General features: G+C 45.9%; 457 protein-coding genes, 10 tRNA genes, 3 rRNA genes, 1 other RNA gene, 9 pseudogenes and 1 riboswitch (2 of these 481 cut by a window edge). Of the genes and pseudogenes, 317 read left to right on the top strand and 163 right to left on the bottom strand.

Going from position 1 to position 456,068, the window contains the following annotated elements; all coding sequences use genetic code 11:
* The 5 genes from ICN25_RS01505 to def form a co-directional block, all read right to left on the bottom strand.
* Positions 1-2,165, bottom strand: partial view of an ATP-binding protein gene (locus ICN25_RS01505; protein WP_370624700.1) — the 5' portion only. Its footprint begins 67 nt before the window's first position; the window shows 2,165 of its 2,232 coding nt (coding positions 1-2,165); the start codon lies at positions 2,163-2,165; the stop codon falls past the left edge of the window.
* A gap of 74 nt (positions 2,166-2,239) precedes the next feature.
* Positions 2,240-2,821: a DUF4390 domain-containing protein gene (locus ICN25_RS01510; protein WP_255536632.1), complete on the bottom strand. Its 582-nt coding sequence runs from the start codon at positions 2,819-2,821 to the stop codon at positions 2,240-2,242.
* Positions 2,818-4,131: a 16S rRNA (cytosine(967)-C(5))-methyltransferase RsmB gene (gene rsmB, locus ICN25_RS01515; protein WP_216178724.1), complete on the bottom strand. Its 1,314-nt coding sequence runs from the start codon at positions 4,129-4,131 to the stop codon at positions 2,818-2,820. The genes ICN25_RS01510 and rsmB overlap by 4 nt, the downstream gene beginning before the upstream one ends.
* A gap of 1 nt (position 4,132) precedes the next feature.
* A complete protein-coding gene (fmt, locus tag ICN25_RS01520) occupies positions 4,133-5,128 on the bottom strand; it encodes a methionyl-tRNA formyltransferase (protein WP_216178725.1) in 996 nt (331 codons plus the stop codon).
* Between the two features lie 7 nt (positions 5,129-5,135).
* Positions 5,136-5,651, bottom strand: a complete 516-nt coding sequence (gene def / locus ICN25_RS01525; RefSeq protein ID WP_197712879.1) for a peptide deformylase — start codon at positions 5,649-5,651, stop codon at positions 5,136-5,138.
* Between the two features lie 71 nt (positions 5,652-5,722).
* Between def and dprA the strand changes: the two genes are divergently transcribed.
* Positions 5,723-6,421 carry a DNA-processing protein DprA gene (gene dprA, locus ICN25_RS01530; protein ID WP_216178726.1) on the top strand — a complete coding sequence of 233 codons (699 nt, stop codon included), beginning with the start codon at positions 5,723-5,725 and terminating at the stop codon, positions 6,419-6,421.
* Positions 6,422-6,619: 198 nt separating this feature from the next.
* Positions 6,620-9,298, top strand: a complete 2,679-nt coding sequence (locus tag ICN25_RS01535) for a DNA topoisomerase III (RefSeq protein WP_216178727.1) — start codon at positions 6,620-6,622, stop codon at positions 9,296-9,298.
* Here ICN25_RS01535 and mnmC read toward each other — a convergent pair.
* The 7 genes and pseudogenes from mnmC to rpmH form a co-directional block, all read right to left on the bottom strand.
* Positions 9,268-10,359: pseudogene (gene mnmC, locus ICN25_RS09915) on the bottom strand (FAD-dependent 5-carboxymethylaminomethyl-2-thiouridine(34) oxidoreductase MnmC); the annotation flags it as partial. The gene ICN25_RS01535 and the pseudogene mnmC overlap by 31 nt on opposite strands.
* Before the next feature lie 47 nt (positions 10,360-10,406).
* Entirely contained in the window at positions 10,407-12,254 is a 1,848-nt protein-coding gene (locus ICN25_RS01540) for a phosphoenolpyruvate carboxykinase (GTP) (RefSeq protein ID WP_216178728.1), read from the bottom strand.
* A gap of 89 nt (positions 12,255-12,343) precedes the next feature.
* Positions 12,344-13,723 (bottom strand): tRNA uridine-5-carboxymethylaminomethyl(34) synthesis GTPase MnmE, encoded by a 1,380-nt coding sequence (mnmE, locus tag ICN25_RS01545; protein ID WP_216179499.1) that lies wholly within the window; start codon positions 13,721-13,723, stop codon positions 12,344-12,346.
* A gap of 41 nt (positions 13,724-13,764) precedes the next feature.
* On the bottom strand, positions 13,765-15,441 hold the full coding sequence (gene yidC / locus ICN25_RS01550) for a membrane protein insertase YidC (RefSeq protein WP_216178729.1): 1,677 nt from the start codon (positions 15,439-15,441) through the stop codon (positions 13,765-13,767).
* A 10-nt stretch (positions 15,442-15,451) separates the two neighbouring features.
* Positions 15,452-15,691, bottom strand: coding sequence for a membrane protein insertion efficiency factor YidD (gene yidD / locus ICN25_RS01555; protein ID WP_216178730.1), 240 nt, complete (start codon positions 15,689-15,691; stop codon positions 15,452-15,454).
* A gap of 1 nt (position 15,692) precedes the next feature.
* Positions 15,693-16,010 carry a ribonuclease P protein component gene (locus tag ICN25_RS01560; RefSeq protein ID WP_216178731.1) on the bottom strand — a complete coding sequence of 106 codons (318 nt, stop codon included), beginning with the start codon at positions 16,008-16,010 and terminating at the stop codon, positions 15,693-15,695.
* Positions 16,011-16,018: 8 nt separating this feature from the next.
* Positions 16,019-16,153: a 50S ribosomal protein L34 gene (rpmH, locus tag ICN25_RS01565; RefSeq protein ID WP_011903922.1), complete on the bottom strand. Its 135-nt coding sequence runs from the start codon at positions 16,151-16,153 to the stop codon at positions 16,019-16,021.
* Between the two features lie 222 nt (positions 16,154-16,375).
* On the opposite strand from rpmH, the gene dnaA reads away from it, so the two are divergent.
* From dnaA to priA, 25 genes are all read left to right on the top strand, one after another.
* Complete coding sequence (gene dnaA, locus ICN25_RS01570; protein WP_216178732.1) at positions 16,376-17,800, top strand: chromosomal replication initiator protein DnaA; 1,425 nt, start codon at positions 16,376-16,378, stop codon at positions 17,798-17,800.
* A gap of 266 nt (positions 17,801-18,066) precedes the next feature.
* Positions 18,067-19,182 carry a DNA polymerase III subunit beta gene (gene dnaN, locus ICN25_RS01575; RefSeq protein WP_216178733.1) on the top strand — a complete coding sequence of 372 codons (1,116 nt, stop codon included), beginning with the start codon at positions 18,067-18,069 and terminating at the stop codon, positions 19,180-19,182.
* An 11-nt stretch (positions 19,183-19,193) separates the two neighbouring features.
* The gene (gene gyrB, locus ICN25_RS01580) at positions 19,194-21,692 is read left to right on the top strand and encodes a DNA topoisomerase (ATP-hydrolyzing) subunit B (protein WP_216178734.1); all 2,499 of its coding nucleotides are present in this window, start codon (positions 19,194-19,196) and stop codon (positions 21,690-21,692) included.
* A 5-nt stretch (positions 21,693-21,697) separates the two neighbouring features.
* Positions 21,698-22,192: an SET domain-containing protein gene (locus tag ICN25_RS01585; protein WP_216178735.1), complete on the top strand. Its 495-nt coding sequence runs from the start codon at positions 21,698-21,700 to the stop codon at positions 22,190-22,192.
* A gap of 9 nt (positions 22,193-22,201) precedes the next feature.
* Entirely contained in the window at positions 22,202-22,426 is a 225-nt protein-coding gene (locus tag ICN25_RS01590; RefSeq protein ID WP_216178736.1) for a DUF3717 domain-containing protein, read from the top strand.
* Between the two features lie 95 nt (positions 22,427-22,521).
* Complete coding sequence (locus ICN25_RS01595; protein WP_216179501.1) at positions 22,522-23,289, top strand: ABC transporter ATP-binding protein; 768 nt, start codon at positions 22,522-22,524, stop codon at positions 23,287-23,289.
* Positions 23,286-23,990, top strand: a complete 705-nt coding sequence (locus ICN25_RS01600; RefSeq protein WP_216178737.1) for an ABC transporter ATP-binding protein — start codon at positions 23,286-23,288, stop codon at positions 23,988-23,990. The genes ICN25_RS01595 and ICN25_RS01600 overlap by 4 nt, the downstream gene beginning before the upstream one ends.
* A gap of 22 nt (positions 23,991-24,012) precedes the next feature.
* On the top strand, positions 24,013-25,236 hold the full coding sequence (locus ICN25_RS01605) for an ABC transporter substrate-binding protein (RefSeq protein WP_216178738.1): 1,224 nt from the start codon (positions 24,013-24,015) through the stop codon (positions 25,234-25,236).
* A 17-nt stretch (positions 25,237-25,253) separates the two neighbouring features.
* On the top strand, positions 25,254-26,174 hold the full coding sequence (locus ICN25_RS01610) for a branched-chain amino acid ABC transporter permease (RefSeq protein WP_215308663.1): 921 nt from the start codon (positions 25,254-25,256) through the stop codon (positions 26,172-26,174).
* Positions 26,175-27,104 (top strand): branched-chain amino acid ABC transporter permease, encoded by a 930-nt coding sequence (locus ICN25_RS01615; RefSeq protein ID WP_216178739.1) that lies wholly within the window; start codon positions 26,175-26,177, stop codon positions 27,102-27,104.
* A 268-nt stretch (positions 27,105-27,372) separates the two neighbouring features.
* A complete protein-coding gene (gene mnmG / locus ICN25_RS01620; protein WP_216178740.1) occupies positions 27,373-29,301 on the top strand; it encodes a tRNA uridine-5-carboxymethylaminomethyl(34) synthesis enzyme MnmG in 1,929 nt (642 codons plus the stop codon).
* Positions 29,291-29,953: a 16S rRNA (guanine(527)-N(7))-methyltransferase RsmG gene (rsmG, locus tag ICN25_RS01625; protein WP_216178741.1), complete on the top strand. Its 663-nt coding sequence runs from the start codon at positions 29,291-29,293 to the stop codon at positions 29,951-29,953. The genes mnmG and rsmG overlap by 11 nt, the downstream gene beginning before the upstream one ends.
* Positions 29,954-29,977: 24 nt before the next feature.
* Entirely contained in the window at positions 29,978-30,748 is a 771-nt protein-coding gene (locus tag ICN25_RS01630; protein ID WP_216178742.1) for a ParA family protein, read from the top strand.
* 23 nt (positions 30,749-30,771) lie between these two features.
* The gene (locus tag ICN25_RS01635) at positions 30,772-31,659 is read left to right on the top strand and encodes a ParB/RepB/Spo0J family partition protein (protein ID WP_216178743.1); all 888 of its coding nucleotides are present in this window, start codon (positions 30,772-30,774) and stop codon (positions 31,657-31,659) included.
* Positions 31,660-31,727: 68 nt separating this feature from the next.
* The gene (locus tag ICN25_RS01640) at positions 31,728-32,222 is read left to right on the top strand and encodes an ATP synthase subunit I (RefSeq protein ID WP_216178744.1); all 495 of its coding nucleotides are present in this window, start codon (positions 31,728-31,730) and stop codon (positions 32,220-32,222) included.
* Between the two features lie 39 nt (positions 32,223-32,261).
* On the top strand, positions 32,262-33,137 hold the full coding sequence (gene atpB, locus ICN25_RS01645) for a F0F1 ATP synthase subunit A (protein ID WP_216178745.1): 876 nt from the start codon (positions 32,262-32,264) through the stop codon (positions 33,135-33,137).
* 45 nt (positions 33,138-33,182) lie between these two features.
* Positions 33,183-33,449, top strand: coding sequence for a F0F1 ATP synthase subunit C (gene atpE, locus ICN25_RS01650; protein WP_012357116.1), 267 nt, complete (start codon positions 33,183-33,185; stop codon positions 33,447-33,449).
* Between the two features lie 63 nt (positions 33,450-33,512).
* Complete coding sequence (locus ICN25_RS01655; protein WP_215334139.1) at positions 33,513-33,983, top strand: F0F1 ATP synthase subunit B; 471 nt, start codon at positions 33,513-33,515, stop codon at positions 33,981-33,983.
* Position 33,984: 1 nt separating this feature from the next.
* Positions 33,985-34,521, top strand: coding sequence for a F0F1 ATP synthase subunit delta (locus tag ICN25_RS01660; RefSeq protein ID WP_015420204.1), 537 nt, complete (start codon positions 33,985-33,987; stop codon positions 34,519-34,521).
* A 45-nt stretch (positions 34,522-34,566) separates the two neighbouring features.
* Positions 34,567-36,108 carry a F0F1 ATP synthase subunit alpha gene (gene atpA / locus ICN25_RS01665; protein WP_216136752.1) on the top strand — a complete coding sequence of 514 codons (1,542 nt, stop codon included), beginning with the start codon at positions 34,567-34,569 and terminating at the stop codon, positions 36,106-36,108.
* Between the two features lie 17 nt (positions 36,109-36,125).
* Positions 36,126-36,995, top strand: a complete 870-nt coding sequence (atpG, locus tag ICN25_RS01670) for a F0F1 ATP synthase subunit gamma (protein WP_215376411.1) — start codon at positions 36,126-36,128, stop codon at positions 36,993-36,995.
* 55 nt (positions 36,996-37,050) lie between these two features.
* Positions 37,051-38,451: a F0F1 ATP synthase subunit beta gene (gene atpD, locus ICN25_RS01675; protein ID WP_015420207.1), complete on the top strand. Its 1,401-nt coding sequence runs from the start codon at positions 37,051-37,053 to the stop codon at positions 38,449-38,451.
* 21 nt (positions 38,452-38,472) lie between these two features.
* Complete coding sequence (locus ICN25_RS01680; RefSeq protein WP_015420208.1) at positions 38,473-38,889, top strand: F0F1 ATP synthase subunit epsilon; 417 nt, start codon at positions 38,473-38,475, stop codon at positions 38,887-38,889.
* Positions 38,890-38,898: 9 nt separating this feature from the next.
* Positions 38,899-40,017 carry a uroporphyrinogen decarboxylase gene (gene hemE, locus ICN25_RS01685; protein ID WP_216179503.1) on the top strand — a complete coding sequence of 373 codons (1,119 nt, stop codon included), beginning with the start codon at positions 38,899-38,901 and terminating at the stop codon, positions 40,015-40,017.
* A gap of 261 nt (positions 40,018-40,278) precedes the next feature.
* Complete coding sequence (gene priA, locus ICN25_RS01690) at positions 40,279-42,411, top strand: primosomal protein N' (protein ID WP_255536633.1); 2,133 nt, start codon at positions 40,279-40,281, stop codon at positions 42,409-42,411.
* Here priA and gcvH read toward each other — a convergent pair.
* Positions 42,408-42,800, bottom strand: a complete 393-nt coding sequence (gene gcvH, locus ICN25_RS01695; RefSeq protein ID WP_216178746.1) for a glycine cleavage system protein GcvH — start codon at positions 42,798-42,800, stop codon at positions 42,408-42,410. The genes priA and gcvH overlap by 4 nt on opposite strands.
* A 73-nt stretch (positions 42,801-42,873) precedes the next feature.
* Here gcvH and ICN25_RS01700 point away from each other — a divergent pair, with 73 nt between their 5' ends.
* Positions 42,874-43,512 (top strand): MBL fold metallo-hydrolase, encoded by a 639-nt coding sequence (locus ICN25_RS01700; RefSeq protein ID WP_216862849.1) that lies wholly within the window; start codon positions 42,874-42,876, stop codon positions 43,510-43,512.
* Between the two features lie 32 nt (positions 43,513-43,544).
* Here the strand turns inward: ICN25_RS01700 and ICN25_RS01705 are convergent, their stop codons facing one another.
* From ICN25_RS01705 to ICN25_RS01715, 3 genes are all read right to left on the bottom strand, one after another.
* Entirely contained in the window at positions 43,545-43,730 is a 186-nt protein-coding gene (locus ICN25_RS01705; RefSeq protein ID WP_112202563.1) for a hypothetical protein, read from the bottom strand.
* 41 nt (positions 43,731-43,771) lie between these two features.
* Positions 43,772-44,914, bottom strand: a complete 1,143-nt coding sequence (locus tag ICN25_RS01710) for a fatty acid desaturase (RefSeq protein WP_255536634.1) — start codon at positions 44,912-44,914, stop codon at positions 43,772-43,774.
* 81 nt (positions 44,915-44,995) lie between these two features.
* A tRNA-Arg gene (locus ICN25_RS01715) sits at positions 44,996-45,071 on the bottom strand.
* A 105-nt stretch (positions 45,072-45,176) separates the two neighbouring features.
* Between ICN25_RS01715 and ICN25_RS01720 the strand changes: the two genes are divergently transcribed.
* Positions 45,177-45,401, top strand: coding sequence for a hypothetical protein (locus tag ICN25_RS01720; protein ID WP_255536636.1), 225 nt, complete (start codon positions 45,177-45,179; stop codon positions 45,399-45,401).
* Positions 45,402-45,443: 42 nt separating this feature from the next.
* Here the strand turns inward: ICN25_RS01720 and rsmI are convergent, their stop codons facing one another.
* Positions 45,444-46,349 (bottom strand): 16S rRNA (cytidine(1402)-2'-O)-methyltransferase, encoded by a 906-nt coding sequence (gene rsmI / locus ICN25_RS01725; RefSeq protein ID WP_216178747.1) that lies wholly within the window; start codon positions 46,347-46,349, stop codon positions 45,444-45,446.
* Positions 46,350-46,456: 107 nt separating this feature from the next.
* On the opposite strand from rsmI, the gene ICN25_RS01730 reads away from it, so the two are divergent.
* From ICN25_RS01730 to ICN25_RS01740, 3 genes are read left to right on the top strand one after another with little or no spacing between them, the layout of a single operon-like run.
* Positions 46,457-47,059 carry a phosphoheptose isomerase gene (locus ICN25_RS01730; RefSeq protein WP_216178748.1) on the top strand — a complete coding sequence of 201 codons (603 nt, stop codon included), beginning with the start codon at positions 46,457-46,459 and terminating at the stop codon, positions 47,057-47,059.
* Positions 47,060-47,086: 27 nt separating this feature from the next.
* Complete coding sequence (locus ICN25_RS01735; RefSeq protein ID WP_216178749.1) at positions 47,087-47,734, top strand: BON domain-containing protein; 648 nt, start codon at positions 47,087-47,089, stop codon at positions 47,732-47,734.
* 19 nt (positions 47,735-47,753) lie between these two features.
* Positions 47,754-48,107 (top strand): c-type cytochrome, encoded by a 354-nt coding sequence (locus ICN25_RS01740; protein WP_216178750.1) that lies wholly within the window; start codon positions 47,754-47,756, stop codon positions 48,105-48,107.
* On the opposite strand, the gene ICN25_RS01745 is transcribed toward ICN25_RS01740, so the two are convergent.
* Positions 48,104-48,763: a GNAT family N-acetyltransferase gene (locus ICN25_RS01745; protein ID WP_216178751.1), complete on the bottom strand. Its 660-nt coding sequence runs from the start codon at positions 48,761-48,763 to the stop codon at positions 48,104-48,106. The two genes, ICN25_RS01740 and ICN25_RS01745, sit on opposite strands and share 4 nt — an antisense overlap.
* 493 nt (positions 48,764-49,256) lie before the next feature.
* Between ICN25_RS01745 and ICN25_RS01750 the strand changes: the two genes are divergently transcribed.
* The 53 genes and pseudogenes from ICN25_RS01750 to dsbD all read left to right on the top strand — a co-directional run bounded on the left by ICN25_RS01750 (position 49,257) and on the right by dsbD (position 89,305).
* Positions 49,257-50,789, top strand: a 16S ribosomal RNA gene (locus ICN25_RS01750).
* A 57-nt stretch (positions 50,790-50,846) separates the two neighbouring features.
* Positions 50,847-50,923, top strand: a tRNA-Ile gene (locus tag ICN25_RS01755).
* 30 nt (positions 50,924-50,953) lie between these two features.
* Positions 50,954-51,029: transfer RNA gene (locus tag ICN25_RS01760), tRNA-Ala, on the top strand.
* A gap of 267 nt (positions 51,030-51,296) precedes the next feature.
* Positions 51,297-54,170: ribosomal RNA gene (locus ICN25_RS01765) — 23S ribosomal RNA — on the top strand.
* A 108-nt stretch (positions 54,171-54,278) separates the two neighbouring features.
* Positions 54,279-54,392, top strand: a 5S ribosomal RNA gene (rrf, locus tag ICN25_RS01770).
* Together the 16S, 23S and 5S rRNA genes with 5 tRNA genes alongside form the textbook arrangement of a ribosomal RNA operon.
* Before the next feature lie 113 nt (positions 54,393-54,505).
* Positions 54,506-54,590, top strand: a tRNA-Tyr gene (locus tag ICN25_RS01775).
* Positions 54,591-54,595: 5 nt separating this feature from the next.
* A tRNA-Gly gene (locus ICN25_RS01780) sits at positions 54,596-54,669 on the top strand.
* Positions 54,670-54,690: 21 nt separating this feature from the next.
* Positions 54,691-54,765: transfer RNA gene (locus ICN25_RS01785), tRNA-Thr, on the top strand.
* 66 nt (positions 54,766-54,831) lie between these two features.
* Positions 54,832-56,022: an elongation factor Tu gene (gene tuf / locus ICN25_RS01790; RefSeq protein WP_215302340.1), complete on the top strand. Its 1,191-nt coding sequence runs from the start codon at positions 54,832-54,834 to the stop codon at positions 56,020-56,022.
* 12 nt (positions 56,023-56,034) lie between these two features.
* Positions 56,035-56,110: transfer RNA gene (locus ICN25_RS01795), tRNA-Trp, on the top strand.
* Between the two features lie 20 nt (positions 56,111-56,130).
* The gene (gene secE / locus ICN25_RS01800; protein ID WP_216178752.1) at positions 56,131-56,508 is read left to right on the top strand and encodes a preprotein translocase subunit SecE; all 378 of its coding nucleotides are present in this window, start codon (positions 56,131-56,133) and stop codon (positions 56,506-56,508) included.
* A gap of 7 nt (positions 56,509-56,515) precedes the next feature.
* The gene (gene nusG, locus ICN25_RS01805) at positions 56,516-57,088 is read left to right on the top strand and encodes a transcription termination/antitermination protein NusG (RefSeq protein WP_216178753.1); all 573 of its coding nucleotides are present in this window, start codon (positions 56,516-56,518) and stop codon (positions 57,086-57,088) included.
* Between the two features lie 156 nt (positions 57,089-57,244).
* Positions 57,245-57,676 carry a 50S ribosomal protein L11 gene (rplK, locus tag ICN25_RS01810; RefSeq protein ID WP_011901890.1) on the top strand — a complete coding sequence of 144 codons (432 nt, stop codon included), beginning with the start codon at positions 57,245-57,247 and terminating at the stop codon, positions 57,674-57,676.
* A 2-nt stretch (positions 57,677-57,678) separates the two neighbouring features.
* Positions 57,679-58,380 (top strand): 50S ribosomal protein L1, encoded by a 702-nt coding sequence (rplA, locus tag ICN25_RS01815; RefSeq protein WP_015420223.1) that lies wholly within the window; start codon positions 57,679-57,681, stop codon positions 58,378-58,380.
* A gap of 235 nt (positions 58,381-58,615) precedes the next feature.
* A pseudogene (gene rplJ, locus ICN25_RS01820) lies at positions 58,616-59,128 on the top strand (50S ribosomal protein L10); the annotation flags it as partial.
* A 160-nt stretch (positions 59,129-59,288) separates the two neighbouring features.
* Positions 59,289-59,663 (top strand): 50S ribosomal protein L7/L12, encoded by a 375-nt coding sequence (gene rplL / locus ICN25_RS01825; RefSeq protein ID WP_011901893.1) that lies wholly within the window; start codon positions 59,289-59,291, stop codon positions 59,661-59,663.
* A 226-nt stretch (positions 59,664-59,889) separates the two neighbouring features.
* A complete protein-coding gene (gene rpoB / locus ICN25_RS01830; protein ID WP_216178755.1) occupies positions 59,890-63,990 on the top strand; it encodes a DNA-directed RNA polymerase subunit beta in 4,101 nt (1,366 codons plus the stop codon).
* Between the two features lies 1 nt (position 63,991).
* Positions 63,992-68,254 carry a DNA-directed RNA polymerase subunit beta' gene (gene rpoC, locus ICN25_RS01835; protein WP_216178756.1) on the top strand — a complete coding sequence of 1,421 codons (4,263 nt, stop codon included), beginning with the start codon at positions 63,992-63,994 and terminating at the stop codon, positions 68,252-68,254.
* Between the two features lie 176 nt (positions 68,255-68,430).
* The gene (rpsL, locus tag ICN25_RS01840; RefSeq protein ID WP_041484791.1) at positions 68,431-68,811 is read left to right on the top strand and encodes a 30S ribosomal protein S12; all 381 of its coding nucleotides are present in this window, start codon (positions 68,431-68,433) and stop codon (positions 68,809-68,811) included.
* Positions 68,812-68,960: 149 nt separating this feature from the next.
* Entirely contained in the window at positions 68,961-69,431 is a 471-nt protein-coding gene (gene rpsG / locus ICN25_RS01845; protein ID WP_015420229.1) for a 30S ribosomal protein S7, read from the top strand.
* 27 nt (positions 69,432-69,458) lie between these two features.
* A complete protein-coding gene (gene fusA / locus ICN25_RS01850; protein ID WP_216178757.1) occupies positions 69,459-71,561 on the top strand; it encodes an elongation factor G in 2,103 nt (700 codons plus the stop codon).
* A gap of 50 nt (positions 71,562-71,611) precedes the next feature.
* A complete protein-coding gene (gene tuf / locus ICN25_RS01855) occupies positions 71,612-72,802 on the top strand; it encodes an elongation factor Tu (RefSeq protein ID WP_215302340.1) in 1,191 nt (396 codons plus the stop codon).
* A 109-nt stretch (positions 72,803-72,911) separates the two neighbouring features.
* Positions 72,912-73,223: a 30S ribosomal protein S10 gene (rpsJ, locus tag ICN25_RS01860; protein ID WP_011901899.1), complete on the top strand. Its 312-nt coding sequence runs from the start codon at positions 72,912-72,914 to the stop codon at positions 73,221-73,223.
* A gap of 197 nt (positions 73,224-73,420) precedes the next feature.
* Entirely contained in the window at positions 73,421-74,077 is a 657-nt protein-coding gene (gene rplC, locus ICN25_RS01865; protein WP_046329376.1) for a 50S ribosomal protein L3, read from the top strand.
* Positions 74,078-74,088: 11 nt separating this feature from the next.
* Positions 74,089-74,709, top strand: coding sequence for a 50S ribosomal protein L4 (rplD, locus tag ICN25_RS01870; RefSeq protein WP_015420233.1), 621 nt, complete (start codon positions 74,089-74,091; stop codon positions 74,707-74,709).
* Entirely contained in the window at positions 74,706-75,020 is a 315-nt protein-coding gene (rplW, locus tag ICN25_RS01875; RefSeq protein WP_076024545.1) for a 50S ribosomal protein L23, read from the top strand. Before rplD ends, rplW begins: the two co-directional genes overlap by 4 nt.
* Before the next feature lie 2 nt (positions 75,021-75,022).
* Positions 75,023-75,853 (top strand): 50S ribosomal protein L2, encoded by an 831-nt coding sequence (gene rplB / locus ICN25_RS01880; protein WP_216178758.1) that lies wholly within the window; start codon positions 75,023-75,025, stop codon positions 75,851-75,853.
* 19 nt (positions 75,854-75,872) lie between these two features.
* Positions 75,873-76,151: a 30S ribosomal protein S19 gene (rpsS, locus tag ICN25_RS01885; protein WP_011901904.1), complete on the top strand. Its 279-nt coding sequence runs from the start codon at positions 75,873-75,875 to the stop codon at positions 76,149-76,151.
* Positions 76,152-76,158: 7 nt separating this feature from the next.
* Complete coding sequence (gene rplV, locus ICN25_RS01890; RefSeq protein WP_215300499.1) at positions 76,159-76,491, top strand: 50S ribosomal protein L22; 333 nt, start codon at positions 76,159-76,161, stop codon at positions 76,489-76,491.
* A gap of 8 nt (positions 76,492-76,499) precedes the next feature.
* The gene (gene rpsC, locus ICN25_RS01895) at positions 76,500-77,321 is read left to right on the top strand and encodes a 30S ribosomal protein S3 (protein ID WP_215387033.1); all 822 of its coding nucleotides are present in this window, start codon (positions 76,500-76,502) and stop codon (positions 77,319-77,321) included.
* 2 nt (positions 77,322-77,323) lie between these two features.
* Positions 77,324-77,737, top strand: coding sequence for a 50S ribosomal protein L16 (gene rplP / locus ICN25_RS01900; RefSeq protein WP_015420238.1), 414 nt, complete (start codon positions 77,324-77,326; stop codon positions 77,735-77,737).
* A gap of 14 nt (positions 77,738-77,751) precedes the next feature.
* Positions 77,752-77,946, top strand: coding sequence for a 50S ribosomal protein L29 (gene rpmC / locus ICN25_RS01905; protein WP_015420239.1), 195 nt, complete (start codon positions 77,752-77,754; stop codon positions 77,944-77,946).
* A gap of 12 nt (positions 77,947-77,958) precedes the next feature.
* Complete coding sequence (gene rpsQ, locus ICN25_RS01910) at positions 77,959-78,228, top strand: 30S ribosomal protein S17 (protein ID WP_076024550.1); 270 nt, start codon at positions 77,959-77,961, stop codon at positions 78,226-78,228.
* Positions 78,229-78,414: 186 nt separating this feature from the next.
* A complete protein-coding gene (gene rplN / locus ICN25_RS01915) occupies positions 78,415-78,783 on the top strand; it encodes a 50S ribosomal protein L14 (protein ID WP_015420241.1) in 369 nt (122 codons plus the stop codon).
* 9 nt (positions 78,784-78,792) lie between these two features.
* Positions 78,793-79,101, top strand: coding sequence for a 50S ribosomal protein L24 (gene rplX, locus ICN25_RS01920; protein WP_011901911.1), 309 nt, complete (start codon positions 78,793-78,795; stop codon positions 79,099-79,101).
* Positions 79,102-79,117: 16 nt separating this feature from the next.
* Positions 79,118-79,660, top strand: coding sequence for a 50S ribosomal protein L5 (rplE, locus tag ICN25_RS01925; RefSeq protein ID WP_015420243.1), 543 nt, complete (start codon positions 79,118-79,120; stop codon positions 79,658-79,660).
* Between the two features lie 9 nt (positions 79,661-79,669).
* On the top strand, positions 79,670-79,975 hold the full coding sequence (rpsN, locus tag ICN25_RS01930) for a 30S ribosomal protein S14 (RefSeq protein WP_015420244.1): 306 nt from the start codon (positions 79,670-79,672) through the stop codon (positions 79,973-79,975).
* Between the two features lie 24 nt (positions 79,976-79,999).
* Entirely contained in the window at positions 80,000-80,395 is a 396-nt protein-coding gene (gene rpsH, locus ICN25_RS01935; protein WP_015420245.1) for a 30S ribosomal protein S8, read from the top strand.
* A gap of 10 nt (positions 80,396-80,405) precedes the next feature.
* The gene (gene rplF / locus ICN25_RS01940; RefSeq protein WP_062307051.1) at positions 80,406-80,939 is read left to right on the top strand and encodes a 50S ribosomal protein L6; all 534 of its coding nucleotides are present in this window, start codon (positions 80,406-80,408) and stop codon (positions 80,937-80,939) included.
* Positions 80,940-80,952: 13 nt separating this feature from the next.
* Positions 80,953-81,306 carry a 50S ribosomal protein L18 gene (rplR, locus tag ICN25_RS01945; RefSeq protein ID WP_216178759.1) on the top strand — a complete coding sequence of 118 codons (354 nt, stop codon included), beginning with the start codon at positions 80,953-80,955 and terminating at the stop codon, positions 81,304-81,306.
* Between the two features lie 18 nt (positions 81,307-81,324).
* Positions 81,325-81,843, top strand: a complete 519-nt coding sequence (gene rpsE / locus ICN25_RS01950; RefSeq protein ID WP_100379470.1) for a 30S ribosomal protein S5 — start codon at positions 81,325-81,327, stop codon at positions 81,841-81,843.
* 24 nt (positions 81,844-81,867) lie between these two features.
* A complete protein-coding gene (rpmD, locus tag ICN25_RS01955) occupies positions 81,868-82,056 on the top strand; it encodes a 50S ribosomal protein L30 (protein WP_015420249.1) in 189 nt (62 codons plus the stop codon).
* 27 nt (positions 82,057-82,083) lie between these two features.
* Entirely contained in the window at positions 82,084-82,524 is a 441-nt protein-coding gene (gene rplO, locus ICN25_RS01960; RefSeq protein ID WP_015420250.1) for a 50S ribosomal protein L15, read from the top strand.
* 17 nt (positions 82,525-82,541) lie between these two features.
* Positions 82,542-83,879 carry a preprotein translocase subunit SecY gene (secY, locus tag ICN25_RS01965; RefSeq protein WP_216178760.1) on the top strand — a complete coding sequence of 446 codons (1,338 nt, stop codon included), beginning with the start codon at positions 82,542-82,544 and terminating at the stop codon, positions 83,877-83,879.
* 4 nt (positions 83,880-83,883) lie between these two features.
* A complete protein-coding gene (infA, locus tag ICN25_RS01970; RefSeq protein WP_015420252.1) occupies positions 83,884-84,102 on the top strand; it encodes a translation initiation factor IF-1 in 219 nt (72 codons plus the stop codon).
* Between the two features lie 35 nt (positions 84,103-84,137).
* Positions 84,138-84,254, top strand: a complete 117-nt coding sequence (rpmJ, locus tag ICN25_RS01975; RefSeq protein ID WP_012357167.1) for a 50S ribosomal protein L36 — start codon at positions 84,138-84,140, stop codon at positions 84,252-84,254.
* Between the two features lie 24 nt (positions 84,255-84,278).
* Positions 84,279-84,644, top strand: a complete 366-nt coding sequence (gene rpsM / locus ICN25_RS01980) for a 30S ribosomal protein S13 (RefSeq protein WP_015420253.1) — start codon at positions 84,279-84,281, stop codon at positions 84,642-84,644.
* A gap of 18 nt (positions 84,645-84,662) precedes the next feature.
* A complete protein-coding gene (gene rpsK, locus ICN25_RS01985; protein ID WP_015420254.1) occupies positions 84,663-85,070 on the top strand; it encodes a 30S ribosomal protein S11 in 408 nt (135 codons plus the stop codon).
* Between the two features lie 118 nt (positions 85,071-85,188).
* On the top strand, positions 85,189-85,812 hold the full coding sequence (gene rpsD, locus ICN25_RS01990) for a 30S ribosomal protein S4 (protein WP_216178761.1): 624 nt from the start codon (positions 85,189-85,191) through the stop codon (positions 85,810-85,812).
* A 23-nt stretch (positions 85,813-85,835) separates the two neighbouring features.
* A complete protein-coding gene (gene rpoA, locus ICN25_RS01995) occupies positions 85,836-86,816 on the top strand; it encodes a DNA-directed RNA polymerase subunit alpha (RefSeq protein ID WP_015420255.1) in 981 nt (326 codons plus the stop codon).
* Positions 86,817-86,832: 16 nt separating this feature from the next.
* Positions 86,833-87,225 carry a 50S ribosomal protein L17 gene (rplQ, locus tag ICN25_RS02000; protein ID WP_015420256.1) on the top strand — a complete coding sequence of 131 codons (393 nt, stop codon included), beginning with the start codon at positions 86,833-86,835 and terminating at the stop codon, positions 87,223-87,225.
* Positions 87,226-87,293: 68 nt separating this feature from the next.
* Positions 87,294-87,626 carry a divalent-cation tolerance protein CutA gene (cutA, locus tag ICN25_RS02005; RefSeq protein ID WP_216178762.1) on the top strand — a complete coding sequence of 111 codons (333 nt, stop codon included), beginning with the start codon at positions 87,294-87,296 and terminating at the stop codon, positions 87,624-87,626.
* A gap of 5 nt (positions 87,627-87,631) precedes the next feature.
* Positions 87,632-89,305: a protein-disulfide reductase DsbD gene (gene dsbD, locus ICN25_RS02010; RefSeq protein WP_216178763.1), complete on the top strand. Its 1,674-nt coding sequence runs from the start codon at positions 87,632-87,634 to the stop codon at positions 89,303-89,305.
* Positions 89,306-89,355: 50 nt separating this feature from the next.
* On the opposite strand, the gene hemB is transcribed toward dsbD, so the two are convergent.
* Positions 89,356-90,375 carry a porphobilinogen synthase gene (gene hemB / locus ICN25_RS02015; RefSeq protein ID WP_255536639.1) on the bottom strand — a complete coding sequence of 340 codons (1,020 nt, stop codon included), beginning with the start codon at positions 90,373-90,375 and terminating at the stop codon, positions 89,356-89,358.
* The gene (gene yihA, locus ICN25_RS02020; RefSeq protein WP_215376446.1) at positions 90,359-91,024 is read right to left on the bottom strand and encodes a ribosome biogenesis GTP-binding protein YihA/YsxC; all 666 of its coding nucleotides are present in this window, start codon (positions 91,022-91,024) and stop codon (positions 90,359-90,361) included. The genes hemB and yihA overlap by 17 nt, the downstream gene beginning before the upstream one ends.
* Before the next feature lie 114 nt (positions 91,025-91,138).
* Between yihA and ICN25_RS02025 the strand changes: the two genes are divergently transcribed.
* Complete coding sequence (locus ICN25_RS02025; RefSeq protein WP_216178764.1) at positions 91,139-91,873, top strand: cytochrome c; 735 nt, start codon at positions 91,139-91,141, stop codon at positions 91,871-91,873.
* Positions 91,874-91,967: 94 nt separating this feature from the next.
* Here ICN25_RS02025 and lysA read toward each other — a convergent pair whose 3' ends face one another.
* A complete protein-coding gene (gene lysA, locus ICN25_RS02030) occupies positions 91,968-93,266 on the bottom strand; it encodes a diaminopimelate decarboxylase (RefSeq protein ID WP_216178765.1) in 1,299 nt (432 codons plus the stop codon).
* Positions 93,263-93,454 carry a lipoprotein gene (locus tag ICN25_RS10015; protein WP_216178766.1) on the bottom strand — a complete coding sequence of 64 codons (192 nt, stop codon included), beginning with the start codon at positions 93,452-93,454 and terminating at the stop codon, positions 93,263-93,265. Before ICN25_RS10015 ends, lysA begins: the two co-directional genes overlap by 4 nt.
* A 47-nt stretch (positions 93,455-93,501) precedes the next feature.
* Between ICN25_RS10015 and cyaY the strand changes: the two genes are divergently transcribed.
* The gene (cyaY, locus tag ICN25_RS02040; protein WP_216178767.1) at positions 93,502-93,885 is read left to right on the top strand and encodes an iron donor protein CyaY; all 384 of its coding nucleotides are present in this window, start codon (positions 93,502-93,504) and stop codon (positions 93,883-93,885) included.
* A gap of 13 nt (positions 93,886-93,898) precedes the next feature.
* Here cyaY and aroB read toward each other — a convergent pair whose 3' ends face one another.
* From aroB to ICN25_RS02060, 4 genes are read right to left on the bottom strand one after another with little or no spacing between them, the layout of a single operon-like run.
* Positions 93,899-94,981 carry a 3-dehydroquinate synthase gene (gene aroB / locus ICN25_RS02045; protein ID WP_216178768.1) on the bottom strand — a complete coding sequence of 361 codons (1,083 nt, stop codon included), beginning with the start codon at positions 94,979-94,981 and terminating at the stop codon, positions 93,899-93,901.
* 8 nt (positions 94,982-94,989) lie between these two features.
* Positions 94,990-95,514: a shikimate kinase gene (locus ICN25_RS02050; protein ID WP_215302357.1), complete on the bottom strand. Its 525-nt coding sequence runs from the start codon at positions 95,512-95,514 to the stop codon at positions 94,990-94,992.
* 12 nt (positions 95,515-95,526) lie between these two features.
* Positions 95,527-96,639, bottom strand: coding sequence for a secretin and TonB N-terminal domain-containing protein (locus tag ICN25_RS02055; RefSeq protein ID WP_255536640.1), 1,113 nt, complete (start codon positions 96,637-96,639; stop codon positions 95,527-95,529).
* Positions 96,640-96,644: 5 nt separating this feature from the next.
* The gene (locus ICN25_RS02060; RefSeq protein WP_216178769.1) at positions 96,645-97,325 is read right to left on the bottom strand and encodes a hypothetical protein; all 681 of its coding nucleotides are present in this window, start codon (positions 97,323-97,325) and stop codon (positions 96,645-96,647) included.
* A 140-nt stretch (positions 97,326-97,465) separates the two neighbouring features.
* On the opposite strand from ICN25_RS02060, the gene ICN25_RS02065 reads away from it, so the two are divergent.
* The 16 genes from ICN25_RS02065 to hisD all read left to right on the top strand — a co-directional run bounded on the left by ICN25_RS02065 (position 97,466) and on the right by hisD (position 116,042).
* Positions 97,466-99,802 carry a penicillin-binding protein 1A gene (locus ICN25_RS02065; RefSeq protein ID WP_216178770.1) on the top strand — a complete coding sequence of 779 codons (2,337 nt, stop codon included), beginning with the start codon at positions 97,466-97,468 and terminating at the stop codon, positions 99,800-99,802.
* A 12-nt stretch (positions 99,803-99,814) separates the two neighbouring features.
* Positions 99,815-100,519, top strand: coding sequence for a transposase (locus ICN25_RS02070; RefSeq protein ID WP_216178771.1), 705 nt, complete (start codon positions 99,815-99,817; stop codon positions 100,517-100,519).
* A 194-nt stretch (positions 100,520-100,713) separates the two neighbouring features.
* On the top strand, positions 100,714-105,459 hold the full coding sequence (locus ICN25_RS02075) for a glutamate synthase-related protein (protein ID WP_216178772.1): 4,746 nt from the start codon (positions 100,714-100,716) through the stop codon (positions 105,457-105,459).
* A 38-nt stretch (positions 105,460-105,497) separates the two neighbouring features.
* The gene (locus ICN25_RS02080) at positions 105,498-106,961 is read left to right on the top strand and encodes a glutamate synthase subunit beta (protein WP_216178773.1); all 1,464 of its coding nucleotides are present in this window, start codon (positions 105,498-105,500) and stop codon (positions 106,959-106,961) included.
* A gap of 10 nt (positions 106,962-106,971) precedes the next feature.
* A complete protein-coding gene (locus ICN25_RS02085) occupies positions 106,972-107,838 on the top strand; it encodes an ABC transporter ATP-binding protein (RefSeq protein WP_216862850.1) in 867 nt (288 codons plus the stop codon).
* A complete protein-coding gene (mlaE, locus tag ICN25_RS02090; protein ID WP_216178774.1) occupies positions 107,835-108,632 on the top strand; it encodes a lipid asymmetry maintenance ABC transporter permease subunit MlaE in 798 nt (265 codons plus the stop codon). Before ICN25_RS02085 ends, mlaE begins: the two co-directional genes overlap by 4 nt.
* A gap of 21 nt (positions 108,633-108,653) precedes the next feature.
* Positions 108,654-109,136, top strand: coding sequence for an outer membrane lipid asymmetry maintenance protein MlaD (gene mlaD / locus ICN25_RS02095; protein ID WP_216178775.1), 483 nt, complete (start codon positions 108,654-108,656; stop codon positions 109,134-109,136).
* Entirely contained in the window at positions 109,136-109,882 is a 747-nt protein-coding gene (locus ICN25_RS02100; protein WP_216178776.1) for a VacJ family lipoprotein, read from the top strand. Before mlaD ends, ICN25_RS02100 begins: the two co-directional genes overlap by 1 nt.
* A 73-nt stretch (positions 109,883-109,955) precedes the next feature.
* Positions 109,956-110,603, top strand: a complete 648-nt coding sequence (locus ICN25_RS02105; protein WP_216178777.1) for a phospholipid-binding protein MlaC — start codon at positions 109,956-109,958, stop codon at positions 110,601-110,603.
* Positions 110,604-110,636: 33 nt separating this feature from the next.
* Complete coding sequence (locus ICN25_RS02110; RefSeq protein ID WP_216178778.1) at positions 110,637-110,897, top strand: lipid asymmetry maintenance protein MlaB; 261 nt, start codon at positions 110,637-110,639, stop codon at positions 110,895-110,897.
* Position 110,898: 1 nt separating this feature from the next.
* Complete coding sequence (locus ICN25_RS02115) at positions 110,899-111,651, top strand: ABC transporter ATP-binding protein (RefSeq protein WP_216178779.1); 753 nt, start codon at positions 110,899-110,901, stop codon at positions 111,649-111,651.
* Positions 111,648-112,436, top strand: a complete 789-nt coding sequence (locus ICN25_RS02120; protein ID WP_216178780.1) for an ABC transporter permease — start codon at positions 111,648-111,650, stop codon at positions 112,434-112,436. Before ICN25_RS02115 ends, ICN25_RS02120 begins: the two co-directional genes overlap by 4 nt.
* A gap of 68 nt (positions 112,437-112,504) precedes the next feature.
* On the top strand, positions 112,505-112,753 hold the full coding sequence (locus ICN25_RS02125) for a BolA family protein (RefSeq protein ID WP_216178781.1): 249 nt from the start codon (positions 112,505-112,507) through the stop codon (positions 112,751-112,753).
* A 33-nt stretch (positions 112,754-112,786) separates the two neighbouring features.
* Positions 112,787-114,061 (top strand): UDP-N-acetylglucosamine 1-carboxyvinyltransferase, encoded by a 1,275-nt coding sequence (gene murA / locus ICN25_RS02130; RefSeq protein WP_216178782.1) that lies wholly within the window; start codon positions 112,787-112,789, stop codon positions 114,059-114,061.
* Between the two features lie 20 nt (positions 114,062-114,081).
* Entirely contained in the window at positions 114,082-114,708 is a 627-nt protein-coding gene (hisG, locus tag ICN25_RS02135; RefSeq protein WP_088526716.1) for an ATP phosphoribosyltransferase, read from the top strand.
* 11 nt (positions 114,709-114,719) lie between these two features.
* Positions 114,720-116,042 carry a histidinol dehydrogenase gene (hisD, locus tag ICN25_RS02140; RefSeq protein ID WP_216178783.1) on the top strand — a complete coding sequence of 441 codons (1,323 nt, stop codon included), beginning with the start codon at positions 114,720-114,722 and terminating at the stop codon, positions 116,040-116,042.
* On the opposite strand, the gene hisC is transcribed toward hisD, so the two are convergent.
* Positions 116,039-117,112: a histidinol-phosphate transaminase gene (gene hisC / locus ICN25_RS02145; RefSeq protein WP_216178784.1), complete on the bottom strand. Its 1,074-nt coding sequence runs from the start codon at positions 117,110-117,112 to the stop codon at positions 116,039-116,041. The genes hisD and hisC overlap by 4 nt on opposite strands.
* 126 nt (positions 117,113-117,238) lie before the next feature.
* Between hisC and hisB the strand changes: the two genes are divergently transcribed.
* From hisB to tatC, 10 genes are all read left to right on the top strand, one after another.
* On the top strand, positions 117,239-117,826 hold the full coding sequence (hisB, locus tag ICN25_RS02150; RefSeq protein WP_215326161.1) for an imidazoleglycerol-phosphate dehydratase HisB: 588 nt from the start codon (positions 117,239-117,241) through the stop codon (positions 117,824-117,826).
* Positions 117,827-117,888: 62 nt separating this feature from the next.
* Positions 117,889-118,551: an imidazole glycerol phosphate synthase subunit HisH gene (hisH, locus tag ICN25_RS02155; RefSeq protein ID WP_216178785.1), complete on the top strand. Its 663-nt coding sequence runs from the start codon at positions 117,889-117,891 to the stop codon at positions 118,549-118,551.
* A gap of 20 nt (positions 118,552-118,571) precedes the next feature.
* A complete protein-coding gene (gene hisA / locus ICN25_RS02160) occupies positions 118,572-119,333 on the top strand; it encodes a 1-(5-phosphoribosyl)-5-[(5-phosphoribosylamino)methylideneamino]imidazole-4-carboxamide isomerase (RefSeq protein ID WP_216178786.1) in 762 nt (253 codons plus the stop codon).
* Between the two features lie 11 nt (positions 119,334-119,344).
* On the top strand, positions 119,345-120,103 hold the full coding sequence (hisF, locus tag ICN25_RS02165; protein WP_216178787.1) for an imidazole glycerol phosphate synthase subunit HisF: 759 nt from the start codon (positions 119,345-119,347) through the stop codon (positions 120,101-120,103).
* Positions 120,104-120,141: 38 nt separating this feature from the next.
* A complete protein-coding gene (hisI, locus tag ICN25_RS02170; protein WP_216179516.1) occupies positions 120,142-120,546 on the top strand; it encodes a phosphoribosyl-AMP cyclohydrolase in 405 nt (134 codons plus the stop codon).
* A gap of 44 nt (positions 120,547-120,590) precedes the next feature.
* Entirely contained in the window at positions 120,591-120,992 is a 402-nt protein-coding gene (locus ICN25_RS02175; protein ID WP_216178788.1) for a phosphoribosyl-ATP diphosphatase, read from the top strand.
* A 36-nt stretch (positions 120,993-121,028) separates the two neighbouring features.
* Positions 121,029-121,385: an HIT domain-containing protein gene (locus ICN25_RS02180; RefSeq protein ID WP_216178789.1), complete on the top strand. Its 357-nt coding sequence runs from the start codon at positions 121,029-121,031 to the stop codon at positions 121,383-121,385.
* A gap of 15 nt (positions 121,386-121,400) precedes the next feature.
* Positions 121,401-121,634, top strand: a complete 234-nt coding sequence (tatA, locus tag ICN25_RS02185; RefSeq protein WP_216178790.1) for a Sec-independent protein translocase subunit TatA — start codon at positions 121,401-121,403, stop codon at positions 121,632-121,634.
* A 28-nt stretch (positions 121,635-121,662) separates the two neighbouring features.
* The gene (tatB, locus tag ICN25_RS02190) at positions 121,663-122,139 is read left to right on the top strand and encodes a Sec-independent protein translocase protein TatB (protein WP_216178791.1); all 477 of its coding nucleotides are present in this window, start codon (positions 121,663-121,665) and stop codon (positions 122,137-122,139) included.
* 28 nt (positions 122,140-122,167) lie between these two features.
* The gene (gene tatC / locus ICN25_RS02195; protein ID WP_216178792.1) at positions 122,168-122,959 is read left to right on the top strand and encodes a twin-arginine translocase subunit TatC; all 792 of its coding nucleotides are present in this window, start codon (positions 122,168-122,170) and stop codon (positions 122,957-122,959) included.
* 23 nt (positions 122,960-122,982) lie between these two features.
* Here tatC and ICN25_RS02200 read toward each other — a convergent pair whose 3' ends face one another.
* Positions 122,983-124,452 carry a tetratricopeptide repeat protein gene (locus ICN25_RS02200; RefSeq protein WP_216178793.1) on the bottom strand — a complete coding sequence of 490 codons (1,470 nt, stop codon included), beginning with the start codon at positions 124,450-124,452 and terminating at the stop codon, positions 122,983-122,985.
* A 208-nt stretch (positions 124,453-124,660) separates the two neighbouring features.
* Between ICN25_RS02200 and ICN25_RS02205 the strand changes: the two genes are divergently transcribed.
* Complete coding sequence (locus ICN25_RS02205) at positions 124,661-125,896, top strand: porin (RefSeq protein WP_216178794.1); 1,236 nt, start codon at positions 124,661-124,663, stop codon at positions 125,894-125,896.
* Positions 125,897-126,172: 276 nt separating this feature from the next.
* Here the strand turns inward: ICN25_RS02205 and mscL are convergent, their stop codons facing one another.
* The gene (gene mscL, locus ICN25_RS02210; RefSeq protein WP_216178795.1) at positions 126,173-126,595 is read right to left on the bottom strand and encodes a large conductance mechanosensitive channel protein MscL; all 423 of its coding nucleotides are present in this window, start codon (positions 126,593-126,595) and stop codon (positions 126,173-126,175) included.
* Between the two features lie 138 nt (positions 126,596-126,733).
* Here mscL and petA point away from each other — a divergent pair, with 138 nt between their 5' ends.
* The 9 genes from petA (at position 126,734) to ICN25_RS02255 (ending at position 134,100) form a co-directional block, all read left to right on the top strand.
* Positions 126,734-127,336, top strand: a complete 603-nt coding sequence (gene petA, locus ICN25_RS02215; RefSeq protein WP_015420298.1) for a ubiquinol-cytochrome c reductase iron-sulfur subunit — start codon at positions 126,734-126,736, stop codon at positions 127,334-127,336.
* 10 nt (positions 127,337-127,346) lie between these two features.
* Entirely contained in the window at positions 127,347-128,747 is a 1,401-nt protein-coding gene (locus tag ICN25_RS02220) for a cytochrome bc complex cytochrome b subunit (RefSeq protein WP_216178796.1), read from the top strand.
* Between the two features lie 29 nt (positions 128,748-128,776).
* Positions 128,777-129,550, top strand: a complete 774-nt coding sequence (locus ICN25_RS02225) for a cytochrome c1 (protein ID WP_370624682.1) — start codon at positions 128,777-128,779, stop codon at positions 129,548-129,550.
* A 79-nt stretch (positions 129,551-129,629) separates the two neighbouring features.
* Positions 129,630-130,241, top strand: a complete 612-nt coding sequence (locus tag ICN25_RS02230; protein WP_062307169.1) for a glutathione S-transferase N-terminal domain-containing protein — start codon at positions 129,630-129,632, stop codon at positions 130,239-130,241.
* A gap of 28 nt (positions 130,242-130,269) precedes the next feature.
* Positions 130,270-130,671, top strand: coding sequence for a ClpXP protease specificity-enhancing factor (locus tag ICN25_RS02235; protein WP_216178797.1), 402 nt, complete (start codon positions 130,270-130,272; stop codon positions 130,669-130,671).
* Between the two features lie 18 nt (positions 130,672-130,689).
* Positions 130,690-130,765, top strand: a tRNA-Thr gene (locus tag ICN25_RS02240).
* Between the two features lie 69 nt (positions 130,766-130,834).
* A complete protein-coding gene (locus ICN25_RS02245; protein WP_216178798.1) occupies positions 130,835-132,715 on the top strand; it encodes a tetratricopeptide repeat protein in 1,881 nt (626 codons plus the stop codon).
* A gap of 114 nt (positions 132,716-132,829) precedes the next feature.
* Positions 132,830-133,432, top strand: coding sequence for a glycosyltransferase (locus ICN25_RS02250; protein ID WP_216862851.1), 603 nt, complete (start codon positions 132,830-132,832; stop codon positions 133,430-133,432).
* Positions 133,432-134,100 (top strand): bifunctional 2-polyprenyl-6-hydroxyphenol methylase/3-demethylubiquinol 3-O-methyltransferase UbiG, encoded by a 669-nt coding sequence (locus ICN25_RS02255; RefSeq protein WP_216178799.1) that lies wholly within the window; start codon positions 133,432-133,434, stop codon positions 134,098-134,100. The genes ICN25_RS02250 and ICN25_RS02255 overlap by 1 nt, the downstream gene beginning before the upstream one ends.
* Positions 134,101-134,114: 14 nt before the next feature.
* On the opposite strand, the gene ICN25_RS02260 is transcribed toward ICN25_RS02255, so the two are convergent.
* The 6 genes from ICN25_RS02260 to hemA form a co-directional block, all read right to left on the bottom strand.
* Positions 134,115-135,434: an MFS transporter gene (locus ICN25_RS02260; protein ID WP_255536641.1), complete on the bottom strand. Its 1,320-nt coding sequence runs from the start codon at positions 135,432-135,434 to the stop codon at positions 134,115-134,117.
* 3 nt (positions 135,435-135,437) lie between these two features.
* Entirely contained in the window at positions 135,438-136,712 is a 1,275-nt protein-coding gene (rmuC, locus tag ICN25_RS02265; RefSeq protein ID WP_216178800.1) for a DNA recombination protein RmuC, read from the bottom strand.
* 33 nt (positions 136,713-136,745) lie between these two features.
* Positions 136,746-137,054, bottom strand: a complete 309-nt coding sequence (gene grxD, locus ICN25_RS02270; RefSeq protein WP_216178801.1) for a Grx4 family monothiol glutaredoxin — start codon at positions 137,052-137,054, stop codon at positions 136,746-136,748.
* A gap of 104 nt (positions 137,055-137,158) precedes the next feature.
* On the bottom strand, positions 137,159-138,007 hold the full coding sequence (gene prmC / locus ICN25_RS02275; protein WP_216178802.1) for a peptide chain release factor N(5)-glutamine methyltransferase: 849 nt from the start codon (positions 138,005-138,007) through the stop codon (positions 137,159-137,161).
* 11 nt (positions 138,008-138,018) lie between these two features.
* Entirely contained in the window at positions 138,019-139,098 is a 1,080-nt protein-coding gene (gene prfA, locus ICN25_RS02280) for a peptide chain release factor 1 (RefSeq protein WP_216178803.1), read from the bottom strand.
* Entirely contained in the window at positions 139,099-140,415 is a 1,317-nt protein-coding gene (gene hemA, locus ICN25_RS02285; protein WP_216178804.1) for a glutamyl-tRNA reductase, read from the bottom strand.
* Positions 140,416-140,458: 43 nt separating this feature from the next.
* On the opposite strand from hemA, the gene ICN25_RS02290 reads away from it, so the two are divergent.
* On the top strand, positions 140,459-140,716 hold the full coding sequence (locus ICN25_RS02290; RefSeq protein ID WP_216178805.1) for a hypothetical protein: 258 nt from the start codon (positions 140,459-140,461) through the stop codon (positions 140,714-140,716).
* Here ICN25_RS02290 and ICN25_RS02295 read toward each other — a convergent pair.
* The 4 genes from ICN25_RS02295 to ICN25_RS02310 are packed head-to-tail and all read right to left on the bottom strand — an operon-like array spanning position 140,713 to position 145,269.
* Complete coding sequence (locus ICN25_RS02295) at positions 140,713-141,489, bottom strand: uracil-DNA glycosylase (RefSeq protein WP_216178806.1); 777 nt, start codon at positions 141,487-141,489, stop codon at positions 140,713-140,715. The two genes, ICN25_RS02290 and ICN25_RS02295, sit on opposite strands and share 4 nt — an antisense overlap.
* Positions 141,489-143,273 carry a M61 family metallopeptidase gene (locus ICN25_RS02300; RefSeq protein WP_216178807.1) on the bottom strand — a complete coding sequence of 595 codons (1,785 nt, stop codon included), beginning with the start codon at positions 143,271-143,273 and terminating at the stop codon, positions 141,489-141,491. The genes ICN25_RS02295 and ICN25_RS02300 overlap by 1 nt, the downstream gene beginning before the upstream one ends.
* A gap of 12 nt (positions 143,274-143,285) precedes the next feature.
* Positions 143,286-144,011, bottom strand: coding sequence for a DsbC family protein (locus ICN25_RS02305; RefSeq protein ID WP_216178808.1), 726 nt, complete (start codon positions 144,009-144,011; stop codon positions 143,286-143,288).
* Complete coding sequence (locus tag ICN25_RS02310) at positions 143,995-145,269, bottom strand: UbiH/UbiF family hydroxylase (protein ID WP_216178809.1); 1,275 nt, start codon at positions 145,267-145,269, stop codon at positions 143,995-143,997. Before ICN25_RS02310 ends, ICN25_RS02305 begins: the two co-directional genes overlap by 17 nt.
* A 39-nt stretch (positions 145,270-145,308) precedes the next feature.
* Here ICN25_RS02310 and ychF point away from each other — a divergent pair, with 39 nt between their 5' ends.
* Complete coding sequence (gene ychF, locus ICN25_RS02315; RefSeq protein ID WP_216178810.1) at positions 145,309-146,403, top strand: redox-regulated ATPase YchF; 1,095 nt, start codon at positions 145,309-145,311, stop codon at positions 146,401-146,403.
* 64 nt (positions 146,404-146,467) lie between these two features.
* On the opposite strand, the gene ICN25_RS02320 is transcribed toward ychF, so the two are convergent.
* The gene (locus ICN25_RS02320) at positions 146,468-146,818 is read right to left on the bottom strand and encodes a hypothetical protein (protein ID WP_216178811.1); all 351 of its coding nucleotides are present in this window, start codon (positions 146,816-146,818) and stop codon (positions 146,468-146,470) included.
* 334 nt (positions 146,819-147,152) lie between these two features.
* Here ICN25_RS02320 and ICN25_RS09920 point away from each other — a divergent pair, with 334 nt between their 5' ends.
* Positions 147,153-147,488 (top strand): hypothetical protein, encoded by a 336-nt coding sequence (locus ICN25_RS09920; RefSeq protein ID WP_255536642.1) that lies wholly within the window; start codon positions 147,153-147,155, stop codon positions 147,486-147,488.
* On the opposite strand, the gene trpC is transcribed toward ICN25_RS09920, so the two are convergent.
* From trpC to rpe, 5 genes are read right to left on the bottom strand one after another with little or no spacing between them, the layout of a single operon-like run.
* A complete protein-coding gene (gene trpC / locus ICN25_RS02330) occupies positions 147,485-148,288 on the bottom strand; it encodes an indole-3-glycerol phosphate synthase TrpC (RefSeq protein WP_216178812.1) in 804 nt (267 codons plus the stop codon). The genes ICN25_RS09920 and trpC overlap by 4 nt on opposite strands.
* Before the next feature lie 11 nt (positions 148,289-148,299).
* Positions 148,300-149,322, bottom strand: coding sequence for an anthranilate phosphoribosyltransferase (trpD, locus tag ICN25_RS02335; protein WP_216178813.1), 1,023 nt, complete (start codon positions 149,320-149,322; stop codon positions 148,300-148,302).
* A 22-nt stretch (positions 149,323-149,344) separates the two neighbouring features.
* Positions 149,345-149,911, bottom strand: a complete 567-nt coding sequence (locus ICN25_RS02340; protein WP_216178814.1) for an aminodeoxychorismate/anthranilate synthase component II — start codon at positions 149,909-149,911, stop codon at positions 149,345-149,347.
* Positions 149,895-151,400, bottom strand: a complete 1,506-nt coding sequence (trpE, locus tag ICN25_RS02345) for an anthranilate synthase component I (RefSeq protein ID WP_216178815.1) — start codon at positions 151,398-151,400, stop codon at positions 149,895-149,897. The genes ICN25_RS02340 and trpE overlap by 17 nt, the downstream gene beginning before the upstream one ends.
* Positions 151,400-152,125: a ribulose-phosphate 3-epimerase gene (gene rpe, locus ICN25_RS02350; RefSeq protein WP_216178816.1), complete on the bottom strand. Its 726-nt coding sequence runs from the start codon at positions 152,123-152,125 to the stop codon at positions 151,400-151,402. The genes trpE and rpe overlap by 1 nt, the downstream gene beginning before the upstream one ends.
* 49 nt (positions 152,126-152,174) lie before the next feature.
* Here rpe and apaG point away from each other — a divergent pair, with 49 nt between their 5' ends.
* From apaG to ICN25_RS02365, 3 genes are all read left to right on the top strand, one after another.
* Positions 152,175-152,549, top strand: a complete 375-nt coding sequence (apaG, locus tag ICN25_RS02355; RefSeq protein ID WP_215334225.1) for a Co2+/Mg2+ efflux protein ApaG — start codon at positions 152,175-152,177, stop codon at positions 152,547-152,549.
* 211 nt (positions 152,550-152,760) lie between these two features.
* Positions 152,761-153,828, top strand: a complete 1,068-nt coding sequence (locus tag ICN25_RS02360) for a murein transglycosylase A (protein WP_370624683.1) — start codon at positions 152,761-152,763, stop codon at positions 153,826-153,828.
* A 25-nt stretch (positions 153,829-153,853) separates the two neighbouring features.
* A complete protein-coding gene (locus tag ICN25_RS02365) occupies positions 153,854-154,630 on the top strand; it encodes an enoyl-CoA hydratase (protein ID WP_216178818.1) in 777 nt (258 codons plus the stop codon).
* A 21-nt stretch (positions 154,631-154,651) separates the two neighbouring features.
* Here the strand turns inward: ICN25_RS02365 and ICN25_RS02370 are convergent, their stop codons facing one another.
* Genes ICN25_RS02370 through bioA form a run of 4 tightly spaced genes read right to left on the bottom strand, consistent with a single transcriptional unit; the run spans position 154,652 to position 159,156 of the window.
* Positions 154,652-155,845, bottom strand: a complete 1,194-nt coding sequence (locus ICN25_RS02370) for a M20 aminoacylase family protein (RefSeq protein ID WP_216178819.1) — start codon at positions 155,843-155,845, stop codon at positions 154,652-154,654.
* Positions 155,846-155,864: 19 nt separating this feature from the next.
* Positions 155,865-156,587: a dethiobiotin synthase gene (bioD, locus tag ICN25_RS02375; RefSeq protein WP_216178820.1), complete on the bottom strand. Its 723-nt coding sequence runs from the start codon at positions 156,585-156,587 to the stop codon at positions 155,865-155,867.
* Positions 156,584-157,813, bottom strand: a complete 1,230-nt coding sequence (locus ICN25_RS02380) for an 8-amino-7-oxononanoate synthase (protein WP_216178821.1) — start codon at positions 157,811-157,813, stop codon at positions 156,584-156,586. The genes bioD and ICN25_RS02380 overlap by 4 nt, the downstream gene beginning before the upstream one ends.
* The gene (bioA, locus tag ICN25_RS02385; protein WP_216178822.1) at positions 157,810-159,156 is read right to left on the bottom strand and encodes an adenosylmethionine--8-amino-7-oxononanoate transaminase; all 1,347 of its coding nucleotides are present in this window, start codon (positions 159,154-159,156) and stop codon (positions 157,810-157,812) included. Before bioA ends, ICN25_RS02380 begins: the two co-directional genes overlap by 4 nt.
* Positions 159,157-159,245: 89 nt before the next feature.
* Here bioA and bioB point away from each other — a divergent pair, with 89 nt between their 5' ends.
* The 19 genes from bioB to lpxC all read left to right on the top strand — a co-directional run bounded on the left by bioB (position 159,246) and on the right by lpxC (position 180,230).
* Complete coding sequence (gene bioB, locus ICN25_RS02390) at positions 159,246-160,283, top strand: biotin synthase BioB (protein WP_216136594.1); 1,038 nt, start codon at positions 159,246-159,248, stop codon at positions 160,281-160,283.
* Between the two features lie 13 nt (positions 160,284-160,296).
* A complete protein-coding gene (gene coq7, locus ICN25_RS02395) occupies positions 160,297-160,926 on the top strand; it encodes a 2-polyprenyl-3-methyl-6-methoxy-1,4-benzoquinone monooxygenase (protein ID WP_216178823.1) in 630 nt (209 codons plus the stop codon).
* Positions 160,927-161,200: 274 nt separating this feature from the next.
* A complete protein-coding gene (gene mraZ, locus ICN25_RS02400; protein ID WP_216179526.1) occupies positions 161,201-161,629 on the top strand; it encodes a division/cell wall cluster transcriptional repressor MraZ in 429 nt (142 codons plus the stop codon).
* A 12-nt stretch (positions 161,630-161,641) separates the two neighbouring features.
* Positions 161,642-162,592, top strand: coding sequence for a 16S rRNA (cytosine(1402)-N(4))-methyltransferase RsmH (rsmH, locus tag ICN25_RS02405; RefSeq protein WP_216178824.1), 951 nt, complete (start codon positions 161,642-161,644; stop codon positions 162,590-162,592).
* Positions 162,589-162,855, top strand: coding sequence for a cell division protein FtsL (gene ftsL / locus ICN25_RS02410; protein WP_216178825.1), 267 nt, complete (start codon positions 162,589-162,591; stop codon positions 162,853-162,855). Before rsmH ends, ftsL begins: the two co-directional genes overlap by 4 nt.
* Positions 162,852-164,624: a penicillin-binding protein 2 gene (locus tag ICN25_RS02415; protein ID WP_216178826.1), complete on the top strand. Its 1,773-nt coding sequence runs from the start codon at positions 162,852-162,854 to the stop codon at positions 164,622-164,624. Before ftsL ends, ICN25_RS02415 begins: the two co-directional genes overlap by 4 nt.
* Positions 164,621-166,174 carry a UDP-N-acetylmuramoyl-L-alanyl-D-glutamate--2,6-diaminopimelate ligase gene (locus tag ICN25_RS02420; RefSeq protein ID WP_216178827.1) on the top strand — a complete coding sequence of 518 codons (1,554 nt, stop codon included), beginning with the start codon at positions 164,621-164,623 and terminating at the stop codon, positions 166,172-166,174. The genes ICN25_RS02415 and ICN25_RS02420 overlap by 4 nt, the downstream gene beginning before the upstream one ends.
* Positions 166,175-166,176: 2 nt before the next feature.
* The gene (murF, locus tag ICN25_RS02425; protein ID WP_216179528.1) at positions 166,177-167,619 is read left to right on the top strand and encodes a UDP-N-acetylmuramoyl-tripeptide--D-alanyl-D-alanine ligase; all 1,443 of its coding nucleotides are present in this window, start codon (positions 166,177-166,179) and stop codon (positions 167,617-167,619) included.
* Positions 167,610-168,779: a phospho-N-acetylmuramoyl-pentapeptide-transferase gene (gene mraY, locus ICN25_RS02430; protein ID WP_216178828.1), complete on the top strand. Its 1,170-nt coding sequence runs from the start codon at positions 167,610-167,612 to the stop codon at positions 168,777-168,779. Before murF ends, mraY begins: the two co-directional genes overlap by 10 nt.
* A 10-nt stretch (positions 168,780-168,789) precedes the next feature.
* A complete protein-coding gene (murD, locus tag ICN25_RS02435) occupies positions 168,790-170,409 on the top strand; it encodes a UDP-N-acetylmuramoyl-L-alanine--D-glutamate ligase (protein ID WP_216178829.1) in 1,620 nt (539 codons plus the stop codon).
* Positions 170,406-171,677, top strand: a complete 1,272-nt coding sequence (gene ftsW / locus ICN25_RS02440; protein ID WP_216178830.1) for a putative lipid II flippase FtsW — start codon at positions 170,406-170,408, stop codon at positions 171,675-171,677. The genes murD and ftsW overlap by 4 nt, the downstream gene beginning before the upstream one ends.
* Positions 171,674-172,747, top strand: a complete 1,074-nt coding sequence (gene murG / locus ICN25_RS02445; protein WP_216178831.1) for an undecaprenyldiphospho-muramoylpentapeptide beta-N-acetylglucosaminyltransferase — start codon at positions 171,674-171,676, stop codon at positions 172,745-172,747. Before ftsW ends, murG begins: the two co-directional genes overlap by 4 nt.
* The gene (murC, locus tag ICN25_RS02450) at positions 172,744-174,180 is read left to right on the top strand and encodes a UDP-N-acetylmuramate--L-alanine ligase (RefSeq protein WP_216178832.1); all 1,437 of its coding nucleotides are present in this window, start codon (positions 172,744-172,746) and stop codon (positions 174,178-174,180) included. Before murG ends, murC begins: the two co-directional genes overlap by 4 nt.
* Positions 174,173-175,186 (top strand): D-alanine--D-alanine ligase, encoded by a 1,014-nt coding sequence (locus tag ICN25_RS02455; protein ID WP_216178833.1) that lies wholly within the window; start codon positions 174,173-174,175, stop codon positions 175,184-175,186. The genes murC and ICN25_RS02455 overlap by 8 nt, the downstream gene beginning before the upstream one ends.
* Entirely contained in the window at positions 175,183-176,049 is an 867-nt protein-coding gene (locus ICN25_RS02460; protein WP_255536645.1) for a cell division protein FtsQ/DivIB, read from the top strand. The genes ICN25_RS02455 and ICN25_RS02460 overlap by 4 nt, the downstream gene beginning before the upstream one ends.
* Positions 176,050-176,058: 9 nt before the next feature.
* Positions 176,059-177,288: a cell division protein FtsA gene (gene ftsA, locus ICN25_RS02465; protein WP_173959480.1), complete on the top strand. Its 1,230-nt coding sequence runs from the start codon at positions 176,059-176,061 to the stop codon at positions 177,286-177,288.
* Positions 177,289-177,333: 45 nt separating this feature from the next.
* The gene (ftsZ, locus tag ICN25_RS02470; protein ID WP_216178834.1) at positions 177,334-178,674 is read left to right on the top strand and encodes a cell division protein FtsZ; all 1,341 of its coding nucleotides are present in this window, start codon (positions 177,334-177,336) and stop codon (positions 178,672-178,674) included.
* Positions 178,675-178,786: 112 nt separating this feature from the next.
* Complete coding sequence (locus ICN25_RS02475) at positions 178,787-179,287, top strand: peroxiredoxin (protein ID WP_215376659.1); 501 nt, start codon at positions 178,787-178,789, stop codon at positions 179,285-179,287.
* 28 nt (positions 179,288-179,315) lie between these two features.
* Positions 179,316-180,230 carry a UDP-3-O-acyl-N-acetylglucosamine deacetylase gene (gene lpxC / locus ICN25_RS02480; protein ID WP_216178835.1) on the top strand — a complete coding sequence of 305 codons (915 nt, stop codon included), beginning with the start codon at positions 179,316-179,318 and terminating at the stop codon, positions 180,228-180,230.
* 2 nt (positions 180,231-180,232) lie between these two features.
* Here lpxC and ICN25_RS02485 read toward each other — a convergent pair whose 3' ends face one another.
* Entirely contained in the window at positions 180,233-180,766 is a 534-nt protein-coding gene (locus ICN25_RS02485; RefSeq protein ID WP_255536646.1) for a hypothetical protein, read from the bottom strand.
* Positions 180,767-180,790: 24 nt separating this feature from the next.
* Between ICN25_RS02485 and secA the strand changes: the two genes are divergently transcribed.
* The 4 genes from secA to ICN25_RS02505 all read left to right on the top strand — a co-directional run bounded on the left by secA (position 180,791) and on the right by ICN25_RS02505 (position 186,164).
* Positions 180,791-183,556 carry a preprotein translocase subunit SecA gene (gene secA / locus ICN25_RS02490; protein WP_216178836.1) on the top strand — a complete coding sequence of 922 codons (2,766 nt, stop codon included), beginning with the start codon at positions 180,791-180,793 and terminating at the stop codon, positions 183,554-183,556.
* A gap of 70 nt (positions 183,557-183,626) precedes the next feature.
* Complete coding sequence (gene argJ / locus ICN25_RS02495; protein ID WP_216178837.1) at positions 183,627-184,862, top strand: bifunctional glutamate N-acetyltransferase/amino-acid acetyltransferase ArgJ; 1,236 nt, start codon at positions 183,627-183,629, stop codon at positions 184,860-184,862.
* Positions 184,863-184,873: 11 nt separating this feature from the next.
* Entirely contained in the window at positions 184,874-185,734 is an 861-nt protein-coding gene (locus ICN25_RS02500; RefSeq protein ID WP_216178838.1) for an ATP-binding protein, read from the top strand.
* A 13-nt stretch (positions 185,735-185,747) separates the two neighbouring features.
* Positions 185,748-186,164, top strand: coding sequence for an NUDIX domain-containing protein (locus ICN25_RS02505; RefSeq protein ID WP_216178839.1), 417 nt, complete (start codon positions 185,748-185,750; stop codon positions 186,162-186,164).
* Here the strand turns inward: ICN25_RS02505 and zapD are convergent.
* From zapD to ICN25_RS02535, 6 genes are read right to left on the bottom strand one after another with little or no spacing between them, the layout of a single operon-like run.
* A complete protein-coding gene (gene zapD, locus ICN25_RS02510; RefSeq protein WP_216178840.1) occupies positions 186,161-186,913 on the bottom strand; it encodes a cell division protein ZapD in 753 nt (250 codons plus the stop codon). The genes ICN25_RS02505 and zapD overlap by 4 nt on opposite strands.
* A 35-nt stretch (positions 186,914-186,948) precedes the next feature.
* On the bottom strand, positions 186,949-187,611 hold the full coding sequence (gene coaE, locus ICN25_RS02515; protein ID WP_216862854.1) for a dephospho-CoA kinase: 663 nt from the start codon (positions 187,609-187,611) through the stop codon (positions 186,949-186,951).
* Entirely contained in the window at positions 187,566-188,066 is a 501-nt protein-coding gene (locus tag ICN25_RS02520) for an A24 family peptidase (RefSeq protein ID WP_370624684.1), read from the bottom strand. Before ICN25_RS02520 ends, coaE begins: the two co-directional genes overlap by 46 nt.
* Positions 188,066-189,124: a type II secretion system F family protein gene (locus ICN25_RS02525; protein ID WP_216178841.1), complete on the bottom strand. Its 1,059-nt coding sequence runs from the start codon at positions 189,122-189,124 to the stop codon at positions 188,066-188,068. Before ICN25_RS02525 ends, ICN25_RS02520 begins: the two co-directional genes overlap by 1 nt.
* Positions 189,125-189,129: 5 nt before the next feature.
* Entirely contained in the window at positions 189,130-190,200 is a 1,071-nt protein-coding gene (locus ICN25_RS02530; protein WP_216178842.1) for a GspE/PulE family protein, read from the bottom strand.
* Positions 190,197-191,486: an HlyC/CorC family transporter gene (locus ICN25_RS02535; protein ID WP_216178843.1), complete on the bottom strand. Its 1,290-nt coding sequence runs from the start codon at positions 191,484-191,486 to the stop codon at positions 190,197-190,199. The genes ICN25_RS02530 and ICN25_RS02535 overlap by 4 nt, the downstream gene beginning before the upstream one ends.
* Before the next feature lie 117 nt (positions 191,487-191,603).
* Here ICN25_RS02535 and ICN25_RS02540 point away from each other — a divergent pair, with 117 nt between their 5' ends.
* Positions 191,604-192,098, top strand: a complete 495-nt coding sequence (locus ICN25_RS02540) for a methylated-DNA--[protein]-cysteine S-methyltransferase (RefSeq protein ID WP_216178844.1) — start codon at positions 191,604-191,606, stop codon at positions 192,096-192,098.
* Here ICN25_RS02540 and ICN25_RS02545 read toward each other — a convergent pair.
* The gene (locus tag ICN25_RS02545) at positions 192,095-193,084 is read right to left on the bottom strand and encodes a squalene/phytoene synthase family protein (RefSeq protein WP_216178845.1); all 990 of its coding nucleotides are present in this window, start codon (positions 193,082-193,084) and stop codon (positions 192,095-192,097) included. The two genes, ICN25_RS02540 and ICN25_RS02545, sit on opposite strands and share 4 nt — an antisense overlap.
* Before the next feature lie 108 nt (positions 193,085-193,192).
* Here ICN25_RS02545 and ICN25_RS02550 point away from each other — a divergent pair, with 108 nt between their 5' ends.
* Together ICN25_RS02550 and ICN25_RS02555 are read left to right on the top strand one after the other, a co-directional pair.
* Entirely contained in the window at positions 193,193-194,608 is a 1,416-nt protein-coding gene (locus ICN25_RS02550; RefSeq protein WP_216178846.1) for a sodium:solute symporter family protein, read from the top strand.
* 101 nt (positions 194,609-194,709) lie between these two features.
* Positions 194,710-195,729 carry a 2-dehydropantoate 2-reductase gene (locus ICN25_RS02555; RefSeq protein WP_215387118.1) on the top strand — a complete coding sequence of 340 codons (1,020 nt, stop codon included), beginning with the start codon at positions 194,710-194,712 and terminating at the stop codon, positions 195,727-195,729.
* Positions 195,730-195,825: 96 nt separating this feature from the next.
* On the opposite strand, the gene ICN25_RS02560 is transcribed toward ICN25_RS02555, so the two are convergent.
* The gene (locus tag ICN25_RS02560; protein WP_216178847.1) at positions 195,826-196,593 is read right to left on the bottom strand and encodes a fumarylacetoacetate hydrolase family protein; all 768 of its coding nucleotides are present in this window, start codon (positions 196,591-196,593) and stop codon (positions 195,826-195,828) included.
* A 56-nt stretch (positions 196,594-196,649) separates the two neighbouring features.
* Here ICN25_RS02560 and ICN25_RS02565 point away from each other — a divergent pair, with 56 nt between their 5' ends.
* Entirely contained in the window at positions 196,650-197,585 is a 936-nt protein-coding gene (locus tag ICN25_RS02565; protein WP_216178848.1) for a reductase, read from the top strand.
* Here the strand turns inward: ICN25_RS02565 and ICN25_RS02570 are convergent.
* Positions 197,582-198,586 carry a polyprenyl synthetase family protein gene (locus ICN25_RS02570; protein ID WP_216178849.1) on the bottom strand — a complete coding sequence of 335 codons (1,005 nt, stop codon included), beginning with the start codon at positions 198,584-198,586 and terminating at the stop codon, positions 197,582-197,584. The two genes, ICN25_RS02565 and ICN25_RS02570, sit on opposite strands and share 4 nt — an antisense overlap.
* Before the next feature lie 75 nt (positions 198,587-198,661).
* On the opposite strand from ICN25_RS02570, the gene rplU reads away from it, so the two are divergent.
* The 4 genes and pseudogenes from rplU to proB all read left to right on the top strand — a co-directional run.
* Positions 198,662-198,973, top strand: coding sequence for a 50S ribosomal protein L21 (gene rplU, locus ICN25_RS02575; protein ID WP_041484800.1), 312 nt, complete (start codon positions 198,662-198,664; stop codon positions 198,971-198,973).
* A 33-nt stretch (positions 198,974-199,006) separates the two neighbouring features.
* Positions 199,007-199,267, top strand: a complete 261-nt coding sequence (gene rpmA, locus ICN25_RS02580; protein WP_015420374.1) for a 50S ribosomal protein L27 — start codon at positions 199,007-199,009, stop codon at positions 199,265-199,267.
* An 87-nt stretch (positions 199,268-199,354) separates the two neighbouring features.
* Positions 199,355-200,449, top strand: coding sequence for a GTPase ObgE (gene obgE / locus ICN25_RS02585; protein ID WP_216178850.1), 1,095 nt, complete (start codon positions 199,355-199,357; stop codon positions 200,447-200,449).
* 29 nt (positions 200,450-200,478) lie between these two features.
* Positions 200,479-201,258 (top strand): annotated as a pseudogene (gene proB / locus ICN25_RS02590) (glutamate 5-kinase); the annotation flags it as partial.
* 11 nt (positions 201,259-201,269) lie between these two features.
* Here proB and ICN25_RS02595 read toward each other — a convergent pair.
* Together ICN25_RS02595 and ICN25_RS02600 are read right to left on the bottom strand one after the other, a co-directional pair.
* Positions 201,270-201,836 carry a CNP1-like family protein gene (locus tag ICN25_RS02595; protein ID WP_255536648.1) on the bottom strand — a complete coding sequence of 189 codons (567 nt, stop codon included), beginning with the start codon at positions 201,834-201,836 and terminating at the stop codon, positions 201,270-201,272.
* A complete protein-coding gene (locus tag ICN25_RS02600) occupies positions 201,833-202,432 on the bottom strand; it encodes an RNA pyrophosphohydrolase (RefSeq protein ID WP_216178852.1) in 600 nt (199 codons plus the stop codon). Before ICN25_RS02600 ends, ICN25_RS02595 begins: the two co-directional genes overlap by 4 nt.
* 50 nt (positions 202,433-202,482) lie before the next feature.
* Here ICN25_RS02600 and ICN25_RS02605 point away from each other — a divergent pair, with 50 nt between their 5' ends.
* Complete coding sequence (locus tag ICN25_RS02605; protein WP_216178853.1) at positions 202,483-204,225, top strand: proline--tRNA ligase; 1,743 nt, start codon at positions 202,483-202,485, stop codon at positions 204,223-204,225.
* 20 nt (positions 204,226-204,245) lie between these two features.
* Here ICN25_RS02605 and ffh read toward each other — a convergent pair whose 3' ends face one another.
* Positions 204,246-205,628, bottom strand: a complete 1,383-nt coding sequence (gene ffh, locus ICN25_RS02610; protein WP_216178854.1) for a signal recognition particle protein — start codon at positions 205,626-205,628, stop codon at positions 204,246-204,248.
* Between the two features lie 20 nt (positions 205,629-205,648).
* Here ffh and ICN25_RS02615 point away from each other — a divergent pair, with 20 nt between their 5' ends.
* The 5 genes from ICN25_RS02615 to ICN25_RS02635 all read left to right on the top strand — a co-directional run bounded on the left by ICN25_RS02615 (position 205,649) and on the right by ICN25_RS02635 (position 212,442).
* The gene (locus ICN25_RS02615; RefSeq protein WP_216178855.1) at positions 205,649-206,497 is read left to right on the top strand and encodes an inner membrane protein YpjD; all 849 of its coding nucleotides are present in this window, start codon (positions 205,649-205,651) and stop codon (positions 206,495-206,497) included.
* A complete protein-coding gene (gene ampD, locus ICN25_RS02620) occupies positions 206,466-207,317 on the top strand; it encodes a 1,6-anhydro-N-acetylmuramyl-L-alanine amidase AmpD (protein ID WP_370624685.1) in 852 nt (283 codons plus the stop codon). The genes ICN25_RS02615 and ampD overlap by 32 nt, the downstream gene beginning before the upstream one ends.
* Positions 207,318-207,591: 274 nt before the next feature.
* Entirely contained in the window at positions 207,592-210,558 is a 2,967-nt protein-coding gene (locus ICN25_RS02625; RefSeq protein ID WP_216178856.1) for a ribonucleoside-diphosphate reductase subunit alpha, read from the top strand.
* Positions 210,559-210,602: 44 nt separating this feature from the next.
* Positions 210,603-211,787 (top strand): ribonucleotide-diphosphate reductase subunit beta, encoded by a 1,185-nt coding sequence (locus ICN25_RS02630; RefSeq protein WP_216178857.1) that lies wholly within the window; start codon positions 210,603-210,605, stop codon positions 211,785-211,787.
* Between the two features lie 334 nt (positions 211,788-212,121).
* A complete protein-coding gene (locus ICN25_RS02635; protein WP_216178858.1) occupies positions 212,122-212,442 on the top strand; it encodes a histone H1-like repetitive region-containing protein in 321 nt (106 codons plus the stop codon).
* 203 nt (positions 212,443-212,645) lie between these two features.
* Here ICN25_RS02635 and ICN25_RS02640 read toward each other — a convergent pair whose 3' ends face one another.
* From ICN25_RS02640 to ICN25_RS02665, 7 genes and pseudogenes are all read right to left on the bottom strand, one after another.
* Positions 212,646-213,605 carry a carbohydrate kinase family protein gene (locus ICN25_RS02640; RefSeq protein WP_216178859.1) on the bottom strand — a complete coding sequence of 320 codons (960 nt, stop codon included), beginning with the start codon at positions 213,603-213,605 and terminating at the stop codon, positions 212,646-212,648.
* 57 nt (positions 213,606-213,662) lie between these two features.
* A complete protein-coding gene (locus ICN25_RS09925; RefSeq protein WP_255536683.1) occupies positions 213,663-214,292 on the bottom strand; it encodes a DUF3426 domain-containing protein in 630 nt (209 codons plus the stop codon).
* Positions 214,293-215,210: pseudogene (gene prmA / locus ICN25_RS09930) on the bottom strand (50S ribosomal protein L11 methyltransferase); the annotation flags it as partial.
* Positions 215,211-215,237: 27 nt separating this feature from the next.
* Positions 215,238-216,608 carry an acetyl-CoA carboxylase biotin carboxylase subunit gene (gene accC, locus ICN25_RS02650; protein ID WP_216178861.1) on the bottom strand — a complete coding sequence of 457 codons (1,371 nt, stop codon included), beginning with the start codon at positions 216,606-216,608 and terminating at the stop codon, positions 215,238-215,240.
* Positions 216,609-216,660: 52 nt separating this feature from the next.
* Positions 216,661-217,125 (bottom strand): acetyl-CoA carboxylase biotin carboxyl carrier protein, encoded by a 465-nt coding sequence (gene accB, locus ICN25_RS02655; RefSeq protein WP_216178862.1) that lies wholly within the window; start codon positions 217,123-217,125, stop codon positions 216,661-216,663.
* 36 nt (positions 217,126-217,161) lie between these two features.
* Complete coding sequence (gene aroQ / locus ICN25_RS02660; protein WP_216178863.1) at positions 217,162-217,611, bottom strand: type II 3-dehydroquinate dehydratase; 450 nt, start codon at positions 217,609-217,611, stop codon at positions 217,162-217,164.
* 250 nt (positions 217,612-217,861) lie between these two features.
* Positions 217,862-218,389: a TlpA disulfide reductase family protein gene (locus ICN25_RS02665; RefSeq protein WP_216178864.1), complete on the bottom strand. Its 528-nt coding sequence runs from the start codon at positions 218,387-218,389 to the stop codon at positions 217,862-217,864.
* A gap of 26 nt (positions 218,390-218,415) precedes the next feature.
* On the opposite strand from ICN25_RS02665, the gene mpl reads away from it, so the two are divergent.
* Genes mpl through mtgA form a run of 6 tightly spaced genes read left to right on the top strand, consistent with a single transcriptional unit; the run spans position 218,416 to position 225,098 of the window.
* Positions 218,416-219,822, top strand: a complete 1,407-nt coding sequence (gene mpl, locus ICN25_RS02670) for a UDP-N-acetylmuramate:L-alanyl-gamma-D-glutamyl-meso-diaminopimelate ligase (protein ID WP_216178865.1) — start codon at positions 218,416-218,418, stop codon at positions 219,820-219,822.
* 5 nt (positions 219,823-219,827) lie between these two features.
* The gene (gene fabG, locus ICN25_RS02675) at positions 219,828-220,556 is read left to right on the top strand and encodes a 3-oxoacyl-ACP reductase FabG (RefSeq protein WP_216179542.1); all 729 of its coding nucleotides are present in this window, start codon (positions 219,828-219,830) and stop codon (positions 220,554-220,556) included.
* Between the two features lie 2 nt (positions 220,557-220,558).
* Entirely contained in the window at positions 220,559-222,547 is a 1,989-nt protein-coding gene (locus ICN25_RS02680; protein ID WP_216178866.1) for a ribonuclease catalytic domain-containing protein, read from the top strand.
* Positions 222,531-223,391, top strand: coding sequence for an energy transducer TonB (locus tag ICN25_RS02685; RefSeq protein WP_216178867.1), 861 nt, complete (start codon positions 222,531-222,533; stop codon positions 223,389-223,391). Before ICN25_RS02680 ends, ICN25_RS02685 begins: the two co-directional genes overlap by 17 nt.
* A gap of 40 nt (positions 223,392-223,431) precedes the next feature.
* Positions 223,432-224,340: a shikimate dehydrogenase gene (aroE, locus tag ICN25_RS02690; protein ID WP_216178868.1), complete on the top strand. Its 909-nt coding sequence runs from the start codon at positions 223,432-223,434 to the stop codon at positions 224,338-224,340.
* A gap of 17 nt (positions 224,341-224,357) precedes the next feature.
* Complete coding sequence (gene mtgA / locus ICN25_RS02695; RefSeq protein ID WP_216178869.1) at positions 224,358-225,098, top strand: monofunctional biosynthetic peptidoglycan transglycosylase; 741 nt, start codon at positions 224,358-224,360, stop codon at positions 225,096-225,098.
* Between the two features lie 29 nt (positions 225,099-225,127).
* Here mtgA and pyrF read toward each other — a convergent pair whose 3' ends face one another.
* Positions 225,128-225,973, bottom strand: a complete 846-nt coding sequence (gene pyrF, locus ICN25_RS02700) for an orotidine-5'-phosphate decarboxylase (protein ID WP_216178870.1) — start codon at positions 225,971-225,973, stop codon at positions 225,128-225,130.
* Between the two features lie 74 nt (positions 225,974-226,047).
* Here pyrF and corA point away from each other — a divergent pair, with 74 nt between their 5' ends.
* Positions 226,048-227,019, top strand: a complete 972-nt coding sequence (gene corA / locus ICN25_RS02705) for a magnesium/cobalt transporter CorA (RefSeq protein WP_015420400.1) — start codon at positions 226,048-226,050, stop codon at positions 227,017-227,019.
* Positions 227,020-227,037: 18 nt separating this feature from the next.
* Here corA and ICN25_RS02710 read toward each other — a convergent pair whose 3' ends face one another.
* Genes ICN25_RS02710 through thiL form a run of 3 tightly spaced genes read right to left on the bottom strand, consistent with a single transcriptional unit; the run spans position 227,038 to position 229,159 of the window.
* Entirely contained in the window at positions 227,038-227,562 is a 525-nt protein-coding gene (locus ICN25_RS02710) for a CinA family protein (RefSeq protein WP_216178871.1), read from the bottom strand.
* Positions 227,559-228,140 (bottom strand): phosphatidylglycerophosphatase A, encoded by a 582-nt coding sequence (locus tag ICN25_RS02715; protein ID WP_216178872.1) that lies wholly within the window; start codon positions 228,138-228,140, stop codon positions 227,559-227,561. Before ICN25_RS02715 ends, ICN25_RS02710 begins: the two co-directional genes overlap by 4 nt.
* On the bottom strand, positions 228,137-229,159 hold the full coding sequence (thiL, locus tag ICN25_RS02720; protein WP_216178873.1) for a thiamine-phosphate kinase: 1,023 nt from the start codon (positions 229,157-229,159) through the stop codon (positions 228,137-228,139). Before thiL ends, ICN25_RS02715 begins: the two co-directional genes overlap by 4 nt.
* A gap of 72 nt (positions 229,160-229,231) precedes the next feature.
* On the opposite strand from thiL, the gene ICN25_RS02725 reads away from it, so the two are divergent.
* Both ICN25_RS02725 and ICN25_RS02730 read left to right on the top strand, forming a co-directional pair.
* Positions 229,232-231,571, top strand: coding sequence for an NADP-dependent malic enzyme (locus ICN25_RS02725; RefSeq protein ID WP_255536649.1), 2,340 nt, complete (start codon positions 229,232-229,234; stop codon positions 231,569-231,571).
* A 138-nt stretch (positions 231,572-231,709) separates the two neighbouring features.
* Complete coding sequence (locus ICN25_RS02730) at positions 231,710-232,330, top strand: barstar family protein (RefSeq protein WP_015420405.1); 621 nt, start codon at positions 231,710-231,712, stop codon at positions 232,328-232,330.
* Between the two features lie 35 nt (positions 232,331-232,365).
* On the opposite strand, the gene ICN25_RS02735 is transcribed toward ICN25_RS02730, so the two are convergent.
* Positions 232,366-233,127 (bottom strand): 16S rRNA (uracil(1498)-N(3))-methyltransferase, encoded by a 762-nt coding sequence (locus ICN25_RS02735; protein ID WP_216178874.1) that lies wholly within the window; start codon positions 233,125-233,127, stop codon positions 232,366-232,368.
* A gap of 43 nt (positions 233,128-233,170) precedes the next feature.
* Between ICN25_RS02735 and tkt the strand changes: the two genes are divergently transcribed.
* Positions 233,171-235,168, top strand: coding sequence for a transketolase (tkt, locus tag ICN25_RS02740; protein ID WP_216178875.1), 1,998 nt, complete (start codon positions 233,171-233,173; stop codon positions 235,166-235,168).
* A 40-nt stretch (positions 235,169-235,208) separates the two neighbouring features.
* Complete coding sequence (gene gap / locus ICN25_RS02745) at positions 235,209-236,237, top strand: type I glyceraldehyde-3-phosphate dehydrogenase (RefSeq protein ID WP_215328738.1); 1,029 nt, start codon at positions 235,209-235,211, stop codon at positions 236,235-236,237.
* Positions 236,238-236,341: 104 nt separating this feature from the next.
* On the opposite strand, the gene fur is transcribed toward gap, so the two are convergent.
* Positions 236,342-236,800 (bottom strand): ferric iron uptake transcriptional regulator, encoded by a 459-nt coding sequence (gene fur / locus ICN25_RS02750; protein WP_216179546.1) that lies wholly within the window; start codon positions 236,798-236,800, stop codon positions 236,342-236,344.
* Positions 236,801-236,876: 76 nt separating this feature from the next.
* Between fur and ICN25_RS02755 the strand changes: the two genes are divergently transcribed.
* From ICN25_RS02755 to hemL, 10 genes are all read left to right on the top strand, one after another.
* Positions 236,877-237,563 carry an outer membrane protein assembly factor BamE gene (locus ICN25_RS02755; RefSeq protein WP_255536650.1) on the top strand — a complete coding sequence of 229 codons (687 nt, stop codon included), beginning with the start codon at positions 236,877-236,879 and terminating at the stop codon, positions 237,561-237,563.
* 69 nt (positions 237,564-237,632) lie between these two features.
* Complete coding sequence (dapB, locus tag ICN25_RS02760; RefSeq protein ID WP_216179548.1) at positions 237,633-238,439, top strand: 4-hydroxy-tetrahydrodipicolinate reductase; 807 nt, start codon at positions 237,633-237,635, stop codon at positions 238,437-238,439.
* Positions 238,440-238,471: 32 nt separating this feature from the next.
* Complete coding sequence (gene leuS, locus ICN25_RS02765; RefSeq protein ID WP_216178877.1) at positions 238,472-241,144, top strand: leucine--tRNA ligase; 2,673 nt, start codon at positions 238,472-238,474, stop codon at positions 241,142-241,144.
* 35 nt (positions 241,145-241,179) lie between these two features.
* Entirely contained in the window at positions 241,180-241,707 is a 528-nt protein-coding gene (gene lptE, locus ICN25_RS02770; RefSeq protein ID WP_216178878.1) for an LPS assembly lipoprotein LptE, read from the top strand.
* 19 nt (positions 241,708-241,726) lie between these two features.
* Positions 241,727-242,788, top strand: coding sequence for a DNA polymerase III subunit delta (holA, locus tag ICN25_RS02775; RefSeq protein ID WP_216178879.1), 1,062 nt, complete (start codon positions 241,727-241,729; stop codon positions 242,786-242,788).
* A 62-nt stretch (positions 242,789-242,850) separates the two neighbouring features.
* Positions 242,851-244,137 (top strand): glutamate-5-semialdehyde dehydrogenase, encoded by a 1,287-nt coding sequence (locus tag ICN25_RS02780; protein WP_216178880.1) that lies wholly within the window; start codon positions 242,851-242,853, stop codon positions 244,135-244,137.
* 33 nt (positions 244,138-244,170) lie between these two features.
* Entirely contained in the window at positions 244,171-244,596 is a 426-nt protein-coding gene (locus ICN25_RS02785; RefSeq protein ID WP_216178881.1) for a CopD family protein, read from the top strand.
* A 71-nt stretch (positions 244,597-244,667) separates the two neighbouring features.
* Positions 244,668-246,134 (top strand): class I SAM-dependent RNA methyltransferase, encoded by a 1,467-nt coding sequence (locus ICN25_RS02790; RefSeq protein WP_216178882.1) that lies wholly within the window; start codon positions 244,668-244,670, stop codon positions 246,132-246,134.
* 25 nt (positions 246,135-246,159) lie between these two features.
* Complete coding sequence (locus tag ICN25_RS02795; protein ID WP_011902084.1) at positions 246,160-246,330, top strand: rubredoxin; 171 nt, start codon at positions 246,160-246,162, stop codon at positions 246,328-246,330.
* A 53-nt stretch (positions 246,331-246,383) separates the two neighbouring features.
* Complete coding sequence (gene hemL / locus ICN25_RS02800) at positions 246,384-247,676, top strand: glutamate-1-semialdehyde 2,1-aminomutase (protein ID WP_216178883.1); 1,293 nt, start codon at positions 246,384-246,386, stop codon at positions 247,674-247,676.
* A gap of 16 nt (positions 247,677-247,692) precedes the next feature.
* Here hemL and ICN25_RS02805 read toward each other — a convergent pair whose 3' ends face one another.
* Both ICN25_RS02805 and ICN25_RS02810 read right to left on the bottom strand, forming a co-directional pair.
* A complete protein-coding gene (locus ICN25_RS02805; RefSeq protein ID WP_216178884.1) occupies positions 247,693-248,532 on the bottom strand; it encodes a symmetrical bis(5'-nucleosyl)-tetraphosphatase in 840 nt (279 codons plus the stop codon).
* Positions 248,533-248,568: 36 nt separating this feature from the next.
* A complete protein-coding gene (locus tag ICN25_RS02810; protein WP_216178885.1) occupies positions 248,569-250,059 on the bottom strand; it encodes a deoxyribodipyrimidine photo-lyase in 1,491 nt (496 codons plus the stop codon).
* A 79-nt stretch (positions 250,060-250,138) separates the two neighbouring features.
* Between ICN25_RS02810 and ICN25_RS02815 the strand changes: the two genes are divergently transcribed.
* From ICN25_RS02815 to ICN25_RS02850, 8 genes are all read left to right on the top strand, one after another.
* Complete coding sequence (locus ICN25_RS02815) at positions 250,139-250,957, top strand: YdcF family protein (RefSeq protein ID WP_216178886.1); 819 nt, start codon at positions 250,139-250,141, stop codon at positions 250,955-250,957.
* Positions 250,958-251,069: 112 nt separating this feature from the next.
* Positions 251,070-251,654: a YqgE/AlgH family protein gene (locus ICN25_RS02820; protein WP_216179550.1), complete on the top strand. Its 585-nt coding sequence runs from the start codon at positions 251,070-251,072 to the stop codon at positions 251,652-251,654.
* Complete coding sequence (gene ruvX / locus ICN25_RS02825; RefSeq protein ID WP_216178887.1) at positions 251,647-252,072, top strand: Holliday junction resolvase RuvX; 426 nt, start codon at positions 251,647-251,649, stop codon at positions 252,070-252,072. Before ICN25_RS02820 ends, ruvX begins: the two co-directional genes overlap by 8 nt.
* 1 nt (position 252,073) lies before the next feature.
* Positions 252,074-252,580 (top strand): bifunctional pyr operon transcriptional regulator/uracil phosphoribosyltransferase PyrR, encoded by a 507-nt coding sequence (gene pyrR, locus ICN25_RS02830; RefSeq protein WP_216179551.1) that lies wholly within the window; start codon positions 252,074-252,076, stop codon positions 252,578-252,580.
* A gap of 5 nt (positions 252,581-252,585) precedes the next feature.
* On the top strand, positions 252,586-253,557 hold the full coding sequence (locus ICN25_RS02835; protein ID WP_216178888.1) for an aspartate carbamoyltransferase catalytic subunit: 972 nt from the start codon (positions 252,586-252,588) through the stop codon (positions 253,555-253,557).
* A 24-nt stretch (positions 253,558-253,581) separates the two neighbouring features.
* The gene (locus ICN25_RS02840) at positions 253,582-254,922 is read left to right on the top strand and encodes a hypothetical protein (protein WP_216178889.1); all 1,341 of its coding nucleotides are present in this window, start codon (positions 253,582-253,584) and stop codon (positions 254,920-254,922) included.
* Positions 254,919-255,818: a DUF6492 family protein gene (locus ICN25_RS02845; RefSeq protein WP_216178890.1), complete on the top strand. Its 900-nt coding sequence runs from the start codon at positions 254,919-254,921 to the stop codon at positions 255,816-255,818. The genes ICN25_RS02840 and ICN25_RS02845 overlap by 4 nt, the downstream gene beginning before the upstream one ends.
* A gap of 4 nt (positions 255,819-255,822) precedes the next feature.
* Positions 255,823-256,578, top strand: coding sequence for a hypothetical protein (locus tag ICN25_RS02850; protein ID WP_216178891.1), 756 nt, complete (start codon positions 255,823-255,825; stop codon positions 256,576-256,578).
* Here the strand turns inward: ICN25_RS02850 and ICN25_RS02855 are convergent.
* Positions 256,565-257,944: a hypothetical protein gene (locus tag ICN25_RS02855; protein ID WP_216178892.1), complete on the bottom strand. Its 1,380-nt coding sequence runs from the start codon at positions 257,942-257,944 to the stop codon at positions 256,565-256,567. The two genes, ICN25_RS02850 and ICN25_RS02855, sit on opposite strands and share 14 nt — an antisense overlap.
* 122 nt (positions 257,945-258,066) lie before the next feature.
* Here ICN25_RS02855 and rfbB point away from each other — a divergent pair, with 122 nt between their 5' ends.
* Genes rfbB through waaC form a run of 5 tightly spaced genes read left to right on the top strand, consistent with a single transcriptional unit; the run spans position 258,067 to position 262,681 of the window.
* Entirely contained in the window at positions 258,067-259,125 is a 1,059-nt protein-coding gene (gene rfbB / locus ICN25_RS02860; protein WP_216179553.1) for a dTDP-glucose 4,6-dehydratase, read from the top strand.
* Between the two features lie 7 nt (positions 259,126-259,132).
* Positions 259,133-260,095: a dTDP-4-dehydrorhamnose reductase gene (gene rfbD / locus ICN25_RS02865; protein WP_216178893.1), complete on the top strand. Its 963-nt coding sequence runs from the start codon at positions 259,133-259,135 to the stop codon at positions 260,093-260,095.
* Positions 260,096-260,120: 25 nt separating this feature from the next.
* Positions 260,121-261,044, top strand: a complete 924-nt coding sequence (gene rfbA, locus ICN25_RS02870; RefSeq protein ID WP_216179555.1) for a glucose-1-phosphate thymidylyltransferase RfbA — start codon at positions 260,121-260,123, stop codon at positions 261,042-261,044.
* Entirely contained in the window at positions 261,041-261,607 is a 567-nt protein-coding gene (gene rfbC / locus ICN25_RS02875; RefSeq protein WP_216178894.1) for a dTDP-4-dehydrorhamnose 3,5-epimerase, read from the top strand. Before rfbA ends, rfbC begins: the two co-directional genes overlap by 4 nt.
* A 42-nt stretch (positions 261,608-261,649) precedes the next feature.
* Positions 261,650-262,681: a lipopolysaccharide heptosyltransferase I gene (gene waaC, locus ICN25_RS02880; protein WP_216178895.1), complete on the top strand. Its 1,032-nt coding sequence runs from the start codon at positions 261,650-261,652 to the stop codon at positions 262,679-262,681.
* Between the two features lie 13 nt (positions 262,682-262,694).
* Here the strand turns inward: waaC and ICN25_RS02885 are convergent, their stop codons facing one another.
* Complete coding sequence (locus ICN25_RS02885; RefSeq protein ID WP_216178896.1) at positions 262,695-264,308, bottom strand: TolC family protein; 1,614 nt, start codon at positions 264,306-264,308, stop codon at positions 262,695-262,697.
* Between the two features lie 120 nt (positions 264,309-264,428).
* Here ICN25_RS02885 and ICN25_RS02890 point away from each other — a divergent pair, with 120 nt between their 5' ends.
* Genes ICN25_RS02890 through trmB form a run of 3 tightly spaced genes read left to right on the top strand, consistent with a single transcriptional unit; the run spans position 264,429 to position 266,600 of the window.
* Complete coding sequence (locus ICN25_RS02890) at positions 264,429-265,280, top strand: undecaprenyl-diphosphate phosphatase (protein ID WP_216178897.1); 852 nt, start codon at positions 264,429-264,431, stop codon at positions 265,278-265,280.
* Between the two features lie 40 nt (positions 265,281-265,320).
* A complete protein-coding gene (locus ICN25_RS02895) occupies positions 265,321-265,779 on the top strand; it encodes a DUF2721 domain-containing protein (protein WP_216178898.1) in 459 nt (152 codons plus the stop codon).
* A 23-nt stretch (positions 265,780-265,802) separates the two neighbouring features.
* Entirely contained in the window at positions 265,803-266,600 is a 798-nt protein-coding gene (gene trmB / locus ICN25_RS02900) for a tRNA (guanosine(46)-N7)-methyltransferase TrmB (protein WP_370624686.1), read from the top strand.
* Positions 266,601-266,670: 70 nt separating this feature from the next.
* Here the strand turns inward: trmB and ICN25_RS02905 are convergent, their stop codons facing one another.
* From ICN25_RS02905 to ribBA, 4 genes are all read right to left on the bottom strand, one after another.
* Complete coding sequence (locus ICN25_RS02905; RefSeq protein WP_216178900.1) at positions 266,671-268,149, bottom strand: NAD-dependent succinate-semialdehyde dehydrogenase; 1,479 nt, start codon at positions 268,147-268,149, stop codon at positions 266,671-266,673.
* 138 nt (positions 268,150-268,287) lie between these two features.
* Positions 268,288-268,797: a transcription antitermination factor NusB gene (nusB, locus tag ICN25_RS02910; RefSeq protein ID WP_216178901.1), complete on the bottom strand. Its 510-nt coding sequence runs from the start codon at positions 268,795-268,797 to the stop codon at positions 268,288-268,290.
* Positions 268,798-268,805: 8 nt separating this feature from the next.
* Positions 268,806-269,321, bottom strand: coding sequence for a 6,7-dimethyl-8-ribityllumazine synthase (gene ribH / locus ICN25_RS02915; RefSeq protein WP_216178902.1), 516 nt, complete (start codon positions 269,319-269,321; stop codon positions 268,806-268,808).
* A gap of 16 nt (positions 269,322-269,337) precedes the next feature.
* Positions 269,338-270,477, bottom strand: a complete 1,140-nt coding sequence (gene ribBA / locus ICN25_RS02920; RefSeq protein WP_216178903.1) for a bifunctional 3,4-dihydroxy-2-butanone-4-phosphate synthase/GTP cyclohydrolase II — start codon at positions 270,475-270,477, stop codon at positions 269,338-269,340.
* A gap of 411 nt (positions 270,478-270,888) precedes the next feature.
* Here ribBA and ICN25_RS02925 point away from each other — a divergent pair, with 411 nt between their 5' ends.
* The 6 genes and pseudogenes from ICN25_RS02925 to ICN25_RS02945 all read left to right on the top strand — a co-directional run bounded on the left by ICN25_RS02925 (position 270,889) and on the right by ICN25_RS02945 (position 274,216).
* Positions 270,889-271,515 (top strand): hypothetical protein, encoded by a 627-nt coding sequence (locus ICN25_RS02925; protein WP_255536651.1) that lies wholly within the window; start codon positions 270,889-270,891, stop codon positions 271,513-271,515.
* Entirely contained in the window at positions 271,481-271,852 is a 372-nt protein-coding gene (locus ICN25_RS02930) for a hypothetical protein (protein WP_216178904.1), read from the top strand. The genes ICN25_RS02925 and ICN25_RS02930 overlap by 35 nt, the downstream gene beginning before the upstream one ends.
* Positions 271,845-271,916 (top strand): annotated as a pseudogene (locus ICN25_RS10020) (prepilin-type N-terminal cleavage/methylation domain-containing protein); the annotation flags it as partial. The gene ICN25_RS02930 and the pseudogene ICN25_RS10020, both read left to right, overlap by 8 nt.
* A 117-nt stretch (positions 271,917-272,033) precedes the next feature.
* Positions 272,034-272,393, top strand: a pseudogene (locus ICN25_RS02935) (hypothetical protein); the annotation flags it as partial.
* Between the two features lie 47 nt (positions 272,394-272,440).
* A complete protein-coding gene (gene ribD, locus ICN25_RS02940) occupies positions 272,441-273,556 on the top strand; it encodes a bifunctional diaminohydroxyphosphoribosylaminopyrimidine deaminase/5-amino-6-(5-phosphoribosylamino)uracil reductase RibD (RefSeq protein WP_216178905.1) in 1,116 nt (371 codons plus the stop codon).
* A 39-nt stretch (positions 273,557-273,595) separates the two neighbouring features.
* Positions 273,596-274,216 (top strand): riboflavin synthase, encoded by a 621-nt coding sequence (locus tag ICN25_RS02945; RefSeq protein ID WP_216178906.1) that lies wholly within the window; start codon positions 273,596-273,598, stop codon positions 274,214-274,216.
* A 13-nt stretch (positions 274,217-274,229) separates the two neighbouring features.
* On the opposite strand, the gene queC is transcribed toward ICN25_RS02945, so the two are convergent.
* The 7 genes from queC to tolQ form a co-directional block, all read right to left on the bottom strand.
* On the bottom strand, positions 274,230-274,970 hold the full coding sequence (gene queC / locus ICN25_RS02950; protein ID WP_216178907.1) for a 7-cyano-7-deazaguanine synthase QueC: 741 nt from the start codon (positions 274,968-274,970) through the stop codon (positions 274,230-274,232).
* A 31-nt stretch (positions 274,971-275,001) separates the two neighbouring features.
* On the bottom strand, positions 275,002-275,733 hold the full coding sequence (gene ybgF, locus ICN25_RS02955; RefSeq protein WP_216178908.1) for a tol-pal system protein YbgF: 732 nt from the start codon (positions 275,731-275,733) through the stop codon (positions 275,002-275,004).
* The gene (gene pal / locus ICN25_RS02960) at positions 275,733-276,233 is read right to left on the bottom strand and encodes a peptidoglycan-associated lipoprotein Pal (protein WP_216178909.1); all 501 of its coding nucleotides are present in this window, start codon (positions 276,231-276,233) and stop codon (positions 275,733-275,735) included. The genes ybgF and pal overlap by 1 nt, the downstream gene beginning before the upstream one ends.
* 126 nt (positions 276,234-276,359) lie before the next feature.
* Positions 276,360-277,613, bottom strand: coding sequence for a Tol-Pal system beta propeller repeat protein TolB (gene tolB, locus ICN25_RS02965; RefSeq protein ID WP_216179561.1), 1,254 nt, complete (start codon positions 277,611-277,613; stop codon positions 276,360-276,362).
* A 72-nt stretch (positions 277,614-277,685) separates the two neighbouring features.
* On the bottom strand, positions 277,686-278,504 hold the full coding sequence (locus ICN25_RS02970) for a cell envelope integrity protein TolA (RefSeq protein ID WP_216178910.1): 819 nt from the start codon (positions 278,502-278,504) through the stop codon (positions 277,686-277,688).
* 19 nt (positions 278,505-278,523) lie between these two features.
* Positions 278,524-278,943 (bottom strand): ExbD/TolR family protein, encoded by a 420-nt coding sequence (locus tag ICN25_RS02975; RefSeq protein WP_015420456.1) that lies wholly within the window; start codon positions 278,941-278,943, stop codon positions 278,524-278,526.
* 2 nt (positions 278,944-278,945) lie between these two features.
* Positions 278,946-279,602, bottom strand: coding sequence for a protein TolQ (gene tolQ / locus ICN25_RS02980; RefSeq protein WP_216178911.1), 657 nt, complete (start codon positions 279,600-279,602; stop codon positions 278,946-278,948).
* 76 nt (positions 279,603-279,678) lie between these two features.
* On the opposite strand from tolQ, the gene glyA reads away from it, so the two are divergent.
* Together glyA and nrdR are read left to right on the top strand one after the other, a co-directional pair.
* Positions 279,679-280,923 (top strand): serine hydroxymethyltransferase, encoded by a 1,245-nt coding sequence (glyA, locus tag ICN25_RS02985; protein ID WP_216178912.1) that lies wholly within the window; start codon positions 279,679-279,681, stop codon positions 280,921-280,923.
* A 23-nt stretch (positions 280,924-280,946) separates the two neighbouring features.
* Complete coding sequence (gene nrdR, locus ICN25_RS02990; protein ID WP_046329561.1) at positions 280,947-281,393, top strand: transcriptional regulator NrdR; 447 nt, start codon at positions 280,947-280,949, stop codon at positions 281,391-281,393.
* An 87-nt stretch (positions 281,394-281,480) separates the two neighbouring features.
* On the opposite strand, the gene adk is transcribed toward nrdR, so the two are convergent.
* From adk to ICN25_RS03020, 6 genes are all read right to left on the bottom strand, one after another.
* Positions 281,481-282,146, bottom strand: a complete 666-nt coding sequence (gene adk / locus ICN25_RS02995) for an adenylate kinase (protein WP_216178913.1) — start codon at positions 282,144-282,146, stop codon at positions 281,481-281,483.
* Between the two features lie 104 nt (positions 282,147-282,250).
* Positions 282,251-283,000, bottom strand: coding sequence for a 3-deoxy-manno-octulosonate cytidylyltransferase (kdsB, locus tag ICN25_RS03000; RefSeq protein ID WP_216179563.1), 750 nt, complete (start codon positions 282,998-283,000; stop codon positions 282,251-282,253).
* A gap of 31 nt (positions 283,001-283,031) precedes the next feature.
* The gene (locus ICN25_RS03005; RefSeq protein WP_216178914.1) at positions 283,032-283,211 is read right to left on the bottom strand and encodes a Trm112 family protein; all 180 of its coding nucleotides are present in this window, start codon (positions 283,209-283,211) and stop codon (positions 283,032-283,034) included.
* A gap of 19 nt (positions 283,212-283,230) precedes the next feature.
* Complete coding sequence (gene lpxK / locus ICN25_RS03010) at positions 283,231-284,322, bottom strand: tetraacyldisaccharide 4'-kinase (RefSeq protein WP_216178915.1); 1,092 nt, start codon at positions 284,320-284,322, stop codon at positions 283,231-283,233.
* Positions 284,323-284,363: 41 nt separating this feature from the next.
* Positions 284,364-284,759: a biopolymer transporter ExbD gene (locus ICN25_RS03015; protein WP_255536653.1), complete on the bottom strand. Its 396-nt coding sequence runs from the start codon at positions 284,757-284,759 to the stop codon at positions 284,364-284,366.
* A gap of 47 nt (positions 284,760-284,806) precedes the next feature.
* Positions 284,807-285,433, bottom strand: coding sequence for a MotA/TolQ/ExbB proton channel family protein (locus tag ICN25_RS03020; RefSeq protein ID WP_216178917.1), 627 nt, complete (start codon positions 285,431-285,433; stop codon positions 284,807-284,809).
* Positions 285,434-285,747: 314 nt separating this feature from the next.
* On the opposite strand from ICN25_RS03020, the gene xseA reads away from it, so the two are divergent.
* Entirely contained in the window at positions 285,748-286,962 is a 1,215-nt protein-coding gene (gene xseA / locus ICN25_RS03025; RefSeq protein ID WP_216178918.1) for an exodeoxyribonuclease VII large subunit, read from the top strand.
* A 2-nt stretch (positions 286,963-286,964) separates the two neighbouring features.
* Here the strand turns inward: xseA and murB are convergent, their stop codons facing one another.
* Positions 286,965-288,005: a UDP-N-acetylmuramate dehydrogenase gene (gene murB / locus ICN25_RS03030; RefSeq protein WP_216178919.1), complete on the bottom strand. Its 1,041-nt coding sequence runs from the start codon at positions 288,003-288,005 to the stop codon at positions 286,965-286,967.
* A gap of 117 nt (positions 288,006-288,122) precedes the next feature.
* Here murB and ICN25_RS03035 point away from each other — a divergent pair, with 117 nt between their 5' ends.
* The 30 genes from ICN25_RS03035 to ICN25_RS03180 all read left to right on the top strand — a co-directional run bounded on the left by ICN25_RS03035 (position 288,123) and on the right by ICN25_RS03180 (position 315,117).
* A complete protein-coding gene (locus tag ICN25_RS03035; RefSeq protein WP_215305825.1) occupies positions 288,123-288,608 on the top strand; it encodes a YajQ family cyclic di-GMP-binding protein in 486 nt (161 codons plus the stop codon).
* Entirely contained in the window at positions 288,601-289,527 is a 927-nt protein-coding gene (gene xerD / locus ICN25_RS03040; RefSeq protein WP_216178920.1) for a site-specific tyrosine recombinase XerD, read from the top strand. Before ICN25_RS03035 ends, xerD begins: the two co-directional genes overlap by 8 nt.
* 54 nt (positions 289,528-289,581) lie before the next feature.
* The gene (gene plsY, locus ICN25_RS03045; RefSeq protein WP_216178921.1) at positions 289,582-290,217 is read left to right on the top strand and encodes a glycerol-3-phosphate 1-O-acyltransferase PlsY; all 636 of its coding nucleotides are present in this window, start codon (positions 289,582-289,584) and stop codon (positions 290,215-290,217) included.
* Positions 290,214-290,585, top strand: coding sequence for an MAPEG family protein (locus ICN25_RS03050; RefSeq protein WP_216178922.1), 372 nt, complete (start codon positions 290,214-290,216; stop codon positions 290,583-290,585). The genes plsY and ICN25_RS03050 overlap by 4 nt, the downstream gene beginning before the upstream one ends.
* Positions 290,586-290,631: 46 nt before the next feature.
* Entirely contained in the window at positions 290,632-291,423 is a 792-nt protein-coding gene (gene folE / locus ICN25_RS03055) for a GTP cyclohydrolase I (RefSeq protein WP_216178923.1), read from the top strand.
* Between the two features lie 53 nt (positions 291,424-291,476).
* Positions 291,477-291,695: a hypothetical protein gene (locus ICN25_RS03060; protein ID WP_216178924.1), complete on the top strand. Its 219-nt coding sequence runs from the start codon at positions 291,477-291,479 to the stop codon at positions 291,693-291,695.
* Positions 291,696-291,873: 178 nt separating this feature from the next.
* Positions 291,874-292,182: a high-potential iron-sulfur protein gene (locus tag ICN25_RS03065; RefSeq protein WP_215392080.1), complete on the top strand. Its 309-nt coding sequence runs from the start codon at positions 291,874-291,876 to the stop codon at positions 292,180-292,182.
* Positions 292,183-292,320: 138 nt separating this feature from the next.
* Entirely contained in the window at positions 292,321-292,872 is a 552-nt protein-coding gene (locus tag ICN25_RS03070) for an HPP family protein (protein ID WP_216862855.1), read from the top strand.
* 400 nt (positions 292,873-293,272) lie between these two features.
* Entirely contained in the window at positions 293,273-294,811 is a 1,539-nt protein-coding gene (locus ICN25_RS03075; RefSeq protein ID WP_216178925.1) for a mannose-1-phosphate guanylyltransferase/mannose-6-phosphate isomerase, read from the top strand.
* Positions 294,808-295,707: a glycosyltransferase gene (locus ICN25_RS03080; RefSeq protein ID WP_216178926.1), complete on the top strand. Its 900-nt coding sequence runs from the start codon at positions 294,808-294,810 to the stop codon at positions 295,705-295,707. Before ICN25_RS03075 ends, ICN25_RS03080 begins: the two co-directional genes overlap by 4 nt.
* A gap of 122 nt (positions 295,708-295,829) precedes the next feature.
* Positions 295,830-296,699, top strand: a complete 870-nt coding sequence (locus ICN25_RS03085) for a Wzz/FepE/Etk N-terminal domain-containing protein (RefSeq protein WP_255536654.1) — start codon at positions 295,830-295,832, stop codon at positions 296,697-296,699.
* A gap of 82 nt (positions 296,700-296,781) precedes the next feature.
* The gene (locus ICN25_RS03090) at positions 296,782-297,780 is read left to right on the top strand and encodes a phosphotransferase (protein ID WP_216178928.1); all 999 of its coding nucleotides are present in this window, start codon (positions 296,782-296,784) and stop codon (positions 297,778-297,780) included.
* A gap of 3 nt (positions 297,781-297,783) precedes the next feature.
* A complete protein-coding gene (locus tag ICN25_RS03095) occupies positions 297,784-298,959 on the top strand; it encodes a sedoheptulose 7-phosphate cyclase (protein ID WP_216178929.1) in 1,176 nt (391 codons plus the stop codon).
* On the top strand, positions 298,956-299,657 hold the full coding sequence (locus ICN25_RS03100) for an SDR family oxidoreductase (RefSeq protein WP_216178930.1): 702 nt from the start codon (positions 298,956-298,958) through the stop codon (positions 299,655-299,657). Before ICN25_RS03095 ends, ICN25_RS03100 begins: the two co-directional genes overlap by 4 nt.
* Positions 299,658-299,667: 10 nt before the next feature.
* The gene (locus ICN25_RS03105; RefSeq protein ID WP_216178931.1) at positions 299,668-300,387 is read left to right on the top strand and encodes a hypothetical protein; all 720 of its coding nucleotides are present in this window, start codon (positions 299,668-299,670) and stop codon (positions 300,385-300,387) included.
* Between the two features lie 31 nt (positions 300,388-300,418).
* On the top strand, positions 300,419-301,798 hold the full coding sequence (locus tag ICN25_RS03110; RefSeq protein WP_216178932.1) for an ABC transporter ATP-binding protein: 1,380 nt from the start codon (positions 300,419-300,421) through the stop codon (positions 301,796-301,798).
* Positions 301,770-302,585 carry a hypothetical protein gene (locus ICN25_RS03115; RefSeq protein ID WP_216178933.1) on the top strand — a complete coding sequence of 272 codons (816 nt, stop codon included), beginning with the start codon at positions 301,770-301,772 and terminating at the stop codon, positions 302,583-302,585. The genes ICN25_RS03110 and ICN25_RS03115 overlap by 29 nt, the downstream gene beginning before the upstream one ends.
* On the top strand, positions 302,582-303,562 hold the full coding sequence (locus tag ICN25_RS03120) for a glycosyltransferase family 9 protein (RefSeq protein ID WP_216178934.1): 981 nt from the start codon (positions 302,582-302,584) through the stop codon (positions 303,560-303,562). Before ICN25_RS03115 ends, ICN25_RS03120 begins: the two co-directional genes overlap by 4 nt.
* A complete protein-coding gene (locus ICN25_RS03125; RefSeq protein WP_216178935.1) occupies positions 303,563-304,324 on the top strand; it encodes a glycosyltransferase in 762 nt (253 codons plus the stop codon).
* Positions 304,321-305,361 carry a GDP-mannose 4,6-dehydratase gene (gmd, locus tag ICN25_RS03130; RefSeq protein ID WP_216178936.1) on the top strand — a complete coding sequence of 347 codons (1,041 nt, stop codon included), beginning with the start codon at positions 304,321-304,323 and terminating at the stop codon, positions 305,359-305,361. Before ICN25_RS03125 ends, gmd begins: the two co-directional genes overlap by 4 nt.
* Positions 305,348-305,827: a dTDP-4-dehydrorhamnose 3,5-epimerase family protein gene (locus tag ICN25_RS03135; RefSeq protein WP_216178937.1), complete on the top strand. Its 480-nt coding sequence runs from the start codon at positions 305,348-305,350 to the stop codon at positions 305,825-305,827. The genes gmd and ICN25_RS03135 overlap by 14 nt, the downstream gene beginning before the upstream one ends.
* Entirely contained in the window at positions 305,820-306,992 is a 1,173-nt protein-coding gene (locus ICN25_RS03140; RefSeq protein WP_216178938.1) for a DegT/DnrJ/EryC1/StrS aminotransferase family protein, read from the top strand. The genes ICN25_RS03135 and ICN25_RS03140 overlap by 8 nt, the downstream gene beginning before the upstream one ends.
* Positions 306,989-307,747: a bifunctional 2-polyprenyl-6-hydroxyphenol methylase/3-demethylubiquinol 3-O-methyltransferase UbiG gene (locus ICN25_RS03145; RefSeq protein WP_216178939.1), complete on the top strand. Its 759-nt coding sequence runs from the start codon at positions 306,989-306,991 to the stop codon at positions 307,745-307,747. Before ICN25_RS03140 ends, ICN25_RS03145 begins: the two co-directional genes overlap by 4 nt.
* A complete protein-coding gene (locus ICN25_RS03150) occupies positions 307,740-308,492 on the top strand; it encodes a thiamine pyrophosphate-dependent enzyme (protein ID WP_216178941.1) in 753 nt (250 codons plus the stop codon). Before ICN25_RS03145 ends, ICN25_RS03150 begins: the two co-directional genes overlap by 8 nt.
* A 1-nt stretch (position 308,493) precedes the next feature.
* Entirely contained in the window at positions 308,494-309,330 is an 837-nt protein-coding gene (locus tag ICN25_RS03155) for a hypothetical protein (protein ID WP_216178943.1), read from the top strand.
* Positions 309,327-310,340 (top strand): NAD(P)-dependent oxidoreductase, encoded by a 1,014-nt coding sequence (locus tag ICN25_RS03160; RefSeq protein WP_216178945.1) that lies wholly within the window; start codon positions 309,327-309,329, stop codon positions 310,338-310,340. Before ICN25_RS03155 ends, ICN25_RS03160 begins: the two co-directional genes overlap by 4 nt.
* On the top strand, positions 310,337-311,443 hold the full coding sequence (locus ICN25_RS03165) for a glycosyltransferase family 4 protein (RefSeq protein ID WP_216178947.1): 1,107 nt from the start codon (positions 310,337-310,339) through the stop codon (positions 311,441-311,443). Before ICN25_RS03160 ends, ICN25_RS03165 begins: the two co-directional genes overlap by 4 nt.
* A 566-nt stretch (positions 311,444-312,009) precedes the next feature.
* Entirely contained in the window at positions 312,010-313,002 is a 993-nt protein-coding gene (locus ICN25_RS10025) for an EpsG family protein (protein ID WP_370624687.1), read from the top strand.
* 2 nt (positions 313,003-313,004) lie between these two features.
* The gene (locus ICN25_RS03175) at positions 313,005-313,961 is read left to right on the top strand and encodes an NAD(P)-dependent oxidoreductase (protein ID WP_216178951.1); all 957 of its coding nucleotides are present in this window, start codon (positions 313,005-313,007) and stop codon (positions 313,959-313,961) included.
* On the top strand, positions 313,945-315,117 hold the full coding sequence (locus ICN25_RS03180; RefSeq protein WP_216178953.1) for a glycosyltransferase: 1,173 nt from the start codon (positions 313,945-313,947) through the stop codon (positions 315,115-315,117). Before ICN25_RS03175 ends, ICN25_RS03180 begins: the two co-directional genes overlap by 17 nt.
* Before the next feature lie 1,417 nt (positions 315,118-316,534).
* Here the strand turns inward: ICN25_RS03180 and ICN25_RS03185 are convergent.
* Positions 316,535-317,614: a glycosyltransferase family 4 protein gene (locus ICN25_RS03185; RefSeq protein ID WP_216178954.1), complete on the bottom strand. Its 1,080-nt coding sequence runs from the start codon at positions 317,612-317,614 to the stop codon at positions 316,535-316,537.
* Between the two features lie 83 nt (positions 317,615-317,697).
* Positions 317,698-318,717: a calcium:proton antiporter gene (locus ICN25_RS03190; protein WP_216178956.1), complete on the bottom strand. Its 1,020-nt coding sequence runs from the start codon at positions 318,715-318,717 to the stop codon at positions 317,698-317,700.
* A gap of 79 nt (positions 318,718-318,796) precedes the next feature.
* On the opposite strand from ICN25_RS03190, the gene ICN25_RS03195 reads away from it, so the two are divergent.
* The gene (locus tag ICN25_RS03195; RefSeq protein ID WP_216178958.1) at positions 318,797-319,165 is read left to right on the top strand and encodes a sirohydrochlorin chelatase; all 369 of its coding nucleotides are present in this window, start codon (positions 318,797-318,799) and stop codon (positions 319,163-319,165) included.
* Here ICN25_RS03195 and cobA read toward each other — a convergent pair.
* From cobA to ICN25_RS03210, 3 genes are read right to left on the bottom strand one after another with little or no spacing between them, the layout of a single operon-like run.
* Positions 319,088-319,969 (bottom strand): uroporphyrinogen-III C-methyltransferase, encoded by an 882-nt coding sequence (gene cobA, locus ICN25_RS03200; protein WP_216178960.1) that lies wholly within the window; start codon positions 319,967-319,969, stop codon positions 319,088-319,090. The genes ICN25_RS03195 and cobA overlap by 78 nt on opposite strands.
* Positions 319,970-319,990: 21 nt before the next feature.
* Positions 319,991-320,539, bottom strand: coding sequence for a DUF934 domain-containing protein (locus ICN25_RS03205; RefSeq protein ID WP_216178962.1), 549 nt, complete (start codon positions 320,537-320,539; stop codon positions 319,991-319,993).
* 13 nt (positions 320,540-320,552) lie between these two features.
* A complete protein-coding gene (locus ICN25_RS03210) occupies positions 320,553-322,259 on the bottom strand; it encodes a nitrite/sulfite reductase (protein WP_216178963.1) in 1,707 nt (568 codons plus the stop codon).
* Between the two features lie 164 nt (positions 322,260-322,423).
* On the opposite strand from ICN25_RS03210, the gene ICN25_RS03215 reads away from it, so the two are divergent.
* Together ICN25_RS03215 and ICN25_RS03220 are read left to right on the top strand one after the other, a co-directional pair.
* Positions 322,424-322,702, top strand: coding sequence for a type II toxin-antitoxin system RelE/ParE family toxin (locus tag ICN25_RS03215; RefSeq protein ID WP_216178964.1), 279 nt, complete (start codon positions 322,424-322,426; stop codon positions 322,700-322,702).
* 10 nt (positions 322,703-322,712) lie between these two features.
* The gene (locus ICN25_RS03220; RefSeq protein WP_216178965.1) at positions 322,713-323,018 is read left to right on the top strand and encodes a HigA family addiction module antitoxin; all 306 of its coding nucleotides are present in this window, start codon (positions 322,713-322,715) and stop codon (positions 323,016-323,018) included.
* Positions 323,019-323,073: 55 nt separating this feature from the next.
* Here the strand turns inward: ICN25_RS03220 and ICN25_RS03225 are convergent, their stop codons facing one another.
* Both ICN25_RS03225 and ICN25_RS03230 read right to left on the bottom strand, forming a co-directional pair.
* Positions 323,074-323,445 carry a hypothetical protein gene (locus tag ICN25_RS03225; RefSeq protein ID WP_216178966.1) on the bottom strand — a complete coding sequence of 124 codons (372 nt, stop codon included), beginning with the start codon at positions 323,443-323,445 and terminating at the stop codon, positions 323,074-323,076.
* A gap of 39 nt (positions 323,446-323,484) precedes the next feature.
* Complete coding sequence (locus ICN25_RS03230) at positions 323,485-323,712, bottom strand: hypothetical protein (protein ID WP_216178967.1); 228 nt, start codon at positions 323,710-323,712, stop codon at positions 323,485-323,487.
* Between the two features lie 185 nt (positions 323,713-323,897).
* On the opposite strand from ICN25_RS03230, the gene ICN25_RS03235 reads away from it, so the two are divergent.
* Genes ICN25_RS03235 through ICN25_RS03245 form a run of 3 tightly spaced genes read left to right on the top strand, consistent with a single transcriptional unit; the run spans position 323,898 to position 325,831 of the window.
* Positions 323,898-324,476, top strand: a complete 579-nt coding sequence (locus tag ICN25_RS03235) for an HdeD family acid-resistance protein (RefSeq protein WP_216178969.1) — start codon at positions 323,898-323,900, stop codon at positions 324,474-324,476.
* A 38-nt stretch (positions 324,477-324,514) separates the two neighbouring features.
* On the top strand, positions 324,515-324,703 hold the full coding sequence (locus ICN25_RS03240; protein ID WP_216178971.1) for a hypothetical protein: 189 nt from the start codon (positions 324,515-324,517) through the stop codon (positions 324,701-324,703).
* Between the two features lie 51 nt (positions 324,704-324,754).
* Positions 324,755-325,831: an acyltransferase gene (locus ICN25_RS03245; protein WP_216178972.1), complete on the top strand. Its 1,077-nt coding sequence runs from the start codon at positions 324,755-324,757 to the stop codon at positions 325,829-325,831.
* 9 nt (positions 325,832-325,840) lie between these two features.
* Here the strand turns inward: ICN25_RS03245 and yjgA are convergent, their stop codons facing one another.
* Positions 325,841-326,368, bottom strand: a complete 528-nt coding sequence (yjgA, locus tag ICN25_RS03250; protein ID WP_216178974.1) for a ribosome biogenesis factor YjgA — start codon at positions 326,366-326,368, stop codon at positions 325,841-325,843.
* 113 nt (positions 326,369-326,481) lie between these two features.
* Between yjgA and ICN25_RS03255 the strand changes: the two genes are divergently transcribed.
* The 6 genes from ICN25_RS03255 (at position 326,482) to ICN25_RS03280 (ending at position 334,090) form a co-directional block, all read left to right on the top strand.
* Complete coding sequence (locus ICN25_RS03255) at positions 326,482-328,125, top strand: GMC family oxidoreductase (RefSeq protein ID WP_216178976.1); 1,644 nt, start codon at positions 326,482-326,484, stop codon at positions 328,123-328,125.
* A complete protein-coding gene (locus ICN25_RS03260) occupies positions 328,118-329,047 on the top strand; it encodes an EamA family transporter (protein WP_216178979.1) in 930 nt (309 codons plus the stop codon). Before ICN25_RS03255 ends, ICN25_RS03260 begins: the two co-directional genes overlap by 8 nt.
* A 145-nt stretch (positions 329,048-329,192) precedes the next feature.
* Positions 329,193-330,377: an ABC transporter substrate-binding protein gene (locus tag ICN25_RS03265; protein WP_216178981.1), complete on the top strand. Its 1,185-nt coding sequence runs from the start codon at positions 329,193-329,195 to the stop codon at positions 330,375-330,377.
* A gap of 146 nt (positions 330,378-330,523) precedes the next feature.
* Positions 330,524-331,402 carry a branched-chain amino acid ABC transporter permease gene (locus ICN25_RS03270; RefSeq protein WP_216136276.1) on the top strand — a complete coding sequence of 293 codons (879 nt, stop codon included), beginning with the start codon at positions 330,524-330,526 and terminating at the stop codon, positions 331,400-331,402.
* Positions 331,402-333,330 carry an ATP-binding cassette domain-containing protein gene (locus ICN25_RS03275; RefSeq protein ID WP_216178983.1) on the top strand — a complete coding sequence of 643 codons (1,929 nt, stop codon included), beginning with the start codon at positions 331,402-331,404 and terminating at the stop codon, positions 333,328-333,330. The genes ICN25_RS03270 and ICN25_RS03275 overlap by 1 nt, the downstream gene beginning before the upstream one ends.
* 31 nt (positions 333,331-333,361) lie before the next feature.
* The gene (locus tag ICN25_RS03280) at positions 333,362-334,090 is read left to right on the top strand and encodes an ABC transporter ATP-binding protein (protein WP_216178985.1); all 729 of its coding nucleotides are present in this window, start codon (positions 333,362-333,364) and stop codon (positions 334,088-334,090) included.
* Between the two features lie 79 nt (positions 334,091-334,169).
* On the opposite strand, the gene ICN25_RS03285 is transcribed toward ICN25_RS03280, so the two are convergent.
* Complete coding sequence (locus ICN25_RS03285) at positions 334,170-334,667, bottom strand: hypothetical protein (RefSeq protein ID WP_255536657.1); 498 nt, start codon at positions 334,665-334,667, stop codon at positions 334,170-334,172.
* A gap of 59 nt (positions 334,668-334,726) precedes the next feature.
* The gene (locus ICN25_RS03290; RefSeq protein ID WP_216178987.1) at positions 334,727-335,551 is read right to left on the bottom strand and encodes a sulfite exporter TauE/SafE family protein; all 825 of its coding nucleotides are present in this window, start codon (positions 335,549-335,551) and stop codon (positions 334,727-334,729) included.
* Between the two features lie 66 nt (positions 335,552-335,617).
* Between ICN25_RS03290 and ICN25_RS03295 the strand changes: the two genes are divergently transcribed.
* From ICN25_RS03295 to ICN25_RS03305, 3 genes are read left to right on the top strand one after another with little or no spacing between them, the layout of a single operon-like run.
* Entirely contained in the window at positions 335,618-336,490 is an 873-nt protein-coding gene (locus ICN25_RS03295; RefSeq protein ID WP_216178990.1) for an MBL fold metallo-hydrolase, read from the top strand.
* A 13-nt stretch (positions 336,491-336,503) separates the two neighbouring features.
* Positions 336,504-336,821, top strand: coding sequence for a metalloregulator ArsR/SmtB family transcription factor (locus ICN25_RS03300; protein WP_251368695.1), 318 nt, complete (start codon positions 336,504-336,506; stop codon positions 336,819-336,821).
* Positions 336,822-336,861: 40 nt separating this feature from the next.
* Positions 336,862-337,074, top strand: a complete 213-nt coding sequence (locus ICN25_RS03305; RefSeq protein ID WP_216178992.1) for a DUF2892 domain-containing protein — start codon at positions 336,862-336,864, stop codon at positions 337,072-337,074.
* 69 nt (positions 337,075-337,143) lie between these two features.
* Here ICN25_RS03305 and ICN25_RS03310 read toward each other — a convergent pair whose 3' ends face one another.
* From ICN25_RS03310 to ICN25_RS03325, 4 genes are read right to left on the bottom strand one after another with little or no spacing between them, the layout of a single operon-like run.
* Complete coding sequence (locus ICN25_RS03310) at positions 337,144-337,560, bottom strand: hypothetical protein (RefSeq protein WP_216178994.1); 417 nt, start codon at positions 337,558-337,560, stop codon at positions 337,144-337,146.
* A complete protein-coding gene (locus ICN25_RS03315; RefSeq protein ID WP_216178996.1) occupies positions 337,557-338,384 on the bottom strand; it encodes an FAD:protein FMN transferase in 828 nt (275 codons plus the stop codon). The genes ICN25_RS03310 and ICN25_RS03315 overlap by 4 nt, the downstream gene beginning before the upstream one ends.
* Positions 338,381-338,935: an FMN-binding protein gene (locus ICN25_RS03320; RefSeq protein ID WP_216178998.1), complete on the bottom strand. Its 555-nt coding sequence runs from the start codon at positions 338,933-338,935 to the stop codon at positions 338,381-338,383. Before ICN25_RS03320 ends, ICN25_RS03315 begins: the two co-directional genes overlap by 4 nt.
* Before the next feature lie 11 nt (positions 338,936-338,946).
* Complete coding sequence (locus ICN25_RS03325; protein ID WP_216179000.1) at positions 338,947-339,861, bottom strand: DUF6662 family protein; 915 nt, start codon at positions 339,859-339,861, stop codon at positions 338,947-338,949.
* Positions 339,862-340,008: 147 nt separating this feature from the next.
* Here ICN25_RS03325 and ICN25_RS03330 point away from each other — a divergent pair, with 147 nt between their 5' ends.
* Positions 340,009-340,248, top strand: coding sequence for a DUF3820 family protein (locus ICN25_RS03330; protein ID WP_215334436.1), 240 nt, complete (start codon positions 340,009-340,011; stop codon positions 340,246-340,248).
* Between the two features lie 4 nt (positions 340,249-340,252).
* Here the strand turns inward: ICN25_RS03330 and ICN25_RS03335 are convergent, their stop codons facing one another.
* Complete coding sequence (locus tag ICN25_RS03335; protein ID WP_216179002.1) at positions 340,253-341,272, bottom strand: DNA/RNA non-specific endonuclease; 1,020 nt, start codon at positions 341,270-341,272, stop codon at positions 340,253-340,255.
* A gap of 519 nt (positions 341,273-341,791) precedes the next feature.
* Here ICN25_RS03335 and ICN25_RS03340 point away from each other — a divergent pair.
* Positions 341,792-342,775 carry a transglycosylase SLT domain-containing protein gene (locus ICN25_RS03340; protein WP_216179004.1) on the top strand — a complete coding sequence of 328 codons (984 nt, stop codon included), beginning with the start codon at positions 341,792-341,794 and terminating at the stop codon, positions 342,773-342,775.
* Between the two features lie 77 nt (positions 342,776-342,852).
* Here ICN25_RS03340 and ICN25_RS03345 read toward each other — a convergent pair whose 3' ends face one another.
* Complete coding sequence (locus tag ICN25_RS03345) at positions 342,853-343,200, bottom strand: FKBP-type peptidyl-prolyl cis-trans isomerase (protein WP_216179006.1); 348 nt, start codon at positions 343,198-343,200, stop codon at positions 342,853-342,855.
* 75 nt (positions 343,201-343,275) lie between these two features.
* Between ICN25_RS03345 and ICN25_RS03350 the strand changes: the two genes are divergently transcribed.
* Positions 343,276-344,292 (top strand): DUF6352 family protein, encoded by a 1,017-nt coding sequence (locus tag ICN25_RS03350; protein ID WP_216179008.1) that lies wholly within the window; start codon positions 343,276-343,278, stop codon positions 344,290-344,292.
* Here the strand turns inward: ICN25_RS03350 and ICN25_RS03355 are convergent.
* A complete protein-coding gene (locus ICN25_RS03355; protein ID WP_216179010.1) occupies positions 344,289-345,491 on the bottom strand; it encodes an MFS transporter in 1,203 nt (400 codons plus the stop codon). The two genes, ICN25_RS03350 and ICN25_RS03355, sit on opposite strands and share 4 nt — an antisense overlap.
* Before the next feature lie 251 nt (positions 345,492-345,742).
* Here ICN25_RS03355 and ICN25_RS03360 point away from each other — a divergent pair, with 251 nt between their 5' ends.
* Complete coding sequence (locus ICN25_RS03360) at positions 345,743-347,977, top strand: NADP-dependent isocitrate dehydrogenase (RefSeq protein WP_216179012.1); 2,235 nt, start codon at positions 345,743-345,745, stop codon at positions 347,975-347,977.
* A 68-nt stretch (positions 347,978-348,045) separates the two neighbouring features.
* On the opposite strand, the gene ICN25_RS03365 is transcribed toward ICN25_RS03360, so the two are convergent.
* Positions 348,046-348,693, bottom strand: coding sequence for an energy-coupling factor ABC transporter permease (locus ICN25_RS03365; RefSeq protein WP_216179014.1), 648 nt, complete (start codon positions 348,691-348,693; stop codon positions 348,046-348,048).
* A gap of 167 nt (positions 348,694-348,860) precedes the next feature.
* On the opposite strand from ICN25_RS03365, the gene msrP reads away from it, so the two are divergent.
* From msrP to ICN25_RS03385, 4 genes are read left to right on the top strand one after another with little or no spacing between them, the layout of a single operon-like run.
* The gene (msrP, locus tag ICN25_RS03370; protein WP_216179016.1) at positions 348,861-349,823 is read left to right on the top strand and encodes a protein-methionine-sulfoxide reductase catalytic subunit MsrP; all 963 of its coding nucleotides are present in this window, start codon (positions 348,861-348,863) and stop codon (positions 349,821-349,823) included.
* A 23-nt stretch (positions 349,824-349,846) separates the two neighbouring features.
* Positions 349,847-350,434: a sulfite oxidase heme-binding subunit YedZ gene (locus tag ICN25_RS03375; protein ID WP_216179018.1), complete on the top strand. Its 588-nt coding sequence runs from the start codon at positions 349,847-349,849 to the stop codon at positions 350,432-350,434.
* Between the two features lie 13 nt (positions 350,435-350,447).
* Positions 350,448-351,023: a lipocalin family protein gene (locus ICN25_RS03380; protein WP_216179020.1), complete on the top strand. Its 576-nt coding sequence runs from the start codon at positions 350,448-350,450 to the stop codon at positions 351,021-351,023.
* Entirely contained in the window at positions 350,998-351,963 is a 966-nt protein-coding gene (locus ICN25_RS03385; protein WP_255536658.1) for an MBL fold metallo-hydrolase, read from the top strand. Before ICN25_RS03380 ends, ICN25_RS03385 begins: the two co-directional genes overlap by 26 nt.
* Positions 351,964-351,973: 10 nt before the next feature.
* Here ICN25_RS03385 and ICN25_RS03390 read toward each other — a convergent pair whose 3' ends face one another.
* Complete coding sequence (locus ICN25_RS03390) at positions 351,974-352,750, bottom strand: hypothetical protein (protein WP_255536659.1); 777 nt, start codon at positions 352,748-352,750, stop codon at positions 351,974-351,976.
* A gap of 110 nt (positions 352,751-352,860) precedes the next feature.
* Between ICN25_RS03390 and ICN25_RS03395 the strand changes: the two genes are divergently transcribed.
* A complete protein-coding gene (locus tag ICN25_RS03395) occupies positions 352,861-353,631 on the top strand; it encodes an SDR family oxidoreductase (protein WP_216179022.1) in 771 nt (256 codons plus the stop codon).
* Positions 353,632-353,637: 6 nt separating this feature from the next.
* On the opposite strand, the gene ICN25_RS03400 is transcribed toward ICN25_RS03395, so the two are convergent.
* Positions 353,638-354,147, bottom strand: a complete 510-nt coding sequence (locus tag ICN25_RS03400; protein ID WP_255536660.1) for a DUF2889 domain-containing protein — start codon at positions 354,145-354,147, stop codon at positions 353,638-353,640.
* Positions 354,148-354,278: 131 nt separating this feature from the next.
* Between ICN25_RS03400 and ICN25_RS03405 the strand changes: the two genes are divergently transcribed.
* Entirely contained in the window at positions 354,279-355,013 is a 735-nt protein-coding gene (locus tag ICN25_RS03405; RefSeq protein WP_216179024.1) for a pseudouridine synthase, read from the top strand.
* Positions 355,006-355,308: a 4a-hydroxytetrahydrobiopterin dehydratase gene (locus ICN25_RS03410; RefSeq protein ID WP_216179025.1), complete on the top strand. Its 303-nt coding sequence runs from the start codon at positions 355,006-355,008 to the stop codon at positions 355,306-355,308. The genes ICN25_RS03405 and ICN25_RS03410 overlap by 8 nt, the downstream gene beginning before the upstream one ends.
* A 4-nt stretch (positions 355,309-355,312) precedes the next feature.
* Here ICN25_RS03410 and ICN25_RS03415 read toward each other — a convergent pair whose 3' ends face one another.
* From ICN25_RS03415 to ICN25_RS03425, 3 genes are read right to left on the bottom strand one after another with little or no spacing between them, the layout of a single operon-like run.
* The gene (locus ICN25_RS03415; protein ID WP_046329638.1) at positions 355,313-355,531 is read right to left on the bottom strand and encodes a hypothetical protein; all 219 of its coding nucleotides are present in this window, start codon (positions 355,529-355,531) and stop codon (positions 355,313-355,315) included.
* A 58-nt stretch (positions 355,532-355,589) separates the two neighbouring features.
* Positions 355,590-356,132 carry an isochorismatase family protein gene (locus ICN25_RS03420; RefSeq protein WP_216179026.1) on the bottom strand — a complete coding sequence of 181 codons (543 nt, stop codon included), beginning with the start codon at positions 356,130-356,132 and terminating at the stop codon, positions 355,590-355,592.
* A gap of 11 nt (positions 356,133-356,143) precedes the next feature.
* Positions 356,144-356,674: a GNAT family N-acetyltransferase gene (locus tag ICN25_RS03425; protein WP_216179027.1), complete on the bottom strand. Its 531-nt coding sequence runs from the start codon at positions 356,672-356,674 to the stop codon at positions 356,144-356,146.
* A gap of 74 nt (positions 356,675-356,748) precedes the next feature.
* Between ICN25_RS03425 and ICN25_RS03430 the strand changes: the two genes are divergently transcribed.
* The 4 genes from ICN25_RS03430 to ICN25_RS03445 all read left to right on the top strand — a co-directional run bounded on the left by ICN25_RS03430 (position 356,749) and on the right by ICN25_RS03445 (position 359,463).
* Positions 356,749-357,558, top strand: a complete 810-nt coding sequence (locus ICN25_RS03430; RefSeq protein WP_216179028.1) for a sulfite exporter TauE/SafE family protein — start codon at positions 356,749-356,751, stop codon at positions 357,556-357,558.
* Between the two features lie 19 nt (positions 357,559-357,577).
* The gene (locus ICN25_RS03435; protein WP_255536661.1) at positions 357,578-357,895 is read left to right on the top strand and encodes a hypothetical protein; all 318 of its coding nucleotides are present in this window, start codon (positions 357,578-357,580) and stop codon (positions 357,893-357,895) included.
* A 48-nt stretch (positions 357,896-357,943) separates the two neighbouring features.
* On the top strand, positions 357,944-358,762 hold the full coding sequence (locus ICN25_RS03440) for a peptidyl-prolyl cis-trans isomerase (RefSeq protein WP_216179030.1): 819 nt from the start codon (positions 357,944-357,946) through the stop codon (positions 358,760-358,762).
* 137 nt (positions 358,763-358,899) lie between these two features.
* Positions 358,900-359,463: a phasin family protein gene (locus ICN25_RS03445; protein ID WP_216179031.1), complete on the top strand. Its 564-nt coding sequence runs from the start codon at positions 358,900-358,902 to the stop codon at positions 359,461-359,463.
* 5 nt (positions 359,464-359,468) lie between these two features.
* Here the strand turns inward: ICN25_RS03445 and ICN25_RS03450 are convergent, their stop codons facing one another.
* Positions 359,469-360,437, bottom strand: coding sequence for a sodium-dependent bicarbonate transport family permease (locus tag ICN25_RS03450; RefSeq protein WP_216179033.1), 969 nt, complete (start codon positions 360,435-360,437; stop codon positions 359,469-359,471).
* Positions 360,438-360,440: 3 nt separating this feature from the next.
* Positions 360,441-361,313, bottom strand: a complete 873-nt coding sequence (locus ICN25_RS03455; protein ID WP_216862858.1) for a LysR family transcriptional regulator — start codon at positions 361,311-361,313, stop codon at positions 360,441-360,443.
* 119 nt (positions 361,314-361,432) lie between these two features.
* On the opposite strand from ICN25_RS03455, the pseudogene ICN25_RS09935 reads away from it, so the two are divergent.
* The 8 genes and pseudogenes from ICN25_RS09935 to ICN25_RS03490 all read left to right on the top strand — a co-directional run.
* Positions 361,433-362,101, top strand: a pseudogene (locus ICN25_RS09935) (TerC family protein); the annotation flags it as partial.
* A gap of 93 nt (positions 362,102-362,194) precedes the next feature.
* Positions 362,195-362,704: a universal stress protein gene (locus ICN25_RS09940; protein ID WP_255536686.1), complete on the top strand. Its 510-nt coding sequence runs from the start codon at positions 362,195-362,197 to the stop codon at positions 362,702-362,704.
* An 806-nt stretch (positions 362,705-363,510) separates the two neighbouring features.
* Positions 363,511-364,776 (top strand): TolC family protein, encoded by a 1,266-nt coding sequence (locus ICN25_RS03465; RefSeq protein ID WP_216179036.1) that lies wholly within the window; start codon positions 363,511-363,513, stop codon positions 364,774-364,776.
* Positions 364,773-366,119, top strand: coding sequence for an efflux RND transporter periplasmic adaptor subunit (locus ICN25_RS03470; RefSeq protein ID WP_216179037.1), 1,347 nt, complete (start codon positions 364,773-364,775; stop codon positions 366,117-366,119). Before ICN25_RS03465 ends, ICN25_RS03470 begins: the two co-directional genes overlap by 4 nt.
* 5 nt (positions 366,120-366,124) lie before the next feature.
* Positions 366,125-369,220: an efflux RND transporter permease subunit gene (locus tag ICN25_RS03475; RefSeq protein ID WP_216179038.1), complete on the top strand. Its 3,096-nt coding sequence runs from the start codon at positions 366,125-366,127 to the stop codon at positions 369,218-369,220.
* Positions 369,217-369,540, top strand: coding sequence for a P-II family nitrogen regulator (locus tag ICN25_RS03480; protein WP_216179039.1), 324 nt, complete (start codon positions 369,217-369,219; stop codon positions 369,538-369,540). Before ICN25_RS03475 ends, ICN25_RS03480 begins: the two co-directional genes overlap by 4 nt.
* A 112-nt stretch (positions 369,541-369,652) precedes the next feature.
* Complete coding sequence (locus ICN25_RS03485) at positions 369,653-372,550, top strand: FAD-binding and (Fe-S)-binding domain-containing protein (RefSeq protein ID WP_216179040.1); 2,898 nt, start codon at positions 369,653-369,655, stop codon at positions 372,548-372,550.
* Positions 372,551-372,719: 169 nt separating this feature from the next.
* On the top strand, positions 372,720-373,994 hold the full coding sequence (locus tag ICN25_RS03490; protein ID WP_216179041.1) for a Glu/Leu/Phe/Val dehydrogenase: 1,275 nt from the start codon (positions 372,720-372,722) through the stop codon (positions 373,992-373,994).
* 83 nt (positions 373,995-374,077) lie between these two features.
* Here ICN25_RS03490 and ahpF read toward each other — a convergent pair whose 3' ends face one another.
* Both ahpF and ahpC read right to left on the bottom strand, forming a co-directional pair.
* The gene (ahpF, locus tag ICN25_RS03495; protein ID WP_216179044.1) at positions 374,078-375,622 is read right to left on the bottom strand and encodes an alkyl hydroperoxide reductase subunit F; all 1,545 of its coding nucleotides are present in this window, start codon (positions 375,620-375,622) and stop codon (positions 374,078-374,080) included.
* A 120-nt stretch (positions 375,623-375,742) separates the two neighbouring features.
* Positions 375,743-376,306 carry an alkyl hydroperoxide reductase subunit C gene (ahpC, locus tag ICN25_RS03500; protein ID WP_216179045.1) on the bottom strand — a complete coding sequence of 188 codons (564 nt, stop codon included), beginning with the start codon at positions 376,304-376,306 and terminating at the stop codon, positions 375,743-375,745.
* A gap of 216 nt (positions 376,307-376,522) precedes the next feature.
* Between ahpC and ICN25_RS03505 the strand changes: the two genes are divergently transcribed.
* Positions 376,523-377,131, top strand: coding sequence for a glutathione S-transferase (locus tag ICN25_RS03505; protein WP_216179047.1), 609 nt, complete (start codon positions 376,523-376,525; stop codon positions 377,129-377,131).
* Between the two features lie 41 nt (positions 377,132-377,172).
* Here ICN25_RS03505 and ICN25_RS03510 read toward each other — a convergent pair whose 3' ends face one another.
* The 5 genes from ICN25_RS03510 to tsaE form a co-directional block, all read right to left on the bottom strand.
* A complete protein-coding gene (locus ICN25_RS03510; protein WP_216179050.1) occupies positions 377,173-377,940 on the bottom strand; it encodes a DUF4239 domain-containing protein in 768 nt (255 codons plus the stop codon).
* 149 nt (positions 377,941-378,089) lie between these two features.
* Complete coding sequence (locus tag ICN25_RS03515) at positions 378,090-379,043, bottom strand: alpha/beta fold hydrolase (protein WP_216179052.1); 954 nt, start codon at positions 379,041-379,043, stop codon at positions 378,090-378,092.
* A gap of 110 nt (positions 379,044-379,153) precedes the next feature.
* Positions 379,154-379,229: transfer RNA gene (locus tag ICN25_RS03520), tRNA-Lys, on the bottom strand.
* Positions 379,230-379,315: 86 nt separating this feature from the next.
* The gene (locus ICN25_RS03525) at positions 379,316-380,653 is read right to left on the bottom strand and encodes an N-acetylmuramoyl-L-alanine amidase (RefSeq protein WP_216179054.1); all 1,338 of its coding nucleotides are present in this window, start codon (positions 380,651-380,653) and stop codon (positions 379,316-379,318) included.
* 2 nt (positions 380,654-380,655) lie between these two features.
* Positions 380,656-381,186: a tRNA (adenosine(37)-N6)-threonylcarbamoyltransferase complex ATPase subunit type 1 TsaE gene (tsaE, locus tag ICN25_RS03530; protein WP_216179056.1), complete on the bottom strand. Its 531-nt coding sequence runs from the start codon at positions 381,184-381,186 to the stop codon at positions 380,656-380,658.
* Positions 381,187-381,229: 43 nt separating this feature from the next.
* On the opposite strand from tsaE, the gene queG reads away from it, so the two are divergent.
* The 3 genes from queG to ICN25_RS03545 are packed head-to-tail and all read left to right on the top strand — an operon-like array spanning position 381,230 to position 383,495.
* On the top strand, positions 381,230-382,324 hold the full coding sequence (queG, locus tag ICN25_RS03535) for a tRNA epoxyqueuosine(34) reductase QueG (protein ID WP_216179058.1): 1,095 nt from the start codon (positions 381,230-381,232) through the stop codon (positions 382,322-382,324).
* A 44-nt stretch (positions 382,325-382,368) separates the two neighbouring features.
* The gene (locus ICN25_RS03540) at positions 382,369-383,154 is read left to right on the top strand and encodes an AzlC family ABC transporter permease (RefSeq protein ID WP_216179060.1); all 786 of its coding nucleotides are present in this window, start codon (positions 382,369-382,371) and stop codon (positions 383,152-383,154) included.
* Complete coding sequence (locus ICN25_RS03545) at positions 383,154-383,495, top strand: AzlD domain-containing protein (protein ID WP_216179062.1); 342 nt, start codon at positions 383,154-383,156, stop codon at positions 383,493-383,495. Before ICN25_RS03540 ends, ICN25_RS03545 begins: the two co-directional genes overlap by 1 nt.
* 23 nt (positions 383,496-383,518) lie before the next feature.
* Here the strand turns inward: ICN25_RS03545 and ICN25_RS03550 are convergent, their stop codons facing one another.
* Both ICN25_RS03550 and ICN25_RS03555 read right to left on the bottom strand, forming a co-directional pair.
* Positions 383,519-386,611 carry an FAD-binding and (Fe-S)-binding domain-containing protein gene (locus tag ICN25_RS03550; protein WP_216179064.1) on the bottom strand — a complete coding sequence of 1,031 codons (3,093 nt, stop codon included), beginning with the start codon at positions 386,609-386,611 and terminating at the stop codon, positions 383,519-383,521.
* Positions 386,608-387,291, bottom strand: a complete 684-nt coding sequence (locus ICN25_RS03555; RefSeq protein ID WP_255536662.1) for a GntR family transcriptional regulator — start codon at positions 387,289-387,291, stop codon at positions 386,608-386,610. The genes ICN25_RS03550 and ICN25_RS03555 overlap by 4 nt, the downstream gene beginning before the upstream one ends.
* A gap of 179 nt (positions 387,292-387,470) precedes the next feature.
* Here ICN25_RS03555 and ICN25_RS03560 point away from each other — a divergent pair, with 179 nt between their 5' ends.
* The 3 genes from ICN25_RS03560 to ICN25_RS03570 all read left to right on the top strand — a co-directional run bounded on the left by ICN25_RS03560 (position 387,471) and on the right by ICN25_RS03570 (position 390,558).
* Positions 387,471-388,655 carry an alanine--glyoxylate aminotransferase family protein gene (locus ICN25_RS03560; protein ID WP_216179066.1) on the top strand — a complete coding sequence of 395 codons (1,185 nt, stop codon included), beginning with the start codon at positions 387,471-387,473 and terminating at the stop codon, positions 388,653-388,655.
* A 73-nt stretch (positions 388,656-388,728) separates the two neighbouring features.
* Entirely contained in the window at positions 388,729-389,133 is a 405-nt protein-coding gene (locus ICN25_RS03565; RefSeq protein WP_216179580.1) for a heme-binding protein, read from the top strand.
* A gap of 6 nt (positions 389,134-389,139) precedes the next feature.
* Entirely contained in the window at positions 389,140-390,558 is a 1,419-nt protein-coding gene (locus ICN25_RS03570) for a DEAD/DEAH box helicase (protein WP_216179068.1), read from the top strand.
* Here the strand turns inward: ICN25_RS03570 and gluQRS are convergent.
* On the bottom strand, positions 390,545-391,498 hold the full coding sequence (gene gluQRS / locus ICN25_RS03575; RefSeq protein WP_370624688.1) for a tRNA glutamyl-Q(34) synthetase GluQRS: 954 nt from the start codon (positions 391,496-391,498) through the stop codon (positions 390,545-390,547). The genes ICN25_RS03570 and gluQRS overlap by 14 nt on opposite strands.
* Before the next feature lie 15 nt (positions 391,499-391,513).
* Between gluQRS and dnaE the strand changes: the two genes are divergently transcribed.
* Complete coding sequence (gene dnaE / locus ICN25_RS03580; RefSeq protein ID WP_216179070.1) at positions 391,514-395,140, top strand: DNA polymerase III subunit alpha; 3,627 nt, start codon at positions 391,514-391,516, stop codon at positions 395,138-395,140.
* A gap of 30 nt (positions 395,141-395,170) precedes the next feature.
* On the opposite strand, the gene ICN25_RS03585 is transcribed toward dnaE, so the two are convergent.
* The 3 genes from ICN25_RS03585 to ICN25_RS03595 are packed head-to-tail and all read right to left on the bottom strand — an operon-like array spanning position 395,171 to position 397,889.
* Entirely contained in the window at positions 395,171-396,328 is a 1,158-nt protein-coding gene (locus ICN25_RS03585; protein WP_216179073.1) for a glycosyltransferase family 9 protein, read from the bottom strand.
* Positions 396,329-396,348: 20 nt separating this feature from the next.
* Positions 396,349-397,131: a glycosyltransferase family 2 protein gene (locus ICN25_RS03590; RefSeq protein ID WP_216179075.1), complete on the bottom strand. Its 783-nt coding sequence runs from the start codon at positions 397,129-397,131 to the stop codon at positions 396,349-396,351.
* Positions 397,128-397,889: a glycosyltransferase family 2 protein gene (locus ICN25_RS03595; RefSeq protein WP_216179076.1), complete on the bottom strand. Its 762-nt coding sequence runs from the start codon at positions 397,887-397,889 to the stop codon at positions 397,128-397,130. Before ICN25_RS03595 ends, ICN25_RS03590 begins: the two co-directional genes overlap by 4 nt.
* A gap of 10 nt (positions 397,890-397,899) precedes the next feature.
* On the opposite strand from ICN25_RS03595, the gene msbA reads away from it, so the two are divergent.
* Complete coding sequence (msbA, locus tag ICN25_RS03600) at positions 397,900-399,663, top strand: lipid A export permease/ATP-binding protein MsbA (protein ID WP_216179077.1); 1,764 nt, start codon at positions 397,900-397,902, stop codon at positions 399,661-399,663.
* Here the strand turns inward: msbA and galE are convergent.
* The 9 genes and pseudogenes from galE to ICN25_RS03645 form a co-directional block, all read right to left on the bottom strand.
* Positions 399,660-400,664 carry a UDP-glucose 4-epimerase GalE gene (gene galE, locus ICN25_RS03605; RefSeq protein ID WP_216179078.1) on the bottom strand — a complete coding sequence of 335 codons (1,005 nt, stop codon included), beginning with the start codon at positions 400,662-400,664 and terminating at the stop codon, positions 399,660-399,662. The two genes, msbA and galE, sit on opposite strands and share 4 nt — an antisense overlap.
* A gap of 19 nt (positions 400,665-400,683) precedes the next feature.
* On the bottom strand, positions 400,684-402,147 hold the full coding sequence (gene rng / locus ICN25_RS03610; protein WP_216179079.1) for a ribonuclease G: 1,464 nt from the start codon (positions 402,145-402,147) through the stop codon (positions 400,684-400,686).
* Positions 402,144-402,767: a nucleoside triphosphate pyrophosphatase gene (locus ICN25_RS03615; protein ID WP_216179080.1), complete on the bottom strand. Its 624-nt coding sequence runs from the start codon at positions 402,765-402,767 to the stop codon at positions 402,144-402,146. Before ICN25_RS03615 ends, rng begins: the two co-directional genes overlap by 4 nt.
* A gap of 7 nt (positions 402,768-402,774) precedes the next feature.
* Complete coding sequence (gene rlmH / locus ICN25_RS03620) at positions 402,775-403,218, bottom strand: 23S rRNA (pseudouridine(1915)-N(3))-methyltransferase RlmH (RefSeq protein ID WP_216179081.1); 444 nt, start codon at positions 403,216-403,218, stop codon at positions 402,775-402,777.
* Positions 403,219-403,231: 13 nt separating this feature from the next.
* Positions 403,232-403,618: pseudogene (rsfS, locus tag ICN25_RS03625) on the bottom strand (ribosome silencing factor); the annotation flags it as partial.
* 54 nt (positions 403,619-403,672) lie between these two features.
* Entirely contained in the window at positions 403,673-404,368 is a 696-nt protein-coding gene (locus ICN25_RS03630; protein WP_370624689.1) for an adenylyltransferase/cytidyltransferase family protein, read from the bottom strand.
* 10 nt (positions 404,369-404,378) lie between these two features.
* Positions 404,379-405,290 (bottom strand): oxygen-dependent coproporphyrinogen oxidase, encoded by a 912-nt coding sequence (gene hemF / locus ICN25_RS03635; RefSeq protein ID WP_216179583.1) that lies wholly within the window; start codon positions 405,288-405,290, stop codon positions 404,379-404,381.
* A 66-nt stretch (positions 405,291-405,356) separates the two neighbouring features.
* Positions 405,357-406,634 carry a phosphoribosylamine--glycine ligase gene (gene purD, locus ICN25_RS03640; protein WP_216179085.1) on the bottom strand — a complete coding sequence of 426 codons (1,278 nt, stop codon included), beginning with the start codon at positions 406,632-406,634 and terminating at the stop codon, positions 405,357-405,359.
* Between the two features lie 48 nt (positions 406,635-406,682).
* Complete coding sequence (locus tag ICN25_RS03645; RefSeq protein WP_215334600.1) at positions 406,683-407,402, bottom strand: YebC/PmpR family DNA-binding transcriptional regulator; 720 nt, start codon at positions 407,400-407,402, stop codon at positions 406,683-406,685.
* 141 nt (positions 407,403-407,543) lie between these two features.
* Here ICN25_RS03645 and ICN25_RS03650 point away from each other — a divergent pair.
* A tRNA-Leu gene (locus ICN25_RS03650) sits at positions 407,544-407,628 on the top strand.
* A 42-nt stretch (positions 407,629-407,670) separates the two neighbouring features.
* Here ICN25_RS03650 and ICN25_RS03655 read toward each other — a convergent pair.
* From ICN25_RS03655 to lptF, 3 genes are all read right to left on the bottom strand, one after another.
* Positions 407,671-408,612 carry a CysB family HTH-type transcriptional regulator gene (locus ICN25_RS03655; protein ID WP_216179087.1) on the bottom strand — a complete coding sequence of 314 codons (942 nt, stop codon included), beginning with the start codon at positions 408,610-408,612 and terminating at the stop codon, positions 407,671-407,673.
* Between the two features lie 62 nt (positions 408,613-408,674).
* A complete protein-coding gene (lptG, locus tag ICN25_RS03660; protein ID WP_216179089.1) occupies positions 408,675-409,829 on the bottom strand; it encodes an LPS export ABC transporter permease LptG in 1,155 nt (384 codons plus the stop codon).
* Positions 409,826-410,941, bottom strand: coding sequence for an LPS export ABC transporter permease LptF (gene lptF, locus ICN25_RS03665; RefSeq protein ID WP_216179091.1), 1,116 nt, complete (start codon positions 410,939-410,941; stop codon positions 409,826-409,828). Before lptF ends, lptG begins: the two co-directional genes overlap by 4 nt.
* A gap of 124 nt (positions 410,942-411,065) precedes the next feature.
* Here lptF and ICN25_RS03670 point away from each other — a divergent pair, with 124 nt between their 5' ends.
* The 7 genes from ICN25_RS03670 to ICN25_RS03700 all read left to right on the top strand — a co-directional run bounded on the left by ICN25_RS03670 (position 411,066) and on the right by ICN25_RS03700 (position 419,000).
* On the top strand, positions 411,066-412,661 hold the full coding sequence (locus tag ICN25_RS03670; RefSeq protein WP_370624701.1) for a leucyl aminopeptidase: 1,596 nt from the start codon (positions 411,066-411,068) through the stop codon (positions 412,659-412,661).
* Positions 412,662-412,673: 12 nt separating this feature from the next.
* Complete coding sequence (locus ICN25_RS03675) at positions 412,674-413,138, top strand: DNA polymerase III subunit chi (protein WP_216179095.1); 465 nt, start codon at positions 412,674-412,676, stop codon at positions 413,136-413,138.
* Between the two features lie 19 nt (positions 413,139-413,157).
* Positions 413,158-413,946, top strand: a complete 789-nt coding sequence (gene lgt / locus ICN25_RS03680; RefSeq protein WP_216179097.1) for a prolipoprotein diacylglyceryl transferase — start codon at positions 413,158-413,160, stop codon at positions 413,944-413,946.
* A gap of 23 nt (positions 413,947-413,969) precedes the next feature.
* Positions 413,970-414,887, top strand: a complete 918-nt coding sequence (locus ICN25_RS03685) for a LysR substrate-binding domain-containing protein (protein ID WP_216179099.1) — start codon at positions 413,970-413,972, stop codon at positions 414,885-414,887.
* Between the two features lie 128 nt (positions 414,888-415,015).
* Positions 415,016-416,320, top strand: a complete 1,305-nt coding sequence (locus ICN25_RS03690; RefSeq protein ID WP_216179101.1) for a malonyl-CoA decarboxylase — start codon at positions 415,016-415,018, stop codon at positions 416,318-416,320.
* 118 nt (positions 416,321-416,438) lie between these two features.
* The gene (locus tag ICN25_RS03695) at positions 416,439-417,437 is read left to right on the top strand and encodes a tripartite tricarboxylate transporter substrate binding protein (RefSeq protein ID WP_216179102.1); all 999 of its coding nucleotides are present in this window, start codon (positions 416,439-416,441) and stop codon (positions 417,435-417,437) included.
* Positions 417,438-417,476: 39 nt separating this feature from the next.
* A complete protein-coding gene (locus ICN25_RS03700) occupies positions 417,477-419,000 on the top strand; it encodes a malonyl-CoA synthase (protein WP_216179104.1) in 1,524 nt (507 codons plus the stop codon).
* 17 nt (positions 419,001-419,017) lie between these two features.
* On the opposite strand, the gene ICN25_RS03705 is transcribed toward ICN25_RS03700, so the two are convergent.
* The 5 genes and pseudogenes from ICN25_RS03705 to ICN25_RS03725 form a co-directional block, all read right to left on the bottom strand.
* Entirely contained in the window at positions 419,018-419,836 is an 819-nt protein-coding gene (locus ICN25_RS03705; protein ID WP_216179106.1) for a sulfite exporter TauE/SafE family protein, read from the bottom strand.
* A non-coding RNA gene (ssrS, locus tag ICN25_RS03710) (6S RNA) lies at positions 419,837-420,055 on the bottom strand.
* Positions 420,056-420,154: 99 nt separating this feature from the next.
* Positions 420,155-420,379, bottom strand: a pseudogene (locus tag ICN25_RS10030) (cell division protein ZapA); the annotation flags it as partial.
* On the bottom strand, positions 420,354-420,638 hold the full coding sequence (locus tag ICN25_RS03720; protein WP_216179108.1) for a hypothetical protein: 285 nt from the start codon (positions 420,636-420,638) through the stop codon (positions 420,354-420,356). The pseudogene ICN25_RS10030 and the gene ICN25_RS03720, both read right to left, overlap by 26 nt.
* A gap of 274 nt (positions 420,639-420,912) precedes the next feature.
* Positions 420,913-423,015: a TonB-dependent receptor gene (locus ICN25_RS03725; RefSeq protein WP_216179110.1), complete on the bottom strand. Its 2,103-nt coding sequence runs from the start codon at positions 423,013-423,015 to the stop codon at positions 420,913-420,915.
* A gap of 147 nt (positions 423,016-423,162) precedes the next feature.
* Positions 423,163-423,377, bottom strand: a riboswitch (cobalamin riboswitch).
* 70 nt (positions 423,378-423,447) lie between these two features.
* On the opposite strand from ICN25_RS03725, the gene ICN25_RS03730 reads away from it, so the two are divergent.
* The 6 genes from ICN25_RS03730 (at position 423,448) to ICN25_RS03755 (ending at position 430,148) form a co-directional block, all read left to right on the top strand.
* Positions 423,448-424,065 carry a Crp/Fnr family transcriptional regulator gene (locus ICN25_RS03730; RefSeq protein WP_216179112.1) on the top strand — a complete coding sequence of 206 codons (618 nt, stop codon included), beginning with the start codon at positions 423,448-423,450 and terminating at the stop codon, positions 424,063-424,065.
* 211 nt (positions 424,066-424,276) lie between these two features.
* Complete coding sequence (oxc, locus tag ICN25_RS03735) at positions 424,277-425,986, top strand: oxalyl-CoA decarboxylase (RefSeq protein WP_215334616.1); 1,710 nt, start codon at positions 424,277-424,279, stop codon at positions 425,984-425,986.
* 76 nt (positions 425,987-426,062) lie between these two features.
* The gene (frc, locus tag ICN25_RS03740; protein ID WP_216179114.1) at positions 426,063-427,313 is read left to right on the top strand and encodes a formyl-CoA transferase; all 1,251 of its coding nucleotides are present in this window, start codon (positions 426,063-426,065) and stop codon (positions 427,311-427,313) included.
* Positions 427,314-427,408: 95 nt separating this feature from the next.
* Positions 427,409-427,831: a PAS domain-containing protein gene (locus tag ICN25_RS03745; RefSeq protein ID WP_216179116.1), complete on the top strand. Its 423-nt coding sequence runs from the start codon at positions 427,409-427,411 to the stop codon at positions 427,829-427,831.
* A 135-nt stretch (positions 427,832-427,966) separates the two neighbouring features.
* Positions 427,967-429,214, top strand: a complete 1,248-nt coding sequence (gene frc / locus ICN25_RS03750) for a formyl-CoA transferase (protein ID WP_216179118.1) — start codon at positions 427,967-427,969, stop codon at positions 429,212-429,214.
* Between the two features lies 1 nt (position 429,215).
* Positions 429,216-430,148 carry a methionyl-tRNA formyltransferase gene (locus ICN25_RS03755; protein WP_216179120.1) on the top strand — a complete coding sequence of 311 codons (933 nt, stop codon included), beginning with the start codon at positions 429,216-429,218 and terminating at the stop codon, positions 430,146-430,148.
* Between the two features lie 28 nt (positions 430,149-430,176).
* Here the strand turns inward: ICN25_RS03755 and panC are convergent, their stop codons facing one another.
* The 4 genes from panC to metG all read right to left on the bottom strand — a co-directional run bounded on the left by panC (position 430,177) and on the right by metG (position 433,895).
* Positions 430,177-431,028 (bottom strand): pantoate--beta-alanine ligase, encoded by an 852-nt coding sequence (gene panC / locus ICN25_RS03760; protein ID WP_216179122.1) that lies wholly within the window; start codon positions 431,026-431,028, stop codon positions 430,177-430,179.
* Entirely contained in the window at positions 431,025-431,894 is an 870-nt protein-coding gene (locus ICN25_RS03765) for a ScpA family protein (RefSeq protein WP_216179124.1), read from the bottom strand. The genes panC and ICN25_RS03765 overlap by 4 nt, the downstream gene beginning before the upstream one ends.
* Positions 431,887-432,075 (bottom strand): DUF3460 family protein, encoded by a 189-nt coding sequence (locus ICN25_RS03770; RefSeq protein WP_215299638.1) that lies wholly within the window; start codon positions 432,073-432,075, stop codon positions 431,887-431,889. Before ICN25_RS03770 ends, ICN25_RS03765 begins: the two co-directional genes overlap by 8 nt.
* 149 nt (positions 432,076-432,224) lie before the next feature.
* Positions 432,225-433,895 (bottom strand): methionine--tRNA ligase, encoded by a 1,671-nt coding sequence (gene metG / locus ICN25_RS03775; RefSeq protein WP_216179126.1) that lies wholly within the window; start codon positions 433,893-433,895, stop codon positions 432,225-432,227.
* Between the two features lie 135 nt (positions 433,896-434,030).
* Between metG and ICN25_RS03780 the strand changes: the two genes are divergently transcribed.
* From ICN25_RS03780 to ICN25_RS03800, 5 genes are all read left to right on the top strand, one after another.
* Positions 434,031-434,873 carry a formate dehydrogenase accessory sulfurtransferase FdhD gene (locus ICN25_RS03780; RefSeq protein WP_216179585.1) on the top strand — a complete coding sequence of 281 codons (843 nt, stop codon included), beginning with the start codon at positions 434,031-434,033 and terminating at the stop codon, positions 434,871-434,873.
* 41 nt (positions 434,874-434,914) lie between these two features.
* Positions 434,915-435,481, top strand: a complete 567-nt coding sequence (gene dcd / locus ICN25_RS03785; protein ID WP_041484826.1) for a dCTP deaminase — start codon at positions 434,915-434,917, stop codon at positions 435,479-435,481.
* 48 nt (positions 435,482-435,529) lie between these two features.
* Entirely contained in the window at positions 435,530-437,797 is a 2,268-nt protein-coding gene (locus tag ICN25_RS03790; RefSeq protein WP_216179128.1) for an arginine/lysine/ornithine decarboxylase, read from the top strand.
* A gap of 116 nt (positions 437,798-437,913) precedes the next feature.
* Positions 437,914-438,171, top strand: a complete 258-nt coding sequence (locus ICN25_RS03795; protein WP_216179130.1) for a type II toxin-antitoxin system Phd/YefM family antitoxin — start codon at positions 437,914-437,916, stop codon at positions 438,169-438,171.
* Complete coding sequence (locus ICN25_RS03800; protein WP_216179132.1) at positions 438,161-438,424, top strand: Txe/YoeB family addiction module toxin; 264 nt, start codon at positions 438,161-438,163, stop codon at positions 438,422-438,424. Before ICN25_RS03795 ends, ICN25_RS03800 begins: the two co-directional genes overlap by 11 nt.
* A 17-nt stretch (positions 438,425-438,441) precedes the next feature.
* On the opposite strand, the gene ICN25_RS03805 is transcribed toward ICN25_RS03800, so the two are convergent.
* From ICN25_RS03805 to argH, 3 genes are read right to left on the bottom strand one after another with little or no spacing between them, the layout of a single operon-like run.
* Entirely contained in the window at positions 438,442-439,974 is a 1,533-nt protein-coding gene (locus ICN25_RS03805; RefSeq protein ID WP_216179133.1) for a TRAP transporter large permease subunit, read from the bottom strand.
* The gene (locus tag ICN25_RS03810) at positions 439,971-440,522 is read right to left on the bottom strand and encodes a TRAP transporter small permease subunit (RefSeq protein ID WP_216179135.1); all 552 of its coding nucleotides are present in this window, start codon (positions 440,520-440,522) and stop codon (positions 439,971-439,973) included. Before ICN25_RS03810 ends, ICN25_RS03805 begins: the two co-directional genes overlap by 4 nt.
* Before the next feature lie 5 nt (positions 440,523-440,527).
* A complete protein-coding gene (gene argH / locus ICN25_RS03815; protein ID WP_216179137.1) occupies positions 440,528-441,946 on the bottom strand; it encodes an argininosuccinate lyase in 1,419 nt (472 codons plus the stop codon).
* A gap of 43 nt (positions 441,947-441,989) precedes the next feature.
* Between argH and hemC the strand changes: the two genes are divergently transcribed.
* Both hemC and ICN25_RS03825 read left to right on the top strand, forming a co-directional pair.
* Positions 441,990-442,970, top strand: a complete 981-nt coding sequence (hemC, locus tag ICN25_RS03820; RefSeq protein ID WP_216179139.1) for a hydroxymethylbilane synthase — start codon at positions 441,990-441,992, stop codon at positions 442,968-442,970.
* Between the two features lie 22 nt (positions 442,971-442,992).
* Complete coding sequence (locus ICN25_RS03825; protein ID WP_216179141.1) at positions 442,993-443,802, top strand: uroporphyrinogen-III synthase; 810 nt, start codon at positions 442,993-442,995, stop codon at positions 443,800-443,802.
* On the opposite strand, the gene ICN25_RS03830 is transcribed toward ICN25_RS03825, so the two are convergent.
* The 3 genes from ICN25_RS03830 to ICN25_RS03840 all read right to left on the bottom strand — a co-directional run bounded on the left by ICN25_RS03830 (position 443,799) and on the right by ICN25_RS03840 (position 447,582).
* The gene (locus ICN25_RS03830; RefSeq protein WP_216179143.1) at positions 443,799-444,371 is read right to left on the bottom strand and encodes a chorismate lyase; all 573 of its coding nucleotides are present in this window, start codon (positions 444,369-444,371) and stop codon (positions 443,799-443,801) included. The two genes, ICN25_RS03825 and ICN25_RS03830, sit on opposite strands and share 4 nt — an antisense overlap.
* Positions 444,372-444,373: 2 nt before the next feature.
* A complete protein-coding gene (locus ICN25_RS03835) occupies positions 444,374-445,927 on the bottom strand; it encodes a DEAD/DEAH box helicase (protein ID WP_216179145.1) in 1,554 nt (517 codons plus the stop codon).
* A gap of 251 nt (positions 445,928-446,178) precedes the next feature.
* A complete protein-coding gene (locus ICN25_RS03840; RefSeq protein ID WP_216862860.1) occupies positions 446,179-447,582 on the bottom strand; it encodes a coniferyl aldehyde dehydrogenase in 1,404 nt (467 codons plus the stop codon).
* A gap of 51 nt (positions 447,583-447,633) precedes the next feature.
* Here ICN25_RS03840 and msrA point away from each other — a divergent pair, with 51 nt between their 5' ends.
* Positions 447,634-448,206 carry a peptide-methionine (S)-S-oxide reductase MsrA gene (gene msrA / locus ICN25_RS03845; protein ID WP_216179147.1) on the top strand — a complete coding sequence of 191 codons (573 nt, stop codon included), beginning with the start codon at positions 447,634-447,636 and terminating at the stop codon, positions 448,204-448,206.
* 20 nt (positions 448,207-448,226) lie between these two features.
* Here msrA and pdxH read toward each other — a convergent pair whose 3' ends face one another.
* Positions 448,227-448,862 (bottom strand): pyridoxamine 5'-phosphate oxidase, encoded by a 636-nt coding sequence (gene pdxH / locus ICN25_RS03850; protein WP_216179149.1) that lies wholly within the window; start codon positions 448,860-448,862, stop codon positions 448,227-448,229.
* Positions 448,863-448,884: 22 nt separating this feature from the next.
* Between pdxH and ICN25_RS03855 the strand changes: the two genes are divergently transcribed.
* From ICN25_RS03855 to ICN25_RS03880, 6 genes are all read left to right on the top strand, one after another.
* Positions 448,885-449,667 carry a ThiF family adenylyltransferase gene (locus ICN25_RS03855; RefSeq protein ID WP_216179152.1) on the top strand — a complete coding sequence of 261 codons (783 nt, stop codon included), beginning with the start codon at positions 448,885-448,887 and terminating at the stop codon, positions 449,665-449,667.
* A 272-nt stretch (positions 449,668-449,939) separates the two neighbouring features.
* Positions 449,940-451,265 carry an amino acid permease gene (locus ICN25_RS03860; protein ID WP_304609532.1) on the top strand — a complete coding sequence of 442 codons (1,326 nt, stop codon included), beginning with the start codon at positions 449,940-449,942 and terminating at the stop codon, positions 451,263-451,265.
* A 10-nt stretch (positions 451,266-451,275) separates the two neighbouring features.
* A complete protein-coding gene (ald, locus tag ICN25_RS03865; protein ID WP_216179156.1) occupies positions 451,276-452,394 on the top strand; it encodes an alanine dehydrogenase in 1,119 nt (372 codons plus the stop codon).
* A gap of 74 nt (positions 452,395-452,468) precedes the next feature.
* Positions 452,469-453,044: a TMEM165/GDT1 family protein gene (locus tag ICN25_RS03870; RefSeq protein ID WP_216179158.1), complete on the top strand. Its 576-nt coding sequence runs from the start codon at positions 452,469-452,471 to the stop codon at positions 453,042-453,044.
* 33 nt (positions 453,045-453,077) lie between these two features.
* Entirely contained in the window at positions 453,078-455,696 is a 2,619-nt protein-coding gene (gene pepN / locus ICN25_RS03875) for an aminopeptidase N (RefSeq protein WP_216179160.1), read from the top strand.
* Positions 455,697-455,750: 54 nt separating this feature from the next.
* A protein-coding gene (locus tag ICN25_RS03880; RefSeq protein ID WP_216179162.1) for a class 1 fructose-bisphosphatase crosses the window boundary here: on the top strand, positions 455,751-456,068 show its beginning. 693 nt of this gene lie beyond the right edge of the window; 318 of the gene's 1,011 nt are visible here — the first part of the coding sequence; the start codon lies at positions 455,751-455,753; its stop codon lies beyond the right edge, outside the window.

The raw sequence follows: 456,068 nt of genomic DNA on the forward strand, positions 1-456,068 counted from the left end.
TGCATGCGGTTACGGACCTCAATTTTGGCTCCGTGATCATCAACGATTTTCTTCACTACCGCCAGGCCCAATCCGGTGCCCTTACTCTTTGTTGTTACATACGGCTCAAATGCTCTTGCCAATATCTTAGCTGGAAATCCTGAACCGCTATCACTTATTGTTAATCGGACCGCATTCTGTGGCACACCACTAAGCTCTCCGTAAGACACCAATTCTGTTTTTACTTCAACTGGCTCAGCTTGATGCTTGCCCTCAAGAGTAGCATCTTGTGCGTTTTGCAAAAGATTATGAATAATCTGTCTCAGTTGAGTGGGGTCACCCATAATATTTGGGCAACGCGAATCGAGCTGGGTTTTTAACGGGCTTCCTTCATACAAACCCAAGATCTCATGCGTCAAAGTATTAATTGAAACGGATTTCAACTGTGGGCTTGGCGTCTTAGCAAAATCCCTAAAATCATTGACCATTTCCTTCATCGCCTGGACTTGCCCAATGATGGTTTCCGTACTGCGATTCATCATCTCTTCCTGCTCGGGACTTAATTTGCCAGCCAACTTATGCTGCAATCTCTCTGCTGAGAGCTGTATAGGGGTTAGCGGGTTCTTGATCTCATGCGCAAGGCGCCGTGCTACTTCGCTCCAAGCAATGGAGCGCTGGGCGCTCACTACATCGGTAATGTCATCAAAGACTACCATGCGTAAATCTGGGGTTAATTCTGTTCCGCGAATAAATAAAGTGACGCCAGGCTCATTCTCAAACTCGTTTGTACTGTGAAGCTGAATCTGTTTTTGCCATACCGGCGCCGCTTTATTGGCACCCATTTCTGGTTGACCGCTCTCCGCGGCAACCGCTAGCTTCATCGTGGCAAAGCCCTCTTTAATGGCTTGATCAAACTCAACAAGACTTGGACTATCGCTTAAAGGGCGTCCATCCATTTGCGTTAAGTCTTGCCCAAAGATGCGGTCAGCACCTGCATTGCTAGACACCACATTAAAGTTCTTATCAAAGATGCAAACACCAGCAGTTAAATTTCCTAACACCGTTTCTAAAAATGATTTGGATTCTTGGAGAGATGTTCTGGTGTCGGCAAGCTGGCGAGTCATCACATTAAATTGACGCGTGAGCATACCCAACTCATCTCCGGTATCGAGCTCTGGCTTAGGCGACAGGTCTCCCTGAGCAACAGCCTGCGTACCCTTTAATAACATTAGCAAAGGTCTGGCTAGCTGACGCCCCAGAACTAAGGCCAACGTAACCGCCACGAATAGAGCAAAAAATAGCGTTAACGTAAGTGTGCCCACAAACATTTTTCGTAAACCTGTCCTGCCTAATGATTTTTCTTGATAGTCACTGTAGGCAGACTCAACCGCAACGATATTTTTAGCCAAAGGGCCAGGAATGAAGCGCACTAACTGCAGAAAATATTTATCGTCTATATCTTTACCGGAGTCCCCTTTGCTGACAACGTGTTTTTTTCGCACGATTGGCACGATCGCTCGCACACGATAGCTTCGCTGTCCACCATCTACTTCAATTTGCTCTACTGAGGTGAGGCCCTTCTTTTTAAATGCTTCAGCGATGACATCAGGGCTTGGTGCAGGCAGATATTTTTTGGGTCGTGACTCACTAGTTAGAATCAAATTGCGCTGAATATTAAATAGGCTCACCTCTTGAATGCCAAATTGGTTGCGGGCTTTCATCACCATAACGCCAACCTGCTCAGAGGTTGCGCCAGAGGGAACCTGCACAATTTGCTCGGCGATGTAATTGCCCTCAGCCAGAATCTCTTCTTGCGCAATGCGCAGGGTTACGCGACCCAACTCAAGGCCAGCATCTAAGGCAGACTCTACTTGGACATCAAACCAGGTCTCAATACTTCGAGATACGAACTGCAATGAGACGCCATACAAAATTAATCCCGGTACAACACCAACCAAAGCAAAAATCATGGCCAGCTTGGCTACCAGGCGCGTACCAAATCGGCCCTTCCGCCAACGGACAGCAATCACAACCACCAAAGTCAAAATGACCAAGGTTAGACAAATGCCAATGATTACATTGGCCGCATAGAGCCAAATAAAATAGTTATCAAAAAACTCGGTGTTTGATGTTGCGATTGACAACAGCACCAATAGTAAGAGTGCAAAGGCGCCAATCGCCGCCATCGCTATAGGCAAAGCACGCCTCTTCCAGGCATCTTTCTCAAACGCATTAGATCCAATGAAGTCAAAAGATATCTTCATCGTTTAATGACGTTAGGCCCATTTGGCAAAAATGGAAAGCGCAGCCAATCACTGCTGACATTCCAGTCGCGATTATTTAACGCATTTACCTGAAATGGTTTAGGTAGCTTAGCCAAATCCAGGGTCATTCTTAATGCCGCAGTGTAAGACTTACTTGGATCAATTTGATTGCCATCAATTACTCTCCAACCCCCGATGCTACCTACTGCCTGCAAAGCTTCAAACATGGTCTTGGCAGAAAAGGTAAAGCCTTCGGAGGCGATACGATATTGCTGTGTCATCGGCTGATAAGATAAGCGCGTTAGTCGTTGCGCAAGAGCAGGTTTTTCATCAAACCAATACCAACGTGAACGGGTTACATCAAACTCAGTCTGAAAATATAAGACCACACCTTTTTGAACTGCATCTTCTAGGCCTGGAGTTAATTCAATCTGGAATGTGGCATTTAATAGCCAGTCACCATCCACCCGCTCAAGGTCAGCAGATTTAAGTTTGATTCCCTCTGCACTTGCGGCTACTGAAAATAAGCTCAGCGCCATCAAAACACAAAGAATGAATTGTTTAATGCCTTGGCTCATGCACCATTTTTCTTAAACAAAGCGTAATAAAAACCGTCATTTAGCTCAGCGGGCAAAATTTGTCCGGGGGCGCTTAATCGTAACGCATCAGCATGCTCTGCCGCAAACCAAGTTGCCTGCTCTTCGCCCTCCTCCGGAAACACAGAGCAAGTCACGTACAAAAGCGTGCCGCCAGGTTTGAGCATCTTCCAGGCCTGTTCCAATATGCCGCGCTGTCTAATCTGCAGAGCCTTTATATCTGCCTCACGACGCAAGAAGGGAATGTCTGGGTGCCTTGCAACAATGCCAGAGGCTGAGCAGGGTGCATCTAATAGAATTTTGTCGAACAGCTTGCCATCCCACCAAGCTGCCTTTGAAGCATCGCCGCGCACCACTCGAACCGCGTCAGAGTGAAGACGCAAACGATCTAAATTGCCGCCAATTTTTCCAAGGCGCTCGCCATCTAGCTCTAATGCAGTCATCTCACATTGCGCTAGCTCTAATAAATGAGCAGTCTTACCCCCAGGCGCTGCACAAGCATCCAATATGCGTTCACCCGGTTTTGGATCAAGCAAGATGGCTGCAATTTGCGCGCCCGCATCTTGAACAGAAACTGCGCCACTATAAAATCCTGGCAAATCCGAAACCGGCACCGGCTCGCGCAAGAGCAAAGCAGAATCTAGTGTGATCCCAGCAACATTCTCAACAGGCTCAGCAAGTATGCCGGCTTGCTGCAATAGCTCTTGATATTCCTTGCGTGTATGTTGTTTAGCATTCGCCCGCAAAATCAAAGGTGCGCGCTGGGCTTGCTGAATCAACATTGCCTGCCAAGCTTTGGAGTAATTTCGCTTCAGACTCGCCCGCCACCAAGGCGGAAAGAACATTGGAATAGGGTCTGGCGGATAAGGCTTTTCATTCTCAGCCTGAACGGCGAGACTCACCTTACGCAGTACAGCATTCACTAAGCCCTTGGCATACATCGTCGGCTCATACTCGCTGCAAGCTTTGACAGCCTGATCAACGATGGTATGTGCTGCGTAGCCTTTGCCCTCGGTCGCGCCTTGTAAAAATAAAGCAATTGCCACGCTTAATAAATACTCGACTTCTAGCGGTGGCGCCTTTGGAATGAATTGCTTAATGAACTCATGTGACCTCACCCACTTACGCAAAGCATCAAACGTGAGACTTTGCACAATTGGCCGCTCATGAGCATCCAGCTGATCTAACACCTCTGTGAGCGATCGACCCACCATCACCTCGCCAATTGCTTGCGCAGAAATAGTAATCGCCTCTGATAGCGGAAGACTGCGTGGTGTTTTTTGATCGGTCAAATTAATCTTTCTTGAACTGCATTATTTTTTCTTGTGTGCGATAGCTTTGAAGGCAAGCGCTGGCGCTCGTTTTTTTCCCGCCAGGCTTTTGCATTTCTAGGATTTCAATCACGCCATCTCCGCACTGAACATACACTGCATCTCCATCAAACCCCAATACTTGTCCTGGGGCGGTGTTTTGCAATGCTTGCGTTTTGCTAGGCAAGCAAGAGTTCCAAAACTTGAATTGCTCGCCATGAAGGTTGCTAGTAGAGCCAGGAAATGGATTAAAAGCACGTATGCGTTGATCAATTTCAATGGCACTTAAATGCCAATCGATCTCTGCTTCATTCTTTAATATTTTTTCTGCATAGGTAACACCTGCGCTAGGCTGCGGAGTTCTTGCGATGCCAGAGCCTTTATCCAAGTCATTGAGCGTCTTGACCATGAGCTCCGCACCCAAGACTGCCAAACGATCATGGAGTGATGAGCTGGTTTCATGAGGCGTAATTTCTAGATCGCCTACCAAAACGGTATCGCCAGTGTCTAAGCCTGCATCCATCTGCATGATGCTCACGCCTGTAGTGGCATCACCACTCTCAATGGCACGCTGTATCGGCGCTGCACCACGCCACCTTGGCAGTAAAGAGGCATGAATATTGAAGCAGCCATATCTACCGTTGCGGGAAGCAATATCAAGAATGTCTTGGGGAAGAATTAATCCATAGGCAACAACCACCATCACATCAAAATCAATATCAGATAAATATTGATAAGCCTGTTGAGCGGCAATCTTCTTTTGTGGATCTGCATGCTCCCGCTTCAGCGTTTCCGGCTGCAACACAGGAATGTTTTTCTCTTGCGCAAATATTTTTACGGGGCTAGCCTGGAGATGCATGCCGCGACCCGCACGACGATCTGGTTGGGTAAGCGCTAAAACAATTTGATGGCCAGCGCGATCTATTGCACGCATTGCTTGTGCAGCAAACTCTGGGGTGCCAGCAAAAACAATTTTCATTGGGCGCTTAGCGCTCGCCTACTAATTCTTTTGCGCGCTTTTTCATTTTGAGAGAAATGCGGTTGCGCTTCAACATCGAGAGATACTCAACAAATACTTTACCCTGCAAGTGGTCCATCTCATGCTGCAAGCAGACTGATAACAAACCATCTGCCTCCACTTCAAATTCTTTACCGTTGATATCAAGCGCCTTCACTCGGACGACTGCTGGACGATCTACTTCATCGTAATACTCTGGCACAGAGAGACAGCCCTCACGCCACGATTTTTTTTCAGGGCTTGCCCAAACTAATTCTGGGTTGATGAATACCATTAGCTCATCTTGATTGTCTGAGACATCAATCACCACAATCCGCTCATGAATATCTACCTGAGTTGCAGCCAAACCAACGCCAGGAGCTTCGTACATTGTCTCGGCCATATCAGCCACAATTTTTTTGATGCGTGCGTCTACCTGCGCCACGGGTTTTGCAACCTTGTGTAAGCGCGGATCCGGATAACAAAGGACGGTTAATAAAGCCATATGGGAATTATCCAACAGAGTAATCAGACTGTCCCGATAGTTCTCTCTCGCCCCATGCTGAAAATTGCTTCATGCACATTTCAAATAGTCCTCACATCATTCAAATGCACCCGGACAACCCTGGCTACCCAGCTCGCTTGCTAGATTTATGCGACCCACCTCATTCACTCTATATATATGGGGACATTAGCCTGCTAAATTTGCCCATGATTGCCATTGTTGGGTCACGTGCCGCTAGCCCAGAAGGAATCAAAAACGCACACTATTTTGCGCAGGCCCTATCTGCAGAGGGGTATCTGATTGTTTCTGGCCTAGCTAAAGGGATTGATGGTGCTGCTCACCTAGGCGCTCTTGGGCCAAATCAAGACCATCCAACCTTAGCGGTGTGCGGAACAGGGCTGGATATCGTTTATCCAAGAGAGCATCTTCAGCTGGCTAAGGCGATTGCCGGGGTTGGGCTCTTAATCTCTGAGCTGGCCCCAGGATTGGGTCCAAAACCCTGGCACTTCCCACGCAGAAACCGCATCATTGCTGCCCTAGCCCTAGGAATCTTGGTAATTGAGGCTGCTGAGCGCTCTGGCTCGCTGATTACCGCTAGGCTGGGGTGCGAGCTTGGGCGGGAGATTTTTGCGATTCCCGGATCGATTCACCACCCTCTGGCCAGGGGCTGCCACCAACTCCTGCAGCAAGGTGCCAAACTAGTCCAATCCCCAAAAGATATTCTTGAGGAATTGCCAAAATACCAAAAAACCTCATTTAAAGTGCTTTAAAAGCCTATTTTGACTAAATTAGCCCTTCATAAGACCCTCAAGTGGGCTCCAAAAAATGCGGGTTTTGGACTTTTGTTAATTTATCGGTTAATAATAAAAAAGAGGGGTGCGACGGTTTTACCCAGGATCTGGTTTAAATTGGTCGCCCGTTTTCACCCATTAAAAACATCATTTCAAGCTCAAATTTAGGCAAAACGCGTGGCAACTAAAGCAACTACCAAGAAAAGCAGCTCAAAGACCTCAACCGTAGATCATCCTAAGGCGCTGATCATTGCGGAGAAACCTTCCGTTGCGAATGACATTGCCAAGGCTTTGGGTGGCTTCACCAAATACGAGGACTATTTCGAGAGTGATGACTTTGTTATCTCTTCCGCAGTTGGCCATCTATTAGAAATCGCCGCCCCCGAAGAATTTGATGTCAAACGCGGCAAGTGGTCATTCGCGAATCTTCCAGTTGTGCCACCCTATTTTGATTTACGCCCGATTGCTAAAACTGAATCGCGGCTTAAGGTATTGCAAAAGCTCATTAAGCGTAAAGATATTAATGAACTCATTAATGCATGTGACGCGGGACGCGAAGGTGAGTTGATTTTCCGTTTAATTGCTCAGCACGCAAAAGCACCTCAAGCAATCAAGCGACTTTGGTTGCAATCAATGACGCCAGCAGCCATTCGTGATGGCTTTGCCTCACTGCGTAGTGATAGTGATATGCAGCCCCTAGCAGATGCAGCGCGTTGCCGCTCTGAGGCTGATTGGCTCGTGGGAATCAACGGCACTCGCGCCATGACTGCGTTCAACAGTAAGAGCGGTGGATTCTTTCTAACAACGGTTGGTCGAGTACAAACGCCGACGCTATCAATTGTGGTGGAGCGCGAAGAGCTCATCCGTAAATTTATCTCCAAAGATTATTGGGAGGTGAAGGCTGAGTTTATTGCTGCAGCCGGCGTGTATGAAGGCCGTTGGTTTGATCCGAAGTTTAAGAAAGATGCGGCTGCGCCTGATGCGCGTGAAAATCGCCTATGGAGCGAAGCAGCAGCGCAAAGCATTGTTGCAGCCTGCCGCGACAAAAAGGCGAGTGTTAAAGAAGAGGCAAAACCAGCCACTCAACTAGCACCACAACTATTTGACTTAACTAGCTTGCAACGCGAAGCCAATGCACGCTTTGGTTTCTCCGCCAAGAATACTTTGGGTTTAGCCCAGGCGCTTTACGAGCGTCACAAGGTGCTTACCTATCCACGTACCGATGCGAAAGCATTGCCGGAAGATTATCTGGATACCGTGAAGCAGACCATGGAAAACTTGGCTGAAAACTCACAAGAGTATCGCCCCTTCGCCAAACAAATTTTGCAAGGCGATCCCAAGGATCCAAAAGCAAAGACGGGATATGGCTGGATCAAACCGAACAAACGTATTTTTGACAACTCAAAAATATCTGATCACTTTGCAATCATTCCCACCTTAGAGTCTCCAAAGAGCCTGAGTGAGCCTGAGCAAAAGCTGTATGACTTGGTTGTTCGTCGCTTCTTGGCAGTGTTTTATCCCGCAGCTGAATTCCGCGTCACCACTCGCATCACCGAAGCATCAGGACACCACTTTAAAACTGAAGGTCGCGTGCTGGTCACACCAGGTTGGCTAACGGTTTACGGCAGATCCAATCAAGCGGATGATGAGCTAGTTGCAGTCCAAGAAGGTGAGACTGTACAAACTGAATCCATCGCCGCCATTCCCTTAAAAACCAAGCCGCCAGCTCGCTACACCGAGGCAACTTTGTTATCAGCAATGGAAAGCGCCGGTAAGTGGGTAGATGATGATGAGATGCGCGAAGCCATGGCCGAAAAGGGTCTAGGCACACCTGCAACACGTGCGGCCATTATTGAGGGCCTGCTAGCAGAAAAATATATGGTGCGCGAAGCACGCGAACTCATTCCTACAGCCAAAGCATTCCAATTAATGACACTCTTGCGCGGCTTGGATGTTGAAGAATTAACGCGGCCAGATCTCACGGGCAGCTGGGAAAATAAACTCTCCTTGATTGAGCGTGGCGAGATGAATCGCGACACCTTCATGCAAGAAATTGCCCAGATGACCCAACGCATCGTCAAGCGTGCAAAAGAATATGACAGCGATACGATTCCTGGTGACTATGCCACCATGTCTACGCCGTGCCCACACTGTAAAGGTGCGGTTAAAGAAAACTATCGCCGCTTTGCTTGTGAGAAATGTGGCTTTACGATTAGCAAAACCCCGGGTGGTCGTGCGTTTGAATACCCCGAAGTAGAAGAATTACTACGTGAGAAAACTATTGGGCCGTTGCAGGGTTTCCGCAGCAAAATGGGCAGGCCATTTGCGGCAATTATTAAGTTAAGCGAAATCCCCGAAGATGATGCTGACTATCCAAACGCAGGCTTCAAGCTCGAATTTGATTTTGGCAATACTCAAGAAGATGAATCCGAGGCGATCGACTTTACTGGCCGTCAAGCTTTAGGCGTTTGTCCAAAATGTTCTGGTGCAGTGTATGAAGATGGCATGCGCTATTTGTGCGAAAGAAATACCGGGCCAGATAAATCATGTGATTTCAAAACGGGCAAGGTTGTTTTACAACAAGAAATTTCTGCTGAGCAAGTTCAAAAATTGCTTACCGAAGGCAAAACAGATTTGCTAACCAATTTCAAATCAAACCGTACTGGTCGTGGCTTTAAGGCTTATCTCGCCTTGGGCACAGATGGCAAAATAGGTTTTGAGTTTGAAGCAAAAGCACCTAAAGAGGGTGCCGCCACTAAAGCTCCAGCGAAGAAACGTGCCGGCGCCAGCGCAGCCACTAAGTCTGCAGCAAAACCTAAGCGTGCCAGCAAAGCAAAGTCATCTTCAAGCACCTGAGCACTAATGAGTTTGGCCGCTAGAGCCGACCACAGTGCGCCTCTCGACCCCAGGGCTGTTGCCAAAAATATCCCTGGGCGTTGAGTCAGCGCGCCAATAATAGGCAAACGATCGCCAGCAACGCAACGAACACCTACAAAGCTTCCTGACTTTTGAAGTTGGCTAAGGTCACCATGTTCGTAATTCAGCAAGCCTCTTGCCTGTTCACGATTAAAGTCATCACTAGCATCCCAATCCTGAAGATCAGACTCTCCCTCGTCAAAACTAGAGCCCACTATCCATTGGTAGCTGCCATCGGGTAATTTCTTAGCTGGCAAACAATAGCCATCACCTGATATAGCGGTGCGAGGTAGTTTTGGCGCCCAGGAACTATTTTCATCAATAGTAAAAATACTCAGCTGTCCGCGCACTGGCCTCAAAGGAAGTCGTACGTCGATGCTTGCGGCTAACTTTTTAGTTTCGAGCGCTGTCGCAATAATGACTTTGCCAGCAGTCATGATGGGCTTATCTTGAGGGTCGATTAATTGCCAGCCAGCATTTACTTTTTCTAGTCGAGCGACGGGAGTATTCCAACAGCAAGTCATTTTTGGGTGGGGAGCCAACGCATCTTGCGTTGCTTCAAACAAATTTAATGATGCGCCCCGTGAAAGCCAAATGCCATCTTGAGAAATTCCACAAGCTTGCATTGCATCATTCGCATCAAGTGCTTGTGCCATACTCTCATCAAGATTAAGTGACTGCAGATAGCTTGCAACATCATCACGATTAAAAACTTTGTCTTTTTTGTTTGGCTGAAAGATGCCGTGCTGATTCCAGACCTTGCCCCATCGAGCTTCGGCCATCAAAAAGGCAATGCGAGTTAGGCGTAATAAACGGGGAGCTCCACGACCAACATGTGGATGAGCAATGGCGTAAGCGTGACTAGAACATGCTGATGCGGGATGAGGGGCTGAGTCAACAATACAAACCGCTTGACCGCGCTCGAGCAGCTCACTGGCAATGCTAGAGCCTGCAATGCCTGCCCCAATCACCACGATGTCATGGTGTTGGGGTAAGGTCATTAAATAAAGATGTTTTAAAAAAGGCTTCTTAAATTTCTAGGAAATGCCTAGGCGTTTAAGCGCTTCTCAATTTTGCTACGAGCTTCGATTAACTCTTTAGGCAAACGCTCACCCAAATGCTCAAATAATTCTGAATGCAGTTTGAGCTCGTTCTTCCAGTCGTCAACACCAACAGTAATCGCTTTTTCAAACTTATCTGCTGAGTAGTCGAGACCGTTCCATTGCATATCAGCGTGTTCTGGGCAAATACCAAATACAGTCTCTTTACCTTTGGCTGTGCCTTCGGCGCGGCCCAAGACCCAAGAAAGTACGCGCATATTTTCACCAAAACCAGGCCATACAAACTTGCCGTTTTCATCTTTGCGGAACCAGTTCACACAATAGATTTTTGGCAACACAGCACCTTCAGCAGCAAGCTTGCTACCGATGTTTAACCAATGTTGGAAGTAATCGCTCATGTTGTAGCCAGCAAATGCAATCATCGCAAAAGGATCACGACGAACAACGCCAACTTGACCAGTAATAGCTGCGGTTGTTTCGGAGCCCATTGTTGCAGCCATGTAAACACCCTCTACCCAGTCACGCGCCTCGCTTACCAATGGAACCGTGTTTGAGCGACGACCACCAAACAAAAATGCATCAATCGCTACACCCTCAGGATTATCCCAATTAGGATCAACCGCAGGGTTATTAGTAGCAGCTACAGTGAAGCGTGAATTTGGGTGTGCAGCTTTGCGACCAGCAGCGCCATCAGCAGGAGTCCAGTCCTTGCCTTGCCAATCAATTAAATGTGCTGGAGGTGTATCAGTTAAACCTTCCCACCAAACATCACCATCATCGGTTAAGCCAACGTTAGTAAAGATCACGTCTTGGTTTAATGAATCGAGACAGTTTGGATTGGTTTGGCGGTTTGTTCCTGGAGCAACTCCAAAGTAACCCGACTCTGGGTTAATCGCAAACAAACGTGTCTTACCTGTAACAGGGTCTTTGCGTGGCTTGATCCATGCAATGTCATCACCAACTGTAGTGACCTTCCAGCCCTCGAAGCCCTTTGGAGGAATCATCATGGAGAAGTTAGTTTTTCCGCAGGCAGATGGGAACGCAGCAGCGATATGGTATTTCTTGCCTTCCGGTGAAGTCACACCCAAGATCAACATATGCTCAGCCAACCAGCCTTGATCGCGACCCATGTTGGAAGCAATGCGCAATGCAAAACATTTTTTACCTAGCAATGCATTGCCACCGTAACCAGATCCAAAAGACCAAATCTCACGAGTTTCTGGGTAGTGAACGATGTACTTGTTTTTATTGTTAGGCCATGCAACGTCTTTTTCGCCAGCAGCCAAAGGCTTACCAACGGTGTGAATGCAAGGAACGAATTCGCCAGTTGCACCCAGTTGATCAATCACCGCTTTACCCATGCGAGTCATCAAGCGCATGTTAATAGCAACATATGGGCTATCAGAAAGCTCAACGCCAATGTGGGCGATTGGGGAACCAATTGGGCCCATTGAGAATGGCACTACGTACATTGTTCTACCGCGCATGCAACCATCAAACAATGGCTTTAGAGTAGCGCGCATTTCACTTGGCTCTACCCAGTTATTCGTTGGGCCTGCATCTTCTTTTTTTGCAGAGCAAATAAACGTGCGGTCTTCAACACGAGCTACGTCATCTGGATCTGACAATGCCAAGAAAGCGTTTTTGCGTTTAGCTGGGTTGAGACGCTTGAATACGCCTGCATTTACCAGCAGCTCACAAAATTCATCGTACTCAGCCTGAGAACCATCACACCAACGGATTTTGTCTGGTTTAGTTAAGGCGGCTATATCTGCAACCCATTGAATCAGTTTTTGATTTTTTACGTACTCAGGTGCATTGGTATTGATAGTCATGAGAGTCCTATGAAATGTAATATTTTTGATCGCACTATTTTAACATTTTGGCCATATTTTTAGGGTCTGGCCCACCAAGTGCAAACCCTTTACTTGCCGATACAAAATTGGCTAAAAATCTTGCCCAAAAGGTCATCGGGGAGTAGTTTTCCAGTAATGTGCCCAAGCTGATCTTGTGCTAAACGGAGCTCTTCTGCAAATAACTCCAGCGATATGTTGCCATCTGCTGCGAATTGCTGAGATTTATCTATATGAGCAGCAGCTCTGTCTAGACAATCCAAATGCCGTCTACGGGCCACAATGGCACCCTCTTGAGTACCGCCCCAGCCTACAGACCTTAGGATTGTCTGTTTTAGAGCTTCAATACCATTGCCCGTCTTCGCTGAAATTAGCAAACTGGGATTTTCATCATGATTTAACGCAGCTTCACTCAATAAGTCGGATTTATTGCGAACCTCTAAAACAGGGCACTTTGGTGGGAGCGCTTGCAATATTTGAGCCTTCAACTCGGAAGCCTCAGCGCTTTTGCCTTTATCCATAGGGCTTGGATCTTGCAGAAATATCACCAGGTCGGCTGCTCGAATGGCCTCCCAAGACCTTTCAATCCCTTTTGCCTCAACGAGATCGCCGGTCTCACGCAAACCAGCGGTATCAATGATGTGCATAGGCACCCCATTAATGGTGATGCTCTCCTTAACCCGATCTCTTGTAGTTCCAGCGATAGGCGTGACAATGGCCACCTCCTCACCAGCCAGGCGATTCAGAAGAGAGCTTTTTCCAACATTGGGGGCGCCGGCCAAAACCAACTGGATGCCGTCGCGCAAAATTTTTCCTTGCTTTGCACCTTCACGAAGCCCTTGCAACTTTTTCATCACAGTACTGAGGCGCTCGCGAGCCTGAGCATTCTCTAAAAACTCAATCTCTTCTTCAGGAAAGTCTAAGGTGGATTCCACCAAAATACGTAACTGGGTAATTTCTTCAATCAAACTATTGATGTCGTTTGAAAAAGCTCCTTGCAATGAGCGTGCTGCCCCACGAACTGCCGCCTCACTTTGGGCATCAATTAAATCTGCGATAGCCTCTGCTTGGGCTAAATCGATTTTGTTATTTAGATAAGCGCGTAGAGAAAATTCGCCAGGTTCAGCAATTACCAAGCCTTGATCTTTTCCCAGCTCTAGACAACGCTTCATGACCAACTCTAAAAGTTGTGGGCCACCATGACATTGCAGCTCCAAGACATCCTCGCCAGTAAAAGAGGCGGGGGCAGCAAAGTAAATAGCAATGAGCTGGTCTATCGACTCGCCTTGCGCATCACGAAGTGTCAGTAAGTTGGCCTGACGGGGCAGAAGTGCCTTCTGAAATAAAGCTTCTGAGAGCGGTAAAAGCTGAGCTCCACTAATGCGAATGACACCAACACCCGCCTTGCCTGGTGCGGTGGCAACCGCAATGATGGGCAACTTTCGAGTCATCATTGCGGGCACTCCGTATTCATCTTTAGGCAGCTAAAAATTTATTTAGCCGGCTTCTTTCCAAACATTTGATTGATCTGCCATTGTTGAGCAATTGACAGCAAGTTGTTTACTACCCAGTACAGAACCAAGCCTGCAGGGAAGAAGAAGAACATCACTGAGAACACTAGCGGCATATACATCATTACCTTTGCCTGAATTGGATCTGGTGGCGTTGGGTTTAGTTTGGTTTGCACAAACATAGAGGCTGCCATGATGATTGGCAAAATATAATATGGGTCCGGAACTGATAGGTCATGAATCCAACCAATCCATGGTGCGTTACGCATTTCTACAGAGGACAGCAGAACCCAATACAAAGAAATAAACACTGGGATCTGAATGACTACAGGTAAGCAACCACCCAAAGGATTAATTTTTTCCTTGCGATACATCTCCATCATGGCTTGATTGAGTTTTTGTGGCTCGCCCTTGTACTGCTCTTTCATGGCAATCAAACGTGGCTGAACTTCTTTCATGCGCGCCATTGATTTGTAACTAGCAGCAGACAGTGGGAAGAACACCAACTTAATCAAGATGGTCAACAAGATAATTGACCAACCCCAGTTACCAACATAAGCGTGAATATTTTCTAGCAGCCAGAAAATAGGTTTAGCAAGAATGGTGAGGTATCCGTAGTCTTTCAGCAAAGCAAACCCTGGAGCAATCGTTTCTAAAACGCTTTCCTCTTGTGGGCCTACAAACAGCTTTGCTTTTTCAACAACAGTTGTTCCTGGCGCCACTACGCCCAAAGGAGTTTGCATACCAATGCGGTAAAGGTTGTTATCAATTCTTCCGGCGTAAATGTCACGCGCCATCTTGTCGCCAGGAATCCAGGCGCTAGCGAAGTAGTGCTGAACCATGGCGATCCAAGCGGGATCTCCTGCTGGCACCTGTGTAGGAATCGTGATTTTGTTTTTATCAATGGCCGTGAATTCCAGCTTATTGAATTTTTCTTTTTCGGTGTATGCAGCTGGGCCAGTAAAGGTGCTTGCTGAGAATGCGCCATCAAAAGGCCCAATTTTTTGCTCTTGCGAAGCGTCGCGCACGATCTCTGTGTAAAGGACCAAGGGTGCTGCATTCGTATTGCTTTGTGTAACGCGATGTCCAACATCAACAACATAACTGCCGGGACTTAAGATAAATGTCTTCTCTAGTTTTACGCCGTTGCGCTCGCTAGCCAAAACAATAAAAGGTTTTCCTGACCCATCCTTACCGGACTGCACTAACTTAAACGTGCTGGTGTGATTAGGTAGGTCTGCATTACCCAAAGCAATTAAGCCGGAACGTGCAAAATATTTATGGTTTGGTGCGTATTGAAATAACTCGACCGGCTTCTTTTCTGCGGTCAGCTGTTTGGGTAATTTCGCATCAATAATGTTGGCGCCATTAGCGCTGATTTCTAAAATCAATACATCGTTTTGCAATACAAACTTTTCTGCCGTTTCAATTGCGCTAGCAACAATAGCAGGCGCTTGATTCGATGCTGGAATGCTTGGGTTTTGAACGGGCGATGGAATATCTACTTTGCTTGCTTGAGCTTTTTCAGGCACAACAGCAGTGCTTGCAGGGTTTCCACCAAACATCGACGGCTTCCCTTCGTGAACCTGCCAGTTGTTGTAAAGCATTAAGCCTGACATTGAGAAGACTGCCCAAAGAATTGTTTTTTTAAAGTCCATTTGCATTCACTTAATGATGATGAGGTGTTGGTTTTACTGCGGGGTCATATCCCCCTTGTGACCATGGGTTGCAACGCAAAACACGCCACACCATTAGCCTAAAGCTTTTTAAAAATCCGTAATTTGTAAAACAGTCGCAAGCGTACTGAGAGCAAGAAGGCACAAACTTACATTGCATGCCAACAAAAGGACTAAGCGCTATTTGATAAGCTCTCAAAACCTTAACAGCCGCTTTGTTTAGTGGGTGCACGTTAAATCAACCCATCTATTTGAGTGCGCAGAGCTTCTTTTTCTTTATTTCTGAGTCTGCCGCGCGTCTCACGACCAATTGGTTTTTTTAGCTTCACCACAACATCGCTGTTGAGGTGTGTAGCCTGGGCGCCTCTAATCAATTCACGGATCATGCGCTTTAATTGGTTGCGATCTACTGCACGCTTAGCTAATTTTTTAGCGACCGCAATACCTAAGTCTGGTTTAACGCCCTGAACCGGAGATGCCAAATACAAACCCCAATACAAATTTGTCTTGGGGCGTGTTTTTAGTAATTCAGAAATCCTGGCGCTATTCAACTGCTAATTTAAACAGCTAGACGTTTGCGACCTTTAGCGCGACGTGCATTTAAAACTGCGCGTCCACTCTTAGTTTTCATACGAATACGGAATCCGTGAGTGCGTTTACGACGTGTTACTGAGGGTTGGTATGTTCTTTTCATGATTCATCCTGCAAAACCCCGTATTTTCCTTGTTGCGCAGCAAAAGGTCAACCGCCGCGGAAGAATATATAGGTATTTTTCTCTATTTTGTTTGACTGTTTTTATTAAGCCATTGATTTATAGGTATTTTTAGATTTTATACACAAGTTATCCACAGGTTTTCCACGTTTTTCTGGCTTGTGGATAACTTTATGGGATCGCTACAATGGATCCTCCAAAAATATGAGTAACTTACAGAATCCACCCACATTGAATTCACTTAGCCCACTGGGGTTTTGGGATGGCGCCCTAGGCGCCCTTGCTCGCGAGCTCTCCCCCCAACAATTTAAAACTTGGATTGCCCCATTAAGCTTAGTTTCTTATGATGAAAGTGAGCAGTCACTCATCTTGGGAGCGCCAAACAGGTTCAAGCTTGATTGGATAAAAAAGACTTTTTCTGACCGTTTCCAAGAGATGGCGGATCAATATTTTGGCCACCCAATTGCCCTAAGCTTCATTCTTAATGTTGAGGGATCAAGCAGCCAAACAATGCCGGCCAGCACCCCTCAAGAAAAAGCTGAACCTCAAGAGCTTGTAATTAATTCGGATAGCGCCTCGACAGAGGAGCAGGCTTTTGAAATTGAAGATCACTCAAAACTAAACCCGAACCTTACTTTTGAGACTTTTGTAACTGGTAAGGCAAATCAATTGGCGAGGGCCGCCTCAATTCAGGTTGCCCACAATCCAGGCACCTCTTATAACCCCATGTTTTTATATGGTGGGGTAGGTTTAGGTAAAACCCACTTAATCCATGCGATTGGGAACCATCTTTTAAAAGAGAAGCCCAATGCCCGAATTCGATATATCCACGCAGAGCAGTATGTCTCCGACGTGGTCAGGGCTTATCAGCAAAAGGCTTTTGACCGCTTTAAGCGCTATTACCACTCATTGGACCTTCTATTAATTGATGATATTCAGTTTTTTAGTGGGAAATCTCGGACTCAAGAGGAGTTTTTCTACGCTTTTGAGGCGCTTCTGAGCAACAAAGCCCAGGTCATCATCACAAGCGATACCTACCCAAAAGAAATGGCTGGGATAGACGATCGCCTCATTTCACGCTTTGATTCAGGCCTAACGGTAGCAATCGAACCACCCGAACTTGAGATGCGCGTAGCCATTTTGATGAAAAAGGCTTTGAGTGAGGGCATCCCCATGAGTGAGGATGTGGCCTTCTTTGTGGCGAAACACTTAAGATCCAACGTACGAGAGTTGGAGGGGGCGTTAAGGAAGATTTTGGCCTTTGTTCGCTTCCACGGCAAAGAGGTCACTATTGATGTGGCCCGCGTAGCCCTAAAAGACTTACTTTCAATACAGAATCGTCAAATTTCGGTTGAAAACATCCAAAAGGCGGTGGCAGATTTTTACAGCATCAAAGTTGCGGACATGTATTCCAAAAAACGTCCAGCAAACATTGCTCGTCCACGCCAAATTGCCATGTTTATGGCTAAAGAGCTTACCCAGAAAAGCCTCCCAGAGATTGGGGAGTTGTTTGGCGGCCGAGATCACACAACCGTCTTACATGCCGTTCGAAAGATTGGTGAAGAACGCTCCCATGATGGTCAACTCAACCACGAAATCCACGTTATTGAGCAAACCCTAAAGTCGTAGGTTTCTAGCCTGTGGATAAGGTTGTGGATAGGTCAATGGATAAGTTTGGGGACAACATGTGGATAAATTGTGGAAAGCTCACGCTTCATGCAAAAATAGGGTGTTGATTAAAAGTTATCCAATATTTATGCAGTGTTTATACAAAAGTTTTCCACAGGTTTTTTTTGGTTTTAATGGGTTGTTTTATATACGGTTTTTGAGTTATCCACCGAAATAACGAGCCTTATTACTACTACTAATAAGATATATACAAGGATTTAAAAGCAATGCAACTAGTAAACACCTCACGTGACAGTTTGTTAAAACCTCTTCAGGTTGTTAGTGGCATTGTTGAACGTAGACATACCTTACCCATCTTGGCGAATTTATTATTTAAGAAGCAGGGTGACAAGGTTTCTTTTATATCCACTGATATAGAAATTCAAATTACAACCAATGCTAGTTTTGGTGTTGGTTCTGAAGATGTAACCACCACGGTTGCCGCAAGAAAGTTGCTTGACATCTTGCGCGCTCTCCCGGAGGGGCCGGTTGCATTAAATCTTAAAGATAACAAGATGGTTGTTCAAAGCGGTAAGAGCCGCTTCTCTTTGCAAACTTTATCTGCAACTGAGTTTCCGGTAATGCAAAGTGTTGGTGAGGTGATTGCAAGTTGGAAGATGACTCAAAAGAGTTTTCGTCAACTGGTTAGTCAAGTCCATTTTGCAATGGCACAACAAGATATTCGCTACTACCTCAATGGTATGTTGTTAGTTGTTGAGGGCAAACAGGTAATCGCTGTAGCTACTGATGGCCATCGTTTAGCTTATTCCCAGGTTGAATTAGCTGAGGCTCCAGTGGGTTCTGGTCAAAGACAAGAAATTATTATTCCTCGTAAAACCATTCTTGAGTGCCAACACCTCCTTGAGGACTCAGATGAGATGTTGGAGATGAGTCTTACATCAAACCAGGTGAAGTTTACTTTTGGCGATATCGAATTGATCTCAAAATTGGTTGAGGGTAAGTTTCCTGATTTTCAGCGAGTGATTCCAAAAGGCCATAAAAATTCATTGGTAGTTGGGCGCGATGTTTTGCAATCAGCGTTACAGCGAGCTGCAATTTTGACAACCGATAAATTTAAAGGTGTTCGCTTCTCTTTATCACCAAATCGAATCACCGTTCAATCAACGAATGCTGAACAAGAAGAGGCGCAGGAAGAGATTGAGACTGAATATAGTGGTGATGTAGTTGAGATTGGTTTCAACGTAAGTTACCTATTAGATGTTTTATCAAACTTGAAGAATGAAAAAATCCAAATTAGCTTAGGTGACGCCAATAGTAGTGCGGTGATTACCTTACCTGGTTCGGAAGACTTCAAGTATGTTGTGATGCCAATGCGTATTTAATTTAGAAAAAAATGACTGAAGAAAAAAAAGCAGTAGAGCAGTACGGTGCATCATCGATCCAAATCTTAGAAGGTCTTGAGGCAGTTCGTAAGCGTCCGGGCATGTATATCGGAGACACCTCCGATGGCACAGGTTTGCACCACTTAGTTTTCGAGGTTTTAGATAACTCTATTGATGAAGCGTTAGCTGGTTATTGCTCTGAGATTACTGTTGTTATCCAAACCGATAACTCCATTTCTATCGTTGATAACGGTCGTGGCGTTCCAACAGGCATTAAGTACGACGACAAGCATGAGCCGAAAAGAAGTGCAGCTGAAATTGTGATGACGGAGTTACATGCTGGTGGTAAGTTTGACCAAAATAGCTATAAAGTTTCTGGTGGTTTGCATGGTGTTGGTGTAAGTTGCGTTAACGCGCTATCTAAGTGGTTAAAGCTCACTATTCGTCGTGACGGCAAAGCTCACTATATGGAGTTTGCGCGTGGTGTGATTCAGAACCGCAATATTAAAGAAGAAAATGGTGTCGCGGTTTCTCCAATCACAATTACTGGTGATACCACCTTATCTGGTACAGAAGTCCATTTTTTAGCTGATGAAGATATTTTCGGAAATGTCGAGTTTCATTATGAAATTCTTGTTAAGCGTATCCGTGAACTCTCTTTCTTAAACAATGGCGTTCATATCAAACTAATTGATCAGCGCTCTGGTCAAGAAGAGGATTTTGCCTTCTCTGGCGGTGTAAAAGGTTTTGTTGAGTACATCAACCAAACTAAAAATGTTTTACACCCAAATATTTTTTATGCTGAAGGTATTCGCCCATCAGACTTAGGCGGCAACATCACCGCTGAAGTATCTATGCAGTGGAATGATAGTTTTAGTGAGCAAGTACTTTGTTTTACTAACAATATTCCTCAGCGTGATGGTGGTACCCATTTAACCGGTTTGCGTGCCGCTATGACACGTGTCATTAATAAATATATTGATGAACATGAAGTCGCCAAAAAGGCAAAAGTAGAAATCTCTGGTGATGACATGCGCGAAGGCCTTGCCTGTGTGCTGTCGGTTAAGGTGCCTGAACCAAAGTTTTCAAGCCAAACAAAAGATAAATTAGTTTCCAGTGAGGTTCGTGGTCCAGTAGAGGAAATTGTTGCTGAGGCTTTGAGTGCCTATCTTCAAGAGCGCCCTGCCGATGCAAAAATCCTTTGCGGGAAAATTGTAGATGCCGCTCGTGCCCGTGAGGCTGCACGTAAAGCGCGTGATATGACTCGTCGTAAGGGGGTTTTGGATGGTTTAGGCCTCCCCGGCAAGTTGGCAGACTGCCAAGAAAAGGATCCAACCAAATCTGAACTGTTTATTGTCGAGGGAGACTCCGCGGGAGGCTCTGCGAAGCAGGGGCGCGATCGCCGTTTCCAAGCAATTCTTCCGCTCAAGGGAAAAATCTTAAATGTGGAGAAGGCTCGCTTTGACAAAATGCTGGCCAGCCAAGAGGTTGTTACATTAATTACCGTGCTTGGTACGGGTATTGGTGCTGAAGAATACAAAGCCGACAAACTGCGCTATCACCGCATCATCATCATGACCGACGCGGACGTTGATGGTAGCCACATCCGCACACTTCTACTTACTTTCTTCTATAGACAAATGCCTGAGCTGATTGAGCGTGGCCATATCTATATTGCGCAACCACCTTTATATAAGGTGAAGTTTGGTAAGAATGAGCAGTACATCAAAGATGATGCTGAATTAAACCAACTGCTTTTAAAGATCGCTCTAGAGTCAGCATCACTACAAACCCCTGCTGGTGAAATTATTGAAGGCGCTGCATTGGGTGAGTTGGCAAAGCATTATCAAGTCATTCAATCTATTGTTGATCGCCTCTCACGCACTATTGATGAAGATGCCTTGCGTGCAATTGCTTCTGGTACCCAATTAAATTTAGATACTGAACAGTCTGCTCAAGAGTCTGCTGAGCGGTTACGCATTGCACTTGCTGATTCTTTAAATCCTTTGGCCTTGCCACCAGAAATTATTGTGCAAAAGGAAGAGCGCACCGATCGATTTAAGTTGTTGCTCTCTCGCCGCATACACGGCAACCTGAAGTTATCTGCAATTAACTCTGACTTTGTTCATGGTGATGACTATCAAAGCTTGGCAAATGCTGCCGCGGTTTTATCTGGCAAAGTATTGCCTGGCTCGAAAGTGCGTCGTGGCGATCCAGACAAAAACCAAAAAGAACAAGCCATTCAAGATTTCAGGGCGGCCTTTGCTTGGTTGCTTTCTGAGGCAGAGCGTGTGCTTAGTCGTCAGCGCTACAAGGGTCTTGGTGAGATGAACCCATCGCAGTTGTGGGAAACCACAATGGATGCTGGTTCACGCACTTTGCTTCAAGTCAAAATTGAAGATGCCATTGCCGCCGATCAAGTATTCACCACCTTGATGGGTGATGAGGTTGAGCCGCGTCGCGCGTTTATTGAGAAAAATGCATTAATTGCTCGTAACCTGGATGTTTGATTTAGATGGCTAAAAAGAAATTGGCAGTACCAAGTGTGGATAGGTCTTGCATCATCGTTAAGTCTTCACCTATTCACGGCAAAGGGGTGTTTGCTGCAAAACCTATTAAAAAAGGTGCGGCCATCATTGAGTACAAGGGTGAGCGCATTAGCTGGAAGCTGGCTGAGAAGCGCCATCCACATGATCCCAAAGACCCAAATCACACTTTCTATTTTTCTTTAGAAGATGGGCGTTGTATTGATGCTAAATACGGCGGCAACGCCGCACGCTGGATTAATCATTCTTGCAAGCCTAGCTGCGAAACCCGAGAAGATAATTTTGATGGTGAGCCACGGGTGTTTATTTATGCCAAACGTGACCTCAAATTGGGTGAGGAGCTTTTCTATGACTACTCGCTCGATGTCGAGGGTCGCGTTACCAAGAAAATGAAAAAAGACTACGAGTGTCGTTGTGGTGCAAAAAAATGTCGTGGCACCATGCTCTCACTTGACAATAAGTAACCCTCAAAAATGTTGTTTGTCAGCATTCAAGATCTAGAGGCCGCCATTAACTATTGGCGCAGCCAATCACCTGCAGTTGGTGAGGAGTTGCACTTGTGCCCAGAGGCTGCGGCGCTTGCGAAGCCATATGCCCTCATGATTGTTCAGGGCGCCCAAAGGGTTCCCATGGATGTGTTGGATGAGACGGCAAGATTAGCAATTCAAAAATTTTTCAAAAGTACCCACACAAATTAAACAACACGCGCTTTGTGTCTTTAGGGTTATCGCTATATTAGTAAGCACTCTCTTAGGGTATTCTCAAACTCTTGCCCATAAAAGGGTGTGAGGATCTGAGTTTGCAAGAAACAATATTAAAAACAATTGGCCTTGGAAAAACTTTTAAAGGTTTTTCTGCGGTGAGTGATGTCAATTTAGATGTCACTCGGGGAACTATTCACGCCTTGATTGGGCCCAATGGAGCGGGCAAGACAACTTGTTTTAACCTCCTTACTAAATTCTTAGAGCCTAGCAGCGGCCAAATTCTATTTAATGGTTTTGACATCACTAAAGAAAAGCCGGCACAAATTGCGCGGCGCGGCGTTGTTCGATCCTTTCAAATTTCTGCCGTTTTTCCGCATTTAACTGTTTTAGAAAATGTTCGTGTTGCACTGCAGCGAGGCTTGGGTACCGAATTTCATTTCTGGAAGTCCGGAGACTCGCTTAACGTGCTTAATGAGCGCGCTGAGGCACTCTTGTGTGAAGTTGGTTTGGCTGATTTTGCTCACGAAGAGACTTTAAACCTGGCCTATGGGCGTAAAAGAGCTTTAGAGATTGCCACCACCATGGCCATGGAGCCCGAATTAATGCTGTTGGACGAGCCAACACAGGGAATGGGGCATGAAGACGTAGAGCGTGTTACCGAGTTAATTGATCGGGTTGCTAAGGGCCGCACGATTTTGATGGTTGAGCACAATATGAAGGTGGTGTCATCTATTGCCGACCGCATTACGGTATTGCAGCGAGGCTCGGTTTTGGCTGAGGGCTCTTATCAGGAGGTTTCAAGCAACCCGCTGGTTGTTGAGGCTTACATGGGTAGTCATGGGGGCGACAGCATATGAGCAATATGGCCCTAGAGGTTAAAAACCTTGAGTCTTGGTATGGCGAGTCCCACATCCTTCATGGTGTGAATTTTGCAGTGCGTGATGGTGAGGTGGTCACCCTTTTGGGTCGCAACGGCGCTGGTCGCAGCACTATTTTAAAAACCATTTTGGGTTTAACCAGCAAAAGAACGGGCTCAGTAGAGATTTATGGCAACCAAACTATTGCGATGCCAACTTACAGGATTGCCCGTCTCGGGGTTGGCTTCTGCCCAGAAGAGCGCGGCATCTTCGCCAGCCTAAGTACTGAAGAAAATCTAATGCTGTTGCCAGAGATTGCCCCTGGTGGCATGGGTCTGGATGAGATTTATGAGATGTTCCCCAACCTTTATGAGCGACGCAATAGCCCTGGCACAAGGTTGTCGGGTGGTGAGCAGCAAATGCTCGCAATGGCACGTATTCTGAGAACGGGCGCAAAACTACTATTGTTAGATGAGATTACTGAGGGCTTGGCGCCGGTGATTGTTCAAAAGCTGGGCGAGGTGGTGACGAGTTTGCGCAACAAAGGCTTCACAATTGTGTTGGTGGAGCAAAACTTCCGCTTTGCAGCGCCCTTGGCTGATCGTCATTATGTGGTTGAGCACGGCAATGTGGTGGAAGTTGTGAATCAAAACGAGCTTGCTGAGAAGGCAAGCTTATTGAATGAGTATCTTGGTGTTTAGTGGTTATCTATAGGAGATAAAAATGAAGCTAAAGCAAATTACCGCATGTCTGGTGGCGGCAACCTTTTTTGGTTCAAACCCAGCGTTTGCACAAACAGCTAAAGTTAGTGGTGATGTAATCAAGATTGGTGTTTTAACCGACCTGTCTTCAACGTATTCAGACTTAGCTGGTCCTGGCGCTGTGATTGCGGCAAAAATGGCGATCGCCGACTTTTCAAAAGATGGCACTGTTATTGGTAAAAAGATTGAATTGGTTAGCGCTGATCATCAAAACAAAGCAGATATTGCCGCAAATAAAGCACGTGAGTGGTACGACAAAGACGGCGTTGATGTGATTGTTGAGTTGGTATCTACCAACGTTGCGCTCGCCGTGATGGAAGTGGCAGAACAAAAAAATAAAATCACATTAGTTTCTGGCGCGGCCTCTTTGCCAATTACCAATGAAAAATGTACCGCTAATAACGTACATTGGACTTACGATACCTACGCGCTTTCAAACGGAACGGCTAAGGCTGTTGTAAAGCAGGGCAAAAAGAATTGGTACTTCCTAACGGCTGACTACGCTTTCGGCGCTGCTTTGGAAAAAGACTCAACCAACGTTGTTAATGCAAACGGCGGTAAGGTATTGGGAACAAGTAAGCACCCATTCCCTAACAGCGACTTTTCTTCTTATCTCTTAAAGGCGCAAGCTAGTGGAGCAGATGTTGTGGCATTGGCGAACGCAGGTCAAGACACCATTAACTCGGTGAAGCAAGCTTCAGAGTTTGGCATCAATAAAAAACAAACTGTAGTTCCTTTGCTCATGTTTATCTCCGATGTTCACTCTTTGGGTTTGAATGCTGCACAAGGTATGTACTTAACCGAAGGCTTCTACTGGGATAAAGACGATAAGACACGCGCATTCTCTAAGCGCTTCATCTTGCAACATAAGCGTATGCCTACCAGTGTTCAAGCTGGTGTTTACTCATCTGTTCTTGCTTACTTAACTGCAGTACAAAAAGCTGGTACTGACGATACACAAGCGGTAATGAAAGCCTTGAAATCTACCAACATTGATGATGGATTATTCAAAGGAAAAATCCGCGCTGATGGTAAGTTTGAGCACGACATGTATTTGCTTGAAGTGAAGAAGCCGGCTGACTCTAAGAGCCCATGGGATTATTACAACGTCAAGGCGGTGATTCCTGCTGCTGAGGCAACACAACCACTTTCATTGTCGCGATGCAAGCTGGTTACTAACAAGTAATTCATTTCTAGCTAAGTATGTTTGAACTTCTTGGAATTACCCCACAAGGGCTGGTTGCTCAGCTCTTAGTGGGGCTTATTAATGGCTCCTTCTATGCCATTTTGAGTTTGGGTCTGGCCATTATTTTTGGCCTACTCAATATCATCAATTTTTCGCATGGCGCCCAGTACACAATGGGTGCATTTGTTGCATGGATTGGCCTCACTCAAGTTGGCCAATGGTTTGGTTTTCCTGAGTTCTCAATTAATTATTGGTTTGCATTAATTTTGGTGCCCTTGGTTATGGCGGGCTTTGGTTTGATCCTTGAGCGCACGATGCTCAAGCGCCTTTATCACCTGGATCACTTGTATGGCCTGTTATTAACTTTTGGTTTGGCGCTCATCATCGAAGGCATGTTCCGTCATTGGTATGGAATTTCTGGTGAAAGCTATCCAGCCCCTGAGTTATTGCAAGGCGCAATCCCCTTGGAGTCGATTGGCATTATTTTGCCTAAGTACCGTTTGTGGGTAGTCGTTGCTTCCTTGGTGGTGTGTTTCTCTACTTGGTATGTGATCGAGCGAACCAAGCTGGGCGCTTATCTTCGCGCTGGTACTGAAAACCCAAAACTTCTTCAGGCGTTTGGCATCAATGTGCCGCTAATGATTTCTTTGGCTTATGCCTATGGCGTGGGTCTTGCCGGTTTTGCTGGTGTTCTAGCTGCACCAATTTTTCAAGTTAACCCATTGATGGGTTCAAATCTCATTATTGTGGTTTTCGCGGTTGTTGTGATTGGCGGCATGGGCTCCATCATGGGCTCTATATTGACCGGCCTAGCCTTAGGTTTGATCGAAGGCTTAACTAAAGTTTTTTATCCAGAAGCTTCTGGCGTAGTTATTTTTGTGATCATGGCAATCGTGTTGCTCATTCGTCCTGCTGGACTTTTCGGCCGGGAGAAATAAGTGAACTCAAAAACAAAACTGCTTTACGGCATTCTGGTTTTAATTGCCCTATTGCTTCCATTTCAAGACTTTATTTATTTAGTTTTTGCAATGAAGGTCTTGTGCTTCGCACTCTTCGCTTGCGCTTTTAATTTATTGTTGGGATTCACTGGACTTCTTTCTTTTGGGCACGCAGCATTCTTTGGAACCTCTGCTTACATCACCGCTTATCTTTGTAAAGAGGCTGGCCTATCTCCAGAGTTCGGAATCGTGTTGGGTGTTTTGGGTTCCGGTATCTTAGGTTTTCTGATTGGCTCCTTAGCTATTCGTCGACAAGGTATTTATTTTGCGATGGTGACGCTTGCGCTTTCCCAGATGGTTTACTTCTTAGCGGTTCAACTCCCCTTCACTGGTGGTGAGGACGGAATTCAGGGTGTGCCGCGTGGAATGTTATTTGGCCTGATCGATTTAAAGGATGACGTCAGCATGTATTACTTTGTGTTGGCCGTTTTCTTGCTTGGATTTGCGTTGATCGTTCGCACTGTGGACTCTCCTTTCGGCCAAGTCTTAAAAGCTATTCGTGAAAACGAGCCGCGTGCAGTTTCTTTGGGTTATGACGTTGATCGTTTTAAGCTGATCTCTTTCGTGATTTCAGCTGCGCTTGCGGGCCTTGCTGGCTCTTTGAAAACCCTCGTCTTCCAGTTGGCAACATTGACCGATGTTCATTGGCACATGTCTGGCGAAGTTGTTCTCATGACTTTGCTTGGCGGAATGGGAACTATCCTCGGTCCAGTTGTTGGTGCGGGAATTGTGGTTGGTTTGCAAAACTATCTAGCTAACATTGGTTCTTGGAGCACCATTGCAACCGGATTCATTTTTGTAATCTGTGTCTTGGCATTCCGTCGCGGGGTTGTCGGCGAAATTACTCACTTCTTTAAGAAGAAAAACTGATTTAGGTTTTTTCTTATTCGCTTTTAGTACGGCGCTTCGGCGCCGTACTCATTTAAAACCTCCCGCCATTCGTTCAATATGTGTCGCCCCTTCTCGGCGGCGAGAATTGCGGGGTTGTTTAGTATCAATAATTCCCAACTATTTTTAAAAACTCCAATTAAATCAACGACTTATATATTAAACATCAAATTTATTGTTATTTGAGTGAGTATTTGTTTCACGTGAAACCTACAAAATGCTATGATCATCGCCCTATCTGAGGCAAATCATGCGTTATTCAAAGAACTTCGATGTCATTGTGGTTGGTGGCGGTCACGCTGGGACCGAGGCTGCCCTCGCTTCTGCTCGCATGGGATGCGACACCCTTCTTATTACCCACAGCATTGAGAATTTAGGTGCCATGAGTTGCAATCCTTCAATTGGTGGGATTGGCAAAGGCCATTTAGTAAAAGAAATTGATGCTATGGGTGGCGCCATGGCCGCAGCTACAGATGAGGCTGGCATTCAGTTTCGGATATTGAATTCAAGCAAAGGCCCCGCTGTTCGTGCGACGCGCGCACAGGGTGATCGAGTTTTATATAAAGCAGCGATTCGCCGACGCCTTGAGAACCAAGAAAATCTCACCCTTTTTCAGGCTGCTGTAGATGATCTTCTGGTTCAGGGTGATGAGGTCCAGGGCGTAGTTACGCAAATGGGCCTGAAGTTTATGTCTAAGAAGGTGGTTCTGACTGCCGGCACCTTCTTGGATGGCAAGATTCATGTGGGCTTAAATAATTACGCGGGTGGTAGAGCTGGTGATCCAGCTGCTGTTTCTTTGTCGGCCAGGTTAAAAGAGTTGAAACTTCCTCAGGGAAGATTAAAGACGGGTACACCGCCGCGGATTGATGGTCGTACGATTGATTTTTCGGTCATGCTGGAGCAGCCAGGAGATTTAGATCCTGTGCCTGTTTTCTCGTATTTGGGCCGACCTGAGCAACACCCAAAGCAAGTTCCTTGCTGGATTTCCCATACAAATGAGCAAACACACGACATTATTCGGGGTGGTTTAGACCGCTCGCCAATGTATACGGGTGTAATTGAGGGGGTTGGCCCACGCTATTGCCCTTCTATTGAGGATAAGATTCATCGTTTTGCCTCCAGAAATAGTCACCAGATCTTTTTAGAGCCTGAGGGCTTAACAACAAACGAGTTTTATCCCAACGGCATTTCTACCAGTCTTCCATTTGATGTTCAGTGGAGTTTGGTGCGAAGTATCCGCGGCTTAGAGTCTGCGGTGATTGTGCGTCCTGGATATGCCATTGAGTACGATTTCTTTGATCCGCGCCATTTACGCCATAGTTTGGAGACTAAGGCGATTGCCGGCCTTTACTTTGCCGGCCAGATTAATGGCACTACGGGTTATGAAGAGGCTGCAGCACAGGGCATGCTTGCAGGCATTAATGCCGGTTTAGCCGCACAGGGCAAGGAGCCTTGGCTGCCCAAGCGCAGTGAGTCTTACATTGGTGTTTTGGTGGACGACCTGATTACTTTGGGTGTTCAAGAGCCTTACCGCATGTTTACCAGCCGTGCCGAGTACCGCCTGAGCCTGCGTGAAGACAATGCAGATTTGCGCCTAACTACTATTGGCCGTGAGCTTGGTTTAGTGGACGACTACCGCTGGAATACGTTCTGTAGAAAACAAGAGGCTGTTTCACGTGAAACATCCCGCTTACAAGATATTTGGATTGGACCAAAGCACGGGTCCGCAAAGGCAGTTTCTGAACTCCTAGGCCAAGATTTATCCCACGAGTGCAGCTTGGCAGACCTTTTGCGGCGCCCAGGCATTACTTATGAGGCTGTCACGAGTTTGGCTGAGGGTCTTTGGTCGCCAGGAACGCTGGATGATGACTTGGGTTTGGCGCAGCAAATTAGCGATCAGGTTGAAATTTCCATTAAATATCAAGGCTATATAGACAGGCAGGCAGTTGAGATTGCTCGCCAAGAGCATAACGAGAGCTTTCCTTTGCCCGAGTCTTTGGACTACACCCAGGTTCTTGGTTTGTCGAAAGAAGTGCAGCAAAAACTGAATTTGCATAAGCCTGGCACCCTCGGTCAAGCTGGCAGGATCTCTGGTGTGACGCCGGCAGCTCTCTCGTTGCTATTGGTTCACCTTAAAAAGGGTCTAGGCCGCACCCAAGAAGAAGCGCATGAGCAGTGATTTGGTTTCTTTGGGGATTGAGGGCTTGGGTCTCAACCTTAGTTCCGCGAATATTGGAGATTTAGAGCTCTTTTTGCAGGAAATGGGCCGCTGGAATCAGGTCCATAATTTGACTGCAATTGAGGGTGAAAAGAACTCAGTACGATTGCATCTCATTGATTCTATTACAGTTTTACCAGTGATGCGTCAATTTCTTGCCCAAGAATCCTCCAAAATCGCAGACCTTGGTTCGGGCGGTGGTTTGCCAGCCATCCCTATCGCCATCTTGCAGCCTGAGTGGCATGTGACCTTGATTGAGGCTATCCGCAAAAAAACGGCGTTCTTGCAACATGTACGTGGCAAGCTGGGTCTAAAAAATATTCAGGTTCTGAGTGAGCGCGTCGAGGCGGTTGGTAGAGCACAGCCCGGACAGTTTGATGCGGTGATTTCTAGGGCATTTACTAATCTTGCCCACTTTCTAGAGCTTTCCCTCCCCCTTCTGAAGCCTGATGGCTTAGTGTTTGCAATGAAAGCTAAGCGGGCAGACGAAGAGCTGCAAGATGTTTGCATGGATGATTGGCGCTTGGTTGCCGATGAGCCCTTACAGATCCCAAATTTGGCGGTGGAACGCAGGCTTTTAGTCTTATCCCCCGTGAGAAAATTACCCCTTTAAAGCACGACATTTTTAAGAAAAATTATGGCCAAAATATTTTGTATTGCAAATCAAAAAGGCGGGGTTGGCAAAACCACCACTGCTGTGAATTTGGCCGCTGGTTTAGCTGGACATCAGCAACGTGTTTTGTTGGTAGATTTAGATCCACAAGGTAATGCCACGATGGGATCTGGAATTGAAAAAGCAGATCTCAATAACACTGTGTATCAAGTCTTAATTGGCCTGTCATCGGTGAAAGAATCCGCGGTGCGTTGCGAAAGTTCTGGTTACGATGTGCTGCCAGCAAATCGTGACTTAGCTGGGGCAGAAATTGAATTGGTGGATTTGGATTCTCGTGAACAACGATTGAAAGATGCGCTTGCACTCGTAGCAAATGATTACGATTTTATTTTGATTGACTGTCCCCCTGCGTTATCTCTGCTAACGCTGAATGGATTGTGTGCGGCGAACGGTGTGATCGTGCCAATGCAATGTGAATATTTTGCATTGGAAGGATTGTCGGATTTAGTTAATACCATCAAACAAGTACATGCAAACTTAAATCCTGATTTGGTGATCATTGGATTGTTGCGCGTGATGTTTGATGCGCGCATGACATTGCAACAACAAGTTTCTGATCAATTGCTTGAGCACTTTGGTGACAAAGTATTCAAGAGCATTATTCCCCGCAACGTCCGCCTGGCCGAAGCCCCGTCCTATGGGCTTCCTGGGGTGGCGTTTGATAAGTCATCGCGTGGCGCTAAAGCTTACTTAGAGTTTGGTGCCGAGATGATTGAGCGCATTAAGCAAATGTAAAACCTAGGAACAAGAAAAATATTATGGTTGCAATAAAGAAAAAAGGTTTGGGTCGTGGCTTAGAGGCGTTGCTCGGCGATAAGGCGCAGAAAGAAACTACAGCTGAAATTAATCGCTTGCCATTAACCGCATTGCAGGCTGGTAAATATCAGCCGCGTCAAAAAATGGAAGCGGGAGCATTGCAAGAGTTAGCCGAAAGTATTCGCGAACAAGGCGTGATGCAGCCATTATTAGTGCGCTTGGTTGCTCCTGGTAAGTATGAAATTATTGCGGGTGAGCGTCGCTTCCGTGCAGCAACATTGGCCGGTTTAAAAGAGGTGCCCGTTTTAGTTTCTGGTGCTAACGATCAAGCTGCCGCTGCAATGGCTTTGGTTGAGAATATGCAGCGAGAGGATTTGAATCCGCTCGAAGAATCTCAGGGCCTCGCAAGGTTAATTGAGGAGTTTGGTTTCACGCATGAGCAAGCTGCAAAAGCGGTGGGAAAATCACGCAGCGCCGTAACTAATTTATTGCGCTTAAATCAGTTGGCAAAACCGGTGCAAGCCATGCTCTTGGCTGGTGATATTGATATGGGGCACGCCCGCGCTTTGTTGCCTTTGCCGGGTGCAAGTCAAATCGCTTTGGCGCAAAGAATTGCAGCCCAAGGTCTTTCTGTTCGAGAGGCCGAAAGAATGTCTACCGCCCTAGCACTTGCTGGTGGACAGATTGGGGATAAAAAAGCCAAAACTCAGTCTGAGGGTGGTTTACCAAGCCGTGACCCAGATATGCGCCGTTTAACTCAAGAAATAGCTGATTTAATAGGCTTAAATGCAGAATTTAAGTTCAAAGGCAAAGGCGGCGAGCTCCGAATTCGCTTCAGCCAATTTGATGAGCTGGATTCTTTGTTAAAAAAGCTGGGCGTCGAGGCTTAAAAGTCATCAAAAATGGCCCTAAAACATTTGACCTATTGCAGTGCACACATTAAACTCACGGGGCTAAATTGATTCCTCAAAAAAATCGATTTTCTGAGGTAAATGACTGGGATGAGCCCGAAGAAGAGGTCTTTCGGGTTTTAAGTAAAGAGGAAATGACCGCGTTGCAAGCTAGCAATGCTGTCAAACACCCCCCACTGTCGCCCTGGAAGATTTTGGCTGCGCAAGCAGCCGTTACGGTGCTCAGCATGGTGATTTGGTCAATTTTTGGGGAGCCGATAGGGGTAAGCCTTTATACTCAGTCGGCCTTTTTAGGTGGTTTAATTAGCGTCTTGCCGTCAGCCTTGTTTTTGATCAGGCTGGAGTTGGCAAAAAATACGCAGATATTGAATCCAGGGAATTATTTGGCAGCATTAGTTTCGGGCGAATTTATCAAAATCGTCGTTACTTTGATGCTGTTTTTAGGGGTTGCATATTTGATCCCGGGCGTGCTTTGGGTCCCATTGTTGGTGACCTATGTGCTTGCCCTTAAGTGTGTGTGGCTGGCGTGGTTGTGGCGCTAAGAGTAATAAATGAGATTGAACCAAAGGACTAGTTAAGAGATGTCTAGCGAAGTAAACCAAGCCCACGCGGCAGCCGAGCAAATGACGCCAACAGCGTACATTTCTGAGCATTTACAAAACCTCAACAATTCAGGTGGACCACAGACGTCCATTATTGATTTCAGCATTATCAATTTAGACACCATTTTTTGGGCATCCCTCATGGGCTTGCTCACTGTATTCATTTTGTTGATTGCAGCGCGTCGAGCAACTCCAGGTGTACCAGGCCGCTTTCAGTGCTTTATCGAAATGATTGTTGAGATGGCTGAGACACAATCTAAGAGCATTGTTCATGGCGACCGCTCTTACATCGCCCCACTCGCACTATTCGTATTCTTTTGGATCATCCTTTTAAATACCCTCGACTTGATTCCAGTTGATTGGGTTTTGGGCGTCAATCATTTCATTGAAAGTTTTGGTGTTCATGTGCCGCACCATAAGGTTGTTCCTACAACCGATTTAAATGCGACCATGGGCATGTCCATGTCTGTTTTGCTTTTGGTTTTCTTTTACAGCTTCAAAGTAAAAGGTTTTGGTGGCTTCTTGCACGAGCTCGTTTCTGCCCCGTTTGGTGCGAAGTGGTACTTGGCTCCATTCAACCTCGCTTTGAACATCATCGAATATCTTGCTAAAGGTGTTTCATTGGGAATGCGACTGTTCGGCAACATGTATGCCGGCGAGTTGGTTTTCTTGTTGATCGCATTGCTAGGTAGTGTGTGGACATTTAATTTAGATTTATCCCTGTTCGGATTGGTGGGCCATGTTATTGCTGGATCAGCTTGGGCCATCTTCCACATTTTGGTTATTTTGTTGCAAGCCTTTATTTTCATGATGTTGACTTTGGTCTACATCGGGCAAGCGCATAGCCATCACTAAGATTTTTATTTTTAACTTATCTCTTTAACTTCAGGAGTCAGCAACATGCAACAATTTCTCGCAAACATTCAAGGTTTCACAGCAATCGCTATCGGCATCATCATCGGCCTCGGCGCGATCGGCGCTTGTTTAGGTATTGCATTGATGGGTGGTAAGTACATCGAAGCTTGTGCACGTCAACCAGAATTGATGGAGCCACTCCAAACTAAGATGTTCCTTTTGGCTGGTTTGATCGACGCTGCGTTCTTGATCGGCGTTGGTGTTGCAATGTTGTTTGCTTTCGCAAACCCACTGCTCGCAGTTATTAAGTAATTGTTTTGGCGTGGATGACCACCGGGTCATCCAACCGTTCTCAACAATACTGAAAGGAATATCGTGAATCTGAACGCGACCCTATTCGCGCAAATGATCGTTTTCTTCGTCTTATGGTGGGTTGTTGCACGCTTTGTGTGGCCACCGCTAGTTAAGGCGTTAGATGAGCGTTCAAGCAAAATTGCCGACGGCTTAGCTGCTGCCGAGCGTGGTAAAGAAGCACTCGCATTAGCAAGCAATGAAGCAGAGCAAGAATTAAATAAAGCACGCCAAGAAGGTGTGCAGCGTGTTGCAGAAGCAGAAAAACGTGCGCAAATGTCCGCTGAAGAAATTCGCGTAAATGCACAAGCTGAAGCAGCCCGCATCATTTCTCAAGCTAAGCAAGATGCAGATCAACAAGTAACTCGTGCTCGCGAAGTGTTGCGTGCTGAAGTTGCCGTGTTGGCTGTTAAAGGTGCAGAGCAAATTTTGCGTCGTGAAGTTGATGCAAAAGCCCACGGCACATTGCTTGATCAACTAAAGGCAGAACTTTGATATGGCTGAATTAGCCACTATTGCACGCCCTTATGCTGAAGCGCTTTTTCAAAGTGCTAAGCCTGCTGAGCTTGCTACTTGTTTAGAGCAGTTAAATGAATTGGCGCAGCTAGCTGCATTGCCAGAAGTTGCTGCTTTATCAAACAATCCAAAAGTATCTGCAGATGATTTAAGCAAATTGCTTTCCGGCATGGTGAAGACAAAGCTGGACGGCAAAATCGCAAGCTTTTTAAGTCTTGTAAATCAAAACCATCGCTTATCTGCCATTCCTGAAATTGCACGTCAATTTGAGGCAATGAAGAATCAGAGCGAAGGCGCAGCAGAAGTAATGATTACTAGCGCATTCCCATTAGAGGGTTCCGCGTTAAATGATTTGTTGTCAAGTTTGAAGAAGCGCTTTGGGGGTAAAGAATTGCGCCCAACTATTCAAGTAGATCCTGCGTTGATTGGCGGAGTTCGCATTCAAGTTGGAGATGAAGTATTGGATAGTTCAGTTAAAGCACAGTTAGCTCAAATGCAAGCAAGTCTTGGCGCATAAGTTATCCCTATTAAGAACATACGAAATAAGACCCAGGAGTAAGTAATGCAACTCAACCCTTCCGAGATCAGTGAACTGATCAAAAGCCGAATTAGCGAAATGGGTGTTGATTCCCAACTTCGCAACGAAGGCACTGTAATTTCAGTGACCGACGGTATTTGCCGCGTACATGGCTTGTCTGGTGTTATGCAGGGCGAAATGTTGGAATTCCCTAACAACACAATCGGCCTCGCGTTGAACCTTGAGCGTGATTCAGTTGGTGCTGTGGTGTTGGGTGAGTACACCCACATTAAAGAAGGCGACCCAGTTAAATGTACTGGCCGTATTTTGGAAGTTCCAGTCGGCCCAGAGTTGCTCGGTCGTGTTGTGAACGCACTCGGTCAACCGATTGACGGCAAAGGCCCAATCAATACCAAGTTGACTGACTTTATCGAAAAAGTTGCTCCAGGCGTTATCGCTCGTCAATCCGTTAGTCAGCCAGTTCAAACTGGTTTGAAGGCGATTGATGCAATGGTTCCAATCGGCCGCGGTCAGCGCGAGTTGATCATTGGTGACCGTCAAACAGGTAAGACAGCAGTTGCGGTTGACGCGATCATTAACCAAAAAGGTAAAGGCGTTTATTGCGTTTACGTTGCGATCGGTCAAAAAGCTTCTACTATTGCTAACGTTGTTCGCAAGCTTACAGAGCTAGGCGCAATGGAATACACCGTTGTTGTTGCTGCAAGTGCTTCTGAGTCTGCAGCGATGCAGTACCTCTCAGCATATGCTGGTTGCACAATGGGTGAATACTTCCGCGACCGTGGCGAAGACGCATTGATCGTTTATGACGATTTAACAAAACAAGCTGTTGCATACCGTCAGATTTCTTTGCTCTTGCGTCGCCCACCAGGCCGCGAAGCTTACCCTGGCGATGTGTTCTACCTCCACTCACGTTTGTTAGAGCGTGCTGCTCGTGTAAACGCTGAATACGTAGAGAAATTTACAAATGGTTCAGTAAAAGGTAAGACAGGTTCTTTGACCGCATTGCCAATTATTGAAACTCAAGCTGGTGACGTTTCTGCATTCGTTCCAACCAACGTAATTTCGATTACCGACGGCCAGATCTTCTTGGAAACTGACTTGTTTAACGCTGGTGTACGTCCTGCGATTAACGCCGGTATTTCTGTGTCACGTGTTGGTGGTGCAGCTCAAACTAAAGTCATTAAGAAATTGTCTGGCGGTATTCGTACCGACTTAGCGCAGTATCGTGAATTGGCAGCGTTTGCTCAGTTCGCTTCTGACCTTGACGAAGCAACTCGTAAGCAGTTAGAGCGTGGTCGTCGCGTTACAGAATTGTGTAAGCAAGCCCAGTACAAGCCTTTGCAAGTTTGGGAAATGGCTGCTTCACTCTACGCTGTGAATAACGGCTACTTTGATGACCTCGAAGTAAAGAACGTATTGCCATTCGAAAAAGGTTTGCAAGATCATTTGAAATCTAAATACGCTGATTTAGTTGGCCGTATCGAAGATACAAAAGATTTGAGCAAAGATGACGAAGCTGCTTTGCGTGCTGCAATTGAGGATTACAAGCGTTCAGCCTCTTTCTAAGAGGGCTCGTATAAATCATGGCAAGCACAAAAGAGATACGATCTAAGATCAAGAGCGTGCAAAACACGCGCAAGATCACGAAGGCAATGGAAATGGTCGCCGCATCTAAGATGCGTCGCGCCCAAGAGCGTATGCGTAATGCGCGTCCATATGCTGAAAAAATTCGTGAGATTGTTGCCAATCTTTCTAAAGCAAATCCTGAGTTCCGCCCTGCATACATGGCGACTCGTGAAGTGAAGAAGATTGGCACGATCTTGGTTACAACAGACAAAGGTTTGTGCGGTGGTTTGAATACCAACGTATTGCGTCTGATTGCAAACCAAGTGCGCGATATGGAAGGCAGCAATGTTGGCATTGAATACACTGCCATCGGTTCAAAAGGCCTCCAGTTTTTAAATCGCTCAAAAGCAAAACTCATTTCTCAAACAATTCAGATTGGCGATACGCCACATATGGATGTTTTGATTGGTGCAATTACCGCCCAATTGGAAGCGTTTGAGCGCGGCGAGATTGATGCTGTTTATTTGGCATACACCCGCTTTGTAAACGCAATGAAACAAGAGCCTGTTTTAGAAAAACTCTTGCCACTGGAGCCAGCAGCATTAACTCCAGAAGAGAAAGCAGGAAATTCTTGGGATTACATCTACGAACCAGATGCAGAGTCCATTTTGAATGGCTTGCTCAAGCGTTATGTAGAGGCAATGATTTATCAAGCTGTTGCTGAGAATATGGCTTCAGAACAATCTGCGCGTATGGTCTCTATGAAAGCCGCTTCAGATAATGCGAAGAATGTAATCGGCGAATTGCAATTGGAATACAACAAGACACGACAGGCTGCTATTACTAAAGAGTTGTCAGAAATTGTTGGCGGAGCGGCTGCTGTTTAAGCGGTCAGCGTTTAGGAATACGAAAGAATTCAGGAATTAAAAGCGGAGAAATGCGATGAGTAACGGAAATATCGTGCAGTGTATCGGTCCAGTGGTGGACATTCAGTTCCCACGCGACAAAATGCCAAACATTTATGATGCGTTGACATTAGTTGATAGCGGCGAAAAATCATTTGCTGAAAAAGGTTTGACCTTTGAGGTACAACAACAGATCGGTGACGGCGTAGTTCGCGCGATTGCCATGGGTGCAAGCGATGGTTTGCGTCGCGGTATGGAAGTGAAATCTACTGGCGGTCCAATTTCTGTTCCTGTTGGCCCAGCAACATTGGGACGCATCATGGACGTTTTAGGTCGCCCAATTGATGATGCAGGCCCGATTGCTACTGAAGAGCGTCGCGCTATTCACCAGCCAGCACCAAAGTTTGATGAACTATCTCCTTCCGTTGACTTGTTAGAAACCGGTATTAAGGTTATTGACTTAGTTTGCCCGTTTGCTAAAGGCGGTAAGGTTGGCTTGTTCGGTGGCGCTGGTGTTGGTAAGACCGTGAACATGATGGAATTGATTAACAACATCGCTAAGCAGCACTCAGGTTTGTCTGTGTTTGCCGGTGTTGGTGAGCGTACTCGTGAAGGTAATGACTTCTACCACGAGATGAAAGAATCTAACGTTATCGACAAAGTGGCGATGGTGTTCGGTCAGATGAACGAGCCTCCTGGCAACCGTTTGCGCGTAGCGTTGACTGGTTTGACAATGGCTGAAGCGTTCCGTGATGAAGGCCGTGACATTTTGTTCTTCGTTGACAACATCTACCGTTACACACTCGCAGGTACTGAGGTATCAGCGTTGTTAGGTCGTATGCCTTCAGCTGTGGGTTATCAACCTACTTTGGCCGAAGAAATGGGTAAGTTGCAAGAGCGTATTACTTCAACTAAGACTGGTTCTGTTACATCTATTCAGGCCGTTTACGTTCCTGCGGATGACTTGACCGATCCATCACCAGCAACAACCTTCTTACACTTAGACTCCACAGTTGTGTTGTCACGTGATATTGCTGCTTTGGGTATCTACCCAGCGGTTGATCCATTGGATTCAACTAGCCGTCAGCTTGACCCACAAGTGGTTGGTCAAGAGCACTATGAAGTTGCTCGTGAAGTTCAAATGACATTGCAACGCTACAAAGAGTTGCGCGACATTATTGCTATTTTGGGTATGGACGAGTTGTCACCAGAAGACAAATTAGCTGTGTCACGTGCACGTAAGATTCAACGTTTCTTGTCCCAGCCTTTCCACGTTGCTGAAGTGTTTACTGGTTCACCAGGCAAATACGTTCCATTGAAAGAAACTATCCGTGGTTTCAAAATGATTTGCAGCGGCGAATTGGATCACTTGCCTGAGCAAGCGTTCTACATGGTGGGTTCAATTGATGAAGCCATCGAGAAAGCTAAGAAGCTTTAATCGAACTCATCTAGGGAAATTATGTCAACCATACGCGTCGATGTAGTAAGTGCTGAGCAATCTATTTTCAGCGGTGAAGCCAAGTTTGTTGCGCTTCCTGGTGAGAATGGTGAGCTCGGTATTTTGCGCGGCCACACTCCTTTGATTACACGTATTCGTCCAGGTTCAGTTCGTATTGAAAAAGCTGACGGTGATGAAGAGTTTGTATTCGTTGCGGGTGGCTATTTAGAAGTTCAGCCTGATCATGTCACTGTATTAGCAGACACTGCAATTCGCGGTCATGATTTAGATGAAGCAAAAGCTAACGAAGCGAAGAAGCGCGCTGAAGAAGCAATGCAAAATCGTGGCACTGACTTTGATTTGGCATTGGCTCAGTCAGAGTTTGCAATGGCAGCAGCACAGCTTGCAGCAATTGCTCGTTTCCGTCGTAAAAAGTAAGAGCCGGTCATCTCCTTGTTGTTAAATGATCGGTTTTTAAAAGCCTGCTTGGGCGAAGCGGTTGATCAAACACCGCTTTGGCTCATGCGCCAAGCGGGCCGCTATCTACCTGAGTACAACGCTACTCGCGCAAGAGCTGGAAGTTTTCTCGGCCTCGCTAAAAATCCTGCATACGCAACTGAAGTAACGCTCCAGCCATTGGATCGCTACCCATTGGATGCGGCAATTTTGTTCTCCGATATTTTGACCATTCCAGATGCAATGGGATTGGGCTTGAAATTTACAGCAGGTGAAGGTCCTAGCTTTGATCATCCACTTCGCACAGAAGAGGCTGTTAAGAAATTACGTGTTGCAGATATGGATCAGCTCAAATATGTTTTTGATGCCGTATCTGAAATTCGTAAAGCTTTGATTCAGGATGGCAAGCAGCGCGTCCCGTTAATTGGTTTCTCTGGAAGCCCATGGACATTAGCTTGTTACATGATTGATGGTTCGGGCTCTGATGATTTCCGTCATGCTAAGACGATGATGTTTAGTCGTCCCGATTTGCTTGAACATATTCTTGAAATTAATGTGCAGTCGGTTGCCGCATATTTAATTGAGCAGGTAAAGGCTGGTGCACAAGCGCTAATGATTTTTGATACTTGGGGGGGGTTGCTTCCTGACGGTTGGTATCAGCGCATGTCTTTGGCAGCTATGCAAAAAGTGATTGCACTATTGCCGCGCGAACATGAGGGCCGCAAGATCCCAATCATCATGTTTACTAAAGGTGGTGGAATTTGGTTGAATGATATGGCTCAGGTCGGCGCAGATGTTATTGCGATTGACTGGACTATGCGCTTAAGTCGAGCCCGCAAGCAGCTATTGGAAATTAACAAGCCGCTAGCGTTGCAGGGTAATTTAGACCCACTTATTTTGTTCTCGGAGCCCAAGCAGATTGCAGCCGCGGCTTCAGCGCTTTTGGATGATTTAGCTGGCGCCCCAGCTTTAAAGCCGGGCTTACATCCGCTGGATGGCCACATCTTTAATCTTGGTCATGGTATTAATCAGTTCACCCCACCCGAGAGCGTAGCGGCGCTATCTGAGGCTGTGATCGCGAAGTCAAAAGCCCTGCGGGCATCGAAATAAGCACAAGTAATCGCTAACTTTGGCCGAAATTTTGGCAAAAGTTATGCACAGAAATGTGCAGAATCATAAATACAGTGAGATTCGTGATAATTTTGAACTTTCACCTTTAGTAATCTCTGTAAGTTATTGATTTATATATAAATTAAACATAATATTGATTTTCTAAGAAAAACAGCATTCCTATAAAATGACTATAGAAATGTAAAGCAGCGAATGATATCCACAGACTTATCCACAGGATAAGGCGGAAAAATTAAGTAAATGATGCCCAAGCCCATCGTTGTCCAGGTAGTGATAGATAAGCCTTTGGCTCAGGGGTTTGACTATCTGTGGGATGCTGAAAAATTAGGTAAATTACCTAAGATTGGCAATGTAGTAGAGGTATCCTTTGCCAGATCAAAGGCGGTTGGGCTTGTTATAAAAGTGAGTGATCACTCCGAATTTGATTTGGCAAAACTCAAATCTGTAGATCGCCTTGCCCCGCTCCCTGTATTTGACCCAGCCTTATTGCGCTTGATGAATTTTGCAAGCCAATATTACGTCCATGCCTTGGGAGAAACCATATTGCCCGTTATTCCACAGATGTGGAAAAAGGCTGATGATTGGGAAAAGATTCCGGAGAAATTGGAATCAGCAGAAAAGAAAAGCAAAAAAAGGATCGAAGTAATACCAGAAGGATTAATCACGCTCGATCAGTTGAACGAGGGGCAAAAGAAAGCATTGCAAGAATTATTAGCAGGCGGTGCAAAAGAAAATCAATTTAGAGCAATCTTATTGCAGGGCCAAACAGGTAGCGGTAAGACCGCAGTCTTTTTGAATTGGCTAGCAAGCATTCTCAAAGATGAAATCGCCCAAGTGTTATTGCTGGTACCAGAAATAAATTTAACGCCACAATTAGAAAGGCGCGTGAAAGCCTATTTCCCAGATAAAAAAATGGCCGTGCTGCACAGTGGCGTTAGTGAAAAGAAAAGGGGCATTGCTTGGTATGAAGCAATGACAGGCAAAGCACAAATTATTCTAGGAACTAGGTTGGCAGCTTTAACGCCAATGCCAAACTTACGTGCCATCGTAGTAGATGAAGAGCATGACACGTCGTATAAACAACAAGACGGGACGCGTTACTCTGCAAGGGATTTAGCAATCTGGCGCGCCCACGATCAGAAAATTCCTATTCTCTTATCTTCGGCTACGCCATCGTTAGAGACTTGGCTGGCGGCTAAATCTGGTCGCTATGAATATATTCGGCTGGATCAACGAGCGCAGGGCGCAAGCTTGCCAAGTGTGCATCTAATTAATACGCGAGATCCACAAAATCAATTTAGTCCAGGTGATGTAGGCGTGCCAAAGGAAAAAAGCCTAATCACCAAAACACTTGCAAATGCCATTAGTAAATCACTGGCAGAAAAAAAGCAGTGTCTGATTTTAATTAATCGACGCGGCTATGCTCCTGTGCTTAATTGCTCGGCATGCAATTGGTTGTCAAAATGTACCCAGTGCTCTACCTATACCGTAATGCATAAAGCTGGTGCATTAGGCAAGCGATCGGTGTTGAGCTGCCATCACTGTGGCTTGGTAAAACCAATTCCTCAGTTTTGCCCAGAATGTGGCAATGCTGATTTAAAAACTTTAGGCCATGGCACACAAAAGCTAGAAGATGCTATTGAAGAAATGTGGCCACAAGCAAGGGTGCTGCGGGTTGATACAGACTCAAGCAGAAAGAGCAAGGGAGCGGAAGCGCTCTTTCAGGAAATACATGATGGCAATGTAGATATTGTCGTTGGCACTCAAATGATTGCTAAAGGCCACGACTATCAAAACATTGGATTGGTTGCAGTCTTAGATGCAGATAGTCGACTTTACTCCGCCGACTTCAGGGCGGCTGAAAGATTATTTGCCCAGTTAGTGCAGGTTGCTGGACGCGCAGGAAGGTCTGGCACTAATGGTGAAGCTGGTGGTGATATTTATATTGAGACTCAGTATCCAGAGTCACCGGTATTTCAGTATTTGCTTAGACATGACGTGGATGGCTTTTTGGCATTCACCGCGAGTGAGCGTGAGGAGGCAAAATTGCCGCCCTACTCTTATCAAGCCCTTATTCATGCAGAAGGTAAAAGCCTAGATAAGGCAATTCAGTTTTTGAATGGGCTAAAAGCACGCATGAAAAGCAGAGGCATGATTGCTAAAGAATTGAAGGTCTATGACCCTGTGCCTAAGCCAGTCATGCGGGTGGCGGGCTCAGAGCGCGCCCAATTACTTATTGAGTCAGGTAATCGTAAGACCTTACAAGAAGCGCTTGAAATGATTGACCAGGAATTACGTCAAGATTCAACTGGAAGAATTAGTAAAACATCACGCATTCGTTGGCTGGTCGAGCGGGACCCAATTTCTATTTAAGCGCCTGGTCCAGATTCATACTGCGCAAGAGACATTAAAGCATTGAGATCTGCAGCTAGAGATGCGGATGATGTCGGTTTAATTTTAAAAAGCCAAACTGCATAGGGATTTGCATTTACCGCCTCAGGACTTGCATCCATCTCTTCATTGAGGGCAACGATCTCACCATTAATGGGCGCATGAATATCGCTTGCCGCTTTAACGGACTCAATTGCAGCAATAGCCTCACCCTGCTTTACTAGCTGGCCAACTTTCGGCGCCTGAAAAAACATCACATCACCCAAAGCTTCTTGCGCGTGATTGCTAATGCCGACCCACACTAGCCCATCATCTTCGATGCTGGCCCACTCATGTGATTCTGCGAATTTAAATGTGTCTTGAGTTTTCATTGTGTATCCTGTGAGATATATTCTAGCGTCTTTGCCATAAACTAGTGGCCAATCAATTTAAGTATTTTTATTTATGCCGATCAAATTAGGAATTGTTCCCGTTACTCCATTCGAGCAAAATTGCTCTATCTTGGTTTGCCAAGAAACTAGTGATGCGGCTGTGGTTGATCCAGGTGGAGATATCGACAAGATCTTGGATGCCGTTAAACAAATGGGCGGTACCGTTAAAAAGATTTTATTAACTCATGGCCACCTTGATCATTGTGCTGCAGCCAAGGACTTATCCGATCAATTAGGCGTACCTATTGAAGGTCCACAAATTGATGAACAGTTTTGGTTGGATCAATTGCCTGAGCAAACTGTACGCTTTGGGTTTGGTCATGCAAAAGCATTTGTGCCTACACGCTGGCTAGAGGATGGCGATCACGTACAAGTTGGCAATGTTGATTTAGAGGTTTTGCATTGCCCCGGCCATACACCAGGACATGTTGTCTTCTTTGATAAAGAAGATCGTTTGGCTTTAGTGGGCGATGTACTTTTTGCCGGGTCAATAGGAAGAACAGATTTTCCGCGCGGTAATCATGCCGATTTAATTAATGCCATTAAGACAAAATTATGGCCGCTAGGTGATGACGTGCAATTTGTTCCGGGACACGGGCCTATGTCGACTTTTGGCAAAGAGCGCCAAACAAATCCCTACGTAGGGGATTGATCAAACTTGAAGTGGAAAAGCCTAATTAATAATTAGGCTTTTGCTGAGCCAGTGCGATGTGTGCGGTTATACAAACAGCTAGCGCAAATCCAGCGTTGCTTACGATTACTTGTCGGAATCCATGTGCCGCCTTCCAAGCGCTTTTCGCGACTGCATGAAGAGCAAAACTTAAGGCTCTGTGAGGTTTCTTGGGTAGCAGCTGGAGTCGAGGTAGTCATGGGCAATCCGGGTAAGCCAAATCTTGTACAGAAGATCTATTTTACCCGTTTTGTCCCGCTGGGGCTGGGCTTAGGACGACTCTAACGGAATCAGCCGTTTTATTGCCATCAAAATCCAACCAAGCCTTGTTTTCGAAGTCATAGAGCTTGCATTTGCGCGCTGTATCGAAATACCATGCCCAAGAGAACTTTTGCACAAAAATACGCTCTGGAAGGATGGTTTCGAGGGTATTTTGGGCTTCTTGCAGGCGATATAGGGGTACGCTCATATCCACGTGATGGGCTGTGTGCTCCATGATGTGGTGCATTAAAGAGCCCCAAATCCAGTTAAAGGTCAAATGAACCGTGGTTGAAACAAAAGGCTGGGCGCGTAACCACTCAGACTTCTTGTCGTACCAAGAAACTTTTGGATGGGTATGGTGAACATAGACTACAAAGCCAATCATGCCGTTCCAGAATAGGAATGGGACGGCGAAGCCAGTAATTAAGCCAAGCCAAATAGATTGTCCGGTAGCAATTGCACCAGCAATCAGGCAGCCAATCCAAATAATGGCAAAGCCAGTCACTAATAAATTGTCTTTTAGGAAGATTGGACGATCGCCAGGTTTGTTCTTCGCATTCGGGAAATACTCGCGTCTCCACCAGATTTCAATAAGGTAGTAGAAAACTGGACCCCAGCCACTGCGATAAAGGCGCTCTAAGGCTTTGCGCCATGCTGGTAAAGCATCAAATTCCGCTTTGGATAAAGGAGCCCAAACAAAATCAAAGCCCTTGAGGTTGGTTTGGCCATGGTGCACTACGTTATGACCTACATCCCATAGGCTATATGGGGTTAAAGATGGCAAGAATGCGATGCGACCCAGTACTTTATTGAGTTCGCGGTGAGGCGTATAGCTTTGATGGCAAGCGTCATGGCCCAAAATAAAGATACGGCCAGTAACAAAACCAGCAACCAAGCCCAAGATGATCTTGATGAGGATGCTTTCGACAAAAATTGTCCCAGCAATACAGGCAAGCCACAAAACGGCATCTAATGCTAGAAGCGCGATTGCTTTTACGGTTTCTCCTTGAGCCATTGGAATCAGCCAGCTGCGAATGACTTTTCGATGCGGCAATGGAAGATCAGGAGCCAAAGGATTGGCAATGGATGGCTCAGAGAGTGCGGGATTTAGATGATTTGACATGATAAGAATCAATAAGTTAGGTGCAAATGATAGCCTTTTTCACGAATTTACGCATGATGTAGGTCAAAAAACCCCCTGTTTTGGTGCGCCCGGCAGGAATCGAACCTGCGACCCTTGGCTTCGGAGGCCAATACTCTATCCACTGAGCTACGGGCGCCAGTAGGAAATTCGCTAACTACGCTATTGTAAGTGCCTATATCCCCACAGCCTCGTTATAATCTCGGTAAAGTAACCCTTAAACCCGTCAAACGATAAAAGTCCTATGAGCGAAGCGCACGGCAGCCTAATTAAGTCCCCAAAACAACTCATCATCATGGTGTTTCTCAGCTTTTTTGTACCCTTGATTGTTATTTTGTTGTTAATGGTGTTTGTAAACAATGGCAAGCGCGCAGATTCTGAAGCCTCTGCCGAGCAACTAATTAAGCCGGTGGCTCAATTGAATGTTCAAGAGACTCCTGCGCCCAGCGATGCGCAAGCAGCCAAGTAAATATTTGGCATAACTTTAAAAGCTGGCTATACGCCAGCTTTTTTATTGCTCTTTGTTTTGCCCTTTTGCATCAAGCGCTGCTTGATAGGCATCTTTTTTGCTGAGTCCAAGTGTCTGAGCAAGCACGGCAGCAATTTCTTTGCTTCCCAGATATGGACTTAATGCATTGGCCCAAATCAAGAGTGTTGAATGCTCTGGAGCCTCGTCAGCATTAGCTTGGCGACCTGCAATCAAAATAATAAATTCACCTTTGAGGCTCTCCGCATTCTCAAGCCACTCTGGAATATCAACTGCTGTCAGTGTCACCAGTTGTTCAAATTTTTTAGTGAGCTCCCTACCAACCAGAACTTGTCTCTCAGGCTCTAGCTCTTTGCTTAGTGTAGTCAGCGTCTCGCGTATCTGATGGGGTGATTCAAAAAAGATGCTCGTTTTTGAATTACTTCGAATATCTTGTATTAGTGCAGAACGTTCTTTAGCCTTATTGGGCCAAAAGCCAAGAAACTGAAAGCGCCCTTCTGACGGCAACATAACCGAGCCACTTGCAGAAATAGCAGACGACACTGCGCTAGGACCGGGGATGGGAATAATTCGAAAGCCTGCTTTTTGAACGGCATTCACCAGGCGTGCACCTGGATCAGAAACGCCAGGTGTGCCCGCATCTGAGATATAGGCCCAGCGTTCGTTTTGGGAGAGATGTTGAATGATGTTTTGTGCGCCTGCAATTTCATTGTGCTCATGCAAGGCGACACATTTCTTGTGAATGCCAAAGTGTTGAAGCAGGGGCGCGCTATGCCTAGTGTCTTCACAGGCAATCCCGTCAACGATGTTAAGGACATGTAGCGCACGCAAGGTAATGTCTCCCATATTGCCAATTGGGGTGGCAACCATATACAGGGCTCCAGTAGGCAGATCCTGCTGTTTTAAAAAATCAAAGGAGCTTAATTCCATGGGGACAATCTTTTGCGAAAGAGATATTAATAAGTAAGAGAATACGTCCCTTTTGAATTCATGGGCAGCGCCGACATTCTGTCTGTAGTTTGGCGCATAATAATGTGATGGATAAAGATACCCTCGAACGTTTGCGCGCTCGCGCATCCCAACATTTCTTAGACAGCATTGCCGTAAAGCAAGAGGCTGAAAAAATACTGCCTGAACAAGTTGCTCGTGGCATCGTTGCGATGACCGATTGTTTGCGCTCAGGTGGAAAGGTAATGGCCTGCGGTAATGGTGGGTCTGCTGCTGACGCACAACATTTTGCCGCTGAGCTCATTGGCCGTTTTGAAAGAGAGCGCCAAGAATTGGCTGCAATTGCTCTGACTACAGACACATCTATTTTGACGGCGGTAGGAAATGACTACAGCTATGACGAGATCTTTAGCAAACAAGTACGCGGCCTTGGAAAGAAAGGCGATATTTTGATTGGCATCTCTACTTCAGGAAATTCAAAAAACGTAGTGAAGGCCATTGAGGCTGCAAAAAAAATGGGTATCAAAATTATTGCCCTAACTGGTAATGGCGGTGGAAAAATTGCCAGCTTATTAGATGCGGACGACATTCATCTATGCGCACCCTCTACTCGCACTGCTCGCATTCAAGAAACACATTTAGTTTTGCTCCACGCCCTATGTGATGGCGTAGATCATCTTTTGCTTGATTAATAGCTTCACTAATTAGAAAGTTCGTATATGAGAAATGCGCTCACCATCAAAATATTTTCTGCGATTTTGATTTCATCATCCCTATCAGGTTGTGGAGTGTTGGCTGTTGGTGGTGTTGTGGCAGGCGCAAGCGTCATGGCTGATCGTCGGACACCTGCCGTGCAGTCGATCGATAAGGGTGTTGAACTTGAGGCTGGAAATGCTCTCGCTAAGCGCTATGGTGATGATGCACATATTAACGTGACATCCTTTAATCAAAAAGTATTGCTGACTGGCGAAGTTAAGGATGCAAGCATTAAAGAGCAAGCCGGCGCTTATGCAAAAGCAAATAAGAATGTTCGCTCTGTGTTTAATGAATTAGTTATTGGACCAAACAGCACATACACCGCTCGTGCTAATGATTCTTATCTTGAATCCAAAATCAAAACACAAATGATCTTCACGGATAAGTTGCCATCGAATTCAATGGCGATTGTTGCTGAAGGCAGCAGTGTTTATTTAATGGGAATTTTGACGCAGAATGAAGCGGCGATTGCTAAGAAAGTTGCGAGCAATGCTGACGGTGTAAAAGACGTCTATGCCTACTTCGATATTATTTCTGAAGCAGAAAAAGCGCGTTTAGAGAAACAAGGCAAGGCAGACGAATCGCAACCCAACTCAATGCCTAAGCAGTAAAGTTAATGGGAAGTAAGCAATGAATCTCTTGGGACAAGAACCGAAATATTTTTTGCTTGCCGCCCTCTTCTCGCTTTGCTCTTTAAGCCTACAAGCCGCTACCGATGATGCGAGGGCTGCTGCACTTGCAAAACAAAACGCTTGCTTGGGGTGCCATGCCGTTGATAAAAAAGTCGTGGGCCCCAGCTTTCAAGCTGTTGCAAAAAAATATGCAACGGATCCTACTGCAAGTGCATTTCTAAAAAATAAAATTCTTAAAGGCGGCTCCGGATCATGGGGGGTGGTGCCAATGCCAGCGAATGCGAAGTTAAGTGACGCTGATGTGTCTTTACTTACAAGCTGGATTTTGCGCGGAGCGCCCGTAACAAATTAAGTTGGACGTACAACTGGTTTGCCAAACAACCAAGACCACGCATCGCTTGAACGCTTAAAGTTTTCTTTAACAGCATAGTCAAAGTCAGCCCATTGCTCATTGGCTGCTTCCTCCACAATCGTGGCAGAATTTGCAGGCGGTAATTTTAAGTACGCATCAGCATCCCCATAAGCGTATTCAACTCGCATGCCAGCCTTTTGAGCCAGGTGCATCATGGCTCTATTGTTTGCCAGGCAATGAACGAATAAGGTTTCAATGCGCGTATTGCGTGAGTGCACGGCAGCACGTGCCAATAAAGCCGTGCCAATGCCCTGTCCACGACCATCAGGACGTACAGAAACCCCAAACTCAGCAGCCTGTGGCTGACCTTTAGTTTTTGGCAAATACGCCAAATGCGCCATGCCAATGAGGTTTAGCTGGGAGTCAAAGCTGCCAAACACCTTATCCCTATTGAAATCTAGGCCTTCTACATAGTGATGAATAACCTCATCAGGTGTTTGTGTGCCAAAACGCAGACGACGATCTTCTTCATTTAAGAGTAAAAGATGGCGCAGGATCTCATTCCTATGGCCGGCATGTAATTCGCGTACAGGAACTGCTAAGCCCGCCATATGTGGCTTGCTAGGTAAGTGACCGTTTGCTAATTTATTGTGCATAGCAATATATTAGCAGAAATTAGAAGAATTTACAGGGTTTTCCCTAGGTTTATAAATAGGGCGGAAGAAAAGCAACACATACGGGCTAAAAGGACAAATGTATCGCCTAAATTTCCGTCCTATCCATAAAAACCCCTAGAATTTGAAAAAAAGTTGAAAATATTTTCAAACTACATCTTCTTGTTTTTAAAGAGTTTATTTCGAGCGTAAGAAAAAAATTAGCTTTTTTAGAGAAAAAGACTACGAAAGGTGTTGACAGACCCAAATGAGTAGGATAAAGTCTCATCTCTCTGCTGAATGTTTTTAAGAAATACGAAACAAGTCAGCCCTCTTTAAAAATTAGTCAACCGATAATTGTGGGTACTAAGTGAAAGCATCAAGTCCTTCGGGACAGATGTAAATAAATAGTACTCATAGACAGTAAAAAGATTTGGTTTTATTACCAAGTCAATTTCTTGAATGAGTGCGACGATCCGCAAGGATCACAGGAATTGAACTGAAGAGTTTGATCCTGGCTCAGATTGAACGCTGGCGGCATGCCTTACACATGCAAGTCGAACGGCAGCACGGGTGCTTGCACCTGGTGGCGAGTGGCGAACGGGTGAGTAATACATCGGAACGTACCTTATCGTGGGGGATAACGCAGCGAAAGCTGTGCTAATACCGCATACGCCCTGAGGGGGAAAGCGGGGGATCGAAAGACCTCGCGCGATTAGAGCGGCCGATGCCTGATTAGCTTGTTGGTGGGGTAAAAGCCCACCAAGGCGACGATCAGTAGCTGGTCTGAGAGGACGATCAGCCACACTGGGACTGAGACACGGCCCAGACTCCTACGGGAGGCAGCAGTGGGGAATTTTGGACAATGGGGGAAACCCTGATCCAGCAATGCCGCGTGAGTGAAGAAGGCCTTCGGGTTGTAAAGCTCTTTTGTCAGGGAAGAAACACCGGCTCTAACACAGTCCGGGAATGACGGTACCTGAAGAATAAGCACCGGCTAACTACGTGCCAGCAGCCGCGGTAATACGTAGGGTGCGAGCGTTAATCGGAATTACTGGGCGTAAAGCGTGCGCAGGCGGTTATACAAGACAGGCGTGAAATCCCCGGGCTTAACCTGGGAATGGCGCCTGTGACTGTATAGCTAGAGTGTGTCAGAGGGGGGTAGAATTCCACGTGTAGCAGTGAAATGCGTAGATATGTGGAGGAATACCAATGGCGAAGGCAGCCCCCTGGGATAACACTGACGCTCATGCACGAAAGCGTGGGGAGCAAACAGGATTAGATACCCTGGTAGTCCACGCCCTAAACGATGCTGACTAGTTGTTCGGGATTTACATCCTGAGTAACGTAGCTAACGCGTGAAGTCAGCCGCCTGGGGAGTACGGTCGCAAGATTAAAACTCAAAGGAATTGACGGGGACCCGCACAAGCGGTGGATGATGTGGATTAATTCGATGCAACGCGAAAAACCTTACCTACCCTTGACATGTCACTAACGAAGTAGAGATACATTAGGTGCTCGTAAGAGAAAGTGAACACAGGTGCTGCATGGCTGTCGTCAGCTCGTGTCGTGAGATGTTGGGTTAAGTCCCGCAACGAGCGCAACCCTTGTCTTTAGTTGCTACGCAAGAGCACTCTAAAGAGACTGCCGGTGACAAACCGGAGGAAGGTGGGGATGACGTCAAGTCCTCATGGCCCTTATGGGTAGGGCTTCACACGTCATACAATGGTGCATACAGAGGGTTGCCAACCCGCGAGGGGGAGCTAATCTCAGAAAATGCATCGTAGTCCGGATCGTAGTCTGCAACTCGACTACGTGAAGCTGGAATCGCTAGTAATCGCGGATCAGAATGTCGCGGTGAATACGTTCCCGGGTCTTGTACACACCGCCCGTCATACCATGGGAGTGGGTTTTGCCAGAAGCCGTTAGCCTAACCGCAAGGAGGGCGACTGCCACGGCAGGGTTCATGACTGGGGTAAAGTCGTAACAAGGTAGCCGTATCGGAAGGTGCGGCTGGATCACCTCCTTTCTAGAGAAAGATGCTGAATCCTAGTGCCCACACTTATCGGTTGACAATAAAAGCCACGGGTCTGTAGCTCAGCTGGTTAGAGCACTGTGTTGATAACGCAGGGGTCGTAGGTTCAAGTCCTACCAGACCCACCACCAGCCAGAAACAAGACTTAGTGGGACGTTGGGGGATTAGCTCAGCTGGGAGAGCACCTGCTTTGCAAGCAGGGGGTCGTCGGTTCGATCCCGTCATCCTCCACCATCATCTAAATGTCAAAACTAAGCGAAGACTTAATCGTTTAGTTTTGCCATTTATGGCTGTTCTTTAAAAATTTGAGTAAGCAAAGTGTCAAATGTTTCTTTGAGAGGACATTTGACAATGTAATAAGGGTAAAGATTGAATCATCAATCAGTAATACAAACGAGTTTTACCAAGTTCTTAACAAAGTACTTACAGTTTGGATTACGGCAAACATGTCAGAAGTAGAAGTAAACCTGTAACAGGTACTAGCAATGGTGCTCGTTATAGGATCAAGTGAATAAGTGCACATGATGGATGCCTTGGCGATTACAGGCGACGAAAGACGTTATAACCTGCGATAAGCCCCGGGGAGCTGGTAAATAAGCTTTGATCCGGGGATTTCTGAATGGGGAAACCCACCACTTTTGTGGTATCCATACCTGAATACATAGGGTATGAGAAGCGAACCTTGTGAACTGAAACATCTAAGTAGCAAGAGGAAAAGACATCAACCGAGATTCCCAGAGTAGTGGCGAGCGAAATGGGAACAGCCTTCTAGTGATATCTCAGTAATTAACAGAACGGAATGGAAAGTCCGACAATAAAGGGTGATAGTCCCGTATGTGAAAATTATTGGGTGGTACTAGGCTAGAGACAAGTAGGGCGGGACACGTGAAATCCTGTCTGAATATGGGGGGACCATCCTCCAAGGCTAAATACTCGTAATCGACCGATAGTGAACAAGTACCGTGAGGGAAAGGCGAAAAGAACCCCGGGAGGGGAGTGAAATAGATCCTGAAATTGTGTGCATACAAACAGTAGGAGCCTCGTAAGGGGTGACTGCGTACCTTTTGTATAATGGGTCAGCGACTTACATTCAGTAGCAAGCTTAACCGAATAGGGAAGGCGTAGCGAAAGCGAGTCCGAATAGGGCGCTAGTTGCTGGGTGTAGACCCGAAACCAGTTGATCTATCCATGGCCAGGTTGAAGGTGCGGTAACACGTACTGGAGGACCGAACCCACTAACGTTGAAAAGTTAGGGGATGAGCTGTGGATAGGGGTGAAAGGCTAAACAAAACTGGAAATAGCTGGTTCTCTCCGAAAACTATTTAGGTAGTGCCTCGTGTATCACTGTAGGGGGTAGAGCACTGTCATGGTAGTGGGGTCCATTGCGGATTACTGCGCCATAGCAAACTCCGAATACCTACAAGTGCAAGCACGGGAGACAGACATCGGGTGCTAACGTCCGGTGTCAAGAGGGAAACAACCCAGACCGCCAGCTAAGGTCCCTAATATATGCTAAGTGGGAAACGAAGTGGGAAGGCTAAAACAGTCAGGAGGTTGGCTTAGAAGCAGCCATCCTTTAAAGAAAGCGTAATAGCTCACTGATCGAGTCGTCCTGCGCGGAAGATGTAACGGGGCTAAGCATATAACCGAAGCTGCGGATCACAGTAATGTGATGGTAGGAGAGCGTTCTGTAAGCCTGTGAAGGTGTCTTGTAAAGGATGCTGGAGGTATCAGAAGTGCGAATGCTGACATGAGTAGCGATAAAGGGGGTGAAAAGCCCCCTCGCCGTAAGCCCAAGGTTTCCTGTTCAACGTTCATCGGAACAGGGTGAGTCGGCCCCTAAGGCGAGGCAGAGATGCGTAGCTGATGGGAACAAGGTTAATATTCCTTGACCATTGTTAGATGCGATGGGGGGACGGATCGCGGAAAGTTGTCCGGGTGTTGGAAGTCCCGGTTCTTGCGTTGGAGATGGCTATTAGGTAAATCCGGTAGCGTAATTCAAGGGCGTGAGACGAGCGAATTTATTCGCGAAGCAATTGGAAGTGGTTCCAAGAAAAGCCTCTAAGCTTCAGTCTAACAAGACCGTACCGCAAACCGACACAGGTGGGCGAGATGAGTATTCTAAGGCGCTTGAGAGAACTCAGGAGAAGGAACTCGGCAAATTTGCACCGTAACTTCGGGATAAGGTGCGCCCTGGTAGTTTGACCGTGAACAACGGGAGGACGAAAGGGTTGCAATAAAAAGGTGGCTGCGACTGTTTAATAAAAACACAGCACTCTGCAAACACGAAAGTGGACGTATAGGGTGTGACGCCTGCCCGGTGCTGGAAGATTAAATGATGGGGTGCAAGCTCTTGATTGAAGTCCCAGTAAACGGCGGCCGTAACTATAACGGTCCTAAGGTAGCGAAATTCCTTGTCGGGTAAGTTCCGACCTGCACGAATGGCGTAACGATGGCCACACTGTCTCCTCCTGAGACTCAGCGAAGTTGAAATGTTTGTGATGATGCAATCTACCCGTGGCTAGACGGAAAGACCCCATGAACCTTTACTGTAGCTTTGCATTGGACTTTGAACCGGTCTGTGTAGGATAGGTGGGAGGCGTTGAAAGCGGGATGCTAGTTCCGCTGGAGCCAACCTTGAAATACCACCCTGGTTTGTTTGAGGTTCTAACCTTGGCCCATTATCTGGGTCGGGAACAGTGCATGGTAGGCAGTTTGACTGGGGCGGTCTCCTCCCAAAGTGTAACGGAGGAGTACGAAGGTACGCTTGGTACGGTCGGACATCGTACCTAAAGTGCAATGGCAAAAGCGTGCTTAACTGCGAGACCGACAAGTCGAGCAGGTGCGAAAGCAGGTCATAGTGATCCGGTGGTTCTGTATGGAAGGGCCATCGCTCAACGGATAAAAGGTACTCTGGGGATAACAGGCTGATACCGCCCAAGAGTTCATATCGACGGCGGTGTTTGGCACCTCGATGTCGGCTCATCTCATCCTGGGGCTGTAGCCGGTCCCAAGGGTATGGCTGTTCGCCATTTAAAGAGGTACGTGAGCTGGGTTTAAAACGTCGTGAGACAGTTTGGTCCCTATCTGCCATGGGCGTTGGAGATTTGACGGGGGCTGCTCCTAGTACGAGAGGACCGGAGTGGACGTACCGCTGGTGTACCTGTTGTTTCGCCAGAAGCATCGCAGGGTAGCTATGTACGGAAGAGATAACCGCTGAAAGCATCTAAGCGGGAAACTTGCCTGAAGATGAGATCTCCCGTAGGTTTAACCTACATAAAGGGTCGTTGAAGACCACAACGTTGATAGGTCAGGTGTGGAAGCGCAGTAATGCGTTAAGCTAACTGATACTAATTGCCCGTTAGGCTTGATCCTATAACCAGCACTATTGTGTTGGATGTTTGCCAGATTTAATCTGCATCCTTATTACATGCTTACTCAAATAGAGTTGTTGATAAACTATCAGCAACTCGACCCTCTACGCCCGGTGACCATAGCAAGTTGGAACCACTCCTTCCCATCCCGAACAGGACAGTGAAACGACTTTACGCCGATGATAGTGCGGATTACCCGTGTGAAAGTAGGTAACTGCCGGGCACCAATGCGACGCCCAGACCCTCTTAGGTCTGGGCGTTTTTACTTGTGCAAAGCGTTTTTGAGGTTTAAGAGATTGACATAAACTCCATTTGGAGTCAGAATATTGGGTTCGCGGAGGGGTGTCCGAGCGGCTAAAGGAGGCAGACTGTAAATCTGTTGGCTATGCCTACGTAGGTTCGAATCCTACCCCCTCCACCAGATGTGCGGGATTAGTTTAATGGTAAAACAGCAGATTTCCAATCTTCGGTCAAGAGTTCGATTCTCTTATCCCGCTCCAGTATTAATAGCATTTGTATTTGCCCATGTGGCTCAGTGGTAGAGCACTCCCTTGGTAAGGGAGAGGTCGGCAGTTCGATCCTGCCCATGGGCACCATGGCTTAGTAGTAAAAATTTTAATTTCGTGTGTTGGTTTAAGAGTTAACTAAGGGCAGACAAAAAAATGGCAAAAGAAAAGTTTGAGCGGACAAAACCGCACGTAAACGTAGGCACAATCGGTCACGTTGACCACGGTAAAACCACATTGACAGCAGCTATTGCAACTGTGCTTTCAAAAGCATTCGGTGGCGAAGCAAAAGCATACGATCAGATCGATGCTGCTCCAGAAGAAAAAGCACGCGGTATTACTATTAATACAGCACACGTTGAGTATGAGACAGCGAATCGTCACTACGCTCACGTTGATTGCCCAGGACATGCTGACTACGTTAAGAACATGATTACTGGTGCTGCTCAGATGGACGGCGCTATTTTGGTTTGCTCTGCAGCTGACGGCCCAATGCCACAAACTCGTGAGCACATCCTCTTGGCACGCCAAGTTGGTGTTCCATACATCATCGTATTTTTGAACAAGTGCGACATGGTTGATGACGCTGAGTTGTTAGAACTCGTAGAAATGGAAGTTCGTGAGCTTCTATCTAAGTACGACTTCCCAGGCGATGACACACCAATCGTTCAAGGTTCTGCTAAGTTAGCTCTTGAAGGCGACGAAGGCCCATTGGGTAAAGAAGCCATCATGAAGTTGGCTGAAGCACTTGACTCATACATCCCAACCCCAGAGCGTGCTGTTGACGGTGCGTTCTTGATGCCAGTAGAGGACGTGTTCTCTATCTCCGGTCGCGGTACTGTTGTTACAGGCCGTATCGAGCGCGGTATCGTTAAAGTTGGTGAAGAGATTGAAATTATCGGTATCAAACCAACACTCAAGACAACTTGTACTGGTGTTGAAATGTTCCGCAAATTGCTCGACCAAGGTCAAGCAGGCGATAACGTTGGTATCTTGTTACGCGGTACAAAACGTGAAGAAGTTGAGCGCGGCCAAGTATTGGCTAAGCCAGGTTCAATCACCCCACATACTCACTTTACAGCCGAGGTTTACATCTTGGGTAAAGATGAAGGTGGTCGTCATACTCCATTCTTTAACAACTATCGTCCACAGTTCTACTTCCGTACAACGGACGTAACTGGTTCAATCGAGTTGCCAAAAGACAAAGAAATGGTTATGCCTGGTGATAACGTCACGATTACCGTAAAACTCATCGCTCCTATCGCGATGGAAGAAGGTTTACGTTTTGCGATCCGTGAAGGTGGCCGTACTGTTGGCGCCGGTGTGGTTGCAAAGATTTTGGCTTAATAGTTTTAATAAAGGGGTGTAGCTCAATTGGCAGAGCGTTGGTCTCCAAAACCAAAGGTTGGGGGTTCGATGCCCTCCGCCCCTGCCACGATTTGAACTGAAAGTAATATGTCTCAACATACAGTAGGTCACTCTGAAGAAAAGAGCAGCTGGGTCTCCGGACTCGGTGCTTTAATCGTCGTTGCAGCGTTAGTTCTTTACTACACGTTGGCGGATCAATCTTTATTGATTCGTTTAGCCGTTTTGTTGGGCGGTATTGCTCTTGCAGTTTTAATTGTGGCAATGTCGCCTGATGGGCGTCGTTTTATCGCTTACGCAAAAGATTCTTGGTATGAAGTAAAAAAGGTTGTTTGGCCGACTCGTAAAGAGACGACTCAAATGACTCTAGTCGTATTTGGCTTTGTTCTGATCATGTCCTTGTTTTTGTGGATTGCAGACAAATTAATTGAATGGCTAGTTTTTTCAGTCTTCCTAGGCTGGAAGTGAGTAAAAAATGATTGATACTGAATTGGTCTCAAATCCACAGGCTACTGGCAATATGCGCTGGTACGTCATTCATGCGTATTCAGGCATGGAAAAAAGCGTTAAAAGAGGTCTAGAAGAGCGTATTGCACGCTCTGGAATGCCAGAAAAATTTGGCCGTATCCTGGTTCCATCCGAAGAGGTTGTAGAAATCAAGTCCGGTACTAAATCTGTATCTGAGCGCCGTTTTTTCCCAGGATATGTCCTGATTGAGATGGAAATGACCGATGAAAGCTGGCATTTGGTGAAAAACACTCCAAAAGTCACTGGATTCGTTGGTGGTGTTCGTAACCGCCCAAGCCCGATTTCAACAGCAGAAGTATCCAAAATCATGGACCAAATGCAGGCTGGGGTTGATAAGCCTAAGCCTAAGACCTTATTTGAGGTTGGTGAGATTGTGCGCGTTAAAGAAGGCCCATTTGTTGATTTCAACGGCAATATCGAAGAAGTCAATTATGAGAAGTCAAGATTGCGCGTTTCTGTTACAATTTTTGGCCGCGGTACCCCAGTTGAGCTGGAGTTCGGCCAGGTAGAAAAGATGTAAAAAACACCCAATTTAAGGGGGTTTTGTAGCAAAAAGTAGTATTTTTAAGTGGTTAGCAATAACCGAGGAGCGGATCTAGAAAGCCAAAAACTAGTGAAGCGTTTACTCAACAGCGGTCTTACCTAATGAGGTTAGGCGCGCTTTTAGGAGCAATCAATGGCAAAGAAGATCATTGGCTTTATCAAGCTGCAGATCCCTGCAGGTAAAGCAAATCCATCACCTCCCGTAGGTCCAGCATTGGGTCAACGCGGCCTCAATATTATGGAATTCTGTAAGGCGTTTAATGCTCAAACTCAGAGCATGGAACCTGGCCTTCCAATTCCAGTCGTGATTACAGCGTTTGCTGATAAGAGCTTCACTTTCATCATGAAGACTCCTCCAGCAACCATCATGATTAAGAAGGCTGCAAAGATCGAAAAAGGATCACCACGTCCACATACCGATAAGGTAGGAAAAATTACACGTGCTCAAGCAGAAGAAATTGCTAAAGCAAAAATGCCAGATTTGACAGCTGCTGATATGGATGCTGCTGTAAGAACAATCGCTGGTAGCGCCCGCTCAATGGGCATCACAGTGGAAGGTCTCTAATCATGACTAAGTTATCTAAGCGTTTAAAAGCAATCGAATCTAAGGTAGATCGCAATAAGTTTTATGCATTAGAAGATGCATTGAACCTCGTTAAAGAGTGTGCAACTGCTAAGTTTGATGAGTCTATCGACGTTGCAGTTCAGTTGGGTATTGATGCTAAGAAATCTGACCAAGTTGTGCGTGGAGCAGTTGTGCTCCCAGCTGGTACAGGTAAGCATGTTCGTGTAGCGGTATTTGCACAAGGCGAAAAAGCTGAACAAGCTAAAGCTGCTGGTGCTGAGATCGTTGGCATGGAAGACCTTGCTGACCAAATTAAAGGCGGCAAAATCGATTTCGATATTTTGATCGCATCCCCAGACACAATGAAGATCGTTGGTACTTTAGGTCAAGTATTGGGCCCACGTGGTTTGATGCCGAATCCAAAAGTTGGAACTGTTACTCCTGACGTTGCTACTGCAGTTAAGAATGCAAAAGCAGGTCAAGTGCAATTCCGTGTGGACAAAGCCGGTATCGTGCACGCAAGCATTGGCCGTCGTTCATTCGAGCCAGCTGCATTGAAATCAAACTTGCTCGCATTGCTTGAGGCTTTGAACAAAGCTAAGCCACCTGCATCTAAGGGCGTTTATTTAAAGAAGGTTGCCGTAAGCAGCACCATGGGTGCAGGCGTACGTGTTGACCAGGCATCGATACAAGCTGCTCAGTAATTAGCTTGTAGCAAAAAGAACTTTGGGTCGACTCCTACTCTTAGAGTGAGAGTCGAACATCAAAGACCGTTGGTGAATTATTTGCTTACTCAGAACTAATTCTTAATCGTTACGAAAGTAATAGCCAGCGCAGATGGCGACCCTGAAAAGATTTCACAAGATTCCCTTGTGACAAATGATCAGACGCTGGTGTGTAACCCCAACTGGAAACAGTTGGTTTTTTAGGAGTTAAACCGTGCCTTTGAATGTACAAGACAAAAAAGCGATTGTTGCTGATGTCGGCGCTCAATTGGCTGGAGCTCAAACAGTCGTGCTCGCTGAATACCGTGGTATTCCAGTAGAGCAGTTGACAAAGCTACGTGCTAGCGCACGTGACCAAGGTGTATATCTTCGCGTTTTGAAGAACACATTGGCACGCCGTGCTGCACAAGGCACACAGTTTGAGCCTCTTGCTGATTCGATGGTTGGCCCCTTGATCTACGGCATCTCTGCTGATCCGATTGCTTCGGCAAAAGTATTGCAGAACTTTGCTAAGACTCAAGACAAGCTAATCATTACTGCTGGCTTATATAACGGCAAGTTGTTAGATGTTGCGGGCGTTAAAGCTCTTGCAACAATTCCAAGCCGCGACGAGTTGTTATCTCAGTTGTTAGGTGTGATGTTGGCACCGGTATCTGCGATGGCTCGCGTATTGGGCGCAGTAGCAGCGCAAAAATCAGCCGGAGCACCTGCTCCAGTTGCAGCACCTGTAGTTGAAGCAGCAGCACCAGCAGCAGTAGTTGCTGAAGCCGCCGCTCCAGAAGCAAGTGCTGAGCCTGCAGCCGCAGCTCCAGAAGCTGGAACAGAAACACCTGAAACCCCTGCCGCTGAATAAGCGCAGATTAACTATTAAGTATTAGGAGCTAAAAATGGCGATTACCAAAGAAGAAATCATTGATGCAGTAGGTAGCATGTCCGTAATGGATTTGAACGACTTGGTTAAGGCGTTCGAAGAGAAGTTTGGCGTTTCAGCTGCAGCGATGGCTGTTGCTGGTCCTGCTGGCGCTGCTGGCGGTGCTGCTGCTGAAGAGCAAACAGAATTCACTGTTAACTTGCTCGAAGCTGGTGCAAACAAAGTTTCAGTAATTAAGGCTGTTCGCGAAATCACTGGCCTTGGCTTGAAAGAAGCTAAAGACTTAGTTGATGGCGCACCAAAGCCAATCAAAGAAGCTGTTGATAAGAAGACAGCTGAAGAAGCTAAGAAGAAGCTTGAAGAAGCTGGCGCTAAAGCAGAACTCAAGTAATACAAACTCAGTTAGTGCCCCTCAAAAAGGGGTGCTAGCCCTGTTGGGTTTGACCATTAGTGGTCAAACCCGATTTCATTTCTGATTGAAATCGGGTTTGCCTTCTGATACGACTGCAGAATGCAAGTTTGGTCGGACACTGGATCTTTCGATTTAGTGTTGTCCGCCAGTGATTGGTAGTGGCCAATCGCCAAATCTTTGTACAGTCGCTGAATTCGGAGATGAAATGAACTACAGCTTCACCGAACGCAAGCGAGTCCGTAAAAGCTTTGCTAAGCGAGTAAATAATCATCAGGTTCCATACCTGATCGCAACGCAGCTGGAATCCTACGCTAAATTTTTACAGGCTGAAAAGCCAGCAATGTCTCGTCTTACAGAGGGACTTCAAGCTGCCTTTACATCAGCATTCCCAATTGTGTCCAACAATGGTTACGCACGTATGGAATACGTGTCATACCAGTTGTCACAGCCACCGTTTGACGTTAAAGAATGTCAACAACGTGGTTACACATACCACTCAGCCTTACGTGCAAAAGTTCGCTTGATTATTTATGATCGCGAAGCACCTACTAAGGTTAAAGAGGTAAAAGAGAGCGAAGTCTACATGGGTGAAATTCCACTCATGACTGATAACGGCTCTTTTGTTATCAACGGTACTGAGCGCGTTATCGTTTCTCAGTTGCACCGTTCCCCAGGGGTGTTCTTTGAACACGATAAGGGCAAGACACATAGCTCAGGTAAGTTGCTGTTCTCAGCACGTATCATTCCTTACCGTGGTTCATGGCTCGATTTCGAGTTTGATCCAAAAGATATTCTGTACTTCCGCGTTGACCGTCGTCGTAAGATGCCTGTCACTATTTTGCTCAAAGCAATTGGTTTAAACAACGAACAGATTCTTGCAAACTTCTTTAACTTTGATCATTTCTCATTGAGCGCAAATGGCGCATCAATGGAATTTGTTCCAGAGCGTTTGCGTGGTCAGTTAGCTAGCTTTGATGTGCTCGACAAGAATGGCGTTGTAGTCATTCAAAAAGATAAGCGTATCAATGCAAAACATATTCGTGAACTCGAAGCCGCTAAAACTAAAAACATCGTAGTTCCAGATGACTACTTAGTTGGCCGCGTAGTTGCACGTAACATCATTGATCCAGACTCTGGCGAAATCTTGGCTTACGCTAATGATGAAATCACTGAAGAGTTGTTGGCTACATTGCGCGATGCAGGCATCAAACAATTGGAAACCATTTACACCAATGATTTAGATTCTGGTGCGTATATTTCTCAGACATTGCGTACTGATGAAACTGCGGATCAAATGGCTGCTCGTATCGCCATCTATCGCATGATGCGTCCTGGTGAGCCTCCAACAGAAGATGCTGTTGAAGCTTTGTTCCAGCGTTTGTTCTACAACGAAGATAGTTACGATTTATCACGCGTTGGCCGTATGAAAGTTAACAGCCGTCTCGGTCGTTCAGAGATGGAAGGCAAAATGGTTTTGTCGGATGAAGATATCCTCGACACCATTAAGTCTTTGGTTGACTTGCGTAACGGTAAAGGCGAAGTCGATGACATCGATCACTTAGGTAATCGTCGCGTACGTTGCGTAGGTGAGTTGGCAGAGAATCAATTCCGTGCAGGTTTGTCACGTGTTGAGCGTGCGGTTAAAGAACGTCTCGGCCAAGCCGAAACTGAAAACCTCATGCCGCATGATTTGATTAACAGCAAGCCAATCTCTTCAGCAATTCGTGAGTTCTTCGGTTCTTCACAGTTGTCCCAGTTTATGGACCAAACAAACCCATTGTCAGAGATCACGCACAAGCGTCGTATTTCTGCATTGGGACCTGGTGGTTTGACACGTGAGCGCGCAGGTTTCGAAGTGCGTGACGTACATCCAACCCACTATGGACGTGTTTGCCCAATTGAAACTCCAGAAGGACCAAACATTGGTCTGATCAACTCACTCGCCTTATTTGCGCGTTTGAATGAGCATGGTTTCTTAGAGACTCCATATCGTAAAGTTTCCAATAGCAAAGTAAGCGACGAAGTTGTTTACCTCTCTGCGATTGAAGAAGCGAAATACGTTATTGCTCAGGCAAATGCAACGATCGACAAGAGCGGTAAGTTAGCCGATGAATTGGTTTCAGCGCGTCAAGCTGGTGAGACCATGATGGTTAGCCCAGAGCGCATCGATTTCATCGACGTTGCTCCAAGCCAGATCGTTTCTGCTGCTGCTTCATTGGTTCCATTCTTGGAGCATGATGATGCGAACCGTGCGTTGATGGGTGCGAATATGCAACGTCAAGCGGTTCCCTGCTTGCGTCCAGATAAGCCATTGGTTGGTACAGGTTTAGAGCGCATTGTTGCGGTTGACTCAGGTACAGTTATTTTGGCTTCCCGTGGCGGTATCGTTGACTATGTTGACGCAAACCGTGTAGTTATTCGTGTAAACGATGACGAGACAGCGGCTGGTGAAGTTGGTGTGGATATTTATAACCTCATCAAGTACACCCGTTCAAACCAAAATACCAACATCAACCAACGTCCAATCGTTCAGGCTGGTGATCGTGTAGCCCGTGGCGACGTAGTTGCTGATGGTGCATCTACCGACTTAGGTGAGTTGGCTTTGGGTCAAAACATGACTGTGGCATTTATGCCATGGAACGGTTACAACTTCGAAGATTCAATCTTGATCTCTGAGAAAGTTGTTGCTGATGACCGTTACACCTCTATTCATATTGAAGAGTTGTCGGTTGTTGCTCGTGATACTAAGCTTGGTTCAGAAGAAATTACACGCGATATCTCCAACTTGGCTGAGTCACAACTCTCCCGTTTGGATGAGAGCGGTATTGTTTACATCGGTGCTGAAGTTGAAGCTGGTGACGTATTGGTTGGTAAGGTAACTCCAAAGGGCGAGACTACTCTCACTCCGGAAGAGAAGCTCCTCCGTGCGATCTTCGGTGAAAAAGCATCTGATGTTAAAGATACTTCTTTGCGCGTTCCATCTGGAATGATCGGTACTGTTATTGATGTTCAAGTCTTTACCCGTGAAGGTATTGAGCGCGATGCACGTGCACAGTCAATTATTCAAGAAGAATTACAACGCTATCGTTTGGACTTAAACGACCAGTTGCGTATTGTTGAAGGCGATGCCTTCATGCGTTTAGAAAAGCTGTTGATTGGCAAAGTTGCCAATGGCGGTCCACAGAAGTTGGCTAAAGGCACTAAGATCGACAAGGAATACCTTGCTAGCTTAGATAAATACCATTGGTTTGATGTTCGTCCAGCAGATGATGAGGTTGCCACACAAGTTGAGGCAATCAAATCTTCTATCGAAGCAAAGCGTAAGCAATTTGATGAAGCTTTTGAAGAAAAGCGCACCAAACTTACCCAAGGCGATGATTTGCAGCCTGGCGTAACGAAGATGGTTAAGGTGTACTTGGCAGTTAAGCGTCGCTTACAGCCTGGTGACAAGATGGCCGGTCGTCACGGTAACAAAGGCGTGGTTTCTAAAATCGCCCCTGCAGAAGACATGCCATTTATGGCTGACGGACGCCCTGTTGACATCGTCTTGAACCCATTGGGTGTTCCTTCCCGTATGAACGTAGGTCAGATCTTGGAAACCCACTTAGGTTGGGCAGCTCAAGGTATTGGTAAGCGTATTGATGAGATGGTTCGTCAACAAGCTAAACAAGCTGAACTCCGTAAGTTCATGAAGCAGCTTTACAACGAAACCGGTCGTATCGAAGATATCGATAACTTCACTGATGAGCAGATTACTGTTTTGGCCGAGAATTTACGCCAAGGCTTACCATTCGCTACTCCAGTGTTTGACGGTGCAACTGAAGCTGAAATCGGACGCATGCTCGAGTTGGCCTATCCAGAAGAAGTAGCTACTTCTTTGAAGATGACGCCTTCACGTCAGCAAATGATTTTGTGTGACGGCCGTACTGGCGATCAGTTTGAGCGTCCTGTAACTGTTGGTGTAATGCACGTATTGAAACTCCACCATTTGGTCGATGACAAGATGCATGCACGTTCAACCGGACCTTACTCGTTAGTAACGCAACAGCCACTGGGCGGTAAAGCTCAGTTTGGTGGTCAGCGCTTTGGTGAGATGGAAGTTTGGGCCCTCGAAGCATACGGTGCTTCATATGTCTTGCAGGAAATGCTGACAGTGAAGTCCGATGACGTCGCAGGCCGTACCAAGGTTTACGAAAACATCGTCAAGGGCGAGCACACAATTGATGCTGGCATGCCCGAATCCTTCAACGTGTTGGTAAAAGAAATCCGCTCGTTGGGTATTGACATTGACATGGAGCGCAACTGATATGAAAGCATTGCTCGATTTATTTAAGCAAACGCAGGGTGATGAGCAGTTTGATGTCATCAAGATTGGTCTTGCATCCCCTGAGAAAATTCGCTCATGGTCTTTTGGTGAAGTACGCAAACCAGAAACCATCAACTACCGGACTTTTAAGCCCGAGCGTGATGGTTTGTTCTGCGCCAAGATTTTTGGGCCAACCAAAGACTACGAGTGCTTATGCGGTAAGTACAAGCGTTTAAAGTTCCGTGGCGTTATCTGTGAGAAGTGTGGCGTTGAAGTTACGCTTGCTAAGGTACGTCGTGAGCGCATGGGCCACATTGAGTTGGCAGCCCCTGTAGCGCACATCTGGTTCTTGAAGTCATTGCCATCCCGTTTGGGTATGGTTCTCGATATGACATTGCGTGATATCGAGCGCGTTCTTTACTTTGAAGCATATGTAGTTGTTGATCCTGGCATGACTCCTGAAGGCGCGATGAAGCGCGGTCAGATCATGTCTGAGGACGAGTACATTGCCAAGACTGAAGAGTATGGTGACGGTGCATTTACCGCCATCATGGGCGCTGAAGGTATTCGTGATCTCCTGCGTTCGATTGATATCGACCGCGAAGTTGAGACCATTCGTGCTGACTTGAAAGCTACTGGTAGCGATGCCAAGATCAAGAAATACGCTAAGCGCTTAAAAGTGCTCGAGGCGTTCCAGACTTCAGGTATCAAGCCTGACTGGATGATCATGGAAGTATTGCCAGTATTGCCACCTGAATTGCGCCCATTGGTGCCATTGGATGGCGGTCGCTTTGCTACTTCAGATTTGAACGACCTCTATCGTCGCGTGATTAACCGTAACAACCGTCTCAAGCGTTTGTTAGAGTTGCGCGCACCAGAGATCATCGTTCGTAACGAAAAACGTATGTTGCAAGAAGCGGTTGACTCATTGCTCGACAACGGTCGTCGCGGTAAGGCTATGACTGGCGCTAACAAGCGTCCTCTCAAGTCCTTGGCTGAGATGATTAAAGGTAAGAGCGGTCGTTTCCGTCAAAACTTGTTGGGTAAACGTGTTGACTACTCAGGTCGTTCAGTCATCGTGGTTGGCCCTACATTGAAATTGCATCAGTGCGGCTTACCAAAATTGATGGCCTTGGAATTGTTCAAGCCATTTATTTTCAACAAGCTTGAGACTTTGGGAATTGCAACCACTATTAAGGCTGCGAAGAAAGAAGTTGAAAGTCAGACTCCAATCGTTTGGGACATTCTCGAAGAAGTGATTCGTGAACATCCAATCATGTTGAACCGTGCGCCTACATTGCACCGTCTCGGTATCCAGGCTTTCGAGCCAATGCTGATTGAAGGTAAAGCAATCCAATTGCACCCATTAGTCTGCGCGGCATTTAACGCCGACTTTGACGGTGACCAAATGGCGGTTCACGTTCCTTTGTCGCTCGAAGCGCAAATGGAAGCACGTACATTGATGTTGGCTTCGAACAACGTGTTGTTCCCAGCTAACGGCGAGCCATCCATCGTTCCTTCACAGGACGTGGTGTTGGGTCTGTACTACGCTACTCGTGACAAGATTAACGGTAAAGGCGAAGGCATGGTCTTCGCAAATATCACTGAAGTAATTCGTGCATACGAGGCCGGCCAGGTTGAATTGGCTTCACGCGTTGCTGTACGTATTACTGAGTTCGAGATTGTGGACAAGAAGGCAGAGGGCGAAGCGCGTTTTGCTGAAAAGACCAAGATCTATCAAACTTCAGTTGGCCGTGCAATCTTGTCAGAAATTTTGCCTAAAGGCATGTCTTTCGAGGAAATCAATAAGCCTCTGAAGAAAAAAGAAATCTCACGCTTGATCAACACTTCATTCCGTAAGTGCGGTCTTCGTGAAACAGTTATTTTTGCTGACCGTCTCTTGCAGTCTGGTTTCCGCTTGGCGACTAACGCCGGTATCTCGGTTGCGATCGACGATATGCTAATTCCAACTTCTAAAGAGCGCATCATCACTGAAGCATCTACCAAGGTTAAGGAATATGACAAGCAGTTCATGTCAGGTCTCGTAACCAATCAAGAGCGTTATAACAACGTGGTTGATATTTGGGGTGCCGCTGGTGACCAAGTTGGTAAGGCGATGATGGATGAGTTGTCACACGTTGACGTACTCGACCGTAACGGTAAAACTGTGCGTCAAGAATCTTTCAATTCCATCTACATGATGGCGGATTCTGGTGCGCGTGGATCTGCAGCGCAGATTCGTCAGTTGGCTGGTATGCGTGGTTTGATGGCGAAGCCTGATGGCTCCATTATTGAAACTCCAATTACTGCGAACTTCCGTGAAGGTTTGAACGTGTTGCAGTACTTCATCTCAACCCACGGTGCTCGTAAAGGTCTGGCCGATACAGCGTTGAAGACAGCAAACTCTGGTTACTTGACACGTCGTTTATGCGACGTAACTCAAGACCTCGTGGTTATTGAAGAAGATTGCGGCGCAACTTCTGGCGTAACGATGAAGGCGCTTGTTGAAGGCGGTGAAATTATCGAAGCATTGCGTGACCGTATTTTGGGTCGTGTATGTATCGGTGACATCGTTCACCCTGACACACAAGAAGTCATTGTTCCTAACGACACATTGCTCGACGAAGATCATGTTGATCAAATCGTTGCATTGGGTATCGACGAAGTTAAAGTTCGCACAGTATTGTCATGCTTAACTCGCTTTGGCTTGTGCGCTAAGTGCTACGGCCGTGATTTAGGTCGCGGTGGTTTGGTGAACGTTGGTGAGGCAGTTGGCGTTATCGCTGCTCAGTCAATCGGTGAGCCAGGCACACAGTTAACTATGCGTACCTTCCACATTGGTGGCGCAGCGTCACGTGCACTAGTTGCAAGCAACATCGAAGCTAAGTCTAATGGCGCTTTGAAGTTCTCAGGCACGATGCGCGTTGTTAAGAATGCAAAAGGTGAGCAGATCGTGATTTCACGTTCAGGCGAAGCTTTGATCATTGACGACAACGGTCGTGAGCGCGAGCGTCATAAAGTGCCTTACGGCGCAACTCTCTTGTTAAAAGAGGATGCTGCAGTCAAGGCTGGCGCAAGCTTAGCAACTTGGGATCCGTTAACACGTCCAATCATTTCTGAGTACGCCGGTATTGCTCGCTTCGACAACGTTGAAGAAGGCGTTACTGTAGCTAAGCAGGTTGACGAAGTAACCGGCCTCTCCACTTTGGTGGTGATTGACGGTAAGCGTCGTAGTGCTGCTAGCAAAGGCGTTCGTCCAATGATCAACTTGGTTGATGACAAGGGCGGCGAAGTGATGATTGCGGGTACAGATCACCCAGTAAACATCGGTTTGCAAGTTGGCGCTTTGATCACTGTTAAAGATGGTCAAAAAGTTGAAGTTGGTGAAGTATTGGCACGTATTCCAATCGAATCACAGAAGACTCGCGACATTACCGGTGGTTTGCCACGCGTTGCTGAATTGTTCGAAGCACGTTCACCAAAAGATGCTGCTGTATTGGCTAAAGTAACTGGAACAGTTTCCTTCGGTAAAGAAACCAAAGGTAAGCAACGTTTAGTTATTACTGATATGGATGGCGAAGCTAATGAATTCTTGATTCCTAAAGAGAAACAAGTTCTCGTTCATGACGGTCAAGTTGTGAACAAGGGCGAGATGATTGTGGAAGGCCCTGCCGATCCGCATGACATCTTGACACTCAGAGGTATTGAAGAGTTGGCGATCTACATCGTGGACGAAGTTCAAGACGTTTACCGTTTGCAAGGCGTGAAGATTAATGACAAGCACATTGAAGTCATCGTGCGTCAAATGTTGCGTCGTGTGCAAATTACTGATGGTGGCGATACTGCCTACATCACTGGTGAGCAAGTTGAGCGTTCTAAGTTGTATGACGCAAACGATGCTGTGATTGCACAAGGTAAGCGCCCAGCTCAGTTCGAGAATGTGTTGCTCGGTATTACTAAGGCATCCTTGTCGACAGACAGCTTCATTTCAGCGGCTTCTTTCCAAGAAACCACCCGAGTATTGACCGAAGCCGCAATTATGGGCAAGACCGATACACTCCGTGGCCTCAAGGAAAACGTCATTATTGGTCGCCTGATCCCTGCTGGTACCGGCTTGTCTTACCGCCGTGCACGCAAGGTCAGAGAGCAATTCGAGCGTGATCGCGCTCAAATGATTGCCGCCGAAGAGGAAGCAATGGCTGATATGCCTGTAGAAATAGAGGCTGAAGTGATTGCTCCTGCTGGGGAGGCTGATCCAAGCTAATTTGGTATTCCTGGCCAGAAATGGCCAGTTTTTTCCCTCGAGGTTGACGGAAAGGGCTGGCCAGGCTAGAATGCTGAGTTCTACTGATTCAGAAGAGGGTCGTTTTGACCTAGGCTTTCTCTAAGTCATTGATTTTCTTGAAGAAAGCAACAAAGAAGTACTAACCGAGCTATTTTATGCCAACAATTAATCAATTATTACGTAAGCCAAGAACCCGGCTGACCGTTAAAAGCAAGAGCCCTGCGCTGCAAAACAGCCCGCAGCGCCGTGGTGTATGTACACGTGTGTACACAACCACTCCTAAGAAGCCTAACTCTGCGCTACGTAAAGTAGCTAAAGTTCGCTTAACCAATGGTTTTGAAGTGATTTCATACATTGGTGGTGAAGGCCATAACCTCCAGGAACACTCAGTAGTGTTGATTCGTGGTGGTCGTGTAAAGGATTTGCCAGGTGTTCGTTACCACATCGTTCGTGGCTCACTTGACTTGCAAGGTGTTAAAGACCGTAAGCAGTCACGTTCCAAGTACGGTGCTAAGCGCGCTAAGAAAGCTGCTTAATAGCAACTTAAAGTATTTGCAGTAAGTCTTCGTTTGTCAGACTTTAAAGACAAGTAAGTGGCCGTTCCGTCTAGGGATTCTCTGGATAGTAGGACGGCCGGAGCGGGTGATCCATGTGGGCCACCCCTAACTGAACTGAAGGAGTAGTTATGCCACGTCGTCGTGAAGTTCCCAAACGGGAAATCTTGCCTGATCCAAAATTCGGCAATGTAGAAGTAGCAAAATTCATGAACGTCCTGATGTTGGACGGCAAGAAATCGGTTGCAGAGCGTATCGTTTACGGTGCCTTTGATCACATCGAGAAAAAAGCAAACAAAGAACCACTCGAAGTTTTCTCAACAGCTATGGGCAACGTTAAGCCAATGGTTGAGGTGAAGAGCCGTCGTGTTGGTGGCGCTAACTACCAGGTACCTGTTGAAGTTCGCCCATCACGCCGTTCTGCTTTGGCAATGCGCTGGGTGCGCGAAGCCGCTAAAAAGCGCGGTGAAAAATCTATGGCTCAACGTTTGGCCAACGAATTATTAGAAGCTGCAGAAGGTCGCGGCGGAGCAATGAAGAAGCGCGAAGAAGTTCACCGTATGGCAGAAGCTAACAAAGCTTTCTCACATTTCCGCTTCTAATCGCACAGTAAAGAAAAGGTACCAACAGTGGCACGTAAAACCCCTATCGACAAATACCGCAATATCGGTATTTCTGCGCACATTGACGCAGGTAAGACAACAACAACAGAGCGCGTTTTGTTCTACACCGGTGTTAATCACAAAATTGGTGAAGTACATGATGGTGCTGCAACCATGGACTGGATGGAGCAAGAGCAAGAGCGTGGTATCACGATTACTTCTGCTGCTACTACAACGTTCTGGAAGGGCATGGCTGGTAATTTCCCAGAGCACCGTATCAACATTATTGATACCCCAGGACACGTAGATTTCACTATTGAAGTTGAGCGTTCAATGCGCGTTTTGGATGGCGCTTGCATGGTTTACTGTGCAGTAGGTGGTGTACAGCCACAATCCGAAACTGTTTGGCGTCAGGCTAACAAGTATCAAGTTCCACGTTTAGCTTTCGTAAACAAGATGGACCGTACTGGTGCGAACTTCTTCAAGGTCTACGACCAAATGAAGATGCGTCTCAAAGCAAATCCTATCTTGATCCAAATTCCAATCGGCGCTGAAGAAAACTTCAAAGGCGTTGTGGACTTGGTGAAGATGAAGGCCATCTATTGGGATGAGGCTTCACAAGGTACAAAATTTACTTACGAAGATATCCCTGCTGAATTGCAAGCTTCTGCTGAAGAGTGGCGCGAGAAAATGCTCGAAGCTGCTGCAGAGAGTTCAGAAGAGTTGATGGAAAAGTATCTTGGCGGCGAAGGCTTGACCGAAGAAGAAATTAAAGCAGCATTGCGTCAACGTACTATCGCCAATGAAATCGTTCCAATGTTGTGCGGAACAGCTTTCAAAAACAAAGGTGTTCAGGCGATGTTGGATGCGGTTGTTGAATTGTTGCCTTCACCATTGGACGTTCCACCAGTTCCATGTGAATTGGAAGATGGCACACCAACAACACGTGAAGCTTCTGACAATGCGAAGTTTTCAGCATTGGCATTTAAGATCATGACTGACCCATTTGTTGGCCAGCTCATCTTCTTCCGTGTTTACTCAGGTATAATGAAATCTGGCGACACAATCTACAACCCAATCAAGGGTAAAAAAGAGCGTGTTGGTCGTTTGTTGCAAATGCATGCAAACGAACGTGAAGAAATTAAAGAAGTGTTCGCTGGCGATATCGCTGCTGCAGTTGGTCTAAAAGACGCAACTACTGGCGAAACATTATGTGATCCAGATAGCATTGTTATTTTGGAGCGCATGGTATTCCCAGAGCCAGTGATCTCTCAAGCTGTAGAGCCAAAGACAAAAGCTGACCAAGAAAAAATGGGTCTTGCTTTGAATCGCTTGGCACAAGAAGATCCTTCTTTCCGCGTGAAGACAGACGAAGAGTCTGGCCAAACAATTATTTCCGGTATGGGCGAGCTCCACTTGGAAATTTTGGTTGACCGTATGAAGCGTGAATTCGGTGTTGAAGCAACTGTTGGTAAGCCACAAGTTGCATACCGTGAAACGATTCGTAAGGTTTGCGAAGAGATCGAAGGTAAATTCGTTAAGCAGTCTGGTGGTCGTGGTCAATACGGTCACGTGGTATTGAAGTTAGAGCCACAGGCACCAGGAAAAGGTTTTGAATTCGTTGACGCTATTAAGGGCGGTGTTGTTCCACGTGAATACATCCCTGCAGTAGAAAAAGGAATTATCGAAACATTGAACTCCGGTATTTTGGCTGGCTATCCAGTTGTAGATATCAAAGCAACATTGTTCTTCGGTTCATACCATGACGTTGACTCTAACGAAAACGCATTTAAGATGGCGGGCTCGATGGCATTCAAAGACGGTATGCGCAAAGCATCACCAGTGTTGCTTGAACCAATGATGGCTGTTGAAGTTGAAACACCAGAAGATTTCATGGGTAACGTAATGGGTGACCTCTCATCACGTCGCGGTATTTTGCAAGGTATGGATGACATTCCAGGGGGCGGTAAGATCGTTCGCGCTGAAGTGCCATTGGCAGAGATGTTTGGTTACTCAACTGGCTTGCGCTCGTTGACCCAAGGTCGCGCTACCTACACCATGGAATTTAAGCATTATTCCGAAGCACCTAAGAACGTTGCTGAAGCAGTTATGGCTGCTAAAGCGAAGTAATTTATCCACATTATTTTGAATATTGACTAGCTAAGAAGGCAGACAAAAAAATGGCAAAAGAAAAGTTTGAGCGGACAAAACCGCACGTAAACGTAGGCACAATCGGTCACGTTGACCACGGTAAAACCACATTGACAGCAGCTATTGCAACTGTGCTTTCAAAAGCATTCGGTGGCGAAGCAAAAGCATACGATCAGATCGATGCTGCTCCAGAAGAAAAAGCACGCGGTATTACTATTAATACAGCACACGTTGAGTATGAGACAGCGAATCGTCACTACGCTCACGTTGATTGCCCAGGACATGCTGACTACGTTAAGAACATGATTACTGGTGCTGCTCAGATGGACGGCGCTATTTTGGTTTGCTCTGCAGCTGACGGCCCAATGCCACAAACTCGTGAGCACATCCTCTTGGCACGCCAAGTTGGTGTTCCATACATCATCGTATTTTTGAACAAGTGCGACATGGTTGATGACGCTGAGTTGTTAGAACTCGTAGAAATGGAAGTTCGTGAGCTTCTATCTAAGTACGACTTCCCAGGCGATGACACACCAATCGTTCAAGGTTCTGCTAAGTTAGCTCTTGAAGGCGACGAAGGCCCATTGGGTAAAGAAGCCATCATGAAGTTGGCTGAAGCACTTGACTCATACATCCCAACCCCAGAGCGTGCTGTTGACGGTGCGTTCTTGATGCCAGTAGAGGACGTGTTCTCTATCTCCGGTCGCGGTACTGTTGTTACAGGCCGTATCGAGCGCGGTATCGTTAAAGTTGGTGAAGAGATTGAAATTATCGGTATCAAACCAACACTCAAGACAACTTGTACTGGTGTTGAAATGTTCCGCAAATTGCTCGACCAAGGTCAAGCAGGCGATAACGTTGGTATCTTGTTACGCGGTACAAAACGTGAAGAAGTTGAGCGCGGCCAAGTATTGGCTAAGCCAGGTTCAATCACCCCACATACTCACTTTACAGCCGAGGTTTACATCTTGGGTAAAGATGAAGGTGGTCGTCATACTCCATTCTTTAACAACTATCGTCCACAGTTCTACTTCCGTACAACGGACGTAACTGGTTCAATCGAGTTGCCAAAAGACAAAGAAATGGTTATGCCTGGTGATAACGTCACGATTACCGTAAAACTCATCGCTCCAATCGCGATGGAAGAAGGTTTACGTTTTGCGATCCGTGAAGGTGGCCGTACTGTTGGCGCCGGCGTGGTTGCAAAGATTTTGGCTTAATAGCAGTAAATATTTAGCGGTTTGCTAACCGGTGACGTCCGTGCTGCGGATGTCACCGAGCTCTTTAGAAATATAACGTGGCAGCACCACAACGCTCTTTGGAATTAATATGCAAAACCAAAAAATTCGTATTCGTCTTAAAGCATTTGATTACCGTTTGATCGACCAGTCTGCAGCTGAAATCGTTGATACAGCTAAGCGTACTGGTGCAGTTGTTAAGGGTCCAGTACCTTTGCCAACACGTATCGAGCGCTTTGACATTCTCCGTTCACCACACGTAAACAAGACATCACGTGACCAGTTAGAGATTCGTACCCATTTGCGTTTGATGGATATCGTTGATCCTACAGAGAAAACAGTAGATGCCTTGATGAAATTAGACCTCCCAGCAGGTGTGGACGTCGAAATTAAGTTGCAGTAATTCAGTATTTCCAGTCTTAGCGCTTGCCAAGACTGGCCTTTCGGGATAGAATCTAAGGCTTCGCTCAATTATTTGGGCGAATTTAAAGGTTTTATCAGCATTAAAAACGTCGTAACTTATTGATTTAGAAGTACTTTTACTTGTAAATCACTTAAATTAATTTTGCCGACCAATCGAAGTCGGCGTGGAGCATGAATATGAGCTTAGGCTTAATCGGTCGCAAGATCGGCATGACCCGTCTATTTACGGACGAAGGGGAAGCAATTCCTGTCACCGTAATTGACGTGAGCGACAACAGAATCGCTCAAATCAAGACCCAGGCAACTGATGGCTATGATGCTATCCAGTTGGCACATGGCACACGTAGAGCTACACGCGTTACCAAAGCAATGGCTGGTCACTTCGCTAAAGCGGGTGTGATGGCTGGTAACGGTCTCAACGAATTTCATTTAGATGCAGCAAAAATCGCAGAAATGACACCAGGACAAGTAATTCCTGCTGACACTGCATTTGCTGCCGGCCAAAAAGTGGACGTACAAGGTGTAACGATTGGTAAAGGCTATGCCGGTACCATCAAGCGCCATCACTTCGCTTCAGGTCGCGCGTCACACGGTAACTCACGTTCACATAACGTGCCGGGTTCTATCGGTATGGCGCAAGATCCAGGTCGTGTTTTCCCAGGTAAGCGCATGACAGGCCACCTTGGTGACGAAACACGCACTGTACAAAATTTAGTCATCGCACGCATTGATGCAGAACGCAATCTCATCATGGTTAAAGGCGCTATTCCAGGTGCCCCAGGCGGTAAAGTTATTGTTACTCCAGCGGTGAAGACACCGTTGAAGAAGAAATAAGGAGAGCGAATATGGAACTTAAGCTTCTCCAAGACAACGGAACTTTGGGCGCAGGCGTTCAAGCCTCACCAGAAGTATTCGAGCGCGAATATAACGAAGCATTGGTACACCAAGTTGTTGTGGCTTACCAAGCAAATGCACGTAGTGGTAACCGTGCACAAAAAGACCGTGAGCAAGTTAAGCACACAACCAAAAAACCTTGGCGTCAAAAAGGTACTGGTCGTGCACGTGCTGGTATGAGCTCTTCCCCGCTGTGGCGTGGAGGTGGTCGTATATTCCCGAATTCACCTGAAGAAAATTTCAGCCAAAAAGTAAACAAGAAAATGTACCGCGCTGGTATGAGATCAATTTTGTCTCAATTAGCACGCGAAGGTCGTTTGAATGTTGTTGACCAATTTAATCTTGATGCTCCAAAGACTAAAGTTTTAGCTGACAAAGTTAAAGCAATGGGCTTGGATTCAGTCTTGATCATCGTTGATCAGGTTAGCGAGAATTTGTACTTGGCATCACGCAACTTGCATAAGGTTGCTGTATGTGAGCCACAGCACGCTGATCCATTAGCTTTAGTTCAATACAAAAAAGTATTGGTAAGCAAAGCAGCGATCGCAAAAATTGAGGAGTTGCTGAAATGAGCCAAGTCCGTAAAAACGATCACAGCTTGATGAAGGTTCTGCTTGGACCGGTTATCTCTGAAAAAGCAACTATGGTTGCAGAGAAAAACGAACAAGTGGTATTCCAAGTTACACGCGACGCTAATAAGAGCGATGTGAAACAAGCGGTTGAGTTGCTCTTCAAAGTGCAAGTTGACTCTGTTCAAATCGTAAATCAAAAAGGTAAGCCAAAGCGCTATGGCCGTTTTGAAGGTCGTCGTGACCACACTAAGAAGGCCTACGTTAGCTTGAAGCCAGGTCAAGAAATTAACTTTGAAGCGGAGGCGAATTAATCATGCCTTTGATGAAGACAAAACCGACCTCACCAGGTCGTCGCTCAATGGTCAAGGTGGTCAATCCTGACCTCCATAAAGGTAAACCTTTTGCACCATTGCTCGAGCCACAGTTTCAAAAAGCGGGCCGTAACAACAACGGTCACATCACTACCCGTCATAAAGGTGGTGGTCATAAGCATCACTATCGTGTTGTTGATTTCAAACGCAATGACAAAGATGGTATTCCAGCAAAAGTTGAACGCTTGGAATACGATCCAAACCGCAGTGCAAATATTGCATTGATCGTGTTTGCTGATGGTGAGCGTCGCTATATTCTTGCTGCAAAAGGCATGACTGTTGGTCAGGCATTGATGAGTGGCTCTGAAGCCCCAATCAAGTCTGGTAACAACTTGCCAATCCGCAACATTCCAGTTGGTAGCACGATTCACTGTGTAGAAATGTTGCCAGGTAAAGGTGCTCAAATCGCACGTTCTGCTGGCGGCTCCGCCGTGTTATTGGCTCGTGAAGGTGTATACGCTCAGGTGCGCTTGCGCTCAGGTGAAGTACGTCGTATTTTGATCGATTGCCGTGCCACTATTGGTGAAGTTGGTAATGAAGAGCATAGCTTGCGCGTTATCGGTAAAGCTGGTGCAAATCGCTGGCGTGGTATTCGCCCAACCGTTCGCGGTGTGGCAATGAACCCAGTAGATCACCCACACGGTGGTGGTGAAGGTAGAACTGGCGAAGGCCGTGTACCTGTCTCCCCATGGGGCACACCAACCAAAGGTTATCGTACACGTCGCAATAAGCGTACAACTTCGATGATCGTTCAACGTCGTCAAAAACGTTAAGCGATAAGGATAAATAGATATGACACGTTCAGCTAAAAAAGGCCCATTTTGCGACGCCAGCTTAGTAAAAAAAGTTGAAGTTGCACAAGCCAACAAAGACAAAAAGCCGATCAAAACTTGGTCACGCCGTTCAACAATCCTCCCAGACTTTATTGGTCTGACGATTGCTGTGCATAACGGTCGTCAACACGTTCCGGTATATGTATCAGAAAACATGGTGGGTCATAAGTTAGGCGAATTTGCCTTGACCCGTACTTTCAAAGGTCACGCTGCTGACAAGAAAGTAACGAAGAAGTAAGGGGATGATGATGGAAGTTAAAGCTATTCACAAGGGCGCCCGCATTTCTGCGCAAAAGACACGTTTGGTCGCTGATCAAATCCGTGGTTTGCCAATTGCTCGCGCTATGAACATTTTGAATTTCAGCCCCAAGAAAGCTGCCTTCATTGTGAAGAAAGTTGTTGAGTCCGCAATGGCCAACGCTGAACACAATAAGGGTGCTGATATTGATGAGCTCAAGGTTTCAACAATTATTGTTGATAAAGGTACTTCCTTGAAGCGCTTCACAGCACGTGCTAAGGGTCGCGGTAATCAAATCGAAAAACAAACATGTCACATCACCGTGACCTTGAGTAACTAAGGGAAGATATGGGACAAAAGATAAACCCAACCGGATTCCGACTCTCGGTAACGAAGAACTGGACATCAAAGTGGTATGCAAACAATACTGATTTTGCGAAGATGCTTAAAGAGGACGTAGATGTCCGCATCTATCTCAAGAAGAAGTTGAAGAATGCATCAGTAAGTAAAGTTATTATCGAGCGTCCTGCAAAGAACGCGCGTATCACTATTTACAGCTCACGCCCAGGTGTTGTGATCGGTAAAAAAGGTGAAGATATTGAAGTTCTCCGTCGTGAACTCCAGAAGCGTATGGGCGTTCCAGTCCATGTGAACATCGAAGAAATTCGTAAGCCTGAAGTTGATGCTCAATTGATCGCTGACTCTATTACTCAACAGTTAGAGAAGCGCATCATGTTCCGCCGTGCAATGAAGCGTGCAATGCAAAATGCAATGCGCCTAGGTGCACAAGGAATCAAGATCATGTCTTCTGGTCGTTTGAATGGCGCTGAAATTGCACGTCGCGAATGGTACCGTGAAGGTCGTGTTCCACTTCATACACTGAAGGCTGATATTGATTACGCAACTTCAGAAGCGGAAACAACATACGGCATCATCGGTGTAAAAGTTTGGGTATACAAAGGCGATACATTAGGCCGCGGTGCTGATGCTGTAGCAGTAACAGCAGAGCCAGCAGCTGAAGAGAAAAAGCCACGTCGCGCACCAGCTAAAACAACCGCACGCAAACCAGCAGCTGACAGCAAGCCTTTAGTTGCTGCTAAGCCAGCGGTAAAGCGTGCACCGAAAGCCGCTGAAGCCCCAAGTGCTGAAGCGCAGAAGTCAGGAGAGTAAGCATGCTACAACCAAAGCGTCGTAAGTATCGCAAGGAACAAAAGGGACGTAACACTGGCGTGGCAACACGCGGTAGTTCAGTAGCCTTTGGTGACTTTGGATTGAAAGCTATTGGCCGTGGTCGTTTGACTGCACGTCAGATTGAATCTGCACGTCGCGCAATGACACGTCACATTAAGCGTGGTGGTCGTATCTGGATTCGTATTTTCCCAGACAAGCCAATTTCACAAAAGCCAGCTGAAGTACGTATGGGTAACGGTAAAGGTAATCCAGAGTACTACGTAGCAGAAATTCAACCAGGCAAGATTTTGTACGAGATGGATGGTGTGGATGAAGGTTTGGCGCGCGAGGCTTTCAAGCTTGCTGCTGCTAAGTTGCCATTGCAAACCACTTTCGTGATTCGCCACTTAGGTTGATCGGGATAGAGATTATGAAAAAGACAGAATTAGCATCCAAAGATCTGGTTGCCTTGAACGCAGAATTAACAGAGCTCTTGAAGACTAGCTTCAAGCTCCGTATGCAAAAGGGTACTCAGCAACTCACAAATACCAGCCAATTGGGTAAAACTAAGCGTGAAATTGCTCGCGTAAAGACTTTTATTACTCAAAAAACTGCACAGAAATAAGGAAAAAGGGATATGACAGAATTATCTAAACCCTTGCGCCGCACCCTTGTGGGTCGTGTCGTTAGCGATAAAATGCAAAAAACTGTGACTGTGCTAGTTGAGCGCCAAGTAAAACATGCGCTTTATGGCAAATATGTTGGACAGTCCAAAAAATACCATGCTCATGACGAAGCTGGCCAATACAAGATGGGTGATACCGTTGAAATTGCTGAATCTAAGCCAATTTCACGCACTAAATCTTGGGTTGTGACCCGTTTAGTTCAAGAATCCAAAGGTATTTAAAGAAATATTAGGGATTTTGGCGAACTTTCTTGCCAAATCCCTGTTTTGCGTAGTATGATAGAAAGCTTCTCTGGTTTTATTGGGAGAAGCAGTGTTTTTTCATTAATTCCGGGTTTTAACTTTCGTTAAAGCCCATAGACGGAACCAAGACTGTTTGCCTTTGGCTAACAAGTTGGGGATTAAAAAATGATTCAGACCGAAAGTAGATTACAGGTCGCCGATAACACAGGCGCCAGTGAAGTTTTGTGCATCAAGGTATTGGGCGGCTCTAAGCGTCGTTACGCCAGTATCGGTGATGTCATTAAAGTGACTGTAAAGTCCGCTGCTCCACGTGGCCGTGTAAAAAAAGGTGATATTTATAACGCCGTAGTAGTGAGAACTGCTAAGGGTGTTCGCCGTCCAGACGGCTCATTGATTAAGTTCGATGGAAACGCTGCGGTATTGCTCAACGCTAAGTTAGAGCCAATCGGCACACGTATCTTTGGACCAGTTACGCGCGAATTGCGTACTGAGAAGTTCATGAAGATCGTTTCTCTCGCCCCCGAAGTTATTTAAGAGGCTGATATGAAAAAGATTCGTAAAGGTGATTCAGTAGTTCTGTTGACTGGCCGCGATAAGGGCAAGCAAGGAACAGTTACAGCCGTTCTCGAGAACAAATTAGTAATCGAAGGCGTAAATATTTACAAAAAGAGCGTTAAGCCAAATCCAGCAGCCGGTGTTACTGGCGGCATGATTGACAAGACGATGCCTGTTCACATTTCTAATGTGGCTGTGGTTGACGGTAACGGCAAACCATCACGTGTTGGTATCAAACTCGTGGACGGTAAAAAGCAACGTTTCCTCAAAACCACTGGCGCAACTTTAAGCGCATAAGGGGCACGGAGAAATTATGAGCACACGTTTTCAAGAACACTATCAAGCTAAAGTTGTTGCTGATTTGATCGCCAAGTTTGGTTACAAGTCAGTAATGGAAGTTCCACGTATCACTAAGGTAACCCTGAACATGGGCTTGGGCGATGCAGTGAACGACAAGAAAATTATCGAAAATGCAGTTGGTGATTTGACTAAAGTAGCAGGTCAAAAGCCAGTTGTGACAAAAGCGAAAAAAGCGATTGCTGGTTTCAAAATTCGTCAAGGTTACCCAATCGGTGCCATGGTGACATTGCGCGGTCAGCGCATGTATGAATTTTTAGATCGTTTCGTAACTGTTGCTTTGCCACGCGTACGTGACTTCCGCGGAATTTCCGGTAAGGCATTTGACGGCCGTGGTAACTACAACATCGGCGTTAAAGAGCAAATCATTTTCCCTGAAATCGAATACGACAAAATTGACGCCCTCCGTGGTCTCAATATCAGTATTACGACGACCGCTAAGACTGACGAAGAAGCAAAAGCTTTGTTAGCAGCGTTCAAATTCCCATTCCGCAATTAAGAGGCTAACGTGGCAAAACTATCCCTAATTGAGCGCGAGAATAAGCGCGCTAAAACTGTAGAGAAGTACGCTGTAAAGCGTGCTGAACTCAAGGCAATCATTGCTGATCAATCACGCAGTGATGAAGAGCGCTATGAAGCTCGCTTGAAGCTACAGGCACTTCCACGTAACGCAAGCCCGATTCGTCAAAGAAATCGTTGTTCATTAACCGGTCGTCCACGCGGTGTATTCAGTAAGTTTGGTTTAGCGCGTAGCAAGATTCGTGAAATCGCCTTCCGTGGCGAAATCCCCGGTTTAACCAAGGCCAGCTGGTAAGCGGCGAAAGAATTAGGAGAACTCATGAGTATCAGCGATCCAATCGCCGACATGTTGACAAGGATCCGCAATGCGCAAGCAGTGCAGAAACCCGTAGTCTTGATGCCGTCGTCAAAAGTTAAAGTAGCTATTGCAAAAGTCTTGCAGGATGAAGGTTATATCGATAGTTTTGAAATCAAAGGTGAAGCAGCTAAGCCAGTGCTACACATTGAACTCAAATACTACGCAGGCCGCCCTGTTATTGAGCGTATTGACCGTGTTTCTACACCAAGTCTACGCATCTACAAAGGCCGCCACGACATTCCTGAAGTGATGAATGGCTTGGGCATTGCAATTATTTCAACCCCACAAGGCGTAATGACAGACCGCAAAGCTCGTGCAAACGGCGTTGGTGGCGAAGTTATTTGCTACGTCGCGTAAGGAGAGAAATATGTCCCGCGTTGGTAAATCACCTATTCCAGTCCCTAAGGGCGCTGAAATCAGCATCAACGGTGCAAACATTACTGTTAAAGGCCCATTGGGAACTTTGACACATAACTTGCATCCTTCTGTTGGTTTGAAACAAGAAGATGGCGTATTGACAGTTGTTTTAAATAACGACACACCAGAAGCTGGTGCACAGTCAGGTACAGCCCGCGCTTTAGTAAACAACATGGTTGTTGGCGTAACTACTGGCTTTGAGCGCAAGCTCAGCTTGGTAGGCGTTGGTTACCGTGCTGCTGCTCAGGGCGAAACATTGAAGTTGCAGTTAGGTTTCTCACACGACATTATTTACAACCTGCCAAAGGGTGTAAAAGCTGAGACTCCAACTCAAACTGAAATCATTATTAAAGGTTCCAACAAGCAGCAAGTTGGCCAGGTTGCTGCTGAAGTTCGCGCATACCGTTCACCAGAGCCATACAAAGGCAAGGGCGTTCGCTACGTGGATGAGGTTGTACACCTGAAAGAAACTAAGAAGAAGTAAGCGAGATTAAAAAATGAATAAAGACGAATCCAGACAAAGACGCGCTAGGCAGACTCGTATTCGCATTGCCGAAGCATTGGCAAATCGCTTAACAGTTATCCGTAGCAACTCACACATTTCTGCACAGGTATACAGCCCATGTGGAACCAAAGTTGTAGCAGCTGCTTCAACAATGGAAAAAGATTTGCGCCAAGCGATCAAAAACGGCGGCAACGCTGATGCGGCTAAACAAATCGGCAAATTAGTTGCTGAGCGTGCTGTTAAAGCAGGCGTTAGTGATGTTGCTTTTGATCGTTCCGGTCATCGTTACCACGGCCGTATTAAGGCCTTAGCTGAAGCTGCGCGTGAAGCCGGCCTGAAGTTCTAATAGGGTTTAGGAAAAAACATGGCAAAAATGCAAAACAAGATGCAAAACGAAGAGCGTGATGACGGTCTTCGCGAGAAGATGATTGCTGTTAATCGTGTAACTAAAGTGGTTAAGGGTGGTCGTATTCTCGGCTTCGCTGCACTCACTGTAGTTGGCGATGGCGATGGTCGTATCGGCATGGGCAAAGGCAAATCAAAAGAAGTTCCAGTTGCTGTTCAAAAGGCAATGGACGAAGCACGTCGCAAGATGATCAAAGTTTCCTTACGTAAAGGTACTTTGCAACACACTGTGATTGGTAAGCATGGCGCGTCACGCGTGATGATTTCTCCAGCTAAAGACGGTACTGGCGTTATCGCTGGTGGCCCAATGCGCGCAATTTTCGATGTAATGGGTGTAACTAACGTTGTTGCTAAGTCACTTGGCTCAACAAACCCTTACAACATGGTTCGTGCAACGATTGATGGCTTGAGCAAGATGAGCACTCCTTCTGAAATTGCTGCCAAGCGCGGTAAGTCAGTTGAAGAGATTCTCGGCTAAGACCAAAAGATTAGGAATCTATAAATGACAACATCTAACTCCAAAGTCAAACTGCAATTAGTACGCAGCTTGATCGGCACACGCGAAAGCCACCGTGCAACTGTTCGTGGTTTAGGCCTCGGACGCATCAATTCTGTTTCAGAATTGGAAGACACTCCAGCTGTTCGCGGAATGATTAATAAAGTTTCTTATCTAGTTAAAGTCATTGGCTAATAACTAGCAAGTAAATAGGCGAAGAATATGCAACTCAATACACTCAAACCCGCAGAGGGATCCAAGAAAAATCGTCGTCGCGTAGGTCGCGGCATCGGTTCAGGTCTTGGTAAAACTGCAGGCCGCGGTCACAAAGGTCAAAAATCACGTTCCGGCGGATTCCACAAGGTTGGATTCGAGGGCGGTCAGATGCCTATGTATCGTCGTTTGCCAAAACGCGGTTTCGTGTCTTTGACACGTCGTCACGTTGGTCAAATCACTTTGAATGATTTAGCAAAAATCAACTTGCCAGAAGTGGACTTGTTGGTTTTGAGAGCTCACGGTTTTGCTGGCGAGCAAATCAATGCAGTCAAAGTAATTAAGACTGGCGAACTGTCAATTGCTGTGACCCTCAAAGGTATTACAGCAACTGCAGGTGCAAAAGCGGCTATTGAAGCAGCTGGCGGCAAATTGGTTGACTTGGTTTAATTAGTTTTTAGTAAACGATGGCACTCGCTCCTACCAACACAGCAAATATTGCTCAATCAGGAAACAAGTTTGGCGAATTACGCCAACGCTTGATATTCCTAGTTTTGGCATTGCTCGTGTTCCGTTTGGGCGCACACATTCCTGTTCCAGGTATTGACCCTGACCAATTGGCTCAATTGTTCTCCGGTCAAAAAGATGGCATCTTGGGAATGTTCAATCTGTTCTCAGGTGGTGCTTTATCGCGCTTTACAGTTTTTGCTTTAGGAATCATGCCGTACATCTCTGCATCGATCATCATGCAGTTAATGACGATTGTTGTTCCTTCTTTGGAGTCTTTGAAAAAAGAAGGTCAAGCAGGACAGCGCAAAATTACTCAGTACACCCGTTACGGTACTGTGTTCTTGGCAACATTCCAGGCATTAGGCATCTCAGTAGCACTGCAGGCTCAACCAGGTTTGGTTATTAATCCTGGCTTGATGTTTGAACTCAACACAGTAGTTACTTTAGTTACTGGCACGATGTTCCTGATGTGGCTCGGCGAGCAGATCACTGAGCGCGGTCTCGGCAACGGTATCTCTATTATTATTTTCGGCGGCATTGTTTCTGGCTTGCCAACTGCAATCGGTAGCTTGCTTGAATTAGTTCGTACCGGTTCCATGAATATCCTATCCGCATTACTCATCGTGGTGATTTGTATTGCAGTGACTTATTTTGTTGTATTTGTAGAGCGTGGTCAGCGCCGTATTTTGGTCAACTACGCTAAACGTCAAGTTGGTAACAAGGTATATGGCGGTCAGTCTTCATACTTCCCATTGAAGTTGAACATGGCTGGTGTTATCCCTCCAATTTTTGCTTCATCTATTATTTTGTTCCCTGCAACGATTGCTGGCTGGTTTACATCAGGCGAGCCTACCAATATGTTCAGCAGAGTTATTAAAGACTTGGCAGCAACATTAGCCCCAGGCCAACCTGTTTACACAATTTTGTATGCAGCAGCAATTATTTTCTTCTGCTTCTTCTACACAGCTTTAGTTTTCAATAGCCGTGAAACAGCAGATAACTTGAAGAAGAGCGGTGCCTTTGTTCCGGGTATTCGTCCTGGTGATCAGACCGGTCGTTATATCGACAAGATCTTAGTTCGTTTGACATTGGCTGGTGCAATTTATATGGTTTTGGTTTGCTTGTTACCAGAATTCTTAGTGTTGAAGTACAACGTGCCATTCTATTTTGGCGGTACTTCATTGTTGATTATTGTCGTTGTTGCAATGGATTTCATGGCTCAAGTTCAGTCATTCGTAATGCAACAACAATATGGTTCTTTGATGAAAAAAGCTAACTTTAAGATGGGCGCTTAACTGAATGTCTAAAGACGATGTAATTCAGATGGCGGGAGAAATTATTGAGAATTTGCCGAACGCAATGTTTCGCGTGAAGCTAGAGAACGGACATGTGGTTCTGGGGCACATTTCTGGAAAGATGAGGATGCATTACATCCGCATTCTGCCAGGAGATAAGGTGACGGTGGAGATGACTCCTTACGACCTTACGCGCGCAAGAATCATTTTCCGAGCGAAGTAAAGATTAAGTAGTACATATTTTTTTAGAGGTGAGTTATGAAAGTTTTGGCATCCGTTAAGTGTATTTGCAGAAATTGCAAGATCATTAAGCGCAAACGCGTTGTGCGCGTGATCTGTTCTTCAGACGCACGTCATAAGCAGCGTCAAGGCTGATCTGGTTAATTAAGAGGAAATCTCATGGCACGTATCGCTGGGGTAAATATCCCAAATCATCAACATACTGTTATCGGTTTAACAGCAATTTTTGGCATCGGCACAACACGTGCTCGCAAAATTTGTGAAACCACGGGTGTTGCTATCGACAAAAAAGTTAAAGATCTTACTGACGGTGACTTGGAAAAGTTGCGTGATGAAGTAGGTAAGTTCATCACTGAAGGTGACCTTCGTCGTGAAGTAACGATGAGCATCAAGCGTTTGATGGACTTAGGCTGCTATCGTGGCGTTCGTCATCGTAAGGGCTTGCCTGTACGTGGTCAACGTACTAAGACTAACGCGCGTACCCGCAAGGGCCCACGTAAGTCTGGTGTGCAACTCAAGAAATAATCAAGAAAGTTTATTGACATGGCAAAACAACAATCCGCTTCTGCAGCTTCACAGCGCGCACGCAAGAAGGTTAAAAAGAACGTTGCTGACGGTATTGCACACGTTCACGCTTCTTTTAATAACACCATCATTACGATCACTGATCGCCAAGGTAATGCGCTTTCATGGGCAACATCTGGTGGCCAGGGCTTCAAGGGCTCACGTAAATCAACACCTTTTGCTGCTCAGGTAGCTGCTGAAGTTGCTGGTAAGACAGCTATTGAATGCGGTATCAAGAATTTGGAAGTTCAGATCAAAGGCCCAGGCCCAGGTCGTGAATCAGCAGTTCGTGCATTGAACTCATTGGGCATCAAAATCACTGAGATTCAAGACGTAACTCCAGTTCCACACAATGGTTGCCGTCCTCCTAAGCGTCGTCGTATCTAAGCTTGGAAGTTGGCAGTACAACAGTTTTAGTAGTTTTTTATTAAAGCCCACTGTTCGCCTGATTTAAAAGGCGAACTCACCGCCGGTCGTAAGACTGCGGCAAAGAAAGGAAAGCATCGTGGCACGTTACTTAGGGCCTAAGGCCAAATTAGCACGTCGGGAAGGTACCGACTTATTTTTAAAGAGCGCACGTCGCGCCCTGTCAGACAAGTGCAAGTTAGATACTAAGCCTGGTCAACATGGTCGTACATCTGGCTCAAGAACATCTGATTACGGTAATCAATTGCGTGAAAAGCAAAAGGTTAAGCGTATCTATGGCGTATTAGAGCGTCAATTCCGTCGTTACTTCGCAGAAGCTGAACGTCGTAAGGGCAACACTGGTGAAACATTGCTTCAGTTGCTTGAGTCACGATTAGATAACGTGGTTTATCGCATGGGCTTTGGTTCTACTCGTGCTGAAGCGCGTCAGTTGGTTTCTCATTGCGCAATTTTGCTCAATGGTAGCCCAGTAAACATTCCATCAATTCAGGTTAAGCCTGGTGATGTAGTGGCAATTCGTGAAAAAGCGAAGAAGCAAGCGCGTATTACAGAATCACTCAATTTGGTTGGACAAATGGCAGTTGTTACTTGGGTTTCAGTTGACGCAGCCAAGCTCGAGGGAACGTTTAAGCAAGTGCCTGACCGTGAAGATATTAGCGGTGAAATTAATGAAAGTTTGATCGTCGAATTGTATTCACGCTAATTAGGCACTCTCAAGGAAAAAATATGCAAACAAATTTGCTCAAGCCAAAAATTATTTCTGTTGAAGCGCTTACCGCCAACCAAGCTAAGGTTGTTATGGAGCCGTTCGAGCGTGGCTATGGCCACACACTCGGCAATGCATTACGTCGTGTTTTGTTGTCCTCGATGGTTGGTTATGCGCCAACTGAAGTAGCAATTGCTGGTGTTGTTCATGAATACTCCACATTAGATGGCGTTCAAGAGGATGTAGTTAACCTTTTGTTGAACCTCAAAGGTATCGTATTTAAGTTGCAGTCACGTGACGAAGTTACTATCAATTTGCGTAAAGAAGGTCCGGGCGTTGTTACTGCAAAAGATATCGACTTGCCACATGACGTAGAAATCATTAACCCTGATCACGTTATCGCTCATTTGTCAGCTGGTGGCAAATTGGATATGCAGATCAAGGTTGAAAAAGGCCGTGGCTATGTACCAGGCAATATGCGTCAATACCATGACGAAGCTACCAAGATCATTGGTCGCATCGTATTGGATGCCTCATTTAGCCCAGTAAGCCGTGTTAGTTACGCTGTTGAGTCTGCTCGTGTTGAGCAACGTACCGACCTTGATCGTCTCGTAATGACAATCGAAACAAACGGTGTGTTGTCTCCTGAAGAGGCGATTCGTCAAGCAGCTACCATTTTGGTTGATCAGTTAGTTGTATTCGCAGCCCTCGAAAGCAGCGAAGTTTCTGGTGATCTCGCACCAAGCCGCTCTTCAATGGTTGATCCAATGTTGATGCGTCCGGTTGATGATCTCGAACTCACAGTGCGCTCTGCAAACTGCTTGAAGGCTGAGAACATTTACTACATCGGTGACTTGATTCAACGTACAGAGAATGAATTGTTGAAGACGCCTAATTTAGGTCGTAAGTCTTTGAATGAAATCAAAGATGTATTGGCGGCTCGTGGCTTAAGTCTTGGCATGAAACTCGAAAGCTGGCCTCCAGCTAACCTCGAGAAATAATTAGAAAGGAAGCATCATGCGTCACGGAAACGGCTTACGCAAACTAAACAGAACATCATCACATCGCTTGGCGATGCTGCGCAACATGTCCAATTCTCTTTTGGAACACGAAGTGATTAAAACCACTTTGCCAAAAGCAAAAGAATTGCGCATGGTTGTTGAGCCTTTAATTACCTTGGGTAAAAAAGATAACTTAGCAAACCGTCGCTTAGCATTCAATCGCACACGCGATCGCGATATCGTGACCAAACTCTTCACAGAGCTCGGCCCACGTTACGCAACTCGTCCAGGTGGCTACCTTCGTATTTTGAAGTTTGGCTTCCGTCATGGTGATAATGCACCTATGGCTTTGGTTGAGTTAGTTGATCGCCCAGAAGTTGAAGAAACAGCAGTAGCTGAAGAGGCTTAAGCCCTTTAGCAAGATTAAAAGCCAGGCTTCGGTCTGGCTTTTTTCATTTATACGGTTATAAATACACCATGACCAAAGACCAATCAGCCGAACTATTGATTATTACCACCAGTTTTGAATCCCTTGAAGATGCAAAGAAAATGGCGCATCAGTTGCTTGAAGCTCATCTGGCTGCCTGCGTGCAAATTCAGGACGGCGTGCATTCCATCTACCGATGGGAAGGCAAGATTTGCGAGGCAAATGAAGTTATGTTGTCAGCAAAAACAGTTGCAGATAAATGGGTGGATGTTTCTAATTTCATCAAAAGTCATCACCCTTATGATTTGCCAGAGGTGATTGCCTACGTGCCTGAAAAATATGAAGTGCTATATGGCAAGTGGGTGCAGGCCGAGGTAAAGTGAGTCACATGAGATTGATTAATAAATTCATCCCGGTTCTAGCGGCATTCTTATTCTTTGTTGCTAATGCTTTTGCAGCCCCAGAATTTCTTCCTCCTGAGAAAGCCTTTCAGGCTGAAGCAACGTGGGCGGTAAATACGAATGACATCGAGTTGGAGATTTTTCCGGCTAAGGGTTATTACATCTATCAAGAATCCCTGCATTTCAAAATGGGTTCCCAGCCCAGTAAATTAGGACTTGTAAGGGCATCACTCCCTTCTGGGATTGAAAAATATGACGAGACTTTTCAGAAGAAAATGCAGGTGTATAAGCAGGCATTTCTGCTCACGCTAGATAAAAAAGCGGAAGCCGGAAAGCCTCTATATCTAGAGTTGGAATTACAAGGCTGCGCTGAAGCGGGAATTTGTTATCCACCAATGACTCTCAAGTTCCTGCTCGCGGGCCCTGGTGTAAAGGCCGGGCCGATACCAGAATTATTGGATGGGGTAGAAGCAGGTAATTCACCAAAAAAAGAATTGAGTCTAATAGATGTATGGCGTGAGCGTGATGACGTTAATGCCATTAGTCGCTTTTTAGAAAGCACCCCCACTGGATATCTTTTCCTTGCTTTCTTTATTCTAGGCCTAGCTCTGGCATTCACCCCCTGTGTTTTACCGATGCTACCGATTCTCTCGAGCGTGGTATTTGGAACACAGGGCAAGAAATCGATTAGCAAAAGCCGGGCAAGCCTCTTGGCTGTGGCTTATGTGCTTGGTATGGCTTGCGTCTACGCCTTGGCTGGAGTCTTGATGGCTGCCTTAGGAGGAAGCGTCCAACGAGCTCTACAGAGCCCTATAGCGCTGATTTCGTTTGCTTTGCTGCTATTGGCCTTATCGGGAAGTCTATTTGGCCTATATGAGCTCAGAATGCCCCAGTCTTGGCAGCAAAAGGTGGATCAATTAGCAGGGCGCCACAAAGGAGGCAGTTTTGCGGGTGCCTTTGCTCTGGGTGGAATTTCTACATTAGTTGCTAGCCCATGTATTACCGCACCTTTAGCTGGAGTACTCGCTTTCATTGCCCAAACGGGCTCAATGAGTTTGGGGGCAGGCCTCCTCTTTGTAATGGCTTTGGGTATGGGCTTGCCACTACTCTTTATTGCTATTGAAGCGCGAATCCTCATTCCATCAACTGGTATTTGGATGGTTTGGTTGCAAAGAACATTGGGTGTTTTATTGGTTGCTACTGCGGCATGGATCGCTTCACCGCTATTCCAGAATAGCAGCAGCGGCGCAACGACAACAGTTGCCAATGGCCAACGCCAACATCAGATTGGAAATGCAAGTTTTGCTGTGATTGAGTCTAGCGCGCAGTTAGATCAATTCTTGGCTCAAGCAAAAGAACAAAAGAAATTAGTGCTCTTAGATTTTTATGCAGATTGGTGCATTTCTTGCAAGGAGATGGAAGTTAATACTTTCGCAAATCCTGAAGTGAATCAAGAGCTGCAGAAATTTGTTTTACTGCAAGCTAATGTTACAAAGAATAGTCCTGAGAATCAAACTCTATTGAAGCGCTTTGGATTATTTGGCCCGCCCGGAATTTTGATCTTTGATCTTAATTCAGAAGAATTAAAAGATCAGCGTGTAATTGGATATATGCCACCACAACGCTTTACCGAGCGCTTGAAAAAAGCACTAGGAAATTAAATTAATTGAGACTGAATAAGTTTTTACTTATTCAGTCTTCGCTAGTGAAGTTATTTACTTGCCTTGATAAGGCGCGCAGCCTCGAGCGCGAAGTAAGTCAAGATGCCATCAGCGCCAGCACGTTTAAATGCTAGTAAAGATTCCATCATCACAGCGTCGTGATCTAGCCAACCATTTTGCGCGGCAGCTTTGAGCATGGCGTACTCGCCACTTACCTGATAGGCATAAGTCGGGTAATTAAATTCATCACGGACTCTGCGTACGATATCGAGGTAAGGCATGCCAGGTTTGACCATCACCATATCAGCACCTTCACTGATATCGAGAGCAACCTCCCGCAAAGCCTCATCAGTATTGGCACAATCCATTTGATAAGTTTTCTTATCAGCTTTACCTAAATTTTTTGCTGAACCTACTGCATCACGAAATGGACCATAAAAAGCTGATGCGTATTTGGCTGAGTAAGCCATGATGCGAGTGTGAATAAGTTTCTTCTGCTCTAGCGCTTCACGAATTTTTCCGATACGACCATCCATCATGTCTGATGGCGCAACAATATCAACACCAGCTTCCGCTTGAGCAATAGCTTGTTGTACCAAGATTGCTGTGGTTTCATCATTCAGAATACGACCTTGCTCATCTAAGACGCCGTCTTGACCATGGCTTGTATAAGGGTCAAGTGCGACATCCGTCATGATGCCCAAATTAGGAAAGCGTTTCTTGAGTTCACGCACTGCAGTCGGAATTAATCCATTGGGATTAAAAGCTTCTTTGCCATCAGGTGTTTTCAGGGATGCATCAATCACCGGAAATAGTGCAATGACAGGAATGCCTAATGAAACACATTCTTCAGCAACGCCAAACAATAAATCGAGTGATACGCGATTAACTCCGGGCATAGAAGCAACGGCTTGAGATTGGTTGTTACCCTCAAGCAAGAAGACTGGATAGATTAGATCGCTTGAGCTGAGATGATTTTCTTGCATTAGGCGACGCGACCAATCATCGCGACGCATGCGACGTGGGCGGTGAGCCGGAAAGTTCAACAAAGAGTTAGCTTGTGATTTCATCTTCTTGAGTCTCTGCTTCAAATAACCATTTAATAACAATATTGTCGGCCTCTTCAAGACCAATGCGCTTGGTGCTTGAGAATAATTGTGCCGTAAGTTTCTTAGATTCACCATTGCCATCAGGCAGTGCTGGATCATATTGTTGCAACTGTTTACGCACAGCTTCTAAAGCATGCTTGCACTCACTTTTATTGAGCTTGTCGCACTTGCTGAGCAAAATATGGATTGGTTTGCCGGTTGGCACAAACCATTGAATCATTTGTTCATCCAGATCGGTGATGCCGCGTCTAGAGTCCACAATCAGGACCATGCCTACCAGTTGCTCCCGCTCCTGCAGGTAATCGCTTAGAAGGGCATTCCAGTGGTATTTGGTCTCATGATTGACAGCTGCATAGCCATATCCCGGTAAATCCACTAAATAGGCTAAAAGATCATCTTTTGCAAAAAGACCAAAATAGTTAATGTGCTGGGTGCGCCCTGGCGTTTTACTGGCAAAAGCGAGGCGTTTTTGGTTACAAAGTACGTTAATTGCACTAGATTTGCCCGCATTTGAGCGCCCAGCAAAGGCCACCTCTCGGAGTGGAGTGGCAGGCAGGCAATGGGTGTCATTGACTGTGGTCGCAAATCGGGCTTGAAAGAGTTTAGACATGTCCAGAAGCTATTGTAAAATCACGCAAAATCATGAAATATCTCATGGTGTTGGGTAAAAGGTTGTAAAAGTAGGGCCCAAACACTTTTAGGAATTTTTGCCAAGGTAAACATAATGCGTCAAACCTCTCAAATCTCCAAATTAACTAGCGTAAGCGCTAGCCTAGCCGCTGGCTTATTACTGGCAATGACCAGCTACTCCGGCATGGTTAGCGCCGCAGATCCTGCGCCTGCTGCTGCCCCGATGGCGGAAGCTGCTGCTAAGCCAGTTGTTCCAGGCAAGCCTAAAGTCGATCCTGCTGCAGGTGAAGCGCTTTACTCTAATGGCGATGCTAGCCGTGGCGTTACTGCCTGCTTGACTTGCCATGGCCCTAAAGGTCAAAGCGCAACCGCTACTTGGCCTAAGTTGTCTGCTCAGCATGCAGCATACACAGCTAAGCAGTTAAAGAACTTCAAAGATGGCACTCGTGCTAATCCCGTCATGATGGGAATGGCCGCTACCTTAACTGAGCAAGATATGAATAATATTGCCGCTTACTTGGTAACTCAGCCAGTTTCACAAGGCGTTGCTCAAAATAAAGACACTATTGCATTAGGTCAAAGCATCTACCGTGGCGGTATCGCTGCTAAAGGTGTTCCAGCATGTGCAGCATGTCATGGCCCAACTGGTGCTGGCATCCCATCACAGTACCCACGCATGGGCGGTCAGTGGGCTGAGTACAACACAGCACAGTTACTAGCCTTCCGCGAAGGTACTCGTAAAAATAGCACTCAGATGACAACGATCGCGACTAAGCTTTCTGATCAAGAAATGAAGGCTGTTGCTGATTACATGGCTGGCTTGCATTAATAGCTAGTTTCAGTAGAAAACAAAAACCCCGCTACTTCAGCGGGGTTTTTTATTGCCTAGAAATTTACCAAGCTAAATGCGTTATTAATTAAATTTAGTTTGGCAGGGTAGTTTCACTGGCAAAGAGATCGGCAATATTTTCACGCGCACGAATGACATATGCATTTTTACCGTCAACCATAATCTCAGCAGGTTTTGGTCTGGTGTTGTAATTGGATGCCATTACAAAACCATAAGCACCGGCAGACAGAATAGCCAGCAGATCACCTTCTTCAACTGCAAGCTTGCGATCTCTTCCGAGCCAGTCACCAGATTCACATACAGGCCCAACGATGTCATAAGTAGAGCTTGCAACTTGTTTAGTTTGGACTGGAACGATGCCGTGATAAGCCTCATAGAGGGCTGGACGCATTAACTCTGTCATTGCTGCATCCACAATACAAAAGTTTTTCTCGGCACCAGGCTTGAGATATTCCACTTGAGTCAGCAGCACGCCAGCATTGCCCACCAAGGATCTACCGGGCTCTAAGACGATATCGAGATGCGCAAAGCCACGCTCAGCAACGCGATTGAGCAAGGTGTTCGTGAACTCGGTAATGTCAGGTGGGTTGTCATCGCCATACGAAATACCAAGACCTCCACCTAAATCAAGATGATGAATCTCAATACCTTCTTTTTTCAATTGAGCAACTAGCTCGAGTACCTTATCAAGGGCATCAAGGTAGGGTGCAGTTGTGGTGATTTGTGAGCCAATATGGCAATCAATACCAACCACATCAATTTGTGAAAGCAATGCGGCTTCACGATATGTCTTTAAAACCTCGTGATAGGCGATGCCAAATTTATTCCCTTTTAATCCAGTAGAAATATAAGGATGCGTTTGTGCATCCACATCGGGATTCACGCGCAAAGAAATTGGGGCGCGGCAATTGAGTTTTGTAGCAACGCGATTAATTTGGTGTAGCTCGGCAATCGATTCCACATTGATGCATTTAACACCTGCTTGCAATGCTTGAGCGATTTCATGGGCGGACTTACCAACACCCGCAAATACCAAACTTTTTGGATCTGCACCAACTGCTAGTGCACGAGCTAATTCACCACCGCTGACTAAGTCAAAGCCAGAGCCTAATTTTTTAAAGCAATCAATCACAGCTAAGTTGCTATTCGCTTTCATTGCATAGTGGACGCGAGCGCGTCGCTTACCAGAGGAGTCTACACAAGCTTTGTCATAGGCTTGATAAGCCTCGGTTAACGCTTTTTTGCTATAGACATATAAAGGCGTGCCAAACTCTTTTGCCAAATCTGACAGAGGAATTTCTTCTGCATACCAATTGCCATTGCGTTCTGTAAATCCAGCTAGGTCAGGGAGTGGAATTGCTTTACTTGTCATTGCTTGGCCGGTGATGGGTTAGTTGCAGCGGGGCTTTGGGGTGGATAGAGTTTGCCTTTGGGTTCTGGCTCAGAAGGAGGGCTAGGCGCCGGCGGCACATTTGGCAAATATAATGGCCCTCTTACCCCACACCCAACAAGGGATATTAGAAGGCTAATGCCAAGAGTTCTTTTAAGAATCGCTATCATGAATGTCTCTAAAACGAATGATTGAATATAGCATGCAGGACTCTAATATGAAGCCAGGCAATTTGACTGTGGAAACCATTGACGATAAGCAATTCCATCAGTTGGGTAGCAATTTATTGCAGTCGATAGAGGTGGCCCTAGAGGCTGCAGACGATGCGCTGGATTTAGACCTCGATGTAGAGCGCCAGGGCGGGAACGTGATCAATATTCGATTTAGGGATCGCAGCGTAATTGTGGTCAATACACAGCCACCTTTACATGAAATCTGGGTAGCGGCTAAATCTGGCGGTTATCACTATCGCTGGGCCGGAACTTTGGCTACGCCCCTATGGTTAGATACCAAAACAGGGCGCGAGCTTCTCACTGATTTATCTGAATTTGCTAGTGCTCAAGCTGGTCAGGCAATCACTATTAGCCTGCTTCAGAAATAAGCAAGCTAGAAAATTAAACTGCCCCAGTTGCTGTTAGGGTCTCGATAACCTGGGCATCGGGAACACTCTTAATTTGCGCTTTGCCAATCTTTTCTAAAACGACGTAACGGATTTGACCGCCTTCAGTCTTTTTGTCTACCTGCATTAATTCCATATAACGCTGGGCGCCAAACTTGGGAGGCGCAATCGGCAGATTCATAGACTGAATAATTTGAGTTAAGCGATTGACCTCATCTTGGGTGATGAAGTTCAGGCGTCGCGAGAGATCTGCGCCCATGACCATGCCGCAGCCCACAGCCTCACCGTGTAACCACTCGCCATAACCCATGCCAGCCTCAATCGCGTGACCAAAGGTATGTCCAAAATTAAGAGTGGCACGGATCCCGCCTTCTCTCTCATCTGCTGAAACAACGGCCGATTTAATTTCGCAAGAGCGTAATACTGCATGCGCCATTGCTGCGGTATCGCACGCTAGTAATGCTTTTGCATTTGCCTCTATCCAGCTCAAAAATTCAGCGTCTGCAATTGCACCATGCTTAACTACTTCAGCTAAGCCTGCAGAGAGTTCGCGTGCAGGCAATGTCTTCAGGGTATTGAGGTCGGCAATGACCGCTGCTGGCTGATGAAACGCCCCAATCATATTTTTTCCGAGTGGGTGGTTAATGCCTGTCTTGCCACCGACAGAGGAGTCCACCTGAGCCAGTAAGGTTGTCGGCACTTGAATGAAGCGGATGCCGCGCATAAAGCTGGCAGCAGCAAAGCCGGTCATGTCACCAATAACACCACCACCTAAAGCTACCAACATGGTTTGGCGATCAGCGCCAAATTTAAGGAGGTCATCAAAAATCAATTGAAGATTTTTCCAGTCCTTATAAGACTCTCCATCAGGCAGCACAATCGTTTGGACGGGCTTACCGAGTTTCTCTAAAGTTTTGGTGAGACGCTCTGCATATAAAGGCGCAACTGTCGTATTGGTAACGATATAAATCGATGTCGCTTTTTCGCAAGCGTTAAATAATTCTGGCTGATCTATTAAATCCGTACCGATATGAATGGGGTAGCTACGATTGCCTAGATCAACTTCTAATGTTTTCATGGATAAATTTATGCGGAGAGTTCGAGTTGCATGATGAGAGTGTTGACTAGTTGATTGACGCTGGGCTTCCCAGTCTCAATTACATAGTCGGCGATTTCGCGATACAGAGGATCACGAATGGCGTATAAGTTTTCCAAAATCTTTTTTGCATCGCCATTTTTAAGAAGCGGCCTACCTTCACCACCTTTAGTGCGATGCCAAAGCTCCATCGGATTTGCGTGGAGATAAATTACCGTTCCTCTTTCGCTGAGGAATTGGCGATTCTCAGGCAGGAGTACGGCGCCACCACCTGTTGCCAAAATGACATCATGTTCGGCGGTGATGTCCTTGATAGCTTGAGCCTCACGTTTGCGAAATCCATCCTCACCTTCCATTTCAAAGATGACGGGAATTTTGACTCCACAACGATCTTCAATCACATGGTCGGCATCCAAAAATCGACGACCCAATTTCTTAGCCAGCAATTTACCGACGGTCGACTTCCCGGCGCCCATAAGGCCAATCAGAAAGATATTGTTGGATGAAGAGTTCACCCTCCGATTTTATTAGTGTTTGTCCAGCACGGTGGGGGTTAAGAAGACTAATAGTTCGGTTTTATCTGCTAATTTGGATTTGTGGCGAAATAAATGCCCAATCAAGGGAATGTCGCCGAGAAGTGGAACCTTGATTTCATCATCTCGTTCGGTGGTTTGAAAGATGCCCCCAATAATGGCTGTGCCCCCATTTTCAACAGTGACCTCAGAGCTGAGGTTTTTGGTGTCGATGGCATAGCCCTGCTCGGTTTTCATGCCAATAGTGTCTTTATTGATCCCCACCAGCATCGAGATCTTCCCGTCAGGATGAATCTTGGGTAAGACCTCTAGGCGTAAATTGGCTTTGCGGAACTGTAATTTGCTCCCGCTTTGAGAGCTCACTTGATAAGGGAGCTCAGTTCCCTGCTCAATTGTGGCTTTAACTTGATCGCCAGTCATGATTCGGGGATTGGAGAGAATCTTGCCCTGACCATCAGATTCGAGGGCTGAAAGCTCTATCTGCAATAGTCTGGCTGCATTCTTGGAAACTAGAGTTGCAGCCAGGGTGGCTGGGTTAAAGCCGGCCAAACCAGTCCCTCCTAGATCAAGATTGGCGCTGGCATTTTGGTCTGGCTGATTGCCAATGCCATTGGCCTGGTATCCCAACTTCATTCCTAGTTCGCGGGCAAAGCGCTGATCGGCCTCGACGATGCGAGCCTCAATCAGGATCTGGCGAGGGCTATTAATGTGATCGCCCCCAAAAGGCAGAGCGGCATCCTCCCGTCGAAACTTTTGAAAACTCTGAATTTCGGCATGAGGACCAATCCAGTAAATATCCCCATTTCGGACAAGCCTTAATCCCCGACTAGCAAGAATGGAATGGAGGGCAGTTTGCCAAGGGGTGTCCTTAAGATCGACCGAGATCTTGCCCTGAATAGATTCGCTTAGAAGGAAGTTGGTATTCCCCATTTTTGCCAAAACCTGCAAAAGCTCAGTCATTTCAATTTGGCTAAATTGCAGGCTAATGCGACTATCTTTGAGGGTGGTTGAAGAGCTTCCTTCTGGAGCATTTCCTGAGGCTGGGTTGATCAAAAAAAGCACTACTGAGGCGAGTAGGGCGGCATGAGATTTTTGTAAGATCTTCAATAAAGTTACTCTGATTGGGTTGACTTAAAAGTGATGGATTTGCCTTTGGGGTGGGTCAAGATAGCCAGCTCTTTTTCAGCTTGGGTCAGGCGCCATTCGCCCAAAGTTAGATCCTGTTTGATCACCATCCTTGTGGACTTGCCGGTATGAAAAAAAGCTTGCTCCGCCGCCCCCATACGGGTGATACCTAAATACCTCCAGCGACGAAGATCAGCTTCGTACGGAATGACTACTGACTTGTTTCGAGGTGCCTGTATTGGCGCTTTTATCTCTAATGAGTGAATACTCACTTCCATATCTTCTATTGCCTGATATAGATCATCCCTCTCAAGTTCCCATTCGCCTTGAGATAACTCAAAGTCTTCTTTGAGGGCTAATAGCTGATTCTGTAGGTTACTTATTTCCCCTTCGGCACCAGATTTATTGCGGTCAAAATAGAAGAAGAGGCTGCCCCCGCAGATTAATAAGAGGGCGCCAAGGATCCAAATCGGGCCAAAATTAAGCCTATTTAGCTCAAGGGATTTGGTCAGAATAGAGGGCTTTAGAGTCTTTGTTTGAGGTGCAAAATCTTCCCTGGGAGGAGAGGATGATTTCCGAATTCCGTGGGGATCTGGAATTGCAGGGTCATCCCCTAACTCACTCAGAATGTCATCAAAAGACTGGGGGGAAATGTGGCGTGGAGGCATGCCATATTGTTTGCCCCGGGGATAGTAAAAACGATCAGGGAAAGCAGAATTGGGCGTCAGAAAAATCCAACCCAAAATCTTTCAAACAAGGGTTTTGGAGCTTTCGGGAAAATTGCGTAAGCACCCTATAATTTGAATCTATGGCTCTACCCCCAAAAGACAAGCCGCCCTTAAATCGGCGGTTTAACCGACAGCCTGATAGACGTCCTGGTCAGCCGAGAGCGGAGCATGCCTCATCCAGAAAATCAGGAAGCAATCCCCTGATTAAGGCACTGCTAATTCTCAGCATGGTCTTTGCAGTGGTGATTACGTTGCTGTTGGGATATGCCTTCTTAATAGCAAAGCCAAATTTGCCGAAGATCTCGGCACTGGTTGATTACAACCCTAAAACACCATTACGCATCTATACGGCTGATAAGGTTCTGATCGGTGAGTTTGGGGAGGAGCGCCGTAAGGTGATTCCTTTGAATGAAATCCCCATGAGTATGCGTAATGCCGTCTTGGCTATTGAAGATGATCGCTTTTACTCCCACGGTGGGGTGGACTACGTTGGTATTCTTAGGGCGGCGCTCACCAATTTACGTGGCAACCTTTCTCAAGGCGCCTCAACCATCACGATGCAGGTGGCTCGGAACTTCTTCCTAAGTAATGAAAAGACCTTTAGCCGCAAGATTTACGAAGTTCTCCTGTCTTGGGAAATTGAGTCTCAATTAAGTAAAGACAAGATTCTTGAGATTTATATGAATCAGATCTTTTTGGGCCAAAGGGCTTATGGATTCTCTAGTGCAGCCCAAATCTATTTCGGTAAAGAATTAAAAGACATCACGATTGCGGAGTCGGCGATGTTAGCTGGTTTGCCAAAAGCACCATCTGCATATAACCCGGTAAGTAACTTCCGTCGTGCCAAGATTCGCCAGGAATACATTTTGCAGCGGATGCGTGATTTGTCGTACATCACTCCCGAGCAGTATCAAGTTGCTATGGCAGAGGAGTTGCATATTCGTGGTCTTGGAAATGAATTTAGTACCCGCGCTGATTTTGCTTCTGAGATGGTGCGTCAACTACTGTTTACGCAATACGGTGAAGCAATTTATTCCCAGGGTATCGATGTCTACACCACGATCTTGAAGGCGGATCAAGATGCGGCATATAAGGCAGTGCGTCGCGGTATTTTTGAATATGACTTACGTCACGCTTACCGTGGTCCAGAAGGATTTATTGATTTGCCAGAAGATCACGTCAAGCGTCAGCGCGCGATTGATGAGGCCTTATTGGCATACCCCCAGCTAGATGATTTGCAGTCAGGTGTTGTGCTCGATGTCAGGCCAAAAGAAATGCAAGTGATGATTTCAACAGGGGATACGATCACACTAAAAGGCGAGGGCATGAAGCTTGCTGCCGCTTCTTTAACGGATAGCACTCAACCCAAAAAGCGTTTGCGTCCTGGAGCCATCATTAGATTACTTTCGGATGGTGGCGTTTGGAAGTTAGCGCAATTACCGCAAGTTGAAGCAGCCTTTGTCTCTATGAATGCCGAGACGGGCGCGATACTTTCCTTGGTAGGTGGTTTTGATTTCCGTCGCAATCAATTTAACCACGTCACTCAGGCTCAGCGCCAACCAGGATCTTCATTTAAACCATTTATTTATGCTGCTGGAATTGAAAAAGGTTTCTCTCCAAGCACGATGGTGAACGATGCGCCGCTATCTATTGGCAGTATGGAAACTGGTAGCCAAGCTTGGGAGCCAAAGAACTACGATGGCAAATATGAAGGCATGATGCGCTTGCGTACTGCTTTAGCTAAATCGAAGAACTTGGTATCTGTGCGACTCATTCGCGCCATCGGTCCATCCTATGCACAAGAATATATTCAGCGCTTTGGTTTTGAGAAGGAGAAGCATCCGCCTTACTTAACTATGGCTTTGGGTGCGGGCTCTGTAACTCCGCTGCAAATGGCTTCTGCTTACAGCGTGTTTGCTAACGGCGGCTATCGTGTAGATCCATTCTTAATTAATAAGATGATAGATTCAAAAGGAACAGTTTTATTTGAAGCCAAGCCTACCCATGCTCGAGAAGATGCACCTCGCGTATTAGACGCAAGAACTGCATTTGTGATGGATAGTATGTTGCAAGAGGTTACCAAGACTGGAACCGCGGGAAGTGCGAGAGCGAAATTGGGTCGCAGTGATGTCGCGGGTAAAACAGGTACAACCAATGATTCTCATGATGCTTGGTTTGCGGGATACAACCCGAAGGTAGTAGCTATTGCCTGGATTGGATTTGACAAGCCAGCTAGCTTAGGTGATCGTGAGACTGGTGGCGGTCTTGCTTTGCCAATGTGGATTTCTTATATGAGTACTGCGCTGAAGGATGAGCCACAACAAGGTCGTGAAGTACCTGCAGGCGTCACCCAAGTTGATGGCGATTGGTTTATCCCGGAGTTTTCTAATAACGGTGGTGTGCGCGAACTGCAGTAGTTCGTTTTAGCAATGGCAAGGCAAGCGCGCACCATTATTCCCGGCCAAGCAATGCATGTCATGGTTCGCGGCAATAATCGAGAAGTTCTTTTTTTTAACGATGCGGACCGCCGTATTTATTTAGATTGGTTGCGAGAAGCTGCAAAGCAATTTGGGAGTGCAGTCCACGCTTTTGCTTTGATGCCCAATCATGTTCATCTCTTGATGACTCCCCAAAACGCAGATTCGCTTGCTAAGACGATGCAATCTCTAGGCAGGCGTTATGCCCAGTATTTCAACCAACAGCACCATCGCTCAGGAACTATTTGGGAGGGCCGCTATCGCTCCTCACTAATAGACCCAGACTATTTTTTACGCTGCCAACGCTATATTGAGTTAAATCCTGTGAGGGCTGGTTTTGAATCTAGCCCCCAAGATTCGACCTGGACCAGTTTTGCTTCCCACATTGGCGGCAATGCAGAGCCTTGGCTGGTTGATCACCAGCACTTTTGGAAATTGGGTAATACCCCTTTTGAAAGACAAATGACTTGGGCGGCATTTGTGAAGGAAGGCGCCCCACATTGGGAGGATCGTCAAATTACTGAGGCATTAGTGAGATCTAAACCTTGGGTAAGCGACATTTACGCTAAAAAGCTATTTAAAGATAACCCCGATCAAACCTTAATTCGATATCGTGGCCGTCCTAAGAAATTAATATCAATTAATTCAACAACTTAGATAATTCTCTAAGGATTGGGTGGTTAACTGTTTGGCCATGAAGTGACGACTCTGTCCCTTTTATGTCAATTCATTTTGGTGCTGACCCAATTTAAATGGGACAGACTCATTTTATTTCTATTGCATCAGCATGGGTATTCACCTATATTTGATCCTCCAAAAGTAATCAGGCCCCAAGGGCACACGGAAATACCATGACTAGACAAATGAATACAGACCTTCGTCCAATCGCACAGGGTCTCTACGATCCACAAAATGAGCACGATGCTTGTGGCGTTGGATTCGTCGCTCACATCAAGGGCAAGAAGTCACATGAGATTGTTGCTCAAGGATTGAAAATTCTTGAGAACTTAGACCACCGGGGCGCAGTTGGTGCTGACCCATTGATGGGTGATGGTGCTGGAATTTTGATTCAGGTTCCCGATACTTTGTATCGCGAAGAAATGGCTAAGCAAGGTATCGAATTGCCACCATTCGGTGAGTACGGCGTCGGCATGATTTTCTTGCCTAAGGAGCATGCCTCTCGTTTGGCTTGCGAGCAAGAGTTAGAGCGCACTGTTCGTCTAGAAGGTCAGGTTGTATTGGGTTGGAGAGATGTACCCATTGATGTGAAATTGCCAATGTCTCCAACTGTACAAATGACAGAGCCATTTATCCGTCAAATTTTTATTGGACGTGGCCGCGACATCATGACGACTGATGCGCTTGAGCGTAAGTTATATGTGATTCGTAAAACTGCAAGTCATGCAATTCAAGATTTACATTTAAAGCATGGCAAAGAATATTTTGTTGCATCAATGTCCGCTCGCACCATTGTTTACAAGGGTTTGCTGTTAGCCAACCAAGTGGGCGCGTATTACAAAGATTTGCAAGATCCACGTACTGTATCTGCATTGGCATTAGTGCATCAACGCTTCTCAACAAATACTTTCCCAGCATGGGAATTGGCTCACCCATATCGCATGATTGCGCACAATGGTGAGATCAACACTGTTAAAGGTAACGTCAATTGGGTGAATGCACGCGAAGGTGCTATCAGCTCTCCAGTGTTGGGCGATGATCTTAAAAAATTATGGCCACTGATTTATCCAGGTCAATCTGACACAGCTTGTTTTGATAACTGCTTAGAGTTGTTGGTGATGTCCGGTTATCCATTGGCACAAGCCATGATGATGATGATTCCAGAAGCGTGGGAACAACATGCATTGATGGATGAAAACCGCCGTGCATTCTACGAATACCATGCAGCAATGATGGAGCCATGGGATGGCCCTGCTGCGATGGCATTTACAGATGGCCGCCAGATTGGCGCCACCCTTGACCGTAATGGTTTGCGTCCAGCGCGCTACTACGTAACTGATGATGACTTGGTCATCATGGGTTCAGAAGCTGGCGTATTGCCAATTCCAGAAAGCAAGATTGTTCAAAAATGGCGCTTGCAACCAGGCAAGATGTTCATGATTGATATGGAGCAGGGCCGCATTATTGATGACGTTGAATTAAAAGATGCTGTCTCTAAAGCGAAGCCATATAAGAGCTGGATCGATGCAGTGCGCGTGAAGCTCGATGAAGTTGATGCAAGCAAAGATGACTTAGTGGATGAAAAAACCACGATTCGTCCAGCAGCTAAATTATTGGATCGCCAGCAGGCTTTTGGTTACACCCAAGAAGATATTAAGTACCTCATGGCGCCAATGGCCATGAATGGCGAAGAGGCAATTGGATCAATGGGTAACGATAGCCCATTAGCCGTGCTCTCCAATAAGAACAAGCCACTCTATAACTACTTCAAACAATTGTTTGCGCAGGTGACCAATCCTCCGATTGACTCTATCCGCGAAAACATGGTGATGTCTTTAGTGTCTTTCATTGGACCTAAGCCGAATTTGTTGGATACCAACAATATCAACCCACCAATGCGCTTGGAAGTAAGTCAGCCGATTTTAGATTTTGACGACATGACTAAGATTCGTCACATTGGTCATTACACCAATGGCAAGTTCCGCTCATATGAGTTGGATATTTGCTACCCAGCTTCTTGGGGCAAAGCAGGTATCGAAGCTCGCTTGGCATCTTTGTGTGCCGAAGCGGCTGATGCAGTCCGCTCTGGTTACAACATCTTGATCGTGAGCGATCGTCAGGTTGATGAGCAGCATGTGGCAATCCCTGCGTTGTTGGCAACTTCAGCGATTCATCAGCACTTAGTAGAAAAAGGTTTGCGTACTAGCGTTGGCCTCGTTGTTGAAACTGGCAGCGCGCGTGAGACACATCACTTCGCACTCCTGGCTGGATATGGCGCTGAAGCAGTTCATCCGTACTTAGCAATGGAAACTTTGGCTGAAATGGCTAAAGGTCTATCTGGCGATTTGTCAGCAGAAAAAGCTGTAAAGAATTTTGTCAAAGCGGTTGGTAAGGGCTTGCAAAAAGTGATGTCCAAAATGGGTATCTCTACTTACATGTCTTACACCGGCTCACAGATTTTTGAAGCGATTGGTTTAAATAAAGACGTTATTGACCATTACTTCAAAGGCACTCCATCTAATGTGGGCGGTATTGGTGTATTCGAAGTGGCTGAAGAAGCATTGCGTATGCATCAGTCTGCTTTTGGTAATGATCCAGTTCTCACTAATATGCTTGAAGCTGGTGGTGAGTATGCTTTCCGTATTCGTGGTGAGAACCATATGTGGACTCCAGATACGATTGCGAAGTTGCAGCACTCCACTCGTATTGGTATCGATAAGGGCTATCAAACCTATAAAGAGTACGCCAACATCATCAATGACCAAACTAAGCGTCAGATGACATTGCGCGGCTTGTTTGAGTTCAAGATTGATCCAGCAAAAGCGATTCCATTGGATGAAGTCGAATCCGCAAAAGAAATCGTCAAACGTTTTGCAACGGGCGCGATGTCTTTAGGTTCGATCTCTACTGAAGCGCATGCTACTTTGGCAATTGCCATGAACCGTATTGGCGGCAAGTCCAATACTGGTGAAGGTGGTGAAGATCCAAATCGTTATGTGAATGAGCTCAAAGGCATTCCTATTAAGAAGGGTGAGACCTTAGCCAGCATTTTGGGTGATGATGTTGTTGAAGCAAACATTCCTTTGCTTGATGGCGATTCATTGCGCTCCAGAATTAAGCAGGTTGCTTCAGGTCGTTTTGGTGTAACTACTGAATACCTCCGCTCTGCTGATCAGATTCAGATCAAGATGGCTCAAGGTGCTAAGCCGGGTGAAGGCGGTCAGTTGCCAGGCGGCAAAGTGTCCGATTACATCGGTAAGCTACGTTTCTCTGTGCCAGGCGTTGGTTTAATTTCTCCTCCTCCGCACCACGATATTTACTCCATTGAAGATATTGCCCAGTTAATTCATGATCTGAAGAACGTGAACCCAGCTGCTGATGTATCTGTGAAGTTGGTTTCTGAAGTCGGTGTTGGCACGATTGCTGCCGGTGTTGCCAAAGCGAAAGCGGATCACGTCGTGATCGCTGGACATGACGGCGGTACCGGCGCATCACCACTATCTTCTATTAAGCATGCTGGTTCCCCATGGGAATTGGGCTTGGCTGAAACTCAACAAACATTAGTACTCAATGGTTTGCGTAGCCGTATTCGCGTGCAAGCCGACGGTCAAATGAAAACTGGTCGTGACGTCGTGATCGGCGCCTTATTGGGCGCGGACGAGTTTGGTTTTGCAACAGCACCATTGGTTGTTGAGGGTTGCATCATGATGCGTAAGTGTCATTTGAATACCTGCCCAGTTGGCGTTGCAACACAAGATCCAGAATTGCGTAAAAAGTTTTCTGGTAAACCAGAGCACGTTGTGAACTTCTTCTTCTTTATTGCGGAAGAAGTGCGCGAGATCATGGCTCAACTTGGTATTCGTAAGTTTGATGATTTGATCGGACGCGTTGACTTCTTGGATACCCGCAAAGGTATTGAGAATTGGAAAGTGCATGGCTTGGATTTCAGTAAGATTTTTGCTGAGCCGAATGTTGGTCAAGATGTGCCTCGCTACCAGGTTTTGACACAAGAGCATGGTTTGGGCAGTGCGCTCGACAATGTTCTGATCGAGAAGAGTGAGCCTGCGCTACAACGTGGCGAAAAAGTTTCTTTCATCGTTCCAGTGAAGAACGTGAACCGTACTGTTGGCGCAATGCTCTCCGGAGAAATTGCTCAACGTTATGGCCATGCCGGCTTGCCTGATGACACCATCCACATTCAATTGAACGGCACTGCTGGTCAAAGTTTCGCAGCCTTCTTGGCGCGCGGCATCACCTTGGACTTGGTTGGTGACGGTAATGACTACGTTGGTAAGGGCTTATCTGGTGGGCGTGTGATTGTGCGTGCGCCTCATGAGTTCCGTGGAGATACAGCCAAGAACATCATTGTTGGTAACACTGTTCTCTACGGTGCAATCGGCGGCGAAGCATTCTTCAACGGCGTTGCTGGTGAGCGTTTTGCAGTTCGTAACTCTGGCGCCACAACAGTAGTTGAAGGTACCGGTGATCACGGTTGTGAATACATGACTGGCGGTACTGTGGTTGTGTTGGGTGCAACTGGCCGTAACTTTGCGGCAGGTATGAGCGGCGGAATTGCTTATGTTTACGACGAAGATGGCCTCTTTGAGAAGCGTTGCAATACCAGCATGGCGACTTTGGAAAAAGTATTGCCATCTGCTGAACAGATTGCCAAGATGCCTCAGTCACAGTGGCATGCCCCTGTTGATGTGAAGGACGGTGGCGAGCGTATGACCGATGAGCAAATTCTGAAGGGCTTGATCGAGCGTCATTTCCGCCACACCGGTTCAGAGCGTGCAAAAGCACTCCTGGCCGATTGGGAAAATGCCCGCGGTCGTTTTGTGAAAGTGCTGCCTACTGAGTACAAGCGTGCTCTAGGTGAGTTGTGGGAAAAAGCGCAAAACAAAACTGTTGCAGCTTAATCAATATAGATATTAAGAAAAGATACTAAGGATTCGATATGGGTAAGGTCACTGGATTTATGGAGTTTGAGCGCGTAGATGAAACCTACGAAGCTCCCGTTAAACGCCTCCATCACTACAAAGAGTTCGTTGCGGCATTAACGGATGAAGAAGCTAAAGTACAGGGCGCACGCTGTATGGATTGCGGCATTCCGTTTTGCAATAACGGTTGCCCTGTGAATAACATCATTCCTGATTTCAATGACTTGGTATTTCACAGTGATTGGAAGAATGCATTAGATGTTTTGCAATCAACTAATAACTTCCCTGAATTCACTGGCCGCATCTGCCCAGCACCTTGCGAAGCTGCATGTACTTTAGGAATCAATAGTGACGCGGTTGGTATTAAGTCAATCGAGCACGCCATTATTGATAAGGGTTGGGAAAATGGTTGGGTTAAGCCGCAGCCATCCAAAACCAAGACCGGTAAGAAAGTAGCTGTTGTTGGCGGTGGTCCTGCTGGTATGGCAACTGCTCAGCAATTAGCGCGCGTGGGTCACGACGTTACCGTATTTGAAAAGAATGATCGTGTTGGCGGATTGTTACGCTACGGCATTCCTGATTTCAAGATGGAAAAATGGTTGATCGATCGTCGTGTTGAACAGATGCAGGCTGAAGGCGTGAAGTTTGAGACTGGCGTATTCGTGGGTAAAGAGGCGATTGGTGCTGAAGTTAAAAACTATTCCAAAAAAACCGTTTCACCTGATCAGTTGATGAAAGATTTTGACGCTGTTGTGATTAGCGGTGGATCTGAGCAGCCACGTGACTTGCCAGTCCCTGGTCGCGAGTTGAAGGGCGTTCATTACGCTTTGGAATTCTTGATTCCGCAGAACAAAGAAAACGCAGGCGATTTCAAAAATGAAATTTCTGCAGCTGGTAAGCATGTAGTAGTAATTGGTGGTGGTGATACTGGATCTGATTGCGTGGGAACATCCAATCGTCATGGTGCCGCCAAGATTACTCAGTTTGAATTGTTGCCACAGCCACCAGAAACTGAAAACAAGCCTTTGGTATGGCCTTACTGGCCAACCAAGTTGCGTACATCTTCCTCTCACGAAGAAGGTTGTGAACGTGATTGGTCTGTTGCTACAAAGCGTTTTGAAGGTAAAGACGGTAAATTAGAGAAATTAATCTGTGTGCGCTTGGAGTGGAAAGACGGCAAGATGTCAGAAATGCCAAATTCTGAATTTGAGATCAAGGCAGATTTAGTGTTCTTGGCCATGGGCTTTGTATCACCTGCAGCACAAGTTCTGAATGCCTTTGGTGTGGAAAAAGACGCTCGCGGCAATGCAAAAGCCACAGTTGACGGCCAAAATGCCTATCAAACCAACGTTCCAAAGGTATTTGCTGCTGGCGATATGCGTCGCGGACAATCTTTGGTAGTTTGGGCGATTCGTGAAGGTCGTCAAGCCGCTCAGGCAGTAGACGAGTATTTAATGGGGTCTTCTGTTCTACCGCGATAATATCGAGGATATGAACAGTAGCCACTCCAACTCGGTGGAAGTGAAGCAAAAAACCTCTAGCGGTGGCCATGGCGAAGTTGTAGTTCAAATTAAGGACGTCAACTTTTCCTACGCCCCTGGTGAGCGGCAGATTTTATCGGGACTCAATATGGAGTTCCGTCGCGGCCAAGTTGTTGCAGTGATGGGCGGCTCCGGTTGTGGCAAGACGACTATTCTGAGACTCATTGGTGGCCAGTTCGCCGCGCAGTCTGGTCAAGTTTTATTCGAAGGCCATGACATTGGAAAAATGAACGGCAGTGAATTAATGGCGGCCCGTCGTCGCATGGGAATGCTCTTTCAGTTCGGCGCACTCTTTACTGACCTCAGTGTTTTTGAAAACGTTGCCTTTCCTCTGCGTGAGCACACCGATTTAAGCGAAGAGCTATTACGCTCTTTGGTCCTTATGAAGCTCAATGCAGTTGGCTTACGTGGCGCACGCGATTTAATGCCTGCACAGATTTCTGGTGGTATGGCACGCCGTGTTGCTCTAGCAAGAGCGATTGCGCTTGATCCACCCTTGATCATGTACGACGAGCCCTTCGCAGGCTTGGATCCTATTTCTTTAGGAATTACTGCACGCTTGATTCGGGATCTGAATCAAGCTCTAGGTGCAACGAGCCTATTGGTCACACATGATGTTGAAGAAACATTTGAAATTGCCGATTACGTTTATTTCATTGCTAATGGTCGCATTGGTGCTGAGGGCACTCCAGAAGAGTTGAGTCGTTCGAGCGATCCTTTTGTGCGCCAATTCCTGGATGCTTCACCGGATGGCCCTGTACCTTTTCACTATCCAGGTCAAAGCCTTGCAGAAGATTTTGGGGTGAGCTTGAAATGAGCATCCTGAATAAAGCCGTAGATCTTTTCGGCGACCTCGGTTTTTTTGTTCGTCGCAACTTAACTAGTCTTGGTCTAGCTGCACGCATGTTCGCTGCAGTGATTTGGCGTTCCGGATTTTTATTAAAAAGACCCCGCTTAGTTTCTGATCAGATCCTTTTTGTCGGTAATCACTCATTTGTAATCATTGCGGTATCTGGTTTATTTGTTGGATTTGTTTTGGGATTGCAGGGTTATTACACTCTCAATCGTTATGGTTCTGAACAGGCCCTAGGTTTATTGGTTGCGCTATCACTCACTCGTGAATTAGGGCCAGTAATTACTGCACTTCTATTTGCGGGTCGTGCCGGCACATCCCTTACTGCAGAGATTGGCTTGATGAAAGCCGGTGAGCAGCTCAGTGCTATGGAAATGATGGCGGTAGATCCATTGAGTCGGGTGATTGCGCCGCGCTTGTGGGCGGGCATTATTGCGATGCCGATTTTGGCTACGATCTTTACGGCGGTTGGTGTGATGGGCGGCTACTTTGTTGGGGTTCCCTTAATTGGGGTTGATTCAGGCGCCTTCTGGTCCCAGATGCAGGGCGGGGTAGATCTCTTCTCTGATATTGGCAATGGCCTGATTAAAAGTTTGGTGTTTGGTGTAGCGGTGACCTTCATAGCGCTGTATCAAGGCTATGAGGCAAAACCTACGCCTGAGGGCGTATCGCAAGCCACCACTAGAACAGTGGTGATTTCCTCCTTATCGGTTTTAGCGCTGGACTTCTTGCTTACCGCAATGATGTTCTCGAATTAGAAAGAATAAACTGGAACTCTTATGAGAAAAAGTGCAATTGATGTTTGGGTCGGAATCTTTGTAGCTATTGGCTTACTAGCTGCTTTGTTTCTAGCATTGAAGGTCGGCAATATGAATGCCGTTTCCTTTGCGCCTACTTACAAAATTTCTGCGCGCTTTGACAATATCGGTGGATTAAAGCCGCGTGCACCAGTCAAAAGCGCTGGGGTAGTTGTTGGCCGTATTGCTAATATTTCTTTTGATGACAAGACTTATCAGGCAACCGTCACTATGACCATCGAAGATACCTATAAGTTCCCTAAAGATTCTTCTGCAAAGATTTTGACCTCTGGTTTGTTGGGTGAGCAATACATTGGACTTGAGGCTGGTGGTTCTGATGATATGTTGTCTGCTGGAGATAAGATTACCCAGACTCAGTCTGCCGTGGTTTTAGAAAACCTCATTAGTCAGTTCTTATATAACAAGGCGGCCGATAGCGGTAAAGATAAGGGTGCTGAAAAGTAATGCAGTGGCTAATCAAACTCAAACGTCTTGTGCTGCTTGGCTTGGTGGCTAGCATGGTAGGTTGCGCTTCTATTCCTGCTGGAGTGGAGCCTTCCCCACATGATCCTTGGGAGCCGTTTAACCGCTCCGTTTTTGAATTCAATGAAGGTTTAGATGCCTACCTGCTAAAGCCAGTTGTTGCCGGCTACCGCTTTGTCTTGCCAGAATTTGTGCGTGATGGTATTTACAACTTCTTTAGCAACTACAGCGATATCTACACAGCACTGCAAAACCTATTGCAAGGTAAGCCAGGTGATGCCTTTAGTGATCTGATGCGGGTGGTAGTCAATACCACCTTTGGTTTGGGTGGTTTGATTGATATGGCTACGCCTGGCGGACTTCCAAAACATAAGGAAGATTGGGGTCAAACCTTTGGTGTGTGGGGTATTCCTTCTGGCCCATATGTCGTTTTGCCATTTTTTGGACCAAGTAGTGTGCGCGATACCTTTGGTACGGTGGCTGATTTGGAGTCTGACTACCTATTTGGCTATGTCAAAGATATTGGTCTGCGAAATAGTATTACTGGCTTGCGAGTCGTTAATGCCCGCAATACTTATTACGAAGCTGGCGACCTATTGGATGGGGCGGCAATCGATAAATATAGCTTTATGAGAGATGCCTATATTCAGCGACGTGAGTATCAGATTAATGAAGGGCGTGAAGACGAGGAGGTATTAATGCCCCCTTATCAGAATCCCTACGAATAAAGGCGCTCAAGCCTGGCTTAGTTTCCTTAAAGAGCTAAAATGAGCTCCAATGACCAGTCGTAATCGAGGACACATGAAAAGCCATAAAACTATTCAAAAATACTGCACAGCATTGCTATCAAGCCTGATTTTGTTTGCGGGCGGTGTTTTTGCTCAAGCAGTTGATCAGTCCACGCCGGATGGTTTGATTAAGACTGTAGTTTCTGATGTGATGGCTTCTGTGAAGTCTGATCCTGAAATTCAAAAAGGGAATATTCCACGCATTGTAGATCTGGTGGATAAGAAAATCGTTCCCTATACCGACATGCGCCGCACCACTGAAATGGCGATGGGTCCTAATTGGAAAAAAGCGACCCCAGAACAACAGGCTCAATTGGTTGGCGAGTTTAAGAATTTATTAATTCGTACTTACTCAGGTGCTTTAAGCCAACTGCGCGATCAAACTATTCAATTCAAGCCTTTGCGTGCAGCCCCAGACGATAAAGAGGTTGTTGTAAAGACTGTAGTGATTGGTCGCGGTGATCCCATTCCGCTTGACTATCGCCTAGAAAAAACCGCCAATGGCTGGAAAGTCTATGACATGAACATCATGGGTGTTTGGTTGGTCGAGGCCTATCGCAATCAATTTGCAAACCAAATCAGCCAGAATGGTGTTGAGGGCTTAGTGAAGTTCTTGCAAGATCGCAACAAACAGCTTGCTGCTGCAAAGCCAGCAAACTAAAGATCGTACAGATTTAGTAAAGATAAATAGCAAATGCCATTTTTATTGCCCGCTTCAGTGACACAAGACAATGTGTTGCAGTTAGAAAAAGATGGCTTACTGAATTTAGCTGCGCTAAGAACGGTTGACTGCGGCAATCTCAAAGACTTTGATTCCACGGTACTCACTGTTTTATTGGCATGGCAAAAAAAATTACAAGCTGATGGTCAGCAGATTTCTGTGCAAAATGCACCTGAAAAATTAACTGTGTTGGCTGGCGTATATGGTGTTGCCGAGTTGCTAGGTTTGTCATAGCATGCACGCCGCAATATCGATTAAAAACATATCAAAAAATTATGGCGCCTTACAAGCGCTAGATGATGTCTCTTTATCAATTGAGCAAGGTGAATTCTTTGGCCTACTTGGCCCTAATGGCGCAGGTAAGACAACGCTGATTTCCATTCTTGCTGGCTTGGTTACTGCGGATAGTGGCCATGCTGCAATCATGGGTGCTGATGTGCAGAGTCAGTTTCGTGAAGCTCGCCGGATGCTCGGAGTAGTTCCACAGGAGTTGGTATTTGATCCCTTCTTTACTGTAAGAGAGACACTGCAATTTCAGTCGGGTTATTTTGGCATTCGTCATAACGATGCGTGGATCGACGAGATCATGTCCAACTTGGATCTCACTGGTAAGGCTGATAGCAATATGCGTTCCCTTTCTGGCGGTATGAAACGCCGGGTATTAGTGGCACAAGCCTTGGTTCATAGACCACCAGTCATTATTTTGGATGAGCCTACAGCTGGCGTTGATGTGGAGTTGCGTCAATCTCTCTGGCAATTTATTAGTCGCTTAAATCAAGATGGGCACACCATTGTTCTAACAACCCATTACCTTGAAGAGGCTGAGGCGCTGTGTCAGCGCATCGCCATGCTCAAGCAAGGAAAGATTGTTGCCTTGGATACAACGGCAAATTTACTGAGTCAATATGGTTCAGTGAAAAAAGATGGCGAAGGCAAGACCGATCTCGAGGATGTGTTTGTCAACATCATGTCGGGGGGTGCTCGATGAAACCTATTTTGAATAAGCAACCGATCTCTTATGGCAGCGGCTTTCCAACCCTATTGCGAAAAGAAATTAAGCGCTTTTATAAAGTAGCTTTTCAGACGGTTGCGGCACCAGTACTCACCGCTGTTTTATATTTAATGATTTTCGGTCATGTCCTTGAGGGCAAAGAAGTTTATGGTCGCCTCAACTACACAGCTTTCTTGATTCCTGGCTTAGTCATGATGAGTGTGCTGCAAAACGCCTTCGCAAACACTTCTTCATCACTTATTCAATCGAAGGTGACTGGGAATCTCGTTTTTGTCCTGCTAGCCCCTTTTAGTCATTTAGAGTTTTATGCTGCCTATGTCTTGGCCGCAGTGTTTCGTGGAATCGTTGTTGGCTCAGGCGTTTTGCTGATTACCGCTTGGTTCGCTATGCCATCCTTTGAATATCCTTTATGGATCATGACATTCGCTCTTTTGGGTGCTGCAATTTTAGGAAGCATGGGTTTAATTGCTGGTATCTGGGCTGATAAATACGATCAATTGGCTGCCTTCCAGAATTTCATCATCATGCCTGCCACTATGTTGTCAGGCGTGTTTTATTCCATTCATTCTTTGCCTGCAGCATGGCAGGTGGTATCTCACTTCAATCCATTCTTCTACATGATTGATGGTTTCCGTTATGGCTTCTTTGGAGTGTCAGATATTTCCCCTTGGGACAGTTTGGCAATTGTTGCCTGCTTCTTTGTTGTGGTCTCTGCTATCGCTTTGCGTTTACTGCAAAAAGGCTACAAGCTCAGGAACTAAGTGCCATTGAAATTGCCTCAAACTTTGTATTAGAGAATCGTTAAGAAATTAGAAATCAGGAGATTGTGATGTTGCCAACCCCAGAACAAATTGAAGGCTATATTCAGCAAGGCCTCGCATGTACTCATGTGAAAGTTGAAGGTGATGGGCAGCACTTCTTTGCGACGATTGTGAGCTCAGAGTTTGAAGGCAAGCGTTTGATTCAGCGTCATCAATTGGTGTATGGCGCAATGGGAGACCGCATGAAGGCTGAAGTTCATGCTTTATCAATCAAAGCGTTTACTCCTGAAGAGTTTGCTCAAAATTCCTCAACATAAAATACGACACTAGATTTTTACTGGAATAGATTCATGGATAAATTACGAATGGTTGGCGGCACTCCGCTTAAGGGCGAAGTAGCGATTGCTGGCGCAAAGAATGCGGCGCTACCAATTTTGTGTGCCTGCTTGCTAACGGATCAACCGATTACTTTGCGTAATGTCCCTGACTTGCAAGATGTGCGGACCATGCTCAAGCTCCTTCAAGAGATTGGCGTGACTGTTGCATTTCCAGATGTAAATGATCGCAATCACGTGGTGCTCAATGCGGCTAATATTAAGAGCTCTGAAGCAACGTACGAGATGGTGAAAACCATGCGTGCCTCTATTCTGGTTTTGGGCCCCTTGCTCGCCAGAATGCATAGTGCCAAGGTTTCTCTGCCAGGCGGTTGCGCTATTGGTGCACGCCCCGTAGATCAGCACATCAAGGGTCTAAAGGCCATGGGTGCAACGATCAAGATTAAGAGTGGCTACATTCAGGCAGAAACTAAATCTGCGTCGGGTCGTCTGCAAGGCGCTTCTATCTTGACTGACATGATCACCGTAACCGGTACAGAGAATTTATTGATGGCCGCCACATTGGCATCAGGCACAACGATTTTGGAGAATGCAGCGCGCGAGCCTGAAGTAGGGGACTTGGCTGAGTTGCTCGTCAAAATGGGTGCAAAGATTACAGGCATCGGTACAGATCGCTTAGTGATTGAGGGTGTTGAAAAACTCCACAGTGCAGAACATGCCGTCATTGCTGACCGTATTGAGGCGGGTACATTCTTGTGCGCAGTTGCTGCTGCTGGTGGTGAGGTGCTGGTGAAGCACTGTCGCCCAGATACATTAGATGCTGTGATCGTCAAACTCAAAGAAGCTGGCTTAGAAATGGAAGTGGGTCCCGATTGGATTAAAGCTTCCATGAATGGTCGTCCTAAGGCGGTTAGTTTCCGGACTTCTGAATATCCAGCCTTCCCAACAGACATGCAGGCGCAACTCATGGCAGTCAATGCGATTGCCCAGGGCAATGCCACCATTACTGAAACCATCTTTGAAAACCGCTTTATGCACGTTCAGGAGATGAATCGTCTTGGGGCTGATATTGCAATTGAAGGCAATACCGCGATTGCCCAGGGCGTAGAAAAGCTTTCAGGAGCCGTTGTGATGGCGACCGATTTGCGTGCTTCTGCCAGTTTGGTGATTGCTGGTTTGGCTGCCCAGGGCGAAACCCAGGTAGACCGGATTTATCACCTAGATCGTGGATATGACCGCATGGAGCAAAAGTTGACCCTCTTAGGCGCCAACATTCAGCGAATCAAGTAAGCCTGATGGATAATTAGTCCATGAAGTTAACTTTAGCCCTCTCGAAGGGGCGCATCTTCGAAGAAACCGCTGAGATCTTATCTAAGATCGGTATTCGTCCGCTTGAGGATCCAGAAAAGTCACGCAAACTCATTATTGAGACCTCCAATCCTGATGTGCGCCTGATTATTGTGCGCGCATCGGATGTGCCTACCTATGTTCAGTTTGGCGGGGCTGATTTTGGAGTTGCTGGCCTGGATGTTTTGATGGAAAACGGCACTGATGGCCTATATGTTCCGTTTGATCTGAACATCGCTAAATGCCGTATGTCAGTGGCTGTCAAAGAAGGTTTTGATTACGCAGCCGCTGTAAAACAGGGCTCTCGTTTAAAAGTTGCCACCAAGTATGTCAATTGCGCACGTGAACACTTTGCTAATAAGGGCGTGCACATCGATACGATTCATTTGTATGGTTCCATGGAGCTGGCTCCATTAGTTGGCTTAGCGGATGCAATTGTGGATTTAGTTTCCACAGGTAACACCTTGCGTGCGAATGGCTTGGTTGAAGTTGAGCCTATCGCCGACATCAGCGCTCGCCTGGTTGTTAATCAGGCTTCTTATAAGCGTAAGCGCACACAGCTCCAGCCATTCTTTGAATTGTTGAAGTAAAGAACATTCACATGTCAGCGCAAGTCAAAGTCAAACGCCTTAATAGTAAAGATGCTGGGTTTAAAGAAACTCTGCTCTCTAGCCTTTCTTTGCCAATGGCTGATGATGAGGCGATTGATGCTGCGGTAGTTAAAATTTTGGCGCAAGTTAAAGCGCATGGCGATGCTGCGGTACTAGATTTCACAAAGCAGTTTGATCGTTTAAATGTGGCTAGTGTTACTGAGTTAGAGATTACTCATGAAGAGTTAAAAAAAGCCTACGAAGGTTTGTCGGCTGAACAAAAAAATGCTTTGGATATTGCCGCACAAAGAGTTCGCGCATATCACGAGAAGCAAAAGATCGAGGCGGGTTGCCACTCTTGGGAATATGAAGAGGCTGATGGCACGCGCTTAGGTCAAAAAGTCACAGCTTTAGACCGCGTGGGTATTTATGTTCCGGGCGGTAAGGCAGCATATCCATCTTCTGTACTGATGAATGCGATTCCTGCAAAAGTGGCTGGCGTCAAAGAAGTCATCATGGTGGTGCCCACCCCCGATGGCGCTCGTAATCCTTTGGTCTTGGCTGCCGCTTACTTATCCGGCGTTGATCGCGTCTTCACGATTGGTGGTGCGCAAGCTGTTGGCGCTTTAGCTTATGGCACCAAGACTATTCCGCCAGTAGATAAGATTGTTGGTCCTGGTAATGCCTATGTAGCAGCCGCTAAGCGTAGAGTTTTCGGTACTGTCGGTATTGACATGATTGCTGGCCCATCAGAAATTTTGGTTCTTTGTGATGGTTCTAGCAATCCTGATTGGATTGCGATGGATTTATTTTCTCAAGCGGAGCACGATGAGTTAGCGCAATCTATTTTGCTTTGCCCGGATGAGAAATTTATTGAGCAAGTGCAAGCAAGCATTAACAAGTTATTGCCTGAGATGCCAAGAAAGAAAGTGATTGAAGCATCACTCACCAATCGTGCTTTGTTGATACAAGTAAAAGATATGAGTGAGGCTTGTGAGATTGCCAATGCAATCGCTGCTGAGCATTTAGAAATTTGTGCAACTGAGCCACGCAAGTGGGCTGAGTTAATTCGTCATGCTGGCGCTATCTTTATGGGTAACTACACCAGCGAATCTCTTGGCGATTATTGTGCAGGTCCAAACCATGTTTTACCAACAGCACGCACTGCACGCTTCTCATCTCCACTAGGTGTGTATGACTTTATCAAGCGCTCGAGCATGATTGAAGTTAGTGAAGCGGGTGCTCAAACGCTGGGCGCTGTGGCCAGTACTCTCGCCCATGGCGAAGGCCTGACTGCTCACGCTCGTGCAGCTGAGATGCGTCTTAAAAATTAGACGCTAGCCAGAATTTCTTTAAGAGCTGCAATCAATTCATTAGTTTGATCATCGGTGCCGATAGTGATGCGCAAAAATTCTTCAATGCGCGGTGACTTGAAGTGGCGCACAATAATTCCACGATCGCGTAAAGCTTGATACAACTTTACGCCGGCATGCTTTGGGTGACGTGTAAAAATAAAGTTTGCGGTTGATGGCAAAGTATCAAAGCCCAGTGAGGCCAACTCAGAAACTAGGCGTTCACGAGTTTGAATTACTTTTTTACTTGTGGATTCCAGGTGGGCTTGATCTTGTATTGCAGCAATAGCCCCAGCTTGAGCCAGGCGACCCAGCGGGTAGGAGTTAAAGCTATTTTTGACTCGCTCCAGACCTTCAATGAGAGTTGGATGCCCTACTGCAAATCCAACCCGTAATCCTGCTAGGGCGCGTGACTTGGATAGCGTATGAACAACCAGTAGATTCTCTGGGCAAGCACTTCCGCGTAGAAGTGGAATGCAAGACTCGGTTCCATAATCCACATAGGCTTCATCGATAACTACTACTGAATCTGTATTTCTGTTGAGTAGGGCCTCGATATCTGAGCGTGGAATAGCGCGACCAGTTGGGGCATTGGGATTGGGGAAAATGATCCCGCCATTTGGGGTTTTGAAATCCTCCGCCTGAATCTCAAAATGAGGGCCCAGGGCTACTGTTTGATAGTCGATGCCAAATAGCCTGCAATAGACTGGATAGAAGCTATAGGTGATGTCTGGAAACTGGACGGCCTTAGCTTGCTTGAGTAGGCCTAAAAATACGTGAGCCAGGACTTCGTCGGAGCCATTTCCCAAAAACACCTGTTTAGGGTCTAGGCCGTGTAAATCCGCAATTGCTTTCTTAAGGGCTGACCCTTCAGGATCTGGATAAAGCCTTAAATCATCCGTATTTTGCTGATTTATGGCGGCTAGGGCCTTAGGGGATGGGCCATAGGGGCTCTCATTCGTATTGAGCTTAACCAGTCGCTGCATTTGCGGCTGCTCCCCGGGAACATAGGGGGTGAGGGTCTGAACAACGGGGCTCCAAAAACGGCTCATGAGGGACTCTAGTCAAAAATCAGCAAAAGTTAATAAACACCAGCAATCAAAATCGGCATTTATATCGGTATTAGGAATGATATTATGAGGCTTCAATCAACACTTCGCCTCGCGGCGCACTGAAGCATGCGGCAAGCCGACGTTACCCGAAACACTTCGGAAACCAAAATTCAAATTGCCATCAATTTAGATGGCACAGGTAAAGCCGAGCTAGCCTCTGGCGTGCCCTTCCTAGACCATATGTTGGATCAAATCGCCCGTCACGGCATGATCGACCTTAAGGTGGTTGCAACAGGAGATACCCATATTGATGATCACCATACCGTTGAGGATGTGGGCATCACTCTGGGTCAGGCCTTTGCAAAGGCAGTTGGTGATAAAGCGGGCATTACTCGCTATGGCCACTCCTATGTTCCTTTGGATGAGACCCTTTCCCGTGTAGTGATCGATTTTTCTGGCCGCCCAGGCTTAGAGTTCAACGTTCCATTTACCCGTGCACGCGTGGGTGACTTTGACGTGGATCTGAGCATCGAGTTCTTCCGTGGTTTTGTAAATCACGCCGGAGTGACTTTGCACATCGATAACTTACGTGGCATTAATGCTCACCACCAGATTGAGACCGTGTTCAAGGCTTTCGGTCGTGCATTGCGCATGGCTTTGGAGCTCGATCCACGCGCTTCCGGTGTTGTTCCTTCTACTAAAGGCAGCCTCTAATCTAGAAAATTTCTAGTGTTGAGTAGAAGACTGTCAACAAACTACAGAACATAGGCTAACAATTGGCGCAAACCATTGCGATCGTGGATTACGGAATGGGCAATCTCCGTTCTGTATATCAAGCCTTTCATCATGTGGCTCCTGATGCCAATGTAGTGATTGCGCACACTCCTGAAGAAATCATCTCCGCAGCGCGCGTAGTGCTGCCAGGGCAAGGGGCGATGCCTGATTGCATGAAGCATCTCGAGGAGTCTGGCTTATTAGAGGCCCTGCTCGATGCCGCTAAAAATAAACCGTTACTAGGTGTTTGTGTGGGTGAGCAAATGCTGTTTGATCAAAGTGCTGAAGTGCGGGCAAATTCCAATACCGCTTGGACGCCTTGTTTGGGATTGATTCCTGGTGAGGTTCGGCGTTTTGAATTGGCTGGAAAACTACAGCCAGATGGTTCTGCGTACAAAGTGCCGCATATGGGTTGGAATCAAGTTCGTCAAGATCGTCAGCACCCAATATGGGATGGCATTCCAGATTTGGCTAGTTTTTATTTTGTACATAGCTACTATGTTGTGCCGCAGCGCAAAGAAGATATTGCAGGCTCAACTGAGTATGGTGACTGGTTTACTTCTGCTGTTGCAAGGGATAATATTTTTGCAACGCAATTTCATCCAGAAAAAAGTGCAGAATACGGATTAAAGCTCTACAAAAATTTTGTTTCTTGGCAACCTTAATACTTTTCTAACCTACCGCTATGCTGCTGATTCCCGCGATTGACTTAAAAGATGGCCACTGTGTTCGACTCGAACAAGGTGATATGGATAAAGCCACTGTTTTTTCTGAAGATCCTGGCGCGATGGCGGCACATTGGATTAATAAGGGTGCGCGTCGTTTACATCTCGTGGATTTGAATGGGGCGTTTGCCGGAAAACTTAAAAATGAATCTGCAATCAAATCTATTTTGAAAGCAGTGGGCGATGAGATTCCAGTTCAGTTAGGTGGCGGTATTCGCGATCTCGAAACGATTGAACGTTTATTGGATGATGGTATTAGTACTGTGATTATTGGTACAGCCGCCGTAAAGAGCCCTGGCTTTGTACAAGACGCTTGCACTGCTTTCCCTGGCCACATCATGGTGGGCTTAGATGCGCGTGATGGCAAGGTAGCAACCGATGGTTGGAGCAAGATTACTGGTCATGAAGTGATCGACCTTGCCAAGAAATTTGAAGACTACGGCGTTGAAGCAATCATCTATACCGACATTGGTCGTGATGGCATGATGAAGGGTATCAATATGGATGCCACAGTTAAATTGGCACAAGCTATTCGGATACCAGTGATTGCCAGTGGCGGCCTATCTAACAATCAAGATATTGAGGCCTTGTGTGAAGCTGAGGCTGAGGGTGTCATGGGTGTGATTGCGGGGCGCTCAATTTATGCCGGTGATTTAGATTTAACTACGGCACAAAAATATGCCGATGAGTTAACTCTGAAGTACGCCAAGAAAATTATCTAGAGTAACTATCAGTGCTAACTAAGAGAATCATTCCCTGCCTTGATGTCACGGCAGGGCGCGTTGTCAAAGGTGTTAATTTTATTGGACTGCGTGATGCAGGCGATCCAGTAGAGATTGCTAAACGCTATGATACCCAAGGCGCTGATGAACTTACTTTCTTGGATATCACTGCGACCTCTGATGGGCGCGATCTCATATTGCACATCATTGAAGATGTTGCCTCCCAAGTATTTATTCCTTTGACAGTTGGTGGCGGTGTGCGTGCAGTAGCAGATGTGCGTCGCTTACTCAATGCCGGTGCCGATAAGGTCAGCATGAATTCCTCTGCTGTAGCAAATCCAGATTTAGTTTCTGATGCGGCAGCGTATTACGGCTCACAGTGCATCGTGGTTGCCATTGATGCAAAAAAAACTGAAGCTGGCAATTGGGAAGTATTTACGCATGGCGGACGGACTGCGACTGGCATGGATGTAGTGGCATGGGCTTCTGAAGTGGCTAAGCGTGGCGCTGGAGAAATTCTTCTCACGAGCATGAATCGTGATGGCAGTAAGGATGGCTTTGATCTTGAGTTAACTGCCGCTGTGAGTGATGCTGTGAGTGTGCCGGTGATTGCTTCTGGTGGTGTTGGTAATTTGCAGCACTTGGTAGATGGTATTACCAAGGGCCATGCTGATGCAGTTCTCGCAGCTAGTATTTTTCATTATGGTGAATACACTGTTGGCCAAGCAAAAGAATATATGGCAAGCCAAGGCATTCCGGTTCGTATTTGAGTGTAGATAGAACTAATAAGAGAATCATACGAATGACCATGAAAAATACCTTCACTCCAATTGAGTCTTTAGAAGCTGGCGCATGGCTTGATGCCGTTACTTGGAATGAGCAAGGTCTAGTTCCGGTGATCGCTCAAGAAGTAGGAAGTAAAGATATTCTGATGATGGCCTGGATGAATCGTGATGCGCTATTGGCGACCTTGCGTTTGGGCGAAGCGGTGTATTGGACTCGTTCAAGACAAAAGCTATGGCATAAAGGTGAAGAGTCCGGCCACACTCAAAAAGTAAAAGAAATCCGCCTTGACTGTGACGGCGATACGATTTTGCTCATGGTTGAGCAAAAAGACGGTATTGCTTGTCACACTGGCGAACACAGTTGCTTCTTTTTATGCTGGGATTCCGGTAAATCTACCTGGGTAGATGAGTCTAAGACTCATAAATAAGACCCTCTTAGTCTTCCCGGCAATAAAAGACATAAAATCACTTTATGACTAGTCCAGTACAAAACCCTTCTAATTTAGACTCCGCCCTGGCTCATTTGGCTGATGTAGTGGATCAGCGACGTGATGCGTTTAAGGCTGGTGACGTTGATCCAAAGACCTCATATACCGCCTTGCTTTTCTCTAAGGGCGATGATGGGATCCTCAAGAAGATTGGCGAAGAGGCCACTGAGGCGGTGATGGCAGCTAAGGATGCGCGTAATTCCAATCTGGCCCCTGAGCAGCAAAAGCTCCTAGTGGGCGAGATGGCCGACCTTTGGTTTCATTGCCTGATTGCCTTGTCACAGTTTGGTTTGCGACCAGAAGATGTGGTGGCTGAGCTCAATCGCCGCTTAGGTACCTCTGGTATCGAAGAGAGGGCGGCTAGAAAAGCTGCTGGCAAAGAGTAAATTCAGAAAACCCCAATCAAAACTAGAGGCGAAAGCGTGAGCCACGATCCTAATTGCTTGTTTTGTAAGATTTCTAAAGGCGAAATCCCCTCCCAGAAGGTGTACGAGGATGAGGAGATTTACGCTTTTAAAGATATCAATCCAGCCGCGCCCATCCATTTTTTGATGATTCCTAAAAAACATATCCCCATGCTGGAGTCTGTAGAAGTGGCAGATGCGCCATTGCTAGGTAGAATGATGGAATTAGCACCGCGTCTCGCCAAAGAGCAGGGTTGCCGTCCTGGAAAAGATGGTGGCTTTAGATTGGTGGTGAACAATGGTGCAGATGGTGGGCAAGAGGTTTATCACTTGCACTTGCATGTGATGGGCGGTCCGCGCCCCTGGAAAAAATAGTCCAAGGAGATAAAAATGGGTTCATTTAGCATTTGGCATTGGTTAATTGTTTTGGTAATCGTGATGTTGGTATTTGGTACCAAAAAATTGCGCAATATCGGTACGGATTTAGGTGGCGCTGTTAAGGGCTTCAAAGATGGAATGAAGACGCCTGAAGAGTCACAAGATAAAACTGCTGATCAAATTCAGAGTACTGCTGCATCAACAGAAAAAACTGTGGATGTTCAAGCAAAAGACATCAATAAATAATTATTGATGGAAATAATGCGCGGCTGCAATGATTGATCTCGGAGTTTCAAAGCTTGCACTCATTGCAGTAGTTGCATTGGTGGTAGTTGGTCCCGAGCGCCTTCCTAAGGTTGCTCGTATGGCGGGTAATTTATTCGGACGTGCCCAGCGCTACATGGCGGATGTGAAGTCTGAAGTTAGTCGTCAGATGGAAGTAGAAGAGTTCAAGAAGCTGCGCGAAGAGAGCGCTTCAGTTTTCAAGGAAGTAGAAAGTAGTATTCAATCTACTGTCAACGAAGCGAATGCAAACCTCAGCGATCAAGCCGACATCTTTGAGAATAATTTCACGAGAGCTCCTCTCGATGAAAAAGAAGTATTTCGTAAGTCTATGCGTCAGGGTCGTAAGAGTTGGGGTGTCAGACGCGCAGCAAGACCTGTATGGTTTAAACATTCCACTGGTATGCGCACAAGAGTTCAGTCTGGCGCTGCACGTATGAAGCGTTTTCATCATAGCGCTGGTAAGTAAGCCCAAAGAAAAGTAAAAAACCCTAACAATGACTCAAAATAATTCAACTGAAGATTCAGGTTTGCAAGAATCTTTCTTGTCTCACTTATTTGAGTTGCGCGACCGTATTATCAAAGCTGCTTTAGCCATTATTGTTGTCTTTGTTTGCCTCGTATATTGGGCGCCAGATATTTTTCATTTGTTTGCGCAACCGCTTCTTCAGGCTTTGCCCGCAGGTGGCAAGATGATCGTCACTGATGTGACGGGTTCATTTTTTGTACCCATGAAAGTTACTATGCTGGTTGCTTTCTTAATTGCTCTGCCGGTGGTGATGTATCAGTTATGGGCATTCATTGCCCCGGGCCTTTATCAACATGAGCGTAAGTTGATAGTGCCTTTGGTTGTCAGTAGCTATAGCCTCTTTATTTTTGGTATGGCTTTTGCCTACTTCTTAGTTTTCCCGACAGTATTTCAATTTATGGCTAGTTATAACGCACCATTAGGCGCGGAGATGTCTACGGATATTGATAACTATCTTAGTTTTGCGATGACCACCTTCTTGGCCTTTGGTATTACCTTTGAGGTGCCAGTAGTTGTAGTAGTGTTGGTTCGCATGGGAATGGTTCCTCTAGCCAAGCTCAGAGAGATTCGCCCTTATGTGATCGTTGGTGCTTTTGTTATTTCAGCTATCGTTACGCCACCCGATGTCTTATCTCAACTTTTGTTAGCTGTACCAATGAGCTTGCTCTATGAGTTGGGATTGTTGATAGCGCGCTTTTATGTGCCCCAACCTGCTGCTGAGGATGAAGCGTCAGATACAAACGGAACTGACAAGACTTAACTCCTATATAGACTATGCAGCGCCTAAAGTTGCTGCATTCTTGGCAAAGTTGCTGCATTCTTGGCAAAGTTGCTGGCAAGCCAAGCTGTAACACGATCAAATCGATAACGTCTTTGCCTTAGATTCCCCTCTATCTCAGATTCTGCACCTGCAAATGCTTTGCCGGCAGCCAATAATGTGCGTCTCTGTTGAATCGTGTCGATCTGAATCAGTCTTGGCAGAATCTTTGGTAGCTCCCAACGAATATCCACTACAACACAGTGCTCATGTTGCAGTTGCCCTACTTCACAAAGAAGCAATTCTGCTTTACTGAGATTAAATTGATTGGCAATGATCAGGCGATGGCACATTAAGAGCCACTCTTCATCGAGTTTGTATTCGGCGTGGTGATCAAGAGCCTTTTCCGCATAGAGGGCCAATTCATACCAATCATTTTTTTTGGGATCAGGCGTACTTTCTAAAATTTTGCCCAATAACTCTTTTGCTTCAGCAATCCCTTGTTGGTGTGCTTGCCAAACCCAATAGGAGGCTTGCAGGCCACGCACTTTCTCTTCGATCTTTTCCCGTTTTCGCCACAAGTTTGCGCCCTTGCGAAGCTGCGCTTGGGCATGCCCTAAATCAGCGGCCCTATCAAAGCAGCGATCACTCTCTGCAGCGTTATAGCCAGAGAACTGGGGTCGACGATAAATTTCACCCAGCGCAAACCAGGCATCTCGATCACCATCTTTGGCGGCAAGCTCTATCCAGTAGGCTGCTTTCTTGAGCGAGGCATTCGACTTATTGGTTCCACTGCTCACTCCATCAAACTGGGCAAGCCGTAAACCAAGGGTGAGTTTGGCAACTGTGAGACCTAACTCCGCCGCCTGCAGCAGTGCATCTTCATTATTGTTGGTGAGCCAAGAATCCCAGAGCGAGGAAAGTGCTTCATTCTTTGGTTGTAATTTAATTAAAAGTTCTTTGGCTGGAGCGCTAAATGAGGATTCAGATTCAGCAAGCTCTATTAAGTAACTTTTAACCTTCGACTCTAGTGAAGAAAAATCTGCACTGATATCTTGTTTAGTAATCCATTCAGCCAGGGCGGTGTGGAGTTCAGCTTTAGCTGGATTTAATAAGAGATCAATTAGCTGCCATCTAGCGGCATGACTTGTTTCTGTCTTTGCTTCGGCAATGCGCCAAAAGGATTCCCAGCCAAACTTAAATGCGGGTGAGTTGAAGGTTTCTGCCAAGGGAATTGTGGAGATTTGCTCGAGAACTTCAAAAAGTTCAGGTGCCCCCATGAAATCAGCTGATATTTCAGCCTCACTTGAGGTATTGATGCTAAGCAACTGATTTGTAATAGAAAAATAAGATTTTTCTAGCCAAATCAAGGCGTTAGAGGGCTGAATTGGGGTATTAAACGAGCCATTTAAATATGCGGAGGCCAATTGTTGTTGCGCAGAAACATCACCCAAACGGGCGGAACGAAGGATTTTTAAGAATTCACGACTTGCCATATGACAATTTTGACATCTCGGGCCTTAAAACGCTCAAAAAGTATGCCCTTGTTGCCGTGATACAACAAAGAAAGCCAAAAAACTGCCTTTTGACAAGCAAAAATAACTCCTAAATGCCCTGACCCCGAGTCTGGCAGGGCAAAAGAAGCAAAATTCATTGGTCCCAGTTTTATTTGGGCATTACTTTCAATTTATGGAGATTTAAAGAATGAAAAAATCGCTATTCGCAATCGCTGCAGTAACAGCATTTGCTGGTGCAGCTCAAGCTCAGTCAAGCGTAACTGTTTACGGTATCTTGGATGCTGGTTATGTTGGTGGTAACGAACGTGCTGCTTCAAGCACAGCTGTAAACAAGGGTACATGGAGCGCGCTCCAAACTTCCGGTGCTGAATCTTCTAACCGCCTTGGCTTTAAAGGTGTTGAAGATTTGGGCGGCGGTAATTCTGCTATTTTCACTATTGAAACAAGCTTGAATGCAAGTACAGACGCTTGGGCGCCAACTTTCCGTCAAGCATTTGGTGGTTTGAAAAAGAATGGCGTAGGTCAAGTACGTCTTGGTACACAAAACTCTTTGATCTGGCAAGCTGCTGCAGCTACAACTACAGGTCAGTTGAATAACATCACTGGTTCTGTGTTGAATCCAACTACTGTTGTAGGTAACTCAGCTTCTCCTTCAGCTCAAACTAACAGTGGTAACGGTACAAACATCGCCTTTACAAACCGTACACAAAGAACTTTGCAACTTGAGTCAGAGCGTTTCGCTGGCTTCGTTGGTAAAGCAATGGTAGTTTTGAACAATGCTAATACAACACAAACTAACCTTACTGGCGTTTCTCAAGGTTACACCGGTGGTGAAAACAACCAAAATGGTTGGGGCTTAGGTGCTGACTATGTATGGCAAAAGTTGAACGTTCAAGCTGCATACCAGTCATTTAACGCTGCTAACCCTTACAACGCTACCCAAGCTCAAGTTAATGCTGGTGCTGGTTACACATCTGGTACTCCAGCTGCTTTCGGTGCAAACGGTCTGTCAGTTGGCGCAGCAAGCAACGTTAGAGATAACCAGGCATACATCGCCGCTACTTATGACTTCGGTATTTTGAAGGCATACGCTGGTTGGACAAGCCGCTCAGTAACATCACAACAAACTTCAGCTGTTCAGTTGAAGCGTCAAGCACAAGAGATTGGTGTACGTAGCTTTATTACTCCAACTATTGAGGCATGGGCAAGCGTTGGTAATGGTCGTTACACAGCATTTGGTGCTGGCGAGCCAACAGCTAACATCACTGGTTACCAAATCGGTGGTAACTATTTGTTGAGCAAGCGTACTAACTTGTATGCAATTTTTGGTGCTGCAGGTACATCAAACGCATCTACAACTGCTGTAGCTGCTGACAGCTCAAACGTAAATAACTATGCGATTGGTATGCGTCACTCTTTCTAATTTGATGCTAGCGTAAGCTAGTAGATAGTTAGTAAGTAGTACACAGAAGTAAATTAACCCACCGTGGTAACACGGTGGGTTTTTTCTTTTGTAGGGCGCTAGATTTATAGACGCGTATTAACGAAGTGAGATAGACGAAATATGTAATTACACTTTCAATATGCGTTTTTTCTTGCTGTGAGTTTATTGTTTTTATCCACTGCCTTTCAGTGGATCTTCGAGGACAGCTAGATCCAAGAGCATCGCTTAGGACGATGCTCTATGGTGCAGTGGTGATTACTTCTTTAGGCTATCTCGAATCTCGCGAAGCAAAATAGTGTCCTCTGGCTCTGGAGGTGCGGGTGGAGCATCTATTAGGCGAACCTTATTAACCACCTTGACCATTTGAAAAATTACAAAGGCCAAGAGGATGAAATTGATAGAGATGGTAATAAAGTTCCCGTAAGCAAATATTGGTACTCCGGCCTTTTTTAGGGCGTCAAAAGTATGCGGAATATTTTCTGGCGCCTTGCCAAGCACGATAAATAAGTTGGTGAAGTCAATATGGCCACCCAAAATAGTAGAAATCACCGGCATGACAATGTCATTCACCAGGGAATCGACGATTTTCCCGAAAGCCCCACCAATGATCACACCTACCGCTAAATCGATCACATTGCCTTTAACTGCAAAGTCCCGAAACTCCTTTAAAACGCTCATAAATGCTTTCCTTTTTGATTTAGATGTAGATTATCCCGAGATTAACCCCATAACTTACTTGCATACCCCACTTTTTACTTTAAAATCTTACCTTTAAGCAATTTCCACCCATAAATGCTCTTCCGAGGAATTTTGTAAATGAGTGACAAGCCCTGTATGGACAAGGATCGTCGTAATTGGTTGATCGCTACTTCAGCGGTTGGCGGCGTTGGTGCAGCTGCAGCCCTTTACCCTTTTGTGGACAGTTTTGAGCCTTCTGAGCGCGCTAAGGCCGCTGGGGCAGCTGTTGAGATCGATATCTCTGGCATGCAGCCAGATGAAATGCGCATGGTTGAGTGGCGCGGTAAGCCTGTTTGGGTGGTGCGTCGCACGCCTGAGCAAGTTGCTGAGCTCTCAAAAATCGATTCTGAGCTCGCAGACCCTGATTCTTTAAGGGATCCAGCTCAATTTACTCCTCCTTATGCCCAGAACCAATGGCGTTCAATTAAGCCAGAATACCTAGTGGTAGTGGGTATTTGTACGCATTTAGGCTGCTCCCCAACAGCGAAGTTTGAGTCAGGCCCACAACCATCTTTGCCAAATACTTGGCCAGGTGGTTTCCTTTGCCCGTGCCATGGCTCTACATTCGATATGGCAGGCCGTGTATTTAAAAATAAACCAGCCCCAGACAATATGGAAGTACCGCCACATATGTATTTGAGCGATACCAAGATTCTGGTTGGCGAAGATAAGAAGGCCTAAGGAGAGATAAATGGCATTTCACGAAAAAGAAGTCCCTGCGGACGCTCCTGTAGCACAGAAGGTAATGGCATGGGTTGACTCACGTTTACCTGTTACAGAGGCCTTTAAAAGGCATATGAGCGAGTATTACGCTCCTAAAAACCTGAACTTTTTCTACATCTTTGGTGCGTTAGCTATTGTTGTTTTAGCTATTCAGATCATTACAGGTATTTTCTTGGTGATGAACTATAAGCCTGATGCTGCAAAGGCTTTTGAATCCGTTGAGTACATCATGCGCGAAGTGCCGTGGGGTTGGTTAATCCGCTACATGCATTCCACTGGCGCCTCAATGTTCTTCGTAGTGGTTTACATGCACATGTTCCGCGGCTTGATCTATGGCTCATACCGCAAGCCACGTGAGTTAATTTGGGTTTTCGGTTGCGCAATTTTCTTGTGCCTAATGGGTGAAGCCTTCTTTGGCTACTTGCTCCCATGGGGGCAAATGTCCTACTGGGGTGCACAAGTTATTGTTAACTTATTCTCCGCAATTCCATTGATTGGCCCAGACCTATCATTGTGGTTGCGTGGTGATTATGTGGTCGGTGATGCAACGCTAAATCGTTTCTTTGCATTCCATGTAATTGCTATTCCGTTGGTATTAATTGGTTTAGTTGCCGCGCACATTCTTGCATTGCATGAAGTGGGTTCAAACAATCCTGATGGCGTAGAAATTAAAGATACGCTTGATGCAAATGGACATCCTGTGGATGGTATTCCATTCCACCCTTATTACAGCGTTCATGACGTAATGTACTTGGGTGGATTCTTGATGGTATTTGCCTGCATCGTATTCTTTGCTCCAGAAATGGGCGGATACTTTTTAGAAGCGAATAACTTCATTCCAGCGAATCCATTTGTGACGCCAACGCATATTGCACCGGTTTGGTATTTCACGCCGTTCTACTCTATGTTGCGTGCAACTACCTCAAACTTCTTGCTGCCATTGTGGATTTTCTTGGCAGTGATTTTGGGAATGTTTGCTCTCAAATCTAACAACATTAAAGTTAAGGGCGCATGTGCTGCAATTGCCTTGATTTTGGCTGCCGGCTTCTACGCGTTTGATGCTAAGTTCTGGGGTGTTGTGATCATGGGCGGTTCTGTAGTGATCATGTTCTTTTTGCCTTGGTTGGATCATTCTCCAGTGAAATCCATTCGCTATCGCCCTCAGTTCCATAAATATATCTATGGTGTGTTTGTGGTGAGCTTCGTGATTCTGGGTTACTTGGGTATTGAGCCACCATCACCAGTATTTGAAAAGATTTCTCAGATTTGCACTATTTATTATCTGGGCTTCTTCTTGGCAATGCCGTTCTGGAGCAAGCTTGGCACCTTCAAGCCAGTTCCAACACGCGTTACTTTTAAGTCCCATTAATTCAGACACCCGAGAAATTAGGAACTAGTATGAAACGAATTCTGCAAACTTTGATGGGCGTCTGCCAAGCAACAGTTTTAGTTGCTGCCCTAGGTTTTGGTATTAGCGCCAATGCAAATGAAGGCGGCTTCCCATTGGACGCAGCGCCTAATCGCGTTAGCAATAACGCTTCACTGCAAAACGGTGCGAAGTTATTTGTGAACTATTGCTTGAACTGCCATGCAGCCTCAAGCATGCGATACAACCGCTTGCGTGACATTGGTTTGACCGATCAACAGATCAAAGATAACTTGATTTTGACTGACGCTAAAGTCGGCGATCTCATGACAATCTCGATGACTCCAAAAGAAGGTAAGGCATTCTTTGGAAAGACGCCTCCTGACTTATCTGTTGAGGCGCGTGCACGTGGAACGGATTGGCTCTATACCTATTTCCGTACTTTCTACAAGGACGACACTACTCAAACGGGTTGGAATAACTTGGTCTACCCAAACGTTGGTATGCCGCATGTTCTCTGGCAGTTACAGGGTGAGCGTGCTGCAAAGTTTGAAGAGCGCAAAGATCCGCATGACGAGAGTCGCACAGAAAAAGTATTCGTAGGTTTTGAGCAGTTGACGCCAGGCACTATGAAATCACAAGAGTACGACGACAACATTGCTGACTTAGTTGCATTCATGTCTTGGATGGCTGAACCAGTCCAGCTTGAGCGCAAGCGTCTCGGTGTTGTAGTGTTGATCTTCTTGGCAATCTTCACATTGCTGGCATGGCGCTTGAACAAGGCTTACTGGAAAGATATCCACTAAGCCAAAGAAGTTAGATATTTAAAGTCGCAGTTGTTTGTGCGTTTGTTGTATTGAAGTAGATATTTAAGGAAATAAATTTATGATGGTGTTGTACTCGGGCACAAACTGCCCATTCTCGCAACGCTGCCGTTTGGTGCTTTTCGAAAAAGGCATGGACTTTGAAATCCGTGATGTGGACTTGTTTAACAAGCCTGAAGATATCTCGGTGATGAACCCTTATGGCCAAGTTCCAATCTTGGTTGAGCGCGACTTGATTTTGTATGAGTCAAACATCATCAATGAATACATTGATGAGCGTTTTCCTCATCCGCAATTGATGCCACCTGATCCTGTGGCACGTGCACGTGCACGTCTCTTCCTCTTCAATTTTGAGAAAGAGTTGTTTGTACACGTTGCAGCGTTGGAAAATGAAAAAGGTAAAGCAGCAGAGAAGGTTCATGAAAAAGCGCGTTTAGCTATTCGCGATCGCTTGACTCAGTTGGCACCAATTTTCGTGAAGAATAAGTACATGTTGGGCGAAGAGTTCTCCATGCTTGATGTTGCTATCGCTCCTTTATTGTGGCGTTTAGAGCACTATGGTATCGATCTTTCTCGTAATGCAGCGGCACTGTTGAAGTACGCCGAGCGCATTTTCAGCAGACCTGCTTATATTGAGGCTTTGACCCCTTCTGAAAAGGTAATGCGCCGCTAAGCGGTTCATTACTCAGGCGGCTTACAGCATGTCTGGCATTCCAAGTAATAAACCTTACCTAATCCGTGCTCTACATCAGTGGTGCACGGATTTTGGTTTTACCCCCTTTATTGCCGTTTTCGTAGATGAAAACGTAGAGGTACCCATGGAGTTTGTTAAGAACGATGAAATCGTCCTTAACCTGTCCCTAGAAGCCTGCCATCAGCTGAATTTGGAGAATGAATGGATTAGCTTTCAGGCTAGATTTGGCGGTGTTCCCAGGAAAATTATGGTCCCTGTAAGTCATGTTTTAGCAATTTATGCCCGAGAAAATGGGCAAGGCATGTCATTTCCATTTGATCCAAGTCAGGCAAATAAGTCCAAAGATTTAGGCCAGGACTCGGCCGAAAAGCCAAAAGTCAATAGACCTTCCTTAACGATTGTGAAATAGGATAAAATATCACTCGTTGCCCCTTTAGCTCATCTGGTAGAGCAACTGATTTGTAATCAGTAGGTGGTCTGTTCGAGTCGGACAAGGGGCACCAAAAACACTAAAAGGATTTACAGCGAAAGTCTGTGAATCCTTTTTATTTGGAAGTTACTAGAATGTTCTTATGAATCCTCAAATCATTTTTTTCATCAAAATGGCTCATAAGTATATTCAAGAGGGGCATTTAGAAAGTGCTGAACGCACTTTGCGCCAAATACAAAAAATGCAGGCCAAGAATTTTGAGGTCTCCAGATTATTGGGCGTAATAGCTGCGCACAGGGGTGAGTATGAAGAGGCCATCCAGAGATTTGATGAATCAATACGTCTAGATAGTAAAAATCCAATTACATATAGCAATAAGGCGAATGCTCTTAAGGCGTTAAATTATCTCGACCTTGCATTAGAGTCCTATGATAAGTCTATAGCCTTAGATGGTAATTATGCTGAGGCACACAACAATAAAGGAAATGGACTGTTCTTATTGGAGCGCTATCAGGAGGCAGTCGATAGTTATGACAGGGCTATCGCATTAAATCCAAACTATGCGGATGCATTCAATGGTCGCGGAAATTCTCTTAGTGCACTAGACAATTTTTCCGAAGCTTTAGAAAGTTTTGAGATTGCCAGAAGTATCAGTTTCAAAGCCCCCCATATACTTGCATCTAGCATGAATATTCGCATGAAAATGTGCCACTGGGATGATTTACAAGAGATTACTAATCAGCTTTGTTCAGTTGCCATATGTCCGGGAAGCAAAACCCATCCATTTGATTTTCTAGCCCTTTTGGACGATCCATATCAAATCTCTGCATTAACCAAACAATATATGTTGGACATGTTTCCCGAGCGCAAAGATTTGGGTGTAATTGAAGGAAGGGCTCCAAATAAGAAGATAAAAATTGCTTATTTCTCTGGCGACTTCCTAAATCACCCTGTTGCATATTTGATGGCCGGCGTTCTTGAAGAGCATGATCGCAGTAAGTTTGAGATTTATGGATTTTCCTACAGGGATAGCCCTAAAGATGAAATGCAAATTCGCGTCAAAAATGCATGCGATATCTTTCTTGATGTGAATAAGAAAACTGATAAAGAGGTGGCATTGTTAGCTAGGGATTTGCAAATTGACATTGCAGTTGATTTGGGTGGTCTTACAGCCCACAATAGACCGAGAATATTTTCTTATCGTGCGGCGCCAATTCAGATTGGCTACATCGGTTTTTTGGGTAGCATGGCTGCACCTTATTATGACTATTTGGTTGCCGATGAGACCATCATTCCGGCTGAATTTCAAAGCGCATATTCAGAAAAATTAATTTACTTGCCCACTTATCAAGCGAATGACCCAAAACGAAAAATTTCAGATAAGGTTTTTACGCGCGAGCAGGTGGGTCTTCCGGATAAAGGTTTTGTTTACTGTTGTTTCAATAATAATTTCAAGATTACTCCTAGCATATTGGGTAGTTGGTCGCGAATCCTTAATAAGGTGGAGGGAAGCGTACTGTGGGTTTATGCAAATAATGAGACTATTAAACAGAATTTGAGAAATGAAATTGAAAGTCGAGGGATAAGTGGCGATAGAATTATTTTTGGTGGGCGCCTGCCTCAAGATGAGTACTTATCGCGGTATCGTGTAGCAGATTTATTTCTCGACACATCACCATATAATGCAGGCACAACTGCTAGTGATGCATTGTGGGCTGGGCTACCTGTTCTCACCTTTATGGGGCAGACATTCTCGGGAAGAATGGGCGCGAGTATTTTGCGCGGCATTGGACTACCGGAGTTAATTGCGACCACTCAAAATGAATATGAAGATATGGCAATTTATCTGGGTCAAAATCCAGATGAGCTCAAGAATATAAAGAATAAGTTAGCAGAGAATCGATTAACAGCCCCTTTGTTCGATGCAAAAAACTTTACACTGCATCTTGAGACGTCGTATAGGAAGATTTATGATAGACAGCAAGCTGGATTGCCTCCTGAGCATATCGCATGTCAAAGTTAGGCAGAACCCCTTTTTTCTTTTATAGGTGAAGTCATACAAGTTCAATTTATCGTTGCCACTAGAGAGACTGCAGAAAATTTTTGGCAAAACACTGCCACAGGACGGTCGCTCGCTTTGTATGCAGCCCCCTATTTAACAGTTCATCTCTTTCCGGAGAATACCAAGGGGCTGTCAGAGATATATAACAGCGTCATTGAAAAATCTATAGGTAATGCACCATCCATGATGGTTTTTGCACACGACGATATCCATATCCTAGATTTTTGTTGGATGCAGGCAATCTTTAATGGATTAAATATTTATGGAATTGTTGGTGTGGTTGGAAATAAGAGGAGGGTTCCACTTCAAGCATCCTGGGCTTTCATTGACTCCCAATTAAATTGGGATGAGAGCGCTAATTTAAGCGGCATCATTGGTCATGGATCTGGATTTCCGCCCGAAAACTTCAGTTTTTTTGGCCCCCCTTTTCAGGAGGTTAAGTTGTTGGACGGGGTTCTCTTAGCGGCCTTTAGTGAAACGCTAATTAGCAAGAGCCTTCGCTTTGATGAGAATTTTAAATTTCATTTTTACGACATGGATTTTTGCCGGCAAGCTGAGTTAAGGGGTGTAAGTATGGGAACTATTCCTCTATCCCTTGTCCATGAGAGCGGCGGTAATTTTGGCTCAGAATCCTGGAGCGCTGCTTACAATGATTACGTTAAAAAGTGGGGGGAGTGATGGAACAAACACCAATTCATGATTTTCATAATCCAGATTTGCTCAGAATGATCCCGGAAAATGCAAAAAAACTGATTGAGGTGGGGTGCAGTTCTGGTGCTTTAGCTAGAGAATTTAAAAAGATTTCGCCAAATGCAGATTATTTTGGAATCGAAATTGACCCCGATTATGCCGACCTTGCAAGGCGTTTTTGTAGTTCAGTATCAGTATTAAACATTGAAAGTGCGGATGCTGATTTTTGGGAATCCAATAGCGATAGGGATTGTTGGATTTTTGGAGACACTCTTGAGCACCTTCAGAACCCCTGGCTTCTTCTTAAGAGAATTTATGAAGTGATTCCGAGTGGTGGCACAGTTGTAGCCTGCATTCCTAATGCTCAACACTGGTCTATACAAGCCAAGCTAAGTATTGGCGACTTTCGCTATGAGGATAGGGGTCTTATGGATAAGACCCATTTGCGATGGTTTACAAGACAAACAATCATTGAAATGTTTGATCAGGCTGGGTTTGTAATTGAAGAGGGTGCACCTAGAATCTTTGATGAGCCACAAAGAGATTCATTTTTACCTGCAATTGGCGAAATGGCTAGATTGTCTGGCGCCGACCCGCAACTTGCAATCTCAGACTCACTCGCCTATCAATATGTGGTGAAGGCTGTTAAAAACTAAATCTATCCTTGGCGTTACTTGCTAAGCTCTACTGCTTTGGTTTCTGGTAGAAATGCAATAGCTACTATTGCACCCCCGCCCAAAAAAATAGTCGGGTACCAGAGTCCAGCAATATCGCTGGCCCATTGTTGATTCAGCCAGGTAACAATCAAAGGTAAGAGACCGCCTATCCAGCCGGCCGCTAAATTGTGTGGAAGTGTAGCTGCACTGTTTCTGGTTTTTGCTGGGAATAGCTCTGCAAGTAAGGCTGTTTGTGGACCTACTACTAAGGCGAGAATTCCTGATAAGCAGATTAACACTAGAGCAACCAAAATTGTTGAATTGCTATTTTCTTGCAAAAGATGAAATGCCGGCAAAATCAATGTGGCTCCAAGGATCAAGCCACTGACAACCACGGGTTTTCTGCCAATCTTGTCTGATAGCCATCCCGCAAAAACTGTTAGCGGTAATAAGGCAATCGTTGCATAAACACTCAATTGGTCTACTAGTTGTGGCGATAGTTTTACTGAGGTCTTTAAAAAGATTGATGTATAGACTTGAACACAGAAAAAAAGCACTGCTCCGCCAGCGGAGATGCAGAAAAATAGAAGAAACATTCTCTTTCTAGTTTCAGGGTCCTTGAGATTGTCACGTAGTGGATTTTTAGATTGAGTTTCTGCTTTACTTAATTGTAAGTAGATGGGCGTTTCCTCTAGGGCCATCCGTGCTTTAAAGGCGAGCAGTAGCAGAATGAGTGAAATCCAAAATGGCACACGCCAACCCCATGACAAAAATTGCTCTTGAGTGAGATAGTTTTGGAGTAATGCAATTTGTAACGTGGAGACTAAGATGCCAAGCGGCCCCATCAGCTGCAAGAAGCTTGTCTTAAAGCCACGATTTACTTCGCCAGCATGTTCGGTAAGATAGACGGCGCTACCGCCAATCTCACCACCAGCTGAGAGACCCTGCAGCAGTCTTAAGCCAACCAAAAGAATGGGCGCCCAGATACCGGCTTGGCTATAGGTTGGCAAAAAGCCAACAGATACTGTTGCGATACCCATTAGGGCGATGGTGATCATAAAGACTGGGCGTCGGCCAATCCTATCGCCGATGCTACCAAAAATAGCTGCCCCAATTGGCCTCACTACCATTCCAACCCCGAATGTTGCTAGGCTAGCCAATAGAGCTGTGCTGGGATCACTCGTGGGAAAGAAAAGGGGGGCAAAGACAACTGCCAAAGTGGCAAATGTTAGAAAGTCATACCACTCTAAAAAGGTGCCAAAACATGCTGCAATAGCAACTCGTTTGTAGGAATGGGATGAAGCTTGCATTGCTGACGCGCTGATAGTAGTCAACTTCTATTCTGTATCTGAGGAGGATTCAATCAGGGGTGCAGATAAATTTTTGCTCGGCTTAACACCGAGTTCACGTACTTTCTCTGCTGTGCGAATGAGATTGCCTTTTCCCGACTTAAGTTTATTAAAGGCATCGTGATAACTAGTTTGAGCTTGATCTAGGCGTTGACCCAGTTTTTCCAAATCATCCACAAAGCCAACAAACTTATCGTAGAGCGTGCCACATTGCTTAGCAATCTCAAGCGCATTACGGTTTTGTGAATCTTGACGCCAGAGATGTGCAACAGTTCTCAAGGTTGCCATCAATGTGCTCGGGCATACCAGCACAATATTTTTAGCAAGAGCCTCTTGGTAGAGGTTTGGTGCCGTCTTCAGCGCCAATAAGAAAGCGGGCTCAATGGGAACAAACATTAATACAAAGTCTACTGAGCCAATGCCATACAGGGAGCTATAGTTCTTACTGGATAGCCCTTGAATATGTTGCCTAAGCGATTGAATATGGGCTGCCAACTCTTGCTCGGCAATAACCGGATCTGTTGCCCCGGCATGGCGTGAATATGCTGTGATGGAAACTTTACTATCAACTACTAAGCTTCTGCCTTCGGGTAGTTTCACAACAACGTCTGGCTGCAGGCGTGACCCATCAGTCTGGGTGTGACTATCCTGAACTAGGTACTCTTCACCCTTACGTAGGCCTGAAGATTCTAAGATGGACTCGAGCACCAGCTCACCCCAATTACCCTGTACTTTGGAGTCACCTTTGAGGGCTTGGGTTAGTGAGCGCGTCTCATCTGACATACGCAGATTCAGATTAGCAAGGCGCTCAATCTCACTCCTTAGGGCAAAGCGTTCACGAGCCTCATTGCCGTAAGAGAGGTTTACTTGCTCTTTGAATTCGGAGAGCTTGGTTTGCAGTGGTTTTAGAAGTGCATCCAGATTAGCAACATTCTGCTCGGTAAAGCGCTTGGACTTATCTTCCAAAATCTCATTGGCGAGATTTTTGAATTGGCTAGTTAGCGCCTCTTTAGCCTCATTAAGAGATTCAATTCTCCCGAGACCTTGCTTACGCTCAGATTCCAGGGCTGCCTCTAGGCGAATGGCATTTTGTACTGCTTGATCACGCTCTGTACGTAAGCTAATGGCTAAGGCAGCTTCAGCTTGATTTTGCTGTTCAGCGCGATTGAGGGCTGAACGTAAATTAAGCGCATAGACTAAAAGGCCTGCGCATAAACCGAATGGCAGGCCAAATAGAAGAAGAGAGCTTAAATCAAAAGTCACTGATGATTACTTGTTGGTTTGCTGGCTAAGCGATTAAGCTTTTACTAGGGTTTGTAATTCACCGCTTTGATACATTTCGGTCATGATGTCTGAGCCACCAATGAATTCACCATTGATGTATAGCTGAGGAATAGTTGGCCAGTTTGAAAATTCTTTAATTCCCTGACGAATTTCCGCATCTTCCAATACATTCACAGTGTGCAGTTTTTCTACACCACATGAGCGCAGGATGTTGACTGCATTTCCGGAGAAGCCGCATTGTGGAAACTGGGCATTACCCTTCATAAACAATACAACAGGATTGCTAGAAACGATTTCTTGAATTCTTGCTTGGGTGTCCATAATTTTTTCCTAAATTAACGCTGTAAGGTGATCTTGCTTTGTAACTAACAATAGGTGTAATTTTAAGGCTATCTGAAGAAAAGGGTTAATTCCCTCTGGGGGTTTTAAGGCCGTTTTCTACCAGAAGCTACGCGGCAGTGTCCTGCTAAATCGAGATGAGCCTGAACATCAATTAAACCCGTAATTTTCATCAGATCGACGACTGATTCAGATTGATCAAACCCATGTTCAACGGCAATCAGCCCCCCAGGCTTTAAGAACTTATCTGCACCTGAAATAATTGCTTGAAGACAGCTAAGGCCGCTACCGTAATCGGTGAGGGCAGAAGATGGCTCAAACCGCAGGTCACCTTGAGAAAGATGGGGGTCTTGATTGGGAATATAAGGCGGATTACTCACAATCACGTCAAACTGGCTTTGCTGAATTAGTGCTTCATACCAGCTACCTTGCAAAAACTGGGCTTGCTTTGTCAAATTTAACGATTTAGCGTTTTTTATTGCAATTGCCAAAGCCTCTGCGGATTGATCTGTTGCAACAACTGAGGCTAATGGCGATGCGTTTGCAATAGAGAGTGCAATGGCGCCAGAACCTGTACCCAAGTCCAATACTCTTGGGGGTTTGTTGAGTTTGGCGATTTCATTCAGTGCAATGTCTACCAAGAGTTCAGTTTCAGGGCGAGGGATGAGTACCCCGGGACCCACTTGCAATTCAATGTTGTGAAAGCCCTTCTTGCCTAATATGTAGGCAATGGGCTCACCATTTACCCTTCTTGTGACTAGATTCTCCCATTCCTGAAAAGCCTGCTCATTCAGACTCATATCATCGCGCGATAGGAGGGCGGAGCGTGGTAGCTGGTAGTGTTTCTCTAGTAGGTGTGCCAGTAATATGCGCGCTTCATTGGCTGGCAACGAGCAGTTGCTAATTAATTCACGTAAAGGCTGGCTGACACTCATCCTTGGTGGAATTAATTATCACCAAGAGCTGCAAGAAGTTCAGCTTGATGTTCTGATGCCAAAGCATTGCATAGATCATCTAAATCACCATCCATCATGGCATCGATCTTATAGAGTGTGAGGTTAATACGGTGATCAGTGATACGACCTTGAGGAAAGTTATAGGTTCGAATGCGATCGCTGCGATCACCGGAACCAATGAGAGATTTTCGGGTTTGCGCTTCTAGCTGGTGCTTTTCACGTTCGCGTGCATCCATGATGCGTGAGACAAGCACCTTCATTGCTTGCTCACGATTGCGATGCTGACTACGATCATCTTGGCACTCCACTACAGTACCAGTCGGTAAGTGCGTGATACGTACTGCGGAATCTGTTTTATTAATATGCTGACCACCAGCACCTGAAGCTCTAAAGGTATCAATACGCAGCTCGGCGGGATTAATCTTTACAGCTTCCAGCTCATCGGCTTCCGGCATTACTGCCACAGTGCAGGCAGAAGTATGAATGCGTCCTTGAGTCTCTGTTTGGGGCACGCGTTGTACGCGGTGTCCACCGGATTCAAATTTGAGACGCGAGTAAACGGATTGGCCTACAAGACGTAGGACAACTTCTTTGTAGCCACCTAGATCAGACTCAGCAGCATTTACTACTTCTACTTTCCAACCCTGGCGCTCTGCAAAGCGCGTATACATACGAAGTAGGTCGCCGGCAAAGAGTGCGCTCTCATCACCACCGGTACCCGCACGAATTTCCAAAAAGACATTGCGCTCGTCATTGACATCTTTTGGCAGAAGGAGCTTTTGAAGAACACCTTCGAGCTCTTCCATGGTGGCTTGAGCTTGTTTTTGTTCTTCATCAGCAAAGTCTTTCATCTCAGGATCTTTGCGCATCTCTTCTGCAGCTTGTGCGTCAGCCTCGGCTTGTTTGTATAAGCCAAATTGCTCCACTACCATCGCAATATCGGAGTGCTCGCGAGTAAGTTTCCGATAGTTGTCCATGTCTTTCGTGGACTCTTCGGTAGTTAACAGGGAATTGAGTTCGGCTAAGCGCGTGTCTAGGTGGTCTAGCTTAGCCCGCATGCTGGGCTTCATCTAATGGTCTTCTGGCTTGGAGTGCGAGGCGAATAATTTAGGAAGCAACTTAATCAGGGCGTCACGCTCAGCGCCATTAGAGTGTTGTAAAGCATGCAATGAGCCGTGTAAGAATTTGTTGGTTAAGCCCTGCGCCATTGCGTTGAGTACCTCTTGGGGATCTTCACCGCGCATTAATCTTTTCATAGCGCGATCAAGTTCAAGTTGTCTAAGGTGTTCACCTTGTTGCTGGATATCTTGAATGAGTGGAACAGTTTTCCGGCCCTGCATCCAGTGCATGAAATTACCAACACGATCTTCAATGATCGCTTCAGCTTGACTCACAGCGGCTTGACGCAAAGAGGCGCCTGTCTGAATCATTACGCCTAAATCATCGACTGTATAAAGATAGATGTCATTTAAGCGAGCAATCTCTGGCTCAAAGTCACGAGGTACTGCTAAATCAATCATCACCATCGGTTTATGGCGGCGCTGCTTTAGTGCGCTCTCCACCATGCCTAGGCCGATGATCGGCAGTGAGGATGCAGTGCTTGAAACAATAATGTCAAATTCATGAAGACGTGAGGGCAGCTCAGACAACTTAAAGGATTCTGCTTCAACATCCTGAATCGAAATCGAGTCAGCCAATTCTTGTCCACGCTCGATGGTGCGATTGGCAATGGCAACAGCCTTGGGCTTACGTGCAACGAAATGGGTTGCGCACAAAGTGATCATGTCGCCAGCGCCGATAAACAGAACACGTTGCTCGGCAATACTTTCAAAAATACGTTCAGCCAAACGAACTGAGGCGGCTGCCATCGAAATCGAATGAGCGCCAATCTCTGTGGAGCCACGAACTTCTTTTGCAACAGCAAAGGTTTTCTGAAAGAGTTGGTTGAGGTAAGTGCCCAAGACGCCCGCATCATTTGCAGTGCGAACAGCATCTTTCATCTGACCCAAAATTTGGGTTTCACCAATCACCATGGAATCTAATCCACAGGCAACTCTAAAAGCATGACGTACCGCATCCGATTGCGGTAGTGAATATATATGTGGCTCCAAACTACTGGGAGCAACTTGTTGAGTTTTTGCTAACCAATCAAAAGTGGCTTCATGCAAAAGACTGGCTGCATCTGCATCGTTAGCAGCGCAATACACTTCTGTGCGATTGCAGGTAGACAAAATTGTGGCTTCCGGCAGGCCGGCCTGATTCGCGCCAACGAGATGTTGGCGAAGATCGTGCAACGCTTCTTGAAGAAATTCAGGGTCAAAGGCGACCTTTTCCCGAATGGCGACCGGCGCTGTGTGATGATTGATGCCGAGTGTCAACAACTTCATAATGGTGATTATAGATTTGATGGCATCAACAATGGGGGCGGTAATGGGGTTTTTAGCTTTTCTAGTGATTGGTGGTTTAACTAGCGTATTCGCCTTGGCTTTTTACCCAAGAGAGCGTAAAGCTAAGCCCAAAGCCAAGAAATTCCTCATAGCAGCCTTGATTGGCTTCATGACTGCCCTTGCTAGCTCTTATATAGGACAATTTTTGGGTTTATTTCAGTCTGGACAGATGCTTGAGTGGCTAAGTGCCATAGTGACCTCTTGCCTTGTAGGCTGCCTCTATGCGGCCGCAAATAACTAATTAAATAGCGTGGCTTGAGGGGTAGCGTTGGTGTTTTGTCCGCTTGGGATGGCCCAGCGAATAGGGGTTTCGTGGTGCTCCACCAGCCATTCATTGGCCTTAGTGAAATGCCCGCAACTTGCCATCCCACCTGGCACTAGAAAGGGCTGATCCGTTTTGTAGACCCCAAGCCCAGAAGGGTGTGAGGATTTCAGGATCAATTGGTCTGGAGCCATCTCGATCAGGGGAAGCTTGGATTGGGCATGGCCACCCCATAGCATCCACACTAAATAGGGTTTTTGCTGTGCCAAGGCACTTATTAATCTATCAATCAGGGGTTTCCAGCCCAAACCGGCATGACTACCTGCCTCGCCCAATTGGACGCTCAGGGCGGTATTGATAAGCAGGACGCCTTGCTCAGCCCAAGCATGAAGATCACCCTTAGGAAGGGCGCCAAACCCCTCCAGGGCTAGTGCTTTACTGATATTGCGTAAGGAGCTAGGGAATTGCCGAGAATTGCTTGGGATATTGCCAGGAATCGAAAAAGCTAAGCCTTGAGCAAGCCCCGGGGAGTGGTAGGGATCTTGGCCCAAGATAACGACCTTGACCTTGGAAGGTGGGGTTAGGTTCAGTGCTTTGAAGAAATTCTGGGGATCAGGGCAAATTTTTCCTGGGTTCTTATTCAACTCAGCCCTGAGATTGGTCTGTAGTTGTTGCCACTCGGGGGATTCAAAATAATCGCCGAGTAGGGCGCGCCAGTCCTCAGGAATATCGGCAGCAGAAAACGAATGCATCACTCAGCTGGGGTTAGCGTGTACTGGACTGGAATTTGATCATCCTCAAGAACAGTCATGCACTCATGCTCTAGATCATCTCGGTAAAAGCAAATCTGAATTACTTGTCCCGATATCAAGCTAGATAAGACCTTATCCCATCGAGCAGCAGTAATTCGTTCGCCGTTAATGCTGGCCAAAATATCCCCAGTGGCTAGGCCTGTTAATTGCGCAGCTCCACCATCCAGTACGTGCGTTACTTTTAACCAGCCATTCGCATCGCTAGTACGCAATCCTAATTGCAATTTAATTTGCTCAAGCTTTGAGTGAGTTTTTTGCTTTACTGAAATGATCTTCGAATGAATCCATTTCTCAATAGGAATATCTTCAACACCAAAAATATAGCGAGACTTAAATTCATTCCAAGTTTTATTAAATCCTGCGCCCAGAAGCGTTTGCATTAAGTCATCAAGACCATCTTCAGCAATTCCATCAAACGTGACTCCATGCGTTTGCCAGATGAGACGCATCAAATCATCTAGAGATTGACGGTTGTTAGTGAATGCGCGAATCTTGAGATCTAAACCTAGGGCGAGCAATGCACCTTTCCCGTAATAGCTGACTACTGCGTTCGGAGTGTTCTCGTCCGCTTGGTAATACTTAGTCCAGGCATCAAAAGAACTATCTGCCAGGCTTTGCTTAAGCCTACCTGGTCCACGCAAAATACCATTCCAATTATTGGCGACTAGCTTGAGGTAGGTTTTGAGGTCGATACGTTTGCTGCGGAATAATTGCAGATCATCGTAGTAGCTCGTAAAGCCTTCAAATAGCCACAGTAAGCGGGTATGGTTTCTGCGGTCGAGTTGATAAGGTTGAAAGGCTTTTGGCTGAATCTGTTTGACTAGCCAAGCATGAAAATACTCATGGCTACAAAGACCTAAAAACTCACGATAGGATGCTTCATCCAAAGGAGTATTTACTTGGGGAATCTGATCCCGACGGCATAGCAGGGCGGTGCTATTGCGATGCTCAAGTCCGCCATAGCCAGAGAGAACGGCATTGACTAGAAACAAATAATTTTGGAAAGGGGGTTTCTTGGTCTTGGGTTCAAAGAGATTGATTGTGGAAGCGCAGATAGCCTGAAGATCGGTTGCTAATCTCTCGAGATCAATTTCATGAATACAACCCTGAATCGCCATGCTGTGTGACACGCCATTAGATTTCCAATGGGCAATCTGAAACTCGCCCATAGCAATCGGATGGTCAAGGAGGTCATCATAGTTTTTGGCTAAATAAAAGCCGTAACCTTGACTATCTACTTTGGCTGCTTGCAGGCCTGTCTGAACAGTCCAAGAATTTGCGCAAGTGTCTTTAGGTGGAATTAATGCTAAAGCGCAGGGTAAAGATTCTTGACCTTTGACCGCCAAACATAAACTACTTGGATTGATAAACGCACGCTCTGTATCGAGATAAGCTGCACGCACGGAAGTATCAAATCCATATACCGTTGTCAGAATCTCTACTGGGCCAGCAACTATTGGAAGGCGCCACTGATCGTTGTCGATGCGCTCTAGCAGTAAAGATTCGCTGGGGTTACTGACTGCAAACGCTTCAATCGTTTCAATTTGCTTGCTGAAGTCCCTTATTAAATAACTCCCTGGAATCCATGCGGGCATTTGCAGAATCTGCCCATTCGGCAATGGGTTCTCAATACGCAATTTCACATGAAAGCGGTGACCATGCAGATCTGCCGCCCAAATGGTGTATTGGATTGCTGGTAGATCAGAGGTATTTAACTCGTTCATAAGCTTGACCTATTACTTCAGACTATTAAATTTCTTTTCAATGTCGGTGATTTGAACTGCGCCCGGGAAGCGGCTGCCATCAATAAAGAAAATAGTAGGGGTGCCAGTAATGCCATAGGTTTTGGCAAAGGCCATATTCTTGTCTAAAGGAGTGGCGCAGTCGCTTTTGCCGCTCGGCGAAATGCCATTGATCATCCAATCAATATATGCTTTTTGTGGATCAGCAGAGCACCAGATTTGTTTAGACTTCTGCGCGGAGTCTGGCGACAAAATCGGAATGAGATAGGTGTAGATAGTGACGTTGTCTAATTGTTGGAGTGATTTCTCAAGACGCTTGCAGTAACCACAATTAGGGTCAGAGAATATTGCCAGCTGTCGACTGCCATTGCCGCGCACTGCTTTTAAAGCATTTGATGGGGTTAGCTCTGACCATTTAATGCGATTCAGGTCCGCTTGTTTTTGTTCGGTAATATTTTTTCCTGTAGCGATCTCAATGATTTCACCTTGGATTAAATATTTGCTGCTTGCATCGGTGTAAAACACATCATTGCCTACCAACACCTCGTAAATGCCAGGAATGGGTGATGGGGAAACACTTTTAATTTTGGCATTGGCGCCAATCTTCTTTTGCAATTCAGTGCGGACCTGTTGTTCCGATTGTGCGTTGACTGTTCCCACTAGAAGGGTGAAGGAGCAAGCTAAAGCAATAATAGAAAATAATTTATTCAAAATCTGCATCTCCAAGGGCGCGCTCAATAAGGCGCCGTTTAATAAAGTGACTACGATTGACCAGGCCTAAACCCCAATTGCGCAATTGCTTCTCGGTACCACTACTGGCTGAGAATAACTTCTTGAGCTTGTCTGTCACCCACAGCAGAGCGCTGGTATCGCCTTGACGCTGACGCTCATAACGACGCAACAATACTTTGTCGTTTGGTAGGCGGAAAGATTCTCGCTTGCTCAAAATATGTAGCAGTGTTGCTACATCCCTGAGCCCCAAGTTCAAGCCTTGCCCAGCCAAAGGATGCATGACGTGGGCGGCATCTCCAATGAGGGCTACTTTGGGATTGTCATCTGGTCCGATAAAACGACTCGCACGAACTCTTCTGAGCGGAAAGGCAGCTGGCGTTGAATTGAGTGTGAGTGATCCAAGTTGCTTCACTATTTCCCCGTTGGCAATTGAGGAAAACTTTTCCGTCCATGCTGCTTGATCTAGCTTTAAAAGTTCCGCAGCATTTTCTGGTGAAGTTGACCACACCATCGAGACTTGTTTATTTGGTAATGGCAGCATTGCTACGATATCGCCGCCTGGCAAAAACCACTGGTAGGCGGTTTCTAAATGTGCGTTAGTACAAATCCAATTCGCCACCACAGCACTTTGTAAATAACTTTCTTCTGTTGTGGAAATGCCTAGCTCAGAACGTAAGGGTGAATTAGCTCCGTCAGCAGCAACGACGAGTAGGGCACGTAAGGTAGATCCATTTGCAAGATGGAGTGTTGCTCCATCTGAATCCACTTGAATATTTTCTACAGCGTCATTGATGCGCTCTAATTTATTTTGGAAGCGTAAGGCTTGATCTAGGGTATGTTCAATGACATTCGATTCGCCAATCCAAGCTAACTGAGGTGTGCCCGCCTCGAAAGCAGATAGGTGCAACTGGTCATGCTTTTCTCCGCGATCGCCAAAAATTCGCATGTCTCGAACGGGCTGCATACGACTGTGATCAACGGCATCCCAAATCTGAAGATGGGCTAATAGCTTTTGGGTGCTGGGAGAGAAAGCGTAAATGCGTTGCCCCCATTGCTCCCCCTGAGGAGCAGGAACGGTTTGCCCTAAGTCAGGTGCGATTTGAATGGTTTGCAGACCAAGCTGCGCTAGACCTAAGGCGCAAGCCTTACCCGCTATACCTCCGCCCACTACAGCGACATCGATTGTCCGCATTTGGGGGGTATTTTTGGGCAATTTAGCCGAGTTATTTTGGAGAACTTCTGACATATCTCGATGATATCGAAACTAGCCCTTTACAATACGGCTATGTCTTTGAAATGTGGCATCGTCGGCCTGCCTAACGTCGGCAAATCTACCCTCTTTAACGCGCTTACCAAAGCTGGAATCGCGGCGGAAAACTATCCTTTCTGCACGATCGAGCCTAATGTGGGCGTGGTCGAGGTTCCTGACCCCCGTCTAGCCGCTTTGGCTGAGATCGTAAAGCCTGAGCGCATCTTGCCTGCAGCTGTCGAATTTGTCGATATTGCAGGTTTGGTAGCTGGAGCATCTAAAGGCGAGGGTCTGGGAAATCAATTTTTAGCCAATATTCGTGAAACTGATGCCATTACTCATGTGGTGCGCTGTTTTGAGGATGCGAACGTGATTCACGTAGCGGGCAAGATTGACCCGATCTCCGATATCGCAGTGATCGACACTGAGCTAGCCTTATCTGACTTAACCACCGTAGAAAAAACTTTGCAGCGTTCCAGTAAAGCCGCTAAGTCAGGAAATGACAAAGAGGCGGCTGCTTTGGTGGCTGTACTAACTAAGGTACAGGCCCATTTAGATCAAGCTCAGCCAGTTCGTAGCTTGAAACTGACTGACGAAGAAAATCTACTTTTGAAGCCGCTCTGCTTGATCACAGCAAAGCCGGCGATGTATATCGCCAACGTCAAAGAAGATGGCTTTGAAAATAATCCGCATTTAGAGGCAGTGATTCATCATGCAGCTAAAGAGGGTGCTCCAGTAGTAGCTGTTTGCGCAGCAATCGAGGCAGAAATCGCTGATTTAGATGATGCTGACAAGGTTGAGTTCTTGGCAGATCTCGGCATGGAAGAGTCTGGATTAGACCGCGTGATTCGTGCGGGCTATAAGTTATTGGGCTTGCAGACCTACTTTACGGCTGGCGTTAAAGAAGTTCGTGCCTGGACAATTCATCAGGGCGATACTGCTCCTCAAGCTGCGGGAGTGATTCATACAGACTTTGAACGCGGCTTTATTCGTGCCCAAACTATTGCATTTGAAGACTTCATTCAATTTAAGGGTGAGTCTGGCGCCAAAGAGGCTGGGAAAATGCGCGCTGAAGGCAAGGAGTATGTTGTTAAAGATGGCGACGTCTTGAATTTCCTCTTTAACGTCTAAAGCAATGCTGCTAAATAAAAAAGCCCTTACTAGCTAAGGGCTTTTTTATTGGATTGAGATTAAATCAACTTGCTTTGACAGCTTTTTCTAAGCACTTAGAAATTTCTTCATAGCGCTTGATAGCGATCTTGCTGGGGACCACTTCTTTTTTGCGCCCATCTTCATTCGCTGCCATCTTGATATATCCCATGGCACTGAGATTCTTGAGTCGCCCATGAAGGGTCGCCTGTGAGCCAAGCTCTGAAAGCGAAATCAAATCTCCCACCAAAACGGACTGTTTGGCATGAAAGCTCAAAATGATTTTATCTAGAAGGCTTTCTTCAATAGAGTCGAGCTTTTTGCCAGGATTGATGCGATCTAGAACATCAATCAGGTTTAAAAAACGAATGTAGCAAGAAGACTTAATGGTGGACATGGCTTTGTATTGGTGTTGTTGGGGGCTATTAGCCTCAGGGTTAATCTCAGTATATTCCCTAATTCATGGGCTGGTAGTATGAGGGAAATTTACATAAATAACCATGCTGACAGTCATGAAAAGAATATTCTCGGAATCGACGACAGGCTTTCTGGTTAGCATCTTCTTTTATACGACCCTGTTTTACCTAAATGATTGGCTTACAAGTCACCTGACATTTGGGTTGGGGGTGAGCTGGATCTATCTACCCGCTGGACTTCGTTTATTTCTTACTCTCATATTTGGTTTGCCGGGAGCTTTAGGGATAGCATTCGCATCCTTTTTTATTAGTTATTTGGGGCCATTCCCCCACGAACTCACCACTTGTGTTGGTGTGGGGCTGATATCAGGCTTTGCTCCGTATTTAGCTACGATCTTTGTATTGAGTAATCTAAAAATCTCACCGAATCTGAATAACTTAAGTTTGCCGAAATTGGCAATCTGCACTTTGATCTACGCAGCTCTAAGTGCTGGCTTACATCAGTGGTGGTTTGCGATCCGAGGACTTGATGAGACTGGAAGCTTTAATCACTTCTTGGTGATGCTAATTGGTGATGTGCTTGGCACAATAGTGCTCGTTGGGTTGATTAAAGTAGGGCTCGATTTGCTGAAGCCCTCTAGGCCTGCCTAGTTAAACAGTTCGCCTAAGGCCGCGCCCGGATCGCTCGCACGCATAAATGCCTCGCCCACCAAGAATGCATTGATTTGGTGATCACGCATCAATTGCACATCGGCGCGACTCATGATGCCCGATTCGGTAACCAAGGTTTTTCCTGCTGGCACCATCGATAACAAAGATAGGGTGGTTTGAAGGGTAACTTCAAAAGTCTTCAAATTACGATTGTTAATTCCGAGCAGTGGAGTTTTTAATTCAAGGGCTTGCTCTAGCTCGGGAGCGTTATGAACCTCAACCAGAACATCTAAGCCCAGCTCATGCGCACAAGCTTCTAACTCTTTCATTTGATTGAGTTCTAAACAAGCCACAATGAGCAAAATAGCATCGGCACCGATTGCTCTAGCTTCATAGACTTGATAAGGATCGATCGTAAAGTCTTTGCGTAAAACTGGAATGCCACACGCCGCTCTTGCAGCTTGAAGGTAAGCATTCGCCCCCTGGAAATAATCTTTATCCGTGAGAACGGACAAGCAGGCTGCGCCATTTTTTTCATAAGTCTGAGCAATCTCGGCCGGCTGAAAATTTTCTCGCAAGATTCCTTTGCTGGGACTCGCTTTTTTAATCTCAGTAATCACACCAGCCTTACCTGCCGCAATCTTATTTTCGATGGATTGAATGAAGCCCCGAGGCTTTAAGAGTGGATCGCGATTATTTTCTTCAGCTTGATCACGTTGATTTGCTAAAGAGATTTTTTTTGAATCAGCGGCAACCTCAATTTTTTTGGTGGCAACAATTTTGTCGAGGATATCGCTCATGAAGATCTTAATTAGTTTTGGGTTGCGGCTACAAATTGGTCTAGCTTTTGACGGGCAGCACCAGAAGCAATAGCTGCTTGAGCCATCTGAATACCGCTAGCAATGCTTGGTGCCACATCGGCTACATACAGAACTGCTCCGGCATTGAGACAAACAATGTCACTCGCTGGGCCAGGTGTTTTATTGAGTACATCCAACACAATCGCTTTAGATTCTTCGGCGTCAGCTACCTTAAAGCTATTGGTAGGCGCGGTATTTAAACCAAAATCTTTTGGATGAATTTCATATTCACGAACTTGACCATCTTTTAGTTCGCCAACCAGAGTGGGGCCTTCCAGGGAGATTTCATCCAGACCATCGCGGCCATAAACAACAAGTGCGTGGTCCATGCCCATAGCTTGTAGTACACGCGCCTGAATACCTACCAAGTCCGCATGAAACACGCCCATGAGGATGCGCTTGGCATCAGCCGGGTTTGTAAGAGGGCCTAGGATATTGAAAATAGTGCGCACACCTAAATCTTTGCGAATTGGGACAACATTTTTCATTGCAGGGTGATGATTCGGAGCAAACATAAAGCCAGCACCAACTTCTGAAATGCATTTAGCGACTTGTTCTGGTGAGAGCGACAGTTTTACGCCTAGTGACTCCAGAATATCTGCACTTCCAGATTTGCTGCTGACGCTGCGATTGCCGTGTTTAGCAATTTTTGCCCCAGCTGCCGCTGCGACAAACATGGCGGCAGTAGAAATATTGAAAGTATGGGCGCCATCGCCACCAGTACCCACTACATCCACTAAATTTTTTCTATCTTCGACGTGTACTGGTGTCGCAAACTCACGCATCACTTGAGCGGCTGCAGCAATCTCACCAACAGTCTCTTTTTTGGTGCGCAGGGCAACTAGTAGGCCAGCCACTAAAGTTGGCGGCATCTCACCACTCATGATGAGACGCATCATTGCTGTCATCTCATCATGAAAAAGTTCACGATGTTCAATACAACGTTGTAGTGCTTGTTGAGGGGTGATTGGCATAGTGCTTATCGAGTGCTGTGAGTTATTTGGCTTGTAGGAAATTCTTCAGCAGCGCATGACCATGCTCGGAAAGAATGGATTCTGGATGAAATTGCACACCCTCCACTGCAAGTTCCTTATGGCGTACACCCATGATTTCACCATCGGAAGAAGTAGCTGTGACTTCAAGAACTGCTGGTAATGAAATCTTCTCAATGGCGAGAGAGTGATAGCGAGTCACTTTAAATGGGTTTGGCAAATCTTTGAAAACGCCAACACCGGTATGGTGGATATCATCCGTCTTGCCATGCATGACTTTCTGGGCGCGAATAATTTTGCCGCCAAAAGCTTCACCAATCGCTTGGTGTCCAAGGCAGACGCCGAGAATCGGAATCTGTCCCGCATAGCGTTGAATCGTGGCTACAGAAATACCTGCTTCAGCTGGACTGCAAGGCCCTGGAGAAATACAAATACGCGCAGGATTGATTTTGGCAATCTCTTCAACCGAAATTTCATCATTACGGAAAACTTTTACCTCTTCACCAAGCTCTGCAAAGTACTGAACGAGGTTGTAGGTAAATGAATCATAGTTATCAATCATGAGGAGCATCGAGTCCTCCTTGTACTAAATCAGCTGCCATTAATACTGCTCGGGCTTTGGCTTCGGTTTCTTTCCACTCGGCGGTAGGGTCGGAGTCTGCAACTACGCCAGCTCCAGCTTGGGAGTGCAGTACACCATCACGAATCACGCCAGTGCGAATAGCGATAGCCACATCCATATCTCCAGAGAAGGAGAGGTAGCCTACTGCTCCACCATAGACACCGCGTTTTACAATTTCCATCTCATCAATAATTTCCATCGCCCGAATTTTTGGAGCACCGGATAATGTGCCAGCTGGGAAGGTTGCGCGTAGAACATCCATATTGCTCATATTGTCTAGCAATTCGCCCTCCACAGAACTCACAATGTGCTGTACATGAGAATACTTTTCGATCGACATCGAATCAGTCACCTTGACGGTGCCTGTCTTTGCGATACGACCCACATCGTTGCGTGCTAAGTCAATCAACATGACGTGCTCAGCAATTTCTTTTGGATCGGCAAGCAATTCGGTAGCAAGACGCTCATCCTCTTCAGGGGTGGCACCACGAGGGCGTGTGCCAGCTAGTGGACGAATCGTCACAATCTTTTGGTTCTCACGTTGCTCTTGGCGCACTAGGATCTCAGGGGATGAGCCAACTACTTGCAGGTCGCCAAAGTCATAGAAGTACATGTAAGGGGATGGATTCAAAGACCGCAATGCTCGGTATAGAGCGAGAGGTGAGTCTGTGAATGGTTTACTGATGCGTTGACCGATTACCACCTGCATGCAATCACCAGCCAAAATATATTCTTTGGTTTTGAGAACAGCATTTTCAAAATCAGCTGCTTTGAACTTGCGTACCAATTCTGTTTTGGTGCTTGGTAATGACGCTGGCATGCTCACTGGTTTACTGAGGCAAGCAAGCAATTCTTTTAATCGAGCTTGACCCTTATCAAAGCTATCGACAACACTGGGGTCTGCATAGACGATTAAGTAAATACGACCTGCAACGTTATCAACCACCGCTAACTCTTCGGTGAGCATCAATTGAATATCAGGCACACCTAATTCATCTGGCAGATTGTGTTTCGCTAAACGCGATTCGATGTAGCGAACCGTGTCATAACCAAAGTAGCCAGCAAGCCCGCCACAGAAGCGCGGGAGACCAGGTTGCACAGCTACTTTGAATCGTTTGAAATAGGTATCTACAAAATCCAATGGGTTGTCATGATTGGTTTCAATCACTTTGTCATTGAAGAGCACTTCAGTGAGTGGCGCATCTGGAGTACCAACTGTTCTTAAAACAGTTTTAGCAGGCAGGCCAATAAAAGAGAAGCGACCAAAGCGCTCGCCACCCAGAACAGACTCAAGTAAATAAGTATTTTTTTGTCCAAAAGCTTGCGTGAGTTTGACGTATAGCGATAGAGGCGTCTCTAAGTCAGCTAGTACTTCTTTTACTAAGGGAATGCGATTAAAACCCTGTTTTGCTAGGGTAAGAAATTCTTCGTGCTGCATTACGCTTTTCCTGACGTCGCTAGTTCTGCGCGCATCGCTTTAATCACATCGGCATAATTTTCTTTGCCAAAGATTGCGGAGCCTGCAACAAATGTATCTGCACCAGCTTTAGCTACCTCTGCAATATTGTCGACTTTAATGCCACCATCAACTTCAAGTCGAATATGGCGACCTGTTTCTTGTTGATGGCGATCTAAGCGTGCACGTACCTGTGCAATTTTATTGAGAGTGCTTGGAATAAATGATTGACCACCAAAACCTGGGTTCACTGACATCAACAAAACCAGATCGAGCAATTCAAGGGTGTGATCGAGGTGATCAAGTGGGGTGGCTGGATTTAAAACTAAGCCAGCCTGACAACCTTGATCGCGAATCAAATTAATTGTGCGGTTCACATGAGGACTTGCCTCTGGATGAAAGCTAATTAGGTTTGCACCAGCTTTTGCAAAATCTGGAATGAGGCGGTCTACCGGCTCAACCATTAAATGCACATCAATCATCGCTGGCTTGCCATCTTTTGTTGCATGCGGGCGTATCGCCTCGCAAACTAAAGGCCCAATAGTCAGGTTCGGAACGTAATGGTTGTCCATCACATCAAAGTGAATCCAGTCGGCGCCTGCCAAGAGAACATCTTGAACTTCTTTGCCTAGGCAGGCAAAGTCAGCCGACAAAATGGAGGGGGCGATGACAAACTGGCTATTTGAGGGTGATTTCTGGCTATCCATCCCTAGATTCTAGCTTGCAGTTGGGCTTAGGATGGAGCAGAATTCGAGCATGAATCCTCATGAAATCAGCATTACGGTCAAAACCCAGTATTTGTCAGACCAGTCTGACCCCGATAACCGCCAATTTGCGTTTGCCTATACCGTCACCATTAGAAATACGGGTACGGCCAGTATTCAGCTTATTGCCCGCCATTGGTTCATTACTGACGGGGACAATGATGTCCAGGAAGTCCGTGGCTTGGGGGTTGTAGGGCAACAACCGCTTCTACGGGCGGGTGAGCAGTTTGAGTACACCAGCTGGGCTACCTTGCCTACGCCAGCAGGAACTATGCGTGGTGAGTACTTCTGCGTGACTGAAGAGGCTCAGTTTTTCCAAGCCCCAATTCCTGAATTTGCCTTGGTAATGCCAAGAACCCTGCACTAGGACCTCAAAGCGCTATTTTTTACCCTTACCGGTCCAAAGGACAATAAAGAGCAGAAGGGCTAAAGCCAGGCCGCCCTCTAATACAAACAAGATCATTGGGTATTCATCTAGTAAATTGGCAATCATGATTTCTATATCCAAATTAATAAGTCACAAGAATCCCTCGCGAATCCTTCTCTGCAGTGTATTCGTAATCAGCATTGCCAGTTTATTGACCGCTTGCTCTACGCCTTCTACTCGTGGATCTGGTTACCGGTCTAGCGGTAGCCCCCCATCTTCCTATACCTCCCCAATTGCCAGCTTTCGATCGGTTTCATGGCAAGACTTACCTGGTTGGCAAGAGGATGATTTAACTCAGGCTTGGCCAGCTTGGCTCAAAAGTTGTGATGCCCTGCGCAAACGCAATAGTGAAATTAATTGGCGCCAGGCATGTGCTCAAGCTGGTAGCGTTTCAGGCCGTGATGGACGTGCAATTCGTCAATATTTTGAGGGAAATTTCCAGGCATATGAGGTGCGTAACAGCGCTACAGGTAATGAATCTGGTCTCATCACGGGGTATTACGAGCCGGTCATGAATGGCTCTCAGACCCGCACGGCCACTTACTCTGTACCTTTATATGGCCTACCAAGCGCATGGAAAACCTCCAAGCCAAACCCTGCACCCACACGCGCAGAGTTAATGAGTTCTGGGGTGCTGCGTGGTTCGGAAATTGCTTGGGTACAAGATCCTGTAGCCGCCGCTTTTATGCAAATTCAGGGCTCTGGAAAAATTCGTTTAGAAGATGGACGCGTATTACGACTCGGCTACGCCGGCACTAATGAACAGCCATTTAAGTCATTTGCGCAGTGGTTGCTTGACCGTAAGGAAATCACGCGGAGCGAGGCAACGATGCAAGGTATTTCTACTTGGGCCAAGCGCAATCCAGGACGTGTAGAGGAAATGTTGAATGCAAATCCTCGTTTTGTGTTCTTCAAGGAGCTTCCTGGGAATGTCAGCGCAGATCTTGGGCCTAACGGCGCTTTGGGAGTGCCTTTAACTGCCGAGCGCAGCATTGCCATTGATTTGAAGGCCATGCCTTTAGGCGCCCCAGTATTTTTGAGTACAACTAGACCCTTAAGTAGTCAGGCATTACAAAAGCTGGTGATGGCCCAGGATACTGGCAAGGCCATTGTTGGCGGGGTGCGAGCGGATTACTATTGGGGATCAGGTGATTCTGCAGGTGAATTAGCCGGACGCATGAAGCAAGATGGCAAGATGTGGTTATTGTTGCCGCGCTGAACCAATCTATTTTTGAAAGAGATCGATGACTTACAACACCATATTGACTGAAGTAGATGGCAAAGTTGCTGTCATTACTCTCAACCGCCCGCAAGTATTAAATGCTCTAAATGATGAGTTAATGGATGAGTTGGGTGCAGCATTATTGAGCTTTGATGCTGATGACAATATTGGCTGCATCATTGTTACCGGCAGTGAAAAAGCATTTGCTGCTGGTGCAGATATTGCAACGATGGCGAAATATGGATTCGCTGATGTTTATCGTGGCGACTTTATCTCTCGCAATTGGGAAGAGATTAGAAAAGTGCGTAAGCCAGTGATTGCGGCAGTATCTGGATACGCTCTTGGTGGCGGATGTGAATTAGCGATGATGTGCGACACCATCATGGCGGCTGATAGTGCGAAGTTTGCACAACCAGAGGTGAAGCTGGGAATCATCCCTGGTGCTGGTGGTACGCAGCGATTACCGCGTGCAGTATCTAAAGCAAAAGCGATGGATCTAGCCTTAACGGGTCGCATGATGGATGCTGCTGAAGCCGAGCGCTCAGGCCTTGTTGCCCGCATTTTCCCTCAGGCGGATTTGCTAAAAGAAGTTAAGGCGATTGCTAAGACGATTGCAGATATGCCCTTGCTAACCGCAATGATGGCGAAAGAAGCAATTAATACCGCTTATGAAACTACGCTCTCAGAAGGTATTCATTTTGAGCGTCGTTTATTCCATTCTTGCTTTGCGACCAACGATCAAAAAGAAGGTATGGCAGCTTTTATGGAAAAGCGTCCAGCTAAATTTTCAAACTCGTAAAACTTCAGTACTCAGAGAAAATTATTTTTCTAAGAAGCGTTGAGCTAACTTAACCCAGTAGCTCACGCCAACAGGAATTAATGCGTCATTGAAGTCATAAGAAGGATTGTGGAGTTGGCATGGACCCATGCCATGACCCACTGCACGGTGATCGCCATCACCGTTCCCCAGGAATACATAGCAACCAGGTTTCTCCAGCAGCATGAATGCAAAGTCTTCTGCGCCCATCGTGGGATCGATTGAGGTATTAACGTTTTGCGCCCCAACTAATTCACTCATGACCTCGCTGGCGAACTCTACTTCTTTGTCATGATTAATTAGTGGGGGGTAGTTGCGAGAAAAACTCACTTCTGCTTGGCAGTCAAATGCACTCGATACGTTATGTGAAATTTCTCTCAAACGTTGTTCTATTAAATCCAACACTTCTATTGTGAATGTACGAACGGTTCCACCGATAAAAGCGCTATCCGGAATGACATTGCTCGTCTCGCCCGCATGAAACTGGGTAACCGATAACACCGCTGCATCTACTGGACGTTTGTTTCGGGTAATGATGCTTTGCAGTGCTTGGACGACTTGAGCTCCCGCTAGTACGGGGTCGGCACTGTTGTGTGGCAGAGCAGCATGTCCGCCTTTACCGCGGATAGTGATTTCGAAAGTATTGCTTGAGGCCATCATCGGGCCAGAGGTCACACCAAAATGGCCTTCGGCAAGTCCTGGCCAGTTGTGTAAACCAAAGACAGCATCGCAAGGAAATTGTTTGAACAATCCATCGTTAATCATTTCTTGCGCGCCAGCACCGCCTTCTTCAGCTGGCTGAAAAATAAAAATGACTGAGCCTTTGAAATCGCGATGGTTTGATAAATATTGGGCGGCACCTAAGAGCATTGCAGTGTGACCATCATGGCCACAGGCATGCATCTTGCCGGGATTCTTTGAAGTGTGTTCAAAGGTATTGTGTTCTTGTAGTGGTAGCGCATCCATATCGGCACGCAAGCCAATCATCTTGCCTTGACCTAAGTCGCCATCGAGTTTGCCAACAACCCCAGTTTTTCCTAGGCCGCGATACACCGTAATTCCCCAGCTTGAAAGCGCTTCTGCTACTAAGTCGGAAGTGCGATTTTCTTCAAAGCGCAATTCTGGATGCGCATGAATGTTGCGTCGAATCTCTTGAATGGCTGATGCGGAGTCGATGATTTCTGGAAGTAATCGCATAGCTTCATCTTATCTGAATTTACTCAGGCAGTTTTATATGCTCCGCAGCAAATCGTAAGGCCTCTATCGAGTAGGGGGCATTCTCCGGCTTCTGAAGCTGCTTAGGAAGAGTGGGAATGACGCCTAAAAAAGGCGCAAAAATTCGGTCTTTTAGGGTTTGAATATTTTCTTCTAAAAGAGGCATTTCCTCTGAAAGCGTATTCGCTACCCAGCCGGCAATCGTCAACTGGCGCGACACAATTGCTTCACACGTGAGTAGGGCGTGATTAATGCAGCCCAAACGCATACCGACTACAAGGATGACCGGTAAATCCATTGCCTGAGCGAGATCACCCAAATCTTCCTGTTCGCTTAGAGGAACTAAAAATCCACCTGCACCTTCAACAACCACCACCTCAAATTGTTGGCTCAAGGAATGTAAATCACCCAAGATGATGGAGGAGTCTAGGTAAACATCATTTTTCTTGGCAACAAGGTGTGGAGCGGCTGCCTCATCTAGAACATAGGGGCAGAGACTTGGCTCCTGAGAATTTAATCCTGACGCGATCCGTAATGTTTCTAGGTCTTCATTCAGTTTCTGACCGTTGGAGTCAATATAGGTGCCGGCGACTACAGGCTTAAAACCGATTGCGCGGCTGCCTGCCTCTCTTAGTTTCAGAATGAGTGCACCACTTAGCAAAGTTTTGCCAACTTCAGTGTCGGTGCCGGTGACAAAAAAACCAGTAGGAGTATTGATTGTCATACGTTACCTTCTACCGTTTGCTCAATGATTTTTAATTCCTGAATTAACTCACGTAAGTCATCAACGCTATGGTTTGCAGAAAAAGTAATGCGCAGGCGAGAAGTACCAACAGGAACGGTGGGCGGACGGATTGCTGGAATCCAATAGCCTGCTTCATCCAAGAGTTTAGCTACAGCTAATGCGTTGGCATTGCTTCCTAAAATGACGGGTTGAATTGGAGTGGATGAAGGCGTTTTTTCCCAGCTTGAGAAAGTCATCTCTTCGTTCCAGATCTGAATCAGTTCATTTAGTTTTTTGCGACGAGAAACACCTTCATCGCCTTCGATCAACTCAAGACTGCTGAGTAAGGTGTGAGCAATCGCCGGTGGCGTGGCTGTGCTGTAAATATAAGGACGCCCCTTTTGAATGAGCCACTCAATAAAAGGTGAGGCAGCACAAATAAACGCGCCACTGACACCAGCCGCTTTACCTAGCGTGCCGACATAAATGATTCGCTCTGAATGCACCCCTGCTTGCTCCAAAATACCGTGGCCTTGTTCGCCAAGCACGCCAAATCCATGTGCATCATCCACCATCAACAAGGCATCATATTGTTCGGCAATATGCAGGAGTTTTTCTACGGGCGCGATATCCCCATCCATGCTGAATACACCATCGACCACAATCAACTTGAGGGGGTAGGTATCTTGCTTTAGCGATTCTTCTAGTGAGTCGAGATTTTGGTGATCAAACAATGTCACCTTAGCTTTATTTTGTGCACTTGCTAAGCGAACACCATCAATCAAAGAGGCGTGATTGAGTTTGGCTGAGTAAATACTCGCTTGCCCTTGTTCAGCCAGTCTGGAAATTCCAGTAATCGCATTGATATTTGCAAGATAGCCAGTACTAAAGAACAGCGCTCTTGCCTTGGGAATATGCTTTTCCTCGCAGGCGGCCAATTTTTTTTCAAGCAAGTCATGTGCAATGCTGTGACCGCTAATTAGGTGCGATGCACCGCTCCCAACTCCATACAGTTTTGCGCCTTCCGCAAGCGCAGCAACTATTTTAGGATGGTTTGCTAGACCTAGGTAATCATTGCTACAAAACGCTTTTAGTTCTCGCTCACCAACGCGGGCCTTGGCGTCGCAGGGCGATTCGGTGGTACGTAGTTTGCGTCTGAGTAATTGCTCATCTAGTTCGGTAATCTGGTGCTCCGCCATATCGCGAGCTTTAAAGTTTGTACTCATGCCAACACCTGATTGAGTGCGCGTTGTACAGAGGCACCCATTTGCATCGTTTCCTCTGAAGAGAGAATATACGGCGGCATGACATAAATCGTATTGCCAATTGGTCTAATGAGAATGCCTTCTGCCATGCTTGCTGAAAACATATCTCGTGAAAACGTAGCTGAATTTTTTAGTGATTCAGATTTAATATCAAAGGCCAAAATCATGCCTTGCTGACGCCAATGCTCAATACGGTGATCTGCTTTTGCCCAAGAAAATGCATTGGCAAGATCTTTGCTACGTTCAAGATTTTTTTCAAGAACAGATTCAGTTTCAAAAATATCTAAACATGTAAGTGCAGCAGCGCATGCTAAAGGATTGCCTGTATAGGAATGTGAGTGTAAGAAGCCTTGTTGCATTTGATCGCCATAGAAGGCGCGATAAATTTTGTCAGTTGTCATGGAGAGCGATAGCGGAAGATAACCACCGCTGATGCCTTTAGACAGCGTCAAGAAATCCGGCCAAATTCCTGCATGTTCGCAAGCAAAAAACTTTCCTGACCGACCGCAGCCTACTGCAATCTCATCGGCGATGAGATGAATGCTATAGCGATCGCAGAGTGAGCGCACTAAGCGTAAATATTCTGGTGAGTACATCGCCATTTGTCCTGCGCATTGAACGAGCGGTTCAACAATGATGGCGGCAATATGCTGATGCTCTGCTTCTAACAACACCTCTAATTTTTTGGCAGCTTGCCTAGCGACATCATCAGCACTTTCACCAGGCTTTGCTTTACGTGCATCAGGTGAGGGCACAGTAAAAACATCTTGTAAAAGTGAGCCGTAAGCTTCACGAAAGATTGCAACGTCAGTTACTGCTAATGCGCCTAAGGTTTCACCGTGGTAACCATTTTCTAAGCAGACGAATTTTTTCTTTTGTGCTTGGTTATTCAGACGCCAGAAGTGGTGACTCATCTTCAAAGCAATCTCTACTGCAGAGGCGCCATCAGACGCAAAAAAAACGTGACCCAAATGGCCTTGAGCTAAGGCGGACAGTTTCTCGGAAAGCTCCACTACAGGTGGGTGCGTAAATCCGGCAAGCATGACGTGCTCAATTTTTTCTAGTTGATTGCTAATTGCTTGGTTGATGCGTGGATTGGAGTGGCCAAACAGATTGGTCCACCAAGAGCTAATGCAATCGAGTAGCGCATTTTCTTTGTCATCAAAGAGCCAAGCACCCTTACCCTTGGTAATGGCAATCAAAGGCAATGACTCGTGATGCTTCATCTGAGTGCAGGGGTGCCAAACGGCATCTAGGCTGCGATCAACCAGTGAGGTTTGATTTGGATCAGAAATAAGCTTCATGTTTGGTATTTGACCACTAGTTTTTCCTAATTTAGGCCTGTATCTGTTATGTTTATGCCTTGAATTGATCTATTTTCTGGAATTCGACCATGCAGGCCACCCAAACTACTGAAAAACCCCTCACCCAAGTCAAGTCTCAAAAGGATTTGCATAAAGAGGTCGACGCATCAGGCGCTTGGTCGGTGGCTCAAATTGAGGCTCTATTTGCCCTCCCCTTCAGTGAATTAATGTTCAAGGCGCAAGAGACCCATCGCGCTAACTTCCCTGATGGTGACGTGGAATTAGCTACGCTCTTGTCAATTAAGACTGGCGGCTGCCCCGAGGATTGTGGTTATTGCCCCCAGGCAGCACGTTACGACACCGACGTGAAGGCCAATAAGTTGATGGATCTGGACGAGGTGCTTGAGGCCGCTAAGGCTGCCAAGGCTGCCGGATCTAACCGTTTTTGTATGGGTGCCGCTTGGCGGGAACCCAAAGACCGCGATATTGAAAAAGTCACCGCCATGATTAAGGGTGTGAAGGCCTTAGGCCTTGAAACCTGCGCCACCCTAGGGATGCTAGAGGCTAATCAGGCTCAAGCCCTTCAGGAGGCCGGCTTAGACTTCTATAACCACAATTTGGATACCAGCGAGGACTTCTATCGCTCAGTCATCTCTACTCGGGGATATCAAGACCGTTTAGATACGATTTCTAATGTACGTGCAGCCGGCATGTCAGTGTGTTGCGGCGGTATTGTGGGTATGGGTGAGTCCCGTGAACAGCGTGCGGCGTTCTTGGCACGTTTGGCCAATTTAAGCCCGTATCCAGAGTCCGTTCCAATTAACCACCTGGTTCCTGTTGCAGGTACCCCATTAGAAGATCAGAAGCCCTTAGATCCGCTGGAATTCGTCAGAACCATTGCTGTAGCTCGTATCACGATGCCACGTGCACGAGTGCGTTTATCAGCTGGTCGACAGGAGCTTGGCAGGGCAGTTCAGGCCATGTGCTTCCAGGCTGGCGCAAATTCTATTTTCTATGGTGAGCAACTACTCACTACCGGTAATCCCGAGGCAGAACAAGACCGAGAGCTTTTGGCTGAGTTAGGTTTGAAGACTAAGCAAAGCTGCAAAGCAGAGGTTTTGGTCTAGTTTTTACAAGCCTATGGCGCTAATTGATCGCTTCATTATTGAGTTTGATACAGCCTTGCGCTCGGTAGTTGGGGGTGCTCATGCTCATCGCCCAACTCCAGGTTCGGATGTTCAATCTACTGCTTTGCTAGATGTCAAAGAGCGAGAGCACGCTGCTGGATTAATGCGTGTAAATCATGTGGGTGAGGTTTGTGCCCAAGCTCTCTATCAGTCGCAAAAATTAGTGGCCCGTAATCCTGAAATTCGACAGATGTTGGATCACTCTGGCCAAGAGGAAATGGACCATTTAGCTTGGTGCGAAACACGCCTTCAAGAGCTAGGCTCGCACACGAGTTATCTCAATCCAATTTGGTATGCAGGATCCTTTGCAATCGGCTTGGCTGCTGGCTTAGCGGGCGATAGGTGGAGTCTTGGATTTGTTGCTGAAACAGAAAAACAAGTAGAGAATCACCTCGAAAGCCATCTCCAAAAATTGCCTGCAGAAGATGAGCGTTCTCGAGCTATTGTTGATCAAATGCGCATTGATGAAATCGAGCATGGACAAGCTGCAATTTCTGCTGGTGGTGCGGTCTTGCCGGAGCCGATTCAGAAGCTAATGCAGGCGATGTCAAAAGTCATGACGAGCACTGCTTACAAAATCTAGTTCTAAATTAATTATTTTGCATATTTTTATTTGGAATACTGTTTATTAATACAGTATATTTATCCATTATTGGGCTAAATAGCTAAGACCTATTCTTAAGTATATTTTCCAAGCCGTTGTTTCAAGTAGCATTTTTATAGTCACCATTTTATCAACACATGACGCTAAGTGTTTGTAATCACTAGGAAATTTCCTAAAAAATTACCCAAAAACACTTGACCCTCTTATTGCGATCCTCTAAAGTGGGAGGAAGTGTGAAAAAGTGGGGTAAATGGTGTTTCAAGGTGCGTCAGCTCTCAATTTAGATGCAAAAGGCCGCATGTCTGTGCCGGCAAAGCATCGTGACGCCTTGTTAGTTCAAGGTGAGGGCCGAGTTACGCTCACAAAACACCCTGATGGATGCCTCTTGTTGTTCCCCCGCCCTGAGTGGGAAACATTCCGATCACGTGTCGCGCAATTGCCGATGGATGCCCATTGGTGGCGCCGAATCTTCCTTGGTAATGCTGCAGAAGTAGATTTGGACAGCGCAGGAAGAATTTTGGTGAGCCCAGAGTTGCGATCAGCCGCCGGTATTGAAAAAGAAGTGATGCTACTCGGTATGGGTAGCCATCTGGAGTTGTGGGACGCCGCTACTTACGCTGCAAAAGAACAGGCTGCCATTGCACAAGGTATGCCTGAAGCCCTGAAGCAATTTAATTTTTGATGACAGGGTGCCATGAACATAACTCATCGCCCAGTATTACTGGCCGAGGCGGTGACGGCGCTGATCAGTGGCCCACGCATCACCTCTCCCGAAGCATCAAAAAATCCACTCTTGATCGATGGAACCTTTGGGCGTGGCGGACATACGCAAGCACTGCTTTCACAATTGCCTTCGAGCGCGCGAATGATTTCCTTCGACAAGGATTTAGATGCGATCGCAGTCGCGGAAAAAATCAACGATCCACGTTTACGAATCGTGCACGACAGTTTTGCGCAGATGGATCAGTATGCGGAGCCAGAATCAGTCGATGGCATTTTGTTAGATCTTGGCATCAGCTCTCCGCAGGTGGACGAAGCACATCGCGGCTTTTCCTTTCGCAAGGATGGTCCACTCGATATGCGCATGAACACGGATCATGGTTTAACAGCAGCAGAATGGTTGGAGCAAGCATCACAAGAGGACATCACGCGCGTGATTAAGACTTATGGTGAAGAACGTTTTGCATTTCAGATCGCAAAAGCTATCGTAGCTAAGCGAGAAGAGGGTCTGTCACCAAAAACAACTTTGCAATTAGCAAGCTTGGTTGCCAGCGTCGTTCGCACAAGAGAAATTGGGCAAGACCCAGCTACGAGAACTTTTCAGGCCTTACGTATTTTTATTAATCGCGAGTTAGAAGATTTAGAGCTCGGATTAAAAGCTGCGCTCAATTTATTGAAGCCGGGCGCTCGATTGGCAGTGATTAGTTTTCATTCGCTAGAGGATCGCATTGTTAAGCAATTTCTGCAGTCACATGCGAAGGTTGAGGTGCCTCGTGGTTTGCCAGTTCGCGATCGAGATTTACCGCAAAGCGCCTTAGAAATTATTGGACGTGTTAAGCCAAGTGATGAAGAGGTTCGAGAGAATCCTCGTGCCCGTTCAGCCATCATGCGAGTTGCTGAAAAACGTGCGGGAGTGCTAGCTTGAATCGCGCTACGCTGACCTTACTTATTTTGCTATTGGTTTGCGCCCTCTCTTTGGTTGCAGCACAGCAGCGTGCACGCAAATTATTTATCTCCTTGGAACGTGCACAAATTGAAGAGCGCAAACTGAATCAAGATTGGTTGCGCTTAGAGTATGAGCAGCGCAACCTTTCTAAGTCTGCACGTATTCGTGATGTTGCTCGTAATCAGTTACACATGGTTCCCATCTCTCCAGAGCGTACTTTGTACTTGAAGGAGGCTAGATGAGGCCGGTAGGTTTTTCAACTACGCCAAATTTAGTATTGCGTCTGCCAATGTGGCGGTCACGTCTGATGCTGTTCATGTTGTTCTTCGTCTTCATGTTGCTCTTAATTCGCGCATTCTGGATTCAGGGTCCGGGAAATGCTTTCTATGAAGCTAAAGGTGTGCGCGGTACTCAGCGTGAGTTGGAGTTGCCTGCTTCCCGTGGAAAAATATTAGATCGCAATGGTCAAGTGATTGCTACCAGCTTGGAAGCAAAGTCAGTGATTGCCTATAACGACACTGTGCCTGATGATTTAGCTGCAGATAAAGTGCAGAAATTAGCAAGTCTTTTGCAGATTAGCGAAGCAGAGTTGCGTAAAAAGCTAAGAGAAGAGCGTAAGCAAATTTTCTTAAAGCGCCAAGTAGACCCAGAAGTGGCGCAACAGATTAAGCAATTAGAAATTCCGGGCATTGGCTTAAATAATGAATATCGTCGCTTCTATCCTGAGGGTGAGGCGATGGCGCACGTCGTTGGTTTTACTAATGTGGAAGACCGTGGTCAAGAGGGTATGGAGCTCTCTCGGGAAAAAGAACTAGCTGGACATCCAGGCGCTCGTCGAGTGGTTGTGGATCGCCTCGGTCGTGTTGTTGAAGATGTTGCGATTTTGCAGTTGCCACAAAATGGTAAAGATTTGCAACTCTCTATTGATAGCAAGATTCAGTTTCTGGCTTATAACGCGGTTAAGAATGCAGTTGAGCAACATCGTGCCAGCGCTGGTGGTGCGGTGGTATTAGATACTCAGACTGGTGAGATCTTAGCCTTAGCAAATTACCCGAGCTACAACCCGAACGATCGTAAGAAGCTGACGGGTGAGCAGTTGCGTAATCGTGTTTTAACTGACACCTTTGAGCCTGGCTCAACGATGAAGCCCTTAACGGTAGCGATTGCTTTAGAGAAGGGTGTAATCACTCCTACTACCAATATGGCAATTGGTGCCAAATATTTAGTTGGTCCAAAGCCGATTACCGATACGCATCCATACGGCAACCTCACTGTTGCGCAAATTATTCAAAAATCGAGCAATATTGGTACGGCCAAAATTGCGATGAACAATTTATCCGCTGAAGAGATGTGGAATTTCTACACATCAGTTGGTTTGGGTCAGGCGCCGAAGATTGGCTTTCCTGGTGCTGTAGCTGGTACTGTGCATCCCTTTAAAAAATGGATGCCAACTGACCAGGCGCGGATTGCCTTTGGTTATGGCATTTCAGGCTCACTCTTTCAGGTGGCGCGTGCTTATACGATCTTTGCGCGTGATGGTGAATTGGTGCCGCTTACGATTGAGCGTAGTCCAGAATTTAAGCCTGGTACACACGTCATTTCTGCTAAGACAGCTATTGAGATGCGCAGCATGATGGAGTCAGTAACAGAGCCAGGTGGTACCGCCATTAAAGCGCAAGCTGAAGGTTATCGAGTTGGTGGAAAAACAGGTACAGCCCATAAATTGGTAGGTAAGGGGTATGGGAATAAATACCGCGCTTACTTTGCAGGCTTGGCACCCATTAGTGCCCCACGCATTGTGGTGGCCGTCATGATTGATGAGCCGACTGGTGGTAGCCACTACGGTGGGGATGTTGCAGCACCAGTGTTTTCTACTATCGTGAGTGAGACTCTGCGTACCTTAAATGTCTTGCCGGATAGCCCGCTTAAGCAGAAAGCAATGCAGGATCAAAGTCCTGTCGTAATACAGAGTGCCGCAGTCAAAACAAATACAGCGGTTTTAAAAAGATGATGGCAATGATTAATATCGAACCCCATCTCTTGATCTCTCATTTACGTGATCTCACATCAGCAGATGCAAAAGCAACTGCTGATAGTCGTCAAATTCAATCTGGCGATATCTTCTTCGCATATCCTGTTGGTCATGGCAATGCTTTGCGTGATGGTCGTGATTACATTGCAGCCGCCTTGGCAAATGGTGCAGCAGCGGTTGTATTTGATCCCGCAGATGGTGTTGCTAACGAATACTTAGACCGCTCAGAATGCTTTGCTGTTGATAATTTATCCAGCCTAGCTGGAGAGCTCTGTGCTGAGTGGTATGACTATCCAAGTAAACAGCTCAATGTTATCGGCGTTACCGGCACCAATGGCAAAACCAGTATTACTCAGTGGCTGGCACAGGCTTTGGATGAGTCCAACCATCGCACTGCAGTTTTGGGTACTTTGGGTACCGGTTTCCCGGGAGCGTTAATCGAGACTGGTTACACCACACCAGATGCGCCACGTTTACAGACTCAATTAAAAGAATTGCTCGATGCAGGTGCTCAGCAGGTGGCCATTGAGATTTCTTCTCATGCGCTCGATCAAGATCGCATTTCTGGTTTGGATGTGCGTACTGCGGTATTTACCAATTTAACTCAAGATCACTTGGATTATCACGGCACGATGGGTGAATACGCCGAGGCAAAAGCGAAGCTGTTCCAATTGCCTCAACTTGAAAATGCCATCATCAATTTTGACGACGCATTTGGGCGCGAATTAGCAATGAAGCTCCTCGCTGTCGACGGCCCTCAAGTATGGGGCTACGCATTCAGTAGTAATGCATTTGCCGGATTTGAAAAATTTGGCGATCGTCTGAAGCGCACCTATACAGAAAACACCCTGTTTACAAGTGCTGGCTATGACTCTCAATTTAACTGTGATGCATCAGGTTCAAGCACTGTTCAACTTGCAGTATTGGGTGAATTTAATCTGAGTAATTGCCTTGCCGTTTGGACGGTTCTGTTGGCCCAAGGCTTGAGCACCAGTGAAGCCTCTAAGCGCATGAATAAGTTGAGTGCCGTTCCAGGTCGGATGGAACTGATTCGCTTAAATAAAACGCAGAGAACTGAGGGTCCATTAATTGTTGTGGACTATGCGCATACCCCAGATGCCCTCGCTAAAGCATTGAATGCATTGCGCCCCATTGCAAATCAACGTAATGGAAAAGTATGGTGTGTCTTCGGTTGCGGTGGTGATCGAGATTCAGGTAAGCGCCCACAAATGGGGCGTGCAGCGCAAGAGTTTGCTGATCATGTTGTGATTACGAGTGATAACCCCAGATCTGAAGAACCGAATTCTATTATTGCCATGATCCAAGCTGGTATGTCAGGCGATCTATCGAATGTGCAAGCATTGCCCGATAGAGCAGCTGCCATTATGGCTGCGGTCCGACATGCCGACATCCAGGATATTGTTCTAGTTGCTGGTAAAGGACATGAGTCTACTCAAGAGATCAATGGCAAGAAATTTGATTTTTCTGACCAAGAGCATATTCGTTTGGCTGCAGGGGGTGGCGTATGAGTGTGCCTATGACTAGTCTCGCCCAAGTGCATGCCATGTTGCCAGGTAGTCAGTTGATTCATGCTGATGCAAAGTCTGCTGAAGGAATTTCTATTTCTCATGTTGGCAGCGATAGTCGTCAGATTCAGTCTGGTGAATTATTTATTGCTTTGTCGGGCGATCGTTTCGATGCGCATGATTTCTTGGGTGATGTGGCAACAGCAGGTGCAAGTGCGGCGCTTATTAGTAATAAGGAAAAATGCCCTGCAAACTTACCAGCAGTATCTGTCCAAGACGTTAAACAGGGTTTGGGTGAGCTGGCAAAGGCATGGCGCGCACAGTTTTCTATCCCAGTAGCTTTGGTAACAGGATCTAATGGCAAGACCACTGTAAAAGAGATGATTGCTTCGATCTTCAAGGCGGCTGCTGGTGAAGAGTGCACTCTAGTTACTAAAGGTAACTTCAATAATGATATTGGCCTACCCTTAACCTTGCTACGTATGCGATCAACCGATCGCTTAGCAGTGATTGAGTTGGGGATGAATCATCCCGGCGAAACAGCAGAACTAGCCCTGATTGCTCAAGCCAATATCGCTCTGATTAACAATGCCCAGCGCGAGCATCAAGAATTTATGGCGACTGTAGAAGCAGTTGCAAAAGAACATGCAACTGCTTTGAGTGCGCTTCCTGCAGATGGTGTAGCAGTATTTCCAGCGGATTCTGAGTTCTCTTCGGTTTGGCATCAAGCTGCCGCAGGACGCAAGGTAATTGACTTTGCTTTATCTACAGACTCGATGTTAGTCAAAGCCTCTGTGACTGGAAAGTTATTGGCTAGCGGAAGAATTGAGATTTCAACTGAACTTGGCAAACTTGAGGTTCAACTCAATACCTTAGGAAACCACAATGTGCGCAATGCCTTAGCGGCTAGTGCAGTTGCTGTAGGTGCTGGATTAAGTTTGGAGCAAATCAAGTCCGGTTTGGAATCTTTTGTTCCGGTAAATGGACGCATGCAATCAAAGCCTTTACTTGCGGGTCGCACCTTGATTGATGATAGTTACAACGCGAATCCTGATTCTGTAAGGGCTGCTATTGATGCGCTTAAACAATCTGGCAATGCTTCTTGGTTGGTATTGGGTGATATGGGTGAGGTAGGTGATCAAGGACCTGCGTTCCATGAGGAGGTTGGTGCCTATGCTGCCGAGCAGGGTATTAGTAAGTTATTTGCGCTCGGAGAGCAGTGCAAATTTGCAGTGCAGGGCTTTAATGATTCGCAAAAGACTCAGCTTGCTAGCAGTGCTATGCACTTCACCACACTCGATCAGTTGCTTGAAGAGCTTAATGTGGCGCTAGCAGATCAAGAGTCAAGCAAGCAGTTGCACTTAGATATTTTGGTTAAGGGATCTCGTTTTATGCGTATGGAGCGTGTAGTACAGGCTTTATTAGAGGAGGCTAAAGCATGCTCTTGATATTGGCGCAATGGTTGCAGGATGATTTTGGATTTTTCCGAGTCTTTAACTACATCACTTTTAGAGCGGTAATGGCAACAGTGACTGCTTTGCTGATTGGCTTAGCGGCTGGCCCGTGGGTTATTCGTAAGTTGACTGCATTGAAGATGGGTCAAGCGGTTCGTACGGATGGCCCACAAACCCATTTAGTGAAATCAGGCACCCCAACAATGGGTGGCGTACTGATCCTATTGGGTATTTTTATCTCCTGCATGTTGTGGGCTGATTTGAGCAATCGTTTTATTTGGATTGTGATGATTGTGACTTTTGGATTTGGCTTGGTTGGTTGGGTTGATGATTACCGCAAAGTATCGCGCAAAGATCCCAAAGGAATGGCCTCACGAGAAAAATTCTTTTGGCAGACTTTAATTGGATTATTTGCCGCTATTTATTTAGCCTTCTCGGTATCTGAAGTCAATAACCTTAAAGTCTTGCAATTGTTCTTTGATTGGCTCAAAAGCGGATTCGCTTTGGACTTGCCTGCGAAATCAAACTTACTGATTCCTTTCATGAAGGAAATTAGCTACCCATTAGGCGTAATGGGTTTCATCATTTTGAGTTACTTAGTCATTGTTGGTAGTAGTAATGCTGTGAACTTAACTGATGGTCTTGATGGCTTGGTCATCATGCCTGTGATATTGGTTGGTGCCGCTCTAGGCGCCTTTGCTTACGTGATGGGTAATGCAATTTACGCAAAGTATCTGTTATTCCCATATATTCCTGGCGCAGGCGAACTCATGATTTTCTGTGGCGCTATGGGCGGCGCGGGGCTGGCATTCCTTTGGTACAACACACATCCTGCTCAAGTATTTATGGGTGATGTTGGTGCGCTCGCATTGGGTGGTGCACTCGGTACTATTGCCGTGATTGTTCGCCAGGAAATTGTGCTCTTTGTCATGGGCGGAATCTTTGTGGCAGAAACACTGTCAGTGATGTTGCAAGTCTTTTGGTTCAAATTTACCAAGAAGCGTTTTGGTGAGGGCCGTCGTATTTTTAGGATGGCACCACTTCATCACCATTTCGAATTAGGTGGCTGGCGCGAAACACAGGTAGTTGTTCGCTTCTGGATCATCACCATTTTATTAGTCCTCATTGGCCTCTCCAGCCTGAAATTAAGGTAAGCCAAAGAATATGCATAACTTAGACCAAGCCTTCGCTAACCCAGCGCTCATCGCAGATGATGGCTATCAAGCGCCTCAGCATTTCTTAATCTTAGGATTGGGAGAGTCTGGTTATGCAATGGCTAAGTGGTGCTTGCGGAACGCTGCTAAGGTTAGTCTGGCTGATACGCGAGATCGCGAAAAGTTAAATGAGCGACAAAAAGCCTGGTTGGCTGATCTTGAATTTGCAGGACTCAAAGAAGCCCACTTTGGACCTCTTGATAACATTAATTTAAAGAATATTGATGTCATCGGAATTAGTCCTGGCTTATCCCCAATTCAAGAGCCAACAGCCTCTTTCTTAGCTAAGGCGCAAGAATCTAGCATTGATATCTGGGGTGAATTGGAATTCTTTGCCAGAGCTATTGCTGCATTAGATCGCATGGCTCAAGTCGCAGAGTCTGAATACAAGCCAGCCTTACTAGCAATCACCGGAACAAATGGCAAGACAACCACGACTGCACTAACGGGACAGTTATGCGAGCGTGCCGGTAAGAGAGTTGCTGTTGCTGGAAATATCAGCCCAGCAGCTTTAGATAAGCTGATGTCTTGCCTAGATGAATCTGATCAAGTTTCCGATATGCCTGAGATTTGGGTGCTAGAACTCTCCAGCTTCCAATTGGTTTACACAAGCACCTTTAATGCAACAGCAGCAACTGTATTGAATATTACGCAAGATCACTTAGATTGGCACGGTGATATGCAGGCCTATGTTGATGCAAAAGCGAATATCTTTAGTCAAGACACTATCTGCATTCTGAATCGCGATGATTCACTTGTAATGAATCTCCTGAATGACGAGCAAAAAGCAAATAAATCCGTTATTACTTTTGGCGCAAGTCGTCCTGATGAGCAGGGTGCCTTTGGCATTGAGCATGATCTACGTGCTGGTGGGATTGATTGGCTAGTTTGGGCTGAGGTGGACGAAGATCTTGAGCCTCAACCTAAGCGTCGTCGTAAAGCTGCTGCTGTAGAGGAAGAGCCATTAAGACTAAAGCGTTTAATACCTGCTGATGCTTTACGCATTCGTGGTCGCCACAATGCTTTAAATGCATTAGCTTCGTTAGCCTTGGCACGCGCAGCTGGTTTGCCAATGAATATGCTTTTACATGGTTTGCGTGACTACCATGGCGAGCCACATCGTGTTCAAAGTGTTTCGATTGTGTCGAATGTTGAGTATGTGGATGACAGTAAAGGTACCAATGTAGGCGCAACTGTAGCTGCGCTCAATGGTTTAAGTGCAAATGATTCCGGTAAGCGGATCTGGTTGATTGCTGGTGGCGAAGGGAAAGGCCAGGACTTTAGTCCCTTACGTGATCCTGCATTGCGCTTTGTAAAAGGTGTTTTCCTGATTGGTAAGGACGCGCCAATGATTGCTGAGGCTTTAGCTGATGCAGTGCCCTGTGTCATGAGTGAGACCCTCCAAAGTGCAGTGGCAGAAGCCGCAAAACAAGCTCAGTCTGGCGATATCGTTTTACTCTCACCAGCTTGTGCTAGTTTTGATCAGTTTAGCGATTACGTGGCACGTGCCGAAGCATTCGTTGCTGAAGTTCAAGAGCTAGGAATGCAATTCGAAGGAGTCCATGCATGAGTTTGAAGGAAAAACTTTTTCCTGAGAATCGTTTGGGCCTTGGCCGCTTCTGGAATTTCTCCAGAGGCGGGATCGATAATTTCCGTAGCGGCTTGAGAGATGCGGTTTCTGGTGTTGAGCAAACTCGCTCACGCATGATGGACTATGACCAGTTGTTAGTTTGGGCGGTACTGTCTTTGGCTTTGATCGGTTTGGTCATGGTCTATTCCGCATCCATTACCTTGGCTGATGGTCCTAAGTACGCAAATTACAGTAGCAACTTCTTCTTAATTCGGCATTGCATTTCATTGGCAATTGCCATTGGTGTTGGTATTTGGGCATTCAAGATCCCAACCAAAGTTTGGGATCGTTATTCACCAGTCATTTTTGGCTTTACGGTTTTACTCTTAATTGCTGTTCTTATCCCTGGTGTGGGTAAGGGTGTAAATGGTGCGAAGCGTTGGATTCCATTGGGACTCATGAACTTCCAGCCATCTGAATTAATGAAATTTGCTGCAGTGATTTTTGCCGCAAGCTACACAGTCCAGCGCCAAGAGTATCTGCACTCATTTGTTAAGGGCATGTTGCCAATGGGTATTGCGGTTGCATTGGTTGGTGGCTTATTAATGGCTGAGCCAGATATGGGCGCATTCGTAGTGGTGGCTTTAATTGCATTTGGAATTTTGTTCTTAGGCGGTATTAGCGCTAAGTTATTTGGTGGCTTGATCTTGGTTGGCTTGCTGAGTGGTGCCACGATGATTGCCCTTTCACCATTCCGTCGCGGTCGCATGTTGGCATTTATGGATCCATGGCAAGTCGACAATGCAGCAAATAAAGGATATCAATTAACCCATTCACTCATGGCATTTGGACGTGGTGAATGGTTTGGTTTGGGTCTGGGCGGTAGTGTTGAAAAATTGCATTACCTTCCGGAAGCGCATACCGATTTCATCATGGCGGTGATTGGTGAAGAGCTTGGATTCGTTGGCGTAGTAGTGATGATCTTCTTGTTCTATTGGATCGTACGTCGTGCTTTCTTGATTGGCCGCACTGCTTTGCAACTGGATCGTAGTTTTGCTGGTCTCGCCGCTAAGGGCGTAGCGATATGGATTGGCTGGCAGGCATTTATCAATATGGGCGTGAACTTAGGCTTGCTGCCTACCAAAGGCTTGACTCTTCCTTTAGTCAGTTATGGTGGTTCAGGAATATTGATGAATGCAGTTGCGGTCGCTATGCTCCTGCGTATTGATTATGAGAACCGAATCTTGATGCGAGGTGGCAAGCTATGACCAAGCCATCCATCTTGATTATGGCCGGTGGTACTGGGGGACATATTTTCCCAGGCCTAGCTGTTGCTGAATATCTACGCATCTGTGGCTGGAAAGTTTTTTGGCTTGGCAATCAAAGCGGTATGGAATATCGCCTAGTAAAAGCTTGTGACTTCCCATTTGAGGCAGTTGAGTTTGGCGGCCTGCGTGGTAAAGGCATTAAAGCAAAATTGATGTTGCCGTTTAATCTCGCAAGGGCGAGTTTTCAGAGTTTGAAGATCATACGCCGTATCAAGCCAAATGTCGTTTTAGGTATGGGCGGGTACATTACATTTCCCGGCGGCTTGATGACGAAGTTTTTGAAGAAGCCATTGGTTCTGCATGAAGCAAATTCTGTAGCGGGAAGCGCTAATCGCGCTCTTGCCAAAATTGCTATGCGTACCTTAACTGGTTTCCCGGATACGATGGCGCATGCTGAGTGGGTTGGCAATCCAATCCGTGAAGAATTTGAAGTCGTGGGCGCGCCAGCAAAACGATATGAATCGCGCACCGGACCTTTGTCGATATTAGTAGTTGGTGGTAGCTTAGGTGCGGCTGCTTTAAATGAAGCAATTCCAGCAGCATTGGCATTGATGGATAAAGATGCACGTCCACAGGTGATTCATCAGGCGGGCGATAAACATCTTGCAGATTTACAACAGCGATATGCTGACTTAGGTGTTATTGCTGACATTCGTCCTTTCATTGACGACATGCCAACCGCCTATGCACAGGCAGATCTCGTTATCTGCCGTTCTGGCGCGATGACTGTTTCAGAAATCGCAGCATGTGGTGTTGCATCCTGCTTGATCCCATTCCCCTATGCAATTGATGATCATCAGACTGCGAATGCACGCTTTTTGTCGGATGCAGATGCAGCAATTCTGCTTCCACAACAAGATCTCAATCCGCAGGATCTTGCATCCATGATTCAAAACTTTAGCCGCCAAGATTTACAAGTGATGGCTGAGCGTGCTCATGCTTTAGCAAAGCCTCATGCAACTCAGCGTGTGGCTGAGGTATGCGCAGACTGTGCAGGAGTAGGTATATGAAACATATCGTTCAGCAAATCCATTTTGTTGGTATCGGCGGAGCAGGCATGAGTGGTATTGCCGAAGTACTCCTGAATTTGGGTTATCAGGTATCTGGATCCGATTTGGCTGAGGGTGCTGCAACAAAGCGCTTAAAAGATTTAGGCGCAGTCATTCATATTGGCCATGATCCTAAAAATATTGGCACCGCAGAAGCGGTAGTAATTTCTACTGCAGTTGCTGGAAATAATCCTGAGGTACTGGCTGCTCGCGCAGCTAAGGTGCCTGTGATTCAACGTGCTGTCATGCTCGGCGAACTCATGCGTTTGAAGCAGGGCATTGCGATTGCAGGTACTCATGGCAAAACAACGACAACCAGTTTGGTTGCCTCAGTCTTGGCCGAAGGCGGCTTAGATCCAACCTTTGTGATTGGCGGCAAGTTAAATTCCGCAGGTGCTAATGCGCGCTTAGGCCAGGGTGACTTTATTGTGGTTGAAGCGGATGAGTCCGATGCCTCTTTCCTGCAATTATTCCCAGCGATGGAAGTGGTCACCAATATCGATGCTGATCATATGGATACCTATCAGCATGACATGGCAAGGTTGAAGCAAGCATTTGTCCAATTTATTCAGCGCATGCCTTTTTATGGTGTTGCAGTACTTTGTATTGATGATGCGAATGTACGCGACATTATTCCATTTGTATCTCAACCGGTATTGCGCTACGGCTTATCTGAAGATGCAGATATTCGTGCAAGTAATGTGCGCGCTGAAGGTACTCGCATGCACTTTACGGTTGATCGTAAAACTGTACGCCGTCATGGCAATACGCCAGGTCGACTTGAAGTGCAATTAAATTTACCGGGCTTACATAACGTTCGTAATGCCTTAGCAGCGATTGGTATTGCCACTGAGCTTGGTGTGGGTGATGAGGCCATCGTGAAAGCATTGTCTGAATTTAGTGGTGTTGGTCGCCGCTTTCAAAGATATGGAGAAATTCCTTTGTCATCTGGTGGAAGTTTCACATTGATAGATGACTACGGACATCATCCTGTTGAAATGGCGGCTACTTTATCTGCAGCCCGTGGTGCTTATCCTGATCGACGCTTGGTGTTGGCATTCCAACCCCATCGTTTTACAAGAACGCGTGATTGCTTTGGTGAGTTTGTCCAAGTACTGAAAAACTTTGATGCCCTGGTATTAACCGAGGTATATCCCGCCGGCGAAGCGAAGATTCCAGGTGCTGATGGTCAGAGCCTCATGAAAGCAGCGCTGACAACTGATAAAGCTTTAAAGGCATCTTTGGATAGCGCAGCCGTGGCCTTTGCTCCAAGTGTTGCTGAGATGCCAGAAAAGCTCGGCAACATTTTGCGTGATGGTGATGTCTTAATCACGATGGGTGCAGGCTCTATCTCTGGCTTGCCTCATGTATTGGCGGAGGCAAAACATGTCTAAGCAAAATCAACAATTGCTTTCTTGGGGTGAGCGAGTGAAACAAGAGCTCGCGAATCTAGATGTTAAATCTCTTGGTCGAGTCGGTGTATTGCTTGGTGGTCGGTCTGGTGAGCGTGAGATTTCCTTGATGTCGGGCAATGGCGTATTGGAAGCACTGCTGTCTAAAGGGGTTGATGCACATCCATTTGATCCGGGATTACGTTGCCCAACTGAATTGGCAAATGAAAAATTTGACCGTATCTTTATTTCCTTACATGGACGCTACGGTGAAGACGGCACGATCCAAGGATTGCTCGAACTTTTAGGTTTGCCTTATACCGGTAGCGGTGTACTGGCTTCTGCATTAGCAATCGACAAAATTGCAACCAAGCTTGTCTGGCTTAGCAGCGGTCTTTCAACTCCAGAGTTTCAGGAGTTGAAAGCTGATAGCGATTGGAATGCAGTGGTGAAGCACTTAGGTTTGCCATTAATTGTCAAGCCAGCACATGAAGGCTCTTCACTTGGTCTGACTAAGGTGAAATCCGTCGAAGAGTTGCCTGCTGCTTATAAGTTGGCTGCAGGGATGGATAAAAAAGTGATTGCTGAAACTTGTATTGTTGGTGATGAGTTAACTTGCCCATTGGTTGGATTTGGAGAAAATGCTGAGGCATTGCCTGTGATCAAAATCATTCCACCTGAGGCCAATTACGATTTCCACAACAAGTATTTTTCTGATGAGACTAAATACTTGTGCCCAACTGGCTTGGCACCAGAAGTCAATAAAGCGGTTCAAGATTTAGCCTTAGCTGCTTATCGCACCCTTGGTTGTAAAACCTGGGGGCGTGCTGATGTGATGTTGGATCAAAAAACTGGCAAACCCTATCTCTTAGAGATGAATACATCTCCAGGTATGACTTCACATTCTTTAGTTCCAATGGCCGCTAAAGCAGCCGGTGTTGAATATGCTGAATTAGTTCTCTGGGTCATTTGCCAAACCTTAAATACCAAGGGGGCTGCGCAAGTATGAGTCGGATGAGCGCCTTCTTAAATGGCTTCGGTGAAGTATTTGCTTCACTGGCGTCTCCGCTTTGGAATCATCCAGAGCGGATGCAAAAGCTGAGCCGTTTCTTAATGCGCTGTTTCGCGGTCATGGTTTGCGTTGGAATTTTGGTGTGGCTAAGCCAGCGACCCGTCTTTGCATTACGCCAAGTAGTGATTGAGCCGGTGGCTGGGCAGACGCTAAAGCATATTAATAAGCCTGTGGTGAAACAACAAGTCTTAGAGACGGTCCAGGGAAACTTCTTTAGCGTGAGATTGGAAGATGTTAAGCGTGGTTTCGAGTCTATGCCATGGGTGCGTCATGCCAATGTTCGCAGAGTCTGGCCAAACGGATTGATTGTGAGCATTGAAGAGCAAAAACCATTTGGAACTTGGGGTGGAGCCGATAGCCATACCTTAATGAATACCCATGGTGAACTATTTGCTGGCCGTGTTTCTGATGTGGGAGACGGAATTCAGTTGATTGATTTTTCTGGTCCAGAAGATGCAAGCAAAGAAGTGATGCGCTTGTATGAAAAAGCGAACGCCTGGTTTAAGCCTTGGAGTGCGGAAGTAAAAAGCTTAACCCTCTCTGAGCGGTATGCCTGGCATGTGAAGTTATCAAACGGAATGAAGGTGGAGTTCGGTAGGGATGAAGAGAACTCTGACAAAACATTAACCGAGGATCGTGTAGCGCGCCTCTTTAAGTATTGGCCGCAAGTTCAAGAGAAGTGGGCTAATCGCGTAGACGCAATTGATTTGCGCTATGCAAATGGTTTTGCAGTACATCTTGCTTCGGCAAGTTTGAAAAAGAATGAAGCAGATGGCAAGAAAAGTGAGCAGAAGCAATGAGGAATGAGAATGAGTAAAGACAACCGCGATTTATTGGTCGGATTAGATATTGGGACCTCCAAGGTGGTTGCTTTGGTTGCAGAGTTAGCACCGGATGGCCAATTTAATGTCGTTGGCGTTGGCCAAACTGCGTCCAAAGGTTTGAAGAAAGGCGTAGTTGTCAATATTGAGGCTACTGTCCAATCTATTCAAAAAGCTCTTGAAGAAGCTGAGGTCATGGCAGATCGCCAGATCGTGCAGGTCTTTACTGGCATCGCTGGAAATCACATTGTGAGTTTTAACTCCAGCGGTATGGTGGCCATTCGCGATAAAGAGGTTAGCGCTGGAGATGTTGAGCGCGTCTTGGAAACTGCCAAAGCAATCAATATTCCAACAGATCAACAAATCCTACATATCCTTGTTCAAGAATTCATTATTGATGGACAAGAAGATGTGCGTGAGCCAATTGGAATGAGTGGTTTGCGCCTAGAGGTGAAAGTGCATATTGTTACTGGCGCTGTTAGTGCTGCGCAAAATATTGTGAAGTGTGTGCGTCGCTGTGGCTTGGAAGTAAATGATCTTATTTTGCAGCCGCTAGCATCTAGCTTAGCTGTGCTAACAGAAGATGAAAAAGAGCTGGGCGTTGTCTTGGTTGATATTGGTGGCGGCACAACTGATATCGCTATCTATTGCCAGGGCTCCATTCGACATACTGCTGTGATTCCGATTGCTGGCGATCAAATTACTAATGACATTGCGATGGCATTGCGTACGCCGACGATCGATGCTGAAGATCTCAAAATTCAATATGGTATTGCTCGTCAAGATATGGCGGATCCAACCACCATGATTGATGTGCCCGGCGTTGGAGATCGCGAGCCACGCCCAATGTCTAAGCAAGCCTTAGCTGCTGTCATTGAGCCGCGCGTAGAAGAGTTATTTACTTTGGTACGTGGTGTAGTTCGAGATTCTGGTTACGAAGATATGGTGTCTTCAGGAATCGTGCTGACTGGTGGAACTTCGTTAATGCCAGGCATGGTTGAGCTTGCTGAGCAAGTCTTCTTACGTCCAGCGCGTATCGGTACTCCTGAGTACCGCGGCCACTTGCATGAAGTTTTGCGTAGCCCTCGTTTTGCTACCAGCATCGGTTTATTAATGGAAGGCCAGGCGCAGTTGTTGCGTGGCCGTCGAGTATCTCAGTCAGGCGCGTTGCAAAGTGTGATTTCGCGCATGAAGGAATGGTTCGCAGGAAATTTTTAAGTTTTTCGTCGTCGTCAACGTAGTACTTATTACCTAGGAGGGTATATGGAATTTGAAATGTTAGATCAAGAAACAGCCGGCAAAACCATTATTAAAGTGGTTGGAGTTGGTGGTGCAGGTGGTAATGCAGTTCAGCACATGATTCGTCGCGGTGTTAACGGCGTAGAGTTTATTTGCATGAACACCGATGCTGGCGCTTTACAGCGTTCTGAGGCATCTGTGAATTTGCAACTAGGCTCTAGCGGACTCGGTGCTGGCGCAAAACCTGAAATCGGTGCAGCCTCCGCTGAAGAAGCTCGCGCACGTATTGCGGATACATTGCAAGGCGCACACATGGTGTTTATTACTGCTGGTATGGGTGGCGGCACAGGTACTGGCGCAGCACCAATCGTTGCTCAAGTTGCTAAAGAGATGGGTATTTTGACTGTGGGCGTTATCAGCAAACCATTTGACTTTGAAGGCGTGAAGCGTCTGAAAGTTGCGGAAAATGGCGCAGCTGAGCTTGAGTCATATGTAGATTCATTGATCGTAGTTCTCAATGAGAAACTGTTCGAAGTTATGGGTGAAGATGCTGAGTTTGATAAGGCATTCGCATGCGCTGATGATGTATTGCATAACGCCGTTTCAGGTATTGCAGAAATTATTAACGTACAAGGTTTGATCAACGTCGACTTTGAGGACGTGAAAACAGTGATGGGCGAACAAGGCAAGGCGATGATGGGGACTGCAACAGTTTCTGGCATGGATCGTGCACGTTTAGCTGCTGAAGCTGCTGTTGCCTCACCATTGCTCGAAGGTGTTGATTTATCTGGTGCGCGTGGCGTATTGGTGAATATCACCGCTAGCCGTTCATTGAAGTTGTCTGAGACTCGTGAAGTGATGGCAGCGATCCGTGGCTATGCTGCAGATGATGCTACTGTGATCTTTGGTACTGTATATGACGAGAGCTTAGGTGATGCCTTGCGCGTTACTGTAGTGGCTACTGGCTTGAATAATCCACAAGCACGTCAACATCATCAACCAGAAGTAGTTTGGAGACAAGCTACTGGTACGCATGATGCGATGCCAACAATGGCTGACTTGAATAGCTTTGCTCCAGCAAGCGCTTCAGCAGCAATGAGCAAGGTAAGTCTTGATTCAGCTTTAAGCACTAGCGCTGGTTTGGCAATGACAGGTGCTGGTACTGCGCCTTCGATGGCCGCTCAACCAGCAACTAGCGGAGTCGATTACAGCCAATATGATTTGCCACGTGTATTCCGTAGTTCGCGTGAAGCTACACCAGCCCCTACATTAGGTGCTGATAGCTCACCACAGGCAAAAACCATGTTGGATAAAGGGGCTGATTACTACGAAATCCCAGCCTTTTTACGTAAGCAAGCAGACTAAACCACTGCTCAATACAATATGTAGTTGCAGAATGCCAGCGCGGCGCCCCTCCGGACGACGAATCCCGCGCTAGCGTTGGCATACTCATGACAACTATTTCATTGGAGATCTTATGATCGCAGTCGGACAAAAATTACCAAACGCTACTCTTTATGAGTTTTTAGATGAAGCTAGTGAAGGTTGCGCTATTGGTCCAAACGCATTCGAAGTTGAAAAACTCACTGCTGGCAAAAAGATTGTGATCTTTGCTTTGCCTGGCGCATTTACGCCGACTTGTTCAGCAAAGCACGTACCTAGCTATGTTGAGCACTTTGATGCAATCAAAGCAAAAGGCGTTGATGAAATTTGGTGTATTTCAGTTAATGATCCATTTGTAATGGGTGCTTGGGGCCGCGATCAAAAGGTGGGTAAAAAGATCCGCATGTTGGGCGATGGTAGTGCTGAATTTACTAAGAAACTTGGCCTCGAATTAGATTTGACTGCACGTGGTTTGGGCGTGCGTTCAGATCGTTATGCCATGATTGTTGAAGACGGTGTAGTGACAACTTTAGATCGTGAAGCACCTGGTAAGTTTGAAGTAAGCGACGCTGCTTCAATTTTGAAGAAGCTTTAAGAAATCATTCCTGAATTTAGATAGAACCATGATGAAGCAACGCACAATCGCCACCCCGATTAAAACCGTGGGGATTGGCTTGCACTCTGGTCGCAAGGTGACTTTGTCTATTAAGCCTGCGCCGATAAATTCAGGAATCTTATTTGTACGTGTAGACACCCCAGAGCAATCGGTTGTACCGGCCACTGCTCTGGCGGTTTGCGATACTCGCTTAGCCTCAGTGATTCAAAAAGATGGGGTTCGTGTTTCCACTGTGGAGCATTTGCTCTCCGCTTGTGCAGGCCTAGGTCTTGATAATTTACTGATTGAGCTAGATGGCGAAGAGGTTCCCATCATGGATGGCAGCGCAGCCTCATTCTTGTTTCTGATGGAATCGGCGGGTATTGCAGAGCAAGAGGCACCACGTCAATTTGTTGTGATTAAAAAACCGATTGAAGTCCGAGAGGGCGACAAGCTCGCACGTCTAGAACCTTTCTTTGGATATAAGTTAGATTTCACAATCGACTTTAAGCACCCGGCAGTAGATAAAACTGGTCAGCGCTTTGTAGTGGATTTTGCAGAACATGCCTATAGAAGCGAGATTGGCCGTGCTCGTACTTTTGGCTTTGCGCATGAAGTTGAGGCTTTGCGAGAAATGGGATTGGCACGTGGCGGAAGTTTAGATAACGCGATCGTGCTTGATGAGCATCGCATTCTGAATAACGAAGAGTTACGTTATGAGGATGAGTTTGTCCGTCACAAAATTTTGGACGCTATCGGCGATCTGTATTTAGTTGGTCATCCGATTGTTGGCTCTTATGTCGCTGAAAAATCAGGACATGCCCTCAATAACGCGCTCTTGCGTAAGCTTTTAGAAGACCCCAGTTCTTATGAAGTTAGCAGTTTTCCAGAAAATAAGGCTCCCGCCGCCTATTCCAAAGAGAGTCAACCCCTCTTTTTCTAGGTTTATTTAGGCTTGCTTTGAAGTAGGCGTTCAACCGCCTTACGCAGATCAGAATCTGGTGCCAATTTCTCCAATAAGGATTCCCAGGAAGCCCTCGCTACGGCATTAAAGCCTTTTGGCTTCTGGCTGACCTGCTGACCTTCGCGGGGCTTAATGTCCCAGGTTGGTGGGGCTGGCTTTAGACGCACCTTAATGCTACTGCAAATAACCCCTTTTTTAGCTAACTCATTGATTAGACTAGGTAAAACCTGCTGAAGACGGGTGGCGATACTTGCCCCATTCACCAGTAAAAATAATTCATTCTGACCGCCAGAACGCCAGCCAGCCTCAATTTTAGGCGCTAAGTTATCTAAATCTAACTCAAAAAGAGCTGCTTTGAGGGCAATTTTGAGTTTGGCCAGATCTTCTGTTTTCGCCAAAATTCCGCCCAAGCCCTCAGAGTCGCGCAAATACTCTAGCCACTCATGGGCGGCTTTCGTGCGGACAGGTTTAGGGGCAAAGTTCATATAAAAAGAGGGTGCGGGTGATAAACTCAAGGTCTTAATTTACTTCAATATCCCATGGTAATCGGTCTTCTTAAAACCCTGGTCGGCAGTCGTAACGACCGCCTCTTAAAACAGTATCGCAAAGTAGTTGCCAAAGTTAGCGCTTTCGAGCCTAGCCTGCAAGCTTTGGATGATGCCGCACTGCAAGCAAAAACTGCTGAGTTCAAGTCGCGTTTGGCTGCGGGTGAGTCATTAGATGATATTGCTCCAGAGGCTTTTGCGGTAGTTCGTGAGGCAAGTTCACGAGTGATGAAGATGCGCCACTTTGATGCGCAGATGATGGGTGGTCTTGCATTACACCAAGGCAAGATTGCTGAAATGGGAACGGGCGAAGGTAAAACCTTAACCGCTACGCTTCCTGTGTATTTGAATGCTTTAACAGGCAAAGGTGTTCATGTCATCACGGTAAATGATTATTTGGCTCAGCGCGATGCTGAGTGGATGTCAACGCTCTATAACTTCTTAGGTATGAAGGTTGGCGTGAATCTATCTCAGATGGATCACACAACCAAGCAAGAAGCTTATGCATCTGATATCACCTATGGTACTAATAATGAGTTTGGATTTGATTACCTCCGTGACAACATGGTGCAAGACTTGGGTCAACGTGTTCAGCGTGGCCTAGCTTATGCGATTGTTGATGAGGTTGACTCCATTCTGATTGATGAGGCTCGTACCCCATTGATCATTTCTGGTCAGGCCGAAGACCACACTGATTTGTATATCAAGATCAATGCATTGCCTGCTTACTTGGAGCGCCAAATTGGTGAAGAAAAAGCAGACGGCACTGGTGTTGAAAAGCCAGGTGATTACTGGGTTGATGAAAAGTCCCAGCAAGTCTACTTAACAGAGCGCGGTCACGATAAGGCAGAGACAGTTTTAGTTGAGCTTGGCGCATTGAATGATGGCGACTCTTTGTATGCTCCGCAAAATATTACTTTGATGCATCACGTGTATGCCGCATTACGTGCGCATACTCTGTACAACCGTGATCAACAATATGTTGTTCAGAATGGTGAAGTCATTATTGTTGATGAGTTCACAGGGCGTCTAATGCAGGGTCGTCGTTGGTCTGATGGTTTGCATCAAGCTGTTGAGGCTAAAGAGGGTGTACAGATTCAGAATGAGAATCAGACGCTAGCCACAATTACTTTCCAGAACTACTTCCGTATGTATGGCAAGTTGGCTGGTATGACTGGTACTGCAGACACCGAAGCTTATGAGTTCAAGGAGATTTATAACCTTGAGACTGTAGTTATTCCCCCCAATCGCATTAGCCAACGAAAAGATCGTCAAGATCAGATCTACAAGACATCGCGCGAGCGCTACGATGCAGTAATTAAAGATATTGAGGATTGTTACAAACGTGGCCAACCTGTATTGGTTGGTACAACTTCAATTGAGAATTCAGAATTAATTGCTGGCTTACTAGATAAGCGTCAATTGCCACATCAAGTATTGAACGCGAAACAGCATGCCCGTGAAGCAGAGATCATTGCTCAAGCTGGTAGACCAAAGATGATCACCATTGCCACCAATATGGCTGGCCGTGGTACGGATATTGTTTTGGGCGGAAACGTTGGCAAACAATCCTCTTTAATTGAAGCGGATGCTGCTCTATCCGATACAGAAAAAGCAGCCAAGATTAAGACCTTGCAGGATGAGTGGCAAAGTTTGCATGACCAAGTATTAGCTGCGGGTGGCTTGCACATTATTGGTACAGAGCGTCACGAGAGCCGTCGTATTGATAATCAGCTTCGCGGTCGTGCTGGTCGTCAGGGTGATTCTGGTTCTTCCCGTTTTTATCTTTCTTTGGACGACTCTTTACTGCGTATTTTTGCTGGGGATCGTTTGCGTGCAGTAATGGACCGTCTGAAAATGCCGGATGGCGAACCAATTGAAGCTGGAATGGTGACTCGTTCAATTGAGTCTGCTCAGCGCAAGGTTGAAGGCCGTAACTTTGATATTCGTAAGCAATTACTGGAATACGACGACGTTGCCAATGATCAGCGTAAAGAAACTTATCGCTTAAGAAATGAAGTTCTTGAAAGTGCTGATGTTGGTGAGTTGATTGCCAATTTGCGTGAAGATGTGTTGCGTGGCATTTGTGCCTTATACGTTCCCCTAGAATCGATGGAAGAGCAGTGGGATCTAGTTGGCTTGGAGAATGTATTGGCCAGCGACTGGGGCTTAACAGTCGACCTGAAAAATTGGGTTGAAAATGCTGCATCTATGGACGATGAGCAGATTGTTGATCGTGTATTAGAGGCTGCAAAAGAAGCCTACGATGCAAAAGTAGATCTTTCTGGACGCGCATCCTTCGCTGGATTTGAGCGCTCAGTTTTGCTCTATAGCTTAGATACCCATTGGCGTGAACATTTAGCCGCTTTAGATCATTTACGTCAAGGCATCCATTTGCGTGGTTACGCTCAGAAAGATCCAAAACAAGAGTACCGCCGAGAAGCATTCGAGCTATATGGTGAGTTGCTGAACGTCATTAAGAATGATGTTGTGAAAAGCATCATGACAGTACAGATTCGTAGTGCAAGCGAGTTGGACGAAGCCTCTGAGTCGATGAATGAAGATTTAGCCAAACTTTCAGATGTGCAGTATCAGCATGCTGATGCAGATCTTGAGGTGGCTGGCTCAACTGGCGATCGTGGTGCAGCGATTGAAATTGCTCCTGCACCCATGCGTACTGGCCCTAAAGTAGGTCGCAATGATCCTTGTACCTGCGGTAGTGGTAAGAAGTACAAGAACTGCTGCGGCGCACTAGGTTAAATTTAGCGGGATTAAAAAAGAGCTGCCAGTCCCGGCAGCTCTGTAATGCCTCATCTACAATTGTCAGATCATGACAGTTAATTTACCACTCCCCCAAAAAGACCAACTTAAGCCTGTTAAAGGTTTTCAGATGGGCATCGCCGAAGCTGGAATCAAAAAGGCCAATCGTAAAGATTTATTGGTGATGACTTTGGCCCCTGGCTCACAAGTTGCCGGTGTTTTTACTTTAAATCGTTTCTGCGCTGCGCCGGTTCAGGTTTGCCGTGAGCATTTGGCGCTAGATGGATCTAAGGGTGAGATTCGTGCTTTGGTGGTCAATACTGGTAATGCCAATGCAGGGACTGGTGAGCGGGGTATGCAAGATGCTTTAGCAACTTGTGCTCAGTTGGCTAAAGAGCTCAAGCTCAATCCAGAACAAATTCTGCCTTTTTCAACTGGTGTGATTCTAGAGCCACTTCCAATTGATAAATTGATTGCTGCTTTACCCAAAGCCGTGACTAACTTAGGTGAGGATCATTGGCTTGATGCTGCAGAAGCCATCATGACTACGGATACACAGCCTAAAGCTACATCTATGACGGTAGAGACCCCGGCTGGACCTGTGACTATCACTGGTATTTGTAAGGGCGCAGGAATGATTCATCCGAATATGGCGACCATGTTGGGATTCATTGCAACAGATGCTGGTTTTGCACCTGGCTTACTCTCTAAATTAACTCAAGAAATTGCCGATCAGTCATTTAATGCTATTACGATTGATGGCGATACTTCGACGAACGATTCATTCATCATCATGGCGACTGGTCAGTCAGCTGTGCAGATTCAATCTACAAGCGATGCTAGCTATGGCATGGTTCGGACCGCCTTAATTAATCTCGCACGTAAGCTTGCTCAAATGATTGTGAGAGATGGCGAGGGAGCAACCAAATTTATTACGATTGATGTGCAAGGTGGCAAGACTGAAGCAGAATGTCGTTTAGTGGCGGAGGCAATCGCCCATTCACCTTTGGTAAAAACTGCCTTCTTTGCCAGTGACCCCAACTTAGGTCGCATCCTTGCTGCGATTGGCTATGCTGGCATTACTGACCTTGATGTTAATCAAGTACAAATGTGGCTTGGAGACGTGTGGGTTGCCAAGAATGGTGGCCGTAACCCGGATTACCAAGAGGCTGACGGACAAAGAGTCATGCAGGCACCAGAAATTACCATCAAGATTGATTTGGGTCGCGGATCAGCGCAGCAGACGATGTGGACTTGCGACTTATCGCATGACTACGTTTCCATTAATGCTGATTACCGTTCATAGGAACTTGTTACATGAATGAAAAACTAGAGCAACTCTTAAGTCATCTTGAAACATTTCTACCTAAAGCGTTAACTGAAGAGCAGTGGAAATCCTCGACTGCTTTCAGATGGCGTCGTCGCGATAGTATCTTTGGAAGCATTGGTTTTTTACAGCCAGTTAAACATGTTGCCGATATTTCTTTTGATGATCTAAAGAATATTGATCGTCAACGCGATGCTATTCGTGACAATACAAAAAACTTTATTCAAAAAAAGCCTGCTAATAATATTTTGCTCACTGGTGCACGTGGCACAGGAAAGTCATCACTCATTAAAGCGAGTTTGCATGAGTTTGCTAGCCAGGGCTTGCGCTTAGTCGAGGTTGAAAAAGAGCATTTAGCTGACTTGGCTGACATTACAGATTTATTAGCTGACCGCCCAGAGCGCTTCATTGTTTTTTGTGACGACCTCTCATTTGAAGATGGTGAGTCTGGCTATAAAGCGATGAAGTCTGCGTTAGATGGCTCTGTATCAGCTCAAGTCGACAATATTTTGATTTACGCTACTTCCAATCGTCGCCATCTCTTGCCTGAATATATGAAGGATAACGAGGGCTATGTTCATGGTGATGATGGAGAAATTCATCCAGGTGAAGTAGTTGAGGAAAAAATTTCTCTCTCAGAGCGTTTTGGATTATGGCTTTCTTTCTACCCACCAAAGCAAGATGAGTATCTAGAAATTGTTGCTCATTGGCTGCGTCATTTTGGTTTGAGTGACTCGCAGATTGAAGGTGCTAGAGCTGAAGCATTGGTTTGGGCCTTAGAGCGTGGATCACGATCAGGTCGTGTGGCTTGGCAGTTTGCTAAACACTGGGCTGGTTCGCATACCGCTTAATCATTGACGACTCATGCGTGACTCAAATCGCCCTGTTACAGAAGTTGCTGCTGGAATCTTATTAGATGCTGAGGGGCGCTATCTTCTGGGGCAACGACCAGAAGGCAAGCCTTATGCAGGCTACTGGGAAGTTCCGGGTGGAAAGATAGAAGCTGGTGAATCGGTTTTCATGGCGCTGAAACGCGAATTGCAAGAAGAGCTTGGAATTGATATTGAGTCTAGTGAAGAGTTGGTTGTTTTAGAGCATGACTATCCACATGCTTATGTCCGCTTGCATGTCAGCATTATTCGAAAATGGACTGGAATCCCTCAGGGGTGTGAGGGTCAGGCTTTATCTTGGCAACTGCTCAGTGATGGGCTTCCAACGGTAGAGCCTTTGTTGCCAGCTGCATGGCCCATGCTGGAAAAGCTTAAGCTACTAAGGGTTTAGAGCTGGCAGAGGGTGAGTCTAAAGGGAACATCCTCATTTATGACCTGAGGCTTTTTATCTCCATCCGCCTTTAAAAAACGAATCGACAGTAAATATTTGTTAGCACTGATTTCTGAGAAGAGAGAGTCGTCTTCTACAGTTATGCGCATTAATTGATAAACCTTGCCAGATGGTGCTTGTTGATAAGAGCCTTGATGTGCAACAACATCTTTTGCTTCACCAGACTGACGCAATAATCTCAAGAAAATTTGGCAAGCTTCATGCCATGGCAAAAGTGGTGCAACATATTTTTCTAACAACTCTCTGCGTTGAGTTGAGGGAGTGTTTTTCCAAGCATGGTAGCTAGGCAAATCAATCGGGCTAGTGCCGCCAGGAATATTCAATCGTGTGCGAATGGCGTTAAGCCATTCACTCTCAGTAATTACTGAATTTGGCTTGCCCATCGATTGATTAATATTTAGTGCGGCTTTATCAATTTCAGATAGTGTTTGTGTCAGCGCCTCTTGATCTACCTTCTGGGAAGACTTTAAACCGTTCAAGGCATACTTCTGACGCTCAAATTCTTTGAGTAACAGTGATTTGATATCACCGCGAGAGCCAATGTCACCTAGGTCAAATAACATCGCAATTGCATTGTGATGTAGTTCAGGATCATCGGATCGAAGGAAGTGATTAAAGCGGGCGAACAAATACTCCAGTCGAAGCATGCTTCGAACTAGTTCATTGAAGGGGTATTCGTAGACAATCACAAGCCTATATTCTATGACGAACTCAGGGGCTCTTCCTAAATTTTGAGCAATTGTTGGTGCAGGCTTAGAACCCCTGATTTGAGTTCATTCAGGCTGCCCTGATTTTCAATAACAGTGTTAGCAGCCGCTAGCCGAGCTTTTCGGCTAGTTTGTGCTTTCAGAATATTTTCCACGTCTGAGCGGGTCATATTGTTGCGGTGCATCACTCTTTGGATTTGGGTTTTCTCTGGGCAGTCCACCACCACAAGATAGTCAATTAGCTTTGCCCAGTAGCCAGATTCAATGAGTAGGGGAACAACAAAAACAAGATAAGGCGCACCAGACTTGGCCAATTCAAATGCTTGTTTGCTGGTTTCTTCTTGAATTAAGGGGTGGGTGATTTGCTCAAGAACTTTGCGGGCACCGGGATCTTCGAAGACTACGGTCCGCATTTTGGGGCGAATAAGGGCGCCTTGGGGATCAATAAAGTCAGCCCCAAATGCCTTTGCAATCAATGGAATGGCTTTTCCACCAGGGGCGGTGATTTGATGAGAAATCAGGTCTGTATCAATAATTCCAGCCCCAAGCTTACCCAGCAAGTCGCTGACTGCAGTTTTGCCAGATCCAATGCCGCCAGTTAAGCCAATTAAAGGAATTTCCCCCTTTAGGGCTTTTAAATCAGCTTGGGCAGAATCAAAGTTGGAATGAGTTGAGGCCATAACAATTCAATAATGCCAGCAATCACTAAAAAAGGGCCAAAAGGAAAAGCCTGTTGAAGTTGATGACCCCGCCATTTAAGCCAGATAATGCCCCCCGCTATTCCTGTGGCTGAGGCTATCAAAAGGATGCTGGGTAAAGAGCTCCACCCTAACCAAGCACCCAGTGCAGCCAAGAGCTTGGCATCACCCATTCCAATCCCATTCCGGTTATGTAGAAGGCGATAGCTGGCATTTAATGCCCACAGTGATGCATATCCTAGGAGCGCCCCAAGGAGTGCCGAGCTTGGATCAGCTAAGCGCAGGTCTGAGATCCAATTAAAAGCAATGCCCAAAATAATCAGAGGGAAGGTAATGGCGTTTGGAAGACGGAGAGTGCGCCAATCAATATAGGCTAAATAAATCAAAGCCAGCATCAGCAGAGATTTGATGATCCAGATACTTATTTTGGGATCCACTAAACGATTTGTCCTAAATTAAAGATGGGTAGATATAGGATTATGACTAAGCTACCAATAATGGCCCCAACAAAAAGAATCAGTGCAGGCTCCAAATTTTGGCTGAGTGTATTGAGTTGACTGCTTAACTGTGAGCCTAGGGTAGCAGCACGCTTATTTAACATCTCAGCCAACGCGCCACTTTCGGCACCAATATGCAGCAGTAATAAAGTCTCTACATCCAGAATTCTTGATTTAGGGTCTGCTCGCTTGAGTGATTCCCCCAAGGGCCAGCCACGAGTGAGGTGTTTAAATATCTCAGCGCTAAACTCGTGACTCACCCAGTGATTAGATGATTGCGCAGTTACCCTTAGTGCATCTGGGAGCGGTAAACCAGTCTCCAGAAGATGTCCTAAAGTTCGGCACCAATGACTCAGTGTTGCTAGTCTAAATAGATTGCCAAAAAACGGAATGCGTAACAAGAGGGCATCACAGTATTTTTGGAGTGCACTAGATTTGAGCCAGGCGTACACAAAGCTTGCGACTACTACGAGCGCGCCTAGTGCTATCTCTAGATAGTGGCTTTGGACACCTGTGGATATGGATATGAGGATTCTAGTTGGCGCTGGAAGTTCCGCGTTGAAGTGCCCAAAGACCTCTTTGAATACAGGCACAACCCAAATCATCATGACCAGTACGAGCAGAAAAGAAGTGGCTAAAGTGATTACGGGGTAGGTTAGTGACTGCTGCACTTTTCTTCGTAGCTCAATCTGGGCCTCTAGCTGCTGTGAGATTGTGCGTAGTGCTAAGCTGAGGTCGCCTGTTCTCTCGCTCACTCTGATGAGGTTAGAAAACTCTGGAGAAAACTTTCCATCTTGTGCGCCGAGGCAAAAAGAAAAGCTATTACCCTTTTGAAGTTGCTTACGAATATCTTCCAGCCAAATTTTCCAGGATATTGGCGCGGACTGGATTAATAGCTGAATAGCGTTGAGCAAGGGAAGTCCAGCCTGAAGGAGGGAGAGCATTTGTTGCGCAAAATGCAATTGCTCAGACTTACTGAGTTTTCTCTTTACAAGCATTTGGGCTAATGCCAAGTGCCAAGCTCATAATCTAGCGATATCTGATCTATAAGGCCGGACTTCAGTAATTGCATTCCTGCTGAGTAGATATCTAATGCTTGAGCTGAATTAAACAAGTGCTCGCTTCCTAAAACTTCATGGACGCCAATGCGACCAAAATATCCAGCCCCCTTGCAAAGATCGCAAGATTTTTTGCCTGGAATTCGATTGCACTCTTTGCAGAGTTTTCGAACTAATCTTTGAGAGCTGACGCAACGAAGACAGGATTCAATAGACTCTTGATCTATGCCGAGACTTTTAAGTCGACATAAAGCCCCAATAGCATTTCGAGTATGAAGGGTGCTCAGCACTAAGTGCCCCGTTTGTGCAGCCTGGATAGCAAGCTGCGCGCTCGCGCAATCACGTATTTCACCTATCATGATGACATCTGGATCTTGACGCAGAAGGGCGCGAATAATGGTCGGAAAGTCCAATCCTGCTTTGGGGTGATAAGCCACTTGATTGACCCCGGGAAGCCGGATTTCAATAGGATCTTCAACTGAGCAAATATTGCGTTGCACTTGGTTTAGTGCGCTCAAGCAGCTATATAAGGTCCGCGTCTTTCCGCTCCCAGTTGGCCCAGTTACCAGAATCAAGCCATTAGTTTGATTAATTGCCTCTTGAATAATTTCTAGTTGATCCGGCGACAAACCAAGCTGATCTAAAGCTAGCTCTTCGAGGCGGCTTGGCAAAATCCGGATAACTGCTTTTTCTCCATGCAAAGTAGGAAGAATTGAGACTCGACAATCAATATTAGGATGGCTAAAGTCATGACCAATAACAAGACGCCCATCTTGAGGTACACGTTTTTCTGCAATATCAAGACGTGCCAATATTTTGATGCGCGTAATTAATCGCTCATGCAGATCAATGGGGTATTGGTTTTGTAATGTGAGGCGCCCATCTATTCTGGTGCGCACTACGGTTTCTTGAGGTCTTGCCTCAATATGAATATCCGTAGACCGACTATTTAATGCATTAACAGCGATTTCATGCCAGGTTCGAATAATGTGAGAGTCATGTAGCAGTTCGCTCAATCTTGATTTTCTTGAGTGAGGGGCCGGTACAGCTTCACTGTTTTTACGCCATGCTCATCAAACTGAACAATTTCCATCACCACACCAGCAATTCGAATGCTGACATCGTAATCAGGAATCGCTTCGAGTTTTTCTAAAATAAGGCCATTCAAGGTGCGTGGTCCATCTAGCGGAAGATCAAGTTTCAGCAGGCGATTTAAATCTCGCAAAGAGGCAGTGCCGCTTGCAAGGTAGGTGCCATCAGTAAGCCAATGAGGATCATTGGAAAGATTGGAGAATGAGGTGGTGAACTCACCAATTAGCTCCTCAACAATGTCTTCAAAGGTTACTAGACCCAGCACTTCACCATATTCATTCACAACCAGGCTTAAGCGTTGTTGGTTATCTTGAAAAAATTGCATCTGTTGTAGAACGGGTGTCCCACTCGGAATGAAGTAGGGCTCATTTAGCAATAATCTGAAGTCTTCGTGATGAAGCTCTGCGTCACCAAGCAAGGAGAGCACTTTCTTTACAGACAGAATACCAACAATGCGCTCAGAGTCGCCATCGCATACTGGCAGCTTGTTATGGTAACAAGTTTCTAATTGTTCAACCACCTCACCAATAGGTCTTGAGAGATCCAATACTTCGATCTTCGAGCGAGGCGTCATTACATCGTCAACCAAGATATTTTCGAGGTTGAAAAGATTGAGCAAAATATTGCGATGATGAGCGGAAACAAATCGATTGGATTCCAGAACTAAGCTGCGCAATTCTTCTTTGCTCATCACTCTGTTGTCAGTTGAGGCTTGTAGTCCAGAGACTTTCATTAACCCCGATACAAAACTATTAATGAACCAGAGTAGCGGCTTAAGAATGAACGTGAGGGGAAGAATGAACCAGCCAACATTACTGGCAATTTTTTCAGGAAAAGCTGCGCCGATAACTTTCGGCGTTATTTCACTAAAAATAATGATAAGTAGTGCAACGACTAATGTGGCAATCGACAGCACCAGCCCGCTATCGCCAAAAATATGTAATGCAATGCCGGTAACTAAGATCGGCAAGATCGTATTGATGAGGTTGTTAGAGATCAGCAGCACTGAAAGCAGTGAATCAATGCGCTTTAACAGTCTCTCTGCAAGTGCGGCTCCAGCGTTCCCGCCATTAGCCATTGCACGCAGGCGATGGCGGTTGGAAGACAGCATGCTGGTTTCGGCCATTGAAAAGAAGCCGGAGAGTGCGAGTAAGAATAGGACTAATGCGACTTGGCCAATAAAGGGCCAATCATCAAAAAAAGTGTCCATCAGTTATGCCTGCAGAGAATAAGGAACAACCAATATAGCAAAGTGCCATTTCACTAGCTATAGCCAGTTCAGAATCCTGCCTGAATTTATCCTTCAATATGTGTCAGAATCTTCTTCATGCCCACCCCTACATCCACTGAGTATTGCGTGATATCAGCCCCTTTTGGGTGCCTGGGCGTCCAAACGGAGCTAGTCGACGGTAGTTTGATGATCTCGAAAATTGATTACTTGCCTCCGAATACTGCTTTAATTTCCCCAAGAAATGCGCTGGCTAAAGCATTCTCAAAACAGTGCGATCAGTATTTCAGTGACGCTTTATCAATTTTTGATGTTCCGCTGAAGCCTGCAGGAACAGTTCATCAGCAAAGGGTATGGCATGCCACTCAAGGCATTGGAGTCGGGAAGACGAGCACCTATGGTGAGATCGCAAAAATGATTAAGAGTGGCCCGCGCGCAGTTGGGACAGCTTGTGGCGCAAATCCATATCCCTTAGTTACACCATGCCATCGCATTATTTCAGCACAAGGTCTTGGGGGTTTTATGAAGGAGGATGCCCCTGGTTTTTATCGTCAGATAAAAATGTGGCTCTTAAAGCATGAGGGTGCGCTTTAAGGATTTTTTATGGACAGTTTTCTGAGTTGCTTAGATGCTACGTAAAAGAATGCTTTCATTAGAGGTGCATTGCTTGCTGCAATCTTGGTAAAGGCATAGAAAGCCCAAACGGTATTTCTAGATAGTTTCACTTCAGATTTATTGCTGAATTCTTTTCTAGTGGCAATTTTTTCAAGCGTCATGATCGAAAGACCGAAAGCAAGGAAACAGAAGCGTCTCATGCCTACTTCATTTTCTGGAATCAGAAGCATGTAGCTCATAGAGTCTTGTAGTTTTTCGTAGGCAATCTTGAGCAGCTTGCTTTGACTGATTGATGCTGGTTTCCAGGAGACCCCGCGTGCACGATCCTCTGGCGAATCTTTGAGGATATTGGTCATTTGTAGAGCCTGACCAAAGGCGATGGCCAACTGCTCATGCCCTTTAATTTGCTTTGCAAACTCAATGGAGTAGTTGCTAAAGATGCTAGTGAGTAGTTCACCAACTACGCCAGCCACCACATAGCAATACTCTTCAAATTCTGCGAGGTCTTTTAGTCCTGCTTGCGTTTGTCTTCCGTGGAAATGGGACATACCATCGGACATGATAGAAACGCAGCGACTGATTGCAGCCTGATCTTTGTCGGGGAAGGTATGCAGAATGCGAAGAACGGTGGGGGTATGCGCAATTAAATCGAGCTCATCGACATTGGAGTAACCCTTTAACGCATCTAGGCAGGGGCTTACAAAAGCCTCTACCGGAATCTCGCCTAGAACTGCCTCTAAAAATAGTTTAGATAAGCCTTGTTTCTCTGTTGGGCTGAGTTCGGCCGCATCTTCGATAGTGTCGACAATTCGACACAGTAAATAGGTATTGCCAACCACGACCTCAATTGCTGGGGGTAGGAGAGGGATGGTGAGAGCAAAAGTACGCGATACGGAACCCAAAATCGCCTTTTGATAGGCTAGATCGCTATTAGTGTTCTCTTTGGGGTGTATGGCGGAATTCACCCATGAATTATGTCAGACCAGGCCGCCCAAATTTGGCTCTTATTGATTAAATGACATAAGTAACAAGGCCATATAATTTGACCAAATTCCTGAAGGAGAAATTAGGCGATGTTGATTTGGTTTGTCATCATCTATTGGGTTGTATCTGTTGGCATTGGTCTTTGGGCCGCGCTGCGGGTCAAAAATACGGCTGATTTTGCTGCGGCTGGTCATAGCCTCCCTTTGCCGATTGTTACTGCTACGGTATTTGCTACCTGGTTTGGCTCCGAAGCGGTTTTAGGTATCCCAGCCACCTTTCTAAAGGAGGGGCTTGGTGGGATTGTTTCGGATCCTTTCGGATCCTCCCTGTGTCTTATCTTAGTCGGACTCTTTTTTGCTCGCCATCTCTATAACCGCCGCATGCTCACCATCGGCGATTTCTTTCGGGAGAAATATGGCCGTACCGTAGAGGTTTTGGTAACTCTCTGTATTGTAGTTTCCTATTTGGGGTGGGTGGCTGCGCAGATTAAAGCTTTGGGACTTGTCTTTAATGTTGTGTCTGAAGGCAGCATTACACAAACGGCCGGCATGTTAATTGGCGCCGGTAGCGTTCTGATTTATACACTGTTTGGTGGCATGTGGTCGGTGGCAATTACCGACTTTATCCAGATGATCATCATTGTGGTGGGCATGCTTTATATCGGCGGCGAGATAACAGCTCAAACTGGGGGTGTTGGTGTCGTGTTTGAGCATGCAGCTGCTGCTGGCCAGTTTTCCAACTTCTGGCCCGAGATGAATCTCGCCTCTATCCTTGGCTTTACAGCCGCCTTATGCACGATGATGTTGGGCTCTATTCCGCAGCAAGATGTGTTTCAGCGGATCACATCCTCTAAGAATGTGAACATTGCAGTGCAAGCCGCTTTGTTAGGCGGAGTACTGTATTTTGTCTTCGCATTTGTTCCACTTTATTTGGCTTACTCTGCAACCATCATTAGTCCAGATCTAGTGAAGCAGTATTTATATACAGATCCACAAATGATTTTGCCCAAACTGATTTTGAATCACGCACCACTCATTGCTCAGGTGATGTTTTTTGGTGCTCTTCTATCAGCTATCAAGAGTTGTGCCAGTGCGACATTACTCGCACCTTCGGTCACTTTTGCTGAGAACATTGTGCGTGGCTTCTTTAAGCACCTATCTGATCAAGACCTGTTGAAGGTCATGCGAATTACTGTGCTCTGCTTCACTCTGGTAGTCACTTTTTTTGCTATCAACTCTAATTTATCGATTTTTAAGATGGTTGAGAACGCTTACAAAGTGACTTTGGTGGCAGCTTTTGTACCACTAGCTTTTGGGGTGTACTGGTCTAGGGCAAATTCCTTAGGTGGATTGTTATCAGTAGTTTGCGGCCTCGTTGTCTGGATTAGCTGTGAAGTGCTTGCTCCTGAGTCTATTCTCCCCCCTCAGTTAGCCGGTCTTTTAGCCAGCATCGCTGGCATGCTTTTGGGTGGTTTAGTGCCTAGAGCTAGATTGATTGCAAGTTAGCCATATTTGCTTAAATATTAGGCATAATATTTTGTTGCACCGCAAAATATTCACCTCTAAAATGACATTAATTCAAAATTTCTTATCTTTATGGAGTTCTTATGAAAATCTGTGTGATCGGTGGAGGGGGCGCAATTGGCGGTTACCTTGCTGTCATGTTGGCGCGAGCTGGCAATGACGTCACGGTTGTAGCGCGTGGTGCCACATTAGCTGCGATTAAAGAGCGCGGCCTAGCATTGATTATGGATGACCAGCCTGAGCCATTAGTGGCGCAGGTAAAAGCAGTTGAAAAAATTCGGGATGCGGAAACTCCGGATGTGGTGATCTTGGCTGTGAAGGCGCATCAAGTTGAGCCGATCATTGAAGATCTCGCTGCAATCATGGGCCCAGAAACTATTTTGATTCCGATGCAAAACGGAATTCCTTGGTGGTACTTCCAGAAGTTGGGTGGTGACTATCAAGATCACTCCGTTGAGACTGTTGATGCCGGTGGTGTTGCTAAGAATGCAATTAATCCAAACAATATTATTGGTTGCGTGGTGTATCCAGCCACTTTTACCCAGGCTCCTGGCGTAATCCGTCACGTTGAGGGTAATCGTTTCCCATTGGGTGAGTTAGACGGCAAGCAGACTGAGCGTATTCAGAAGATGTCTGAAATGATGTCAGCGGCTGGATTTAAATCACCAATCCTCGAAGATATTCGCTCCGAGATTTGGTTGAAGTTGTGGGGCAATATGACCTTCAATCCAATCAGCTCTTTGACTCATGGAACCTTAGAGGGCATTTGCCAATATCCACTTACCAAAGAGTTGGCTCGCAACATGATGGCTGAAGCACAAACGATTGCTGAGAAATTGGGTGTGACTTTCCGGGTAGACATTGAGCGTCGTATTGCTGGTGCCGAAAAAGTTGGTAAACACAAGACATCGATGTTGCAAGACTTGGAAGCAGGCCGTAGCTTAGAGATTGATGCCTTATTGGGCTCTGTGATTGAGCTTGGCAAGATTACTGAAACCCCAACGCCATGCCTCAATACCGTCTTTGCGTTGACGAAATACCTTGATGAAAATGTTCAGGCCTCCAAAGGAAGTTTGGCATTGCCATCTGTTTCAGGTTACTAAGTATCTGCAGTTTTGAGCATTAAAAAACCCTCACCACTAATTATGGTGAGGGTTTTTGTTTTAAGGGGCTAGCTTTAAATTTGCGAATTAGATGACTTATTCAAAACGATTATCTAAGCGTCCAACGCCATCAATGATGATGCTGACATTGCTGCCGGGTTTCATAGAGCCAACGCCCACGGAAGTTCCGCAAGCAATAATGTCGCCAGCTTGTAGTGGAACATCTTGAGATATCAGGCTGACCAATTTTGCTGGTGGAAAAATCATGTCAGCGATGGGGTAGTTTTGACGCTCTTGCTCATTCAAGATAGTTTTAATTGTTAACTTGCTTGGATCTACATCAGTAGTGATGTAGGGGCCAAAGACGCCAAAGGTATTAAAGCTCTTAGAGCGTGTCCACTGAGCGTGCCCAGGATCACGATTCAAAATCTCAATTGCTGTGACATCGTTAATGCAGGTATAACCAAAAATTGCAGCAGCAGCTTGTGACTCATCCACTTCATGACAGGCTTTACCGATGACGATTCCGAGTTCGCCCTCATAAACAACTTTTCCAGAGTAGGATTTTGGAGTGCGAATAGTTTGATTGGCTGCCAAGAAAGAGTTGTTACCTTTCAGGAAATATAAAGGCTCAGCTGGTACCGCATGCTCAAGCTTGGTGACAAGAGCATGAAAGTTATCCACCATGGCAACCATTTTGGAAGGGGTGCATGGGATGTCGATGGTGACATCGGATAGTTTTAATGTCTCGCCAGTGGCTTGTGGATTATTAAATAGATCGCCGGTGTACACGGTAATCTGATCGCCCTGTACTTGACCTAAACCGGATTTACCTTGATGTTGAAACCTGAGCCATTGAGCCATAATGAATTCTCCTGATAGTTAATATTTGATAAGCAATATCTTACAGGGACGGATTGATGACCAAGAATTCTGAATTGCTATTTGCACCCGAGCTGGATCAGCCAGTTCGCTATATTGAGCGCACTCGTAATTACTATCTTGGATTGGGGTATGAGACACCCTATGTTTGGGCTCATTACATCGATGTGCCTTTTGCCTCATTGCAAAAACCCCTCAATCAATCGACCCTAGGTTTAGTCACTACGGCAGTACCCTTTGATGCCAGCAAAGGTCCTCAGGGACCTGGGGCAGCATACAACGCTGCTGCGAAGTTTTATGACCCCTATGTTCGCTCGATTGATGAGGACGCAGACTTACGTATTGCGCATGTTGGTATTGATAGGCGCAATGCCGACATGCAGGACAGCAATTGTTGGTTTCCATTGGGCGCGGCGAAACGCGCTGTTGCAAGGGGCCGCATTCAGTCTATATCTAAACATTTTTATGGGCTACCAACCAATCGCAGTCAACGTCATACCCTGGAGATTGATGCGCCGTTGATCCTCAGCAAGATGTGCGCAGATCAGGTTGACCTTGCTGTATTGATTCCGAATTGCCCTATCTGTCACCAAAGTCAAAGTTTGTTGGCGCGTTATTTGGAGGCTGCCGGTATTCCTACAGTCATCATGGGCGCAGCGAAAGATATTGTGGAGTATTGCGGTGTGCCACGTTTGCTCTTTACTGACTTTCCGCTGGGTAATGCCGCAGCATTACCCAATAATGTTCAATCACAAGACTCTAATTTTGAATTAGCTCTGCGTTTACTTGAAGGTGCGCCAGGACCACGAACAACAGTGCAGTCCCCTTTAGTTTGGGCTTCTGATCCTGCATGGAAATTAGATTATTCCAATCTTAAACGACTTACCGCTGAGGAAATCTCACGTTTGCGTGATGAGGCAGAAAAAGCGCGCATCACTGCGCGTGATATCAGGGTAAAAAGTGTTGGTGCTTAGGTCTGTCTAGATAAAGAGTACTTGCACAAGGCGTGTAACGCTGAAGTGGCCTCGTTCGCAGGGAAATCTTTGAGACACTCGAGGGCTAAATCAACCTCTCGTTTCGCGGCAGCTTGGGTGTAATCCAAAGCCCCCGAATTTTGTACTGCACTCAGAATCTGTTGGAATACATCATCCGGCAAGTCTTGATTTTGTTCAATTGCTGCGCGAACCAGTAGGCGCTCTTCAGTACTGCCATTTTCAAGCAGGTAAATGAGCGGCAATGTAGGTTTGCCTTCCCTTAAATCATCGCCAGCATTTTTCCCCATTTGGGATGCATCGGCGGTGTAATCGAGAAGGTCATCCATTAATTGGAATGCGGTACCAATGTGACGACCAAATGCTGCGGACTGCTCTCTTTGCTTGGTATCCGTCCCAGCCAAAATTGCTCCAAGCTCTGTAGACGCTTCAAATAACTTAGCAGTTTTATAGCGAATTACCCGCAAATAGCTCTCTTCGTCTACTTCGGGGTCGTTCATGTTGAGAAGTTGTAAAACCTCTCCCTCGGCAATCGTATTGGTTGCATCGGACAGGATTTCCATCACCCGCAGGTCGTTGGGCCCAACCATCATCTGAAAGGCCCTGGAATACAGAAAATCACCTACCAGTACGCTGGCAGCATTGCCAAAAGCAGCATTGGCGGTCTCACGACCCCTTCTCAGAGTCGATTCATCGACAACGTCATCATGCAGGAGGGTGGCTGTATGAATAAATTCCACTACGGCCGCCAGTTCTAGGGCATGGGGGGTTTCTTTACCATTCGCTAAGGCCTTGCTTACTAGGAGTAAAAGGGCTGGCCGAACCCGTTTTCCGCCCGCTTGGATGATGTAAGTGGAGATTTGGTCGATTAAAGCCACTTTTGAGGCTAATCGTAGGCGAATAACCTCATCTAAGGCCTTGAAATCTAAGGCAATTGGGGCCAGAATTTGGCTTAATTCATTGATTTTGACAGTGCTCGTCATGCAAGATATAATAATCGGCTTAGCTCATCCAGGGTGGATTAGCTTAAATGTAGATATTAATTGAGGTTTCAAACCATGTACGCGGTCATAAAAACCGGTGGCAAACAGTATAAAGTTGCTGCAGGCGAAAAATTGAAAATAGAACAGATACCAGCGGAAATCGGCAGCGAAATCACTCTTGACCAAGTCTTAGCCGTAGGCGAAGGCGCTTCACTCAAATTGGGTGATCCATTGGTTAATGGTGCAGCTGTGATGGCCACTGTCGTCTCCCAGGGACGTCACGATAAAGTGACAATCTTTAAGATGCGCCGTCGCAAGCATTATCAAAAGCACCAAGGCCATCGTCAGAATTACACAGAAATTCTGATTAACACGATTAAAGCCTAATTTAGGCTAACGGCTAAATAGCAGGAGAAAGATATGGCACAGAAAAAAGGCGGCGGCTCGACACGAAATGGCCGCGACTCAGAATCGAAACGCTTAGGCGTTAAAGTTTTTGGCGGCGAGCAAATCAACGCTGGCAGCATCATCATTCGTCAACGTGGTACACGAGTACATCCGGGTATGAACGTTGGTATTGGTAAAGATCACACATTGTTTGCCTTAGTTGACGGACAAGTGGAATTTGGCGTTAAGGGTGCTTTGAAGAAGGCCCAGGTTTCAGTTCTCCCGCGTTCATAAGACGCCTGACTGAGACACGTTTGATTCAGATTTATTCCGAATTTAACTCTTAGGAACAGGCCTCGCTAAGCGAGGCCTTTTTTATTCATGAAATTTATAGACGAAGCTCGTATTGAAGTCATAGCTGGCCAAGGTGGCGCCGGGAGTGCCTCCATGCGCCGCGAAAAGTTTATCGAATTCGGTGGCCCTGATGGCGGCGACGGTGGTAAAGGCGGAAGCGTTTGGGCTACCGCAGATCGCAACATCAACACACTGATTGACTATCGCTACGCTAAAACGCACACCGCAAAAAATGGTGAGCCTGGGCGCGGCGCTGATTGCTACGGTCGCGCAGGCGATGATATTGAGTTGCGTATGCCAGTTGGCACAATCATTTCTGACTACGAAACTGGTGAACCAATTGCTGACTTAACCACCCACGGTGAACGTCTTTGTTTAGCGCAAGGCGGTGTTGGTGGTTGGGGAAATATTCATTTCAAAAGTAGTACGAATCGTGCTCCCCGCCAAAAGACGAATGGCAAAGAGGGTGAGCGTCGTAAGCTCAAACTCGAATTAAAGGTATTAGCTGACGTTGGTTTGTTAGGTATGCCTAACGCGGGTAAATCTACTTTGATTACCGCCGTGTCTAATGCGCGTCCAAAGATTGCAGACTATCCGTTTACAACCTTGCATCCAAATTTGGGTGTGGTGCGTGTAGGCGCTGAGCGTAGCTTTGTGATTGCCGATATTCCAGGATTGATTGAGGGCGCTGCAGAAGGTGCAGGTTTGGGTCACCGCTTCTTAAGGCACTTGCAACGTACTGGTGTGCTGTTGCATTTGGTCGATATCGCGCCATTTGATGAGAATATTGATCCAGTTGCAGATGCTGTTGCTATCGTGAATGAATTACGTAAGTACGATGAAGCTCTGGTTGAAAAACCACGTTGGTTGGTGCTAAACAAAGTCGACATGATTCCCGAGGAAGATCGCAAGCAAGTGGTTGCGGACTTTATTAAGCGGTTTAAGTGGAAGGGTCCTGTTTTTGAGATCTCCGCTTTAACGGGTTTAGGATGCGACAAGTTGTGCTATTCATTGCAGGATTATTTGGACTCTATTCGTAAGGATAGAGATGATGAAGATGAGCGTGCTGCTGATCCACGTTATCAAGAGCAAGCTCAGCCAGAAGATAAAACTCCAGATTAAGTAACGGTCATTTGGGACCCACATTTGATATGAATACTCAGAAAGCTAAACGAATCGTAGTGAAGGTAGGTTCAAGTCTAGTTACCAATAATGGTGAAGGCTTGGATCGTGCTGCAATCGGCATGTGGGCAGAGCAAATGGCTGCCTTATTAGCTGCTGGACATGAGGTATTGATGGTCAGTTCCGGTGCGATTGCTGAAGGCATGCAACGTCTTGGCTGGAATAAGCGCCCAACAGAAATTCATCAACTACAAGCTGCAGCTGCAGTTGGTCAAATGGGCTTAGTGCAGGTTTATGAAAGTTGTTTTGCGCGCTTTAATTTACGCAGTGCGCAAGTGCTATTAACTAATGCAGACTTAGCGCATGCTGAGCGCAATGCTAACGCTAAGGCGACTTTAGATACTTTATTAAAGTTTGGTGTAGTTCCAATCATTAACGAAAACGATACCGTTGTTACGGATGAAATTAAATTCGGAGATAACGATAGCCTTGCTGCTTTAGTTACCAACTTAATTCATGCGGATTTATTGGTGATCTTGACCGATCAAGGTGGATTATTTACTGCCGACCCACGTCAAGATTCCTCTGCTACTCTTTTGAGCAATGCGATTTCTGGCGATCCTGCCTTAGAGAAAATGGCTGGTGGTGCCGCAAGCGAGCTGAGTAAGGGCGGCATGCTGACTAAAGTATTGGCCGCAAAGGTTGCTGCTCAAACAGGTGCTGCAACGGTTATTGCCTCTGGGCACGAGCCTCACGTCCTGACTCGTCTAATCAATGGCGAGTCTATCGGCACTCTTCTTAGCGCTAAGCCACAATAAATTTACTGTAATCCAGAGGAGTTGGTGGGTTGCGTACCGCCAGTAAATTTGCTGGGATCAAGAGATTGCAGAATTACCTTGATGTTTTTCTCTTGAGTATTAAAACTACATAAAGCCCCTTGTGCTAAAGCAGCTTGATAGCGATTATGGATGCTACGTTGAATTTCTTTCCATGTGCCCAAAGGATTTTCTTGCCACTTGCCATTGTCAAATGTGCCATAGAGTCGCCATTGGAATGAATCGCAACGAATGCCTTCATATTGAGACTGCTGGCTACCATTTGGACTGGTAAGTACAACGATATAGCGCGTAACACCGTCAGCCCCAATCAGAATGGAATCCGTATCGATGGCAAATTTGAATGTAGTCGTCATTGAGACATAAAAAGGGACTAGCGTAGATTTATTCGGGGGATTTAGAGGCATTGCTGTTGCACCCTCTTTGAAAATCATTGGGGCAAAAGGATCAAGTCCACTTTCTAAAGGATCGCCAGCACATCCAGCTAAGGTTAAACCCAGTGCCAGCGTGAGGATGGAAAGTCGAAGGTTGCGAGTGGAGAGTTTCATCATGGCTTATCAGTAGGTTTTGTTTCTTTAGATTCGTCTTCCTCGCCCCCACCATACAGGGATTGAAATAGATCGAGTGGTGATCCCCAGGCAAGTTGCTGCATACGCATGCCGCGAGACAGGTAGCGTGCAAGTTCGGAAAGGGCTAATTGATAGACTTCGCGCTTGAAATCAATAACGGAATCTAGTTGAATCCAGAAGGGAACCCAGCGCCAGGCGTCAAATTCCGGATGTTCAGTGGCGCGTAAGTGAATATCGCTGTCTAAGCCCACTAAACGCAGTAAAAACCAGATTTGCTTTTGGCCGCGATAACTTGCGCGATGATTTTTGGAGGCATGTTGGCGACGCAAGAACTCCTCAGGGACGTCGTAACGAAGCCAGTCCCTGGTTCGTCCAATAATTTGGACATGTTCCGGTAGCAAGCCAACTTCCTCATGCAATTCGCGGTACATGGCCTGTTCTGGGCTCTCACCATGCTGAATCCCGCCCTGCGGGAACTGCCACGAATGCTGCCCAACGCGTTTTCCCCAGAAAACCTCGTTATGGCTGTTGAGGAGGACTATGCCGACATTGGGTCGATACCCTTCACGGTCAAGCATGAGATCGTGCCTCAAATCCTTTAAAATCAATGATTTGATTATATCCATACATGAAAGCTTCACAGTCATTTCTCGCCACGCTAAAAGAAGCCCCCTCCGACGCTGAGGTGGTTTCGCACAAACTCATGGTGCGTGCCGGTTTAATTCGCAAGCTCAGCGCAGGCATCTATAACTATTTGCCTTTGGGATTGAAGTCCATTCGTAAGGTAGAAAACATTATTCGCGAAGAAATGAATCGCGCTGGTGCAATCGAATTGCTGATGCCAATGATTCAGCCTGCAGAGTTGTGGCAAGAGACGGGTCGCTGGGAAAAGATGGGGCCAGAGTTGCTCCGTATTAAAGATCGCCATGACCGTGACTTTTTAATTCAACCAACCTCTGAAGAGGTGGTGACTGATTTAGCGCGTAACGAAATTAAGAGTTATAAACAGCTCCCGGTGAATTTCTATCAAATTCAGACGAAGTTCCGTGACGAGCGTCGTCCACGTTTTGGAATTATGCGTGGGCGCGAGTTCAGTATGAAAGATGCTTATTCATTCGATCGCGATACCGAGGGATTGAAGAAGTCTTACCAAATTATGTTTGATGCTTACACCCGAATTTTTAAACGTATGGGTTTGAAATTCCGCGCAGTAACGGCAGATAACGGTGCTATTGGTGGATCAGGTAGTCAAGAGTTTCATGTCATTGCTGATACTGGTGAAGATGCAATTGTGTATTGTCCGAGCTCGGATTACGCTGCCAATCTAGAGGCTGCTGAATCAGTCTCATTGATTGCGGCACGTGGTGCTGCAACTCAAGCAATGACAAAGGTCGCAACACCAGGTCAAACAAATTGTGCTGACGTGGCGAAGTTTTTGAACTTACCACTAGAGCAAACTGTGAAGTCACTTCTGTTTGCTGCAGATCAAGAGGAAGGCCCAGCTAAATTATTTATGGTGCTGGTTCGTGGTGATCATGAGCTCAATGAAATCAAAGCAAGCAAGATTCCTGGTATGGCTGAATCCCGCTTTGCAAGTGAGCCTGAGATCAAACAAGCCTGTAATGCACCGGCGGGCTACTTGGGTCCTGTCGGAGTTAGCGCGGATGTAACCATAGTTGCAGATCGTACCGTTGCCAATATGGCTGACTTTGTATGTGGCGCTAATGATGCTGGTCATCACTTAACTGGCGTGAACTGGGGCCGTGATTTGCCAGAGCCTTTGGTAATGGATTTACGTAATGCTGTAATCGGTGATCCTTCTCCTGATGGTAAGGGTGTTGTCGATATTTGCCGCGGTATTGAAGTGGGTCACGTATTCCAATTGGGTACGCGTTACTCCGAAGCAATGGGCTGCACTTACTTGGATCAACAGGGCAAAGCGCAACCGATGGTGATGGGTTGCTATGGTATTGGCGTTACTCGATTGCTGGGTGCTGCAATTGAGCAAGGTAATGACGAGCGCGGAATTATTTGGCCGATTTCAATGGCGCCATTTGAAGTGGTGATCTGCCCAATGGGTTACGAAAAATCCGAAGCTGTCAAAGCTGCTGCTGATCAATTGCATGATGAGTTGCTAGCTGCCGGAGTGGATGTGGTGCTCGATGATCGTGGAGAAAGACCGGGCGCAATGTTTGCTGACTGGGAATTAATCGGTGTTCCGTTCCGTGTAGTGATCGGCGATCGTGGTCTTGCAGATGCTCAAGTGGAATTCAAAGGCCGTACTGATTCTGAATCAGAAGATATTCCGTTGGCGGAAATCAAAGCAAAAGTGATTGCTGCGATTGATGCTGCTAAGAAACTGGTTTCTTAAGCTAAAAAAGTTTTTAACTATTATTTTTTAAAGAGTCCGCCAATACCTTTGGCGGCTCCTTTAGCTGCCATGGATGCCATGGTGCGCGCCATCTTGCCACCCTTAAACTGTTTCATCATGGTTTGCATTTGTTCAAACTGCGCCAATAGGCGATTGACCTCTTGAACTTCGACACCCGCACCGGCTGCAATGCGACGTTTGCGAGTGGCCTTTAGTAATTCCGGTTTCGCACGCTCTTTTGGCGTCATGCTATCGATAATGCCGCGCATGCGCCGAGTTTGTTTGTCAGCAGCACTTAAGTTTGTTTTGGAGGCTGCCTGTGCCATGTGGTTTGGTAACTTATCCATCAAGCTCGCCATGCCGCCCATCTGTTGCATTTGCGCCAGTTGATCGCGGAAGTCGCCGAGATCAAACCCACCTTTAGAAATCTTGCTCGCTAACTTTTCTGCTTTTGCAACATCGACGTTTTGTTGGGCTTGTTCAACCAAGGCAAGAATATCGCCCATACCCAAAATACGGCTTGCCATGCGGTCGGCATCGAATGCTTCGAGACCATCCATCTTTTCGGCAACACCAATGAATTTAAGTGGTACACCGGTAACTTGACGCACGGAGAGTGCGGCACCGCCGCGTGAATCACCATCCAGTTTGGTGAGAATTACACCAGTCAGTGGGAGTGCTTCATGGAAAGCTTTAGCTGTATTGACGGCATCTTGACCCAGCATGGCATCAACTACAAATAAAGTTTCAATTGGATTGAGATTAGCGTGCAAGGTTTTGATTTCTTGCATGAGCGCTTCATCAATACCGAGACGACCAGCTGTATCTACTAAGAGCACATCAAAATAATGACGACGTGCCCAATCTAAGGCAGCAGCAGCAATTTCACTCGGTTTTTGATTGATATTACTTGGGAAGAATTCAGCGCCCACTTGTTTGCTGACAGTTTCTAGCTGCTCGATAGCCGCAGGTCGATAGACGTCACAAGAAACTGTGAGGACTTTCTTTTTCTTCTTCTCTTGCAAAAACTTGGCTAACTTACCAACTGAAGTGGTTTTACCTGCGCCCTGTAAGCCGGCCATCAGAATTACCGCTGGCGGTTGAGTGGCTAGGTTGAGTTCACCACTTTGGGAGGTGTCGCCACGCATGACTTGAGCAAGTTCACGCTGTACAACACCTACTAGTGCTTGGCCTGGACTGAGGCTACCAACCACTTCTTCGCCAAGGGCTTTAAATTTAATTTGTTCTAGTAAAGATTTAACTACTGGAAGCGCAACGTCAGCCTCCAATAAGGCCAGACGGATCTCCCGCAGCATTTCTGCGGTATTTGCCTCAGTGAGGCGAGCTTGCCCCCGCATTGTTTTAACAACACGAGATAGGCGGTCGGTGAGATTCTCTAGCATTTATCGATTAGACTTTCCAGATGGATATTTTAGGTTACTCAGGCTCGGGATGGCTCCCATCTGCACTTTATTTGCTTCTTTTGGTCTTTTTAAGTTCGCGGCCGAAGGGAAAACTTGAATCCCCTGCATTTACTGGCTTGGTTCAGGCGCTGATTCTTGGGATTTTGTTGGTGCATGGGGTTCAGCTGCACGACTCAGTCTTTACGCCGGAGGGATTTGTTTTTGGTTTTGCCCAGGATCTCTCCCTAATCGCTTGGGTTGGCCTCGCTTTTTATTGGTTTCAGTCTTGGTTTTTACCAATCTCGAGTTTGCGCTGGCTGGTTTTGTGTTTTGCATTGATCTGCTCCGCATTACCCGCCATTTTCTCTGGCACCCTGATTTCTCCAAAGGCTGTCTCTGACCCTTGGTTTAAGGGGCACTTTATTGTTGCCACTATTTCAGTTGGGCTATTGAGCTTAGCAGCGATGCATGCCATGTTGATGAGTGTTCAGGATCGAGCATTGCATCGCCAGTTGGCCATCATTCCCAATAGTCGTATAGCGCATTGGCTGGAAGATTTGCCGCCCTTAATGACAATGGAAAGCTTGCTCTTTAATTTGCTCTACGTGGGTGTTGCACTTCTCACCTTGACTGTATTTTCCGGTCTACTTTTTTCACAAACCTTATTTGGCAAGCCGCTTGTTTTTGATCACAAGACTATCTTTGCATTGATCTCCTGGATCTTATTTTCTGGACTTCTAATAGCGCGTTGGCGCGTTGGCTTGCGTGGACGCGTGGCTGTTCGTTGGGTCTTGAGTGCTTATACCGCCTTGCTCCTAGCCTACGTCGGCAGTAGATTTGTTTTGGAAGTCATTCTTCAGAGAGCATGACGTTTTGATTAAGTGGCTTCTACTATTTGCTGGTGCAGGCGTTTTATACCTTTGGATCAAAGGAAAAAAACAGGCAAAGCTCAATACAGATCAGGCCGCCAAGATCAAGGCTGAACAAAATAAGGTTGCTGAGCCGGAAGTAATTGTCCAGTGTCGCCAGTGCTCAGTACACCTTCCAAAATCTGAAGCAATCAAGCAAGAGGGCCGCTTTTATTGTTCTCAAGAGCATTTGAATAGTTTGGATGCTCAGGGTTGGATAGGTTCTGCCGTTTGGCGAAGCTCACCCAATCAAGATGTTCGACCAGAAGGCCTTGCGCCCGATTTGGTGGTAATTCATCACATCAGCTTGCCACCTAGCGGTTTTGTGGATCGCAGTTCCACTCAATTTATTGTGGATTTTTTTCAAAATAAGCTGGATTCATCGCTACACCCTTATTTTGAAGAGATTGCCGATCAAAAGGTATCTAGCCATTTCTTGATTTCGCGTAGTGGTGAGGTTTTTCAGTTTGTTTCCACCCAAAACAAAGCCTGGCATGCTGGTGTTTCATCCTTCATGGGTCGCGAAAAGTGCAATGATTTCTCGATCGGTATTGAGTTAGAGGGTGATAGTAATCATCCTTTTGAAGATATTCAGTATTCGACCCTTGCTAAATTAAGCTCTCAGTTAAGTGCCGTTCACCCCAATCTTCAATTTGCGGGGCACAGTGATATTGCCCCTGGCAGAAAAACAGACCCCGGGATTCAATTTAGTTGGCAAAAGTTCCAGGCAAAAACTGACATCCCGACCAAAAAACTACCCTTTGGTTTAGATCCACGATAGGTCTCTAAAGTAGTATGTGAGCACACGCTCACTTTCTTACCCTTTGCCTAAAAAGGGCTGTAAATTTCGCACCAAAATAGCTCCTAAATTACTGGAAAACTTAGGAAAAATACTTATAAATATTCGTCAGAAATGTCTTACCAAATTCAGAATATTTCCCTATACTTAGTACCAAATGCACTTCGAAACACTAGATGTAGTGTTTGAATACAGCAATACCCTATTGTTTTTTAACGATTTTTTGCCCAAATAACTATATATAAGCAGGAGAAATATGACATATGCCAACCCCCAGGCAGCAGGACACACTGCCGGCACAAATAACCCAGGAATGAATCCTTCAGAAGCTATGAACCAAGCCCCATCTGCTGGCTTTGTAGCTGGTGGAGTAGGTGGCGGCCAAGCCACTCAATTGTCTGATTACAAAATTATTCGCCGCAATGGCTCAGTGGTGGCATTTGAGCCATCCAAAATTGCGATTGCAGTTACAAAAGCATTTTTGGCGGTTAACGGCGGTCAGGGCGCTGCTTCTGCACGTGTTCGTGAGCAAGTGGAGCAATTAACTCACTCAGTAGTGCGCGCCTTATTGCGTAGTCGCCCAAATGGCGGCACTTTCCATATTGAAGATATTCAAGATCAGGTTGAGTTGGCATTGATGCGTAGCGGTGAGCACAACGTTGCTCGTGCCTATGTTCTGTATCGTGAAAAACGTAATCAAGAGCGTGCAACACAACAAGACATTGCTCAGGAAACTCAAACCGCAACTCAAGCCGGTGAGTCTGGTATCAAGGTAACTGACAACGGTGTAGAGAAGTGGTTGGATATGGCTGCCTTGCGCACCATTATTGAGGCAGCGTGTGAAGGTCTCGGCAACAACATTGATGCAAGTCCGATCATCACTGAAACCATCAAGAATTTGTACGATGGTGTGCCGATGGCTCAAGTGTATGACTCTGCAATTTTGGCATCACGCACATTGATCGAAAAAGATCCTGCGTACAGTCAAGTTACAGCACGCATCTTGATGCATGTAATTCGTAAAGAAATCTTAGGTCGCGAAGTTTTACAAGGCGATATGCAAGCTGAGTACAGCACTTATTTTGCCAAGTACATCAACGAGGGTATTTCTGCTGAGCTCTTAGATCCACGCATGCGTGAGTTTGATCTCCCGCGCTTAGCTGCTGCTTTGAATGCCAGCCGCGACTTGCAGTTCAACTACCTCGGTTTGCAAACTTTGTATGACCGCTATTTCTTGCACATTGAAGATCGCCGTATTGAAATGCCACAAGCATTCTTTATGCGCGTTGCGATGGGTTTGTCTTTGAATGAGTTAGATCGTGAGCGTCGTGCTATCGAGTTCTATGAAATCCTCTCTACTTTTGATTTCATGTCCAGCACACCAACCTTGTTTAACTCAGCGACAACACGTCCTCAGTTATCAAGCTGCTACTTAACAACAGTAGATGATGATCTTGACGGTATCTACGAAGCATTAAAAGAGAATGCACTCTTGTCTAAGTTTGCTGGTGGTTTAGGTAACGACTGGACTAATGTTCGCGCCTTGGGCAGTCATATCAAAGGTACTAACGGTAAGTCACAAGGTGTGGTGCCTTTCTTAAAGGTAGTGAACGATACAGCGGTTGCAGTGAATCAAGGTGGTAAGCGTAAAGGTGCAGTTTGTGCGTATTTAGAAACATGGCACTTGGATATTGAAGAGTTCCTCGAGTTGCGCAAAAATACCGGTGATGACCGTCGCCGTACGCACGATATGAATACATCCAACTGGATTCCAGATTTGTTTATGAAGCGCGTGATGGAAGGTGGCGAGTGGACATTATTCTCACCTTCAAATACACCTGACTTGCATGACAAGTTCGGCAAGGCTTTTGAAGAGGCGTATGTTGCCTATGAGAAAAAAGCAGATGCTGGTGAATTGAAGCCATTCCGTCGCATTCCTGCGCAACAATTGTGGCGCAAGATGTTGGGTATGTTGTTTGAAACTGGCCATCCATGGATCACATTTAAAGATCCTTGCAACATTCGTAGCCCACAACAGCACATCGGTGTAGTTCACTCTTCTAACTTGTGTACTGAAATTACTCTGAACACAAACGAAAGTGAAATCGCAGTATGTAACTTAGGTTCTGTGAACTTGACAGCGCATATGACTACCGATGCATCCGGCAAGATGATTTTGGATCACGAGAAGCTTCAGAAAACAATCCGCACTGCAATGCGCATGTTGGACAACGTGATTGATATCAACTACTACGCAGTTGCTAAAGCGCGTAACTCCAACTTGAAGCATCGTCCAGTTGGTATGGGCATCATGGGCTTCCAGGATTGCTTGCATATGCAACGTATTCCTTACGCTAGCGATGAGGCAGTGAAGTTTGCGGATTCATCTATGGAAGCAGTGTGCTACTACGCTTACCAGGCATCTAACGAATTGGCTGAAGAGCGTGGCGTTTACAGCACATACAAAGGCTCATTGTGGGATCGCGGCATTCTTCCGCAAGACTCAGTAGCCTTGTTGGCAGCAGAGCGCGGTGGTTACCTTGAAGTAGATAGTTCTTCCACAATGAATTGGGATGGTTTACGTGCCCGCATCAAGCGGTTCGGTATGCGTAACTCGAACTGTGTAGCGATTGCACCAACTGCAACGATTTCTAACATCATTGGTGTTTCAGCTTGTATCGAGCCGACATTCCAGAACTTATTCGTGAAATCTAACCTCTCAGGTGAATTCACAGTAGTAAATGAGTATTTGGTACGTGATTTGAAAGATCGCGGCCTCTGGGATGAAGTCATGATTGCTGATTTAAAGTACTTTGACGGTACTTTATCCAAGATTGATCGTGTTCCACAAGATTTGCGTGATTTGTACGCTACTGCATTTGAAGTGGAGCCAAGCTGGTTAGTTGAAGCTGCTTCACGTCGTCAGAAGTGGATTGACCAAGCGCAATCACTCAATATTTACATGGGCGGTGCATCAGGCAAGAAATTGGATGACACATACAAGTTGGCTTGGTTGCGTGGCCTGAAAACCACTTACTACCTCCGCACAATGGCTGCAACTCACGTTGAGAAATCAACTGTTGCAAGTGGTCAGTTAAATGCGGTGTCTAGCGGTGGTGGTGTTAATGGTACTGATGCTGCAGCTGCACAAGAGGCAGATGGTCCGGTTTGCACAATGCGCCCAGGTGATGCTGGCTTTGAAGAATGTGAAGCTTGTCAGTAAGTATTTAATTGCTGATTTATAAAAAAAGAATTTAGGAGATTGTTATGTTGAATTGGGAAGAAGAAGTTGCACCGGCACTAGCGAAAGCAGGTCTCGCGCAGCAACCAGTTGTGGCAGAACCGCAGCGCCCACAAGCAGATGAGGTCGCAATTGCCCCTCAAGTAGCCGCACCTGCAGCAACTGCGAGTGCATCTTTATCTGGTGGCGCAGCATTGCGCGTCAACGCTGCTGATAAGCGTGTAATTAATGCCAAGACTGACGTGAATCAGCTGGTTCCATTTAAATATAAGTGGGCTTGGGAAAAGTATCTGGCTGGTTGTGCAAACCATTGGATGCCACAAGAGATCAATATGAATCGCGATATCGCGCTTTGGAAGGATCCGAATGGCTTAACTGAAGATGAGCGCCGCATCATTAAGCGCAATCTCGGCTTCTTTACTACGGCAGATTCTTTAGCAGCAAACAACATTGTTTTGGGTACTTATCGCCACATTACTGCCCCAGAATGCCGTCAATATCTATTGCGCCAGGCATTTGAGGAGGCAATTCATACTCACGCATACCAATATATTGTGGAATCTTTGGGTTTAGACCAGAGCGAAATCTTTAATGCGTACAACGAAATCGAGTCAATTCGCGCTAAAGATGAGTTCTTGATTCCTTATATTGATGTATTGACTAACCCAAATTTCAAAACTGGGACATTAGAAGCTGACCAAACATTGCTGCGATCACTGATCGTTTTTGCTTGCGTGATGGAAGGTTTGTTCTTTTATGTTGGTTTTACGCAAATACTTGCAATGGGTCGTCAAAACAAAATGACGGGTGCTGCTGAGCAGTATCAATACATCCTTCGCGATGAGTCTATGCACTGCAATTTTGGTATTGATTTAATTAATCAAATCAAGCTGGAGAACCCGCAGTTATGGACTTCTGCGTTCAAAGACGAGATCAAATCTATCTTCGAAAAAGCAGTTGAATTAGAGTACCGTTATGCAGAGGATACGATGCCTCGCGGAGTGCTCGGATTGAACGCGCCGATGTTCAAAGGGTACCTAAGATACATCTGTAATCGTAGATGTTTGCAAATAGGACTTGACGCGATGTTCCCAAATGAAGAGAATCCATTCCCATGGATGTCAGAAATGATTGATCTGAAAAAAGAGAGAAACTTTTTTGAGACACGCGTTATTGAGTATCAAACTGGCGGTGCGCTAAGTTGGGAATAAGTAGTTAATTAAAAAGCGCATGGCCGGCTAAATAGGAGATTAGACGGTTGGATAGTTTTAAAAGTCAGCAAAACCAGACTCAAATCCGAAAACCCTTGTCCAAGGGTGCCTGGGCTATTCTCTCTATTTTTTCCAGCAAATTTAAGAAGCCGTTGTCCTTTGGGGCCACGGCTTTTTTTCCAGGATTCATTAGCGTGCAGCACTTAGTATCAAGCCGCGCGCCGATGAATGGCTCGCTCGTCGGCTCCAATCGGTTGCAAAACCAGGCGGAAATGAATGGTCGGGTCTTCTTAATCGGTAGTTTGTACTAATCCTCACGTGAAGGAGCATTACTATGGCAATCGCCAAGAAAAAAGTTGCTGCAAAGAAACCAGCTGCGAAGAAAAAAGTAGCTGCTAAGAAGCCTGCTGCTAAAAAAGTAGCTAAAAAGAAGCCTGCTGCTAAAAAAGCTGCTGCTAAGAAGCCTGCTGCTAAAAAAGTAGCTAAAAAGAAGCCTGCTGCTAAGAAAGTAGCTAAAAAAGCTGCTGCTAAGAAGCCTGCTGCTAAAAAAGTAGCTAAAAAGAAGCCTGCTGCTAAGAAAGTAGCTAAAAAAGCTGCTGCTAAGAAGCCTGCTGCTAAAAAAGCTGCAAAAAAGCGCGTAGCAAAAAAAAAGTAAGTAAGCCTGCTGCGAAGAAAGCGGGTAAAGCTGTAAAAAAGCCCGCGGCTAAAAAAGCTGCCGCTTCAACAACGTTGAATCCTGCTGCTGCTTGGCCCTTCCCAACTGGCACACGCCCATAAGCTCTGCTTGTAGACGTGTGAAGTTCAAAGGGATCTCTAACGAGATCCCTTTTTTATTGCTACTTCCAAGAATTATTGGTTTTAGAGGGCAAATCCAAACGCTGATTTGAATTGAGCTGCGATTTCATCTTTGCTCATTTGGTGATTTTGTGGTCCCTGGTGGGTAATTTTGATTGAACCCATTAGGCTGGCTAAACGGCCAGTGGTTTCCCAGTCCATGCCATTTTCCAATCCAAAGAGTAATCCACCCCGGAATGCATCGCCACAACCAGTCGGATCAACCACTTTTGCTGCTGGCACCGGCGGAATTGCGATGCATTTGCCATCAAAGTAGATATCTGCGCCTTCAGCACCCTTGGTAACAATCAGTGCTTTCACTCTTTCGGCTACTTTTGCCAAGCTCAGACCAGTTCTTTGCGAAAGCATTTCGCCTTCGTAGTCATTCACAGCAAGGTAGCTTGCAATATCTACCAGTTCTAGCAGTTCTGGACCATTGAACATAGGCAAACCCTGGCCCGGATCAAATACAAATGGAATGCCTGCTTCAGCTAGTTGATGGCAGTGTTCCCACATTCCTTGGCGACCATCTGGGGCGACGATGCCGAATTTTGCTGCGCCTTTGGTATTTTTACTACGCTCGGCAACCACGGTAGAAACTTGGTTTAGATGGGATTCACCCATTGCTCCGGGGTGAAAAGCGGTAATTTGATTATTGGCTTGATCGGTAGTGATCATTGCCTGAGCAGTAAATGCTTGTTCAATTTGACGAATGTGCGTTGCATCAATCTTGAGTTGTTTGAGGCGATCAAGATATGGCGCTGCATCACCACCTACTGTTGCCATGATGATGGGGTCGCCACCAAGTAAGCTCAGGTTGTAAGCAATATTGCCTGCACAACCACCGAATTCTCGGCGCATTGTGGGGACTAGGAATGCGACATTCAGGATGTGAATCTGCTCAGGCAGGATTTGATCGGCAAATTTGCCTTCAAAGTTCATGATGGTGTCGTAAGCGATGGAACCGCAGATCAGGCTGGCCATAAATAATTACTTTCTAATAAAAATCAATTGGAATTGGTATGAATTGGAGTTTGTAGTCTATTTTTCAGGATAAAAAATTCTGACGCGATAGCCTGCAGCATTTTGTGGGAGGGAAATCGGTAATGCAGAAGAGAAAATTTCGCCAGAAGGAGCGCCTTGACGCAAAAAATCCTGATGCGACTCTTGCCAAGCAGTCGGCAACCATTCTGGCGGAGTAAATTGAATCGTTTTGATCTCGGATTCTTCTGCATCAGTGAGTGAAATTTCTAAATTTGGGAATAAAACGGGCATTGCAAGACGATTTTGTATTTCAACTTGCAGTACCGATTGATTTAAAACGTTTTTAAGGCCCTCTCGCGCGTTTTCAGGCGAAAGAGTGACTGAAGTTATTTTCCAAGCCGCAAAATTGCTTACAGAGCGATTTACGCACCCTAGTGCACGACACAATTGTTCATCTAACTTCTGTAAAAGAGAAAAACTACTTGTTGCAATCGCAGAAGAGCTGCCATCCACACGTGTTGCTAGCGTTGGCAGTAGAGAATTTCTAGAAAGATGCTCGCCAAAAATAATGAGCAAGAGGAAAAAAAGACCAAGAAGGATTAACTTAGGACTTTTTTTTTGAGCCGGCACTGCAGTGTCTGTGTTTTTAACGGACAAACTCGTTTTATCGCTCTGCGCAGCTAGCATGCCGTGTAAACAGACCCAACCCTCACTTTCTTTCCAAACAGAGAGAGTTAGCCACTGGCTATAGGTTGCAATGACTTCCTCTGCTTGGCGAGCAAGAACACCTGAGAGAACAATTTTCCCCCCTGGACGCATCTTATTTACCAGGGCAGGCGCTAAAACTTGTAGTGGGTTAGCCAAAATATTCGCCATCACGATGTCGTATTTGGTTTCCGCAGCAAGTTCTGGTGCATTTTCATTGGGCAGAACAAAGCGAATGGTCGTATTGTTGATTTCCGCATTGCTACGCGCTGCAACCATGGCTTGTGGATCGATATCGGTACCGACAACTGGTTTGCATCCTAGTTTTGCAGCGGCAATAGCCAGAATTCCAGATCCACAGCCGTAATCGAGCAAGCTTTGATTTGAAAGTTGCGTATTTTGCTCAAGCCAAAGTAGGCAAAGATGTGTGGTTGGATGGCTACCAGTGCCAAATGCCAGACCTGGGTCTACCGCTAGGCAAATTGCATTCGGGTCAGTAGGCGCTTCATGCCAGGAAGGTACTACCCAAATACGCTCACCAATTTGAATTGGGGCAAATTGACTTTGCGTTAAGCGAACCCAGTCTTGCTCTTCAACAATCTTTTCTTGCGGAGCTGGAAGATTGAACCCCACCTCTTTGAGGGATGCGAGGAGCTCAGGGATGAAGTTCGCCGCATCCGAATCATCAATCTCTGGATTAAAGAGTGCAGTTACTGAAGAGCGATCCCAAGCTTGAACTTCAGGTGAGAGTCCTGGCTCGCCATAAAGCGGGTTTTCATCGTAACCACCCGCAGCATCATCTTCAACGGTGACAGAGAGTGCACCCACTTCCAGCAATGCGTCACCCAAAGGCTCGGCAATTTCTGCGGGTACCGTGAAAACGAGTTCACGATAGGACATGCTGACTCCAAATGGGCACGAATTGACCTAAGACTTCGGGTTGCCGCGGCTAGCAGCTTGCTCTTCGAGACGATGCTCTAGATAGTGAATGCTGGTTCCGCCTTCCATGAAGTTCGGATCGAGCATAAGTTCACGATGCAGAGGTACGTTGGTTGTAATGCCATCAATTACCATTTCAGAAAGCGCAATTTGCATACGGCGAATCGCTTGTTCGCGAGTATTGCCGTAAGAAATTAGCTTGCCAATCATTGAATCGTAATTGGATGGCACAACATAACCACTGTATGCATGTGAGTCGACACGAATTCCAGGGCCGCCCGGCATGTGGAATGAACCAATTTTGCCTGGGCTTGGTGTGAACTTAAATGGATCTTCCGCATTCAGACGACATTCAATGGCGTGACCACGGAAAACAATGTCTTTCTGGCGATAACTGAGTTTTAAGCCTGCAGCAATTCGAATTTGTTCTTGAACAATATCAACGCCAGTAATCATTTCAGTGACTGGGTGCTCTACTTGAACGCGGGTATTCATCTCAATAAAGAAGAATTCACCATCTTCATACAAGAATTCGAAAGTACCGGCGCCGCGGTAACCAATTTTTCTACAGGCTTCTGCACAGCGTTCACCAATCTTTGCAATCAAGCGACGATCAATGCCTGGTGCTGGAGCTTCTTCAATCACTTTTTGGTGGCGACGTTGCATTGAGCAATCACGCTCGCCTAACCAAATAGCATTGCCATGGGTATCTGCCAAAATTTGAATCTCTACGTGGCGAGGCTTCTCTAAAAACTTCTCCATATAGACTTCTGGGTTACCAAAAGCGCGACCAGCTTCTTCTTTGGTCATGTTGACAGCGTTTATTAATGCGGCTTCGGTATGTACTACGCGCATGCCGCGACCGCCACCACCACCTGCAGCTTTGATGATGACCGGATACCCCACCTTTTTTGCTGTAGCAATAATTTCTTTTGGATTGTCAGGCAACGCGCCTTCAGATCCAGGAACGCAAGGAACGCCCGCTTTGATCATGGCGCGCTTAGCTGAAACCTTATCGCCCATCAGGCGAATTGAAGCCGCAGTTGGACCAATGAATGCAAAGCCCGACTTCTCAACACGTTCAGCAAAGTCAGCATTCTCAGAGAGAAAGCCATAGCCTGGGTGAATCGCTTCAGCATCTGTTACTTCCGCAGCTGAAATGATGGCGGGCATATTGAGGTAGCTTAGTGGTGAGGGGGCAGGCCCGATGCAGACGGCCTCGTCTGCAAGCTTCACATACTTGGCTTCTTTATCTGCAGTTGAAAACACCACCACAGTTTTAATTCCCAACTCGCGACATGCGCGTTGGATACGGAGAGCAATTTCTCCGCGATTGGCAATCAGAATCTTATCGAACATGTCGGCTCTGAGTTAAGTAACAGTGGATTGGAATAGATCTAAAGGGGATCTATTAAGCGATGATGAATAGCGGCTGATCAAACTCAACACCTTGGCCGTTTTCACACAGAATTTGCTTGATGACACCGGCTTGCTCGGATTCGATCTCATTGAGAAGTTTCATCGCTTCAATAATGCACAGCGTTTGACCAACTTTAACTGTATCGCCGACTTTGACAAAGTCTGGAGACTCAGGATTTGGTGCGCGATAGAAAGTTCCCACCATTGGTGAGCGAGCTATAAAGCCAGTTTCAGCAGGCGCTTCTTCGGCAGCTGGTGCAGCAACAGCTTGCGCAGCTGCAGGAGCGGCTTGCATTGCCTGAACCGGTGCTGGATTGGCGTAAACCACTTGACCGGCAGGAGCTGGAGATCCGGCATTCACAATGCGAACACGATCTTCACCTTCATTCACTTCTAATTCAGAAATTCCTGATTCAGAAACGAGGTCGATTAGGGTTTTTAGTTTTCTCAAGTCCATGGAAAGGCTTCCTCTCTTGTAATTCTTAATTAATCTTTATTTTTGTAAACGTGCAATTGCTGCTTGTAAGGCTAATTCGTATCCAATCGCCCCTAGCCCGCAGATCACGCCAGTGGCGATATCTGATAGATAGGAATGTTTACGGAATTCTTCACGCTGATGAATATTGGATAGGTGCACTTCCGTGAATGGAATGGCAACCCCAGCCAATGCATCACGCAAGGCAACGCTAGTATGGGTAAAGGCACCTGGATTGATGATGATGAAGTCCACCCCATCTTGTTTGGCCTTTTGAACTCGGTCAATCAGCTCGCCTTCATGATTGCTTTGGAGGGTGGATAAATTGACTGAGTGCGACTTGGCGATTACGCCAAGCTTTGTATGAATATCTTCTAGGGTAGTTTTACCGTAAACCTCTGGCTCACGGGTGCCCAACAGATTGAGGTTGGGGCCTTGGATAACGAGAATTGAAGTATTTTTCGACATAAATCGATATTTTTAGAGGCAGTTAAGTTTAATTACGTTAATAAAGCATTTCTCTAAAACTGCTTACTTCATGAAGAATCCTCTTCACCAAGTACAGGGAAAGTATACCCCCAGACTCTGGGGACAAGTCTAAAAAATGGGGGATAAATTAGCTATTTTTTATGATTTTAAGAGCAGATATTGCAAAATTCAGGTGAGAAATGCCACATTCTTGCCTGAATGACCACTAGCGAATAGTTCTTAAAAATCCTTATAAAGCTGATTTAATGGCTTTTCTAAGCTCTTCTTCGCTTATCTTTCCTAATTTACTGCTAGTCGACTTACCTTGAGCATTAATGATGATGGTGTAGGGAAGAGCTCCTTGGCTGTTCCCCATTTGCTTGGATAGATTACTGCCTTCTAGTCCGCCAATCACGATGGGATAGGAAACTGGGGTTTTTTCAAGGAATTCGCGAATATTAGAGGGTGAATCAATACCGATGCCGACAAATAAGACATTTTTAGTCTTAAACTCCGCTTGTAATTTGTCTAAAGTCGGCATTTCTTCGACACAAGGGGGGCACCAAGAGGCCCAAAAGTTCACTACCAGGACTTTTCCTCGCCATTGCTCGGTATCGGCTGGTTTTCCATCGGGCGTTTGCCATGGGTTGGCAAAAAAGGCTTTGATAGCGGGATCACTTGCAAGACCCGTTTTGTAAATCCATTGCGAAGTCAGGACTCCAGCAAGGAGCGCTGCGAGACTAATCACGATGATGCTAATCCACTGTCTTCGGTTCATTGCTACTCCTTAGCTAAAATTCCCCAATGCATATTCATATCTTGGGCATTTGCGGTACTTTCATGGGCGGCATTGCCGCAATCGCTCGGCAGGCCGGACATCGCGTAACTGGCTGTGATGCCAACGTGTATCCACCAATGAGCACTCAGCTTGAGGCGCAGGGCATTGAGCTCATCGAGGGATTCTCGCCCGACCAATTATTACAGTTTGAGACGATGCCGGATTTATTTGTAATCGGCAATGTCGTTTCTCGTGGCAATCCGCTGATGGAGGCCATTCTCAATCAAGGCCTTCCTTACACATCTGGACCACAGTGGCTGGGCGAACAAGTTCTGTTTGGTCGACATGTCTTGGCTGTTGCTGGTACTCACGGCAAAACAACTACTTCTGCAATGTTGGCTTGGATTTTGGAATTCAATGATTACAAGCCGGGCTACTTAATTGGTGGAGTGCCATTGAATTTCACGGTATCGGCTCGCTTAGGTGAGAGTAAATACTTTGTGATCGAAGCAGATGAATATGACACAGCGTTTTTTGATAAACGTAGTAAGTTTGTTCACTATCGTCCGCGTACTGCTTTGTTAAATAATCTCGAGTTTGATCACGCCGATATCTTTGCTGATCTTGCCGCAATCGAAACACAGTTTCATCATTTGGTGCGCACGGTGCCGGGCAACGGTCTGGTTGTAGTTAATGGCGAAGAGCCTGCCTTAGAGAGAGTCATCGTACGAGGTGCTTGGGCGCCTGTTGAAAAGTTTGGCCAAGATAAAAATAATGCCTGGTCTTTAATTTCTCAAGCGGCGGATGGCTTTATTGTTTTGCATGATGGCAAAGAGGTTGCAACAGTTGCCTGGGCTCCAGACTCCGGCGTCATGGGCCGACACAATCAGCTCAATGCATTAGCGGCGATTGCCTCAGCTAATCACATTGGCATTTCACCGACCGATGCAGCGCGTGCACTTGCTGAGTTTAAGAATGTGAAGCGTCGTTTAGAAACGATTGGTGTAGCAAATGAGGTAACGGTCTACGATGATTTTGCACACCATCCCACAGCAATTATTACCACTGTAGATGGCTTGCGTCGCCGTGTAGGGCAGTCTCGAATTTTGGCAGTCTTGGAGCCGCGTTCCAATACGATGAAACTCGGAGTAATGAAGGCGCAACTACCCAATAGCCTAGAGGCAGCCGATAAGATTTTTGCTTATGGCGCTAGTGCCGGTAAAGATTCTTTAGGTTGGGATTTAAACGAAGTTTTAGCCCCATTAAATGCAAAGAGTGGCAATCGTGCCGCAGCCTTTGATGATCTGTCCGCTTTGGTCAAGGCTGTTGCAAATGAAGCAAAGCCTGGCGATCACATTTTGGTGATGAGTAATGGCGGTTTTGGTGGCGTGCATCAAAAAATATTGACCGCAATACAAGAGAAAGCAAAGTAATGAGTATGAGACTAAAAGACAAAGTAGCCATCATTACTGGGGCCGCAAAAGGTATTGGCTTCGCAACGGCAAAGCGCTTTGCGCAAGAGGGTGCGAAAGTCATGATTGCGGATGTGAATCCTGAGGCGGTGAAAGCTGCGGTTGATCTCATTCCAGGCTCAGAAGCCTATGTCATGAATGTGACTGATCGCGCGAGCATTGAAGCGGCTGTTGATCAAATCATGCAGCGTCACGGGCGCATTGATATCTTGATTAACAATGCTGGCATCACACAAGATGCACGCTTGGTCAAAATGACGGAAGCGCAATTTGATACGGTGATTGATGTCAATTTAAAGGGTGTATTCAACTGCACGCAGTTGGTAGTGCCACATATGTTGGAGGCGGGCAAAGGTGCCGTCGTGAATGCTTCAAGCGTTGTTGGTATCTATGGAAATTTTGGTCAGACAAATTATTCCGCCACGAAATTTGGCGTCATTGGCTTTACTAAAACTTGGGCGCGTGAATTGGGTGCAAAAGGTATTCGGGTAAATGCAGTGTGCCCAGGCTTTATTGCTACTGAGATGGTCAAAGCCATGCCAGAAAACATTCTGAAAGATATTGAAAGACGCAGCTGGCTTGGTCGATTAGGTACTCCAGAAGAAATGGCGAACGTGTATTTATTCTTAGCGAGCGATGAAGCCAGTTATGTCAATGGCGTAGCACTTGAGGCCAGCGGCGGGATTTCTCTCTAAGCATGCATCTTTTATATGAAGAGGGTGGCGACATCAAGGTCGCCACAGTCCAGTCTGCCTCGGGCGCTGGAGATGCTGAATCTTGGCAGGCGACGAGCCTGTCCGGGAAAAAGATCAAACTCAAGGCCAAAGAAGTTTGGCTACGTTTTGAAAAGCCAGAACCGCAAGCCTTAATGGATGAGGCAAATACTTTATCTAAAGAGATTGATCTGCAGTTCTTATGGGACTGTGCGCCTGATGAAGAATTTGGTTTGGTGGATGTTGCTCAAGAATACTTTGGCGCACAAGCCAGCATCCCGCAACAGACGGCATTAGCAATTGCCTTACAAGGTGCGCCGGTATTTTTCCGTCGCAAAGGGCGCGGACGTTTTCAAAGAGCGCCGCTAGAACAGTTGCAGGCTGGTCTAGCTGCACTCGAGCGCAAGCAAAAAGAATTAGAGCAGCAGGCTGCGTGGCAAAAGGAGTTGGTATCGGGCATATTTCCAGAAACTCTCCAGTCTCAAGCAAATCAACTCCTATTTTCTCCGGATAAAAATACCTCAGCCTACAAGGCACTGATTGCAGCGTGCACCGAATCAGGAGAATCGCCTGCCCAATTGATGATCCGCTGTGGTGCGATTGATTCGCCTTTGCAATATCACCAAGGGATGTTCTTAAAAGCCCATTTCCCTCGGGGTGCTGAACACGACCATAGTTTGGTGGTTGAGCAAGCTGCATTAGATGCCGCTATTTCAGAGTTACCGTTAGCTGAGGTGACTGCTTTCTCGATTGATGATTCAGGTACTACTGAGATTGACGATGCTTTATCGGTTACTGCGCTTGAGGGTGGCGGGCATCGTATTGGCATTCATATCGCGGCGCCTGGTTTGGTGATCGCTAAGGATGACGCTTTAGATAAGGTCGCACGCACGCGTATGTCTACGGTGTATTTCCCTGGCGACAAGATCACGATGTTGCCCGATACAGTGATTTCGCAGTTCTCGTTGGATGAGGGCGCCGCTCGCCCGGCTTTATCGATTTATGTAGACATCGATGCAGCTGGAGTCGTAGATAAAGAGACGCTGCAGTTACGTGCCGAGATGGTTCCTATGGGGGCAAATCTGCGCTTAGAGAATTTGGAGCATCTAGTAACGGAAGAAAGTTTGGCCGATGAATCGTCTAACTATCCGTATCGTCAAGAGCTCAGTGTGTTGTGGGCTGCGGCAAAGCTATTACATGCAGGGCGCCAGGAGCAGCGTGTAGCCAACGGATTGCGTGCTGAGCAATTGGGTGTCTTGGATCCCAACGCCTTAGCGAGAGACTTTCATTTTCAAATCAAAGAAGTGGATGGTTCAGCGCGGGTAGACATTACTCCGCGCCAACGCGGTTCGATCCTAGATACCATCGTTGCTGAGTGGATGATTTATTGCAACAGTGCTTCAGGACGTTTGTTGGCAGATCATGGGATACCTGGTTTGTTCCGTACTCAAAAGGGCTGGGGCCCTTTGCGAACACGTATGCAGACGACACCTGGCCCTCATGAGGGATTGGGTTTGGAGTATTACGCATGGTGTACATCGCCATTGCGCCGCTATTCAGATTTAGTGAATCAGTGGCAGTTGATTGCGATAGCTAAGCATGGCATCACTGCTAAGATGGTGGCGCCATTCCCACCAAGAGACGCTGCCCTGATGGGAATTGCTGCAGACTTTGAAGCTTGCTACTCAGCCTATGGTGAATACCAGGACCGCCTTGAAAAATATTGGTGTCTGCGCTGGGTTTCTCAAGATGAAGTGCCTAAGCAAGTCTTTGTGAGACACCTCAAAGAAGGTATGTCGCGTGTTGAGCCGGTGCCCTTACATTTGCCGGTTCCAGAGTTGGCCACGCACCCTCGTTTGACTCGGGCTGAAGTGAGTATTGCTGATGTAGATCTCCTGCAGCTCACTGCGGGAGTGCGAGTGCTTCATATCGAAACACCAGAAGTGCCAGAGAGTGATGCAAGTCCCGCCTAAGCTGACTCAGCTAGTTGCTCGTTTAGATGGTAGTTGGCGCCGCTACCCATTTGGCTATGCGCTGGGCCTCTCGATTTTGGCTCACCTGATCTTTTTGTCGTTTCGCTGGGGTATTGGTGAAATAGAAAATCGTCGTTTAAATACGCCACTCAGCGTTGTCTTGGTCAACGCTAGCAATCAGGTAGCACCCAAGCAGGCGAATAAATTGGCTCAGGCAGATTTGCATGGAGGCGGCAACACTTCCAATCAAGATGCAAGCGCATTACATCGTGCAAGGCTTGGTGCGGATGCTCGCCTCGAAGTCTTAGAGAAACAACAAAAACAAATGCTGGCCAAGCTTGAAGCAGATCGGGCGCTAGCAGGTGGCCGTAAAAGTGGTGATGAGAAAAAAGCCACGTCGCAGCTGAATTCCTTAGAGGCTGAATTAGCAAAGCGTTTGCAGGTTAATGGGCGCGAGCCTCGTCGTAAGGTCTTGACTGGAGCAAGTACTAAAGCGGTTGTATTTGCGCAGTATTACGACGCCATGCGTCAAAAGATTGAGGCTTATGGAAGTGCATTTTTTCCACGTGCTAATGGTCGACCTTTATATGGCAGCTTGGTGATTGTGGTGAGTGTCGATGCCCAGGGGCGGATTGCTAACAATGCCCAAGGTAAAGATGGCTTAAGTATTGGGCGCAGTTCTGGCAATCCTGAGTTAGATCGACAGGCCTTAGCGATTGTTCGTGCTTCTGCTCCCTTTGGAGTTTTCCCTGTGGAAATGCGCAATCAGATTGACATCCTGGATTGGGTATCGACTTTTGATTTCACGAGAGATGGATCTGATCGCTTAGATCTACGTCCTTAATTAGTAGTCATCACTCAATTTCGCTTATCCTGTAGTCACTATGAGTCAAGCTACTTCCGCTGAATTACATACAGATCCCACCCAATTTCCTGGTGTGGATGTCTATGCGGTCGCCGGTAATCCGATCTCACACAGTAGATCGCCCGCTATTCACAAACGATTTGCTGAGCAGTCAAATCAAAAAATGCATTACGGACGTTTGCAGCCCGCACTTGATCAATTCAAAACCGCTGCGCAAGCCTTCTTTGCTGCTGGCGGTAAAGGTATGAATGTCACTGTTCCATTTAAGTTAGACGCCCAGGCACTTGCAGATATATTAACGCCGCGTGCGCAGCTCGCTGGTGCTGTAAATACTTTGCGAATTGAAGATGGAAAAATCTTTGGTGACAACACCGATGGCGCTGGTTTAGTTAGAGACCTATTAGCACAGGGTATCCAGATTAAGGGCTCCCGAATTCTATTATTGGGAGCGGGTGGTGCGTCGCGCGGAGTGCTGGGCCCATTGCTAGAGCAGTCGCCGAAAGAATTAATGATTGCCAATCGATCCAATGCCAAGGCTGATGAATTGGTTCACTTGTTTGCTAGCTTGGCGAGCTCACTAGGTATTGCACTACAAGCGGTTTCTTTAAGTGATCTTGAAGATGCTAGTAAGACTGCATCTCCTTTTGATCTTATTATTAATGCCACTGCTGCCGGCCTATCCGATGCATCACCGATTAGCGATGTGGCAGCAAGCAATATTTTTACTCCAAAATCTTTCGCCTACGACATGGTCTACGGCAAGGTCACCGCCTTTATGCAACAAGCATTACATCGCGGCGCACGGGTAAGTGATGGCCTGGGTATGCTGGTAGAGCAGGCTGCTGATGCCTTCTTAATTTGGCGTGGCGACTCGCTTGCTGATGCGATTGATCCTCGCGCCGTATTGGCAGAACTTCGTACTTCCTAGTTTCTAGCTGAGCTTCGATGCGCTGGCTTTCTTACCTTCTGAAATGTTTACTTGCTGGCTTTGTTGCCATGCAAATGTATTTTGTAATTCAGATTGGCTTGTGGGCAGCGCTGGATCCCAGTAGCACTGCATTTCAGAGGGCTGAGCGTTGGCGGCTTTGTGGCTTGTCTTGGTCTTGCCCGGTACAGTCCTCTTGGGTTCCTTACGACAAAATCTCGGCTAATCTCAAGCGTGCGGTCTTGGTGAGTGAAGATGACATCTTCTTTCAGCATGTGGGCGTTCGAGTAGAGGATATGCAAAAGGCATGGGCTAAAAATTCACAGCTCAATCAACAAGGCGGCAAAACCAAAACCGCTTTACGTGGTGGCTCCACAATTACACAGCAACTAGCGAAGAATCTTTTTCTCTCTTCTGAGCAAAATTATTTTCGCAAAGCGCAGGAGCTGATTATTACGGGCCTACTTGAGGTCATGCTATCTAAGCAGAGGTTGTTCGAGATTTATCTAAATTCAGTAGAGTGGGGTGAGGGTATCTTTGGAATTGGTGCTGCCTCTCAACATTACCATGGAATAAAGCCAGCATCACTTGATCGCGAGCAGGCAGCAGCCTTAGCCTCTGCATTGCCAGCACCAAAGTGTTTCGACAAGGCACAGTATTGCCGCAAGGCCAATATTCATTTCCCCACAAGGCAAAACTTTATTTTGGAAAATATGGATAGAGTGGCTTTAACGCCCACTCCAAAACAAAAGGCGCGATAGGTCTGCTGTAACTCGACCCAATTCCTTTTTTATTTACTAGCTGCAGCTCTTAATGCATCTCTCGTAGTGATAGCTACTTTTCTGGCTGCCTCAGCAAAATCATTTCCTGAGCTCGCATACAAGATTGCCCTAGAAGAGTTAATCATCATGCCAGTACCTGGTTTATTCGGGATGCCGCCAGCCTTCACGGTGGCATCGATGTCGCCGCCTTGAGCACCAATACCAGGGATGAGCAAAGGCATCTCGCCCACAATCGCTCTTACCTTAGCAATTTCTTCGGGGAAGGTTGCGCCAACTACGAGGCTGATTTGACCGGAGGTATTCCATTTCTGTGCAGCCAGCTTGGCAACATGCAGGTAAAGCGGTTCACCATTGGGAGCCACATTTAAGAACTGAAGGTCAGAGCCCCCTGGATTTGAGGTGCGACATAAAACAATCACACCCTTGCCAGCGTGCTTTAGGTAAGGCTCGATCGTGTCAAAGCCCATGTAAGGGTTCACTGTCACCGCATCCGCGCCATAACGTTCAAAAGCCTCTAAGGCATAGTGGTCAGCAGTGCTGCCGATATCACCGCGTTTGGAATCGAGGATGACGGGGATATGGGGATATTTATCTTTAAGGTATCGAGTCAGCTTTTCTAGTTGGGCTTCAGCTCTTTGGGAGGCGAAGTAGGCGAACTGGGGCTTAAAGGAGCAGACGGTATCCGCAGTGGCATCAGCGATCTCGCGGCAGAACTCAAAAATCCCCTCAGGCTTACTCTGGAATACGGCGGGCAAGCGCTTGGGATCTGGATCAAAGCCCACACACAACATACTGCCTTGGGAAGCCCATGCGGACTGGAGTTGTTGGGTAAAGGTATTTGGGCTAGAGTTCATTGGGATTAAGCTTATTTTAGTGAAACTGTCATGAGCTATAGGATAAACTAGCGACCATTCCTTAGGAGTTCACCATGATCAACTTGTTCGTCCTGCAAAATGGCCGCCTCTCTCAAGAGCAAGTGGAAGATCGCAATGAATTGTTGCAATACTCCAACCCTATCTGGATCGACGTTGTAGACCCTGAAGAGGAAGAGCTCCTATGGATTAAAGAGGCTTTTGGCGTTCTTTTGCCTGAATTAGATGATTTGGGTGACTTAGAAGCTTCTGCGCGTTATTTCGAGGCAGATGACGGCCACCTCCATATTCGCACTGATTTCTTGTTGGATGAAGAAGAAACTTCTCGCAACGTGCGAGTCGCCTTCGTAATGACCAAGCAAGTTTTGTTCTCTATTCATGATGAAGATTTACCAGTGTTCCGTTTGGTTCGCTTGCGTGCCCGTTTGCGCCCAGGATCAGTAAGTAATGCAAAAGACGTTTTACTCGACTTGTACTCCACTGATGCGGAGTATTCCGCCGATGCTTTGGAAGAGGTTTATGAAAACCTCGAGCAAGCAGGTAAGCGCGTTCTGCAAGACGACATTACTGATAACGATGCAGAAGAAGTGCTCGAAACAATTGCTAAGGAAGAAGATACCAACGGACGTATTCGTCGCAATGTGATGGATACCCGCCGTGCATTGTCTTTCTTAATGCGTAGCAAATTATTGTCTGACGAGCAGCAAGAAGAAGCGCGTCAGATTTTGAGAGACATTGATTCACTAGAAAACCATACCGCGTTCTTGTTCGACAAGATTAACTTCTTGATGGATGCGACAGTCGGTTTTATTAATTTGAACCAAAGTAAGATCATCAAGATCTTCTCGGTGGTATCAGTTGCCTTAATGCCGCCTACTTTATTGGCTAGTGTGTGGGGCATGAACTTCCGCTACATGCCTGAGCTAGAACAGACTTGGGGTTATCCAGTTGCCATTATTTCTATGGTGATTTCAGCGATGATTCCATTGGGATACTTCCGCCACAAGGGCTGGCTAAGCTCACGCTAATTCTGTAGTACTGCCTTACTAGGCGTTTTTAGGTTTAAGCAATTCCAGAAATTGAGAGAGCGCAAAATCGCGCGCTTGTTCCCGCACGATTTGACGATCACCGTTGAAATGCTTAGTCAGTGTGGCGGTATTGATCACATTATTTCCAATGCTCTCTTTAATTGCCCAGCCAAAGCAGACAGTGCCAACTGGTTTTTCAGGCGAGCCACCTGTTGGGCCAGCGATACCGGTAATAGAGATTGCGGCATTGACATTTGCATTTCGAAGCGCACCCTCAGCCATGGCTTTAGCAACTTGCTCGCTGACCGCACCAAAAGATTCAATCGTTTCCACTGGAACATCCAAGCATTCAGATTTTGCAGCATTGCTATAGGTGATGTAGCCTCGCTCAAGCCAATCGCTTGACCCTGCTAAATCCGTCAGAGTTGCGCAAACAAGGCCGCCAGTGCAGGATTCAGCTAGGGCAATTTTCCAGGCTCGGCTTATTAAAGTCAGCGCAACCGCTCTCGCTAACTCATGCTGAGGATCGTTATTATTTTTCATGAGATGTAGCTCAATCCAATATATAAAAGCGTAATGGTGAGTAGAGTGAAAAATGCCGCAGCTAAATCATCGGCAATGATTCCGAAACCGCGCCAAAGTATTAAACCAAAATTGGATGGAGAGGAGCTATCGTCACCTTCTAAGTGTTTAAAGTGTCGATCAATCATTCCAATCGGACCTGGCTTGACAGCATCAAAAAATCTGAAAAGTGCAAATGCCAAAATCTGCATCCACAAGTTTGTCGGCATGATGAAAATCAACACAAGCCAGAAGGCGACAACCTCATCCCACACAATTCCGCCAAAATCTTTTTTACCTAACTCTTCGCTGACTTGTCCGCAGATCCAGCAGCCCAGCACTATTCCAATTCCGATGATCCACAACCATGTTTCAGTAGATAGAAAATACTCACCTATCAAGAATGCAGCCCAAGCCCACAGTGTTCCTACGGTGCCAGGCGCAAATGGCGCCAAACCACTACCCATGCCGAATGCAAGGGCGCGACTAGGTTTACTAAACACCCATTTGATGCTGGGATTTAATTTGGAGGAGTCTGGAGAATTAGTTTGGGTATTCATGCGAAGTGATCAAAAGATTTCAGCAGCAAACCTGCTTGCTGAGAATTTAATTCTTTCCCATCGTTATCGATGATGTGCATCTCAGGTGCAGAGTGTTGCATGGGTTTGATGCTACCAATTTGAGTTAGTGGAAGATTTAGGTCTGTACTTATTTTGGCAATGACATCCCGTTTACTGCTTGGGGCGGTGAAGCACAGCTCGTAATCATCTCCACCACTCGCAGTGAACTGGTTCTGGATGGTTTGTGATTGCTTGAGTAACGTGCTGGATTTCGGGATCTGGTCTAAAAAGACTTCCGCATCTTTACTTGACTGTTTGAGGATGTGTCTCAGATCACCCAAGAGGCCATCAGAAATATCTAAAGCGGAATTAGCTACATTTCTTAAGGCAATACCTAAATTCACCCTGGGGGTGGGTTGGTGCATGCGTGCCTTAACAAGCGCCAAATCATCTTTTGATAATTCAATTTCATGACGCAGTGCAGCAAGAGTAAGCCTTGCATCACCAACGGTTCCTGAAACCCAAATGTCGTCACCTTCCGATGCCCCCGATCTTCGAATGGCTTTGTCTCTTGGAATGCCGCCAAAGGCGGTGATGCAAATATTGAGTGGGCCAGCAGTGGTGTCACCACCAATCAGTGGGCAGTCATATTCATTTGCGATGGCAAATAAACCTCTGCTAAAGGCCTCCAGCCAACTTGGATTAGGGTCTGGCAATGCGAGTGCCAAGGTAAAGCCCAAAGGCTTAGCGCCCATGGCTGCTAGGTCTGAGAGGTTGACTGCTAGGGCTTTCCAGCCCAGCCACTCAGGATTGGCATCTTCAAAAAAGTGTCGCCCTGAGACCAACATATCGCTAGTGATCGCAATTTCTTCATCAGGGTCAATTTTGAGTAGGGCGCAGTCATCACCAATCCCCAGTTTCACTTGGCCAGGATTGTTCGCAAGCATGCGTTCTGACTGCGTTTTGAAGAAACGCTGAATCAGGTCAAATTCGCCAAGCGAGGTGGATTGAGATTGCATGCCCTATTTTATGGCTCTTGGGAGTCTTCCATCCGAGAGGAATAGAATTAGAAGCTTGAATACGTCTGATTGATGAGTGAACTGATGAGTAAACCAAGCAATAGCAGCAAAGAACAGCAAATAGCGGATTTAAGAGCGGCCGCTCTCCACTATCACGAGTTTCCTACTCCGGGAAAGATTGAGATTGCTCCAACAAAGCAACTAACAAATCAGCGAGACTTAGCTCTTGCGTACACACCTGGCGTGGCTGCTCCTTGCGAAGAGATCGTTAAGGATCCTGCAAATGCCTTCAAGTACACAGCGCGCGGTAATTTGGTTGGCGTAATTACTAACGGCACTGCAGTCTTAGGTTTGGGAAATATTGGACCATTGGCAAGTAAGCCAGTGATGGAAGGTAAAGCGGTTCTATTTAAGAAATTCGCCGGTATCGATGTATTTGATATTGAAGTCAATGAAAACGATCCGGATAAATTGGTTGAAATTATTGCAGCGCTTGAGCCTACTTTTGGTGGTATTAATTTAGAAGATATCAAAGCGCCAGATTGTTTTGTAGTTGAGCGTAAGTTACAAGCGCGCATGAAGATTCCGGTCTTCCATGATGATCAACATGGAACTGCGATCGTGGTTGCTGCTGCAATTCTCAATGGCTTGAAAGTCGTTGGTAAAGATGTGGGTAATGTGAAGTTAGTTACTTCGGGTGCTGGTGCCGCTGCATTGGCTTGCTTAGATTTATTGGTTGACCTTGGTATTCCTCGTAAAAATATTTGGGTGACTGACTTAGCTGGTGTTGCGTACAAAGGCCGTAAAGAATTAATGGATCCTGAAAAGGAGCCGTTCTGCCAAGAGACAGAATTGCGCACATTGGATCAAGCGATTGAAGGCGCCGATATTTTCTTGGGTCTTTCTGCTGGTGGTGTGTTGAAACAAGACATGGTTAAGAAGATGGCGCCTAAGCCATTGGTATTTGCCTTGGCAAATCCAACGCCTGAGATTCTTCCTGAAGAAGTAAAAGAAGTTCGTCCTGATGCAGTCATGGCAACTGGCCGTACTGATTATCCAAATCAAGTGAATAACGTATTGTGCTTTCCATTCATTTTCCGTGGTGCATTAGACGTTGGTGCAACTACCATTACACGCGGCATGGAAGTCGCCGCAGTGAGGGCTGTAGCGGAGTTGGCGCAAGCTGAACAGAGCGAAGTAGTGACCTCTGTGTACGGTATTGAAAACTTGTCTTTTGGCCCAGAATATTTAATTCCAAAACCATTTGACCCACGCCTAATTACTGTCATCGCACCTGCGGTTGCTAAGGCGGCGATGGATGATGGTGTTGCTCAACGTCCGATTAAAGACTTTGATGCTTACCGTAATCAGTTGCAACAATTTGTGTACCACTCTGGTACTTTGATGAAGCCACTATTTAGCATTGCTAAACGTGTGCCGGCCGCACAAAAACGTATCGTGTTTGCCGAAGGTGAAGATGAGCGCGTATTACGTGCCGTTCAAATCATCATTGATGAGCATCTAGCCACCCCGATTTTGATTGGTCGTCCAGCAGTGATCGAGCATCGCATCGAGAAGTTTGGTTTACGTATTAAATCAGGCGATGACTTTGAGATTGTGAATCCCGAGAATGATCCGCGCTACCGTGATTTCTGGCAAACCTACTTAGCCTTGACTGAGCGTAAGGGCGTTACTGAATCTTTTGCCAAGTTAGAGATGCGTCGTCGCAATAGCTTGATCGGTTCGATCATGATCAGCAAGGGAATGGCTGATGGCATGATTTGTGGAACAGTTGGTAATTCAGCTACGCATTTAAAGTATGTGGATGAGGTAGTTGGTCACGAACCTGGTGCCAATGTTTATGGTGCAATGTCTGGCTTGATCTTGCCCGGCCGCCAAGTATTCTTGGTAGATACCCATGTGAATATCGATCCTACTGCTGAGCAATTAGCTGAATTGACTTTGATGGCTGCAAGCGAAATGCGTAAGTTGGGTCTTGTGCCGAAAGTTGCATTACTTTCACATTCCAACTTTGGTTCAAGTAATGCGCCATCTGCAATCAAAATGCGTGAAGTATTGGCTTTGATTCAGAAAGCCGATCCCGCACTTGAGGTGGATGGTGAAATGCATGGCGATAGCGCCTTGGATGAAAGTATTCGCGCCAGCGCAGTGACTTCATCTCCTTTGAAAGGGGATGCGAACTTGCTAGTGCTGCCTAATATTGATGCCGCTAACATTTCTTACAATTTGTTAAAGACTGCTGCTGGCAATGGTATTGCCATTGGACCATTGCTCTTAGGCGCGGCTGAGCCAATTCATATTCTGACGCCATCAGCTACTGTGCGTCGTATCGTCAATGTGACCACCTTAGCGGTAGTTGAGGCAGCAAGTAACGCCAGAGGCGTGGCTTAGCACGTAAATGCAATCTTTTATTTATGTTAGTTAGCAATAACTAACATAAATAATTATTATATAAATCAAGGGTTTATATAAAATGCACTGTAATTGGGCTTGATTTGATGGCGTGTTAAGGGTAACCTAGCACCCATCATGAATAATCGCTCTGAAAACGGCACTACAGTAGGCTTCGACGAACACAGTCGCGCTGAAAGTTGGGATAGCAACGATCGACTTGAAACCGAGTCATCTGCTGCCAACATCTATGCCGAGGGTGGTTTATCTCGTTTACAAACCTATGCAGCAAATCAAGTTTCGGGGAAAAAAGTGACAGCTTCTTGGCGTGCCGCTTTGGCCGTTCGCGATGCCGGACCGCCGGCAATGTTGCGCAGTGTGCGCCCTAATATCGTGCAATCTATTCGTGCTTTCCGCACTCCTGACCTACAGGAAGCAGCTACAGAGCTTGGCCAACATTTCATTTACGCTAATTGTGCAAATGCGATGACTAAAGGCGAAGTATTGGAAGCAATTGCGATTGCCTACACATTCACCAAGCAACAAGCGAAGAATTTTGATCCTTTGCTCGATGCCTTGACCACTACTGTTGATAAGTCTGGCCCACAGCCCGGTTTTGTAGTGGTGCTCGAAGGCCTGCCTTGTACACAGAAGTTTGACAAAGAAGCTCGCGAGACTCTGCTCGATGTATTCCGTGATGCTGTAGATTTCTGGTCTGAGCGTCGCACACCGTACCGCGTGTTCTACTCTTTTGCCTAATAACTAGGTAACTTGTAAGACAGCATAAATCGCCTTTATTTGAGGCGATTTTGCATTTCTGGGTCCCAAATACTGTGAACGGCAGTGATCGCCACAATTCCAGCGGTCTCAGTTCTTAATACCCGATCCCCTAGATAAACAATCTGATAACCAGCAGCTTGAGCTTGAGCCTCTTCTTCTGGGGAATGACCACCTTCAGGTCCAATCATCAAAATCACATCCTGTGGGGGGTTATCAATTAGTACTGAATACAGACTTTTGTCAGTATCTGGGCTTAAAAGTAGCTTAAGTGTCTCTTTTTGTGGCTTTTGTAGATAACTTTCAAAACTTTGAACGGGCTCTACTGAAGCTAATACTGTGCGATCACATTGTTCACAGGCCGCCTGAACAATGCCCTCCCAGTGGAGGAGGCGCTTTTGAGCCCTCTCCGCATCACTAGAGCGAGTTAATTTGATGACTGAGCGTTCACACTGCAGCGGTGCAATGACTTGGGCACCGGTCTCTATGGCCTTCTCGACCACCCAATCCATCTTGTCGCCACCAGCCAGGCCTTGTGCCAAGGTGATCGCATATGGGCTCTCACGATGGGTGTCTAGGTGAATGTCGCTCAGCTCAGCCTCGCCGGATTTATTACCCAGGGAAAGAAGCTTGGCCTTGGCAACCTGGCCTTTTCCATCAAAGATAGGGAAGAGTTCACCAACCTGGATGCGGCGGACGCGCAAGTGATGAGCAAGCTCAGGGGTGAGGATATTTGGCTTTTGGGTTTCCCATGGGCCGGGAAGATAAAATTGAGGCATTACTGAAATATAGCTAATTAATTTCCTAGAGACCTAATTTACGATGTCAAACCTTCAAATTCGTATGGCAAACGCCATTCGTGCTTTATCCATGGATGCAGTTCAACAAGCCAATTCCGGACACCCCGGAATGCCAATGGGTATGGCCGATATTGCAGTTGGTCTTTGGAATGAGCATTTGCAACATAACCCAACTGATCCGCATTGGATGAATCGCGATCGCTTTGTTTTATCAAACGGTCACGGCTCGATGTTGTTGTATTCCTTGTTGCACCTCACAGGTTACGACTTGCCAATTGGCGAGTTGAAAAATTTCCGTCAATTGCACAGCAAAACACCGGGACATCCTGAATACGGAATTACTCCCGGAGTAGAAACAACGACTGGTCCTTTGGGTCAGGGGATTTCAAACGCAGTGGGTATGGCGCTTGCAGAAAAATTATTAGCGCAAGAATTTAATCGCCCAGGTCACGATATTGTTGATCACTACACCTATGTATTTTTGGGTGATGGTTGTTTGATGGAAGGTATTAGTCATGAAGTGTGCTCATTGGCTGGCACACTCAAACTCAATAAATTGATTGCGCTATGGGATGACAACGGCATCTCCATTGATGGCAAAGTAGTTTCTTGGTTTAACGAAGATACGCCAAAGCGTTTTGAGGCTTATGGCTGGAATGTTCTGCGAGATGTAGATGGTCATGATGCAGAGGCTGTCTCTAGCGCAATTGCTAAAGCAAAGAAGAGTGACAAGCCAACCTTGATATGTTGCAAGACAGCGATTGGTCAAGGCTCGCCGAATATGGCTGGCAGCGATAAGGTGCATGGCTCCCCATTGGGTGCAGCAGAAATTGCAGCAACTCGCGTTGCATTGAATTGGCCGTATGCCCCATTTGAAATTCCGAAAGATATTTACGATGCCTGGGATTTCAAGAAACGTGGCCAAACTGCTGAGCATGAGTGGAATAAAGAATTCCAAGCATACAAAAATAAATATCCAGAGCTGGCTTCTGAATTACAGCGCCGCATGCAAGGTGACTTATCTAAAGACTTCTCTAAAACTTTAGATGCTTATTTAAAAACTTGCGAAACCAAAGCAGAAACCATTGCCACTCGTAAGGCGAGTCAAAATGCCATCGAGGCATTAGCTCCTGCATTGCCAGAATTCATGGGCGGCTCTGCTGACTTAACAGGCTCCAACTTAACGAACTGGTCTTCATGTAAGGCTGTACGTGGTGATCAGTGGGGTAACCACATTAATTACGGTGTGCGCGAATTTGGTATGAGCGCCATCATGAACGGTATCGCTTTGCATGGTGGCTATATCCCATTTGGCGGAACATTCTTAACTTTCTCTGATTACAGTCGTAACGCATTGCGCATGGCTGCATTGATGAAGTTGCGCAGCATCTTTGTCTTTACACATGACTCTATTGGCTTGGGTGAAGATGGCCCAACCCACCAGTCTGTTGAGCATGTAGCGAGCTTGCGTCTCATTCCGAATTTGATGGTTTGGCGTCCATGTGATACCACTGAAAGTGCGGTTGCATGGGGTGCTGCGATTGAGCGTAAGCATGGCCCAAGTGCTTTGATCTTCAGTCGTCAAAACTGTCCATTTGTGTCGCGCAATAGCCAGCAAGTAAAGGATATTGCACGTGGTGGATATGTTTTACGTGAGCCTAAGAAATCTAAAATTGATGCAGTAATTATTGCTACGGGATCTGAGATTGCTTTGGCACTACAAACTGCAGAGCGTTTAGAGGGTGAAGGTTTTGGAATTCGTGTTGTATCAATCCCATCAACTACCGTGTTCGACCAACAAGATGCCGCTTACAAAGCAAAAGTATTGCCAGCTGACGTTCCGCGCATTGCTGTTGAAGCAGGTGTGACTGATTTCTGGTGGAAGTATGGTTGCGCAGCAGTGCATGGCGTTGATACCTTTGGTGAATCAGCTCCAGCACCTGTGCTCTATGAATATTTTGGTTTAACAGTCGATCAGATTGCTAAAACTGTGAAGCAATGCATCGCAAAGAAAAAATAATTTATCTATTTAAGAATTCAAAATTAGTAAGGGGAATGGAATGACAATTCGTGTCGCAATTAACGGTTATGGTCGTATTGGTCGTATGGTCTTACGTGCTTTGTATGAAGATCAAGTCAATGGCAAGCCAAGACGTGATATCAAAATCGTCGCAATTAACGCGATGGGTGATATCGACATCAATGCACACTTGACGCAATATGATTCCGCGCACGGCCGTTTTCCTGCTGAAGTAAAAGTGGATGGCGATTGCATGGTAGTTAATGGCGATCGCATCAAGATGTTCTCCACTCGTAATCCTTTAGAAACTCCATGGGGTGAGTTGGGTGTGGATCTCGTGCTCGAGTGCTCAGGCAAATTCACTTCAAAAGAAAAAGCCATGGTGCATATTTCTCAGGGTGCGAAGAAAGTACTGATTTCTGCTCCCGGTGAAAAAGATGTGGATGCCACAATTGTTTACGGTGTAAATCAGCAAGTTCTCAAACCAAGCGACGTTGTGGTTTCCAATGCGAGCTGTACGACTAACTGTTTAGCGCCTTTGGTTAAGCCATTGCTAGAAAAGATTGGTATCGAGTCTGGCTTGATGACTACGATTCATGCATTCACTAATGATCAGGTTCTGACTGACGTGTATCACAAGGATATGCGCCGAGCGCGTTCTGCCGTGACCAGCATGATTCCAACCAAGACAGGTGCTGCAAAAGCAGTTGGCCTGGTATTGCCAGCTTTAGCAGGGCGCTTCGATGGTTTTGCAATGCGCGTGCCCGTCATTAACGTTTCTGTTGTGGATTTAACCTTTGCTGCCAGCCGCGCTACTAGCGTGGATGAAGTCAACTCCATCCTCAAAACAGCAAGTGAGGGCGAATTGAAGGGTATTTTGGGTTTCAATACCTTGCCTTTGGTTTCCATCGACTTCAATCACGATCCACGCCCAAGTATTTATGATGCTTCCCAGACTCGCGTATCAGCAGATGGCAAGTTGGTCAAAGTATTGGCTTGGTATGACAACGAGTGGGGCTATTCAGTCCAAATGCTCAATGCCGCTGAAGCATTGATGGCTGTAAAGTAAGTAATTGATCAGGTTTTACGCTAAAAACTCCTAAATTATTGCTTTAAACGTAAAAAAGACCTCAATTGAGGTCTTTTTTCATTATCTGCGCTTATCTTCCTGAATTAAGGCTTTGGCTTATTCCGGCAACCCTTCTTTTGGCAGTGACCATACATTGCTAAAGAGTGCTCCTGGAGCTTAAAACCCAGGTTTTTGGCAATATCGCGCTGCCTTTTCTCAATTGCTTCATCGACAAACTCTTCAACATGGCCACAATCCAGGCAAACTAAATGATCATGGTGTTGACCCTCATTAAGCTCATAAATAGCTCTGCCATCCCCTTTGCTTGACTCAAAATGACTGCGGAGCAAGAGCCCTGCTTGTTCAAACTGGGTGAGTACCCGATATACCGTGGCTAAACCAATTTCTTTGTCATCCTTGGCTAGGGCCATGAAGACGTCTTCGGCGCTGAAATGCGTGCCACCATTTTGATGAAAAAAGTCCAAGATTTTCATGCGTGGACCGGTCGCCTTAAGGCCAATATCGCGTAAATCTGCTGGAGTAGGGTTTTGGTTCATATTCATGGGTTTGGGAGCTAAAATCAATGTCTTAATGATACGGCCTGCCATGCAAAATTGCCCTCAACTTTTTACTCATCTATTGAACTCCATTTTTGGGGTTTTTGGCCTCGCTCGGTCTGGACTAGTTATTGCTACTGTAAGTACAGTAATCATCGCCACAGGCTGTACTAGCGCCGTAGATGAAACCCAACGTGCTTGGATGAATAAAGTTTTTAAACCTTACGTTCCTGATGTGGTGCAGGGTAACTTTATTTCTAGCGAGCAATACGCCAAACTGCAAGTGGGTCAGAGTCGCGAACAAGTTCGCCAAATTTTGGGAACACCCTTACTAGCTAGTTATTTCCACGCCAATCGTTGGGATTACGTTTTTGAATTTAAGCGTTCCGGTCAGCAAATGAGCAAAGAGCGTCGCGTCACCGTATTTTTCGAAGGCGATAAATTAGTTAAGTTCCAAGGTGATGCCTTGCCAACTGAAGTGGAGTTGGTTGCCGAGATTGATGGTTATGCAAAAACTAAGCGCTCCTTCTGGGATGTGGTGACGGGGTCAAATAAGCCGCCAGTAACTACGCCGTTGCAGCAGCCTGAGTTGCTGGTACCTAGCCCAACCAATAATTTGCCCGCTGGGGCACCTGTGCCTGCGACTCCAGCCGGCAGTTCTTTTTGGGACTTTTTTAGTTTTTCAAAAAAATCACCAGATGCCCAGCCTGAGCCTCAACCCTTAGGCCCAGGCGCCCTCAATATTCCGCAGGCTAGTGAAGCGAAGTAAAGATAATTTTTGTGCTGATGTCGAATGAATTCTCTCGACAACCTTGAATAAGAAACGAAGATATAAATGATGAAAATCGCAATTGCTGGTGCAACCGGCCGCATGGGAAAAATGTTGATCGAGGCTGTGCTTAATTGCGCAGATGCTGAGCTAGTTGGCGCCTTGGAGCATGAGTCTTGCCCGCTGCTGGGTGAAGATGCTGGTGCGTTCTTGGGTAAAAAGACTGGCGTAACTATTACATCGGATGTTGCTAAGGCTTTGAGTGGTGCTGAATTCCTAATTGACTTCACACGACCAGAAGGCACGATGGCCCATTTAGCTGTGGCGCAAAAGACTGGTAGCAAAATGATTATTGGTACAACTGGTCTGACCCCAGAACAAATCGACAGCCTGAGGAAAGCTTCGACAAGTTTAGCCATCGTATTTGCGCCAAACATGAGTGTGGGTGTGAATGCCACATTCAAATTATTGGAAATTGCGGCCAAGATGTTGAATGAAGGTTACGACATTGAAATCGTTGAAGCCCACCATCGTCATAAGGTAGATGCTCCATCAGGTACCGCACTGCGCATGGGTGAAGTGATTGCGGAGGCCCTTGGTGAGAAGTTAGATGATGTTGCTGTATATGCCCGCGAAGGTCACACTGGCGAGCGTAAACCGGGCTCGATTGGTTTTGCCACTATTCGTGGTGGAGATATTGTGGGTGATCACACTATCTTATTTGCAGGCGAGGGCGAGCGTATTGAGATTAGCCATAAGTCTTCTAGCCGTCAGTCTTATGCACAAGGCTCTCTGCGCGCCGCACGCTTCTTGCAGAGTCAAAATGCCGGCCTGTATGACATGCAAGATGTTCTTGGCCTGCGTAAATCAGTTTAGTAAAACAGAGTAGAAGAAAAGAGTTGTATTGAATGAGTAAGGATTACGACCACCGCAGTATTGAAGCTGCAGCACGAGCTGATTGGGAAAGCGCGCAAGCCTATAAGGTTTCTGAGAATGCTGAAGATGCTTCCGGTAAGCCGAGACCAAAATACTACGCTTGCTCCATGTTGCCTTACCCATCGGGTAAGTTGCACATGGGCCACGTTCGTAATTACACCATCAACGATGTGATGGCGCGACAGCTGCGCATGCAGGGATATAACGTACTCATGCCAATGGGCTGGGATGCGTTTGGTATGCCCGCTGAAAATGCGGCGATTCAGAATAAGGTGCCACCAGCCAAATGGACCTACGACAACATTGCTTATATGAAAAAGCAAATGGCAGCGATGGGTCTTGCAATTGATTGGTCGCGTGAAGTGGCTACTTGTAATCCTGATTACTATCGTTGGAATCAATGGCTCTTTTTGAAGATGCTTGAAAAGGGTATTGCTTATCGCAAAACCCAAGTTGTCAATTGGGATCCAATCGATCAAACCGTATTGGCAAATGAGCAGGTGATTGATGGGCGCGGATGGCGCTCCGGCGCTTTGGTAGAAAAGCGTGAAATCCCCGGCTATTACTTCAATATCACTGCCTATGCAGAGCAATTGCTTTCTGGTTTAGATGGCTTAGGTTGGCCAGAGCGCGTCAAGACCATGCAGCAAAACTGGATTGGTAAAAGTCGTGGTGTACGTTTTGCGTTCAAGCACGAGATTAAAGATGCGCATGGTAACTTTGTTCAAGATGGTCAGTTGTATGTATTTACAACGCGTGCCGACACCATCATGGGCGTTACATTCTGCGCAGTCGCTGCTGAGCACCCATTAGCAACATTGGCGGCTACCAATAATCCTGAGTTATCTGAATTTATTGAGAAATGTAAAACAGGTAGTGTGATTGAAGCAGATCTAGCTACTCAAGAAAAAGAAGGCATGTTCACAGGTTTATATGTGACGCATCCACTGACTAATGAGCCTGTGCCGGTTTGGGTGGGCAACTATGTGTTGATGTCCTACGGCGATGGCGCTGTCATGGGTGTTCCTGCTCATGATGAGCGTGACTTTGCCTTTGCCCTCAAATATGACTTACCGATTAAGCAAGTGATTGCTTTGCGTACGCCGTCAGACATGTTCAACACTAGCCACTGGCAAGATTGGTATGCACAGAAGGATGATGCCGTTTGTCTCAATAGTGGCAAATACGATGGCTTATCGCACGAAGAAGCGGTTGATGCAGTAGCTCAAGATTTAGCAAAGATGGGTATTGGTGAAATCAAAACCACTTACCGTCTGCGCGATTGGGGCATCTCTCGTCAGCGTTATTGGGGAACACCAATTCCGATTATTCACTGTGGCGATGAGCAGAACCCAGGTTGCGGTGCAGTTCCGGTACCTGAAGCAGATTTGCCGGTAGTGTTACCTGAAGATTGCGTTCCAGATGGTAGCGGCAATCCACTCAATAAGCGTGCAGACTTCCTGAATGTGAAGTGTCCAAAATGTGGTAAGGCCGCTCGTCGTGAGACTGACACCATGGATACCTTCGTGGATTCTTCTTGGTACTTCATGCGTTATACCGGTCCAGATGCAAAGACCATGGTTGATGCGCGTAACGAATACTGGATGCCAATGGATCAGTACATTGGCGGTATTGAGCATGCGATTTTGCATCTTCTCTATGCGCGCTTCTGGACTAAGGTCATGCGCGATCTCAATCTCATTACTTTTGATGAGCCTTTCCAAAACTTGCTAACGCAGGGCATGGTGCTTAATGAGACTTATTACTCTGAAGAGGCGTCCGGGAAAAAGACTTGGTTAAATCCTTTGGATGTAGAGCTCGAGCTTGATGACAAGGGCCGCCCTCAAAGCGCCAAGCTGAAAGGTGATACTTCTGGCACACCAGTCATTATTGGTGGCGTTGAGAAGATGTCTAAGAGTAAAAACAATGGCGTTGATCCTCAGGCTTTGATTGATCAATACGGCGCCGATACTGCACGTCTCTTTGTGATGTTTGCTGCCCCTCCTGAGCAGCAACTCGAGTGGTCTAGTGCCGGCGTAGAAGGTGCATCACGTTTCTTGCGTCGCGTATGGATGTATTCCAGTAGTCAGGCTGATGCAATCCGCGCTGCTAGCGAGACATTACCAAACGACTTAAATGATGCTGAAAAAGAATTGCGTCGTGAAGTGCACACTATTCTGAAGCAGGCTAACTTTGACTATCAACGTCGCCAATACAACACAGTAGTTTCTGCGGCAATGAAGATGTTGAATGTCTTAGAGCCTGTGAAATTAGGTGATAAGACTGTGGTGCGACCTGCTGTGTTGCGTGAGTGTCTGAGTATTTTGATTCGGGTGCTTTACCCAGTCGTGCCTCACTTAACGCATGCCCTCTGGAATGAGATTGGTTGCGATCAATCTTTTGGCAGTCTATTGGATGCACCATGGCCCGTAGTAGACGAGACTGCACTGATTCAAACTGAGTTGACCATCATGTTGCAAATCAATGGCAAGTTGCGTGGTGATATCCGTGTGCCTGCAGATGCCACTAAAGAGCAAATTGAGACCTTGGCATTACAAAGTGAGCCTGCTGTAAAAGCATTAAATGGCGCAGCCCCTAAAAAGGTGATTGTGGTGCCGGGTCGCTTAATTAATATTGTTGCTTAGATCGTTGCAAATTACTTTGGATAGAAACTAAACACATGCGCGTAAATCACCTTCGACGTACCATGCTTGGGTTTCTGGCCTTGGCTCCAGTCAGTGGTTTGATAGCCTGCGGCTATCGCTTACGTGGCATGGTCGATTTACCATTCAAGGTGATTGCAATTACTGGTAACCCATCGCCACCATTACGCGCTGATTTACAGACAGCCATCTTGACTGGGACCGATGCAAAGGTCGCCATTAATCCTAAAGATGCCGATTTAATTCTGGAAATAACAAATGATGTGAATGGCCGGGAGATCTTGGCCTATAACTCGAATGGTCAAGTCTCTGCCTATCGCTTAAACATTCGCGTTGGGTTTAGGGCTTATGACAATGCAGGAGCTGATGTCGTACCTGAAGCCGAAATCTATCTGACTCGAGACATGGACTTCTCGGTATCTACCGTTTTGGCAACCGACGTCCAAATGCAGCAGTTCTTGACTCAGATGCGTAGAGATCTTGCGGTACAAATCCTGCGTCGTGTTTCTGCATCTGCTCGAGCACCACAGACTAAAAGCTTTTAAAGAATGACGAGCAAATCGCATGGTTAAGAGCGATGCCCTGCAGGTTCATTTGAAGTCACTTAATTCAGCGGCTTCGTTAAAGCCCCTTTACATTTTTAGTGGTGATGAGCCCCTCCTCATGATGGAGGCGATGGATCAGCTGCGCGCTACTGCGAAAAAAATGGGCTACACCGATCGTGAAGTCTTATTGCAAGAGCGCGGGTTTGATTGGAGCGCTTTATTAAGTGCAGGCCAAACAATGTCTTTGTTCGGAGACAAGCGCTGGGTAGAGTTGCGTATACCAACAGGCAAGCCTGGCCGTGATGGTGCTGATGCGCTCAAACAGTTCTCAGCCCAAATTGAGTCTCAGCTGGTGGGGCCCGAAGGACCAGATACTATTTTTTGCATCATCCTACCCAAATTAGATGGCAAGACCAAAACCTCTGCCTGGTTTAGCGCTTTAGATGAAGCGGGCATGGCCATTCAATTGGATTCCTTGGATCGCACGCAATTGCCACAATGGATTGCAGGACGACTCAAGAAGCAGGGCCAAGAAGTGCAGTCAGGTCCAGATGGGCAGCGCGCCTTAGCTTTTATTGCTGAGCAAGTGGAGGGTAACCTTATCGCTGCTCACCAAGAGATTCAGAAACTAGGTTTGTTGCATCCTGCTGGGGTGCTGACGGAAGAGCAAATTCGGTCAGCCATTTTGAAGGTAGCTCGTTATAACGTCTTTGAATTAACTGAAGCGATGTTGGCTGGTGATCTGCCTCGCCTCAATCGCATGCTTGATGGCCTCAAAGGTGAGGGTGAGCCTTTGGTTTTGATTCTATGGAGCGTAACGGAAGAGCTTCGGATACTATCGAAACTGAAGGCAGCGAGTGATGCAGGAGAGTCAGTTCAGAATTTAATGCGTGCCAATCGTATCTGGGGCAATAAAGAGCGTTTATATCCTATGGCTCTAAAACGGGTGCAGCCTTTGAAGTTGCGCAGAGCGATGCAGGTGGCAGCAGGCTTAGATCGCCAGGCCAAAGGTTTGCATGCGGCTGAATTACCAGCAGATCCTTGGGACGGCTTGCGTTTGGTGGGTAACTTATTGCGCTAGATGGATTTAGGGTGAAGATTGAAGTTGAGACAAAACAATATTAATTTAGATATAACAAAGATATGAGCAATTCAAAAAATACTATCGGGCAAATGATGCAAGATATTGGCCGACGTGCTCGTCAGGCTTCACGCGCAATGGCGCGGGCATCTAGCGAACAGAAAAATCAGGCCTTATTGCATATTGCAAAGTTAGTTCGTGAGCGTTCTGAGGAAATTTTGCGAGTGAATGCACTTGATGTTGCTCGAGCAAAAGCCAATGGTCAAGACGCTGCTTTTATTGACCGACTCACCATGACTCCAAAGACCATTGAATCTATGGCCTTAGGTCTGGAGCAAATTGTTTCTCTTGAAGACCCGATTGGCAAAATAACGCCATTGCAAAAACAGGCCTCTGGTATTGAACTCGGTCAGATGCGTGTGCCACTCGGTGTGATTGGAATTATTTATGAGTCTCGCCCTAACGTCACGATTGATGCAGCCGCACTTTGCTTGAAGTCAGGTAATGCGGTTATCTTGCGTGGTGGTTCGGAGGCGATTGATTCAAATGCTATGTTGGCGCAATTGATTCAAGAAGGCTTAGATACTGCTAATTTGCCAATGGATGCGGTGCAGGTTGTGACCACTACAGATCGCGCTGCTGTTGGTGAAATGATCACCATGACTGAATATATTGATGTGATCGTGCCACGCGGTGGTAAGAGTTTGATCGCCCGCTTGATGGCGGAAGCACGTGTGCCGATGATTAAGCATTTGGACGGCATCTGCCATACCTATATTGATGCTGATGCAGATATCGCGATGGCGATTAAGGTTTGCGATAACGCTAAGACACAGCGCTATGCTCCTTGCAATGCGATGGAAACACTCTTGGTCAATAAAACCATTGCAACTCAAGTGTTACCATCTCTTTGTAAGATTTACCAAGATAAGGGTGTGGAGTTGCGCGTTGATGCCCTTACACGCAATACTTTAGAGGCTGCAGGCTTCAAAAACCTAGTCACTGCAGTTGAAGAAGATTGGCAAACAGAATATTTGGCACCAATTTTGTCGATTAAGACTGTTGCTGATATGGATGAGGCCATGAGCCATATTGAGCAGTACGGCAGTAAACATACCGATGCCATCATTACCAATAATCAAGTGCAAGCGAATCGTTTTTTGCGGGAAGTTGATAGTGCCAGCGTAATGGTCAATGCTAGTACTCGTTTTGCGGATGGCTTTGAATATGGGCTTGGTGCTGAGATTGGCATCTCGAACGACAAATTACATGCTCGTGGCCCTGTGGGCCTAGATGGTCTTACTTCTCTCAAATACATCGTCATGGGTCATGGCGAAATTCGCACTTAATCTAGCTCCATTACAGAACGGAAATTATTCATCATGGGCAATGCATATTTATGGACTAAGACCTTTCATATTGTTTTGATTGCCTCTTGGTTCGCAGGCTTATTTTATCTCCCGCGTATTTTTGTGAATTTGGCAGATGAAAAGAATCCCGAGGTGTATGCACGTCTTCTTGGGATGGCAGACCGCCTCTTTCGTTTTATGACTATTTTGGCGGTACCGGCAGTCTTCTTGGGCTTAACCCTTTGGTTGCATTTCAAGATTGGTGCTGGTGAGGTTTGGATGCATGCCAAGATGTTTTTTGTCATCCTAGTCATTGGTTATCACCATGCTTGTTGGAGCTTGCTGAAGAAGTTTCGTAATGGTGTTAATACCCGTTCGGGAGTTTGGTTCCGCTGGTTTAACGAAGTGCCCGTAATTCTTTTGTTGGTTGTGACAGCCTTGGTAGTTATTAAGCCTTAACGCTGATCCTCGGCCAATTGTTTAATTCTTCTTGCTATTTTTTATTCCCCCTTTTTTAGATTGCTAGCCTCATGAGATTTTTTGTTGTTTGTCCAGGTGGATTGGAAGTGCCTCTTGCACAAGAGCTGGCAAGCATTGCGCAGCGACCTGACTGTAAGGCTTTAGGCGCTTGGGTGATTGATCCTACGCCTACTAGCCCAACTGGTGGAGTGGGTTTAGCGGCACCAATATCTGCTGCAATGGCTTTGAACCTGCATTCCCGTATTGCAAGCCGAGTCTTACTGCAAATGGCGGAATCGCCATATCGCCAAGAGGAAGATCTCTATAAATTAGCTAGCGGTTTAGCATGGGAGGAGTGGTTTTCTTCTAAACAAACTCTGCGCGTGGATGTGACTGCTCATCGTTCCCCGCTTAAGAGTTTGAATTTCGCGACTCTAAAGATTAAGGACGCGATTGTGGATCGCCTACGTGATGTCACTGGCGATCGTCCTAGTATTGATACCGCGTTTCCGGATGTGCGTGTACAAGCTCATCTGACTGCAACGCATGCCACTATCTATTTGGATACTTCTGGTGAGGCCTTATTTAAACGCGGCTGGCGAGACGAAAAAGGTGACGCTCCATTAAAAGAAAATCTCGCGGCTGGAATTTTGTCGATTACCGGCTGGAAGCCTACTCAAACCCTATTTGATCCGATGTGCGGTAGCGGAACCTTTTTAATTGAAGCCGCGCAAATGGCATTAGGAGTTCCGCCAGGAGCAATTCGGGCAGGGATGTATGGTGATGATGCGAAGCCAAGTCGTTTGGCATATCGTCCATTGGTTACTTCGGCCCATGGTTTTGGATTTCAAAGACTCAAGCCTTTTAACGAGACTGCAGAGCAAAAGCGCTGGGGCTCCCTGAAAGACGCTGCACACGCTGAGATGATGGAAAAACGCAAACAGTTCCCAGATTCAGAATCTTTAGGCATTAGCGGTGGCGATATTAATGAGCGCCTAGTGGCGATGTTTAAAGCTAATTGGCAGCGTGCTCAATTGCCTGGCCTGCCGGTGACTCGCCAGATTGATGCTTTGGCCAGCAAACCACCTGCAAATACTCAAGATGGTGTCATGCTCTTGAACCCGCCTTATGGTGAGCGCTTAGTGATCAAGGGTGGGCGAGGTCAGGATCGTGCTGCGGGCGGAGATATGGAGCAAGACGCCTACGAGCAAGCGGAGGAGCCAGAAGACCGCTATGCTTTTAATCTGGAAACCGGCCGTCAGAGCGCTAAACGTTCTAGCCGTGAGTCTCTCAAAAAGTTGCAAGCTCAAGAAGAGCAAGACCCCAAGTTTGTCGAGTTCTTGAGACAGTTTGGTCAGCACCTTAAAGATGCCTTCGGTGGCTGGCATGTCTTTGTATTAACAGCAGATATGGCCTTACCAGGGCAGTTGCGCATTAAAGAATCTAAGCGCACACCTTTATTTAATGGCCCGCTAGAGTGCAGACTGTTTAAGTTTGAGATGCATCAAAAACGCGATGCTGCAGCAGATTTAAAATAAAAAAGTATAGACAAGGAAGGCGGCCATGGAATTCAAAACATATATGTGTTTAATTTGCGGTTGGGTATATGACGAAGCTGCTGGTCTACCGGAAGAAGGTATTGCACCAGGAACGTTGTGGAAAGATGTACCTATGAACTGGACTTGTCCTGAGTGCGGTGCACGTAAGGAAGATTTTGAAATGATGGCGATCTAATCGACTCAAATCAATTAATTACTAAATTACTTTAGCGAAAGCAGGGCAACATCTTGGGACAAAACGACATCTTATTTGAACGTGCGCAAAAAACGATTCCTGGCGGGGTTAACTCTCCAGTGCGCGCTTTTCGTCAGGTGGGTGGTACACCCCGTTTTGTTGCTAAAGCTAAAGGTCCTTATTTCTGGGATGCCGAAGGTACGCGCTATATTGATTTGATTATGTCTTGGGGCCCCATGATTGCGGGCCATGCGAACCCAGAAGTGGTTGAAGCGGTAAAGCGAGCTGCAGAAACCAGCTTTAGCTTCGGCGCTCCTACCGAAGGTGAAATTGAGTTAGCAGAACGTATTTGCCAGTTGGTTCCTAGTATTGAGCAAGTACGCATGGTATCGAGTGGAACCGAAGCCACCATGAGCGCTCTGCGTCTTGCACGTGGCTATACGGGCCGTGACCTTATCATCAAGTTCGAGGGCTGTTATCACGGACACGCAGATAGTTTGTTGGTGAAGGCAGGTTCTGGCCTCTTGACCTTTGCAGACTCCACTCAAAATGCCCCGTCATCTGGTGGCGTGCCACATGATTTAGTGAAACATACTTTGGTGTTGCCATATAACGATGTGGCAGCTCTGAAGGAAGTATTTCAGAAGCAGGGCGATCAGATTGCGGCAGTCATTATTGAGCCGATTGCCGGCAATATGAATTTGATTAAACCTTCAAAAGAATTTTTATTGACGCTACGTCAGCTAACTAGCCAACATGGCAGCGTATTAATTTACGACGAAGTGATGACCGGCTTTAGGGTTGCCTTAGGTGGGGCTCAATCTCTACAAGGCATTACGCCTGATCTTACCTGCCTTGGCAAGGTCATGGGCGGCGGCATGCCGATGGCTGCCTTTGGTGGTAAAAAAGAAATCATGTCCAAGCTTGCACCCTTGGGGAATGTTTACCAAGCGGGTACCTTGTCAGGTAACCCAGTAGCTGTAGCTGCAGGCTTAAAGACCTTAGAGATTATTTCTAGAGAAGGTTTCTATGAGTGTTTGACTGGTCAAACCGAAAAGCTCATGACTGGATTAAAGCTAGCTGCGGTCGAAGCGGGCGTACCGTTTGCTGTGGATAGCGTTGGCGGCATGTTCGGCTTCTATTTTGCTGATGAGGTACCAACTTCTTTTGAGGCGGTGACTAAAACTGATATTGAAGCATTTAAGAAATTTTTTCATTTGATGCTCGATCAAGGGGTGTACTTAGCACCCTCTGCTTATGAGGCTGGATTTACCTCTATTACTCATGACAATGCCGTACTTGATGAGATCATCGCCGCAGCAAAAACTGCATTTAAAAAGTTATAAGAGGTAGAAGTCAGAATTACATTCTGAGTGGATGGTCATAACCATCCACTTGAATAATTCCTAAATTCTTATTAGGTTTACCCGATTCGGGTATTTCCATGGCGGTGAGTTTGCCGCCCCATACGCAACCAGTATCTAATCCAATGACATGCTTATGTTGGAGTAGCCCTAGAGTTGACCAGTGCCCAAAGTAAATCAAAGTATCTTGCGTTTTTCTCTTAGGAGTTTTGAACCAGGGAATGTAGCCCTTCGGACCATCTTCAAAACCTTCTTTACTTTCAAACTCCATAGTGCCCGTAGGAGTGCAAAAACGAATACGGGTTAGTGCATTGGTAATGACGCGCAAACGCTCATAGCCTTTAAGGGAATTGTTCCATTTGTTTGGGGTATCACCATACATATTCGCTAAAAAATCCTTATAGGATTTGTTGCGAAGTGCTTTTTCTACTTCTTGTGCGCATTCAATCGTTTGCTGCAGATCCCATTGAGGCAAAACCCCAGCATGAACTGTTAAAACTTTTCCATTACTAAGAGCCATCGGCCGATGGCGTAACCAATGAATTAATTCAGCTCTATCGGGTGCATCCAGTATGGGCTGAACAGTATCCAACCCCTTGGTTTTGCGAATGCCTACATCTACGGCTAGCAAGTGCAGGTCATGATTCCCAAGAATGCATTCAATACGTTTTTCTTCTTGTAATTGCTTTAGATAGCGAAGGGTACCTAATGAGTCAGGACCTCGATTCACAAGATCACCCAAAAAAATCATCTTAGATTGAGTAGGGAGTTTTTTGACGAGCGCTTTCAAGGACGGTGTGCACCCTTGAATATCCCCGACGGCGTAGATCTTGCTCATACCTTATCTTAAAGCCGAACGCACCAAAGCCCGCAATTAAGTTGCGGAATCCTCGGTGGTGACTTTTTTAACTACGCTATAGCGCACTAAGGTCTTTTTGCGCGCCTCATCATGATTAACAACCGGCAGGGGATAGTCACGACCCAGAAGAATGCCGGCAGCCTCCAGTTCAATATGACCGGCTTCCCAAGGTGCATGAATGGATTTCTTGGAGAGCTTATCCAGTTGAGGTAAGTAGCGACGGATAAATTTTCCTTCGGGATCAAACTTCTGGGATTGGGTGATCGGATTGAAGATGCGGAAGTAGGGTTGCGCATCGCATCCTGAAGAGGAGGCCCATTGCCACCCGCCATTGTTAGAAGACAGCTCAAAGTCATTGAGGTGTTTTGCAAAATACATTTCGCCCCAGCGCCAATCAATTCCTAGGTCTTTGGTGAGAAAGCTGGCAACCACCATGCGTAAGCGGTTATGCATATAGCCACTTTGGTTGAGTTGGCACATGGCAGCATCTACCAAGGGGTAACCCGTTTTGCCATCACACCAAGCTTTAAATAATTTCTTGGCAGTAGCACCGCTTTCCCATTCGATATTGTCGTAGTCTGGCTTGAAGGCTGCGCCCTCAGCAAGGCGTGGGTGATTCGCCAAAATCATGAAATAGAAATCACGCCAAATCAGTTCGCTTAACCAGATCGTTGCACCCATGCTGCCAGCAAGCATGCGGCGGTGTGCTTCGCGTACCAAGCCTCGAATGGATAGCATGCCAAAGCGGAGGTGTGTGGATAGATAGCTCACGCCTTTGATGGCAGGGAAGTCTCGACCGATTTGGTATTGATCGATGCGGTGTAGGAAATCCTCCAAGAAACTCTGCCCACCCTCCGATCCCGGAGGAAGATAAGTTTCAATCCCAGTCGGGCTAAAGCCCATAGACTCTAGGGGTGGAAAGGGCACCTCTAATGATTTTGGGATAGCGGCTAACTGACCTTTTTTAGGGTCGCAGTCATAAGCGGCAATATCTTTTTCTTGCAGCGTCTTAAGCCAATTATTTTTATAAGGGGTGAAGATTGAGAAAACGGTGTTGGAGTTGGTGAGAATTTCTTTTTTCTCAAAGATGACCTGATCTTTGAAGGTCTCCAATTCAATACCAAATTTCTCTAGTGATCTTGCTATAGAAGCATCACGGGCTATGGCCGAGGGCTCATAGTCATGATTGGTGTAAACGGTATTAACGCCCAAAGCTTCCGCAATCTTCGGAATACACGTAGTGGGTTTTCCGTACTGAACAATGAGTCCGCCACCTAGTTTGCGTAATTGTTCATCGATTTGTTCTAGACCCTGCCAAATGAAGTCTACACGCCGATCATGCTTCAGACCGCTTGCATCTAGATCTTCAGACTTCAGTGGATCCAGAATTTCAGTATCGAAGATAAACGCTAGCCAAACTTGGCTATTATTTTTCAGGGCGTGATGAAGGGCGGCGTTGTCATAGAGACGCAGGTCGCGACGGAGCCAAACGAGAGCTTTTTGCATAGCCCCTATATTAGGGCTTATTGAGGAGCTTCGCTGGGCTTGCGAGTAATATTCCGCTTATTAAATAGATTGATCACTGATGGATACTTTATTTTTCGTTTTTTCAAAACTAGTGCAGTTTTGCATTGAGCCCCTCAACTGGGTAATCGTTTTTGTGGCGCTCAGCCTGCTATTTCTAAGTCTTAGAAAAACCCATCTATGCAAACGATTCTTGCTATTCGCTTTGGCAGACTTATTGCTGGTTGGATGGTTGCCAACTTCCGAGGTCTTTTTAAGAGCTCTTGAAGATAGCGTTCCTAAGGTTCAGCTTGCTCAGATGTCGGAGGCAGACTTTGGCGGGATCATTATTTTGGGCGGCGCCATTGAGGGCGGCGAGATTGCAGAGGATCGTGGCGAGGTATCAATTTATTCCTCGGCCGAGCGAGTCACCAAAGCCTTTGAGCTTATTCGCAAGTATCCCGATCTGCCTTTTATCTTTAGCGGCTTCTCTGGGCGCCTTTCTCCTAAGGGCATTTCTGAGGCGGATGCCTTTAAGCAGCTGATCGCGGAGCAGGGTTTGCCGGACAAAAATGCCCATTACGAAAACCAATCCCGCAATACTTATGAAAATGTCATATTGATGAAGCCGATGATCTTGGAGCTGGGGGCTGAGAGCGCCAAAGAAGCTAGTGCACCCCTAAAACCTTGGCTGATGATTACTTCGGCATCGCACATGTACCGATCAGTAAAGATTTTCCAGAGGCGGGGAGTTGAGGTAATTCCGGTTCCCGTCGACTACCAAACTAGCAACCAGCTTCGCTGGGGTAAGTTTGACCTAGAGGATGGCGTGCAAAACTGGAATAAGGTGGTGCATGAGGTAGTTGGTCTTTTAGCCTACTGGCTCACTGGAAAGATCTAACCAGGGTAAGAATTCGGTAAAATAAACCCACATGAACATGGCTAAAAAAGCCCCTGTGGGTCAAGTTGCGGCACCCACCCAGACTACCCAAGCTTCTGCTGCTGGGTCCTCAATTGCTTATTCTGCTGATCATCTAGCAAACCAATTCCTCATTGCTATGCCTGGGATGGTCGACCCCAATTTTGCAGGTTCAGTTATCTATCTTTTTGAGCATACCGAACGGGGTGCGATGGGCTTGGTGATTAATCGCCCCACCGAACTCGATATGGGTGCCTTATTTGAAAAAATTGAGGTCAAGCTGGAGGCTGAGCCAGTATCTGAACAGCCAGTCTATTTTGGTGGTCCAGTGCAAATTGAGCGTGGTTTTGTCTTGCACGAACCCACCACAGAGGTGGCATATAGCTCCTCCTTAGCCGTTCCGGGTGGTTTGACCATGACGACATCTAAGGATGTGCTTGAGGCCGTGGCAACTGGTTCTGGACCCAGCAAGTTCTTAATGACCTTGGGTTATGCGGGTTGGAGTGCGGGCCAACTTGAGGAGGAGATCACCCTCAATGGCTGGATCAATGTCCCCTTATCTCAGAAGCAAATGATTGAGATTATTTTTAATACCCCCTCTACCCAGCGCTACGAGCGTACGATGGGTCTTTTAGGATTTGATCCATCCCATCTATCTGGCGAGGCAGGGCATGCCTGAGAGCATTAACAAGAGCGCAGAGTTGACGGTCTTGGCCTTTGACTTTGGGACGCGGCGTATTGGCGTTGCTGTTGGGAATACTCTGACCAAAGCTGGCCAGCCATTGAAGATTATTGAGGAGCCATCTGAGGATCTGCGATTTAAGGCTATTCAGACCCTCATCAAAGATTGGCAGCCAAATCGGTTGGTGGTGGGGCTGCCATGCCATCCTGACGGAGCTGAGCACGACATGAGTGCCAAGGCCCGCCGCTTTGGCAATCAGTTGCACGGACGCTTTCAGTTGCCGGTGGAGTGGGTAGATGAGCGCTATACCTCGGCTGTTTTAGAGGGTGATCCCGATATGCGAGACAATTTGGATGCCGAGTCTGCGGCCTTGATTTTGGAGCAGTATTTTCTTGAAAAGAATTGGATTAGTTGAGATGAATGCAGAGCAGTCCTATCTGAAATTACTAGAGACTTTGAGTCAGCGCAAAAAGGCTGGCGATTTATTTGAGTTGGCTGGTCTTGCAATGGGTGGGGCTTGGATTGCGGAGCGTTTAGCTGCGGATTTAAATCTTCCCCACTTTGGAGTAATTAATGTGGCCTTTCATCGAGATGACTATGCCGAGAAGGGTATGACGGCGCTTCGTACCGCCAGCTCGATGTCTACCCATCTTCCATTCGAGGTGAATGGCGCAAATGTGATTTTGATTGATGATGTTTTGCTCACGGGTCGTACGGTTCGTGCAGCACTCAATGAATTATTTGATTTCGGTAGACCTGCTCAAGTAGAGTTGATGGTTTTAGCGAATCGTGAGAATCGTGAATTACCAATTTCTGCTGACTTTGTAGGTGAGCAAGTAAGTGTTCCGGAGAATCAAATATTGATCTTGGAAAAAAATGATGCTGGCAAGTTCAGCTTCCAATTAGAGGGGCGTGCAGAATGAGCGGTATGCATAATTCAATCATCACTCCCGTAAATCAATTCAATGCCGCTGGTGAGTTAACCCATTTGCTGACTTTAGAGGGTTTGCCAAAAGAACAGATTCTGCATATTTTGGATACTGCACAACAGTTTGTGAGTGTGACAGATCCTGCTCGAGAAGTAAAAAAAGTTCCACTACTTCGCGGTAAGAGCGTCTTCAACTTGTTCTTTGAAAACTCTACCCGCACGCGTACTACTTTTGAGATCGCTGCTAAGCGTTTATCAGCAGACGTGATTAATTTGGATATCTCTACATCCTCTACTGCAAAAGGCGAAAGTCTTTTAGACACGATTGATAACTTAGTGGCAATGCAGGCAGATATTTTTGTAGTGCGTCACAGTGTTTCTAGGGCGCCTATTGAGATCGCTCAAAACATTCCTGCGCACGTTCACGTAGTCAATGCTGGCGATGGTAGTCATCAGCATCCTACTCAAGGCTTGCTGGATATGTACACAATGCGCCACTTTAAGAAAGACTTTAGTGGCCTGAAAGTTGCTATCGTAGGTGACATTGTGCATAGCCGAGTAGCAAAATCGAACATCTGCGCTTTGCGAACATTAGGCTGTACCGACATTCGAGCGATTGGCCCCGAAAGTCTCTTGCCGAGCGATCTAGACATGTTGGGCGTTAAGGTCTTCCATAGTATGGAAGAGGGCTTAAAGGGTGTTGATGTAATCATGACATTGCGTATTCAGAAGGAACGCATGGAAGCAGGACAAGTTCCAGAGGGTGATGCTTTCTTCAAGCAGTATGGCTTAACGCCTACGCGCTTGGCCTTAGCTAAGTCTGATGCCATCGTGATGCATCCAGGCCCTATGAACCGTGGAGTAGAAATTGATTCAGCTGTAGCGGATGGTCCCCAGTCAGTCATTCTCAATCAAGTTACCTTTGGTATTGCGGTGCGCATGGCAGTAATGTCCATTGTTGCCGGTAACTAGTCACTATTGCGAACTACTACGCAAATGCAAAAAAAGAACTGGTTAATCCTGTCGCATGGTTTCAATATGGATGGTCGGGCATCAAGCCTTACCATTACTGACAAGGTCCCTTATTTATTGGATGCTGGTATTCAGCCTCAAGTTTTTAGTGCCATCACTGGAATAAAAGACAGTCGATTTCCGCACAAGCAATTTTTGGCCTGGGGCCCAGCAGCTTTCCGTTTTGATTTTCGTCATTGGATTGCAAACCAGTATGGTCGTGGACCATTCTATAAAGTTGCTACAGGTTTAGTTTCTTTATTGCTCGCGCCATTTATCGCACTAGAGAAATCCTTTCTTGGCTACTCTAGTCAGTGGTCTTGGGCAATGCCAGCTTATATGCATGGTTTGCAGCTGATCCGCGAAGGCAAGGTGGATTTAATTTATTCGACTGGGGGTGCTTGGTCTGCGCACTTAGCAGGTTTATGGCTCAAGAAAAAAACTGGCCTACCTTGGATTGTGGAAATTCATGATCCACTGGTAATACGCCAAAGTCCAATTGATCCCGGATTTGGCAAGCCAAAAAACCGAGACGCACAATTTCGTCAATATCTAGAAAAGCAGATTTGTAAATATGCAGATTTGGCTTGGTGGTTTACAGATGGTGCTTTGCATTACGCAAAGGTGCGCAATACCAACCTCAACACACCAAATAATGCGCATGGTTTTATGGTTCTTCCGGGCGCTGAGCCACCAGGAGGATTAAGTAAGTCGAAGATGCATCAGTATTCAGACCATCTAAATTTATGCCACTTTGGATCGCTAGCCAATGATCGCTCACTCTCAACCATCTTGAAAGCCCTTGTACCATTATTCAAGAAATTTCCTGAGGCTAGGCAGCGGATTCGGATTCATGCTTATGGCGCGCCTTTAGATCCATTGACAAGCGAGTCAATTAAAAATCTTCAGTTCGAAGATGTATTGCTAGCCCATGGTAGATTGGAGAGAGATCCAGTAACCGGTAAATCGGGTAGAGAGCGCGTAGTAGAAAAGATGCAGTCAGCTGATGTATTGATTCTTCTGCATGGCAATGATGAGTGGTGTGCTGAGTACATACCTTCCAAGCTCTACGACTATCTATGGACTGGGCGTCCGATTTGGGGTATCACACATCGCAATCCTCAACTTGATCAGATGTTACTGGAGCGGTCGGCTTATTTGAGCCCTCAAAGCGATATCGAGGCCGTTGAACTTGCTGTGGAAAGAATTTGGTTGGACTGGAAAAATAGAAGACTAATTGAGCCTAAGTGGTTGCCAGTGGGTGTGAATCAGGCTGCGTATAGAATACTTTTAGAAGTTCAAGAAAAAACCGAAAGAAGCATTTGAAAGATCTAGTTCTCTATTGCAAGTCTTATCGCCAAGATTTTCTGCGCTTAAAGCGGTTGCTGGCTTCAATTGATAAATACAACGTCGATCGCATACCATTTTATATTTCGACGCCAACTGCCGAGAAGGCATTATTGGAGGGTGTAATCGGTCAGGTGGGTTACATCTGGGTGGCGGATGAGCAAATCGTTGCCTCTAATCCTCGCGCTGATTTAGTTCGTTACCGTGAAATGTCCGGAAGACTCTCCCAACAGATTATAAAAGCAGAATTTTGGAGATTAGGTTTAGCTGAAAACTATCTTTGCTTGGATTCCGATAGCAAATTTATTCGTGATTTTAAAAAATCGGACTTTGTTACAGATGACAATACCCCTTACACCGTCCTGCATCAAAATAAAGAGCTATTTCAAATTTCAGCTAATCGTGGGCATCTTCAACTGAAGCGAAATCTCGGGATGGAAGCTGAGCGTGTTCAGAAATTATTCAATCGAGTTGGCCCCAGTTTTTATTGCGCGCCAGCCCCATTCAACTGGTCAGCTAGAGTCTGGCAATCTTTGGATCAAGAGTTTTTACAACCTAAAGGCATTAGCATTTGGGATCTCATTACCTCGGATCACCCAGAGTCTTTGATATATGGGGAGGCGGCTTTGAAATATCACGCTATCCCCTTAATTGCAATTGAGCCTTTATTCCGAACATATCACTATGACTGGCAGTTTTTTTTAATGAAGCGTTTGGGTGAAACTGAAACTAAATTAGCAGAAAATTATTTCGGCGTGATTTATCAGTCTGCTTGGGATGTGGATGACCATTTTGGCGCCACAAAAAAATCACTGCCATCTCGACTATTGAGACGTATTAAGCGTTTGGGTAGGTATTTGCAAAGTTATTTTTAACTTTATGGATAACTTGCCACCAATTCTTCTTACCTCGAGCGTTATTGCGATGGATCAATCGGTTCATCTCAAAGATGAAAAATTGAGGATATTTCACACTTTAGAATCAATTAAAAAGTGGTTGGATATATCCCCTAAAAACAAATATGTATTGTGTGATGGATCGGGATTTGATTTCTCTTCGTTAGTAGCGGAGCACTTTCCAAATGCAAATATTGAATGCTTATCATTCAACAATGATCCTGCTTTAATTAAAATCCATGGGAAGGGGTTTGGCGAAGGAGAAATTATTCGCTACGCTCTGGAGCACTCGGAAATTCTAAGCGAGTCTCAATGGTTTTCAAAATGCACTGCTAAGCTTTGGGTTGATAATTTTCTAGAATGCACTGCAGAGTGGAACGGAAAATTTTTATGCCAAGTTTTTTTCTCAAATGCATTTTCCTTGAAGAGGTCTAAACCTGAGTATATTGATACTCGCTTCTACATAGCGGATACGAATTTTTATAAGGCGTACTTGGCTCATGCCCACATTGATATCGGGGGGGTGAGTGGCATCAGTATCGAGGATAGGTTTCTTGAAATAGCAATGCGTGAGCATCTAAGCGGCTTTATTTTCAAGAACCCTCCCGTAGTTTGTGGGGTAGGAGGTGGTTCTGGAAAGTATTACAAAGATTCCAGAATTCGACGCGTAAAAGAGAGGCTCCGTTCGTGGGTAATTTCTCGCAATGAAAAATTTGAGACACTATTTAACAGGCCTTAACGCCACTATTTTTATTTTGCGTGAAATTCTTAGTAATAATTATTCCCAGCAGCAATGCCATTACAAAGGCCTGCATTTCTAGCATTTGATCCCTTTGTACCGAGTCTAACAATCCCCTTAAGATCCAAAGTGAGGCGCTTGCGAATAGGGCCATTCCAAATGGGGCGACTAAGGGCGTATTTGCCCTCAGGGTATTTCGTCCTCGGTACATATAAGTCAAGAGAGTCAATAACAGCAATGCAGCTCCTGGCAGCCCAATTGCGAGCGCTGTATCTACCCAGGCATTGTGTGTATGCGAGATAAATATCGCAGGTTTACCATTACAGAGTTTCGTAATAGCTTGTTGATAGGCTTGCTTAGATTGGTCTATACCCATAGGATTTTCAAGAGTCAGGGATGCACCAGATCGTGCCGCCATGACTCGCGCCCCATCCCCATCAATAATGCTATCCAATCCCTTTTGAATTGCGGGTGTAATGACTACACCTTTGGACTTAAGAGCAGCCTCAAGGGATCCTATGCCCTCGCAATAGATGCTACCCGGATCTCCTTCAAATCCAAGTGAAATCCTGGAAAGGATGCCGCCCCATCGATTAGGATCACTTTTGAGTCCAACTTGGTAGGCTCCTGCAATCAGGATCAAAACCGATAATGTGCCGATGAACTTATTCCTCAAACTGATTTTATTGCCTCCTCCGATAAAGAAGTGTGTGAGCGAGATAAAGAGAATGGCAATTAAAACGAATCCTGTCCCCCCTCGACTGGCTGCCAAGAGAGGTGAGCAGACACAGATAATAAGAAGCCCTATGGTTGTTAGCTTAGCAAGTTTAGATTTAGCTTGATATAGGAAGTATGTAAATAAAAATATTGAGGCTTGTAGGGCTGTGTATCCCAAGTCTCCATGTATCTCATTTATCCCCCAATAGCCCCAAGGTATAGAGCCAACCTCGAAGCCCTTTATGAATGAGAGTACCAGATGAATGTAAAGGGGGGTGGAAAATGCGACACCCAAAAAGAGAAGGGTTTTAATTGAATTCTTGTTGCCTAGAAGTAGCCCTACTCCAGCACCAATAATCGAGAATAGAATGAAGTGCATCCACTCTGCACGAAAGTTGCTAAAAGCAAGTGGATAATTCTTGGAGAAAAGAATGAGTTGCAGAAGCAGGTAGATGAAGAAAAAGGCTAGCGCTTTATTTTCTTGAAAAAAAGGCTTCCAATGAGGTTTGTTGGCAAAAATTAATACTAGCAGTAGTCCTTCGCATATATATCTGCCGGCAATGGTGTGCGGGATGTTCCATAGCATAATGAGGGTAAATAGCAGAAGAAACAATACAATTTTTTGCAATCGCTCTAAATTTAAGTTCATTTTCCGCCCATCCACATAATATTCGTATGATTATTGCTCAGAATCTGACTCAAGGCTTGAATTCGTGGGTGCTGAAGGTAAAATCTACCCTTATAAAAATACAGTAGTTAGAGAGAATGTTTATGATTTTAGTGACTGGCGGAGCCGGTTTTATTGGTGGCAATTTTGTTTTGGATTGGTTGGCTAATCCAAAAGCCGAAGGTGTCATTAATCTCGATAAGCTGACTTACGCTGGCAACTTGGCCACTCTCGATTCACTAAAGAATGATCCGCGCCATATCTTTGTTCATGGTGATATTGGTGATAAAGAGTTGGTAACGAATTTGTTGGCAGAGCATCAGCCGCGTGCGATTATCAATTTTGCTGCTGAGAGCCATGTGGATCGCTCAATTCATGGACCTGCTGAGTTTGTAACTACTAATATTGTAGGTACCTTTAATTTGTTGGAATGCGCGCGTGATTATTGGAATGGTTTGGACGCAGCAAGAAAGAATGTTTTTCGCTTTCATCATGTGTCCACTGATGAAGTTTATGGCTCCTTATCTGCTACTGACTCCGCATTTACAGAAACGAATGCCTATGAGCCCAATAGCCCATACTCCGCCTCTAAGGCTGCCTCTGATCATTTGGTGCGTGCCTGGTTTCATACGTATGGCTTCCCAGTAGTTACAACCAATTGCTCAAATAACTATGGGCCTTATCACTTCCCAGAGAAGTTGATTCCGTTAGTTATTCTGAATGCACTCAATAGCAAGCCGCTGCCAATCTATGGTGATGGCCAGCAAATTCGCGATTGGCTTTATGTGGGGGACCATTGCTCTGCGATTCGCGAAGTTTTGGCCAATGGCAAATTGGGTGAGACCTACAATATTGGCGGCTGGAATGAAAAGGCCAATATCGATGTAGTTAAAACCATTTGCGCAATTTTGGATGAGCTAAAGCCTCGTTCCGATGGTAAGTCATATGTAGATCAAATTACTTACGTCAAGGACCGCCCCGGTCATGATCGTCGCTATGCTATCGATGCAAGCAAGGTTGAGCGCGAGCTTGGTTGGCGACCTGCAGAGACCTTTGACACGGGCATTCGTAAGACAGTGCAATGGTACCTAGATAACCCGGTTTGGATTGAGGGTGTAGTCAGCGGATCTTACCGTGACTGGCTCTCTAAGCAGTACAGCTAAAGAGTCAATGAATATTCTCGTATTTGGCAAGGATGGCCAATTGGGAAAAGCGTTTCACGAAGAGTTGGAAGTGCGCACTTCGGCTCTTCTTGCTAAGCCCCTGATTCAGTATGTTGGACGCTCCGAGTGTGATTTGGCTAATGGGGTAGCGTTGACTGGATTGCTCAATGATTTTCAGCCTCAACTTATTATTAATGCTTCAGCATATACAGCAGTTGATAAGGCGGAGACAGATTTCAATTTAGCTTTTGCAATCAATGCGAGAGCTCCAGAAATCATGGCTCAATATGCTAACGATCGCAATGCTACCTTCTTGCATTACTCAACTGACTATGTATTTGATGGTGAGAAATACGGTTTTTATCTAGAAGATGATTTGCGTAATCCATTGAGTGTTTACGGTAAAAGTAAGGCTGCGGGCGAAGAGACCATAGCACGGATTTTTGCCTCTGTTGGAGGCAATGGCCAATACGCAATTTTCAGAACCAGTTGGGTATATGGTGGGGGCAGTAATTTCATTCGCACGATTTTGCGTTTAGCTAAAGAGCGTGAAGAGTTGAAAATTATCCATGACCAATTTGGTGTTCCCACGAGTGCCGATTGGTTGGCGCAAGTGAGTCTGAACTTGGCCTTAGATGAGCATGTGCACTTAAGAAGATTCACATCCGGCATCTATCACGCCGTACCGGCCGGGGAAACTACTTGGCATGGATTGGCATGCTTGGCCGTGCAGACAGCTTTAGATGCCGGCGTCAATCTGAAGGCTAACCCAGCAACCATTAAACCGATTCTGGCTTTGGAATATCCATTGCCCGCCCCAAGACCCATGAATTCAAGGATGTCCACAGATAAGCTCCATCAAGTGTTTGCAGATTGGGGTGATATGTCAAAATTGGAACAATTAAATCAGCCTTGGGATAAGGCTGTCCGGTCTTATGTCGCTAATTTGGCTAAAGACGGACTTATCTAGAAAGAATGCTATGGCAGTAAATCAGATGAATCGTAAGGGCATCATTTTGGCAGGAGGCTCTGGTACCCGCTTATATCCAGTGACTCAAGCTGTATCTAAGCAGCTCATGCCGGTCTATGACAAGCCTATGATCTATTACCCTTTGACGACGTTGATGCTTGCAGGCATTCGCGATATTTTGTTGATTTCTACACCGCATGACACGCCACGCTTTGCTGAATTGCTAGGCGATGGTTCTCAATGGGGTCTAAACATTGAATATTGTGTTCAGCCCTCTCCCGATGGATTAGCTCAAGCCTTTACTCTAGGTAAAAATTTTGTTGGGAATAATCCAAGCGCTTTAGTTCTTGGGGATAATATTTTTTATGGCCATGAATTAGTTGATCAACTCGATAGTGCTAATGAGCGTAGTGCTGGTGCGACTGTATTTGCTTACCATGTCACTGATCCAGAGCGTTATGGCGTAGTGGAATTTGATAAAGCTTACAAAGCGCTCTCGATTGAAGAGAAACCGCTAAAGCCGAGAAGTAGTTATGCCGTTACTGGCCTTTATTTCTATGACAATCAAGTATGTGATATCGCGTCATCGATTAATCCTAGTGCACGTGGTGAACTCGAGATTACCGATGTTAACCGCGTATATCTTGAAAAGAATGAGCTCAGTGTAGAAATTATGGGCCGTGGTTTTGCTTGGCTCGATACTGGAACGCATGACTCCCTATTGGATGCTGCGGGTTTCATTGCCACCTTACAAAAGCGCCAAGGCTTGATGGTAGCTTGCCCCGAAGAGATCGCCTATCGCCAAGGTTGGATTAGCGCAGAGACAGTTCAGAAAGTGGCCACCCAACTTAGTAAGAATAGTTATGGTCAGTACTTGAGCAAAATATTGAATGAGCTCAATACTTCCGCACAACCGGTTTCCTTATCTCATAAGAAGATTGTTGGATGAGCACCCCTTTGAAGTTGCAAGTTACGTCCACGGCTATTCACGATGTATTGGTAATCGAACCTAAGGTATTTGGTGATGAGCGCGGCTGGTTTACTGAATCCTTTAATGCTCAAGACTTTTCAGTGGCTACGGGTTTGAATGTGGAATTTGTTCAGGACAATCACTCTTTTTCACGGCAGTGGACATTGCGTGGTTTGCATTACCAGTTGGAGCAGACCCAAGGCAAACTGGTTCGTGTCGTTGCTGGTAGCGTTTTTGATGTTGCTGTTGATATTCGTAAAGATTCGCCTACATACGGTAAGTGGGTCGGTGTTGAGTTAAGCGCCCAAAACCATAAGCAAATGTGGATACCCGCAGGTCTAGCCCATGGTTTCTTGGTTTTATCGGAGACCGCAGAGTTTCTTTACAAAACTACAGATTACTATCACCCTCAAAGTGAGGCATGTTTAGTCTGGAATGATCCTCAGGTCAATATCAAATGGCCTTTGCCAGAAGGCATTAGCCCTAATATGAATGCCAAAGATTCTGCTGGTTTATCGTGGGATGCTGCCCCTAAGTTTTAATTAAATTTAGGGGGTATTTTCAAAAGATAAGATAATGCTCGCATGAGCACTTCTCCCAAAATCCTGTTGGTAAAGTTATCCTCTCTTGGGGATGTCTTGCATAACTTGCCGATTGTGTGGGACTTGCGTGCACGCTTACCAGACGCTCAAATTGATTGGGTTGTCGAAGAGGCTTACGTCCACTTACTTGAGCCTCTATTGTCTCGAGATAGTTTTCGAGGAATTGATCGCATCATTCCTTTTGGTTTACGCCGGTGGAAAAAAAATCTCCTTAGGCTGGCAACATGGCGAGAGTTTTTTGCGTTTAGAAAAACACTTCAATCCACTACCTACGATGTATTGATCGAAACACAGGGCCTGCTTAAGTCCGCCATCGTATGCTCCCTAGCCAAAAAAAGTTCTGGCGCCGTGATCGCAGGTCTTGCTAACGCAACAGAATTTTCTGGATACGAGCCTTTGGCTAGATCTTTCTATAACCAGTCAGTGCAGGTTCCTACGCAGTGCCATGCGGTCGATCGTTCACGTTGGGTGATGTGCTCAGCATTAGATTGGTCTTTGATAGAGCGGGGTGATGCGCCTCAGTTTTATCCATCAGAATTTATTGCAAATATTCCAAAAAGTTCTGTCGCAGGTTTATGCCCTCCTTATGTTTTGTGTTTTCATTCGACGGCAAGAGAAGCCAAGCGTTGGTCTAATAGCAATTGGATTGCGCTCGGTAAAGATTTATCTGCCAGGGGATATCAAGTAGTTTTCCCTTGGGGGAATGCCGCAGAAAAGGCAGTTAGCCAATTACTTGCCTCTCAGATTTCTGGGGCCCTAGTGCCACCAGCCTTTTCTATTGAAGAGGCCTTCTCAGTAATTTCTGGTGCGGCTTTAACGGTTGGGGTCGATACTGGCCTGACACATTTGGCAGCAGTACTTAATAAACCTACTGTCGAAATCTACTGTGACTCACCACGCTGGAAGACTGAGGGTTATTGGTCTGATCGAATATGTAACGTGGGTGATATTAAAAATCCGCCAAGCATTCAAGAAATTCTTGATGCATCTTTAAAGCTTCTGCAGCAAGCTTAACTTCTAAGGTTTTTTAGCGCAGTAAAGTATTGATGGATATCAGATCTTCATCTGATAGTGCCGCGGCATGTGCCTTCAACTTGATGGCATTGAGAATGGTGTTGTAGCGTGCTTGCTGTAATTGCGAGCGAGTAGTGATTACGGTATCCAATGCGATTAACACATCAATATTGATTAAGGTTCCCACCTGAAAACCCAACTTACTTGATTCAAGTGCTGAAGTGGATGAACGCTCTGCAGCTTCATAGGCCTTAACGCTTGCAAGTCCACCATAGAATCCAGTAAATGCTGTACGAGTACTTTGTGCCGCTGTGCGTCTCGCATTATCGAAATTGGCTTTTGCCGCATCTAGCAATGCAGCGTTTTGACGAATGAGTGAGCTGTTATAGCCCCCGGAGACTAAGGGGATAGTCATCTGCAGGGCAATCGTGTTGTTATAAATATTGGTCTGTGACGGGGTTAAGCTATTGGCTGTTCCATTAGAGGTGTTGTAACCCGCTGTACCTACAAAATTGAGGGAGGGGTAGTTTAGTGCTTGAGAGGCTTTATAAGTGCTTTCGGCTAGGCTTACGGATAGCTGACTAGCTAGTACATTAAAGTTTGCAGTCTCTGCTTGGTTAATCCAGTCCTCTAGAGTTTGCCCTTTGGGCAACTGAGGATTAACGCTATCTGCAATCGGAATTCCATTTCCGTCTTTGGACTTAGTCCGAGGATCTTTGAGAACACCATCAATCTTGGCTTCTTTGACGAGTGGCTTTATAGCTCCTACAGGGCGACCCACTAACTGCTCTAAGACACCTCTTTTAACAATCAGATCTGCTTGAGCGGCGATTTCTTGAGAGTTCGCTAAATCCAGAGCAGCTTGTGCGGTATTGACATCGACAATGGTTGCCAGTCCAGCATCAAATTTGGCTTGAGCAATTTCTAATTGCTGTTTAATTAAACCCTTTTTGTTGCGATAGAGCTCAACGTTGTCTTGGCTAGTAAGCGCATCAAAGTAGGCTTGGGATACGCGAATGATGAGATCTTGCTGCGCTAAGTAAAAACGCATGTCAGCAATTTTGGTATTTAAGTCACCCTGTTTGAAAGCCTCGAATGCAGCCATATTAAAAACAGGCTGAGTCAGCGTGACGGTATAGTTTTTTTGGTCATATACCCGAGATCCTGTATATGAGTTAGCCGGTTGATTGCCCGCAGTGTGTTGGTAATAACGCGTCCCACCAGGAACGGCTGAGGCTTGTGGCAATAAGAGGGATAAGCCCTGCCAATAGAGCTCTTTGCTGGCCTGATAGTTAAAGCGAGCAGCATTCAAAACGGGATCGCTAAATGCCGCTTCTTGGTATAGACGAATTAAATCAGTTGTTTGACTGTTTCCATTTGCGGCATTCGTACCAAGATTGGATGGTGCCGCGTTGTTCGGAATTGCTTGTTGGGGTAAGGGCGCCATCTGTGGCGGCATATCCAAGCCCACTAAAGACTGCGCGCTTACAGGAGTTGGCAATGAGGGCTTAGCGCCATTGGCGCTTTGTGCTAACGCGGTCGACGAATAGATCCCGAGTCCGAGCGCCTGACCCAGGATTAAACCAAAAGCGGTTAACTGAGGGAGGCGAAAGCGGGTCAATGTCATCTAATTCGGGTACTTTTCAATATGCCATGAAGTTTAAGGCTTATTTAGCTCAAGCGCTGGATTTAAGCCTTATTTTGCCAAATCCTAGGATCTACTTCATCTATCTATAAAATTGCGCCTATGGATCTAATTTTGCTAGCTAAAGCGGTAGTACTGGGGGTAGTGGAGGGCTTAACTGAGTTTCTGCCAATCTCCAGTACTGGTCACCTGATTTTGGTTGGCGACTTACTCAATTTCAATGATGAGCGCGGGAAGGCTTTCGAGGTCATTATTCAGTTTGGTGCCATTCTGGCAGTCTGCTGGGAGTTCCGCGAAAAGCTTTGGAAAGTAGCCTCTACAGCTCGCACGAGCGCCATCTCGCGTCGATTTATCCTTAATCTATTGATCGCCTCAATTCCGGCAATGGGTTTAGCTTTCATATTCGGTAAGCATATTAAGGCCGTCCTATTTGCCCCTATTCCAGTAGCTAGTGCTTTCATCGTGGGCGCTTTGATTATTTTTTGGGCAGAACGTCGCCAAACCAAACTCGCTAACTCAGTAGGTAAATCCTATATTCAGTCAGTAGATGACCTTACTCCAATGGATGCCCTAAAAGTTGGTCTTGCCCAGTGCGCCGCTTTAATCCCAGGAACTTCTCGCTCAGGTGCAACGATTATTGGTGGGATGTTGTTTGGCTTACCCCGTGCAGTGGCCACAGAGTTCTCCTTCTTCTTAGCTATTCCGGTAATCGGTGGAGCAACCGCATACGAATTGCTCAAACTTTGGAAAAATCCAGTTTCACTTTCAGGTGATTTTATTTGGGCTATTGTGATTGGCTTTATTGCTGCTTTTATCTCAGCCTTCATTTGTGTGCGCTGGTTGATTCATTACGTTGCAGGACATAACTTCATCCCATTTGCTTGGTACCGAATTGTCTTTGGTGTGCTGGTGTTGTTAAGTGCATATAGTGGTTTAGTTGCTTGGTCTCATTGAGATAAATTTACAAACATAAAAAAGATCGACTGGAATTCCCATGGATGTCTCAATAGATGCAATTACTAACAATATTCAACTGGCCTTAGCCCCAGTATTTTTATTGACTGCTGTAGCCACATTAATTAATGCAATCTCTGCTCGCTTAGCGCGCTCCGTAGACCGTATGCGCGCTATTCAGCATCGAATTCAGGAGGGTGGCATTCAGGATCGAGAGATGCTCGCTCATATGATGAAAGAGGCGAATGAAGCAAAAGTCCGAGGTCGTCTTTGTACAGCTGCGATTTTCTTCGATGTACTTAGTGGCGTATTTATTTCTTTAACCGTCCTGGAACTATTTTTCTTTCAGGCGGGGGCAGTACGATCATTGCAGGCAACCTATGTCATTTGGACATTTGTACTGGGATTAATATCGTTCATGACCTCACTTTCGATTGTGCTGGGCGAAGTTGTTTATGCCTACCGCTCGGCTGGTTGGAATACACCTTTTCCAAAGTAATTCTTCATAAAGATAAGTATTTCGTGAATATCCCAAGAACCGACCGTATTCGATCATTTGTTTTAAGAGCGGGCAGAACGACTGCTGGCCAACAACGCGCCATTGAGGAATTGGGCCCCCAGTTTTTGATTCCGTTTCAGGAATCTGTCCTGGATCTGCCGCAAGCCTTTAATGGTTCTTCGCGCCCCAAGATATTGGAGATTGGCTTTGGTATGGGTGAGACCACTGCCAAAATTGCCGCCCTGCGTGCTGAAGACGATTTCTTGGCAATTGAGGTACACCCTCCAGGAGTAGGCGCTTTGCTTAAATTGATTGGCGAGAACAATCTCGCCAATTTGCGTTTGATTCGTCATGATGCTGTTGAGGTTTTAGAAAAAATGATTGCTCCTGACTCATTAGATGGCATTCATATTTACTTTGCAGATCCATGGCATAAGAAGCGTCATCACAAACGTCGCTTGATTCAGGCGCAGTTCGTGAAACTATTGATCTCTCGTTTAAAGCCTGGCGCTTATTTACATCTCGCTACTGATTGGCATAACTATGCCGAGCAAATGCTTTTAGTCTTAAATGCTGAATCAGATTTGATAAATACCTCTACTGAAAAAATGAGTATTGAAACTTTTTCAGCGGCCGATATTGCTAGCGAGAGTGAGCTTGCCAAAGATTTCTTTAAAGAATTCAAGCCAACCCTTGAGCAACTCGATGCAAAGCATCCTGGATACGTTGAAAGACCTGCTTATAGGCCAACCACCAAGTTTGAAACCCGTGGTATTAAGCTAGGGCATGGCGTTTGGGACTTGGTCTACAAGAAAAAATAAAGTAGGGATTACAAAAATAAAGCCACTCTTTTAGCTTAAATGAGTGGCTTTATTAGTTTCTGATCTTGGCTTAAAGACCAAGACAAACATATTTGAGCTCTAGATATTCATCCATGCCGTAGACGCTGCCTTCACGGCCTAAGCCGGACTGTTTAATCCCACCAAATGGACCAACCTCATTTGAGATGATTCCAGAGTTGACGCCCACAATGCCGTACTCAAGCGCTTCAGCAGCCTTCCAGATGCGGCCAATATCGCGGCTATAAAAATAGGACGCTAAGCCAAATTGGCTATTGTTAGCTAACCTGATTGCTTCCTCGTCACTTTCAAATGGAATGATCGGAGCAACTGGTCCAAAGGTCTCCTCGTGGGTGATGAGCATGTCATTAGTAACATTGGACAAAATAGTAGGCTCATAAAAAGTACCACCTAAAGGAGAGGGCTTGCCACCGGCAACGAGTTTTGCACCCTTGCTAATGGCATCAGCTACATGTCTTTCTACCTTCTCTAGGGCAGCCTGTTCAATCAGCGGTCCCTGGGTACTACCAGCTTCCATGCCATTGCCTACTTTGATGATTTCAATGGCTTTCGCAAACTTTTCGACAAACTCATCTTGAACTTTTTTATGTACATAGAAGCGGTTCGCACAAACGCAGGTTTGACCGGAGTTGCGATATTTAGATGCCATTGCGCCCGAAACAGCCGCATCAATATCGGCATCTTCAAAAACAATAAAGGGGGCATGACCACCGAGCTCTAGACCCAATTTCTTAACCGTAGGGGCGCATTGCGCCATTAAGATTCGCCCAACTTCAGTGGAGCCTGTGAATGACAGGTGGCGAACGGTAGGCGACGCACAGAGTGTCTTACCAATCGCAATAGATTCATCTGCATCCGCGGTAAGAATGTTAATCACACCAGCTGGCACACCAGCGCGCTGTGCGAGCTCTGCCAGTGCTAGTGCACTCAGTGGTGTGAGCTCGGCTGGCTTGATGACAATAGTGCAACCTGCTGCCATTGCTGGCGCAATCTTGCGTGTAATCATGGCGATAGGGAAATTCCAAGGTGTGATAGCAACGCACACCCCAATTGGCTGCTTCATAACGATCATGCGCTTATCACTCCAAGTTGTACTTGGAATGGATCCAGCAACTCGTTTTGCTTCTTCAGCAAACCACTCTACAAAAGACGCGCCATAGGCTACTTCGCCAGCTGCTTCAGTTAACGGCTTGCCTTGCTCAAGAGTCATGAGGGTGGCTAGGTCTTGGGTATTCTGAATAATCAGATCAAACCATTTGCGCATTACATTAGCGCGCTCTTTTCCGGTTTTGCTCTTCCAGCTTTGAAAGGCATGCTCGGCAGCTTCAATTGCCCGCTCAGCATCGCTTGGCTCAAGATTACTGACATTCGCAATAAGCTCACCGGTAGCGGGATTGTGAACCGCAAAAGTTTTTCCTGAATTGGCTTTAAACCATTCACCGTTAATAAAAGCCTCTTCTTTAAATAGGCTTGGATCTTTGAGGAATTTGCGGATGTCAGTTTTCTGCATGATGGCGTCTCTTTGGTAAAAAAGTTATTTTTATTTTATCCCTCAGTGTAGTTTGGATTGTCTGCCAAGGCTATGGACAAAAATAAACCCCCTGGATCTCTAGGAAGCGCAGGGGGTGGAGTCTTAAGGATATTTTGACTAACTAGCTTGAACCTCAGTGCTACGCAACTGTTGGGCTAGAAGGTCCAAGACGCCGTTGACGTATTTATGACCATCCGTACCGCCAAAAGTTTTCGCTAATTCCACAGCTTCATTAATAGCTACTTTGTAGGGAACGGCTAAATCAATAGCCAGTTCGTATGTGCCAATCAGGAGTGCAGCATGCTCTACAGGAGATAGTTCATTAATAGGGCGATCGAGTGCTGGGGTAATGAGGCCCTCTAGCTCATCGGTACGCTCGAGAACACCAGCAAAAATACCTTGAAACAAATCATGTTGGCAGCGGCGAAAGCCAGGATCTTCAGCTAACTGCTTGGCGATTGCCGCAGCATTAGGAAGGCTACCAGCGCGGCGCATGACTAGACTTTGATATACACCTTGTAAAGCATACTCACGGGCGCGACGACGTGGCGTGAGTGAGCGCTTAGGTGCGCTGGGTGCACTCGGTGTGCCAGGTGCTACCTGTGGATTGGGGACGTTCTTATTCATTTTGGAAATTACTCTTCTGAAGGATTGATTTCAAAATCAATGTCTGGAGTGAGGGCTAAAGCCAAGTTAGCCATTTCAACAACAGCTCTTGCGCAGTCCGCACCTTTTACCTGAACGCGAACCTGAGCTTGCTCGTCTGTTTCGCAGGTGAGAACACCGTTGGCGATTGGCAATCCAGACTCAAGGCAAACACGGGTAATTCCAGCACCAGATTCATTCGACACGAGTTCAAAGTGATAAGTCTCACCACGGATGATTGCGCCTAGTGCAACTAAGCCATCGAACTCACCTGTTTCAGCTAACTTTTGAAGTGCGAAGGGGATTTCAAGTGCGCCTGGTACGGTTACCAGTTTGATATCGCTTTGGGAGACACCAAGCTTGATTAGCTCTTCAATGCAAGCGGTAGTCAGCGCAACACAATGCTCTTCATTAAAGCGTGCTTGCACAATGCCCACGCGCAGATCTTGTCCATTGAGGTCAGTAGCGAGTACGCCTACTGCAGATTCGTCATTACTTGTGTTCATATTTTTTTGAAACTGCTTATTGATTGGATTCAAATGGGGTATAGCCGGTCACTTCGAGCTTGTATCCGGAAAGGCTGGGTACTGGGTTTGGATTTGCGAGTAAACGCATTTTTCCAACGCCGATATCTTTAAGGATTTGTGCGCCGATACCATAGCTACGGAAATCAGTTTTGCGAGCCAATGGCTTTTCAGCTGCTTCAGTATGAGTGCCATTCAATTTATGAAACTGGGCTAACCAATCCACATCATTAGGGGCTGCAATACCAGAAGCGTTCAATAAAACCGCCACACCAGAAGGTGCAGCAGCTAATTTCTGTAAAGCTTGAGCCAAAGGCCAAGAGTGCGTGCTGACATTTGAGTCCAAGAAATCCAATACTGTGACAGGCTCATGAACTCGGACTAATGTTTCCACAGTTTCTGAAGGCTTGCCATGCACTAGCGCTAAATGCATGCATGAGCTTGGTGTATCGCGGTAGATGATTCCGTGGAACTTGCCCCAAGGAGTCACAAATTCACGCTCGCCTTCGCGAACCACAATGCTTTCATGTTGGCTACGGTATTTGATGAGATCGGCAATGCTGCCAATTTTTAATTGATGTTCTTTTGCAAACTCGAGCAAGTCTGGCAGTCGCGCCATGCTGCCATCATCTTTCATGATCTCGCAAATGACGGCAGTGGGCGAGCAACCAGCCATCGCAGCCAAATCACATCCAGCCTCTGTGTGACCGGAGCGGATCAACACACCACCTGGTTGTGCCATTAATGGAAATATGTGGCCTGGTTGAACCAGATCATTGGGTTTTGCGTTTGCAGCAACTGCCGTCTTGATTGTGTGAGCACGATCTGCTGCTGAGATACCAGTGGTAACGCCGCTGGCTGCCTCAATCGAAACGGTGAAGTTGGTACCCATGGAGGTGCCGTTATCTCTCACCATTAAGGGAAGGTTGATTTGTTGGCAGCGCTCACGCGTCAAAGTAAGGCAAATCAAGCCACGACCATGCTTGGCCATGAAATTCACCGCCTCTGGAGTGACGTGATCGGCGGCAAGCACTAAATCACCTTCATTCTCGCGATCTTCTTCATCGACCAGAATGACCATCTTGCCGGCTTTGAGCTCGGCAACGATTTCTTCTGTGGAGGCGAGGTTATTTTGCATAGCCCTCTATTTTAAGCTGAGGAGGGGGTTTCGGGCTTTAGCCTGGCATACCGTGGTCAATATTGGAGCAATATCCAGTTTTTCTGACAGTGAGCGCCCATGAAAGGCCTATTTTTGCAGCTCCAGCCTCGAGAAAATGCCCTGTGCGCTCTCGAATTCAAAACCCCCCAAGCCAGATTGATTTAAATCCGCAGGCGAATGGATTCATCTTATTGGAGGTTCTGGTGGTAATGAGCCTAGTTGCAAGCAGTTGGATAGGTTTGAGCAATACCTTTCAAGGGATGATTTTGCGCTTAGGTCAACTCCAGCAGAAAAGGGTGGAGCTCAGAAAAGAAATGGATCGGCACGAACTCTCCATATTGAACGCTGCGCAGCTTAATAACCCAAACCAAATTTCACGAAAGCCAGCAAATGAATCTATTGGAGTGTCTCGTCGGTCTCACCCTATCCCTAGTCTTAGTCGCACCACTCATAAAAAATAGTGGTGAGTTAATTGCTAAACAAATTGAGCATGAAAAATATCAGTCTCTGACTGCAGAAGCAGATCGTGCATTGGAATTAATCGGGCGTGCTATTCGGATGGCTGGTTATCAAAATGCTAATTCAGCGATTGCATCTGTACGAAAAAATTCTTCCTCGAAGAATTACATTCAGATTCAGAAAAATAGTGGATACCGAGGATCAGATTCGCTGATGGTGAAACATGGAATATCTTCAGGGGTAGACTTTGATTGCATTGGCAATGCTTTGTCAAAAGAGCGCACTAAAAATAATTTAGCGCAGCAAGGATTTTTGGTAGATCGGCAAGCATCCGCACCAAAAGGTGCAAAGGTCAATGGCGGGTCGTTAATCTGCCAATCGCTTGATCGCCAGGGACGTATCCAAAACACAACCTTAATGAATGGCATTCACCATCTTTCATTTGAGGTACTTCCAGCCAGTGCTGGCAAGGCTTTTAAGGTAATGCTGAAGATGACTGATGGCACGTCTATTCACCAGAAGTTTGAGCGAACATTTACTGCCCGTAATCTGCTGTGAGTCTATTGTGATTATTGCTTGGGTCCTATCGCTACTGACGCTACTCTCAATGCTGGTCATTCAGTTGGAGCGCTTAGCTGCACTTGAAGTCATGAGTGTCAATAATTATACGCAATCCCAAAAAGAATTGATTGCTGCCGAACAATCGCTAATTGAATGTGAGCAACATCTTTCTAATATCACCGTCTTAGCAAGTACTACTTGCGATATACAGTCTGCTGGGAAAAATCTTTGGTTGATATCAAGCAAATCAAAGCCGAGCTTGGAGATCCTCATATTTTTGGATGAAAAAAACAATATCACTACACGATTAAATTGGCGGCAGAAATTTGAGTAAGCAAGATCAAGGATATAGCTTGTTAGAGTTGATGGCTGTTGTGTTGATCATTGCCATCATTGCAATATCAACATTACCTTTATTGCATGAGCAAATGGCTGCACGAGAAATCGACATCATTGCCAGGCGTTTTATTGCGCATGCTCAATTTGCAAGAGCTCAAGCATTTGTATTGGCTGCGCCCGTACGCATCACTCCATTGAATGGGGGTCTTTGGGAGGAGGGTTGGGTGGTTAAAAATGTTTGTGATGAACGTCAGCCAAAATCAACGTGTGTTGAACGGCAGTGGATTTCCCAGGAGGATCTTGCGCGGGTGTATTTCAAGGGCGGAGGTAAGCAGTTTATTGACCCTCATACCTCTAAGAGGGGTATTTTGTTTAATGCTGCTGGCGCTGCAAAGACAGCCCATGGAGGGTTTGTTGCCAATCGCCTGATCCTAGGTCACGACCGAGATTATGGGCTCGAGCGGCACCTCATCTTAGGCAGTGGGGGTCGCTGGAGAATTTGCGATCCAAGTAAGGACTCCAAAGCCTGCAAGTAGGGCGTGCAAATTTGCCGCTTCTGCCCACAATCGGTTTTAATAGACCCATGTACACCGCAGTCGACCATGAATTTATGAGCCAGGCATTAGCCGAGGCTCAAAATGCCCTTTACCTTTCCAATCCCAATCCACGGGTGGGTTGCATCATTGTGAAAGATGGAGGGGTAATTGGGCGCGGGTATACCCAAAGGGTGGGCGGACCCCATGCGGAAGTTCAGGCTTTAGCTGATGTGAAATCAAAAGGACTGGATCCTGCTGGATCTACAATCTATGTCACCTTAGAGCCTTGCAACCACACTGGTAGAACGCCGCCTTGTGTCGATGCCTTGATTGCAGCCCAGCCCGCTATGGTGATTGTGGCGATGTCCGATCCTAACCCCCTAGTTAGTGGCAAAGGTCTTGAGCGATTAAAGGCTGCGGGAATTGATGTTCGGTGTGGTTTATTGGAATCTGAAGCCCAAGCATTAAACCGAGGATTTATTTCTAGGATGACTCGAGGCTTGCCTTGGGTTCGTATGAAGATCGCTGCCAGCTTAGACGGCAAGACGGCTTTACCTAATGGCCAAAGCCAATGGATTACCGGTCCTTTAGCCCGGGCAGATGGTCATCATTGGCGTGCACAGGCTTGCGCCATATTGACTGGTGTAGGCACAGTTAAAGAGGATGACCCAAGTCTCAATGTTCGTGATGTCAAAACTGAGCGCCAGCCTTGGAGAATTATTGTGGACTCCAAGCTCGAGACGCCTCTGAATGCAAAGGTGTTGAGTAAGCCCCAAGCATCAGGCGCCATCTTGGTTTGCGCTTCATTGGATTCTCAAGAAAGCCAAGCTAAGGCAAAAGCATTTGAGGCTCTTGGTGTTGAAGTCATTGCCATGGCTAACGCTAATGGCAAGGTGGATTTGCAAAAACTCTTTGCGTATTTAGCAAAAGAGCGTCACATGAATGAAATCCATGTCGAGGCTGGATTTAAGCTCAATGGATCTTTGCTGAGAGAGGATTGTGTCGATGAGCTTTTGCTCTATTACGCACCGTTCTTTGTGGGTGAAGGTATCGGAATGGCTAATATCACTCCGTTGATAGCGCTAGATCAACGTCAAGATTGGCAAATCATTGATCAAAGTCTGTTTGGTCCGGATCTTCGTTTGCGCCTGAGTAAGAAATAACGAATCAATAAAATTACAAAACCTATTTAAGATCTCACTATGTTTACTGGAATTATTACGGCCGTTGGACAAATCAAAAGCGCTCAAGCTAAAGGCGATGGTCTGCACTTGGTAGTTGAAGTACCTTCTGGATATCTCGATGATGTTGCATTGGGAGACAGTATTGCTATTCAGGGCGCATGCATGACTGCCACTGAATTTACTGACAACACTTTTGAGCTGGATATCTCACGTGAGTCTTTAAACAAGACTATTGGTTTGGATAAAGTGGGTCCCGTCAATTTAGAAAAAGCCTTGCGATTAAATGATCGCTTAGGCGGTCATTTGGTGAGTGGGCATGTGGATGGTGTTGGCAAGGTGGCGCACTTTGAAAATGTCGCTAACGATGCTTATGGCTCTTGGCTTCTGCAAATTGAAGCCCCTAAGGCATTGGCGCCATTCTTGGCATATAAGGGATCGATTGTTGTTAATGGTGTTTCATTAACTGTTAATAAAACGCAAGATAGTCAAGATGCTTGTTTGGTAGATATCAACATCATTCCCCATACACTTGAGAATACAACCCTGGGTAAGCTAAAGCAGAGTGATGCAGTCAATCTAGAGGTAGATTTAATTGCGCGTTATGTTGCGCGGATGCTAGAAACCCAGAGTAATACTTAAGTAAAAAACTGAATTACTTCTTCTGGTAGCGCGTTGGGTCGCCTAAGTTGGCTTGTTTGAAGCCTGCCTGTCTCAAACGGCAAGATTCACACTCACCACAAGCTTCACCTAAATCATTCGCCTGATAGCAAGAAACAGTTTGTGAGTAATCGACGCCTAAAGTCGTGCCCAGTTTAATGATTTCCGCTTTGCTCATGCTGATGATGGGTGCATGCACTCGAAAGCGATTCTCATTATTGAGCGCCTCAACACCGGCTTTGGTGGCGAGGTTCGCCATCGTCTCAAATGAAGCGACATATTCTGGGCGGCAGTCAGGATAGCCTGAGTAGTCAACGGCATTGGCGCCGTAAAAAATATCCAATCCACCCAATGATTCAGCCCAGCCTAAAGCGAGGGATAGCAAAATCGTATTACGAGCGGGAACATAGGTAACGGGGATTTCTAAATCTTTACCCGGGGTAATCGGAATGTCGATGGATGAGTCAGTCAGAGCGGAGCCGCCGAAACGGGTGAGATCTAAATTCACTACCTCGTGACGCACAACCCCCATCTTCTTCGCAATATGTTTTGCTGCCGCTAGCTCAGAAGAGTGACGCTGGCCGTAACCAACTGACAGAACATAGGGCGCGTAACCAAGATCTTTTGCTAAAGCCAGGATCGTGCTCGAATCCAATCCGCCTGAAAACAAAATGACGGCAGGTGCATTGGGTTTGCGTGGAGCGATATTCTGAAAGGCAGCAGACAGCGATGACATGGCGAAACGTTTCTTTACTTGGCTTATTGAATTACTTCGTTGCAGCGATGAGTTGCTGCGCATCTTTTGCCGCTTCAGTATCTGGGTACTTGCTGATAATCTCGCCAAAGGTTTTCTTGGCAGCTGCTTTATTGCCACTTTCCAATTGCGCATTTCCAAGTGTCAACATCGCTGATGGAATACGTGGGTGCGTTGGATAGCGCTTAATCAGACTTTGTAACTGGGCAATAGCACCAGCGTAATCTTTGTTGGCATATTTGCTATTACCGCTCCAAAAGAGTGCCAGTGGTACGTAAGGGCTCTTAGGGTAGCGATTAACAAAGGCTGAGAAGCCTTCATCTGCCTTCTTGAGATTGCCGGCCTGGAAGGCTTTTAAAGCATCGTCATAGGCTTTTTTCTCGCCAGGTTGGACCGTGCCACTTACGCCCTCAACCGTAGCTGTACGCGGCTCAAAATTACCTAATCGGTTATCCAGATCTTGGTAGTAAGTCTTTTGGCTAGTACTGATATCGTCACCTTGCTTTTCAAGGTTTTCAATTTTGCCGCGAAGCTCTGCATTATCGGTTTTGAGTTTTTCAATCTGATTTTGTAAATCCATTTGCGCAGTCGCAAATGATTTGCGTAAATCTAAGATGGCTTTGCGCGCATCATCATCGGCAAAGAGCGCCCATGCATTACTGGAGGCGCTTAAGCAAAGAGCCGCTGCACTTAAACAAAACGCTCGTGAGAGCGTTTGTTTAAAAGAGTGTGTAAGAGTGCGCATTAGTTAGTAATGTAAACAATGTCAGCGCGGCGATTTTCTGCCCAAGCTGCTTCGTTGTCGCCTTCGGCTTTTGGTTTTTCTTTACCAAAGCTCACTGCTTCCATTTGGTTTTCAGAAACGCCCATCAAGTTAAGTGACTTACGTACTGCGTCTGAACGACGTTGACCTAAAGCCAAGTTGTACTCTGCAGTACCGCGCTCATCGGTGTTGCCTTGAATAATGACTTTTTGCTTAGGATTAGCTTTTAAGAAGCTTGCATGAGCAGAAAGTTGTTTTTGGTATTTAGTTTGAACGGTGTATTCATTTAAATCAAAGTAAACGCTACGTTGGAAAAGTGGGCTGCTTGGATCATTCCATGGCTGTGAGCCAAAGTTACCGCTACCACCACCATTGGCGCCATCAACATCATCCAATTTGACGCTGGAGCAAGCCGCCAAAAATAAGGCTGTTACACCAACGAGGGTGAGGGTTGCGGCGCGACGTGCGATAGAAATCTTCATGATCTGTCCTTTTTCCTACAAACTAAGTAACTAAATAAGCTAATAGCCAATATTATGCCCCTAAGAGCCCAATATTGGCTATTTCGCCAGAAAGATCCGGCTGTCTAGCTATGACCTAGCTAGGATTTAGTCCATAAATGGACCCCAGGACGGCTGACGAACATCAGACCCTGGAATGCTTAATACCTGCTTGGAATTTCCATCCACCGATACCGCTGCCAAGACCCGTTTGCCACCCACTTTGGTGGAATACAGGACATAACGACCGTTTGCCGCAAACGACGGGGACTCATCGGTAGTGCCATCGGTGAGCGCTTGGGAATCGCCAGTAGCCAGATTGAGGATATACAGACGGAATGCACCGCCAATGTTGGCGATATAAGCCAAATACTTACCATCCGGTGAAATACGTGGTGAGGTCACAAAACCTTGTTTGTAAGTAATGCGCTTTGCACCTTCGACTTGCTCGCCTTCAGCACTCATGCGATAAATCTGGGGATTGCCGCCGCGATCACTCGTGAAATAGATATAACGACCATCTGCGGAGTATTGGGGCTCAGTGTCAATGGTGTAGCCGCGGGTAATGCGCTGCAAACCTGTGCCATCAGCATTGATAGTGTAGATCTGGGTATTGCCATCCTTAGAAAGAGAGATTGCCAATTTCTTGCCATCAGGTGACCAGGCTGGCGCGCTGTTATTTCCCTTTTGATTTGAGAGGGAAATGCGGCGACCAGTTGCTAGTTCGTGAACGTAAATGACAGGTTTGCGATCTTCAAAAGAAACGTAAGCTACTTTTTTGCCATCAGGCGACCATGATGGAGAGATGATTGGCTCGCCGCTATTCATGGCATTGCGAATATTCTGACCATCCGCATCCGAGATCACGAGGCGATAGCGTTTACCTTCTTTGATAACGTAGGAGAGGCGGGTTGAGAAGATACCGCGCTCGCCTAGCAGTTTGAAGATGATGTCATCAGCAATTTTGTGGGCTGCTGCGCGTAAATTATCGGCGCTGGAATTAAGATTCAAGCCGCCAAGACTTTCAGATTTACGAATATCGAAAAGCTTGTAACGAATCTCAAACTGACCTGTGCCAGTTTGCACTACAGAACCAACAGCTAAAGCATCTGCACCGCGAGCTGCCCAAGATTTGTAATTTGGTGCGCCCTCATCACTCTCACTGGCATTGCCGTTCTCGGTATTTTTAAAATAACCACTGCGTGCTAAGTCTTGGCGAATAATGTCAGTCACACTAGTCGGCAGTTTGTTCTCATCCTTAAAGCGCATTACTGCGATGGGATAGAGAGACTGTCCTACGCCAGTAATTTGAATATTCATTTGCGCTAGCGCAGAAGTGCTCAGGCCAGTCATGGCAAGCATCACTACGAATACTGATGCCAACAATGAAGAGCCTTGTTTATAGGCAATACGTTTAGCTACTTGCAACATGCTTTAGTCCTTGGGTTTAAAGGTCAGCTTAACTTCTCTTTGAGGAATTTTGCCATTGTCATCTTTTGGCAGGCTTTCTGCGCGAGTCAGTGCGAGTAGGACTGCACGATCCCAGCCGGCATTGCCGCTAGAGGTGACAAGCTCTGTACTTAAGATGGCACCATCCGGTGCTAGATTGACTTTAACAACTGCCGCTGGATTGCCGCTGATAGATTCTGGATTAAACACGATGAGCGGTTTTACTTTCTTCACCACTTTATCTGTCCAGCCAGGAGGCGCATTACCGCCACCGCCAACGCCGCTCCCACTAGCACCACCGCTACCGCCTTCGGCGCCAGCTGCTGCACGTAAGCGCGCCAACTGATCTGCACGCACTTTTTCAGCTGCGGCATTTGCTTTGGTGTCTGCAGGAGTCGCCGCTTTAGGCGCTTCCACTTTTTTGGCGGGTTCCGTCTTTTTAGGCTTCTCTTTTTCCTTCTCCTTGGGCGGAGTCGGTTTTACTGGCTTCGGAGTTTCCTTCACTACTTCTTTTTTAGGCGGCTCTTTCTCCACCGGCTTTTTCTTGATTGCGATGTCGGCGGCTTCTTCCTTCATCTCGGTTTTCACTTCAGGTTCCACCGGTGCTTCAACTTGTTGACTAGCATCCCAGAGCTCAACCTCAACACCGGAGGGTGTGGAGTTATTCCAGCTAATGCCGATGACTAAGAACGCAAGTAAACCTAAGTGCGCAGCCAGTGAAAAACTAAAAGCACGTTTAGTGCTTTCGTTTTTAGTTGGGCGTCCTCGAGTAAAGGTCGAGTGAAAAGTTTGCGCGCTATTCATGTATGCAATACAAAAAGGCTTATTGGCTCTTCACGGCAAGGCCGACGCGTTTCACGCCATTTTCTTTGAGCTTAGACATCACTTCCATCACAACTTCATATTTGATGGATTTGTCTGCAGCGAGTACTACGGGTTGTTCAGCAGACTTTTCTGCCTGTGAACGCGCAAATGCACCAAGCTCAAATTTATTTAATGTTTGAACAGGATCACCATCTTTACGAACAATGACATTCTCATTGGCATCGATCGTTAAAAAGACGGGCGGCAAAGATTGCACTTTTGCGCCACCCACTGTTGGCAAATTGACCACGCCAGGATTGACCATAGGCGCTGTCACCATAAAGATGACGAGGAGCACCAACATCACATCAATGTAGGGAACCACATTGATGTCAGCCATTGCCCGACGCTTTGAAGATTTTCTGAGTGAGCCGGCCATGCTTATTTGCCTGAAGCTTGACGTTGCAAGATGTTGGTGAATTCTTCAATGAAGGTTTCAAAACGAATTGCTAAGCGATCCACATCTGTAGCGGCACGGTTATAGGCAACCACCGCAGGGATAGCGGCAAACAAACCAATAGCGGTTGCGATCAGTGCTTCGGCGATACCAGGGGCTACGGCAGACAAGGTTGCGTTCTGGACGTTAGCTAAGCCACGAAAGGAGTGCATGATCCCCCAAACGGTGCCAAAGAGGCCGATATAAGGTGAGACTGAGCCTACGGAGGCTAAGAAGGGTAGATTGGCTTCCAGCATGTCCATTTCGCGCTGGTAGGTGGCTTTCATGGCACGGCGGGCAGCGTCGATTTCACGGACTTTCATGAACTCCTGCATGCCAGCTTCAAAGATGTGTTCTAAAACGGCATCACTACGGGTATTGCGCTGGGCTGCCTCTAAAAGGGTATTGAGGTCGCCTCCAGACCAAAAATCCCGCTCAAAACGCTCGGTATCTTGTCTTACGCCCCGCAAAATGGCGGTTTTCTTAAAAATGATGGTCCAAGAGGCTACAGACATACTGAGTAATAACAACATTACTAACTGGACTAATAGGCTGGCATTAAGGACTAGGGAGAGGAATGAGAGGTCTTGTGTGGTGTTCATGGTGGATTTTGTATGATGTAGGTTGATTTTACTAAGTTAATTCACTCAGCAATACAACTTCATCAGGATTATGACCATGTTTGACCGCCAAAACACCTTAGCCAAAACCGACCCAGAATTATGGGCAGCGATTCAGAATGAGAATAAGCGTCAAGAAGACCATATTGAGCTGATCGCTTCTGAGAACTACACCTCACCAGCAGTGATGCAGGCACAGGGCTCTCAGTTGACCAATAAGTACGCTGAAGGCTATCCAGGCAAGCGTTACTACGGTGGTTGTGAGTTCGTCGACGTCGCTGAGCAATTGGCGATTGATCGTGTGAAGGCTTTGTTTGGTGCTGAAGCAGCGAACGTTCAGCCGCATTGTGGAGCGTCTGCTAACCAGGCAGTGTTCTTGGCTTTCTTGAAGCCGGGCGACACATTCATGGGTATGAGCTTGGCTGAAGGCGGTCACTTGACCCACGGTATGGCCCTAAATATGAGTGGCAAGTGGTTTAACCCAATTGCTTATGGCTTAGATAAAAATGAAGAAATTGATTACGAGCAGATGGAGCGTTTGGCTCGTGAGCACAAACCAAAACTGATTATTGCTGGCGCCTCTGCGTATTCCAAAAAGATTGATTTCGAGCGCATCGGTAAATTAGCAAAAGAAGTGGGCGCGATTTTCATGGTGGATATGGCCCACTATGCGGGTTTAATTGCTGCTGGCGTATATCCAAACCCAGTGCCACACGCTGACATTGTTACTTCTACTACTCATAAGAGTTTGCGCGGCCCACGTGGCGGCATCATTTTGATGAAGGCAGAGCACGAGAAAGCAATCAACTCCGCAGTATTCCCAGGCCTACAAGGTGGCCCTTTGATGCACGTGATTGCTGGTAAGGCTGCAGCGTTTAAAGAGGCGCAAGAGCCTAGCTTTATTGATTATCAAAAACAGGTAGTTGCTAATGCAAAAGCTTTGGCAGAGACATTGATCGAGCGCGGTCTGCGTATCGTATCTGGCGGCACAGATTCTCATGTGATGTTGGTGGACTTACGTGCCAAGAAAATGACTGGTAAAGAGGCTGAGCGCGTATTGGGTGAAGCACACATTACTTGCAACAAGAACGGTATTCCAAATGACCCAGAAAAACCAATGGTAACTAGTGGTATTCGTTTGGGTTCACCAGCAATGACTACTCGTGGCTTCAAAGAAGCAGAAGCACGTCAAGTTGGTAATTTCATTGCAGACGTTTTGGATAACCCAAATGATGCTGACAATATCGCTAAGGTTCGTGCGCAAGTTGCTGAGCTCACGAAGCGTTTCCCGGTTTACGGCTAAGCCTAGTTTAAAGAAAGCACTCATTGCGCTGCCCCTTCTGTCATAACGACGATACCCAGGTTCTAGATACCCGGGTATCGGACGAGGGCGATACGATTCGTCGTCGTCGTCGTTGCGCCAAATGCGATAAACGATTTACGACTTACGAGCGCGTAGAGCTGGTGTTACCAGCAATTGTTAAGAAGAACGGTAGCCGTGTTGAATACAGTCACGAGAAGTTGGTCAGCTCAGTTAAGTTAGCCTTACGCAAGCGCCCAGTCTCCTCTGACTCCGTTGATGAATCGATTGCACGTATTGAAGAGAAGTTACTCAGCCTGGGTGAAAAAGAAATCCCAAGTGAGCGCGTTGGTGAACTCGTGATGCGTGAGCTCAAACGCTTAGATAAAGTTGCTTACATTCGCTTTGCATCTGTCTATCGGAGCTTTGCGGATATCGAATCTTTTGAGAGCGCGTTGAAAGAATTGAAATAAGAAAAGCTTCAATACTCAGTTAATTAAATAGATTAAAGAAATAAAAAAGGACTGCAATGCAGTCCTTTTTACTTTTGCAGAAAGAAATTATTTCAGTACTGCAAAAATAGAAGCGGTAATGTCATCAACACTGCCAGTGCCGCTGACCTTGCGATAGGCCGGAGCCATTACTTTGTCAGCTGCGTTGCTTTGTGTTGCCCAAGTGGAGTAGTACTCCACTAGCGGACGAGTCTGATCGTTGTATACCTGCAAGCGCTTGCGAACGGTTTCTTCTTTATCGTCATCACGCTGAATCAAGGCTTCACCAGTGACATCATCTTTACCTTCCACTTTTGGTGGGTTGAAGGTGACGTGATAAGTGCGACCTGAGGCTGGGTGAACGCGACGACCACTCATGCGATCAATGATGGCATCAAACGGTACATCGATTTCGAGAACGTAGTCGATTGGCACGCCAGCATCTTTCATGGCTTGCGCTTGGGGAATAGTTCTTGGGAAGCCGTCAAACAAATAACCTTTGCTGCAATCAGGTTGAGTTAAACGATCTTTTACCAAACCAATAATGATGTCATCGGAAACAAGGCCGCCGGCATCCATAATTTTTTTAGCAGCAATGCCAAGTTCAGTTCCAGCTTTAACGGCAGCGCGCAACATGTCGCCTGTCGAGATTTGTGGAATAGCAAATTTTTCGCAAATGAACTGAGCTTGTGTTCCTTTGCCAGCACCTGGTGCACCGAGCAGAATCAACCGCATTGTTTTCCCCTTAGAAGACCCTCATTGTCCCGTATTTTTTCGAGATCCTTTGTAACTAATTCCTAGGATTATCCCCGAGAACCTCGGGGCAACCAGATTCTGGGTTAGTTGGCCAAGATGCGGCGTACCCGCTCAAGGTCTTCAGCTGTATCAACCCCGGCTGGCGGGGCTTCGCTGGCGGTATGGACGGCAATACGGTAGCCATTCCAGAGGGCGCGAAGCTGCTCTAGAGCCTCAGCTTGCTCAGGTGGCGCTGGCTCAAGGCGGGTGTACGCCTGCAGAAAGTCAGCCCGGTAGGCGTAGATGCCTAAATGGCGTAAATGGGTAACAGTCGGACCAGAGTCTGGATCCCGCAAAAATGGAATAGTGGCTCTAGAGAAGTAGAGGGCCTCATTTGAGCGATTGAGAACTACTTTGACTACATTGGGATTGCTAATTTCTGCGGCATCAACAATAGGCACTGCCACCGTCGAAATCGCACACGCGGCATTGTCGGCCAAAGTTTGGGCAACCTGATTGATTAATTCTGGGGGAATAAGTGGTTCATCGCCTTGCACATTGACTACCAAAGTATCTGCTGGAAGTTTTAATAGCTGAGCTACTTCCGCAATCCGGTCTGTGCCAGTTGGATGATCTGCGCTAGTTAACAAGCACTCGATACGATGTTCATCACAAGCCGCCTGAATTTCTGGCGAGTCAGTTGCAACCACAACGCTTTGAGCATTTGATTGCTGCGCACGCTCAGCCACACGAATTACCATGGGCTTGCCGCCAATATCAGCTAGCGGCTTACGAGGTAAGCGAGTGGATCCCAGTCTTGCTGGAATCACCACTAAAAATTCGGGAGGCTTCATGCTCATGAACCGGATATCACCTGATCAATACTTAATTGATTTCATCAGCAGAAAGACTGCGGGCTTCATCAACGATCATGACGGGAATGTCATTTCGAATGGGGTAAGCCAAACGATCCGCTTTGCAGATGAGCTCATGTTTTTCTGCATCCAAATGCAAAGTGCTTTTGCACAAAGGGCAGACCAAAATTTCTAATAAGCGCTTGTCCATATTTGATCTTTACTATTTCTTATAAGGTGTATTGATTTGGATCGGGTCTTTGCAAAATCGATTGCAACCATTCTGCCAATGTATTTGAAATCTCTAAACTCATCGGAACTACCCAAATGCGTTCATCTTGTATTGAGGTGCATTTTACGGCATCCTTTTCCGTAATCAGGATGCACTCAGCATGGATGGCAGAGAAAAATTCCGGGGTGTAGCTGGCGTGATCTGCCAAACCAATGCCTTTACCTGCAATTCCCTGCTTCAGTAAGTCATTAAAAAAGCGTTGTGGATTACCAATTGCAGCGACAGCGGTAATCTTGTTTGGAAGATAGGTATCTGCAATGGAAGATAGGGATTGTGTATTGCTGGGATTATTTAATTGATAGGGTGTGCCTAGTTGACTGCTTAGCGTGAAAGCGCGTCGCCCTAAAAAATATTCATCAATGTGATTGGAGGGCGATATAGCCCCAGTCATTAAAGTGGCATCTCTCTCTCGCAGTGCGGGTTCGCGTAAAGGGCCAGCAGGCAGCAAGAAGCCATTACCTTCGCCTCGTTGATCACGCACTACAAATTCAATATCACGACCACCTTCGCGAGCAGGCCAACGTAGCAGGCTTCGATGCTGTAAGCCGTCGTCACTAATGATGACGTTCACCGAGGAATCCTGTGTTAGCAAAGACTGAATGCTCAGGGTTCGTTTGGGGTGGACCCAAATCGGAAACTGATTGTCTGTCCGCTTGGCAATCAAGACAGGCTCATCACCAACTTCTGCTGGATTGGAATCACTTTTTACTTGGCTGGGTGCGCTTAATGCAGATGCGCCATAACCCCTACTAATAATTCCAGGCTTCCAACCCATGCGTGCGAGTTGCTCAGCTAAGGCAATGACGATCGGAGTTTTACCAGTCCCACCAACGCGGATATTGCCAACAATGATGATTGGCACTGACGCTGGTTTGCGTCTCCCTAAGTTCAAATCATTTGCCAAATCTAAGACTTCATTTACCCAACCGTAAATCTTAGATAAAGGCCAGAGGATGAGACTAGTTGGCCCACGCCTTTCCCAAAACCGGGGAGCCTTATTTAAGAAAGAAGATTTTTTTGGCGATGACATTAAAGGCGACTTGTTTTGCTCAATGCTTCTAGTGTGTTGGATTATTTCTTGGTAGTTTGACTGCTAAATACGATATTAGCTAGGTTGGCATCACGCGCTGCCTCTAAAGCGCTCATAACTGCCTGGTGAGGGGCTTTGGCATCCGCATCAATATTGACTTGGATGGTATTGTCTTTGTTAAGTGCATTGAGGCTATTACTCAGCTGGCTACGGTCAGTCACTTTGCCGTTAATCGCAAAGCGTCCATCTCGACTGACTGCAATATGAATTTGCTTCACCTCCGACTGACTTGCTGCGCCATTGGCAGTCGGCAGGGTGATGGCTAACTCTTGGTAGCGGGTAAATGTAGTGGAGATCATCAGAAAGATCAGTACTACTAACAGCACATCAATAAAGGGAATGAGGTTGATCTCAGGCTCTACCGAAGCTGTGTGCATTCCTAATGAAAATTGGCCTCGATGTTGGAGTTTATTTTCTAGCCAACTCATTTTGTATCCGCAGAATGTGGATAGAGTTTTTTAAATAATTGACGAGTAAATTCTTCACACTCATGTTGGCGTTGATTGGCCATCGCACGCAGACCGCGCCATGCGGCCAAAGCAGGAATGGCAATTAGTAAACCAAAAGCTGTGTTGTACAGAGCAATAGAGATGCCATGCGCTAATTGTTGAGGGCTGCCGACACCTTGACTGCCAAAGATTTCAATCATGCCGACAACAGTGCCAAAGAGTCCTAAGAGGGGTGCAATGGTCGCAATGGTTGCCAAGACGCCAAGATAACGCTCTAGCTTTAGCCAAGTTGATTGAGCGCTGGCCTGTAATTCTTCTAGGGCGGAGTCTGCAGAGCTGCCAGAGGCTTTTTCATGAAGGATGCAGGCAAAGAGGCTGCCTACAGGAGAAAGTTGGCTGAGAGCGCTAATTTCGGGTTCTGAGACTGTTTTTTTCTGGGAAATGTCGTTGGCTAGGCCAAATACCGTTTCCAGGCTATCTTTCGGGAATATGTGAATTTGGCGCAAATACCAAGCGCGCTCAATGACAATAGCGAGACCAATTATGGAGATGAGAAGTAGGGGCCAGATAGGCCAACCAGCAGACAGTAAGATTGAGTACATAAGCTCAGTACTTTAGCTGAATTAAAAATGGGTTTTCACAAAGGCATTCTGTGGATAACTCTGTGCAAAACTTTTCAGAAAATGTGTTGTAAGTCCTTGATTGATGGTGAAGACAGTCTATTTTGTAGGATTTAGTCTAAGATAGAGCTTAATAATTCATGATATAAATCAATAGGTTGCAGATTATCTGTTGGTTTTATGAGACGTTTTGGGTCAGTAATCACTTACTTATAAGGCTTAGACTAAGGGCGTATAAGCTTCTGTGGATATTTATTGGCCGCAAGACCTAATGCTTGTGTAGAAAAAGAGAAAAAATGTCCGAAATATCAAGGGAAATCCTCAGTGTTGGCGATCTAAACCGCGCCATTGCTAGCTCTTTGGAGGAGCGCTTCGATACCGTTTGGGTGAGCGGGGAGATTTCCAATTTCAAGGCATATGATAGTGGCCACTGGTATTTCTCCTTAAAGGATGAAGAGGGGCAGATTCGCTGCGTGATGTTCCGCGGCCGCAATGGACAAGTCGGATTTATGCCTCAATCTGGAGATTTGGTGGAAGTTGCTGCCAATCTTGGTTTTTATGTTCCGCGTGGGGACATTCAGCTGACAGTGCAAAGCATGCGCCGTGCTGGCATGGGTGGTCTATATGAAGCCTTTTTAAAGCTGAAAGCGAAACTCGCCAAAGAGGGCTTATTTGATGCTGAGAATAAGCGCACCATTCCAAGTCATCCGAGAGCAATTGGCATTGTTACTTCACCGCAAGCGGCAGCTCTAAAGGATGTCTTAAGTACGCTTGCAAGAAGAGCGCCGCATATACCGATTGTGATTTACCCAACATTGGTCCAAGGACCTGATGCGCCCGCTGGAATTATTTCCTCACTCAAGGCTGCTGAAAAAGAAAATGCTGTTGATGTGATTTTGTTGGTACGTGGTGGTGGCAGTATTGAAGACCTTTGGGCATTTAATGATGAGCAACTTGCTTACGCAATTGCACAATCACCCATCCCAATCGTGAGTGGGGTTGGGCATGAGACTGATGTCACGATCGCCGACTTTGTTGCTGACTTGCGTGCACCCACTCCTACGGGCGCAGCAGAATTAGCGGCACCACGACGCGATCAAATGTTGCAAGAGTTAGATGCCATCATGCAAGCATTACTGCAAAGAGTTAGTCAGCGAGTAGAGCGCGAAGCACAAACCTTGGATCAACTAGCCTTGCGTCTCAGCCATGCTTTGCCTAATCCCGATCGCATGCGTGAGCAAATTGGTGGTTGGCAGAAGCGACTGAATCAAGCATGGTTGGTTAGGGTTGGGAACTGGAAACGTGACCAAGGCCACTTCCAGTCGCAACTTGAAATGCTCAACCCACAAAGAACTTTAGAGCGGGGCTATGCGGTCATCCTGAGTAAGGAAGAGCACGCGATGCATGCGGTGCGTAATCCAAATGAGCTCAATACAGAGAATGCGTTTCAGGTGCGCTTGGCTGAAGGCCAAGTAGAGGTTGAGTTTGCTAAGGTTGAATTGCCGAAATAAAGCTACAGAATATTTGGCTCAATCTCAAGTTGTACGCCGAACTTACTTAATACGTCTTCTTGAATATTTTTTGCTAAACCGAGGATATCTGTCGATGTCCCGTCACCATGATTCACTAGTACTAGCGCTTGTTTTTCATAAACGCCAACAGGGCCAATGCGCTTGCCCTTAAAGCCGCATTGATCGATGAGCCAGCCTGCGGCTAGTTTGCGCATGCCAGGAGTATCGGGATAAGAAACCAGGTTCGGAAATTTCTGAATCAATTGCTCGCATTGTTCGGTGCTGACAATCGGGTTCTGGAAAAAACTCCCAGCATTGCCAATGACCTTAGGGTCTGGCAATTTCTTAGACCGGATAGCGCACACCGCATCAAAAATTTGCTTTGCATTTGGACTGGAGTTTGGCTCAGAAAATTGTTTTGCTAGATCGGCGTAGTGCAATCGTGCCTGCCAAAATTTGGGGATTTTAAATACGACCTTTGTCACGATAAATCGATTGGGATGTTGCTTGAAGTAGCTATCGCGATAAGCAAACTGGCATGCCTCTTGCGGGAGAGTGACAAAGGCATGGGCCGCAGAATCAAATGCCTCGATGCTGTCGATATATTCCCCGACTTCAACGCCGTATGCCCCAATGTTCTGAATCGGTGCTGCGCCAACTGTTCCCGGAATTAAGGCAAGGTTTTCCAGGCCTAGCAAGTTTTTCTCCAGAGTCCAGGAAACCAATTCATGCCAATTAACGCCAGCACCTACTGAGAGCCAGGTATTGCTGTCATCCGATTTAATAAGCTCTTGACCGAGAATATTAATGAGCAGTGTTGCTCCAGGCAAAGACTCCGGAAGAATCACATTGCTTCCGCCGCCTAATACACGCCAACCAAGTTTTTTATCCCCAAGCTCTTTCATGAGGGTTGGTAGCTGATCCGCGGATGTGATCTCGTATGCCAATTCCGCCGTGGAATCTAGGCCAAAGCTATTCCGGTGCTTGAGTCCCAGATTGGGGGTCAATTTTGCTGGATTGGGCGCATTTTTTGCGAAGTTCATGCCACAATCTTATTCGTGTTCGAGTTTCTGTTCGTAATTTATGAAAAAACTTGAAAAGTAACAATGCAATGATTGAATTTGCAGAATTGATTACCCAGATTATTTAAGGAGTTTGAGATGCCCTCATTTGACGTAGTGTGTGAGCCCGACATGATTGAGTTGAAAAACGCAATCGAGCAATCCAATAAAGAAATTACCAATCGTTTTGATTTCAAAGGCTCCGATAGCCGAGTGGAGCAAAAGGATGAGACTTTGATCTTGTTTGGTGATGACGACTTTAAGTTGGGTCAGGTTCGTGATGTTCTCTACGGCAAGATGGCTAAACGTAATGTGGACGTTCGCTACCTCAAAGACGACAAAAAAGAGACTATTGGTAGCGATAAGCGCAAGCAAACCATGAAGATCCAAAAGGGGATTACTTCAGAGTTGGCTAAAAAAGTAGTACGTATCATCAAAGACAGCAAGATCAAAGTGCAAGCCAGTATTCAGGGTGATGCTGTACGTGTAACAGGTACAAAGCGCGATGATTTGCAAGAGACTATGGCATTGCTTAAGAAAGAAGTCAGCGAGGCTCCATTAGGCTTTAACAACTTCCGTGACTAATGTAGTTGTGCCAGCAATCCACCCGGCAAGCCAAGAGGCCATTGAGCGCTTCTGTGATGCTTGTTGGTTGGAGGATGGCTTGGCGCAAAATAGTTTGTCTGCCTACCGCCGAGATCTATTGCTCTTGGCTCAGTGGCTTCAAAAAGATTCGGGCACCGATCTCTATGGTGTCACTGAAAAAGATCTCACTGCATATATTGCGCATCGCCGGGCTGATAAGGCAACTACCGCTAATCGTCGGCTAACTGTATTCAAACGCTTTTATCGTCATGCTCTGCGCATGAACTTAGTTAAAAGTGACCCCTGCATTGGTTTGCGTGCGGCTAAGCAAGCGTTGCGTTTCCCGAAGACATTGAGTGAAGATCAGATCACTGCTTTACTCAATGCTCCTGATGTGGAGACTACGCTTGGATTGCGTGATCGCACTATGTTGGAATTGATGTACGCCAGCGGCTTGCGTGTCTCTGAAATCGTTTCCTTAAAGACAGTTGCCTTGGGATTAAACGAAGGTGTTATTAGGGTGGTCAATGGTAAAGGCGGTAAAGAGCGATTAGTGCCATTTGGCGGTGAAGCTGGTCAGTGGTTGCGTCGCTATTTGGCTGATGCCAGAACGCCATTGCTGGAAGGTAAGACTTCGGATGCGGTATTTGTTGGGCGTCATACAGGAACTGGTTTAACTCGCCAGGCGTTTTGGGCCTTGATCAAGCGCTACGCCACGATTGCCAATATCCCGGTTGCCTTATCTCCACATACCTTACGTCATGCTTTTGCTACGCATTTACTTAACCATGGGGCTGATTTAAGGGTGGTGCAGCTCCTGTTGGGCCATGCTGATATCTCAACTACCCAGATTTATACCCACGTCGCTAGAGAGCGCCTGAAGTCAATCCATCAGCAACACCATCCTAGAGGCACATAAAGCTTGCCTATCTAAGCAATCATCAAGAATGTAATAAGTGTTTAAGATATCCCTATGAATTTAACTTTAGATCTTTTGCTGATTCCAGTTGCCTATCTGATTGGATCCATCTCTTTTGCGGTAGTAGTTAGTAAGTGCATGCGTTTGCCTGATCCCCATTCCTATGGTTCTGGCAATCCAGGTGCTACCAATGTTCTTAGAACTGGTAACAAGCTTGCAGCTGTACTGACTTTGATTGGTGATGCCTTAAAGGGCTATCTTGCAGTCATGTTGGCGAGAGTATTGCTCGGCGATGAATCTTTGACATCAACACTCAATTCTTGGTTGTTATGTGGAGTCGTCATCGCCGTATTCTTGGGACACTTATTTCCAATCTTCCATGGCTTTAAAGGCGGCAAGGGTGTTGCTACTGCCTGCGGAATTTTGTTTGGTATTAATTGGATTTTAGGTGCAGCAACCTTAGGTACCTGGATCATTGTGGCGATGTTTATGCGCTACTCATCCCTAGCAGCTTTAGCAGCTGCTGTTTTTGGCCCGGTCTATTTTGTTTTCTTGTTTGGTTTCCAGCCTATGAGTATTGCTTTGCTGGTTGTATGCTTTCTACTAATTTGGCGTCATCGCAGTAATATCCAAAATCTCATGAATGGTACTGAATCACGCATCGGTTCAAAGAAAAAAGGTCAATCATGACTATTGCTTATTGGTGTGTGCTGTTTATGGGATTGTTTCCCTATATGGCAGCAGGTATCGCTAAAAAAGGTTTTGAGGGTTATGACAATGCTGCACCACGTCAGTGGTTAGCAAAGCAGACAGGATTTCGGGCGCGTGCCAATGCAGCGCAAGCCAACCTTTTTGAATCTCTTCCATTCTTTTTCGCTGCCGTGATCATTGCATCAATAGCCAATGCACCGCAAGCTAGAGTTGATCTGCTGGCAATTGGATTTGTTGTGGCGCGCATTGCCTATCTTGTTTGCTATGTAGTTAATTGGCCAACTACTCGTTCTATTGTGTGGCTGACCGGTTTAGCTTGCGTGGTAGCAATCTTCTTCCAGATTTAAAAGAAACAAAAGTAATTTACAAAATTCATCGAGACAATAAATAGATATGCCGACTAAAAAAACTCCTACAAAGACAGCTAGCAAAGCCCCTGCTAAAAAAGTGACGAGCGCAGCACCCGCAAAGAAAACCACTAAGAAAGCCACTCCAAAAAAGAGTGATGCTGGTACGCCATTATCTGTGGTGATTCGTCGCCGTATTGAGGCTCAGAAAGCACGCTTCCATGCAAATGACAATATCTCTAAATTCATTCAGCCGGGTGAGTTAGAAGGCTTGGTGGATGAGGTTGCTGAAAAGATGCAGGCTGTTTTAGAAAGTTTGGTAATTGACACTGAGAGTGATCACAACACCAAAAATACTAGCCAACGTGTGGCAAAGATGTTTGTTAAAGAAGTGTTCAGTGGGCGTTATATCGAACAACCAACACTGACAAAATTCCCCAACGTTAGTCGCTTAAATGAGTTGATGATCATTGGCCCTATTACTGTTCGCAGTGCATGCTCACATCACCTTTGCCCAATCATGGGTCGTATTTGGATTGGGGTATTACCAAGCAAAGAATCTGCTCTCATTGGTTTGTCAAAGTACTCACGCTTAACGGAATGGGTCATGTGTCGCCCACAGATTCAGGAAGAAGCAGTAGTGGAGTTGGCAGATATGCTGGAGAAAAAAATTAAACCGATTGGTGTTGCAATCGTGATGGATGCAGATCACTTCTGCATGCAATGGCGCGGTGTAAAAGATCGTGATTCGAAGATGGTGAATAGCGTGATGCGTGGCGCTTTCCTGAAGGACTCTAATTTGCGTAGAGAGTTTTTATCGCTGTTAGATAAAAGATAAGTAGTAAGAGATAAAAAATTCATAATGACAGCAGAAGAGATCAGGGGTTTGAGTTGATCCAAGCTTTACCGAAGCTCCTGGCCATCTCTTTAATGACCGCTACTTTGTGTGCATGCTCCTTGTACCCTGACGTCAATAGCGATCCGGCCAAAAATAATAAAGCGACCTTTCAGCAGGATGCGCTTGATTGTGCTCAGTCTTACCCTGAGTCAGGTTCTGGCGTGCATGTTAAGCAGCGAATTGGTTGCATGAACATCAAAGGCTGGCATTAATCCTCGAACCCATTCTGCAGAGCCTTGGATGTAATGCAACATTTTCTTCTTTGAGAATAATTCTCAACAAAATATTCATTCAAATCAGTTACTTAGATTAGCTATAGTCGACTAATTTGTTCTGCTCTATGATCTACACAGATGCAAGCTTTGTTCTATCTCACCCTCTGGAGTTCATATGAAAAATAGTCGTCGCCAATTTATGATTTTGTCCGCTGCTGGTGCCTGCACCTTGGCTTTGAACGGTAAAGTTCAAGCTCAAGCAATGGTTGCTGAAACTGATCCACAAGCTGCTGCATTGGGTTATAAGGCAGATGCTTCTAAGGTAGATAAAGCTAAGTACGCTAAATATGCTGCTGGTCAACAGTGCGATAACTGCGCCCTTTACCAAGGTAAAGCCGGTTCTGCTGCCGGTGGTTGCTCACTGTTTGCTGGTAAGCAAGTTGCTGGCAAAGGCTGGTGTTCTGCTTATGCTAAGAAGGCTTAATACTTAAAGCTTCATTAGATGTAAGAAGTTAAGTTTTATCTAAAGGCCGCTTAAAATAAGCGGCCTTTTTTATTCCCCGGCCAGCTCTTGCGGTCAGCAACTAGAAACCCTCCAAGCGGAGACGAAGATAATGAGCAAATGAGAAACGCCCCGATCCAACGCATTCTAAATAAGCTCAAGCGCCACTCCTTTTACTTAGGGGGTGACCAGCCTCACGTAGCTTGGGTAGAGCGAATTCGATCTGTTTTTGGGGCTCTTATTGGTTTGATGTTAGTGCTTACTATCGCCAAGTACCTTGGTGAGCTTAGTGGACTTGATGAGTGGCTCATGGCCTCTCTAGGTGCAAGCGCCTTATTGGTTTTTGCCTTGCCGCAGAGTCCAATGGCCCAACCTTGGGCGGTTATCGCTGGAAATACCCTTTCCGCATTGGTTGGGATTACCGTAATTCATCTAAGCAATGGGCCTCTTTTGGCAATGCCACTAGCCACTAGTCTATCTATCTTGGGTATGTTTATTTTGCGTTGTCTGCATCCACCAGCCGCAGCGGTGGCTATGATTGTGGTCCTGGGTCATGTCATGCATTACCGCTATGCATTCTTTCCGGTAATGGTGGATTCGGCCTTATTGGTCATGGCTGGGGCGGTTTACAGTAATTTAACCGGTAAACGCTACCCCAATAGACCAAATTAATCCTTTAAAAACAATAATTTGTAATTATTTTTGCTTAGTAGCGGCGATAGAGGCGATGCAATTCTTTAATGCCTTAGTTGTGATATTTGCCTGCATTTTCTTTTTTCAGGGATTGAGCGCACTCGATGACTGAGTTGCGAACGTTGATTTTCGGGATATTTCCAGCTGACAAGATGACTCCAATATTTTTAGTTATAGATCCAGTATTCAAATACACTTTTTGAAAGCCATGCTGGGTTCAAGGGGTGATTTATAACTATCACTTTCCTGCTTTGATGCTAATAAATTCTTTAAATCTATGTAAATCCCAATAAAGCTAAATTGTGTTCATAAACCCTTTAAAATCATCACTTATTCGCGAAAAGCATACAAAAAGCATAAGGGTTTTACTCACCACCACATGACCAACGCCAGATCTACCATTTCGGTTATTCCAGTCATTCTATGTGGCGGCTCTGGAACGCGTCTTTGGCCTTTATCACGTTCAGGGTTCCCAAAGCAGTTTTTAGTGCTTTCAAGTGATGACTCTGATCAGAGTTTGTTTCAACAAGCAATCCAACGTATCAATGCTATTGGCGAGCACCTGGGTGGAGCTAAAGACGCCTCTATTGAATTGGGTTCTACGCTGATCGTTACCAATGAAGAGCATCGCTTTTTAGCGCTAGACCAATTGCGAGAGTTAAAAGACATTCATGCGACTTTATTGCTGGAGCCAGTGGGCCGTAATACGGCGCCCGCTTTAACTTTGGCAGCTTTTCAGGCGAAAGACGCTGGTGAGATTGACCCTATTTTGGCGATCACTCCGGCCGATCAAACTATTCAAAACCAAGCAGCGTTTGTTAAGGCATTGCAGGATTGCGTTGCCCTTGTGAATGCGGACGACAGTAAGCAAACGATTGCCATCTTGGGAATTACGCCCACTGCACCAGAAATAGGTTATGGCTATATCAAGCGCAATGCTTCACAAGGCAGTCATGGTGAATACGCTGTAGAGCGCTTTGTAGAAAAGCCGGATGCTCAAACAGCTCAAGCGTATTTAGCCGATGGAAGCTATCTGTGGAATAGCGGCATGTTTGTAATGCGTGCGAGCACTTGGCTATCTGCATTAAAAGAATTTCGTCCGGATATCTTTGGCGCTACAGAAACCGCTTGGATTGCAAGAGTAGTGGATCAGGTAGGCGCCGCAGAAGTCAAGGCGAGTTTTGTTCGTCCCGATAAAGAAATCTTTAAAACTATCCCAGGTGAATCCATTGACTACGCCGTCATTGAAAAATGCTCAGAATCAAAAAATTTCAATGTAAAGATGGTTGAGCTCAATGCCGGATGGAATGATCTAGGCGCTTGGGGTGCCGTGTGGCAAGTTGGCCAGCAAGATGAAAATGGCAACGTCACCAGTGGTGATGCTATTACTAGTAATTCTAGAAACTCACTAATTCATTCAAGCAGTAGGTTGGTTAGTGCAGTGGGTGTCGACAACCTCATCATTGTTGAAACCGCCGATGCGGTCTTGGTTGTTGATAGAAAAAATAGTCAAGACGTTAAACACATCGTGAATCAGCTCGAAGCTCAAAAGCGCGAAGAGAAAAATCTGCACCGCAAAGTAGCAAGACCTTGGGGTTGGTATGACAGTGTTGATGAAGGCGAGCGCTTTAAAGTAAAACGTATCCAAGTAAAACCTGGCGCAAGCCTCTCATTACAAATGCACCATCACCGCGCAGAGCATTGGATTGTTGTTAAAGGTGTTGCAGAGATTACTAATGGTGATCAAGTGATCACCCTGACAGAAAATCAAAGTACTTACATTCCTCAAGGCCAAACCCATCGTTTGGCAAACCCTGGCAATGCCCCGTTGGAGATCATTGAGGTGCAGTCGGGCAGCTATTTGGGTGAAGATGATATTGTGCGCTTTGAGGACAGCTATGGCAGGAGCTCTCAATGACATTCCCAAAAGCCTCAGTCATTCTCCTGACCTATAACCAAGAGCAATTTGTTGAAGAGGCTTTTCTTAGTCTTTTAAATCAAGATATGGATGATCTTGAAATTGTTGTGAGTGATGATTGTTCTAGTGATGCCACTTGGGAAAGAATTCAGGCGCTTGCTGATAGTTATCAGGGGTCAAAAAAGATTATTCTTTTTCATAATGCTGAAAATATTGGGATTGTTAACAACTATTTTGCAGCTGTAAAACAATCCACCGGTGAATTAATATTTACTGCCGCTGGTGACGACGTTTCATTGCCAGAGCGCTGCTCAAAATCCATTCAGTTCTGGCTTGATCATGAAAAGAAATATGATTTAGTTGCTGCCGATGCTTTTGATATGGGCCATGACGGAACGATTTTAGGTTCAAAGAAGAACGACGATTTGGGGGGTTGGACGATTGAGAAGTGGTTCGAGAGGCGTCCTTTTTTCTTTGGGGCTAGTCATATGGTGACAAGAAAATTGGTGGAGTTGGCACCACTAGATGGTCGCCTTTCATATGAAGATCAGTGTTTGGTATTTAGGGCGATTTTGACGGGTGGCGCTATTCGACTTCCAGTAAGCTTAGTTTGTCATCGCCGAGGTGGGTTTAGTCAGCAGGGTGTTAGATTCCAGTTGGGCCATAGAAGGGCTCAAATGATTCTGGATTCAGCCAGAGGGATTGTGGAGTTAGAGCAGTTCTTGAGTGATGCGACCATATTTGGAAAGCGGTCTTTGGCTGAAGGTTTAATTTCCAAAAAGATAGCTTATTTGCACTCCGTCTTAAATCTCTTTAGATGCGCTAGTATTTTTGATTTTATGGGCGGTCGGTTTGGGTTTAAGCGTTCACTTAAACCTAGTGCCCGCTCAAGTTAAACCCAAAATATCATCACTGCGTGAATGAGCTCGGGGATAAGGGCGGTGATTCTAATTATTATCATGAGATAATCCATTAAAATCCAGGCAAATTATTTCCTGGCTAAATTACAGAAATTCAGATGAATCAAAATCGTTCCAATTTCGTTGAAAATGAGGTCCGCAGAGATGGGGTGGAAATTTCTCTCATCGATATCCTGTGCTTTCTCAAGGGCACCTATAAAATAATATTGACTCTCGGTGCGACTGGATTAGTCATTGCTACGGCATACCTAGCGGTGACCCCAAAACAATACGAGGCAGTCGCCCAAATCGCCATGGCACAAGTTGGCGCCACTAACAGCGGTAATAATAGTCCTCTGGGCATCAATATCGAGGAGCCACCCCTCCTGATTTCCCGTCTCTCCTCGCCTGCGAGCTTCCCTTCCATGGTGCTAGGCATCTGTGGGGTAGACGAGGGACCCAATTCAGCTGCAATGCTATCCAAATCCATTAAATTGATGTCTCCCAAGGGTGTCGCCAACGTTATTGAGCTCAAGACCTTTGGTAAGTCGCCAGAAGCAGCCTCTTCCTGTGCGCAGGCCATCTTTGAACTCATCAAAGCTACCCAAGCGCAAATTGTCGCTCCCTACATTGCCGATGCAAAAATGAGGTTGGACGATGACATCGAACGCTTATCCAAGGCTAAGGAGTTAGTCGCCAAGGCAGATAAGTTAGGATCAACCGCGGGAGTGTCTTACCTGCTGACTAGAGACGAGATCCGATTCCTCTTGGATGAGATCGCAGTGCTTAAGAATGTAGTGATTGGCAACCAGATTAGGGTTACGCGCTTAATTGCCCCGATCTATGCCAGCGACACACCAACCGCACCCAAAAAATGGTTGGCGTTAGTTGCTGGACTATTCGGTGGCCTCTTTTTAGGATTAATACTGGCTTTAGCATGCAAGTCGTGGATTAAGCTCAAGGCAGACGGGCAAGAACAACGGCGGTGAGCATGGTGGCGCGAGATCTGGCATTAGCAGCCTTAATCAGAAATTAAATATTCTTGTTGAAATCTAAGATTCATCTTTGATAATGACCGAAAAATTGCTAGAAAAAAAACGCCTAAAAGGGGGTTCATTAAGTGGAACCTATTTTTGTGTTGATGGGGCTGGGACAGCATTTGTGCGCAAAGAAGTCTCACTGAAAGATAACCGTGAATATGGTTTTCAGCGGTGGTACTCTCAGCTAAAGAGGCTTCAGCGATATAGTCAGCAATTTCCAGGGCTTTTCCCAGGGGTAATTAAATTTGGCCGAGATGGTGATTTAGCTTATTTCGATATTGAGTATATTGGGGGCTCCATAACTGCCCATGATTACCTCTTGGAACATCCCCCCCAAAAAGATATTGAAAAAATGCTTTCGGTGTTACTTGACTCAATGGGTCGAATGCATTCCATTCAGTTTCCATCTACATCAGCCGCTATGGATTTGTATGTTTATGAGGAGATGGAACAAAAAATAGGAGCTTGTCTTGGGAACTCCCGGTTTCAGAAATTAATAGCACAACGGGACATCACTTTTAATGGCAAGCGGGTTACGGGAATATATTGGGCTATTGACGAATTTAAGAGATGCATAAAACAGTCTTACATAAACCCTGTTGAATGTTTTACGCACGGAAATATAACGCTTGAAAACGTACTATATCAGCCGGATGAAAAGTTAATTACACTCATAGATCCTTATGAGGAAAATATTATTGACTCAAAACTGGCGGAGTACTCACAAATTCTTCAATCTTCTAATAGTTATTATGAGATTTACAACGCTACAACACCATCAGTTTCAGATTCTAATGTGGAAGCATATATAGAAATACCTCCTGGCATAAGCTGCTTCAATAAATTGTTTTTTAAGCACCTTGAGGCTGAATGCACTAAAGAAGAGTTAAGGGTGGTGCGCCTTTTTGAGATTTCTCAGTATGTTCGGATGTTACCTTTCAAGATGGAAATTGATGAGGATAAGATGGAGCTGTTTTATTGTCTTGCCTCTTATTTATTTAGCGACTTATTGGATACTTTTAGCGGTTAATTTATGACAGATTCTTCGGTATTGGGTTCTTGGAGCATTGAAACAAGCCTGCCTATTTCTTTTAAGATAAAAAATTCTCCAGGGATTTTGACTCCTGGTAATGCCGATCTTTTGGAGTTTGGTACAACTGGACCTGGCTCTAGGCGACTTGTCGTTATAGATCGCAATATTTGCAAATATTATCTTGATGAAATACAAAACTATTTTGCATGTAATGCGGTAGATATTCATTTAGTGGCAGTTGATGCTTCCGAGGATGACAAAAACCTTGAAACTCTGCTCGAGATTTTGAGGGAAATGGAGAGCTTTGGAATGCTCAGAAGATCTGAGCCCTTGATTGCAATTGGAGGAGGAGTTCTCTTGGACGTTGCCGGGATGGCCGCAGGATTGTATCGTCGAGGGGTCCCTTATATTCGTGTGCCCACTACTTTGGTAGGCCTCATAGATGCGAGTGTTGGGGCGAAAACTGGTATTAATTTCGAAATTCGGAGAAATCGCTTGGGTAGTTATTACCCGCCAATTGCATCCTATCTAGATACGGCCTTTTTGCGTACATTACCCACCATTGAGATTAGCTCTGGATTGGGTGAGGCTTTAAAGATGGGCGTTATAAAAGATGGAATTTTGTTTGATTTGCTTGAAAAATATGGCTCAGACCTTGTTGGCAAAAGTTTCACGGATTGTGATTGCGCAAATGAAGTTATCAATCGCGCTGTAGATGGCATGAAGGTTGAGTTGGAGAATAATCTTTGGGAAAAGGACCTGAAGAGGGCGGTAGACTTTGGTCACTCATTTAGTCCAATTATAGAAATGCGTTCTTTGGAGAATAATGAATTTCAGCCACTAACACACGGGCAGGCGGTTGCTATTGATGTAATTTTTTCCTCAGTAATTTCGATGAATCGCAACCTACTTTCGGAGTTTGATGTTTTGCGGGTAATCAGAACGGCAAGAAATATGAATTTACCAACAGACCACGAACTTTTTAAAAATCCACTTCTAGTTCTGGAATCGCTTAATGACACTAAAAAACATAGGAACGGAGATCAGAATTTACCTGTCCCTACTGAAATAGGTGGATATACATTCATCAATGATCTTGCATTAGCCGAAATTAAGGATGCTATCGGAAAGTTATCCGAGCTAAATAAAGCTCTTGATTTGGAATGTAGGCAATGAAAACAGTCTTAATAACTGGCGTTACGAGCGGCCTTGGTAAAGAGATAGCTCAAAAGTTTGTGCGTAAGGGGTGGAATGTTATAGGATTAGGCAGAAACACGGCGCAACTAGTGGCCATGCAAATGGAACTTGGAAGACTATTTTCCCCTTTTGAGGTCGATATCTCAAATTCAATTAAGCTTGAAGCCTGCTTTCAGAAAATTCTATTAAATTTTCCGGTGCTGGATGTGTTGATCAATAATGCGGCAGTTTTCAAATTAAAAGAATTTGATCAATGCACAATCGGCGATATTGATAATATTATTGATACAAATTTAAAAGGACCAATGTATTGCACTTTATTGGCCCTGAGGAGCATTAAGCGTGAATCTGGGCGAATTGTGAATATATCCTCAGTGGCAGGTACACATGGCATCAAGCTCCAATCAATTTATTGCGCATCTAAATTTGGATTAAATGGATTTGGGCAAGCGCTTGGTCAGGAGCTATTAGACCGTGGTATTAGTTTGACCACAATTTCACCTGGAGGGATAAATACTCCATTATGGTCCGAAGAAAATAATCCGTATCCTGGTGAAAATAAAGAAAAGCTTATACAGCCGAACGAATTAGCGAAGATGGTCGAGCGTATTGTTGAGCTCCCTAGCAATATGGTCGTAAAAGACATTGTTGTCTTCCCTTCAAATGAGTGGCATTAAAGGAATTGAAATGAATTTAATATTAACAATGGCTGGCCAGTATCAACGATTTGTGCGTGAGGGTTATAAGATTCCAAAATATTTGCTTCCGTGGGGTGATAGGTCAATACTTTCAACCGTTTTACTTGAATTGAATAGAGAGCAAGCATTCGATAATATTTATCTAATTGCCAATCATAGAGATGAAGCATATTTTCCTCACGTGAGATCAATCATGCAGGCTCAAGGTATTCCAAATTCAAATTTAGTGGCAATACACGATACCAAGGGGCAGGCAGAAACAGCAAAGATGGGGGTGGATAAGGTATCCGAGCTAACAGATTCTGTAAATAGTCCAATAATTTTTCATAATATTGATACGATTTTAAGAAATAGAGACTTGAAAGCTGTTGAGGGAATTTTGAAAGTCAATGCTGGCTATATTGATGTATTTTATGCGAATAATCATGAATATAGTTATGTTTTATCAGAAGTAAGCGGAATGATTACGGATATAGCAGAAAAAATAGTAGTTTCGAATTTAGCAACATCTGGGTTTTATGGTTTCAATAGCATTAATACATTTTTGAAATACTATAAGCCAGAAGACTTATATATAAGTTCAATATATAAAAAAATGATTGAGGGTAGAGAGTCAATCATAGCAAGTCGGGAGCATAAGGAGGTCGACACTATAGTGTTGGGGACGCCATTCGAATATATGAATGCAGCATCAACTTATCTACTATAGATCTAATGTATATTAATATAAATATTTTTAAATGTTGATTAAATATAATTTTAAAAAAATAATTTTTAATAAAAAAATACTAAAGTATACATTTTTTCTATTTATTATTGTAATTGCTGATGCTATATCTGTTTTAGGCATTAATTACCTAATTAATGAGGCGGAAATAAGTTATATTTCTTTTATAGCATGTCTGATTATTATATTATCTGCGTTTTCTCATACATTGCAACCGATAATAATATTCAGTATTTCTAAGATAATAAGAAAGGAACTTCTTTCTTTTGCCTATGACTTAAATGATTCAAACTATCAGAGCCTAGAAGGCGCAATACAAAAAGATGAGATGATTTTTTTGAATTTAATAGTAAGTGACATATCGATATCCGTAAAGTTATTATCTATAGTTTCTATAATAGCGGCATTATTATTGACGGCAGAAAATAGCTTATTGCCATTATTAGCATTAATTCCATTAACTATAATTGCATATAGAAAATTTAGTAAAAGCAGACAGAATAATATATCTAAAAATATATCGTCAAATTTCCACGATATAACTGAAATAAGAAAATCCGGGGGCGTATTATCTAAATCTATTTTCTTTAATAAATCATATGAGTTTATCAGCCATATTAACAATTTGTATGATAGCTATTATAGGGATTTGGCGAAGCAAAGCTCTCTTTCGAATGGTTATCGTACGGCAATAGAAATATCAGCCTATATTAGTATTGTGGCTATGGGATATTTCAATAGTGAAATTAACATATTAAAGTCGCTAATAGTAATTGGTTATTCTGCGGTTAAAGTGCTTCCTATTATTCAGCAGCTAAATTTTTATATAAGCGTGAGAAAGAATGGAAATGATCAACTAGATCTTGTTAAAAGTTCCAATAAAGATTTTAGGCCCTTAAATTATATTGAGAGGGCCCTTCTCTACAGTGACGACCAAAAATTACTATGGGTTAAAGGAAAATCTGGATCCGGTAAAACTACATTAATAGATGGATTTGCGAATGATTTACGGTTAAATAGTATTAGTTTTGGATATTATGTGCAAAATCAATACCCATTAAGAGTTAAGGTGGAGGGGTCGCAAAATATTGATTGGGTGCCTAAAATTGACTCCATTAAACCACTATTGGGTGGAAAATATTCCATTGGAGAAATTCAGAGATTAGCGCTTTTTGATATTTTTTCTAATCATAATCATAATTATATTTTACTAGATGAGCCATTTAGTAGCCAGTCTGATAATTTTGTAAAGTCCATATCAATATTTATAAATAGGTTAATTAAAGATGGAACTAAGGTGATTATAATATCACATATGGATATTTCATTATTATTTGAAAGTTATCAGGAGGTTTGGTGCAATTATGATCGTAATAATACAGGGCCCCATTAATAGCATTGAAGTTGCAAATGCAATTTTAAGTAACTTAAATATTTTTAAAAATGAAAAGTTTGTCAGGGCTATTGTAGTGGCTACATATAAAAATAATTTTATTGATTATATTGCCAATAAAATAGATTCGGAGATAGTAAAATTCCAAATTTATAATGATCCAGGCAGTAGAATAATGGAGCCAACTCGAGGGGTTGCCCTTAATCTTGATAGGCAGATTTTAACTTCATCAATTCCAGCTTCAATTAAAATCAATATTGATGAACCAGTAATAAAAATCAGGAATGATTTAATGGTAACATCAATGGGTATGTGGATAATTAAAAATATTAACTTGCGATGGATGGTATTAAAGAATTTCGTCTTTGTTGTCCCAATTACAACTACTCGCCCAAAAGATATTAGGTATCCCTCCCTCCAAGTATGTGATTGGTTTTATATAATTAATAGTCAAATATATTCAAAAGTATTTAATGTGGGCAAGGTTTCAAATAATAATGAATTTAATATTTCAATTGAGAAATCTGGCAGACTATCATTTGGAGCAGAAAACTACATTGTAAATAAAATACTTATTGCAATGAATATCAATAGTTATTCAAACATGTGGGATGTAGATAGGGTAAAATGGTCGCTTGAATTTAAATCAAATTTCTGCGTCCTTCCGTATTTTTTTCTATTTAAAAGTATTAAATATAAGAGGGTTTATAGAAATTTATTGGCTAGCCCTATATTGTTACAATTTAAATCCATTTATACGATTTTTTTTAGTCAGGGGAATAGTTGAAAATACTTATAGTTAAAAATGGAGCCTTAGGTGATGTTCTAAGGATGTCTTATTTCCCTAGGCCGTTGCAAAATTCATTATCCAATTCTCGGATAACTTGGCTAACAAGAGAAAATGCAAAAGAAATTCTTTTAAATAATCCATATATTTTTTCCTTAAAAACTAATATTGAAGAAATAAAGCATGAATATTTCGATATAATTTATTCCTTTGATGATGAGTTTGATATCGTTAAGAATATTTCTTCATTAAAAAATGGAAAAATTGTTGGTGCATATTTTGATGGTGCAAAAATTTCTTATACTGATGACACCTCAGACTGGTTTGATATGGGTCTACTTTCAAAGTATGGAAAAACCTATGCTGATATTTTAAAAAAAAATAATACTAAAACATATGGTGAGATATTCAGCGGGATAATGGGTGTTGTTAATCCTGACCCCCAATCTTATTTTATTTTAGATGCCCCCTATCATGCTTCTTTGGATTTACATGATACAGTGAAAATCGGCATCAATCCTTATGCTGGTGAAAGATGGCCATCAAAGACCCTGCTCCATAACGAATTGATTCTTTTAATCGATAAGATTTTAGCCTTTGCTCCAGATGTTCATTTATATCTTTTTGGAATGGATGGTGATTATCATAAGAATAAAAAAATCATGCAAGAATTTAATTCAATGCGGTTGCATATAGTTAATTCCAACGGTTCTCTTAATGAGTTTGCTGCAAATGTTTCAAGATTAGATGTGATGATTTCATCTGATAGCTTGGGTATGCATATGGCAATTGCACATGAAATCCCCTTCATTGCTTTTTTTACTTCTACATCTGCTGCAGAAATTGACGATTATGGATTTGGAAAAAAAATAAAATCGACTGCATTGGATTATTGCTCGTATATTAAGGATGCTGATAACTCATCAATAACAGCTGAAAGAATATTTAACGAACTAACTTCCTTAAAGATATTTTAAATGTTGACGGTATTAATACCTAATTTAAATTCTGGTGAATTATGGCTTAGAACATTTCGCGGAATTTCTCGAGTTGCCAATAAAGTGGATAAAGTCATCATTATTGATGGATATAGTATAGATAATTCGTCAGTATTATTGAGAGATAGTTTGTTAAAAATTAATATACCATCAGACATTAGAAAATTTCCTCCAAAGGGAATTATTAATGCTATTAGAAGTGGTATTAATTTAGTAAATACCTCTCATGTGCTTATCAATCTTTGTGGCGATGAACTATTAAGTTTACCTAATTCTACTAATGAAGTTTTTGAATATATAGAATTTGGTTCTTGTGACATATTAAATGATAAAAACCAAAAAATTGGTAATTTTATAGAAAATAATATGTGCGCTGTTAGATATAGAATGCCTCATATTAATATGAATTCTGTTATATGGCCATTATCTTTTTTAAAAAATTCAAATTCAATAAATTATAATTACAAAATAGCTTCTGATCATGCATTATTTTTGGAGGCATTCACCTGCAAAATCCCGTTAAAATATAATGCTCAAATTAAATCTATCTTTTATAAGGATGGTATCTCATCTAGGCCTGATATGTATGCTTTTGGTTTGGGAGAGGGGTTCTACTTGACCTCAAAATATGGAAATTTTCTTTCATCCATCACATATTATCTTTATTGTTTGGTTTTTAGGGGTGTCAACTTGAGATATTTTTGGAATGGCTTTATGAATGCTAAGGGTTTAAATAAATGAAAACTGCTTTAATTTTTGGTGTTACAGGGCAGGATGGCTCCTACCTATCTGAGTTACTGCTAAAAAATGATTTTCGAGTGATTGGGGTAAAAAGAAGATCATCTAGCATAAATACTATGAGAATAACCAACCTATTGAACCATCCAAACTTTGAGGTTGTTCATGGGGATGTAACAGACACCTCCTCGGTTTACAGCATTATTTCAAAATATTCGCCTGATCATATTTATAACCTGGCAGCACAGAGTCATGTCGGGGTAAGCTTTAATGAGCCAGAATACACATCACAAGTTGACGGAATAGGCACCTTACGAATTTTGGAGGCTTCGAAAACCCTTGTTCCTGAGGTGAAATTTTATCAAGCATCAACTTCAGAGTTATATGGCGGTTTGGGTGGTGGTTCACTTAATGAATCTACACCATTTAACCCAAGATCTCCATATGCCGCAGCAAAACTCTATGCATACTATTTAGTTAAGCAGTATAGGGAGGGCTATGGATTGATGGCATACAACGGCATTTTGTTTAATCATGAAAGCCCAAGGCGCGGAGAAAATTTTGTATCTAGAAAAATTACGACTGAGCTATCAAACCTGCTTAACGGTTCGGTTGAATCAATTTATCTTGGAAATCTTAATTCAGTTAGGGACTGGGGGCACGCTAAGGATTATGTTGAGGCAATGATGGTGATGTTAAAAAATTGCCAGCCTGATGATTTTGTAGTTTCAACTGGAAATTGCTATTCAGTAAGGGACTTTTGCAAAGAATCATTTGCCATAACTGGCAATTTGATCGAATTCCAGGGTGAAGGCCTTCAGGAAATCGGAAGGGTTGTGGCGCACGGTGAATCAGGTATTACAAATAAGCGAATCCCTATAGGGCAGAATGTCATCAAAGTTTCACCAAAATATTTCAGGCCCCTGGATGTGCCTCATCTCTTGGGTGATTCCAGTAAATTTAAGAAGGCATCTGGATGGGAGCCTAAATACAGTTTTAGTGAACTAGTTTACGAGATGGTTGAAAATGATGTTAACTGACTCGCGGCCAAAACTTATTGACGCAGAAATTTTCGAAGATGATCGTGGGTTTATGTCAGTTTATTTTGAGGGCTCATCATTTATAGCCAAAATAATCAAAATGACTAGTAGTAAATATGGCGTATTGAGAGGCTTCCACTACCAGCTTCCTCCTACAGCGCAGGATAAAATTATCCTCGTTCTCGAGGGTGCAATTCAGGATGTATGCATGGAAATGGCTGGAAACCAGCCTACTGGAATGGTGGTTGATAACTCTATTGGCGATGGTGCTAAATGCAGAGCATTGTTTGTTCCAAATAATTGGGCGCATTCATATTTAACTCTATCAGAATCCTCAAAAGTTCTCTATTTGTGTAATGAGGGCTATGGAAATGAAATATCCCTTAACCCAATCGAGAACTATAAGGGGTGGAAATTGGGGGAGGCGGATATGTTGATATCACGAAAGGACCTTAATAATGGTTAATTATGCGCTTGCATCTAATACATGGGATAACTCAGAAATTGAGGCAATTGATCGTGTTATTTCATCAAATCAATACACAATGGGCAGGGAGGTTTCTGAATTTGAGGATCAATTTGCTGCCCAGCTTTCAATAAAACATGCAATTATGGTTAATAGTGGTAGCTCTGCAAACTTAATAGCTTGTAGCGCCTTGCTTAATAGTGAAAGGTATAGAAAAGGAGTTGTTTTAGTGCCGGCAGTAAGCTGGTCAACAACCTATTTCCCCTTACATCAGTGCGGCTATAAGCTAAGATTTATTGATATAGACCCACTCACGTTAAATATTAATTCTGATTTAATTGAGGATAGTATTGATGAGGATGTGGTGGGGATTTGTGGAGTCAGCTTGCTTGGAAATCCAGCTGGTATGGATAAAATTTCTGAGATAGCAGATAGGCGAAAGCTATTCTTTTATGAGGATAATTGCGAAAGTTTTGGGGCCCTCATAGGATCAAAGTATGCAGGTACTTTTGGAACCATCACAAGCCACAGTTTTTTCTTTAGCCACCATTTGCAAACCATGGAGGGTGGAATGGTTTGTACAAATGATGATAGGTTGGCAATGATTGCAAGATCGCTGAGAGCGCATGGCTGGACTAGAGACAAAAAGTCTGGCGATTTATCCTCAGATGCTGTGGATGATTTTCATAAAAGTTTTGAATTTGTTATGCCCGGCTATTGTGTTCGGCCAATAGAGTTCATGGGGGCGGTGGGTAAGGAGCAATTAAGAAAATGGCCAAATATGATGGGCGAAAGAAGAAATAATGCTGCAGCCTTTAAAAGGCTAATGACTAAATATAGCGATATTATCAGGACTCAAGATGAGGGTCAGTCCACATCATCATGGTTTGGTTTTGCCATGACGCTCATAAATGCAGCATCAGGAAAGCGAGAGTCCTTAATACAGTTCTTTAAAAAATATGAAATTGAATATCGACCGATTGTCGCCGGTAATTTTACAAGGCAAGAGGTGATACGTCATATTAACTGCGAGCCACCGAAGCATTATCCAGTTGCAGATTCAATTCATTTCGATGGAATATTTGTTGGGAATGATTCTAGGCAATTAAATAAAGAGCTGGCATTTTTAGATCTAGCTTTATCAGATTTTAAAGCTAGTATATGATAAATGCATTCTCGCCATTTTACGACTCCCCGCCTAACGATGTTGAGTTAGAGTATCTAAATGTTCTGCGCGAACACCATAATAATTTTTTTAACTTTACCCTAAAGATTATTAATGATTTTAATTTCTCAAGCGCAATCGAAATTGGCTCTTACCTAACAAATGTTGCCGTAAGATTAAAGCCGCACCTTCAGTCAATGACTGCAACAGATGTGGAGACTGGTAATTCACGGGAAAACTATCGAAAGTGGGCTAATAAATTTGGGGTGAAAGTTGGTATCAACTCAATTACATCCAATGGAATTCGGATCTTATCAAAAGAAGATAATTGTAGATACGATATTTTTTTAGCGAGCGAAATTCTTGAGCATCTCCCATTCAATCCTTTGCCAATTATAAAATCAATAAAACATTATCTTAATGACGATGGTGTTGTTGTGGTAAGTGTTCCAAATAGATTATCTCTAGCTAAAATAGTAAGATTTATTTTGGGAAGGCATCCCTATATTAAGTTCAATGAATTTTCTAGTGAGGATTATATTTTGGCTAACTATGGACATCATTGGCTTGAGTATAATGTTCGCGACCTTGATTATGTTTTTGAGATCTGTGGATTTAAAAGAATAGCACTCAAAACAGTAAATATTAATTATAAAAAGAAATTGTCATTTGTTGCTAAGCAAATTATTCGGTTGATCACATTAGGGCTTGTTTTTGATCAGATTTATGCAGCTTATAGGCGCTCAAATGATTAAGCAGTTGGAAATTAGAAAAAAAATCTTGGAATATGCGATCTCTTCGAGAGAGGGGCATATTGCAAGTAGCTACTCAATTGTTGATATTTTGATCGCAATAATTGAATATCAAAAAAATATCTATGGTGAAGTTAAATTAGACAATATTGTCTTATCTAAGGGGCACGCAGTATTTGCGCTTTATGCAACGATGGCCTCCTATGGTTTGCTTGACCAGGGTCATGAGAGGTCCATTGGGTTGGATGGGAGTAGACTTATTGGCCATGTTCCGTTACTTCCAGAGTATGGCTTTCACTATGGTACTGGATCTTTAGGTCAAGGTCTGCCATATGCAATAGGTCTATCATACGCCCGATCAATCAATAAAGAAATTTTCGTAATTGTTGGTGATGGCGAGATGAACGAGGGATCATGCTGGGAATCTTTTCTGATGTTGAAAAAATTCAATATTCCGGTGAGGGTGATTGTGGATTGCAATGAGAGTTCTGAGCGCGCTCTTCCAGTAGTAGGTGCATTAAAGGCTCTTGCAGGCGAATATCAGCATAGAATTATAGATGGACATAAAGTTGAAAAAATTGTGGAAGTTTTTTCTGCCCTGAATAATAGTGCGCCGGCAGTTATTCTATGTAACACAAAAAAAGGTCACCCGCTGCAGGAGTTGAGCACTCCAATGTGGCATCACAAGACTCCTTCCCCCGACGAGTTTGAGTGCATCTTAAGTTCCCTTATCGAGTTTTATAAATAGTATGAGAAAAAAATTTGTTACTCTTTGCAAATCTGAGTTGGCACTCAACAACAATTCCTATGTATTGTTAGGAGATATTGGGGTTGGCGGCTTCGTTAACCCAGATGAGTCCCTTCCTGATCGCGTATTGAACATGGGTATTGCAGAGCAGGCACTTATTGGCTTTGCTGCAGGTTTATCAGCCGAAAAAGGGAATGTAATTGTTCATACCATAGCCCCTTTTTTGGTTGAGAGGGCATATGAGCAAATTAAGTTAAATTGTGGATATAACAATAAGAAAATTATTCTAATTTCAGCTAATGGCCCTTTTGATTATGAAAAGCTGGGCCCAACTCATCATTGCCCTGCTGATGTAAATTTGCTCTCATTGATACCAAATTTACAGATTAGAACGCCATCTACACTCGAGGAATTTGAGATTTGTTTTCATGAGGCGGTTGCTTCTGATCTAACTCATTATATTCGCCTTACTTCTCGGTGCGCCTTTGTAGAGAATTATATTGATCTGGAGGACGGTTGGAAAAAAGTAAGTGCAGCAGTTGATCGTCCGTCAGATAGGGATTTAGCCTTTATTTGTACGGGTGAAAGTCTGAAGTTTGTGATGGAAGAGTGCATCGATTCAGCTCAAGGTAGCATTTTTTATCACTCAAACCCTTTGGCTAAATTGCCCAATATCATTTCTGAGTTTACTAATATAAAAATTTATGAGCCGTATTTGAGGTCTGAATTTGATTTGTCGCCATTAAGGGTCGGCCAAAATATTGAGCGCTACCTTTTTGATAAAGGTTATAAAAAGATTATTCGTAAAAACTTAGGCTGGGAAGATTTTAAAAAATGAGTCTCGAAAAAAATTATTTTGAAAAATATTTTTTCAATCATATTAATAGAGCGGCCTTTAAGGATGTTATTGGAAGATCTGATTTTCATATATTTGGCGGTACTGGTGCGTTGGGCCTATCGCTACTTTATTTATTTCAACACTTTGACCTAACGCCTGCATCGTTAACGCTATATGGTAGAAATTCATCAAAGTTCAATGAGTGGGAAAAATATGCAATTGATATATCAATCCCATTTAAATCAGTAAAATCGGAAAGCCTGAATAATGTTGACCTCACATCAATTACAAAAGGTAGTACCGTTATATATTTTCCAGGCTATGCGCAACCGGTTAAGTTTATGGCAAACCCTGGCAGTCTATTTGATCTCAATATAACAACTTTAAAAAACATTATTGAGAGGGCTCCAAGGCAGGTATTCTATTCTTCTACAACTGAGATATACACCGGCTTAAGCGGAAGAGTTGCAGAGGAATCACACACGGTATCAACCCCAAGCCATCCTCGCGGAGCATATATTGAGTCGAAAAGAGGTGGCGAAGCAATACTGGCGCATTGCGCATTACCCAATACTAGAGCAGTTTCATTTAGAGTTGCCTTGGCCACCCCGCCTTCACATATTCCCGGCGACAATAGGATCCTTTCGGATATTGTTGCCTCAGCTTTGAATAAGCATGTGATCCAGTTGAAGGGTGGATGGGATTCAATAAGGCAATATCAATGGGGTCCAATTTGCATTGCAAAAATACTTTATTCCGGTTTTTTTGGAATGCAAAATTTATACAATATTGCAGGCGGTGAATCTATAACACTGGGTCATCTAGCTCAATCTGTTGCATGCAAATTAGAAGTCCCTTATGTGAATAGGGTGGAATCAAGTGAGCAGGATATTGGTGCTCCACCGTCTGTGGACATCTCAACAAAACGTTTTGAGGGTGAGTTTTCTCTGGCGCTTCCAATAGAGTCTCTTCATGAAATGCTAGATGTTTACTTGCAAGGGGTCAAATGATTTGTATTCTGTATTGCGGAAAAATTGGTGGAGGTGTTAATGATCTAAAAAACCTTGTACATGGTTTGAGGGAATCACATCTTCTGGATGCAAATATAGAAATATTTTCACTATATAAAATTCAGGCAATAGTGGAAATAGTCTCTCAAACAAACTCAAAATATGTTTACTGTATTGATAAACATAATGGATTAATTTCTGAGATTTTTGCAAATTTAAAAGCGCTTTTTTATCTCTTAAAGCTTTATATTAGAGAGGTTTCAGTGGTGCAAGTAATGCCCCACCCATTAGATTTATTCCACTCGCTCCTATGTAAATTTAGAGTTTCTCATAAGGTAAGATATTTTTTTATCAGGCACAATCCAATTGGATTTAGGCATGTAAATTCAAAAATTAGAAATCTCTTTATTTCATATATTGATGAAATAAACACGCGGCGGGCAGATGGTATTCTATTTTTCTCAAAAAGTGTCATGGATGGTTTTTCTCGAGACCCGCTGATTTCAAGTAAGTGCAGATATATAGGGTTTGGCTACAACAGATTTGGTAGCAAAGAGAATTTAAATATGGTGTGCAAAAGCCCTGCAATTCTGTTATTTTTTGGCCGAATTCTTCCGTACAAGGGGTTGGATGATCTACTCCGATCTTTAAAATTTGTACGCAATAATGTTAAATTGATAATCGCCGGAAAAGAATTAACAGAGACTCAAAAAATATTAATCTCTGAATTAGATGTACCAGTTGATATTTATAACGAGTGGATATCCGATTCGCTTGCCGATCAGTTGTATTCTATCGCCGATATTGTTGTTCTGCCCTACAGATTGATTTCGCAAAGTGGGCCGCTACTTACGGCCATAGGCTATCAAGTCCCCGTAATTGCACCCGATCTTGTTGGAGTTAAAGAATTTATAACTGATGGCATCAATGGACTTTTGTTTAAGGCTGGGGATATTTCAGATCTTGCAAGAAAAATTGATCAAATCATACCGGATGATCAATATCTGAAATTAAAAGCAAAAAGTAGATTATTGCGTGATGATTTTGAATGGAAGTCAGTAGCGGTTAGATTTGTGGAGGCAATTAATAGTGTACACAACTAAAGAGATACTCTTTTATGGCGCCCATCGAATTTTATGGATGCTAATGAAGTTTCCATCTTTAAAATTTCGTCAATTAATCTTGTCTATCTGCGGGGCAGAAATTGGCAATGTTTCATTCATGACTGGAGTTAAGGTGATCGCTCCGTGGAAGCTTTCCATAAAAGATGGAGTCACCATAAATTCTAATGTATTGCTAGACTGTAGGGGTGGCTTATTTATTGGAGAAAACGTTATGGTGGGATATGGTACCTCCATCCATAGTATGGGTCATAAATATTCACAGACTGGTTTTCCTACTTTTAAAAAACCTGTGGAGATACGGGCTGGCACTATTATTTTTTCACATTGCTATATAGGCCCAGGCATCGTGATAGAAAAATCTTGCACCTTATTGCCAGGAACTTTTATGTTGAGGGTGTTAACTAAGCCCTTTGACGTCTATGGCGGTAACCCTTGTGTGCTTGTTAGGGCTCTGGATATCGATATAGATAGGGGTCCCCAATATAACTCAAGTCCATTGGGTTTTTAGTATCTATACCCTCGGTTACTGCCTCCTCTTTTTATTTATGGTTTCTGAGTCTTTTGGACTAAGAACTAAAATTCCCTACTTTAGTTTTTTAACTTTTATTCTTATATTGATCGGGTCTAGATATGAGACTGGCCCGGATTGGGCAACTTATGAGTCCATTTACGAGACTTCATGTCAGACCCCCATGATTGAATTGCAAGGAGTCGAATTGCTATATAGGGGTTTAAATTGCCTATCATACAGCGGCTCATTTGATCTATTGTTTGTGAATATAATTTGCGCTTTGATTATTCTGTGCTCATGTTTTTATTTCGCAAAATTATGTTTGACGCCATCCATTTTTTACATTTTTGCAATGCCATATTTTCTATATGTAATTTCAATGAGTTATACAAGACAGTCTGTTGCAATTTCATTGTTTATGCTGTCTATCTATTTATCAGTCAACTTTCGCAAGACGAGCATTTGGGCAATTAGCCTAATCGGATTTGGGTTCCATAAATCAATCTTACTCTATTCTGGATTGCTTTTATATAAGACAATTCCAAAGTTAGCAATATATCTATTATTAATTCCGGCCTTAATTTTTTTAGCGCTCTATAGCCTAGGCGGTTATTTCGAATATCTTGTAAGTAATTATGTAGAGGGAGATTTTTCATCCACAGGGGCATTATTTCGAATTACCTTTTCTTGCTTTTGTTCAACGGCATATTATTTTCTAATTAGAGCCCATATTCCGGCTAATGTGCGAAATGTCATTAATATCTTTACCCCTCTACCGTACATATATTTTTTATTTTTAGTGGTTTGGCCTAACCAAAATACGGCCATTGATAGGATTTCTCTTTATCAAATTCCCGTTAACATATTAATTTGTTCATATGCCCCATTAGCATTTCCAGAAAAGTATTTTCTTGTATTAAAAAATGTAGCCTTTTTGATTTCATTCCTATTATTCCAGGGTTGGCTGTCATATACTTCTTTTCGCGATGCGTGGCTTCCATATAAATCCTACTTTTTTGTCTTGTAAATATGAATATTGCTATTACTGGCGGCACAGGATTTATTGGGTCGCATCTAGTTCAGTCTTTGGTTCGTTCCGGCCATAATGTAAAAATACTGACACGAGATCCCGGTGTCAAAAGCTCACAGTCTGCGCAGGTTTCATATTTTTATGGAGATTTAGGCGTTGAATCATCATTAAGTGCATTTGTTGATGGGATTGACATTCTGTTTCACTGTGCTGGAGAGGTGAATGATGTCTCTAAGATGGAGGGGCTCCATATCCATGGAACGCAAAACTTAATTAATGTTGTTGCAGGAAGGATTAAGCGCTGGGTTCAGCTTAGTAGTACAGGGGTTTATGGATTCCCTCGAGCCGGCACTATTTCAGAAAGCTCGCCCAATAAACCCGATGGCATATATGAGGTAACGAAAGCCGTATCGGATAATTTAGTCATAGGAGCTGCAGAGGGTGGAGCATTCGAATATTCAATTTTGAGACCATCAGTTGTTTTTGGCTCTAATATGCCCAATCAGTCATTGTTTTCACTTCTTAATATGGTTGAAGCACAAAAATTTTTTTTTATAGGCCCTCGTGGCGCCTCTGCAAACTACATACATGTTGAAAATGTGGTTCACGCTCTTAATCTTTGCGCTTTTTCTCCAGAGGCAGATTGTGGTGTATTCAATTTATCCGATTATGCAACTTGGGAGGATTTCATAGGCCTGATAGCAAAGTATTTGGGCGTTAAAGCACCAGTGACTCGAATTCCTGAGTTACCAGTTCGCTTAATGGTTTCTGTTCTGAAGGGTATCCCTGGTTGGCCATTGAGGCCCTCAAGAATTGATGCCTTAACAACTTTCGTTAAGTTTTCTAATTCAAGGGTTAGGCGTGAATTGAACTATGCGCCTTGTATATCTATGGAAAATGCCATAGCTGATCTTGTGCATAATTATTTAGACCGAAAATATGAATCCAAAACATAACATTAAGGTACTGCGGGTTGTTACCAACCCGGAGTGTGTTTCTTGGCATATGGGAAAAACTTTAACTTATTTGGCTAAAGATTTTGATGTGGTGGTTGCGGGTGAGAGGGTATCAATTAATGTCAATCAGTTTCCAGATGTAGCTTGGGTCGATATTCCAATTAATAGAAAAATAAATCTTTGGGCTGATCTTAGGGCGCTCATCGCGCTATATTTTCTCTGTCGCCGCTATAAGCCAGATATTGCGCATTCCATTATGCCTAAGGCAGGCCTTCTCTTAGCTATGGCGGCAAAGTTTGCCGGTATTCCAGTTAGAATTCACACATTTACCGGACAGGTTTGGGATACCAAAAAGGGGGCATCTAGATTTTTACTTAAATTAGTGGATCAATTTATTGTGGCCATGAATTCCGCGTGCTTAACGGATAGCCCATCACAATCTACCCATCTTTTTAATAATAGAATATCTGATAATGGAAGTCCCTTGGGTGTTTTGGGGAAAGGTTCGTTGATAGGCGTCGATCTTGATCGATTTGATGTGGGGCGTATTCGAAAGGCCTCCGTAATTTCCAGGGAATCCCTTGGTTTGAATGAGTCTGATTTTGTGATTTCATTCGTAGCTCGTAAGTCTATGGACAAGGGTGCGCTGGATCTTTTGCGTGCGTTTGCTGATGCTAGAAGAAAGGCGGAACACCTAAAGCTGTTGTTCATTGGCCCTGATGAGAGTAATGGCGCAATAGAGCAGTTAAGACTAAATCAGCCTGAAATTTTTATTGGTGTTGTTGAAATGGGATTAATTGGAAATCATGAGGAATATTTAGCAATAAGCGATGTACTATGTGTGCCTAGCTACAGGGAGGGTTTTGGTACGGTAGTGATTGATGCAGCCGCTCTCGGGGTTCCCTGTATTGGCTCGCGAATTCCAGGTTTAGTGGACTCTATTTCCGACGGGGAGACCGGTCTTTTGTTTCCCGTTGGAAATACCAGTGAGTTAGAAAATCTTTTTATCAAGCTTGAATCTGATAGAGGCTCTCTGAAGGTCTTCGGTAGGGCTGCTTCAGGAAGGGTGAGGGATTATTTTTCGTCTGAGGTGCTTTATTACCACTTAAAAAATTTCTACAAAGACCAGTTGAAATTATTTTTGCATTCTCGATAGGATCGTATCAAATCATAATTTGATATATTTCTGAAGTGTAGTGCTAATTAACATTGCCGTAAAAGCCAACAACTACTCTGGCTTTTTATTTGACTGTCAATAAGTTTGATCTTCAAATTAATCCACTATATATCTTATGACACCAGCCGTCCTTGATCGCCTAGTTTTTTGCGTAATAATTTATATGCTTACTTCAGTAGCTTAATAAATTCTCAGCCATATGAGTTCATACTGACTGAGCGCTGACCCCCTCATGTCGTTTCTACATTATCTATAAACTGCAAACCTTTGTCCTGCGCCAAATTTATAAAAAATAAGCTGGCTATCGGCTGATTTATGCGCTGAAAGTTAATTTAATCTCTATTCTGCCAATTTAGGAATTTCTAATTTTTATCTATTTCTTACCCCAGACAGTTGACTTGCGTTTTATGTTGGAGCAACTTAAAATTTTTGGGTGCACCCGCATTGGTCATGGGGGATATTGAGATCGCGGTTACCTGCTAAAAAATTTAAATGTGTTCTACGTATCTCATCACCATGTCTGACCCAGACCATATCCCCTTCGCATCATGATTGACATTTTTTCTCTAGGGCCCAATAAATATTGAGCTGCACCTACCTGTATTGAGTGACCGCTGATCCCCTTAAAGACTGTTCATCTAATTTGGCTGCACTGGCAACCCTCTTGTAGATGCGGATAATCTGCCCGCCCCCATTTAAGAGCTAATAATATCGGCCCTGTTAACGTTAGCTATGATCCTTTCCCGACCCCGGAAGTTTCTTTATCTGCTCCATCAATGCAAAGCTCGCCCTTGGACTTGGGCACAAATTTTTTATCCATTGAACCTTGATTGACCTTACTTGTCTCAGCAGGATTGAGGTATTCTCAGCCCATTTTTCAATGGTGATTTTGACGTCTTTGACTTGCAGTGAGACTGATTCACTACACCTGCATAAGATATCGTAGGTCACAAGTGATAGGATTTTGTCTTGCAAGCCTCCGATTGAATTATCAGTAGCTGACTGCGGCTTATCAAAATCACAATATTTACAAAATGGACTGACTCTCAACCGTATCCGGGAGAGCTTCCTGCATTGGTTTATTTTAGAGTTGGATAGGGCGGGGTTGTCCATGCTAATGCTATATGGCAGGCTAATTCTTAGAATGTCTAACTTATTTGATATTGGTGGAATCGGTGATGGTTGCTTCTACTTTTTTTGCTGCTCATGCACGCTAGAATTTTCAAGCTTATATATAGACATCTTTAAGCTGCATATCCGAATACACTCATAAAAGAGCTCGCCTCTTTCGGGTGGAATTAGGCTTAATAGCGCTAGCTGTATTGCTTGTATTGTTTTTGATCTGGCCGATACTGAGCATCTTGCACTTCATTAAATTAGGGTGATTTTCATTTTTTTATTTCTCTAGGTGTAGCCACTTGGGTGTTTTGAATTTCACAATCCTACCGTAAAGCCAGACATAGGAGGTCGTAAAGAGAGTGCATGCGCCAATGAGAGTGGGGGTTGATTGCCACCACAGTACTGCGGGGGCAATACTCATTACAGCAAGCGCCCAAAAGTAGGGAGCCGTTCTGGCATTGGCCGAGAATACATTGTTGTCTTGGTGATTGTTCATCAAGATGCGACGATACATAAGGGTGTGAAAATGAATGCCATCTGGTTGCCCGGGACTTTTGCCTTGATGTATTTTTCTACGATAGATCGTAAAGAGTGTCTCCATAATCGGGTAGCCATTAATCAGCAAAGCAAACCACGGTGAGATCTCTTGATGTCTATATGTTAGTAGGATGCTAAGGCTGGCAATCCAAAAGCCAATTAGATAAGCTCCTCCATCACCTAGAAAGATGAGTCCTCTTGGGTAGTTCCAGATAAAGAAGCCTAAGATTGAGCTGGCCATGATGAGACTGAGGTACATGATCAAAGGATCGGCAAGTGCAAATCCGACATAAGTAATTGCCATTAGGGTGATGATTCCAACCATGCCGGCAAGACCATTAAACCCATCGATGATGTTGTATGCATTTGCCAGGCCAGTGATGGCAAAAACAGTAAGGACTGCCCCAACAACGGGGAATATAAAGATCAGATCTAGATAAGGAATATCTAATCTGGTAATTTGCACTGGCACTAGGTAGACAAAAAGTGTGGCGGCAATAGTCGTGAAGATCAGTCGGAGCCGGATACTAATTTTTTTGGTTAAATCCTCAGTGACGCCAATCGCAAATGTTGGAATGGCGCAAATTAGCAGTGTGAGTTCTATTGAGGGATTCGGAACATTCTTAAGTCTGAATAGAATGGCTGCGCATAAGCCAATCGCAATACTAATGCCACCAATTCTGGGAACTACTTTGGTGTGAAACTTTTGCGGGCCAGAAAGATCCCAGTCTGCTGAAAAACGCTGATGCAGATGCTTGAAGCGAATAATTAATAAAGTCGCTACAAATGAGGAGAGAAAGGCAGCAAGTAAACCAGACATTTAGTGATTATAAATTCCAAATACACTTCATTTGGTAGTTTTGCTGGTTATATTTAAATTAGGCCTGCCAATGCAATGTTCGCTTAAGGCACCAAACTCAAAAACAAGAACTCAAAGAAGATAATCAGGTGCACCACACCTTGCAAGAGGGTGGTTCTGCCAATCGCCAGGGTGAGGGCGCCAATAAAGAAGCTGAGGTACATCAGCGTCATATTGAGGTTGCTGATCCCCAGGCTTAATGGCAGATTAAAGAAGATAGCAAATGCCGCCACTGTTGGAATAGTGAGTCCAATACTGGCTAAGGCTGACCCTAATGCTAAGTTCAGACTGCTTTGTAAGCGATTGGCTCTGGCAGCCCTAACTGCTGCATATCCTTCAGGTAGCAATACTAGCATGGCAATCGCAATGCCCACTACAGTCTTTGGGGCGCCTGCAGCTTTTACTCCAGCCTCAATGGCGGGGTTGAGTGCTTCTGCTAAACCCACTACTACCGCTAGTGAGATCAATAGTAGTGCTAAGCTAGTGGCGGTCTTGAGATTGCTAGGCTTGTCCGCATGAGCATCGCTATCAGTCTTTTGATCTTCTGCTTTGGGGAGGTAGTAGTCCCGATGACTGACTGTTTGGAAGAAAATAAATGCACCATACAGAGCGAAAGAGGCGATCCCAGCAAATGCTAGTTGACTCTTAGTAAAGTCGGGCCCAGGCGTACTAGTAGTTACCATCGGCATCACTAGAATAAAGGTAGCTAAAGCAGTGAGTACCGCTAATGCGGAATTGGTGCCCTCGTTACGGAAAGACATTTCATGATGTTTGAAGCCGCCCATGAAGATGCATAAACCAACAACTCCATTGATAACAATCATCACAGTTGCAAAGACAGCATCACGAGCAATAAATTCAGAGCCCTCATGGCCTGCAATCATCATGGCGATGATGAGGGATACCTCAATAATCGTGACGCTAATAGCCAGTACTAGGGTGCCATAGGGCTCACCAGTTTTATGGGCGATGACTTCCGCGTGGTGAACTGCGGAGAGTACAGCTCCAATAAGGGTGGCACCCATTAAGGTGATGAACCAAGTTTGGCTAAGAAGGTCTGTCATATGGCTATATAGTTAGAGAGCTTATTTTCAGGTTAAGCTTAAGAGATTAATGCTGATAGTTTAAAAGGTTTGCGTGAATATGAATACGAAAGCAATTGTCTTATTTGGCCATGGTGCCCGTGATGCCCGCTGGCGCGAGCCCTTTGACCGCTTGGCCTCCTTGTGGAAAGCCCAGCATGCCGATACTTTGGTGGAGTTAGCCTTCTTGGAGCTAATGCAGCCTAGCCTTGAAGAAGCTATTGCATCTTTAGTGGATGCTGGTGCAGTGGAGGTAGTTGTGGTGCCAGTCTTTTTTGGGCAAGGCGGTCATTTGCGGAATGACTTCCCGGTATTGCTTTCAGCTTGTCAGGAAAAATTCCCCGGGGTAGCTTTAAGCGCTACGCCTGCTGTTGGTGAGGATGAGGCTGTCTTGCAGGCTATTGTGGATTTCAGCGCTAGAGCTATTTAAGCTTTCTGCTTGTTTGTTAGTTTCCTCATTGTTAGCTTCATGACTGGTTCGCTGCTTTTCTCTTAAAGCTTCACCAACCATAATGAGTGCCGGTGATGCGCTATCAAACCAATCATTTGCTTTGCCCTCAGCTAACTCTCCGAGCGTGCTAGACCAGTGACGTTCATTCTGAGTACTCACTGCCTCCAAAATATGTACAGGTGTATTGCTAGTATGGTTTGAGCTATTTGTAATTAGCTGCTTGGCAATATTTGCAGCATCTTTACGACCCATGTAATACACCAGAGTATCTGCTTGCGGGTTTTGAATTGGCTGTTTTTGGATTTCACTATCAGTTAGATTGTCGGTGCCTTGTGCCAAGGTGACAAAAGCAACACTACGCGAGACCCCACGCAATGTGAGCGATTGCTGAATGGCTGCTGCACCTGCTAATGCAGCTGTGATGCCAGGTACCACATCTACTTCAATGCCGTGTTTTTTCAGGGCTTGAATTTCTTCGTCGGCACGACCAAACATCATAGGATCACCACCTTTGAGGCGAACAATGGTTTGATGTTTCTGTGCGGCATCGATTAAGCGCTTATTGATAAAGTGTTGCGCTGAAGATAATTTCCCACAACGCTTGCCTACTGGCACTTGAATAGCTTGCGAAGAAAGATCGAGCATTGCAGGATCAACCAAAGCATCATGAAAAACAATATCCGCTTTCCCCAGGAGTTTTGCACCGCGCACAGTGATGAGATCGGCTGCACCTGGTCCAGCACCAACTAAATATACTTTGCCGAGTTTATTTGAATTACTCATGGTGTCTGTGTTATCCCTGACTTAAGCGACTGCTTGAGTACTGCGTGTATCGCGCCAGCTATTTTGTGTGGTCACGCTATAGAGATCAAATTGCTTCAGTCCGATGCCGAGGTCTTGATCAGGACGCAGTTCAAAAGCATCAAAGCCTACGCGTGCGCCTTGCAAGAGTTGATCAATTAAGACATCCCCGATCGCACGGACTTCACCTTGCCACTCAAAGCGATTTCTGAGGAGTGCTGCAGTACTAAAGCTTCTGCCATCTCGAAAAATAGGGAAATGCGCGCCAACTACCGGCCATAAGAATTTAGCATCTTCAATGATGTCAGCATGCTTGAGAATGTCATCATCGGCGGCAAACCACGCGCCAATCTCTCCTTTGCCTGCTTTATCTAGTACATCCGCGTTCTTGTGATGCGTGATCCACCAATGAAATGGTACGAGCACTTTATGAAATCCATGCTCTAGGTCTGGAATGCCGCCTTCATCACGCTCGCCATCCCAGACTTGCCATTTATTAGCAATCACTGTGGGTTTGCCATCTTTTGGAAAGTAAATAATCTGTTGGTTCATAGTTTTTCCATGATTAAGCTATCGCCCCTTTGGAGTGCTTGCCATTGTTCTTGTAGGCCGCTTCTTTAAAGGGTGTTACACCAAGGCGACGGTAGGTCTCAATGAAAGGTTCATCGCCTGTGCGTTGTTCAACGTACGTATTAATCAAGCTGGTCATGACGTCGGGAATTTCATTGGCGTAGAAAGAGGGTCCAATTACTTTGCCAATAGAGGCATCGTTGCCTTGCTCTCCACCTAAGGTGATTTGATACCACTCCTCACCATCTTTATCCACGCCTAATACACCAATATTGCCAACGTGGTGGTGGCCGCAAGAGTTGATGCAACCTGAAATATTCAAACTAATATCACCCAAATCAAATAAGTAATCCAAATTGTCAAATCGTTCTTGAATCGCCTTAGCAATGGGGAGTGATTTTGCATTGGCTAGTGAGCAGAAGTCGCCACCAGGACAAGCAATGATGTCAGTAAGCAATCCAATATTGGGTAGGGCTAGATTGTTATTCTTAGCCGCGCGCCAAAGATTGAGTAATTGTGTTTGCTCAACATCGGCGAGCACTAAGTTTTGTTCATGCGTAACGCGTAATTCGCCAAAGCTGTATTGGTCTGCTAAGTCGGCTATGGCATTCATTTGGGCGCTGGTTGCATCACCAGGAGCAATAGTGCCATGGGGCTTGAGCGACAGGATTACGCTGGCATAGCCAGGTATTTGATGGGGTTTAACATTACGCTCCAACCAACGAGCAAAGGCAGCTCTTTCGGTCTCTGGTGCGCTGGCTAGAACAACTTCATCGCTCACTGCATTGAGCTTTTGATATGCAGGCTTAGTAAAGTGCTTAGCAACGCGTTCCCACTCAAGCTGTGTGAAATTATCTTTACTCTGTTTTGCTTCATTGTGAAGGTTTGCCCATTCACCTTCGACTTGGCGTGCGAATTCTTCCGGCCCTAAAGCTTTTACTAAAATCTTGATGCGTGCCTTGTAAAGATTATCTCTTCTGCCAAAGCGGTTATACACACGTAAGAGGGCGGTCAAATAACTTGGTAGCACTTGCCATGGCAAGCCTTGTTTAATTAATGATCCCAGTATGGGTGTGCGACCCATGCCACCACCAGCGTAGATATCGGCAGTTAATTCTCCTGCAGCATTTTTCTTGAGCTCAATACCGACGTCATGGCAGAGCAAGACGGTGCGATCTTCTTTAGCACCATTAATTGCAAACTTAAATTTGCGCGGTAGATGAGCAAACTCAGGATGCAAGGTTGACCATTGACGCAGCAGTTCGCAAACTGGGCGTGGGTCAATGTATTCATCGGCGGCAACACCAGCAAAGGCATCACTTGTGATGTTGCGAATACAGTTGCCCGATGTCTGAATCGCATGCATCTCTACTTTGGCTAATTCTGCCAAGATGTCTGGAGTTTGCTCTAGCTCAACCCAATTGAACTGAATGTTTTGACGGGTAGTGAAGTGCCCATAACCACGATCGTACTTATCCGCAATGAAGGCAAGCGTGCGAAGCTGCTTGGCACTCAATAAGCCATAGGGAATGGCAATGCGCAGCATATATGCATGGCGCTGATGGTAGAGACCATTCTGTAGACGGAGCGGGCGGAATTCTTCTTCGGCTAAGGTGCCGTTTAGACGACGTTCAACCTGGTCTCGGAATTGGATAACCCGTTGATCTACAAGGGTTTGGTCAATATGGTCATATTTGTACATAGACCCATATTGTCTGGGGCTATGTCCATAACTACAAATACTTAAATATTGAATCTATATATCCATTTCTATATATAGATTCGGTGCCCATGCCAGGTAGATATTTAAGTAAAAGTAACAAAAGTTCCATATAAAAGGTTCTGTTTGGTAGAATATAATGGCATATGATCCATTCATTCTCATGTGCGGAAACCCAATCCCTCTTTAATAGTCACATGTCCCAAAGATTTAAGGCCGTAGAGAGAGTTGCTAGGCGCAAGTTGTTGCAATTACATGCTGCCACTGAATTGCAAAGTTTGAGGATTCCGCCGGGAAATAGATTGGAGATGCTTCTTGGTAATAGAAAAGGGTGTCACAGTATTCGTATTAATGAGCAGTGGCGTATCTGTTTCGTTTGGAAAACCGATGGAGCTTATGAGGTGGAGATAGTGGATTACCACTGAGAGGAACTTGATGTCAAAACTATTAGATGAAATTCATCCTGGCGAAATATTGCTGGAAGATTTTATGAAGCCGATGGGAATCACTGCGCGCCAGATTGCCGCCGATATTGATGTATCTCCAAGTCGGATTAGTGAAATTGTTAATGGAGCTCGCCCAATCACTGCAGACACAGCAATACGTCTAGGTTTATTTTTTAGAATGGATCCAAAGTTCTGGTTAAACCTACAGATGGAACATGACATCAGGGTGGCCAAAAGAACCTTGCAGAAAGAAATAGAGCCGCGCATTAGAGTCTTTCAAATGGCAGCTGCTTAAAAAGAATAAAGCCCCAACTAACTGGGGCTTTATTCTTTTATGGGTCAAAAATGCTCTAGAGGCTAAATTCTCGGTAATGTCTGTAGAGGTTAGCAATCGATGCGAATCCTAGAACTACGATCAGAACAGCAAAAAGATAGTCAATCGTCAGGTAGGTAAACACGCCCGTTTGAACAGCAATCGCCGCGGCAACAAAGGCGGCAATTGCACCAAGCATCACTAACTTGAAGTTTGGGATAAATGCACCCAGAGTAATGGCAACAAATAGCAGAATCAGCTCGGAAACCAATTGATCCGCCATTAAGAAGATGCCGTTGGTGAACTCCGGGTTAGTCAGCTTGCCAACGATGGCAAGTACCAGAATGCTGCCCAGTACTGCAAAGTTGAGTTTTGCTTTCTTGAGAATGGTGAGAAGTTGATCATTCATATGGGCGCATTACTCCTGGATTCTTGCTTGTCTTGGTGCTTAGTAATTAGGGCTGCCGCTGAAAACAAAGCTGATGCCAATCCATAAGAGGATGAAGGCGATCAAAATAGTGAAGCCTAGTTTCTTGAGGAAATATCCCAAGGTATCCATATAAGCTTCGTCATTACGACCAAAGTATTGGTCAAAGCGCTTCCAAACTAATCGACCCACTACGAGTGGCAATAGCATGGCAACAATGCCAAGAACAACGGTGAGAGTGGTATCCATCTAAATTCAATACTTTCTTATGCTGGCGGCTAGTTACTAGCCATATAAAAGAAGTAAGAATACCCGTTTTTCCTACGCACCTATTGCACTCGAAGGCTTGCTAAGCCTGATTTATGCTCTAAAACCCTGACTTTGTTGATACAGTAGAGTCTTTAGCAGTCAATATTTCTTCGAAAGCGTTCAATATGACCGAATTATCCCTAAGCCAAATTAAAGAAATCCGCGCTGCGGTCCTGGGTGCCGCAGCTAAAGTACCTGGTGCATTAATTGGCATGGGCGTTCTTTTTATTGCCTTGGGAATGATTGGTATCGCTGGCCAGACATTGTTTTCATTCGTCACTATTAATGTATTGGGCGCATTCTTGATCTTTGGCGGTGCAGTGCAATTTGCCCATGCCCTCAAATCAACCGGCTGGAAGAGTGTTGGTATTCAAGTGGTATTAGCTGTTTTGTATATTGCCGCTGGTGTGTACACTTGGGCCTTCCCGATTCCTGCTTTAGAAGCTATTACCTTGTGGCTTGCTGCAATCTTTTTTATTACCGGCTTTCTGCGTTTGATTTCTGCATTCCAGCATCGTCATTTCCGTGAATGGTTCTGGTTGGTTTTGTCTTCTGCTATTTCCATCTTGATGGGCGTGCTCATCATGAACGGTTATCCAGAAAGCAGCTTGTGGTTGCCTGGTTTACTCATTGCGATTGAATTGCTTTTGCAAGGCTGGTCATTGTTGTTCTTGGGCCTGGCAGCGCGTTCATTAACTAAATAAAAATAGAGCCGTAGAACTTATTTAGAAATGTAAATGTTATGTCAATGAAAAAAACCGATCTGTATAAAAACCTAGCTCTGACAACTGCGCAGCGTATGAAGAATGCAGCTAAGACGCCAAAGCCAGGTGCTGCGGAGAGTATTGCGAAAACCAAAAAAGAGCTTGCCAGTAGCAATCCTATGCTGGCCTCTTTGATGGGCAAGACAAAGCCCGAGAAATCCAAATAATTACTCTTCATAAGCGCTCTTTATTAATTTGAGTGCAGGTCTATTTCTGTTTTGAAGCAAACCCAACCCCTTTTCTTAATTGATCTTCTCAAGGTCATCGCAGCGCTGTTAATCATCTTGCACCACCTATCTAGCTACGGCCAGATTGCAGAAGATGCGCGCTCAGTATTACCAGGCTTAATGACGTTGCTCTTTGAATACGGTCGCTATGCCGTGCAAATCTTTTTAGTAATGGCGGGATACTTGGCAACCCAGTCCCTCACGCGCTTCGCTAATGCGAAATTCAGTAGCCAGAATTTGCTGCGAGTGATCATCAATCGCTATTTACGCTTATTCGCTCCTTACATTGCCGCTTTGATTTTCACGATTCTCTGCGCTTGGATTGCGCGCTTTTGGGTGAACGATGAGTTTGTTGGCGAGCAAGAGACGCTGAGCCAATTTATAGCCCACCTATTTTTTCTGCAGGGCATTCTGGGTCTTGACTCGATCTCTGCGGGTGCTTGGTATGTCGCGATTGACTGGCAGTTGTACTCAGTGCTGGCAGTACTGCTCATTTCTTTTTCTTCTTATCAAGCTTTGATATGGCTGATCAGCATTGTTGCTGTGAGCTCTTTGTTGTACTTCAATCGTTCCGCACAATACGAGGCCTACTTTATTTACTTCATTGGCTCTTATGGTCTTGGCGTATTGGCTTATCTCTCTAAGAACTTTGCTGATAAGAAGATTCAAAACTTAGCTAAGTTTGCACTCATTGCTATTGGAGTGCTTATTGCGGTTTCCACATTTCAACAAGTATGGTTGCGCAACTTCTTGGCTTGGTTTGTGGCTTTACTGTTGTTTGTGTGGGGAAATACTACTTATCCTAGCGCTGGATCCGCAGCCCGCGGATTGAAGGTAGCAACGCTACGTGCGATTGCTTGGGCTAGTCCACGCTCTTACTGTGCCTTCTTAATTCACTTTGCATTTATCTTGTTGGCAAATACGCTCTACATTGCCTCTGGAATGCAAGCTCATGAAAGCGGTCTGATTGCAATTGGCTTGATGTTGGGGGTTGTGGTGTGTAGCACTATTGCTGCTAGCTACATGTATCGTTGGGTGGAGATTCCCTCAGCGAAGCTGAAGATTTAAAGCAACAGCTTAAATACCCATATCTTTCAAGACGCGGAAGATTTCTCGATAAGCCTTGGGAGGTTTATTAGCCTCTTTTTCTTTGCGGGCATTGCGGATGAGGGTGCGCATATTCTGAATATCCATGTCGGGATATTGCTCAATCATCTTAGTGAAAGTTTCATCGTTAGCAATCAATCGATCGCGATAGGACTCTAGATGATGGAGCTTTGCAGTCTCGGTTTTGCTCACGCCCTGAATAGCATCTAAGCGCTTCTGAATAGCATCCAGCTCTTCTTCATCCAAAAAGCGCATGAGTTTGCCAAGATATTGCTTATGGCGACGAATCGCCTCAAAACTTTTAATCTTGTTGGTTTCTGCAATGGCAGCTTTGATAGCCTCATCAAGGGGGATAGTCTTTAAAGCATCACTACTAAGCGCTGCTAGAACCTCGGCCAGCTTTTGGCGCTCAGTCATCTGGCGCTTTAGCTCGGATTTGCTGGGCCCCTCATCAAGATCTTCTTTCTTGGGGGTGCGGTTCTTTTCATTGACATGCATGGGGCTATTTTAGACGGGTATTTGCTGTTTCTAGCTGAATTGCCTAATTTCTTCCCATCGGAAGATTTGGTAAATAATAGAGTTTAAAAATAAGTATCTATAAAAGTAGAGACATGAGCACAACAAGCCATCAAAACACCTACGACTTCATCATCATTGGCGCTGGTAGCGCCGGCTGCATGTTGGCCAAGCGCCTCACTGAGAATCCCGCTAAACGCGTGCTCTTAATTGAGGCTGGTAAGAATGACAATTACATCTGGATCCATGTACCAGTTGGCTATTTATATTGCATCGACAACCCAAGGGCAGACTGGCGCTTTAAGACTGCATCTGAAAAAGGTCTAAACGGCCGCTCACTTCTATATCCGCGTGGCAGAGTATTGGGTGGATGTTCCTCGATTAACGGCATGATTTACATGCGTGGTCAGGTTGGTGACTATGACTCTTGGGTGGCCGCAACAGGCGATGACTCTTGGTCTTGGCAAAACGCATTGCGTCGTTACAAATCATTTGAGGACTATCACGGCGCTGCTAATCAGTGGCACAGCAAGGGTGGTGAGTGGACTGTTTCTAAACAGCGCTTACGTTGGCCCATCATGGATATCTTTAGGGAGGCGGCAGTACAGGCCGGCATTCCCTCATCGGATGACTTTAATCAAGGCGATAACTTTGGAGTTGGTTACTTTGATGTGAGTCAGCGTAAAGGTTGGCGGCTCAATACTTCTAAGGCATTTTTGCGTGATGCGGCTAAGCGGCCTAATCTCACAGTAATTACCGAGGCCATAGTTAATAAATTATTAATTGATGATGTCTCTAAAAATTGCTACGGTGTTCAATATATTAAAGATGGCAAAACAGTAGACGTACATTGCAGCAATCACAATGCTAGCTCTCAAGGCGAAGTGATTTTGAGTGCCGGCGCCATTGGTAGCGTGCAGGTTCTAGAGCGCTCAGGTGTTGGCTCAGCTGCACACCTCAATAGGCTGGGCATTCCGGTGATCGCAGATTTACCTGGCGTAGGTGAGAACTTGCAAGACCATTTGCAATTGCGCATGATCTACAAGGTCAACAACATTAAGACCTTAAACACTAAAGCCAATTCTTTATTGGGTAAGTTGTTAATTGGTATGGAGTATGTGTTTAAGCGCTCGGGCCCAATGTCGATGGCACCATCACAGTTGGGTGCTTTTGCCTATAGCTCTCCTGATCAGCCTTCGGCAAATTTGGAGTATCACGTTCAACCTCTGTCGCTAGAAAAGTTTGGTGAAGATTTGCATTCTTTCAATGCGATTACGGCAAGCGTTTGTAACTTACGTCCAACATCTCGCGGTAGTGTGCACATCAGCTCTGTCGATCCAGAGGCGCCACCAGTGATTGCGCCAAATTATTTATCGACGGATGAAGATCGTAAAGTGGCTGCCGACTCATTGCGTCTCACGCGCAAGATTGTGGAATGCCCTGCGCTCAAGCCGTATACGCCAGATGAGTACAAGCCAGGTAAGCAATATCAAACTGATGAAGAGCTTATTAAAGCTGCTGGTGATATAGGCACAACGATTTTTCATCCAGTAGGTACTTGTAAGATGGGGCGCGATGATGATCCGATGGCAGTACTCGATTCACAATTACGCGTAAGGGGCATTCATCATCTGAGAGTAGTGGATGCATCTGCGATGCCAACAATCACTTCTGGCAATACTGCGGCACCCACCATGTTGATTGCGCAACGCGCTGCTGAATTGCTAACTAGTGAGTAGTTCAAAAACACAAGGCGGTTCGCAGCCTCACTCTGGGCTCCCGGCGAGCCACTTGCTCTTAGCGCTCGCCATTGTTGCGGTATGGGGCACGAACTTTGTAGTGATTAAAAATTGCCTGGCATCTTTTCCGCCTTTTTACTTTGCGGCATTGCGCTACATCTTTGTTTTATTGCCCTTAGTCTTTTTTATGCCAAGGCCAAAAGTAGCTTGGGGCAATCTCTGTATTTACGGATTAGCCACTGGGGTTGGGCAATTTGGTGTCATGTACTACGCCGTCAATAGTCAGATTTCTCCAGGGCTAGCCTCGCTTGTGGTTCAAACCCAAGTATTTTTTACTATTGGCTTTGCCATGCTATTTGCCAAAGAAGGTCTCAAGCGCTATCAGGCAGTTGCAGTTGGCATCGCTTTGCTTGGTCTAGTAATTATTGCGCTGCACACAGATTCAACAACAACATTCTTAGGTTTGACACTGGTGGTCTTTGCGGGCCTCTCATGGGGGGTTGCCAATACAGTGAGTCGCCAGGCTGGCTCCATCAATATGCTGTCTTATGTAGTTTGGGCCAGCGCCTTCTCTATACCGCCATTGGCACTGATCGCGTTGATCTTTGAGGGTGGTGTAGCCCACTTGTGGGATGTCACCTTAGCTGCCCCCTTGGGAGCTTGGGTTGGAGTCCTATGGCAGTCTTGGGCTAATACCTTGTTTGGCTATGCCGCTTGGGGTTGGTTGCTGTCAAAACACCCAGCTGCACTGGTGGCTCCTGCACCCTTGCTGGTACCCATCTTTGGAATGGGGGCATCTGCCTTCTTTTTAGGGGAGGCTTTACCACCTTGGAAAGTCGAGGCTGCCAGCTTGGTAATTGCCGGCCTCATCATCAATCTTTTCTGGCCGAGCTTACAAGCTCAAGTTCGTAAGTTTTTTTAAAACGACTTTTATCTTTCAGGGCTAATGTAAAACCCTAATACAAACCCCTTTTTTTGCCCCTACATTAACTGTAAGATGGCTATTCGTTTCAAGTTGTACCTAAAAAAGAATTTATTTAATTAGCATTTTTAGTCATGGAGACTTTATGAATATTCGTCATCACATTTTTGCTGTAGCTGCTGCAGCAATGTTAACAACTGGCGCTTACGCTGCCGATATCAAGCTTGGTGTTTCTGGTCCATTTACTGGCGGCTCTGCATCCATGGGTGTGAGTATGCGTGATGGTGTGCGCTTGGCTGCAAAAGAAATTAATGCCGCAGGCGGTATTAACGGAAACAAAATCGTTTTGGTTGAGCGCGATGACGAAGCAAAAAATGAGCGTGGCGTACAAATTGCTCAAGAGTTGATCAATAACGAAAAAGTAGTTGCTACTTTGGGTTACATCAACACTGGTGTGGCATTGGCCTCACAACGCTTCTACCAAGATGCCAAGATTCCAGTAATGAACAACGTTGCTACTGGCTCAATCTTGACTAAGCAATTCCCGAACGCACCAGAAAACTATGTTTTCCGTAATGCTGCTCCTGACAACATCCAAGCTCCATTGATTGCTAAAGAAGCGGTTGAGAAGCGTGGCTTGAAGCGTGTAGCAATCTTGGCTGACTCTACAAACTACGGTCAGTTGGGTCGTGAAGACTTAGAGAAGGCATTGAAGGGCTATGGCGTAACACCAGTAGCAGTTGAGAAATTCAACATTGGTGACGTAGATATGACTTCACAATTGCTCAAAGCAAAAAATGCTGGTGCTGATGTGATTTTGACTTACGCAATTGGACCTGAGTTGGCACAAATTGCTAACGGTATGGCGAAGTTGGGTTGGAAGAAGCCAATGATCGGTTCATGGACATTGTCTATGGCCAGCTTCATTGATACAGCTGGTAAGAATGGTAACGGCGCAACAATGCCACAAACCTACATTCAAACTCCATCTACAACTGCTAAGCGTAAAGCTTTCCAAGCAGCTTACTTGGCCGAGTTCAAGCCTAAGAACAACAACATTGCTTCTCCAGTTTCTGCAGCACAAGGATATGACTCTGTTTACCTCTTGGCAGCAGCGATCAAGCAAGCAAACAGCACAGAAGGACCAAAGATTGTTGCAGCATTGCAAGATCTGAAGACTCCAGTTGATGGCGTTGTTATTACTTACAACAAGCCATTCTCTGCAACTGATCACGATGCTATCAAGATGAAAGACGTAGTGATGGGTGTAGTTGAAAATGGTCGCGTTGAGTTCTTGAATGCTGAGGACGCAACTGCTAAGAAGAAGTAATTCACCTTATCAAGCGGGCAATCTGAATATTTATTTTGCACTGCAGCATTAGTAAACGCAAAGCGCCGCCCAAAAAGCGGCGTTTTGCTTACAATGTCGGATTCGTTAATAAAACAGTTTTAAGTATTTTCTTTTAGGCCAAAAAAATGGACATGCTTGCACAAATCCTCTCAAGCGGTATCGCTGTGGGGATGATCTATGCGGTAATCGCTTTCGGTTTCCAGCTAACTTTTGCCACATCAGGCACTTTGAACTTCGGTCAAGGTGAAGCGCTGATGTTAGGTGCTCTCGTAGGTTTAACCTGCGTTGACACATTTGGCATGAACTATTGGGTCATGATTCCCGTAGTTTGCTTATTTGGAATGTTGCAGGGTGGCTTTGTTGAGCTCATCGGTGTGCGTCCAGCTATCAAAATTAAATCTGAGTTTGGTTGGATTATGTCCACCATTGCGCTCGGTATTATTTTCAAGAACGTAGCTGAAAATATCTGGGGTCGTGATGCATTGCCATTCCCATCACCATTGCCAATGGAGCCAATGGAATTCCTCGGCGCAAACATTTTGCCAATGGAAATTTTGGTAGTGGTTGGCGCTCTAGTGATGATGATGTTGGTAGAGTTTTTTAACCGTAAAACAATTTACGGTAAAGCGGTAGTTGCCACTGCAAACGATCGTGATGCAGCTGGTTTGATGGGTATCAACACCAGCGTTGTGATCACCTTCTCTTATGCGCTTTCTTCCTTAACTGCAGCGTTTGCCGGCGTATTGATTGCACCGTTGACATTGACTGGCGCAAGTATGGGTGGCGCCTTGGGTTTAAAGGCTTTTGCGGTAGCGATTATTGGCGGCCTCTCAAGCGGTATGGGAATCATTGTGGGTGGTTTGATTCTGGGTATCGTTGAGACTGCAACCGGTTTCTATATTTCTACTGGCTATAAAGATGTGCCAGGTTTGATCTTGCTCTTGCTAGTGCTTGCATACAAACCATCTGGCCTCTTTGGTAAATCTGCAATTAAGAAAGTTTAATGATGAAGAAGTCCCTAATACCTCTATTAATTGCGATCGCGGCACTGTTTACCCTGCCGTTATTTATTCACAATCCTTATTACATTCACTTAGTTGAAACCATTCTGATCTACACCATTTTGTTATTTGGTTTGGATATCGTGGTGGGTTATGTTGGTCAGGTTTCCTTAGGTCATGCAGCACTGTTTGGTATCGGTTCATATACCGCTGGTGTGCTGTACTTCCACTTTGGTTGGACCATCTGGGGAACACTGCCTGCATCTATCGTGGTGACTTCAATATTCGGCGGCATCTTGGCGTTGCCTGCATTGAAGGTAATCGGACCTTATTTGGCGATGGTGACCTTGGCTTTCGGAACGATTGCGCAGATTCTCATTAACGAGATGACTTGGCTGACTGAAGGCCCATTGGGCATCAAGATCCCTAAGCCTGACTTAATGGGTGTGCCTATGACCAAGGCAGAGTACTTCTGGATGGTTGGCATTATCTTGATTATCTCCATGATCATCGTGGATCGTTTTGTTAAATCACAAATTGGTCGTGCGTTTGAGGCATTGCGTGATAGCCCAATTGCTTGTGACTGTATGGGTGTATCCGTATATCGCTTTAAAGTGATTGCGTTTGTGATCAGCGCAGGCTTTGCTGGTTTGGCTGGTTGCTTATATGCCTACTCAGAGCAATATATTTCACCAAACACTTACAACAACGAACTCGCTGTGTTGTTCTTGTTGGGCATCATCATGGGTGGACGTAAGTCACGCCTGGGTGCGGTCATTGGTGCGGCCATCATTGTGTTGTTGCCAAAACTCTTGGATGACATCTTCTTATTCCGTATCGTTGCTTCGTTCATCGCAGTCGTAGTGGTGATTGGTGCTGCAATGGCATTGTCGAAAAAAGTCACAACACTACGACGTGTGTCAGTGCCTATCGCCGGTGTAGTTGGCTTGGCAGCATTCTCATTCTGGCTCAATAGCATCTCCGATTGGCGCTTGAGTATTTTCGGCTTCATGATTTTGTTAGTGGTGTACTACCTCCAAAACGGTATTGTTGGTTTTGCGAAGAGCTTCTACCAATCTATTGCCGGTAAGGCCAAAACGACTCGTGGTGGTGATGCTGAGGTGGTGGATGATTCCATCAGCTTTATCAGTAAAGTCAGCGATCAAAATACCGGTGCTGAGCTCTTGAAGGTTGACTCAGTATTGATGCAGTTCGGCGGTTTAAAGGCGTTGAACAATGTTGATCTAAGCATTAAGCGCGGCACTATTCATGGTCTGATCGGTCCTAACGGTTCCGGTAAGAGCACGATGATGAACGTGTTGACTGGTATTTACATACCTACGGCAGGTAACGTTCTCTATGCTGGTGAGAGCGTTGTTGGTAAGACTTCATCTGACATCGCTTTATCAGGTATCGCGCGTACCTTCCAAAACGTTCAGCTCTTCGGTGAAATGACAGCAATCCAAAATATTTTGGTTGGCCTGCATCACACCTTCAAATCAAACATGGTGGAGATTGCCTTAAATCTGCCGCGTTACAAGAAAGAAGAAGCTGAAGCGCATGCTCGCGCAATGGCTCTCCTGAAGTTTGTTGGCTTGGATGATTTAGCAAATGAAGAAGCGCGTAACTTGCCATACGGTAAGCAACGTCTCTTGGAGATTGCTCGCGCCTTGGCTTTGGATCCAGAACTGCTCCTGTTGGATGAGCCAGCTGCTGGTTTGACAGCCCCTGACATTAAAGAACTCTTGCGCATTATTCGTAAGATCCGCGATAGCGGTATTACCTTCATCCTGATTGAGCATCACATGGATGTGGTGATGTCAGTCTGCGATACCGTTTCTGTATTGGACTTCGGTCAGAAGATTGCAGAAGGTAAACCAGCTGAAGTTCAGGCAGACGAGAAGGTGATTCATGCCTACTTGGGTACTTAATCACTAGAACCATATTGAATCGGTAAATACCATGTTATCTATTAAGAATCTTGAAGCAGGCTACGGCAAAGTAAAAGTTCTGCACGGCATCAATATTGATGTTCCTAAAGGACAAGTTATTACTTTGATCGGGTCAAACGGCGCCGGCAAAACAACGACCATGCGTGCTATCACCGGCATGATTAAGCCAACTGGTGGTGAAGTAACCTTGGGTGGCGAAAAAATTGATGGTTACGACTCTCATAAAATCGCTCGTCTAGGTTTGGCCCATAGCCCAGAAGGTCGTCGTGTATTTACGACGATGTCAGTGAATGACAACCTCTTGTTGGGCGCATTCCCGCGCTTTACAGGTAGTCGTCCAAAAGGCGATATCAAGAGCGATCTAGAGCGTGCTCTAGAAATGTTCCCGCGCCTAAAAGAGCGTCGCAACCAATTGGCTGGAACATTGTCAGGCGGTGAGCAACAGATGTTGGCGATGGCTCGTGCCGTGATGCTTAATCCAGAGATCATCCTCTTGGATGAGCCGTCAATGGGTCTGGCACCAATTTTGGTTGAGGAAGTATTTAAGATTATTTCTAATCTCAAATCTCAAGGTGTAACGATGTTATTGGTTGAGCAGTTTGCTGCTGCAGCCCTTAACGTTGCTGACTATGGTTATGTGCTCGAGAATGGCAAGATTGCTACTCATGGTCCAGCCGACAAGTTGATGCATGATCCAGCTGTGAAAGCAGCTTACTTGGGTGGTGCTGGCGGTCACTAAGATTTAGTAGTACCGTGTTTGTTAAAAGCCCTCGAAAGAGGGCTTTTTCTATTGAGGCGCAATGCAGTAGCTCGCTTAGTTAGTTTTGAAGCAGTGAGATTGCCTCTCGTATCAGTAGGGCGCGATAGCCCATATACATAGCGACACCTACAAAGCCCAGTAGAAATAGTTTAGGCACCAAAGCGCCCTCAGCCACCAATTCTGAATTGAGAAGACCTACTGCAATGGCTAAGAAGAATAGGGCGCCCAATCCCAGGACAATCCAGTTCTCATGCTGACTGACTTTCTGGGTCTGATTGGCGTAAGCAAGCACCTGAAAGCGATCGCCTTTTTGAAAGCCTGAGACTGTCATGGTATCGCCATCACTCACCGCCATAGGCGCTGAGAATTTAGCTTCTATACCGCGATCACCCAAATTAAATTTGGATACAAAGAAACGCTGGTAATACACCGAAGAATGATCATGAGTAGGCTTTTCAGGGTTTACATATTCCAGAAGCTCATTATTGAGATTGCTGACTGTTCCAGAAATGGTGCTCACAGAGCTAGTTAGAAAAGAGCTGGGTTTCAGAGTCATGAGTAGAGCCCCCATCAGTGCGAGAGAGGTCATAAGAAGAAAAGATAGAAGCGGTCGTTTCACGGATTCAAAGTTAGCACACCTTTAATGAACAGGCTAATTGCAATTGCTAAAGTGAAGAGCGAGAAAATGAGTTGAGTATGCGGACCACTTAACTTTTTACCCAGGAGGAGTCCAATCAACAGACCTCCTAAAGCTGCCAGCGAGAATGGTGCTGCTACCAATACATTGAGACTGCCAGAAGCTGCCGAGAAAATCGCACCTCCACCAGTGATGATTGCAAGAACACCGAGTGAGGTAGCAACAATCGATTTGATTGGTAAATCGGTGTAGCGTTTCAGTGCTGGGACGATGATGAAGCCGCCACCAACACCGAGTAATCCAGATAAGAAGCCTGCAATGCTGCCGGCGAACATCAGTGCACGTGCGCAGGGTAGGGTCCATTGGAGCTTTCCAACGGCAGGGTTCATTAGGCAGGGTGGTGGCTTTCTGCTTGCTTCGGGTACACCATTAATTTGATTGCGAGCTTGGCTTAATAAGCGGACAGCTACATACAAGAGAATCAAGCTAAACAGAATCTGTAGAGGTGCATTTGGGATCTGTGGAGCAAGCCAAAGACCTAGAGGTGATAGCGCCAAACCAAAGAGGGCCATGAAACCTGCTGCTTTGTAGCGCAAGATTTTATTTTTTAGCCCCAGAATGGCTCCAACACTAGATGCTAGGGCAACGGCACACAGCCCAATTGGAGCTGCCTCTGCAATAGGGAGCCCCAGAAAGAAGACTAGCAAAGGAACTGACAAAATGCCGCCCCCAGCGCCGGTGAGGCCCATAAGTACGCCTACTAGGATTCCTAGTGCTGGGCTGATGAGGGTTGAGTAGTCCATTGCAATTTATTTTAGGTTAATATAGTATATAAATATATATAATATTTGTTCAATCGAAAGAAAATTGTGAGCACACAGCAAACCCCGCTAATTAAGGACTTTTTTGATCCAGAAACTTGGACCTATACCTATGTGGTCTATGAAAGCGATGCTAGCCCATGCGTCATCATCGACTCTGTATTGAACTACGATCCTAAGTCAGGCAGAACCAGCACCAAATCAGCTGATGAGGTCATTGCTTTTGTTAAAGAGCATAAGCTTCAGGTAAGTTGGATTTTGGAGACCCATGCCCATGCAGACCATTTAACTGCTGCCCCTTACTTGCAAAGCCACTTGGGCGGTAAATTAGTGATTGGGGATCACATCACCAATGTCCAAACCGTGTTTAAAGGCGTCTTCAATCTGGATGATCGCTTTAAAGCTGATGGCGCCCAGTTTGACTACTTACTTAAAGAGGGTGAGTCACTCGCTTTTGGAAATCTTTCTTTGAAAGCACTTTTTGTACCGGGCCATACTCCTGCTTGCATGGCATATGAAATCGGTGACGCAATTTTTGTGGGCGATACCTTGTTTATGCCGGATGTCGGTACGGCTCGCTGTGACTTTCCTGGTGGCGATGCGAAGACACTCTATCGCTCGATTCAGAAGATCTTGTCTTACCCTGGCCAGACCAAGCTGTATATGTGCCATGACTACCCGCCAAATAATCGTCCAGCCATGGGTGTGACTACCGTTGCTGATGAGAAGGCAAATAATATTCATGTGCATGATGGTGTCACTGAGGATCAATTTGTACAGATGCGTACAGCGCGAGATAAAACCTTGGAAATGCCAACATTAATTTTGTCTTCTATTCAGGTGAATATTCGGGCTGGGCATTTTCCTGAGCCAGAAACCAATGGCATTGCGTACCTAAAAATTCCTTTAAACGCACTCTGATTGTGAGATGACAATGAATATGCCTATCTCAAAAGCAGAGTTAAAAAAGATGCAGTCATCAGCAGATGATGCTTGCAAGCTCATGAAGGTCTTGTCTAACCGTGATCGCATGATGCTCTTATGTGAAATTGGCCAAGCAGAAAAATGCGTTGGTGAGCTAGAAGCTGCATTAGATTTGCATCAGCCAACCCTTTCCCAGCAGCTAACCGTATTACGTAAGGAAAAGCTGGTTAAAACACGTAGAGAGGGTAAGCAAATTTACTACTCGCTATCAAGCCAGGTCGCCGTAGCAGTTATGAGCTTGCTATACAAGCACTACTGTAAGAAGTAATGGTAAAGAATTATTTAATCGTTTTTAAAGGGAGTTCAATATGAAATGTAACGTTGGTGGTATCGATCGTATCTTAAGAATCTCGGTAGGTATTGTGCTGGTAGTACTTGCAGCTAACGATATCGTAGGCTGGTGGGGCTGGCTTGGACTAATTCCATTAGCTACGGGTATTTTCCGTTTCTGCCCAGCTTATCCATTGTTGGGGATTAATTCTTGTGGAGCATCTTGCGATAAGGATTCTTGCTGTAAGTAAGTTTTCCAATGTTTGATTAAGGCGCATTGAGCAATAAAACTCAATGCGCCTTATTTCTATTTGAGGGGACTACTTTTTTGCATAAACACCATGTAATAAAAAGATAGCAAAGAATGCAAGGCCAATCACCCAGTGGGTTGTGATAACACCATCTCGAATTTCTTCGGGGCCGTAGTACAACAAGGCGCCTGATATCAATAAAGTAGCTAAAAAAGCCAATTGGCTTAATCCGCTCCACAACTTCCCCTTAGACTTTAGGCCCGCCTTGAGGTGAAAGGGCAAGACCGAACCCAAAGCCATCGTAGCCATCATTGCGGCAATGCCATGCCACATCAATACAGAGTGAGCGCCCAATGCAGCGCCTTGAATATGAAATTCGTGTCCGAGTAAATAGGCTGTACCGGTAAGTGAGCAGCTCAACATACCAATGAGTACGAAGCGTCTTTGCCATGCCGGCATCTTGCCAAGGCGACTGGTATTTTTCATAAGGTGGTGACGTGAGGAATTTTGATGGCTTGGGCAGAGAAATGGCTCAAGCAAGCATGTTGGGTGTTGCCAGAAATGCTGACTACCTTTGTTAAGGCATCGGCATAGACGCAATCATTAGCTATGACTGAGTAAGACTCCGAAAACTCAATATGCTCTTGATTGAGGGGGTTGACCATATAGCTTTTGGCATCCGCGTCGCGCTTTGAAAAGTAGAGGCTACTAGTCGCAATAGCACCTAACTTCATACTGCCAATCTGAATTAACTCCAGAGGCTTCCTCGGATTTCGGATTTGAATATCCTGAGTGCAATTTCCAAAGACGCGCATATCACCACCAGCATTGACCGAGCCAGATGGGATGTCGTTAGCAAGTAAAGCCTCTACCGCCTTATCAACTGCATACCCTTTGGCAATGCCACCAAGATCAAGGCAGAGTGGAAGCTTAGATTGAACCAAGTTTGACTCAATAAAGCGAAGATCTTCAATGCCTCCGAATGAGTGATCATCCAGTCTGACATGCCTTGGAAGCAGACCTGCCTCTACCAAGCGATGGCCAATTCCACAATTAAATATGCCTTTAGACTCAACATAAATCTCTTTGGCAATGGTTAGCACCTCAGCTGTCCAGGAGTGAATACGAATCGGCTCTAAATGGGATCTAGTATTAATTTGAGAAAGCTCGCTGTCAGGATCATGAAAGCCCATCAGGGTTTGAACTTGTTCAATGGCTACAAATGCCTTCTCTATTGCATGAAGTGAATGCTCTTCATCTTCAGTTGAAATTTCAACAAAGGTACCTAAGAGTGGTTTGCAGCGAATCATTTTGCTTTGGGTGCTTGGGATTGGTTTTTGAGTGCAATGTCATAAAGCACTGCAACACGTTTGACGCCATCAGTAAGATGTTTGCAGGAGAGGGTGGCGCCACCAATATTTTGAATGTCCTGATTAAGCTTAATGGGATCCACTGCCGTTTTGCCAACAAACTGCTTACGCCACTGGGCTTCCGCTACTTCGTAGCCATAGGATTCAACATATTCCAGGATCTCAATGCCGGTGACTGCCCCCGATGGACTTAGTGCTACGGCATAAGTAATCATTTCGTGTTTACCGACTACCTCATCTACGATGAACCAACTTCCATCCGCCGCCTTCCAGATGCGATCTCCTTGAAAGGGGTGGCGAACGCTTGAAGCCGAACGCATTTTGTCTTGAAGTTCATCTGTAATGATGATGGAATTTTTGACAAGCGGTTTATTGGGTACGAGTATCTTTTGCGCTTGCTCCACTGATACGTAAATCTTGGCTTGCGCTACGATCGGTGCTGTTGTTGCAGCAAGACCAACTATTAATAGAGGGTTAAGTTTCCAGTTCATCATCTTTTTCTTTAGTTGAGCGGAAATCCAACTTTGACAATGAATTCATTGACAGAGTGACTATCCCAAACTCGGGCATTGGAGCACTCGGCTTCACCGCCGCCCATGCAGCTGCCACCCTTCAGTTGATAACGCCAAGCACCAGTAAACCACCAGTCTTTTGCTGCGTAGTGCATGTTTGGCCCAACAAAGGTGGCGCGTTGTACTTGATTGCGTAAATTCAATTCTGAATAGTCGTTGTGGAAGCGAGCCTCAACACCAGCAGACCATTTGGGGGCGAATCGATAGCTAGCGCCAACCAGAAAGTCGAGCATCGATTCAGGTACATTGCCATTCTCAATAAACTTTAGGCGTTCATTTGCTACAACTACGTTACCTGCCAAAACCAATCGATCGTCAATGAAGTTAGATTGCAAGAGTAGGCGAGCTTCAATTTCATCTTTGTTTCTTCCCCAGGTGGGCTCTAAATACAAACCAACGCCAACAGGTGATGTCACTGGATTGGTCAGTCGATAAATGGCTTCCAAGGACCCACCCTCAATGCCGCTCTTTCTGTAAGGAGTTGAGGGGTCATGGCCTGATGGCACTCCGTAGCCACCAGTGCAACTTGGGCTATCACCACAAGCTTCTGGATTGGTGTAGTTCTGATTAGCGTTGGTGTAGTAGGAGTTGATGTAACCGGCAATTTGCAAATCATTGGTCAGGCCATATTCCAACTCGGTTCTCGCTGTCCATGCATCGTAGGTACCAGCAGCTTGCTGTTTATTGAGTTGCAAGCGCTGCTCAAGCTCGAGCTTTCCTTTTGGTTGTAGATCTAGGGTGTAAATCCATCCAAATGCACCTTCACCCGCATTGGCGAATGAGAAGTGCAAGGCAGTGGCTAATAGGATGCTAAAGGCAACAAGTCTTTTAATGGTCATTTTCATAGTGAGGTGGTTTGGTGAATAAAAGTAAATGAGAATGATTCGCAATATACAGTAAATGAGAATAATTCTCAATTGAGAAAATGACCCTATGTGCCTAGGTGTTGAGATTTGCCCGGGGTGAATGCCAAGCTTGTAAGATTCATGCCTATGGATTCAGAAGCCCTTGTGAAGCTAGTCACAATGAAGATGCCTTATGGCAAGCATGCTGGTCGCGCACTTGCGGACTTGCCTGGTAATTATTTGGCGTGGTTCGCTCGCGAAGGCTTTCCTAAGGGCGAGCTTGGCCAACTCCTGGAGCTAATGCATACCCTAGATCACAATGGATTACGAGGCTTGTTGGCGCCCATTCAGCGGGCCCATGGAATTGCTCCCCGCACGCAGGGGTAATAATTTATTTAGTGCGTACTATTGCGATGACGCGATTGCGTTCATAAGTCACATTAGGCGAATCCGGCGGACTGCTTTGCGAGAGTGTGACCACGATTGAGCTCTGCGCTTCAATCTCTTTCGCTAGACTTTGAGCCAAATTGAGGTTGCGATCATATTGAAGCTCTATGCTGGCAACCCTTCCTGACTTGATATTGGAGACGAGTGCCGCCACCTTCTCAGATGAGTATTGGTCAAAAAAGACCGTATACCAGCCGCCCACTACTTGCTTGGGTGCTGGTGCGCCCTTCGTAGCCGATTTGATTGACTTACTTTCGGCGCTCTCAACTGGTAAGTGAAAGTCGATCCCGGTTTTCTGAATCAGATCAGCATAGGAGATTGGTGCGCTCATTTGTGCATCGTCAGCATTCTCAACCCAATAAGCCCAAGCTAATTTTTTATTGGGGTCATAGACCAACTTATATAGATGGCTTGGAATAGTGACTCTGCTTTTGCCAATGCTGCCCGCATTACCAACCGATCCAGTAAACACATGCACATCGCCTTGCGCCCGCTTGATGTACATCCTCGTGGGCTCTTCAACCCGTTTTGCCCAGATACCCTGATTGTTTTGCCTAGCCTGCGGCATCATATTTGCCAATGAGAACGACTGCGCCATCCCCTTTTCGCTTGTCATATCGCCAGCTGGCACGTTGTGGCCACGGTCATATCCACTGCCGCGATAGTCTGCCAGTAGGGCGCGTTCATGAAAAGGTAGTCTGGCCTCTTCATAAAACTGATTGGTACGTCGGGGGTGAGGCGCTTGGAGCTGTTCACCATTGAGTTTCTCAATGGTGTAGATGGGTTTTTTATCTGAAGGTGAGTAGTAGATCGCAAAATCGTCGAAGCAAAGGTCTCGTCCTACCTGAGTCGTTGTCGGTATTTGCTGGGCCGGGAACAGATCTTTACATTGATCGAAGAGGGCGAACGCACTGAGCGGTAGCCAAAGTAGGCTAAGTAAGAGTGGTTTGACCAGGAATTTCATTGCATGTCAGTGTAATGAGTGGCGCTATCAAGAAGTAAAAGTTTTTCGTCTATCAGGCATTTAAGTTAGCTGTAGAGCTAGTGTGGATGAGGCTGTAGAGACGTTTTGCACCGCAGCTTTACATCCTCGTAAGGCGCAAAAATTGCAAGAGTCTCAACTGATAGGAAGGACTATCAGAACACTACTGGTAGAAAATCCTGCCCGGTGGAATACTAGATGTATGGGTTGGGCAGCTCTTTGGAAGTTGAAAAATAGTAAAAAAGTTGGATTTTGAGCACTTTTTTATTATATGAAATAAGTCCCCACTAACTTATTTAACTCATTGAATTTAAAGGATTAAATATGAAAATTAGGGACTTCGTTAGGGATCATCCTTATTTCGAGACCTAAAAGTTATGGAAATAGAGTCCTTTATTCTTGACTTGATATAAGAACCTTCTTAGGATGGCTCATGTTTTTTACTTATTGCATCGCAACATAAATTAGAAGTTTAATTTTCGGTGTGCTGCAAGACCATGAATGATTAAATGTTTTTCTACCAATTCGAGTGACTTACAACTAGCGCAACCAGCAACGGTTAACGCTAAAGAGTTGTTAGCTCATGCACTGTCACCTGTGTATCGGGTGATGAATGGTTTATTGATCGTGACTGTTTTCATGATCGTGGGACTCTGGCTCTCCGGCAATGGAACTCAAGCAGGCGCTTTTGATTTAGCTCGTATCCTGGTTCCCGATGAAGCGCGCCATATGGTGTGGCAAAACGGTTTTGGAATGCTCGATCAGTACCAAGAAGAAACCCCAAAGGCCATTGCAGATAAAGAAATCGCCAATGTGATCTACGGAAAGGCTTCGGTCAGCCCTAATAGCGGCCTCATGAGCGCCAAGCAGCAAACAGTTGCTCTCTTGATGCCTTCAGTGGCTCATGCCCAGGTAAAGCCGATTTCTCATTTATCAGATCGCATCCCGGCTTCGAAAATCGATCCGCAGGCGCTCGATTCAAAGTTGATGGTATCGATTCAGAATCAACGTGCAGTTGCTGACTTCTTTGAGAAGAAGTACAAGTTAGATCGTGCCAAGATTGAGGAATATGTTTCCAATACGGTATTGATTGCAAAAGAAGTCAACATTGATCCAGTTTTGTTGCTTGCCGTCATTTCTGTTGAGTCGAACTTTAATCCGCTGACTAAAAGTCAGGCTGGTGCCGAAGGTTTGATGCAGGTGATGACTACCATTCATAAAGATAAATATGCTTTGTATGGTGGCGCTACTGATGCTGTTAAGCCTGAGGTGAATATTCGCGTAGGTGCTTATATTTTGAAATATTTGATTGCCACTAGCGGCTCATTGCGCAATGGCTTGAAATATTACGTTGGTGCTGCAAATGCAGAGACTGATGGTGGCTATGCTGATAAGGTGATGGCCGAAAGAAATCGTTTGATTGGCTTGTGTCAGCCAGCAGTGCAAAATAAATTAACCTTGAACGGAAAAGACTTGCGTTCGTAAGGTCGGTAGTTTTTCCCCAGGTAAAAAATAAGGCCACTCATCGAGTGGCCTTATTACTTGCAGATGCCAGTGAGGAATTAATTTACTCCGTGTAGCTCTACGTCAAATACTAAGGTTGCATTTGGGGGAATAACGCCACCAGCGCCGCGTGCGCCATAGCCCATCTCAGAAGGAATAATGAGAGTGCGTTTACCGCCGATCTTCATGCCTTGTACGCCTTGATCCCAGCCCTTGATTACATGGCCAGCACCCAGAGGGAAGCTAAACAGTTGGCCGCGGTCCAGCGAGCTATCAAACTTCTGACCTTTGTGATCGGGGGCTTTGTCGTCAAACAACCATCCGGTGTAATGTACGTCTACATGATTGCCGGCTGTCGCTTCTTTGCCATCACCAACAACGGTATCTATTTTTTGGAGTTCGCTCACGTTTATCTTCCTCTTTGGCTGAAATTGAAGGGCTAGTATATTCTGAGCGTAATCTTTTTGTTCGAGCAAACTAACATGACAAACTTTTGGCCCCATTCTGCGTATAAAACCCTTGCGGTTGGCTCGGACAATCAGCTGCAGGTGACCGATGATTTTCTGCGCACCTACTTATTGCGCCCGGAGTTAAACCTCGTTCCTGAATCCTGCGATGCAGAGCGTGCCCTACATCAGCGTCTAAACGAGAACCCTCGAGCAGCTATTTCAGATCAAGAAATTACCGCCATGTCGGATCCGGATATTCAAGTGAACTATCAAGTTTGGTTGAGATATCGAGCTAAGCTATTGGCGGCTAGCTCTTTAGAAAACTTCTATATGAGTCTGTTCAAAGGTGATGGCGTAGATGTACCGCCGTTATTCATTTCTCAGCTGGCGCAAATATTTATTCGACATATCTTGGGTGAAGATTGCCATCCTTTAGATGCACGTATGGGTGAGATTTTCTTCCGGACTCAAAAGATTACCGTACTAGAAGACGGCGTTGTGATGGGCGCGGATGATGAGGTTGTAACTCGCAATGCGCAAGCCGGCGAGACTGGCAATATTCTCGATCTTCTGAAGAGTAAGTCCATGTCCATGCGCTCGATTGATTTGGATGTATTGCATGAAGAAAATGCTGATCTGTATTGGGAGAAGAATGAAGATCATGATTTTGCGGTTCAGCTCAATTTTGGTCAGCCACCCATCAATCATTTTTGCCGCGTTCTCGAAAAATGGGTGCAACACTTTTTAGGTGCCCAGGTACGCATCACTCCAATGCAGCAAATATCCGATCCTAAGTGGTCTTGGCATGTTGGCCTAGATGCTGCTGCAACCGATATCTTGAATAAGCTCTATAACAAAGAGCCAGTTGACTCTGATGAGCTTGAGAAGGTGATTTGTTTATTCCGTCTAGACTTTATTGATGAGGCTGCTGTTACCCAGTCTCAGGCTGGAAAGCCGGTCTACATGGGCATTGCCATGAACGATGAAAAGCAGCTCAAACTGAAGCCGCAAAACTTGCTCTTCAATTTACCCCTAGCTAAAGCTTCCTAAGTAGCAGAGGCTGCGCTAGTCTTCTTGCGATTAGCGCTAAGCCAAATTAATGCACCCGCTGTAACGGCTACGGGGAGTAGTGATCCGAAGTTCAGGATGTTCCAGCCCTGCGAAGTAATGAGCGCACCAGATCCAAATGAAGTGAAGGCCATAGTGCCAAACACAAAGAAGTTAATTGCTGCCTGAGCTTTGTCACGTTCTTCTGGGCGGTAAGCTGTCATCGCCAATGAGGTGGAGCCGGTAAATAAAAAGTTCCAACCAACACCCAATAAAAATAGTGCGATTAAGAATTGATGTAAATCGGTTCCGGAAAGTGCAATTGCAATACACAGGAGATTGAGGATCACTCCAACGCCCATGATCTTGAGTGTGCCAAAGCGCTGAATGAGTGAGCCAGTAAAAAATCCAGGAGCGAACATACCAATCACATGCCATTCCAATACCAGTGCCGTCTCAGAAAAGGGTAGCCCACAAATCTGCATGGCCAGTGGCGTAGCCGCCATCAGCAGGTTCATGACACCATAGCCCAGAGAGGCGCCAATCACGGCAACCATAAAGACGGGTTGGCGAAGAATGGTCTTTAGATCTCTGCCATCAGAAAGTGAGTGCTGGGTTTTGAATTCTTCTGGGAAATGGATGAACTGCATCACGATGATCCCGATGAAGCCCGCTATCGAGAGGGTGAGGTAAGCGCCCAGAAAGGCGGTATCAAAGAAGTCTTTCGTCCATGAGGCAAGGTTGGGTCCTATGACAGCGCCAAGGATTCCCCCAGCCAACACCCAGGAGACCGCCTTATCCCTCTGGCTGACAACGGTTAGCTCAGCAGCCGCAAATCGATAGAGCTGCCCATTGGCGCTGTAGTAGCCCGCAATAAAGGTGCCAAGCACGAGAAGCCAGAAGTTCTTAGTAATGGCGGCATAGGCGCAAAGGAGTGCTGAAAAGACGGCTACTAATAGACCTAGTTGAAAGGAAATCTTCCGGCCAAAGTAATTTTGGGTTTTGGCCACAATCGAGGTCGAGAATGCTCCGCCTACAACGTAACCCATCACCGGCAAGGTAGCCATCCAGGCAACTGGGCTTAGACTGAGCCCAACTAGGCCGTTAATGGCGATAAAGGTCACATTATTGGTTAAAAACAAGCCCTGGCAGAGAATCAACAGTACGAGGTTTTTGTTGAGTAGGGGGTGCTTGTTGCTCATGTATCGCAGTTTACGTTGTAAGTGGATAGGGGGTTGGCTTGGTGGATTCCCTTAAATTGGCCAACTTCAGCCAATTTGGTGCCTAAAAGCCCTCAAATTGCCGGGGTCGATGATTTAAAATAGATGTCTCGGTCCAGTGCGTGAAATTACACCCAAGACAGCCAAAAGCGCCTGAAGTGTTGCGTGCGGAATGCGAGAGTGGTTCGGTATAAGACCGGGCCCTAATATTTATCCATATCGAGGAAACATCAATGGCTTCAGAGAAATCAAAGATCATTTACACGCTGACAGACGAAGCGCCCTTATTGGCGACCTGTGCATTTTTACCAATCATTCGTACTTTTACAGCTCCAGCTGGAGTACAGGTTGTAGAGAGCGACATTTCTGTTGCGGCACGTATCTTGTCAGAGTTCTCTGATTGTTTAACTGCTGAGCAGAAGGTTCCTGATAATTTGGCTGAGCTTGGCCGCATGACTTTATTGCCTGATACCAACATCATTAAGTTGCCGAATATCAGCGCTTCAGTTCCACAGTTGCTCGCCGCCATTAAAGAATTGCAATCCAAGGGCTACAAGCTCCCTGATTTCCCAGAAGATCCTAAGGACGATGCTGAAAAATCAATCCGCACTCGTTACTCCAAGTGCTTGGGTAGTGCGGTAAACCCAGTATTGCGCGAAGGTAACTCAGATCGCCGTGCGCCTAATGCTGTTAAGCGTTATGCCCGCAAGAACCCACACTCGATGGGTGAGTGGAGTCAAGCCTCCCGTACACACGTATCCCACATGCATGGTGGCGACTTCTACGCAGGTGAGAAGTCAATGACTATGACTAAGGCATGCGATGTGAAGATGGATTTGGTAACAAAGAGTGGCAAGACAATTGTTCTTAAGCCAAAAGTCTCTTTGCTTGCTGGTGAAATTATTGACAGCATGTACATGAGCAAGAAAGCACTCTGCGAGTTCTACGAAAAAGAAATCGAAGATGCTTACAAGACTGGCATGATGTTGTCCTTGCACGTGAAGGCAACCATGATGAAGGTGTCGCACCCAATCGTGTTCGGTCACGCAGTCAAGATTTTCTATAAAGACGCATTTGAAAAGCATGCCAAGTTGTTTGAAGAGTTGGGTGTTAATCCAAACAACGGTATGAGCAGCTTGTACGACAAGATTAAAACTTTGCCAGAATCTAAGCGCGAAGAAATCATTCAAGATTTACACGCCTGTCATGAGCACCGCCCAGCATTGGCGATGGTGGATTCTGCTAAAGGTATTACCAACCTCCATTCACCAAGCGATGTGATTGTGGATGCGTCTATGCCAGCCATGATTCGTGTTGGCGGCAAGATGTGGGGTGCTGATGGCCGTTTGCATGACACCAAGGCAGTTATTCCAGAAAGTACCTTTGCCCGTATTTACCAAGAGATGATTAACTTCTGCAAGACTCATGGTAACTTCGACCCAACAACGATGGGTACAGTGCCAAACGTGGGTTTGATGGCTCAGCAGGCAGAAGAGTATGGCTCACATGACAAGACTTTTGAGATCCCTGAAGCTGGTGTAGCCCGCATTGTTGCGGATGACGGCACAGTATTGCTCGAGCAGAACGTTGAAGAGGGTGATATCTGGCGTATGTGCCAAGTTAAAGATGCACCGATTCGTGACTGGGTCAAGTTGGCAGTCAACCGCGCGCGTTTATCTGGCACCCCAGCAGTGTTCTGGTTGGATGAGTACCGTCCGCACGAAGCCGAATTGATCAAGAAGGTTCAAGCCTATTTGAAAGATCACGACTTAACTGGTGTAGATATTCAGATCATGTCTCAGACTCGTGCAATGCGCTTTACGTTAGAGCGCATCATCCGAGGTAAAGATACGATCTCTGTGACAGGTAATATTTTGCGTGACTACCTTACTGACTTGTTCCCAATTATGGAGCTTGGTACTAGCGCCAAGATGTTATCTATCGTGCCATTGATGGCTGGCGGCGGCCTCTTCGAAACTGGTGCGGGTGGCTCTGCTCCTAAGCACGTTCAACAGTTGGTTGAAGAAAACCATTTACGTTGGGATTCTTTAGGTGAGTTCTTGGCCTTGGCTGTTTCATTAGAAGATATCGGCGATAAAACCAATAATCCAAAAGTGAAAATCTTGGCTCGCACTCTAGACGAGGCAACCGGTACATTGTTAGACAACAATAAGTCACCATCACCACGCACTGGTGAGTTGGATAACCGTGGTAGCCAGTTCTACCTGGCAATGTACTGGGCTCAAGCCTTGGCTGCGCAAACCGAAGACAAAGAGCTACAAGCTCACTTTGCTCCGATTGCAAAAGCTTTGACCGAGAATGAGCAAAAGATTGTTGCTGAGTTCAAGGCAGTACAAGGCAAGCCAGCTGATATTGGTGGCTACTTTATGCCTGATCAAGCCAAGTTCAAAGCAGTGATGTGCCCAAGCACTACATTGAATGACATCTTGAAAAAAGCAGCAGCTTAAGCTGAGTTAGCTTCACAAAAAAGGCAAACCACACGGTTTGCCTTTTTTCTTGTGCGCAGCTGAAATACTTAGGCGTTCATATACCGTTCTTCTTGATAAGTACTGACCCACTGCGGTCTATATACAAGGAGGATAGCCAGTAGCATCCCAGATAGTGAGCCCTCCATAAAGGAGAGTACAAGCAAGCCTAAAAACCAGCCCAAAGGATCGCTGGTTCCAAATGAGGTTATTTGAAAATACTGCTGCAAGCCGTAAATCAGTAAACCGGTTGCAAAGGTGCTAATGAATGCAGCCAAATAACCATTGCCCAAGATGAGAATAAATAAATGCTTGGGTAGGAGTCGTTGAACTGCCTTCATAACACCGCAAGCAATGAGTGCCGGTATGACGCTGACTAATAGGTAGTGTCTTGAGGTTTCCACTAAATCTCCGCTAATGCCAAACACCCCAATTAAGGCGACGATGAACAGAAGGGTTATAGCGCTCCAGAAACCAAATAAGGCAACTAGGAGTGAGGCCCCAAAAAAGTGAAAAGAGAGATCGATCAAGTTATCGATATTGCTATTGGGGAGATGGGCGCGAATATTCCAGGCAAGCGCTAATAGCAGGATGCAGGAGATAAATATATTTCTTAGGCGCGGTTGCAGTAAGACGCCATGACGGCTTTTATAGATGCCCAATAAGAAAATGGAGGTTGCTGACAAAATCCAAGCCATAGCGGCCTCATAAAAGGGGTAAAAACCCGATTTAACTCGTTTCTCTTACTTGAGGGTATTGGATTTAACCCTATTCGCTAAACAGAGGTTCAGCAATAAATCCCTAGGCGTAGGAGAATGATCCATATTCATCATGAAGAGCGACATCCATCTTAAGAGATATTGATATGAACCTAAATGATCCAAAACTACTTTCTCAGGAAATTACCCCCAAGGCAGTTTTTGAGGGACGTCGTGACTTGATTAAAAGTGCTGCTGCTGGCGCTTTTGGGCTCGCACTTGCGCCCTGGTTTTCGCGCGAGGCTCTTGCTAGTAATCCACAGAAGCTACTCGCTACACCGAACCCAAACTTTATTCTGAAGGATGAGTCGACTAGTTATAAGTATGTGACTGGCTATAACAACTTCTATGAATTTGGAACAGACAAGTCAGATCCAGCTGCTTATGCTGAGAGCTTGCAAACGCGTCCATGGACAGTAACGATTGAAGGTTTAGTTAAAAAGCCAGTGACTTTGGATATTGATGCATTACTCAAGCTTGCCCCGATGGAGGAGCGCATCTATCGCATGCGCTGTGTTGAGGGTTGGTCGATGGTCATCCCATGGGATGGTTACTCTTTATCTAAGTTGCTGAATCAGGTTCAGCCTTTGGGTTCTGCCAAGTATGTCGAATTTATTTCCTTGGCGGATCGTAAGCAAATGCCAGGACTCAAGAGTCAGATTATTGAATGGCCTTATCGCGAAGGTCTGCGCTTGGATGAGGCAATGAATCCATTGACTTTATTGACCTTTGGTCTTTATGGCGAAACTCTGCCAAAGCAAAATGGTGCTCCAGTACGCATTGTGGTGCCCTGGAAGTATGGCTTCAAGAGCGCTAAGTCGATTGTGAAAATTCGTTTGACAGAAGAAATGCCCAAGACGAGCTGGAGTCAGTTCGACGCAAGGGAATACGGCTTCTATTCCAACGTCAATCCTTTGGTGGATCACCCGCGCTGGAGTCAGGCTACCGAGCGGCGTATTGGCGACCCTAAGGGTGTCTTTACTCCCAAAATTAAAACCCAAATGTTTAATGGATATGGTGATCAAGTGGCAAGCATGTATTCGGGGATGGACCTCAAGAAGTTTTATTAAGGCTACGTGATAAGTAAAGCTTGATGAAGTTACTGATTTTTCTATTGGCGCTACTACCTTTAGATCGTTTGATCTGGCTAGGCTTTACCGATAGCCTGGGCGCCAACCCCATAGAATTCATTACACGTTCAACCGGTACATGGGCGCTAGTGTTCCTATGTTTGACACTGGCGATGACGCCATTGCGTTTGCTCACAAATTCAGTAATGTGGATTCGGTATCGCAGAATGTTGGGCCTGTTCAGTTTTTTCTATGCCTGTCTGCATTTTGGTATTTGGCTGTGGTTGGATCAAGATTTCGATCTAGCGGGGATGCTGAAAGATGTCGTGAAGCGGCCATTTATCACTATGGGCTTTATTAGCTTTGTGTTGCTAATTCCACTAGCCTTAACTTCTACCCATTGGGCCCAAAGAAAGCTGGGCCGTCGTTGGGCGCAACTTCATCGACTGATCTATTTCATTGCTTGCACCGTGATCTTGCACTATTGGTGGCATAAGGCAGGTAAGAATGATCTTGATACTGTGACAATTTATGCAATCGTTTTGCTATTGCTGTTATGTTGTAGGATTCCTCATATCCGCAAGCTCTTGAGCAAGCAATTCATCACTTAACATCACCCCATCTATGACCCTGTTTTCACATTCTCGCGTTTCACTTATTTCGATATTGGGCGCGCTGCTGATTGGCCTAGGATCGTCGCAGGCCACAGCTCAGCAAGCCGACCAAGCAGTGAAGACTATAGCCTCTCTAGATGTCCCTCGATACTTAGGAACTTGGTATGAGATTGCCAAGTTTCCGAACTGGTTTCAGAAAAAATGCGTTTCGAATACCAAGGCTGTATATACCGCTAAACCAGATGGCAATCTTCGAGTGCTCAATAGCTGCAAAACTGCTGGCGGAGAGACTTCAGAGGCGGAGGGCTTGGCTCGTCAAATTGGCGCTAAGGATTCCCCAAAATTAGAAGTACGCTTTGCGCCAGAGTGGCTTTCATTTCTACCGATGGTATGGGGTGATTATTGGGTGATCGATATAGATCCGCAATATCAGGTGGCGGCTGTAAGTGATCCGAGAAGAGAGTATCTTTGGGTTTTATCAAGAACTCCTCAGCTTGATCCTAAAGTCTATGCGGAATTATTACAGCGCTTGAAGCAGCAGCAATTCGACATTCAAAAGCTTGAGCTCACTCCTCAGAAAAATTAACGTGCCTGAAAAGCGAATCGGCAATTACTTGCTGCCTCCCGGAATCGATATCTTCGAACGCGGGTGGTTATCAGCAAACAATATTTTTCTTTTTGGTAATGATGATGTTTCCTTGGTTGATACGGGCTACTGTGCCCATCAACAGATGACGGTTGATTTAGTCATCAGCGCCCTTAAGCAGCATGGCTTGAAAGCGCTTAATAAAGTAGTTAACACCCATTTGCACTCAGATCATTGTGGTGGCAATGCGGCTCTATCAGAGCGATTTGATTGTGAGATCTGGATACCAGAAGCCGAGGCAATTGCTGTGCAAAACTGGGATGAGAGCCTACTTAGTTTTCAACAATTAGGGCAGGAGTGCCCACGCTTTGATCATCATGCCCTCTTGCTGCCTGGCGAAGAAATTATCCTAGGCCCGTATCGCTGGCAAATTCTTGCGGCTCCTGGTCACGACAACCATTCAGTCATGCTGTACCAAGAGCAACATCAAATCTTGATCTCTGCGGATGCGCTGTGGGAGGAGGGCTTTGGAGTCATCTTTCCTGAGCTCTGGGGCGAGGGTGGCTTTGAAGAGGTGGCGCAGACGCTAGAACTGATTGAAGGGCTTCAGGTTGCCTTGGTTATTCCAGGGCATGGTAAACCTTTTACTGATGTAAGGAAGTCTATTGAGACAGCTAAATCCCGCCTGGATTACCTCTCAAGTGATGCCGATCGCAATGCCCGTCATGGGGCTAAGGTGCTCCTAAAATACAAATTATTGGAATGGCGCAATCAGGATTTGGCAAAGGTTCACCAGTGGATTTCGGCTACGCCGGCAATGGAAGGTATTCGACAGCAAATGAATCTCGATATAGAGGGATTTCAAGATTGGTTAGTGCAGGCTTTAGTGAAATCTAAAGCTGCAACTATCGAGAAGGATCATCTCATCAATCTTGATTAACTTCTTTTAATCAGAAATTAAACGATAGCTTTCCATAAAAAGACCAGTCATAAACAGGATAGCTCTGCACTATCTGTTTACTAGCGCCCACCGCAAATAAGAAGTGTTTATTGAGTCGATGAGTCACCATGGCATCAATTGGCACAAACCAGCCGCCGCCTCCACCGGTATTCCACGCAATCCCGTTTTCATCCCAAAAACGAATTTGAGTATCGGTAAAGATGTTAAATCCTAGCGTTGGAAAAATATTCAGATTGCGAACTAAAGGTGGCTGGTTGGAATTATTGGCAAATGAATTGCCTTTGGTGTTAAACCCGTACATATATCGCAAGAGTGGTGAAAAATCTGAGAGCCGCGAGCCAGATCCTTCTTTGGGAACATATACGGTCCCTATCTGAGGTCCAGCTGCCCACTGCCCATAATTACCAAATGGAAAGATGATTCGACCGCCCAAAGTGCCTTCCCAATTTTTTAGAATGCTAGGATGGTTTCCCCAGACGGTAAGCATGGTGTTACCCGCGCTATAGGTTCCAGATGATTGCTCTGGAAGTTGTGGCCCATAAGCAGATACATAGGAGGTATCTAAGCGCAATGTGCCCCGCCATTGATCAAGCTGTAGAGGTTGGTAGTAGCGCAGTTTCAGGGTGTCGCTTTGAGTTTGCTCTCCGAAGGTATTGTGGTATCCCCAAAATTCGAGAACTCGTTGACTAGAGTACTGATCAGAAGCTTTCTCAAGGTCTAAAAATCCGCCTGAGAATTTGCTTTCATCGGCCAAAGCTGACCCCATTAATCCCAGAAGAGCTAGGGAAATTAGGTGGTGAGTAAAAATCCGCAGCAATGTCATATAGGCATTAATATAAATGACTCGGTCAATTAAAAAAGATAAGCAGAAAGAATATGGAACATACAGTTTTAGTAACCGGCGCTACCGCTGGCTTTGGAGAGGCAACCGCTAAACGATTTTTAGCGAATGGCCATAAAGTGATTGCTGTAGGCAGAAGGGTGGAGCGCTTAGAGGCTTTAAAAGCATCTCTTCCGGCAGAGCAGCAGAAGAAATTACTTACCTTGGCTGTAGATGTATGTGACAGCGCAAAGGTTGATGTTCTTGCGGCAATATTGCCGGCAGACTTTGCCAAGGTGACGGTGCTGGTCAATAACGCTGGGTTGGCTTTAGGTTTAGAGCCAGCGCATCAAGCGTTCCTCTCAGATTGGGATCAAATGATTGATACCAACATCAAGGGTCTAGTGCATATGACGCGCGCTTTCTTGCCTGGAATGGTGGAACGCAAATGTGGTCATGTCATCAACTTAGGCTCTGTAGCGGCGAACTATCCCTACCCAGGTGGCAATGTTTACGGTGGCACTAAAGCCTTTGTGCAGCAATTTAGTTTGAACCTTAGGGCGGATTTAATTGGTACACCATTGCGCGTTACTTGCGTTGAGCCTGGCATGTGTTCTGGAACAGAGTTTTCCAATGTGCGCTTTAAGGGTGATGACGATAAAGCAGGCAAGGTCTATACCGGCGTTAAGGCATTAAGCGCAGATGATGTTGCTGAGGCTATTTACTGGTCTGCCAACCTGCCAAGCCATATGAACATTAATTTAGTTGAGCTGATGCCAGTGCAGCAAGCCTTCAACGGATTTAATGTTCACCGTGGCGAGTTTTAAAGAAATCTAGACTGTAGGTTTCCACTTGTAAAACTTGGGATAGACGCGCATCACTACTGGTCCATCAAAGTCCCAAGATTTACAGGTTCCCAAATAGAGGGGTGGCTTGTTGTCATCCGGATCAAATAAGGCTCCAGGAATCGATTGGAAAGCCGCTGTTGCAATATTGCTCAGCAGCTCTCGCAGGTGCGTGCACCCTTTAATTCCGCCAAGATGTTCATTGATAGTTTTGCGCCAACCTTTGCCAAGGCGTGTACCAATTAGCGCATCCATTGGAGGGATGACTTGGGGGCATTCTGGGTGAGGATGGCTATCCATTGCCACCTCAATTGCTTGAATAACTAATTCTGTATTGAGGGTAATGCGAACCCACATGTCGTGAAAAGCTTGGCCAGGCTCCCAGGTTTTCCCACCAGTGGTGAAGGGCTGAAATTTGAAATCCCGTAAATGGGCTTCAATATCCCAAAGGCCATCCTCTCGGGCATAACCCTGAAAGGTAATTTCACGGGTGTGCAAGGGATTTCTAGGGGCTGGGGTTGAGAGCATGGCGGCAGTAAGCAAGAAGCTAAGAGAGGGTATATATCAATCATAACGGCTTCATTTCGTGGTCGCGTAGTCAGTCTGCTTTGTAGTATTCTCGGCAACATATGGCCAAACCAATTTCTCTCGAAAAAATATTATTTAGCCAAGGATTTGGCACACGACGCTTTTGCAGCGATTTAGTCTATGCCGACCTAGTCAAGGTCAATGGTGTTTTGGCAGAAGATCCTGAAGAGCGGATTCCGACAGAGGGCTTGATGCTGAATGTGGAAGGCAAGGACTGGGAGTTTCATGAAAAAGCCTATATCGCCTTTAACAAGCCTCCAAACTATGAGTGCTCTCACAAAACTACGCATCATCCAAGCGTCTATAGCTTATTGCCTAAGCCCTTTGTAGAGCGAGGCTTGCAATGTGTTGGCCGCTTAGATTTTGATACTACTGGCTTAATTCTGATTTCAGATGATGGTCAGTTTATTCATAAGATGACCACGCCAAAAAAGAATATTGGTAAGGTGTATGAGATCACCACCCCAGAGCCTATTACCCAAAAACAGATCGACCACTTGCTCAATGGTGTTGTGCTGGATGACGATCCAAAACCTTGTTTTGCCACAGCGTGCAAACAGCTTGGCGAAAATATATTAGCAATGACTATCGTTGAAGGCCGCTACCATCAGGTGAAGCGCATGATGGCTGCAGTAGGCAATCATGTGGCCAAACTACACCGTACTGAAATCGGCCAATACCTGATGCCTGCGGATTTGGCTGAAGGTGAGTGGCGTTGGCTATACCCAGAAGATTTACAAAAATTGTCTAAAAGCGTGGATGCCCCTAGTGTCTAAGCCAAAGCTAGTTCCAAGCGATTTTGATTTTGAAAAAATACTGCCCGAGTGGCATGTGAACCTGAACACTCAAGAGTTAACTCGAGTATTTGAATTTAAAGACTTTAAAGATGCCTTTGAGTTTATGACGCTCTGTGCAGACTTTGCTGAAGAGCTGGATCATCATCCAGATTGGTCTAATTCTTGGAATAGGGTGTCAGTTCGCTTGAGCACCCATTCGATGAAAGCCTTGACTGAGCTGGATGTGGCCATGGCAAGCGCCATGGATCAATTTGCTCGTCAAGTCTCGGCTTAACTCTTTACTGAACTTCCTCGTCATCTTCATCTTCGGAAGTAATGCTCATGAGGATAGTTGCTAGCAGACCATAAACAACTTCTGTTGCGATCATGCCATCTTCATCAAGCTCGTCAATCAGATCATTAAGGCAATCTTCTGTCGGCTCATTTAAGAGTGTCATGGCGCATTCACACCCATAGTCAAAGTCTTCGTCGTTTTGGGTTTGAGTGTCGTTTGTCATATGGATCCTTTAAGTGATGATGCAGAATAGCAAATAAAGCCTCGCTAGCCCAGCTCTATTATTTCAGTAGCGCAAGAACTTCCTTGAAGACTGGATTTTGAGCATTCTTGAGCCATTCAAATCCCAGCATCTCTCCGGTGATGAGTCTAGCCCCGGCGTTTTGCAGCCGGTCTAGTGCGATTTGCTTGTCGAGCGCTCTGCGTGAGCCAACTCCGTCCACCACCACTGATACATCGTAGCCTTCATCGATGAGTTTAAGTGCTGTTTGCATTAAGCAAACGTGGGTTTCGCATCCCATCAAAATGCATTGCTGGCGATTGCTGGGAATTGCTGCAGTAAGACCATCAGCGCAGGCATTGAAATGCTCTTTGCTAATGGTTGTGCTGCAAAAAGACTTTATGGAATCGACATTGCTCCCTAGGCTAGTCGGATTCTGCTCCGTGCCGATAATCGGAATCTCGAGCAGTTGGGCAATCTTAGCGGTGCGGATGCATTGATTCAGTACTGCCTCACCTTGATCTATTGCGGGCATCAGGCGCCCTTGCAAATCGATCAAGATCAAGATGGATGAGTCTGAATGAATTTGATTAGATGTATTCATAGCTATTGAGTTCATAGATAAAGACTGACGGTTTTAAAGTCGGGGTCATCATCGAGATTGGTAATTTGAAAACCTAGATCAGAAACCAGGTGCAACATTTTGAGATTATTGCTTAAGACATAACCTAGCATTTCTTGCAATCCATTTTCTTTTGCATGTGTGATGAGGTCAAGCATCAAATGTGTACCAATACCATGTGCAGCATGGATATCACTTACGCTCAGTGAGAATTCACAACTACTTTTCTTGGGTGGCGTCACATAACGTGAAATTCCAACAATCTCATCCTCGCCTGAATGATTTTTAATGACTGCAACTAAGGCCATCTCTTTTTTATAGTCTAAATGCAGGATGTCATCCAGAAAATCATCCGGTAACTTTGAAATGGCATGTGCAAAGCGCAGGTAGCGGCTTTCGGGTGAGAGATGATTAAAGAGCCCAATAATTCGCTCTCGATCATCCGGCTGGATAGGGCGAATAAGGTAGTGCGACTTACTGTCAAGCGCATACGTCTTATTGGAAAATGAAATTGGTGTCTTCATCAGTTGGATATGGGCGAGGCTCTTTTCTTCAGAATACCTTTTTATAGCTACCCCCACAGTGTTTTAGCTCTAAAATGAGCTTTCACCCTATCGCACTTGGCAATTCCCCCATGATTTCTTTGGTTCAGGCTTTCAACGACCATTCCCTGCTCTTCTTCGTATTGGCGGTTCTGAGCGTCATCATTGTAGGAATCTCTAAAAGTGGGTTCGGTGCCGGCTTGGGGGTTCTTTCCTTACCGCTGATGGCAAGCCAGTCCAGCATCAATGAGGCTTTAGCAATTCTGCTGCCACTATTGATTGCAATTGATTTAGTGGGATTACGACGATTTCTCAGAAACGCCGATTGGAGAATACTAAAGTTAGTCTTATTACCGGCTGCGTTCGGAATGCTTTTGGGATACCTCTTCTTTTCTGCCATTACACCCAAAATCCTTTCGCTTTCCATCGGTATCTTTACCTTACTCTTTTTGATACAAAGCTTGGTGATCTCGCGCTTGAATCTTAAAGAAGCTAAACCATTTCCTTGGCTTGGAAGATTGATGGGGGGAGTTTCAGGTTTTACTTCATTTATTGCCCATATAGGCGGTCCACCAATCACAATCTATATGCTGAGAGAGAAGGTTTCACCAATGGTGTACACCTCAACATTGGGTATATTTTTTACAGTGATTAATTTTGGCAAATTAGTTCCATACGCCTATCTTGATTTACTGAACTTTAGTCAGTTAGCCACCTCAATACTCTTGCTGCCTTTAGTGCCGGTAGGGGTCTATCTAGGTTTTTATTTGGCCAAGAGGATTTCGGCTAAGTGGTATTACATCATTGTCCAATTTTTCTTATTGGTAGCTAGTATTAAATTAATTGCTGATGGCTTGCTGGCCTAAGTACAACCAAGAAAGATTTATGAATCACTCAATTCGGCTTAAAACGTGTTTGATCTTCGGGACTACTTTTAGCTTTGTATTTCCTGTTGGTGTTAATGCGCAGACATTCTCGCCCTATACTCCCGAGCAAATTCAAGAGTTTAATAATCAGCCGATTGCGCCGGTGGAGACCCCCTCAGGCCCGGTTTACTTAAACCCACCACCCGTTAGTCAGAAGCCGAAGGTTCCTTTTGATTCACGCTATGTCAAAAATCCAGATGGTGAAGAGCAGGCCGAAGCACAGGAGACCGAATCCGCTGCGCCTTTTGAGCCAATACCTGCCACCTTTACCTTCTAGAAAGACCTAACTGTTAATATTGCTTCTACATTTTAGAAAAGAGTTCCCATGAGATTACATTCCATTCGTTTAATTGCAAGCGCTGTATTGGCACTAGGCTTTGTTACATTGGCTCATTCCCAGAATACGCTGCCGATCAACGCGGCCGCCTCTGTTAATGGATACATTATTTCCAACGACCTTGTTGAGCAAGGTATTCAAGCAGCTTTGTCTCAAGGTCAAAAAGATTCTCCAGAGCTTCGCAAGGCGGTCTTGGCTAAGATGATTGAAATTTCCCTCTTGTCACAACAAGCTGATAAAGATGGCCTCGCAAATTCTGATAGAGCTAATAGTCAGTTGGCTATGATTCGTCAAAATTATTTAGCCGACTTAGAGCTATCTACTTATATGTCGAAAAATCCCGTCAGTGATGCAGATGTTCAAGCGGAGTACAACCGCGAGATTGCTTCTTTGGGTTCGCAGGGCATGATCGTGGAATATAAGGTGAGTGATATTGCTGTTGCTACTGAAGCAGATGCACAAGCTGCCTTGGCCAGAATTAAAAAAGGTGAGTCCTTCGATAAAGTGGCTAAGAGTGTTTCATTGGCCCCAAATAAAGTTCAGGGTGGCGCTGTAGGTTGGGTGCAAGCGGGTCAGACCTTGCCACAAATTGCCAGCGTTCTGACAACTCTTTCCAAGGGTCAGGTTTCTCCAGCGCCAATTCAGATGCCGCAAGGTTGGTATTTAATTAAGTTGGAAGATAAAAAATCCAGCAAGCCGCCAACTTTTGAGCAGGCTAAAGCCGCTATTCGTAATGGTTTGATGCAGAAGAAGCAGTTTGAATTCTTATCCCAATTGCGTCAGGGCGCTACTATCGTCGTACGTTAAATCAGGTCAAATGATTAAAAAGGGCGCCTGAGGGCGCTCTTTTGCATTTCTGGCAGTCTCTAGTGGTATTTCTCTATCTCCTTGCCAATCATTCGGGAGTAGATTGAAAAAATCACTGATTAACTAAGGGAGTGCAAATGAGCAAGAATCCATTTGATTTAGGTGCAATGGCAAATCAGAACAAGGGAATGAAAGCCGCCCAAGCAGTTGGTCAAGCCGCACTGACAAGCGCTCAGGAGATCGCCCAATTAAATCAGCGCGCCGCACAAGAGCTATCTTCTCGATTGCAGGCCAAAGTTGCAGAGCTCATGAAAACTCAGGATCCAAAGGCGGCCTTTGATTATGTGCATGCCGAGGTATTGCAAGATGCCGCAAAAGAGGTGGCCGACTATCAAGCCCAACTTTTTCAAGCTTTCGCCAGTGGAAATAAGGAGCTAGCAAAAATTGCGGAAACGATGATTAAAGAATCGCAACATGATTTAATTCATTTTGTGAATGAGGCCACTCAAAATGCTCCGGCGGGAACTGAGCCCTATACCTCGGTATTCAAAACCTCATTTAACAATGCGCTCCAGAATTTTGAATTGATCCGTGCGGCAATGGCAGACTCATTTGTAAGCTTTGAGAAGAGCGTAGAAAATATGAGTCAGTTTTCGTCAGTACAAAAAGGTAGCGCTACACCGAAACCAAAAAAGAAATAGCGCGTTTATAGGACTAGCTTAGCAATCATGGCATACAGAGGAATGCCTAAAATAATGTTGAACGGGAAGGTGATGCCCAGGGACATGCCCATATAGAGGGCGGGATTCACCTCCGGTAAGGCGTGTCGTAAAACAGCTGGCACGGCAATATAGGAAGCGCTTGAAGCAAGGACCATCAGCAAAATAGTATTGCCAAGTGGTAAACCTATCAACTTGCAGAGCGCCAATGCGATCAGAGCATGTGACAGTGGGGAGGCAATTGCATAGAGCAGGGTAATGGGCGGTTTTCCCTTCAAGCCTTTGATATTTCTGGCTGCCATTAAGCCCATATCCAGCAGAAAAAATGCGAGCATTCCCTTGAAAAGATCGATGGAAAAGGGTGCCATGAGTTTTTGACCCGCATCCCCACTGACTAAGCCAACCACCATGGATCCAAGCAGTAAAAGTTGTGCGCCATCGGTAAAGGACTCATGCAGTATTTTTGAGATCCCTGTTTGTGTAACTTCAGTTTGAGTTTGTTTTGCGTGTGCGGCCCTTGCTTTGTTTGCTAGCACTATTGCGAGGATGATCGCCGGAGATTCCATGAGGGCCATCGCCGCCGCCATATGGCCGCCATAACTGATATTGAATTGATCTAGGTATTGGGTAGCTGTGATGAATGTCACGGCACTGACAGAGCCATAAGTAGCCGCAACAGCTGCCGCATCAAATGCATTGAGTTTGGTTCTGAGGATTTGATAGCCAACGATAGGAATCAAGACTGCCAAAAATATTGCGAGGCCAAGAGAGAGGGCGATTTCTGTTGTAAAGCCTGATTTATGTAGTGCGAATCCGCCCTTGAGGCCCAATGCCATTAATAGGTAGAGCGATAGAAAGCGGGCAATGGGCTGAGGGATTTCCAGGTTCGATTTCACGGCGCCCGCAAATGCGCCAAATATAAAAAATAGGATTGCCGGATCTAAAAAATTTGCCATCGCCTAACGCCTGATAATTGCTTCTACTAGTGGGTGCTGAATTTTCTTCTCTGAGCGAATGGCATAAAAATATTCGTAGATATCCTCGCACTTACCAATCATTTCGATGTGATAAGTTTCTTGTAAGTCTTTCTTGATACTTTCTCCAGCTGGAAAGACTCCAAGGCCACTAGCTGCGAAGGTTTTTAGTAGGGCGCTATCCTCAAACTCCCCTGCAATATTGGGATTAATGCCATTTTCAGCGAACCATTGGTCTATCAAATGACGAACCTTCGAGTGAGAGGTTGGCAGAAGAATGGGTAACTCATTCAGGCACGCAGGAAAGGCTTTTTTAGATTGTTTGAGTAGTTTCTTGGGCCCAAACCATGCAATGGATGACTTGATTAATTCTTCACTGTAGACGTGAAGATTTTTGTTGATTGGAGCGGGTCTGTCAGCCAGCACGATATCCAATCTATGTAAGGCCAAGTCTGCTAAGAGATCTTCAAACTCACCTTCATGCGCAATCAGCTGCACATCATTTTTTTCTAGGATAGGCTCCAACAACTGCCTGGTTACCAGCTTGGGTAGGCCATCCGATACGCCAACTGTAATTTTGGTTTTAGGAGAGCTTGCTGCCTCCCTCACTGCCTCAGGCAAGCGCTCGCCCAAGAGAAAGATTTGATCTGCAATTTCTAAGGCGGCAAACCCAGATTCGGTTAAGGCGATACCCCGTCCAGCCGGCTTAAATAGTAGATATCCCAGTGATTTCTCTAATTCATGTACTTGGGCGCTAATCGTCTGGATCGCAATATTAAGGCGTTCGGCAGCCTTAGACATACTGCCTTCTTTGGCTACTACCCAGAAATAGTAAAGGTGACGGTAGTTATAGAGCATTTTGATTATCAGGTTTTTACGAAATTACTATCAATATATCTCTGCTTTTTGTTAAGTGCAAATCAGCCTAAATTAACCCCATGGAAATCCATGGAATTCATGGGTAATTAAATGAGGAGATGAAATTGGAACTATTTAGCCCCGAATTTTTTTCGGCTTTGCTGGCAATCATTGTGATTGACTTGGTGCTCGCGGGTGATAACGCCATTGTGATTGCGATGGCCGCTAGAAACCTCCCTGCCCATTTGCAGAAAAAGGCAATTGTCTGGGGCGCTGTCGGTGCGATTGCAGTCCGAAGCGCAATGACGCTATTGGTTGTCTACTTATTAAAGATCCCTGGTTTGATGCTGATAGGCGGCTTGCTATTGGTTTGGATTGCTTACCGCTTGCTAAATCCCGAGCAAGAGAATGATGAGCATGGCCAAGCATCCACCACTTTTTGGGGTGCTATGAAAACGATTGTGATTGCAGACGCCATCATGGGCCTAGACAACGTTCTCGCGGTGGCAGGCGCTTCGCACGGTAGCTATGTGCTGGTTGTCCTTGGATTGTTAATTAGCATTCCCGTGGTTATCTGGGGTTCAACTCAAATCCTCAAGCTGGTCGAGCGCTACCCTTCAGTTACCTACTTGGGGGCTGGCGTACTGGCATGGACAGCCGCAAAAATGATGATCTCTGAGCCTCTCTCTCAAGATTGGCTTGTCTCCCAGAGCCCCGCTTTGGAATACGTGATTCAAGTGGCTGTTGTATTGGGTGTATTAACTAGTGGGTTTATTAGAAGTAGGCGTGCGCTTGAAGGTGTGATTGCTCCTTCGGTTGTAGTTCCCGAGTCTGCAAATGTCGTTTTACAAGAGCAGTCCCCTAATTATGGAGAAAGCAAAATGAATAAAATTTTAATTCCTGTAGATGGTTCAAAAAATTCAGATATGGCAGTAAAGCATGCCGTGAAGACTTATGGGCAGGATCCCGGTGCACATTTTCACTTGTGCAATGTGCAGCCTACCTTATATCGCCACATCGGCAAATTTTTTAGCAAGCAAGATATTAATGAGTGGCATGCTGAACGTGCGGCACAGGCGGCAGCCTCTGCATCTGCATACCTTGAAAATCGCGGCCTAAACTTTTCCTTTGCTTATGTGTGCGGAGATAAAGGTAACGCCATTCGTGATGAAGCAGTGCGACTTGAATGCAATCGTATTGTGATTGGCACTTCAAAGCAAAACTCCCTGAGTCGTTTATTTGAAAACTCTACTACCGCTAAGTTGCTTGAAATCAGCGATATTCCAGTCGAGGTGGTAACAGGTAGCTCCTTGCCTGCACTTGAGCGTTGGGGTATTCCGGCTCTGGGTGCTGGCGCTGCCACTGCACTGATGGCTGTTGTGATCGATTAGTTTTAATCCAGCTGTTCTCTTTTATGCCCTCGTTCTGAGGGCATTTTTTTGCCCATCTATATTCAGTTAAATACTGAATTAAAGTCAATTAAATTCTGCTTTATTAGAAGTAAAGATTGTCCTATTCTGAGTCTGTGTTTAACAAAGGAGAGATGGCAATGAATGTGATCTTAGATGCGAGAGAAGAAGTTGAGTCGGAATTAAAAGTCTTCACAGAGAATCGGGTGAAGTTTTCATTAAAGCGGCTCTTTTGGATGGTACGAAAAATCAAGATTCAATATTCTGCAGTCCCGTCATCTAAGACGACTTGCAATCAACATTGCATGATTAGTTTAGAGACATTTGACCACCATCAAATCGAAGTGAGTATGACCGCAAGAGATAAACGGATGGCTCTGGAAATGTGCCTTAAGAAAATCTATAAGCTGATTCAGAAGGCGTTTCATAAAAGTCAAAAATATGGGCGATTTTCAAAACACGTCTACGTATGAGAAATTCACCCATAATTCAATTTATTCGTCATAAGTATGATCTAATTACTGTCATACACATGGGGAGTAGCCTGCTCAGTTTTCTGAGTCCCTTATGCCGACAATTCGACCTTTGGGTCCGGTATAAGGGTGATTCAATCTCAAGGCAAGACCATTTTAATTTTTATAAATGGTTTTCTTTTGAATTTGCTACACCAATCTTTGATACACCTACTCAAAACCGTGCTCAGATCCCTGATTTGGGGAATTTCTCGCCTATTTGTCGTCTCAGGGACGGATAATGAGAAGTCACATCTTTTTTCTAAAATTGTCGTAATGAATCGCTTAACGTCTGCATCGATACTGACCCTCTGCATCCTGCTCTCAGGTGGAGTTAGTGCGCAAGGTAAAAAGCCACTTACGCTCAATGAGTTGATTGTCATTGCATTGGAATCGAGCCCTCAAGTCTTGGCTGCACGAGATCAATCTAAGGCTATCAAAGGACAACTTTCTACAGCTCGCGCAATTCCTAATCCGGAGTTTGAGTTAAACACTGGCCAACAAAGATCGGTATCGGGCCCATTAACTACAGGTAATGTGTCATCGTGGTCAGTAACGCAACCTCTAGACATGCCCTATACCCGTTATCCCAGAGTGAATGCTGCTGAGGCGAATGTTCGGGCTGCGGATGCGACACGAATTGCATTCGAGATTGAAATGATTTCAAGAGTGCAACAGCGTTTTTATGAATTAATGCGTCGTGATGCAGAGCTAAAAGCTGCTGAAGAAGATTTGGGGTTAACGAAGCAAATTCGTGATCGCATGCAAATTCGGTATGACGTTGGCGAGACTGCTCGATTTGAATTAATTCGCGCACAAACTGAGTTCCTAAATGCGCAAATTAATACGGAATCTAGCAAGCTTAGGGTTGAGCAGGCTAAGGGGCAACTCAGGCAGGTGGTCGGACATAACTTGCCCGCTGATTATGAGGTGGTTTCTCAAATCTTCAAGATTGAGCCTTTACCCCCTTTACCAACCTTGCTCAGTGAGTTGCACTCGCAGAGTCCTGAGTTACAAAGAGCAAAAGCAGAGGTTGAGGCGACTGAATCTAGACTCAGTTTCGAGCAGAACTCTCGCTTACCAAAGCTATCCATCAAGGCACAACAATATAACGACCCTAACTTTACTGACCGCCTCTATGGTTTAGTGGTGAGCATTCCTATCTGGGACTTTAAGGGTGGTCAGATTGCAGAGGCGGAAGCCAATGCATCCAAAGCTAAGAATCAATTTAATGCACAAAGCCAGAGTCTGGAGCAGCAGTTAGAAACAGCATACAAGCTCTATCAAATGACTAGTTATCAGGTAAAGATTCTGGATCAAGATGTGGTTCAGTTGGCCTCAAGTGCACGACGGATTGCGGAGGTTTCTTACCGCTACGGCGAGCGGGGCATGCTCGAGTATTTGGATGCGCAAAGAACATTTAGAGTGGCTCGTAATGACTTAATTAAAGCGCGGTTTGATTTGGCTTCGGTTGTTACAGAGATTCAGCGTTTAAGAGCAACTCCGGAGTGGATTGCAAAAATTGAGAGTGGAAAGCAATGAAGCAAGAATTCATAGCAAAAATTGACAAATTAAAGGAGCTTTATGCTCGTTATAGGGCAGTGGCAAAGGTTTATGTTCAGAAATGGATTGCCATCGTCATTAAAACTCAGAACGACTGGTATGCACTGACCCATGAGTGGTTTAGTACGCATTTACCTCGCGTTGCTCAGCAATACGATAAGAGCCCTCAGTGGACGCAGAAAGGACTTTTTTACTTTCCTTGGTTTTGTTTATTTTTGATCATCCTAAATTACTTCAATGTGTTTGATCGTAGTCCAACCATTAAGTCGGTCCAGGATCCCAATATAGTTATTGTTAATGCCGATTTGCGCAAAATGATTACAGATGGCAATCTTTATACAGGCTCATTTGTTGAGGAGTTGCGAGCATCTGGTCGCATTGATTTCAACGAGCTCTTTTTATCCCGCATTGGCGCTAATGTCACGGGGCGAGTTTCTGAAATCTTGGGCGTTCCTGGTCAGATCGTAAAGCAGGGGGATATCCTCGCTAAAATTACATCAACTGAATTAACGCAATCCCAACTCGCTTACCTAAAGGCCAAGAGCGCCAGTCAGTTAGCTGATCAAGCTGCTAATCGGGCCAGAATTTTGTACAAAGAAGATGTGATCGCATTAGCTGAGTTGCAAAGACGTGAGTCAGAGGCTAGTAGCGCAAAGGCAGAATTTCGTGCGGCTAATGATCAGCTGAGAGTGCAAGGCATGGATCAGCCTAGCATTGATCGACTGGCTAAATCTGGTGTGATTGAATCCACCAATAATGTCATTGCCACTATTCCTGGCGAAATCGTTGAGCGCAAGATTAATAAGGGTCAAGTCGTTCAGCCTGCAGAAGCACTCTTTACGGTGGCTGATTTGAGTACTTTATGGGCCGTATCTGAAATACCCGAGAGTAACGCCTACTTGATTCACAAGGGGCAAAAAATTACCTTGATTATTCCAGCCCTTAGGAATGCCGAGGTTGAAGGTGTAGTTGCTCACGTGGACTCGATTGTGAATCCTCAAACACGTACGGTAGTTGTCAGAATGGAAGTACCCAATAAAGACAGTCTGATCAAACCTGGCATGTTGGCAACCATGATGATCGAAAGTCAGCCTACCGAGAGACTATTGGTGCCGGTAAGTGCTGTGATTCGTCAAGATAATCATGATCATGTTTTTATTCGCGAAGATGAAGATACTTATCGCATGGTCACTGTTAAATTGGGGCCAGAAGGGAAGGGCTATCGCCCTGTAATTTCCGGGCTTAAAGAGGGTCAGGAAATTGCTGTTAACGGTGCCTTTCATTTGAATGCCGAACGTAAGCGACAGTTGAGCGGTGGATAGATCTCATGATTGAGAAAATTGTTCGACTTTCACTTCAGCAACGTCTTCTAGTTGTCATTATTGCGCTCGTCCTTTTTGTAGCTGGACTATTGGCAACAAAGCGTTTGTCAGTCGACGCTTTCCCGGATGTCACCAACGTACAGGTGCAAATTGCCTCTGAGGCACCAGGACGCTCACCTGAAGAGGTGGAGCGCTTTGTCACGGTGCCAATTGAGTTGGGAATGACGGGCCTTCCAGGGTTAACAGAAATGCGTTCCCTGAACCGTAACGGCTTGTCTGTGATTACCTTGGTATTTACTGAAAAAACAGATTTGTATTTCGCTCGTCAATTGGTTACCGAGCGTTTGATTGAGGTGGCTTCCAAAATGCCGGAGGGTATTACTCCAGTAATGGCGCCTCCATCTACGGGGCTGGGAGAGATCTACCAATACACCCTAGACCATCCCTCCGATGGAGATAGGCAGCTAACAGTAGAAGAGCTCGAGGAACGTCGTACGATTCAAGATTGGGTTGTTCGTCCAATGTTGCGGTCTATCGCAGGTGTTGCGGAAATTAATACGCAGGGTGGTTTTGCCCGTGAATATCAAGTACTTGTTAATCCAGAACGATTGCGCCATTACCAAGTTAGTTTGCGCGAAGTGTATGAGGCACTTGCTAGAAATAATGCCAATTCTGGTGGTGGGCAGTTGCCTAGCTACGCAGAGCGTTTCTTGATTCGAGGCGTGGGATTAGTTACCAAGCCTGAAGATATCGGAAAAATTATTCTCAAAGAGGTTAAGGGGATTCCGGTTTACGTTAAGAATGTCGCGGAAGTGACTATCGGTAGTGAGGTTAGGCAGGGCGCCGCTATTAAGAATGGTTATACCGAGAGTGTTGCCGGCATCATTCAGATGATTCGTGGTGGTAATGCGCGAGAGGTAGTCAATCGCATTAAACAAAAGGTTGCCGAGATTAATGAGGGTAAGTTATTGCCTGATGGCCTGCAGATTGTGCCTTTTTATGATCGTACGGACTTAGTAAATGCTGCGATGTTCAACGTAGCAAAAGTGTTGATTGAGGGTGTGATCTTGGTGGTGATCCTGCTCTTCCTGTTCCTAGGTGACGTGCGCTCCTCTCTCATTGTGGTGGCAACCTTAATCCTCACGCCGCTACTGACATTCTTAGTGATGAACCGCTACGGCATTTCTGCCAACCTCATGTCGCTTGGAGGTTTGGCGATTGCAATCGGCATCATGGTCGATGGCTCGGTAGTGGTAGTAGAAAATACCTTTGCCAAGCTAGGCGAAAGACTGAAGACTGGTGAGTCAAAGATTCGTATTATTTTGGAGGCCGCTACCGAGGTTGGTACACCGGTACTCTTTGGTGTTGGCATCATTATTTTAGTTTTCATGCCTCTGCTATCTCTGGAAGGTATGGAAGGAAAGATGTTTGCGCCAATGGCTATTACGATCGCCATCGCACTCACTATTTCACTAATTCTTTCTTTCACCTTATCCCCAGTTCTTTGCTCTTACATCTTGAAGGGCGGAAGTGAGGATGACACAAAAATTGTGGCTCGTTTACGCGCACCATATGAGCGTTGGTTGCATTGGTGTCTTGCTAATCCAAAGTTAGTTGTCAAAAGGTCTTTAATAGGATTAGCAGCTAGTATTGTTGGATTTACCTTGCTTGGAAAAGCATTTATTCCAGTGATGCAAGAGGGTTCTATTACCCCAGTGATTGTGCGAGCCCCGAATATCTCTTTGGATGAATCCATTAAGTTGGAGTTTGAGGCGATTAAACGCATCATGACTATTCCAGACGTTCAGATGGCAGTATCTCGCCTGGGTAAAGGGGAATCCCCTGCAGACCCAGGTCAGCCTAATGAATCTGACCCGATTGTGACTCTCAAGCCCTTGGGTGATCGCAAGCTCAGCCAGGAAGAGATCGCGCAAGAGATTCGCGATAAGTTGAAGACCTTACCGGGGATTGAGCTCTCTATTTCTCAGCCAATTGCTGCGCGTGTAGATGAGATGGTTTCTGGTGTGCGCTCTCAAGTGGCAATTAAAATTTTTGGAGATGATATGGCTACACTCCAAAAGCTGGGCGCTCAGATCAGTCAAATTCTGACTAAGATGAAAGGTAGCAATGACTTGCGCATCGAGCAAGCCACCGGGCAAAATTATCTAAACATCAACATCAATCGCGATGCAATCGCTCGATATGGAATTAATGTTTCCGACGTGAATGATGTTATTGAGACGGCGATAGGTGGTAAGCAGGCAAGTACGGTGTATGAAGGGGAGAGACGCTTTCCTTTAGTTCTACGCTATCCAGCCCCATATCGGGATAAGGTTGATGCAATTGAAAACATTATTTTGCATTCACCTGATGGTGCTCAAGTCTTGATGCGTGACTTAGCTGATATTTCTTTGGTTGATGGCCCAGCACAGATTTCTCGAGAGTCTGGTAAGCGACGTTTAGTCGTTGGCGTCAATGTGGATGGTCGAGATCTTGGTGGATTCGTAAAAGAGGCGCAAAGTCTCATCGCTAAGCAGGTGGAGTTACCGCAAGGCTATAGCCTGGAGTGGGGCGGGCAATTTGAAAACATGGAACGCGCTATGGCTCGTTTGATGATCATCATCCCGATAACGATTTTGGCGATCTATTTCTTACTCTTCATGCTTTTTAAGTCGATGCGCTTGGCGGGTTTGATTATTTTGGTTTTGCCATTTGCTTCGATTGGCGGCGTGTTTGGACTCTTTATTACTGGAGAGTACCTCTCGGTTCCGGCTGCAGTGGGTTTTATTAACCTCTGGGGTATCGCTGTACTCAATGGCGTGGTGCTGATTTCGTTTATTAAGCAATTGCGTGAGAATGGCTACTCAATGGAAGATGCTCTACTGCATGGCTGTGGCCATCGCTTTAGGCCGGTCATGATGACTGCTTCAGTGGCGATGTTGGCCTTAGTTCCAATGCTCTTTTCTGGTGGACCTGGTTCTGAGGTTACTCGCCCATTGGCGGCTGTAGTAATCTCAGGGCTAATAACCTCAACCGCATTAACATTACTAGTACTCCCAGTCTTATATAGATGGTTTGAAGATAAAGAGGTGGAAGCATGATGGAAGTGAAGGCGGTCATTCGCCCAAATAAATTAGCTGCTCTCAGAACGGCATTATTGGAGACCCCAGGTTTCCCGGGGATGACGGTAACTAAAGTTGAGGGATGTAGCGCTCCCAATCGCACCGGTAAGTTCAATATCAAAGATGAGCTCACGGACTACTCTGCGAAAGTGAAGGTTGAAATTGTTTGCAATGATGAGGTTGCGCAGATTTTCATGGACCGGATTGTGACTATTTGCCAAACAGGTCAAGTAGGGGACGGTGTAGTTTGGTGTACTGAGGTTCCTAAAGCCTTCTTTATTGCAAAATCCACGCCATAAACAAGCATAAATTCAGCATATTTGAATAATCTGCCGGGAATCACAAAACAGCAGAAATTGTTAGAATGGACGGTGCCCAATCAGGGGTAAGTGCATCTAACAAGGATTGAATATGGGTGGTATTTCTCAGTGGGAGCAGCTCAACGTTGAGCTCACAGCAGCTCTTGGAAGCTCTGTTCATTTCGATACTGCTCACCAGGCTGTATACGCCTCTGAAGCATCGAACTATCGCCAAATTCCGATTGGGGTTGTTACCCCTAAAAATACCGAAGAATTTATAAAAGGTATCGAGATCTGTCATCGCAATAAGGCTCCGGTGCTGATGCGTGGTGCGGGCACCTCTATGAATGGCCAAACAGTGAATAACGCTGTGGTATTCGATATTTCCAAGTACTGCAATCACATTCTTGCTTTGGATCCGGCCGCTGGTAATGCGGTTGTTGAGCCGGGCGTGATTTGTGACTCCTTGCGCGACGCTGCTGAGTTGCATGGCCTAACTTTTGCCCCAGACCCATCTACCCATAGCCGCTGCACTTTAGGCGGTATGGTTGCCAATAACTCCTGTGGCGCGCATTCAGTGATGGCAGGAAAAACGCTTGAGAACACTGAGGCTCTAGAAATTCTGACTTATGATGGCGAACGTTTTTGGGTTGGCCCAACATCTGATCAAGAGTTGCAAGAAATTATTGCTGCTGGTGGGCGTAAAGGTCAGATCTACCAAGACCTGCTTACCTTGCGTGATCGCTATGCCGATTTGATTCGTGCGCGCTTCCCCAATATTAAGCGTCGCGTTTCTGGATATAACCTAGATCAACTCTTGCCCGAGAATGGCTTTAACGTTGCACGTGCATTGGTTGGTACTGAAGGTACTTGTGCACTTACTTTGGCTGCTAAGGTGAGATTGGTAAAGAGCCCTGCTAAGCGGGTAGTTTTGGTATTGGGTTTCGATGACATCTATTTGGCCGGTGATGCTGTTCCTGAATACCAATCCTTTAATCCCATTGCGATCGAAGGTTTGGATTACAAAATTATTCGTGGCTTGCAAGAGCGTAATTTAGCTAAAGCGGAAATTGATTTACTGCCCCCTGGAAATGCGTGGGTGGTTGTAGAGTTTGGTGATGACACGCTAGAAGGTGCTATAGCTCAGGCTGAAAAAGCACAAGAGTATTTCAAGTCTCGAACCAAGGGGCCCCAACCATCGACATGGCTCGAGCCGGATCCATTGGTGCAAAAGCGTATTTGGTCTATTCGTGAGAATGGGGCATCTGCTACCCATTTATCAATTGATCCGAACTCCCCTGACCCGGTAGTAGGCTGGGAGGATGCTGCTGTAGATCCGGCACGTTTGGGTGAGTATTTACGTTCATTCCAAGCGTTGGTGGATTCTTACGAGTATGAGACCTCACTCTACGGGCACTTTGGCGATGGATGTATTCATGCGCGTATTACCTTTAACTTGCGTTCTGCAGAAGGTGTAGCCAAATTTAGATCCTTTATTCGGGATGCGGCAACCTTAGTCGTTGCGTTTGGTGGTTCGCTTACTGGCGAGCACGGTGATGGCCAAGCCAGAGCAGAATTCCTCCCAATTATGTTCGGCGAAGAGTTAATGGGTGCGATGCATGAGTTCAAGCGCATCTGGGATCCACAGAACAAACTCAATCCAGGCAAAGTAGTGCACCCATATCGCGTAGATGAAAACCTCCGCATGGGTCCGGAATACAAAGTTGTGAATATCAAGACGCGCCTGAATTTCTTGAGCCAAGAAGGTAACGGCTTCCAGAGAGCAGTCGAGCGTTGCGTTGGTATGGGTAAGTGTCGTAGTGAAAAAATCGGCACGATGTGTCCAAGCTATCGCGCTACTAAAGAAGAACGCTTCTCCACTCGTGGACGCTCACGACTCTTTTGGGAAATGCTCCAGGGCGAAGTGATTAAAGATGGCTGGGAAAGTGAGGAGCTTAAAGATGCTCTCGATACTTGTCTCTCCTGTAAAGGTTGCAAGTCGGATTGTCCTGCGCACGTGGATATGGCGTCTTATAAGGCAGAGTTCTTATCTCACTATCACGAGACTAACAGCAGGCCACGTCAGGCCCTAACAATGGGTCGCATTGGAGATTGGGCGCCACTGGCGAGCAAGTTCTCATGGCTTATCAATGCGGTAATGCAAACGCCTGTGATTTCTACCTTTGCTAAATGGGTTGGTGGTGTGGCACAAGAGCGCACTTTGCCAAAGTTTGCAAACCAAACTTTCAGAAAGCAATTTGAGAAAGCAAAGGGTGTAAGTACTGGGCAGAAGAAAGTCATTCTCTGGGTAGATACTTTCTGCGAGCATTTCCATCCTGAGGTGGCTAATGCGGCAGTAGAAGTTCTGGCTTACGCAGGCTTTGAAGCAACCCTGCCAAAGACCCCGCTTTGCTGTGGCCGCCCTTTGTATGACTTCGGTTATTTGGATCTCGCCAAGCAAAAACTAGAGAAGATTCTGGATGCTATTGGAGATGAAATTAATGCAGATCCAAATTCACCGATTGCTGTAGTGGGTCTTGAACCTGGCTGTATGTCAGTCTTTAAAGATGAGTTGTTAAAGTTCTTCCCTCATGATCCAAGAGCTCAGCTCTTGGCGTCAAGCACCTATTTGCTTGGAGATTTCTTGCATGAGAAGGGCTACACACCACCACCTCTAGACTGCAATATCTTAGTTCACTCTCATTGTCACCAAAAGTCTCTCTTTGGTACAAAGGGAGATGTAGCTCTGTTGGCTGCTTTGGGTGCTAAGGCAAATTACATTGATAGTGGCTGCTGCGGTATGGCAGGATCATTTGGATTTAATCCTGAGCATGTGGAGATATCTAAAGCGGTTGGAGAATTGGTACTACTTCCAGCTGTCCGAGCCGCCGATCAAGAAACGATCATTCTTACTAATGGCTTTAGCTGCCGAGAGCAGATCGAACAAGAAACTGGCCGCAAGGTAAAGCATTTGGCAGAGCTTTTACTGATGGCGCATCAAGCAAAGTAACAAATTTACAACTTAAGATAAAGAATCCTCCGAGGGTCTATTCGGGGGATTTTTTATTTGCACCCCCAATTAAACGTATTGGCAATATGGGAATCTAGATATTGGGCATGTTGCTCAATCTAAGGCGTAATATGTACTTTAGTTAATTACATCACTTTCTGGAGCGCCTATGAGTCATGAAATCGCATCTTATTTGGACCCTAAAAATCTTGGTGCTTGGGGCACATACCTCGAACAGATTGATCGTGTAACTCCTTATCTAGGCCCGCTGACACGCTGGGTAGAGACTTTAAAGCGACCCAAGCGATCTTTAATTGTGGATGTGCCTATCGAGTTAGATAACGGCACGATTGCCCATTTTGAAGGGTATCGAGTGCATCACAATTTATCTCGAGGTCCAGGTAAGGGTGGTATCCGCTTTCACCCGGATGTCACGTTATCTGAGGTCACTGCTTTATCAGCATGGATGTCAATTAAAACTGCCGTTGTGAACGTCCCGTTTGGCGGCGCAAAAGGGGGTATTCGTGTTGATCCTAAAAAGCTATCTCAATCCGAGCTTGAAAGAATGACTAGGCGCTTTACTAGTGAGATCAATATGATGATTGGTCCTCAAAAAGATATTCCAGCGCCTGATGTCAATACCAACGAGCAAATAATGGCGTGGATGATGGACACCTATTGCGTTAATCAGGGTTACACCACCTCCGGCGTTGTTACGGGCAAACCCATTTCACTTGGTGGAAGTTTAGGTAGAAGGGACGCAACCGGTCGAGGTGTATTCGTAGTGGCTAGAGAGGCTTACGGGCAAATGAATCGTGAGCTCTCTGGAGCGCGGATCGCGATTCAAGGTCTAGGCAACGTTGGTGGTCATGCTGCTCGTCTATTTGCTCAGGCTGGTGCCAAGGTGGTGGCGATCCAAGATCACTCTGGTGCTTTATATAACCCCAATGGCTTCGATGTAGATGCCTTGCTTGATCATGTTTCGCTTGCCCGTGAGATTAACGGTTTTCCTGGTGAAGCTATCACCAGTCAACAGTTTTGGTCATCACCATGCGATATCTTGATACCAGCCGCATTAGAGTCTCAAATTACTCCCGCAAATGCTGCGAGTATTCAGGCGAAATTGATTGTGGAGGGTGCGAATGGGCCTACGACACCAGAAGCGGATGACATCTTGAGGGATATGAATATCACTGTTGTGCCTGATGTGATTGCCAATGCTGGTGGTGTGACTGTAAGTTACTTCGAGTGGGTACAGGATTTTTCTAGCTTCTTCTGGACTGAGGAAGAAATTAACAATCGCCTGGATATCTTAATGGTCGATGCCTTCAAGGGTATTTGCGATGTAGCTAAGAAACATGATGTGAGCTTGAGAACTGCTACCTTTATTGTTGGGTGCGAACGTATTCTGAAGGCTAGGCAGATGCGGGGTTTATACCCTTAATGATGCGTGGGAAGTTGCCCATTTGAAATGAAAAAGCCCCGAGTGATTCGGGGCTTTTCTACTTTCAGGGTGCTTTGAAGATCTTATGATCGAATCAAATAATCAAATGCTGAGAGCGATGCCTTAGCGCCTTCACCCATGGCAATGATGATTTGCTTGTAAGGTACAGTAGTGCAATCCCCTGCAGCAAATACACCTGGCATAGACGTCTCTCCTTTAGCATCAATAATGACCTCGCCGCGAGGGGATAAATCAATGACGCCTTTGAGCCAATCAGTATTTGGCAATAAACCAATTTGCACAAAGATACCTTCAAGGGCAATGTCATGCATCTGGTTATTGGCACGATCTTCATATCTCAAGGTAGTTACTTTGCCATCCGCGCCCAAAACCTCTTTACTCAAAGCATTGGTAATGATGGTTACGTTAGGCATGCTATTTAATTTCTTTTGAAGGACTGCATCAGCACGTAACTTGGTGTCGAATTCAATCAAGGTGACATGACTGACAATGCCTGCCAAATCAATTGCTGCCTCAACCCCAGAGTTTCCCCCGCCGATTACTGCTACACGCTTGCCCTTGTAGAGGGGGCCATCACAGTGTGGGCAGTAGGCTACACCTTTACCGCGGTACTCTTGCTCGCCCGGCACATTCATTTCGCGCCAGCGTGCACCAGTACTTAAGATGACGGTCTTACTTTTCAGAACTGCGCCGTTTTCTAGGGTGATGGCAATTTCTTCGCCAGTCTTGCTTAAGCTCTTAGCAGTTTGCAAGTTCATGACATCAACTTCGTATTCCTTCACGTGCTGCTCAAGCGCCATCACTAATTTAGGGCCTTCAGTTTCTTTAACAGAAATGAAATTTTCAATGCCAACAGTATCAGCAACTTGACCGCCGAATTTCTGAGCTACTACGCCAGTTCTAATGCCTTTACGAGCAGAGTAGATCGCTGCTGAGGCACCTGCTGGACCACCGCCAATAATTAAAGAATCATAGGCATCTTTAGCGTTTAATTTTTCTGCATCGCGGGCTGAAGAGTTAGTGTCTAGTTTGGCGGCAATTTCTTCAACACTCATACGACCTTGACCAAAGACTTCCCCATTCAGAATCACGGTAGGTACAGCCATGATTTGATATTGATCGACTAAGCCTTGAAAGAGGGCGCCATCAATCATTTCATGTTCGATATTCGGATTGAGCGCAGCCATGAGGTTCAAAGCCTGAACAACATCAGGGCAGTTGTGGCATGACAAAGAGATGAAAGTCTGAAAGCGCTTCTTGCCTTCTAAGCCTTTGATGCTATCAATAACATCTTGCTCAACTTTAGGCGGGTAGCCGCTTGATTGCAAAATAGCCAAGATGAAAGAAGTCATCTCATGACCCATTGGTAGGCCTGAGAATGTAATCCGCGCAACTTCATCAACTTTAGCTACAGTAAAGCTAGGAATGTTTTTGCTGCTACCAGAAGTCTTTACTGTGATCTTGCCAGATTGCTCGGCAACCTCATTCAATAACTCCAGCATCTGGGCGGACTGGGTGCTGTCGTCCAAAGTAGCCTCTAAAACAATCGGACTTTCAATTTTTTCAAAATAGGCCTTGAGCTGTGCCTTGATGTTTGCATCTAACATGATGTGTTCCTTGGTATTTAATCCTGATGAGTCTATTGGGCAGGGCTTCTGCTTCTCATCCTGCCCAATAGACTCTCCGAAGAGAGTCTATTGATTGCTAGTTACTGCTGACTTCTATGATTAGATCTTGCCTACGAGGTCTAAAGATGGAGTCAATGTAGCTGCGCCTTCTTTCCACTTAGCTGGGCATACTTCACCTGGGTGAGCTGCTGTGTACTGAGCAGCTTTGAGCTTACGCAATGTCTCAGAGATATCGCGAGCGATTTCATTTGAGTGAACTTCAGCTGTTTTGATAACGCCTTCTGGATTGATGATGAATGTGCCGCGCAATGCGAGACCTTCTTCTTCAATGTGTACGCCAAAACCACGTGTCAATGTATGAGTTGGATCGCCAACCAATGGGAACTTAGCCTTGCCTACAGCAGGTGAAGTCTCATGCCATACTTTGTGTGAGAAATGTGTATCAGTAGTAACGATGTATACCTCTGCGCCCATCTTCTGGAATTCTGCATAGTTATCAGCTGCATCTTCAATTTCTGTTGGGCAGTTGAATGTGAATGCTGCTGGCATGAAAATCAATACTGACCATTTGCCTTTGAGAGTCTCATCGGAAATAGTTACAAACTTACCGTTGTGGAAAGCTTGGGTCTTGAATGGTGGAACTTGCGTGTTAATTAGTGACATAGGTTTCTCCTGTAAAAAATAAAATAGTTGATTCACAACAGGAACCATTCTAGAGACTATTTATTTATTTGCATAATGAATAATTTAGATATTAATGATCTATTTATTAGATAACTAATGGGGGCTCAATATAAGCCCAAATCGAAGCTTTTGACTGCTGGAATTTGATTGGGCTTCACTTGGAAGAATCAAAAGCACCCGTTATAAACTGGACCTATGACCCCTATCTTGTACTCTTACCGAAGATGCCCATATGCAATGCGGGCTCGTATGGCATTGAAATATGCTGGTATTCAGGTTGAGCACAGAGAGATTGAGTTAAGAAACAAGCCACATTCAATGTTAATTGCTTCACCTAAGGGCACTGTGCCAGTTTTATGTGCTGATGGACTTGTGTTGGACCAAAGCTTGGATATCATGCGCTGGGCTTTAGATAAGTCTGACCCAGATGGTTGGAGGGAAGTTGATAAAGGGGTCTCTCAAGCGTGGATTGAGAAAAACGATGGCCAATTTAAAGTGCTGCTAGACCAGTACAAGTATCCAAATCGATTTCCAGATCTGAGCCAAGGGGATGTTCTCAATAGCGCTATAGAGCTCATGCTCAAGCCCATGGAGGCGGCACTGCAATCTAGCAAGTATTTAATGGGCAACAAGATGTCTTTGGTGGATATAGCCATCTTTCCATTCATCAGGCAGTTTGCTGCAGTCAATCCAGAACAGTTTGATGCTTTGCCATTTTCCTCAGTCAAAACATGGCTAAATCAACAACTTGAGTCAGACCTATTTAACTCCGTGATGGATAAACACCCAACCTGGCTTGATTAATATTAGCGGGCGAGAATGACTTCATCCATTCATTTCTTGCCTTACTTTGTTATCTGCAAATAAGGCGCATTGGATATGGAAATCAAGCCTTGATAGGGGTTACTAAAAGTCAAGGAGATGATGCAAAGCGGTGTGATGATGGTGAGAGTTGAGATGAGCATTGCTAGTATCAAAGCCTTGGGCTTAGATGAGTGCGTGAAGGCAACGGTTATCAGCACCAAAACACCTAAAAATAGTAATGCATACCAGCGAATAGGATGGACGTCGATGGTGGCATAGGCTAATCGAGTTTCTCGGGAGGTATTAACTAAATTGAATGCGCTTAATAGCGCTTTAGATTCCGCCTTATCCGGGAGCATATTTGCTGCTTTAAATGTAGTTGCTCTCAAGGTGGTAAATTTTTCATCCGCTTCTGCTGATATAGATCGACTTTTGGATAATGTTTTCCACTCGTCATGAATGATGGACTGTGTATATTCCTTTGCGGCTCCAGGCAGATCAATTTCCTTGGGGATTGGGATCGAATTAGCAAGGCTAATAATGTTGAGGATTCCCTGACTCTCGTTTTTAATAGCCTTAGTGGCGATACTATAGTTATCCCAGATAGATGTTGCGAGTAGGGCGGCAGTCAGTGAAAACAGCACAGCAGGAAGGCTAAAGAAGGGAGCAACAATCCCTTCATATTGTCCAATGAAGTGTTTGTTCTTTGGGTGAATAACAAGCCAAACAATCAGAATGGAAAGGCTTGTGAAGCCGATCAAAAGCGCTAGGATTAGGGTAGTGTCGCTTTGGAAAATTAAGTTTTGCAATTTGCACTCTTTTGAATGGGACGCATTATGTATGAAGCTATGTAATCAGTGTAGTTGATTTCATGGCGATCGGAGCTGCGTTTCATTTGGCCAAAAGAAAAGGGACCGCATTTCTGTGATCCCTTTGAGTTACTGGTGAGCCCGGCTAGTTAATCTTTTTGCAGGAATACATTAACGGTTTCTGAAAGTTTCTTATAGCTTTGGAATAAGAATGCATGCCCGCCTTCATAAAAGGCCAGCCAAGCAAAAGGAATTTGATTGGCGATTACGACTGAGTTTTTGGGATTGTCGATGATATCTTCACGACCATCTGCAACTAGAACAGGAACTTTAATATTCTTTAAGTCCTTGTAATTTTGATTGTCTGCATCCCACAGGGTAATGCGAGCACGAACTTGGCGCGCCTTTGTTTCCTTGGATACTATAAAGTCGTCAGGGATAGTTCCTGCAGCTTTTGCTGCTGCCCACCTCTCGTATACAACCTTAGCAGCTGCTTTGCCTTCAGGCGTTATTGGGAATAGCAACTCGAAATTCTCCATCGGAGAAAGGTTTGGATTATTTAATTCCTCGCCAACTTTTTTATTGATGGCAATTTGATATTTTCCACCTGGATTCGGGGCGCACAGAATTACTTTGTTGATTAGCTCCGGGTGTCTGATAACCAGTTGTTGTCCAATCCGGGCACCCATTGACCAGGAGAATACGTTGACCTTTTTAAAGCCCAGTGCTTTGACTAGACCCGCGGCATCATCTGCCATTTGCGGAATGGTGGTGTTATTTTCTTTAGTATCAGTAGAGAGTCCGGCGCCACGATTATCAAAAATAATGAGCTGGTTATTCTTAGCTAACTCATCAAGAAGGGCTGGATCCCATGCACTCAAGGTGCCGGCATAACCCATAATCAGAATCATCGGATCGCCTTTGCCTTTGAGGTAATAGGCTAACTTCACACCATTAACTGGAGCATACTTAATTTCAGGCTTTTCTTGGGCTTGCGCTGGAATGCTTAGGCTCAGAGAGATGAAAAGGGTGGCAATAGTTAAATAAATGCTTCGCATAAGGGCGACATTTAAAAAAGGCGAGATCTTAACGATGGGCTTCATGGCGGTCTATTGTTTTGGATAAAGGGAAATATTAGCATTTGAAGGTCAGCTCAAGAAAACAGAGTGTTCCGGAAATGAAAAAGCCACCCGAAGGTGGCTTTTGGTATTACTGGTGGGTCGGGCGAGATTCGAACTCGCGACCAACGGATTAAAAGTCCGCTGCTCTACCGACTGAGCTACCGACCCAGTAAGACAGAAATTATAGCAAGAACTTGGTTTGACTTCCCTCGGTTTGCTGGGTTTTCCCTCTACGCCTTGTAGTTACAAGAGCGCTACGCGTTTGCCCGTCTTGCTACCGGTGGGTTTTTTGAGAAATAGTCCTTAATTCCCCTCAAGATTGCCTCCGCAATGCGGTCTTGGTAGGCGTCGTCATTGAGGCGAGCTTCCTCCTGGGGGTTACTGATAAAGGCAGTTTCTACCAAGATGGATGGGATATCGGGGGCCTTAAGAACCGCAAAGCTGGCTTGCTCAACTTTGGCTTTATGTAATGGGGCAAAACCACTAATTTGCTTGAGGATCGATGTGCCTACCTGAAGTGAGTCTTTGATCTGGGCGGTGGTCGACATATCCAGCAATAAATTCGCAACCTGTTTATCTTGCGTCTTGATATTGATGCCACCAATTAAGTCGGAAGCATTTTCTTTATTGGCCATCCAGCGCGCTGTTGTGCTACTGGCACCCATTTGGGATAGGGCAAAAACTGATGCTCCTTTTGCCCTGGGTTCAATAAAGGCGTCAGCATGAATGGAAACAAATAGATCCGCCTCTACTCGGCGTGCTTTTTGTACGCGAGTATGCAGAGGTACAAAGTAATCGCCATCTCTGGTGAGAAATGGGCGCATGTATGGATCATTTTCAATCTTGTCACGCAAGCGTTTGGCAATCGAGAGCACTACATGCTTTTCTTTAGAGCCCATAGTGCCAATTGCGCCCGGATCTTCTCCACCATGACCAGCATCGATTGCAATAGTAATAAGGCGCTTATGTTTTGCTTGAGCAGGCGGCTCTTTTACATCCGGAATTGCTTGAGCCACCGGAGCCTTTGGAGCCTCTTTTTCTTTCTTGGTGGCGAACTGTGCAATCAGGTCAATTTCTTCATTGGCTTTTTCTAGAGCACTTTCTTTGCGCGCGCTGCTCTTGACTAATTCCATCAAAGGGTCGGGCGGAATGGCTGGGTAGAGATCCAGCACCATGCGGTATTGATATTCCGCAATAGGATCTAGCGTAAAGAGCTGAGGTTTCACTGGCTCCTTAAGGTCAAATACCAAGCGCACCAGTCCAGGCTGGAATTGACCCACTCGAATTTGTGAAACATAAGGATCATTCGGTTTGACCTTGGCAACCAAGTCTTTCAGGGTGGAATTCAATTCCATGCCTTGAACATCGACTACTAGACGATCGGGATTCGTGAGTAATTGTTGTGTAATCGGCAATGCTTTATCTGACTCCAGGGTGATGCGCGTGTAATCCTCTGCTGGCCAAATACGTACGCCCAAGATCTTGGCGCCCCAAGCGATCTCTGCCTCGCTGAAAAAGAGGATGAAGCCCAACATCTTTGCTGAAGTCTTGAGATGCTTTCTTCTGGAGGAATTAATCAGGGGCTTGCTCATCTCTATTGGGTTTGCATCTTTTCGATAACAGCTATGCCCTGGCTAGAGTTTGCTTTGAAGCTAAGGTTTCTTGCGTTCTCATCATCGCCAGCAATGAGATGAATTTCAATATCAAAAGCGGGCAGGGTGCCTTCGGCTTTTTCTGGCCACTCCACTAAACAAAATCCGGGCTCATCAAAATGTTCTGCAAAGCCAGCCTCTTGCCATTCCAGTGAATCCCGCATGCGGTAGAGGTCGAAGTGGTGGGCTGTGATATTAGTAGCGGTGGATGGATTGCTGCTATTGATTTGAATGGGATATGGCTCACACAAGGTATAGGTAGGACTCTTGACGCGACCCTCGTATCCCAGGGCTTGTATTAGATGGCGAGCAAAGGTGGTCTTGCCGGCCCCCAGATCGCCCTCTAGGGAGATATTGAGGTGTGTGCTGTGAACTGCTTCGAAAAGATGGCTAAGGCTGCTGGCAAGCTTTTTCGCTAAAGCAGTGGTATCCGCTTCTTGCCTACAATATTGATTAAATGAATTCTGAGCCATTTGCCTAGTTTATTCAATTATTAAGCTACATTCTGTATTCCTAATGACTTCTTCCCAAATACCGAACCCTGTTGATCAGGCCAATCTTCGCGAATGGCTGGATGAACAGTCTCGTTCATTGGGTTTTGATGGATTGCGTATTACTGATACCCATCTTGGATCGGCCACAGAGCGGCTTCACGAGTGGTTGGAGCAGGGGCGTCATGGCGAAATGGAATACATGGCTAGGCATGCCAATGTACGCTCTGATCCGGGCATGCTAGTTCCAGGAGCTGTCAGGGTAATCTGCGTCACCATGAATTACCTATCACCCGCAATTGATTTTGACCATGAGTGGGATAGATTGAGAGATCCCACTCAAGCTGTGGTCTCGATGTATGCTCGAGGGCGCGACTATCACAAGGTCATGCGCAATCGTTTGCAAGAATTTGCGCAGTTGATTGAAAAGAAAATTGGATCGTTTGGTTATCGTGTCTTTACGGATTCAGCGCCATTGATGGAGGTCGAGTTGGCTCGTAAGGCCGGCCTGGGGTGGCGAGGTAAACATACATTACTGCTCAATCGCGAATTCGGATCGACATTCTTTTTGGGAGAAATCCTAGTCGATGTTCCCCTACCGATTGATCAAGAAGAAGAATCGCATTGCGGAACTTGCCAAGCATGTATTGATGTTTGTCCAACACAGGCAATTACTGCGCCTTACCAATTAGATGCGCGACGTTGCATCTCCTATTTGACGATTGAAAATCCGGATGCCATTCCGGTAGAGTTTCGTAGGGCGATGGGTAATCGCGTTTACGGATGCGATGACTGCCAATTGATTTGCCCTTGGAATAAATTTGCGCAACGATCTGCCTTGCCAGATTTTGCTGAGCGTCATGGTCTTGGTAGAGCAAGTCTCTTGCAACTATGGTCTTGGACTGAAGATGAGTTTGAGAAGCGCCACGAGGGCAGCGCCATTCGCCGTATCGGTTATTCTCGCTGGCGCAGAAACTTGGCGGTCGCTATAGGTAATGCTTTGGCTGAGAACACTGTGCCTGAGGCAGATAAAGACTTGCTGCGAAAAGCTCTGCGTGATGCTTTGCCCATGGCAGATGTCTTAGTAGCTGAGCATATTGACTGGGCGCTAGGTTCTTAAGCCCTCCTTACCAATTATGTTTCCATCTCACTTACAATGATTTCATGTCATCAGCCGATCAACCCTATATGGACCCTAGCGAAATTGCTCTAGAGGGTTCGGCAGCACAGCGTTTTAAAAATCGCAGCGATGCTTTCTGGACTGGCATTCGGGATGCTGCAGGCGCGCCAGCCATGGTCTTATTTGCTGGCATGGTGGGCTTTGGAGCAATGGGTAAAACCAATGGCTTAGATGTTTGGTTTACTGGGGCGACTAGTTTCTTAATGTTTGCCTTGCCTGGCCAAGTAGTTTTGTTGGAGATGGCGATCACTGGATCATCAGTCTTGGCAATCATTTTGGCAGTCTCTCTGACGTCTACTCGCTTTATCACGATGACGGTAACCCTCTTTCCGCAGTTCCACGAAAAAGATCGCAATCATCGCCTCTACGCTTCGGTGCATTTGTTGGCAATGACTGCTTGGGCTATCTCGATGCGCGAGTTTCAGACGATGGAAGCAAAACATCGCCTAAGCTACTTTGTTGGATTGGGATTGTTGTGTTGGTTAATCTCTATCCCGGGAACTATCTTGGGGTATTTTCTGGCCGGCATGGTTCCGGCTGCAATCACACTTGGTCTTGTCTTTATCAACCCATTATTCTTTTTGCTGACCTTTACCGAGGTAAAGCCTTGGATTAATCGGATTGCGATTGGCTTAGGATTTGTGCTCGGGCCTTTTTTCTTTATCTTAGACCGTGATACCAGCTTGCTCACTACTGGCTTGGTAGCGGGTACGGCTGCTTACTTCTTTGATCGCAAAGTATTGCGTAAGAAAGCAGGGGTCATTAGCTGATGAATGCCGCTCTTCAAGGATGGGGTTTATGGATTGCCCTAGCGGGCGCCACAATCGGGACCTACTTCTGTCGCGCGATTGGTGTCCTACTCGCAAAACGAATTAATCAAGATAGCGAGATCTTTCGCTGGCTTGCAGCGGTAACTTATGCAATGGTTGCCGCCTTAGTTGTCAGAATGATTTTGATGCCGATTGGTCTTCTAGCAACCGTCCCTGTATGGATTCGGATTCTCATTTGCGTGCTCAGTATCGGCGTGATGGTTTCTAAGCCAACACGCCGTCTCGTCCCAGCCTTATTGACTGGAACGCTCTTGATGCTCGCTTACGGCGTAATGCGCTAAGTCAATCGCCTCAGTAATTTGGTTTAGAGATGGGCTGCCAAAATTTTGGCAATGTGTACGGCGTCTCTTTGTGTGCCATCAGCAATTTGGTGGCGACAGCTTGTCCCATCTGCAACGACCCAACTATCTGGCGCTTTCCGTATTGCGGGCAATAGACTAGCTTCTGCCATTTGCTTAGACACTGCAATGTGCTCTGCCTCATAACCAAAACTTCCAGCCATGCCGCAACAAGAAGACTCAATGAGTTTGGGCTCCGCATTAGGGATCAGCTTTAAGAGTTCCATTGCTGGTGTAACAGCGGCAAATGATTTTTGATGGCAATGTCCATGAAATAAGACGGGGCGCGAAGCAGGTTTTAATTGCAGCTTGAGCTTCCCACTCTTTACTTCGCTAGCCAAGAACTCTTCTAAAAGCTGTACATGCTGACTTACAGCAACTGCGCGTTCACCAAAACCCATCACCAATGCTTCATCCTTTAAGGTAAAGAGGCATGAAGGCTCGAGACCAATAATCGGGATGTCTTTTTCAGCAAATGGGGCAAGATGATTTACCAATTCATCTAGGCTAGCTTTGGCCTTGTCAACCATACCGGCAGCTAAATAGGTGCGACCACAGCAGAATTCCTTAGAGCAGGTGTTTTGTGTTGAGTCTGATTTTGAGTTTTCTTTATCCAGGCTTTTCTGAGGAATATGTACACGATATCCAGCGGCTTTCAGAACTGCTAATGCAGCTTGTAAGTTTTCATCTTCGAAGTAAGCGTTGAAAGTGTCAGCTAAAAGTACCACGCCCTTATTACCATTTGTATCAGTCTTACTCAGCTCCGCTGGCGTAAATTGATAGGGTGTAATAGCGCTCTTATTACTCCAGAATGTTTTGGCTTTCCAGATTGGCAGACTTCTTTGTGCGGAAATGCCCATGATCCACTCTTGCAATTTAGCAATCGGCGCGATGTGGTTGCGAAGATTGAGTAGGGCAGGAAGGCCGGGAATACTGCTAATAATTGGGGCGTATTTAGGTAAATAGGCAACTGCTAAATCGCGCAGCGTATGACCGGTTCGCTTTTTATAGGCTGACAGAAACTCAATTTTCATCTTCGCCATATCAACGCCGGTAGGACATTCACGACGGCAGGCTTTGCAACTGACACAGAGCTCCATTACTTCTTTAATGGCATCGCTTCCGAGTGGTGAACTTTCGTTTTTGATATCTAGTTGATTGGAGAGTGCGAGACGCAGGGTGTTGGCGCGACCACGGGTGAGGTGTTTTTCATCACGTGTAACCCGATAACTTGGGCACATCACTTCAGCATCGAACTTGCGGCAGTGACCATTGTTATTACACATCTCGACTGCTTTAGCTAAGCCCATCGCAGGGTCGCCACCAGTACCGGGCGCACTCGTTTCTTCTGTAACGGGATTGTTTTGCACATTCCATGCAGACCAATCTAATGCCGGTTGTAGTGGAATGACTTTATAGCTTGGCGGAAAGCGGAAGTTGCTAGCGTCATCCATCTTAGGTGGATCAATGATCTTGCCAGGATTAAATAATCCATTCGGATCAAACGCATGCTTGATCTCTGCGAGAGCTTCAGTAATCTTGGGGCCAAACTGCCAAGAGATCCATTCGCCACGGCAGAGTCCATCACCGTGCTCACCGCTGTAGGCACCTTTGTATTTGCGAACAAGTGCTGAAGCCTCTTCTGCAACTGCCCGCATCTTTTGTGCCCCATCGCGACGCATATCTAAGATCGGGCGGACGTGGAGGGTGCCAACAGAGGCATGCGCATACCAGGTCCCACGTGAACCATATTTTGAAAATACATCTGTCAGTGCTTGGGTGTATTCAGCAAGACTTTCTAATGGGACTGCGCAGTCCTCAATGAAGCTGACTGGCTTTCCATCGCCCTTGAGGCTCATCATGATGTTCAGGCCTGCCTTGCGCACTTCCCATAAATTCTTTTGCAAGCCGGCATCAGGCATTGCAACTACTGAACCCGGAAGCCCTAGGTCACCCATGAGGCTTTGCAAGGACTTGAGTTTCTCGAGCAAGGGCGCATGCGCCTCTCCTGAGAACTCTACTAATAAAATGGCTTCAGGTGTTTGAGCATCAGCATCAATCAGCGCTGTCTCAATGGTTTTCTTGAAGCTTGGGTTGTGACGCGCTAAGTCAATCATAGTGCGATCCACCAATTCAACGGCGGTAGGCCCTAGTTTGACAATATGCTGAGCGCTGTCCATCGCCTTAAAGAAACTCGCGAAGTTCACCACTCCGAGCACCTTGTGTTGCGGCAAGGGTGCCAGTTTCAGTTCAAGCGATTTGAAGTAAGCCAAAGTACCTTCGCTGCCTACTAAGAGGTGCGCTAAATTGACGCTACCATCTTGAGTGTAAGGACGCTCACTTTGCGGATGGAACACATCGAGGTTATATCCAGCAACACGTCTTAATACTTTCGGAAAGCGCGCTTCGATTTCAGGTTGGAGTGTATTAGCGAGGCCTTTTACAAAATCCCCCAGTTGTTTTGCGGCGCCAGAGCTATGTGCGTAATTGCCAAAGTTGGCGACCTGTCCATTTGCTAACCAGGCATCAATTCCTAAAACGTTGTGCACCATATTCCCATAGGCAATGGATCGGCTACCACAAGAGTTGTTGCCTGCCATGCCACCAATCGTTGCCTGCCCAGCAGTAGAGACATCTACGGGATACCAAAGGCCGTGCGGCTTGAGAGCAGCGTTGAGGTGATCTAAAACAATGCCAGGCTCAACGACTGCAGTTGCCTTCTCTGGATCGGCATGCAAGAGTTTGCGAAAGTATTTAGTGTTATCAATAACGAGTGCCGTACCTGTAGTCTGACCGCACTGACTAGTACCTCCGCCACGCGGCAGAACTGGGACACCTAGGTCAGCTGCAATTTGGATAGCGGTCGCAATATCTTCAGCAGTTTTCGGCACAAATACTGCAACAGGCATAGCTTGATAGATCGACGCATCGGTTGCATAACGTCCACGACTAGCCATGTCAGTCATGACTTCACCGGTGGTTTCTTGTTTGAGTCGCTTTGCTAACTCTGCCTTATTAGCAACGAATTCCGGTAAGGGCAAATCCAGTGGCTTGTTCATGCTGCAACTTTCTCGTTAGATTCTGAGTCAACTAATTGAATAACCACATCACGCTTATTCATGACATGTTGCATCATGACTTTGCGCATACGTACGCTATCGCGCGCCTTTAGTGCATCCAACATTTCTTGATGTTCCCCAACAGCCTTTTCCCATTTCACGCCATCTTGATTGGAGCGAAAGCGGAGCGCCTCGATGCGCGCGTTAACCTGAGTAAATAGCTGACTCAAGACGGGGTTGTTCGCAGCGTGATTAATTGCTTGATGAATCTTGAGATTGAGTCGGTAGTAGCTAGAGAGATCTCTGCGCGCATACGAGGCCATCATTTCATATTGAAGCGCTTCAAGTTCAATGAGCGCTTGATCGCTAATGTTTTGAGCTGCTAACTCCCCAGAGTAGCCCTCTAAGTTTGCGATCACATCAAAGGTGTGAATGATGTCGTCCCGAGTTAATTGCACTGCGATCGCACCACGATTGGCGATCAGTTCAACTAATCCATCGGCAGCCAGACGTCTAATCGCCTCGCGGATAGGGGTACGAGAAACATTGAGTTGCTCTGCCAACTCACGTTCATTCAGTTTGCTGCCGGGAGTGATCGCACCCTCCACCAATAAAGATCGGAGCTTTTGAAAGGTCGCTTCGTGTAAGTTTTGGGTATTTGGAGGTGCTGTGAGCATCATTTGAAATGCCTTAAATTTGTATACATATTTACTATAACCCATCAATAAGGATAAATAAGGCTATAAAAGCCTTATTTTTTACTTATTTGATAAATATTTTGCATACAAAATTGTAAATTGCCAAAAAGTACCTTACACTGGCTTGCAAGATTAACTACAAAAACCAAGCGAGACTCAGCATGCTAAAACTAGATAACCACCTCTCAGGACGTCATTTCTTACACATTCCTGGTCCAAGTCCAGTGCCTTCACGCATTTTGCGGGCAATTAGCTATCAAACGATTGATCACCGCGGCCCCGAATTTGGTGCATTTGGCCTTAAGGTTTTGGATGGCATCAAGAAGATTTTTAAGACCGAGCAGCCCGTGATTATTTATTCTGCTTCTGGAACTGGCTCCTGGGAAGGTGCTTTAGTTAATGTCCTCAATCCTGGCGATAAGGTGCTCTTTTATGAAACCGGTCACTTCGCAAACTTGTGGCGTGCTCTAGCCAAAAAGATTGGCATTGAAGTTGAGGTAGTAGGTAAAGCAGGTGCGGATACTTGGCGTTGGGGTGTTGATGCATCTGTGATTGAAGAGCGCTTACGCAAAGATACTCAGCATGAAATCAAGGCGGTTTGTGTAGTACACAACGAAACTTCAACTGGTATGACATCCAATATTGCTGCGGTTCGCAAGGCGATGGATGATGCAAAACATCCAGCGCTATTACTCGTGGATAGCGTATCTGGCTTGGGTTCAGCGGACTATGAGCATGACAAATGGGGTGCTGACGTAACCGTTTCCGGCTCACAAAAAGGTTTGATGTTGCCTCCAGGGATTGGCTTTAATGCTTTGTCACCAAAAGCGATTGAAGCAAGTAAGCACAGCAAAATTCCAAAGGCTTATTTAGCCTGGGATGAAATTTTAGAATCGAATAAAACAGGTTACTGGCCGACTACACCAAGTACCAATCTGATGTACGGTTTGCATGAAGCAATCGATATGATGCAGACCGAGGGCATGGATACGATTTTTGCTCGCCATCAACGCTTAGCTGAGGCTTGTCGTCGCGCAGTTGCAGCCTGGGGTCTTGAGAACCAGTGTTTGGATCCAAATGCTTATTCACCAGTATTAACAGCGATTGTGGTTCCAGAGGGAATGGATGCGGATGTACTGCGTAAGCATGCCCTTGAAAAGTTCAATCTTTCGCTCGGAACTGGCTTAGGCAAGCTCAAAGGCAAGATTTTCCGTATCGGCCACCTTGGCGATTGCAATGAATTGAGCCTCATGGCTGCTTTGAGTGGGGTAGAGATGAGTTTTAGCTCTATTGGCTACAAACCCAAGGCCAGCGGTGTAGTTGCGGCCCAAGAGTACCTAAAGTAAGGCTTGGTCGGCAGACTCAACCTATAATTCACCATATATATCAATAGCATTAGAGACAGAGAGATTAATCATGTTGGCAACTAAACCGTATTTAACTCAGGCTGATGTTCAAAAGATTTTGGATGCAGCAGATAAGCATGCAGCAGCGAATAACTGGGCAGTGACTATCGCCGTTTGTGATGATGGCGGCCATGTGTTGGGTTTAACTCGTCGTGATGGTTGCGCTCCTGTCTCCGCTTACATCGCCCAAGAAAAAGCACGCACTGCTGCAATGGGTAAACGCGAGAGCCGCGTTTACGAAGAAATTATTAATAACGGACGTATTTCCTTTTTATCTGCCCCACATATTTCGGGCATGTTGGAAGGTGGCGTCAATATCGAGGTAAATGGGTTTACCATCGGCGCAGTCGGCGTTTCCGGCGTTAAATCGACTGAGGATGCCGAAACCGCGAAGGCCGGCATTGCAGCCATTCTGTAAGTTACCTTGACAAATACTGTTCCTGAAATAAATTCTCCTACCGGCGCTACTGAGAGTAGCGCCACCCCAGCAACAATTACCTTTGCTGACTTTGGATTAGATCCAAAGATTCAAAAAGCGGTATCTGAGCAGGGTTACAACACCCCAACTCCGATTCAAGCGCAATCTATCCCGCACGTTTTGGCGGGAAGTGATTTGATGGGCGCAGCCCAAACGGGTACTGGTAAGACGGCTGCCTTTGTGTTGCCGATCATTCAAAAGATTCTGCGTCACGCGAGTAGTAGTGCATCGCCTGCTCGTCATCCCATCCGTGCCTTGGTGTTGACACCGACACGTGAGTTAGCTGTTCAAGTTGCTGAAAATGCAGCGAGCTATTCCAAGCACACCGATTTACGTGCCGCCGTGGTTTATGGTGGTGTGGATATGAAAGAGCAAGTTGCCACATTGCGTGGCGGTGTAGAAATTTTGATTGCTACTCCTGGCCGCTTGCTTGACCACATTGGCTCCAAAGTAGCCAATCTCTCTCAAGTAGAAATTCTGGTGTTGGATGAAGCAGATCGCATGCTCGATATGGGTTTCTTACCTGACTTGCAACGCATTATTGATTTGATTCCAGCACAGCGTCAAACGCTCTTGTTCTCAGCAACGTTTTCTCCAGAGATTAAGAAGTTAGCGCAAAGTTATTTACGTACACCAGTCACTGTTGAAGTGGCTCGCCAAAATGCTGCGGCCGATACTGTGAAGCAAGTGGTGCATATGGTGTCCAGTGCTGACAAGCAACGCGCGATTGTGAAAGTGCTTGAAGCACGTACGCGTCAAGGCTTATCTCGCCAGTGCATCATCTTTACTAATAGCCGTTTGGGTTGTGCTCGATTGGCTCGCTCATTGGAGCGCGATGGTATTAAGGCGGGCGCGATTCATGGAGATAAGAGTCAAGGTGAACGTACTTTAACGCTGGATGCATTTAAGTCTGGCGCGATTGAAGCTCTCGTTGCAACAGACGTAGCTGCACGTGGTTTAGATATTCCTTCGATGCCTTGTGTGATTAATCATGAATTGCCATTTAATGCGGAAGACTTTATTCACCGCATTGGTCGCACAGGTCGTGCAGGCAGTAAGGGCGATGCGATTGCATTGGTCGATGCCAGTGAAAAACGTTTGCTCGACGATATTGAAAAGTTGATGAAGCGGAAGTTGGACGTGCAGCCATTGCCTGAAGGTAGTCCTAGTTCCGCACCGAGCAGAAGCTCATCAAGATCAGATGCGCCAGCCAAAATGTCAGATCCATTTTTCTATAAGCCGTATGAGCCTAGTGCTGCTGCACAGCCGAGCGCTAGCGCTACAAATGCTGAAGAGAAAAAAGTCGGCATCACGCCCGCAAGGCCAGCTGTTGGTGCTTTGCTCGGTGGCTTTAAGAAGAAGTAATCTTTCTATCCCAAGCCTGAGTGGCTGCTAAAAGCCACTCAGCAATCGAAGTATCTTTTCCGTCCGGAAGATCTCTCAATCCTAAATGTCCTGCAGCTTTACGTAACTCCTGTAAAGCCTGTTGCGCATTCTCAGTTTGAATACCACTCGCTAAAGTTTGCTTACTAAGCTTTTCACCATGCTCATCTAGCACCAGGGGTAGATGTAAATAATTTGGTGTTGAATATCCTAAAACATCCTGAAGATGAATTTGTCGTGCCGTGTTATTGAGTAAATCTGCACCACGCACAATGTGAGTGATTCCTTGTTCAGCATCATCCACCACTACCGCCAGTTGATAGGTGAATACGCCATCACGACGACGCAGTACAAAATCTCCCACTTCTCGATTGAGATCTTGGCTTTGTTTGCCTAGGGCTAGATCTTCAAAATGAATGGCGAGATCAGGGGGGAGGGCGAGCCGCCAAGCTACTTCAGCCGAGAGGGTGTTTTCACCCCCATAGGCTGGTATTTCTTGGGGGCGGCAACTTCCTGGGTAGATCATCTCTTGATTGCGAGGGGTAATAACTCCACGAGCCTCTAGGGTGTTTGCAATGCTTTGCCGGGAGCAGGTGCATGGATAGGCGATTTGAAGCTCATTTAAGCGCTTTAGAGCCCATTCATAGCGCTCTTGACGCTTGGATTGCCAAGTCGGCTCCTCGTCCCAGGTGAGGCCGCAGGCAAGCAATTGGCGTAGTATTTCCTGATCCGCCCCCGGAATGCAGCGGGGGGTATCTAAATCCTCGATTCTGAGCAGCCATTCCCCTTGATTTTGTCGGGCATCTAGCCAGCTTCCAAGGGCCGCAACTAGCGATCCTGCATGAAGCGGGCCAGTAGGCGAGGGGGCAAAGCGCCCGCGATAGCCGTCGGCTGGGGATGAGGGGTTTTTAAGGTTCGGCACAGCTAAAATGATCTCATGGCTTCACCCCGTTTTGTTCATCTGCGCGTCCATTCCGAGTTTTCAATTACGGATGGCGTCGTTCGCATTGATGATGCGGTTGCTGCAGCCGAAAAAGACGGGATGGGGGCCTTAGCGCTCACCGATTTAAGTAATTTATTTGGTTTGGTTCGTTTTTATAGCGCCGCACGCTCTGGTGGAATTAAGCCAATTGCGGGCGCGGATGTTTGGGTGAGCAATCCTCAGGACCCAGATCAACCCTATCGTCTATTACTCTTGGTTCAAAACCATTCTGGTTACCTTAATCTATGCCAGTTGTTGAGTAAGGCTTCCCTAGAAAATCAGACACGTGGTCGTGCTGAAGTGGATCCCAAATGGTTTAGTGAGCCTGCCTCCAAAGCTGAAGATAAGGCTGTAAAAAGAACGTTGGCCTACGGATTAATTGCGCTCTCGAGCGGACGTTGGGGTGATGTTGGTTCTGCGCTGTTGGCTGGTCAAGAGGATCAAGCTAAAGACGCCGCCAAGCGCTGGGCAACATTATTTCCAAATTCTTTTTACATAGAAGTTCAACGTGGCGGTCATCCTCAGGATGAAAAGCAGTTGCAGCTTGCCTGTCACTTAGCGAGTGAATTGGATTTGCCAATCGTTGCTACGCATCCTGTGCAGTTTATGCAACGCAGTGATTTCACAGCTCATGAGGCGCGCGTGTGTATTGCGGAAGGTGAGCTCTTGGGTAATCCTCGTCGCACCAAAAAATTTAATGAAGAGCAATATTTTTTATCTCAAGAGGAGATGGAAAAGCGCTTTGCAGATTTGCCTGTTGCACTCGCTAATTCAGTAGAGATTGCTAAGCGATGCAATCTTTCCTTAACCTTGGGTCAGCCACGCTTACCGGATTTCCCAACACCACCTGGTATTACGCTCGACGATTATTTATTACAGCAATCGGAGATTGGCTTGAAGCGCCACATGGAGCGCAACTTCCCTGATCCAGAAGAGCGCGCCAAGGAAGAGGCGCGTTATCACGAGCGCCTCGTGTTTGAGGTGAAGACGATTGCTCAAATGGGCTTCCCAGGTTACTTCTTGATTGTTGCGGACTTCATTAACTGGGCAAAAAATAATGGTGTACCAGTAGGCCCAGGTCGTGGATCTGGAGCTGGATCTTTGGTTGCTTATTCACTTGGCATTACTGACCTGGATCCATTGCGCTACAACTTGCTCTTTGAGCGCTTTCTCAATCCTGAGCGAGTTTCAATGCCCGACTTCGATATTGACTTCTGTCAGCATGGGCGCGATCGCGTTATTCAGTACGTAAAAGATAAGTACGGAAAAGATGCGGTCAGTCAAATCGCTACCTTCGGAACAATGGCTGCGCGCGCAGCCATTCGTGACGTGGGTCGTGTACTCGAGCAGGGCTATAACTTCGTTGATGGTATTGCTAAGTTGATTCCAAATAAGCCAGGTCAGTACATGACTATTGAAATGGCGAAGAAGGAGGAGAAGCAATTAGGCGAACGCGAAAAAAATGAAGATGAAGTACGTCAGCTTCTATCGCTTGCTCAACAGTTAGAAGGTATGACCCGCAACGTCGGTATGCATGCGGGTGGCGTATTAATTGCTCCTGGCCGTTTAACTGATTTTTGCCCGCTATATACACAAGAAGCAAAAGACTCTAAAGATCAAGAGAGTGGCTCCGTCATTAGTCAGTTTGATAAAGATGACGTTGAGGCAATCGGCTTAGTAAAGTTTGACTTCTTGGGCCTAACAACGCTGACGATTTTGGCGGCTGCTGAAAAATGGATTAAGACATTACATGCTGATCGTAAAGATTGGAATATTGGTGAAATCCCTCTTGATGATCAAAAAGCTTTTGAAGTTTTAAAGAATGCTAATACAGTCGCCGTCTTCCAGCTAGAAAGTCGCGGCATGCAAGGCATGCTTCGTGAGGCCAAGCCTGACCGCTTCGAAGACATTATTGCGCTCGTCGCGCTTTACCGTCCAGGTCCAATGGACTTGATCCCAGACTTTATTGAACGTAAGCATGGGCGTCAGAAAGTAGAGTATCCAGATCCGCGTATTGAGCCGGTTCTGCAAGAAACCTACGGCATCATGGTCTATCAAGAGCAGGTGATGCAGATGGCTCAGATGATCGGCGGCTACTCACTCGGTGGCGCAGACATGTTGCGTCGTGCGATGGGTAAGAAGAAGCCTGAAGAGATGGCGCAGCATCGCAAGATTTTTAGTGATGGCGCAAAAGCGGGTGGTATTACCGAAGGTAAGGCCAACGAGATTTATGACTTAATGGAGCGTTTTGCAGGCTATGGATTTAATAAATCCCATGCTGCCGCTTATGCGCTCCTAGCGTATCAAACTGCCTGGTTAAAAGCCTACTACCCTGCTGAATTTATGGCAGCCAACTTATCGCTCGCAATGGATGACACCGATAAGGTGAAGATTCTGTATGACGATTGTTTAGCAAATAATATTCGCGTGTTCTCGCCTGATATTAATACTGGTGTTTATGTGTTCACACCATTGCGTGCGCCAGATGCTGCCCCGGATTCTCCGATCAGTCATATTCGTTATGGCTTAGGTGCAGTGAGGGGTACTGGTGAGGCGGCGATTGAAGTAATCGTGAAGGCACGTGAGGCGGGTGGTCCGTTTAAAGATCTGTTTGATTTCTGTGCCCGCGTCGATCGTCGGCAAGTGAACCGTCGTGCGATTGAGGCTTTGATGCGTGCCGGTGCTTTTGATGGTTTGTACAAAGACTCCATTCCTGCCGGTGGCAATCCTTACGATATTCGATCTACCTTATTGGCCTCTTTGGCGCGTGCAATTGAGGCGGCAGAACAAGCAGAAGCCTCAATCAATCAGGTGAGTTTGTTTGAGGTGGCAGGCGAAGAGGATCGTCACTTACCCGAGTTAGTACGCGAGCCAGTCTGGTCTGAGAAGAAGCGCCTACAGGATGAGAAAAGCGCTCTAGGGCTCTGTTTAACTGGCCACATGTTTGACGCCTATCGTGACGAGACTGCGCATTTTATTCGCCAGCCATTGTCTAAGGTGACTGAGGGCAAAGATCAGTTGATCGCCGGCATTATTACTTCTGCTCGTATGCTAACTGGTCAGCGTGGCCGTATGATGATTGCAACCATTGATGATGGCACTGCTGCAATTGAGGTGACTCTTTATAGCGAAGTCTATGAACCGAATCGCTCTTGGCTTAAAGAAGACGAGTTGCTAGTAGCTAAGGTAAACGTTACGCCAGATAAGTTTTCTGGAGGGATGCGGATCGTGTCGGAGGCAGTGATGGATATTACGGGTGCCCGCATGCGTTTTGCGCGCAACGTGCATCTATCGATCGATTCAGCGATTGATCTCAAATCCTTACGTAGCCAAATCGGACCCTACTTAATGAGTAATCGTGTGCGGGATCCTAAGTTAGGGCCTGCAGCAGCCTCTATGCCAAGCGCTAGTGAAGGCCTCAAAGGTTTAATGCTTACGGCCGCAGTTACTACCAGTGGTGGTGCCTGTCTGATGCAATTCCCAGAAGAGTTGCGCATCTATCCTGATGATGCTTGCTTGCATGGCTTGAATCAAATTTTGGCTGCCAAGCAATCCAATACCGTTCAGGTTCAGTACCACTAAATCGGCGGCAGTAAAACTATACGGAGTTCGTTATTTATTTGTAGCGGCTTGAAGTGCTGTAATTACTTGATTTGGTTCCAAGTGATCCAAGCATTCGCTATTACTGCTTGCGCGGTCTTCGCAACCTGCTTTGCGGCAGGGGACGCATTCACCAGGCCCTTGCAAAATCGTGACATTACCAACTGTCTGCGAGCGAGCTCTTAATTGATAGGGTTGTGCGCCAATAAAGCCATTTGGCCATGGGCCAAAGTTGGTAGGTGGCGTTGGACCAAATAGGGCAATCGTAGGCGTGTTGCATGCTGCTGCAAGATGGGTGATCGAGGTATCGACCCCAACATAAGCTATCGCTCCACGAATCAGGGTGCCCGCCTGTGGGATAGTAAGTAGACCCGTAGTATCAACCACATGCTTACGGGTTTCCTCATCAAGCAATGAAAGAATATCTTGATTGAGTTGAAGATCTTGCTTAGCAGGGGATGCGCTCAGCACCACTTGCCAGCCTTGTTTAGTAATCCATGTCAGCAATGTTTGCCAATAAGCCAGCGGCCAGCGCTTATAAGCGGTTAAAGGTCCGGGATGAACCACTACATAGGGAGAATGAAGTTGAGCAGCAATGCTTGGGGTAATGGGATCACCAGCTGGGGCTGTTACTGAGACTGGTTTTTTAAATAATTCCAGTGGATTCCGATAAAAGATCTCGAGGAGGCGAAGCTTTTCGGTAATGACATGTTGTGCAAAATAATCCACATCAACTGTATGTAAGCTGATAGCCTTTTTCCAGACGTTTTGTTGATCACTTTTACTTTTTTTGGTTTTATCTTGCTCTGTGAGGCCTTGAGGATGGCCACCCAACACGCCTACGCGTTGATGAGCTGCTACTAAGCCATAGAAATAGGCGCGATCGCTCGGTTGCGTAACTACAGCTAAGTCGTAACGTTGAAAGAGTCTAAAAAATAAGCAAAGATATTCTTTGAGTTTGGGGTGGTCTGAAGTTTCGATTGTCTGAGCAATATCAGGATTACCCTTGAGCATGTCGAGCTTACCGCGATGACCCAAGAAGTGAAACTCAGCATCAGGCCACAGTTCACGTGCTTGTGAAATTAACGGTGTAGTGACAAGGACATCTCCAATTTGGCGAGTCGCAATAAATAAAACTTTTTTCGGCTTTAGCGCTGAGAATGCAGTCATGGAGTTAATGTAACTCAATCCTACTGGGCTTTAGCCAGAATTTTTTCGCGAACGCGACGCGCATTTTCTGCGGCATTGGATTGATCATTCATGCGGTGGTAGAGGTGAAGTACTTCAGTGGACCACGATCCAGATTTACGAATCAAACCCCTGTTTTGTAGTCTGAAAACAAAATCGGCATCTTCATGACCCCAACCCGTCATGGTTTCATCAAAGCCACCTATGGCTAGGGCATCTGCTTTCCAGCAGGCTAGATTGCAGCCCTTAATGCGTCGCCAGACGAATTTCTTGTAATCACGCCAGGTGCCATCACCCAACTTGATTTTGATTGGCCAATACTTGTTGACGCCGCCCGATAGTCGATAGCTTAACAAGTGACTGGAAAATTTATTGAAGTCCCAGCGGGGCCAAGAAAGAATATCTTTTGTTAAAGCTTCATTGAGTAAGACTCGACTGCCGGTAATGAAGCAACCTTTTTTTGCCAGCGTTCGATGTTGTGCTACAAAGTCGGGCTGCACTACGCAGTCCCCATCTAGATATATGAAGTATTCGCCCGAAGCCTCTGCGCTTGCAAGGTTGCGAATGAGGGCCAAACGAAATCCTAAATCTTCATGCCAGACATGCTTAATCTGCCGTTTAGATTTGAGCTTAAACGAATCAATAAAGTCTTTGGTATCCGGTCTTGAGCCATCATCGGCAATAAGGATCTCAAAGTTGGAGTCAGTTTGAGTTTCGAGGGATTGCAAAACAAAATCGAGGGCATCGATTCTGTTGTAAGTTGCAACGATGACGCTGATCTTCATTTTTCTGTTTGGTTTTGAATGAGCCAAATTTTCATGTAGCGGTAGTAACTACCTTCAGCATTTGAGAGGGCTAAAGCAAGTCCCTGATAACCATCCAGAAATCCCGCTCTAATGAAGTAGGTTCTGATGAAGGCCCACATGCCGTGCAGAATTGCTTTAAGGGGATTGCTTCGCCTTCCCTTAGCAAAAGCCTGTTCAGCCGATGCTGTTGAATAACGATCAATTTTTTGTAGAACCTGTGAAAAGTTCATAAAACTGAAGTGCAGCATGGAATTTTCTAGCCTCGCTACTTGTCCACTTGGGATCAGGCGCTCATGCACGAGGTCATCGGAGAAGCGGGCAGTACCGCGCTTAAATAACCGGTCTACATAATCGGGACTCCAACCAGAATGGCGAATAAAGCGGCCGCAATACCAAGATAAGCGTGGAATCGCAAAGCAGTCGACGTGAGCGGGGTGATTGATAGCGGTCAGAATTTCACTTCTGAGGGCCGGGGTGAGGCGCTCATCAGCATCCAGGGAGAGAACCCATTCACCTGTTGCTAAGTCCAGGGCGCGGTTCTTTTGGGGGCCAAATCCAGGCCAATCAGCTGGTTGGCTAAGGACTGCCCCGTGGTTTTTGGCGATTTCTAGGGTGCTATCGCTGCTGTTGGTATCAACCACCACAATTTGCTGGGCAATCCCCTCTAGGGAGGCCAGACAATCGGCCAAATTGGCCTCTTCATTGCGAGTGATGAGTATGACGGATAAGGTGGGCATAATTCATTATATGAATGCTCAAGACCGAATCGCACTAAATCGCTTAATTCAGTACCTCAAGCCCCATATTGGCTTAATTATTGGCTCTTTATTAGCTATGGCGCTAGTAGCTGGCGCTGAAACCTCCATCCCTGCGCTGATGAAGCCCTTGTTAGATCGCGGCTTCACTGGACAGATGGATAACAAGCTCTGGCAGGTGCCGGTTTTCTTGGTCGGATTGGCTTTTGTCCGAGGAATGGCGCAATTTTTATCTAGCTATCTTCTGAATCGCGTCATCAATGCGGTTTTGCTAAAGATGCGTTTGCAGATGTTTAAGGTCTTACTGCATTCAAGCACCACTTTCTTCCAAAAGAACTCCGCATCAAGCTTGATTAATGCAGTCGTTTTTGAAGTCAACAACGCCCTCTCAATTATGGGCTCAATGTTGATCAGTCTGGTGCGTGATTCTCTTACGGTCGTTGGGTTGATTGGCTATTTAATTTATCTAAATTGGCAACTTACCTTAGTAGTGCTAATGATTTTCCCAGTCATCGCGTTAATTATTGGCAGAATTAATAAACGCTTGCGCTCACTCAATCGTGAGCAGCAAACAATGACCAGCGAGCTTGCTTATATCGTTGAGGAATCTGCCGCTGGATACAAGATTGTGAAAGTGCATGGCGCAGAAGAGTATGAGATGCGTCGCTTTATGGAAAAGGCTGACCGCTTACGCCAATTTGCTTTGAAGTCAGCAGTTGCTGGCGGACTGAATCAACCCATTACGCAACTCATTGCTTCTATGGCGCTTTCAATTGTATTGGTCATTGCCTTGATGCAGTCGTCCTCTGAAGGCACTACGGTGGGTGGTTTTGCCTCATTTATTACTGCCATGATGTTGGTGATTTCACCGATTAAACATTTGGCGGATATTAATCAGCCTTTGCAGCGCGGCTTAACTGCTTCAGAGATGATTTTCTCGCTCATGGATCAACCTTTTGAAGAGGACGAATCCCGCAAAGAGAATATGAAGTCCTTAAGTAAGGCTAAAGGCGGAATTCGATTTGAGGATGTTGGCTTCTCTTATCAGCAAGAGGTTGGGCGCAAAGATGCGCTTACAGGCGTGAATTTAAATATCAAGCCTGGTGAAGTGGTTGCCTTTGTTGGCCCATCTGGTGGCGGTAAATCCACTCTAGTCAATTTGCTCCCACGTTTCTTTAAACCAACACATGGTCAAATTTTCCTGGACGATATTCCTCTTGAGGATATTGTTCTGGCGGATGTACGCAAGCAAATTGCTTTTGTAAGTCAGGATGTCATTTTATTTAATGACAGCATTGCAGCTAACGTTGCATATGGTGCGGTAGGCCCAGAGGGTATCGACCGAGGACGTGTGATGGAAGCGCTTGAGGCGGCAAATTTATCTGCGCTCATGAAGGAAATGCCTGAAGGTATTGATACGCAGATTGGTGATAACGGCAATCGTTTATCCGGTGGCCAGCGTCAGCGTTTAGCGATTGCGAGAGCGATTTATAAAGATGCACCTATCCTGATCTTGGATGAGGCAACTTCCGCTCTGGATTCTGAATCTGAACGTCAGGTGCAGGACGCTTTAGAACGTTTGATGGCAGGCAGAACCACTCTGGTAATTGCACATCGCTTATCGACAATTGAGCATGCCAATCGGATTGTGGTGCTGGAGCATGGTCGTGTGATTGAGAATGGCTCACACGAAGAATTGATTGCTAAGGATGGCCTGTATGCCAACTTGCATCGCATCCAGTTTTCGAATGCTTAATTCTTTTTAGAGTTTTTGATCCAAAGCCAGGAGCTATTGCAAATATCCGATAGCTTCTCTTTGGTTTTCCACCCCAGGACTTTCTCTGCTTTATCTGCCTTGGCGTAGTACTCCGGAAGATCGCCTGGGCGTCGACCAACTATCTTGTATGGAATTTTATGGCCACTAGCTTCTTGAAAGTGACGTAGGAGATCCAGAACGCTATAGCTATCACCGCTACCTAGGTTAAAGGTATGGCACCCAGCATTGTTCTGAAGCCAGATGAGCGCAGCTAGATGGCCTTCAGCCAAATCCATGACATGGATGTAGTCGCGCTTACCTGTGCCATCTGGGGTGTCGTAATCATCTCCAAAAATATTGAGTACTGGCAGCTTTCCATTTACAACCTGCCCAATAACTGGCATCAAATTGTTCGGAATTCCATTGGGGTCCTCACCAATAAGTCCTGATTCATGGGCGCCAACTGGGTTGAAGTATCTGAGGCAGGCAATTTTCCATTCTTTATCGCTCGTGCTTAGATCCCTTAGTATTTCTTCTACCTGGAGTTTATTGCGACCATAGGGATTGGTTGGGCTGGTGGGGTGGTCTTCATCGTAGGGCAGATAAACTGGATCACCATAAACAGTGGCGCTACTGCTAAAAACTAGAGTCTTAATCCCAACCGCTTGCATTGCTTGTATTAGGCTAATGCTGCCTTGTACATTATTTGCATAGTATTCAATCGGCTTTTGGGACGACTCGCCGACAGCCTTTAATCCAGCAAGATGAATCACTGCCTCAATTTTTGCATCACGCAAAACTTTGGTGAGTTTTTCGGTATCTCGAACATCTCCTTCTGTAAATCCAATGCTCTTAGAGCAAATTTTCTGTACTCGATCTAAAGTGCCGATGTTGCTATTACAAAGATTGTCATAAATATGAACCTGATGACCAGCATTTGCCAAGAGGAGTGCTGTATGGCTGCCGATATAACCCATGCCGCCAGTAAGTAAAATATTCAAAAGAGCCTCGTAAGGATAATTAACTTAGAACGATATCGTACTGCTCTTGACGAAAGCTACCTTCAGCCTGCAGCTTTATAGGCTTGCTAATAAAGTCGCCTAACTGCGCTAAGAATTGATTTTCTTCTTCAAGGAAGAGGTCGATTACATCGGGTGCAGCCACAATTCTAAATTCACGAGGATTGAATTGGCGATGCTCTCGCACAATCTCTCGCAAAATCTCGTAGCAAATAGTCTGCGCTGTTTTGACTTCACCCTTGCCTTGGCAGGTAGCGCAAGGCTCACAAGTGATGTGTGCGAGTGATTCTCGAGTACGTTTGCGCGTCATCTCTACCAAGCCCAATGAGGAAAAGTCACTTACTGAAGTCCGAGCATGATCACGTTCTAAATTGCGATTAAGTTCGTGCAAAACGGATTCTTGATGGTCTTTGCTCAGCATATCAATAAAGTCAATGATGATGATGCCGCCAAGATTGCGTAAACGGAGTTGACGAGCAATCGCCTGAGCAGCCTCAAGATTGGTTTTAAATACGGTGTCATCTAGATTGCGTGCACCAACGTAACTTCCGGTGTTGACATCAATCGTAGTCATTGACTCTGTTTGATCGATCATCAGATAGCCGCCTGATTTGAGGTCGACTCTCCTACCCAAGGCTTTATTGATTTCAGCATCCACATCAAATAAATCAAATAGGGCGCGCTCACCACGATGGAGTGTGAGCTTATCTAGGAGATTGGGCATGTAGAGCGTAGCGAAACCTTTGAGCTTTTCAAAGTTCTCGGCTGAGTCGACTCGGATTTGGGTGGTTTCTTCACCAGCAACATCACGTAATACGCGCTCAGCCAAGCTAAGATCCTGGTAAAGCAGGCTAGGGGCAGCCTTGTGATTTACTGCTTCTCGAATCTTCTCCCAGGTGGTTCGTAGGTAATGCATGTCGTGCTCAAGTTCGGTGTCGCTGGCATCTTGCGCGCTGGTGCGCACAATGATTCCGCCTTTTTCATCGGCCGGCATCAAGCCAGCAAGGCGCGCCTTAATTGCTTCGCGCTCTTCCGGCTGATCAATTCTTTGGGATACGCCAATATATTTCTCGGTGGCTGCATCGGTACCGGCTGGCGGTAGATAAACTAAGTTTCGGCCAGCAATACTGAGTTGGGTTGTAAGGCGTGCACCTTTAGTTCCCAAAGGATCTTTAAGTACTTGGACCAAAACATTTTGCCCTTCAAAGAGCAGCTTTTCAATTTGAGCTTGAGGATTGTTTTGAGTGATATCGGCAACGTGCATAAATGCAGTGCGCTCTAAGCCGATCTCAATGAAGGCGGACTGCATGCCAGGTAGTACACGTACTACTTTAGCTAAATAGATGTTACCGACGATGCCGCGTTGACGCGTGCGCTCAATCTGTAGCTCTTGAACGGCACCTTGCTGAATTAATGCTACCCGTGTTTCTTGGGGTGTGATGTTGATCAGAATTTCTTCATTCATATGCGGGTAACTTTAGCGAAATCCAGTAATTGGTTAACTTCGAAGATGGGTAAGCCCATGATACCGCTATAGCTGCCTTTTATTGAGGGAATAAAAGCTCCCCCAAGACCCTGAATCCCATATGCCCCAGCCTTGCCAAAGGGCTCACCACTCTGAATGTAGCTATCAATTTGCGCTTCAGTTAAGTGGGCAAATTCCACTTCGGATACTTGCACCAAACAAAGGGGGTTAGTTTGGGGATCGATGGTGAGAACAACTGCAGTAAGTACCTCATGTACTTTGCCGCTGAGCATATTTAGAACGCGTGCGGCATCAGCAGCATCGTTCGGTTTTCCGAGGATTTCACCGGCGGGGTTACTTGGCAAACTGACGGTGGTATCTGCACACAGAATAGGTGCCCAAGGTTTACCGCTGTTTTGCCATCTTGCTAATGCAATCGCGCTTTTGGCAAAAGTAACCCGCTCAACATACTGACGGGCTTTTTCATTGGGTAGGGGTACTTCAAGGGTCTCTGTATCTTCACCTGGTGCCGCAATTAGCATTTCAAACTGGATGCCAATTTGTTTGAGTAGTTCTTGGCGTCGTGGGCTTTGTGATGCAAGATAAATATAAGAAAACATCAATGGCTTACTCGCGGTGATAGGGGTGACCCTGCAAAATAGTCCAAGCTCGATAAAGCTGCTCGACCAACAGTACTCTTGCCATAGCATGGGGCAAGGTTAGGCTTGAGAGGCGCCACATGGCTTGTGCGCTTTCTTTGAGGCTGGCATCAAGTCCGTCGGCACCACCAATTAAAAAAGTGATGTCAAATCCTTCTTGACGCCAGTTTGCTAACTGCGTAGCTAGATTTTGTGTGGTTTGATCTTTGCCGCGCTCATCAAGCGCAATGACGCGAGAGCCTTTCGGAATGGCGGCTGCAATTTTTATAGCTTCTTTGGCTGGAGTGAGATCAGGTTTGATCTCTTTGATTTCAATGCTGCAATCAGCAGGCATGCGCTTAATGTAATCATGGGTTGCAGTTGCAACCCATTCTGGCATTTTGTGGCCAACAGAAACAATCGTTAAACGCATTACTAAAGCATTACTCGTCGTCGTCAGGTTCGCTTGCTTTCACAAGGCCCTTGTCAGCCGCTAATTTGACGCGCACCGGCTTAGCGCCCCACATACCTTCTAATTGGTAATAAGCACGCAGTGCGGGTTGCAGAATATGAACCACGATATCGCCGCAATCGACGAGCACCCACTCACCAGTCTCCAAACCTTCGACTGAGATGACTTCGCCGCCTTTAGCGTTGACGGCCTCTTTAACTGACATTGCCAAAGATCTGGTCTGGCGATTGGAGGTGCCGGTGGCAATGATCACGCGATCAAATAGCTCACTGAGCTTAGTGGTGTCGTAAACACGAATATCTTGCGCTTTGACATCTTCCAGGGCATCGATCACGACGCGTTGTAATTTAGTTAAGTCCATAGTTTCTTTAATATTTTTCTGAGATTTTTGTATATAGGGGTGATCTTAGCCTGATTACTTATACAGACCTAGATTTGTGATGATTTCTAAGGCGTGAGACGGAATATGCTCGGAGGCAATGGCGCTACGAGAAGTGCTTTTAAGCTGATTTCGCAACTCGGTTGATGAAAGGTCTACTGAAAGACTGTTATCTAGATAGATGCGGCCAAATCGGCTTTTTTCAAGGGTGTCTGGGTCCGTACATTGATGATTTGCCAGTAAGACCTCAATTTCAGGGTTCCTGTCCGCAGAAATCTCATGGTGAGGCCTGCTGGCTACTGCGAAATTCACAAAGCCTAGTAATTGATCCCAAGAGTTCCAGGAGGGGAGATTTAGAAGGGAGTCGGCCCCCATTAACCAAGTTAGGTTGATATCAGGTCCAAAGCGCTCTCTCAGAGCTCTTGCGGTGTCAATTGCATAGCTCGGACCTGCGCGATCAATTTCGATGCGATCTACGCCAATTTGAGTGGGGATTTGTAAATAGAGGAATGCTCTCGCTAAATCAATTCCTGCTGCTTCGGTAAGTTGTAAGCGGATTTCTGCAGGAGTGATGCCAGTATCTTTTTGCCAAGGCTCACCACTAGGTATTAGCAACAAGGCATCAAGATGTAGAAGTTTTGCAAAATGCGTAGCTAGCTTAAGGTGACCAAGATGCGGCGGGTCAAACGTACCACCCAAGATGCCAATTTTTTTTGAAGTATTCAAATGCACTGAGCTCAAGTTAGGCTAGCCAGTCACGTGGCTTAAGGTAGTAGTCGTAGAGCTTGGCTTCTGGCGTACCGGGTTTTGGTTGCCAGTTGTACCACCACTGAACTACCGGTGGCATGGACATCAGAATTGACTCCGTGCGTCCACCCGAGTGCAGGCCAAAAATGGTGCCACGGTCGAATATCAAGTTGTATTCCACATAGCGACCACGACGGTATTCTTGAAATGCTTTTTCTTCAGCAGTATAGCTGTCTTTGTAGCGACGCTCCACAATCGGTAAGTAAGCATCGATAAACGCATCACCAACAGCGCGCGTCATGGCAAAGCTTTGCTCAAAACCAAGGCCATTGAAGTCATCAAAAAAGACGCCACCAATACCGCGGGGCTCTTCACGATGCTTTAGATAAAAATATTCATCACACCATTTTTTGAAGCGTGGATATAGATCTTCACCAAAAGGATCCAAGGCATCTTTTGCTGTTTGATGAAAGTGTTTGCAATCTTCATCAACGCCGTAATAGGGCGTGAGATCAAAACCACCACCAAACCACCAGACAGGCTCTTTGTCGGGAGCTTGCGCAATAAAACAGCGCACATTCATATGGGTGGTGGGTACCTTAGGATTGTTTGGGTGAAAGACCAAGGAAACCCCCATGGCTTCAAAGCTACGTCCTGCAACCTCTGGGCGATGGTGCGATGCTGAAGGCGGCATTTGATCGCCGCGGACATGTGAGAATCCCACACCACCTTTTTCTAAAATATTGCCACCATCCAGAATGCAAGTACGTCCATAACCCTTTAACTTGCTATCTTCAGGCTTTTCCCAGGCATCCACCATAAAGGCTTTGCCATCAAGCGCACTCATTGCACTAGTGATGCGATTTTGCAGTCCTAAAAAGTAATCTTTTAAGGCTGCAATATCAATTTGAGTATGTTCGGCAGATGACAAGGATGAAAATTTCTTTGTATTGGGTGGTAAGAATTGGTTTAATTATTTGACTGCGCGATAGCCAATATCTTTCCGATATTGCATGCCATCAAACTGGATCTTAGAAATAGCGTCGTATGCTTTTTGTTGTGCACCACGAACGGTATCTGATAGGCCTACTACACACATCACGCGACCACCCGAGGTAACAAGCTTGCCATCTTGCAGCTTAGTGCCAGCATGAAAAGTCAATTGATCTTCGGTGTCAGCTGGTATGCCTGTAATGACATCACCATTACGTGGAGTATCCGGATAGTTATGGGCTGCGAGCACTACGCCTAAAGCGGTGCGACGATCCCAATCTAATTCCACTTCATTGAGTGTGCCGTCAACCGCGTGATCCAATGCATTCACAAGATCGCTGCGCAAGCGGGCCATGATTGGTTGCGTTTCTGGGTCACCCATGCGGCAGTTAAATTCCAAGGTCTTGATCTTTCCGTCGGGAGAAATCATCAGGCCTGCATAGAGGAAGCCGGTATAAGGAATGCCATCAGACTCCATGCCCTTCACGGTAGGCATGATCACTTCGCGTAAGGCGCGTGCATGAATTTCTGGAGTGACAACTGGGGCAGGGGAGTAAGCACCCATGCCGCCGGTATTGGGACCTTGATCAGCATCGAGTAAACGCTTGTGATCTTGGCTAGTAGCTAAAGCTAAAACATGTTTACCGTCCACGAGCACAATAAAACTAGCTTCTTCACCAGTTAAAAATTCTTCAATAACAACGCGTGCACCTGCATTGCCAAGTTTGTTATCGGCAAGCATCATGTCGACAGCCGCATGCGCTTCCGCTAAATCCATGGCTACAACTACGCCTTTACCGGCAGCTAGACCATCCGCCTTAATGACAATCGGTGCACCTTTAGCATCAATGTAAGCATGCGCTTCTAATGCGTTCGAGAAAGTTTGGTATTCCGCTGTTGGGATGCCGTGGCGTTTCATGAACGCTTTAGAGAAATCTTTTGAAGACTCCAATTGAGCAGCTAGCTGGGTTGGGCCGAAGATGCGCAAACCATTGTTGCGAAATACATCTACGATGCCTGCTGCTAATGGGGCTTCAGGACCCACTACTGTGAGGTGAATTTTTTCACGCTTGGCAAAGTCTGCTAACTCTTGAAGACCAGAGATAGGAAGATTTTCAATTCCCGCGGCAGCTTGGTTCGCTGTGGCAGTGCCGCCATTCCCAGGTGCTACATAGACGGTTTGAACTTGTGGGGATTGAGCCAGCTTCCATGCCAATGCATGTTCACGACCACCGGATCCAACTAAAAGAATTTTCATGACGAGCTAAGAATTAAGTTAATAAATGGGATTTATAAATTCGATGACTTACAGGGATGCATTCGTAAATACTTCTTGAACATCATCTAAGTTTTCAAGTGCATCCAAAAGTTTTTGCATGCTTTCAGCTTGCTCGCCTTCGAACTCAGTTTCGGTTTCTGGACGCATTGTCACTGTAGCAAGTTCTGCTTTTAAACCTGCTTGGGTGAGCGCGTCTTGCACTTTAGAAAAGTCAGGTACTGGTGTGAGCACCTCGAGTGAGCCATCATCATGAGTGATGACGTCTTCTGCGCCGGCATCCAGCGCGATCTCCATGAGTTGATCTTCATTAGTGCCTGGGGCAAACAGCATCTGGCCACAGTGCTTAAACATAAAAGCAACTGATCCCTCGGCGCCCATGTTGCCACCATTTTTTGCAAACGCATGGCGCACTTCAGCAACGGTACGGGTACGGTTATCTGTTAAGCAATCAACGATGATCGCAGCTCCATTGAGGCCGTAACCTTCATAACGAATCTCTTCGTAGTTAACCCCCTCTAGTGAACCGGTACCGCGTTGGATTGCGCGCTGCACGTTGTCATTCGGCATATTGGCATCTTTTGCCTTATCGATTGCTAGGCGTAAACGCGGGTTCGTAGCGATATCGCCACCACCTAATTTAGCTGCAACCGTGATTTCTTTAATGAGTTTGGTCCAAATCTTGCCGCGCTTTTCGTCTTGACGTCCTTTGCGGTGTTGAATATTGGCCCATTTCGAATGGCCGGCCATACGGGTAAGTCCTTTTGAGTAATGTGGCTTGAAGACCTCATTTTAAGGGCTTCTGAGGCTAAGAATGGGGGTGCTACAACTTTTTTGTTACACTCTCACCTCTTAGTAAGCTTCAATGCAGTTTTTCCACTGCAAACACCTGCCCCGGTGATGGAATTGGTAGACGTGCCGGACTCAAAATCCGGTGCCGCAAGGCGTGGCGGTTCAAGTCCGCCCCGGGGCACCATCTCAAATAGGCCGTTATTTACGCCCCGAGATGCTCTAAATCTTAAATCTCGTATGTTTCTGACTCGCTATTCATGGCTTGCTCAACAATTTTCTTGGTGAGCGTTGGTGAGAATAGTTCGATGAAGGTGTACACAAAAGAGCGTAAGTAAGCCCCTTGCTTAACACCCAAATGCGTCACATTGTTGCCAAATAAGTGTCCAACTGGAATCACTCGGAGATTGCGATCTCGATCTGCATCGTAGGCTAATCCAGCCACAATACCCACACCCATTCCAGTTTCAACGTAAGTCTTAATTACGTCCGCATCGATCGCTTCCAAAATAATGTCTGGACTGAGATTGCGTTGACCAAATGCGGCATCAATCTTGCTGCGACCCGCAAACGCTTTGTCATAGGTGATGAGTGGGTACTTTGCAATCTCTTCTAAGGTGATTGTTGATTGATTCAGAAGAGGGTGACTCAGTGGCACCATGACAACGTGTTGCCATTGGTATCCTGGAAGCGCCAGTACACCAGGGGTATTGGCAATGCCTTCCGTTGCAATTGCAATATCCGCGCGATCATGAATTAGCAACTCTGCAATTTGACCCGGACTTCCCTGTTGAATACTGACCCGAACCTTTGGAAAGCGTTTAGTAAATTCAGTGAGCACCTTTGGCAATGCGTAACGCGCCTGCGTATGAGTAGTTGCAATCACAAAGTTACCTTGATCTTGACTGGCAAAATCTTTACCAACTCGTCTTAAAGTTTCTACTTCATCCAGAATGCGCTCAATCGAGGCGAGAATGCGTTTACCTGGCTCGGTGAGCGAGCGAATGCGTTTACCGTGGCGTCGGAATATTTCCACGCCCAATTCATCTTCTAACTCAATGATGGCCTTAGAGACTCCGGGTTGGGAGGTGAAGAGTGCCTTAGCGGCCGAAGTCAGGTTGAAGTTCTGTCTGACGGCTTCGCGAACAAAACGAAATTGGTGAAGATTCATATGGATTCCATTCTTTATATCAACTGCGATATATGAATGAGATTCTATATGATTTTGAGGTATTAAGCCCTAGATACCCAACGTAAACCCACAATCGCCAAGATGAAATACAGCAATGGAGGTGTTGTAGCGGTCAGTAGTGTGGGCCAAGAGCCAAGGAGTCCAACATTAGAGAAGAGTGAATTAAAGAGTTGAAAGCTCATGCCTAGCATGATGCCGCCAAATACCTTGATGCCGACACTACCAGCACGTACCTTGAGGTAGGCAAACGGCAGGGCTAAGGCCAGCATGACGAAGATCGTAAATGGGTAGATAACTTTTTTCCAGAACGCGATAGAGTGACGCTGAGCATCCTGTTTGTTATCTCTTAGGTGGGAAATAAAGCGCCCCAAACTAAAGATCGACATTTTTTCTGGGCTTACCAAAAGTACACTTAATATTTGAGGCGTGACTTCAGAATTTAAGCTAACAATCGGATGCACGAAGGTTTGTGCCGAATAGACTGGATTGAGCGGATCGCTCTGCTTAGTTTCTTTAAAGCGAGTTTCGGTAACATCATCCAGAATCCAGGTACCCGTTTGATCAAAGCGTCCGGATACTGCGCTACGAATAGAGAGTAGGCGATACGCATCATCAAATTCATACATGCGAATATTTTTGATTTCGTTATCTTGCTCAATCTTGCCAACGTTGACATAACGAACTCCCGGCCTAATCGGCCCACTACCATCTTCATCTCGTAAGCGATCTTTTACCCAAACCCCAGTTTTAAATTGCGAACTATAGGATGAGCCTAAAGCCTTCATGCGAATTTGCTCTGACAGATTTTCGGTATAAGGCCCTAGCCATTCACTCATGACTAGCGTCAGAACAATTAGTGGCAATGAAATTTTGGCCAGAGTAGTTAAGCCTCTGCGTATATCCAATCCAGCAATGCGCAAGATTGTGAACTCGGACTGACTTGCTAGCATTGCAAATACATAAATACTCCCAATCAAACCAGCGATTGGAATAATTTCGGAAATGCGACTTGGGGCTTTTAATAAAACATGCAGGAGCGCTAATGGCAGAGTGTATTGGCCCTTAACCGAACCAAGCTCGCTGAGGATGTCGAAAAATAAAAACAGTGCCACCAAGGCAAATAGAATAAAGCCAAAGGCAGCATAGATCTGCCTAGCTAAGTAGCGCTCAAAGATGTAGGGAAATAGATATTTCATCTATTGGCCAAGAATGAAGGAAGTTGACGGCGCCACCACTTGAGTGAAGGGTTGATGCGATTGCGAATGAGTAAAAATGCAATTACAAAAGCGAGTGTATGTATGGGCCAAGCCGCTACAAAAACATTTGCTTTCCCTTGCGACACAAAGTTTTGTGTGAGGTTGAGAAGGTTGCTGTAGATTAGGTAAATCAGCACGGCATAAAACATCGCAGTGTAATTCCCCAATCTTGGATTGACGTAGGCAAGTGGAATGGCAATTAACACCAAGCCCAATGCCATGAGCGGTAAGCCAATACGCCATAAAAGCTCTGCTCTATTGGCATTTATTAACCAAGGTTCACTTGTATTGAGGAGTTCCCCCACTGTCTTTTCGCGATCGCGAGGTGGTGGCTCTAGGGATTCCTTGTTGTGAACATTGGTAAGGTATTCGGAAAACTCTAGGATCCTAAAGTCTGGTTGCGTGGGCAACCCCTCATACCTGCGACCATTATTGAGGACGATCGACTTTCCGCCGCCCTCTGCATTTTCAATAAATCCAGTTGCGGCAACAGCGACACTCAGTCGTCCATTCTTAGTTTCTGCAGCGAAGATATTTTTAACTTCACTTTTATCGACATCCAGTTCTTCAATGAAGAACACGCGCTCTGCTTTAGCTGACTCTCTAAATTGACCAGCGGCAACCATGGAAACGTCACTGCGCTGCTGAAATCTTTGGCTAATCAGGGTGGATTCGCGATTAGCCCAAGGCCAAACAAAGAGGGCCAATAGGGCGATGATGATGATGAGGGGTGTTGCAAAACGTAGGATTGGTCGAATCAGGCTGGCAATACTGAGGCCGCTAGCAAACCAAACAATCATTTCGGAATCTTTGTACCAACGCACCAGCACAATTAAGACGGCCACAAATAGAGAGACCGTGAGTAATACAGCCATATAGCCAAGAGTCGCTAACGCTATGAGAACTAGGGCATCTTCTGGATTTACTGCGCCATTTGCTGCAAAGCCCAGAATTCGGATGACCAGCGTGGTAATCATGATGGTTACCAAGACCAAAAAAACACCACCAGTCGTAAAACTGAGTTCGCGGCGAAGGGCTTGGTGAAAAATCATGAATAGATAATGAATTGGCTGTTATGGGCTCACTCAAGATGTGAACCTGCATCTCGGAGGATAATGGATAAACACCCATTTTTTCCCTTGAATTGACTTAAAAATACCGTAAGACATTATGACTATTCAATTTAGCACCAAGATTTTCGCGCAAGCCGATCTAAATAACCCCAAACAACTTAAGGCCAGCCTAAGCACTCTATTGGCACAGAGCTCAGATTGTTTGGTTTTGGCGTACTCAAAGGCAGATTTAGACGCTTTGACGGCTAGCAAATCCAAGTCTGGACTTTTAGTCGAGTTGGATCGTTTGCTTGGTGGTTCTGTCACCCATGCACATTTGGTGGGTGATCTCGATAGTCAGTCAGCCTCTACCTGCATAATCCGCGCTGAAAAATCCTGGGCAACGTCTGGTGCAAAGATAAGGCGCATTCTTTTGGTGTCTTTGGGGGATGTTGCTCCTGCTAGCGCACGTAGCCTTAATTCCTACTCAAAAATTGCTCGCGCTGCATTAAAGCAGTTAAGTGGTGGCTCCATCCAAAGCGCTTTGTGGTTTATCCCGAGCTTTGCTTTGGGGCACCGTGCTGAGTTCATGGCCGAAGAGGTGCGCCTGACGATTCAATATGCTGGTGATCAGGCTTATCGCTTTGGAGTGCGTCAACCTGCCATGAAATTCAAGGCCAAAGATAAGGCGGATACTTTTACTCACCTCATCTTTGCGGGTAACGATACTTGCGCCAAGGAGTTGAAGGCTGCTGTGCCAGAGGGTGCGGCAATGGTTGAGGGTATGAACTTAGCCAAAGACTTGGGTAATCTGCCTCCAAATATTTGCACCCCAACTTACTTAGGTAAAGCAGCACAAGGCCTAAGCAAAAAGACTGGTCTCAAGGTTGAAGTCTTAGGTCGCAAGCAAATTGAAGCCTTGGGTATGGGCTCATTCTTATCGGTAGCCAAGGGTTCAGATACGCCGCCACAATTTATTGTGATGCGTCACCAAGGCGGTAAAGCAGGCGAGGCTCCGATTGTGTTGGTGGGTAAAGGAATTACTTTTGATACCGGCGGAATATCTCTGAAGCCTGGTGAAGCTATGGATGAGATGAAGTACGACATGTGCGGCGCTGCATCTGTCATTGGCACGATGTATGCAACCGCCTTGATGAAGTTAAAAAAGAATGTCATCGGCGTCATTCCAACTTGTGAAAATATGCCCTCTGGCCAAGCTACTCGTCCGGGTGACATTGTGAAGAGTATGTCGGGGCAAACAATTGAGATTCTGAATACCGACGCAGAAGGCCGTTTAATTTTGTGTGACGCCCTAACTTATGTAGAGCGCTTTAAGCCTAAGGCTGTGATTGATGTGGCTACTTTAACGGGCGCTTGCATCATTGCATTGGGTCATGTGCATAGCGGCGTGTTCTCTGATGATGAAGGTTTGGTCAGTGCACTCACTAAGGCGGGTCATGCATCTTTAGATACCGTATGGCGTTTACCTTTGGATGCGGCTTACCACGAGCAACTTAAATCTAATTTTGCTGATGTGGCTAATATCGGTGGACGCCCAGCGGGTAGTGTTACTGCAGCCTGCTTCTTATCGCGCTTTACTGAAAAATATAAATGGGCTCACTTAGACATCGCTGGTACCGCTTGGAAGAGTGGTGCCGCTAAAGGTTCTACTGGGCGCCCAGTCCCCTTGCTTGTAAATTACTTGCTAGAGCAAAAGTAGAAGATAGCACTTATGGCCCGTATTGATTTTCATAGCAACGTTAGCGATAAGCTGGAATATGCTTGTCGCTTAACGCGCAAGATCTGGAGTGCTACACCTGCTGGCGAGCCTGTGCGTCATATCGTGATGGTGGGTGAGAAGGCCGATCTCAAAAAGCTGGATGAGATTCTATGGACATTTAGTGCGGTGGATTTCTTGCCTCATTGTTTTATTGATGATGAGGCGGCAATGGATACCCCTATTTTGCTAACTGATGATTTCTTATCACCGGCTTTATCCCAGTTGCCACATGCAGATGTTCTCATTCATCTGGGAATGCGTATGCCTTCCGATGTTCCAGGATTACTTGCGCGCTTCCCCCGAGTTGTTGAGGTTGTGACAATCAATGAGGCAGAGCGCCTTGCAGGTCGCGAGCGCTATAAAGCCTATCGCGACCTAGGTCATGAGTTGCACAACTTCGATCAATCTAAAGCGTGAGTATTAGCCGCCTCCAAGTATGCTGATTCATCCAGAATTTGATCCTGCCGCAATTCGTATTGGCTCATTTGCCATTCATTGGTATGGCTTGATGTATCTCTTAGCCTTTGCTCAATTTTTATTACTAGGTCGTCTGCGCATACGCGCTGCGCGCTACCAATCTTTGGGTTGGTCATATAAAGACCTTGAAGATCTTTTGTTTGCTGGCGTTTTGGGTGTCGTGCTTGGTGGCCGTTTGGGTTACACCTTGTTTTATATGCCTGGGTACTACCTTGCAAACCCTCTCAGCATCTTCAAGATATGGGAAGGCGGCATGTCCTTTCATGGTGGACTGCTCGGTGTTTTGCTAGCCTTACTTTGGTTTGCTTATCGTCGCAAGGTTTCATTCTTTGTTGTGAGTGACTTAGTTGCGCCACTGGTTCCGTTTGGTTTGGCATTTGGTCGCTTAGGTAATTTCATTAATGGTGAGTTGTGGGGTAGGCCGACAGACTTGCCTTGGGCTATGGTATTTCCAATGGTCGACTCCATTCCCCGTCATCCCTCTCAGATCTATCAGTTCTTTGGCGAAGGGATTTGCTTGGGTATTGTTTTGTGGATCTATTCCAGTAAGCCACGTCGGGTGGGACAAGTTTCAGGATTGTTTTTATTGGGCTACGGACTTTGCCGCTTTTTGGCAGAATTTGCCCGTGAGCCTGATGCCTTCTTGGGCCTCTTAGGCCTCGGCTTGTCCATGGGGCAGTGGCTTTCTGTACCCATGATTATTTTTGGAATTTATCTCCTCACTGTTTTTAGGTCTAAGTCCGCTTAAGCTGTGATTAAAAAGGTTGGCGTATGCTAAATACAGATGTCACTCTTCGCAAGCTGGAGATTCTCTGTTCATTTATTAGAACTGGAAGTCTCTCCAAAACCGGCGAGGAATTAAGTCTGAGTTCAGTGAGCATCCATAAGGCGCTGCACTCACTAGAGGGCGGTGTTGGCTGCCCCTTATTCGTTAAGGAAGGACGTCAATTAAAACCGCTACCAGCTGCAATTTATTTGGCAGAGATGAGTGTCGAATTGCTTGACGACATCGAACACATCCTTAAAAAAACAAGATCTAAAGCAGGGCTTGAGAGTGGGCAAATACGCTTGGGCTCAATGTATTCATTAACTGCAAACGTAATTCCTCGGATCATTATGGGGACCAAAATCCGTAGACCGGATTTAGATATTGATTTACATCTCGGATCTAACGAAGAGCTAATGAAAAAATTATCCGAAGGCGCTATTGATGCAGTTGTTATTGCAACGCCCCCAGGAAAATTACCAGATGGCCTGCAGGTAGTCCCTTTATTTGATGACCAACTTTTCTTTGCCTCTTCCCAGAAAAGCAAGCCCAGTGAAGCTAGCGTTGATTTATCTCAATATCAGGCTGAAAAGTTTCTTACTCTTCAAGAGGGATTTGCTACTACCTCAGGTTTTTATGACGCCTTTAAGTTGGCTGGAGTTAAGCCAAATATAGTGATGAAAGTGGGTGATATTTTTTCACTCATGAATATGGTTTCTGGCGATTTGGGTAAAACACTTTTGCCAGGCAGGGTAAAAGCGCTGATGGGTGATGCCATTGCCCTGACTCCTTTGCTGCCCAAATACGCGGTTACTCAGCATATCGCCTTGATCTATCTTGAGGCTAATGAATTAAATGCAAATATTTTGGCTTTGGCGGCTGAAGCCCGTATGTTGCAACGCAAAATAACAGAGGCAAATTAGCATTTCTCAAAAATCATTAACTTAAAGTTAATGTTATTCTCTTATGATTAATTGATTACGCGTGTTTCCAGTATTAAATTGAATCACATACAAACCCTTTAATCCTTAGTCTTTTCCGAGAGATGACCATGCTAGAGAAGTTAACCAAAGCTCGAAATTTGTCTAAGGCAAATAACGCCATTAAGCGTTTGATATCTGAGCGTGGCGAATCCAATGCGCTCAGCATGGCTGATGATGTGGTCAATAACTATCGCAAATTAGCAAAAGATCAACACGTCTCATTTTTTACTTTTCTATTTGAGAAGCTCAATCCCCAAGCGGATGCAGTTCTCAAGGCAGCGCAAAATTTTGTGGCTGACTCTAGTGCGCGCAATTACATTCAGTTGCAAAAAGTTTCTGAGTCTCCTCGCCAAGAATTTTTTCGTCGCCTCAATCGCGCGAGTCAAGGTACTGCAGCAGTAGTGCAAATGCGTCGTGATTTGCTGCAGCTACTAGATAAAAAACCAGAATTGGCTGCGGTAGATTTCGATATGCGCCACTTGCTATCTTCTTGGTTTAATCCGGGCTTCCTTAAAATGCATCAGGTGGACTGGAAGTCCCCAGCAGAGGTGCTTGAGAAGCTAATTCAACATGAGGCGGTGCACGCCATTGATGGCTGGGATGACTTGCGTCGTCGCCTGCAGCCTGATCGTCGTTGTTTTGCGTTCTTCCACCCACAGCTGCCAAGCGAGCCCCTGATCTTCGTGGAGGTTGCGCTATTGCCCGAGATCCCTACGGTGATCACACCTTTGGTTGATAAAAAAGCAGAAACAGTAGATCAGGTTTCTCAATATAAGGTTGCAGTTTTTTATTCCATCAGCAACTGCGAGCCTGGTCTTCGTGGTGTATCGATGGGGAACTTTTTAATTAAGCGGGTAGCTGAGCAGTTACATGCTGAATTCCCTGGAATAAAAACCTTTGTCACTTTGTCGCCGATTCCAGGATTTATGGATTGGGTTGCCGCAGGTGCAAATTTAGGTGAGGGAGTTCCAGCAGATAGGCTGAAGCCAAATCTCAAGGTAGCAAGAGATGCAGCCTTGGCAGTTCTGAAGCTTGAGAGTCAATCATGGAGTGAGCGATTGGCAGGTGGCTGGCACCCTGATCTCGCTTCAGAAAAAGAAAAAGCAGCTTTACTAAGTTTGGCAAGCATGTATTTAGGACTTGCCTCAACTGGGCGCGATGGTAATCCGGTGGCGAAGTTTCACTTGGGTAACGGCGCTAAGTTGCACTTGGTGAACTGGGCCGGAGATTTATCTCGCAAGGGATTGCGCCAATCTGCTGGCCTGATGGTGAATTACCTGTATGACTTGGGAAGCGTGGAGGATAACCATGAACGCTTTGCCAATGGTGAAATTGTGTATTCCAGGGCAGTGGGTCGCTTGATGGCCCCCTAGTATTAACGCTGAGGCTAACTTCTGCTGAAAAGTGGAAGTCCCCTTAGAATAAGTGGTTAATAGTTAGTTGTGAAAATAAAACCAACGCGATAGTTGGTCAAAGATAAAGGAGACAAGCATGTTTACTAAAACAAACAGCAATTCTGTATTCTCATTAAGCACTTTGAAAAAAGCGCTGTTTTTAATTTGCGCCGCCCCTCTCGCTGTAATGGCTCAAGAGTGGCCAAATAAACCCATTACTTTTGTTGTGCCGTTTCCTGCTGGTGGCGGTACTGACGCTTTTGCCCGCCCTTTGGCTGCGCAGCTAACAAAGCAGTTGGGTAAACAAATCATCATCGATAACCGTGGCGGTGCTGGCGGTACATTGGGCGCGTCCTTGGCTGCTAAAGCAGCTCCAGATGGATATAGCTTTTTTGTTGGTGCTGCTCATCATGCAATCGCTCCTTCCATGTATCCAAACTTAGATTACGACATTGAGAAGAGTTTCATTCCAGTTGCAATGATCGCTAGCCCACCCCAAGTCATCGTGGTGAACCCAAAGAATGTTCAAGTTAAAAACTTAAAAGAATTTATTGAGCTCCTGAAAAAGAATCCAGGTAAGTTCAACTACGCTAGTGCTGGTAATGGATCTTCACATCACTTAGCTGGTGAGCAGTTCAAGATGTTGACTAAGACCTTTATTACTCATATTCCTTACCGCGGTGCGGGCCCAGCTATGCAAGACCTAATTGCAGGCCAGGTGGATGTGGAGTTTGATGGTTTAGGTTCCTCAGCAGCACAAATCAAAAATGGTTCAATCGTTGCCTTAGCTGTCGCATCACAGAAGCGTTCTGCTGCGTTTCCAAATGTGCCTACAGCAGCCGAGGCTGGTTTAGTGGGCTATGAAGTGTCAACTTGGTATGGTCTGTTTGCTCCTAAGGGAACGCCTCAGCCTATCGTTGACAAGATGATTGCTGAGGTGCAAAAAGCACTCAATACACCTGAGTTGAAAACTATTTGGACTAATAACGGTTCAGATACGCCAACTTTGACTGGTGATGCTTTTGGCAAATTTGTTTCCGCAGACATTAAGCGTTGGGCTGCAGTGGCTAAGGCCTCTGGCGCAAAGCTTGATTAATAATTTGATTTAATTTACTGGTTTGGATTTGAGGCTCTAATGAATTTATATTCCTTATTGGAAAAAGGTTTTCCGAAAGATAAGCAGGCTTGTGCACTAGAAACGCATGATGGGTTGTATTACTCCTGGAGTGATCTAGAGTGCGCTACTGCCAAGATGGCAAACCTTCTCAAGAGCCTCAAACTACCCGCAGGATCTCGTATTGCGGTGCAGGTTGAGAAATCACCCGAAGCACTCTTTTTGTACCTCGCTACTATTAAGGCGGGCTATGTTTATCTGCCCCTGAATACCGCATACCAAGCAGCAGAAATTCAGTACTTCTTAGAGAATGCTGAGCCAGCAGTCGTGGTTTGCAGTAGTAAGAATTTCTCTTGGGTATCCAAGGTTGCTTTTAAAGCGGGTACTAAACATGTCTTTACTTTGGATGAAGATCGCAAGGGCACTCTGTTAGAGCGCTCTGCCGGTCAAAGCGATAAGTTCAAAACAGTTGCCGTTAAAGACGATGATTTGGCCGCTATCTTGTACACCTCTGGCACAACTGGCCGCAGCAAAGGTGCAATGTTGACCCATAAAAACTTGGGAAGCAATGCGCAAGTGCTGCAGAAGTTTTGGGGCTGGAAAAAAGGCGATGTTTTATTGCATGCACTCCCGATCTTCCATGTTCATGGATTGTTTGTAGCTGCTCATGGCGCATTGATTAATGGCAGCAAAATGATTTGGTTGCCACGTTTGGATACTGCGCAATTAATTCATCACATGCCGAACTCGACTGTGATGATGGGTGTACCAACCTTCTATGTACGTTTACTGGCGGATAAAGGTTTTAATAAAAACGTTGCACGTAATATGCGCCTGTTTGTTTCTGGCTCCGCACCTTTGCTGACTGAAACATTTAATTCCTTCAAAGAGGTGATTGGCCAGCCGATTCTTGAGCGCTATGGCATGAGTGAGACCGTGATGTTGGTTTCCAACCCATATAAAGGGAATCGCGTAGGTGGATCAGTTGGTTTGCCTTTGCCAGGCGTAAAAGTTCGCGTGGTGAATGAAAATAATAAGCCGTGTGGTGTTGATGAAATCGGCAGCATTCAGGTTAAGGGTCCAAATATATTTAAGGGCTACTGGCGCATGCCAGAAAAAACTGCCGAGGAATTTACAAAAGACGGTTGGTTTAAGACTGGTGACGTCGGTCGCTGGGGTGGTGATGCTAACGGCGGTAAAGCGCCTAAGGATTACCTCTGCATCGTTGGTCGCAGCAAGGATCTGATTATTTCTGGTGGCTATAACGTCTATCCAAAAGAAATCGAAAGCTTTATCGATGATATGGATGGTGTAGATGAAAGTGCTGTGATCGGTATTCCGCATCCAGACTTTGGTGAGGCGGTAATGGCAGTAGTGGTACCAAAAGCAGGCGCCAAATTAGATGCGCAGGCTATGATCGCTACACTCAAAACCCAAATTGCGAATTTCAAGATTCCAAAGCGTTTAGAGATTGTTTCTGACTTGCCTCGCAACGCCATGGGCAAAGTGCAGAAGAATATTCTGCGTCAGCAATACACCAGCTAACAGCAAAAAATACTAGCTTAGAAACCGAATGCCTTGCGGCTTTCATTAAACATGAAGGCCGCAAGCATAAACAGCATCACACCAAAGATGCGTTTGAGTTGAGCCACATTGAGTTTTCTGGCCATTTTTGCGCCAAGTGGGGCGGTAAATATACTTACCGCCACAATGCACAGCACCGCTGGAAGATAGACAAATCCCAATGAGCCTGAGGGAAGATTAGGGTTGCCCCAACTTCCATACATGTAACCGATCGTCGCTGCAGCCGCAATCGGAAACCCTAAGCCTGAAGAACTTGCCATTGCTGTGTGTGGTTTTACATTGCACCAAAGCATAAATGGCACGGTAATAAATGCACCGCCTGCGCCAACTAGACTGGCAATCACGCCTGTCAACGCTCCGAATGAGAAAAGGCCGAGGGTGCCCGGTAGCTCTCTTCCAGCAGCAGGTTTTTTATTGATGATCATTTGAATCGAGGTGTAGACGATAAAAATGGCAAAGAATAAAGATAACCAAGAGGTATTGATTGCTTCAAAAATCTCACTACCGCCAACAAGACTACCAATCACTAGACCTGGACTGAGCGATGCCACCAGCTTCCAATCAATTGAGTTGTGTTTGTGGTGCGCCCAGATAGCTGAGGTAGTTGTAAAGAGGATCGTTGCCATCCCAGTTGCAATGGCCATATGTACGATGACATTTTGCCCAAAGCCTAAATGATTGAAGACCACAATCATGAATGGGACCAAAATCATTCCACCACCAATGCCCAGGAGTCCTGCTAGGAAGCCAGATATGCTTCCACATAACATCAGCATTGCGATATCGGCTATTGACATGAATTCCCCGCCTTAGCCGCTAGGCCGTCATCCTGAACCCTAAGGTTCAAGGTGGAACGGCTACTCTGCTTCGGGTGCATTAAGAAGTTCAGGGAGTGAACAGCGCGAAGCTGCCACTGTGAAGATTCGAAACGCTCACGCCCACAGTGTAAAGATCGTTCCTGATGCTTGCGCATCGGTTCAAGGAACTATTGGCCTTGGCGAACCAGGCAGGGAAAGGCTTTGCATCAGAGCATCCACTTGATCTTCCAGGGTACGAATTTCATTCTGGAGTCGAGCAATCTCTTCAGGATTGGATGAATGACTCTGAACGGGAGCTTGCTCAGAAGCAGTTTGCAATTTAATAAGATCACCAGCGATCTTCAGTGCAGCCATCATGCTGGCGCGCTCAATGCTGCGATTGCCACCATTAATTGCTAATTGAATTTGTTCATCGACTAATGTGCAGGCTGCACGAAGTAATGGCTCATGCTCAGCGCTAGTTGCTAATGTGATCTTTTGACCGGCGAGGGTTACTTCAATGCGTTGTTGGCTCATTGTCATCCTCTGGATTGGTTGGTGTCACGGGCTCACCGAGCAAGTTCAATTGACGTCCGTCACTCTGTTCTGGCAGACGACTCAAAATATGCTGAATCCGTTTTTGTGCATCCTCAATTTTGGTTTCAAGCTGACTGCGATCTTGATGTAGCGCTTTAACGGCGTCGGAGATCAGTTGAATTTTCTTAGCCAGTCTCTGGAGAGATGCGGCTATCGAATCAGATTCAGTGGAGTCGCTTGGGACATGAGGGGTGTACTCGGTCATATAGGCATTGTAGCCTCAGGGCAAAGCTTTGTGAAACCCCCGATTTTGGGCTCAATGGGGTAGAGCGATCCAATCACTACTAAGCTTTTCTGATTGAATGCGGCCATCAAATAAGCTTATTGGGACTTAAATACCGCCACAACCCATCGGTCATCCGCTGCAGACGCTGGGCCTGCAAAAGCAGCCAGTGAAAATCCTAAGAGAAATACAGCAACCCCAACAAGGAAGTAGCTGAAATGTATCGAGAGTTGGGCGGTGCTTTTAAACATCTAATTTATAGAGCGTATTTAACGCTCAAGAATACAGATCGAGGATCGCTTGGATAATAGTAGTAGCCGGTAGTCAATCCTCCGCCCGGAGTCGATAGGCTTCCGTACCCTCCATAACTAGAGTAATTTACGCCACCAACATTCTTGATGGTTAAGCGACTTTCCCATTTATTTGTCTTATAGCTGGCAAATAAGTCACCGACCGTATACGAGGGCATTTTTGCAAGAGAGTTACTGATCCCTGGTTCGGAATCGTACATTTGCTGACTAACAAAGTTGATGACGCCACCGAATGACCATGCTGCATTAATAAGATATTGTGCTCTTGCATTCAGAATAAGATCAGGGACAAGAGAGACGCCAGTTCCGCTATAGATGCCCGTGGTGTAGGTAGATTTTTGAAATTTCCCCCCACCTGAAATGCTTAATTTAGATGTGGCATTAAAGGTGGAGTCCAGCAGAATACCTTTTCTGCCAATGTTATCTGCTGAATTAGTGTTGTAGTAAGTTGTTGGGTCATAGCGTATTTCATTTTGCGTTAGTGATTGAAATGCTGAGCCGGAAACTCTCACGTTGCTGATACTCCATTCCCCCCCTATTTCATAGGTTTGCGTAGTCTGAGGTTTAAGAATTCCCGAGAAGATGCGGTTACCACTAGGGTCCCAACCCCAAAATTCATCAACGTTTGGAAACCGAAATGATTGATTCCATTTGGCATATACCTTTTGGTTTTTTTGGTATGAATAGTTGATTGCTACATCTCCTGCATTAGCTGCATATTTTTGACTTGCACTGGTGGGGGTGGGGGCATAAAAGTTCGAATCATTTGTTGAGGCGTTTTGAGTCTGCCTTCTGAATCCTCCGCTAGCCTCAACTGCTTTACTGATGGGCACCCGGCTAATAATGTAAGCAGATTGATTAATTAGATTTGCAGATTGGGTATTGTTGAGTTGATTGTTATAGAACCATCCCATTGGTGATTGGTTCGCAAGTATCAACTCTTGTGCTGCGCCCGTGTACTGGTTGTTTGAATTTTGATTTGATTTGCCGTAGTCATATCCAACTACAGTTGTTCCCCAGCTACCAAAATCGGCTTTAATCCTCGGCGTTAACCCTAGATCCCAGCTTGAGATATTCCCATTGCTAGGGCCTGGGAAATAGCCGCCAACGGAATCGGTGCTTGCATAGTAGGGCGCGCCATAATTGATGCCTCTACTGCCATAAGCAAGGTCAATCATCGCAGTGTAGGTATCGCCCAGGCTCTTAATACCACCCGCTCGCACACCAGAATTATTGCCAGTATTTCCGGCTCCCACATTGTTAAATTTAGCGGCCTGTGGATTGCCCTGCCCAACTTGGCCAACCACACCACCTGGAGTTTGTTGGTTTGTGTAGCTGTAATAGACATCAGCGTAGACGTTGTCTATCCCGCCTAGGGCTTGAGAAATTTTTGCATCGAACGCATAGGCATTTGCCGCGGAATTTGCTCTCCATCCCTGGCTATTTGAGGTGTTCGCTGTTAACTGTAAGGTCGTGTTATCAACTTTGTTACGAAGAATTGCGTTGCCAATATAGGTGCCAAAACTACCTGCAGTAATGCTGGCCTGATTTAGGGATACCTTGCCACCATTGGTGATGATATTAATGACGCCACCAACAGCGCCATTGCCGTACTGCACACTTGCACCACCTTGAACAATTTCAATGCGCTCAATTGAATCTATGGGAATGGATTCCCAGGCAACACCCAAGGAATCTATGGGGTTCATACGTTGACCATCAACAAGGATGAGCGTATTGCTATTTGCAGTTGCTCCAAACCCTCCCATATCTATGGTTGCATCCAGATTTAACTGGCCAGAGTTTGAGCTTCGAACTACTAAGCCTCCAATTTGTGAAAGTACATCTGGAATATTGTTTGATGTGGAGTTTGCAATTTCATCGCGTGTAATTACTTTGACGTTTGCTGGAACTTCATTGAGGTTCTCTTCAAAGCGTGAGCCGGAGACAACTACTGTCGACTGAGAGTTTTGAGCTGCTGCATTAAATATTGTTGCTGCGCCGCAAAGTAGGGCGACAAGCGTTTTGCTGCTGAACTGCTGTTTCATGATGAACCTTCTGCCTTCGAATCACCTAGCTCACTTCCCCGTAAGCTGGGTCGAACAGAATTTCACTTTCTGAGAGTTCAGGCGTCAATTGGGCATCTGGCCAGCTTGACTGGGGATGCTTCATCGGCGCGCGAAAGTCCCCGTCCGCAAAATTCCACCTGTCTTGGCCGGTATCCGGGCTAGTAAATCTCAGAATCTGGCCTTCCCATGCAGTTGACGCGCACAGTGGCTTACTCAGACTCCTGACACCTTCACCATTAGTTAGGGTGTATTTACTTACCGTTGCGGGGGCAGCACACGTTTAGTGTTTCCCGTTTAACTTTATTGCACTGCAATAAAGCACCACGACCCTGTAATTCTATCGCAGGCCAGCCTTGGATCGGCTTAAAAAGCTAAAAAAGCCTACAATAGGGGCTCTAGGATTAAGGATTCATGACAGCATTAGACAAGCACCCCGAAAAAAACCTGATTCGTTTGCAACTGAGCCAAAACTCAGTGTTAAAAAGCTTGGATCCTGAAGCAATGGCTGACTTAGAGCGCCATTTAGTCATTTCGGACCTCAAAAAATCAGAAATCCTGCTTCATCAAGGTGATCACCAGATGGAGCAGTACTTTGTGCTGGATGGAATCTTGAAGCGCATTGTTTCTAGTGCGGATGCAAAAGAGATGATTTTGCGTTTTGCTATCGAAAAAGATATCGAAACAAGCTATGCAGCCTGGCGCCTGAAGACGGCGGCTCCATATAGTATTGCCTCGGTAACCAAGGCGCGCGTTGCACGTATGCCGCTTAAGAAGTGGGCCGAGTTTTTGGATGCCCACAAGCCCCTCAAGGAAAGCTTTGAGTTTGAGGTTATGCGCCTCATGAGCGAGATCATGGCCCACACGATCACCTTGCATATGCTCGATGCCCCAGGCCGAGTAGAGCGGTTTTTACGTAAATACGAAGACTTATTTGAGCTTCTCCCCAAAAAAGAGCTGGCCGCTTACCTCAATCTCTCCCCGGAGACTTTAAGCCGCCTCAAAACAAAGCATAAAGAGCTCTTTGTCTAATTAGAAACCCCCAGTTGCTTCTAGATTTCAGGGGAAATTGACCGAAGTCAATGATGAACCCCGGCCCCAAGCCTAAGATTCATCTCAGCCTCAACGGGTATGCTTATAGATACCCGTGGCACTACTAATAACTTAATTGGAGACAGTTAGCGAAAGCTAAATTGCACTGAACATCTTTACGTTCGGGCGGTGTAATTAACTATAAATTTCTATGACAACAGATAATCAAAATACCCAAGTCACCGATGGCTTCCATCTCGTTATCGATGCTTTAAAAGCAAATGACCTAGATACTATTTTTGGTCTCGTTGGTATTCCAATTACTGACTTATGCCGCTTGGCTCAAGCCGAAGGATTGCGCTTCATTGGTTTCCGTCACGAACAGCATGCAGGTAACGCTGCAGCAATTGCTGGTTACATGACTCAAAAGCCTGGTATTTGTATGACTGTGTCAGCGCCTGGTTTCTTGAATGGCTTAACAGCGTTAGCTAATGCTACTGTGAACTGTTTTCCAATGATTTTGATTTCTGGTTCAAGCGAACGTGAAATCGTTGACTTGCAGCAGGGTGATTACGAAGAGATGGATCAGCTCAATGCTGCTAAGCCATATTGCAAAGCTGCATATCGTATTAATCACATCGAAGATATCGGCATTGGTTTTGCGCGCGCTATTCGTGCAGCCGTTTCTGGTCGTCCTGGCGGCGTGTACTTAGATTTGCCTGCACAATTATTGGCTCAAACAATGCCAGTAGAAGAAGCTAAGAAATCCATCTTCAAAGTAATCGATCCAATTCCACGTCAAATTCCTGCAGCTGATGCTGTAGAGCGCGCTTTGAATGTATTGAAGGGTGCTAAGCGCCCATTGATCCTCTTGGGTAAAGGCGCTGCTTACGCTCAGGCTGATAAAGAGATTCGTGACTTGATCGAAAAATCTGGCATCCCTTACTTGCCAATGTCGATGGCTAAAGGCTTGTTGCCGGACAATCATCCACAATCTGCTTCTGCTGCACGTTCATTTGTACTTGCTGAAGCTGATGCGGTGATGTTGGTTGGTGCGCGTTTGAACTGGCTGCTTGCGCACGGTAAAGGTAAGACATGGGGTAAAGATCCTAAGAAATTTATCCAAATCGATATTCAGGCAAACGAAGTTGATAGCAACGTACAAATCGATGCTCCATTGATTGGTGATATCGGTTCTGTTGTTGGCGAGCTCCTCAAAGGTATTGCTGCTGTTCCGAAGCCAAGCGCTGAGTGGATTGGCGCAATCAATGAGAAGAAAGATAAGAACTTGGCGAAGATGGCTGAGACTCTTGCTAAAGAAGCTTCACCAATGAACTTCCATGGTGCTTTGCGTGCGATTCGCGATGTGATCAAGAAGAACCCAGATGTGAACCTGGTTAACGAAGGTGCAAATACACTCGACTATTGCCGCGCAATTGTGGACATGTATAAGCCACGTAAACGTTTCGATTCCGGTACTTGGGGAATTATGGGTATTGGTATGGGCTACGCCATTGGTGCTGCAGTAACTAGCGGCTTGCCAACAGTTGCAGTTGAGGGTGATAGCGCATTTGGTTTTAGCGGTATGGAGTTGGAGACAATTTGCCGTTACAACCTGCCAATTACTACCGTCGTATTTAATAACAACGGTGTGTATCGCGGTACTGACGTAAATCCAACTGGTGGTGCAGATGTTGCTCCAACAGTATTCGTTAAAAATGCCCGTTACGACAAGATGATTGAGGCGTTTGGTGGCGTTGGTTACTACGTAACTACTCCGGCTGAGTTAGAAGCTGCTTTGACTAAAGCGATTGCTGAAGGTAAGCCCGCTTTGATTAATGCCGTGATTGATGAGACAGCTGGTACAGAGAGTGGACGTTTGACTAACTTGAACCCATCAACTGCAGCAGGTAAGAAGTAATCCGAAAGCAATTAATAAGTAATTTTTTAAGAACAAATTTAGCAATACACAAGAAAGACTTTAAGGAGAATCAAATATGACTAAACCATTAGACGGCATTCGTATCATCGACTTCACACACGTACAAGCAGGTCCTGCATGTACCCAGCTATTGGCTTGGTACGGCGCAGACGTGATCAAGGTAGAGCGCCCAGGTTCTGGCGACGTAACTCGTAGCCAGTTGCGCGATATCCCAGGCGCAGATGCTTTGTACTTCACGATGTTGAACGGTAACAAGCGTTCTTTGACTTTGGATACTAAGACTCAAGAAGGTAAAGAAGTTTTAGAGAAGATGATCAAGACTTCTGATGTGATGGTTGAGAACTTTGGTCCAGGCGCTTTGGATCGTATGGGTTTTAGCTGGGCGCGTATTCAGGAATTAAATCCAAAGATGATCATGGCATCTGTAAAAGGCTTTAGCGATGGCCACTCATATGAAGACTTAAAAGTGTATGAGAACGTTGCTCAGTGTGCTGGCGGTGCCGCTTCTACAACTGGTTTCTGGGATGGTCCTCCAACAGTTTCTGCTGCCGCTTTGGGCGATAGCAACACTGGTATGCATTTGGCGATTGGTATTTTGACTGCATTGATGCAGCGTCAAAAAACTGGCAAAGGTCAAAAAGTATCTTGCTCAATGCAAGACGCTGTATTGAACTTGTGCCGTGTGAAGTTGCGCGACCAACAACGTTTGGACAAAGTTGGCTACCTCGAAGAGTATCCACAGTATCCACACGGTACATTCTCTGACGTAGTTCCACGTGGCGGTAACGCTGGTGGTGGCGGTCAGCCAGGTTGGGTGTTGAAGTGTAAGGGCTGGGAAACAGATCCAAATGCTTACATCTACTTCACTATTCAAGGTCATGCTTGGGAGCCAATTACTAAAGCTTTGGGCAAACCAGAGTGGGCAACAGATCCTGCATATATGACAGCTGAAGCACGTCAAGACAAGATCTTTGACATCTTCGCAACAATTGAAGAGTGGCTCAAAGACAAAACTAAGTACGAGGCTGTGGATATCCTCCGTAAGTTCGATATTCCTTGCGCACCAGTTCTCTCAATGAAGGAATTGGCTGCATCTCCTGACTTGCGTAAGAGCGGTTCTATCGTTGAAGTTGACCACAAGGTTCGTGGTAAGTACTTGACAATCGGTAGCCCAATCAAGTTCTCTGATTTGAAGATCGATGTTGGTCCATCACCAGTATTGGGTGAGCATACCGATGAAGTATTGAAAGATCTTGGCTATAGCGCCGATGACATCGCTAAGTTGCATGCAGCAAAAGCGGTTTAATAATAATTAGTATTACTTGTTTTAGTTTTGAAGGCGCTCCTTGTGAGCGCCTTTTTTATTTACCTAGATCAAGCTAATGTCTATAGACTGACAGTATGAAAACGAATATAGATTTAAACCAACTGCTTGACTGCATTGGTGACGCTGTAGTTGTTGCAGATGCCCATGAAAAGATTGTTCTTTGGAACGCTGCTGCCACCAGAATTTTTGGTTACTTGGAAGAAGAGGCGCTCGGCAATACCTTGGATTTAATAGTTCCCGAGCGCCAACGCCAAAAGCATAGCGAGGGTTACAGCAAATCGATGGAGACGGGTACAACCCGTTATGGAACTTCATTATTAAAAGTCCCAGCAAAGCACAAAGATGGACATACCTTATCCATCGCCTTTACCGTGGGTATGTTGTTTGATGAGAAACATCAGGCCAATGGTGTGGCAGCAGTGATTCGTGACGAGACTGAGCGTTTTACTGAAGAAAGGGCTCTTAAAAAGCGGCTTTCTGATCTTGAAAATCAATAAATTTGCACCCAAATAGCTAATATTGGGCATCCCTTGCTAGATGTGCCCAATAAGTAGGCACGCCATGTTGCACCGCAATCTGTCGCTGGTAAAATTGGCTTAATTCAAAATTTCAATCTTATTAGGACTTTAATCATGGCAAAAGCATTAGAAGGGGTGAAAATCCTCGACTTTACGCACGTTCAATCCGGCCCAACTTGTACTCAGTTGCTCGCTTGGTTCGGCGCAGACGTAATCAAGGTAGAGAAATCGGGTGAGGGTGATGCTACTCGCGGTCAATTGCGCGACATCCCTGATGCCGACAGTTTGTATTTCACAATGTTGAACCATAACAAGCGTTCAATCACTGTGAATACGAAGACTCCAAAAGGTAAAGAAATTCTAGAGCGCTTGATTAAAGAGTGCGATGTTCTTGTTGAGAACTTTGCTCCGGGCGCTTTGGATCGCATGGGTTTTTCTTGGGAACGTATCCAAGAGCTTAATCCGATGATGATCATGGCTTCTGTAAAAGGTTTTGGCCCCGGTCCTTACGAAGACTGCAAGGTTTATGAAAACGTAGCACAGTGTGCAGGCGGTTCAGCATCCACTACTGGTTTTGATGATGGCCCTCCGATGGTGACTGGTGCTCAGATTGGCGATAGCGGTACTGGCTTGCATTTGGCCCTTGGTATTGTGACTGCACTATATCAACGTACTCATTCTGGTCGCGGTCAAAAAGTATTGGCGGCGATGCAAGATGCGGTATTGAATTTATGTCGCGTGAAGTTGCGTGATCAACAGCGCCTCGAGCGCGTTGGCCTGATGCAAGAGTATCCGCAGTTCCCTAACGGAGAGTTTGGAGACTCTGTACCCCGTGCTGGTAATGCTTCTGGCGGTGGTCAGCCTGGTTGGATTGTGAAATGCAAAGGATGGGAAACAGATCCTAATTCCTATATGTATGTCATCGTGCAAGCTCCAGTTTGGGAAGCAATTTGCAAGGTAATCGGTCGTGAAGATTGGATTACAGATGTGCGTTTCGCTTCACCAATGGCTCGCTTGCCACACTTGATGGAAATCTTCGGTGAAATTGAAAAATGGACAATGACTAAGACGAAGTTTGAAGTCATGGACATTTTGAATAAATACGATATTCCTTGCGGTCCAATTTTGTCGATGAAAGAAATCGCAGAAGAGCCAGCGTTACGTGCTACTGGAACAGTTGTTGAAGTGGATCATCCAATTCGTGGCAAGTACCTGACTGTGGGTAATCCAATCAAGATGTCTGATAGCCCAACTGATGTGACTCGTTCACCATTGCTTGGTGAGCATACCGATGAGATTCTTAGTGAGCTTGGCTTTACTACTGATGAGTTGATTGCTCTTCGTCACGATAAGGTAATCTAAGATGCGGGTTGCGTTGATTGGAAGTGCGGATTTTGGCAAGGCGGCTTTAGAGGCCTTTTTAGATCGCGGCGATGAAGTTGTTGCCGTGTTCTGTCCGCCGGATAATCCGAAATCAACCAAGCCTGAAGTACTCAAAGAGGCGGCGATTGCAAGAGGCTTAACCCCCTTGCAATTCTCCTCCCTTAAAGGCCCTGAGGCAGCGCAAGCAATGATTGATAGCAAGGCTGATATCTGTGTGATGGCCTATGTACTTCAGTTCGTACCACAAGAGCTTTGCAAGATTCCGAAGCATGGCACTATTCAGTATCACCCTTCGCTCTTACCTAAGTACCGTGGTCCAAGCGCCATTAATTGGGCGATTGCTTTGGGTGAGGAGAAGACGGGTTTAACTATCTTCCGTCCATCTGATGGCTTGGATGAAGGCGAAGTCATTTTGCAAAAAGAAGTAGCAATTGCGCCTGATGACACTTTGGGAAAAGTCTACTTTGATAAATTGTTCCCATTAGGTGTTCGGGCCTTACTTGAAGCTGCTGATCTGGTGATTGCGAATAAACATCAAGAAATTGTTCAAGACGAATCGCAGGCAAATTACGAAGGTTGGTTTGATGCGAATGTCGCTCAAATTCATTGGGCTACTCACATTAGTCAGATCTACAACTTAATTCGTGCATGCAATCCTGCGCCTGGCGCTTGGACTAAGTTCGGCGAGCAAAAGGTTCAGATTTATGACTGCCATAAGCATGTAGCAGCTACTTTTGGCGCTGTAAAAGGCAAGCCTGGTGAAGTCACTCAAATTACTTTAGATTCTTTCTTTGTCACCTGCCATGGTGGGCAAATCGAGGTCCTCAAAGCAAAAGGCGCCGCTGGAAAAGTAACCGGCGCTGAATTGGCTAAAGAGTTGAATTTAGAAGCGGGTCAGTTTTTTACTCTGTAATTCACAGCGTGAATCCAATACCTAGAAACTAGATTTCTAGGTTATCAATCAAACGCGTTTTACCAAGCTTGGCAGCCGTCAGAATGACTAGCGGCTCACCAGCTTGCAAGCTTTCATTGGATGCTGGAGCTAAATCGCTTTGCTGACGAATAGCAATGTAGTCCGGTTGCCAACCACGGCCAGTGAGAAGATCTACCGCGATTTTTTCAATCTCTAGCAGTGAGTGAGTACTGCGCTGACTTAAATCTAGTACTCGTGCACGAACTTCTTGCAAGGCTCTCTGTAGTTCAGGTGCTTCTGCACGCTCTTCAATGGAGAGATAGCCGTTGCGAGAGGAGAGGGCTAGGCCATCTTCAGCGCGCACTGTTTCACCTGGAATAATTTCTACAGGCAATGCAAATTGCTTGGCCATCTGACGAATAATCATCAGCTGCTGGTAATCTTTTTTACCAAATACTGCCACTTTAGGTTGTACGCAAGATAAGAGCTTCAGTACAACTGTGCAAACACCTTTAAAGAATCCAGGGCGGAACTCACCTTCAAGGATATCTCCCAGTTGTTGTGGTGGATCTACTCGGTATTCTTGTGGCTGTGGATATAGGTCGCGCTCAGTTGGCGCAAACAAGATGTACACACCTTCTTTTTCCAACTTATCGATATCTGCCTGCATGGTGCGCGGGTAGCTATCAAAATCTTCATTTGGACCAAACTGCAATCTGTTGACAAAGATACTGGCTACTACCGGATCACCATGTTGTCTAGCAAGGCGCATGAGGGATAAATGACCTTCATGGAGATTGCCCATGGTTGGCACAAAGGAGGCGCGATTTTGTCCACGTAAGTGGTCACGCAGCTCTTGTATATCGCTAATAATTTTCATGCAACAGGGGTGTAGGCGAGCCGTACATAAATTGGAGCATATGGTTCAGCTTGAGTGATTTCAACTAAGGCTTCGCGTGAGAGCTCAAGCATTGCAATAAAGTTGACGATCACCACTGGAATGCCTTTGCCGGATTTAATGGCTTCTTCAAATAACTCACCGAACTCTACGAATTTAGTACTTTGCAAGCGACGCAAAATACGTGTCATGAAATCACGAACGGAGAGCTCTTCGCGAGTAATGGTGTGATGTTGGTTCAGTTTTGCGCGGTGAAGCACATCACGCCAAGCCATTTGTAAATCATCTTGATTAACATCTGGCCAAGTAACGGCAACGGTCGTATCAACATAGCCATGGGCGATTTGGAAATCACGCCCTTGCTGTGGAATTTGATCGAGCTCTTGAGCGGCCAATTTCATGCGCTCGTACTCTAAGAGGCGGCGAACCAGTTCTGCGCGCGGATCTTCAACCTCTTCATCGCTATCGGCCTTCTTCATTGGCAACAGCATGCGAGATTTAATTTCAATCAACATGGCGGCCATCAGCAAGTATTCAGCTGCTAGCTCTAAGTTGTGATGACGGATTTGATCGATATAGCTTAGGTACTGTTGAGTCACCTGCGCCATTGGAATATCAAGTACGTTGAAGTTCTGCTTGCGAATTAGATAAAGCAGAAGATCAAGAGGGCCCTCAAATGCTTCTAGAAAAACCTCTAGTGCATCAGGTGGAATATATAGATCGGTAGGAAGCTTAAATAATGGCTCGCCATAGAGTTTGGCGAAAGCCGAAGACATTCCATCGGTTACTGATGGGGTGCTATCTAACAACTCAGATTGAGCTCCTGGCTCGGCTCCCAACTCAGTCATTCGAGTACACGTAAGCGCGTTGCTTTAATTTGGCTGCCTTAGCACGACGTTGATCTTCGGTAGTCAAAGGCTCTTTATCCCAAAGGAGTGCGCGACCAGCTTGCTGGCCCGCTTCGAGCTCAGGCTTCTCAGATTTGAGCTCATTTAAGAACTGGGTGAATTCGGATGTATATCTAGCCATCATATTTCCTAAAATTCTCAATTAATTCAATAACTTGCAAAAATTACTGCGTAGCAATTATCTGCCAGCCCATCATTATTAACGATTTTTCCTACAAACCTGCCGACTTTTTGGCCAATTCTTAGAAATTACCCTATTTGGGGTCGTTTTTAGAGGTTTGCTGCTAATAAAGCCTCGATTTGGGGCGCTTCGACCCGGGTCATGAGGTGTTTATAGGCTTTGATCGGATTTTGGCTGGAGAGAGGTGTTTTAACGTCATTCCAGGTCATGGCTGGGACTGAGAGGAAGTCTTCAACTCCGGCTGTGACCTGAGGCAGCACTGGCTTCAGATAGAGGCTCAATAAACGGAATGCCTCTAAGGTGATGCTGCAGACCCGCTGTAAGTCAGCTTCACGCTCAGGATCTTTAGCGATTTCCCAAGGCTTGTTTTCGTCAACAAAGGCATTGACCTTGTCGGCTAGCTCCATGATCGTGCGCAATGCTTTTGCATATTCACGTGCCTCATATAGCTCAGCAATTTTTTCACTAGCAGATGCAATCTCAGTCAGTAATGGATTACTCATTGCTGCATCAGAAACTACACCGCCAAAACGCTTCACCAAGAAGCCGGCGCTGCGACTTGCGATATTGATGTACTTACCCAATAGATCGCTGTTTACTCGAGCAACAAAGTCTTGAAGATTTAAATCCAAATCTTCCATGCTGTCATTGAGTTTGGTTGCAAAGTAATAGCGGAACCATTCAGGATTAAATCCAGATTCAATTACGCTGTGTGCGGAAATTAAAGTGCCACGTGACTTACTCATCTTCTCGCCATCAACAGTGAGGAAGCCATGAGCAAATACATTGGTTGGGGTGCGATAGCCTGCAAAGTGCAGGGTCGCTGGCCAAAAGAGTGTGTGGAAATACAGAATATCTTTGCCGATGAAATGGTACTGCTCGGTAGTCGTATCAGGTCGGACCCATTCCTCAAAGTTCAGGCCTTTACTCTGGCAGTAGTTGAGGAAGCTGGCGTAATAGCCAATTGGCGCATCAAGCCATACATAGAAGTATTTGCCTGGTGCATCAGGGATTTCAAAGCCAAAGTAGGGCGCATCTCGAGAGATGTCCCAGTCCCCAAGCTTGCTATCTCCGGGCTGCCCAACCCATTCTTTCATCTTGTTGCGAGCTTCTGGTTGCAAGGGAGTTTTTACTTGGGTCCACTCGCGCAAGAATGTCTCGCAGCGTGGATCCGATAACTTGAAAAAGTAATGATCGGAAACTTTTTTAATCGGTGTTGCACCACTCACTACGGAGAATGGATTCTTTAAATCGGTTGGAGAGTAAGTTGCTCCGCATTTTTCGCAAGAGTCGCCGTATTGATCTTTAGCGCCACACTTAGGGCACTCACCTTTAATAAAGCGATCCGGCAAAAACATTTCTTTAACGGGGTCATAGGCTTGCTCGATTGCACGCTTTTCAATCAGACCTGCATCACGAAGTTTGAGGTAGATGCTTTGAGACAGCTTTTCATTCTCAGGACTATCTGTCGTGTAGTAGTTATCAAATGAGATTAAGAAATCATCAAAGTCGCGTTTGTGCTCTTTCCAAACATTGGCGATGAGTTCTTTAGGAGTGAGACCCTCTTTTTCAGCGCGCAACATAATCGGCGTGCCGTGGGTGTCATCTGCACCAACGTAATGCACTTCGTGACCACGCATTCTTTGGAAGCGAACCCAAATATCCGTCTGGACATATTCCACCAAATGCCCAATATGAATCTGGCCATTGGCGTATGGCAGGGCGGAGGTAACTAGCAGGCGACGTTTGGGGCTACTCATGCGTACTTAAATAGAAATCATTTCAACAAATGGGAATACAAGATTATGGGGCTTGGGCCCTCACTTCAGCAGCAATTTTAGTCTGCGGTTAAAGTTAATACCGATTTGAACCTATTTAAGAGGCGTTTTATGGCTTTGCCCCACAACATTCAGATGTCTCACGCTTCCGTGCCTTTAGTGCACGAAGTGCAGGTCATGGATGAGGCGGGGCGTATTAAGACCACCCATATTCCTGGGGAGCGCCCCTTAACCATTTATTTGGATAAGCGGGAGGTCGTCACCCTGATGACCTTGGGAAGCGCCCCTGAAGCCCTGGTACTGGGCTATTTGCGTAATCAGCGCCTAGTAGAGTCGCCTGAAGATATTGCCAGTATCCAGGTGGATTGGGAGACCGATTCAGCAGCCGTAAAGACCCATCGCAGCACGGTAGATATTGATGCTCTCACCAGTAAGCGGGTAGTGACTACGGGTTGTGGGCAGGGCACCATGTTTGGTGGCTTGATTGAGGAGATGGCGGAGATTAGATTGCCAGATGGCCCTCAATTAACCCAAGAGGCAATAGTCGCCCTCATAGATAGCATTCGAGTTCACGACACCATCTATAAGAAATCTGGCTCCGTACACGCTTGCGCTGTATTTGAGAGAGAGGGTAACAATAGCGTCCGTCTACTTCACTTTATTGAGGATGTTGGACGTCACAACGCCGTTGACTCTATCTCCGGCCTCATGTGGCTCGCCGACAAGCCGGGCAAAGATCTGATCTTCTTTACTACGGGGCGTCTAACCTCAGAGATGGTCATTAAAGGCGCTCAGATGGGCATCCCATTCCTGATGACCCGCTCTGGCATGACCTTAATGGGTTTGGAGCTTGCCCGCAAGACTAATCTCACCTTGTTATCTCGCTGTTCCGGGAAGCATTTTGAGATCTTCAATGCCCCTGAGAGGGTGATTTTTACCTCCCCGCCTGCCACCTCGTAAATTCGTGGGCATATGGCCTGCGATGGTTTTACAATTCGGCCATGACTATTAAATCTGACCACTGGATCCGCCGTATGGGCGAGCAAGGCATGATCAGCCCATTTGAACCTGGGCAGGTCCGCCAAGATGCTGCCGGGCAAAAAATTGTGAGCTATGGCACTTCAAGCTATGGCTATGACATTCGTTGTGCTGATGAGTTCAAGATCTTCACGAATATCAACAGCACTATCGTTGATCCCAAGAATTTCGACGAGCAATCGTTTGTGGATTTCAAGGGTCCAGTTTGCATCATTCCTCCAAACTCTTTTGCTTTGGCAAGAACTGTTGAGTACTTCAAGATTCCACGCAGCGTATTAACGGTTTGCGTTGGTAAGAGCACTTACGCACGTTGCGGCATTATTGTGAACGTCACTCCATTCGAGCCTGAGTGGGAAGGTTACGTTACGCTCGAGTTTTCTAATACGACTCCATTGCCTGCAAAGATTTATGCCGGTGAGGGATGTGCACAAGTTCTGTTCTTTGAAAGCGATGAAGTGTGTGGCACATCGTACAAAGATCGTGGCGGTAAGTATCAAGGCCAAGTCGGCGTAACTCTGCCGAAGACTTAATCTGCTTAATCTGCTTCATCGCCATATTGGCGACTCTAAGGGGTGCTCATGAAATTTCGTTTTCCAATCATCATTATTGATGAGGACTTCCGCTCTGAAAATATTTCAGGTTCAGGTATTCGCGACCTAGCGGAGGCGATTGAAAACGAGGGTATGGAGGTGATTGGCTTAACTAGCTATGGTGACCTGACATCCTTTGCCCAGCAGGCCTCCCGGGCTTCCAGCTTTATTGTGTCGATCGATGATGAAGAGTTTGTTTCTGACTCTGAAGACCATGACTTACCTGCATTAAATAACTTGCGCGCATTCATTACAGAAGTGCGTAAGCGCAATGAGGATATTCCAATCTTCTTGTATGGCGAGACTCGTACTTCACGTCACATGCCGAACGACATCTTGCGTGAACTGCATGGCTTCATTCATATGAATGAAGATACGCCGGAGTTCGTGGCACGTCATATCATTCGTGAAGCAAAGGTTTACCTAGATTCTTTAGCTCCACCATTCTTCCGAGCGCTGACTAATTACGCTTCTGAAGGCTCGTACTCTTGGCATTGCCCGGGACACTCCGGTGGCGTAGCTTTCTTAAAGAGTCCAGTGGGACGCATGTTCCATCAATTCTTTGGCGAGAACATGCTTCGTGCTGACGTTTGTAATGCAGTGGAGGAGTTGGGTCAGTTGTTAGATCACACTGGCCCTGTATTACAAAGTGAACGCAATGCTGCACGCATCTTTAATGCCGATCATTTGTTCTTTGTAACCAATGGCACATCGACATCAAACAAGATTGTTTGGCACTCTACTGTCGCTCCTGGCGACGTGGTATTAGTTGACCGCAACTGCCATAAGTCAGTAATTCATTCGATCACGATGATGGGCGCGATCCCAATCTTCTTGATGCCAACCCGTAATCACCTTGGCATTATTGGCCCAATTCCAAAGGAAGAGTTTGAGTGGAAAAACATCAAGAAGAAAATTGATGCCAATCCATTCATTAAAGACAAGACCGTAGTGCCTCGTGTCATGACGCTCACGCAAAGCACTTATGATGGGATCGTCTACAACGTCGAGATGATTAAAGAAATGCTCGATGGCAAAGTAGATTCATTGCATTTTGATGAAGCTTGGTTGCCGCACGCTGCATTCCATCCTTTCTATAAAGACATGCATGCTATTGGCTCTGATCGTAAGCGTACGAAGAAGAGTTTGATGTTTGCTACCCAATCAACTCATAAGTTATTGGCCGGCCTCTCACAAGCTTCTCAGGTGTTGGTGCAGGATGCTGAGGATACGAAGCTTGATCGTGATTGCTTCAATGAAGCCTATCTAATGCATACCTCCACTAGTCCACAGTACGCCATCATCGCTTCTTGCGATGTGTCTGCTGCAATGATGGAGTCTCCCGGCGGCACTACGCTGGTTGAGGAATCTATTGCTGAAGCGATGGACTTCCGTCGCGCAATGCGTGAGGTGGATGATAAGTTTGGTGCAGACTGGTGGTTCAAGGTTTGGGGCCCAGATCATTTAACTGAAGAAGGTATTGGCGAGCGTTCAGATTGGATTCTGGAGCCTAATGCCAGCTGGCATGACTTTGGCAATGTCGCTAAAGACTTCAATATGCTTGATCCAATCAAGGCGACTGTCGTCACCCCTGGTTTGGATATTGAAGGTAACTTCGGTTCCATGGGTATCCCAGCAAGCATCGTTACAAAGTACTTGGCTGAGCACGGCGTGATCGTAGAGAAGTGCGGTTTGTATTCCTTCTTCATCATGTTCACTATCGGCATCACCAAGGGTCGTTGGAATACTTTGGTAACCGAACTACAGCAATTTAAAGATCACTTTGATAAGAACGCTCCTTTGTGGAAAGTGCTGCCAGAGTTTGTTGCCAAACATCCTCGTTATGAGCGTGTTGGCCTGAAAGATATCTGCCAGCAGATTCATGAGTTTTATAAGAGTCGTAACGTTGCCCGTATGACTACGGAGATGTACACATCAGATATGGTGCCAGCGATGATGCCTTCAGATGCTTGGGCCAAGATGGCACATAAAAAGGTGGATCGCGTTCCTTTGGATCAACTCGAAGATCGCATTACTGCAATGCTAGTAACGCCATATCCTCCAGGTATTCCATTGCTGATTCCGGGTGAGCGCTTCAACAAACGCATCATTGACTATCTCTACTTTGCTCGAGACTTCAATGAGCGATTCCCTGGATTTGAAACTGATATTCACGGCTTGGTTAAAGCAGATATTGATGGCCGCAGCGAGTACTACGTTGATTGCGTGAGGCAAGAGCCGGATATCACCCTGTGACCCAGCTTAAGTAAACCATCCTCCAATACCCTGCATTTGCAGGGTATTTTTTTACTTGTGTCTGAATAAGGCTTTGACTATACTTGTACAATATATTGAACAAGTAAGGCTGGACCATGAGAATAATTAATTTTTCTGACGCAAGAAACCAATTCAAACAAGTAATCGATCAAGTGGTGAGTGATTGTGATGTAGCGATCATCTCTCGCAGGGATGCTGATGATGCTGTGGTGATGTCTTTAAATACCTATAACAGCATGATGGAAACACTCCATTTATTAAAATCTCCAGCTAACGTAAAACATTTGGAGAAATCATTGGCGCAATATCGCAAAGGGCAAACCAAAGAAAAGGCTCTTGTAGGTGCTGAGTAGGGTTGTTTGGACAAGTGCTGCATGGTCTGATTACGTTTACTGGCAAGGGCAAGATAAAAAAACTTTAAAACGCATTAACGCACTCATAAAAGATGCCATGCGAAATCCTGAGGATGGAATTGGAAAGCCTGAGGAATTAAGGGAAAGTTTATCGGGATTTTGGTCAAGGCGAATTGATGATGTTCATCGTCTTGTTTATGCCATCGAGAAAAATCAACTTGTGATTATTGCGTGCCGATACCACTATCAATGATCATGATTCAAGGCTCGCTACTTGCCTGGCTTATCCAATTGAAATACAACCGGTGCATCTTCATCCGCTTTGCTTGAAGGCGGCTCCGATTTAGCGTCATCACCCCCAGTGAAATTAAAGTCCTGGCTCTGAATTACTGCTGCAGGCTTATCCAAGAAGGTGGTGACTAGCGCTGGGAATGCTGCCACTACAACAACCATGATGAGTTGTAGGGCTACCCAAGGTAATGCGCCCCAATAAATATCACTACTTTTGACTTCTTTCGGCGCAACACCACGCAGATAGAACAGCGCAAATCCAAATGGTGGATGCATAAATGAGGTTTGCATGTTCACACAGAGCATGACACCAAACCATACCAGTGCAGCACTGGCTGCAGCTTGAGGATTGCCATTCATGGAGGCAAGTAGTACTGGTGAAAGTAGCTTGACTGCAACTGGTGCCAGCATCGGCACAACGATGAAAGCGATTTCAAAGAAGTCTAAGAAGAAGGCCAAGAAGAAAACAAACAAGTTCACAACCACCAAGAACCCAACCCAACCGCCCGGCAGATTAGAAAACAACTCTTCTACCCAGTGACCGCCGTCAACACCCTGGAAGACAACTGAGAAGCAGGTTGAGCCAATCAAGATGAAGACCACCATCGCAGTAATACGCATGGTGTTTTGATATGCCTCTTGTATTAATCCCTTCAGGTTGGGAATGCTTGCCCTGCGTATCCAGGCTAAGAGCAATGCACCCATCGCGCCCATGGCGCCAGACTCGGTTGGCGTCGCAATGCCAGTCATGATGGTTCCCAGCACCAAGAAAATCAGCACTGCCGAAGGAATGATGCCCATGAGGCATTTTTTCCAGAGTGCCCAGCCTGTGAGGGTGAGTTCGTGTTCGGGTGCGGCGGGTAAGTAGCCAGGCCTAAAGCGAGATAGGAAAAAGGTGTAGAGGGCAAAAAGACCAATTTGTAGTAGAGATGGACCCCAGGCACCCAGATACATGCTGCCCACATCGGCACTGCCGCTTTGGGTTTTTAATTGGTCAGCCAGCACAACCAGCACTAAAGAGGGTGGTACCAACTGGGTAATGGTCCCAGAAGCCGCTAAAACGCCCGTGGCGTAGCGCATGTTGTAGCCGTAGCGCATCATCACTGGCAGGGAAATCATCGCCATAGCGATCACCTGAGCAGCTACTGTGCCGGTAATCGCCCCCAGAATAAATCCCACAATAATCACTGAGTAACCAAGGCCGCCCCGAATACGTCCAAAGAGTTGACCCATCGAGTCCAGCATTTCTTCGGCAAGACCACAGCGTTCCAGAATGGCACCCATGAAAGTGAAGAAGGGAATTGCTAGTAGTAAGTCGTTAGCCAGGACGCTGCCAAAGATGCGTTGAGGGATCGCTTGTAAAAACGGCATGCCAAAGAAATTCTCAGCAATCGCAATGCCAGCGAAAAATAAGCCTGCAGCCATCAAAGAGAATGCCACCGGAAAGCCGATCAACATAAACACAATGAGTCCGCCAAACATAAGCGGTGGCATCCATTCAAGTGGAATCATTGCATGGGCTTTTCATAATGGAGATCGGCGGCGGGCAATGTTTCTTTGCCTCTGAGTGCGCCAATGCGTTTAATGATTTCGGATAAGCCTTGCAGGCTCAGCATGAAGAAACCAAAAGGTACAACAAACTTAATGGGGTAGCGTGACAAACCGCCTGCATTGAGTGAATGCTCTGAGACTAACCATGAGGGATAAAACAATGTTGTCCAAGATAGCCAGGCAAATAAGATGCAGGCTGGCATTAAAAAGACAATCAAACCAAAAAGGTCGATGTAAAGGCGACCGCGATCAGAAAGCTGCGAGTAAATTAAGTCAACTCGGACATGTTCATTGCGTTTGAGGGTGTATGAGGCGCCGAGCATCACAGCTGCAGCAAATAAATACCACTGCAATTCCAGTGGCCAGTTATTGCTCATGTCTAAGCTATAGCGGAGTACGGCGTTGGCAGCTGACACTACACAAGATAGCAAGATCATGATGCTAGCAATCTTGCCCAGGAATTGATTTAGGCGGTCAATTCCTGTTGAGAGTGTTCCCCAAAAGCCCATGCAGTTTAGAGATCTGCACGACCCCGTTTGATCGCAGCAAGTACTTGTGCTGGGGCGGTACCACCAGCATGTTGACGAGAGTTAACAGAGCCATCAACAGTCAAGAGGGCAAAGACATCATCACCCATCATCTCAGGGCGATTATCTAGACCACAAGCAAAGCGCAATTCAGGAAGAGATAGATCGGTGAGCATGCAGTTGCGGCCAACGCAGGCCTTAACAGCATGGGCTACTGCTTCATGGGCATCGCGGAAGGCTAAACCTTTTTTAACTAGGTAATCAGCTAAGTCGGTTGCCGTTGCGAAGCCTTCTTCAGCAGCAGCCTTCATTACATCTGCTTTAACCTGAATATGCGGCACCATATCAGCAAAGATACGTAATGTATCTTGTACGGTATCGACTGCATCAAACAAAGGCTCTTTGTCTTCTTGGTTATCCTTGTTGTATGCCAATGGCTGGCTCTTCATCAAAGTTAATAAAGAAATCAAGTCGCCATACACACGACCAGTTTTTCCACGAGCCAATTCAGGTACGTCTGGATTCTTTTTCTGAGGCATGATCGAGCTGCCAGTGCAGAAGCGATCCGGTAAATCAATAAAGCCAAAGCGTGGGCTAAGCCACAGCACTAGCTCTTCAGATAGACGAGACACGTGCATCATCAGGATGGATGCAAAGGCGCAAAACTCAATCGCAAAGTCGCGATCAGATACGGCATCAAGTGAGTTATTGCAGATGCCATCAAAACCTAGGGTCTTGGCAACTTGCTCGCGATCGATCGGATAGGTTGTACCGGCTAAAGCAGCCGCACCCAGAGGTAGGCGATTAAAGCGGGCGCGTAAATCAGCCAAGCGGCTTGCATCGCGACTAAACATTTCGTAGTAAGCCATCAAGTGATGACCGAAAGTAATGGGTTGCGCTACTTGCAAGTGAGTATGGCCGGGCATGATCGTAGCCGAGTGAGTCTCAGCAAGATCGAGCAAGGCGATACGTAAAGTTTTGAGAGTAGCGGCGATTTGATCAACACTGCCACGTAACCACAGACGTAAATCCGTAGCTACTTGGTCATTACGTGAGCGACCAGTATGAAGACGCTTGCCAGCATCGCCAACTAATTCAGTGAGGCGAGCTTCGATATTCAGGTGCACATCTTCTAAGGCGAGTTGCCAGTTAAATTCACCAGCTTCAATTTCACCTTTGATCTGAGCCATACCCTTCTGAATATCCGCCAAATCTTGAGCGCTAATAATCTTTTGGGTAGCCAGCATTTCAGCATGAGCCAAAGATCCAGCGATATCAACCAAGGCAAAGCGTTGATCAAAGCCAATAGAGGCTGTATAACGCTGAACTAGTTCGTTAACGGGTTCGTTAAAACGGGCCGACCAAGCTTGGGCTTTGTTGGCGAGGGAATTTTTTGATGAGCTCATAAACGCAGTATATTGGTGTAGGTCTTTGATTATTTTAAATGTTATGTCCCAAACCCCTATTTCTAGCTCCACATCCCCCGTATCCGCCACCCCTAAGCGTCTGGTAATTGCCTCCCGTGAGAGTCGCCTTGCCATGTGGCAGGCGGAACACGTCCGGGATTGCCTTAAAAAGCTCTATCCAGCGTGCGACGTGCAGATCCTGGGAATGACTACCCGAGGCGATCAAATATTGGATAAGGCCCTCTCTAAAGTGGGCGGTAAGGGCTTATTTGTGAAAGAGCTTGAAACTGCCTTGGAGGATGGTCGGGCTGATTTGGCGGTGCACTCCCTGAAGGACGTGCCCATGGTCATGCCCGAGGGTTTTGATTTGTCCTGCGTGATGGCGCGGGAGGATGCGCATGATGCATTTGTCTCTAATGACTTTGCGAGCCTAGAAGATTTACCAAAAGGTGCGGTAGTGGGCACATCAAGCTTGCGCCGTGAGTCGGTCCTGAGATCCAAGTTCCCACATTTAGTGATTCAGCCATTGCGTGGCAATTTAGATACCCGTATGGGTAAGCTCGATCGTGGCGAATATCAGGCCATTATTTTGGCTGCTGCTGGTCTCAAGCGACTTGGTTTGGAAAGCCGTATTCGTGCGCTGTTACCGATTGATCCATATACGCCAGCTGCTGGACAGGGCGCACTCGGCATCGAAACCCTTAGCAAGCATCCCAACATCAAAGAGTGGCTATCACCTCTCAATGATCTGCCAACTCTTTATGCTGTCACTGCTGAGCGTATGGTGTCACGCCAATTAGGTGGTTCTTGTGAAGTGCCTTTAGCGGCTTATGCTACTTGGGATAATGATCATATGAACATCCGCTCTTTTGTGGCTAGCGTTGATGGCACTGCAAGTTGCTTAGCTAGTGCCCAAGGTGCGGTAAAGAGTTTGGAAGACGCAGAAGCGTTGGGTCTCTCAGTTGCGCGTGACCTAATTTCTCAAGGCGCTGAGCGTTTATTGCCTAACGGGTTGCCAAAGTAAGTGGTAACAAGGTAATTCTCTAATGAGCACTAAGACCATTGTCATTACTCGTCCAAGCGGACAAGCGCGCCAATTGTCAGAAGCGTTGCAGGTAAGTCTAGTAGATAGCGGGTTTACGAAAGAAACCTTCCCTCAGATCATTTCTTTACCCCTACTGACGATTGTTCCGAAGGGTGATGATGTTTTGCTGGAGCAGATCACTACTGCACTCAAGACTGCAGACCTGGCAATTTTCGTTAGTCCAAATGCAATTGAATGCACGATGCGTTTACTCGAGCAATCTTGGCCAGATTTATCTGGTAAGCCCGTGCCTGTTGGGGTTATGGGAGGCAGTAGCATGGCAGCCCTCAAAAATCATGGCATCGGTGTTGAGAGCAATCCCACGACAGTCATTCTTCCTCAGAACAATACGCAATGGGATTCCGAAGGTTTATGGGCTGAATTGCAGAAGCTGAAATGGGACTGGTCCACCAAGAAAGTGATCATTTTTAAAGGTGAGGGTGGGCGCGATTGGCTGGCTGATACTTTGAAGCATGCTGGTGCGCAAGTTGAAGCCTTCTCAGTTTATGCGCGCGTACCTTTGGATTTCAATAGTCCTGCCTGGAAGGAAATTCATGAGATGGATTTTGCTAAAGCACTTTGGCTTCTCACTTCATCTGAAGCAGTGCGTTATTTAGGGCAAGCAAAATTGCCACTCGATCTCGCAACAGCCATTTGCCCGCATCACAATATTACTGATGCTGCTGAGCAAATTGGTTTTGGTGAAGTATTTACTTGTGAGCCTGGCGATGAGGCTTTGATTGCTGCATCACAAGCTTGGCTATCTATTTAATTATTAGGATAGTTAAGTAGTGCCGGCAGAAAGACTTCGCTCACTAAGAGTGGGCGCCCTTTAAGTTGATATAGCGTCCGTCTTGCCCAGCTAACTGATGGCAACTCTGGATATTGCTGGAAGCATTTTTTCCATAAAGCGTTTTGCTGATCTAAGCGAGCAATTTCACGGAATGGTTTCTGTTTGGAGTGCATGCGTGTTTTGGCAAATAGAACTGCACCTAAAGGCTTTTTACCTAGGCGCAAAACCTCGTGGTTACTGCCACTCGAGCTAGTGCTGGGGATGATGCTATGCGCCATCACCAGCGGAATGCCGTCGGCACACAGCAATACTTCCCTGATGCGACAACGTTTAATCTTGAAATGAAAATAGCGACTCTCGTCGCTATTTAGGTTTTGACGGCAATCTCGCAAAACTAGAACTTCTAGCTTTTGTCCAATTGCACGTTCAATTTTTTGGGTTAAAGAACCGGTATCGCTGAGCCAAGACTGCCACTTGCGTGGCGCTTGATGCAATTCACCGGAATCGACTCGATTCCATGCAGAACGGAGACGACGACGGTGAACCATTTTTAGCTACCGCTAAAGTTTCTACGTTGACCGCCAGATTTTGGTTTAGCAAAACGTGGACCAGCGGACGGGCGTGAGTCACCAGAGCGATTGCCACCAGCAGGACGTGAGTCACCAGAGCGTGCAGGGCGTGAATCGGCAAAACGATTACCACCAGCAGGACGTGAATCGCCGGATGGACGTGAGTCACCAGAGCGAGATTCGAAATGATTGCCTGAGCGATTGCCACCGCCTCCGCCACCAGAACGAGACTCTGAACGAGCGCCTGAGCCATAACGACCACCACCGCCACCAGAGCGATTGCCGCCCCCAAAGCCACCACCAGAGCGACCGCCACCTGGGCGACCACCGCCACCACCAAAGCTAGGCTTGGCTTGTGGCTCAAGGCCGGCGATAACAGAAGCAACGATGTCTTGCTGTGTAAAGCGTTCGATATTGCGAATCTTGGCGCGATCACGATGTTCAACCAAAGTGATAGCAACACCATTACGACCCGCACGACCAGTACGACCGATGCGATGCGTATAGTCTTCTGGCTTCATTGGCAAGCCAAAGTTAATCACGTGACTAATACGTGGCACGTCAATACCGCGAGCCGCTACGTCAGTCGCAACCAAAATTTTGGTGTGACCTTTACGCAAAGACTCAAGACGACGCATACGAACAGCTTGAGGCATTGCACCGTGTAAGGCGCTAGCTTCGTAACCATTGGCACGTAAGGTGTCAGCAATTTTTTCGCTTTCAACTTGAGTGCTTGCAAAAACTACCGCTTGATCCAAAGAGGCATCAGCCAAAATGTGCTCAAGCAATTTATGCTTGTGTGACATGCTGTCAGCCCAGTGGAGCTTCTGCTCAATGTTTGCGTGCTTTTCGCCAGCATGAGCAAGCTCAATACGTTTAGCGTTAGTAGTCAATTCATTTGCCAAAGACATAATCTTCGGTGCAAAAGTTGCAGAGAACATCAAGGTTTGAGTGCGAGCAGCGCAACGCTTATCAATTGCCTCGAGATCATCGGCAAATCCCATGTCGAGCATGCGATCGGCTTCGTCGATAACGAGCTGTTTGACATCATCTAAGCGAATTGCTTTGCTGTCAGTTAGGTCGAGCAAACGACCAGGAGTTGCGACAACTAACAATGCGCCTTTCAGCGCTTGGATTTGCTTGCCATAAGGCATGCCACCCATGACGGTTGCAATACGGATACCCTTCATGCCGCGAACTAAGTTCACTGCATCTGCGGCAACCTGCTGAGCTAATTCACGAGTAGGGCAGAGCACTAACACTTTAGGTTGTGCGCGGCCTGGTACAGGTGAGCCATTTGGGTTGTCTTCAATGAGTTGATTAATCAAAGGCAATAAGAAGGCTGCGGTTTTACCGCTACCAGTTTGGCTGCTGACCAATAAGTCACCGCCAGCGAGAGCCGCAGGAATAACCTGAGCTTGCACTTCAGTGGCTTGGGTATAACCCAGTTCAGCAACGTTTTTAAGGAGTGGCGCCGCGAGGGCGAAATTCTGGAAATCATTTCCAGAGGGATTGGTTTCTTTAGAAAAAGTCATGCTATTACACATCCCCTTTAAGGGATGTCTCCGTGTATACACTCTTTGTTTTTTTGAGTGTGATGGTCAAAGGCATCGACCATCAGACAGGCGGCAGCGCGTTTTTTAAACTTTGTTGTTTATGACTTCTAAACGGTACGCTGAAATATAGCTGGGGGGCGATGAATCAAATTGCTTTAAAAAGCCTCCCATTATGGCATTTTAAGATGCTAATTACAAGGGTTTTCCCGAATTAATTGCAAGTAATTCGATTAACGCATCCAGCGCAGTAAGCGCTCAACACCTTTGCCGTAGGGTGGTCTAGCCAATTTGGTACCGCTTAAGAAATTGAGTCCAAAGAAACCTCGAACTTCTAATACCGATTTGCGATGACTAAACGCCTCAAAACCGGTTTTGCCATGATAGGCGCCCATACCGCTTGCACCGATGCCGCCAAACGGTAAATCTTCGATAGCTGCGTGCAATAGCGTGTCATTGATTGTTACGCCACCAGAGCGAGTCTCATTCAGAATGCGTTGCATCACCTTTTTATCTTTGCCGAACCAGTACAGAGCCAATGGCTTTGAACGTTCATTGATGTAGCGAATTGTTGAGTCGATATCGTTGATTGCCACAACTGGCAAGATAGGTCCAAAAACTTCTTCTTGCATGATGAGTGCATCTTCAGAAACATTGAAGAGTGCCACAGGCGTGAATGGCAACTCAGTGTTATCAGCAGAATGGATGAGTGGAATTGCTTGTGCCCCACGATCTACCGCATCTTGAACTAGTTGATGCCAACGCGCTAGTTGCTGCTCATCAATCGCACCAGTCAATCCCTCTGGATTGGAGAATTGTTTTTGAGCTGCATTCTGTAACTCTTGAATAAATGCCTCGCAATCACTTGCATGAACCACTGCGTAGTCAGGCGCAATACAAGTTTGTCCGCCATTCACCAGCTTGCCGTAAATGATGCTAGCGGCAGCATCTTTGAGCTTGGCTGAGGAATCGACAATCGCCGGCGATTTACCGCCTAACTCAAGGGTAATCGGTGTGAGATGATCTGCAGCTGCACGCATCACTTTCTTACCAATCTCTCCTGAGCCCGTAAAAAAGAGATGGTCAAAGGGGAGTGCCGCGAAAGATTCGGCAACATCCGTGCCACCAATGCTCACGCAAAATTCGCTAGGGTGAAAATATTCTTGGATCAATGTTGCCAAGAATCCGGATGTACGCGAACTTCTTTCTGAAGGCTTTAGCCAAACGCGATTACCTGCTGCAAATGCTGCAATGGCTGGAACCAGCGCCAGTTGCACGGGGTAATTCCAAGGGCTCATGATGCCAACGACACCCATCGTTTGCATTTGAGTCCAAGCGTGAGATGAGCCTAAGAATCCTGGTGTTGTGACCAACTGAGGTTTCATCCACTCTTTGAGATGTTTGCGAACATGCTTACATGCTTGATAAATCATCTGAAATTCCAGAAGCTGACTCTCAATTGAGTGACGAATACCAAAGTCTGCAGCCAAGACTTTGCAGATTTTTTCTTCATTGGCAGAAATCATTTGCTCAATGCGCCCAATTCGCTCGAGGCGAACCTCTAGAGTAGGGTTGGGTTCTGCAGCATAAGCAGCCTTGATTTCATCTAATTGGAGTGTGAAGCGATTTATCGACATGGGTTTTATGTGGGGCAAGCAAACGATTGAATAAGGTATTAGGATAAAGGTATGAACGAAACTATCCTCAAAAACCAGCCAAGCCTTGAACGCGCCACTTTGGGAGGCGGCTGTTTCTGGTGCCTAGAGGCGGTTTACCAGCAAATCACTGGCGTGAGTGCAGTAGTTTCAGGGTATGCAGGGGGAGCGATGCCAAACCCTGACTATGAGTCTGTTTGCTCGGGTCAAACAGGGCATGCTGAAATCGTTGACGTCTATTTTGATCCAGCGCTGGTCTCTTACCGTGATTTATTGGAAATCTTTTTTGTTATTCATGATCCAACTACCTTGAACTATCAGGGTAATGATCACGGCACCCAATATCGTTCAGTGATCTTTACTCATAGCGATAGCCAAAGCGCAACCGCTCATGAGGTAGTGAAAGAGCTGGAGGAGGCGAAAATCTATTCCAATCCAGTGGTGACGCAAATTGATGTGGCGCCGGTTATTTATCCAGCCGAGGATTATCACCAGAATTATTTTCGTCAGCATCCAGGGCAGGGCTACTGCATGGCAGTAGTTGCTCCTAAGTTGGCAAAATTTAGATCAAAGTTTCAATCTCTGATTGCGTCAGAGTTTCGCTAGTGTAAGTGCTGGTGAAGCTATTAAGGCGCTAGGCGAGCAATACGCCAGTGCGCACCTTCAAGTTGGTAGTGAATGCGATCATGCAGGCGAGAGGGTCGACCTTGCCAGAATTCAATTTCAGTAGGGTGTAAGCGATAACCACCCCAATGTTCAGGTCTTGGCGGCTTATCCCCAAAGTCAGCTGCGAAACGTTTTTCAGCTTCTTCAAGAAATTCGCGATTGGGAATCTCAGCACTTTGTGGCGAAGCCCAAGCCCCAATTCGGGAAGCTGCTGGGCGGGAGTGGAAGTATTCGTCGCTCTCAGTAGGGCTAACACGCTCAACCATTCCTTTGATGCGAACCTGGCGTTCTAGTTCATGCCAATGAAATAACAAAGCAGCATGAGGGCGAACAGCCAAATCTTTGCCTTTTTGGCTTTCATAATTGGTAAAGAAGGTAAAGCCAGCCTCATCAGCACCTTTTAGTAAGACAATACGAGCTGATGGATTGCCTGCTGTATCTGCTGTTGCCAAAGTCATTGAGTTGGGTTCAGGACATTCCGCTTTGACGGCTTGATCAAACCAAACCTGAAACAAGCTCAGTGGATTGGGCGGAACCTCAGTCTCTGAAAGCTGGCCAAAGGTATAGTTTTTGCGGAGTTGAGCGATGGAGTCCATTTTTTCAGTATAAAGAGAAGCTATGGCAGAAGACAAGATAGAAGACAGTGTGGGAGATCGTCGCTTTGGGGGTGTAGCCCGGCTATATGGACCAGAGTTGCGTGAGCGTTTTCGAGATGCCACAGTCGTCGTGGCTGGATTGGGTGGGGTAGGCTCTTGGGCTGCTGAAGCTTTAGCTCGTACCGCCATCGGCCATCTTGTCTTAATTGATTTTGATCACATTGCCGAAAGCAACACCAATCGTCAGTTACATGCGCTTGAAGGTGAGTATGGCAAAGCAAAAGTACAAGCCATGACTGAGCGCATTCGTCAAATTAATCCTGAAATTACGCTCACTACACATGATGCATTTTTGGAGCCAGAAAATCTGGATACTTTGATTCCTGAAAATGCGATTGTTTTAGATGCTACGGATTCAGTGCAAACCAAAATTGCTTTAGCGGTTTGGGCAAACAAAAATCAGCGAGCTTTAGTGATGTGTGGTGCTGCTGGTGGAAAGTCAGATCCTACCTCTGTGCGATGTGATGATCTTTCTAGAACGGAGCAAGATGCGTTACTAGCAAAAGTACGTCAAGGCCTCAGACAGGATCATGGCTTCTCTAGAAATCTGAAGAGAAAGATTGGTATACGCGCAATCTACTCACACGAGCCTCGCGCAGGAGTTGCTAGCGGTGGGCTTGCTTGTTCTGGTTACGGCTCCACAGTGATGGTTACTGCAGCCTGTGGTTTGGCTGCAGCCGCCGAAGTTTTAAATCTAATTGCTGACCAACAAGTGATTTCTTCAAATCAGCCAGTAAATCCTTAAGGGGAATCCCTGTAGGAAATTACTGATTCTGATGTCATCCCAAATTTCTTAATTTGCTAATGGGCTAGTACCTACCTAGCACATCCATTTCTTACGCATCAAATTTGTTTGTATAAATACTTTTCGTATTTTTCTGCCCTAGTGTAGATGCGCAGTCCTCCCTAGACTTTGCCTCGTTGGTGATTTACCAACGACAAATCGAAAGGAGGTCTCTTTTGCAGACTGAACAAACTGGTTTACAGCGCCACCTCAAAGTGCGGCACATTCGCCTCATGGCATTGGGGTCGACTATTGGGGTTGGATTATTTCTAGGCTCGGCAAGCGCGATTCAGATCGCGGGACCTTCAATCTTGTTGGGATATCTACTGGCTGGCATTGTTGCCTTCATCGTCCTTCGCGCTTTAGGTGAGATGGCGGTGCATGAGCCAGTCGCAGGTTCATTTGCGGCATATGCCAATACCTACGTAGGGCCGCTTGCGGGCTATATGGTTGGATGGGGTTACTGGACCTATTGGATTGTTGTCGGAATAGCTGAAGTGACTGCTGTTGGCATCTACATGACCATTTGGTTTCCTGAGACACCTCAGTGGATCTGGGCTTTGTCTTCCATCTTGATGATGGGTCTGATCAATCTCATCGCCGTAAAAGTATTTGGTGAATTTGAGTTTTGGTTTGCTCTCATCAAAGTAGTTGCCATCGTTGCCATGATTGCATTGGGTGGTTCAGTCATTTTCTTTGGCTTTACAAATGATTGGAATCCCATTGGTTTCAGTAACTTATGGCAGCACGGAGGCTTCTTCCCTAATGGAATTAGTGGAATGCTGCTTTCCTTGCAGATGGTCTTATTTGCTTACGTTGGTATTGAGATGATTGGTTTATCTGCTGGTGAAGCAGAGAACCCTCGCAAGACTATTCCGATGGCAATTGATTCTCTAGCATGGCGCATCTTGATTTTCTATATGGGTGCAATCCTCGTTATCTTAGCGATCTTTCCTTGGAATGAAGTTGGTCAACAAGGTAGTCCATTCGTAGTGATGTTTGAGCGGATTGGTTTGCGTGAAGCCGCTGGAATCATTAACTTCGTAGTCATTACTGCCGCATTGTCATCCTGTAATGCCGGCATCTTTAGTGGCGGACGCCTCTTATATGCGCTCTCAGTGAATGGCTATGCACCTTCGCCATTTGCCAAGTTATCCAAATATGGCGTGCCACATCGTGCGGTGATGTCGACAGTCGCAGTTTGTATGACCGGTGTGGTGCTCAACTACTTTGTTCCAGATAAGGCATTTCAGTACGTCATGGCTGCAGTTACCTTTATTGGGCTGATGGTATGGATTGCAATCTTGCTCACCCAAATTCAATTTCGTCGCTCTCTTACAAAAACCCAGGTTGCTGAATTGGCATATCGCACGCCTTGGTGGCCCTATTCCTCGTGGTTCGCATTGGCATTCATTGCCTTGGTAGTGGTGTTAATGGGCTTTCATGAGGATGCACGGATTGCACTGGTTTTAGGTCCGTGTTTATTGGGCGTGTATCTAGCCATGTTCTACATCGTTGGCCTGCATCGCAAAACAAAACTGAGTCGTGAATTCAAATAAGGAGACATAAATGATTATTGGCGTACCTCAAGAAGTAAAAAATAATGAATTTCGTGTTGGCTTAACCCCGGGTAATGTGAGGGGTTTATGTAAGCAAGGTCATTCTGTCTTAGTGCAGAGAGGAGCTGGTGAGCAAATTGGTCTGAGCGATGAATCCTATCGCTTAGCTGGCGCTACTTTGATCAATAGCGCTGCTGAAGTCTTTGCAAAAGCAGATATGGTAGTGAAGGTGAAGGAGCCTCAGCCACAAGAGTGTGCGATGTTGCGTGAAGATCAAATTCTGTTTACTTATTTGCATCTAGCCCCAGATCCACAGCAAACTAAGGCGCTGCTTGCCTCGGGCGCGAGTTGCATCGCCTATGAGACTGTTACTTCTTGTAGCGGTGCCCTGCCATTGTTAGCCCCAATGAGTGAAGTTGCGGGCAGGATGTCAATTCAGGCGGCGGCTTCGCATTTGGAAAAAACAAATGGCGGCTTGGGTATCTTGATGGCGGGTGTGCCTGGAGTGGCACCTGCAAAGGTAGTCATATTAGGTGCGGGTGTAGTGGGGCGCAACGCTTTGCAGATGGCAGTTGGTATGGGTGCAGATGTTTGCATCTTTGATCGCAACATTGATTGCTTGAGACAGATTGATATGCTCTATGGCAATCGCGTAAGAACCTTCTATGCTGATCCACTTTTAGTGGAGTTGGAGGTATGTGAAGCGGATGTCGTGATTGGTGCCGTATTGTTGCCTGGCGCTGCAGCCCCTAAGCTAGTGACCAGAGAGATGGTGCGCAAAATGAAAGCGGGTGCAGTAGTAGTGGATGTGGCAATTGATCAAGGCGGCTGCTTTGAGACGTCTAAAGCTACTACTCACGCAGATCCTACCTTTATCGTAGATGGTGTGCTGCACTACTGCGTTGCAAATATGCCAGGAGCCGTTGCCAGAACATCCACCTTTGCTTTGACGAATGCAACTTACCCGTACATTGAGGCCTTAGCAAATAGTGGAATGGTGAAAGCCCTTTCACATAACCATCATCTGCGAAATGGCTTGAGTGTGCATCGAGGTAATCTCACCTCTGAGCCAGTAGCTAAGGCACAAAAAGTCGACTTTGTATCAGCGGAAGAGTTGCTAGCTGCTTAGTTGCTCCACCTAAGTTGTCATGAGTGAATGTCTTGGGAGTCTGTGCTCCCAAGCTTTCCTCTATCATTAAGAGCATGGACTTATCTGCTTTAGCACTTTCTACTGGTGTAGTCGCTCTCGCTGAGATGGGCGATAAAACCCAATTACTCTCTTTGATGTTGGCTGCGCGTTATCCAAAGCAGGCGCTTGCCATTATTGGTGGGATATTCATTGCGACGATTGCCAATCATGCTTGTGCAGCATTGCTAGGCCATTGGTTAACTACTTTTATCAACCCAGATCTTCTGAAGTGGGTCTTGGGCTTGAGTTTTTTAGGAATTGGTCTGTGGCTATTGGTGCCTGATCACATTGATGATGCTGGTGGGTCAAAGGTGGCTGATAAAGCCTTGCAAGTATTTATGTTGACGGTTGGACTCTTTTTCTTGGCGGAGATGGGGGATAAGACCCAAATCGCTACGATTGCCCTCGGCGCTAAATATTCTGATGTCTTTTCAGTAACAGTTGGCACCACTTTGGGGATGATGTTGGCTAATGCGCCAGCAGTCTGGATTGGGCAGAAATTTACCAAGCGTATGCCCATTAAGTGGGTGCATGCTGTAGCTGCCGTCACTTTCATTGCCATTGGTATTTTCACCCTCGTTTGGGCTTAGGCTGAATTTTTCTAGGGGGCTTAAAATTGCCCTATGAAAACTGATCTGCCACAGAGCTTTCGCAGGCTCGAATACCGCGCTCCCAATTACACCTTTTCCCAGGTTGAGTTAGACATTGCTTTAGATCCCGCTAGGACGATTGTGAAGAGTCGCCTAGAGGTTCTTCCTGGTGCTGGTCATGAAGTTGGTACGCCTTTGGTATTGCAAGGTCATGAGCTCGAGTTTGTGAGTTTGCGTATTAATGGTGAAGCCCACCGTCAGTTTGAGTTGACCCCAGAAATGTTAACGATTCATGCACTGCCCAATCAAGGTAAGCAAGCTTTCGTTGTTGAGATCATCTGCGTTTGTGTACCCGAGAAAAATACTTCACTCATGGGTCTGTATGTCTCAAACGGCAATTTCTTTACCCAGTGTGAAGCTGAGGGTTTCAGAAAGATTACTTACTTCCTTGACAGACCAGATGTGATGGCGCGCTATCGCGTCACTCTTCGTGCTCGTGAGGCAGAGTGCCCGGTATTGCTATCCAATGGCAACCTCATTAGTACTGAAAAATTGCCGAATGGTTGGCATAGCGCTGTTTGGGAAGATCCATTTCCAAAACCGTCTTACTTATTTGCTTTGGTCGCCGGAAAGCTCGAGTGTATTGAAGAAACTATCACCACAAGCAGCGGTGCAAAAAAGTTATTGCAGATTTGGGTTGAGCCACATGACTTGAAAAAGACCCGCCATGCCATGGACTCGTTAATTGCTTCGATTCATTGGGATGAAAAGCGCTACGGTCTCGAACTTGATCTCGAGCGCTTCATGATTGTGGCGGTAGGCGATTTCAATATGGGTGCGATGGAAAACAAGGGCCTCAATGTTTTCAACACCAAGTATGTTCTTGCCCAAGCAGAAACTGCAACGGATGCTGACTTTGCCAACATCGAAAGCGTAGTAGCCCATGAGTACTTCCACAACTGGACTGGTAACCGAGTGACTTGTCGAGATTGGTTTCAGCTATCCCTTAAAGAGGGTTTAACTGTATTCCGTGACCAAGAGTTTTCTGCTGATCAAATGGGTAGCGAGTCCGGTAGGGCAGTTAAGCGTATTGAAGATGTGCGTTTATTGCGCCAACTTCAGTTCCCTGAAGATGCGGGTCCGATGGCGCATCCAATTCGCCCAGATGAATACCAGGAGATTAATAATTTCTACACTGTGACCGTGTACGAGAAGGGTGCAGAAGTCGTGCGTATGTATCAAACCCTATTAGGTGTTGAGGGTTTCCGCAAAGGCATGGATCTGTACTTCAAGCGTCATGATGGCCAAGCAGTTACTTGTGATGATTTCTTGGCGGCGATGGCTGATGCCAATGACCGTGATCTTTCCCAGTTTAAGAACTGGTATAGCCAAGCGGGTACCCCCAAGGTTAAGGTGCAAGAGTCCTACGATGCGGACACAAAGCAATATCGAATTACTTTGACGCAAAGTCCTGCAGCAAATACGGTAAACAAAGATAGCAAGCCGTTCCATATCCCACTGAGGATGCGTTTATTAACCCCAGAGAATGATCTGGTTGAGGCATTATTGGAGTTAACTCAAGATCAGCAAACCTGGACTTTTGATCAGCTTACAAGTCGCCCAGTGCTATCAATCAATCGCAATTTCTCAGCCCCGATCAATTTAGATTTTGATCAAAGTGAGGCCGACCTGCTAACTATGTTCTCGAGCGATGACGATGCTTTTAATCGCTGGGAAGCCGGTCAGAAACTGGCAATGCAAATGATTTTGGATAATCGCTTGCCTGATAAGGCGCTGATTGAGGCTTACCGCACTCTCTTGACTGATCCGGAGTTGGATCCGGCGTTCAAAGAGCTGGCACTGACTTTGCCTGCCGAGACCTATCTATATGAACAGTGCGCAAGCGTTGATCCCCAACAGATTTATGCTGCCCGTCGCGCTTTCCGTCACGCTATTGCGAGCGAGTTGCGAATTGAGTGGGCGGCTCTTTATCAACAGATGCAAACACCAGGACCATTTAATCCTGATGCAGCAAGTGCTGGCAAGCGTGCTTTGAAGAATCTTGCACTCAGCATGCTGCTCGAAGCCGATCCATTGATCTGGGCACCTATGGCCGTCAATCAATATCAGAATGCTGACAATATGACTGACCGATACGCCGCCTTAGCTGGCTTAGTGATTCATGGATGCAAATCAGCGGCAGCTTGTTTGGAAGATTTTTATACCCGATTTGCTGATGATGCTTTAGTGATTGATAAGTGGTTTGCATTGCAATCGAGTAGACCTCCAGTAGCGAACGCTGAATCCACCTTGAGTGAAGTCAAGCGTTTGCGTGAGCACGAAGCTTTCAAAATGAATAACCCCAACCGGGTTCGTAGCGTGATTCATGCTTTCTGTATGAATAACCCCGCTAGCTTTCATCAAATGGATGGTAGCGGTTATGCATTTTGGGCTGAATCCGTTCTCGCCTTGGATCCAATCAATCCCCAGGTTGCCGCTCGTTTGGCCAGGGGATTGGATCGCTGGCGTCAGTTTGCTCCGATTTATCAGGAGCAGATGCTGTCAGCCCTAAGGCGGGTGGCAGCATGCGAAACCCTCTCCGCAGATGTGAAAGAGGTGGTTTCTAAGGCTTTAGGCAATTCAGCCGGCTAGAACAAGGCAAAATAGAGTCTATTCAGAAATAAACCCATCACGGAGAAACTCCTTTTGAGCGCTTCAAGTACTTTTAATACCAATTTCAAGCAATACCTGACTACTACCAAGGTGAAGGGTGCTGACATCCCTGCGGGCCTACAAGAGTTGCTATTAGCAGTTGCTGATACTTGCTCAACCTTGAGTCATGAAGTTGCTCAAGGTGCCTTGGTTGGCTTGCTGGGCTCTGCTGGCACTGGCAATGTCCAGGGCGAAGTTCAGCAAAAACTGGATGTGATTGCCAATGACTTATTAATTGACGGCGTACAGGGATGTAAATCATTGGCTGGTCTAGCCTCTGAAGAAATGGAGTTACCGCTCCCGGTTCAAGGT

This window comes from Polynucleobacter sp. 80A-SIGWE (assembly GCF_018882295.1).
Lineage (GTDB): Bacteria > Pseudomonadota > Gammaproteobacteria > Burkholderiales > Burkholderiaceae > Polynucleobacter.

Bases quoted from the DNA above. Each gene is read 5' to 3' on its own strand.
- ICN25_RS02625 (WP_216178856.1), top strand. From the start codon at position 207,592: ATGACATATGCCAACCCCCAGGCAGCAGGACACACTGCCGGCACAAAT.
- ICN25_RS03595 (WP_216179076.1), bottom strand. From the start codon at position 397,889: ATGCCCACCTTATCCGTCATACTCATCACTCGCAATGAAGAGGCCAAT.
- hemC (WP_216179139.1), top strand. From the start codon at position 441,990: ATGTCCCAAACCCCTATTTCTAGCTCCACATCCCCCGTATCCGCCACC.
- ICN25_RS01590 (WP_216178736.1), top strand. From the start codon at position 22,202: ATGTTGTTTGTCAGCATTCAAGATCTAGAGGCCGCCATTAACTATTGG.
- ICN25_RS02025 (WP_216178764.1), top strand. From the start codon at position 91,139: ATGCGTCAAACCTCTCAAATCTCCAAATTAACTAGCGTAAGCGCTAGC.
- ICN25_RS03190 (WP_216178956.1), bottom strand. From the start codon at position 318,717: ATGACAGACCTTCTTAGCCAAACTTGGTTCATCACCTTAATGGGTGCC.
- ybgF (WP_216178908.1), bottom strand. From the start codon at position 275,733: ATGCGCACTCTTACACACTCTTTTAAACAAACGCTCTCACGAGCGTTT.
- atpA (WP_216136752.1), top strand. From the start codon at position 34,567: ATGCAACTCAACCCTTCCGAGATCAGTGAACTGATCAAAAGCCGAATT.
- ICN25_RS03790 (WP_216179128.1), top strand. From the start codon at position 435,530: ATGAAATTTCGTTTTCCAATCATCATTATTGATGAGGACTTCCGCTCT.
- rpsH (WP_015420245.1), top strand. From the start codon at position 80,000: ATGAGTATCAGCGATCCAATCGCCGACATGTTGACAAGGATCCGCAAT.
- ICN25_RS03450 (WP_216179033.1), bottom strand. From the start codon at position 360,437: ATGGCAAATTTTTTAGATCCGGCAATCCTATTTTTTATATTTGGCGCA.
- atpB (WP_216178745.1), top strand. From the start codon at position 32,262: ATGTCTAGCGAAGTAAACCAAGCCCACGCGGCAGCCGAGCAAATGACG.
- mlaE (WP_216178774.1), top strand. From the start codon at position 107,835: ATGAGCATCCTGAATAAAGCCGTAGATCTTTTCGGCGACCTCGGTTTT.
- accB (WP_216178862.1), bottom strand. From the start codon at position 217,125: ATGGACTTGAGAAAACTAAAAACCCTAATCGACCTCGTTTCTGAATCA.
- ICN25_RS03150 (WP_216178941.1), top strand. From the start codon at position 307,740: ATGATTAAGCAGTTGGAAATTAGAAAAAAAATCTTGGAATATGCGATC.
- ICN25_RS03720 (WP_216179108.1), bottom strand. From the start codon at position 420,638: ATGACCGAGTACACCCCTCATGTCCCAAGCGACTCCACTGAATCTGAT.
- ICN25_RS01635 (WP_216178743.1), top strand. From the start codon at position 30,772: ATGGTTGCAATAAAGAAAAAAGGTTTGGGTCGTGGCTTAGAGGCGTTG.
- ICN25_RS02370 (WP_216178819.1), bottom strand. From the start codon at position 155,845: ATGCGATTACTTCCAGAAATCATCGACTCCGCATCAGCCATTCAAGAG.
- rpmA (WP_015420374.1), top strand. From the start codon at position 199,007: ATGGCACAGAAAAAAGGCGGCGGCTCGACACGAAATGGCCGCGACTCA.
- ICN25_RS02220 (WP_216178796.1), top strand. From the start codon at position 127,347: ATGGCATTTCACGAAAAAGAAGTCCCTGCGGACGCTCCTGTAGCACAG.
- ICN25_RS03325 (WP_216179000.1), bottom strand. From the start codon at position 339,861: ATGAAAATGACCATTAAAAGACTTGTTGCCTTTAGCATCCTATTAGCC.
- gcvH (WP_216178746.1), bottom strand. From the start codon at position 42,800: ATGAAAACTCAAGACACATTTAAATTCGCAGAATCACATGAGTGGGCC.
- lptF (WP_216179091.1), bottom strand. From the start codon at position 410,941: ATGATTTTTCACCAAGCCCTTCGCCGCGAACTCAGTTTTACGACTGGT.
- ICN25_RS02380 (WP_216178821.1), bottom strand. From the start codon at position 157,813: ATGAGTACAAACTTTAAAGCTCGCGATATGGCGGAGCACCAGATTACC.
- ICN25_RS03825 (WP_216179141.1), top strand. From the start codon at position 442,993: ATGAGCACTAAGACCATTGTCATTACTCGTCCAAGCGGACAAGCGCGC.
- yihA (WP_215376446.1), bottom strand. From the start codon at position 91,024: ATGTCTAAACTCTTTCAAGCCCGATTTGCGACCACAGTCAATGACACC.
- ICN25_RS03185 (WP_216178954.1), bottom strand. From the start codon at position 317,614: ATGTCTGGTTTACTTGCTGCCTTTCTCTCCTCATTTGTAGCGACTTTA.
- accC (WP_216178861.1), bottom strand. From the start codon at position 216,608: ATGTTCGATAAGATTCTGATTGCCAATCGCGGAGAAATTGCTCTCCGT.
- ICN25_RS03305 (WP_216178992.1), top strand. From the start codon at position 336,862: ATGAAATGTAACGTTGGTGGTATCGATCGTATCTTAAGAATCTCGGTA.
- ICN25_RS03205 (WP_216178962.1), bottom strand. From the start codon at position 320,539: ATGAACCAACAGATTATTTACTTTCCAAAAGATGGCAAACCCACAGTG.
- ICN25_RS02605 (WP_216178853.1), top strand. From the start codon at position 202,483: ATGAAAGCTTCACAGTCATTTCTCGCCACGCTAAAAGAAGCCCCCTCC.
- ICN25_RS03700 (WP_216179104.1), top strand. From the start codon at position 417,477: ATGAATTTATATTCCTTATTGGAAAAAGGTTTTCCGAAAGATAAGCAG.
- ICN25_RS03465 (WP_216179036.1), top strand. From the start codon at position 363,511: ATGAATCGCTTAACGTCTGCATCGATACTGACCCTCTGCATCCTGCTC.
- ICN25_RS02295 (WP_216178806.1), bottom strand. From the start codon at position 141,489: ATGCATTCGTTTTCTGCTGCCGATATTCCTGAGGACTGGCGCGCCCTA.
- ICN25_RS02290 (WP_216178805.1), top strand. From the start codon at position 140,459: ATGGGGTTTTTAGCTTTTCTAGTGATTGGTGGTTTAACTAGCGTATTC.
- msrA (WP_216179147.1), top strand. From the start codon at position 447,634: ATGAACGAAACTATCCTCAAAAACCAGCCAAGCCTTGAACGCGCCACT.
- ICN25_RS03085 (WP_255536654.1), top strand. From the start codon at position 295,830: ATGAATCAAAATCGTTCCAATTTCGTTGAAAATGAGGTCCGCAGAGAT.
- priA (WP_255536633.1), top strand. From the start codon at position 40,279: ATGATGCCCAAGCCCATCGTTGTCCAGGTAGTGATAGATAAGCCTTTG.
- ICN25_RS09940 (WP_255536686.1), top strand. From the start codon at position 362,195: ATGAATAAAATTTTAATTCCTGTAGATGGTTCAAAAAATTCAGATATG.
- rpsS (WP_011901904.1), top strand. From the start codon at position 75,873: ATGACACGTTCAGCTAAAAAAGGCCCATTTTGCGACGCCAGCTTAGTA.
- rpsJ (WP_011901899.1), top strand. From the start codon at position 72,912: ATGCAAAACCAAAAAATTCGTATTCGTCTTAAAGCATTTGATTACCGT.
- ruvX (WP_216178887.1), top strand. From the start codon at position 251,647: ATGCCTGAGAGCATTAACAAGAGCGCAGAGTTGACGGTCTTGGCCTTT.
- ICN25_RS02065 (WP_216178770.1), top strand. From the start codon at position 97,466: ATGGCTCTACCCCCAAAAGACAAGCCGCCCTTAAATCGGCGGTTTAAC.
- ffh (WP_216178854.1), bottom strand. From the start codon at position 205,628: ATGCTAGAGAATCTCACCGACCGCCTATCTCGTGTTGTTAAAACAATG.
- ftsA (WP_173959480.1), top strand. From the start codon at position 176,059: ATGAGTAAAGACAACCGCGATTTATTGGTCGGATTAGATATTGGGACC.
- mscL (WP_216178795.1), bottom strand. From the start codon at position 126,595: ATGAGCGTTTTAAAGGAGTTTCGGGACTTTGCAGTTAAAGGCAATGTG.
- bioA (WP_216178822.1), bottom strand. From the start codon at position 159,156: ATGAAGCTTATTTCTGATCCAAATCAAACCTCACTGGTTGATCGCAGC.
- folE (WP_216178923.1), top strand. From the start codon at position 290,632: ATGCCGACTAAAAAAACTCCTACAAAGACAGCTAGCAAAGCCCCTGCT.
- ICN25_RS10025 (WP_370624687.1), top strand. From the start codon at position 312,010: ATGGTTTCTGAGTCTTTTGGACTAAGAACTAAAATTCCCTACTTTAGT.
- murB (WP_216178919.1), bottom strand. From the start codon at position 288,005: ATGAACTTCGCAAAAAATGCGCCCAATCCAGCAAAATTGACCCCCAAT.
- adk (WP_216178913.1), bottom strand. From the start codon at position 282,146: ATGCGGTTGATTCTGCTCGGTGCACCAGGTGCTGGCAAAGGAACACAA.
- purD (WP_216179085.1), bottom strand. From the start codon at position 406,634: ATGAAAATTCTTTTAGTTGGATCCGGTGGTCGTGAACATGCATTGGCA.
- ICN25_RS03320 (WP_216178998.1), bottom strand. From the start codon at position 338,935: ATGAACTGGAAACTTAACCCTCTATTAATAGTTGGTCTTGCTGCAACA.
- mnmE (WP_216179499.1), bottom strand. From the start codon at position 13,723: ATGACTCGAAAGTTGCCCATCATTGCGGTTGCCACCGCACCAGGCAAG.
- ICN25_RS02810 (WP_216178885.1), bottom strand. From the start codon at position 250,059: ATGCAAAAAGCTCTCGTTTGGCTCCGTCGCGACCTGCGTCTCTATGAC.
- hemB (WP_255536639.1), bottom strand. From the start codon at position 90,375: ATGAAATCACAAGCTAACTCTTTGTTGAACTTTCCGGCTCACCGCCCA.
- yjgA (WP_216178974.1), bottom strand. From the start codon at position 326,368: ATGCATGTCAATGAAAAGAACCGCACCCCCAAGAAAGAAGATCTTGAT.
- ICN25_RS03380 (WP_216179020.1), top strand. From the start codon at position 350,448: ATGACCCTGTTTTCACATTCTCGCGTTTCACTTATTTCGATATTGGGC.
- ICN25_RS03545 (WP_216179062.1), top strand. From the start codon at position 383,154: ATGAATGCCGCTCTTCAAGGATGGGGTTTATGGATTGCCCTAGCGGGC.
- ahpF (WP_216179044.1), bottom strand. From the start codon at position 375,622: ATGTTAGATGCAAACATCAAGGCACAGCTCAAGGCCTATTTTGAAAAA.
- rpoC (WP_216178756.1), top strand. From the start codon at position 63,992: ATGAAAGCATTGCTCGATTTATTTAAGCAAACGCAGGGTGATGAGCAG.
- ICN25_RS02710 (WP_216178871.1), bottom strand. From the start codon at position 227,562: ATGAAAAATAATAACGATCCTCAGCATGAGTTAGCGAGAGCGGTTGCG.
- frc (WP_216179114.1), top strand. From the start codon at position 426,063: ATGACTAAACCATTAGACGGCATTCGTATCATCGACTTCACACACGTA.
- ICN25_RS02565 (WP_216178848.1), top strand. From the start codon at position 196,650: ATGACCAAGAATTCTGAATTGCTATTTGCACCCGAGCTGGATCAGCCA.
- thiL (WP_216178873.1), bottom strand. From the start codon at position 229,159: ATGCAATCTCAATCCACCTCGCTTGGCGAATTTGACCTGATTCAGCGT.
- rplB (WP_216178758.1), top strand. From the start codon at position 75,023: ATGCCTTTGATGAAGACAAAACCGACCTCACCAGGTCGTCGCTCAATG.
- ICN25_RS03215 (WP_216178964.1), top strand. From the start codon at position 322,424: ATGATCCATTCATTCTCATGTGCGGAAACCCAATCCCTCTTTAATAGT.
- dnaA (WP_216178732.1), top strand. From the start codon at position 16,376: ATGAGTAACTTACAGAATCCACCCACATTGAATTCACTTAGCCCACTG.
- ICN25_RS01660 (WP_015420204.1), top strand. From the start codon at position 33,985: ATGGCTGAATTAGCCACTATTGCACGCCCTTATGCTGAAGCGCTTTTT.
- ICN25_RS02725 (WP_255536649.1), top strand. From the start codon at position 229,232: ATGAGTGAACTGATGAGTAAACCAAGCAATAGCAGCAAAGAACAGCAA.
- ICN25_RS02635 (WP_216178858.1), top strand. From the start codon at position 212,122: ATGGCAATCGCCAAGAAAAAAGTTGCTGCAAAGAAACCAGCTGCGAAG.
- hisA (WP_216178786.1), top strand. From the start codon at position 118,572: ATGCTGCTGATTCCCGCGATTGACTTAAAAGATGGCCACTGTGTTCGA.
- ICN25_RS02500 (WP_216178838.1), top strand. From the start codon at position 184,874: ATGAATGAAAAACTAGAGCAACTCTTAAGTCATCTTGAAACATTTCTA.
- ICN25_RS02555 (WP_215387118.1), top strand. From the start codon at position 194,710: ATGAAAATCTGTGTGATCGGTGGAGGGGGCGCAATTGGCGGTTACCTT.
- ICN25_RS02630 (WP_216178857.1), top strand. From the start codon at position 210,603: ATGTTGAATTGGGAAGAAGAAGTTGCACCGGCACTAGCGAAAGCAGGT.
- ICN25_RS02835 (WP_216178888.1), top strand. From the start codon at position 252,586: ATGCATAATTCAATCATCACTCCCGTAAATCAATTCAATGCCGCTGGT.
- bioB (WP_216136594.1), top strand. From the start codon at position 159,246: ATGCAGGCCACCCAAACTACTGAAAAACCCCTCACCCAAGTCAAGTCT.
- ICN25_RS02785 (WP_216178881.1), top strand. From the start codon at position 244,171: ATGGGCAATGCATATTTATGGACTAAGACCTTTCATATTGTTTTGATT.
- ICN25_RS02230 (WP_062307169.1), top strand. From the start codon at position 129,630: ATGATGGTGTTGTACTCGGGCACAAACTGCCCATTCTCGCAACGCTGC.
- ICN25_RS02085 (WP_216862850.1), top strand. From the start codon at position 106,972: ATGAACAGTAGCCACTCCAACTCGGTGGAAGTGAAGCAAAAAACCTCT.
- def (WP_197712879.1), bottom strand. From the start codon at position 5,651: ATGGCTTTATTAACCGTCCTTTGTTATCCGGATCCGCGCTTACACAAG.
- ICN25_RS02680 (WP_216178866.1), top strand. From the start codon at position 220,559: ATGCATCTTTTATATGAAGAGGGTGGCGACATCAAGGTCGCCACAGTC.
- ICN25_RS03440 (WP_216179030.1), top strand. From the start codon at position 357,944: ATGAGATTACATTCCATTCGTTTAATTGCAAGCGCTGTATTGGCACTA.
- msbA (WP_216179077.1), top strand. From the start codon at position 397,900: ATGAATGCTCAAGACCGAATCGCACTAAATCGCTTAATTCAGTACCTC.
- ICN25_RS02840 (WP_216178889.1), top strand. From the start codon at position 253,582: ATGCAAAAAAAGAACTGGTTAATCCTGTCGCATGGTTTCAATATGGAT.
- ICN25_RS03350 (WP_216179008.1), top strand. From the start codon at position 343,276: ATGACAAACTTTTGGCCCCATTCTGCGTATAAAACCCTTGCGGTTGGC.
- kdsB (WP_216179563.1), bottom strand. From the start codon at position 283,000: ATGAAGCCTCCCGAATTTTTAGTGGTGATTCCAGCAAGACTGGGATCC.
- rpsE (WP_100379470.1), top strand. From the start codon at position 81,325: ATGGCAAAAATGCAAAACAAGATGCAAAACGAAGAGCGTGATGACGGT.
- ICN25_RS02780 (WP_216178880.1), top strand. From the start codon at position 242,851: ATGAGCAATTCAAAAAATACTATCGGGCAAATGATGCAAGATATTGGC.
- plsY (WP_216178921.1), top strand. From the start codon at position 289,582: ATGAATTTAACTTTAGATCTTTTGCTGATTCCAGTTGCCTATCTGATT.
- ICN25_RS03310 (WP_216178994.1), bottom strand. From the start codon at position 337,560: ATGAAAAATACCAGTCGCCTTGGCAAGATGCCGGCATGGCAAAGACGC.
- ICN25_RS03230 (WP_216178967.1), bottom strand. From the start codon at position 323,712: ATGGATACCACTCTCACCGTTGTTCTTGGCATTGTTGCCATGCTATTG.
- ICN25_RS01720 (WP_255536636.1), top strand. From the start codon at position 45,177: ATGAGCGAAGCGCACGGCAGCCTAATTAAGTCCCCAAAACAACTCATC.
- rplU (WP_041484800.1), top strand. From the start codon at position 198,662: ATGTACGCGGTCATAAAAACCGGTGGCAAACAGTATAAAGTTGCTGCA.
- prmC (WP_216178802.1), bottom strand. From the start codon at position 138,007: ATGAGTGTCAGCCAGCCTTTACGTGAATTAATTAGCAACTGCTCGTTG.
- rplK (WP_011901890.1), top strand. From the start codon at position 57,245: ATGGCAAAGAAGATCATTGGCTTTATCAAGCTGCAGATCCCTGCAGGT.
- ICN25_RS03125 (WP_216178935.1), top strand. From the start codon at position 303,563: ATGTTGACGGTATTAATACCTAATTTAAATTCTGGTGAATTATGGCTT.
- ICN25_RS03830 (WP_216179143.1), bottom strand. From the start codon at position 444,371: ATGGTTCACCGTCGTCGTCTCCGTTCTGCATGGAATCGAGTCGATTCC.
- gyrB (WP_216178734.1), top strand. From the start codon at position 19,194: ATGACTGAAGAAAAAAAAGCAGTAGAGCAGTACGGTGCATCATCGATC.
- ICN25_RS03180 (WP_216178953.1), top strand. From the start codon at position 313,945: ATGAATCCAAAACATAACATTAAGGTACTGCGGGTTGTTACCAACCCG.
- ICN25_RS03140 (WP_216178938.1), top strand. From the start codon at position 305,820: ATGGTTAATTATGCGCTTGCATCTAATACATGGGATAACTCAGAAATT.
- ICN25_RS02735 (WP_216178874.1), bottom strand. From the start codon at position 233,127: ATGCCTCAATTTTATCTTCCCGGCCCATGGGAAACCCAAAAGCCAAAT.
- rplE (WP_015420243.1), top strand. From the start codon at position 79,118: ATGAGCACACGTTTTCAAGAACACTATCAAGCTAAAGTTGTTGCTGAT.
- yidC (WP_216178729.1), bottom strand. From the start codon at position 15,441: ATGGACTTTAAAAAAACAATTCTTTGGGCAGTCTTCTCAATGTCAGGC.
- hemA (WP_216178804.1), bottom strand. From the start codon at position 140,415: ATGAAGTTGTTGACACTCGGCATCAATCATCACACAGCGCCGGTCGCC.
- frc (WP_216179118.1), top strand. From the start codon at position 427,967: ATGGCAAAAGCATTAGAAGGGGTGAAAATCCTCGACTTTACGCACGTT.
- ICN25_RS02300 (WP_216178807.1), bottom strand. From the start codon at position 143,273: ATGAACGAGTTAAATACCTCTGATCTACCAGCAATCCAATACACCATT.
- ICN25_RS01730 (WP_216178748.1), top strand. From the start codon at position 46,457: ATGGATAAAGATACCCTCGAACGTTTGCGCGCTCGCGCATCCCAACAT.
- prfA (WP_216178803.1), bottom strand. From the start codon at position 139,098: ATGAAGCCCAGCATGCGGGCTAAGCTAGACCACCTAGACACGCGCTTA.
- ICN25_RS02455 (WP_216178833.1), top strand. From the start codon at position 174,173: ATGTCTAAGCAAAATCAACAATTGCTTTCTTGGGGTGAGCGAGTGAAA.
- ICN25_RS01710 (WP_255536634.1), bottom strand. From the start codon at position 44,914: ATGTCAAATCATCTAAATCCCGCACTCTCTGAGCCATCCATTGCCAAT.
- ribH (WP_216178902.1), bottom strand. From the start codon at position 269,321: ATGAACACAAGTAATGACGAATCTGCAGTAGGCGTACTCGCTACTGAC.
- ICN25_RS03235 (WP_216178969.1), top strand. From the start codon at position 323,898: ATGACCGAATTATCCCTAAGCCAAATTAAAGAAATCCGCGCTGCGGTC.
- lptG (WP_216179089.1), bottom strand. From the start codon at position 409,829: ATGAAATATCTATTTCCCTACATCTTTGAGCGCTACTTAGCTAGGCAG.
- ICN25_RS03725 (WP_216179110.1), bottom strand. From the start codon at position 423,015: ATGAAACAGCAGTTCAGCAGCAAAACGCTTGTCGCCCTACTTTGCGGC.
- ICN25_RS03390 (WP_255536659.1), bottom strand. From the start codon at position 352,750: ATGGGGTCAGCTTTGGCCGATGAAAGCAAATTCTCAGGCGGATTTTTA.
- ICN25_RS02890 (WP_216178897.1), top strand. From the start codon at position 264,429: ATGGATCTAATTTTGCTAGCTAAAGCGGTAGTACTGGGGGTAGTGGAG.
- aroQ (WP_216178863.1), bottom strand. From the start codon at position 217,611: ATGTCGAAAAATACTTCAATTCTCGTTATCCAAGGCCCCAACCTCAAT.
- ICN25_RS03240 (WP_216178971.1), top strand. From the start codon at position 324,515: ATGTCAATGAAAAAAACCGATCTGTATAAAAACCTAGCTCTGACAACT.
- dnaE (WP_216179070.1), top strand. From the start codon at position 391,514: ATGGCTTCACCCCGTTTTGTTCATCTGCGCGTCCATTCCGAGTTTTCA.
- ICN25_RS03395 (WP_216179022.1), top strand. From the start codon at position 352,861: ATGGAACATACAGTTTTAGTAACCGGCGCTACCGCTGGCTTTGGAGAG.
- ICN25_RS02475 (WP_215376659.1), top strand. From the start codon at position 178,787: ATGATCGCAGTCGGACAAAAATTACCAAACGCTACTCTTTATGAGTTT.
- petA (WP_015420298.1), top strand. From the start codon at position 126,734: ATGAGTGACAAGCCCTGTATGGACAAGGATCGTCGTAATTGGTTGATC.
- ICN25_RS03555 (WP_255536662.1), bottom strand. From the start codon at position 387,291: ATGATGCTCACAGCACCTCCAAATACCCAAAACTTACACGAAGCGACC.
- ICN25_RS03110 (WP_216178932.1), top strand. From the start codon at position 300,419: ATGTTGATTAAATATAATTTTAAAAAAATAATTTTTAATAAAAAAATA.
- fmt (WP_216178725.1), bottom strand. From the start codon at position 5,128: ATGAAAATTGTTTTTGCTGGCACCCCAGAGTTTGCTGCACAAGCAATG.
- ICN25_RS03005 (WP_216178914.1), bottom strand. From the start codon at position 283,211: ATGGACAAGCGCTTATTAGAAATTTTGGTCTGCCCTTTGTGCAAAAGC.
- ICN25_RS03145 (WP_216178939.1), top strand. From the start codon at position 306,989: ATGATAAATGCATTCTCGCCATTTTACGACTCCCCGCCTAACGATGTT.
- xseA (WP_216178918.1), top strand. From the start codon at position 285,748: ATGTCCGAAATATCAAGGGAAATCCTCAGTGTTGGCGATCTAAACCGC.
- ICN25_RS03730 (WP_216179112.1), top strand. From the start codon at position 423,448: ATGACAGCATTAGACAAGCACCCCGAAAAAAACCTGATTCGTTTGCAA.
- ICN25_RS03540 (WP_216179060.1), top strand. From the start codon at position 382,369: ATGTCATCAGCCGATCAACCCTATATGGACCCTAGCGAAATTGCTCTA.
- ICN25_RS03135 (WP_216178937.1), top strand. From the start codon at position 305,348: ATGATGTTAACTGACTCGCGGCCAAAACTTATTGACGCAGAAATTTTC.
- ICN25_RS01610 (WP_215308663.1), top strand. From the start codon at position 25,254: ATGTTTGAACTTCTTGGAATTACCCCACAAGGGCTGGTTGCTCAGCTC.
- trpD (WP_216178813.1), bottom strand. From the start codon at position 149,322: ATGCCAATCACCCCTCAACAAGCACTACAACGTTGTATTGAACATCGT.
- ICN25_RS02540 (WP_216178844.1), top strand. From the start codon at position 191,604: ATGCCCACCCCTACATCCACTGAGTATTGCGTGATATCAGCCCCTTTT.
- ICN25_RS03475 (WP_216179038.1), top strand. From the start codon at position 366,125: ATGATTGAGAAAATTGTTCGACTTTCACTTCAGCAACGTCTTCTAGTT.
- rfbB (WP_216179553.1), top strand. From the start codon at position 258,067: ATGATTTTAGTGACTGGCGGAGCCGGTTTTATTGGTGGCAATTTTGTT.
- ICN25_RS03765 (WP_216179124.1), bottom strand. From the start codon at position 431,894: ATGACTGAGTTGGGAGCCGAGCCAGGAGCTCAATCTGAGTTGTTAGAT.
- mlaD (WP_216178775.1), top strand. From the start codon at position 108,654: ATGAGAAAAAGTGCAATTGATGTTTGGGTCGGAATCTTTGTAGCTATT.
- ICN25_RS03855 (WP_216179152.1), top strand. From the start codon at position 448,885: ATGGCAGAAGACAAGATAGAAGACAGTGTGGGAGATCGTCGCTTTGGG.
- ICN25_RS03655 (WP_216179087.1), bottom strand. From the start codon at position 408,612: ATGAATCTTCACCAATTTCGTTTTGTTCGCGAAGCCGTCAGACAGAAC.
- ICN25_RS02365 (WP_216178818.1), top strand. From the start codon at position 153,854: ATGACTTACAACACCATATTGACTGAAGTAGATGGCAAAGTTGCTGTC.
- ICN25_RS03755 (WP_216179120.1), top strand. From the start codon at position 429,216: ATGCGGGTTGCGTTGATTGGAAGTGCGGATTTTGGCAAGGCGGCTTTA.
- ICN25_RS02595 (WP_255536648.1), bottom strand. From the start codon at position 201,836: ATGATGAAACTCTCCACTCGCAACCTTCGACTTTCCATCCTCACGCTG.
- ICN25_RS03280 (WP_216178985.1), top strand. From the start codon at position 333,362: ATGTTATCTATTAAGAATCTTGAAGCAGGCTACGGCAAAGTAAAAGTT.
- msrP (WP_216179016.1), top strand. From the start codon at position 348,861: ATGAACCTAAATGATCCAAAACTACTTTCTCAGGAAATTACCCCCAAG.
- dsbD (WP_216178763.1), top strand. From the start codon at position 87,632: ATGAGATTGATTAATAAATTCATCCCGGTTCTAGCGGCATTCTTATTC.
- ICN25_RS03590 (WP_216179075.1), bottom strand. From the start codon at position 397,131: ATGAAGATCAGCGTCATCGTTGCAACTTACAACAGAATCGATGCCCTC.
- ICN25_RS03080 (WP_216178926.1), top strand. From the start codon at position 294,808: ATGACATTCCCAAAAGCCTCAGTCATTCTCCTGACCTATAACCAAGAG.
- mraY (WP_216178828.1), top strand. From the start codon at position 167,610: ATGCTCTTGATATTGGCGCAATGGTTGCAGGATGATTTTGGATTTTTC.
- coaE (WP_216862854.1), bottom strand. From the start codon at position 187,611: ATGGCCTCAACTCATTCCAACTTTGATTCTGCCCAAGCTGATTTAAAA.
- ICN25_RS03090 (WP_216178928.1), top strand. From the start codon at position 296,782: ATGACCGAAAAATTGCTAGAAAAAAAACGCCTAAAAGGGGGTTCATTA.
- ICN25_RS02415 (WP_216178826.1), top strand. From the start codon at position 162,852: ATGAGGCCGGTAGGTTTTTCAACTACGCCAAATTTAGTATTGCGTCTG.
- ftsW (WP_216178830.1), top strand. From the start codon at position 170,406: ATGAGTTTGAAGGAAAAACTTTTTCCTGAGAATCGTTTGGGCCTTGGC.
- rpsK (WP_015420254.1), top strand. From the start codon at position 84,663: ATGGCAAAACAACAATCCGCTTCTGCAGCTTCACAGCGCGCACGCAAG.
- infA (WP_015420252.1), top strand. From the start codon at position 83,884: ATGTCTAAAGACGATGTAATTCAGATGGCGGGAGAAATTATTGAGAAT.
- ICN25_RS03615 (WP_216179080.1), bottom strand. From the start codon at position 402,767: ATGTTTTCTTATATTTATCTTGCATCACAAAGCCCACGACGCCAAGAA.
- ICN25_RS03430 (WP_216179028.1), top strand. From the start codon at position 356,749: ATGAGCTTTCACCCTATCGCACTTGGCAATTCCCCCATGATTTCTTTG.
- ICN25_RS10015 (WP_216178766.1), bottom strand. From the start codon at position 93,454: ATGATAGCGATTCTTAAAAGAACTCTTGGCATTAGCCTTCTAATATCC.
- pyrF (WP_216178870.1), bottom strand. From the start codon at position 225,973: ATGAACTCTAGCCCAAATACCTTTACCCAACAACTCCAGTCCGCATGG.
- ICN25_RS02460 (WP_255536645.1), top strand. From the start codon at position 175,183: ATGAGTCGGATGAGCGCCTTCTTAAATGGCTTCGGTGAAGTATTTGCT.
- ICN25_RS03075 (WP_216178925.1), top strand. From the start codon at position 293,273: ATGACCAACGCCAGATCTACCATTTCGGTTATTCCAGTCATTCTATGT.
- rfbC (WP_216178894.1), top strand. From the start codon at position 261,041: ATGAGCACCCCTTTGAAGTTGCAAGTTACGTCCACGGCTATTCACGAT.
- rplO (WP_015420250.1), top strand. From the start codon at position 82,084: ATGCAACTCAATACACTCAAACCCGCAGAGGGATCCAAGAAAAATCGT.
- ICN25_RS02600 (WP_216178852.1), bottom strand. From the start codon at position 202,432: ATGCTTGACCGTGAAGGGTATCGACCCAATGTCGGCATAGTCCTCCTC.
- rplP (WP_015420238.1), top strand. From the start codon at position 77,324: ATGCTACAACCAAAGCGTCGTAAGTATCGCAAGGAACAAAAGGGACGT.
- ald (WP_216179156.1), top strand. From the start codon at position 451,276: ATGATTATTGGCGTACCTCAAGAAGTAAAAAATAATGAATTTCGTGTT.
- ICN25_RS02200 (WP_216178793.1), bottom strand. From the start codon at position 124,452: ATGGCAAGTCGTGAATTCTTAAAAATCCTTCGTTCCGCCCGTTTGGGT.
- ICN25_RS03695 (WP_216179102.1), top strand. From the start codon at position 416,439: ATGTTTACTAAAACAAACAGCAATTCTGTATTCTCATTAAGCACTTTG.
- aroB (WP_216178768.1), bottom strand. From the start codon at position 94,981: ATGAAAACATTAGAAGTTGATCTAGGCAATCGTAGCTACCCCATTCAT.
- ICN25_RS02205 (WP_216178794.1), top strand. From the start codon at position 124,661: ATGAAAAAATCGCTATTCGCAATCGCTGCAGTAACAGCATTTGCTGGT.
- mpl (WP_216178865.1), top strand. From the start codon at position 218,416: ATGCATATTCATATCTTGGGCATTTGCGGTACTTTCATGGGCGGCATT.
- ICN25_RS03160 (WP_216178945.1), top strand. From the start codon at position 309,327: ATGAGTCTCGAAAAAAATTATTTTGAAAAATATTTTTTCAATCATATT.
- ICN25_RS03420 (WP_216179026.1), bottom strand. From the start codon at position 356,132: ATGAATACATCTAATCAAATTCATTCAGACTCATCCATCTTGATCTTG.
- ICN25_RS09925 (WP_255536683.1), bottom strand. From the start codon at position 214,292: ATGCTAGCTGCGCAGAGCGATAAAACGAGTTTGTCCGTTAAAAACACA.
- fur (WP_216179546.1), bottom strand. From the start codon at position 236,800: ATGAATATGAACCAAAACCCTACTCCAGCAGATTTACGCGATATTGGC.
- ICN25_RS02805 (WP_216178884.1), bottom strand. From the start codon at position 248,532: ATGAGCAAGATCTACGCCGTCGGGGATATTCAAGGGTGCACACCGTCC.
- rpoB (WP_216178755.1), top strand. From the start codon at position 59,890: ATGAACTACAGCTTCACCGAACGCAAGCGAGTCCGTAAAAGCTTTGCT.
- ICN25_RS03840 (WP_216862860.1), bottom strand. From the start codon at position 447,582: ATGTCGATAAATCGCTTCACACTCCAATTAGATGAAATCAAGGCTGCT.
- aroE (WP_216178868.1), top strand. From the start codon at position 223,432: ATGAGTCAAGCTACTTCCGCTGAATTACATACAGATCCCACCCAATTT.
- lpxK (WP_216178915.1), bottom strand. From the start codon at position 284,322: ATGTCATCGCCAAAAAAATCTTCTTTCTTAAATAAGGCTCCCCGGTTT.
- tuf (WP_215302340.1), top strand. From the start codon at position 54,832: ATGGCAAAAGAAAAGTTTGAGCGGACAAAACCGCACGTAAACGTAGGC.
- rpmJ (WP_012357167.1), top strand. From the start codon at position 84,138: ATGAAAGTTTTGGCATCCGTTAAGTGTATTTGCAGAAATTGCAAGATC.
- rsmI (WP_216178747.1), bottom strand. From the start codon at position 46,349: ATGGAATTAAGCTCCTTTGATTTTTTAAAACAGCAGGATCTGCCTACT.
- ICN25_RS01510 (WP_255536632.1), bottom strand. From the start codon at position 2,821: ATGAGCCAAGGCATTAAACAATTCATTCTTTGTGTTTTGATGGCGCTG.
- ICN25_RS03690 (WP_216179101.1), top strand. From the start codon at position 415,016: ATGCTAGAGAAGTTAACCAAAGCTCGAAATTTGTCTAAGGCAAATAAC.
- ICN25_RS03425 (WP_216179027.1), bottom strand. From the start codon at position 356,674: ATGAAGACACCAATTTCATTTTCCAATAAGACGTATGCGCTTGACAGT.
- rpoA (WP_015420255.1), top strand. From the start codon at position 85,836: ATGCAAACAAATTTGCTCAAGCCAAAAATTATTTCTGTTGAAGCGCTT.
- tkt (WP_216178875.1), top strand. From the start codon at position 233,171: ATGTCAAACCTTCAAATTCGTATGGCAAACGCCATTCGTGCTTTATCC.
- gap (WP_215328738.1), top strand. From the start codon at position 235,209: ATGACAATTCGTGTCGCAATTAACGGTTATGGTCGTATTGGTCGTATG.
- pdxH (WP_216179149.1), bottom strand. From the start codon at position 448,862: ATGGACTCCATCGCTCAACTCCGCAAAAACTATACCTTTGGCCAGCTT.
- ICN25_RS01585 (WP_216178735.1), top strand. From the start codon at position 21,698: ATGGCTAAAAAGAAATTGGCAGTACCAAGTGTGGATAGGTCTTGCATC.
- ICN25_RS01740 (WP_216178750.1), top strand. From the start codon at position 47,754: ATGAATCTCTTGGGACAAGAACCGAAATATTTTTTGCTTGCCGCCCTC.
- pyrR (WP_216179551.1), top strand. From the start codon at position 252,074: ATGAATGCAGAGCAGTCCTATCTGAAATTACTAGAGACTTTGAGTCAG.
- ICN25_RS03795 (WP_216179130.1), top strand. From the start codon at position 437,914: ATGAGAATAATTAATTTTTCTGACGCAAGAAACCAATTCAAACAAGTA.
- ICN25_RS03870 (WP_216179158.1), top strand. From the start codon at position 452,469: ATGGACTTATCTGCTTTAGCACTTTCTACTGGTGTAGTCGCTCTCGCT.
- ICN25_RS02110 (WP_216178778.1), top strand. From the start codon at position 110,637: ATGCCATTTTTATTGCCCGCTTCAGTGACACAAGACAATGTGTTGCAG.
- ICN25_RS03525 (WP_216179054.1), bottom strand. From the start codon at position 380,653: ATGAGCAAGCCCCTGATTAATTCCTCCAGAAGAAAGCATCTCAAGACT.
- ICN25_RS03705 (WP_216179106.1), bottom strand. From the start codon at position 419,836: ATGTCAATAGCCGATATCGCAATGCTGATGTTATGTGGAAGCATATCT.
- secE (WP_216178752.1), top strand. From the start codon at position 56,131: ATGTCTCAACATACAGTAGGTCACTCTGAAGAAAAGAGCAGCTGGGTC.
- ICN25_RS02560 (WP_216178847.1), bottom strand. From the start codon at position 196,593: ATGGCTCAATGGCTCAGGTTTCAACATCAAGGTAAATCCGGTTTAGGT.
- ICN25_RS03860 (WP_304609532.1), top strand. From the start codon at position 449,940: ATGGCATTGGGGTCGACTATTGGGGTTGGATTATTTCTAGGCTCGGCA.
- ICN25_RS02885 (WP_216178896.1), bottom strand. From the start codon at position 264,308: ATGACATTGACCCGCTTTCGCCTCCCTCAGTTAACCGCTTTTGGTTTA.
- ICN25_RS03105 (WP_216178931.1), top strand. From the start codon at position 299,668: ATGAATTTAATATTAACAATGGCTGGCCAGTATCAACGATTTGTGCGT.
- rpsM (WP_015420253.1), top strand. From the start codon at position 84,279: ATGGCACGTATCGCTGGGGTAAATATCCCAAATCATCAACATACTGTT.
- argJ (WP_216178837.1), top strand. From the start codon at position 183,627: ATGACAGTTAATTTACCACTCCCCCAAAAAGACCAACTTAAGCCTGTT.
- ICN25_RS01540 (WP_216178728.1), bottom strand. From the start codon at position 12,254: ATGACTATCAATACCAATGCACCTGAGTACGTAAAAAATCAAAAACTG.
- ICN25_RS03490 (WP_216179041.1), top strand. From the start codon at position 372,720: ATGAGTCATGAAATCGCATCTTATTTGGACCCTAAAAATCTTGGTGCT.
- ICN25_RS02895 (WP_216178898.1), top strand. From the start codon at position 265,321: ATGGATGTCTCAATAGATGCAATTACTAACAATATTCAACTGGCCTTA.
- ICN25_RS02255 (WP_216178799.1), top strand. From the start codon at position 133,432: ATGGAACAAACACCAATTCATGATTTTCATAATCCAGATTTGCTCAGA.
- ICN25_RS03225 (WP_216178966.1), bottom strand. From the start codon at position 323,445: ATGAATGATCAACTTCTCACCATTCTCAAGAAAGCAAAACTCAACTTT.
- rsmH (WP_216178824.1), top strand. From the start codon at position 161,642: ATGAACATAACTCATCGCCCAGTATTACTGGCCGAGGCGGTGACGGCG.
- cyaY (WP_216178767.1), top strand. From the start codon at position 93,502: ATGAAGCCAGGCAATTTGACTGTGGAAACCATTGACGATAAGCAATTC.
- dnaN (WP_216178733.1), top strand. From the start codon at position 18,067: ATGCAACTAGTAAACACCTCACGTGACAGTTTGTTAAAACCTCTTCAG.
- ICN25_RS03300 (WP_251368695.1), top strand. From the start codon at position 336,504: ATGAATATGCCTATCTCAAAAGCAGAGTTAAAAAAGATGCAGTCATCA.
- ICN25_RS03050 (WP_216178922.1), top strand. From the start codon at position 290,214: ATGACTATTGCTTATTGGTGTGTGCTGTTTATGGGATTGTTTCCCTAT.
- ICN25_RS03285 (WP_255536657.1), bottom strand. From the start codon at position 334,667: ATGACTCTGAAACCCAGCTCTTTTCTAACTAGCTCTGTGAGCACCATT.
- rplF (WP_062307051.1), top strand. From the start codon at position 80,406: ATGTCCCGCGTTGGTAAATCACCTATTCCAGTCCCTAAGGGCGCTGAA.
- lptE (WP_216178878.1), top strand. From the start codon at position 241,180: ATGCGCGTAAATCACCTTCGACGTACCATGCTTGGGTTTCTGGCCTTG.
- ICN25_RS01600 (WP_216178737.1), top strand. From the start codon at position 23,286: ATGAGCAATATGGCCCTAGAGGTTAAAAACCTTGAGTCTTGGTATGGC.
- atpG (WP_215376411.1), top strand. From the start codon at position 36,126: ATGGCAAGCACAAAAGAGATACGATCTAAGATCAAGAGCGTGCAAAAC.
- rpmH (WP_011903922.1), bottom strand. From the start codon at position 16,153: ATGAAAAGAACATACCAACCCTCAGTAACACGTCGTAAACGCACTCAC.
- ICN25_RS03505 (WP_216179047.1), top strand. From the start codon at position 376,523: ATGACCCCTATCTTGTACTCTTACCGAAGATGCCCATATGCAATGCGG.
- ICN25_RS03195 (WP_216178958.1), top strand. From the start codon at position 318,797: ATGAATACGAAAGCAATTGTCTTATTTGGCCATGGTGCCCGTGATGCC.
- ICN25_RS03335 (WP_216179002.1), bottom strand. From the start codon at position 341,272: ATGAAATTCCTGGTCAAACCACTCTTACTTAGCCTACTTTGGCTACCG.
- ICN25_RS02245 (WP_216178798.1), top strand. From the start codon at position 130,835: ATGAATCCTCAAATCATTTTTTTCATCAAAATGGCTCATAAGTATATT.
- lgt (WP_216179097.1), top strand. From the start codon at position 413,158: ATGCTGATTCATCCAGAATTTGATCCTGCCGCAATTCGTATTGGCTCA.
- tatB (WP_216178791.1), top strand. From the start codon at position 121,663: ATGATTGATCTCGGAGTTTCAAAGCTTGCACTCATTGCAGTAGTTGCA.
- ychF (WP_216178810.1), top strand. From the start codon at position 145,309: ATGTCTTTGAAATGTGGCATCGTCGGCCTGCCTAACGTCGGCAAATCT.
- ICN25_RS03210 (WP_216178963.1), bottom strand. From the start codon at position 322,259: ATGTACAAATATGACCATATTGACCAAACCCTTGTAGATCAACGGGTT.
- ICN25_RS03340 (WP_216179004.1), top strand. From the start codon at position 341,792: ATGATTAAATGTTTTTCTACCAATTCGAGTGACTTACAACTAGCGCAA.
- panC (WP_216179122.1), bottom strand. From the start codon at position 431,028: ATGAAAATTATTAGCGATATACAAGAGCTGCGTGACCACTTACGTGGA.
- ICN25_RS03560 (WP_216179066.1), top strand. From the start codon at position 387,471: ATGCTAAAACTAGATAACCACCTCTCAGGACGTCATTTCTTACACATT.
- ICN25_RS02420 (WP_216178827.1), top strand. From the start codon at position 164,621: ATGATGGCAATGATTAATATCGAACCCCATCTCTTGATCTCTCATTTA.
- rpmC (WP_015420239.1), top strand. From the start codon at position 77,752: ATGAAAAAGACAGAATTAGCATCCAAAGATCTGGTTGCCTTGAACGCA.
- waaC (WP_216178895.1), top strand. From the start codon at position 261,650: ATGAGCACTTCTCCCAAAATCCTGTTGGTAAAGTTATCCTCTCTTGGG.
- ICN25_RS03220 (WP_216178965.1), top strand. From the start codon at position 322,713: ATGTCAAAACTATTAGATGAAATTCATCCTGGCGAAATATTGCTGGAA.
- leuS (WP_216178877.1), top strand. From the start codon at position 238,472: ATGAGTAAGGATTACGACCACCGCAGTATTGAAGCTGCAGCACGAGCT.
- rpmD (WP_015420249.1), top strand. From the start codon at position 81,868: ATGACAACATCTAACTCCAAAGTCAAACTGCAATTAGTACGCAGCTTG.
- ICN25_RS02060 (WP_216178769.1), bottom strand. From the start codon at position 97,325: ATGCCTCCACGCCACATTTCCCCCCAGTCTTTTGATGACATTCTGAGT.
- nusB (WP_216178901.1), bottom strand. From the start codon at position 268,797: ATGAATAAGAACGTCCCCAATCCACAGGTAGCACCTGGCACACCGAGT.
- ICN25_RS03405 (WP_216179024.1), top strand. From the start codon at position 354,279: ATGGCCAAACCAATTTCTCTCGAAAAAATATTATTTAGCCAAGGATTT.
- cobA (WP_216178960.1), bottom strand. From the start codon at position 319,969: ATGAGTAATTCAAATAAACTCGGCAAAGTATATTTAGTTGGTGCTGGA.
- rplV (WP_215300499.1), top strand. From the start codon at position 76,159: ATGATGGAAGTTAAAGCTATTCACAAGGGCGCCCGCATTTCTGCGCAA.
- ICN25_RS02070 (WP_216178771.1), top strand. From the start codon at position 99,815: ATGGCAAGGCAAGCGCGCACCATTATTCCCGGCCAAGCAATGCATGTC.
- trpC (WP_216178812.1), bottom strand. From the start codon at position 148,288: ATGAGCGATATCCTCGACAAAATTGTTGCCACCAAAAAAATTGAGGTT.
- tuf (WP_215302340.1), top strand. From the start codon at position 71,612: ATGGCAAAAGAAAAGTTTGAGCGGACAAAACCGCACGTAAACGTAGGC.
- ICN25_RS03275 (WP_216178983.1), top strand. From the start codon at position 331,402: ATGATGAAGAAGTCCCTAATACCTCTATTAATTGCGATCGCGGCACTG.
- ICN25_RS03270 (WP_216136276.1), top strand. From the start codon at position 330,524: ATGGACATGCTTGCACAAATCCTCTCAAGCGGTATCGCTGTGGGGATG.
- tatA (WP_216178790.1), top strand. From the start codon at position 121,401: ATGGGTTCATTTAGCATTTGGCATTGGTTAATTGTTTTGGTAATCGTG.
- ICN25_RS02320 (WP_216178811.1), bottom strand. From the start codon at position 146,818: ATGTCCACCATTAAGTCTTCTTGCTACATTCGTTTTTTAAACCTGATT.
- lpxC (WP_216178835.1), top strand. From the start codon at position 179,316: ATGATGAAGCAACGCACAATCGCCACCCCGATTAAAACCGTGGGGATT.
- ICN25_RS02850 (WP_216178891.1), top strand. From the start codon at position 255,823: ATGGATAACTTGCCACCAATTCTTCTTACCTCGAGCGTTATTGCGATG.
- ICN25_RS03020 (WP_216178917.1), bottom strand. From the start codon at position 285,433: ATGTACTCAATCTTACTGTCTGCTGGTTGGCCTATCTGGCCCCTACTT.
- ICN25_RS02905 (WP_216178900.1), bottom strand. From the start codon at position 268,149: ATGCAGAAAACTGACATCCGCAAATTCCTCAAAGATCCAAGCCTATTT.
- rpsG (WP_015420229.1), top strand. From the start codon at position 68,961: ATGCCACGTCGTCGTGAAGTTCCCAAACGGGAAATCTTGCCTGATCCA.
- ICN25_RS03255 (WP_216178976.1), top strand. From the start codon at position 326,482: ATGAGCACAACAAGCCATCAAAACACCTACGACTTCATCATCATTGGC.
- murG (WP_216178831.1), top strand. From the start codon at position 171,674: ATGACCAAGCCATCCATCTTGATTATGGCCGGTGGTACTGGGGGACAT.
- rplX (WP_011901911.1), top strand. From the start codon at position 78,793: ATGAAAAAGATTCGTAAAGGTGATTCAGTAGTTCTGTTGACTGGCCGC.
- rng (WP_216179079.1), bottom strand. From the start codon at position 402,147: ATGAATGAAGAAATTCTGATCAACATCACACCCCAAGAAACACGGGTA.
- rplL (WP_011901893.1), top strand. From the start codon at position 59,289: ATGGCGATTACCAAAGAAGAAATCATTGATGCAGTAGGTAGCATGTCC.
- ICN25_RS01605 (WP_216178738.1), top strand. From the start codon at position 24,013: ATGAAGCTAAAGCAAATTACCGCATGTCTGGTGGCGGCAACCTTTTTT.
- ICN25_RS02535 (WP_216178843.1), bottom strand. From the start codon at position 191,486: ATGGACACTTTTTTTGATGATTGGCCCTTTATTGGCCAAGTCGCATTA.
- dprA (WP_216178726.1), top strand. From the start codon at position 5,723: ATGCACATTTCAAATAGTCCTCACATCATTCAAATGCACCCGGACAAC.
- pal (WP_216178909.1), bottom strand. From the start codon at position 276,233: ATGAAGATTTCTATCGCACGTCGCGCCGCAACCCTCACCCTCGTTGGT.
- ICN25_RS02615 (WP_216178855.1), top strand. From the start codon at position 205,649: ATGGATATTTTAGGTTACTCAGGCTCGGGATGGCTCCCATCTGCACTT.
- rplA (WP_015420223.1), top strand. From the start codon at position 57,679: ATGACTAAGTTATCTAAGCGTTTAAAAGCAATCGAATCTAAGGTAGAT.
- ICN25_RS03365 (WP_216179014.1), bottom strand. From the start codon at position 348,693: ATGGCTTGGATTTTGTCAGCAACCTCCATTTTCTTATTGGGCATCTAT.
- ICN25_RS03375 (WP_216179018.1), top strand. From the start codon at position 349,847: ATGAAGTTACTGATTTTTCTATTGGCGCTACTACCTTTAGATCGTTTG.
- tsaE (WP_216179056.1), bottom strand. From the start codon at position 381,186: ATGGCTCAGAATTCATTTAATCAATATTGTAGGCAAGAAGCGGATACC.
- queC (WP_216178907.1), bottom strand. From the start codon at position 274,970: ATGTCATCGCTGTCTGCTGCCTTTCAGAATATCGCTCCACGCAAACCC.
- rplW (WP_076024545.1), top strand. From the start codon at position 74,706: ATGAGCCAAGTCCGTAAAAACGATCACAGCTTGATGAAGGTTCTGCTT.
- ICN25_RS03330 (WP_215334436.1), top strand. From the start codon at position 340,009: ATGGATTCAGAAGCCCTTGTGAAGCTAGTCACAATGAAGATGCCTTAT.
- ICN25_RS03315 (WP_216178996.1), bottom strand. From the start codon at position 338,384: ATGATTCGCTGCAAACCACTCTTAGGTACCTTTGTTGAAATTTCAACT.
- ICN25_RS02080 (WP_216178773.1), top strand. From the start codon at position 105,498: ATGGGTAAGGTCACTGGATTTATGGAGTTTGAGCGCGTAGATGAAACC.
- ICN25_RS02970 (WP_216178910.1), bottom strand. From the start codon at position 278,504: ATGAATAGCGCGCAAACTTTTCACTCGACCTTTACTCGAGGACGCCCA.
- ICN25_RS02075 (WP_216178772.1), top strand. From the start codon at position 100,714: ATGACTAGACAAATGAATACAGACCTTCGTCCAATCGCACAGGGTCTC.
- ICN25_RS03445 (WP_216179031.1), top strand. From the start codon at position 358,900: ATGAGCAAGAATCCATTTGATTTAGGTGCAATGGCAAATCAGAACAAG.
- ICN25_RS02120 (WP_216178780.1), top strand. From the start codon at position 111,648: ATGAAACCTATTTTGAATAAGCAACCGATCTCTTATGGCAGCGGCTTT.
- ICN25_RS02125 (WP_216178781.1), top strand. From the start codon at position 112,505: ATGTTGCCAACCCCAGAACAAATTGAAGGCTATATTCAGCAAGGCCTC.
- tatC (WP_216178792.1), top strand. From the start codon at position 122,168: ATGACTCAAAATAATTCAACTGAAGATTCAGGTTTGCAAGAATCTTTC.
- ICN25_RS03155 (WP_216178943.1), top strand. From the start codon at position 308,494: ATGAGAAAAAAATTTGTTACTCTTTGCAAATCTGAGTTGGCACTCAAC.
- gmd (WP_216178936.1), top strand. From the start codon at position 304,321: ATGAAAACTGCTTTAATTTTTGGTGTTACAGGGCAGGATGGCTCCTAC.
- ICN25_RS02225 (WP_370624682.1), top strand. From the start codon at position 128,777: ATGAAACGAATTCTGCAAACTTTGATGGGCGTCTGCCAAGCAACAGTT.
- ICN25_RS02175 (WP_216178788.1), top strand. From the start codon at position 120,591: ATGACTAGTCCAGTACAAAACCCTTCTAATTTAGACTCCGCCCTGGCT.
- rplQ (WP_015420256.1), top strand. From the start codon at position 86,833: ATGCGTCACGGAAACGGCTTACGCAAACTAAACAGAACATCATCACAT.
- ICN25_RS03415 (WP_046329638.1), bottom strand. From the start codon at position 355,531: ATGACAAACGACACTCAAACCCAAAACGACGAAGACTTTGACTATGGG.
- dcd (WP_041484826.1), top strand. From the start codon at position 434,915: ATGACTATTAAATCTGACCACTGGATCCGCCGTATGGGCGAGCAAGGC.
- coq7 (WP_216178823.1), top strand. From the start codon at position 160,297: ATGGCGCTAATTGATCGCTTCATTATTGAGTTTGATACAGCCTTGCGC.
- ICN25_RS03685 (WP_216179099.1), top strand. From the start codon at position 413,970: ATGCTAAATACAGATGTCACTCTTCGCAAGCTGGAGATTCTCTGTTCA.
- trpE (WP_216178815.1), bottom strand. From the start codon at position 151,400: ATGCAGCACGAAGAATTTCTTACCCTAGCAAAACAGGGTTTTAATCGC.
- ICN25_RS02815 (WP_216178886.1), top strand. From the start codon at position 250,139: ATGGATACTTTATTTTTCGTTTTTTCAAAACTAGTGCAGTTTTGCATT.
- holA (WP_216178879.1), top strand. From the start codon at position 241,727: ATGGTTAAGAGCGATGCCCTGCAGGTTCATTTGAAGTCACTTAATTCA.
- argH (WP_216179137.1), bottom strand. From the start codon at position 441,946: ATGAGCTCATCAAAAAATTCCCTCGCCAACAAAGCCCAAGCTTGGTCG.
- fabG (WP_216179542.1), top strand. From the start codon at position 219,828: ATGAGACTAAAAGACAAAGTAGCCATCATTACTGGGGCCGCAAAAGGT.
- atpE (WP_012357116.1), top strand. From the start codon at position 33,183: ATGCAACAATTTCTCGCAAACATTCAAGGTTTCACAGCAATCGCTATC.
- ICN25_RS02505 (WP_216178839.1), top strand. From the start codon at position 185,748: ATGCGTGACTCAAATCGCCCTGTTACAGAAGTTGCTGCTGGAATCTTA.
- tolQ (WP_216178911.1), bottom strand. From the start codon at position 279,602: ATGAACACCACACAAGACCTCTCATTCCTCTCCCTAGTCCTTAATGCC.
- rpe (WP_216178816.1), bottom strand. From the start codon at position 152,125: ATGGATAGCCAGAAATCACCCTCAAATAGCCAGTTTGTCATCGCCCCC.
- ICN25_RS03070 (WP_216862855.1), top strand. From the start codon at position 292,321: ATGAGAAACGCCCCGATCCAACGCATTCTAAATAAGCTCAAGCGCCAC.
- cutA (WP_216178762.1), top strand. From the start codon at position 87,294: ATGACCAAAGACCAATCAGCCGAACTATTGATTATTACCACCAGTTTT.
- secY (WP_216178760.1), top strand. From the start codon at position 82,542: ATGGCACTCGCTCCTACCAACACAGCAAATATTGCTCAATCAGGAAAC.
- ICN25_RS03290 (WP_216178987.1), bottom strand. From the start codon at position 335,551: ATGGACTACTCAACCCTCATCAGCCCAGCACTAGGAATCCTAGTAGGC.
- ICN25_RS03515 (WP_216179052.1), bottom strand. From the start codon at position 379,043: ATGAAGCCCATCGTTAAGATCTCGCCTTTTTTAAATGTCGCCCTTATG.
- rplN (WP_015420241.1), top strand. From the start codon at position 78,415: ATGATTCAGACCGAAAGTAGATTACAGGTCGCCGATAACACAGGCGCC.
- ahpC (WP_216179045.1), bottom strand. From the start codon at position 376,306: ATGTCACTAATTAACACGCAAGTTCCACCATTCAAGACCCAAGCTTTC.
- ICN25_RS03550 (WP_216179064.1), bottom strand. From the start codon at position 386,611: ATGAACAAGCCACTGGATTTGCCCTTACCGGAATTCGTTGCTAATAAG.
- ICN25_RS03355 (WP_216179010.1), bottom strand. From the start codon at position 345,491: ATGAGCAACAAGCACCCCCTACTCAACAAAAACCTCGTACTGTTGATT.
- ICN25_RS03035 (WP_215305825.1), top strand. From the start codon at position 288,123: ATGCCCTCATTTGACGTAGTGTGTGAGCCCGACATGATTGAGTTGAAA.
- ICN25_RS03585 (WP_216179073.1), bottom strand. From the start codon at position 396,328: ATGACTGCATTCTCAGCGCTAAAGCCGAAAAAAGTTTTATTTATTGCG.
- ICN25_RS01705 (WP_112202563.1), bottom strand. From the start codon at position 43,730: ATGACTACCTCGACTCCAGCTGCTACCCAAGAAACCTCACAGAGCCTT.
- ftsZ (WP_216178834.1), top strand. From the start codon at position 177,334: ATGGAATTTGAAATGTTAGATCAAGAAACAGCCGGCAAAACCATTATT.
- ICN25_RS03115 (WP_216178933.1), top strand. From the start codon at position 301,770: ATGATCGTAATAATACAGGGCCCCATTAATAGCATTGAAGTTGCAAAT.
- ICN25_RS02925 (WP_255536651.1), top strand. From the start codon at position 270,889: ATGAATCTATTGGAGTGTCTCGTCGGTCTCACCCTATCCCTAGTCTTA.
- murA (WP_216178782.1), top strand. From the start codon at position 112,787: ATGGATAAATTACGAATGGTTGGCGGCACTCCGCTTAAGGGCGAAGTA.
- ICN25_RS02340 (WP_216178814.1), bottom strand. From the start codon at position 149,911: ATGCTCCTCATGATTGATAACTATGATTCATTTACCTACAACCTCGTT.
- lysA (WP_216178765.1), bottom strand. From the start codon at position 93,266: ATGACAAGTAAAGCAATTCCACTCCCTGACCTAGCTGGATTTACAGAA.
- ICN25_RS02685 (WP_216178867.1), top strand. From the start codon at position 222,531: ATGCAAGTCCCGCCTAAGCTGACTCAGCTAGTTGCTCGTTTAGATGGT.
- ICN25_RS03810 (WP_216179135.1), bottom strand. From the start codon at position 440,522: ATGGGCTTTTGGGGAACACTCTCAACAGGAATTGACCGCCTAAATCAA.
- secA (WP_216178836.1), top strand. From the start codon at position 180,791: ATGGTAATCGGTCTTCTTAAAACCCTGGTCGGCAGTCGTAACGACCGC.
- ICN25_RS02855 (WP_216178892.1), bottom strand. From the start codon at position 257,944: ATGAACTTAAATTTAGAGCGATTGCAAAAAATTGTATTGTTTCTTCTG.
- dapB (WP_216179548.1), top strand. From the start codon at position 237,633: ATGAAAATCGCAATTGCTGGTGCAACCGGCCGCATGGGAAAAATGTTG.
- ICN25_RS03100 (WP_216178930.1), top strand. From the start codon at position 298,956: ATGAAAACAGTCTTAATAACTGGCGTTACGAGCGGCCTTGGTAAAGAG.
- ICN25_RS03470 (WP_216179037.1), top strand. From the start codon at position 364,773: ATGAAGCAAGAATTCATAGCAAAAATTGACAAATTAAAGGAGCTTTAT.
- ICN25_RS02305 (WP_216178808.1), bottom strand. From the start codon at position 144,011: ATGCAGATTTTGAATAAATTATTTTCTATTATTGCTTTAGCTTGCTCC.
- ICN25_RS03455 (WP_216862858.1), bottom strand. From the start codon at position 361,313: ATGCTCTATAACTACCGTCACCTTTACTATTTCTGGGTAGTAGCCAAA.
- ICN25_RS01700 (WP_216862849.1), top strand. From the start codon at position 42,874: ATGCCGATCAAATTAGGAATTGTTCCCGTTACTCCATTCGAGCAAAAT.
- ICN25_RS02640 (WP_216178859.1), bottom strand. From the start codon at position 213,605: ATGGCCAGCCTGATCTGCGGTTCCATCGCTTACGACACCATCATGAAC.
- queG (WP_216179058.1), top strand. From the start codon at position 381,230: ATGACTTCTTCCCAAATACCGAACCCTGTTGATCAGGCCAATCTTCGC.
- rpsQ (WP_076024550.1), top strand. From the start codon at position 77,959: ATGACAGAATTATCTAAACCCTTGCGCCGCACCCTTGTGGGTCGTGTC.
- ICN25_RS01745 (WP_216178751.1), bottom strand. From the start codon at position 48,763: ATGCACAATAAATTAGCAAACGGTCACTTACCTAGCAAGCCACATATG.
- ICN25_RS02310 (WP_216178809.1), bottom strand. From the start codon at position 145,269: ATGTCAGAAGTTCTCCAAAATAACTCGGCTAAATTGCCCAAAAATACC.
- rfbD (WP_216178893.1), top strand. From the start codon at position 259,133: ATGAATATTCTCGTATTTGGCAAGGATGGCCAATTGGGAAAAGCGTTT.
- ICN25_RS02105 (WP_216178777.1), top strand. From the start codon at position 109,956: ATGAAAAGCCATAAAACTATTCAAAAATACTGCACAGCATTGCTATCA.
- obgE (WP_216178850.1), top strand. From the start codon at position 199,355: ATGAAATTTATAGACGAAGCTCGTATTGAAGTCATAGCTGGCCAAGGT.
- rfbA (WP_216179555.1), top strand. From the start codon at position 260,121: ATGAATCGTAAGGGCATCATTTTGGCAGGAGGCTCTGGTACCCGCTTA.
- ICN25_RS02790 (WP_216178882.1), top strand. From the start codon at position 244,668: ATGAGATTTTTTGTTGTTTGTCCAGGTGGATTGGAAGTGCCTCTTGCA.
- ICN25_RS03770 (WP_215299638.1), bottom strand. From the start codon at position 432,075: ATGGCTAGATATACATCCGAATTCACCCAGTTCTTAAATGAGCTCAAA.
- ICN25_RS03065 (WP_215392080.1), top strand. From the start codon at position 291,874: ATGAAAAATAGTCGTCGCCAATTTATGATTTTGTCCGCTGCTGGTGCC.
- ICN25_RS01630 (WP_216178742.1), top strand. From the start codon at position 29,978: ATGGCCAAAATATTTTGTATTGCAAATCAAAAAGGCGGGGTTGGCAAA.
- ICN25_RS03645 (WP_215334600.1), bottom strand. From the start codon at position 407,402: ATGGCCGGCCATTCGAAATGGGCCAATATTCAACACCGCAAAGGACGT.
- rpsL (WP_041484791.1), top strand. From the start codon at position 68,431: ATGCCAACAATTAATCAATTATTACGTAAGCCAAGAACCCGGCTGACC.
- apaG (WP_215334225.1), top strand. From the start codon at position 152,175: ATGAATCCTCATGAAATCAGCATTACGGTCAAAACCCAGTATTTGTCA.
- ICN25_RS03675 (WP_216179095.1), top strand. From the start codon at position 412,674: ATGGCCCGTATTGATTTTCATAGCAACGTTAGCGATAAGCTGGAATAT.
- ribBA (WP_216178903.1), bottom strand. From the start codon at position 270,477: ATGCAAAATAACCTCGCCTCCACAGAAGAAATCGTTGCCGAGCTCAAA.
- mnmG (WP_216178740.1), top strand. From the start codon at position 27,373: ATGCGTTATTCAAAGAACTTCGATGTCATTGTGGTTGGTGGCGGTCAC.
- oxc (WP_215334616.1), top strand. From the start codon at position 424,277: ATGACAACAGATAATCAAAATACCCAAGTCACCGATGGCTTCCATCTC.
- ICN25_RS03480 (WP_216179039.1), top strand. From the start codon at position 369,217: ATGATGGAAGTGAAGGCGGTCATTCGCCCAAATAAATTAGCTGCTCTC.
- ICN25_RS02665 (WP_216178864.1), bottom strand. From the start codon at position 218,389: ATGAACCGAAGACAGTGGATTAGCATCATCGTGATTAGTCTCGCAGCG.
- ICN25_RS03435 (WP_255536661.1), top strand. From the start codon at position 357,578: ATGAATCACTCAATTCGGCTTAAAACGTGTTTGATCTTCGGGACTACT.
- ICN25_RS01680 (WP_015420208.1), top strand. From the start codon at position 38,473: ATGTCAACCATACGCGTCGATGTAGTAAGTGCTGAGCAATCTATTTTC.
- rplR (WP_216178759.1), top strand. From the start codon at position 80,953: ATGAATAAAGACGAATCCAGACAAAGACGCGCTAGGCAGACTCGTATT.
- murD (WP_216178829.1), top strand. From the start codon at position 168,790: ATGCATAACTTAGACCAAGCCTTCGCTAACCCAGCGCTCATCGCAGAT.
- metG (WP_216179126.1), bottom strand. From the start codon at position 433,895: ATGAGTAGCCCCAAACGTCGCCTGCTAGTTACCTCCGCCCTGCCATAC.
- ICN25_RS03805 (WP_216179133.1), bottom strand. From the start codon at position 439,974: ATGATTCCACTTGAATGGATGCCACCGCTTATGTTTGGCGGACTCATT.
- ICN25_RS02570 (WP_216178849.1), bottom strand. From the start codon at position 198,586: ATGACGAGCACTGTCAAAATCAATGAATTAAGCCAAATTCTGGCCCCA.
- bioD (WP_216178820.1), bottom strand. From the start codon at position 156,587: ATGACAATCAATACTCCTACTGGTTTTTTTGTCACCGGCACCGACACT.
- ICN25_RS03175 (WP_216178951.1), top strand. From the start codon at position 313,005: ATGAATATTGCTATTACTGGCGGCACAGGATTTATTGGGTCGCATCTA.
- ICN25_RS03835 (WP_216179145.1), bottom strand. From the start codon at position 445,927: ATGACTTTTTCTAAAGAAACCAATCCCTCTGGAAATGATTTCCAGAAT.
- mtgA (WP_216178869.1), top strand. From the start codon at position 224,358: ATGCGCTGGCTTTCTTACCTTCTGAAATGTTTACTTGCTGGCTTTGTT.
- murC (WP_216178832.1), top strand. From the start codon at position 172,744: ATGAAACATATCGTTCAGCAAATCCATTTTGTTGGTATCGGCGGAGCA.
- rlmH (WP_216179081.1), bottom strand. From the start codon at position 403,218: ATGCGTTTAACGATTGTTTCTGTTGGCCACAAAATGCCAGAATGGGTT.
- rplC (WP_046329376.1), top strand. From the start codon at position 73,421: ATGAGCTTAGGCTTAATCGGTCGCAAGATCGGCATGACCCGTCTATTT.
- ICN25_RS02525 (WP_216178841.1), bottom strand. From the start codon at position 189,124: ATGCTTGTAAAGAGAAAACTCAGTAAGTCTGAGCAATTGCATTTTGCG.
- ICN25_RS03360 (WP_216179012.1), top strand. From the start codon at position 345,743: ATGGCTTCAGAGAAATCAAAGATCATTTACACGCTGACAGACGAAGCG.
- ICN25_RS02100 (WP_216178776.1), top strand. From the start codon at position 109,136: ATGCAGTGGCTAATCAAACTCAAACGTCTTGTGCTGCTTGGCTTGGTG.
- glyA (WP_216178912.1), top strand. From the start codon at position 279,679: ATGTTTGACCGCCAAAACACCTTAGCCAAAACCGACCCAGAATTATGG.
- ICN25_RS02730 (WP_015420405.1), top strand. From the start codon at position 231,710: ATGAATAATCGCTCTGAAAACGGCACTACAGTAGGCTTCGACGAACAC.
- rsmG (WP_216178741.1), top strand. From the start codon at position 29,291: ATGAGCAGTGATTTGGTTTCTTTGGGGATTGAGGGCTTGGGTCTCAAC.
- ICN25_RS02975 (WP_015420456.1), bottom strand. From the start codon at position 278,943: ATGGCCGGCTCACTCAGAAAATCTTCAAAGCGTCGGGCAATGGCTGAC.
- atpD (WP_015420207.1), top strand. From the start codon at position 37,051: ATGAGTAACGGAAATATCGTGCAGTGTATCGGTCCAGTGGTGGACATT.
- ICN25_RS02945 (WP_216178906.1), top strand. From the start codon at position 273,596: ATGTTTACTGGAATTATTACGGCCGTTGGACAAATCAAAAGCGCTCAA.
- ICN25_RS03165 (WP_216178947.1), top strand. From the start codon at position 310,337: ATGATTTGTATTCTGTATTGCGGAAAAATTGGTGGAGGTGTTAATGAT.
- ICN25_RS03095 (WP_216178929.1), top strand. From the start codon at position 297,784: ATGACAGATTCTTCGGTATTGGGTTCTTGGAGCATTGAAACAAGCCTG.
- grxD (WP_216178801.1), bottom strand. From the start codon at position 137,054: ATGGACACCCAAGCAAGAATTCAAGAAATCGTTTCTAGCAATCCTGTT.
- rpsC (WP_215387033.1), top strand. From the start codon at position 76,500: ATGGGACAAAAGATAAACCCAACCGGATTCCGACTCTCGGTAACGAAG.
- corA (WP_015420400.1), top strand. From the start codon at position 226,048: ATGATCAACTTGTTCGTCCTGCAAAATGGCCGCCTCTCTCAAGAGCAA.
- ribD (WP_216178905.1), top strand. From the start codon at position 272,441: ATGTACACCGCAGTCGACCATGAATTTATGAGCCAGGCATTAGCCGAG.
- hisG (WP_088526716.1), top strand. From the start codon at position 114,082: ATGAAGTTAACTTTAGCCCTCTCGAAGGGGCGCATCTTCGAAGAAACC.
- ICN25_RS02550 (WP_216178846.1), top strand. From the start codon at position 193,193: ATGTTGATTTGGTTTGTCATCATCTATTGGGTTGTATCTGTTGGCATT.
- ICN25_RS02235 (WP_216178797.1), top strand. From the start codon at position 130,270: ATGTCTGGCATTCCAAGTAATAAACCTTACCTAATCCGTGCTCTACAT.
- ICN25_RS03015 (WP_255536653.1), bottom strand. From the start codon at position 284,759: ATGCACACAGCTTCGGTAGAGCCTGAGATCAACCTCATTCCCTTTATT.
- ICN25_RS02715 (WP_216178872.1), bottom strand. From the start codon at position 228,140: ATGAATACCCAAACTAATTCTCCAGACTCCTCCAAATTAAATCCCAGC.
- hisD (WP_216178783.1), top strand. From the start codon at position 114,720: ATGTCAGCGCAAGTCAAAGTCAAACGCCTTAATAGTAAAGATGCTGGG.
- ICN25_RS03745 (WP_216179116.1), top strand. From the start codon at position 427,409: ATGAAAACGAATATAGATTTAAACCAACTGCTTGACTGCATTGGTGAC.
- hisB (WP_215326161.1), top strand. From the start codon at position 117,239: ATGCGGCAAGCCGACGTTACCCGAAACACTTCGGAAACCAAAATTCAA.
- pepN (WP_216179160.1), top strand. From the start codon at position 453,078: ATGAAAACTGATCTGCCACAGAGCTTTCGCAGGCTCGAATACCGCGCT.
- hisI (WP_216179516.1), top strand. From the start codon at position 120,142: ATGAAAAATACCTTCACTCCAATTGAGTCTTTAGAAGCTGGCGCATGG.
- ICN25_RS03265 (WP_216178981.1), top strand. From the start codon at position 329,193: ATGAATATTCGTCATCACATTTTTGCTGTAGCTGCTGCAGCAATGTTA.
- ICN25_RS01735 (WP_216178749.1), top strand. From the start codon at position 47,087: ATGAGAAATGCGCTCACCATCAAAATATTTTCTGCGATTTTGATTTCA.
- tolB (WP_216179561.1), bottom strand. From the start codon at position 277,613: ATGCTTGCCATGACTGGCCTGAGCACTTCTGCGCTAGCGCAAATGAAT.
- rplD (WP_015420233.1), top strand. From the start codon at position 74,089: ATGGAACTTAAGCTTCTCCAAGACAACGGAACTTTGGGCGCAGGCGTT.
- ICN25_RS03485 (WP_216179040.1), top strand. From the start codon at position 369,653: ATGGGTGGTATTTCTCAGTGGGAGCAGCTCAACGTTGAGCTCACAGCA.
- hisC (WP_216178784.1), bottom strand. From the start codon at position 117,112: ATGAGCCGTTTTTGGAGCCCCGTTGTTCAGACCCTCACCCCCTATGTT.
- ICN25_RS02115 (WP_216178779.1), top strand. From the start codon at position 110,899: ATGCACGCCGCAATATCGATTAAAAACATATCAAAAAATTATGGCGCC.
- ICN25_RS02795 (WP_011902084.1), top strand. From the start codon at position 246,160: ATGGAATTCAAAACATATATGTGTTTAATTTGCGGTTGGGTATATGAC.
- nusG (WP_216178753.1), top strand. From the start codon at position 56,516: ATGATTGATACTGAATTGGTCTCAAATCCACAGGCTACTGGCAATATG.